Source organism: Paenibacillus sp. 2TAF8 (assembly GCF_052114825.1).
Taxonomy (GTDB): domain Bacteria; phylum Bacillota; class Bacilli; order Paenibacillales; family Paenibacillaceae; genus Paenibacillus.
On the sequence record NZ_JBFRFN010000002.1, the window covers coordinates 346,028 to 807,400 of the forward strand.

A 461,373-nucleotide genomic window follows, 5' to 3' on the forward strand; every position below is an offset into this window, starting at 1 on the left:
AGCTGAGCTTCAGATACAGGATGCTCAAACTTCACGAGGATGGATGATGTATTCCACAAAGCTTGGACTTTATCGTTCAATTCTGCGAGTGGAATACGTCCTAACCAAGTGACTCCCCGACGGTGACAGATCAATTCATCTTCAGCACCTAAGGAGTCGTCGTAATAATAATCTCCGATATCCCCTACATAGGCCCATTCCTCATCCCTTATTATGACGTAGTCCCCATCCTGCATCAGGTTAGCAAACATATGTAGTGTTGCAAGTGTATTTGTACATTCCGTCTCCCCCAGGCCATAACGTTGAGCCAGTTGTTCTTTCCATTGCTCCGGTGGCGTAAGCTCAAGGTCCCCTAGACCAGACCAAGGGATGCCAATGAAGTTATCTTCCAGAAATGATGTTGTCCTGTTGAAGCCTTGCAATGTAGTTTGGATATGATACAGATTCATTCGTGTTCCTTCCTTTCACTCATTCATATGAACATAACTAGTCATTGTAACATCAGCGGTGTCACTTTCAAATTTACACATTCTTTAACTCATGCCAAACCTTTTTTTGTTATATCCTAAGGCTATAACTAGATATAATATAAGGGAATTACGTTATAACCGTGTATTTGTGATAAATTTTTGTTAACACATTGCGAAGGGGTTATGGCAAATGACAAAAAGCAGCGTATTGGGGTATCCACGAATCGGAGCCGATCGGGAATGGAAAAAAGCACTTGAGGCCTTCTGGTCAGGAAAATTGGAAGAGAACGAACTTCACGCGAAATTACAAGAGATTCGTTTAGATCATTTGCGCAAGCAACAAGCGAAAGGCATTGATCTGATTCCAGTGAACGACTTCAGCTATTATGATCATATTCTGGATACAGCCGTAATGTTTGGTATTGTGCCAAAACGCTTCGCTTATACCGGAGGTGCTGTGCCTCTCTCCGTCTATTACGGCATCGCCCGTGGAACAAAGGATGCCGCAGCCAGTGAAATGACCAAATGGTTCAATACGAACTATCACTATATTGTACCTGAACTGAATGATGCTTCGCCGATTTTAACCGAGAATAAACCGCTAATCGCATACCTTGAAGCCAAAGAAAAACTCGGCATTGAAGGTAAACCAGTCATCGTTGGACCGCTGACCTTCCTGAAGCTTTCCAAAGGTTATGATGCCTCCGAAACGGACGCTTGGCTGGATCAGTTGCTTCCTCTCTACACTCAGGTGCTGCAAGAACTTGCAGATGCTGGCGTACAGTGGGTACAGATTGATGAGCCGGTTCTCGTAACCAAATTGAATGACGCGGATCTGCAGCGCTTGAACAAAATCTATACCGCTTTTGCATCCGCTGTTCCGGGTTTAAATATCTTGCTGCAAACGTACTTTGAATCCGTTGAAAACTACAACGAAATCATCAGCTTGCCCATTCAAGGCATCGGTCTTGACTTCGTGCATGGTCTTGAAGGTAACCTGCAATCCATTCAAACGAGCGGTTTTCCGGCAGACAAAGTGCTTGGCGCAGGTATCATTGATGGACGCGGCATCTGGAAAGCATCCCTTCAGGACAAGCTGACATTGCTGGGCACCCTTACTTCTCTCGTTACACCTGAAAGGTTAATTGTGCAGTCCTCCTGCAGCTTGCTGCATGTACCTGTAACAACAGCACGTGAAGCGAAACTTGCTGCTGAACTCAAAGATGCACTTGCATTTGCGGATGAAAAGCTGGATGAGATCGTTATTTTGACCCAAGCACTCAGCAGTACCGATGCGGACATCACCGCTAAAATTAAAGAAGCCGAGCAGAAACTACAGGCATTGCAAAGCTCCGGGGATCGTAATCGCAAAGCCGTGCAGGAAGCCGTAGCTTCCATCCGTGTACAAGAACCCAACCGCTCACGTGCATTTGCAGAACGTCATGTAGCCCAGCAGCAGAAATGGCAATTGCCGTTGTTCCCCACAACAACGATTGGCAGCTTCCCGCAATCCACAGAGGTTCGAAAAGCTCGACAACAATGGCGCAAAAACGAGCTGAGCAACGAACAGTACGCTTCCTTTATCCGCGATCAGATTGATAGCTGGATTAACATTCAAGAGGAAATTGGCATTGATGTGCTGGTTCATGGTGAGTTTGAACGCACGGACATGGTTGAATTTTTTGGTGAAAAACTGGCGGGCTTTGCCTTTACGCAATATGGCTGGGTACAGTCCTACGGATCACGTTGTGTGAAACCACCTGTTATTTTCGGAGATGTTGAATTTGTAGGTGAAATGACGGTTGAGGAAACGAAATACGCGCAGTCGAAAACAGACCGTCCTGTTAAAGGCATGCTGACAGGCCCGATCACCATCATGAACTGGTCCTTTGTACGGGACGATATTGAACGGGAAACCATCGCTTATCAATTGGCGTATGCACTGAGACAAGAGGTTGAAGCGCTCGAAAAAGCTGGCATCGGCATGATTCAGGTGGATGAACCCGCCGTCCGTGAAGGCCTGCCACTCAAAGAGAATAAACAAGCCAATTATCTGGATTGGGCTGTCAAAGCGTTCCGCATTACGACATGTACCGTACAGGAAACTACCCAAATTCATACCCACATGTGCTATTGCGAATTCCACGATATGATTGATTCTATCGAAGCAATGGATGCCGACGTCATCTCCATTGAAACATCGCGTAGCCATGGGGAGTTAATTCACAGCTTTGAAGAGAATACGTATGAGTTAGGTATCGGGCTTGGTGTATATGACATCCATAGCCCGCGTGTACCAAGCGTGGACGAAATGAGCAACATGATTGATCGTGCCTTGCGTGTGCTTGATCCGAAGCTGTTCTGGATCAATCCAGACTGCGGTTTGAAAACCCGTGGACAGGAAGAAACCGTGGCTTCGCTGAAGAATATGGTGGATGCAACCCGAATTGCACGAGCGAAGTATAATGCTACTCCTGTTCTAAACTAGATAAACTGAAGAACTGTTGATTCGTATAGACGTTCTAATAACAGATAAACTTAATCTGCATAGTCTCTGTTTTGTTCTAAATTGCAACACTGAAAAAGCCGAAATCCTGATCATGCAGGATTTCGGCTTTTTAAAGTATCCCCCGTGCGGGGTAACCAGATTAAACTTTGACTGTGTACATCAATTCTTTTTCATGAATTGTGGTACGCCCAGCCGATTGGACATCGGTATATTGATACATGTTCGTAATAATGACCGGTGTAATCATGTTGTAACCCGCTTTTTCGATCTCTTCACGGTCAAATTCCATCAATAGGTCGCCTACGGATACTTTTGCTCCAGCCTGTACCTTTGGCGAGAAAAATTGGCCTTTCAGCTTTACCGTATCAATCCCGATGTGAATCAGCATCTCTGCGCCAAGATCACTTACGAGGCCAATAGCGTGACCACTCTTGGAAACAGAGAATACTGTGCCGTTAACTGGGGAAACTGCACGTCCTTCAGCAGGTTGAATGGCAAATCCTTTACCCATCATTTCTTCTGAAAAAGCAGGATCTGGAACCAGGCTAAGTGGCTTAACTTCCCCACTGATTGGGCTGAATATTTGTTCATCCTGTAATTTAGTGTCTTCAGTTACTACAGGTATAGTTGCAGACGTTGCTGATGGTGCAGGTGCGTCTTCCTTGAAGCCCAGAATATAAGTAATGACGCTAGCTACAACGAATGCAATTAAAGCAGCAATCAGCGCATAGAGCAGGTTGCTAATGTCCGGACCCACATATGAGGCAGCTCCTGGAAGACCTACTGTGCTAATGAAATAGGCTTTAACAGAAAATGCTCCCAGAAACGCTCCAGCGACTGCGCCACCAATGAGCGCTGCAATAAATGGTTTTTTGAATTTCATGTTAATGCCGTACATGGCAGGCTCCGTAATTCCCATAAGAGCGGTCAGTCCTGTAGAATATGAAAGTGATTTAGTTTGGGTGTTTTTAGACTTGAAGCCAACCCCAAATGCAGCACCACCCTGGGCCATATTAGCTGCGAACATTAACGGAACGATAAAATCGTAACCAAGTGTTGCAATCGAACCAACTGCAAGCGGCAACAGTGCATAATGCATGCCTGTAATAATCAGTACAGACATTGTGCCACCAATCAAAATACTTGCAAAAATGGATGCGTTATCAAATAACCATCTGATACCTCCAGATAAACCGTTTCCAATAATGCCACCCAGTGGCCCAATCGCGATCAAGGTTAGTGGTACCATGATAAGTAACGTTACAGTTGGTACAATAATCATTTTGAGTGAAGCATGCGTAATATGGTCTATAGCTCTCTCCACGTAAGCAGAGATCCAGATTGCAATGACGATGGGAATAACCGATGATGCATAGGATGTAGCAATAACTGTAATCCCCGCAAACGATGTATTACCCTCTTGAAACAAGGCTGCAATGGTTGGGTGCATAAGACCAGCCGCTAATGCAGCGCCCACATAAACATTGCTACCCATTTTCTTCGCAGCACTAACGGCCAGAAGTATAGGCAGGAAGTAGAATGCACCATCCCCAATGGCGGATAAAATGATATAGGTTGAACTGGTATTCGTCATCCAACCAAGAGCTACCAGAATGGACACAATCCCTTTGATCATACCTGCGCCAGCAATGGCTGGCAGGATTGGCGTGAACATGCCCGAGATGAAATCAAACAATGCGCTAATCGGATTCCTTTGTTTCTTTTCACTTTTTGGAGCACTTTCTGTGCTAGGCTTATTGCTCATATTGTTCATTAGTGCTTTGTACACTTCGGAAACTTCATTGCCAATAATCACCTGAAACTGACCACCGTTTTCCGTTACCCCCATAACGCCAGGTGTGTTTTTCAACGTAGTTTTGTCTGCTTGATTGTTATCGTTCAGATTGAATCTGAGTCGAGTCATACAGTGTGTAACTTGATCGATATTCTCTTCCCCACCAACCAGTTTGAGAATATCTTTGGACAATTGTTGTTTATCCATGTTGTAAGGCTCCTTCGTCGTAAAATAAGGTATTCTCTGACCATGGACGCGTCTGGCCAAATATAATGGAAGTGCGAAACATATGTTATAACGTCATGTTACTCAGAACAGGGAAGAAAATATATATGATTTAAGTGTTTAGTTTCCTTTGACACGAAATGATTTTTGTTACAAAAATGTAACACGTTGTTTTTTGAGTATAGGTAATGTATACTGCCTAAGCAGGTTACCTATTATTTTATTATGGTCTAAGGGAGTGCATATCCATGTTCACCAATGAGCAAATCTCATCCTATAACGAATTGGAACTATCTTTATATAACTATATTTCTCAGAACATGGAAAAAGTGGCGTACATGCGTATTAGAGAACTGGCCGATGAAACTCATGTATCTACAGCCACCATTCTGCGGTTTTGCAGAAAGAACCAATGTGAGGGATTTTCCGAATTTAAAGTAAAACTTAAGATGCTCGTTTCCCAAAAAGATAAACTAACGAAGCAGGAGTTGAAAAGTCCTCATCATGCAGTGTATGCGTTTTTTGAACATTCTCAATCTCCTGAATTGGTGGAAAAAATTTCAGCAGCAGCGAACTTAATTGCTACAGCTAGTAATGTCATTTTTATTGGTATCGGAAGCTCTGGAGTAATGGGTGAATATGGAGCTAGGTTATTTTCAAATTTAGGGATATTCTCTATGTACATAAAAGATCCTCATTATCCTATACATACGAGAATTCAAAAAGACAGTATTACGATTGCTTTGTCTACGCGAGGTGAAAACCCATATGTTCAACCTTATCTCCAACGGATCAAGCAGGATAAGCATAAAATTATTGCAATTACGAATAATCGCCAATCTACCATGGCTAAAATTTCAGATGTGTGTATTCCTTATTATGTAAAAGAAGAGTATCACGGAAGTATTGACCTCACTACACACACACCTGTTATTTTCTTATTAGAATGGCTAGGTAAAGAGGTTTACAATCTTCTTGCAAAACTAGAATAAGAGTTATATTAGAGCATAGAGCATCCATTCTTTCTAAATTTACGCAAACAAAAAGAGAGTCATCTCGACTCTCTTTTAAGCTGCTATAGCTCTAAAATGAATGCTTACTTTAAGCTCTTTCCATTCCTTTTTTCTTTCGTGTTGCTGCAATTTGTGTCATGATCATTAGAATGATGATCACAATCATTCCAATCATAGCAGGAGTGAAGCTATGGGAAGCATCATGAATCCAGCCTAGCAATATTGGACCCATCGCTCCAATGACATATCCAGCAGATTGCTGCATCGCTGACCAGGAAGTAGCATCGTTCACATTGGTTGTAGAATCAATCGGTAACATCAGGTTTAAAGTGAACAAGCCCCCTGCCCCAACTCCAAAGAGTACAACGGAAACCATCGGCATGAAATTCATCATCAATAAAACCAACCCAACAATCATGAACAGAGATTCACCAACCAACCATACTCTTCTTGAAGGAAAGTTCTTCAATAATACAGGAAGTACAAAGCTAATCGGAATTTGGATGACAACAAATATAGTCAGACAAAGCGTTGCATAGGATTTGCTATACCCCATTTCCTGAATCATCAACGGGAGCCACGCTGTAAAAGAATAAAACAACATGGCCATTAATCCAAATGAGAGCGTAATTGTCCATGCTCTTCTATTTCCCCAGGGAAGTTTAATTTGCGGACGTTCTTTTATTCCATTCACATGAGCAGATTCAGATTGCGGCTTCACCATGATCCACCACATGATCGCTGCTACAAAGGCAACTACAGCCCACCCTCCTACTGCTATCTGCCAAGAATTGAAATATGCCTCTAAGGGAATGGATACCATTGAACTGCCCGCAGCCCCTACGGTGATTGCAATACTATAGAGTGCAATCATGGATGGAACATGATCGGGAAAATACTTTTTAATAAAGCCTGAAGTTAACGGGCCAATCGAAGCGATCCCGATACCTACGATTAATGCAGATAAAAGTAAAACGGACGTAGACTGTGTAAATAGCCGAGTGGCTATTCCGAGTCCCACCACAATCAGGGAATATCCAATGATTCGTTCTATTCCCCATCTCCCACTTGCTTTGACGGCAAAAGGTGAAAACACACCCATACATAGTACAGGTATTGACGTTAGCAAACTGGCTAATGCAGCGCTCATCCCCAAATCTTCCCGAATCGTATCTAGTAGCGGAGATATGGAATTAATAGCCGGGCGCAAATTCAATGTAGCAACAAATAATGCAATAATTAAAAATATATTTTTCCTCATTGTAATCTCCTTCTGATGTCATTCTCATGTTATCTAGGCTCTATTCTACGTGGAGAGGAAGATAAAAAAGTAGGTTATAAGAGACATCTTTATAGGTGAATATGGACATTTAACAAATTAATACGTAAGATAATATCAAACACTAGGAATATAAAGGAGCCCTCATCATGAGTATCAGACCCAGCAATTATATTATGTCCGGAGACGATCTTTTCTCACCTAGCGTTCCGATTAATGTGAACAGGGTTTATGAAACGTTTGAACTAAACTCCCATTCCCATGATTTTTTTGAAATCACATATATCAGTGAAGGTGAAGGTGTTCATTATATTGATGGTGAAGCAGTTCCTGTGGAGCAAGGGACTATTATTTTCATTCCAGTCGGGTGTGCTCATGTGTACAGGCCCAAAACCCTCATGAAAGACCGCCCGCTGATCGTTTACAACTGTTTGTTTCAAGAAAAGTATCTAACCGAACTCCACTACTCTTTTCCGCAAGCTCCGGACATATGTGAATATTTCGCAAACAAGCAATTACATTGGTTCTCTATGAAAGATCTTGATGGTACATATCATTACCTGTTCCGAGAACTTTATCGAGAATTTGCGACAAAGCCTCCAGGATATTTGGCTGCTCTCTCTGCTCTTGTCATGCAAATACTAATCGGTTTATTTAGGCATCAAGTACAGAACGTTGCTTCCCTAGAAAAAAAGACGCAGTGGATGGCTGTCGACGAAGCAATTTCCTTTATCAACTCTAATTATGCAAGCGGGCTTAAGCTTAGCGAAATTGCCGATCGAGTTAACCTTAGCAAGCGGCATTTCAGTCGTCTTTTTCAAGAGCATACCGGAATGAGCTTTACGAATTACTTACAAAACATCCGTATGGATGCAGCATGCCGTCTCCTATCAGAAGGCCACAGCAGTGTAGCCGAAATTGCTGCATCAGTCGGATATGTGGATATGAAATTCTTTCATCAACTTTTTAAGAAAAAAGTCGGAATGACGCCCCTAGCTTACAGACATACATGGCATCAGACCAAATAAAAAAACTACAGCCTACAAAAGGCAATAGATTTCAACAAGCGTGGCAGTAAAGTGTCTCTATCGACTCCATCGAACTTATCCCACGGATGCGCCTCCGATGGGAAGATGGCCCAAGTGTATGCCTGAATCGGAGCTATATCCATCTAACGCTGGCTTCGCCACTCGGGACTTTAACCTATAGATAGCGTCCCTGCTGGGGACACTAAAAAAGCCGCTAGATTAGCGACTTTTAAGTTAGCGACTTTTCATGTTCCTCAACAGTCATCGGTATTCTTTCGACGTTCTCTAAGCAAAATTTTCACTTGTTCATTGCCTTATTGCTATTCACGAAACAAGCTACTTCCGTTGCTCTCAATGACGTCTTTGTACCAATGGAAAGACTTCTTACGATAGCGTTCCAATGTTCCTGAACCATCATCATGACGATCTACATAGATGAATCCATACCGTTTTTTCATTTCTGCAGTTGTTGCACTAACCAAGTCAATACAACCCCATGATGCATATCCCATTAATTCAACACCATCTTGAATGGCTTCAGCGACTTGAAGCAAGTGCTCCTTCAAATATTTAATGCGATAATCATCATTAACTGTTTTGTTACCATTTTCGTCCGTAATGAGTTCATCTACGGCTCCTAATCCATTTTCAACGATGAACAATGGCTTCTGATAACGATCATACATCGCATTCATGATGTACCTTAAGCCTTGAGGGTCAATCTGCCAACCCCAATCACTCGCGGTCAAGAGCGGATTAGGAACACCACCAATCAGGTTTCCTTCTCCTTTAATTTGCTTGGCAGGATCAGCCGTTTCGCAACTACTTTGATAATAGCTAAAGGAAATAAAGTCAACGGTATTTTTCAAAATTTCTTCGTCACCAGGCTCGAAATGAATGGTAATCCCATTATCTTTCAAATAACGTTTCATGTAACCCGGGTAATAACCACGCACGTGAACATCCGTAAAACCTGTGTTCTTATGATCCGCTTCCATCACTCTGATCATATCATTAGGGTCAGGAGTCAAAGGGTAAATCGGCATAGCAATGACCATACAACCCACTTTTAACTCTGGGTTAATTTCATGCGCTATTTTAACTGCCAGTGCACTTGCAACAAACTCGTGGTGAACTGCTTGGTAAAGATCCTGTTTGCTAAGTTGATCCTTAGGCGTGTTAATCCCGCCACTTGCAAACGGGTGTTCAAGAATAGAGTTAATCTCGTTAAATGTGAGCCAATACTTCACTTTGTTTTTGTATCTTTCAAAAATGGTTCGCACGTATCGTTCATAGAAATCGACCATTTTTCGATTCGCCCATCCATCGTATTCCCTAACGAGATGTAGAGGAGTCTCATAATGAGAGATCGTAACTAGAGGTTCAATCCCGTATTTCCGGCACTCGTCAAAGAGGTTGTCGTAAAATTGGAGGCCTTTTTCGTTTGGCTCAAGTTCATCCCCTTTCGGGAAGATTCTGGACCAAGCTATAGACGTACGAAAAACTTTGAAGCCCATTTCGGCAAGGAGTTTAATATCTTCTTTATATCGGTGATAGAAGTCAATCGCAAATAACTTCATATTATCCTCTGTTGGCTCAATCGTCGGAGGTGTCTGAATGCCGTTTGGCATGATATCCTGAATGGAAAGTCCTTTTCCATCTTCTTGATATGCACCTTCTATTTGGTTTGCAGAGACGGAACCTCCCCACAAAAAACCATTAGGAAATTGAAATGTATTACTCATTTGGTAAGCCACCTTTCTTTTAAACCTTCAGCGGATCTGCATATAAAACGAATCTCGCTTTATCAGTTTTTTATCATGTATTTGTTTTCACAACTTATGTTACATAGATTAATGCATAAAATACATGTTATTTCGTATTTAGTACAAGGTATCAGAGATTCACATTTGTAACATAAAAGTAACACAGTGTTTCTAAAGATTACTGTGTGCAAGCTTAAGGTAACTTTAATTCAACTACGTCATCATAATAAGTAACAAACTAAAAAAGCCGTCAAAATGACGACTTCATCATGATAAGTTATTCCATTCATTTTCTCCCAACTTAAAGGTCAGATGGTAGGTCTCATATCTACAATGTTCTGAAGATTTTCCTTAATCTGATTCGTAACTTCGTGACCATGATACGTAATCACTTTTTTAATATCAAGCTCTAACAGTTTGGCAATCGACTTTAACGCAGTCGTATGGTCCAACGTTTGTTCGTTATCAAAAGACAAAAGAGAACCATCTTTTGAATTTAAAGCATCGCCAGCAATTAACGTTTGGCTTGGGATATGATACAACGACATATGATCTAGTGTGTGTCCTGGTGTAAAGATCACCTGAATACCACCTGCTAAGGGCAAAATGTCTCTATCCTTTAATGCTGTATGAACGCGCACAGGCGGTGCAAAATCTTTACTTTTAATAAGCGGAGTGACTCCTGTCAAATAAGGTACAGCTTCCTCATGAGCGAGCACCATAAGCCCGTTTCCCCTTGCCTCAACTAATTCGGGCAGACTGCCAATGTGATCCCCATCTTGATGCGTAATGATGATATGCGTCAGCTTATCGAAACTGAAATTTTCTTTTTCAAGTAACGTACGGATTTGTGCCAATTGCCCAGGAATACCGGTATCAACAAGTACTACATTCTCTTCATCCCATAACAATGCTGGATATACTATAAATGGTTCCCCATAATATTCCATTTCAAGTTTTATTGCTTTAATTCCATTATTCGGTTGAGACATAGACATTCGCTCCTTCAATTTAGTAAACATATTATATTACTTAAAGTAAGCAATAAGTCAACCCTTTTTACACTCACTCTCTTATTGGTTTGTACTTTTTGCTACAAGAGCACCTAAAAAGAGATGCCCTCTCTTCCTCTTTTTTTGTACGTTTTCATTTGAAAACAAAAGAAACCCAAGGTTATCATTCACCCGGGTTTCTCACTATTTAGTGCGGTCGTCATACTCACTCTGATAAAGATGATTTTCACTCTGGTAATTGGCAGTTTCAACAATACAATTGATAACACCTTAAGTCAATGACTCGCAACTTATTGTTCATCATCCATATGATCTACTCCCCATTTGCAAAGCTCTTGCAGAGCAGGAATGAGGGACTTGCCACGTTCTGAAAGGTAGTACTCAACTTTAGGTGGTACTTGTGAGTATTCATGGCGTGTAATGAGCGAATCAGCCTCTAGCTCTTTTAATTGATTGCTAAGCATTTTGTGAGTAATTCCTTGAAGCGCTTTTTTCAACTCACCGTAACGCATAATATCTTCCTTCAATAGTAAGAATAAAATATGTAATTTCCATTTACCACTTATTAGCGATAAGGTATACACAAATGATTCATTACTGTCTTCTTTTTCCTTTTTAGTTTTAATTGGAATCATTCAATGCTCTCCTTTTTGATAGTATCTCACTAAAAAGTGCATACTATTCTTTTTTCATGTTTCCATTATACTATACCTCATAACTGAACGGAGGTATTTTAAGCTATATAAGATTTCAGTCCACGTACTTTTGGTTATGGCTATCCCGTGCCACTTTTGATGGTATCTACTTACGAGTTACTGTCGGCAAGATGGTCAATATAGCAGTAGATGAATCTGTCTTAAATGAAAAGGAGAACAAATAATGGCAATTAAACCTGTTGATTTAATGAAAGCATACCGTTTATTGCAAGTAGGTCCGACAACCATGATTTCTGCTAAACACGATGGGATTGAAAATGTAATGGCAGCCGCTTGGGTCGGTCTGGTTGGAAATAATAAAGTGATGGCATTTATCGGCAAACAAGCTTTCACACGTGATCTTATTGAAAAGAGTGGTTACTATGTAGTACACATTCCAACTGTTCAACAAATGGAAACCGTGTTGTATGTTGGTGAGCACAGTTCTAAAGAAATGGACAACAAACTTGATCATATCCCACTATTTTACCAAGAAGAGTTTGATTTACCACTAGTTGAAGGTTCCGCTGGCTGGCTAGTATGCAAGGTTATCCCAAATGCTGTGAATGAACAAGAACATGATCTTTTCATGGGTGAAATTGTCGGTGCTTGGAGTGATGATCGAGTATTCAACAACGGGCATTGGATTTTTGATGATGCTCCTGATGAATTGCGAACAATACACTATGTTGCTGGTGGTCAATTCTATGCTATTGGTAAAGGTACCAAATTTAATCATGGACCTGGTAAAGACTAAATAAATCGGTAAAGAAAATCTCATAGTAATTCTTGCCTGTACTATAGGGGCTGTCTCAAAAGCCCTTAAAAACAAACATCGGTGAAGAGAATGAACACCGAGACGTCAAACGAGACCAAGCAGAGGTTCATCCTGCTTGGTCTCGTTTACGTTTTTCTGCCATTGCTGCTTTTTTGAGCAGATTGTGGGCAAGGCAAAGCCACCCGACCTCCAGGCTTACTTTTCGCAAGCCGCGAAGCAGGAATCTTCGAAATCCCCGATTGTTTTTCATTTGTCCAAACACACTTTCTGGCTCAATCATGCGTCGAACCGATAGGGTGTATCCTTCCTCGCTACGTAGTCGTTCTCGCATCTCGTTTTTTTGCCGCATGTAGGTGAGACTTATTGCGATTTGCCGATCTCCCTGAGCCTTGGTGCATGTCGTTTTTAGAGGGCACTGGCTGCAATCCTCACTCTGGTAATGACGTGTGCGAATCGTGTAGCCACTCTCTGTGGCCGCCCGGCTTTCAACCCGAAAATGCAACGTCTGTCCAGCTGCACAAGTCCATGTATCTGACGTTTCATTGTAGCTCCAGTTGTCCATTTTACCGATGGCTCGCTGAAAGGCCCTTGTTTTTTCCTTGTGATACGTCCCGTATTTCACGATGCCCTGAATATTTTTTTCTTCCAGATAGCTGTAATTTTCTTCGCTTCCATACCCCGCATCGGCAATGACGGTCTTTGGTTTTTGGCCCAGCATTTCTTCCAGATGATCCAGATGGGGTTTCAGACATCTGGTATCCGTGGGCCGCTGATGTACACTGTAGCCCAAAACAAACTGATTTTCTGTTCCGATCTGTACGTTGTATCCAGGCTTTAATTGACCATTTCGCATGTGGTCCTCTTTCATTCGCATGAACGTCGCATCCGGGTCGGTTTTGCTGTAGCTATTGCGCTCGCCAGCAGTTTCAATCTGCTGTTCATATTTTTGCAGCCTGGGTAGCAAGTCCTTCCGTAACTGGCGTACGGCTTTTTTTAAGGTTTTGTTCTTTGGTTTCTCGCTTAGCTTTTCCTCCAATTGCTGGACGGCTTGCTCGAGCTTGTCCGCCGTGAGCGCCGAGGCTTCGCCAAGTTCAGGCAGGTCGTCCCCCGTGTGGAGGGCATCTTCATCGTTTTCTGCCTCTTCGATGGCTTGAAACAGGGTATGTACTTTTTCTTGCAGCTTGGCCTGATGCTTGACGACGGCTTTTTTCCATACAAAGGTGTAGCGATTCGCACTCGCTTCAAGCTTGGTTCTGTCCAGAAAATAGTGATCTAATGATACATATTGTTCTTGAACCAGCAACTCCAAAACACGGGTAAACACGGTTTCGAGGACCTCTCTCATCCGCTCGGAACGAAAGCGATTGATGGTACGGAAGTCTGGCTGCTGTCGCCCGGCGAGCCACATGAACATGATATTTTCGCAAACCGCCTTGGCGATTTGCCGGGAAGAATAGATGCGCTGAGTGTAGGCGTAGATGATGATTTTGGTAAGCATTTTAGGATGATAGCTATGACGGCCACCACCAGGGTATGCGGCGGAGAAAATGGAGTCGCTAAGGCGATGAACAGCCTCGTTCACGACACGCACGAGGTGATTTTCGGGGATATCTGTCTCCAAATCCATTGGCAAGAAAAGTTGATCCATGGTATATTGAATGTACAAAAGAAGCCCTCCTTAAAAGTGGTAGCTCGACACTTCCATTTTACCAAGGAAAGGCTTCTTTTTGTTGTATAATTTTGGAGAACGAGGCTATCCCAAGTCTTTTATGACTTATGGGACAGCCCCGTTGAAACCGAGCCCATCTTTCACTATTAATGGATAAGTCAAATTCCTTTTGAAAGGCTGTTCTATGGTTAAGGAAGCTGGTACTCCTTTATAAATCTATGCGTTAGCTCATCGCAGGCTGAAGTGATTCCAGCAGTTTTTTAATCTGCTCATCATACTCCAGTTCAAATGATGGGAGAATCTCATCCAATCTTTGCTGGAACAAATCAGGATCTTGTACACCAAGCTCTGCCCTTAATTCCAATTCCTCTTCTGAACCATCGTCGTTCAGAATCATGTTCAGCACGTCACTATTAAAATATTTACTTGGCGGAAGGATCAGCGCATTCATTAGGAATTGCATAAAAAAGAGATGGTTATCTTGTTCCTGATCCGCTTTTTTCATCGCTTGCTTCGTAAATAAGTTGATATATTTCTGAGCAAAATTAACTCCTTTCAGTTCGAAAGACCCGCCATGTTCCACTCCTTTCCAACGCATGTCAGCTACAGAACTAAGCCACCAAGCTGGTTCGATGGCCTTCTGCATCCGAAGCAATACCTCCCGCTCAAACTGAGGATCAGGATGCATCCGCTGTGCTTCCAAACATTTTCCTATCGTTTCCGCTTCGATTGCAGCAACGGTGATACCTTGTCCATGAATGGGATCAAAGCTGCAAAATGCATCGCCAAGAACAAGTAATCCAGCAGGCCAATCTTCCATGAGTTCAAAGTGCTGGCGAACAGACTCGGAAATGCGGTACCCCCTTGGCCCATGCAGAGGCTCTAACTGCTCCATTAACTTTACAATTTTATCTGAAGCAAACAGATGCTTGATTTGTTCTTGAAACTCTTCCGCCTGAGTGGACGGATACGTCTCTCCTCCTGCATTGAAAAGAATGAGTCCAGTGATATCATCCTCGGTGCGCATAAATATGCTTGCACGAATATCTTGCTCAGGATCTGAATCAGACATCACAAATTCATTTGGAATAGAGGATTTTATTTTGTAATAACGAGTGCTGTAACCTAGAGATACCTTCAGCACTTCCGGTTCCGGCACAGACAATCCAATCTGATCAAGCCATCTGATCAATTTGGATGAACGACCTGAGGCATCAATAACCATATCCGCTGGAAGTTGTTCTTCTCGCTTTTCCCCGTTTCTCTCTTTGGTGTAAATGCCTGTAATGAAGCCCTGATCTTCAGAGACCATTAGCCCGGTAACTTCCACGCTTGTTAAGAAGCTGATATGAGAAATATCCTGGATTCGTTTGCGCAGCACCCATTCCAGCAAAGCTCTGCTGCACGATGCAATTTTAAAGGAGGAGGCATCCTCCTTATTCACCAATGTACCGTACCGATTGCTAACAACAATCCTCTCATCGTGTGAAGAGATTGCGCCTAAATCTATCAATTCTTCATTGTATCCTGGGAAATAATGTTCCAAAATCAGCGCACCGCGTGGTTGTACACGGTGTGGATGAAAAGATTGAGGTACCCCTTGCCGGTTCGACGGCTCCTCAGGGAATTCATCTCTTTCGATAACATATACGTCTTCATAATAGTCAGCTAACATTCTCGCTGTAATCAGCCCCGCTATCCCAGCTCCAATGACTACCGCTTTTTTCATGTCAGACATTATTACTTCATCCTTTCTTCAAAATTATTTATTCTACACTTGTTGTTTATTTAAAATATTACTTATAATACCAATATATAATCAAAATCTCTCTTCTGGTAAGAATCAATATAGATATGCTGTATAGTTAAACTACGATATGGAAGAGGTGTAGATAAAATTATAGAGAAAAAGGTTGATTTAAGAGTTGCCCGAACTCAAAAGTTGTTAACTACTGCCTTTAAAGACCTGTTAACCGAGCAAGGAAAATTATTCAGCAATATCACGATTAATGAAATATGCGACAGAGCGATGGTTCACCGCACCACATTTTACAAGCATTTTGAGGATAAATTTGCGCTGTTACACTCAATTCTGACTTGGGTGTTACATGATTATTTACACATGAATATAGAAGATCGGCTACGGCAGCCTTTGCAAAGTCTATCCAGAATCATGTTGGAGAATTTACTGGAGCCGATTGTTCAAAATCAGAAGAATGACAAGGGATTCACTGAATTTTTCAAAAATTATATCGGGGATATTTCGAGAAGAGATTTTCTGGAACTGAAAAGAAGAGGTAAACCATTTTCACCTCCCATAGAACTTTTAGCCGAATATCATTCAGGGGTCATAAGTTTACTTGTTACGTGGTGGATATATCATCTTGAAGAAGATGTTACGGCAGAACAGATGGATGAGTATTACTATCAAATGGTGAACCAGAAAATCATGTTGGAATAGCAAACAACTCACTTTAAAATCAATTGCTGATTTTAGAGTGAGTTTATTTTTTCTCTTAAAGTGTTATTACTGAAAGCGATGGTTTGTGAAGCCTAATTGACTAATCGTCAACATTCACATACTCTCCTCCAGCCATTGCTGTAAGGGAATATCCTCTGTCAGTTCACCAAGCAAGATATGGCTGAACTGCCCGGCTCGATCAATAACCATTGTGGCTGGCATGCCCGTGATACGGTACAGCTTGGATACCTTACCTGTCGCATCAACGATCACCGGAAAATCAAACTGATGGCTGTTCATAAACTCGTTAATTGTACCTTTGCTCTCCCCCACGTTGACAAACAGTGTCTCCACGCTGTTTTCATTTTGCTGAGCAAGCTCGTGAACCAAGGGCATTTCCCTTACACAAGGCGTACACCAGGATGCCCAGAAGTTAATCATCACGGCTTTGCCCCGGTAATTAGACAATTGGACTTGCTCGCCTTTGGAATTAAAAGCTGTAAAATCAGGAGCCTCTTCCCCTGCCTGAATAGGATTGTTGCTTTTTGAATCAGAGTTCGATAAATTCGCCAGCACAGCCCATACCCCTGTAACCAATGCTGTCAGTGCAATAAACATCGTAACGATACGTCTTATTTTCGCCACTTTCTTTTGTACGTCCTGTTGCGCACTGCTCGTACCCATGCTTTGCGGCTTGTTTTGCATGATCACATCACCTTCACTTTAATCCCAGACTCTGATGAAAAGCAGCATGAAGTGAACCATACTGATTCCGAATATCTTCTACGGTACCTTCCCCGACGTTACATCCCTGATTCATAAACATCACCTGATCTGCAATGTCATTCGCCACTTCAAGCTGATGTGTGGAGAATACAACCATGTGTCCTTCCTGTTTGACCCCTCTCAGCAAATGTATAAACTCCTGCATCCAAAAGGGATCTAATCCATTGGTAGGTTCGTCCATGATCAGAAGAGCGGGCTTTGCAAGCATCGCCTGGGCAAACAATACACGTTGCCGCATCCCTTTGGAAAAGGTGGTCACCCGTTTATGTTTTTGCTCGCCAAGTCCAACCATCACTAATACTTCCTCCACTCTCTTTCGGGGAAGTTTACGCAGAGAAGCCCAGAATGACAAAACTTCCTCGGCTGTAAGTCCCTGGCTGAACTGATAGTCATCCGGCATATACCCAATCTGATTCGCATACCGCTTGCGATCCTGTGACCAGCGTACGTTATTTACCATAATCTCCCCTGACGTTGGACGCAGAATGCCTGCAAGCATACGCAGTAAGGTACTTTTGCCTGCACCGTTTCCACCGCATACGGCGAGCACCTGACCGGAACCGAGATGAAAGGAGATATCTTGGACGATGGTTTGTTTTTTGATTTGTTTAACTAGTCCGTTTACCATAACTTCCGATTCAAGCACGCGAGCGCCCCCTTTCCCAGATGGCGTAGACCATGAGGATAGAAAAGCTTACCCATAACAGGCAGATCCCGATAAATATCGTACTTCCCCATGGCTGTTGCACCCACGTCACCCATTGATAATACTCAGGTCCCAGTATAGAACCGCCGCCCAGCTTGATCACGATAAATAGACGTACCAATTCAGCCGGATTCAGAAAAGTTAACACCACTAGCATCGGTTTGATCCAGAGGTACGGCATTAGCCCCAATATCGCAAGCAATAATGTTGGCCAGCCAATAACGGCGAAAAACCAGACCGATACAGAAATCGTCAATGCTTGCCAGCGATTACGCGACAAAGACCCAATCCAGAGAGCAATGCTCAGAAATAACAGTACAAGTCCGCAAGAGAATGCCAGAAACAACAGATATGTCAGCAGATCGATCGGATTGCCAAGCAACCCGCTAACTAGACCCATCAGGCCGTAGCCAAATGTCACGATGAGTAGTAATACCGCGGCTAGTCCAAGATATTTCCCTGTTATGAAGGATAACGTGCCGATGGGATACGTAGATAGAAGCTGCCAGCTTCCGTCTTCTTTTTCAGCAGTCAACGAGAATGAACCCAGAAATAGTGTCATCAACGGTAAAAGATACAGAATCAGGTTCAGCATAGACCCTGTCGTGCCCGAGTATCCTTGTACTGGAGTCTGCGCATTGAGAAGCAATAAACTTAAGCTAAATGTGCAAAAAAGAACGAGAAACGAGTACGACCAAGGGTTACGAAACCCCGTTTTTAACTCTCTTTTAGCTATTTGTAACATGTCAGACATCTCTTCACCACCCCCTGTCAGCATCAGTGGCTGTCTGATCCTTCTTTCGACTCACCTTCTTGATGCATATCTTTGCTCATATTTTCACCCATATCATGCTCCGAATCTTTTTTCATCCCATCTTCATCATGACCATGTCCGTGCCCTTCCTCGTCCATTTTCATTTTATCCATGTTCTGAGTCCAGTCATGAGAAGTGAGCTCTTCTGCTGACATGATCTTGCCCACACCTTGCTCCGCAACGAATGCTTCAGCAGAAGCTTTATCCTTGAAATTGACAATCCCGTAAGTCATAGGTGTTCTAAGCGAAGCATCATAAACATAAGTCGCTTTATTGAATTCAATCCATTCTTTATCGTTATAATCTCGCACATAGTCCATGCCAATATTGTCTGTGCCATTTTCTTTTTTCCATTCATTCATGCAGCCAAGGTCATCAAACTTGAAGTTTTTACCGTCTTTCGTTGTAAGCTGTGTAGCAAACGCATCATCCTTCACTTGCATGTTACAGATCGCACATATATCCACGTCCTCATTAATGGGCACTGCCGCATACTTCTGCCCACAAGCCGTTAATATCACAGTACCTAAAAGCAACACCATTGCCAAAATCCATCGTTTATTCATTTTCTCCATACCCCCATATAAATCATCGTACTTGCAGACAAGCCAAGTAAAAGTAAACTGATTATCATAACCAAACTTGAACGGCTTTCCACATTACTTACATCTGTCCCAAAATTTCCGGATGTTCCTGCAACATCAGTATGCTTTTTCACAATGCTCATTTGCGGTGATTCATCTGTTGTCCAGTTGCTTTTACCTTCCGAATGCAAGTCACTCAGAAAGACCATGCCTGGTGATTGAAAAAAGAGCTGATATGCCGCATTTCTACTTATTAATTGTTCATAGAACGGGTTGATTGCATAGGAAAGCTCGCTGATTCCGTCATGATTCAGGTCCAGTCCCTGAAAGGAATCCCAATAGTTTTCTTTCAAAATATTATCCTTGCTGTCCATTGTCGAGGCATCAATAACGTTGGAAACAAATCGATTTTTCGTAAATTGATTTCCTTCAGCGAGTACCAACTGGATTCCAACGAAATTACGGATTAAGTCGTTGTCATCGATTTCATTTTCCGTAGATTCAGCGATATTCATGCCTACACGATTGCCCTCCACTGTATTGCTGCGGATCTTAGACTGATGCACGTCATAGAGCAAAATCCCTTGGGAATGAACATTTGAACTTTGTTTACGAAACGTATTACCTGACACATCCGTATTTTTAACACCCATGATCATGGCACCTGTCATGTTGCCTTCTCCGGTGTTATTCGTAACAGATGATCCATCGATATACATGCAATGAATGCCGTACCTGGTTTGTATGAAACGATTATTGTTCACCACTACGTTTCGGCTGTTCTCCAGATAGATACCATCGAGCACGCCCTCAATCTGATTCCCTTCAATCCTACTGTTATGCGAATTGTAGAGATCAATCCCGTTGCCTTTTTGACTACTGGATGCTGTGCTTGCACCTGCCCATTCAATCGTATTATTTCGTATTACAGAAGCAGTCGCATCACGTAGAAGCAAACCAGCCCCCTTAGTATGAAGCTTTAGTTCAGATACTTCGTTATTGCTTCCCGTAATCTGCACGGCTGCTGCTGGCTGACGTCCGTTATGTTCAATTGTAAAACCTCGCAGTATCACATCTTCAGCCTTAATGGATATCGCTCCTTGATCCTGATCATTATCGATGGTAACCGAATCATCCCCAATTAGAGTTAGCGATTTAGAGATGACAACAGGCCCTAAATATCGACCAGATTCAAGATGAATAACCGCTCCGGCATCCGCTTGATCTATGATCGGTTGAAGCGGGATAGTTTCACGATCTCCAGTGACTCCAGTGGCATTCACTGTAGTTAGAAACACTGAAAGGAGCCCCAGTCCGATTACGATGAGGGCGACCAGATGGAGTTGGCCGAGCCTGAATCGTTTATCAGTGTTCATATTTTTATCCTTGTATTTTGCATTCATATCATCACCACTCTCCTCCGTTCCTTCTTATTGTTGCCGCAGTAAAGCATTATCCCAGTCCTCCACACAGTGTATCGAAAATGATAAATTCCCCATATAGCCCCAATAGGCTATAGCTTGCTTTCTTTTGTGTCCAAATTGTGATTGAATGAAAAAAAGCCGCCAAATTGGCGACTTTAGTAAGTTTCAACTTATGCAAATCGATAGGTCCAGAACCGTTCATGTCCAAAGCGTGCTTGAAGTTCTTCGTCGTTCAGCTTGCGATTACCAAGCAACTCTGCAGCTTGAAACTGCGAGCGGTGGGCACGAATCGAGGCCAGCTTTTGCTCCAAAAATTGGGAGACATCTACAGTCACATCTGGCTTGCCAATATGCTGCTCGTGATTATTAGAAAAAGCTACACAGTGAACGACAGGACGCTCTTCCAGCGGTAGGCGGCTGACAACCCTGATCACTGCAGCTCCTGTTGCATCATGATCGGGGTGAACACTGTATCCAGGATAAAATGTAAAAACCAGTGATGGCTTTATTTCCTCAAGAAGAGCCATAATGCTGCCATCCAGCAATTGAGGATCCTCAAACTCTACCATTTTATCATGAAAACCAAGCATCCTTAAATCTTGAATACCAATCGCACTAGCAGCTTCAATAAGCTCATCTTTGCGGATCGATGGCAGGGTCACGCGGTTCGCAAACGGCGGTATGCCCATGTTACGCCCCATCTCACCCAGAGTCAGACAAGCATATGTAACTTGTGCTCCAGAATCAATGTATTTAGCTAACGTGCCCGATACCGAGAATGCTTCGTCGTCTGGATGGGGATAAACCACCAGGATGCGTTGGTGCTCATCGTGTGCATTCTTTGTCATATGTTGTTCCTCCGCTCCCATTAGAACTTCTCCCGGCTCAGCTGCAGAGCCACAACCAGTTTGCCCTGGGTGTCATGGCCGGCCATAATCAATCTATCTTGTTCCTGCTCATCAATATGGGTGAGTCCTTCAGCATAGACCCAGCCATCTGTCGTCTTCAGACCGACACGGTAGGGTCCCTCACCTGAAATAGAGCCCTGTGTATATCGAATGGACGCATTGGTGATAAAAGCCGAAGCTGGATGCCGTGAACTATCGTAATGTTGAGCGTAAGCACCTGTTGTCATTTCAAGATGCATGTATACATCCTGATTAACAAGGCGATCTAGCCGAAGCTGAATATCTTGTGGTTGTATCAGTTGCATGACGGCCTCCCTGTTTCATGTAAAGTATGAATTCCATTTTATCATATGCAAGAAGGAATATACATTTAAAGCTGCCTCGATGCATAGAATGACAGGAATTTGTCCTCTAAAACATGAACTTTCTTTCGCATTTATTTCTATTTTTCAAATAGTGCAAAATCGATTAGATTAATATAGGTAATGATCTACTCTCCATATACTCGAGATCAGAAGTGTCATCAGAAGGAGTTGCTCCGATGAAATCATTCATTCAGTTATTACATTTTGGCTATCATCAAGCCATGAGTTGCATTTTTCCCGTAGCCATTTTTGGTACATTGGCTCTTTCAACGGTCATTCCATTTCCTTATATCCCGCGCTATGATGCAATCCTGCTTATTCTGCTTGCTGTTCAATATTTCATGTTTCGCAGTAGGCTAGAGACATTGGATGAAATCAAGGTCATATGTGTCCTCCACTTGATCGGTCTCATGCTGGAAATTTACAAAGTACATATGGGATCATGGTCTTACCCGGAACCTGCATATAGCAAAATATTTGGCGTTCCGCTGTACAGCGGATTCATGTACGCAAGTGTAGCCAGCTTCATGTGTCAGATCTGGCGAAGGTTACGTATGGATATGACCGGGTGGCCGGGTGTGATCCCCTCCGTGCTGCTTGGCGGAGCCATCTACCTTAATTTTTTCACCCATCACTTTCTCCCAGATTTTCGCTGGTGGTTGACGTTACTTGTATTTGTAGTCTTCTGGAAAACGTGGATTATCTTCAGGGTTCGCCTGACAACCTATCGTATGCCATTGTCTCTTGCTTTCATTATCGTAGGTTTCTTTATCTGGCTGGCAGAAAATATAGCTACCTTCTTCAATGGCTGGAAATATCCGGATCAACATGAGAGCTGGCAACTGGTGAGCTTCAGCAAGATCAGTTCATGGTTTCTGCTGGTCATTATCAGTGTAATCATCGTTGCACAGCTCAAACACGTGAAAGCCAATCGCACAGCAAAATAACATGAAGAAGCCACGTGCGGATCACATCGAAGCTGACCTTTTCCCCAGCTTCAGTGATCCGCTATCATTTACCATTTCATTTTGCTTGCTGCCAACTTGTTTACCCTCTTCATCATATACTTTAATCGTATAGGGTGTCCCCTCCGTTGAAGGTAGCATCACAAACCAGACGTACTCTTCCATATCTGTTTTGATCAACTTCGCTTCCGTTATGGACATGGAGCCGTTCAGTTCTGTTTCAGCAGTTACACGCTGGATACCCGGATGCTCGATTGTACCAAATACCATTGGAAAAGGTGTGTCTATACCGTCAAGCTTCGGTAAGTTCATGTAGTACAAGGCATACTCAGACGGATCTATATCTCCTATCCCATAACCTCCGCCCCACACCCACTTCCACCCAAAACTATTTTTTCGCACATACTCCAGCTGCAAATTACTTGATGCTTCACTGTTCGTTCTCTGCGTAAACAAGATCATACCTTCGTCCACAGGTTCCTGATGAACTACATGGACGTTATAGGAAGAAGTCCTGAATTGTTCCACTGCATCCTCCGGCGTGTTGCCGATCGGAATCGACATGGTTTCGTCCAGCCCCATAGCTTTGGACATGCTTTGGTCCGCCAGACCACCTGGCTTTTCTTTTATATACATGTATGTGTATACCGATATCACAGAAAGTGCTAATAACGCTATCGTTGCGACTATAATCTTGAGAATGTTTCCCTTTCTTTTACCCATGTTCGAGCTTCCTTCTTAAAAATAGATAAATTAATAACATAACACACAAACCCATCTAATATTACCATAATTATCATAATCGCTTTTTTCAATATCTATAAGATACGGCAAAAAAGCCGCCATATGGCGGCTCCATCTTATTAACGGCGCATAGTCATGCCCTAGTCATGCTTTACACATGCCCTAATGCTCCATTCTTCACATGTCGTATCCTGAATTAATATTCTCCAAGGAATATCACTTCTGTCTCCAATTCAACCTGGAACGTATCCCACACCTTTTTCTGAATAAACTGAATCAGATCCTCATAATCCTTGGCAGTAGCGTGATCCACATTCACGATAAATCCTGCGTGTTTGGTCGAGATTTCAGCCCCACCGATACGAGTGCCCTGTAGCTGACAATCCTGAATTAGTTTGCCGGCAAAATGTCCTTCCGGACGTTTAAACACACTTCCGCAAGAAGGGTATTCCAAAGGCTGCTTCGATTCTCTCAGGAACGTTAATTCCTTCATCTTGCTGGAGATTTCCTCTTTATTTCCTTCGCTAAGCGTAAACTCGGCGTCCAGAATAATATAATGATCCATCTTGAAGAGACTGTTGCGGTAGCTCAGCTTCATCTCTTCCCGCGGGATCACAACAACCTTGCCTTCACGGGTAACGACCGTCGCCTTTTCAATGACATCCGCGATCTGACCCCCGTATGCACCGGCATTCATATATAGAGCGCCTCCTGTACTACCGGGAATGCCACAGGCGAATTCCATACCGGTCAGGCTATGTTCCAGAGCAGCTCTGGATACGTCAATAATATCGGAACCACTTTGCGCCAACATGCGTGTCCCATGGACTTCGATCTGGTCGAAGCGGCTGAGCGAAATGGTGACGCCCCGGATGCCTCCATCCTTAATAATAACGTTAGAGCCTTTGCCAATAACGGTCAGCGGCAACTGATGGCTGTTCGCAATTTCTACCACTTTGGTGATCTCCTCCACCGTGGTTGGATGAACGAGAATATCGGCCTTGCCTCCAATTTGAATAAACGTATGGTTTTTTAGCGGTTCATTAAATTTCACTTTTTCGTTAGGTATGTGGTTCTCAAAAATATTCATGATTTTCTCTCCCTGCGTTCTTCAAAAAGAACATGATTCCTACATTGTAAATCGAAACACACTCCGATGACAATCTATATAAGTTGAACCAAAGAATTTACACTATCCACTCCGATGACAGAATAACCTTCCAATCGCTGTTATCCCCAGATTTTTTTGATTCCCTTTTCCAAAGGAAAAAATCCGCTGATAAAGGCGACCGCTTTGCTTTTTCAGGTTTTTTCTGTCCTCTTCGTTCACGTGTAAATAAATAGTTCAACTTATATTTCCTTATATTTCCCTGTTCAGACCGATGAAATTCAACCTTATACTATAATGATATTCGCCTGTTTGCTGAATAGGTACTCGAGTACACGTTAAATTATAAATGAACAACATTTTTCAGATCGTCAGGCATAAAGAAAACAATAGCGCTGCGGATTTATCACCCGCAGCGCCCTGAATATTCTATCACATATTCTTAATAACCTCTACTTTTTGATATAGAAGTCCGGTTCATTCTCGCCCGCTTGCTGGAATATCCGTCTTCGTCAATTCAGCAGATAACGCCCATAAACGCTCCGCCTGCTCTGGATCAATCGCATATGGCTTCACACCGTAAAAACCGCCGTCTTCGGGAGCCATCTCACTAATATTACAATCTTCACAGTACACACCGCCCATGCCTTCAAGCTTGGGAGCAGTTGCAGCCCACACTTGGGTTGCTGCGCCCTGCTCCGGTGATTTGAACCCCGGATTAGCCACATTGCCGGACTCATCAATCCAGCCGAGTGCAATCATCTCATCTTTAGGCATATAACGTTGTAACGGAGTCATAATCCCGCCCGGATGTACAGCAAAAGCACGAACTCCATGCTGTTTGCCAAGTCTATCAAGTTCCACCGTGAACAAACTGATCGCCGTTTTGGACTGACCGTATGCCGGGAACTTCTCATATCCCTGTTCAAAATGAATATCATGCCAGCGGATTGGTGAGAAATGATGCCCTGCAGAGGAAAGCGAAACGACACGGGCTCCACCTTTACTGATCAGCGCAGGCCACAATTGATTGGTTAGCGCGAAATGTCCCAGATGGTTCGTAGCAAACTGTGCTTCCCAGCCCGGACCAATACGGGTCTCTGGGCAGGCCATAATACCTGCGTTCAGGATTAACATATCGATGCTGCGTTCACTTGCCAGAAAACGTTCCGCAAATGCAGCAACACTGGACAAGTCAGCCAAATCCATCTCGTCCACTTCTACATGTTCAAGATCAGCCAAAGCTTCACGCGCAACATCTGGTCTACGAGCAGTTACAACAACGTGTGCTCCTGCTCGAACCAATGCACGTGTCGTTTCCAGTCCCAGACCGGAATATCCACCTGTCACGACAGCAAGGCGCCCTGACAGATCCAGGCCATGTAAGACCTCATCCGCTGTGCTGCTCTTGTCAAAACCTGAATTTATGTTCTGCTGCACTGTTCTTGTATCTTTATTTATATTCATCAGGCTCAGCTCCTTATACTCTGACTGTAACTGCTTATAGTATTTATCCCTATTGGGACTTCTATAATCAGTCTACACCTTAGAGTGAACTCGAAGTCAAATCATGCTCGTTAAAACATTCTTTCAAATAATTATGATAGCAACATACTAATCTTTATTTCAAACTGCTTAGTATTTAATTCCATGGTCGTTATTCCTCCTGACGAAAATAGATATGTCATTACTTATACAACGTAGTCATCATCCAAAATGTGCCATTCTGAATGAAGAAAATTCAAATACACAAAAAGCCGCCTTACGGCAGCTCTTTGTGATGAATATTGCAGTGGAATTGTTTTATTATTTTATACGAATCTGGAAAACATCACCGGCGTTACCTCCAAATACGATAAAGCCTTTCTTCGGGAGTTTCGTGGACTGTTCACCCGTCGCGATAGAGAACTGCAGCACCTGACCTTGATCATTATAAACCGCATAACCACCGTGCTCAGGAGAATCCACCGTTATCGTCTTTTCAGCAGATTTCCCACCGATGGCATACCATCGCGCCTGACCGTTCGCTGGAATGGTCGCCATTCCTGATTTACCGCCAAAGATCGGGCGAATGGCCTTTTCCGAGATGTATTGTTGTCCGTTCTGTGTAAGAATCTCCGCACCTTGTTGCTTCATTAAACTTAAATCGAATGCATCCCGGCCGTTCATGACTGGGATCTCCGCAACATTAACGGAGTGATTCACATCCTTAATTTGAGTCCCGTTCACATAGCCCTGCTCTGCGTTGACCTTAAAGTTTTTAATCAGCTGTGATGGAACCAGGTAAAAGATCGAAGTAATTTTTTCGTCCAGTGCAAAATAGTTCAAACCGTTCCGTGCAACCCATTTCTCTTGGGTAACTGCATCCAGTTTGTTAGGCTCCAGCTTTTGATAATCATACGTGCTCATGCCCATCTGTCCCAGCCCTGGGAAGCTAAGATATCCTTGAACTTTCACATAGGTCTTGGCGTTGCTTTCTTTCACAAAGCTTACTTTCACACTTCCGTCCTTGCTGGTAAAATACCCGTCCGCTGTATACACATACTTTTGTTCAGCAATTAGTCCGCCCAGCATAGCTGGTAATGTGAATGCTCCATTCTGAATATCGATTTCCGTAGTTGCACCAACGGTTCCATACAAGCCGGAGTAATCTTGCAGCTCAGCAGGCATATCGGTCTGAACTGGCGCAGAGAAGGTACGATCCGGTTTGATGTTATCAATGCTGCCCTGTTCCTTCAGTACTTCCAGCAACACTTTAGAGGCAAACATCTGGTCAAAAATAGAAGATCCACCTGAGGATAACACAGCCATGGATATGTCGTGCTCTGGAATCGTAATTAATGAAGCGTGATACATTATCGTATCGCCACCCTTGGTCAGTGCTTTAATGCCATACTCACTGAATGGGGCAAGTTCTACTGCATCCCAGCCGAGTCCGAAGTTGAACGAATTGATTTCGTCAGATACCCAAATACCTTTGCGATATTCTGGACTTTGCATCGCTTTAACAGAAGCCTCCGATAGAAGATCCGGGCGATTACCCATCAGCACCTCCGCAAATTTCGTTAACTCCTCAGCCGTTGAATAAATACCTCCTGTGCCGATGATATTCGCATTTTCAACAGGCATCTTCGGTTTAAATGTTGGCCAATAGGTTTCAGCTAATTTGCCTCTGTCGAAAGAATCCAGTGGCGTCTTCGTAGAATCGAGTTGCAACGGCTTACTTATATACCGTTCCACATATTTGCTGTAACTTAGTCCACTCACGCGCTCAACCAGAATCTCCAGCAATTGAAAGCCATCATTGCAATAGACGGAATATTCCCCAGGCTTAGACTTAAGACGTTCGGCCTGAAGTTTGATCAGCAGTTCATCATGATTACGTGTATCGTTATCATCAAACAGCATACTGTTTCCATACTGCGAACCATACAAGCCGGATGAATGATTCATTAACATACGCGGTGTGATTTCCTTATAGCGGGGATCTGCCATTTCGAAATCGGTAATATACGTGGTAAGTGGCTGATCCAGGTCAACTTCACCAGAATCGACCAACATCATGACCGCAGTCGTCACCACCATTTTGCTTACGGAGCCTATACCGTACATGGTATCTTTGTCCACGACTTTCTGGTTCGCCTTATCATGAAATCCAGCACCGTCCGATAAAATCATTTCCCCATCTTCCATAATCGCATATTGCAGACTTGTGACGCCGTAATTCTGAACTAGCATGTCAGCGATTTGTTTAGCTTTCGCTTGAATCGCCTGCTTTTCAGTCGCCTCAGCTTTGACTCCAGTTACAGGCATGATAATAAGCATGAACGCACATAAAATCGTAATTATCCTTTTCATTCAAGAGTTCCTCCTTCAGTTCGATACGTGAATGAATTCATCATACCTGGCAAAAGCATCACCAGCGGAAAAGAACCCCGAATGGAAAAAAACAACCCCTGAACGACAGTTCAGACGTTGTTTTTGTTGTACGGAAGAACGACCATATTGTTAAAAGACCCTTGTGTTTGCTCAATGGTCATGTGTCCTCCATATTTATTGCATATTCTGGATATATTGGTCAGGCCAAAACCATGAAATTCTGAATCCATTTTCTCACTTTTGAGATCCGTTGCCGGTTGAGCTGTATGATTCATAATCTGTATCATCAGAGCAGAAGCTGTGGAATGAATAGAGACTAACATGTAGCGATCTTCCGATATCCGTACTTTTTTGGATGCTTCAACAGCATTATCCAAGACGTTTCCGAGCACCACACATAAATCATACCTTTCAATACCTATATGCTGAGAATGGAGCTGGATGCGCGTATCGATTCGAATGCCGTTTGCCTGCCCGACGGTCAACGTATTCGTAACCAGAGCATCAATGACCAGATTACCGCTATTCACACGTTGGTAAGCATGCTCAATGGTGTTCAAAGTAACATGCATATGCTCTGTTGCTGCTGAAAGTTCGTTGCGTTTCACACATTCTTCGATATATAGAAACTGCTGATTGATATCGTGGATAATGCTTTTAATGCTTTTGAAACTGTGCACGGTCTTCTCATAGTTGGCATCCTGATAATCCATCTGCCGCTGCAATTGTTCATTCTCATGCGCAAGCTGCGCTTTCTCCACGATATTATCAAATACATATACAATAAATACATTGAGAAAAAGCGAACCGAGCACCGAAAAAATATAAAAAATATTTTTTTCGCTGTATATTGAAATGACATTAATCTGGTACACCGTAATCGAAGTTACGATTAAAAACAAAAAATAAGACCGATGGTGCACCCTGAAGCTCCTGCGTTTGGCAATGAGATGAACAATAGGGATCACAACAAACATAATGCTACACCCTAGCAGCAGAACTTTGGAGAACAACCATATCGCTTCCGGGCCATAGACAGCCTCTTTCAGGTAGTCGATACCGTCAATCACACTAAAAACATAAACTGAAATGATATTCACCGTGGTTAACAGCGCTGCGTACATAACCGTAAACATAATCTTCAGTTTTAATTCAACCCGGTAGGATTGTGCCAGAGTGAAGATATAAATCAATGCAAGAACAGTTGATAGAACAGAAGGTAATCGCGTAGCCAAATAAAAGAAATTTAACAGGATAAAGACGATGAAATAAATCGTTCTGCGAGGTTTACGTCTGGACTTGCCCAGCACAGAATCAAAATAATAATTAGCTTGAAAGGTCATGAGCAAGGTCAACAAAATGACGGGTACTAGATGCAAAATATTCATTTTATTGAACCCTCATGATCATATATTTGGTATACGTATCCTTAACTTCTTTGATTTTGGAACGACCTATAGGCAGAGAGGTTCCATCCAGCATCGTGACCTGTGCCCCGGTGAACTTGTGTACATGCATTAGATTAATGAGGACGGATCGGTGAATTTGCATAAAACCGTGCTCTTTCAGCGTGTCAGCATAAGCCGATAGAATACCTTTCGTTTGATAAGAGTTATCACGAGTAATCACCTTTAGCTTGTTTTTAACCGTGAGGCTTTTGACCACCTCAATCCATAAAATATCTTCATATTTCAACATCAAATCATCGTAATCCGATTTAATCACCAGGTATTTTTTATCCATAGCTTGGTAATACTGATGTAGTTTAATCAGCTTCTCTTCCAGTACACTCTCCTGAATCGGCTTAATCAAATATTGGAACGTCATGACATCGAAACTTTGGACCATATACTCGGGATAACTGGTTAGAAACATGATCTGCACATCCATAATCTTGAGTTTTCTGATTTCCTGTGCTGTCTGTATGCCATTCAACCCATCCATCTCTACATCCAGAATAAGCAGATGAAACGTCTCTCTCTGATCCTTATAATGAGCTAGGAGTTGTTCTCCTGAACTGAACATGGTGATATGAAACTCGATATTGGTTTTGAGCGAGAACACTGTCAGCATATGCCTCACCAGTTCTCGTTGCTGCTCGTCGTCGTCACATATCGCTACATGATACATGCCATCCCGCCTTTCCTGAACGCAAGCACTTTCACTCTTTGTTTTAATATACTATTAAAACATGCTCAGTGGTTTAGGAATGGGTTGAATTGCATCTAAAGCACCCTGAATTACAGGCAAACGCAAAAAGAACAACATAGTGATGACGAGACTATCCTATCCTTTGATTGTTTTTGAGTTTTTCAAGTTCTGGGGTTGGAAGCATCACTTCACCTTAAAGCGAAAAAAATGACTGACCAAAAATGGTCAGTCTTGTTATAAGTGCTAATATATGATGGGTCTATACGTGCTCAATCACAGTTATTCGATCAGTGCAGCCTTGATCAAGGCATTGACTCTCGAGTTAAAGAGCAATCCGATATGAGATACCAGACTAACGGAAATATTGTTCGCCCCGTCCAGTCTGGATAAAAGAGGCGAAACAATGGTGTCGCTGGTGGAATAGATCGAGGTAACTCGAATGCCGCTTGGTGCGCTGTTCGTTGTCAACCGATTCGCTCCGCCCAGCGTAATCAGTTTATCCACTTTATCAATGCCTCCGCGGTTCAGTATGTAGTAGAGACTGTTGGCCCCGCCCATACTGTGAGCAACAATATGAACTTTGGAATGCCCCGTTTGGCGAAGAACATCGTCCACAAAGCGACTAATCGCCGCTGAGTTCAACGACTGATTGCCTGCTTTGCTCGGAAGATCAATGGCAAATAACTCATTACTTGCCCAGCCCTCGCTGCGCAGATAACGTTCTATAAGGGCGAAATTGCCATCCGACCCGGTCAATCCGTGAACAAATACGATTGGCGTCCGTGTAGTTGCAGCAGAAGCTGTCGTACTCTGTCCAATCCCTGGTAACGTAAAAGCAAAGATCGTACTCATCAAAATAATAAACAGTGGTCTTAACCTTCTCAATTAGATCAACCTCCTGTGAAATAAGATATATCCACATTTTACAATTTTAAATATGTAAATAATATGGAACTTAAGTCTCATTTACCCAATTGAGTATGATCTTTACTGCTAATTGTTTTGTCGAAATACAAGTGTTCTTCTCTTTAAGCATGATGCCTCTTTGTACTGCCTCGAAGCACTAGACAACTATCCCTCTACAATATCAGCATGCAGATGTGACGCCGCTTCCATCATAACCGGAACGATCGCTTCGTTCGAAATCGCAACATACAACTCCCCCATATACAATCGGAATGGATATTGTTGTCCTTCATGCTGCCACATAAAGAAATCTCCTTCAATGGTCATCGTGCTCTCCGCACCAACGATATTAAGTATTGTGGAGTAAGTAAACTCCGCCTTGGTAGCAAAATATGCTTTGCATTCCTCCAAAGAAATATGTTGTTCCGGATTGTTTTCCTGCATCGATCTGGTTATTTTAACACGCTGATTCATTATGTTATGCCCCCAACATCATTTATTTGTTCTCCACGTCTTTTCATAACAACGTATTCTCTCATTTCATTCTGGCTGTGTCAAAACATACGTTTAGAAGTGCTTTAATACTCCATTTAACTTTCCTAATTTGGCTAGTCCTGAGCGCTCGTCCATGCGAATGTGAACTCATTGAATATAGTATTCTATCTGAAAGCGAAGGAGGAATATCATATGACCCAACTACTTGATGCAAGGGTATCGTTGAATGCAGCTACATTTAATTCCATTGCCATTCCTATTCCCGTCATCAATACACCTACATTATTTGCACAGATCGGGTTACTGACTGCAGGGACAGGTCCTAATCCCAGAGTTTCTCTGAAAGGGACGATTACAGTTCAGCTTCCACTCGCTCTATTCCAAGTCCGAATTACGATTGTACGTGGCACGGTTTCAACAGATCCTCTCATTTATTCAGCGAATCACACGTTTGGTCTGAGCGGTTTGCTTGCGCCGGAGGTCATCATATTTTCTGCAAATGACTTTAACCCGCCTGTAACCCCACAGATCACCTATACTGCATTTATCAGCACCAATCTGCTCGGTACCGTCCGGGTGGGGCCTGAAAATTTCGATGGATTCATCGTTTCGGATTAACGTTTTAGATCAAGCTCTCGTATGTAATGCCTAACGCCCCATCCCTGTAATCTCCATAAGCATTGTAGAGAACAGGTTTGGGGCCTTTATGTGCCATCCTAATTTCCGAAATATACATCCAGCTTGCCCGTCGGCGGTGTAGTAGCCATCCACACGGCAGCCAGGTTATCCGGGGCATATGTAGCTGCTGTGATATAGTCGCCGATTAGAACGGTTGGCACTGGGGAGACACCATTCGGATTAAAGGACGTTGTTGTTAGACGACGATTACTGAAAGTCGCTCCCCCATCAAAGGACTCGGCAACGAATACATCCAGCAGAAAACCGTCAATCTGATTGCTGTAATAGATTACCCGAATCGTTCCCGCGAATGGAGAAACAGTGATGGCCGGAAAAAAGTTCTGCGTACCCGGTGGTGCGTTAGTAATGCTTATCGGATCTGACCAAAGTAACCCATCAGGAGATTCACAAAGCAAAACATCCGTATAGCCAGCCCGAGCGTCATTCCATACGGCATAAACGGTTCCACTGTTAGGTCCATTAGAAATATCTGCGCCAAGGCTCAGATTCGTCTGCACTCGGAAATTATAATTCGGTACGGGCAGCGGCGATGGTGCAGGCACCACCGAAGAAATAAATGTGGCCTGTCTTTCAATAGGAGGCTGATACGTAATTCCGCCATCATAAGATATGCGCAATAGTGCTGACGGGCTTGCAGGTCCAGTAATAATATAACCTGCATATACCTCACCGGAGAAACCTACAGCCAGTGCAGCCCTGTCATGTATTCCCCTCGGACTGGACTGCCTTTCAGGCGCTTCCCAGGTTATGCCCTGTGTGATAGATCTCTGAGTGAAAATAGCAGAAGAAGTAGTGGCAAGCGGGGTATAACCTACATAAGCATGGCCTCTGTACGGACTGCCTGGAGATCGATCCACAGCGATAAATGGCTCATCATTATGCACAATTGTCCCAAACCCCAGCTGTACAATTACTGGAGGCTGGAACGTGGCACCGTCATCAAATGAAGTATAACTGGCAATCGTACCGTCATTGTTTCCGTTGAACAGATGTACAGTAATAATAAAGGTGCTTGGAAACGTATAGTCAATAGTTGGTGCTTCGGCTCCAGAGTAACCTGCTGGTTGTGGAAGAACAGTGGTGGACCATGTAGTTCCCCCATCAATGGAACGATAAAATCCCGTAAGTGTCGGCCCAGTACTCGTATCGACCGCCACGACACACATAATATTGGGATTCAACGTGTTAACCGCAATAGAGGGTTCAAACTGATTCCCTCCCAAAGCGCCGGTAATATTAACAACCGCCAATTTCATCACCTCTTTTTCTAAGGAATGTTCGTAAACCGGTCGATTAACGTCATTTCAGATTGAAGAATGCGCTGTATGATCTGACCCGTAGAATCAACGCCATAGACATGGATTACCGTACTGGTTGCGCTAAAAAAATCACTTTGAACTTCAAAAAATGCTGCGTTAATCAACGGATAGATAAAGGTTCTTGTTGCTTGAGGCAAAATCTGAGCTAAATCATGACCAATAGGAACCCGTGCTAGTTGTGCCGTGTCCCATCTAAAAACTTCAAGTTCGACATTAACAGGCGCATTAAGTGAGTCGTTAATGCAAGTGACGATAATCTGCGTAGACTGTGTCGGGCCTGAAGCCGGATTGTAGATGAACCCTGTAGAGTTCGGCAAAGAGTCACACTCCTTTCACACCATATACTCCACTATACTTTCCACTAAGCTTGTGTTATGCAGATTCTATGTTTTCTCGTATTGGAACAATATGAAAATTTTGTTATGATAGATTTGCCGAATTGCTATGGTTTGGTAAACTACTACGATTAATTAATAGACTTAAAGATTTTATGCTGGATTGATTAGATCAAATCTTATGTGTTTCTTATATATCCATCTGGATTTACGAAGAAATCACACCGCTTGGAGGTACACCTATTCATGTTTATGCAACGTACTCGTAAAATCGCTGCCGCTGCCGTCATGGCTCTGTCTATTATGAGCAGCATCCCTGCATCTCAAGCCCATAAACTTCAAGCAGCTCCCGCAATCTCCGTTCAACTGGATCATGTTCCATTAACGTTTGATGCAGCACCACGAATTGATCGGGGGGTCACTTATGTTCCATTCCGAACGGTCGGAGAAGCACTCGGCATTGGTATTAGCTGGAACAACAAAACCCAGACCATAACCGCAGTAAACACATCCAAAGGAAAAACAACGAAAGTTGTTCTTCAGGTCGGAAGCAAGATAGCTACTGTAAATGGAGAGAAAGTGAATCTCGCTGCCGCACCGGTACAGCGCGAAGGACGTGTACTTATTCCGCTGAGTTCATTCAGTAGCCAATTCGATGTCCGTACAGGCTGGGATCAGGCTACACGAACCGTCTCTATGGTGTCACCTCAACGTGAGATGCATCTTAGAGCATTCTATGCCATCCAAGCGTACCACGAGATTGATCTCTTACCATTGATGAATTCGGTTGCTTTTGGCTGGAGCCGGATTGATCGGGATGGTCAATTTACACTTGAAGGAAAAGAGTACCAGATTCCAGCTGCTGCTGGTGAAGTGACACCCAAATCAATTGTGGCTGATGCAGCCCGTCAGCAAATAGAGACAAGCCTGATGGTTTATGCGCTGGATGGAAACGGCGAGTTAACCAAAGTACTGAGTGACAGCAGTTTACGACAAAAGTCCATTGACGGCATTAAAGCCGCCGTTCAGGAGTATGGCTTCGGTGGTGTTGTGCTTGATTTTGAGGGTTTGGGATTTAAGCTGGACGCGGTACGGCAACAGCAATTGCTGAATCAGTATGTGAAACAGCTCAGAGAATCGCTGCCTCAAGAGATTGCCATCTCTCTAGCTGTTCCTCCGCTTAATAGTGCTTACAAGGGATATGATTACAAAACACTTGCTACGCTGGCGGATGACCTTATCATTATGGCCTACCAATATAATCCTGCAGGGACCAAAGCTCAAGTTGCAGAGCCAAACAGTCTGGTCGATCAGGCTATCGTGCTCGCACTTAAGGCAGGTGTACCCAAAGAAAAGCTATTACTTGGCATTAACATCAATAGTGAGACACCAGCATCTGTCGGAGATAAGCTGGGGCTTGCTAAACGTTATGATCTGAAGGGTGCTGCCTTCTGGAGGTTAGGTTTGTTCCGAACGTACAGCGCTGATATGCAATCTGCTGTGCAAGCATCGGTAATCAAGGAATAACAAGGTTGCCTTCTCAAATCTATCATTCTCTTATCTATCATCAACATAGTGATCTGATTCATACACATCAAGAAAAAGCCCGTTCCTTCACTCTTTGTGCGAGGAGCTGGCTTTTTTTGTGTACTTCTTTTTTACTGTTGTTCCTGTATGCGGTTTTCTCATTCACGCTTTTTAACTTATTTTTTTCAATACAACACCGCTCTCTTATTTCATCACCTTCTCTTTCATTTCATGAATTTATCTATACCTCCAAACAGCAGCTTAATGATCACACCCGGACCCGGCAAACGGGGATCAAATAACAGGATCGTGCCGATGACCGCACTGATAGCAGTGACTCCTGCTGTGATCATCCTGACTTTTTTTTCTTCGCTACGTTTCCATTCTACATAGATGATCGTGCTGGCTAACAACAAAATACCAAGCATAGAAGCAATTTTCATAACTTATCACCTTCTGTCCATCATATCTCGTATCCCCATAAGTAATGCTAATACTGCCACGGTTATACCCTCATCTCCCCTGCTCATCCGGAATTCCCTGAGGCCCAGCAGATTTACCTGTACGTACAACCTGTGCATGTATCTGGAGATCCACATCCATGTCGGAGTAAATCTCCTCCCATCTCTTCTCCTGTTCCTTCCACTGTTTCGGATAAAATCTGCGAAACTCCACCGCGAACTTAAACAGATCCGTTCGCATCTCTCGCTGGGATAACCGAAGGGCTGATTTAGCCATTTCTTTCAGTTGTGATGCCCAGGTTTCTTCCAGCTTTTTCAACACAGCAGGATCTGTAAGATTCCCGTTGGTTGTATTCAACAACACCTCTCCCCTTGCCTGTACATCCACCTGCATGCTCCACTGTGAACCCGAAATATTCGGCTTCAAAATCGTCTTCACTTCTAGCGGCTGGATCGAAAAAGAACCTCTCTCAGGCTCTACATTTACGGGCATGATAATGTTGTTTAATTCATTAGCGAGCATTAAAATACCGACCGTTAACGGCTCTTGTACACTCCGATTAAACGTATCACCCTTATAGAGACTTAGTCCTTTGATATATGGTGTCGTTGTTAATTTATCCTGCCCCTCGTCTGGTGGAAGAGACAACATTCGGGACAAAATGACAGATTGGTTAGGGCCTTCGATCGATTGAGCGAGTTCCAGAACGGTTATCCGTGTACCCAGTTTCATATTGGCCATCTCACGCAAAGATTCCGCTGAGCTTCGTTCCAGTGGGTCCAGCAAGGCAAGAATGTTCTTGGCAGGGTCAGGTGTCGAAAAAACATAAGCATGTTCCCTGATCTGGGGGTATCGCAGGAAAAAATCAATGAATTCGCGTATGCCTTTTTTTCCGGCGTCTTCGCTAAATACAATTACTTCGCAGTGTCCCCAAAACATATTTCTCGGCACTTTCCGTTGCAAGCGATTCAAAGCCTCAGCAATAGTATGGCCTTCAGCCGATCGAGTTAGTGTTACCCCGCTTGGGCTGCCTCCACTGCCGGTGCTGTCTCCTCCTCCTGCTTTGCGGGGAATAAATATCTGTGATGTCAGTTCAACCTGATCGTTTTTGTAATCCACCCCGGTTGCAAGCACAATGGCGAGATCGTTAATTTCGATGCGATCCCAGCATCCCGTGAGCAATATGCAGCTTAAGCAGCCAAGAAGCCCTATTCTAAATACTGTAATCAATTTTTTTTTCATGGGATCAGACATCCGTACGTTTTTCTCGTACATAAGCCCACCCCTTCTTCACCCATGCTATCCCGTAAGTCAACCCTGGAAGAACCAGCAAAACGGTGATCGTATACAAATTGGCTGAAGGACTCACCAAACTGGATAATCCTGAACTGCTGGAAGCTACCCAAAACGAAAAAATCATACAGAGAAAGGAAAGCGGGCTCACTAGCGGTTTGTAATCCTTCAGACCAAACCATTCCGCTGTCGACGTCACAGATATATACAGGAACACGGAAACCTTCACAAACATGCCAAAGATCCACACGGCAATAATAAGGGATTCAATATGTTGTAAAAAGTCTGCAATCGTAATGTACCGGGCGGCAATCATCACCGGAAAAACAAATGTATCTGTCAAATCTCCAGTTAAAAAGAGACATACCACATTAATAACGGTCATCACTATTGTTGTTGTTAACAAAGATCCGAGCATCACACGAGTGGTTCTTTTTTTGCGATTCACATACGGCAGCAGAAAGGCAATCACGATATATTCACTGAACCAGGCTGCAGGAGCGAGCGCTCCTTTGATGGCAGGCATTGGCCCATTTTCCATAAAAGGAAATAATTCAGCCGGATTCAAATCTCCGATGAGCAGTACAAAGACGAGACCGAGCATCACCAGCACCAGAGTCACAAACACTTGTGCAGTTCTTCCAACCACCTCAATGCCAAGTCTGACATTAATCGCACATACCAGCAACATCGTGCCCATGATCACRAACATCGGTGTACGTGGAAGAGCATTGTTTGCAATGAACTCTCCATATTCCCGAATAATCAGCCCGGTTAGATGAGGCATGAACAAAATATAAATAAGTCCCATAAGCTTGCCTGGAATGAGACCAGCTGCGAGTACACTCGATTGAATGAGGGATTTTCCAGGATACATCCGCGCAAGTCCAAGCGAAACACCAATCGCTGCAAGTCCTATAACCGACCCAATAATGGGAGATAACCACATATCATGTCCGGCATAATGCATTGTGATTCCTGGTACAGACAAGATCGCAGTGGCAATAACGGCCGGGAAGATCATGAATGCCAGCTGTGTCTCCGATATTCTTCCTTGGTCAGTTAACATGATTCTTCCCGCCCCTCTTCCACATCATTAAGTGCAATTTAATCCCTATCGCGGCTTGTTCCAAGGTGCTGGACGCCACCACAAATCCTTCAACCCTTTGGCATTCGTCGGTGCAACTGGAGATAGATACGGCGCCCCAAATGAGCGAAGACTGCTCAAATGAATGACGATCAAAATGATACCCAACATAACCCCGATTAAACCCAGTGTTCCAGCCAGAAGCATAATGGGAAAACGAAGCAATCGTGTCGAAATGCTAGCGGAGTATCGTGGAATCATAAAGGATGCAATCCCTGTGATCGCAACGATGATAATCATCGGAGCGGAGACGATGCCGGCCGTGGTTGCGGCCTGTCCAATAATGAGCGCGCCAACGATGCTGACTGCGGAACCTACCTGTTTGGGCAGGCGAACACCGGCTTCCCGAAGCGCTTCAAAGGCGATTTCCATAATCAGTGCCTCTACAAGTGCAGGAAAAGGAATTTCCTCTCTGGCTCTAGCGATACTGAGCAGCAGCACTGTAGGAATCATCTCTTGGTGATAGGTCGTGATCGCGACATAAGCCGAGGGCAGCAACAAGGATAGAACATAAAATACGTATCGCAGCCAGCGGAGAAATACGCTCATAAACACATATTGATAGTAATCCTCAGGCGACTGTAGCATGGAAAACAGCGTTACAGGAGCCACCAGCGTGAACGGTGTTCCGTCCACCAGTATCGCAAATCGTCCTTCCATCAGATTGGAGGACACAACGTCCGGACGTTCTGTAGCAATCATCTGAGGAAAAGGAGAGAATCGCTGATCGATGATATCTTCCTCAATATACTGACTTTCCAGAATATCCCGGACTCTTAACCGATCCAGTCGCTGCTCTACTTCTTTCACCAAAGAGGCATCAATGATACCTTCCACGTACGCAAGGGCAATGCTGGTATTAGAGCTTTCTCCAACGGTACGTGTACGGAATTTTAGTGCAGGTGTTTTGAGCCGTTTACGTACCAAAGAAAGATTTGTTGCGAGTGATTCGGTGAATCCGTCCCTTGCACCACGAACCGTCGATTCAGCCAGAGGCTCTTCCGTGGAACGATTAGCAGCTTTATACAGCGGATACGTTGTTGCCACATTGGAGCCTTCCAGTAGTAGCAGCGCTTCTCCTTCCAATATCGCATCTGCGGCCTGTTTGGACGTTTCCACGGTTTTTACGGAGGATAGAGGAACCTGTGCAGACTCCAAGCCAATCTCCTGAACAGGCGCTAATACCTGACGCTCAAGCCGCTCGGTATCACACAAGCCCACACAATATACACATAGTGCCGAGGTGAAGCCCGCAGTCTCGAATGAATGAAATATCACATCGGAGCAGTCCGTAAATACGGCGCGTAATGTCTCTTCATCAATGGCCAGATCCCCCGTTAAGGGCAAGTCCTGCTGCGTTTCTTGTTTTTCTTGATCCGATTGTCCTTCTTGATTCGATTGATCCTTGCCTTTTTTCTCTGTCTTTTTCTCTTTTTCGTTTGAATTTTGATCCGTATTCTTCTTCGCGTTTTGATCCTTATTCTGTCTTGATTTTTCACTGTTTTCACGGTTTTGGTTTTGGTTTTCTTGCTGATCTTGTTCTTGTTCTTTCTGTTCTTCTTTTGTATCCTGTTTCATATTTTGTTCGGTTGACTGCTCTGTATCTTGCTTCGAATCCTGTTGTTCCGAGATACTTGAGTTTGTATTGGTGTCTGTATTATTATTTGTGCTTGATTCGGTGTTTGTACTTGAGTTCGTATTTGTGTTTGAGTTAGTGCTTGAGTTGGTATTTGTATTTTGACTGTTCTGACTCATGGGCTCCCCACCCCCTTTCCACCGATTCGTCCAAGTATTCTCAGTAAAAGATATCATTTGCTTCCTTCACCAGAAATATGCAATCGGAATGACGAAAAGAGCCGCTCCGCGAGCGACTCTCTTCTCAACTAACATTTAACTAAGACTACGCAGATTATGTGCTTCAGCTATCCTTTAACAGCACCCAAAGCAACACTTCCGATAATCTGCTTGGAAAATACGGCGAACACAACAATAATCGGCAAAATTGAAATCGCTACGCCCAGATACAACAATCCGTAATCCATGCCGTAGTAGCCCTGAACTAGCGCCACCAATACGGGCAGCGGATATTTATCCAGGGAGAAAAACAGCACGAGCGGTGTCAGAAAATTATTCCATGATCCGATAAAGGTGAAAATCCCTAGTGCAGAGATGGCTGGCCCAAGGATAGGCAATACAATCTGATTAAACGTCCGGAACTCATTCGCACCGTCCACCCGGGAGGATTCGATGATCTCATCGGGAATGCTGCTCTCCATAAATTGTTTGATAAAAAATACATTAAAGGCATTTGCCGCCGCAGGCAAAATAATTGCTGCATAGCTATCCAGCAGGCCAAGCGTACTGAACAACCGATATACCCCGATCAGTGCCAGTTGACCCGGAACCATCATTGTTGCGAGCAAAAACAGAAACAATCCGGTGCGTCCTTTGAAGTTAAACTTAGCAAAGCCATAGGCTGTTAAAGCACCGATATACAGTGACAGCACCGTGGAGCTGCCGGCGATAAAAAAACTGTTGGCGAAGCCGCGCCAGATATTGATTTTGGAAGCCATATTCACATAATTTTCGATCAGAAACGTACCCGGAAGAAACGTAAAGCTTGAAGCAATGGACGCGTTGTTATGTGTGGAATAGATCAACATGAGGTAAAACGGAATCACACACAATACGGCGAGAGCGATCAGAAACAGATAAATGAGGATTTTCCCCAGTGTCAGCCGCTGACGAAGCGCATGATGTTGAAGCACGGCATCCCGCTGCGCGGTAACCTTGGCAGTTTGCATACAATCTCTCCCTCCCTATGAACGGCTCTTCCGTTTGGTCATGATGAAGGATACAACGGACAACAGAATTATAATGATGAACAGACAAAATGCAATGGCAGCTCCGTATCCAAAACGTGTGCTTTGGAACGCTACATTATATAGGTACATGATGCTCGTCATCGCCGCACGGTCCGGCCCTCCTGTACCATTGGTCAAGGTAAAAGGCTGGTCAAAAATCTGAATGCCCCCAATGATCGAGGTAATAATCTGAAACAATATAATCGGTTTGAGCATTGGCACGATAATGTGCAAGAAGATATGTTTTTTCTTGGCACCATCGATCTGGGCCGCTTCTTGCAGCGCCGGATCGATCCCTTGTAATCCAGCCAGATAGATGACCATTGAATAACCAAAGTACTGGAAAAACAGGATTGACGACACGATCAGCCGCATAAACCAGGGGTCGTCTTTCCAATTGATCGGATCTTGAATTAACCCTGTCTGCACGAGAAAATGATTCAGTCCACCCGACTGCCAATCAAAGATCAGACTGACAAGCAAACCGAGCGAAGCAGCCGTAACGATGTTAGGGAAGAAGTATACCGCCCGGAAAATATCTCGTCCTTTTAACAACTTGTCGTTCAGAATAAAAGCCAGCACAAGGGATACCGTCAGTTGGGGTACAACCGACACCCCCCATATGAAGAGGGTGTTAAACAACGTTTTGTAGAACAGCGGGTCCTGAAGCACGGCGACATAGTTACCAATCCCGACGAACTCAGGTTTTGTGATCCCGTCGAAATTCGTGAAACTGATATATAGCGAGTACAGAATCGGATACAGTCCGAAGATGGCAAACACGATAAAAAAAGGAGCGATAAAGTAGTACCCGAAATGGTCCTTGCGAATCGTTTTGGCAAACATACGCTGTCCTCCAATCATTAACCTGGATATGACTGCTCTTATTAATTTATCTTCCAGTAAGTTCAACTAAGCATTTACACAAAAAACGAAGAGGACAGAACAAACCTGGAAAAGCGGAGCGTTCGCCTTTATCACCGGATTTTCCCCTTTTAAAAAGGGAATCAGAAAAATCTGGGGATAACAGCGATTGAAAGGTTGTTCTGTCATCGGAGTGCTTGTGTAACCATATTGGTTCAACTTACTCTTACTCCACTTCTAGTTCAGGGAATCTTAAGCGCACGTCACGTTTGATACGTTTCACCACTTCTTCCTTTGTCTGAATATCGCCGTTCAGATACAGTTGCAGCAAGTTTCTATAGATATCAGTGCTGATAATGCCGTCATATTTCGTGCGTTCATACACCGGAACCTGCTTGGCAGCCTCAGAGAAAAATTCAAAATGCTTTTGTCCACCCAGATAGGCTGAAGTCAGGGAGTCTGCAAGCTGGTCATTCACGACCATGTTGCTCGTAAAGTAATCCTGCTCCTTGGCAAGTCCTGTCAAAAATTCATGATTAAAATTGTAAAATTCGATGAATTTCCAGGCGGCATCCTTCTGGTCACTTTGGTTATACATTGCAATGTAGGTTCCTCCTGAACTGAAGGACGAAGGCCCGTGTGCCAAACCCCATAACCCTTCGGTATCGGGTGCGTTCGCTTTGAATGTAAACTGCAATCCCCAAGTCGCCGCAGGATAGAACATCACTTCACCTTTTTGCATGGACGCTGCATAACCTGCACTTCCATCCTCGTATTCAGCCAGGACACGACGCTCCCTTGCCTCACGCACCAGATCAAGCACCTTCATATACGTAGGATCAATGACGAGCTTCCCATCTTTCACCCAAGGAATGCCACCGTACGAGTTAGCTATCCCGTTCCAGTTCGCCAGTGCATGTACCTTGTTACTACTTTGTTCTTGTACTTTTTCTCCGATAGCAAAAATCTTCTCCCATGTATCAATCTGAGCACTTACTTTCTGCGGATCATCTGTACCCAGATATTCCTTAGCCAAATCACGACGATAATAGATACCTCCAGGTGTACCTTGATAACCAAGGGCCCTTACATTCCCCTCACTATCCTTCTCATTGGCCTGCACAAAAGGATACTGCTCCTTAATTAACTCGTCAGCGTTATAAGGCGGAGGCGACAGATTTTCCAAATAGGGAACATCGATCAGCTCCCGGATATTTGCGTTTTCAATCATGAACACATCGGGAGCCTTCGAACTGGTCTGTAGTGCTGATTTGAGTTTGGTGAGGTAAAAGTTGCCCGGAATGTTAACGAAATTCACTTTGATATCCGGATACTTTTCTTCGAATTTTTTAATGGCGTAGCCTGCTTCATCCGTGAAACTCCAGACCGTGATCTCTTGCTGCTTCGTTTGATTGGATGCACCTGTCTGGCAACCCGCGAGCAATAATACTGAACTTGCAAGCAGCGTGACTGGTACAACAAACCGCTTAAACCATCTCTTCATAAAAGTACCCTCCCTAAAAAGGAAACGCTTACAATTTATTTGAGTATAAGAATTTGAGCGGTGGCTTTCTCCACAAATATTGTCAATCATCCTTGATATTTTGCGATATTGGAACGATGACGTTTGCGAAATTCGGACGGCGTGCAGTTATTGTATTTTTTAAAAAGACGATTATAGGAGTTCACATTGTTGAATCCATGACTGATCGCAATCTCCAAAATGGATTCCTGACGAAACAAAAGCGCCCACTCCGACTTAATAATGCGAAAATGATTCAAATATTCCATTAACGTGATGCCCTTGATTTCTTTGAATAGTTTGCAGATATGGAACTTACTGAACTTCATATGTTCTGCCACCTGCTCCAGCTTAATCGGTTCGGCGTAGTGTTCTTCCAGGTACTCGCAGACCGCTTCAAGAAACTCGAACTTTTTGGAGGATACACAAGGCCAGCATGGCGATGTATCGCTTTCCCTTTCTATAACCTGAGGTGCGGTACGCAGTAGCAGAACGATCAGATCATATAATCGAGATACCATAAGCCAGCGGTAACCCGGTTTTTGATTTTTTTTCTCAGCCGCAATCGCATCAATATAGGGACTCGGGTTGTACTGACTGCTGGACGGAATGATGGACGTGTGATTAAAAAGTGACCCAAGCTCCTGCATCTCTGCTTCATTCGTAAAGCTTCCAGTTAACAATTCGAGCCGAAACAACAGAATCGTCAGCCGTCCGGTGCCCGGCATAAAATAATGCACGTCCCCCGGCTTAATCAGGATGATATCCCCTTGGTTTAGATCAAAAATCTGTTCATTTATCCCAATGCGTGCATGCTTTCCATTCACGACGACAAGTTCCACTTCATCATGCCAATGTGCGGCATAATTGAATTCTGCGCCTGTATAAATTAACCGAATGGGAAATCCCTCAGCCATGTGACCCGTTTCCAGAAAAGTAGGTACGCCCATGATATTTGCCTCCTCTTTTTTCCTCGCATATCTGTCTCATGTTTCTGTTTCTATTCTTAAGCCTGAATGGACTCACCCTTTTATCATATTCTAACTAAAATTGGGCCAAACATCCAAATCAGCGAATCTCTTCGGTTAGGGTTATCTGATGTAAGCATGTTAATATAAGCTATGGTAATCTCAATGAGATCGGAGTGATTAGGCATGAAATTCAGCGATTTTAAAATAGGGCAACGTTACGAAACAGGATCTGTGGTTTTAACAAGAGAGGACATCATTCAGTTTGCCGAAATCTACGATCCGCAATATATGCATCTGGATGAGGAAAAAGCAAAACAAGGTCGTTTTGGAGGTCTGATTGCATCCGGCATGCAGACGCTGAACATCACGTTCCGACTTTGGATCGATGTTGGCGTGTATGGTGAGCATATTATCGCAGGAACAGGTATGAACCAGATTCAATTTCTGAAACCGGTCTATCCTGGGGATGAACTTCACGTTATCGCTGAAGTCACCGAGCTTCGTCCGAGACGAACGGGGAATGGCACGGTGACTGTACTTCTCAGCACCTATAACCAAAAGGGTCAGAATGTTTTTCGGGCAGAATTGAGTGCGCTGGTGGATAATTGAATCGGTGATAGCAAAGGAGTCGTCAGCTTCGATTGTTTGTATTCTGCAAACAATTGAAAGCTAACGACTCCCTTAGAAAATGCCTATAATCATTCGCTCCAACCCTCATACGATCCCTAATCGCCGAAAGTTATCCTATGCGGTAGGCACGTATATCCCCTTATTTCATGACGGGTTTATCCATTAAAACTCCCTTTAAAAGCAACTTAACTGCTTTGACATGCAGAGCTGCATATTCGTCTCCGCTTAAATTCGGCATGGTCAGACAGAGCTGTGTTGCGCCAGCCAATGTTGACATGACTCCAAAACTCAATGTTTCGATGTCTTCATTAATAAAAACACCTTGATTTATCCCCTTTTGCAGCACCTGTCTTATCGCAGAATATGCTATTTCTGTAATCCCCTTTAATGTAGCCAGAGACTCGGATTCGCTAGAAAGAGTTCTGGCATATTCCTCGAGTGCCTGGATTAATGGACTTTCACAGTCTCTTCCCAATAAGTCGGCCATTTCAAGCAGCTGTTCGCTGGGAGATAAAGATTGCTCCATCAAATGAAGCCATTTTTGTGACATTTGTTCGGTATGCCGGGTGAGCAGCTTTAGAAACAATACCTCTTTGTTTTTAAAATGATGGTATAGGTTTCCTTTGCTCATCTGTGTCAACACACATAAGTCATCCATTGTAGCTCGATCATAGCCCTTTTCAATAAATAACGACTTGGCATGATTTAAAATAATCGTTTTAGCTTCTTCTGCTGGCAATCGTCTTCTGGTCATAAGCTCCTCCCGCAACCTTATGAACGGTTCCTTTTATGCTTGAAAAATTGAAAAGCACCATATGAGATAACGATAACAAAAATCCCAAAGAATGCAAATGGCATATCTAATGTGTGTCGGTATACAACATTTTGCAGACCCATGTTTTCCAACGTCGATGTTCCATATCCCCAGATGGATGTATTAAAAATGTTCGTGGCAAAATGAATACCGATGGGAGCGGCCAGACCATTCGTATGGTAAGCTACGGTTCCCAAAAAGAACGCTACCAGCAAATAATACAGGGGTCCAAAAATTCCGTAATGCAGCATTTCGGGATTAAAACCATGGAGCAGAGAAAAGACCAGAGAACTGACAAAGATGGAGCAGAATGCACCGCCTCTTAATGATCTGAACATACGATACATGTAACCTCTAAACAAAATCTCTTCAGCAGCACTTTGAAAAAAAATCAAAGGAGCAGTAAGCATGAGTACACCTAACCACGGAAGCGGGTCAAAATGAAGGACAAAAGCTTGAGGATGCACAGAAATATCGACAAGTAAATACAGGATAAGTGCCGCAAAATACCATGAAAAATACATGGTAAACTTCCGGAAATCAGGTCTTTTACCTTCAAACAAAAATATACAAAAAGGAATCTTAAAGAAATATCTGGTGACCACATAAACTCCAAAAATTAGGAAAGAAAAAGACAAATACAGTGTGATCAAACTGGGTAATCCAGTATGAGTAGCAGGCATCAAAGTATGAAGTAGATTGATCCATAATAACGTGCCGCCCTGCCAAATGACAAAAATAAGGAGGAAACCTGCTACAGATTTGAAGCTGAAGGGTATCGGCGGTTGCAGTCCATAATTTCTTTCCATGACACACACCCATCTCTTATTGTATTTACCGACTGTATAGTCTGTAAATACAATATACATAGTGAGAAGTTGTTCTGTCAAAGGTTTAAAAACGTTGGGCCCATCCGTCTCCAGGTAAATCGCCGTTGCTCATAGTGCTGAATAGCACACAAGCCGCCCGCAGGCGGCTTGTGTCATGCTTTTGTTTTTACGAGAACGAACTGCGCAATACTTGTCCAAAAATCTTCACACCTTTATCAATCTGCTCGTCAGACGGTGTGGAGAAATTTCGACGTATTCCATTGCAAGGGGCCTACTCATTCAGCCCTAGCCTCTTTTTTGCCACCGTCTGAGCTTAATCTACTCAAACCAAGCTCTGTAAAGACTGTGTACCCCTTCTATAATATCCTCAATACTCAATCCACCAAAACCAATCTGAACCATTGATGGCTCCACTTGATCTGAATGCATCCAAAATGGAGATACTGGGTAGACTTGAGCCCCTTCCATCTTAGCAGTGGCAATGAGCTCATGTTCATCCATTCCGTTATGGACACGCAACAAAATATGAAGTCCTGCATCCTCACCAATGATTGTAACTTGAGCACCCATTAACTTTTGAATCATGGAAATGAGTGTGGATTGCTTCTGTCTATATACTTTTCTCATCTTGCGAATGTGAGCTTCCCAATGTCCGTTACTCATAAACAGCTCTAAGGTATGCTGATGAAAATGAGAGACCGTCTGATCATATAATCGGTAGTCTCGTTTACTGTGCAGTTCTAACATGGGCCGTGGAAGAACCATATATGCAATGCGTAATGAAGGAAGAAGACTTTTTGAAAATGTACCTAGGTATACGGTTCGCTGTTGGGTATCCAGACTTTGCAAGGAAGGTATAGGCTTGCCGACATATCTGAACTCACTATCATAATCGTCCTCAATAATAATCCCATCCTGATCCGATGCCCATTTCAGTAATTGCATTCTCTTGGCAAGGGGCATGACCATTCCATAGGGAAACTGATGTGAAGGCGTAACATAGACGATGCGGGTATTGCTTTCGTATAACTTTTGAATATGAAGTCCGTCCGCTTCCAACGGAATAGAGTGAACATTTAAACCCTTATGCTCAAATATTGCCCGAACACCATCATATCCGGGGTCTTCCATCGCAATGTCGTGAATAACGTCACCTATTAATCCAGATAACACACCAAGCAGGTACTGAATACCAGCTCCAATTATAATTTGATCCGGTGAACAGTTTACTCCTCTTGAGCTGTGCAAATAATTTGCAATTTCCAAACGAAGCCCTTGTTCTCCCAGCGGGTCGCCGTAAGAAAACAGCTTTATCGGGTTCTGGAGCAAGCTCTGATTGGATAACTTACGCCAAGTTGCCAATGGAAAATGCTCAGCATCTACGTCACCATAACGAAAATCGTATCGAATCGCTGGCTTATCCTGAAGCCTGTATTCCAGCCTTTTTTTACTTACGGTCTGGGAAGAGGGCAATGATTCTAGCTTCAAATCCATAATGTATAAGCCACTTCTTGGTTTACTTTGAACATAACCTTCGGCTAATAACTGTTGATAGGCCATATCCACTGTATTACGGCTAATGCATAGGTGGCTAGATAGAGATCGTATAGAGGGGAGGCGACTACCGGCTGATAACTTTCCGTTCAAAATATTTGTCTTAATATATTGGTAAAGCTGCGTGTATAACGGTTCTCCAGACTCTCTGTTCAATAGAAATGTTAAATCAAGCATGCTAATTCTCCTTATCACTAAACTGACCCTATAATTCATTCGGGTTTTGTAACTACTTATGGGGTCAGTGTATGGTTACAATTATATCAGTTTCGGTCGAATTGAAAAGATACTCGTACACCGAATTACCACTGTTTTTAGGAGGAGAAGGAATGAACGGACCTATAGTTTCAAAAAAACAAATACATAATCACTCAACAAAAGCGGTAGGAAACTTTAATCAGCACCCTGGATTTCGCCGTATGTTTGCTCAAGATCAATTGACAATCGGTCTGTTTTTACCGCTTACATTTTATAATGGACAGATGGATGTTCTAAAAGGTCAAGCAAACCTCGTTGAGAGCATTGATCGAGAAAATTTTGCAGCCGTTTGGGTACGAGATATTCCGCTGTTCGATCCTGCTTTTGGAGATGCTGGACAAGTATTCGATCCATTTGTTTATCTTGCCTATCTTGCGGCAAAAACCAAAAACGTCTCCATGGTAACAGGAAGCTCGATCTTTACACTTCGCCATCCCATCGATCTAGCGAAGGCTGCCGCATCTTTAGATGTATTATCAGGCGGAAGACTCGTGCTAGGGATTGCTTCTGGCGACCGCCCCAATGAATTTCCTGCTTATGGAATAGACGGAGAGCGACGTGATGAGCGCTTCAGGGAGACGGTGGAGTTCTTTCGTGAGCTTATACAGGATAGAACTGACGCAATACAATCTTCTCTGGGACAATTGAAAGGGCTTGAATTACTGCCTAAGCCAACATCAGGTGGTATTCCTCTCGTTGTGACAGGTTCAAGTAGGCAGTCTCTAGATTGGATTGCACAGAATAGTGATGGTTGGCTCACGTATCCCGAAGCAACTGTAAATAAATCTGGTCCTCAAATGCTGGGGCAAAAAAATAAAGCTTGGCGTGAAAAAATACCTAATGGCATATTCAAGCCCCATATGACGAACGAATGGATTGATCTAGTAGAAGATGTCCGTTATCCACGTACTCCCCTTCGAGGCGGATATATTTTACGCACAGGACGAGCAGGTCTAATCGAACTATTAGAGGAATGGAGAGCAGTTGGCGTTAATCATGCTGCACTTGGTATTCAATTTTCGAGTCGTCCTCCTGCTGAGGTGATTCAGGAATTGGCTGAGGAAGTGCTGCCACTCTTTCCTACGCTTGAGGGTCCGAAGGCGTTGGTAACAGAGTGGTGAGGTAATTAATACAAGAATCAACTTATTTTCTGCTAGTAAATATATAGCAAAAGGATAACTCCTCTTGTGCTAATTAAATAGCAAAAAAGTGGAATCAAAATAACGATTCCACTTTTTTTTCATCTAGAGGTTTAGGTTATGTCCCAGTCCATTTCGAAGACTTTAGATAAGAATTACATGGTAAAGCCTTTTACGAAAACGAGTTTCTTAACACTTGTCCAAGAATCTCCACACCTTTAACAATTTGTTCATCAGATGGTGTTGAGAAATTCAATCGAATCGCGTTGCATGGGTCTTGTTCATTAACAAGGAACGCATTCCCTGGAACAACTGCCACACCTTGGGCAGCCGCCGTTTTGGCATATTCCACCATCGGAACATGTGCAGGAAGATCACACCAAAGGAACAATCCGCCATCTGGACGAGTATAGGTCACAGCGTCACCCAGATGCTCCTGCAGCTTGTCCATCATGAGAGTTGCCTTTCTGCGATAGACTTCACGAATGTGGTTAATATGTCCGGCATAATCATACTCGGTCATGAAACGATGAGCCAGGATCTGCGGAAGCATCGCAGTATGTACATCCTCCCCCTGCTTGGCTACAACCATCTTCTCCACGACTTCATGCGGAGCCTGTACAAAGCCCACCCGAAGTCCGGCCGACAAAATTTTGGAGAACGAACCGACATAGATCACCAAGCCATCCTCGTCCATCGATTTAATGGTTGGCACGTCCTCGCCATTGAATCGAAGCTCCCCGTAAGGATTATCTTCCAAAATCATCACGCCATATTTTTTAGCCAATGCATAGATCGCTTTGCGTTTTTCCAGACTCGTCGTTACCCCTGTTGGGTTCTGAAAGCTTGGAATGACATAGATCATTTTCACATTCGGCTCGGATTGTAGCGCTTGTTCTAACTTATCAATATCCATGCCATCCATTTCCATCGGAACACCCGCCAGCTTCGCACCGGAAGCACGGAAGGAATTCAAGGAGCCAATAAAACTAGGACTTTCACAGATAATCGTGTCCCCTTCATTACACAGGACTTTACATGCAAGCTCAATCCCTTGTTGCGCTCCGGACACGATAAAGAGTTGGTCGGACGGCTTGCCTATGTTAAAATTTCGCTCCAAATGCTGCTGGAGTGCTTCGCGCAACGGCACATAACCTTCCGTGATACCATATTGCAATGCTGTAACCGGATCTTGTTCCAGAATCGATTGAGTGAAGGTACGGATCGCTTCAATTGGGAATGTCTCCGGCGCGGGATTGCCCGCTGAGAATGGAATTACATTTTGACCTGAAGAAGCTTTCAAAATCTCGCGAATAATGGACGGCTGCAAAGATGCAATCCGGTTGGAAAAAGTATAATTCATCTTCAATAACATCCTCTCGGCATCTGATCTGATCTCTGTCTCGAATGATACATTAGACTCTATTATACGAGCATTTCTCGATTTGCCAAAGTGTCCGCCGCCAATTCACATGCAAATTGTTCTGAATTCTGCCCTAAATGTGCTCGAAAGATGACCTTGAACAACGACAAAAAGCCGCCTACGGCAGCTTCATCTCATCTCAGATAGTCTCGTAGCCTTGACAACATAGCTAGCCAATCCAGGGAAAAGCCGAGCCAGGGTCGGATAAAAACGATTCGTTTTCGCAAAAGCCAGATTTTGAATGGTTCTCGCCCTTCGAAGCAATGGAGCAAACTCCCGATTGGCTTCGAGGGTGTACTCGCTTTGCCACTCGGTATAGTCAATTTCGTCCTTAAGGTATGCATCTGTCCACCGTGCACAGAGTATCGAAGAACGAAGGGCGATGGACATTCCATCTCCGCATAGGGGTGGAATTACCATCATCGCATCTCCAGTATGCGGATAATCAGACCAAGGCTCCGGAACGTTGAATAGCTGCAATGGTGCAACGGATACTTGGGTTCCCTGAACGGTTTTACCCTCTGCCAGACGGGCTGCGAGACTTGAATTCGTCATGGCTGCTGCCTGCAAAATTTCCGACACCGACTTGCCGCTCCCCTGCACGGAATCCAGCGTCAGGAGCGCTGCAACGTTTACCGTATCATTTTCAATGGGAGAAATTCCAACATAACCGCCATCGCAAAAATAGAGTTCCACTCTCGCTGGTATGTCGATGCCTCTGTAATGAGATTTGACACCGACATAGATCGTCTCGTCTCGGATTCCTTCTGCGCTGCTTGATCCTCGCAGTTTTTTACTACCGTATGCCCCGATGACAGCCTTCGCTTGATAACATATTCGTTCGTTTCCCTGTTTAACTTCTACTTCATAACGATGATCCTCCAGTTGCTGAATAGAAGTGATGTTCACTTTGGTCAAGATTTCAGCTCCGGCAATATGTGCCTGTTGGTGCAGCTGCTGATCCAGCTCATATCGGCTTATGCCGTATGCCAATCCGGGCAAAGGTGCTTCAATCTCCCCACCATCCGGCATCGTTATTCGGGCATGATCCATGCTGCTGGGGGTCTTCTGCTGCTCCAGCAGATGGATGCCCAGATGCTCCAGCATCTCCCTCGTTTCGGGAGACATGAACTCTCCACATGTTTTATGGCGTGGAAACTGCTGACGATCCAGCAGCAGCGTTCGATGCCCTTGCCGCGCCAGTTCGATGGCACAGCTACTCCCCGCAATACCCGCCCCGATAATGATCACATCCGTTGATCTCGTCACGTTAGTATACCTCCCTTTTGAGGAATCACCACAGAATATCGGAACAACGGTTTCCACTCATAGGTCATCGTGTCATGGTTCAACCGTTGCTTAAGATCCTGCCAATCTTGGTCTGTGAATCCCTTCGCCACCGATAGCGGCCCATCGTGACGGATATAACGATTACGTGAAATAAGCCTTGTTGTAATCCACACCGCCTTATAAGACACGGCATGACGGTGGATATCATTGATAACCACGCCATACATGGAAGCTCGCAGCATATGTGAAACCATATCTACCAGCTGCTCTCCCTCAAAGTGGTGAATAAACTGCGATCCGGTCACAATATCGGCCGAAGAATCTGGCAATGTAGTTAGATCGGCACGCTGTACTCGAACACGCGGCTCGTGACGGAATAGCTCTCTGGCCTCTTCACAGGCTTCTTCCGTCAGATCCACCAACGTAATATGCATATCTATACCTTGATCCTTTGCCCATTGCAACAACTTCAGATTTACATCTCCTGAACCGGCACCCACATCCAGAATTGTCAGCTGATCCGGTGTGCCTATGGAGTTCCATAATTTTTCGATGCCGGATACTGTGGGGCCGGGTGCGGCAAATATTTTATTCAGCCGCCGCAGATGCCGAAGCGCTTCACGCAATTCTTCTCCGCCCATGGAGAAGTCATCCATCAATTCTTCTTCCTTGGCACGACTGCCCAATCTTCTAAAGAAGGACATGAGCCTGCTCCTCCATTACCGATGTTATAGCCGGAACATAGGTAAATTTCATTAATTCTGCCGTAAGTCCAGGCCCAAAAGCCATCGCCACGCCTTCTGTAGAAAACTGTTCTAGCTTTTTCATATCCATACGCATCGCCTGAAGCACAAACAGAATCGTATTCGAGGATAAATTACCGTAATCTCTTAAAATATCCCGACTATACTTCGTTTGTTCCGCTCTTAGACTCATGACTTCCTGGACAGAATCTACGATTCCTCGTCCGCCGGGATGGATCGCCCATAGTTCGGGCAGCTGCTCGCTCTGTAGCAAAAGACCTAACTCTTCTTGGAGATGGTTTCCCAGCAACTTCGGAATTCGGGGCGACAGATGCAGATCATATCCGTAATCAGCCACTTCCCAAGTCATGTCCTCCGTCGAATCTGGCAAAAGTACCGAATATCCGGTTCCCAGACTCAGGTAGTCTCTGTGCCGAGCTTCCGGCGTACCCACGATGGATGCGGAAGCTGCATCCCCAAAGAACGATGCCGCAAACAGTGCCTCCCGATCCTTTACCGGCTGGAAATGAAGTGTACATAGCTCCACGCACACGATCAATACTTGAGAACCTGGCGCACCCCGCACAACGTCTCGCGCCATCTGTATGGCTTTTAATCCTGCTGCACAGCCTTGAAAAATGAGCGGCAATCGATTCACACGAGCAGAAAGTCCAAAGTGTTGGATCAGTTGAACGTCGAGTCCCGGCAAATACTGACCCGTGCAGCTAACCGTTATCATGTGAGTTATCGTTTCGGGAGAGATCCGCGCGTCATGCATCGCTTCTTCCGCTGCCTTGATCGCCAGAGGGAGTGCTTCCCGCTGGTATGTATCCATTCGTTCCCGTGTCGTCGGAATCTCAGGCTGTTCACCCGAAGGGATATAGCGACATTCTTCCAGAGAGCCAACATAACTCGGTTCCACGGTATATCGTGTTTCTACACCGCATGATCTGAAAATGCGCTTGGCAAAGCGGGCCAGATCAGGACGATCATGTAGTGAAGTAGCGATAAGCTCCGCGATTTCCGGTTGAGCTACCTTGTGCACAGGGAGAGCTGTCCCCATACCAAGGATGGCAATTTCACTCGGGTTGTTTGGATTCATAATAACCTCCTGATTTTGGTTATGATTTCCTGTAATTAACACCTCTTACCCCTTATGAAAAGGTTGTAATCCCCAGAATGATATTGATCCATATAAAATATCTACACAATTGATGGAAAACGTAACATAACATCACTGTTTCTCAATGACGAGTTCTTAACTATGATAGTATATTTTATTAAGGTGTTTGCTTACTCAGAAGCCCCGTTTAGAGAACTTTAAAAGTTCATAGAAAAAAACACCTTCTAGGTGAATTATTCCGCTATATAGATGCGGCTTTCATCTTTAGAAGGCGTTATATTATTTTTGTTGTATTTATATCTCGTTGACTGCTTGTATGTTTTTCATCTCGACCTTAGATTAATCAATGATTCTTAATTCTTTCCAGTCTTCCGCAGCTTGCCAATTGGATTCGACCAGCAATTTTAACGATACTCCTGTTAATATTTCTCTCAAAGGATAATAGATCCGATTCTTCCACATAATTTGTTTATCCGGATTTAGTGTGAAAGACTTGTCTTGATATTTCACGATGATCTCATCCTTACTGCGATTTACACTGCCATCGATCAGTTTCATTAATTCATCTACAGGTGTATAGATTGTAGAGTCCATCGCCCTGAATGTACCTTGACCCTGAAATTTCATATATTCCCCATTATATTTAACTGGTACAGGATCATTAATGGTTAAATAATTCGTCAAATCGAAAGTGTAGAAGTATTCTCTCTGACTTGTAGCGCGAATAACATTTCCGCTTCGGGAAGGCGTCATCAGATTAGACCCGACAATTCGATATGCACCGTTATTTAACAATCCAGATTGCATAATGTGATCCGAATGAATCGCCCAGCCCACTCCGAAGTTAATCGCTGAAGATGAACCTGTCGTATTAATAGGTATCGTTTGAATTAGTTTCGCGGATGAGGTGTCAAATATACGGTATTCTTCCTTTCCAGAAACGCTTCGGCCATTCTCCGTATAATTTACCCAGAGTACAACATATTTCCCGTTTGGACTGAACTGTGCAACACCGAATGTATAATTCGCTTTGGAAGTGTTAGATTCGAGAAGCGTATGCGCCTTACCGTTTATAATTAGTTCGTGTTTGAACACTCTTTTTTTCTGCGTTTGTTTATAGGTTACTGATGAAGTTAATGCTTTTTTATATACGTAGTCGTCCGTATTGTTTTTCTTATAGGAGCCCAGTTTGCGCTCGCTCCCATCCGGCCTGATCTCGTAAGAATATTCACCGGGATTGTCCACATAACCCCGACCAGAAACATAATATTTCCCTGGCGTAACGTATAGCGATCCTTTGGTTGGCTCTGGGTCAAAATGATTATGGAATATAATATTCGTCACAAAAGGACTGGTGTGCTCAGACGGTCTTTCTTTGGTCTTATGTATTAGTTTATTCGTTGACAATAAATATACAAGATACTCGCGTGGTCCTTTTTCGACAACATACATATTCGCATCGGGATAAATTTCATCCATTGTACCTGTAGATTTACTTACATTTCCGATTACAGATATCTTGTTGGATCGACTATCATACTTCAAAATTTGCTGGTTAGATGCCGTGTTTAATGTACTGTACCTGATCCAAGGGCTCTTTGTATTCGATCCATATGCTTCTGTAAAAGAATAGTCCTTTGATGTGTCTATAAAATCAATTACCGTATCTTCATGACGAAACAGACCAGTCGAATAATCTACAATCGTCCTTCGAATAACAGGCTCTTTCTTTTCGTTCTGCGAATAAGTATGATACCTCCATTGAAAATATATTTTTTGCTTTGCTCCAGCTTCTTCACTAGCCATTGCTACTTTTTCTGGAAAGGTGTAACTTAAAAAAAACAACAAAAATAGTAAAAATGCTGCAAAAAGACGTTTTCTCATCTTAATCTCCTGTCTTAAAGTAATGTAAAACTTTCAGCACTATTATAAAACTGAGAGATATAAGCTTGCCAGGATTAAAAATCCAGTTTAGCTTATGAATAAAGCCCGTGCACTAGGAAAACCCCTGCCATTGCACTGCGAAAAGCCGCCTACCGGCGGCTCCCCCTAAAGTTAACTTTTTTTAAACGCTAGCTTGGTTAAAAATACCCTTCAACTTGTCACTCATCAGATACCACGCATCTTCAGCCATCTGAAGATCGCCATGATGTGTAAAACCGTGTACTGCCCCTGCGAAATCTTTGTGGGTCACCTTTACACCGTCTGCCTCCAGCTTCGCCGCGTAGGTACGTGCCTCTTGGGCGAGAGAATCTCTCTCTGCAGTAATGATCAGAGCCTCTGGCAAATTGGAGAATGAATCGGCGAGTACAGGAGAAGCTAGCGGATTCAAAGCATCCTCTGGTTTCGTCAGATACATCGTATTAAACGTCTTAGCCACATCGGCTGGAATCGCCTCTGGAAAATTAGGCTTCTCCGCCGGGTCTGTTGCCAAATCCAGTACAGCATAATCAATAATCTGGAGCAGGATTGGGAACTCATTCCCACGTTCCCGATTAAGCAAACACACCGCCGCAGCCAGATTACCTCCCGCACTATGACCGCCAATAGCGAACATTGATACATTTGCAGAGAACTCGTCTGCGTGGGTTTGCATCCATTTCACCACGTCATAACATTCGTAGACGGCCGTTGGGAATTTATGTTCAGGCGCTAACTTGTAATCGATGTTCACCACTAGACATGCCGCACGATCTGCAATCAAACGACACCAGGAGTCATCCCCGTCTGCTTGACCTAGTACGAACCCTCCGCCGTGCATGTTAAAAAATACGGGCCATGTTACGGTATCTGTTTGTTTTCGATTCGGCACATATACCAGAACTCGCGTTTCTCCAGCGGAAGTCGGGATCATGTATTCTTTTACTGTAACATCATATGTAACACTTGGTTGGAGACTCTGATCATTGCCTGAGCTATGCTGACGCATTTGTTGAACCATGGCTATCTGCTGCTGTTGATCCATTCACATTCACTCCTTCATTTTAATGCAAACAGGTGAGAGTTACTGAAACTGCATCTTACTCTATGTTCTCTATTCGCTCAGTGTCTCCTGAATCCTCTTTGGCAGCTTCTTCACGATCAGGTCATAGGAATGATCAATCATGGCATAAATGTCCTCGTTTGATAAGGAATCATCCAGCATGACGGTATTCCAGTGCTTTTTGCTCATATGGTAACCGGGCTTGACGGCTTCATGTTGCTCTCTCAGATTCTCCGCGATGATCGGATCACACTTTAGATTCAAGCGGCTATTCTCTCCATTCCCTTCAAACAAAAGTGCAAACATTTTGTCCGCTACCTTGATCACAGCTGTTTCAGGTCCAAAAGGAAAATCTTTAACTGCTCCTTTTTTAGCAAGACAATAATCAATAATGCTATCAACCACAGTGCTGCCTCCCTTTTTTAAAAAACTTGACTCGTCATCTTCTATTTTAAACGAATGTATGTTTGTATGTAAATCTGATTCAGCCGGATGGATAGAACAAAACCTCCTCCTAGAAAATCGGAGAAGGCTTGATTTATTGTTGTTTTATTACAAGTTGATTTATAAATTGTTTTTTAATCCATCATTCTTTTGGTTCTTTATCTTTGCTCAGTTATTTGGCTAGGTCACTACGTGATTTCCCCCGGCGCTGCTGGCTCTGATACGAAGAACGACTGCTTGTTTTGCTGTGCTCTCCTTTAGGGGTTGTGCGAGATGACTCTCCACCTTTGTAAGGGTTCGACTGCTCGCTACGTGCAGAACGTGAACCATTCGTATGGCGATCCTCGGCTCTGCTGCCGGATGCCATTTTATCCCGTTTGGTGAACCATTCGGACTTCGGCTTGCGAGCCGGATTTGTTTTATTTTTAGCGGGCTTGCCGCCGTAAGCTTTGGAAGACGGTTTCGTTGAACTCATTTGTGCAAATACAGGCATGTTCATCATCGGATAAGGATGATCCTTCACTTCAGGGATCGATTTTTTGATCACTTTCTCGATATCTTTCAGGAAAGGAAGCTCATCTTTCTCACAGAACGAAATGGCCATCCCGCTTTTACCAGCTCGACCTGTCCGTCCAATACGGTGAACATACGTCTCTGGAATGTTGGGCAGATTGAAGTTGATGACATGAGTTAATTCCTCTACATCAATTCCTCTTGCCGCAATATCGGTTGCTACAAGCACACGCGTTACACCGCTTTTAAAATTGTTCAGTGCCCGCTGGCGTTCATTCTGCGACTTGTTGCCATGAATGGCCTGTGCCGTCACGTTAATTTTAGCCAAATCTCGCGTAACCCGATCAGCTCCACGTTTCGTGCGAGTGAATACCAGTGCGGTAGCTATCGATTCATCCTGCAAAATATGATTCAACATGTTCTGTTTCTTGCCATGCTCCAGCAAATATACAGATTGTTTGATGCGATCTACGGTTGACGAAACCGGAGTAATCTCTACTTTCACAGGATTCACCAGCAAGGTTTGCACCATCTTCACAATCTCTGGCGGCATCGTTGCTGAGAAAAACAAGGTCTGTTTTTTGTTTGGCATCTTCGCAATAATGCGTTTCACATCGTGGATAAAGCCCATATCCAACATACGGTCAGCCTCATCCAGTACGAGAATCTCCACCATTTTCAGATCAATCTGCTTCTGATTTACCAGATCCATCAACCGTCCAGGCGTAGCAATGACAATGTCTGCCCCTTGCTGCAATGCACGTTCTTGCACCTTTTGAGATACTCCGCCCACAATGGCAACCGAACGAATGTCGGTGTATCTGCTGTAGACTTTAATGTTATCAGATATCTGTATGGCAAGCTCTCGGGTCGGGGACAAAATGAGCGAGCGAATCGCACGAACAGACTTGGATCTTTTATCTGTCGGCTTTCCTGAAGCCCCTTGTTTCCCTTGGCTGCTTTCACTCAATAACTGAATAATAGGCACCGAAAATGCTGCAGTCTTGCCTGTTCCCGTCTGGGCACAACCGAGTAAATCTCTGCCTGCAAGCACTGCTGGTATGGACTGCTCCTGAATCGGAGTAGGTTTTGTGTAATTAGCTTTGTTCAACCCTTCCAAAATCGGAGGGATAATGTTTAATTCCTGAAATGTCATGTTATCTCCTTCATTTACGCAAATCTCTACATAAAACGAATCTTTATGTCACACGTAACAGTTAAGGATAACATTTAAAAATGATTCTGTATACGTTTTTGATATTTATTTAATGATAAGCCCCATTAACCCTGCAAAGGTAGCCGCTTGATGCGGTGCAATGACACAACCAGCCAAATCTTCGATTGTAAGAACCAGAGCATCCAATTCACAATCACTCAGATCCATACCCTTCATCGCTGTTCCGGTAAACGTTACCTGATCCAGCTTGCATGCACCATATGCGATCTTCTGTAATTTCAAATAGGCAAAGTCGGCACCGATCAGGCTACACTCGAAATATTCAACCTGTTTGAAATGCCCAAACCGGAAATTACCATAGTCACATACACTTTGCAAAACACTCACATTTTGCCATCTGCTGCCGGAAAAGTCCGTACCAACCAGCTTGCAATTCACCCACTCCGTGCGATGCATAAACGAATTTTGCAGATTCACATTGGAAAAATCACAATGTTCGAACCGAACGTCCGTAAATTCACAATGTTCCATTGACGATTCCAGAATCGTAACATGCCGAAATACGACGTTTTCGAAAGATACTTTGCTCACTTCCTGCAAATCCAGCGTCACATTCTCAATCAATCTGTCTCTATACTCTGTTTTTGATTCCAATGTATAGATTGGCTCGGGTTCAAGCAAGTGTTCCTGCAGTTTGGGTTTCTCTATTTTCATGCCAGCCTCCTTGGATCTTGGTCGGACTTATACCCACTTGAGTAATCTCAATCATTAAACTTTAACCGCAACAACTCGTAGTCTGGAAATATCCAGATTCCACTGCCCCTCACGATAAAGCTGCGCTTCTACTTTATTTTCGACAACCTTCATAATCATCTCCTGCTCATCTGCTTCAATGTCCCGGAAAAGATACGAAGCAAAGCTGCTCAACCATTGGCGGACTCCCTGTTTCAAAGGTCTGATCGTATCCATATGTTGGATAAATAACACCCGCAATCCTTGCTGTTCAAGCAAGCTTGAAAACTCGCCCACGGTAGGGTGATACCACGGGTTACGCCCTTCCCAACTGTATCCTCTTTCAAGTAATTCGTCCCGAACCCCATGAAGAAGGATCGCCGTATTACCGCTTCCTGCAAACTCAGCGACCAGACGCCCTCCTTCCTTCAGCGCCAATTGCATGGTTTGCACAACTGCCGGGGCATCGGACATCCAATGTAATGCGGCATGAGAAAAAACAGCATCATAACGCTCCTGCGTCCGATAATGACCAGCATCTGCTGTCTGAAAATCCAGTTCGGGATATTTCTCTGTTGCCTGTGCAATGCTCTTTTCCGAAAAATCAATTCCGGTGGTGATCGCTCCGGTTGCCGCAATTTTAGCCGTCAGTACGCCATTTCCACAACCCAAATCCAGAATACGTTCTCCTGGAGATGGCTGTAACATCGATAATAGTGAAATGGACTGTATGGGTAGCTTCGATTGTACCGAGAGCATGGATTGGATTGATTTTAAGGAGCGTGTGGAATGGTCCTGTTCGCTGAGCTGTTTCTTATCCTGTGAGCCTTGTATTAAAAAAAGTTGCTCTTGCTCTTCGCTGTTCATAACATCTCTCCTTTATATTAGAGACATAAAGTGTCTTCAATAACTTAAATTAATCTGAGAGTGATGTCAATCGATTATTTAATAACGTATGTAATCTTATTTAATCCAATCATAGTCTAATCTATCTAATCTATCTAATCTATCTAATCTATCTAAGTCTAGTCTGATCTAATTCTAAGATAAAATGTTTTTCAGATAATTTTACGCAAAAATAAAAAAGGCGTGCCCCCAGGTTGCATATCACCTGCAAGACACCCCTCAATTCTTTATCAGGCAGAATCATCGTAAAATTGGCTTACTTCCTGCGATAAGTCTGGAAAAGATAAATTTTGGAGAAGACTAGCGTTCCCAGTTCCAACATTCCCCAATCAGACATAAGACATTTTTTTGTGTGGCAAGCTTTACTTTTTACGTTGTAGCAAGCAGCATCAAGCTTCTCCATCGGTGTAAAATTCGCTAACGATCACCAGAGACGCTATTTGCCTCATTTCAGACCATTTCAAATTCTAACGATCACCAGGAGTCTTATTTCGTTGAAAAATGGCTTTTACACCTGAAAAACAGCGATTTTTTTATAACATAACGTCTGTGGTGATCGTTAGAAAAATTTCCTTGTTAAAACGCCCCAAATAAGCTATGTCATGATCGTTAGCGTTTAAGCCCTCAACCTATTCTCACCATTAAGCCTGTATCTCAAGATCCGTGCTTCACTTGCACTTTCGTTTGCACTTGCACTTTCGTTTGCACTTTCACTTTCTTTGGGCTTGCACTTGCACTTTCACTTTCCTTGGGCTTTCCCTTGGGCTTGCACTTGTATTTCCACCAGCACGCTTACACCAGCACTTACACCATCGCCGCTGTCTGTAACTCTGCCACCGCTTCAGCAGCTTCGGTTTGATCTTGAGTTTGAACTTGAAGCTGATTCCCTTGTAACAGTTTTACAATATCACGCGTCAGCGCATCCACGTTTTCCGGGCGAGTCGCCCAACTGGTACAGAAGCGAACCGCGCTGTGAGAGTGATCTACCTTTTCCCAGAATGTAAACGTATAGTGTTCACGCAGCTGTTCCAATAAAGAATCTGACAGAATTGGGAACTGCTGATTCGTTGGAGAAGAATACAAGAATTCCACCCCGTGCAACACAAGGGTATCATGAATGTTCAAAGCCATATCTACCGCATGACGCGAAATATCCAGATACAAACCGTCTTCAAACAACGTTTCAAACTGTATACCAAGCAATCTGCCCTTAGCCAGCAGGCCGCCTTTTTGCTTCATAATATAGCGGAAGTCCCGCTTCAACGCGTCATTCAAAATGACCACTGCTTCGCCCATCAATGCACCAATCTTGGTTCCACCAATGTAAAACACATCGCACAGGCTCGCAAGATCTGCCAACGTCATATCACAGTCTCTGGATGCAAGAGCGTAACCCAGACGTGCTCCATCGATAAAAAACGGCAGACCACACGCTCGGCTCACCGCATACAACTCTTCAAGTTCAGCTTTGCTGTACATCGTGCCATATTCGGTTGGTTGAGATATGTATACCATGCCCGGCTGTACGGTGTGCTCCGGCGAGGATTGCTGCTTGTGAGCATGATAGATCGCTTGAACTTGTGCTGCGGTGATTTTGCCATCCAGACTCGGAGCCGTGAGAACTTTATGTCCTGTCGCCTCAATCGCACCTGTCTCATGAACAGCAATATGACCGGACACCGCTGCAATAACACCTTGATATGGACGGAGAATAGAAGCTATCACCGTTGTGTTGGTCTGCGTACCCCCGACGAGAAAATGTACATCCGCATCGTCGTTACCGCAAGCTTGCCGAATCAGCAGACGAGCACGCTCACAGTGAGCATCTGTGCCATAACCACTCGTTTGCTCCATATTCGTTTCCATCAATCGTTGCAAAATGCGTTCATGCGCACCTTCATTATAATCACATTCGAATCGTATCATCGCGCTTTCTCTCCTGCCTTCTTGTTCAACTTCTCTTGGATGTTCATCATGGAGGCATAGACCTCTTGAATCTCTTCTTCACTCAAGTTTTGCATTAGTTTCAAAATCTGCTGATCGGATCGATCATTCAGCTCAGCAAACAGCACCTGCCCTTTGTCCGTCAGACGAATCAGGCTAACCCTGCTGTCTTCAGTAGAATCTACCTTGATCAGCAGCCCTTCTTTGGTCAATTTGGTCACAATGCGGCTCATATAGCTGCGATCAATCGTTAGTGTATCGACCAGATTGTTTGCAATGCTTTCGCCGCGCATGCCAATCTCGATGATGACGCGTACCTCGGCAAAAGAATACCCTGTCCCGAGAATATGTTTATCAAGCACCCCGAGTATATTCGTATAAAATCGGTTAAACCGCCGCATGTCTGCTAAAACTTCTGGTTGAATATGTTGAGAGTTCATCACGAAGCCTCCCTTTTAGTGGACAATGTCAACATTATGATAATCAGGTTTGTGGACAGTGTCAACATTATTTTTTCATATCATATTTGGATCGAAACCCGTCAGCAATATAATACAACTTGTATGTGGCGTAGTAGAAAACTGGTCTAATCCATTCATACCTCACCTCCCAGTGAATCAATATGCTTATTACAAAGATTATTTCTATACACTTTTTACTTGAATAGGCGCAAAAAAGCCGCGCAATGCGCGGCTCTATTACAAACGAATTGGCGAAGAATCCTACGAGTTATTATGTTGAACTTGATGAAGTCGGCTATAGATGCCTCCGGCAGCAACCAACTCTTCATGATTGCCTTGTTCAGCGATGCCATCGGTATTCACCACAATAATGCGATCCGCATTTTTAATCGTAGTCAGTCGGTGAGCAATAACCAGTGTTGTTCTGCCAACAGACAATTCGGCAAGAGATTGCTGAATGAGTGCTTCCGTTTCGGTGTCCAAGGCAGATGTCGCTTCATCCAGAATCAGAATCGGCGGGTTTTTAAGGAACATGCGGGCGATGGAAAGACGTTGTTTTTGCCCTCCAGAGAGCTTGACTCCACGTTCTCCAATGATTGTATCCATGCCGTCCGGCAGGCTCAGAATCAAATCTTCCAATGAAGCGCGGCGGGCCGCCTCCCATATCTGATCCTCGGTTGCGGTCAGATCCCCATATGCAATGTTTTCTTTAATCGTGCCTGAGAACAGAAATACATCCTGCTGTACAATCCCAATATGTTTGCGTAGCGATTGCAGCTTAATATCACGAATGTCGGTGCCATCTACCGTGATCCGGCCTTCCTCTACCTCATAAAAGCGCGGAAGCAAGCTGCAGATCGTCGTTTTCCCTGCACCCGAAGGCCCAACAAATGCTACCGTTTCCCCCGGACGAACCGACAAACTAATTTGATTCAGAATACGCCGGTTGGACTCATAACCAAACGACACATTTTCGAAGCGAATATCCCCCTTCACCTCACGCAGTTCAACCGCATCGTTGCGATCCGCAATTTCAGGCTCCGTGTCAATGATCTCCAGATAACGTTTGAAACCAGCAATCCCCTTGGGGTAGCTCTCAATTACCGCATTAATCTTCTCAATCGGGCGGAAGAAAATATTCGACAAGAGCAGGAATGCCATGAAATCGCCCATGTTGATTCGGCCATCGATGTAAAACCACGCTCCGCTAATCATCACAAACACGGTCACCAGACGCATCATCATATAACTGACCGAGATGCTTTTAGCCATCGTTTTATACGCGAGCAGTTTGGTTAGACGGAAATTAGCATTATCTTCAGCGAACAGCTTTTTCTCATGCTCTTCATTGGCAAAAGACTGGACAACACGCATACCACCTACGTTATCTTCAATACGTGCATTGAAATTACCCACATCACCGAAGAGTCTCCGGTATGTCTTCGTCATTCGTCCACCGAATATGATAATAACCCACGCCATAATCGGGATAATGATAAACGTCAGCAAAGCCAGTTCCAGGTTGATATTGGCCATCAGCCAGAACGATCCAATCAGCGTCATCACGGCGATAAATACATCCTCTGGTCCATGGTGAGCTACTTCGCCAATGTCGTTAAGGTCATTCGTGAGATGACCGATCAGATGCCCGGTTTTACGATTATCAAAGAAACGGAAAGAAAGCTTCTGCAGGTGGGCGAACATTTTCTCCCGCATATTTGTTTCAATGTTAATCCCCAGCATATGCCCCCAGTATGTAACGACATAGTTCAATACCGTATTCAGTGCGTAGATGGATAATAATACGATACAAGCAAGTAAAATAAGTGGCCAGTCCTGTCCAGGCAGCAGCTCATTAATGAATTTACTAACAGCAAGCGGAAATGCCAACTCCAGCACCCCCGCGAATACAGCACAGCCAAAATCGATCAAAAACAGTTTTTTATACGGTCGGTAATACGAAAAAAAACGACGAAGCATTTCGATTCACACTCACTCTCCACATTCATATTCGATTATACAGTGTATACCATTCTATACAGTCTACCAAAACATGTAAACCTATTCTCGTTGTGATCTACAGGAAAAAAGCCTTCTCCATATCATCGAGAAGACTTTTTGTGTTCTTTCTGAGACTACGATCGAATCAAGAATATGTTCGAACGATTTACTTCACTTTTACTTTTTCAATGAAACTTCAAATCGAGAACCTGCCTCACCCGCAAACACAAGTCGCCCGTTTTCCGGTAGGACGATCTCATTCTTGCCACTAACCACAGTATGATTCACACAGACACCTTTCTGATCATATACAGCAAAGGCAGCATTTGCAGGCATCTTCACTGTCATAACCTGACCTTCGACAGCTGCCGGCACGGAGAACCATCTGTTATAACCTTCTGGCTGGATCGTTATCTTGGATTGCTTGCCACTGTAAAGTGTCTGGACAATCTCTTCACTAGCGTATTCATAACCTGTAAAATTAACGTACTCTATACCGTTTTTCTTGGAAAAGTAGATATCCCTCACATCCCTGCCAGCCATACCGGGAATCTGGAGTTGGTTCACTGCATGATCTGCTCCAACAATCTTGTGATTGATCATATACCCGGGAACTCCATTCACTGTATCCATTGGAATGATTGCTGAAGCATGGAGATATGCCGTAGAGGTATATTTTTCATTCATCAAGTAATACCTTTGCCCATTACGCTGATCCCATGCAGCCTGAATATCTTTAGGCAATTCATTGTTTTCGAGCTTTTGTGCCGTATATTCCGAGAAAGCAAGTTGTCCTAACCCAGGTACCGATAGATAGGATCGAGACCACAAGTAGACATGACCGTTTGACTCTTGAACAAATTTTAATTTTTTTGTACCTTCCTTATTAACAAACGTTCCATCCGAGGTATAGATGTACTGATCCGAAGGACTATTCGGAACCATCTGGGGAGTAATCAACAGTTCCCCAGCAGTGTTTACGTCCACTTTCAATACGGTATTATTTCCTCCATAAAATCCTGCATACGCAGACATCTCTTTCGGCATATCCGCCTTTACAGGCATGCCAAACGACTTTTCAGGTTTGCGTTCTTGAATGATTCCTTTGGACTCGAGTGCGCTAAGTAACAGTTCGCTCGCTATCAATTGATCGAGTGCGCTCGAACCTCCTGAAGAAGTAACGGCTGCAGCCAGATTATGCTCTGGAAGTACGACCAAGGAAGAATGATAAGATACGGTATCCCCACCCTTCGTAACAGCCTTGATGCCGTAGTCACTGAATGGGAACAAGTCCACACTATCCCACCCTAATCCGTAAGCTATAGAATTATCACTCTCTTCTGGCCACATGCCTCGTTGGTACTCCTTTTGTTCCATGGCTTTTACCGACTTCTCAGAAAGAATACCTTCAACCTCTCCTGTGAAGATTTGTGAAAATTTCACCAGATCCTTGGCGGTGGAATATACGCCTCCTGTAGCGATGATATTATAATTCTCTTGTGGAAGCTGAACCTCAGACAAAGGAGAATAAATGGCCGCCATTTCTGCCGTGTTAACCACATCCAGTGGTGTTTTGGTATGATCCATGTTCAGAGGTTCCGTAAAATATTGGTGTATATATGCCGTGAAGCTCAACCCACTCACTCTCTCAACCAGAAGTTCAGCCAATGTAAATGCATCGTTAGAATATACCGAATACGCCCCTGGCTCTGCCTTCAGATTCTGAGTCGCTAGTTGATCCAAGAAAGTATCATGTGAGAGCGTATCATTATCCCCGTACAATGTTGCATTGTGACTTGAAGTGCCAAGAAGACCTGCCGAGTGATTCAACAGCATACGTGGTGTAATCTGTTTATAGCGCTGATCTTTCATCTTAAATTCTGGAATATAGTTCGCAACGGGCAGATCCAGATCTACCTTACCTTCATCAACAAGCTTCATAACAGAAGCAGCAAGAAACATTTTACTTGTTGAACCTATTCCATAGATTGTATCGGATGTAAGTGGTACTTTCCCTTGCTGATCATTCTTGCCTGTCTGTCCAGAGACTACAATCTCTCCCTGATCCATAAGAGCATACTGCACACTTGTTGTTCCGTATGTTTCGGTTAATAACTTGGCCTTTTCCATCACCGTTTTCTTGGTTGATTCATACGTCAGTTCACTGCTCTTATTGATAGCCGGTTCAGCCATAACCGTCCATGGTGTCAACAGCATCACCATACTTAACACAGCGATTGTCGTCCGTCTTTGGACTACTTTCTGGAGCAAACTCTTGCCTTTGTTCCTTTTTTCTTCTGCTTTCATTTCATAACTCCTCCGACTCTATAAATTTCACTTCAGGATAACTGTCATTTGGTCCTTCGAGCAGTTTTCCACCCGTTTCTTTCAAATGTTTATTGAAAAAATCAATTACATATTGATTAACGACCCACGAGCCTCTTTTGCCATCGATATCTCCCGTGATGCCCGTCAGTTTAATCAACGGTGAATAGAATTGAAGATCTGTGAAATTGAAGTGTTGGGTTCCTTCTACATAAATCACATTTCCTTGATGATGGATTACATTTTTCATAATGTCCAGCTCATCTGTAAGTTGTTTAATCACTTCGTTATGTGAATCTGTATTGTTTTTAAACTCTTCCAACCATGTCTTGAAAACTCCAGATCTGATGAACATAAACGGCTTATTAATAACTTCTCGATTCTCCACTTCGTATAGTGAGCCATCCATATTAATTCCGGCCTTAATTCTGTTATCTAAATATGTGGTATTAAACGCTGTAGCCCCCCCAAACGAATGACCCATTGCGCCCATATGATTTAAATCTATCTTTCCTTGGAATTGACTCTCGATTGCGCCTGAATTCAGCTTCTCTATCTGATCAATTACAAACTCCACGTCTTTTGTCCATATTTCCCCGACTTTTCTACGGTCGTCAACGGTTTTCATTTTGGTTCTATAATCCGTTACACGTCTATCTGGAAAAATAGTAGCAAAGGTACTATACGTATGATCGATGGTTACCACAATATAACCATGACTGGCCAGATTCTCGGCCTGTGATGCATGTAAAACCCTGCTGGTTCCCATGCCATGGGATAACAGTACTATAGGATAAGGACTTGTTGAGGGCAGTATTTCTACATCTTTATATGAGTTCGTTTTACTATACTTCCAGTAATCAAACACAAAGTCAGGCAGGTTTAAAGAATTAGAGTATGTCTGGATATACTTCTTGAACATTTCTTTATCTTCAGGGAAAAGAAATTCACGCTTCTTGTTATCTTTATTTTCAGTAGGATACCAAATCTGAATCATGAGTTCCCTTTTATCACCCTGCTCCTCAGTGAGGGCCTCATCTCTGCTTGCATCCGTCAAATGAAAGGTTTGAGTGCCCACTTTCTCTGGTCCATCCGGTTTAGACAAATGAAAGACAGGCAAGTACACCATCAAACAGACAGATAATGCCATTAAAATAATGATTAGCGAGGCTGTACTGTATTTCAACAGCTTCCCTGTTTTGATAGTCATACTCTTCTTCATGTGCTTGAATAGAACGATGACTATAAGCAGGACCATCAGGATATAGATCAACAGCATCTGCCATCTGTATCCCTCAGCCAACAATTGAACTACGAGCAAAACGCCGCTAACCATGCCAAGAGCGACACCTATTTTCTGCGCATTTCTTTTAACAAACCATAAATCAATGAACAACATGAAACAGGATAGCGTCAAAAGTATTTCAAATAATCTCATTTAGATCCCTACCTTTTTTTAATAGTCTCACTTCATCGAGTGTTTGATCCGTGTATTGACCTGGCTTCTAACCAAATAGTAATCACTGAACATGTACTGCTCGTGACCCCTATATGAACAGAACATGAACAAACTAAAAATGCTACGTTTCACATACAAGCGAACTTGTACATGAACGTAGCAAATTAGAATTAATTGGCGCATTGCCTACCATTATCAGTAATCAATAAATATACAATGGGAAGACAGCTATTCTGCTATTGGTGGACTGTTTGGCAAGGTGATGATAAACGTTGTTCCTTGATCAACCTTACTTTCCACCTTAATATCCCCTTGATGTAACGAAACAATTTGTTTGGTGATCGCAAGTCCCATTCCGCTGCCGTCGTACTTGCGGCTATGGGAACGATCAGCCTTAAAGAAGCGCTCAAATATACGCTTTTGATCCTCGGCAGGAATACCAATGCCATGATCCGATATCCTCACGGTTACATTTCTGATATCCCGTTCCATCCTGACGTGAATTAACCCATTATCTTCTGAAAACTTAATGCCATTGCTGATAATGTTGGTCCATACCTGATTCAATTGATCATGATCTGCCTTGACTTGCACCTTCTGTAAATCCAGCTCAAACCGGATATTTCGAGCGGACCATTGGGGCTGTAATGCAACAATAACTCGTCTGATTTGCTCATCAAGATCACGAGTAGTTAGTTGCAGCTGATGCGATTGTGACTCAAGCATACTGAGCTTGAGCAGACTATCACTCATTTTAGACAACCGTTTCGCCTCTGAGATAATAATGTCGAGATACCGTCCTCGTTCCTGATCCGGTAACTCCACCTTCTTCAACGCTTGAGCATACCCTGATATGGAAGTGAGCGGTGATTGTACCTCGTGTGAGACGTTCGCTACAAAATCTCTTCTCATCTGCTCCAGCTGCTGCAGATCCTTCATCATATCTTCAAAACTGCGAGCGAGTGTGCCCAGTTCACTAGATTGCTTGATGTTCAGCTTTACATTGAAATCACCTGCTGCGATACGTTTAGTTGCCTGAGTCAATGTTTTGATCGGTCTTACCAGATACATGGAAGCAATCAAAATGATCAGACTACCGGCGGCCAGAGATGAGGTGGCAAAGATCGTACCCCATTGGATCACGGCTGCAGCAGCGGGCGGCGATAAGGTTTCCAGAAACATGGCTCGAGTTCCGTTGCTCGTCCGGACGGGCAATCCCAGTAGAACTGTACCCAGACCATTCGGTGTTGCCTCGACTACTGCTCCACCGAGTACCTTCTGAAGCTGCTCTTTCGTCACTGAAATCGGGTTATGATCAATAGCCTTCCCGTACGTTTGGAACTGTCCTGACGGCTCATACATCCGAATATAGTATAAATCGAGTTGCTTCATTTTGTTGACGAAAGCATCCGCTTCAGACAACGGCAGCGTTTTGTATATCTGTACAACATCCTGACCAAAGTTACGTATATTGATATGTGAATTTTCATTGAGCTTATCTTCAAAAATCCAGGTGGACAAGAGGAAAGCAAATACGGTCCCTGCAATTACAGAAACCAGAAAAGTCACAACGACCCGGATATACAAAGACTTAATCATGCTTGACCTCTAACCGATACCCCAGTCCACGCACCGTTTCAATCTGAAAATCAGAAGTCGTCGCAAAACGTTCGCGCAACCGTTTGATATGTACATCAACCGTTCGATCATCCCCTGTGTAATCCAGCCCCCAGATCTGATCGATCAATTGCTCCCGCGTATAGACTTGTCCCGGCGTTCCAGCCAGCTTGTATAACAATTCAAATTCCTTGAGTGGCAAAGTTAACGCCTCTGTTCCCACAATAACTTTGTAACTCTGACGATCCAGTGTGACGTCCCCAAACTGAATCATGTGCGTGGAGCCAATCTTGTACCGTTTCAGCAAAGCTTTCACACGTACAGTTAATTCCAGAGGGTCAAACGGTTTCGTTAAATAATCATCCGTTCCCAGCTCGAAACCTTTCACCTTTTCCCAAGTTTCACCTCTTGCTGTTAACATAAGTAAGGGCAGATCTGCGTTCATTTGTCTCAATTCTCTGCACAAGGCCCAACCGTCCATAATCGGCATCATAATATCCAGCACCACCAGATCAATGGAGCGTTCCTTGTATAGCGTGAGCGCCTGATGGCCGTCTACAGCCTCTACGGTTTCGAATCCGTCATTTCGTAAAAACAAACAGACAAGCTCGCGAATATTCGCATCATCGTCTGCAACTAATATAGTAGCCATATGTTTCTCCTTCTGGGGATAAACTTATTGTTTTTCATCTATAGTTCCCAGTTCGTTAAGTTAGTTCATTCGTAATTTCATTCGGGTGCCCTTTGCTTACCTCCATCGTTCAGGGATATCGTAAACATCGTATGTTTTTTCAGCACTCCCTGAATAGGTACATCGTGTGTGCCGCTTTCTTGGAAACCCGCTTTCAAAAGCACACGAATGGAACCTGCATTATCCGGAACTGCACCCGCCTCTATTTGCATAATTTTCATTTCATCTTTGGCAAAAAGAAGCACACATTTCAACGCTTCGCTCATATAACCTTTACCGTGATGCAAGCGATCTGTTGCGTAACCAAGTACCCATTTTTCTGCATCATTCAGTTCAATTCGAAATAATGAGATTTCCCCCACCAGTTCATCTGTATCTTGAAGAAAAATACCGAAAGAGTATCGTTTTCCTTCTTTTTTTTGCTCAAGCCATTTCTCAATCAGCCGTGTCTGACCTTCCAGAGTATAGAAAGCTTCGTCTCGTTCTGCGGCCGTGATGCCCTCTATTTCCTCTCTGTTACCGATCTGGAATCCCTGAAGCAGTGCAGCGTCTTCTACCGTCCAGGCTCTGATATAAATTCGTTCCGCCTGAAATCTCATATTCAATCATCCCTTCAATATTCAGCCACATCAAATCATTCCTATAGATCCACGGTGAGGTTCTGTAGACCGGATACATTTAATCTCATAGAATCTCTAATCCAACAACTCATCCAAGGCGGTCTCCAGTTCTTCAAGCCGTGTTGTTAGCGAATCCACATGAGTTTGTACGTCCACAAGCCTTTTTTGTAAAGCTCGTGCCTCATTAGTCCCAACGATCGCTTCTTCCTCTTGTAGATCAGATTCAAACAGAATCCTCTCATGTTCGTACCGCTTCAGCTCTTCAATAGCAGCACACCGTTCTTCTTTTACTTGATCGATCTGCAGTTCCAAATGCAATATGTCGGACAGGCTTGCTCCACCTGATAAACGCTGTGAATATGTCAAGTGCTCACCTCATTATGCAGCTATTTATTGTACACTCATCTCAATCGCTTTACTTACATTATACGCTTCGATGTTGATTTCCGGTTCCAAATCAAGTGCCAATCTCGCAAGCTGTCCTCCGATATAAGGCCCCATCGTCAAACCCGAAGCACCCAGGCCATTGGCTGTAATCAGACCTGACCATCCCGGTACTTGTCCCATGACTGGCAGAAATCCCGGTGTGAACGGACGAAAACCAACACGAACCTCATCAAGTGTACAGTTCGCAAGATCAGGTGCCAGCTCCAGTCCTTTGTTCAATACTTCCTGCATGCCTCCGGCAGTAATTCGTGTATCGTAACCCTCGACATCATTTTCATGTGTAGCGCCAACAACCATCTTCTGATCTGCAAAAGCCAGTAAATACTGATCTGAGGGTGGCATAATTACAGGCCATTGGCTTGTATTTTCTTGATTAGTTGCCCGTAAATGTACAATCTGAGCCTTCTGATAATGGACTTTAAAATGAACCCCCAGTGGCTCCATCATTTCATTTGCCCATGCACCTGCACAAACCACAACCATGTCCGCCATATAACGCTCCGTTTGCACCTGAACGCCATTTACTTGCTCGCCCTCATAGAGCAGCTCAGCTTCTCCCTCAATTAGACGGGCCCCGTGTCGCTGTGCAGAGCGGATTAACGCATCACGCAGCGCTCTTCCATCCACCCGGGCAGCGCCGCTGATGTGTACAGATGAATAACCTTCCCCAAGTAAAGGAAAACGTTCACGGGTTTCTTTTTCATTCAGACATGTAATAGCTCCAATCTCAGGCGCATCTTCTCTGCGCAGCTTCGCCCGTTCAGCCATCTTGCTAATCTTGTCCTGATCCTTATGAATGCTGAGTGCGCCTGTCTGCGCATAGCCGGTCTCGGTTTCCCCATCCTGTTCTAACTCAGCAATAAGCTGAGGGTAATAACGCGCCCCCGCCTTGGCCAGCTGATACCAGTCCTGATTCCTGCGCTGGGATAACCACGGACAGATGATACCCGCAGCCGCATCGGTAGCCTGTCCTTCATCATTCCGGTCGATAAGCAAGATTTCCGCTCCTGATTTTGCTAAATGATAGGCCGTTGATGCTCCTAATATTCCTGCTCCAATGACAATAACTTTCTTCATGCCAGCAATCCTTCCTGATTTAAAAACATCATATATAATCAAACAATACGTGTGGATTAATTAATTTCCAAGAGATTACAGTGTTCTCACTTACTCAGCTTTTTGTCTTCGCTGGCAGCCAATCGGATTCTTTCGCTCCAAGATTTGTAATAAACTGCTGCAGCGCATGAGAAATCCATTTCCGGGCATGAATAACCAGCTGAATCTCGAGTGTAAAGTCCGTATGAGCTAGCGGTAATACCGTGAGCTTCTTTCTCTGGATCTCATCCATAGCAATCATCTGTGGCAAAAGCGAGATACCTGGACCAGCCATGATACTTCGTTTGATTGCCTCAGGACTTCCAAGCTCCAATCCCACTTTATAGGGAATTCCGTTGGTTCTGAGTACCTTCTCCAGCAGCTGCCTGTAGTTGCATGAATCCTCTGGCATGATCCATTCCTCGTCCGCCAGATCACTGAGAGCGACCTCGGCTTTAGCCGTAAGGGGATGATCCGAGTTCACGATGAGCACCAGCGGCTCTTCCCGAATGGTGATCCATTGTAATCCCGATTCGGGTGAAGCATTCGCAAGAATAAGACCGACATCCGCTTCACCTTCTCTTACTTTTTGCAAGATCAGATCTTCTCGATCCGTCTGCAGCCGAATGCCAAGCTCGGGGTATTGTTTCCGTGTAGTCTGAATGGGCACAGGCAGATAGTAGGAGGCAAGCGAGTCCATCGTCGCAATGGTAAGTGAACCCCCTCCTTGTTTTGTAAGTTTTTCTTGCGAATGTTCGAATATTTCCAGCAACTGCCCGGAGAGCTTAAACAGCTCTTCTCCAGCCGAAGTGAGCCTAATTTTATTGTTATTAAATCGTTCAAACAGCTTGACTTGATAAATTTTCTCCAGCTTTTGAATCTGGGTTGTCACACTGGACTGTGCGTAGCCAAGCTCTTCAGCCGCTTTGGTAAAGCTTTGCCGCAAAGCCACTTCGCGAAACGTTTGAAAATAATTCAAATCCATCATACATTCCCTCACATCATCAAAATTATTGATAACACCCATCATCTATTATAGCTAACTATGATACGTTTTCCCATGGTAAAGTGAATGAAATGGAATTCCAACATACATTTGGGGGTTATACGATGTTAACCGAACAACAGATTCAAGGTATTTATATACCTGTAATCACACCTTTTACCCAGGAGCGCGAGCTTGATCTTCCTTCATTCCAAAATTACATCAAAGTGATGGCAAACAGTGGTATTCATGGCTTGGTGATTAATGGTACGACGGGAGAATCACCTACCGTGACATGGGATGAAGTGGAACAGCTTGTGAAGGCCGCGAAGGAAACGCTGAGCAGCATCAACTCGTCCATACCCATTATGGTTGGAACCGGAACCAATGACACCGCTTCAACGGTAGCGAGAACGAAGAAAGCTGCAGCACTCGGCGCTGATGCTGTTCTTGTTGTTACTCCATACTATAACAGACCAACGGAAGAGGGCATTTATGAACACTTCCGCATGGCAGCTGGGGTGGGCATCCCGGTGATGGTATACGAAATCCCAGCCCGTACAGGGGTTAGAGTTTCCATCGAGATGATGAAGAAAATTATGAACATTGATGGCGTTATTGGCCTTAAAGATAGTACAAATAACCTCGACCTCATGACCGAACTGGTACGTTGCGGCTCCAAGCCCATTCTGTGCGGAGATGATACATTCTTCTACGATATGTTAACGAAAGGTGCAGCTGGCGGTATGATGGCCTCGGCAAGTATCAATCCAGAGCGTTTCCTGGAAGTATATAACCGTTTTGTTGCGGGTGAAAAAGAAGAATCTCACCGTCTCTACACACAGTTGGTTCCGTTTATTAAACATCTATTTGAAGAGCCGGCTCCAGCTATGCTGAAACATCTGCTTGCTCAGCAAGGTATTATCGCTTCTGCTCAGCTGCGTTTGCCTTTGATGCCAGCATCCGATCAGTTAAAAGCAAAAATTGCATTGTAAATCAATAGTTCAACTTATATAGAACATAGCAATAGGTCGAAATATAAAAAGCCGCAGAAGAAACTGCGGCTTTTGTTGTACACTTTGTTTAACACTCCATCGTAACAACAACGTTGAATTGGATGAAGTTCATGTTGTCTTTTCAGCTCATCTCGCAACAAAACCGTGATAGAACGTGTCCACTACAAGCGCAGGTGCCGCATTTCTGGCGATATTGCCACTGATCACTTGCTGCCAAGTCAGAAAGACGATGGAATATAACACCTCCACAATCCATGTTTTGTCCACATCCGAACGAAAAAAACCTTTCTCTTGAATCACACCAATGGCATGTAGCACCGGTTCTCTCAGCTTCTGATCTGCTCCTTCAATCTCGGCATTATAATTGACGGTTGTATCATGAGCCAGGAAGTATATCTTATCTCCCAGTGGAATCAAGGCTTCAATCAGCTCCGGAATATACTGTTCGACCCGCTCCTCATCGAGCTTCACATGCTCCAATGTCTCGTTAACGACCTCAATCGCACGCAAAGCCAGATGAATCATCAGCTGCTCACGGCTCTCCACATAGCGATGTAATGTAGCAATGCCGATATTTGCGGCTYCAGCAATGTCATTCATTGACGCATTTGGCTTCTCTATAAGTAATTTTGTGGCTTCATCCAAAATGGTAAACATTCGATTTTGCTTAAATGTTAACTTCTCTTTTTGCATGACAGACTGCACCTCTGACCATTTAATATTGTTCAACAAAAAGTAAAGTTGGCTCATACTCCAGCAACAATTTTTCGATTTGCATGCGTGAGATGACGTCGATAAAGTTCAGAGGTTCATCCCAAATGTACAGATGAGCCTGCTCACTTAGACTCTTGGCAATAAGCACTTTCTTTTTTTGTCCCGCACTGAAGGTTGAGATATCTTTCTCCAACTGTAGTCTGGACAAGTCCAGCTTTCTCAGGATTGATTTGAATAGGCTCTCATCTAGACCCTGATTCATAGCATAGTCAGCCAAATTGCCTTCGAGTTCCGATGTATCCTGTGATACATAGGATATTTTTAACTGATGGTCCTTCCGAACAACACCTGTATGCGAGATATTCTTATCACATATTAATTTGAGCAGACTTGATTTGCCTGAACCATTTGACCCATACAGACCAACACGATCTCCTTTTTTCACACTGAAGCTTACATTCTTACACACCAAATTTGAACCGTAGAAGATCGATACATGTTCCAATTCGAGCAGCTCATTTTTGTGAAATGGCAGCTGATGAATCTGTAAACGATCGGCGTCCTCGATATTTTTAAGGAGTTTAGATTTCTCATGAATAGCAGATTGTTGCCTCTGCTCTATATGTTTGGAACGTTTCATCATCTTCGCAGCCTTGTGCCCAATGTATCCCTTGTCTACCTTCGAACCGGAATTCCGGGTACCATTTTTGCTTTTCTCAACTTCATGTGACCATCCCCCGGTACGTTTAGCAGAATCAGATAGCCGCTTGATATCCTTAAGCAGTTTTTCATTGCTTGCAAGTTCGTACTGATCCTGTCTTCTTTTGTTTTCCCACCAAGCCGAAAAATTGCCTTTTTGAATCTCAATAGTTGTCTTGTTGATTGACAGGATGTGGTCTACACAATGGTCAAGAAATGAGCGATCATGAGAAACTAATATAAATCCACTTTTGCTACGGAGATAATTACTGACAAGTTTCCTCGCATGCAAATCGAGATGGTTGGTAGGCTCGTCTATGAGCAAAAACTGATTATCTTTCAGAAAGAGGACGGCCAGCATCACCTTCGTTTGTTCTCCATTCGATAACGAATTGAACGGCCGGTACAGAACATCTTCGGATACGTGGAGTAAGTTCAGCTCCCGCATCATCTGCCAGTGAAGATATCCAGGAACAATCTCCGCAACCATATCAAGCGTCATCACTTCCTTATCATGCACCTGAAAAGGAAAATATTCAAAGCTGACATTAGCCGAGATATGACCACTATATTCATATTTTCCCAGCAGCAATTGCAGAAAAGTTGTTTTCCCTCGACCATTTCTTCCGGTAAACCCTAATTTCCAATTGGAATCCAGTTGGAAACTTACATTTTCAAATATGTTATCGTAACTGCCTTCATAAGCAAAGGTCAGATTGGTTACGTTGATTATAGACATACAAATCATCCTTTTTATGTGAAATATAAAAGTTAGCCATGCAGTTTATCACCATGACATGGTTCTCTCACTTTCATATTTGAACATAATCAGAACAACGCAAAAAGGCTTATAAAACAGTGCTTTTTCGCGTACCCTTAGCCTAGCTATGCGTTCAGTAAATCTGACGATTTCAATTTCATCACCAGGTGTATCTATGCATAGGAGGATAAAGTAGCGCCCGGATTCTGTTTCGTTATGTTGTGAACCATGCCATCGTTCGTGTTCATTGACAGGTTCACATTAACATCTACAACCTCTAATTCAGTCAACACTCTATCCCCCCTTTTATAGGCAAAATGAAACACCAAAAACTTAACACAAATTATAATAATAGGTCAACTTATCGTAGTCTTACAGCTTATCCTGTCCTCTTAACGATTTAGCGGTCCACCAAGAATAGAACGATCTAAAAGTACTATCCCGCTCGCGGTTGACAAACTAGTCCACTTTTGCTCCGTAGGAGCGTGCAATCAGAACGGCCTGTTCACGATCCATACGCACGCCTTTTAAATCCAGAGATTTCAGATCAATGCCATCCAAAATAGCACCCCTCAGATCGGCACCCTGCAATTTCACCTTGCTCATCGACACTCTCGTAAGATCACAATCACGCAGGTCAGCTTTGCTTAAATCGGATTCGGCCAGATCGGCTTCAAAAAAACGAATGCCTCGCAAATCCTGTTTTCCGAGGCGAGTATGTCGCAGATTGGTATAAGACCAATCTCCTTTTACAAGTGTAATGCCATCCAACTGGGCATCGGAAAAGTCCGATCCCGTCATTTTACAAGCCGTAAATTTGGAGGCAAACAGGTTCGCACCCCTAAACATGCAGTTCTCAAACGCAGACTCTGTATGTATGGATCCATTCATCAATGCACCCTTGAAATCACATTCGATGAAACGGCAATGGCTCGTTTCGATCTCCTCCATGGAAGCGTTCATGAACGTACAATGCTTGAACACACAACGAATTAACTCGCCGTAACGCAGATCACGTCCCTCAAAGTGAACGGCCTCATATTCCTGATCCTTATATTGATACATTCCATACACCTCGTTTGGTATCGTGTTGACGTCGTAGTCATCTTTTCGTAACAACATATTTAATAACTACATGTTCTACTATACCATATGGATACGACTGATTTAGACAAGTACTTTTGACATTCTGTACATGGATACAGCAGGTTTGTTGATCTCACCTACTTTGTTGTAACCCAGACGTTCGTACAACTTGATCGCACCCACATTCTCCTGTTTGACCGTTAGAGAAGATTTGAAATATCCTTGCCGGACGGCCTGCTTCTCTACATGTCCGATCAACTCTGTTCCGATCCCAAGCCCCCGGCTTTCGGGCAAAGCCGCAATGGTTCCGATATGATATTCATCATTCTCTGCCTCTTTTAACGTCACCATGGTATAGAACTCTTTCCAGTTCCGCAAGTTGTATCCGATCAGCTTCCATTTATGTATATCAAACAACTGAGAAAACGTTGTCCATGCCAGCTTGTTCATCAGCGTCGTCGGATAACACATAATCATGCCAAGTGTTTTCCCCTCCCGCACCGCTTCATAAGCGTACTCGTGACTAAAACGATTATTTCGGGCATTCCACAGCTTCTGAAATGTGTGACCTATAACTGCCGGTTCTCTGGAACCAGCCAGAGAATACTTCATATAGTCGAGCGCCATCTCAGTTAATTTTCCTCCAACAGCGGTTTGAGGCTTTGCTTTTACAATGGATATTTGGCTCATAACTGTCACTCCTAATGTTTGTGTATTATGTTCGCTTGTTATGGTCACTTTTTTATAGCCGCTTGCTCTAAACTTTGGACGGATGCGGTTCGGATGTAATACCATCCACGAAAACGTTCACTGCTTGAATCGATAATCCTGTAAAATGTTCAACCTGATCAATGACCTTATGTTGCAGCTCTCTGCAAACCTCGTGTACTTTACTGCCGTAAAGAACGATAATTTTGACGCTGATCTCCACGCTATTGTCTACTCTGCGAATCGTAATGCCGTTTTGCAGGCTACGACCACTCCATATTTTGCTAACACTTTCAACCAATCCAGCCGACATGGAAGAAATCTCACGAGTAGCCCGCGTTATTTTACCGACCAATTTGGAGATGACTTCATCGGATATTTGGACATGGCCTATCGTTTGTTTGATCATCATATGATCACCTCACTATTATTTTGATAGTATTTAATATCATTTAATTAAAATATATATCATTTAAAAGCCGAATTCAACTTTTGCTGTATACAACAAAAAAAACCGCATGAATCGCGGTTTTTGGTTTCTTTCATATGAGGTTTTTGTTCTACGTTAAAAGTTTATATTAGAGATTATCTCCCCGAATTAGTTCTTCGTCTTATGAGTTACAAATACTCCTTAAACCAGGCATTTACCTGTTCGAAGCTGTCTACCCGAAGAGAAGGTTTACCACTTTTGAGCAGTGAATGGTTAGAACCCGGATAACGAATCAGCTTGGTTGTTTTACCATAACGCTTCAGCGTCGTATACAACTCCTCCGCCTGAGCAATCGGTGTTCGAAAGTCCTGTTCGCCATGCATGATGAGCAACGGTGTTTCGATGTTGTGCGCATGAGCGAGCGGAGAACGGGACCAGAGGTACGCAGCATGCTCCGCCGGATTGCCTCCGATCACACCCTCCACGTAAGAAATACCGATGTCACTTGTGCCGTACATCGATAACCAGTTGGAGATACAGCGCTGCGTCACAGCAGCTTTGAATCGATTGTTGTGAGCGACAATCCAGTTCGTCATGACACCCCCGTAACTGCCGCCTGCAACACCCAAACGGGTTTCATCCAAGGTAGAATACGTTGACAACGCATAATCTACAGCTTCCATCAGATCCCGATAATCACCGCCTGCGAAGTCTCCACGACAAGCTCTTGCGAATGCTTGTCCATATCCCATGCTGCCACGAGGATTAACCCATAACACAGCATAACCTTCGGCAAGAAGTGTCTGCATCTCATGACTGAATGATCCGGTATACATCGCATGAGGACCACCATGAATCTGTAGTATTAACGGCAATTTACGGTGAGCCTGTAATGCATCTAAACTTTGGTTTGTAGATGCAGATGGTGACCCCACGGATGGAGCAACCTTAGTTTCAGCCGCATATGTGTCTTGCATTACATCGGGAATCGCTAGCCACCCTTGGATCAACCAGCCGTCCGATGAAGTGAATTCAACTCTTGTCGGCACGTTTACTATGCGTTTAGCCATAAATTCATCATTACGTTGAGTGAGTCTAGACATTTTGCCGCTTCTCATCTCTACGGTATAAAGCTCTCCCGGATGATTATCCGTCAGAGCAGCTATGATCAACGTTTCCTCATCCGCTGAAATCGTATATTGATACACATCTTTTTCGCCTGCAGGGGTGATGACTTCGCAGCTTCCGTCCGCCTGAATCCGGTACACATCGACATTTCCATAATGCGTTCCCAGAACATATACCCCCTGGTGTGGAAACGAGCGACTAATAATTGGCGAAGGTGAAGCACTTGCGGACTTCATATCTCCCAGCGCAGCATTGCCGATCTGCATATCTAATTCAGGTGCGAATAGCCTGGGTATCCCCCGCTGTACTGGAAGTGTAAAGAGTTGATGATGACTCCCACTCCCATATTCACGATCACTGGCAATCAGGATCAGTTGCTTTGCATCGGCTGTAAAAGAGAACTGGCTAATCTGGAGACTGGAGTCCGTTACTTTGAAAGGTTCGTCGACTACTCCTGTCCCCGACGCAACACTGACCATATAGACGTCCGTGTGATGAAGTAAATCCGGATCGACTCCTTCCTCCTGTACTTGTTTAGAAATAAATGCAAGATTCAGGCTGTCCGGTGACCAGACCGGTGTAGTAATGTTCCACAGTCCGGACGTTATCTGTTGTATGTGTCCACTCTTGATCTCGTATAGAAACAGATGGCTGTATTGACCATCCCACCACCCCGCACCCTCAGCTTTTGGCGTAGTACGCTCATAGACTTTGCCGCGCACTAAAGGCGCCTGCTGAGCAGATGGTTCAGCATTTAAAGCTCTCGCCCACTCATTAGTCCTGGATGGAACAGTACTCAACGGAGTGGGATCAGGCTCTACTTTACTGGTAAAAGCTATATATTTCCCATCGGGTGACCAGACGTAACTAACAATTTTACGTTCAGGAGATATGAGCATGTCCGGTTGCGCCCCTTCCGACCGAACGAACCACAATCCTTTTCCGGCCTGAGCCTGGCGAATAAATGTCAACTTGCTGCCGTCCGGTGACCATGCTGGTGAGGTATCTTTCGTGCCATCCGTCAGCGCGACATCTTGTGTACCATCAAGCGAGATTCCTCGAATCTGTGTTTTATATTCGTTCTTCATCTGATCCACTGTCTGTTCAACGTATGCAACTTGTCCGGTTGCACTGACCACCGGCTGACTGATCCAGCGATAGTGATACAGATCCTCCGGTGTAATCTGGCTTTTTTTCATATCCATATCTCCCTTCCGTCATGATTTTTGAGTTGACTCCGTGCGAGGATCAAGCACATCCCGTAACCAATCACCAAGGAAAATAACACCGAGAACGGTAAACGTAATCGCAAGACCCGGGAATGTCGCAACCCACCAGCTCGTGGCTACATACTGACGTCCATCGCTCAACATGCCTCCCCACGATACATCCGGCGGTTTGATCCCCAGTCCCAGGAAACTCAGTGAAGCTTCCATGATGATCGTTGTACCTACATTCATACCGCAGATGACAATGAACGACGATATTATGTTAGGCAAAATATGTTTGATAATCAAACGCCCGTTCTTGGCACCGATAGACCTGGCTGCAAACACGAAATCACGTTCTTTGATGCTGAGCACTTCACTTCGAACTACACGGGTGAATGGAACCCAGTTCGTTAAACCGATCACAAAGATCAGTGTAGTCATACCCGGACCAACAATAGCCATCACAACAAGCATGAAAAGTATCGTCGGAATAGCCATAAACGCATCGCCCACACGCATAATAACGGCATCCAGCCATTTTCCGTAGAATCCCGATATCAGACCCAGAATTGCTCCAAGAATACCCGAGACAATGACCGCCCCCATACCCACAATCAAGGATACGCGTGCCCCATACACGATACGGCTCCACATATCTCTGCCGAGGTTGTCGGTTCCCAGCCAGTACTCAGCCGTTCCACCTTCAAGCCATGCAGGGGGTTTGAGACGATTCAGCGGATTCACTGCTGCCGGATCATGACTCGTTAACAGAGGTGCGGCTATAGCAATCAGGACAACAACCAATACAAGCACTGCACCGAATAAACCGGTCTTGCTGATGATTAGCTGTTGCCAGAAGGACTGAATTCCGGCAATCGTGCGCTGTCTGTTGTGATCCTGTTCTGTAACCAGAACGGATGTTTCATCGCCGTCTCTCATCGATCGCACCTCCTTCTAGTCATATTTGATACGTGGGTCCAACAGTCTGTAAGACACGTCCGTTAGAATATTTACAACCACCACAATAAATGCAATGACAAACACAGCTGCTTGTACAATTGCCATATCATGTGTATTTACGGCCACAACCAGCAGTTGACCCAAACCGGGCCAAGAGAATACCGTTTCTGTAATCAAGGTACCACCAATCAGACTGGTGAACTGAAGACTCATGATCGTCACCACCGGAATTAATCCGTTGCGAAACGCATGTCTTGCAATCACCGTCATTCGTCCGAGACCTTTGCTGCGAGCCGTGCGAATATAATCTTGATTCAGAATCTCAAGCATGCTGGACCGGATCAGCCTTGTCATCTGTGCAGCAAGTCCTACGCCCAGCGTAAATGCAGGCAGAATCAGATGTGATAACCCTCCGCGACCCGAAACGGGCAAAACGCCCAGCATAACAGAGAATAGCAGAATTAGCATAATGCCCATCCAGAAGTTAGGCATCGCTTTCCCGATCACCGAAATTCCCGAAATGAGCAGATCGGTAAACGTATTCCTTTTCACTGCAGAGATTACACCAAGAGGTACTGCCATCAATACGGCAAACAACRTTGCAGCTACGGCCAGTTCAAAACTGGCAGGTAATCGCTCCAGCACCAGCTCCAGTGCAGGTTGTCCGTAACGGAAGGATTGACCGAAATCCCCCTGTATCGCATTGCCCAAAAATTTCACATACTGTGTGTACAGAGGCTGATCCAGCCCCAAGGCCTGTGTTAACACAGCCCGGTCTTCTGCCGTAGCCGTTTCAGGTAACATCAAAGCAACAGGATCACCCGTTACCCGAACCAGAATAAATACGATTAATGACACAATAAACAGGACCGGAATGACCTGCAGTAAGGATTTAAATACGTATTTGCCCACTCCCGGCTCACCTCCTATTCCAAAAAAAGAACAGCAGGAACTTGTTCATTCAGTCCCTGCCGTTCTGACTTACTGATGCAATGACAGGTGGTTATAAGCCTGATTTTACTTTGCAGCAGGTGTAATCTCGTCCGCATAGAACATCTCATCACTGCGTGGTGCAAAGTTCACTTTGTCATTGGTTCCATATACGCCTTCCATCTGATACAAATACACGGCCGGGCGCTCTTCAGCAAAAATCTGCTGTACTTGCTGGTATTCTTTTTCACGAGACTCAGGGTTCATATTCACAAGTGCAGATTGCAGCAATTTCTCTACTTCCGGATTGTTGTAGTCTGATTCCCCTTTGGCTTCTTCCACCATATAACGGTTATAGTTGTTCGAAGCATCAAACAGGGAATTACCAATACCAATCATGAAAATTTCTTTGAATGATTTGGAGCTGTATCGCTCGCTGAATGCACTTGGCTCCAGTACGTCCAGATTGATTTTGAATCCGGCCTGATCCAGCATCGCTGCAACAACTTCAGCCTGTTCCTTGTACTGGGAAGAGACTGAGATAGTCATCTCTGCTTTCCCCTCAGCGTAACCAGCTTCTTTCAGGAGCTGCTTTGCTTTCTCCGCATCGTACAACGATTTTTTATACAGTGACGGGTCTGCACCGAAGTTGCCTGGTGTAACAGATGTGCGTGTAACAATGCCCGCTCCACCGGCGATGCTGTCTACAATACCTTGTTTGTCGATCGCCAGATCAATCGCCTCACGCACCTTGGGATCAGCTGTGATGCTGCCCTCAGTCTGACGGAAGATCAATTGGAGAACACGCTGAATTGGTGCTTTCACAATTTTTTTGTCTGCTTCGCCTTCAATACGTGCAATGTCCGTGGATGGGATTGCTGCAGCAACATCAACGCCGCCAGCAAGCAATTCGGAGACACGCGTGGAAGCTTCTGGGATCACACGAAACACTACTTCATTCCATTTCGGCTCACCGCCAAAATATTTATCATTTTTCACAAGCTCAACACGGTCGTCCTTCGTCCATTTGCTGAATTTGTATGGTCCGGTGCCCACTGGCTCTTTCAGGAACGCATCCATACCCTTGTCAGCAATATATTTTGCTGGCAGGATGCCAGCACCCATTTTTGACAAACGATTAAGTAGCAACGGATCTGGTCCATCGGTAATGATGTCTACCGTATGCTTATCCACCACTTTAACTTCAACAATATTTTTGAAATAACTGTTTTGCTTTAGGGTATTATCTTTAGCTACACGCTCTAAGGTGTACTTTACATCAGCGGATGTAAACGGATCACCGTTGTGAAACGTTACGCCTTCACGCAGCTTGAATCTCCACGTTGTATCATTCACTTGCTCCCATGAAGTGGCGAGCGCAGGAACTTTTTTCTGCTCACTGTCGTTTTTGATCAGATAATCAAATACGTTTACAAGCACAGCTTCACTCGCGGTATTGTTATTGTTGTGTGGATCAAAACTTTCAATATCCGTTGCTGCCGCAATTGTTAACGTGCTACTGGCAGCTGTACTTTCACTTCCGCTTCCCTCAGAAGCTGTATTGTTCGTCGTACCTTTACTTCCTCCACCACAAGCACTTAATACCATCACGATTGCCAGCAAAGTAATCCACAAGCCTGTCCATTGTCTCTTTTTCATTGTGATTCTTCCCCCTTGGAAGTTGTATTCCTAGCCAAAAATTCAAGTGCAATTGCTGACAACAGGCCTACGCCATAAGGCATGACCGTTTCGTCAAGATCAAATCTCGGATGATGAAGCGGATATCGTGTACGCTCCTCTTCATTTCCCGATCCTAACCGGAAAAATACACCAGGCACATGCTCGCAATAAAAAGCAAAATCTTCCCCGCCCGTAGACGGTTTGATATAACTCCAACCCTTCTGCGCATTAACTTCTTCACAGACATCGGTCAGCAGATCAACCATGCCAAGGTCATTGACCACAACCGGATAACCATCACCATACAAGACTTCACATTCAGCACCAAATGAACTGCACACACCACTCACTACTTGCTGGATGAGGGCAGGCATCCGTTCACGCACAGCAGGAGATAACGTGCGGACCGTTCCGATCATCTCGACTTCAGGTGCAATAGCGGTACCCATATAACCTCCGGTGATTTTACCAATCGTGACCACTACAGGTTCAAGCGGGTCAACCATACGGCTGGCGATGTTCTGCAATGCAGTAATCACCTGAGCGGATACGGCAATCGCATCAATACCTTCATGCGGACGAGCCGCGTGACCTCCCTGACCAACAATCTTGATGACGAGCGGATCAGCCGAAGCAAAAGCAACCCCCTGACTTACACCCACTGTCCCCGTATCCTGACCGGGCGTCATGTGCAAGCCAGCAATGGCATCTACCTTTGGATTCTCCAGCACGCCGTCCTGAATCATGGACCTTGCACCGGCTAGTCCTTCTTCCGCAGGTTGAAAGATGAACTTGATGTTGCCGGACTTGGGTCTGCCAAGCCCTGTGAGCAGTTCAGCAGCCCCCATCAGAATCGATGTGTGTGCGTCATGACCACAGAGATGTGCCCTGCCTTTCACCGTTGAACGATACTCGACTGATTTTTGATCCTCAATCGGCAAAGCATCCATATCTGCTCGAAGTGCAAAGGTAGGACCCTCTGTTTCTCCTCGAAGCAGGCCAGTTACACCTGTCTTCCCAACATGACGAGTAACCTCAAGTCCAAGGCTTTCCAGATGCTCGGCTACAATAGAAGAGGTGCGATGCTCCTCATAACCAATCTCCGGATGGCGATGCAAGTCTCTGCGCCAGTCACTCAACTTCGCTTGCAGCGGCTGAGCCAGCTGTATTAGTTCAGATTGTTTCATTGGATCTCATTCCTTTCATGTTTCTCGGATTCCGACACCAACCGCGCATAGATGGCATCAGCCGAGAATTCGATGTGCCTTTTCATCGTATCTCGTGACCTCACGCTGTCTCTTGACTTCAGTGCTTCAAGAATCTCCATATGTACTCCGTAGTTTACGGAACGAATTCGGTCATCGTAAGGCATCAGATCGAGCGCCGGGTTGATTTTGGTTCGAATTTGTCTGACAGCTCGTTCACAGTACGGATTGCCAGATGCTTTGGCTATGGTCAGATGGAATTTCACATCCAGTGCTCTGAACCATTCTCGTGTACAATCCGGCTCGATACTTTGCTCCATATAGTTATACAGCTGTTCCAGTTCGCCTGCGGTGATCCGCTCAGCAGCCAGAAAAGCCGCTTCCGGCTCAATAATCGTCCGATATTCAAACACCTTGAGCATCTGAGCCCAGCCTCGTTTGATCTCTTCTCTTGTCCGTTTATGCGAATTGGTCGTGAGTGGCAGGACAAACGTTCCACCTTTGGCTCCAACTCTTTTCTCGATCAATCCTTTATCTTCCAGTGCGGAGAGCGCTTCGCGAACCGTAATCCGGCTTACATCGAACATCTCGGCCAAATCCCGTTCAGCCGGAAGCTGCTCCTCACTCATCAACTCTTTTAAAATAATAGCCTCCTCCAGCTGTTCTCGAATAAACTCACTAACCTTTTTAGTGGATACTTTTTCGAAACGAAAGGAGAATGGATTAGACATCTGAACACTCCAATCTGTATATGGTCTAGACCTTATACCATTAATATAATTCCGACTAAACTGATATGCAATACTTTTTTTGATAAATTCCAACATTTTTTTACTCATTGCTTCGAAATCGTTCTTTTCAAACGGATGTCAAGGCGACCAATAGAGAAAAAAGACGCTCTGCTCTGGCTCAGAACCTCTTTATGATGAGAAGATACACCTATTCCCTTTTCGCTAAGGAGAACGGGCACCGCACATTTAGTCGTCTAACTTCTTTCTTCTATACTTCCTTATTGGCAAAAGGCCTGAAATTCCCGGTTACAGCCAGACGCTCGCTTCCTTCGAGATAAAACTGATCCTCCGCCCGCCAGGTATGACTTGCTTTGTTTTGCCTGCGGAGATAAACATAGTTGTAAGGGGAGGTCGTATACGTTTTGTAACCTCTTTTTCTGCATTGTCTAAGAAATGTAACATCCTCGCCAACCGAACGATCGGTGAAACGAACTCTTTTTAACACCCTTTTCCTGAATAATAAGGTCCCCCCCTGGATGAATTCCACAGGTTTATTGCTCTCGCCCGGTGACCTTACCAACAATGTTCGGGAAGATTCTAGATAGACCAAACAGGAGTGTTTGCCCACGATATCACTTCCAGTTCGCCGGAGAGCACGCACCTGTTCTTCTAAATAATAAGGAGAGTAGTAATCATCATCATCCATTTTCGCAAGGAGTGAAAAACGGACTCTMGTTAATCCCGCATTCAAACACTGCCCGAGTGACACCCTCTCGGGTACCCGGTATACGTAGACATTGGCGTATTTCTGCACTTTTTTTCGAACCAAACGCATGTTCATACTGTCCAGATTCAGAATGATGATCAGTTCTTTTTCCTTGTAACGCTGACGATTATAATTTTGCAGGATGTTATCAAGAAATTGCGGACGGTTGGTGCACACAACGATGGATACTCCCATAGGAGTAAGGTATCTGGCCAAAACATCCCCTCTTTTCAGCTTATTTCCTGTCATCCTATGTGCTTGATCCATGCCAGGTATGGACTACTTCCTCTAGTCCTGAAAAATAACACAAAAAACCTCTGCCTGGACAACCGGACAAAGGTTTCGGAGAACAACTTTTCCATATTACTTATTACTCATAGCTTTTATTACTTATTGCTTTGTAGCACAACGAGGGCAATGGCATAAAAAAAATAAAATTGATTTAACCTTCCGCGTTATTGTTAAAATAAATGGCTTTACCTGTTCGTGCCGACTCATAGACAGCTTCCAAAATTTGCGATACGACCAGTGCCTGTTTCGGTGTAACTACAGGCTCCAAATCCTGATCAATCGCTTCAATCCATTTACGCATCTCCACATCCGGTGCATTTTCGGACTGTCCTTCATAGAAGTCCACGCCGCCCGAACTGAGTTCAATTTCCTGGGTAAATAGACGGCTGAACTTCTCGCCATTAATACGAAGTCCATTTTTCATGTCAGCACCTGCCTCGGTGCCACTCAGACTGCATTTAGCCTCATCCACATCAAGCGAGTTCAGCGCCCAGCTGGATTCCAGCATAATGGTTGCCCCGTTTTCCATAACAATCATGCCAAAGGCCGAATCCTCAACCGAGAACTTCTTAGGGTCCCACGGTCCCCACGCATTCGCTGCATTTTCTCTCTGGGAGAGCTCATGATGCGTCGTACCAAGCACAACCTTTGGCTGATAATTGTCCATCATCCATAACGTCAGATCCAGTGCATGTGTTCCAATATCAATCAGTGGCCCGCCGCCTTGTTTCTCTTCATCCAGAAAGACACCCCAAGTTGGAACGGCTCTTCTGCGAATGGCATGGGCTTTGGCAAAATAAATCGATCCCAGCTCCCCAGCCTCGCACAGCTGCTTCAGAACCATACTATCCTGACGGAAACGGTTGTTGTATCCGATCGTTAACTTTTTCCCCGTACGTTCTGCGGCTTCCAACATAAGCTGTGCTTCTGCCGCGGTCTTCGCCATCGGTTTTTCACACATGACATGTTTGCCTGCCTCCAGGGCAGCAATCGAAATCTCCGCGTGGGAAATATTCGGTGTAAGCACATGCACGATATCCAGCGACTCATCCTTCAGCAGCTCCTGGTAATCCGTATACACCTTGGCATCAGCTGCACCGTACTGTTTCTTTGCCTCAGTGGCACTCTCTTCCACAATATCACAGAAAGCAACTAGCTCCACGTTGCTCAATTTACTCAAACTTGGCAGATGTTTGCCGTTTGCGATCCCGCCACAGCCGATAATTCCAATACGATACACTTTACTCATCATAAGTCACCCTCACTTTAGTATTGGTTGTTTCATTTTGCGAAAAGCCGACGGGGTTATCCCCAGACGTTTACGAAACACAGCATGTAAATAATTCGCGTTGTTGAAACCGGAAGCGAGAGCGATCTGTTCAATGGACTCGTTGCTCTCCTGTAGATTACGACACACCGCACCCAAGCGAATATCCTCCAGCACACGACTGAACGGCAAACCTGGCTGCATCTGATTAAAAATTCGTTGCAACTGGCGGCTACTAATATTCAGCTTCTCAGCAACTTGCTCCAGCGTCACTGCAGAAGCGTGATTAGCCTCCATATACTGAACGGCATATTCGTATCGGTACACCGTCATATCCCTTACGGGGGCTTCGGCTCGAATCCCGCCAGTATCATAAGCGCGAACCGTTTTTAGTAAAATGCTAACGACCAGCTGCTTAATCGAAGTATAATATCCGACCATCTTGTGGTCACATGCTTCATAGGCTTCTAGAAAACAGAGCATCGCCCGATGATAATCCTGAACCGGAACATGTGGAAGTGTTCTCAGTTTTTCCATTGTTTCCTCTGATTCGGCAACTTCCCATGGATCGACATGCTCTCTTGGTTTATGCACGATATCCACATGTAGACACAGTTCATCCATATCCTGCTCGGCATCGGCCTCCTGGTAATGGATAACACCCGGCCCGGTGAGATAGAGCATGCCTTCTGACAGTGCATGAGATTGCTCATCAATAATAACCTTGCCTTTTCCTTTAGGAATAAAATGAAACTCATACTCCGCATGGTTATGAAAATCGACAATCCGTCCCGCAGGAAACGTCGTCAAATGAAATCGCAGCACACGAATCTCGTAATGCCCCCATACCACGATAATATCAAGCCGCTCTAGGAGATCCTGCCGATCAAGCATTTTCTCATACGGGTACAGACTCAAGATACCTTCCTCCTTAGCGCCTTACAGGAAAAATTTATATAAGTTGAACTAAAGGTTTTACACAGTCCACTCCGTTAAAGTGTAAATGAATCTTTCAACTTATATAATCCAATATAATCCTGTCTAGCCAGATATCTAACTTTACAACTCGGTCAGCGCAATTCGTCTACCTTCCTTCGCTGAGCGATTGGCCGCTTCCATCAACCTAGTCAATTCCATCGCCATGTTGATGTTGACGCTGTCTTCTGTATCATGCTGAATGTGGGATACCCATTGATTGAATGCGCTTTCTACATTTTCAGCAACAGGAATCTCGGTCCAATCGGCATACTGTCCTTCCTCCGCTTTCGTGCGGATCAACAATTTTGGCTCAGGCGTGCCATATAACAACGTGCCCTCCGTGCCATGTATTTCGATTGCGAAAGGGGAGTGCGTGTTCACAAATCCAGCTTCGACTATCCCAATGGCCCCTGATGCTGTTGAAAGTGTTGCTACTGCGTTATCCTCAACTTCTTTGCCTGTGACATAACCAAAGTTTGCGTTCACGTCTATCACTTCCTGATTCAGAAACAATCGCGTTAAGTACATCGGGTGACAGCCTAGATCAATCATTGCCCCGCCCTGACAGTCCTGGAGACTATAAAAATGTTGCGGCAGCCAGTCCGTGATGGCTCCATCATGGGATAATCGTGCCCTCACGTATGTAACCTGGCCGAGTAAATCGCGCTTAAGCACATCTTGAATAGTGGCTGTATACCCTGCATAAAGACGCGGAAGAGAAACGGTCATTTTGACCCGGTTTGACTTAACTTCTCTCAGGATAGCATTGGATTCTACTTGTGTAGCAGCGATAACTTTTTCAGTAAAAATATGTTTGCCTGCCTTGGCAGCAGCCGTAATCACCTCTTCATGTAGACGTGTGGGAGCATCCACAATTACCGCATCAATGTCGTCTTGGGCGAGCATATCCGCAAGCGATGCATAAAAAGGCACGTTCAAACGATCAGCAGCTTGCTGCCCACGCTCCGGATCTTCATCCCACACGGCTGCCATCACCGTACCCTCATGTTCCTGTGCTTGCTTGATGTAGTCCCATGCATGAACATGCCACAAACTGATTTTACCGATTCGAATGGTCACGAATGTCTTCCCCCCATAGTATATAATATTCTGACAATGTATCTATAAGGTATCACATGATTCATCTATTTTTAATCGAAACTCACGACAATTCATATATAAAATTACGACATATAAATTCCTCTTTCAAAAGTGTGTGAACCAGACAAAAAAACAGCAAGCCCTGATTTCAGGCTTGCCGCTTCTAATGTAATAACTATCGCTATATTAAGTTTTCCTTACATCATCTTTTGTGCGTCCAGATTATGGTTCCACACTCTCAGTGGGACTAGAACCTGTATTGGTTTCTTCTGGTTTCACGTTCACCTCTGTCTGATCTTCTTTCTCTGAAGGAAGCTGCCCATCCACTTCTCCTTCTTGAGCGGTACGAACAAACAGTCGCCCGGCGGCTTGAGCCTCGGCTTTATTCCCTGCGGCATCCTGTGCCCGGATCACAATGACTCCACCTTCAAGCACAAGATTAGCAGGTGTTGTGTAGGAGCCTGTGTACACACCCGGTTCTGTCTCCACCAGAGGCACCTCTCCCGCACCGTCGGCGTTCAGATTCAGAGGCAATTGAACTCGGAAAGAGGCTTGCAATCCCGGTTTGCTTTTGAATGAAACGTTGACACTTTCTCCTGATGTAATTCGTACATCTTCGGCTGGTGTGATATCGGTAAGTTCAGGCACTTCCGTTTCCACATAAACTTTACGTGTTACTGTCGTTTTATTTCCGGCAAGATCGGTTGCCACGATTGTAATGATGTTTTCGCCCTTGTTCACCAGTACACGATGACTGAACTTTCTATCTCTGTCGACTTGCACGGTCTGACCATTCACGGTGACTTTGTCGAGGAATTGCTCCACCACGCTGCCTGTCACATGAACAACCTCGGTATTAATCCGACTTCCTTCCGCTGGACTGACAACGTTCACCTGAGGTTTGGTCTGATCAAGAATGATAATGACTGGAAGTGAACGATCTGTCGTTTTACCGTTAATAACGGCTTCTGCAGTAATCGCATTAACACCCGCGCGAAGCTTCACTCCATGTGAGAATTTCCCGTTATTTACGGTTGTTGTTCCTGCAGCATCCTTGCCATTGTAAAACTTGATCTGTGCTCCAGAAGCAGGAGATGTTCCAGCGATCGTAAAGGTGGACTGATTGGTATACGTATTCGCTGGTGGTGTAAGTACCGGAGCATTCACCGGATATTGAACCACCGCGCGGATCATGTAGTTACCCTCTTCAGCAGGCGAAGCACTCCATGCCCCGCTTACACGTTGCCAGCTTCGGGCAGCATAAGTCCCGTCCTCGTCCGTAGCCAGACCAGGAGCAGCTGTACCCGCCAAACTCTGAATATAAACGATGTAGAAATCACCTGTCACGATAATCGGCTCAGGGAACTCAACTGAAGTCCACTGATCGTTCCGCAGTGCCGTCCCATTGAACGGTCCGGCAAGCTTTTTGCCTGGTGATCCACCAGCGCCTGATGCATCATACACTGCGTATTGGAAAGCCGTACCTCCAGGCACTGGCCACTCCGTATTCCAGAATCGGAACGAAGCTCCCGTGAGTTGCGCTGTTTCAAGCTCAGGAGTCATTCGAACGGCCCACGCATTATCAGCAGCATTAAATGCTCTTGCATTCTCGGCTGTACCGTCGTCATAAGCAATTTCGCCAGGGAAACCGATAAATGGTTTCAAGGTGATGTTACTCTCTACCGTACCGTTGCCCGGTACAGTCACCGTAACTTTTTTGCTGTAATAATCCGCTGCCCGCACGGACAACGTATAACTTCCTTCCAGCACTTGGAGCGTAAAGCTTCCGTCTGCTCCTGTGCGAACCTCTGCTACCTTCGCATCCTCCTCAACGAGCACAGAGGTATCCGCTATAGGTTGACCAGAGCGCTCATCCTTAACTACCCCTTTGATCTGTCCATGAGGGATCGTTTCCAGATTGAAATTGGCTTTGGCTCCACCGCCATCCGTAATAGTTACTGTTTTCGTTTGCGGATAATAACCGTATGCTTCTGCTTTTAACGTATACTCTCCTGCAACATGTGTGAAGCTGTACTTCCCTGTAGACGAGTCTGTTTTCACAGAACGTCCGGTTTCAAGCACAGTAACGGTTGCACTAGCAGGCAGACTTTGTGGCTGAACTGAACCTGTTCCCGGTTTTAGGACATCAGGCTCCTGTTGTTTCGTCTGATTAAACGTTGATTTGTCTGTTCGAGTAACTTTATACCATGGATTATCATAATCCGGTTTAGGTTTGTCACTTGTAAGCACAACGGCTTCATCCTTTGTTACCGTTGGTGTAGCAATACCCAGTACACGGAAATCATCGATAAACCAACCTGTTTTCACCACACTGTTATCCGAGGTTAACCGGAAGCGGAATTGAACTTCATTCCCAGTCAGTGCGTTCAGTCCATAGAAGACAGGTGTCCACTGTTTTCCATTGGTATTATGCGAGAATTTGCCGAGTTCCGTCCAGGTTGTTCCTCTATCTTTGGTTGCTTCAACATAACCGAAATCATATCCACCTTCGATCTCATACCAGTGATTAAAGGTAAGTGTTGCATCAGTGGCATCCGTCAAATCAATCACCGGGGATACCAGCGAGTAGTTTGAACCATTTTCATACGTGTTGTCGAGATCGGTTGCCCACACATTAGGCGGAGATACTGCACTTAGAGGACCCGTCAACGGAATGCCTCGCTCCCACTCATCTTTGGTTCCGGCGTGCGTCCAGCCATTATCATCGTTTCCATCAAACGAATCGATATAAATATCTTCTGGCACCTCTACTGTAATGGAAACTTCATTCGATTTCTCACTTTCGTTACCACTATAATCGCGTGCCGCCACGGTGTAATAATACGTAGTATTCGACTCCGTAGTGGTATCCGTAAATGTGGTTTTCTTCACCGTACCGACAGCCTCATAACCGGAACCAGCCGTTTCAGAACGATAGACCACATAAGATTCAAGATCCTCATCCTCCGAACCCGTCCAGTTCAGGGTTACGTTACCCAGAATATCCGCTGTTGCGGACAACGCTGAAGGCGTTTCTGGAGCGATATCATCCAGTTCCTGCACTGCAAAGTCATCGATATACCAGCCAGCTTTCTGAACTGTAGCATCACTGGTCAGATTAAACTGGATGAACACCTGCTGTCCGGCATAATCGCGCAGGTCTACATACTGTGTTTTCCATCCACCGCTTGTTCCCGTGTAACTGAGTAGCTCCTCAAATACATAGTCGCTATCCTCAGAAGCAATGTATACCTTGCCAAAATCGAGATTATTCTCGAGGTCATACCAATGCTTGAAGGTTAACAGTGCACCTTCGGAACTTTCTGTCAGGTCAATAGGCGGAGCAAGCAAGTAGGCATTGCTGTTAGGCAAGTATGTGCCTTGAAGGTTCGTAGCAATGACTTTGTCACCTGAATAAGCAGCCTTCGGTCCGCTTACAGGTGCCCCCCAAACCCAGGTACTTCCTGTACCACCTGTAGTAAAGCCAAGTTGATCTGCTTCAAAATCCTGCAAATATCCTGGCTTCACTCCATTGGATACAGCAATGCTGTATACCGTGCTTTCGAAACCATTGTTGCCATAATCATTGACACGGATATAATACTCAACGCCCTCTGGCTCAATCAGGAAAGCTGGAATTGTCGCTGTGTAAGTACCTGCTTTCGTGTCTCCTTCAATCCGGTTCATTGGCAGGTAGACGTACTGCTTCGTTCCTTTGGTTCTGGCAAAAGCTTCAACGGAAACCACCGCTACATTATCTGTCACCTGTGCCGTTAAAGGAATATCCAGACCCGTAAACGCCGTATTGACTGGTGTGTGCTGCAACACCGGCTCTTCCAGATCATCTCCAGCTGTGACCACTCTTCCGGAGACGGTTCCGATGCCTTCCAGAACCGATCCAACCGCATCAAGTGCATTAATAATCCCATGACCATAACCGTTGTTCGGAGAGACAGGATACTTGCTATCGGTTCGCGGTGTAGCTGTATCCATGATGATCTGCTCCAGCTGGTCCACGTTAAGTGAATGGTTCGCTTGAAGCAGTAGTGCGGCGAGCGCCGTCGTATGCGGACCTGCCATGGATGTGCCGTTCCATCCACCTTCATATGTACCTCCAGGCACGGCTGAACGAATGTTTACGCCAGGGGCGGATACTTCTGGTTTGATCTCATTATACGGGGATGGTCCCAACAATGAGAATGAACCTAAATTGCCGTTAATATCGGTTGCTCCTGTAGCAAAACTCTCAGGATAGTTCGCTGGGTTCGCGACTGAAGCTGGGCCTCCCGGATTGGTCAAGGTTGTATTTCCTGCAGAGAATTCAGGGAAGATCTGGGCATCCCGCCAAGCCTGAACCATCGGTCTAAACCATTCGTCGAGTCCTGCTCCGCCGCCCCATGAATTATTTACAACATCCGGTGCCAGTTCAGGATGCAGGTTGCCTTCGGCATCCACTGGAGCGATGAGCCATTGTCCACCATCCAGAATAATGGCATCCGTGGTTTCCGGATTAAAAATACGCACACCAATCCATTTTGCACCTGGTGCAACGCCGATCTTATTGGTGCCGTTCGCTTCGGAACCCACCATCGTTCCCATGGTGTGGGTACCATGACCGTCCCCATCAGTAGGAAGAGTTGCACGGCTATGCGGATCGTACCAGCTTAACTCTGGATTAACGACGTTGCCTGAAGCATCCAGACCACGCCATTTACTGCGAAGCGCCGGATGTGTGTAATCCACGCCACTGTCCAGATTGGCAACCACGATACCTGTGCCGTCTATACCTCGTTCCCAAACAGCAGGCGCATTGATATAATCAAGGTTCCATTCTACATTTTCCGTCTGCTTCTTTACGCTCGAATCCGCTTCCTTGGTAGCTGTGCCTTGGGAAGCGGAGTCTTTCACTGCTGGCTGTTTGCTTACTTCCGCCTTATCCAGATATCGCGTTTCGTTAGGTAGAATTTTCTCTACCTCAGGCAGCAACGCAATTTGCTCCATCACTTCTTTGGTACTGGTCACTGCGAGTGAATTCACGATAAAATAACTTTTATATTCTTTGACCTTACCCAGGTCAATTTCCTTTTCCAGATAATTTTCGATCGAATATTGCGTCCGTGAGGCGGTTTCGCGAAGTGAACTCACTACAGAATTCCGCACAGACAGCTTAGTTGCCGAAGGTGTTTCTTTGGCAATCGTTGCTTTTTCCATCGCTTGTTTGGAAACAGCCTTGGTGTCCACCTGTTCCTTCATTTTGACAAGATAGGTTACATATTCGCTGCCTTCAAAGGCTTTGGTCAGCTTGGCATTCACTTTGGACGTTGAAATCTCAGCCCGGCTGGACTTCATATCGATTTTTGATGAGGATGAGTTCTGTGCAGAAACCGGAAGTGCCATTGAAAATGCAAGGAGAAGCGAGAGCCCCATGGAGACGGGCTTGCGTAACGGTTTTAATTTAATCAAACTTTTCCACTCCTTTTACCCGGCTTTATAGTTTGGTCTAGTGCAAGTACCCTTCTCTGTGAAAGAATTCAATCGTTGAGCTTCAGCAATCAAGTTAGAATCATAAGACACTCTGACTTACTTTTCTTTTCATTTCACATATTGCCTCACCTCCTTTACAGGTCTGGTTAGGAAAATTCAGGGAATTTATTTGTATAATTGGCCATAGGTCAAAATTATTGCGTGCAAAGAAATGTTTTCTTGGTGAGATGAGAACTCTTCGGCTGGGGTTGTACTTATTCGTGTGGGTCTGCATAAGTGAGAGACTGTGATTTCTATAAGTATTCATGTGGAGGTTATTCAGGAGCGTTAGCAGTAAGCTTGCCATGAAGTGGATAAGTGAATCTGGATGATGCATGCGGGTTGGATGGAAGAATACATCTTAAATTACATATAAAAGTTAAATTTAGGCTTAAATTGGATTTTATTGGTATAGTATAGATTCAAAGTTCGATACACACAAGACCTTTATTTGAAAATATTAGAAAATAAGTCTATATCATGCTTTTATAAGCCTTTTGTCTCTAACCTTACCTCCTACAACTTACGCAATCGCGCATAATTTAGGTTGTTTAACTTCAATATCAAGGTCTTTATACCCTCTGTAACTTTAAGAGCCACCCTCTTCTAATAAAATACAAAAAAGAACCAGCCTGCTCGCCACCGGTTCTTTCCACAATTAGATTCGTCCATGAAATCACACTTAATCCAGGTCAATTTTAAATACGACAGGTACATTGCTCGTCACACCCGTTGCGGTAATCGTTAATGCATCTTCATTTCGCTCCCAAGTCGGCTGCTCCTCATATCCCAGAATCTGAACTCTCTCAATGATGCCATGAAAATGCGAAGATCCTTCGCTCAGTGATTTAATGTGCACGATTCCATTATCCGGGTATACCATTACCGTGGCATACAGACTGCTGCCCTTCACCGTAAAGCGTATATCTTCACTTGTAAAAATCTTCGTATCCCCATCCGTGAACTGACCTTCCTTCACCTCTGTAGGCCCTTCACCATACGTACGCCAGTACGTGGTCTCGTAGATCGACTCTCCGTTCACTTCCAGCCACTTCCCGATACGTAGTAGAATATTGCGATCCTCATCTGGAATCGTTCCGTCTGCCCGTGGCCCAATGTTGAGCAGAAGACTTCCATTTTTACTGACGATATCCACGAGATCCCGGATAATCTCTTCTGCCGTTTTGTACTGGTTATTTTCCGTATAACACCAGGAATTCCTTGCAACTGCGGTATCTGTTTGCCAAAAATAAGGCTTCAGTTCCGCAAATTGTCCACGTTCCACATCAGGGACCGCCGTGCCAAACATGAATGCATCATGCTTGTAATTGATGGCAACCGGAATGCCCCATTCCTCGCCTTTATTGTAATAATACGCAGCAAATTTTTTGAGATACGGCTTGAACGCCACCGTATGAATCCACCAGTCAAAATAGAACACCCTCGGTTGATACTCATCTACCAGTTCACAGCATCGAATGAGCCAGTCCTCCAGAAATTCGTCCGAAGGCGGTGAGCCGTACAGGTCTTGAAAATCTGGCTCCGGCATGGCAGGCCAATAGAAATCCCCGCACTGCATCGGCTCTTGGATATCGGAATCAAATTCTTTTCCATGTGACATGAAAAACCAGTGTTCGGCACGGTGGGACGATACACAGAAGGTTAACCCCTGCTTCTCATAGGCGGCTTTCATCTCGCCAAGCACATCACGTTTGGGACCCATTTCATATGTGTTATAGTGAGAGATAGAACTCTTGTACATCTGGAAACCGTCGTGATGCTCTGCAACTGGCATAACGTATCTTGCACCTGCTTGTTTGAATAAAGCTGCCCATTCATCTGCATCGAACTTCTCTGCTTTAAACATCGGGATGAAATCCTTATATCCGAATTCCTTATGATTCCCATACACCTCAAGGTGGTGTTCATAGGCCTTGGAGCCTTGAATGTACATATTACGTGAGTACCACTCACTATCATAAGCCGGAACCGAATAAACGCCCCAATGGATAAAAACACCGAATTTCGCCTGCCGATACCAATCGGGAACGATGGATTCACGAAGTGAAGTCCAGTTATCCTTGAATTTCCCACCGGCAATTGTGGCATCGATATGTCGCAAATATTCATGTTTCTTCATGTGCTGTCCCCATCCTTTCCTGGTTGACTACATTTGTATTGTAGTGCGGCTGGATTCCGATGCACATGCAGAACATTAACGTTTAGATGGACGATAATAACCTTCAGGGAGATATGCTCATGGATCATCACACACTGCTGACCAACTATTTGTCCAATCTGCAAGTGGATCTGTTTATGGTGAACTATAACCGCTGCGGCCCGCATTGGAGAGATCTGGACTATACCCCGGACTATAGCAAGTTGTACTGGATTTGCGAGGGTGAAGGTTGGCTTAAAATCGGGGATGAGGAATATTATCCCAAGCCAGGACAGCTCGTTTTGATGCCAGAAGGGGTAAAGCAATCGTATTCCTCAATTAGTGACAAGCCTTTCCTCAAATATTGGTGTCATTTTTCCGCCAAAGTCGGGGGGATCAATCTGTTTCAGATTCTGCAATTTCCGCACGTGGTTAACGTGAGTCAGCCCGAACGATTTCAGGACATCTTTGACGTTGTGCTTACCTATGCGAATTCCAAAGAAGTTTACGCCCATATGATTGCCAAGAGTAAACTGACAGAACTGCTCTCCTATTACATCATGAACCTGGAACTGAACCAGATTACCTATTTAAACGCGCCTGTTGTTGAAAAATTGTCCAGCCTGCTTACCTATATCGATGCACATATCGAAGAGAACATGTCCGTTCAGGATTTGGCCCAGATGCTGCATATGCATCCGAATTATTTCATTCGTTTTTTCAAACAGCAGATGGGTATGCCCCCTATTCATTACATAACCAGCCGAAAAATAGACAAGGCCAAAGAGATGCTTAGCTGCACCTCTCTGACGATGACCCAAATTGCCGACAATCTCGGATTCAGCGATTCATATTATTTTTCCAGACAGTTCAAGAAACACACCGGGTTGAATCCGACAGAATATCGCAAACAGATGACTGTGATCGCCCCAACTTGAAAAGGCGCCTCAAAAAAAATTCCCACAAGTTTCAATTTTGGATTAAAATGGATGTGTGATTCATACTTGCAGAAAGGAGGTTCGCATATGACGAAGAAAACTTTTCTGCTTCTTGCTGCCCTGTTTGTTGTCTCCTCATTCTCTGCTTTTGCTTCGGCCGCACCATCAGACAATGGGTACAGTGTGTTAGCTGACCGAGAAACGGGAACCGTTAAACCCAAATAACGATTCATCGTTCCATGCTGGGCATCTGGGCACCCATCATTTATGCATTGGTAAATGTGCAATAAGCTTATACAAAAACAACCTCCTATTTTTGTTCAGGAGGTTGTTCACGTTACCTTGCATTTTGCGTGATGTGTTATATGTTATTGCCAGTCTCTTTTTCGAAGATACGACTCGAACACAAATGTTCCAAAAGGAAGCACCCCCGCCAATAAACCCATGATCCAAAGTGACACCTTCCACCTTTTGACCAAACCTAAATGTGCTAGTGCAATCAGATATAGAGGAAATAAAATACCATGAATCATACCCATTACAGCTACAGCTATAGAGATATCGGCAAAGTACTTTAACGGCATTGCAATAAATACAAGCAGCAGAAAGGATATGCCCTCCCAAATACCAGCAATTCTGAATCGACCTGTGACCGTGTTCATTCCGTTTGTTCTCACCTTTCCGCAAGATTGTTTGTGAAATATGTAACTTATGACATGACGCTTTACAACGCTGTATTTCATTCTCACACAACGTATGTAAGCCCTCTCCTAGTATAAAACATTAGCAAGATTCGAATTTACTTTAAATTTGAATAATTATTGAATAGAACCGATCTGTTTCACATCATTCCATATCCGTTACACTCACGCTTAAGTTGTTGATCGTTCGATCAACCGATATGCGAGTGATGTCGTCTTATGTTCCTCTTTTCCAAGTGCTTCCCACAAATGATAGAAAGCCTGCTTTGCTTGCTCTGCAATTGGATTATGAATCGTTGTTAGTTCGAGCACACGCGACAATTCAATATCATCAAATCCCACAATGGCAAGTTGATCGGGAACCCGTATGTTCTGTCTGCGCGCCTCACTCATGATGCCTATCGCAGCATAATCATTGGAACAGAGCACTGCTTGCGGTAGTTCGCCCCCGTTGGCCATTCGTCGCAAGGCTGTTTCCCCGTCGGATGAAGTGAAAACTGAATATTGATAAGCTTCACGCCAGACAGATAAACCTTTACTTGTCATATATGCCTCATATGCTTCGCGCCGGCTCTGTGTATTCAAACTGCCCCTGCGGCCAAACACATTGGCAATACGTGTGTAACCCTTGGACACCAGATGCTCCAGTGCCAACCTGTACCCTTGAGCCTGATCCATGGCAATGGAAGGAATCTCATCATTCCCCATGCGCTGCCAGGAGACCATCGGTCCATATTGCATATAAGCTTTCAATTCCCCCGGATCATTCACACAAGTCACGATTAATAAACCATCCACACGTTTACTCCGCAAATCCTCGAAGGCCTGCAGCTCAATTTGTTTATCACTGCGTGACATATATACAATTGTCTGAAATCCGTAGTCCATCGCGGTATCCATAAATTGGTTAATGAAGGTCAAACTAAGCTCATCAATCATCGCCGTTACGATCCCGATCTGCTTCGTCTGCCCCGTGGACAAAGATACCGCATTTCGGTTAGGTATGTAATCCAGCTCATTCATAATTTCGGTAATCACCCTTCTGGCTTCATCGCTAACATGAGGCGAACGGTTGATCACCCGGGATACGGTGGCTCTCGAATAACCGGAGCGTTTCATAATTTCATCAAATTTGGACATTCCGATGCTCCTTTCATGCGAACAAACACCAAATATAGTATGCCTCATCTCCTCTGCAAAAGTAAAACTTGACGTGTAACCCGTTACAACGTGTAAGCTTTTTTTGAGAGAAAATACTACTGTGAACGCAGCACGTTCACCATGAATTAAATGAATGGAGCGATATATATGAGTAAATCATCGAATCACACGTATTCATTTCCCGAGAACTTTCTGTGGGGCGGTGCCATTGCGGCGAACCAGGCTGAAGGTGCATACAATCTAGGTGGTAAAGGTTTGTCCACACAAGACGTTGCCCCGCGAGGTGTCATGGGTTCGATTACGGAAGAGCCCACAGACGACAATATGAAACTGATCGGTATCGACATGTACCACCGTTATAAGGAAGACGTGAAGCTGTTTGCCGAGATGGGTTTCAAAGTGTTCCGTACTTCTATCGCATGGTCTCGCATTTTTCCCAAAGGGGACGAGCTTGAGCCGAATGAAGAGGGCCTGCAATTTTATGATAATTTGTTTGATGAATGCCGCAAGTACGGTATTGAGCCGCTGGTCACGTTATCTCACTATGAGACACCTCTGCACCTTGCCAAAGAATATGATGGCTGGGTTAACCGGAAAATGATCGGCTTCTATGAGCGCTATGCAACAACTGTTTTCAATCGATACAAAAACAAAGTCAAGTACTGGCTTACCTTCAACGAGATCAACTCTATTCTTGAATTCCCGTTCATGAGTGGTGGGATCTACACACCCAAAGAAAAGCTAAGTAAGCAAGATCTGTATCAAGCGATCCACCACGAACTCGTGGCAAGTGCGTCCGCAGTGAAGCTGTGTCATGAGATCATCCCTGATGCTCAGATCGGATGTATGATTTTGAGTATGCCGACGTACCCGTTAACTCCGAACCCGGATGATGTGATCAAAGTGATGGAGTATGAACATAGCAATTATTTCTTCGGTGATATGCACGTCCGTGGACGCTATCCTGGATACATGAAACGTTACTTCCGTGAAAAAGGTATTGAGATTCATATGGAAGACGGCGATCAAGAGATGCTGCTTAACACCGTGGATTTCATCTCCTTCAGTTATTACATGAGCACATGTCAGACGGCTGATCCTGCCAAACAAGTGGCTGGTGAAGGAAATCTGATCGGTGGAATCCCTAACCCGTATTTGCCTGCAAGTGAGTGGGGCTGGCAGATTGACCCGCAAGGACTGCGCTATGTGTTGAACATGTTCTATGACCGTTACCAGAAACCGCTGTTTATCGTTGAAAATGGTCTTGGTGCAGTCGACGAGTTAATTACAGGTCCGGATGGCGAGAAAACCGTGGAAGATGACTACCGCATCCAATATTTGAATGACCATCTTGTTCAAGTTGGCGAAGCGTTGGAAGATGGAGTAGATATTATGGGATACACCTCATGGGGTTGTATCGATGTTGTGAGTGCATCCACCGCTCAGCTGAAAAAACGTTATGGCTTCATCTATGTTGACCGTCACGATGATGGTTCAGGCACATTGGAGCGTTATCGCAAAAAATCATTCCACTGGTACAAAGAGATTATTAGCAGCAATGGAAAAAGTCTGAAGCGCTAAGCTTCATAATATAAAAGGGGACCTCTCTTCGGCAACACGAGATCAAGAAATTCGCCACAGTGCGGCTTTTCAGCTTGATCCGTATGCCGAGAGCGGTCTTTTTTTATCCCGATGCAATAACCACGTTATTCCCAATAACACTACTTATTAAATTACAAAAAAACCTCTGTACTTCCGCAAAAAAAGTTCGGAAATACAAAGGTTTTATTTTATCTGAAAATGTCTATTCTCAAGCCATCACATGGGCATGCTTTTCTTTCATACTCATTGCGAGAACAGCAGCAACAAGTCCGACACACACAAGGATCGAGCCAACCCATCCTGTGTTCATAATGGATGAATGGTCAATAACAAGGCCGCCAATATAGGTACCCAGCGCGATACCCGCATGGGCTATCCCTGAGTTAGTACTAATCAATATTTCAGATGTTTCAGGTGAGGTCTTGATAATCAGACTATTTTGCACCGGTGTAACTGTCCAGCTTAGAGCCCCCCAGACACTTAACAGCAGTAGAAAAGCGATCAAAGGCAGCCCCGTGCTAAACGGTATAACCGCCATACTGATCATAAACGGAACCAGCACGATCAAAATCGCCTTAGCCGGATGAAGACGATCGGATAACATACCGCCAATACCCCCGCCTGCAACTGCGGCGAGCCCAAACATCATGTAGATCAAGGTAATCGCCGTTGCACTAGCTCCAATGGTTTCCTGCAGAAACGGTGTAAAGTACGCATATAACGTCAAATGCCCCGCCAGAACGAGCAGTGTCGTGGCGTGAATCGCCAGCATTTTCGGATTCCATAGAGCTTTAAGCTGATTTTTCAGGCTCACGGCAGGAGCAGGCTGTACACGATCCATAGCGAGGCCGATAGACACCATTACCAATACAGTCAATATGGCAATCAGCATGAACACCTCCCGCCATCCAAACGCGTTGCCTATATAGATACCAATTGGTACGCCCAGAACCAGTGATGCACTTCCCCCCATTGTAATCGTGCCAACCGCGCGACCTTTGTACTCAGGTTCAACGATGCGTGATGCTAGCGTCAGAGATAACACAAAAATAAGCGAACCTGCTGCAGCTCCAAGCATGCGTCCTGCCATTAACATGTAAAAGTTAACGCTGAATGCAGAGACCAGATTGCTGATTAGAAATACGAATAACGTAACCATATATACCTTTTTACGCTCAAATCGGGCCGTTACATTTAACAAGATCGGCGCAGACAGCGCATATACGAGTGAAAAGATTGAGATCAGATATCCGGCTTTCGCCAAAGAAAGATGAAGATCAGTTGCAATCAGATCGAGAATGCCACCCAAAATCAGTTCAACCGTTCCAACCACAAAGGCAGCAATCGCCAAAACATATACTTTTTTATTCATTGTTCCAAATCCCCCTAACAAGTTACAACTACGATAGTAACCCAACAGAGAGAAAAGTTCAATGAATAATTTCGAATTATTTCAGTTTGTTTTCATCCCATTTTCAAAAGTATACAAAACAAAAACTATTCTTCGAAAGAATAGTCTCCTAATAGATCAATCTCGTAAGCAAACGTTCAATCTCTTCGTCCTGCAATAGTTGATCCCCGTATTTTTTGGTAATCTGTGTCAGAGCCACGTCGTGATAGAAATAATCCGTCATTGCTTTAACAATGGGTTTGGACATCGTCTTAATTGCTTTCCACGATTCATTTTCCAACCCGGCGAACAACAGATAGGCATGATCCACAATAAGCAGTTGTGAAGGTTCTGGCGCATCAAGTAGCGGGATAAGTGAGTATTTGCGAGTCAGAGAACTTTCCAAACCACCAACCGCAAGCACTTCTACATACACGCCTTGCTTCTCCTTCTGCTCCAGCAAACTGCGGTAACTCTCCATCCTCTCATTCCAGGCCAGAAAAAGAATCGACGAATCCGCCTCTTCAATCAACTGCTCAATGTTCGAAGCAATAGATGACTCATCCTTTAACGTCCAGATATGCTCGTCGGTGAAGGTTCGCTTGATTTTGTATTGTTTCAAGGTTTCGATATCCTTATCAAAATCAAGTTTGATTTTGTGAATGACCGTTTGCAGATCCACTGCCATGTACAGTTTTTTCTTGCCATCCATCGTTGTCAGCACGATCCCCTTATCAATCAAACGGTTGAGTACTTCATAAATCTTCGCCTTAGGTACGTTCGAGGCGCCTACAATCGTTGTTGCATCCAGCGGCTCATCCTGCGCAAGTATAGCCTCGTAAACCTGACTTTCGTATTGGGTAAACCCGAATTTTTGTAACAAATGTAGTTCCTCCTCTCCGTTGCCATGTAAAAAATAGTCCAATACATATCTAGTTTAAGTACCTGTTCAGCACCTGTCCAGTTTCCTGGTGACTGTTCAAATAAAATGAACTGCTGCTGGTTATATTAAGCTTGAATTACCCATTCTCTCTTTTGGAAAGGAGCATGAACCCGGATGGAAAATACACAAGAATTTGTGAAAAAGGTTAATGAAAATGCGGAGAAAGCGCGCCACAACAAAAACAATGGTAAAGGAACACCCGGAGACAAGTTACCAAACAAACAGCACTCCACGAACAAATAAGAACGCAGTATTCATGAACCATGCAGCTTCGATATCAAGCATTGAACCAGATGAGTACAGACGTAATATGGTGCCTCACATCGGTGAGTGCATCATATTCCTTGTTACTTGGAATAGTGTATGACCATGCTTAGTTTGTTACTGCCTGCTCCCGAATGTTCGTAACCATGTGGCTGATCTGCCTTGAAACGGATCGAATCTCCCTGCCTTAACTTGTGTTCCGTTTCCCCTACTCGGATCGTGACTTCCCCTTCATACACGGTTATGAATTCCTCAGCCCCTTCAATGTGTGGTTCAGCACGCAACGATGACTTCTCGTCCATCTCCATCATATACATTTCAAAACGACGCCCTTCTTCAAAAGAAAAATGAGGATAGATCCGGACTCGTCCCCCATCTTCCCGCAAAACTTTGATGTCCTCCTTCATGAGAATAGTTGTGTCAGACTGCGGTTCATGAATAAGTGCAGTGAATGATATTTTTAATCCGTTCGCAATCTTCCAGACCGTTGCAATCGACGGATTGGATTCCCCGCGTTCAATCTGACCAAGCATCGTCTTGCTAATGCCTGACATTTCTGCGACCTTGTCCAGGCTCAGCTTTCTTTGTTCCCTGATTTGCTTGAGGTTCCGAGCCAAAATCAAATTAATATTTTCCACGAAAAATGCACCTCACTTCTTCCTAATCCTCTTGTGCAATATACAGCACATGTTGTACAATCATAACACACATGCGTTATAGCGACCTTATGGTGCATTATAGCATACATTCTAATCTCACAAGGAGAACATATGGATATTTTATCTTTAGTCACTTACGCAATCATTGCTTCTTTTACGCCAGGACCCAACAACATCATCGCCATGTCTCATGCAAAGGAACAATGTTTCAAATTTACATTCCCATTTATTAGCGGAGTCGCTGCCGGATGTCTTCTTATCATGATACTGTCCAGTTATTTCAACCTTATTCTTTATCAGTACATCCCGGTCATTACCCCGGCCTTAAACGTATTTGGGTGTATTTACATGCTCTATCTGGCCTTCAAAATAATGAAGAGTACGTCTGCTAAAAGCGAGGCCGAGGACAAGTCAAAAATTCATTATTCCTTTTCGTTTGGATTMACTCTTCAGTTGATCAATCCCAAGGTCATCTTATACGGGCTTACAGCCCTGTCGGTGTTTGTCCTGCCCTATACACAGTCACATGCCCAACTCATACTATACTCGCTACTACTCACCCTGATTGGAATCAGTGCGAATCTCACCTGGGCATTGGGTGGACGTTTATTTCAAAAGTTCCTGTTAAAATACGAGCGACCTTTTAATATCATCATGGGTCTTATATTGATCTTTACCGCGATTTCATTTATCAATTAAAACAAAAGCGTCCACTCATCTGTTGAGTGAGACGCTTGCTTGTAATGATTGTAATGCTTGTAATCTTACTCCTGTTTCCTTCTCCACCAGGAATGCATCTCACGAACATTTCCATTTAGCATAACTATCTCGCCTATAACCGGTGTAACAACCGGCACATTCAAGCTTCGTGCGGCACGGGTAACCCGCTCTGCTGGTTCATTCCAAGCATGATAGGCGAGGGTAAATGCCCCCCAATGAATGGGGATCAATACATTTCCGCCCACATCCAGATGGGCTTGTACCGTTTCCTCGGGCATCATATGAATGTTGGACCAGCGTTCGTCATATTGACCGCATTCCATCAAGGTCAGATCAAACGGTCCATACTTGCTTCCAATCTCCTTGAAGTGTGGACCGTACCCACTGTCTCCACTGAAAAACACTTTCGTTTCCTGTCCAAGAATAACCCATGAGCACCATAACGTCGAATCCCGATCAAATAACCCTCTGCCTGAGAAGTGACGAGCTGGTGCACAAGCGAATGTTAAACCTTTGAAGGAGAATTCATCCCCCCATTGATGCTCTGTAATCTGGTCCGCTGGCACTCCCCATTTGATTAAGCGTCTGCTTACACCAAGTGGAACGATAAAACGATTGGTCTTGCTTTTTAATTTTCGAATAGAAGAAGCGTCAAGGTGATCATAATGATCATGAGAGATCACAATCGCATCCAAAGTAGGAAAGTTTTCAGGCTGCATGGGCAGATCTTTGCTGAAACGTTTCGTACCTACCCACGACACGGGTGACGGTCGATCACCCAGCATGGGGTCAAAGAGCAGTCTGTGACCTTCGATTTCAAGCAAAAAAGCAGAGTGCCCAAACCATGTCACCTGTGAATGTTCAGACATATCCTCTGTTGTGGCAGTTTGATAGTGTTCCATAGGTATATTCCCGGACGGCCTCCGTTCTACATGTCGGCGCATGGAATCTCTCAATATACTTGTGAGTGACTTAATGCTCATACCGGCGGACGTTGGAATCTGATTTTCGTATTTCGTCATATTTCACCCTTCTGTTCTCCATATTCCATGGCTCGTCTGGTGGAGAAATGCTAATCTTATTTCATCATAATTCATCGCTTGTCGATATTCAATTTTGTGTGATTCATAGGAACTACAGTGCCGTTAAGCTAGAATTAAGATACTGTTTCCACACGTATAAGACTGGGCATATATGATATAGAAAAACAAGAGAGAGTGTGAGTAACCATGAGCAAAAAATGGCGTAAAAGACTTGTTAAATTTCTGATTGTCGACCTTTCGTTAATCATTATTCTGTTAAGTTCCGGTTTGATCTATCAGCAGGTTAGTTCTTCACAGGATGAAAAAACATTTACACCACCAGGCAAGCTATATGAAGTACATGGAGATAAGATGCACCTGTATACAGGCGGCGAAGGCGATGTCACTGTCGTTCTTGCCTCAGGCTGGGGAACGGCCAATCCTTATGTAGACTACTATCCATTATATGAAAAGCTTGCTCCTAATACGAAATTTGCGGTATATGACCGCTTTGGCTATGGATATAGTGACAGAACGGATAAAAAACGGGATGTAGACACGGTAGCTGACGAATTGCATGAATTGCTCCAGGTTTCTGGACAAAAACCGCCTTACGTACTTGTAGCTCACTCCCTTGGCTCATTAGAGACCCTTCGATTTGCTGAGAAGTATCCTAATCTGGTCAAAGGTATCGTGATGATTGACGGTGGAAGTCCTGAATACTACGCAACGGATCAGGATAACCCGGTTGATACAATTGGTGGTTTCGCTAATCAGTTCCGTATCAAAACCGGACTTTTCCGACTCAGTATGCAAGTTCAGCAAGTCGTAGATGCTTCGAATGCCAATCGAAATGAGTTGAAGCTGGTACCAGAGGATCTGAAAAAAGCGGATAAAACGGCGCTTCTGCTGAACTACGGGAACGCCAACACGGTTGATGAGTTACGCGAGATGCAAGCCAATGCCAAAGTTGTTGTAGCTAATAAACAGCCTTTACCATTCCCGCTCACGATTCTGACCGCAGATTACTTTGGTAAATCGGAACCGGATTGGATCAAAACACAAGCTGAATTCAAATCCTGGTCAAATTCATCCAAACAAGTAACTGTCAAGGATACGGAACATTACATTCATCAATACCACCCGGACATTGTGGCAGATGAAATCCTCGAACTTGTTAAGAAATAATAGAGATAAACGAACAGCCGGATCGGCCCAAAAAATCGTTTYCTGAAAGACAGAAAGAGCGATGTTCCCTTGCATATGAAGGGAACATCGCTCTTCTTCTATCTATTGGTTTAGTGCATTGGACTCTTCTGTTTATCAGCCGAGCCAACCTTCACTCTTTTGATAAACAATGCGATAACAAAACCAACAAGGGCCAGTACCAGTGCAAAAACAAAGGCATTTTGTACACCTGATGTGAATCCTGCAAGAATATTCTCCGGATTTTGCGGGTTATCTACATTGCTCAGGAACCGAGTCTGTCCAGCACTCAAAATACTTACGGCAACAGCTGTACCAATAGCGCYGGATACCTGCTGAAGTGTATTCATAATTGCTGTACCGTGTGGATAGAACTCACGCGGCAACTGATTCAATCCGTTGGTCTGCGCTGGCATCATCACCATCGAAATCCCTACCATCATGAAGACATGCAGCAGAATAATCTTAATCAGTGGCGTTGTTGCTTCAATACCTGTGTACAAGTACAGGACGATAGCAACGGTGGCCATACCGATAATTACAAGCCATTTTGGACCAAACTTGTCAAACAATCTTCCCATGACAGGAGACAAAAATCCATTTAGCAGACTGCCAGGCAATAAAACCAATCCAGCGGTAAGTGCTGTAACAGCCATTCCCTGCTGCAGATACATCGGCAAGATCAGCATGGATGACAGAATCATCATCATACAGATAAAGACCAAGAGCAAACCTATTGTAAACATCGGATATCTGAACGCTCTTAGATTCATCACCGGCTCTTTCATACTCAATTGACGGATACTGAACAAGAGCAATGCGACGATACCAATGGCTAACGTAGCGATAACAACCGGGCTAGTCCAACCTCCGCCAGATTCACCATGTCCTCCTGCGCTGCTGAAACCATAAACGATACCACCAAAACCAAGTGTGGACAGGACAATCGACAACACATCAATCTTGGGCTTGGTCAACTTGGAGATGTTCGGGAGGAACAACAATCCGCATACCAAGGAGATCAGGAAAAACGGCAAGGAAATCCAGAAAATCCAGTGCCAGCTCAAGTTCGCCAGAATCAGACCCGAAATGCTTGGGCCACTTGCTGGTGCAAACATGATAACCAGACCAATCAAGCCCATAGCTGCTCCACGTTTTTCAATCGGGAAAATCACCAATATCGTATTGAACATCAATGGTAGCAACAGTGCGGTTCCCACCGCTTGTAACACCCGAGCTACCAACAAAATCTCAAAGCTAGGTGCAATCGCAGCAACTAATGTTCCTGCAATAGAGAATATTAAAGATGTTGTAAACAGCTGTCTCGTCGTAAACCATTGCAACAATAAACCCGATACGGGCACCAGAATACCGAGTACAAGCAAATATCCTGTGGTTAACCATTGAATGGTTGTTGGCCCAACCTCAAGTAAACCCATTAGTGGTGTCAAAGCGACATTCAGAGCCGTTTCTCCAAATAAACCAATAAACCCGCTCAGCAACATGGCAAACAAAATCGGAAAAACCTTATACTGCTGTGTTTCTTGCTGATCTTTTGCTGTATCAGCCTTCATGGAAGCTTCCACGTTCCCATCCTCCTCAAACGTATCCAACGATTTCTTTTTTTCTCTCTTTCTCTTGGTACAACCTATTGATTCTGGTTAACATTCTTTGCTACCACTGACAGATAATCAGCAGCCGTCAGCATGGGCTGTTTATCCTGATTGGTCAGCGTAATAATCAATGCGCCTTCCATCAGGGAAATAACAAGTAGCGCTGTCTCACGAGCCTTCCCTTCTTCCATTCCGTCCAACATGAGATGCTTAGCAATGATGCCCTGCCAACCTGCAAATACGTTCTGTGAAGCCGTACGCAGCTGTTGGCTGATACAGGAAGTCTCTACAGCAGCCCAGAAGCTGAATGGCAAAAAACCCGTATAACCATTTGCTTCCGCTTCATTCGCTGTTTCATAGATGAATTGCCGAATGCCTTCTGCAGTCGTCTCATGGGCTGCAAAAATTTCCTCAAACCTTTGCAAGATATGTGCATTGGCTGATTGAATGCATTCGAGAGCCAGCTCTTCTTTCCCCTTAGGAAAATAATGATATAACGAACCTTTCGGTGTGTTACTCTCCTTAATGATCTGATTCAGACCGGTCGCATGATACCCTTGTGAAAAAAAAAGTCTCGCTGCTGTGCCAACAATAAGATCTCTGGCATTCGACTTTTCACTCAAAGAAAGCCACTTCCTTCAATAAATTATAACAATCGGTCTATATAATTAAAGTCGCTCGCGGGCAACATGTCAATGCTTTTATTTTAAATTTTACGAAAAAATAACAATTCCCTACTATATAGAGGCATAAGTAAAACCGTCAGCTTTATCGACATGTGATCGAGAATCAGCTGGCGGTTTCACTTCGTATGGTTATCTTTAGTTAAAATCCCAAGCTTCAACGTTTAACTCATTGTTAATGCTAGCTGCAGTTAATGCACCTAACGATGCTGCCGTGATCGCCTGATACAGTTCAGATGCAGCATCTCCTGCACTGAACACACCAGGGACAGATGTTCTTCCTTGTGCATCAACGACAATGGTTCCTGTCTCCGTCATCTCGCAACCTATGACTTTTGGCAAATCTGAACCTGTTTGAAGCTTGGGCTGGAAGAAGATGCCCGTACAAGGAATCCATGTTCCATCACTCAGTTCAACTGCGCTTACCATTCCTTCCACCGATCTGATCGATTGAATAGGAGCTTCATAAACCTGCACACCATGACGTAAAATTTCTTGCTTCTGTTCTGCTTCTATAGAATTGTCATCTTGGATGCACAGCGTAAACTGACTTGTCCAGCCAGAGATTAATTTAGCCATATGTAATGCATGGTTGGCGCTGGTAATGATGACAAGCTGCCGATTCCGTAGTTCCCATCCATCACAGTACGGGCAGACAAATGCGCTTTTTCCGTATACTTCGGATAAACCAGTAATATTCAAAGGCAAATCTCTTTTCCCAACAGCAAATAAAACCTTATTCGCATTATACTGCTTTCCTTCGACTGTTCTAAGAACAAACTCACCATGTTGTCCCGTAATCTCCATCACGGTATCAGATGCAAAATGCACTGAAGGATACGCAGCGATCTCTTCTTTTGCAATTCTGCGGAATTCCTGTGGACTCACGCCATCTCTGGTTAAAAAGCCGTGCGTCTCTCGGGTAACCCAGTTCCGAGGTTTTTGATCATCAATAACAAGTACATGTTTTCGGGCTCTCCCAAGTACCAGTGAAGCGTTAAGTCCAGCAGGACCTCCTCCCACGATCACGACATCAAATGTATTACGATCTTCATTCATATATAACATCCTTTCCAGATATTTAATATCTCTAATAAAAACAAAAAAATATTCTCTCTTTCCTCTGCACACTTGGTACTTAAGAAGCAAGGAAATGTGAAATATCTAATAGCGTCCCTTCTAACAGTCAATGGAACACTGTATTTATCCCCTTTAAACGAGACTATTAGAGATATCTTATATCTACAATACAGTTATTATTTCGTATTTGCAATATCTTTCTTTCATTACTACAATTAAACGATGACAATCTAATGAAAATACGCGCGTAGCACAGAACTGTTGTTTTAACAATTAAAAAAGTTCTTGTTTTTAAATTGTTCACAATCAAATGACATTATTATAAATACTAGAGTGTTACATAAATCACAACATGAAATGGATGATATAATGGACACATATTATATTAAGTATAAACAATAGGAAGTGAGTATTTGAAAACATTAAATAATGAACCACAAGCCAATATCGGCCTGGAGTACAGCTCGATTCCAAAAGTATTTTTAGATACGATCAAAATTGGAATCATCAAGTCCAACTTGATCGCCATGTTTGCAGGTTTAAGTCTAGCTTTATATGTATTTAATGCATCTATCGTTGCTAATATTGTTCCGATTGTACTTTCATTTCTCGGTTCTTCATTAATCATCGGAGCAGCTGGGGTATTCAACAATCTGTATGACCGGGACATTGATGCGATTATGGAGCGTACGAAGAAACGTCCTACCGTTACAGGACGGGTCGATACCAAGGCAGGTCTGATTCTTGGGTTTACGATTACGTTGATTGGTGCGATCATGCTGTACATCGCATCTCCATCGGCTGCTTTTTTTGGCCTTCTTGGTTTGTTCCTTTACGTCATTCCATATACGATGTGGACCAAACGTACAACGATTTACAACACTGAGGTAGGTAGTCTGTCTGGTGCTGTTCCTCCGCTGATTGGATGGGCAGCCATCTCTCCGGAACTTGGACACTTTGAAATCTGGGCACTGGTCGTAACGATGTTACTCTGGCAAATGCCTCACTTCTACGGTATCGCTATTCGTCGCTTCGATGAATACAAGGCGGCAGGCGTTCCGATGTTACCTGTGGTAAAAGGTATTGGACGTACTTATGTACAAACAAACGTTTACCTGGTATTGCTGCTGCTTTCCAGTTTCCTGTTCTGGCCAATGAGCCCGTTTGTTGCCATTGTGGCTTTTCTGGTAAGTCTGGCCTGGCTCATTCTTAGTGTGGCTACGTTTGACAAAAAAGAAACCAAAAAATGGTCCCAGCGTATGTTTATTTTCTCCATTAACCATATCACAATCATTTTCTTGGTTATCATTGCGTATTCCTTGATCGCTTAAAGAAAAATAAGATCATAGCTCCTCTACCGGGCTTTATAAAAAGTGAAGAAACCGTACAGATCCTACGCCTGCATTCAGGCAAGATCTGTACAGTTTTTTCTTTTATTTTATGACATTTGAATTAATCACGTTGCTACTCTACCTGTTTCCGTTAAAACCTATCTTACCCAGCCTTCACTGGTACCTGCTCTCCCTGCCATAACAGTTGCATCTCTTCGTTTGTTTCAAGCAAATCGGCCAGTTTCCCTTCGGCTTCAATACGTCCATCTTTCATTACGATAATGTGATCTGCCTTGGTGAGAGCGGCCTTGCGGTGAGATACGGCAATACATGTAACATCTCTCTCTTTGAAAAGTCCGTCCCATACCAGCTGCTCTGTTTCCACATCAAGCGCACTGGACAGATCATCAAATATAAACAGATCTGCCTCGGTCATCAGCATTCGCGCTGTTGCTGAACGCTGAATCTGACCACCCGATAACATGACACCTCTTGGTCCAACAGGCGTCTCCAATCCCTGATCCAACTGTTTGATATCTTTATCCAAAACAGAGAGTCGAACGGCTTTTTCCAGCGCCTGATCTACATTTCCCTGTTTGCCTTGAACGATATTTTCTCTGAGCGTGTCACTGAACAGCCTTGGAACTTGAGGCGTATATGCGGCTCTAGGCGGCATAAGAAATGTTGCGGGATCTACGTGCTCTCCGTTCCAGAGAATTTGACCCTGTTGTTTGGGCAGAAGTCCAAGCAGTGTACGAACTAATGTTGATTTACCAGAACCGATACGTCCTGTAATGACAAGAAATTGTCCCTTTTTCAGCTTGAAGTTGATGTCTTGTATACCGTTGGATGAATGCTCATAGCGATAGCTAAGGCCATTTACTTCAAGTTCACGCAATTTCTCCTTCGGCTCTCTTGCTTCATTTACTGGCTCTGGTGGCTCTTCGTAAAGATAGATTTCCCGTTTCTCCATAATCTGATCCTCTTCACCTGGACGAAAAAGTGTCCGCATACGATCATAAGACACCTTGAGCCTTTTATGCTGGAATACCATGTATCCAAACAAGGAAATGCTAAATCCGATGTTGACGAGATAACTTGTAAATAAGGCAAAATCCCCCACCGTAAAGTGACCCGCCTTCATTTCCGCAGCACACATTAACAAAATAAGCCCGGTACATATACTTAATACATGCTGATTAAGTGACTTCATCCATTGCTTGAACAGATTGTCTCTTAGGGCAGCCTGACGTCGTTCTTCATTCAGCCGATTGAATCGCGTGGAAACATGTTCTTCTGCCTGACCCAGCTTCAGTGCCTGCACAGCCCCAAACGTCTCGGCAATAAAGCTGGTAATACGACCTGTGGCTTCACGATTTACCTGTGCATATTTTCTTGCACGATTACCTGACAGATTATTCAATAGCGTCACCACCAAGAGCGGTAAAACGGCAACAAGTGTAATCTTCCAGTTAATGTTGGCCATAATCACAATCGATACCACTGCAAAGACTAATCGACCCCAAAAGTCCACCCAGGATTCGATATATTCAACGACTTCATCCACGTCATCCCGAAACCGACTCATCGCTTCACCTGGAGATGCAGGAAGATTTCGTCCCGGCCAGCGCATAATGCCAGCCAGCATATTCGTCCGCAAAATGGCCTGAATATGATACATATAGGTGACCCAAGCGTGGAAAGCGACAAAGAACGTGCCGACGCGGGTCAAGCGGAACAACGCGATGACAATGAGCGGCACAGCAAGCCACATGTAGTCAGCCCTTCCCGTTGCTGTCCGGTCAAAGAACCACTGCATCCCAAGCCCCATGGCTAGTGGAAGCGAATGAAAGATACACCATAACAAACCGTTAATTAAAAAAAGATAAGGCTTAAAGCGAAACAAACGCCCTATAAATCCTGTTACATTCATGCCAGTTCCTCCTCTTGGCCCGTAACCAGAAGTCGTGCGTAATGGGAGGACGGATTATTCGCAAGCTCCACTCTTGATCCGAATTCCAGCAACCTGCCCCCACCTAGAACCATAATCTTATCCACCTTCTCCAGCGTGGCTAATCTATGCGCAATAATGATACCTGTTGATCTTTTCATTAATTCATCAATAGCGGATTGAAGTAAATTCTCGGTCGCTGCATCAAGCCGTGAAGAAGGCTCATCCAGTATGACCAGACTCGGCTCCGTTAGAAATACACGGGTCAAAGCGAAGAGCTGCGCCTCCCCAGCAGACAACGAAGCACCTCCTGCAGTCAGGTGTGTATCCAAGCCTTCTGGCTGTGTATCAATCCAGTGATGCAGCCCCAGTCGCTCTGTTGTTTGCTTAATCATGGCATCCGACACTTCTGGATTAAACAAAGTCAGATTGTCACGTAGTGTGCCATCAAACAATTGCACATCCTGTGTCACCATTCCCACTCTGCGATACAGAGCCTGCATGGATAACTTCGTAATATCAGTTCCACCGATCCGTATCGTTCCCTGATCCAGATTGTACAGGCGTAGAAGAACACGGCTAAGGCTTGATTTTCCACTTCCCGTACGACCGATGATACCGAGCCGTTCTCCTGGTTTCACCTCAAAGGTAATATCCTGAAGAACAGGTTTATCCTCGTTGTAACTGAAATGTACCTGATCGAATTCGAGTCCGAGCGGGCCATCAGGCAACCTCTCTTCACTTCCGTCCTGAATTTCGCTTCGTAAAGACAGTAATTCGCGGGAACGAAGCATGCCTGATTTTGCCTTTTGAAACTCTTGTACCTGATCGCCAAGCAGCTCAATGGGTTCATTCAACATTTGGCTGTATTGATAGATCAGAAACAAGGTCCCAATACTGATTGCTCCTTCGATATAGTAGTGCACACCGAGTAGCAAGACGACCGTGACGGATACAATAAACATGACCACCGTGGTGTTCCACGGAATCACCCTGAGCATCCACGCCTTTCGACCTTTGAGGAAAACGGTGCGCATCGTGCGAAAGAAGCGGTTCATCACGTATGGCACATGTCCATTCGCCTGCACATCCTCAATACCGGCAATTCGCTCCTCAATCAAGCTGAACAAAGAAGCACTGGCAGCCCGCTCATTTTTGGAGGACTCCACCCCAAGATTGCGAATAACGACCATGAACAAAATAGATAATAACGTGAATACGGTCATAACCAGTGCGATGGGTACGTTAATCGTAAACATGAATCCCAGAATACCTGCAAGCAGGACAAAACTTCCGATGACCTGCACGATAAACAAAGCGAAGAAGTTCGAAATGCTCGTTACATCCCCATCCACGCGTTCAATCATCTCTCCAGGTGTTTTGACGTTATGAAAACGCATATCCAGCCTAAGGCAATGTTTCAGCAAATCTCCGCGCATCCTGTTTGTTGCTCGCCAGGCTACATCGTTCCCTAAATAACTGACGGCGATCGTGATCAATTGATTGCTCACAGCAATAAGCAGGAAAAGCCCAGCAAGCTGCACCAGATCACCCAGAATTCCGCCGCTTGCAGCCGTATCAATGAATCGCCCGATAATCTGTGGATTGAGAAGCTGCAGCCCTGTTGACGTTAACAACATGATCAGCAACACGGCCAGCTTGCCTTTCACCGGTTTTAAATATCGTAGCAGCCATGACATGGAGCGTTTTTCTGTTTCGGGCACCAGCCCCACCCCTTTAATTAATAATTTTATTAGATCTATACATTGTCTCGCTGCATCATCAACATTTTTGAATGTTGAAGTCTTCCAAACCGTACTTTTGATTGCTTTCGCTATGATGAATCATGTATGAGCGAATTGTAATCAGCAAAGCCTCCCGAAGAAACACATTGTTTGCAAGCGTTAACCATAGTTTATTCTTCCTTTCTCATGGATATAGATTGATCTTAAAGTGACAACTTGGAATGGATGCCAGTTCTCACTTCTACTCTTACTCTTACTCATGCTCCTTTCCATGCGAACAGTCTGGTGAAATGAAAAAAAGCCATAGATGAATGAAGTTCATCTACAGCTTGATTGGATCGAAAAGCCAGCAAGAAATGTGACATTTCAGCTTCTTCTTCTCTAACGTCGCAGTATGAATGAGCGTCCAGACAGGGTTGCAGTAAGCTGGACTGTCCAAACGTGCTCAATACTCTACCTGGATAATGTCACTATGCTCATGCATATTCAATTATTGGTTGAATTACCTGCGCTGCCTGATCCATCATTTTTTGTCCCACCCGTTCCACATATTTGTTGTTTATTGTATTCGTTCATTCTTTATACGTCAACATAATTATTAACTGAATTGTTATTTACTTCATCTGTTAGAGTCCAATTTGTACAGATTCAGGTGTTTGCTTTTCTCTGCTTACAAGTCGCTTATGTGCTATTAGCAGAAAAGGAACCCCGAGTGCTGTCGTTATAGCAATGGGAATAAAGACGGCTAGTCCGTTCCCCGCACCAAGCTGGCTTAACAGCAACCCACCAATGACCGGAGCCGCAACATTTCCAATATTGTTGAAACCGATCGTACCAAAATACGTTCCTTTCCATTCCGGCTTTGCAATTCGGTCGATAAGCATATCCATCATGGTAAAGAGCAGTACTTCCCCCACTGTAAACAGGATGACACTGATCATCATCAGTACGATCCCTTCGGCAAAACCGAATAACAGCAGACTCGCGGCTACGAGCAGATTACCCAAAATTAATGGCACAAGCGGCGGTGCATTCCGGAAAGTGCGAACGAGTGGATACTGGATAATGAGAACGGTGATTGCGTTGAGTGAAAGCATATACGAGAACATCTGACTTCCATTTTCAAAGATTGGACTTCTCGCCAAATACTGCGCTAACGTTGAGCTGAAGTGCCCATAACCTAACACACAAAACATCGTACCAATCAACACTGGCAAGAATACCCTATCCCTTCCGGTGGTCAATAGAGCTTCGCGCAGACGCGGTGCAATAACCTCTAGACGTCCAGGCAAATTAGCCTGATGCAGTTTAAATTGAAGACCCAGAATCAGACCATACGCAATATAAACGAGCCCCGAGATGACAAAAGGAAACGTCGATTCCGATGATCCCAGCTGAAATCCGATAATTGGTCCAAATACAACACCCAGGTTTATGGCAGCATATCGCAAATTAAACACTAGCAGTTTGTTCTGCGGCGAGGTGATGTCAGATAACAATGCTCTTGAGGTTGGCTCAAACACAGCCCGGCACAAACCGTTTAACGTATTGGCAACAAAGAATACCCATAGATGCTCGGCTGCCGCAAAAATGAAAAATACAGCGGCCCAACTAAATACCGATACGAGCATAACGATTTTGCGACCGATCCGATCAGAGATATATCCGCCGTAAAAGCTGACGAGCACTCCTGCCAGTGAGCTTACCGCTACCGTGATTCCCGTCTGGGTCGGCGTGGCTTCAAGCACACGTGTCAGATAGATGGATAGAAACGGAATACTCATCGACGTTACGAGGCGCCCGAACATCGTTCCAATAATAATGGTCCAGGCCAGTGGGTGAATTTGCTTCAAAATATGCTTCATCTTTCATTCTCCTATCTTGCTGCTCTCTCTATCTATCTGTTGCTACAAAAATGGATGAATTCTGTCATCCTCTTAGGTATAATTGTAAAGATAAAAGGGGGAAGTAAAAGTGTAATGATTCGTTGTCACTTTTCACCTTTATGGAGGAGCTACATGCATGGATACGATATACACTCACTTTCTAAGACTAGCTGGCTCTGAAATACTCTCAATCAGGATCAATGAACCTATACGTGTAACGATTGAAAATCTTTCCTCCGTTCTCTGCTGTACTCCACGGAATGTAAAATTCATTCTACGAAAACTGGAGGAGCAACATTTTATCCATTGGAAACCTGGGCGAGGACGAGGCCATCATTCCGAGCTTACACTCCTGCGAAGTCTGAATGATGCTTTAGAATTCAACTTTACTGAACTTCTATCCAAAGGCAAACTGAAAGAAGCCATCGAGTTGATTGGAAGTGTCCGAATCGATGACTTAATGCGGGAAAAACTGATGCTCACCCTTCATGAGCAGATGGGATTTCGCAGTTACACCGAAACGGCCTCCGGTCAGGATACCCTTCGCATGTTGAGATCACGTCAACTGGGTGATTTGGACCCAGCTTCGGTTTATACTGCTTTTGAAACCTATCTTCTTGGCCAAATATGCAGCACATTGATTACTTACGACGCCCACACGGATACCTTCATCCCCGCGCTTGCACATTCATGGGAACCTAACAACGAACATAAAGAATGGGTATTTTATTTGCGAAAAGGGGTTCGTTTCCATGATGGACGTCTGATGACATCGCTTGATGTTCAGGCTTCCTTGAACCGTTTGTTTGAGACTAATTGTTCATCCCTATGGCTGTACCGCGATATTAAGCGAACAGAAGTGAACGGCGATTATTGCATCAGGTTTATATTGCATCGGGCAAACCGTTTTTTTCTGCATCTGTTCAGTTGTATTCGCATGACGGTACTGCCAGCGGATTATGACCCTAATCGGACCTTGGTCGGCACAGGACCGTTTCAGATCACCGAGATGAGTGACGATGTGATTAAACTGACGGCATTTGATGCTTATTATGGTTTTCGTCCACATCTGGATCAAATCCACATCTGGTTTCTTCCTGAGCCGGCTTCAAGCGACGGTTATTATGATATGCCTGGTAGTGAACGGCTTAGTCTGCCTGGAAGCAGTTATGAGAAGCCACATTATATTGACTATCCTGCACTTGGCTGTCAGTATATGCTTTTCAATTTCCATGTCCCGGGTTGTCATCATACCTTGCCCTTCCGTCAGGCCATGCGTATCATCTATGATCCAGTCACACTGGTGAATGATTTGGGTAAAAATCGAATTACACCCGCGAGCAGTTTCCTTCCCTGGAAAAGCGCTTCACGGAGCTGGGACGCTGCATCACTAGTCGATGCTCAAGCACTGCTTGAACAATCGGGTTATCGAGGCGAGTCCTTCTTGTTATCTTATAAAAAGAACAAAGATTCCGATGTGGCGGAGTGGCTGCAACAACGGGCACTCCAAATTGGATTACGGATTGACCTGGAGCCTTTTGACGATTATCTGGATGTCGTGAAGGCCTCAGATGCACCTTTGATTTTGAGAGAAGAAATACTGGAGGACGACTGGCAGTATGGCATGATTCATTTTTTCAAAAACCAAAGCAATACGCTGCATGAGTACATGACTCCTGAGCTTCAATCGATATTGGATTCCTTGCTGGACGCCTTTCCGCAGCTTCCTCACTCCGAGCGTAGCGAGCTTCTGGAGCAGGCTGAAGAATTGCTACGGGAAAATAGCTGGATGTTGTACGGATGTCATATGAACAAAAAAGCAGAATTGCATCAGAGCTTCTACGGCATGCAAACATCAGAATTTGGATTCCTGGATATTTCGAAGCTATGGATCAAAAATCCGTGATTCTCACATGCTGAGCGAGCAACATCAAAAATACAAAAGAACCCTCAGCTCCGTTAAAATACGGGTGAGGGTCTTATTTAGTATACATCGAATAGCAATTATAAGTTCGGTAAATCTCTACCTCTCACGGCCAACCAGATAATCCAGCAGATGTTTTAAAAATGGGATCGGTTTGGGCATTTGACGTAATGCATCGGTAGCAAAGCAATAATGCTCCCACATCGCTTTTTGAGCACCTGTCTCCCCAAGAATGGATACAAAGGTTGAATTGTTATTTCGCTCATCCTGGCCAGCGGGTTTACCTAGAATTTGTTGATCTCCACCATAATCCAGCAGGTCGTCCCTGATCTGAAAAGCAATGCCTGCATGATACGCAAACGCTTTTAGCGCATCGATCTCCTCATCTTTTACTTCTGCCAAAATTGCTGGCATAACCAGCGCCGCCTCAAAGGCAATGCCTGTTTTGTAAAAACAGATCGTATTCAGTTCTTCTAGCGAGAGCAACTTTCCTTTTGAGCCCAGATCCATCGCCTGACCCATACACATATCCTCGGCTTTCATAGCCGAATATTGAATCAGCTTCAGCACCGTTTGCGCATCAAACCGATGCAGTGAAGATTGCTCACGAATCGCTCGCTGAATCAGGAATAGACCTGTAAGTTCTGCTGTTGCGCTATTATGCAACTGATGAAGCGTGGAACGTCCACGCCTTATCTCAGCATTATCCTGTGTGGGCAGATCATCGAAGATGAGTGAAGCGGTATGCATATACTCCATAGATCGTAACAACGGCATGATCGCCGACTCGCTGAGCCCGTACTCCTGAACACCCATGACCCAAGTCAGGATCGGACGTAGACGTTTGCCATCCCCTTGCAGACTATAGTTGGCCGCGTCCATCAGCTTCCCCTTCATATCGAGCTCTTCAGCAGTTTTGTCAATTTGCAGTTCTACATTGATCTGTTCACGTACCGTTCGGATCGTCTGCTGGAACGACTCCTTCTCTTGTTTATCATTACTGAGCTGCAGCACAACCTGATCCCGTAACAATTTGTCCAGAAAGTCCACATCATCTGCTTTTCGCACCATTTGTTGTACTACTTGATTAAGTTCGGGTTGGCCTGAAGCAAAGATCGTCATGACCTCGTCATACTCCGCCTGACCGAGCCGCTCTCTGCAGCGCTTCAGCCCGTTAATCGCACGATCCAGAATAACCTCTCTCGCCTTGGCGTTGGAGTTGTAGACGTCATGGATCAGAAACGAGATGACTGCCCAGTACAACTCATACGGATTAATCAAATCCGGACGCAAATCTCGATATTTTAAATAATACGTGTAAGGTGTCACTGCCTCGTCCTGCATATCATCGAACATATCTGCAAAATCATCCGCGAGCTGATTATAAATCCCGTAATGAAACGTGCGCAGATCAAACCCTTCATCTTCCGGTGCGCTAAGAACAGAACGTACAATCAATCGGGACGATGCCGACTTAATAATAATCGGGATGTACAGGTCTTCGTTCGTGTAATGGGCATTGGATAATTTCTTGCCACGATCGATCTCTTGGGATTGAAAGAACACATAAGACTGTTCAAAAAAAGTGTGCCGCATCTCCTCACGCTGATAGTTCCGAATATATTCAAAGGCCTCTCGAAGCTCGGAGTGTACATACCGAATTACTTCAAGCTGCGGCCCCTTCCATTCTCCAAGATCAGGCACAATGCCGGTAAGCAAAGCTTGTTGTATCATCGCCGAATACTGTTCCTTCTCCTGTGTGGTCAGCGCCTGAGAATCGAGAAGATCATCCACAAAAGGGTACGTTAAACCGTAGGAATAACCCAGCCTGATGGCTGCATCGAGTTTTGCAATCCGTTCCTCCCATGGCGTGTCCTCTGTAAGCTCATCGTCGACATGAAGCACGACGCCCAGAATAATCTTGATCAGTTTACGTTGTGCCTGCGCCGCATCGAGTTCTGGGGGAATGTTTGCTGCAACATGTTTTAATTTGTCCATCACCCAGATCACAGCCTCTTCAATCTGCTCCCGCTGTCCCCACCGATATAATGCTGCCGGGCTTATGTAATCAGCCTGACGTTGTTGTTCACTTGTGACACGCATAAAGTATGCTTTGGTATCCTTAGCGATACGCTTAATCTTGTCTTTTGTTTTTGGGTTATCCAGCGCCTGCCCCAGATCGCGCATGTAGATATATGAGATGCTGCGATCCAGATACTCATCGATCTTGCCGTTCGCATTGAGCCAATGCATATATTTCTGAATGTCAGTGGCATCCGGTTTTCTTTTGCCAGCGAACCAGGATAACCAGCTCCAACGATGAACATGTTTTTTTTGCCAAATCCTAAAATCTTTCGTAAGTGTATCTATATGAGTATTATTCAGTAGTTGCTGAGAGAGTGTCACAAAATACTGAGATGCTTTCAGTTCTGCGAGACGGTAAGCTTCATCTGCATTAGCTTCGGCCTTCGTCTGATTCATAAGTACGTTGTTCATCGGTTGATCCCTCAACTTCGGTTAAAGTTAAACATGGTCCGCTCATGTTCATATCCTATATACGGCACTTGGGCCGTTTGGTTACGAAATTACAAATGTCTGAAAGATAAGAGCGTTCAATTAGAATATCGAAGACCATACTTTAACCGCAGTAATCGCAATTAAGAGCAGCAACGCATATCGAAGTAGCCGCACATTAACCATTGAACTTACTCTTGAGCCAATTGATGCGCCAATTAAACTTCCCAGCACGGTGTAGATAATCGGCTCCACTGGAATATCTCCTGCAGATAACTTCCCAATAACACCTCCTATCGCAGAGATGAAGACAATCGCGAGGGATGAAGCAATCGTTGTTCGAACTGGAATCTTCAAAACAGTCAGCATAATAGGAATGAGTACGAATGCACCTCCAGCCCCGACAACTCCTGAATCGATTCCTACAGCAAGCGAAGTACTTGAAGCAATCATTTTATTAAACGTTAACGGTTGGTCCAGATCCAGCCGCGCCTTGCTCGGAATGAGCATTAGAACGATTGCTATGATCGCCAGAATCCCATAAACCAGATGAATCATACGTTCAGCCAGCATGCCTGAGATAACCCCCCCAATTAAACTACCCGCCAGAATACTGCTTCCCATATACAGTACAAGTTTGGAATCGATCACAGCGCCGCTAGTTTTGCCTGCTTTTGCTTTTCTGCGAAATGCAACTACACCCGCAAGAGAAGCAAAAAACACTTGAAACATGCTGATGGCTGACACCTGATGAGCTGTGAACGGTTCAAGCCCTGCCATTTCCGGAACATACAACAAGAGAGGAAAATTAATGATCGCCCCACCAATGCCAAGCAATCCGGAGAAAAATGAACCGATTAGACCCAGTATAAACATGATGAAGAAAAGCAAAAGATCCATCGGTTATACGCTTCCTTTCATGAAGATAATACGAAGATACAAAATCAAAAAAAGATAAAAATTTGATTACAAAAACATATACAGAACACTTGGATTCGGGTATAATACTTTAAAACCAAGTAATTTAATCAGAAATGAGTGATTAAGCATGTTGAATGTGTTGAAGACACTTTTTGTGAATACATGTCCTCGCTGTAACGAAAAATTACAAACACATCATGATGAATTATGCTCAGTCAAAACCTGCACTCATTGTCACTATAAAGAAGAAAGTTACGGCTCACTCGGAGTTCGTATTGTGTATGAGACCACAAATGGATAAAACGAGCAGCCCTTATATTGTATCATGAACTCCTAAATTTCGGGATGATTCGACACTATTGTATGATGATCTGATTACAAGAGTGAACATGAAAAGGCACAGGATGATTACCTCCTGTGCCTTTTGGTTCTTTTAAATGCAATATAATTTAGGGTTAAATAACCCTCTATTTCGTTTTAAAGCTCAGGAAACCATCATCAACCGCCACCGTTGTACCGTTCATTGCACTCGCGGCATCACTGAACAGGAAGGTCACCACACTTGCTACTTTTTCTGGCTGGATCAACTCTCCGCGCATATGTTGAGTGGCCAACGCATCCTTCATGGCTTTGTCATTTCCCAGAATCGGAGTTTCGATGAACCCAGGCGCCACACCCAACACTCGAATTCCATGCTCGGCCAGTTCAAGTGCACCTGATTTGGACATCATCACTACTGCTGCTTTCGCCGCATTATAGTTGAAGCTGCCTACTGCTGCCACGCTTCCATAGATCGAAGCTGTATTAACAATCGTGCCTTGCACGTTTAATTCAACCATTTTCTTCGCGCCATAATACATACCGTAGTATACGCTGTGTTGATCCACATCAATAACTTTGTGATAGGATTCGGGATCCATTTCCAGAAACGGCTTTACAAGACCGATACCCGCGTTGTTGAAAATCCCGTTGAATGTTCCATACTTTTCGACAGTCCAGTCAATCAAAGCYTTAATCTCATCACCTTTGGACACATCTACTTTATAAGCTCCGGCTTTGCCACCCGCTGCTTCAATCTCAGTCGCAATCTGTTTGGCTCCTTCTTCGTTAAAATCCGCGACAACGATTGTTGCTCCCTGTGCAGATAGTTGCAGTGCTGTTTCTTTTCCAATCCCGCTTGCTCCACCTGTGATAACAATGACTTTTCCCGTATGTTCGGACATAACATAGATCTCCTTTGCTAAATAAAATTGGTTTCAAATAGCTAGTTTAATGTTAGTAACTATATAAATGTTAATAATCTAACCATACTAGTCTATCATTCATTTGTCAAATGATGCGATTATGATAGAACAGCTTGTTACCAAACACACATTCACCATCATGGTATTCCTGATTGATACATTGCCAGAATTTTGGATCTTTGTCGTAATCCCTATAGTTTTTCTTTCTTCAAAATAAATATGCAAAAAAGACGAGTAACCCTTCCAGATCACCCGTCTTCTGTAACTTTCCTGTTCAAATGCTCCTTAAAAGAGGAGGAAAGATTATTCTTTTATTTAATTTAAACTTATTATTCCGTTTGTAATCCGCTCAGCGGTTCCTTCAAGCTGTTGATGTTGTTGATTAATTCTGGAATACCTGTCTTCTCCCAATTTTCAGCGGTAATCCCTTGCTCCGCGATGGAAGTTTCGAATTGGTTCATGACCTCTGTCAGTTGAATATTATAACTAACCAGATTCTCATGAATGTTTTCTCCAATAGCAGGCGCACTCATCTCCGAAAATTCAGCGGCTTCTGCTTGAATTAAATCAATCTTTTCTTGAAGCTGACCCGTTACATCCGGGTTATTGATGGCATCTGTTGCAAGTTGTTGTAACTCGGTCCCAGCACTCGATACCTGATTAATATAATCCGTAGCACCGCTTACATAACTCAAACTTTGATTGGCTTGCTCTACAAGCGAACAAGCGGATAGCATCAACATACTGGAGGCCACAATAGCTGTCATCATCGTCCTGTGTGTTCTGTTTCGCCTTCGCATGATCATCTTCCTTTCTTCATCTCAGAATGATGGTACCTTACTTCATGATACTTGTTCACCAAGCTACATTGCAAATCAGCCTGCATGCCTAGACATTCCGATGTATAATAGGAGAATCACACAATAAAGGGATGTCATCATTATGCTTCAGGCCTTGAATCAACGCTTGAACCGCATTATGCCATTGATTACCCCCGCTAGTATTATCATTGGTGTTTTATGCGGCAGTTTTTTATCATCTTACACGTACTTGTCGCCTTGGCTATTTGCCTTCATGACATTTGCGGGCAGTATTAGTCTGAGCGTACGAGACTTTGTTAATGTCTTAAAAAAGCCTTTTCCGCTGTTTGTTTGCCTTCTGATCTTGCATTTGGCAATGCCTCTTATTGCACTGGGCATGGGGCATCTCGTGTTTCCAACCGATGCTTATACCATCACAGGACTTGTGCTTGCTGCAGTCATTCCGACGGGTATTAGCAGTTTTATATGGGTAAGCATCTACAAGGGGAATATTGCGCTTACCCTTTCGATTATACTAATTGATACTTTGTTGGCTCCATTTGTTGTGCCCGGCATGTTATCCCTGCTTGTTGGCACAAGCGTCACACTGGATACGGCAGCGATGATGAGTAGCCTATTCTGGATGATTGTTTTCCCTTCACTGCTGGGCATGCTCCTTAATGAATGGACTAAAGGTGGGATCGTTCCTGTGTGGGGGCCTCGGCTTAATCCATTATCCAAATTGTTTATGGCTTCGGTCGTTGCCATTAACGGTTCGGTTGTCGCACCCTATCTGGCTGACTTCAACTGGCGCTTGGCTGGGCTGGCGGTGATCATTGTTTTTCTGGCATCATTCGGCTATGCACTTAGTTATTTCATTGCGAGGTGGCTAGGCTGGAATGAAGCGGATCAAGTGGCTCTTGTCTTTAACGGAGGAATGCGTAACATTAGCGCTGGTGCCGTTCTTGCTGTTACTTATTTTCCGCCGCCCGTTGCTGTTCCTGTCGTGCTTGGTATGGTATTTCAGCAGATGCTCGCGTCCCTCTCAGGGTACTTGCTCGGCAGGCGTTCACAGCTATTGCGCAATTCGGATAAAACTTCAGCAGCTTGATAACTCCATCCGCAACGGAAAAAGGCTCCGATCTCCGCTAGCATTTCATCTCGATGGACTGAAATGCTTAAAGAGTATCAGGAGCCTTTTACTTATATATAAAGGTTATCTTGCCATATGTTATAGTAAACGAATTGAATAAAACAAAAACGCCGACATTTCATGTCGACGTTTTTCATGCTTCTCATTAGATGTTACACATTGTTTATTGGATGACACTCATTACTTCGGTTGAATATATCCTTCCGCTTTTAACAACTCAGCAATCAGCACGGCTCCGCCAGCCGCTCCGCGAAGTGTGTTATGGGACAATCCAACAAATTTATAGTCATAAAGTGAGTCTTCACGCAAACGGCCTGTGGATACGCCCATGCCACGCTCGATATCACGATCCAGCTGAGTCTGCGGTCTGTTCTCTTCCTCAAAGTACGTAATGAACTGCTTCGGCGCGCTTGGCAAAGCCAGCTCCTGAGGACGACCTTTAAACTGAGACCAACGCTCCAAAATTTCATCTTTGCTCGGTTTTTTCTCGAAGTTTACAAAGACCGTAGCCAAGTGTCCGTCTGTGACCGGTACACGAATACATTGTGTTGTAATCAATGGTGCAGATGCTTTAACGATCTGATTGTTCTCTACACTTCCCCAGATGCGCAGCGGCTCCTGCTCACTTTTTTCTTCCTCGCCACCAATGTAAGGAATCACGTTATCCAGCATTTCAGGCCAGTCCGTAAAGTTTTTGCCTGCTCCAGAAATGGCTTGATACGTGGAAGCCACAACCTGTGTCGGGTTAAACTCACGCAATGCATGCAGCGCCGGCACATAACTTTGGATGGAGCAGTTTGGTTTTACAGCGATAAAACCTGTAGTTGTACCCAGACGTTTTTTCTGAGCTTCAATAACTGCCAAGTGGCCTGGGTTAATTTCAGGAATAACCATGGGCACGTCAGCTGTCCAGCGGTGAGCCGAGTTGTTGGACACAACAGGAGTACCCGTTTTGGCATAAGCCTCTTCCAGCGCCTGAATTTCATTCTTTTTCATATCCACCGCGCAGAAAATAAAATCAACCTGGCTTGCAAAAGCTTCAACCTGAGATGCATCTTGCACCACAATGTTTTTTACCGGCTCAGGGATTGGAACCGCTAGTTTCCATCTTCCCTTTACAGACTCTTCATACGTTTTGCCTGCCGAGTTGGCACTTGCTGAAATCGCTGTTACTTCAAACCACGGATGTTGATCGAGCAGGTCTACAAAACGTTGACCCACCATTCCTGTTCCTCCGACAATACCGACTTTTAATTTTGCTGACATGGAATCATCATTTCCTTCCGATTTAAGTTAGATCATCTGTTACTGTCATCGTACATGGGATACTTGAAATATTATTACCCTATCATTCACACTATTCAGGTCCATCGAAAGCGTGTAATTCAGCTCCGAAAAAACCAAAAAATCCCATCCCCAAGACAAAAGTCTCAGGGACGAGATTGAACACTCGTGGTACCACCCAGATTCGCAAATATGTCGCCATATTCGCCTCTTCAAGTATGTGAAGGATGACCCAGCAACTTTAGATGCTGTCTTCATCCGTTTATACTCTAGCTCTATAACAGGAGCGCCTGTCACACCATCCTTCAGCGTAAGCCAATTCCGATGTGCTGCTCAGAGTCTTTATTCGATAAAAGGTTCTTTGCTCCTTTGCAGCTACCGGAGCTCTCTGATGAAAGAATCATTTTTATCTACTCGTCTCGTCGTTGCATTTGATATTGCGATTATAATATCAAAATTCCAGTACGGAAGTAAACACATTTTTTTAATTTGCTTTAATTGGATGCAATAAAACGAAATGAAAAACAGCCCTCGCACGAACTTTCCTGCCGAAGGCTGCGTATAAGGATTTCAATTGGATAAAATCGTTATTACATTTTACCCGGGTATTGAGGTTCATGTACATCATCTGGAACCGTTTCGTCAAAGACATCTTGACCCGGATAATCCCGCACTTCCCCCTCGTGCAACTCATGGTTTTCATAGTCAAAACGGTGTGCAGTTCTCTGATCTGCTCGCCACGGAGAGCTTTTCCCAAGCGACTCGGACAACAAAGATGAACCGTATGGGCCCTCTGGAAATTCTTCAAGCGTAATGTCATTCCGCTGCGACTCTACAGTGGACACGTCGGTATATTCACGCCTTTCTTCCTGCAAAAACTTCTCTTCCATTACTCGTCCCTCCTGATCGTCTTGAGATGATCAACGCACCTTTAAGGTGGACGAAATGGAAAGTTTTTATGCACTTTTCTTGGAAAACACTGCGTTTCTGGTACTGATACGACAAGCGAATCAGCATCTTCATCTGCGCCACTTACCAGTGGCGCACCGATACCAACACAACAAACCCAAGCAGCCCAAGGATGCCAATCCAGGTATCCCGCCTGCTCCAGAACAGAAGTGTGGAACGAGCGCCAAATGCGCCGTTTTCTCTCACCTTACGCATCTCCATCGCAATCGTCATATCCTCAGCGCGCTGGAACAATGCCATGATTAGAGGAATAATCATGGGCCCCAAATCTCGTACACGAACTGTATTTGGCTTCAAAGCCGCTTTTCCGCGCGCCCGTACGATCAGCGAAAACCGTTGCCACTCACTCCAAATCATTGGAATAAATCTGAAAATCAAGGATACAGCCAGTGCAAACGAAGCTACAGGCAGCTTGATTTTTCTCCCATAAGCCAGCACCCAGTTCAGTCCTTCAACCATGCGTCCATATGGCGTTGTAAGTGAGAACCACAGACTTGCAAGGGTTACGATGAACAAGCGGTACAGATTAAGTAATGTTCCCTCGGCCTGAGTCAAGGAAAAGCCCAGTTGAATCCCGCTATCTCCTGTGGTCAAGGTACTGCCCGATAATGCTGTAGAAAGAACAAAAAACAAAACAAGTGGTTTCATCAACTTGATACATCCCATCAGCATCTGACGAGGCAAGATAGCCAAAGCACCAGCGACAGGAATCAGAGTTAACGTCAGTCCACCCCAATGATGCTGAAGCATCGCCGCTGTAACAAGCAACATATACAATATCCATTTCAGACGCGGGTCCATCATGCTTCTCAGACGGCTGGAAAAACTGGAAGAACTCGAAGAAGACTCTGGTCTTTCGCTAACGTTCAACAATGAGTCTGTTACGGCAGAAACAGAAGATTCACACCCATCTTCTTTTAAAATGACCGTTGCAGACGCGCTTGTAGATGTACCGTGTGTCATCGCACCGGTGTCATTGTCACTCTCCGCGTTAAGAGAAATATCCGTCATCTCCATCCCGGAACGTAAAATAGATTCCGCTATCTCTTCCGGGGTCATCGCTTGAGAACTGATCTGCACCCCTGCCTCTCTCAGCTGCGCCGCAAGTTGCATGGATGGAGGCAGACCGATTCCTGCTTGCATTAATATCTCAGGATGCTTATATAGTTCATGCGGCGTCAGATCTGCTGTCAGGCGCCCTTCCCTCAATAAAAGTACACGATCTGCATGTGGTAGAAATGTATCCAGGTCGTGCGTCGCAATGACGGCTCCTCCGCCTTCCCGATGCTCATCCAGGGAATCGAGCAGTAACCGGATACTCTGTGCCTCAAGCCCTGCGCTAGGTTCATCTAACAAAAGCCAGTGTGGCTTCGCCACATAACCGAGTGCAAGCCCTAATCTGCGCTTCTCTCCACCACTAAGTGCAAAGGGTGATCTGTCCAAGTGAAAACGTCGCTCCCCCTCATCTACTCTAAGCGGGTCCCAATGAGCCAAGGTTGCTTCGATCCGTTGTTCCTGCTCAGCATCACTCAAACGATAAGGGCGAAGGGAATATAATAGCTCTCGCTTGATATTTCGAGCAAACAATTGTTGCTCTGGAAACTGAAACACAAGTCCCATCTGAAACAAAACAGACTGAGGTACCTTGCCATTATTCCACATCGGCTGTCCTGCAAGCATAATGTCTCCAGAATCCGGCTGCTTAAGACCAGCCATTGTCTGCAACAGCGTTGTCTTGCCAGAGCCAGTAGAGCCCAGAAGAAGTGTGATCTCACTACGATTTAGCGTAACCGAGATATGATCAAGTAAGGTTCGTTTCGTTTCATCATGAACACGCACATATATATTATTAAGTTCAATCACCAACGTGCAGCCTCCTTCGCAAGCTGCTCCGGCCGAAGAGGATTAACATCTTGCAGTTTTCCACGCTGTTTCAAGATCAAACACGTCTTTACCGTGAAAGGTGGTTCCAGCCCAACCTCTTCACAAGGAGACTGAARCCTTTCATACGACTTCGTACCTGTTGCTATCTCCATAGCTGTGACCTCTGGATAGAAAAAAGACTCCGGTATGCCGTCATAGACACAGTTCCCTTTACTCATAGCCATAATCCGATCACATAAGGTTGCTTCCTCCAGATGGTGAGTAATCCAGATTACTGCCGTACCGTTTCTCGTAACAGACTGAACAATACGTTCTATGCGGTCTCTCGCATCAGGATCAAGCATCGCTGCCGGTTCGTCCATAATCAGTACATCCGGCTTAACCGCAAGGGCTGTAGCAATGTTAAGTAACTGTTTCTGTCCACCGGACAAGCGTGCGATCACCGTATCCAGTGGGTGGTGCAGTCCCACAAGATGTAATGCTTCTTGTCTGCGTCTTGCTTTCTCCTCGCTCGAAATATGTAAATGTGATAAAGCAAAATGAAATTCTTCTTCAATCGTATCTCCCAGCACCTGTGCATCGGGCTGCTGTAACACACCGCGAATAGTCAGGTTTCCAGAAATATTTCGTTCCCCAGCGGATAAGGGAATGAAGCCAATCAGCAATCCGGCTAGTGTACTTTTTCCACTTCCATTAGCCCCCACGATACTTAACCACTCTCCCGCTTGGAGCGTAAGCGAGACACCGTCCAGCGCCTTTTTAACTTCACCGCCTTCAGTAGCATAGTGCACACGGACATCTAGCAATGAAATGATAGGTAACTTGTCTTGCATTTATAAATTAGTCCTTTCACATTCTGGAATTATATGATAATATGCTAATCGTCAACCAGATTAATTGATTTGGTTAACAATGATTCTATCAAAATCGAAAGGATTGTACAAACATGAAATTATCATTGCGTGGCATTGTATTTAGTGCACTTATGGCTGCTATTCTCGTTATTTTCGGATACATAAGCATTCCTCTTGGCTTTTCACCTGTACCAATTACGTTACAAACTTTAGCAGTGATGTTGGCTGGTGGACTGCTTGGGCCGCTCTATGGCTTTCTCAGTATGGCCCTTGTCGTTGTGCTTACAGGACTTGGTTTTCCTCTGTTACATGGCACAGGCGGTCTTGGTGTGCTACTGGGACCAACCGGGGGATACGTCATAATGTGGCCGTTTGCCGCATTGCTCATGGGTCTGTTCCTCTCCAAAGTGCAAATTCGGGGATTTAAAGGATTTTTGTTTGCTTTTATCATCATTGAGTTGTTTGGTTCCCTGTTAATCTATGTTACAGGTGTTCCTTGGCTGGCTTACCGATTCAGCATGTCGTTGTCAGATGCGATGATTCAAGGCTTCTACCCTTATATTATCGGTGATTTGGTCAAGGCCATCTTTGCCACAATCATCATTGCTCCCGTTCGCGTCGTATATCCGCCTTCGCGGCTGACAGGTCACATGCATTCTAATGTAGTTAAAGCAAGTGAATAGCAATCTTCCTTCCATAACCAGCCATTCATTATGAACAGACCACAAACAACCGCCACATCTTTTGAACTGCACCTCCAATTGGTAGTTGTGTCTAACAATTGGGGTGCAGTTCATTCTTGGCGGTTGTTTGTTTATTTATAAGATGCATAATAATTGCAACTTATCCATGAGTGATTCATCTAGTGATTCATCGAAATTTAAAATGTTAAGCTACAGAAGCCCTAATTGCCTATCACTCTCTGTCTAACTTTTTCAAAATGCTGCATGTTGCTCCCTAGTTACTTATGCTTTACTCGCTTCTGTTCCGACAATTTTCAAGAGCATATCCTTGTTGCTTACTTGTCCAGTAGCTTGCGGAACAACATCATTGTAATCTGCCGAATTCGTTACGATGATTGGAGTTACGGTATGATAGCCGGCGGCTTTAATCTGCTCAATATCGAATTCCAGCAGCAAATCGCCCGCCTTCACTTTGTCACCTTCCTCGATGTAGGAGATAAAATGTTGTCCATCAAGTTTGACCGTGTCCACACCTACATGCACCAGAATCTCTGCACCTGAATCCGAAACCACAGCAAGCGCATGTTTCTTTTTAAAAGCGACGGTTACCGTTCCATCAAAAGGAGCAACAACCCGTCCTGTTGACGGCTCAATCGCAATCCCTTTACCCATCGCACCTGAAGCAAACGCCGGATCTGGAACCTCAGCCAAATCGACAATTTTACCTTCAATCGGGCTTAATACCTCTTGATCGGAAGTAGCAGTAACCTGAGCAGATGACTTCGAAGAAGCATCTTTACGAGGTGTAGCCGCTGCTCCAGTAGATGGTACGGATTCTGCCTTTGTTACTTCATCATCGACAGGGTCTTTGAAGCCCATGATATACGTTAATACTGCGGAAACAATGAACGATGCGGCAATACCGATAATCAAGCCTGGAAAACCTTGACCACCTGGTCCATAGAAGATCGGCAAAGTCAACAATCCAGGCGCACCTGAAGCAAAAGCCTGCGTACCCGCCTGACCGATAATGGCTCCGCCGACAGCACCACCGATAACCCCTGCAATAAATGGACGTTTCAGCGGCAACGTTACACCGTAAATAGCTGGCTCAGTAATTCCGAACAGCGCTGTAAGTGTTGATGATCCAGCGAGTGTTTTCAATTTTTTATTTTTTGTTTTGAGCATGACACCAAATGCTGCACCCGTTTGAGCAAAGACAGAAGCTGTCGCCGCCGGCTTCACACCGTCCTGACCGTGTACGGCAATGTTATTAATAAATACAGGCACCAGACCCCAGTGCACACCGAAAATAACGAGCAGCTGCCAGCTTGCACCCATTACAGCTCCGGCAAGTAGCGGGCTGAATCCAAATGCAGCCACCATCGCCGATGCAATGCCATTACCGACATATACACCGAATGGTCCGAAGACTAGCAGTGTGAGCGGAACCATAATAACGAGCAAAAATAGCGGTGTAACAAAGTTTTTAATACTATCGTGAAGTATCTTGTTAAAGAACTTCTCCAGCTTGCTCATCACAATAACGGCCAGAATAATTGGAATAACCGTCGAAGCATAACTCATCAGGACTACAGGAATACCGAAAAAGTCTGTTGGCGTTCCGTCCGTTTTCAACTGAATAATCGTAGGATAGATCAGTGCTCCTGCTATGGTCAATGCAACAAATGCATTTCCTTGGAACTTACGTGCCGTTGTAACCGCTAACAGCAACGGCAAGAAGTAGAACAAACTATCTGCTGCTGCATACAGAATGATATAGGTCGTGTCTGTCTTTTCAAGCCAACCGACATTGTTGGCAATCAGCAACAACCCTTTTAAAATACCGGCTCCTGCCATAACACCAAGTAGTGGAGCGAAAATACTGGAGATGACGTCAATAATGCCGCCTAGCCCTTTGACCTTTGTGCTGCTTTTTTCTTTACTGGATGAATCGTCCAGAATATTGCTAATCTGACCAATCGCCTGATAAACCTCTGGAACCTTATTACCCACGACAACCTGGAATTGACCTCCGTTTTCCTTAACGGCGATGACACCTTCCGTTTTCTCCAAACCTGCTTTGTCGGCCTTGGAATCATCCTTTAATACAAATCGTAATCGTGTTGCACAGTGTACAAGTGATTGTACGTTTTTCTCACCGCCAACCCGTTCAACAATCTCTCTAGCCAATTTCTCTTGACTCATGATTTGCCCCCCTACGTTTAGTCAAACAGGCTCTCTACCGATTTTTTTGCACACAAAAAACCTAAGCCTTGCGTAAATGGACGTAAAATTCCAAAATACACATGACTTAGGTTTTGCCTGCATAACCAGTAACAATCCCAGTTAAATCGTATTCAATTCCTGTTAAAAACATAATATTATAATATACCCATTTATGTCAATGATTAAAATATTAACGATTTACGACACGTTCGATATGCACCGTAAGATATAACCTTTCCTCGTTGGTGAGTTCGTGATCATATTCTTTTTTGACAAACAACGCGATTTTCTCTACACATGCAGCTGCCTCGGGATGTTTCTCCTTAATCATGTCGTAAAAGTGATCATAATTGTTGTCATAATGCATTCCATTAAGCACTCGCTGGGAGAAAAACTTGAGATGTGTGATAAAACGGAAGTAACTGAGAGACTCCTCATCAAACTCCATTTTGAAATGATACTTGGCAATATTAATAATCTGCTGGATAAACTTCGTAATATTCATCGTTGTAATGACTTCTTCGTTCATTTCCGCGTTCACAATATGTAGCGCAATAAAAGCCGCTTCATCTATTGGTAGCTCGATATCCATCCTGCTGTTGATCTGATCCAGCATACGCAGTCCCAGCCCAAACTCCGCTTTGTACAACTGCCTTATCTCCCACATCAATGCGTTTTTAATCTCAATCCCCTCATGATAACGCTCGATGGCAAAATGAATATGATCTGTAAGCGAAACATAAATGTTCTCGTTGAGTTTACGTCCCAGATTATCGCGCGCATGGGCAATCATTTCCTCCACAATTTCAACAAGTTCCATCGGAACTTCGCGCAGCAATGTTTTGAAATTATCGGATGTCTGTTTGTTTTTCAAGGCAAATACTTTCTGAATCCGGGTCTCGTCTACTTTATCTCCCGGCTTTTTCTTAAAGGCAATCCCACGTCCCATCACAACAAGCTCTGCCCCGTCGGCCTGATAGATGCTAATGACGTTATTGTTGATAACCTTTGCTATTTTCACTTCAATCCCCCCGTCACGTTCCACTCTCTAGTCGCAGTGATATATCCCATTATGGGCATACAAAAAAAACCTGGAGCATCACAAAATAAACGAGACGTGGCAGTCTGCTTTTTGAGTGCTCAGGTTTTGCCTACGTGTGATGTAGTAACAATCCCAGAAATGATATATTTGCGTCAAGTATAGCGTGAACTGCGTTAGATGTCAACGCTTTCAAGGAGCAGACATCAGGAAGTTACATGAATTCATGCAACTTCCGATGTTTGGAAGCAAGTGTTTTCGAATAAACCCTGAACTACTTGTCTCCCAGATCTGTCCCGCCGGATGCGATAACATTTTTATACCATTCGAAGCTTTTCTTTTTGATACGGGTCAATTCGCCCTTCCCTTCATTGTCACGATCCACATAGATGTAACCGTAACGCTTTCTCATCTCGCCCGAAGATGCACTAACGATGTCAATCGGCCCCCAGCTGGTATAACCAATGATGTTGCAACCATCCTGAATAGCTTCGCCCATCTCCGCCACATGGCGTTTCAAATAATCAATTCGGTACGAATCATCAACTTCACCCTCAGCAGTAACCTCATCATGTGCACCAAAGCCGTTTTCCACTACAAACAGAGGCTTCTGATAACGGTCATGTAACTGGTTCGCCGTAATCCGGAAACCTTTGGGATCAACCGTCCATCCCCATTCCGATTTGGCCAGGTATGGATTCGCTATGGAACCGAACACGTTGCCACTGGTCATATTTTTGTTCACTTCAGGGTCTGTACTAGTTGTCCGACTTGAATAATAACTGAATCCGATATAGTCTACTGTGTGGTTTCGCAAGATGTCAGCATCCTGCGGCTCCATTACAATGTTCAAGTTGTGATCCTTGAAGAAACGTTTGGCATAACCTGGATACTCCCCGCGTGATTGAACATCGATGAAGAAATAGGATTCTCTGTCCTTCTCCATTCCCTGGAATACATCTTCGGGGTTACATGTGTACGGGTAGAAGCTACCTGCTGCCAGCATGCAGCCAATCATGGCATCAGGGATGATCTTATGACAAGCTTTAACGGCAAGCGCACTTGCAACGAGTTGATGGTGTGCCGCTTGATATTGAATTTCTTTGATATTATCACCTTCGTTAAATGCCAGTCCGGCACCAAGGAAAGGAAGATGAAGCAGCATATTGATCTCGTTAAACGTCATCCAGTATTTCACTTTATCTTTGTAACGAGTAAATACCGTTATGGCGTAGGTTTCAAACAATTCCACCAGCTTGCGGCTTCTCCAGCTGCCATATTGCTCGATCAGGTGTACAGGTACATCGAAGTGAGCAAGCGTAACCACCGGCTGAATGCCATGTTTCAAAAGTTCATCGAACAGGTCATCGTAAAATTGTAAGCCCGCTTCATTCGGCTCTGCGTCCTCACCTGTCGGGAAAATGCGTGCCCAAGCGATCGATACACGTAATGCTTTGAACCCCATTTCGGCGAAAAGAGCGATATCTTGAGGGTATCTATGATAGAAGTCAATTGCTTCATGTGAAGGATAAAACTCACTGGCTAGTGGTGTGAACTCCGGAACATTCCCTTTCATAATGCTTCTCCGGTTTTCTCCTGTTGGCAGCAGGTCAACAATGCTCAGGCCTTTGCCACCTTCAAGGTATGCCCCTTCTGCCTGATTGGCTGCAATCGCTCCACCCCACAGAAAGTTTTCAGGAAATTTAAATGTTGTCATTCGTATTCTCCTTTCGAATATGTAGTTCAAATGATCCGCCCCTATGCTGCCTTTCAGGCTTGCCACTAAGAAAATAGAAAAAACCCGAACCAGCCTGTACACACCTAATGTGTGTCACAAGCCAGCTCAGGTTATGCCCTTATTCGGTAACATTCCCAGAAAACATATATGCGGATTAGGTAAAACATTACCAAGAAACAGGAAATATGTCAACGAGCACGAGTCATTAACATATGGCCTTAGGATCATTTACGGGCATTTACAGATCATTTATTGATCATACAAACGCTAATTCCCAGATCATCACAAGTTGTAAAATGCGGCACAGTTATCACCAAAAATCAGCTGTTGCTCCGCTTCTGGCAAGCTCTGCACATGCGTTTGCAACAGATTAATCACATCTCCATATGTACCCGCTACGGTGCATACAGGCCAGTCCGAGCCATACATCACTCGCTCTGGTCCAAACGCTTGAAGTACCGTATCCAGATAAGGGGAGAAATCTTCCTGTGTCCACTTATTCCAATCTGCTTCGGTGACCATACCAGACAATTTGCAATAGACATTAGAATAGGATGCCATCGCTTCCATCGCTTCCTTCCAAGGAGATATAACACCCGCTTTAATATCAGGTTTAGCCAGATGGTCAATGACAAAACGCTGCTGAGGGAACTTTTGAACCAATTCCACCGCATACGGAAGTTGCTCCTTTGATACGAGCAAATCATAGGCCAGATTGTACTGTTCCAGCAGTGCAATGCCTTTTTGGAAGTCTTCACGCAGCACAAACTTTACATCCGGCTCATCCTGTATGACATGACGTACTCCCTTCAGCCACGGGTTAGCCGCAACCTTTTCCAGTTGAGATGAAGCTTCGTCAGAACAGAGGTCTACCCAGCCAACTACGCCTTTAATGAAATCATGCTTGTCGGCGAGTTCGAGTAGCCAATTGGTTTCTTCAAGGCTTTGCCGGGCCTGCACAGCTACACAGCCTGATACGCCAGAGTCTGTGAGGATTGGCTGCAAGTCTTCCGGCAAAAAGGAACGCTGAATCACGCTCATCTCTTCACCAATCCAACCATAATCACGGATGTTATAATTCCAGAAATGTTGATGTGCATCGAGTTTCATGATATGTGCCCCCCTGTGTTGTCCACGTTAGTTCAGTGTATTGCCATTCATTTAAATATAAATCAAATGCAGCAGATAAGCACTAGGGTTTGTCTTGAAACCAACTGAAGTGCATCATTTACCGCCTTTTTGCCCCCTGCTGCGACACTTTCCTTTGACGTGTCACGGCACGCCTACAGAAAACTTCCTTACTTAGAACAAAAATTCAGCAAAATCTGCTTTCTTCAGAGTTTTCAGACACACCCTAATTTCCGAATGAATTTTATTCTAATTGTGATGGTATTTCCTTCCTGTTAACTGTGATATATTTACTGTTCAGAAAACGCTTTCAATATTTGAGCACAATGAATCCAATTCAAAAAGGAGATGTTATTGATGCGAAAAAAACGAAAGTCCATCCTCTCATTCACCGTGGCGGCTGCCTTGGTTCTGTCATTGTTCTCTGCTGCTATGACTTCTGCAGCCGCAGACAACCTCGAATCCGCCAGTAAAGAAGCCCCTGTAAGTGAAATGCAAACCTATGTTAACGCGATGCAACCTGGCTGGAACCTCGGCAACTCGCTGGATGCTGTCGGTGATGATGAGACCGCTTGGGGTAACCCACGCATTACGAAAGAACTGATACAATCCATTGCCGATCAAGGATACAAAAGCATCCGTATCCCCGTTACCTGGGAAGCACACATTGGTGACAAACCTGAATACACCATCAATACCGCTTACATAAATCGAGTTCAGGAAGTTGTCGGCTGGGCACTTGATGAAGACCTCTACGTCATGATCAATCTGCACCATGATTCCTGGCGCTGGATCAGTACCATGGAAAAAGACTATGATCATGTGCTTGCACGCTACAATGCCATATGGACTCAGATTGCAAGCAAGTTCAAAGATGCTCCCGATAAGCTGATGTTTGAAAGTGTCAATGAACCCCGCTTTACCGAAGGCGGCACAACCAATGTAGCTACTGGATACCGCATGCTGGATACGTTGAACACTTCTTTTCATCATATCGTAAGATCGTCTGGCGGAAACAACGATACTCGCCCACTTGTACTGCCTACCATGCATACTTCATCCGCTCAGCCCGACCTGGATGCGTTGAATCAGACGATTCAGAAACTGGATGATCCCAATCTCATTGCAACCGTACATTATTATGGCTTCTGGCCTTTCAGCGTGAACATCGCGGGTTTCACCAAATTTAACGCCGAAGTGCAAAAGGATGTTACCGACACGTTCGACCGCGTATATGACGCCTTCACAGCCAAAGGCACTCCAGTCATCATCGGTGAGTATGGTTTGCTCGGGTTTGACCAGCATACAGGTGTGATTGAACAAGGTGAGAAATTAAAGTTTTTTGAATTCGTTGGATATTACTCCCGTCAAAAACAGATGACAACCATGCTCTGGGACAATGGACAACACTTTGGACGTACCAGCTTTACCTGGTCGGATCAACAGCTGTTTGATATGATCCGGGCTAGCTGGAGCGGTCGTTCCTCCACGGCAGAAACCGATCAAATTTATTTGAAACAACATGAACCCGTTCAGGATGTAAAAATTGCCCTCCATCATAATGGAAATCGGTTCTATTCGTTGAAAAGCGGCACGACTCCACTGGTTAGAGGGAAAGATTACACGATTCGAAAAGGTGTACTTACGTTAAAATCCGGTCTTCTCTCCCGGTTAACTGTCCAAAATAAGCTTGGCATAAATGCTACACTGACAGCCGGGTTCAGTGGAGGTGCAGACTGGAAGCTGAATATTATTCAATACAACACACCTGTGTTGAATGATACGAAGGGTACAACCAGCGCTTTTGCTATTCCTGCTAAATTCGGCGGCGATCAACTCGCGACTATGGAAGCAACCTATGAGGACGGAGAAAACGCCGGCCCTCAGAACTGGACATCATTTAAGGAATTCGCTTATACGTTCAGCCCGGATTATGAACGCAATGTTATTGAGCTGAAGCCTAACTTTTTCAATGAAACGAAGGATGGAGAAATCCATCTCAAGTTCCACTTCTGGAGCGGTGATGTGATTGAGTATACCCTTACAAAGAATGGACCTCAGGTTACAGGTAGCTCCTCCTGATCTGCCTTTATCCACAACGTTCTGTCCAGAGCATGTGCTCTGGCAGAACGTTTTATTTGTCTTTGTTATTCATTCTGTCTCTTAGATACGACAAAAGATTGCATAACGTACAAGTCAACCTTCATACCTTTACGGTAATGAGGATTGAGGAGGAATTGACATGTTTAAACGTGTAGATCGTCTTGCTATTGAACTGCCTATATCGAATAATCCGGACCCGAATGGCGCCAGTGCAGTACAGGAATTACTTGGTGGAAAATATGGCGAGATGTCAACGCTGAACAATTACATGTTTCAGTCGTTTAACTTCAGAGGCAGATCCAAGCTGCGTCCCTTCTATGACATCGTCGCCAGTATTACGGCGGAGGAGTTCGGTCATGTCGAACTTGTCGCAAACACGATTAACTTGATGCTTGAAGGCTCGACGTCCCCTGGCGCACCAGACTCCACCCCGCTCCGCATAGCCAAGGATGCACGTATGACTTCACATTTTATTGAATCCGCGCAGACGGCACTACCGTATGACTCCATGGGAAGACCCTGGAATGGCTCGTATGTCTTTAGTAGTGGTAACCTGATTTTAGATCTGCTGCATAACTTCTTTCTGGAATGCGGAGCAAGAACACATAAGATGAGAGTGTATGAAATGACCGACAATAATACGGCTCGTGAAATGACAGGTTACCTGCTTGTACGGGGCGGTGTGCATATTCTGGCTTATGCCAAAGCGCTGGAGATTGCAACAGGTGTAGACGTGACCAAGCTGATCCCGATCCCCTCTCTCGATAACAAAGCGTTTGAGACCACCCGCAAATGGGAAGCGATGGGTGAACAACGGCGATTGTATACGTTCAGTGACAAGGATTATCAGCAGATTGCCCAGATTTGGAAAGGAGTACACCCAGACGGCGGCAAACTGGAGGCCTATGCGGGCTTGCCGGGATATGGAGGGCCCATTCCCGAACTTCCCGACCTGCCGGAGGAATTCGCTCCAGGTATATCCCCGGAGGACTTTCTACAGATTGCAGAACGACTCAAACGAAACGCTGGACTATAAAAATCACAGAAAAAGGGAAACCCATGGCGTATGTCTCCACCCGGTTTCCCTTGTTTTTGTAGTTTTCATCTTATTTTTTTCTTATATAGAACAGATTAAAATTGTTATTTTATATTCAGCTGAGATTGTTCTCATGCTGATGTAACGGTTACATTTTTTACGGGCATATACTTAATGTGGCTCTGCAAACTCTACCGTCAGCACTTTTTTCCCGTTTGCTTGCACAATACCACTTGATATCGCTCTCACAGAAGCAATGGTGTCGTTACCGCTTGGGATAAGTACAGGAGTAATCAGCGGTAGTCCTGCCTCCTCAATGAAATCCATATCAAATTCAATGAGTAGTTGCCCGACAACTACAGCATCCCCACTTTTCACATGGGTTACAAAGCCTTTGCCTTTTAATCCAACCGTATTGATGCCGATATGAACTAACAGCTGAACTCCTGTTTCATGCTCCAAAATGACAGCATGTTTGCTCTTATCCATCACATGCGCAACGACGCCATCGAATGGAGCAAATACTTTTCCTTCGGAAGGTTCAATCGCAATACCTTCGCCCATATGTTTTTCTGAAAATGCCGGATCAGGTACCTGCTCCAGTTCAACGACTCTACCATGGATCGGAGATGCGATCTCCAGAAGTTTCACTTTTGAGTGAGATGCCGAGCTAACCGATGCTGATGCTGCTGAGGCAGTCGTTGCCTGTGTCGACGCTGCTCCCGATGCTGATGACGCAGAAGCCGCAGTTGTTGTGCCAATAGATGAAGCACTGTCGGAAGCTGCCTCAACAGGTTGATCTTTATATCCGAAGAACCAGGTAAGTGCAAATGCAATCGCCATTGCCGTTACGTTGGACAAGATGTACAAAGGCAATTGACTATTCAAATACAGAAGTGTTCCCGGAATGACCGTAACAGCCATACCTGTACCTTGCAGATGGAAGAGCGAAGCGATGAAACCACCCACTGCACCCCCAACCAGACCCATCACAAACGGTTTCATATAACGCAGGTTCACACCAAAGATCGCTGGTTCCGTGATACCAAGGAATGCGGATAACGATGAAGGAAGCGCGAGTGCTTTGAGCTTCATATTTTTGGTTTTCAAACCCACAGCAAGACATGCCGCTCCCTGTGCAGCCATAGCACATGTAATGATTGCGTTAAACGGATTAAACCCTGTTTTCTCTAGTAATTGAATCTCCAGAAAGTTGAAAATATGATGTACACCCGTAACAACGATGATCTGATGCAAGAAACCAATAATAAAGCCAGCGATTCCATAAGGCAGATTGAGCACAGCCGTTGTGCCATGCAGTACCCATTCTTCAAGCGAGTGAAATACTGGGCCAATGGCGAATAGTCCTAGCGTAATCATAACCGTTAACGTAATGAATGGAGTCAGAATCAAATCCAGTGCCTCCGGCACACGTCTACGCAGTACCTTTTCAAACTTTGCACCGAGTAAACCTACAAAAAAGGCAGGCAGTACCGAACCCTGATACCCTACGACGGGAATAAACCCGAACATATGCAAGGGTTGCGCCGAGCCATCAGCTACAGCATAAGCATTCGGTAGCGCAGGATTCACCAGCATCAGACCAAGTACAATCCCGAGCACCGGGCTTCCGCCGAATACGCGGAATGCGGACCAGGCAACAAGCGCAGGCAGGAACGCAAAAGCCGTATCCGTTAAAATCTGCGTGAACAATAGAAAGTTTGGCGAAATATCATCAGGCGTTGCACCGAACCATGCCAAAATTTCATTTTGCGTAAGCAGTCCGCGCAGTCCCATGAACAGGCCTGTTGCTACGAGCACAGGAATAATCGGGACGAAGACATCACCAAACGTACGAACTGCCCGCTGAAATGCATTGCCTTCCTTTTTCCCCTGACTCTTCACATCTTCTTTCGATGTCCCTTCAATCCCCAGCTTCTCAACTTCTTCAAAAATTCGATTGACCGTACCTGTGCCGAAAATAATTTGATATTGACCCGAGTTAAAAAAGGCACCCTTCACCTTGTCGATGTTTTCGACTTGTTTCTGATCGATCTGCTCTTTATCCTTCACCATAATGCGAAGACGTGTTGCACAGTGTGCAAAGGAGGCGATATTGTCTTTTCCCCCAACGGCCTGGATGACCTCTTGGGCGATACGTTGATTATCCGACATGATGTCTCATTCCTCTCTCATTCCATTTCATACTTCCATATGACCATTTTGAAGTCCGCCTTGCCCCCGTGTGCAAAAAATTGAATACCCGCACTGTCCCGGCTTGGAAAGATCCGGCTGGTGAAGACTTCCTGCCCATCGTTGACAAATATCTCAACCGAGGATGAATCCACGAACATACGCAATTTGATTACATTGTGCACTTCTGCTTCTGAATCCACATCCAACGAACAGGAGCGAATCGTACCATTGGCTTCCGACAGCGCTGCACCAGAGTGACTGCGATCCAGTATTAGTTTGCGGTCCAGTTGATTATACTGAACGATCGTTTTCTCCGTATCACTCGCCCGAAACTCAATGCCTACAAGGTTTGCATCGTTCTGGCTTATCTCACATTCGAGTTCGTAAGCGATGCCATGAAATCCTGCAAAGGATCGGCTCTCATTGTTAATCGTACTCTGAGCTTGGATACCTTGTTGCTCCCCGCGCAGCTGCGCCATTTCTGGAACCGGCTGCTGAATAAGCTTGTCACCTTGAATTGATAGTTGACGTGGAAGCGTTAAACAATGTGCCCATCCGCTATCATCTGTCGGATACGCCAGATCAGGAAGTCCCATCCACGCGACTAAAATGCGTCTTCCGTCCGGTGAATGCATCGTCTGCGGCGCATAAAAATCAAAGCCCCGATCCAATTCGTGAAACTTTCCATGTTTGAATTCTCTCGACTCCAGATCCAGAGGCTCGCCGATGAGATAACCGGACTGATAAATGTTGTGGTATCGTTCCGCTTCCGGCTGAATGCCTTGCGGTGAGAAGATCAATACACCCTGACCCTCCATCTCCAGATAGTCTGGGCATTCCCACATGTAACCAAAAGAAGGCAGTGTTGTCATGATCTCACCAAGAAACTGCCAATGTTTTAAATCTGCCGAGCGATACAGCATCGTGCATCCTGTCTCATCCATTCGCTGGGCTCCAATGACACAATAATAAACATCATCATGCTGCCACACCTTAGGGTCTCGGAAATGCTCGGTATATCCGGCCGGTACGTCCGAAATAACAGGATGTTCGAATTTTGTGACTACATTCTCCTCATCCATGATCGCCAAACACTGATAGGGATGTCTGATCCAGTTCTTATCCCTTGTATTGCCCGTGTAGATGAGGTTTAATTTACCGTCTTTTTCAATCGCACTTCCCGAATACGCTCCATGGGAATCATAAGGACCTCCCGGTTCAATGGCGATGCCAACATTCTCCCAGTTCACCAAATTGTTCGAGCGGGTATGATACCAATATTTCAAGCCATGTTCTGTTCCAAGAGGAAACCACTGATAGAACAGATGATAATAACCTTGATAATAGGAAAAGCCGTTAGGATCATTGAGCAGACCCGTCACAGGCTGAATATGATAACTTTGTCTCCAGGAGCATGTAGCGATCTGAGCTTCCAGCTTGGCAATCTCTCCAGGCTCAGCTTGCTCAATCCGTCGGTAGAGCTGCTCTCTTGTCATTTTCATACGTCATATCAATCTCCAATCATGATGCAAAAATCAGAAGTCTTGCGGCAGAGGAACCGGTTCCAAAATAAACAAAAAAATAATTCCATGCAACAATCGTTGTTTGCCCATGTCCTCATTCTCAAATTAAAAACAAGAGTGGAACCGGTTCGATGGAATTATCATAAAGGATCAATTTATATTTTGTCAACGCTTTCTCGGAGAATAAGTTCAACATCCAGGATGGTCTGCTTCCTCACACTCTCCCCTTCTACCAGCTGGCTAATGTGGCTCGCCGCAAGCTTGCCTGCCTGTAAATAATCATATTTTACCGTGGTCAGCGTTGGATGAATCATCTCCGTAATATCATACCCACCAAACCCTGTCACTGATAATTGCTTGGGAATTCGAATTTTTTGGAAGGAAGCTGTTTTCATCACACCCATCGCAATATTATCTGTCGCTGCAACGATCAGGGATGGTCTGTTTTGTTGCAGAATCTGCTCAGCTGTAATCACGGCTTCAGACATTTTGAAGCTTGTTTCATAGTATCTGACATTACAATCGCTACACTCGTCAATCGCGCGTTTAAACCCTTGTTTACGATGAATACCTACAGCCTGATCCTTCTCGCTCACGCCCATGAACACGATATCCCGGTGCCCCTGTTCAACCACATATTTCCCCATGATATAGCCAGCTTGATCGTCATTATGGATCAGACAATGCAGCGACTCATGTTGCTGTCCCACCAGTAATACCGGAATCCGGATGTCCTCAATAGCTTTCAAGTGTGCCTCCGTAATTTCAGCGGCGAGCAGAATGATCCCGGACACCTTTTGTCTGGCAAAATCATAAATCGCATCGATCTCACGCTGCATATCCTGGCTCGTATTCGCAATGAGCATCTGATATTGAAGCCCTCGCAACTCCTCGTCAATACCGATCAACGTTTGGGAGGTCGCATAAGAATCCAGCCGTGGAACAACCGTGCCAATAATGCTCGTCTTTTTCGCTTTGAGACTCTGTGCAAAGGTATTTGGAACATAATTATATTGTTTAATAATACGCTCAATCTTCTGACGGGTATCCTCACTAACCGATCCGCCATTCAGATAACGGGACACGGTACTCTTCGCCACGCCTGCCATTTGAGCGATATCTGAAATGTTTTTGTTCATAAGAAACTCCTCTGGTATAGATAAAATCGTTCGTTTATGTATTATAACTCGAATCGCAAAGCTCAGCGAATACGGAAAAAACCACACACCAGAGAAGCCCGATTCACTCAGAAGCTCACACGAAGTGTGCTCCATACGAACCGGGCTTGGCAAAGTTATTTTTCAACATATAAATCTTGAAGCAATAGGCACAAATGATCCATCATTGCCTTCAAATATCTAGTTCAAACCTCGATAATAATCGGTAAAATCATCGGACGCCGCTTCGTTTGTGCATAAATGTAATGACCGATCTCGTCCTTCAGCTTACGTTTCATCACATTCCACTGATTTACACCAGCGCCCGTTAATTCATCCATTCGCTTTACCACTCGTTCATGAATTTCACTCATGAATTGTTCCGAATCCTTCACAAAGACAAAACCTCTGGAGATAATCTCAGGGGAGGCAACCATTTGTTTTTCTGTTTTGCTGAGCGTTGTTACAATGACCAGCATACCATCCGACGACAGCTGCCGGCGATCCCGAAGAACAATATTGCCTACGTCACCGATAATTAATCCGTCAACTAAGCTGTTTCCCGAAGCGATTTTAGGGCCTAATGAAGCGACACCCTCTTTGTACTCCACCATATCCCCATTATTAACGATAAACACATGACTTGGCTCAATTCCGACCGATTCGGCAAGCTGTCTATGCTGATACAACATCCGAAATTCGCCATGGATTGGAATCAAATAATCCGGCTTCATCAGCGTAAGCATCAGTTTCAGTTCTTCCTGACTGCCGTGCCCCGATACGTGCATACCCGCTGCACCGCTGGAGCCATAGATGACCCGTGCACCCAGAACATACAGGTTGTCGATGACATGGGCAAGGTTTCTTTCGTTACCGGGTATGGCTCCTGCTGCAATAATGACCGTATCTCCAGATTCAATACTAACTTGAGGATGTTTGCCTGCAGCTAGGCGGGACAAGGCAGCCATTGCCTCCCCCTGACTTCCGGTACATAACACAACCACCTGCTCGCGCGGAAACTGACCTGAATCAGCGGCCTCAATTAACAATCCGTCGGGAACGTCGAGATATCCAAGTTCACTTGCCACATTTACAACGTTAATCATGCTTCGTCCAAGCAGTGCAAGCTTACGTCCGGTCTGAAAAGCGGCGTTTACGATCTGTTGCACTCTGCTGATATTGGATGCAAAAGTAGAGATAAACACTTTTTGCTTGGCACGAATAAATGCGTCCAAAATATGATCCCCGACAATACGTTCCGAAGGTGTGAACCCTGGTCTTTCAGCATTCGTACTTTCCGAAAGCAGCACATGCACCCCCTGTTTTCCAATTTCGGCCATGCGATGTAAGTCAGGGAAAGGGCCATTTACAGGGGACATGTCAAATTTAAAGTCTCCCGTATGCACCACATTGCCTGCCGGCGTTTGAAAGAAAATACCCAGACAGTCCGGGATGCTGTGACTCGTTGCAAAAAAAGAAACGTCTATACTTCCCAGCATGATCTGAGAGTTTGCGTCAATCGTGTGCAGATCTGACTGGCGTAGCAAGTTATGCTCTTTCAATTTCAGCTCGATCAGTCCACGTGTCAGCCTGGAAGCATAGACTGGAATGTTGATTTGTTTTAAAAGGTACGGAATTCCACCAATATGATCTTCATGACCATGGGTAACAACAAGAGCCTTCACCTTATCCAGATTTTCGAGCAAATACGTTACATCTGGGACGATAAGATCAATACCTGGCATCGTTTCATCCGGAAACTTGGAACCACAATCGATTACAATGATATCATGATTGTACTGGATCAAATACATGTTTTTCCCGATTTCGTTCACGCCGCCGAGTGCAGCAATATATAGTCTGTTATGAGCAAACTTCAAAATGCCTTCATCCTCCTCTACATAGCGATTCACTGTATTTCTTCTGTATCCCTAGTATGGAAGGAATCGCCTTGGTTATGCACGAAAGTGGCTATACGTCAAAAAACCACGTGCGGAACTTTCATTCCGACGTGGCTCTATTCACAGAATCGCCCTCTTTTCAAATCCCAATATATTACTTTTTATCCCATAAATGATATAATGGTTACAAAATAAGGGGGGTGAAAATATGAAAAAGAAATTGACTCTACTTGGATTGATTGCTGTCTTAACTCTTTCTATGTCCTCGCTTATCTCAGCTGCACCTTCTGAGCCAGTAAGTCCCCAATGGACTTGCCCGCTTCCGCATAAGGCTTGCCCAGAACCTTATTAATACATTTTTGAATTTAGCCGGCTAGGATTACTAGCCAGCTATTCTATTTCGGCTTTAATATTTTACCTTGATTGAATTGCGTTCTGTTCATAGGATTTAACTTCCTTAATCCACTGCTCACGAACAGGCACACCTTGCTGGGCACAATAGTAGTCCCACACTGCCCCAAACGGATAGGATTTGAACTCCTCCGTCAAAGCAAGGCGTGTCGTATAATCTCCATCCACCTCTGCCTGCTTCAACAATTCCACTGGCTCCAGCATAGCTCGCAGGAGGGCTTTGATGGTGTTGCGTGTACCGACAACCCATGCAGCCACACGGTTAATGCTGGCGTCAAAGAAGTCCAATCCAATATGTGTTGTGGCTAGAAGCTCATGACGCACCAATTCACGAGCAATTTCAAGCAATTCATCATCCATAATAACGACATGGTCGCTGTCCCAGCGCATCGGGCGGCTGACGTGAAGCAAGATACCGCTCGTGAATAACGCCAATGAAGACAGCTTGTTTGATATCACTTCTGTTGGATGAAAATGGCCGGCATCCAGACAGATTAACGTATCATTTTGCAACCCGTATCCCATATAAAACTCATGTGAGCCGACAACGTAAGCTTCTGAACCAAGACCAAACAGCTTGCTCTCAACCGCATCCAGATTATGCTTTGGATTCAGCGATTCGGCAAATACTTCGTCCAATGAGTCCTTCAAACGTTTACGGGGAGACATCCGGTCAACAGGATTGTCCTTGAAACCATCCGGTACCCATACATTGGTCACACAGGTTTGCCCTAGTTGTTCGCCGAAATACGCACCGATTCGCCGAGAAGCTTTGCAATGGTCAATCCAGAATTTGCGAATCTCGGGGTCAGGATGACTGAGTGTGAAGCCGTCGCTTGATTTTTCATGTGAGAAACACGTTGGGTTGAAGTCCAGTCCAAGACCGTGCTCTTTCGCCCATTTTACCCAGTTTTCGTAATGTCTTGGCTCAATCTGATCCAGCTCCACCTGTTCGTCTGTATCGGCATAGATCGCGTGCAAATTGACTTTATGTTTACCGGGAATGAGAGCAAAAGCTTTCTCTAGGTCTGCACGAAGCTCCGCAGGGGTTGTTGCTGCGCCCGGATAGTTTCCCGTAACTGATATACCACCCGTCAGTTCACCTTCCTGGTTGAGAAAACCTTTGACATCATCTCCTTGCCAGCAGTGTACGGATACTTTAATATCTGCCAGCTTATTTAATACATCATCCGTATCGATGCCATGTTGTGCATATAAAGACTTCGCAGCTTGATACGCTTGTTCCACCTGATTTTGCATCCATCTAACCTCCTTTAACGTGTAAATGCTGCTGGTACACCACCATCAATAGTCAGCATACAACCTGTCGTTTTCTCCGATTTCGATGAAGCGAAGAAGGCAATACCTTCCGCGATATCTCTAGGATAGATGTTAACGAGCAGCGTTGTGCGTTTGCGATAATATTCTTCCAACTGATCCGGTTCAATGCCATATGCTGCTGCACGCTCGTTCCTCCAAGATCCGTTCCAGATAGCAGAACCTTGCAGGATCGCATCCGGTAATATGGTGTTGACACGGATGCCATATTCGCCACCTTCCGCTGCAACGCAGCGAGCCAGATGGGCTTCGAGTGCTTTGGCCGAGCTGTAAGCAGAAGCACTTTTACCTGCATATACAGAGTTTTTCGAGCCGATAAAGACCATGCTTCCACCGATACTCTGCTCTTTCATCAATTTGAATGCTTCGCGAGCAACCAGGAAATAACCTGTGCCCAGCACGCTTATATTCAGATTCCATTCCTTCAATGAAGTTTCATCAAATGGACTGGATGTCGCTAGACCAGCATTGTTAACGATGATATCCACACCACCGTATTGCAGAGCCGTTTCCGCATAGGCCGCCTGTACCGCCTCTTCGTCTGTCACGTCCATCTTGAGTGCATATGCACGGTTGGCACCGTATTGATCGTTAATTTTCTGTGCTACCTTCTGTGCGCCTTCCAAATTCAAATCTGCAAGCACAACATGTGCGCCTTCCGAAACGAGTCTGCGTGCTGTTTCACTACCAATACCGCCTGCACCGCCCGTAATAAAGGCTACTTTGCGAGAAAACTCTGTTTCTGCAGGGGCCAGCGACAATTTATATAGCTCCAGCGGCCAGTATTCCACATTATAAGATTCATTTGCACTGAGCGAAACAAATTTGCCTAGGCTTGTTGCCCCGCGCATAACTGCAATTGCCCGATGGTACAACGCACCGCTTACTTGTGATAAGGCCCAGCTTTTGCCTGTATTGATCATACCTACACCAGGAATGAGAATAACGCGAGGAGCCGCTTCGAACATTACATCGCCTTCATTTTTGTTGCTCTCGAAATATTGCTTGTATTTCTCTTTGTACGCAGCGATACCTTCTGCAAGCTTCGCTTTCAATCCATCAACATCATCCGCGTTCGGTGTCCAGTCAATGAAGAGCGGCACCACTTTGGTATGTACCAGATGATCTGGACAAGCCGCGCCAACCTGAGACAACTGCGGAGAATCTGCTCCACCTGCAAAAGCAAGTACATCCTCCTGATCGTCAAAGGACAAAATCATTTTTTTGCTGTCCGACACGGCCCCGCGAATGGTAGGCATCACACGAGCAGCAATTTGACGACGAACTTCAGCAGGAAGTGCTTGGTGTTTTACTCCACCAAAGAGATCATCTTCTTTTACTCGTGCTTCAATGAATGCTTCTGCTTCATTAATGATCTTGATCGTCTGTGCGTAACATTCCTCAGAGGTTTCTCCCCAAGTCACCAGACCGTGCTTCTCCATGAGCACTAGCTCGGCATTCGGATTTGCGGATACGCTTTCAGCAATCATTTTGGAGAGTGTAAAACCCGGGCGCACATAAGGAACCCATACAAAACGATCCCCGTATATTTCGCGCGCCAACTCTTTCCCGTTATCTGCGCAACAGAGGCTGATAATCGCATCCGGGTGAGTATGATCCACATGTTTGTACGGAAGGAACGCATGTAACAGCGTTTCAATAGAAGCTCGCGGATGTTTCGCATCAATCATACAATGCCCGAGGTACTCCACCATCTCTTCATCTGACATGGAAGCACGTTCCATCAATGGGCCGATATCCTCCAGTGCCAGTCCGGTAAAATGCTTCGCTTCCATGGAGCCGAGATCCGAGCCGCTCCCCTTCACATACATCACTTCGACATCACGACCACGGAAATCCTTTACTGTTGTTTTGGTAGACGTATTGCCACCATAAATATTGCATACCCGTCGATCGGTACCGATCAGATTGGAACGATAAACTAACTGGTCAAGCCCTGTTGTTTTCTCTGATGCCTGCGCTGCATTCCATAAACTCTGTACCATTTGTTCTCCTCCGATAATGTTTGTTTTCTTCCTGATTCGAGTTTAACATTTTTGTTTTGTTTTGAAAACAAAAACTTCATCAACGAAAACAGAAATATACAAAGAATGAAAATGACTTCAACTTCAGCTGCGTTCCATTCATGAAAGCTTTAGCGGACTGTTTCGATTCCCAATCCATTCACTCTCTATTCACTCTCTTCGGATTATGAACAGGATAGCGCGTAGCAAAAAAAGTACCCGATCACATCTGATTACAGTGATCGGATACTCTTTACTTGTTTACATTCAGTATTTAATTAGTTCATAGATCATGCTCGTTAACTGACCTTCTACTCACTTACTTGCGTCTTGCAAAGTCTACAAATGTAAATTTGTCCGGTCGATGCCGGGACTCTGTAAACTGGAACTGACTGGTATCTTCAAGATACACCTGGCTTTTTACAACAACAACATTGTGAAAACCTTCAAGATCCAGTAGCTCCCGATCCTCAGCAGTAGGCTCCTCTACCAAAATTTCTTTTTTGGCATACGATATCGACAGTCCAAGTGTCTGTTCAATATACTCATAGATGGAGTCATTACAGATGTCCTCGTTCAGGCCTGGAATCAAACGCTGGCTGATGTAATCTTTATCAAGTATGACCTGCTCACCGTCTACTTTGCGAACACGATTGATCTGCCAGACTTTTTCATTCTGACTAAATCTGGTCTTTTGGCTTAGCGCCTGATCCACCATTCGTTCCTCAAACAGCTTAACAACCGTCTGTGCACGGTGTCCCATCTTTTGTGCCAGTTCCTTGAAGCTAACCAGACCTGAAACGGGGAAATCTATTTTGCGTATGTCTAGCACAATCGAACCCTTACCTTGAATCTTCTGGATATAACCTTCTTCATACAGCATTTTCAGTGCTTTCCGTATGGTTTCTCTGGATGTTTGATACCGTTCTGATAAATCCAGTTCCGATTGAAGCAATGTACCTGCCTCAATGTCTCCATTCCGAATACGCTCAGCAATATCTTCATATATTCGGATAAATTTATTATTCATTTTTCATCACCATAGTTCATTACCCTTTTTTGTCTTATTGGCAACTTATATAAGTTGAATAAAGATATATATGTATAATTAATAGTCCAACTTATATACAGTAACATTAAAACAATAATAGCATTAAAACTAATTCAAAGGGAATCTGTACTACTGGAAATGACCTGCATCAGCTTGTTCAAGCGGAAAATTAACGCAGCAGCTTCAGCTCTGCTCAAAGCTTGTAATGGCCGGAAGCTACCGTCCTCGTATCCGTTAATCATATAGATGCCCGCCAGTTCCTCGACCTCTGCTTTGGCCCAGTCGGAAACATCGACTTGATCGGTAAATGTCTTAAGGGAGGTCATCGGCTCACTTCTAATCTGACGAACCACATTGGCAATAATTTTGGAGGCTTGCTCACGTGTTACCAGAGCATGTGGAGCAAATTTTCCGTTTCCCATCCCTTGTACGACATCGTGCTCAACTGCTGTGCTGATCTCCGGTGCAAACCAATCTGTATCTTGCACATCTTGAAACCCATGTGGTCTTTTTAACGAGATATCCAGATTCATTAAGCGCACAATAAGAGTTGTAAATTCAGCACGCGTTATGGGGCGACGTGGTTCGTAGCGCGTCGGACTTACCCCCTGTATGATGTTGTGCTCAGCAAGCCAAGTAATCTGATCTTTATTAAACGTTTGACTTATATCCAAAAAAGCAACATGCTGATTTTTTGTTCCCCCCAGTTGAACATTGGATACATCCTTATCTTTTTCCTTAGCCTTGGAGTCTCCATCCTGATTCTGTTGACTATCCTTTACGTGACTTGTGTTTGTGACATTCCCAGCACTTCCACCACTTGATGGAACTACTGGATATGAAGCAGTCACAGCTACTGCCGTTTTCTTTTCACTAGACTCACCAGCCTTATTTTCCGTCCACGCTGAAACCTCGTAATGCTGTTGTGCGTTCAACCCGTTCCAGACATAACGTCGTTCTTTGCCGCGATAAATTTCCTGACCGTTATACGCAATGACAGCAATCTCATTTTTGGTATCTAAAGTCCAGGCAAGCAAGATTTGATCAGGCCCTTGCGAAATAGCTGAAATGGATTCAAGTACCGAAGGCAGCGTTTCAAATTCTGGTACCTTCATGCCCTCTCCTTCTCCAGCTTCGTTATAAGGAACAATACTAAATTCATCATATTTTGCAGCACTGATCAATCCGGTAAGTTGCAGTGAGGTTTCTGATGTTGTTCCAACCACTTCTTCATTTCGATAAATCCGATAACCTTCTGCACCGAACGCGAGTTCCCAAACCAACGTAGCCCCTGATACCGAACGATCCTGTACAACTGGAGATGCAGCTAATTTACCAGGCAAAGTTACCGCTTGTAGTGCATATCCGTCATCACTTGTACCCGAGGTATTGATGCTTCGTATAAAATAACTGTATCCCGTTCCTGGCTCAAGACCCGTATCTTCATACCTTGTCTCATCGGCATTGATCCGGGCGATTTCCACACCATCCCTTTCAATCAAAAACTGATCCGCACCAGCTGTACCCGCTTCTTTCAATAGAATATGCACCTCATTCTCGGTAGCTTCATAACCCGCTTTTACAGGAGCATCCGGTTTGGTTAAAAGAGTATAGTTTCTTTTATCGGATGCGGTCTGCTCGCCATTTTCCGTATATACTTCAAGCTGGTAGTGCTTACCCGCTTCCAGTCCATCGACCACATATTCTTGATTCCGTCCCCGATAACGTTCCACCCCATCCAGTACCACAACAAACGTTTCATTAGGAAAAGCGAAGTTCCACTCCAGTTTGATATGTTCAGCCTCAGGAAAGACATTCATTTCAAGCGAATCAATACGAGGCAATGTATAAAATGGCGCAACCGAAATCGCGGCACCTTCTCCCGCTGTATTAAATGGAATGACTTTGATCTTGTCGTACAAGCCCGCACTTCCCAGATCCGTTAACTGGACCTCTGTACTATTCGCATCCTCAATTCTTGTGAATTCCTGATCATTAATGCGAACACTGTAACCTTCTGCTCCTTGTACCCTCGGCCAGACCAGTAACGCATTCTCTTCCCCAATCTCTTGTGCTCTTAGAACTTCATCCATCGTTGCCGGCAAGGTCCTAACATCAAGCTTAAACCCGACTTCACTCTCGCCTGCTGTATTCAATGTGTAAATCGAGTAAGTATAACGTTCTCCAGGTACGAGTTCGTGGTCTTCAAATTGCTTCTGATCTGGGGAAATTCTGGCAATCTCAACCCCATCTCGCCGAATGATAAATTGCTCCACACCTCGAACAGAAATTTCAGATAAATCCAGCTTGACTGCCTTATCTGTGAACTGATCCACGCTCGCAGTCTGTGGCGCTGCAGGTTTCGTTAACGTTTCAATCTCAACAGGTTTGGAGCGCTGTCCCTGCTCATTTACAGCCACAATTTCTAATTGGTACACAGTGCCATCTTCCATACTCACGAGATGTGCATAAGGCTCAGAAACACTTGTGATCTCACCTGTGTTCTGGTTTCGAATTTCATAGGCCACGGCTCCATTGACTGCTTCCCAGCTTATGTCCTGCGAATAGGTTCCTGGAATCACTTCAATCGTGTCAGCTGTTAGCGGTAGCGTTTGTGTGATCGTTCTAATCGTGAGCGGTTCACCTGCACCACTCGCATTCACTGCACGAATAGCGTAAGTGTACATTGTGCCCGGCTTCAAATGTTCTTCTACAAACTGAGTTTCGCTTGCATCCAAACGTGCTACTTCTCGCCCATTACGTTCAATAATATATTGATCAGCTCCATGTACACCCGTATGAGTTAAATCCATAGAAAGTCCTGTCTCGGTGATGTCGCGTACATCCAMCATCTTCGGTTTTACTGGCAATGTTAGAAACGATATTTCCGCTGCTTCAGAACGGGAGGACTGCCTGTTGACCGCATATAAACTATATTGATGCCAGAGCCCAGCTTCAAGTCCCGTAATTACGGCATCTGTATCTATGCCTCTGTATACTTCCTTATCCTCATGCAATATGACATATTCAGAAGCTCCCGGTACAGCAGACCATGACAAGCGGGTAACATGAACTTCGGGTTGCGTTACAATGCCCGTTGGCCGAGAAGGCTTTGATAATCGCACAAGCTCGGCTCTTGCACCAGCTCCCGCCGAGTTTACTGCTTGTACCTGCAATGTGTATTCTTGACCAGGTAACAATCCCTCGACTCTGTACTCCAGTTCAGTAGTTCTGCCTGTCTCTACACCATTTATCATAATGATGTACATGTCTGCTGTCGGAACAGCTTGCCAACTTATACCGATCTTCGTTTCTTCCGTCGAACTGACCTGTAATCCTTCCGGCCTGCCAGGAAGAGTTAGAACAGTACTGGTTGCTGCTTCACTGTACCCCGCAGCATTTCCTGCTTGCACTTCATACGTATACAGACTACTGCTCGACAGGTGGTTAACCATAAGTTGAGTACCCGAAATCTCGTACATTTGCCCATGAATGGTCACACGGTATTTATCTGCTCCAGCCACACCATCCCAGCGTAACATGGCACCATGTTCCGAGATCTGTTCAATGTGAAGCCCTACTGGGCTTTCAGGAAGGGTTAGTCCTGTTACTGAACTACTAGCTCCATGTCCACTTCTGTTCACCGCCCGCACTTCCAATTGGTACATCGTTCCCGGATTCAGATTCGTCAGCGTCAATGCATTTTGGTCAGCTGCAATATCACTCACTTTTTCTCCATTACTCCATATTTCATAAGTTTCCGCTCCACGGACGGCTTTCCAGTTCAGATGCAGACTTGTATTTGAGGCATCCATGATGTGAAGTCCTGCTACTTGTGCAGGCAACGTTCTCAGCGATGGTAAGCTTGCGTAAGGACCAGGGCCAGTTTCGTTTGCTGCCTCAACGGTATAACTGTAATCTGTTCCACTTTCAAGTCCAGCATCTTGATAAGAGACTTCCTCTCCCTCGTAGATCACGTTACCATCACGCGAAAGAGCATAATATGTGGCAGATGTTACGGACTCCCACGTCATGGAGATGTCCTGCTCACGAATCTGTACCGCTGCAAAATCACCTGGAGCAGCTGGCAAGGTCAAAAATGCGACTCCGCGACTTGCACCAGCACCACTCGCATTCAGAGGTGTAACCGATATTGTATGAACCATTCCGGGAGTAAGGTTGCTAATGTAAGAAAGACTTTCCGGGTCAGAAATCGTTTGTTCAAACGTTATTCTTCCATCAGAATCAACAGCTGTCACCCGATACGCAGTAGCTCCTTGCACGGTAGCGAAATCCAGTTTAGCCAGATTCGGCTCAGCATCCACTTTTTGAATGTTCAATTCACCCGGTGATGGCGGTAAAGTTAAAACAGTCACAATCGTAGGCTCACTTACACCCGTGTAATTTCTTGCTCTAACTTCATAATCATAGATTTGACCTCCACTCAGTGCGTCATCAACAAGACTATTGTTTGGATAGTCCAATGTCCAGGATTGTCCGGTTGTTCTATTTTTGATTTCATATTGATAACCCGCTGTATAAGTGTCACCTGTTGGTAAATCTGCTGTGAGTGTAGCGGAATTTTCACCAAGAGCAGTGACTCGGACTTGAGCCGGCTGATTCGGTTTCCGTTGGATTCGATAGGGAGATGACGTCGTCTCAACCGTATTGCCTGCTCGGTCTGTCACCTTGGCATGGATGTACCATGTGCCCTCAGATGTTATGGATATAATCTGTTGATCGGACTGAGCATCTAACCAATCAGCCGGAGCTTCTGCCTGACTTGTGATCCGATAGAAACGCTGCGATTCATCTATTCCCGAATGTCTATCCGTAAATTGAATTGTGGCTGTAACGTTATCATCGGTCCATGGTCCTCCATCAGGAGTAAAGCTAATATTCGGTAGAGTCTTATCCACGTAAACCGTCCTGCTGACCTCTCCGCTCACATTACCAACTGCGTCCTTGGCCCGCGCGTAGACTACAGTGGCTCCATCTGTACTGACCGTACCTTTATCTCCAATCATATACGCCTCATTATCCAGTCGATATTCATATGTAATGGCTAGATCATCCACACTTCCAGCAATCGTAAACTGCACAGCCTCTTTACTCCAGCCTGTTTCACTTAGCAAAATCTCCGGTTCTGAAGGAGCCGTCTTGTCAATACGAGCCGTCGCCTGAGCCAAGGTGCTCACGTTTCCTACGCGATCAAATGTACGTGCATAGACTACCGTTTCTCCTTCATCTTGAATGGTGACTTCGCCTAAATAATCTAACCAAGGTCCATGTTCCGTTAATCGATACTGTGTTTTGTTTGACCCGCTGCCTTCATCTGCACCACTTGTAATGACAAAAGATACATCCTCTCTCGTCCAGTCGGCTTCACTCAAATGAATCACAGGTTTTTCAGGTGCCGTTTTATCGATTCGGGCAACGGTTGACGTTAGCGCACTTACATTCGAAGCCCGATCTATGCTTCGTGCGTAAATTTCGGTTACTCCCTCTTCATTCAGGATGAACGGTGTTTTGTAATCAATCCATTCTGTACTCTCGCCAATTCTATATTGCGTTAATGCGATACCACTCACTTCATCCGTGCCTTCCGTCAAGGTAACGACAACCGATTCTTTCGTCCATTCCGAAGGATTTAAGGCTATCATCGGCGGGTTCGGCATTGTCCTGTCAATTTTTGTAGTCACTTCACTTTCCTGACCCAAGTTGCCGAATGCATCTACGCTTCGTACCCTGATCGTTGTACTTCCCTCGTCTTCCATCGTGAATGGCCCGTCATATTCCTTCCATTCACCTGTAAGCCCGATCTTTACTTCCGTTTTCTGTGTACCACTTAATTGATCCACCCCTCCTTCAACCGTAACAAGAACCTCTTCTTTCGTCCATGTTGAAGGGGTGATGTTAATGGATGGAGCGGATGGTCCGGTTGTATCTTTAATAATCTGTCCTGCCAAGATCGAGGTTGTCTGTATGTCTTCAGCATTCAAAGCTGCCACATGCAGTTCATAACGCCCATCCTCTAGTCCTGTTAAAGCTGTAGTCATCTCCGTAGAAGTCGTTGTTAATGATTGAAGTACTTGTCCATTCTCATTGCGGATTTCAATTCTGTATCTGGTGCCGGCTGGGTTGCCGCTTGTGTTCCAGCTGGCTGTTATATTATTACCGATTTGTGATACAACTGCCCCTGCAGGTGGATTCGCAAGGGTGTACTTGGAAGATGCCGTAGAGTACCCCGTATAAGTACCGCTTGAATTTTTCGCACGCACGGCAAAGGAATAACTTGTATTTGGTGTTAAACCCGTCAACTGTCTGCTGTTCAATGTACCTGTATCGTAGGTCTGATTGGATGTTATGTTTTTCAGTTCATAGGTTACGGAAGCGTCATTAACTCTTTTGTCCCAGTTCACGGTCAGGTTATTATTATTCACAAGGGTGTACGTCGGAGTTCCGGGTACTACAAAACTTCTGACCAAGAAGTTAACCGTTCCTGCGGAAGATACGCCGCCCTTATCGTCCATAACCCATACTTGCAAGTAGTGAGGCCCATCAGGTAGCGTGTCAGGCAATGTATACGTGGTGTTAAAAGCCTGGTTTGAACCAGATGCAATCATTTGCGTAAGAACGTTCTCAGGTCCTCCATCAATCGACCACTTTACCGTTAACAGATCACCTACGTCGTTATCCCTTGTTGTGCCTGAAATCTGTAACTGTTCTCCTTTGTAATACGTTTGACCCGAAGCAGGTGCTGTTAATGTAAAAGAAGGCGGAACGTTTTGCGGCCCAATACCCACAATCGTTGAAAATTTTCGCGATGTCTGATTGCCTGTTGATTTGGCATCCCACCAGAATTGAGCAGCAGTATCACTTGCATTCACGGTCTGTCCGGGTATATAGGCTGAAGGCGCTGATCCTCCTATAAGCTGAGCGCTGTCCGGGCTTTGATACTGTCCCATGAAAATACGGTCAGCATTAACGACATTGTATGTGTTTGCATAAAAAGCAGTTACCTGGACGCCCCCGCTATAATTTCGCCATCCATTCTGAATAACCTCAAAAGGAGAAGCGTCGTTGCCATTCACCATTGTATCCCAATAAAAAGTTCCCCCCAGATTCAATGTTGCTCCACTTCGATTGATCGCCTCCAGTTCCACTTTCATGTAGCCACCTTGGGATGTCGCATTTACGATGGATACTCGCAAAATATACTCTACATTATCCTTTAACCTGGACATCTCGATCACATTGTTGTTAATTCGATAATAATTCAGCGGCAAAGATTTGAAATTTATTGCGGTGCCGTTATGGTCAATAATCGTAGACACATTGCCGGTGTCGCCCCCGTAAAATACATTCGTTCCTGGTAATAGTACAATTCGGTATTTTCCATCGCTGTTCATCTCGACTTTCACTTTGGAGGATTGCACGGCCTTCAATGTCGATGTATCTGACACTACCGCGATATTCTCTACTGTTGCAGCCGTTACTGCGGCGGTCTGGTTCCAGTCCGCTATCAATGCCTGAGGAGACAATAACGCAAATGCAAGCATCACTTTCGACATCTGCTCCGCTTGTTTTTTCAATCGTCTTCTTGAGTTTTTCAATACCCGCTCTCCTTTTTGTGAACACAAAAAAAAGGAGGCACCCCAACCAAGGAACAATGTCCTAAGTTGGGGTGCCTCCCCTAAAGTGTCAATTTTTTATTGATTATGATTATAACGATTCGGGAAACGAATGTAAATACCTGGAATGAGAATGCGTATAAAATTAAAATATTACTCTCTTTCGATTCTTAGTTTCCCTCTCTGATTTTAAGTAACGCCTCGTCCAATGTGCTTACAACTCGATCACACCATTGATCAAATGCGCGATCTTCCTTCTGTAATTCCGGATGCTCCAGAATGTACTCAATCGTGCTGCGAATTCCTTGGTCCGCTCTTATCGTTGCCACAAAATCCGGAACCAGCCGTTTCAACTTGCTATTGTCAAAAACAACCGTATTGGCTTTATCTCCAAGCAGACCACCCCGTAAATCCAAATCACTGCTAGCCGCCAAAAAATCTGAGGGCACGTGAACCGCATGTAGTTTGACCCCAAGCACATCAGCAATGATCTCATGAATCTGGTTCCATGTGACAGACTCATCCGAGGTGATATGGACAGCCTCACCGATGGCGTGAATATTACCCATTAAGCCGATAAAACCTTTGGCAAAATCGGTGTTGTGTGTAAGCGTCCATAACGAGGTGCCGTCACCGTGAATGATAACCGGTTTATTTTCAATCATACGCTTAAGAACTTGCCAACTTCCTTGTTCACCATGCACACCCAGTGGTACCGATTTATTGCCATAGGTATGACTTGGACGAACAATGGTCACAGGAAAACCTTCGTCCCGATATAATTTCATAAGATAGTCTTCACACGCAATTTTGTTACGGGAGTATTCCCAGAATGGATTCGATAAAGGCGTTCCTTCAGTGATTCTGTAATCGGCCAGTGGGGTCTGATATGCTGAAGCCGAGCTTATAAAAATGAACTGCTTGGTTTTACCTTTGAACAGACGATAATCTCTCTCCAGTTGAGCCGGCACAAAAGCAATAAAATCTGCCACCACATCAAATTGTAAATCGGCAATTAACTCGTTTACCCGCTTCTCGTCATTGATGTCGGCTTGAAGAACGTGAACCTCTGCAGGCAAATCATTGTTATGGTTACCTCGATTGATCAAGTACAGTTCACAGCCTTGCTTGGCGAGCATCTCGGTGATTGCAGTACTTATTGTGCCTGTCCCTCCAATAAATAGCGCTTTCATTGCTGCACCTCCAGGTCGATTATGCTATCCCGTCCATGATATCACGCAGCCGAAAAAGGAGCAAAGTTCGGTTTACCGAACCTTGCTCCTCCGTATAAGTTGAACTAAACATATTAACCTTGTACTTAGTTAAACCGTTAGATAACCTTAATCGTACCGTAGATCATGTACATCCCGCAGTGAAGCTCATATTCGCCCGGGGCGACATTCTTATCCACCGTGTAGTAATTGTCTCCCTTTTGCATATACAGATCCATGCCTAACTTCTCTGCTGCGACAGATTTAACATGTGTCACACTTCGGGTCAGGATGAAATTGATTTTAGTAGGCACTCCGGATTTTACTTCAATGACATTGGGCTCAAATCCATCGTTGCTCACGTTCACGTCAATGACTTCGTATCCTTTCAAATCCTCAGGTGTTTCGGCTTGGGCAGTTACTGCCTTGCCCGATCCCGGAGATACGTCTTTACCCATGAAATATACAAAGAATCCTCCAAGTAGCGCGACCACAGCCACACCTAGAGTTAAGAAAGGCCAGACTTTTTTAAACCAGCTATTCATGTGAACACTCCTTATTCCGTTGTCCCATCTTCATTTGTGAGTGGATGGATGTACTCTACAAGCATACCCGATTCTCCGCATAATGAAAATGACCCCTCTGGGCTATCCGGAATATACAGGCGTGCTTCGACTTCGCCGCACTCGCAGTTTGTATAATTCCGGCAAGGCTACACCGATCAGCACAATGACGACACCAAACCATTGTAACAAACTGACATGTTCGTGCAGGACAATTGCAGATAACAGCACCGCAACTGGAAGCTCAATCGCACCCAGGATACCTGCCATATCTCCACCGATATGAGGTACTCCGATCGCAAACAGAACTGGTGGGATAAATGCTCCAAAGAATCCAAGTAACAGTCCAAATACGAGCAATTGACTCCAGATCAGACCGTTAAAGAGAAACGTCGGCGGGAACAGAATGCAGAGCAGAATCAATCCGCCTGTAACCATCCACGCACTGCGAAATGCCGGATGTGCGGAGGGAACCGCTTTACCGCTGAACAATACAAACAAGGAATAACTTACCGCTGCCATTAAACCGAGAGCAATACCGATCCCACTTACATTACTAATGCCCTGTTCCAGGAAACCCGCTGCCAGCAAGGTACCTCCAAAGAGGATGAGCAAGGTCAGGAACGTAACTTTATCTGGACGCTGACGTTTGCTTATCGCCTGAATCAATACACTGATCCAAGTAAATTGAAAGAGCAGGATAATGGCAAGCGATGCCGGAATGTATCGTAACGATTGATAATAGACAAGACCCGTAATAACGGTGGGTGTTCCAGCCGCCATCAGCATCAAACGCTGCTTCCAGGTTAGACGTGTAAAGACCTTAGCGGGGCTCGCAGAATTTACCTTTGCATTGCCACTCTTCTGTGTTTTGCGTTTAGCTCTGAACCGCGTGTATAAGGCCAGCATCCAGGACAGGATAAAACCGGTAATCAGCTGTGTTCCCACAACCTCCCCAAGTTGATATCCTTGACCATACGCCAGCACTACAATCGTCGACAGAATACCGTAACTCATTGCTCCTGCCAGGACAGACAAATAATATTTCATGTTCAATAAACCTCCTGATGAAAAATACGCCCCTGATTCGGGTCCATGTAAGGTCACAACCACGTATTAAAATGCAAAAAATCCTAACTCCGAGCAAGGAATGTATTGATTCCTTGGCATCGTAGTTAGGAAGTATAGGCTTCCCGTAGAGACCCTCGCCCTGTGTACACTTTCGGCCTGCGAGGTTATACGAAATGAAGTATGCAATTTAAATACCGCTCATGTGTGACGACTTTTCATATATTACATGGGGGGTAAGGTGGTGTCAACCCATTTCTAATTTATTTACAAATTAAACTTTTAAAATGTAAACTTCTCATTCTAATTTTCCCGTTCCACGTCTGCTCTTACTTTCCCATTCCAGTGTTTTCTGCAATCCCGATTTTAATCCTTCGAGATCCAATCCATCGATTGCAAAAGCTTCCCGAATCAAAGGCGGTGCGATAAACTCATCGTATTTGCCAAGATACGGCGCTTCATCCTCAGCAAGCAGCGCAGAAGCGTCCTGAGCCAGTCGACATTCACTCATCATCTCGGCTAACAAGGTGCGTTCGTCCACTTTGCCTGATACCACAAAATAATATGGCTCCATCGGAACGACGGAACGCAAAGCCAGCCTTCCAGACAAATTATGTTTCAGCAACCGCTCCAGCGTACGGAACGCTTTGCTGCCCACCCAAGGCAACACATATATGGAATCACCGCCTGCCGGAATGACAACTTGCTTGAGCAACCCACTCTCTCGAGCCAGGCGACGTGCACGCTCCAGCCGGTTGACGGCTTGTGGTGACAAATACGGATAAATCAACGAATCGGACAGCACCTCACGCATTTTTTGTACCACCTCAGTATGAATATCCCCGCCTGCACCAAGCCAAAGTGTATCCACTTTGCCTTTCGCAGACTTCACGTACACGGCTTTATGCTTGTGATCTACCTCTTCCACCTTCCACAGTTTACCTGCAAGCGAGAAACAATAACCCGGCGGAGGCACGGTTGTGATCGATCCAATCTCTTCCGATCCGTTCAGTACTTTATGCTCTTCATCGTCCTTAAACACGGCGTAGAAGCGATAGTTATTCACGATCTTTTCACCCGTGAGTCCGATTATTAACGTCTGTTCCTCCGTCCATTGCAGATGATCTGTGTCGATCAGATAATTCAGGAAGGTTTGATAGTGATCCGGTGTAATCTCTGCAAAAGGTGCCAGGGAGAGGATCGCGGCTGCAAGCTCTCTTGGCTCGGCCTCCCCCATACTTTTCAACACACTCATTGTCTGGTGATAGAGTACACCTATGGGCATTTTACGAGCCTCTAGCGGCTCTACCCATTTGGTTTTAACATAAAGCTCAATAACGGCGATGGCACGCATGAGTGTCCATGGCATACGAGCAGGTAATTGCGCTTCCTCATCCTCTTCCTCCGGGCATACAAAAAGCATCTCCGATGCCATATCATCACGCCTGCCGGAACGACCAAGACGCTGAACGAAACTAGAAGCACTGTAAGGTGCACCGAGTTGCACGACCCGCTCCAATTCACCCAGGTCAATGCCAAGTTCGAGCGTAACGGTCGCGGCAGCTACAGCCGGGCCAGCACCTGTTCGCAAAGCCGCTTCCGTCTCTTCTCTTAGCATGGCCGAAATGCTTCCATGATGCACATGGAACACATCACGTTCTTCTCTGCGTGCCGCGACGCGCCGCATCTCCAGAATCGTAACTTCTGCATCTGTGCGACTGTTGGTAAAGATGAGTGCTTTTTTACGATGTGTACTCTCATAAATAAAGTCGTAGTAGGATTTACGCGCATGATGGAGCTGCTCTGCCTGCTCCTCGTTCTGTGCATCCGGGAAGGAAAAATGCTCTACCCGCAGCCTCAGCTTGCGCCCCCCCGGGGAAGATACCACATCCACTCCTTGCCGTGTTCCTGCCGCAAGCCAGGCTGTCGCTGCATCATAATCGCTGAGCGTAGCCGACAGTCCTACTCTTCGAGGAACACAACCAGCCATACGTTCGATTCGAGCCAACTGGCTTAATACCTGAATGCCCCGATCCGCCCCCATGAACGCATGTACCTCATCAATAATGACATAGCGCAGATCGTGAAAAAGCGCTGGAATCGCATTGGGACGATTCATCAGCAGTCCTTCCAGCGATTCAGGCGTAATCTGCAGTACCCCTGACGGATTCTTCATCAGTTTGGTTTTCTCTGCCTGCGGCACATCTCCATGCCAATGCCAGACAGGAATATTACCTTCAGTGAGCAAGTCTTTGAGTCGTTCGAACTGGTCATTAATCAGTGCTTTCAACGGCCCAATATACAGAATACCCACCGACTTGGAGGGCTCGTCATACAGTTCAGTTAATGCAGGAAAAAACGCAGCCTCCGTCTTGCCTGAAGCTGTACCCGCTGCAATCAGCATGTGATGCGGAGTATGAAAACAAATGTTACATGCCTCGATCTGGGCAGGTCGCAAGGACTCCCATCTTTTTTTATAAATAAATTCCTGCACAAACGGAGCTAGTCTATAGAACGGGTTGGGATTGTCACTCATAGCTCGAACTCCGCCAGAAAATCATCCAGCTCGTCCTGCTCTTGCGCCGAACCAGACGTATCCCGACCCGAATTATTTGCCTGTGTTGCACGTTCACCAAGTAACTGCTCGTAAGTGACTTCAGGATTCTGATGCAGCGTGTGCAGTACATCCATAAAGTCACGCACCACTTCCCGTGTTGTCAAGAGCTCATCTGCACCCAAACGGTTTACAGCCATTTGCATAAAACCAACTAATTGTTCGTCACTCAAACTTGCCGTGTACGCGAAATGAAGTGCATGAATCTGGCGCAGTTTCTGCAGCAAAATCAAAATCTCTTCATGTGATAACATCGCCAGTTTGATAATTGGACCTGTATAGTTCGCATAAGCACTTGCGGCATAGCGACCGTCAATAAGTCTGGAACGAAGCGCTTCATAGCTATATAAACCACGACGTTCATCCTCCACAAACTGAGGGGTTCCCCCCACAAAAATGCCCAGATGCTCCGCCTTCCCCTGCATCGTATCATTAAACATTGTAAGCAGCTTCTCGTAATTGCTTTGGCGTGAGACGCTATTTGTAATTTTATACAGGTTCACCGCTTCATCGATAAAGAGTAGCAGCCCTTTGTAACCGATACGTGCCGTAAATTCAGACCACAATTTAAAATAGTCATACCAGTTATCATCATCAATAATGACGCCAACCGACAGATCTTTCTTTGCTTCCGTTTTCGTTGCATATTCACCCCGAAGCCAGCGGAGTGCCGACTGTTTCCGGTCATCATCAGCAAGCTTGTACCCGTTCCAGTAAGAAGCGAGTACCTTGGCAAAATCAAAACCGTGAACCAGGTTCTGCATCTCCCCCGTCACCATATAAATCTGCTTCTCTACCTCCAGCGGTAGTGCAGGATCATCCGGCCGTAGATTCAGATTGTTCATCGCTGTTTGCTGCAAACCTGCGATCCATTTTTGTAAAATGGGCTCCAGTGCCCCTCCATCCGGGCGTGTACGCGTTGACAATCGTGTCATTAGCTCACGATATGTTGCAAGGCCCTGACCCTTCGTGCCGACAAGTCTGCGCTCCGGGGAGAGATCCGCGTCCGCAACCACAAATTCCCGATCCATCGCATAGTTGCGAATCATCTGCAAAAGAAAGCTTTTACCGCTGCCATACCGGCCTGTAATCAGCTTAAATGCCGCACCGCCTTCAGCAATGTTATCCAAATCGCGTAGGATCGCCTCCACCTCCGGTTTCCGTCCTACAGCAATCTGTTCGAGACCAATACGCGGCACAACACCTGCCGTTAACGAATTCACAAGTGCGGTGGTCAAGCGCTTAGGAATTTTAAGCTGATTGGGCTTAGTTTCGGTTTCGGTTTCGGTTAATTTATGCTCTGTCATAACAATCACCTCTTCACATCTTCAAATAATTCAATATAATCAGGAACGATTCGGTCGCCATCAACCAGCAAATCCCCGATGGTTTCCATCGCCACATCATTAATTTCATCCAGCAAAAGCGCAGGCATCGTTCCCAGTTCTTCCGCAAGTCGCATCACATCGTGATCCGGATCATCCCCAAGCAAGGCGTGGATGGCTCTCACATGCCGGGACTCTAATCGTTCGGCAAACTCTATCCACTCTTCCGGTATATCGGCTTCCGCAGTTTCGTCCCACAGAAGCAGCTCATTTCTTGGAGCTGAATTCTCTGATGGCATAACTGTGTTGTCCTGGATCACCGGTAAATGTTCTCGCTGTTCTGAGAGTAGCGACTCAGCGTGACTCATTTGCCTTGGATGAGGAGATTCAGCTTCATCTGGAACCTCAGTCGGCTTCAGTTCAACATTAAGTGATGTAGGAGCTCCATTTTCTTCAATGGTCAGCGCCATACGCACATACTCGCTATCCTCCTGCAAAGAAGCCAGTTTTGCCGTATCGATCTGAATAACTGGCGCAGTCACGGCTTCCGCTTGTTCCATCGCCAAAGCTCTATCCAGATAACGCTCAATTACACTGGCAAGCTCAGGTTCCAGCATTTTACCACGCAGACGGCCTCGGAAGCCTAACCATTCACGAAGTTTATTTTCCGTGCAGCGATAGATCCGGGTTAACTTCTGAGTAAACTCTTGCCGGTATCCAATAGGAAAATAAGTGAATGTAACAAATCTGCCGTATATGGATTCGTCATACACCGCTTTCTGAAACAGCGTACGCTTTACCGTCCGCTCGGCTTCCGGTTCAAGCTCTGGTAAAAGGCCCGTTGGCTGAGTCCGCTTTAAATAGGCATCCACAACTGCCATCACTTTGGGCACATAACGTTCCATCATTTCTTTGCCGCCATCGCGGTAAAAGGTATTCAGCGTAACATCATAGTCATAATATCTCTGGAGCATATCCAGCTTAATATCAGCAACATTATCTTGTAACACTCGGTGTAATTCCCTGTCCAGGAGCTCTGATGGAAAATATTCGATTGAGAACAGGATAACCTCCTGCATTAATGAATGAAGGTTGTGTACCAGAATATAATCGACCAACCAATTCTGCATGTAAAATTCGAGTTGAGGAACCCCGGCCCGGTAATGCAGCAACAATCGTTTTAACTGCTCATAACCATCCTCGGGAGTCAACCAGCCGATGCCGTTAATCAACTCGTAAATATGAACAAACAGGTAAGAAAGGTCGACATCCAGGTATCTTCCCTGGCGTACCTCTGTTCTCCAATACAAATACCACTCCAGCTGTGCATCATTCATCACCCCATACGTTGGCCAGTAGCTCATAAACGGAACAGGTGCAGTTTCTTCACCCGTAACTTCTGCAAGCCGTCTAGCCTCCTCCACAAATCTTTTCTCCGAAGACAATACAGCCCCTTGCTGCGTGTATGGTTGACGACTCTGGTTCATTAAAGATGAACGATCGGGTATCCCAACCGAGGCCGTTTCTGCTTCTTCACTCAGATCAATCTCTATAAATTCCAACTGTTCCGAATGATCTCTCATGGAATTGAATCCACCTCTTTCAGGACGAAATACGAACACGTGTATCCATACGCACCATTATAACACTTGTGTAGCTTCTTCGGGTGGCAAACTCACACATTCTTGTAACACAAAAAAGAAGGCATGACTGCCCTCTTTTCCATCAAGTATTTGCCCTCTATATTACAGACCATCGAACCATTGTTTTTGATATTCCGTGCGGTCCTCCCAACTCTAATGAAACAACTCACGTACGATTTTTGCCTTTATCCCTCGCCTGGTACAACGCCTGTTGTGCGTCAACAGTCTTAGTTGATCGGCATTGCTTATTCGCTAATCGTTTTACGTATTAATCCACCGATCTAGCAGTCGGAATGTCTCGGAAGCCGTGAACACGGTAATGTCTTGTTCTTCGGGTGTATGAATGGACTGTTGTAATAATTGCATAAACTCGCTCCATCTGGTGCGTGTCTCCGTGCCGTATGCGTTGAAATATTGCAGTCCGTGATCCGCTTCTATAGGCAAAAATTGCGACAAACGTTTGGTCATAATCTGACCGCCATTGGTTGAACCTTCGATAACGTATAGATATCCGAAAAGTCCTGCAGGTGTGGTGATATCCGGTAACTCCTTTTCATTGCACCTTGGAATTTGCTTGATGTGCTCCTCACTTGCGCCAAGATTCATTAAATCCTGCTCTAATAAACCAGCCTTGCCTCTTATACCGATATCCAATCCTGTTTCTGCCCAAAAAGGCAGCGTTACCGCTTGATCCTCCAGCGGTTTCAGGAAACCGTAGAATTTCTCCAAATACGCTCTATATTGTTCAATCGTTATGGTCGAATCCATAATTGCTTTTGCATACGGGTTCTGCTCTACTTGTCTATGGTAATGTGCTGTCTCCGTCTTCAAACGTTCCATAATATTTAAGGACGTCATGTAGTTGTCCCCTTTCGTATAGTGACGTAAATCCAGTAGCAGAGTAATGTCCAAATCTGTATTAATTATAGAAAATTTATATTGATTCAAAAAAAAGACTCTATGTAAGTATACTTTTTCTAGTACTAGAAAACTACATGAATTCAATGGCTTATCAGATGAGTGTACACCTCTGTTGTTAGGGTAACTTAGGGGTATGTAAGGAAGTATCGTGTGTATAGCTGGTTTTTAGTATTAAAGATGATACACTAACACTATATCCTTATTTTGGAGGAATGAATCTGATGAAAATGAAAGATATGACGGAACCAAAGGAACTTACGGTGCAAGAGATCATGCTCCACCTCACAGAGGGGATCACTTTGCCAGACAATACTGTGGATCAACTGATCACGGGTTCACCGGATCAAGTTGTATCAGGAATAGTTGTTGCTTTTATGCCCACACAACATGTCATTGAACAAGCTATTCAGCTAGGAGCCAATCTGATTATCGCCCATGAATCCCCGTTTTATAATCATCACAGCGCTACTGATTGGCTGAAGAACGACTCCGTCTATACGTACAAAAGAAACTTGATTGATCAAGCAGGCATTGCCATCTTTCGCTGTCATGATATTATTCACCGTTTCGAGCCGGACGGCATTACCGATGGGCTCATCCAGGAACTCGGGTGGACCAATTACCTGAGCCAGCGTACAACTGAATCGGATCTTGTAACATTTACAGAGGAGATTACAGTGCATGCAATTGCCCAGCAATTGAAGACTTGTTTAGGGATCGACTATGTTCGCATTGCGGGTAATCCTGAAATCGTTTGCAGACGCGCTGCGGTTCTGGTCGGCTTTCGCGGAAACGGACACTTCACAATCCCCATGCTTCAGAACGAACAAGTGGATTTGATTATCGCAGGCGAAGGGTTTGAATGGGAAACGCCAGAGTATATTCGTGATGCTGTGCAGCAAGGTAAATCCAAGGCACTCATTATGGTTGGTCATGCCGAAAGTGAGGCACCGGGAATGAGAATTTTGGCAGAAAGTCTGGACGACTCTATCCCAGGGGTCAAAGTTACTTTTGTAAAGGAAGAGCCTGTGTTTAAGATATTATAGGTTTTTACCGCAATCGATCATCAGACACGCAATTTTTCGTGTTTTGCTTCACTTCAAAATCTAACGATCATCAGAGAACGTATTTCTTCGATTTTGCCGAAAAACCAGCGTTTTGAACCTGTTTCCGGTGGAATATCATCTCTGGTGATCGTTAAAAAATTCAGGAGGCGATAATGCCTTAACTAAGGCTTCTCCTGATCGTTACCATTCCAGTTTATGTGCCCAATCCACTTCAACTTGCCCACTATACATATGAATATTATGCCTTCTGCCTGCTTGCCTGTTTGTCGACCTGCTCTCTAACACCCTCTTCCGCATCTCATTCTATCGATCTCATTTACATATCTTTCTTCCCTTGCTTGCTTCAATCTCCCTATTCGAATCTTTCACCTAACCACACCTATCTAACAACACCGTCTTTACTAACTAATTTGCTTAGGTCAGCTACTGCATCTTCATACTTTTTGCCCCTTCCTGGATTTTATCCAGGCTTTAGTGTACGCTAAATGCTGTAAATTTCAGAGTCAGGACATTTGTCCTTGGCGATTATGACTTATTTATCATTTAATAGAAGTCGAAGTCATGCATTAAAGGAGCGTACGAAGAAGGATGAGAGGAATTATTTTTGCACTGCTGGGCGGAGCCTGTATTACTCTCCAGGGGGTAGCCAACACCAGAATTAGTACTGACGTAGGCACATGGCAAGCCGCCACAATTACTCAATTAACGGGATTTATACTCGCAGCGATCATTTTGATGTTTACGCGTGACGCCAATCTTCAGGGAATTAAACAAGTAAAACCGATGTATCTGGCTGGTGGTGCATTTGGTGCCGTTATTATTTTCAGCGAAGTCACCGCGATTCAACAGATTGGTGTGACCTTTACGATCTCGGCTCTGTTGATTGCTCAATTGTTTCTGACCTTTTTAATTGATAGCAATGGATGGTTTGGCGTGCTCAAACAAAAAATGAAACTGCCGCAATTTTTGGGCATTGCTTTGATGATCGCCGGTGTCATCATTATGAAGCTATAGTTTTCATTGTAGCTACATACAGCATGTAAACTGTGTTAGACAGACAAACTTTTAGTTTTTCCAAACCAAAAACAACAGAATTAACGCAGAGGTGAGAACCGCATGGAAGAGATTCATCATCCGCAGCAAATCATGGACTATTTGAAACAGTATCAATTGGAGGCGGTTTTTCACGAGCACCTGCGTCCACATATGACTATATGTCAATTCGAAAAATGTGAGCTGATCTGCCGCGAAGGCGAGGCTTCCGAATACTTATATGTCCTGGTAGAGGGCAAAATTAAAATTTTCACCACTTCCCCACAAGACAAAACTCTCGTGCTCTGTTTCAAAACACCGCTTGAAGTGGTGGGAGACATCGAGTATGTGCGTGAAAGTAACATCGTTAACACCGTTCAGGCAGTCTCACCTGTTGTGATGCTTCGTATTCATTATCGGTGGCTTACTGAGCTTGCAAGTAATTACGCACCTCTACTGCAATTTTTGCTTAAAATCATCTCACACAAGTTTTACATTGATTCGAACTTTTCGAACTTTAATCTGATGTATCCGGTGGAGGTACGTTTAGCCAGTTATTTGCTTTCCATCTCGACGGATGAAGGTGGAACCGTTATGCATGAGGAACTCGATGCGTTTAATCTGACGGACATTGCCAATCTGATCGGTACCAGCTATCGCCATTTGAATCGGGTGATTCAGAAGTTATGTGCGGATGGTTACATTGAGCGGCATCAAGGATTAATCCGTATCAAAAATCGGGCTGGCCTTCGGCACATTGCTGGACACAATATATATGAATAAGGAGATAGGAGACGCATGATCATCACAGGTATTTTGCTTGCATTACTAGCCGGTTCACTGGTGAGTCTGCAAACGATATTTAATAGTAAAGTCAATGAACGCACGGGTTCATGGTCTACAACAACAATGGTACTGTTTACGGGATTTATCGCTTCTTTTGTGATTTCATTACTCCTTGAAGGTAAAAATACATTCAGTTTTCAACATATGCAACCGTGGTATTGGCTGAGTGGTGCAATAGGCGTTGGGGTAGTCTTCTGTCTCGTTCAGGGCATGAAGCTGCTCGGCCCGACTTACGCGATCTCCATCGTATTAACCTCTCAGTTAAGCTTCGCTTTACTATTTGATTCGATGGGCTGGCTCGGTCTGGAGCAAATTCCATTCTCATGGAATCAGCTGATTGGTGTACTTGTTATTGTAGGTGGCATTATACTATTCAAGTTTGGCGGATTGAGTAAAGAGACATCTGATTCAACGGATAATCCAGCTCATAGTGTGGCGAGTAAATCTTAACCATCAACCAAAAGAGTGTCTCCCAATCGAAATGGATTGGATAGACACTCTTTAATAATTTGTACATTTTAGAATATATATGTCCAAGAGTCTTGCTTCCTCTTAAAATCATCAATATTTTTAGGGCTTCTACGTATAAACAGACCTCCAATGAAATTGCCCTTTATTTCTGTTGACGTAGGCATAAACAAGATACGATCTGTTCTACACATTAACATGTAATGGAACAGTTTGATGACAAATCCAATATAATAAAAAACGCACCCAAACAATCTAGTGCGTTTCCTTATCAATCATAGACGTAATCTTTCTATTCCTGAATTGTTGTAACTATGCCATCTTCAAAATATACGTATCGATAGTTTGAATACACCCATTGTTCATGAACTCCAAACTCATAAGTTGTTTTGTTAATCTTGTCGGGCCCACCCCAACTAGAGTCTCTTACTTCAGATGCGGTCATTCCTAATGCTGGTGGAATTTTTGACTTTATCTCCTCCCACTTACTTTCTTGTACAGCTCTTTTTCGCTCTGCTATAAGCCACTTATCTTTTGACTGAATCTTCAATTTTTCCTTTGAAATTAAATCGGCATACTTCCCATTATATGTACTAGGTATTGACTCCAAGTAGGACATCATCATTCTAGAGTCGCCTTCAATTCGCTTTTGTTGAGAATTAGCATAATTAAACAGCATTTTACTGTCAATATCGTCATCTATTCTCAGTACAAGAAGTAAAGATAACTGATCGTACTCTTTTTCTTCAATCAGTTTATTGATTTTATCATTTTCTTGCTTCTCTTGCATTTTTCTACTTTCTTCTTTTTTTCCAGCGTAAAATGCCTTATAAAATGATTCTTTTTCTTCAATAAGAGTAATTTTGAATTTTTCAATGTCTTCTTTCAGAACACCATGATATGTATCTAAATCTATTAAGTTCAATTTCATTACTATTGGCTCATATGATATCTTTCCAGAACCCTTTTCATTTTCGTAATCATTTTTAGCATCAACATAAGCGAATATTTCATGATAATTTTCAATATCCTTGAACTCTGGTTTTGCTAAGTTCAACTTAGCCTCGTCCCATTTTTCAGAACTTATCAAACTTAATATTGTCTCCTTTTCTATTGTTACATTTCTTGTTGTTTCTTTTTCTTTTTCCTCAATGGATTGAATATTATTGCACCCTACTGCGATTAAAATTAGAAAAGTTAAAGATATAATTACAGTAATACTCCTTTTCAACTAACACACCCCTGCTCCTGTATTTTTGGTTATATATGCTATATTTTAGTTCATATTTAAAATTGCAGCAATAAGGATAAATCTACTATTTCAAGAGCATATGCTATTCGCTCCAATATTCAATTTCTTCATTCTATTATTACTCTAATAATCCTTTCATTTTTAAGTTCATAAGGTATGCTTTGATGTGAGAGGTGTTAATCTCTTCTACTTCAACAACTGAGAATTCATTACATAAGTAATTTAGAAACGACCGATTGTTGTTTCTGTACCCCTTTATAGTGCGGATACTATAATTCTTAAACTCTAAATCAAAAAGAACTCTTTGTAAATATCTTCAAACAACATAAAAAACTCACTCCTCATATGGATATTTCCCATACAAAAAGTGAGTTAAATACAATACAGATTAGGAAAACGTACATCATCACAAGGATCACTTGGAGTTATCATGTATACCCTCGCTGAGTGACAAAATGGATGATTCCAGAACATTTTCAAATCCTTAACTGGGTTAGAAAGACTCTAAACCGCCACTATCACCGCAGTCGCTTGCCCGCTCACACAAACTCCACGTTATGATAAACCTGCTGAACATCTTCAAGGTCTTCAAGCGCATCGATCAGTTTCTCGAACTGAGCTTGTGCATCCTCTGGAAGTTCAATATGGTTTTGCGCCAGCATCGTCAGCTCGGCTACCGTGAACTCGGTAACACCCGCAGCTTTGAATRCTTCTTGTACGGCGTGGAATTGATCCGGTTCTGCGTATACGATAACCGCTTCATCTTCATCCACGATATCGCGCACGTCTACATCCGCTTCCAGCATAATCTCCAGCACTTCATCAGCATTTTTACCTTCAACGCCGATCACTGCTGTTGGATCAAACATGTAAGCAACGGAACCACTCACACCCATGTTGCCTCCGTTTTTGTTAAACGCCGAGCGCACTTCAGGCGCTGTCCGGTTTACATTATTCGTGAGCGCATCCACGATAACCATCGCTCCGTTTGGTCCGAAGCCTTCGTAACGCAGCTCTTCATAGTTCTCATCGCCGCTGCCTTTCGCTTTTTCCATCGCACGGTCAATGATCGCTTTAGGTACATTATACGTTTTGGCACGCTCCAGAACGACCTTGAGCGCACGGTTCGCTTCCGGATCTGGTTCGCCCTTCTTCGCTGCTACATAGATCTCAACGCCGAATTTGGCGTAGACCCGACTTGTGTTTGCATCTTTTGAAGCTTTCTTTTCCTTAATATTATTCCATTTACGACCCATATCGTTTCCGCTCACTTTCAACATGTAATCTGCTTTCTACTTTGTCATTATATCGTGTTGCGTCTGGTTCAACAAGGTCATCCCTTCAAACCGATCGGCATCGAAGAAGCAAAAAGCACTCCATAAAGGAATGCTTCTCGGGTAAGTCATAAGTCAAGCGTGGAACTGTCTTCCGTCCAGCACTTCAGGTACATAACCAGCACGAATCAAGAAGTCTCCGAAATGCTCGCCTTCATTGCGCTCTTTGGCATATTGATTAATCATCGGAGTAAGTGTGTCCAGAATTTCATTTTCGCCGATGTTTTCGCGGTACAGTTTGTTCAGACGATGGCCTGTAAAGCTGCCACCAAGATAGAAATTGTACTTGCCTGGTGCTTTCCCGATAAAAGCAATCTCTGCCAGCATCGGTCTAGCGCACCCGTTCGGGCAACCTGTCATACGAATGACAATCTCCTCATCCCTCAGACCCGCTTCATCCAGCACAGGCTCGAGTTTGTCGATCAAGGATGGCAGATAACGTTCGGATTCGGCCATTGCAAGGCCGCAAGTCGGGAGTGCAACACAAGCCATGGAACTTCTGCGGAGTGCTGAATAATGAGCACCGTCCGTCAGATTATATTGCTGCATCAACGCTTCGATCTTTTTCTTTTTCTGACTGCTGATGTTACCGATAATCAGGTTTTGGTTTGCTGTCAGACGGAAGTCACCGTTGTGTATTTTGGCAATTTCACGCAAACCCGTCATGAGCGGATAACCGTCTACATCTTTTACCCGTCCATTCTGAATGAACAGCGTGTAATGCCATTTGCCGTTACTGCCCTTCACCCAGCCATAACGATCTCCGTTATGGTCAAAATGATATGCACGTGCCGATTCCAGACTCCACCCAAGACGGCTCGTTAACTCATCAACAAACCACTCCAGACCATGGTCATCGATTGTATATTTGAAACGCGCATGTTTACGAACCGCACGATCGCCGTAATCACGCTGAATCATAACCGTTTTCTCTGCAACATCAATCATGTGCTCCGGCGTGCAGAAGCCAATCACTTTGGAAATCTGTGGATACGTCTTTGAATCTCCGTGAGACATGCCCATCCCACCGCCGACGGACACGTTGAAACCTTGTAGTTTGCCGTTCTCTACAATGGCAATAAAACCGAGATCCTGTGAAAATACATCTACATCATTGGATGGTGGTACAGCGATACCAATTTTGAACTTACGCGGCAAGTAGACCTTGCCATAGATCGGTTCAACCTCTTCATCCGTATCCTGGGAGTCAATCACTTTCTCCCCATCAAGCCACAATTCATGATATGCGCGAGTACGCGGGTCCAGATGATTACTCACCTGACAAGCCCATTCGTATACTTCTGCATGTACTTCAGACTGGTTCGGATTCGGGTTGCACATCACGTTACGGTTAACATCTCCGCATGCAGCCAAGGTGCTGAGTAAGGAATCGTTGACTTCACGAATCGTATTTTTGAGATCCCATTTCAATACTCCGTGCAGTTGAAACGATTGGCGAGTGGTCAGACGGATCGTCTGATTCGCATATTTATGGGCAACACGATCCATCATCAACCATTGCTCCGGCGTTACGATACCACCGGAAGCACGAACGCGTAACATGAACTGATATGCTGGCTCCAGCTTGGATTTGTTACGCTCATTACGCAGGTCACGGTCATCCTGCATATAACTGCCATGATGTTTCATCAGACGGTTATCGTCTTCAGGAATCGCTCCAGTAATGCGGTCAGCCAGTGTCTCCGTGAGACTTCCGCGCAAATAATTGCTCTTGATCTTTATATCTTCCACATCGCTGTTGGTACGCTGCGGATTAAGTAAGTTATTATAAGCCATGCCGCTTTCTCCTCTCGTCTCTGCGGAATATAACCCTTCGGCTCAGCCTCAGATTAATACACATCCCGCTGATAACGTTTCTCCTGTTGCAACCGTGTCATGTATTCCGCAGCCTGTTCAGGCGACAAGCCGCCTTCCTGCTGTAGAATGGTAATCAGCGCTGCATGAACATCATGAGCCATTTTTTTCTCATCACCACAGATGTACACGCTCGCTCCCTCCTGGAGCCATTGGTACAATTCCTTGCTATGTTCCAGCATACGGTGCTGTACATATACTTTCTGTTCCGTATCACGGGAGAAGGCAACATCCATCTTGGTAAGCACGCCATCTCTGAGCCAACGCTGCCATTCAGTCTGGTAAAGGAAATCTGTAGCGAAATGCTGGTCCCCGTAGAACAGCCACGTTTTTCCTTCTGCACCCGTTTCTTCTCTTTCGCCAAGGAAGGAACGGAATGGAGCTACCCCTGTCCCAGGTCCAACCATAATGATCGGTGTGTCCGGGTTTTCAGGTAATTTGAAGTTCGGATTATGCTGAATATAGACTGGCAAGGTGTCACCTGCCTCGATTCGTTCAGCCAGATGCACCGAACATACGCCGTAACGTTCTCTTCCACGTGCTTCATACCTTACAGTGCGCACCGTCAGATGAACCTCGTCGGGGAAGGACTTTGAGCTGCTCGCAATGGAATACAGGCGTGCTGGTATTTTACGCAGAACCGCCAGAAATTGTCCGGCTGGAATACCTTTCAGCGCGTAATCCTGAACCACATCGAGCAGATCGCAGGTGTTCATGACTTTACGAAATTCAGAATCATTGGCAACCAATGCTGTTAATTCGTTTCCTGGACTCAACTTGGCGAGTTGCTCCGCGACCGGTTTGGTTACAGATGTAATCTCGTAATGACGCAGAAGTGCTTCATAGACCGATACCTGATCTCCATTCTTGTTTACCGTAACACGTTCGTCTGCACTCCACCCCATAGCTGCAATCAATTCATCTACGAGACGCGGATGATTCTCCGGGAAAACACCGAGACTGTCGCCCGGCTCATAATCCAGATTGGAGCCTTCCAAAGACAGCTCAATATGGCGTGTCTCACGATCTGATCCTCGGCCATTCAGGTTGAGATTTTCAAGAACCTCAGCCTTGAACGGATTCGTGCGATTAAATTCAGACTCACCGCTGCTTACTGCAGCTGTGATCGTTTCACTAGTAACCGTACCGGCAACCGCTGGTGTGCTGCTAAGCGAAGCAAGTACATCATTCATCCACGCTGCCGCTGGCTCGTCAAAATCAACATCACAGTCCACTCGCGGAACCAACGCTGTGCCGCCCAGTTCCTGTAGTCGTTTATCAAAATCCTTACCTGTCTGGCAAAAGAATTCGTAAGAAGTATCTCCCAGTGCCAGTACGGAATAACGAAGTCCATCCAGCTTTGGAGCGCGCTTGCTATTTAAAAATTCATGAAACGGGATCGCATTATCCGGCGGTTCGCCTTCTCCATGTGTGCTGACCACGATCAGGAGATTTTCAATTTTCTTCAGTCCGTTCGGTTTGAAATCCCCCATGGATGACAAGGTCACCTGAAGCCCCTGTTCTTCCAGCTTCTTTCCGAGTTTTTTCGACAGTCCGATTGAATTTCCTGTCTGTGAACCATACAGTACAGTAACCTCACGGGAAACAGCTGGAGCACCAACCGGAGCAGCTACCGCAGTTGCTTCAGCTTGCCCAACCGGATTGATCTGTGTTGTTGCCGCACCGGCTTGAAAAGCTGCAATATATCCGCCAAGCCAGATTCTTTGTCCGTCCGTCAATGTAGGAATAAGTCGATTGAGCAATTCAACTTGCTCTTGATTAAAAGGACTATTTGTCACTTGAAGTTCCACCATCTGCCACCTCACGCATTGCTTCAATTTTAATTCCTACTAAAATGATCAAATTAATTTCTTCTCTCTAGAACCTAACACACCGGGGGGTTAGGGTCAATTTCAATGATTTTATACCATTTATCAGTTTCTCTGATAAAGGAACAAAACGTTCGAATTTACGGTTTGGACTTGCGACACCAGCAACCGACAATGAACAGCAAAAAAAGCTTGCTTTGACCTGAAGTCAGGTTAAGCAAGCAGTGCCTTTATAGAGTATCTTAAACTGTTTGTGGGTTCGAGTTTCATCATCTGTATATATTGCTGATTGCTTGATTAAAAAAATAGGGAATGATCAGCTTATGCAAGATGAAATCTGTAAATGCAAAGACTGTATTCCAAAAACCTACGGACAGGGAACACTTGTGTATTAAACAGCAGAAAATATTTTAGATTTGCTATCAATATCCAATTGCGATAAATCTGAACATAAGGATTTAGAGGGTATATTGAAGCAAATGTTACATAGATTGATGTTATTTGTCCGCTATCACCAATCTCAACAACCATAGCCAAAGTTGTAATTTGACAAGAGATAAGATTCTTTTGAAGAATATGCGCGTAGAACTAAGTTGTATTATAATTTTATTGATGCCCCATCATCGTCTATAAATATTTATGAATTAAACGAAAGTCAATATTCAGCAATCATTGAAGATTATTATGATTGGTTTAAAAGAACCGAATTACAACAAACGTGTTTTGAACCAATGTCTCACAAATAGATGTTGGGTTATTTGATTTATCACAAATACAGCATAAATATTGAGATAAAAAAGATTGACAGTATGAGCTATTATTTTATGCAATATGTTTGACCAATGGTAAATTAAGTTATATAATGTTATATAATGGAATAAAAAGAAGGAGGTCAAGCATGTCTAGTACATTATACTATCATGGCAAACTAGACTCTGCGGTTAAACTTCTTAGAATGGCATATGGATTCGATAACTGGCATGAAGTCCTTAGATTATCTGAAGATTTATATGAAGATTCGTTGCAAGCTTATAATATGCAAATGATATCAGCAGATACCATCTTACATACAAAAAGAACTATAATTTATTATATAGGTTACGCATTATTGATGCAGGGAATTGCGTACCAAAAACTTTCTGAATTTGACAAGTCAAGGGAGTGTATTCTTAAATATGGTGATTTTGGCTGGGTTGTTAACCCTGATGATGAAGCCCAATCAGAGATTGAGTTTTATGCCAATACATCAAAACTCAATCTCATAGTGTTGGATTTGTTAGAGGGTATAAATGATAACATAGGTAAATACATCTCTTTTATACAAGAGAATCGTGAAGAAACCACTGCTGGATTACTAACACTATTAGAAGCTAACCGCATTAATGATTTACAGGTTAGCGACTACCAGCTTATGTTTGAAGAACATGCTAGTGAGAGTGTAAGAGAATCTATACGACAAGAAGACATGCCAGCATATTTAAAGTACATGTACGAGTACGCACTATATAAGATTAGAACGTCTGATCAGGAGACTGCAATTAATAATATACTGGAGTGTTTAGCAATATCGTCTAAAATTAGTAACGATAAGTCCATTAAATATGTCTCTTTGTTTGAGAAGCTAAGAGACTACGCTACATTATCTCAGATAGATAAGTACAAAAATATACTAGAGGGGATATGAATGAATATGAAACACAGAGTTATAAATCTATTGCTGTTGACTATTATTTTTTCAGATCCGATTATTCAAGTTTTAAACCATGGAACAGGACATTAAAGCCGCTAAAATAGCGGCTTTTTTATTTCCCAACCCGATATATTTGCACTTTGTACATTGACATAAAGTCCCCTACCAAAATGACACAAAGTTCTCTTCTTTCATCTAACGATGCAAAAAGCCAAAATTAGATGTTGGCAGAATAGTTGTATATAGGTTATTTTTTCTTCCCTGGCTCTCCGCCTGAATTACCGCCTGGATCAGGTTTCTCAACAGGTTTTACAATCATGATCCAGCTGATCATCGGGTCCTGCGATGCCGTATTACGCACTGTGATATCCAGCTTGCCATTGGACACTTCTATACCTTTATGAGCTCGAACACTCGCAGGTGTAAACGTGACTGAACCGGTATTTGTACCGTTAATAAGGAAATCCGCCCGGCGTGAAGTATTTGTCCACGGATCATTGAATCCCGCATACACGTCATATTTTCCGTTCATCACATCAAAGCTATAGGTCAGATCCTTCCCTTTGGGTGAGTTGCTAACATTACCGCCATTCAGATAGCGCACCGTCGAGAATATATCTCCACCGTTCGAACCGGAAGGCAATGCTTCCGCACTGACATATCCCCATGATGATTGTCCTTCGCCCGGAGCATACATCTGATCTACAATTCCCGAGTGCAAAAGCGTATCCTTCATATACTTACTCATCAGCTTGTAATCCGCCGTCTCATCCCCCCCGCTGTTCACAAAATATAACGTGTTTTCGGGGATGACATATACACGAACCGCCTGTGTCTTATTGTTAAATTCCGGTGTCGTGATCTGTAGTGTAAGCGGCCCTGGCTTCGCAAAATCTTCTTTTGTCATCGCCCGATGATTAATCGTCCAAACGGCTGGCGTTGACACCAGATTACTACCATCACGTACCTTCACTGTAGACGGCAGGACGGGTACCTCTCCAAGCTTCACGGTTTCTGGCAACTTATCTGCGATATCTACCTTGCCCATCGAATGAAGCAAATCAGGTGTCCAGCTGTTATACCACTTGATGGCAATGTCTGAACCTATACCAAACTCAATTGGCAAAAATACATACTTGGCTCCATCATTCGCAAAGTTTCCTCCATTCCAGGTGTCTCCCACATAAATAAACTTGCCCTTTTCCGGGTCAACCGGGATGACCGAAGTCGTCTGTGTGCCAAATGCCTTGCCAGGATCAGGATCACTCGGCAACGTGCGCACAAACGGATTCGTCATCGCCGACCAAGGTCCAAAGATATGATCCGCAACCGTGAACTTATTTTCATTGGGAGCCCAGCCTGAAGCACCTGAGGTTAATATATAATATTTCCCCTGGTACTTGAACATCGCTGGTGCCTCTCGTTGTCCACCGGGGAATACCCGCACATAGTCTACACCGTATTCGGCTTGATACGTCGTATCCCGAACCGGATTGCCTTTATCATCTTTGCGCCCTTCCTTATGCCAGCCTGTGACGTCACTATAATCCTCAGTCAGTTTGGAGATGTACAGTGTCAGATTTTCCTCACTGGAATAAATGAGATAACCGGTGCCATCATCATCTTTGAACAATGTCATATCACGAGCCATGCCCCGATCATTGGGGAAATAATCTTTCWCCCCTTCAGGGGCCAGATCCATGCGGTAACTTTTCTGATATACAAAAGGTCCAGTCGGGGAGTCACTGATGGCATATCCAGCCTTTGCTTTACCGTAATTTGCATTATCGTTATAGGGATCTTTATCTCCATCCATATGTGCCCACATCACATATTTCTTCGTTTTATCATTGTAAATCACCTTCGGTCGCTCGATGATCCGTCCTTTGCGAATATCTGCCCAGATATCTACACGATCCTCGCGTCCAGCATACAATTCCTTAATGAGCGGGTTCGTATCAAAATCATCCATCGATTGCAACATCGTAAGTGCCATGCCTTCGTCGGTCCAGTTCAGCAGATCTTTGGAGGCGTATACGCGTATACCCACAGCCGGCCAGCCGCCCGTATGGTACTCTCCATACCAATAATACTTTTCTGTCTTTTCATCGTAAAAGAACCCTGCGCCATGGGCATCAATCGGCTTCCCGTTCTGATCGGGCCATAACTGGCCTGGCGTAAAACTGGTGCGAACCGTGGATACACCCAGYGGTGCAGACACAGGTGTATCCTTCCCATCTACTTTGGCTTGGATTGTGTAAAAGTAACCAGTGCCCGTCGTTAAACCTTCATCATTCAACGTCGTTGCACTCCCTGTATAGACTGGCTGGTATGTGCCAGCAGCACTCGTTGCCCTCGATACGGTGTAAGAAACGTCAGATTCATCAGATCCAGGCAGTGCATTCCACTCCAAAGAGACCGACTTATCCGTCACAGCAGCAATCGTGAATCCTGAAGGAGAGTCTGTTGCATACGTTTGGGATTCTGCCTCACGATACGCTGATTCGCCAGCAGCATTATACGCGGTCACACGATAAATGTAGCCTTTGCCCGCCTCAAGACCCTGATCGGTGAACGTTAACGCCTTACCGTCGTATATCTGTTCATATAACTGTGTTCCTTGTTCAGCGCGAACAATACGATAACCACTTGCCTTATTCACACCACTCCAGGTCAATTGCATGCTTGTCGCTGACAAAGCCGATGCTTTGAGATCAACCGGAGACTGCGGAGTCTCGGCAGCCGTTTTAACTTCGATTGGAGCAGACCACTGCGACTCGGTTAATCCCCCATAGTCATAAGCAAGTCTGTAGTAATAAAGCGCATCCGAGCTTAACCCTTCGTCGACATAACTCGTTGATGTCATCTGATTAACAAGGGAGTACCCGCCTTCCAACGTGTTCGAGCGATACAAGCGATACCCTGATGCCCCTTCAATCTCAGACCAATGTAAAGAAACGGATGATGCCGTCTCCCCATCACTTGTCAGCACCGTTTCGTTCACTCGCGGCGGTTCCGCAATCATTACATCATCAATATGTACGGTCTGCCACTTATTTCGAATGCCAACAGTGCCTGTTGTTATCGACGTATCGTTTAGATCAAAGACCAAACGATCCATTCCATTTTCGACAATGTAACCACGGATGGAGGTGCCTGAAAGCACCACTTTAAGTATATACCACGTATTTTTACTGAACGTATAATCCACTGACTCGAGCGTGGTATCTGTACCGTTTACTTTTTTGCTGAAAACCAGTTTATTGGTGGGAACATGCATCTGATAATAATAGTAATTATTCTTGTCCTGGAAACGTGGCAAAATGCCGGGAAACCCCTCACCTGCTCCAGTATAAAAACGCATCGACACCGTCTTATCCGCTATGGAATCTCCGGTCATGATTAAGCCTTCATCGGTACCATTTTGATAAAGAACCATGTTAGTTGCATCCGTGAGATCTGGTTTTATTTCCCAGTTTCCTGAGATGACCTGCCATTCAGGTGAGGCAGTATAGTCTCCATCGGAAAAATCATCTTGTGTCCACAATCCAGGAATAAGAGGTGTATCAGCATGAACCTTGTTCGGGTACATCAAAGGCCCTGAAGATAATACCAGTGCTGCGGATAAGATAATCACAATCGGTTTCCTCAGTTTATCCAATATCGATTCGCTCCTTTGTATTAGAAGATACAAGTTCAATGAAATCGGTTTCATACAGACACAAAAAAAGCCCTGTTTTCTCTGCCAAGTGCAATATCGAACGTTACGAAGCAACGTATCTTTCTTGCCATGCCATAAACCAGGGTTCTCTATCACTTGATGTAACCGCTTTCTAAAATTAGAATATCGTTTGCTATTGAGGCTGTCAACCATTCTTTGGTCCCATTTCCCCCTCTCTCTAATATGACAAAAAACGCGTATTCACCTGCTAAGTGCAAGCGAATACGCGCCCTTGTCTTAATCAAGATCAAATCTTGATTGCCTTTGTTAAACAGCTTATTTTTTAATTGCCTATTTTAGAATACTTTTGTCGTCCAGGATTCACAGTTCCATGTGTCTGTCACGACATCACGGTAAAACTCAGGTTCGTGTGAGATCAGCAGTATGCTGCCTTTGTACGCTTGAAGCGCACGTTTCAACTCATCCTTCGCATCCACGTCCAAGTGGTTCGTCGGCTCATCGAGCACCAGCAGGTTGGTTTCATTGTTGATTAGCTTACAAAGACGTACTTTCGCTTTCTCGCCACCACTGAGGACTGCAACCTTGCTCTCGATATGTTTGGTGGTAAGTCCACACTTCGCCAGGGCCGCACGCACTTCGAACTGGGTATAGGAAGGGAACTCCTGCCAGATTTCTTCAATACATGTATTGTAATTGGCATCCTTCATCTCTTGTTGGAAGTATCCGATTTCCAAGTGCTCACCGCGCTGGACATTACCTTCCAAAGGCTGAATTTCCCCTAAGATGCTACGCATCAGCGTTGTTTTACCGATACCATTTGCACCGACCAGAGCGATTTTCTGACCGCGCTCCATCCGAAGATCAAGCGGTCTGGACAATGGTTCATTATATCCAATGACCAGGCCTTTGGTTTCAAAAATAAGCTTGCCAGACGTTCTTGCATCGCGGAAGTTGAACTGTGGCTTCGGTTTCTCCTTGGCCATCTCAATCACGTCCATCTTGTCGAGCTTTTTCTGTCTGGACATCGCCATGTTACGTGTTGCTACGCTTGCTTTGTTACGCGCTACGAAGTCTTTCAGGTCGGCAATCTCTTGCTGTTGACGCTTGTACGCCGACTCCAGTTGTTGCTTTTTCATCTCGTAGACTTCCTGGAAGTGGTTGTAGTCGCCAACATAACGTGTCAGATCCTGATTTTCCATGTGGTAAATAAGATTGATTACGCTATTAAGGAATGGAATATCGTGCGAGATGAGGATAAATGCATTCTCATATTCCTGCAGATAACGTTTCAGCCACTCAATATGCTGTTCATCCAAATAGTTCGTCGGCTCGTCGAGGAGAAGAATATCCGGTTTTTCCAGCAACAGTTTGGCGAGCAATACTTTCGTCCGCTGTCCTCCGCTCAGGTCGTTAACGTCCTTGTCCAGACCGATGTCGGTCAAACCCAAACCACGCGCAGTTTCGTCGACTTTAGCATCGATCATGTAAAAGTCCTGGTTCGTCAGCGTATCCTGAATTGTACCTACATCCTCCAGTAACTGCTCCAGTTCCTCGGGCGTAACATCGCCCATTTTGCCATACATGTCGTTCATTTCCTGTTCCATGTCGAACAGGTATTGGAAGGCGCCGCGCAGCACATCGCGGATCGATTGTCCTTTGCTCAGCACCGCATGCTGGTCAAGATAACCTACACGCATACGCTTCGACCATTCCACTTTGCCCTCATCCGGCTGAAGTTTACCTGTAATGATATTCATGAAGGTGGATTTACCTTCTCCATTCGCCCCGATCAGCCCAATGTGCTCACCCTTTAGCAGGCGGAATGAAACGTTGTTAAAGATAGCACGGTCACCAAAACCGTGACTTAATTTTTCTACATTTAATATGCTCATTCATGACACCTTTTCTATATAGACTTAATTCTTTGTATATTATAAGCGTTATCTCCCGCACAACTCAACGTCCTATTTTAAAATTAATCCTAAAAATGATGTTCCATTTGCCTTATCCCGGCGTATGCGGTAAAATTTTGCCTTAAACGAAGTACAACCATATTATAGAACGGAGCTCTCAGCGAGAGCATCAGGTGAATGTCATGATTGAAGTAAAACAGTCCAAACTGGGTGACGGCGGTGAGTTTAACCGGGGAGTATTTGCTAAAGTTGATATTGCCAAAGGCCAGCTCATCCATCAGGCACCCGTTGTGCCTTACCCGAATGAAGATCACGAACATATTGAAAAAACAATTTTGGAGGATTACGTCTTCGAATACGGAGCTAATCATACTGCAATCCTGTTGGGATACGGCAGTCTGATTAATCACTCCTATGAGCCGAATGCCACGTATGATATTAATTTTGAAAATCACACCTTTGATTTCTATGCGTATAAAGACATCAAAGCGGGCGAGGAAATCCTCATTAACTATAACGGTGAGGAAGACAATATGGACCCGCTATGGTTCCTGGATGATTACGAAGAACGTATGCGTGAAATACAGGACAAGGAAGAACTAGAGGCTGAGCGCACTCAGGAATCAGAACAGAAGTGACCTGACCAATGCAGAGGCAAATTTATTTGAAATGTATACAACGCCACCACTAACCGCTCATCGAGCCATCCTATGAAAAGAACGAGCTTGAGCATTCTCTGCAAGAATACAATATTCTTATAGCTGTCTCATGAGCATTCCATTGAGTGTAACACGATTAAACATTAAGGCTATGTTAAATTCAAATGTTGGTATTTGACCATAAGATAACCGCCTTTGTTGAAAAGGCGGTTTATTTCAATCGTTTCCCGTCATCGCAACGACTTACTCTGTTGAATTTCGTGTTCCTCGATGTAAAGCGGTGTCTAAGGAGGCAGATCGTACCTTATCGCGACTTTAAACGCCTGAATGGTGCCGATAGCTATAGCCCCATAGCCAGAACGGAATAATGAGCCTAATCCGATAGTGCCCGCATGATGTTGGATTTCGCCTCTGCCGCAATCGTCTCATTCCCGTCATCGATTGCTTGCATTAAGATCAGTAGGGGTATGTATACCGCGATCAGCCGCGCCAGCAGCTTCGTTTCCTCGTCCGCTCCTCCGTACGTTTCGAAAAACACGTCGCGAGCGTAAGGTGGTAAAAAGCTATAAGCAATGCTCAAATCGCAAGCCGGATGACCTACGCTCAGATCACCCCAATCTATGATGCCGGAAACGATCCCGTTCTCATTCACAAGCATATTTTTAAAATGAAGATCTCCATGTAGCAGTGTATTCACCGGCTCGACACGGTCATTTTGCAGCCTGCTAATATACGCTTTGATTACACCGAACTCATCCGGCGTCAAATGTTCAACCACCTTCGATAGAAAACCCTCCATTTTTACTTTGCGCGATGCGATGTCCGTCAAGTTTCGATGATCTTGCTGAACTCCGCACTTCAGCGCCGCCTGCACCGGAAACTCATGCAATCTCCGCAAAAATTTCGCCAGCGTCTCTGCCGATAAAGCCCGGCATTCTTCCGTCAAACCGATTGGGAAATCTCCTGGCACGTGGGCATAGCCAAGAAATGGTGCCGGGTATTCGTCACTTGCTTCGCCAAAGAACAACGGTTTCGGATAGGGGATGGTCATATAAGCTTCCAGCTTCGGCAGCAGCTTCCCTTCCATACGAATCGCGCCAACTGCAAACGTTCTTCTTGGAAACCGGAACACATACTCGTCACCGATGAGAAAAACCGTATTGTCCCAGCCCCAACCCAATCGCTTCACTTCCTTCGATGATAGCTGAGGAAATTGTCTGCCGATCAGCGTCCGCGCCTGCTCTTCGTTAACCTCCCACTCCGCATCCCATACATTCGTTCCTCCCATGAATTGTCTGCCTCCTCGTTTCTTATGTTATTTAGATGTTTACCTGCCCTGAAAGTTGCGCATAACTGCCTGTTAGCTTAACAAAAAGAAGTAGAAACCGAAGTTTGATATTCCTGTTGGTCACAGTAAACAGGTACGATTTGATCAACATATTTTCTTATTCGATGCGGTATTCTCATAGTCCTTGCTGTCTAAGTAACGAAACCACGCCAAGTAATTCTTCAAATACTTTGTTGTAATACCATATCGAACAACAGAATGGTTTTTGCAATGCGGGCAAACAAGTCCATCTTTATGCCCTTATGCTCTTGAATTTTCATCAATCGCTTGAACTGAAAGTGCCACTCCTTGGTTCAGGACTGCAAAAAGAACTCGCTTACCCATTATCGTCCAACGTATCAGCAAGCTTTTTCTGTTTCTTTAAATCCCTGGGCAAACCATCTCCGAACAGTACAGCAAAGTTTAACATAGTCAACACTATAATTATAAGAAGCAGGTTTCCTGTAGAGGATACCTGCTTCTTTTGATTTTTTGGATATTTTCAATGCGATAGGATCTATTGTGATCTATTGTTCAGCCTGCGACTCATATCCTTCTTACCTTTTAGATGCACGGCTTCCTTCTAAGGAGTGTGTCCCAGTTAATCTCACGCGTTCACTCGTAAATTGGTGGATCGGTATGCAAGTCTTCGTCTGGTGCAGTATAGGCCCATCTTGTAAAAGCAACCTCAAACCCTGCCCGTTTGGGTGAGCAAAGGAACGGCCCTGCTTGCTTGTCCGCAGGATAAGCAAACCTCGCCACCCGGATGGTACGCCATGGATGTTCGTCTGTACGCGCACGAATGACAACGGATTCCTGATGGTATGATGCACGAATGGTAACAATTCGACCTCCCCATTCAGGCACGGGTGACAGCGACCAATCCGAGAATTGATCTGTGACAACAGCACCCACATGCGCAATACCATCGTTGACTTCCACCCCGGCTTTAATCCACTGATGCTCTCCATGCCACAACATGAGTCCCGCCTGATCATATAATTCTGTAAAGGAACTTAGATCAAACGAAACTTCAACAGCCTCCACACCATCCCACGGTGCAAGCAATGCATGCCCATTCCGATGGCAGAAGCCATAGAACGTCTCTTCCCAAAAATCACTGCCCTCTTGCGCCTGTACAGTCAATCTCTCCCCGTCATGTTGAGTATGAGCAGGCTCGGTTGTCCATTTGCCTTCGTTAATCTGAACAAAGTTTGATGACATCGTCAATTTCATCCTTTCTTCAATAATGAATTTATATTTCGTTTATTTCCTATTCGACATTTCCTGTAGATTTACCTCGTGTGATTTATTTTTCGACAAGGTGGTATAATGGCATAAGAAGCACAGTGAATCTTTTTTCATTTCGAACGAACTTATATAAAAAGGAGTGCAGACCATGCATATTCAAATTACAGATCTGGCAGCGAAACGTTTAACAGCATGTTTGAATGACCAACCCGGTTATTTCAAAGTATTTTATGATATGGAAGGCTGCGGATGTAATGGTGTTGTCGTGCTGCTGATTGTGGATGAACTGGCAGCTCTGGATGAGCAGATTGAAACCAATTTTGTTCCCTTCTACGTTGACCCTAAGCACCAGCTAAACCTGGAATCCAGCATGAAACTGGATGCACAAGAGAACTATCCCGCCTTTACGCTCAGCAGTGACTCTGGAGCAATCAGCAATAACCTACGCCTTCGTGATGCACGCGCTGCCGCTGTAGGGACACCTAGTGCGGTTAATGCTTGCACACTATCATAATCGACAGGTAAGCAGAGCATCCTTGTGCTTGGATGAAGCATCAATCTCGAAAAAGGCATGTTTTTTTCAGGATTTAGACTTATCTAACCACCCCCAATCCAAAGGCTACTGCCTGCTGTATCTGCACAAAGGTTTTTCTAGCTTACTCTAGCACTTCATGCTTGGCTCGAATTCTAACGATCATGAGGAACCTTATTTCGCCTAAAATCAATGGTTTGGAAACCTAACGATCACCAGTAACGTTATTTAGCCAGAAAACGGCCTTTGAAGCTGACAAACGGACTATCTCCCCAAAATAAGCGCTCTGGTGATCGTTACAATTTCAAAACACGAAAAAAACGGCAAATAACGTCTCTGGTGATCGTTAGATTTTTTTGCATAAGCCAGCACTACTTTTTTCCCCATTTACACTCGCTACTCTTACATCATCTCCTCTGCCGTTGTCCCAACCTGAACTCCTGCTACCCAGTTATTCATTCTCATTCCCCAACTCACTCTGGCCTACACTTTATCCCACTTCTACTTCTACTTCTACTTATACTTCTACCTCCTTGTAACTTCTTGTACTTCTCGTACTTCTCGTACTTCTTGTACTTCTTGTACTAGTTGTACTTCTTCTACTCGTTATATTCCTAATTCATCTTCGTTCACTTCTACTCTTATTTGGCTCCTATCATTATCCCTTTGGACAGTACCTCATTATGAAAAAAATGATTCTAGCAAACTTTGTTTACAAGTCGGAAACATTTGGAGAACCTATGGATATAATCCTCCGGTATACTTGGTTTATAGATTAATATATTCCAAGGAGGAACCCACATCATGTCATCATTTACTCGCAAATCCATCATATCGACGCTTCTCTTAGGCTCAGTGCTTGCGGGTACTGCCTTTACTACACTACCTGTCAGCCAAATGCTCAATCCGGTGGCTTCTGCGGCAAGCTCAAGCTTCTCTCAATTTCTGCAAGATAACGCCCCAAGCCGCACGATCACGACCTCTAGCAAGGGTGTTGCTACCGTAACGAATCTTTCCAGCACCGTTGTACTAGTGAATAAAAAGAGAAACCTGCCGTCCACTTACGAACCGAAAGATCTGGTCGTTCCTAACATCCCATTCAGCTTCTCCGGCTCCAGTCCGAAGAAACAGATGCGTAAAGTCGCAGCAACAGCAATTGAGAAGTTGTTTGCCGCCGCCAAAAAAGACGGTATTGATATCAAAGCCGTTTCCGGCTATCGTTCTTACGCCACGCAAAAATCAATCTTTGACCGCAATGCCAGCGTTAAAGGCGAAGCTGTCGCCAACAAAACTAGCGCCCGCCCAGGACAGAGTGAGCATCAAACCGGACTCGCCATGGATATTTCCAGCGCTTCAGCCGGTTATGATCTGCAGCAAAGCTTTGGCAACACCAAAGAAGGCAAATGGCTGAAAGCCAATGCCCACAAATACGGCTTTATCATCCGTTACGGCAAAGATCAAGAGAAATTGACCGGATATTCATACGAACCATGGCATGTCCGGTATGTCGGTATCTATATCGCTGGCGAGATCACAAGTCAAAAACTGACACTCGAGCAATATCTGGAACGTGCGAAATAGAAATTAACTTGATACGGAACTTGTTCAGTTTTGCTTGATTCTGTTCACACATGTTGCTCATCCAAACTTTTGATAAAATAAACCCGGAGAACGGGGCAAAATAGCCCCTTCTCCAATTAAAGTCCATTGGTCCTTAACGGTAAATTTAAACTTTTCAAACTCCGGCAATACGCCGAATCAAAGGTGGCAACCGTTTTACACCTTCGGTACCTGCCCATGAGCTTGCGCCTGCCAGCAAATCATTATGACACAGATAAAGGGCCACATTGTACACCAGATAACCCAGTATGAGCTCCACAACCACAAACTTTTTCAGGGTAGAGGATTTGACGATATACACCCGGAACTCATGATGGTGCAGCCGTGCTAATTTTAATCTATGGATGAACGATATCATGACTCACCTCTGCTGTTTTCTACTAGCGTATGGCGAGTACATCTTGTCTTATTCAAAAATAATACTTACATAAAGTAATTAAGTATGTTATATTCACTTTAAGAGCAAGCAAATTATACATAAGCGAGGTAAACAACATGAGCGAATTGGATATTTTAATTAAAAATCGCAGATCTGCTGTTATTTTTGAAGAAGGAATCGAAATTTCGGAATCGGAACTAGAAGAAATGTTTGCTTTGAACAAGTTTGCACCATCCGCATTCAACCTGCAACACACTCACTATCTTGTATTGACCGATGAAGCTCAGAAAGAAAAAGTATATGAGGCTTCACAGCAATATAAAGTGAAAACAGCTTCTGCGGTCATCGTGGTATTAGGTGATGTTAACGCTCATCATCATATTCGTACGATTAACGAAGGACTGCTTAATCTGGGGGCACTGACACCGTTCCAATACGAACAGGAGTCCGAAAGCGTTATTGAATTTTATGAAACTCGTGGCAGATTCTTTCAACGTGAGGATGCCATCCGTAACGCCAGCTTGTCAGCGATGCAATTCATGCTGATCGCTCAGGATCGCGGCTGGGACACTTGTCCAATGATCGGATTTAATGCCGAGGAACTTCAGCAGAGCCTGGGCTTTCCGGATCACTACGTACCTGCGATGATGATTACGATTGGCAAAAAATCAGAATCCAAACAGCGCCCGCGTGGATATCGCAAGCCCATTCATGAATATGTCAGCTTTAATAAAATGAACGCTGAATAAACCACGCCTGCACCCTTTCACATATTTTAGCTACTTTTTCGCCAGGCCTAATAATTCTCATAGTGATAATCGAAGCGGTTATCTTTACTTGTCATCCTTATCATTCACTTTTATGTATCTATCTTCTCTAGGATAATGAAGATATACAAAAAGAGCCACGACATCGTGGCTTTTTTTGTGTTGTACAACTTTATGTCGGTTATATCACTTCAATACGTTTCGTAAATCAACTCATTCGTTATCTGAAGACTGCTGTCAAACTCGATATAGATATAGAGCTGTCCAGCCGGCGTCTCCCCGACATCAAATCCCAGTTTTAAGCTGCCATCCGCTTGAAATTCTGCATCAGCCAGCACTAAAGTACTTATATCCTCATCGGGATGAGCTTCGCCAATGATATTAAGCGCCCTTTCTCGTAAAACATCCCATTGTTCCCAGGCTGCTATGAAGAAAGCCGATAACGTATCCATACCTGCCTTTGTTGAAATTTGTGCGGTCACTCGCAGCTCTCTTCCTTCTTCTTGCATATTCAAATAATACACAGTCGTTTCATTATCATATTGAAATGTACCCATACCCGGAACTTCATGATCCGGTTCAACGATCAGATTGTCGCCGTATTGGATGCGCTCCAGCTTAGAATTATGGCTTACATCAAGCGATGTCAGTTTATTTTCAGAACAATACAGCTCCACCAGTTCAGTATTATGAGAAAGACTCAATTCCCGGATATGATTATGGAAACACCGCACACTTTCAAGCCGTCGATTGGAACGGAGGTTCAAATTTTTGAGATGGTTATGATGACAACGAAGCTCAGTCAAAATGGGACATCCTGTGATATCAAGATCGATGAGATCATTGCTCGCACAATCTAAATACATGAGCTGGTCATTGCTTGCCACATCCAGTGAGAAAAGTGAATTGTAACTGCAGGCGAGCTTCTGCAATTGTTTTAGATGATCTACTTTCAACTCTAAGAGCATGTTCCAGTGGCATTCAATGGATGCAAGCTTGTGATTATGTGACAACTCCAGTTGACGCAAACGATTGAAGCTGCAATCCAGTGTTTCCAGCTCCGTATTGAAGTGAAGTTGCAGGTCGAGAAGCTGATTTTCTCTGCATATTAACGTCTTCAACTTCTGATTCTGTTCAACACTTAGGCTGATCAACGCATTATATGAGCAATCGAGCAGCTTAAGCTCGGTAAAGTACTCAATTCCTTGCAGGTTTTTCATGCCGACTTTTGGAAGCTCCAGGATCTCCACTTCACTCACATCTTGTACACGAATATAATCTCGTTGTTCACAATAATTTGCTAATATGTATTGCCTGAAATGTTCATCCGTAAAAGCATTTGTAATATCCATTCCATCCACACTCATCTATGAATCTCCTCCCTAATTAGTTTACACATATTCACTATCTAAATGTCATTTCGTTCCTATTCTAAGAGTTCAATGAGAGGTTTTCAATGCTACCAGACGTTCATTTCTGTGCTGAGTCCGCTACTGAATCAATGTTATATCAAATTTACCGAAAAATATTATGTATTTTTTTTTATAACATGTTAGCATACTTCAAGTAAGCACTATATTCAAAACTGGAGATGATGATCATGGAAAAGAAAAACATGTGTCTCGAACAACTTGCACCCGTCCGTATTGCTTATGTACGTCAAACTGGACCTTATGGCCCTTCAAACATCCAGGCAATGGAAAGTCTGAAACAATGGGCCGCACAGAAAGAACTATTGAAAGAAGACGCCGTTCTGTATGGTATTCCTCAAGATGATCCTGTATCAACACTCCCGGAGCATTGTAGATACGATGCCTGCATTGTAATTAGGGATGATTTTAACCTTGAAAAAGAACCTCATCTCAACATTAGCTCAGGAAGCTTCCCAGGTGGAGACTATCTCATAATCACGATTCCACATACGGCCGAGGGCATTCAGAGAGCTTGGAATGAAATTATCCCGCAATTACAACTGCAGGACGATCGTATGGATACCAAACCTGTTATCGAAAGATATCGTCCTCAACTGCTGGCTCAACATTTATGCGAGCTATGTATTCCTGTAACAAGGCATTAAAGCAATTTAAATCACTCATTTCTTATGCCAAGCCAAGTTTTTATATTACTACATCTTTTTTCAAACAAAAAAGTGACTTCCATCGAAGTCACTTTTCTCTAATTAAAACTGATATTAATTTAAATTTGATTCAGACCTGGAATGCCCAGTTTCCTTTACGGAATACAGGCTCTATTGTGCCATCCTGCAACTCCCCATCGATGTCCAGCTCTGCAGAACCAATCATGAAATCCACATGCGTGAGACTTACATTACATTCATGTTTCAGCAGTTCTTCATTCGACATCGTTGTGCCTTCCTTCATATTGAACGGATATGCACTTCCAACAGCCAGATGGCAGGAAGCATTCTCATCAATGCCCGTATTATAAAAAATACGATTCAGATTCGAAATGGGAGAATCATGTGGTACCAGTGCAACTTCTCCCAGATAACGAGCCCCTTCGTCGGTTGCAAAAAGATTCTTCAAGTGCTCTTCGCCAGAAGCTGCTGTATAGGCAACAACCTGACCATCTTTAAATGTAATTCGCATCTGATCCACGAGTTGACCGTTCAGATTCAGTGGCATCGTGCTGCTAACATAACCGTTAACCCCGCTGCGCTTCGGCATCGTGAATACCTCTTCTGTTGGCATGTTCGCTACAGTGTAGACGCCTTGTTTGTTTTCACTGCCACCGCCGCCCCAAATATGGTTGCCCACCAGTTCGATCTTCAAATCCGTACCTGGTGCGCGATAATGCAGACTCTTGTAATTTTTCTTGTTCAGCAAATCGCTCATCTTGTTCAACGTCTCGATATGCTCTTTCCAGTTCTGTACGGCATCTCCGCCGTCCACACGATTCATCTTGAAGATGGTATCCCACATCACGTTGATACGATCTTCCTCTGGAATGTCGGCAAATACTTTATTGGCCCATGCTTTGGTTGGCGCTTTGATCAGACACCAGCTGATTTCATGATTACGAGTGTATTTGGAGTATCCTTTACGCGCCTCTGCTGCCGCTTTGGTTGCACGGGATACTTTGGTTGCTTCAATTCCATTATACAGGTCTGGGTCAGGTACTTTAATCGTCAGCGTTGCTCCTCCGGCTTCGGCGAACCGTTCCATCATGTCGCCTTTCCACTTCGGATAATAGTCAAAACTGTCATCTGAACCTTGCTCAAAACGGCTACGTGTAATTTTATCGTCCTCGAAATCGACCTGTACATAATTGGCTCCGGCTGCGTATGCTTTTTGGGCGATCAGACGGGTGAATTCCAATGTTTCAATCGGTGCTGTAACCAGCAGATCCTGTCCTTTCTGAATGTTGACACCAACCTTGACCACCAATTCAGCATATTGTTCCAATGATGTTGCAAAAGACTGCTCAAACGAACTCATGTTAAATTCACTCCTGCTTGGTTAAGATTCGAATTGCTGTATTCTATAACTTCATCTTTGAAGATGTTTTTTCATCTTTAGCTTCTATATGGCTTCATGCATAGTCCGCAAACTAAGTGTTGCTTTTTTCCTGTTCACGGAGTTCAATGCGGCGGATTTTACCGGAGTTAGTCTTCGGCAGATCTGTCACAAATTCAATTTTACGCGGATATTTATAAGGCGCTGTCCATTCCTTCACATGTCTTTGCAGCTCATGCGCGAGTTCTGTGGAAGCCAGTGCTTCATCTCTCAGCACAACAAATGCTTTGACGATATTGCCGCGAATTTCATCCGGACTTGCAACGACAGCGCATTCTTTCACGCTAGCATGTTTCATGAGCGCTTCCTCTACCTCAAACGGCCCAATCGTGTAACCCGAGCTGATGATGATATCATCACTGCGGCCTTCAAACCAGAAGTAACCTTCTTCATCTTTGCTTGCCCGGTCACCTGTAACAAAATACTCTCCGCGCTGGTTCGCTTCCTTGCGACCTTCGTCCTGATAATAAGCACGGAACAACGCTGGCATGTCCTTATGCACAGCAATATCTCCCACCTCGCCCGCCGGCAGAGGTTGTCCATCTTCCCCGATAATTTCGATTAATCCCGGGGTAATCGACTGACCCATGGAACCGATCCGCACGGGTGCATCCTTCAGACTGCCGATTAACAGTGTACTTTCCGTCTGTCCGTATCCATCCCGAATGGTAAGATCGAAATGGCGCTGGAAGATTTCAATCACTTCCTGATTGAGCGGTTCGCCCGCTGATACAGCACTGCGCAGATGGGATAAGTCATAATGTCCCAGATCATCCGTTTTCGCCATCAGGCGGTATTCGGTTGGCGTACAGCAGAGCACGTTAATCTGATGCTCCTGCATCAATTCCAGATAACGTCTCGGCTTGAATGAGCCGTTGTATACCAAACCTGTTGCTCCTCTTCCGAGTACCGACAGGAACGGACTCCAGATCCATTTTTGCCATCCAGGTGCGGCTGTTGCCCATACAGTATCTGATGGTTGAATATCCAGCCATAACGTTGATGCGATCCGCAAATGAGCGTATCCCCAGCCGTGACTATGCATAACCCCTTTCGGGTTCCCCGTTGTACCAGAGGTATATGCCAGAATCGCCATATCATCACGGTGCGTCTGGACAGCAGTCATCTCGTCCGGCTGATTCTGCATCAGCTGGTGTACGTTAACCCAGCCTTCTCCAGGAACAGCATGATCACCATTAGGTGATGCAACGATACGATGGGCAAGTGCAGGCAGGTCGGAATTCATTTTTTCCACTTCCGATGTTGTCTCAGACCATACAATTACTGCTCGAGCCGTTGAATGCCGCAGACGATATTCCAGATCTTTCGCACGTAGCATCTCGGATGACGGAATGACGGCAATACCGAGTTTCAGACATGCAATGTATATGACATAAGCAATAATCCGGCGTGGTACCATGACCAGCACCCGATCTCCTTTCACGAGTCCAAGCTCACGTAAACCTCCTGCCAGACGGTTGGCCTGTTTCAATAATTCACCATACGTAATCTCTTCTACTTCTTGCTGATCGCTGAGCCATCTAAGTGCAATCCGGTCAGGCGGGTGATTCTCCATCTCGGATGTCAGGTTATAGGTTTCAGGCGAAATCCACTGTTCAAAATTCAAATGGAGCCTCTCCTTCATCATTCAAATATATAGCTTCTTTATATTATACATCAAATCCTATGACCAGGTACTATGAACAGCAACCTTTTTATTACACAAGCGTGACTTCCTTATTCATTACCTGATAATTTAAGGTCAACTATCTCTGGAAGTCATGTATGCTGAAGGTGTCAATTCATCATTCTCAATTACGATCACCGTCAAACCCGTAGACGTTTTAGTTTCATGCCATTCCCCAGTTTCCCAGAAAACAGCCTCTCCCGCTTTCACTTCAACATAATCGTTGTTACCACTTCTGACTCGGCCTTCTCCCGACATGATTAACATCAACTGCGGTGAAACCGCCTGGTGGTATCCAACCACACCATTAGCGGGTATATGCATACAGCCTATATGCGCGTTCCCTTTCGTTTGAATGATTCGGGACATCACAAAGTTTGAATCAAATTTCGTAATCTGCTTGCCGCTCTCTTGATCAAATCGATAAAACTCCATGATACATCCCCCTTTTCTTGCTCATCTAAAAACCTAATAACGAATCATTCCAGTATAAACCTTATACCATGCGCTATGCCAGTTTTCCCCTTTCGTGCAACACAAAAAGCACCTCTCCTCTATTTAGAGAAAAGGTACTCATGGTAACACATTCCGCATTCAAAGCACTTACCTTACCAAGGATAATTTCCGATACCATCCAAAATGGACTCCATCTCACTCAGCTCTGCAGCTGTGAGTTCTGGTGCATTTAGCGCAGCAACATTCTCTTCAATCTGGGATACGCGACTGGCTCCAATTAATGCAGACGTAACACGGTTACCACGTAGTACCCAGTTAAGTGCGAGCTGAGAGATTGTCTGTCCTCTCCGCTCTGCTACTGCCTGCAGCCCTTCGAATTTGGCAATGCGTTCGTCCGTGTATGACTCTTTTTTCAGTGTTCCGGTTGGATTCGCTCGTTCTTCCTTGATCTTGTCCACGTATTTGTTCGTCAACTGACCGCGACCGAGCGGGCAAAAGGCGATGGAACCTACACCTTGCTCATCCAGCACATCTTGCAGGCCATCTTCGATCCAACGGTTTAACATCGAGTAATTCGGCTGATGAACGAGGCAAGGTGTTCCGAGACGGCGCAGAATCGTTACCGCTTCTTGTGTCTGCTGTGCATTATAGTTGGACAAGCCCACATAAAGCGCCTTTCCTTGCCTTACGATGTGATCAAGCGCTGTCATCGTTTCTTCCAGTGGCGTTTCCGGATCTGGGCGATGATGATAGAAAATGTCCACATAATCCAGTCCCATACGGCGCAGGCTCTGGTCAAGACTGGCAATCAGATTTTTACGGGAACCCCATTCACCGTAAGGGCCGCTCCACATGTGATATCCTGCCTTTGACGAGATCAGCAGCTCATCTCTGTAGGGACGCAAATGTTTATGATAGATCAAGCCAAAATTTTCTTCAGCTGATCCCGGAGGCGGGCCATAGTTATTCGCAAGATCAAAATGGTTAATCCCGAGGTCAAACGCACGCAAAATCATTTCTTCCTGGACATCCAGCATGCGATTGCTGCCAAAATTCTGCCATAATCCAAGTGCAATCTGCGGTAGTTTAATGCCCGATTTACCAGAGCGCACATAGTTCATGGCGTCATATCGTTGTTCATTTGCAATATAAGGCATCGTTATTCACTCTTTTCTGTAAGGTTGGTCAAGTTCGTTGCTACCTACTTATCTTAGTCATTATTCAATAAGAACGATATGGCTTATCGCTACATTGATATAGAAAAATGATCGGTATCTATTCAGAGTTGTTTTATTTCAAATGACAAAACCTTCGTTAAATACGTTAAAATGCAAGAACGAACTACGACACATAGGAGTGAATACTGTGATTACGTATATGTTCAAAAACAGTCATTTCCAGGAGCTTCAGCTCCTTCATTATGGTACGGAAGCCTGTACACCCGGACACCATTTTGGCCCAGCGATGAGAGACTACTATAAAATTCACTATGTACTGAACGGGAAGGGCACGTTTGAAGTTTCGGGAAAGACGTATCATCTGAACAAAGGTCAGGGCTTCCTCATCGTGCCTCACTCCGTAGTGCATTATAAGGCTGACCTGGATGATCCTTGGGAGTATAGCTGGGTGGCGTTCCAAGGCTCGCAGAGCTCTTCCTTTTTACAACAAGCCTGTTTATCAGAGCAACACCCTATCTTCGATCTCGGTAATGAAGACGATGAGATGCGCTCCTGCCTGCACCGAATCATTCATTCTCGTACAACACACAAAGGCTGGGAGATTAGCATGACAGGATGGCTGTATCAGTTTTTTGCGATTCTCATTGATCATGCCCACGACGAGAATTTGCAGCCTACCGCTGATTTTGGCAAGGAAACTTATGTGACACAGGTGATGGATTTTATTGAGATGAACTACGCCAACGCCATCACGGTACAGTCCATTGCCTCCCATATCGGTTTACAGCGAAGTTATCTGTGCTCACTCTTCAAAGATCAGATCGGAAGCAGCATCCAATCTTACCTTGTCCATTATCGTATGCGCAGAGCAGCCGAGCTGACGCTTAACCTTAACCTGAGCATCGGTGATATTGCACGTTCTGTCGGATATAATGATCAGCTTCTGTTCTCCAAAATGTTCAAAAAGGTAATGGGCGACGCCCCCACTCATTATCGCAGACAAAAAGCAGCACCTTCGATGTAACAATCTACACCAAGGTGCTGCTTAAGAAATATAAATGACTGCTTACCCTGAAACTCTCTACATGAATGTCGCTACCTGCATTAAATTATCCTTGCACGTTTTCAGGCATGGCAACGCCAATAACTTGCACTTTAACTTCCTTCACGATTACGCCTGCCATCTGCTCCACCGCTTGCTGTACGTTGTGTTGCAGTTCTTGGCAGACCTCGTGCATCTTACGGCCATACTGCACATTAATACGCAGTTGAATCGATGCTTCATCATTTTGAATATGAACGTCAATGCCCTTTTGCAGACTTTTGCCGCTAATGCTTTTGGCAAGGCCTTCCGTCAGTCCGACTGACATGGACGACACACCTGGTGTGGTTTGTGCAGCCATGCCTACAATTTTGGATACGACATCATTGGAAATATGGATGGTTCCTAATTGAACCGCTGGAGGTGCAATATATTCTGCTTCCGGCACATTGTTTTCAATCATTTCAGACATAAGTTCCTCTCCTTATGATCTTTTTTGTTGTTCTAAGTATGGATGTTATCCCTTCTATTCTACCATGGTTTACGAGCAGTTACATTTCTACCCTATGGGTAGCCTTGCTTGGAATAAAAATTCGGTAAAATCTGTTTTCTTCAGAGTTTTCAGACACGCTCTAGGCATTCTGCCATTTCTCTTTGAAAAACATCTGATAGATTCGAACCAGCAATATTTTCACAATCATATAAACGGGAATAATAACAAGAATGCCAATGATTCCACCGAGATCTCCAGCACCAAGAACCAAAATAATCGTCGTCAGCGGGTGGATATCCAGTTTTTTGCCGAATACGTATGGCGCAACAAGATTATCCTGGATCTGTTGCGATACGAGAATGATCACAAGTGACCAGATGGCAACCGACGGTGATACAACCAGCCCCATAATGACGATGGGAATGGAAGAAACAATCGCTCCGATAAATGGTATAAAGTTCAGGATGACTGCGACTACCGTCAACAGCAGTGCGTACGGAAGGCCGATGAACAGAAAGCCAATATACATGAGCACACCAAGAGCCAGGTTGACAAGCACTCTACCTACGATAAACCCACTCAAAGCCTGATCAATCTCAAGCACCACTTCACGGCTGTCTTTCTGGAATCGTTTAGGAGCAATATTCACCAATTTGCGTCCAAATAGCTTGTCCTGCTTCAGCATGTAAAAAAGAATGATCGGGAATGTAAACAGGATAATCGCAAAGCTGGAAATCAACGAAATGAAGCCACTCACATAGTTGGTTACAAACGTAAATCCCTTATTCACATACTCTGTAACCTGCGATAATGGCGTGGAGTCATTCGGGAACAACGCTTGAATCGCACCATTCTGCTCCAAATCTTTTAATTGCAGACTAAGTGCGTTCAATAGATTAGGCGCATTCTCGACCAGGTTCACCAGTTGCTCTCGCAAAGAAGGCCACAACCCCACAATAAACGCCACACCCAGCATCATAGCCACAACGTAGATTAGAAGAATACTTAGCGTTCGATTCAAATATTTTAATTTCTCCAAATAACCCACGAGCGGCCGCAACAAGTAATAAAAAAATACGGACAGCATCATTGGTACGGTAATTACCGTAACCATGGTGACAAGTGGCTGAAAGATAAAGCTCACATGGGATAATAAATAGATATTAACCAATATTAGGGCCAGTGCAATACTGAACCGGACAAATGCATTACCTTTAAACAATAGATTTCCCTCCACATCGCCATCTTCTTCTATGAATTATTATTCTCTCTCTGTTTATTATTACTATATACCAAGCCTCTTCATTCCTGCTAATCCCTCTATCTTAAATCTTTCTTAACTAAAAAAAGAAAACCCTGGCCCACAGGCCAAGGCTGATAAAAAGGAGTGAAATGTATAAGGTGTACTGCTAATTCTGTCATCGAAGTCCATGTGTAAATTACCTAAAGCAACTAATACAAGATGAACTCGTTTTTACACCAGCTTCGAATACATATGACGCAGATAACGCCAGCGCACCAGTGCAAAGAATACAACCTGCATCGAGACAAATACCATGAAGATTTGAAGGCTGTGTTCCAGAACAGAAAACTGAACCAGCTGATAGAGCGCCGCAAATGCCACCGAGCTGTGAATTAAAGCCACCAGAAGTGGAAGGAAAAACATCAACACGAGCTGTCTTGTTACGATTTTGCGAAGTTCGGGGCGGCTGAGTCCCATTTTCCCAATCATGCGATACTGTGCCTCGTCTCGCTCCAGATCTGCATACAGCCTGAAATACGTGAAGCTCGCCGCGAAGGTGAAGAACACAATACCGATCAATCCACTTACGATGAGAATAATGCCATTGGTTTGTTTATTATTCAGCCAGTCTACGACAAGAGAAGTGAACCGAACATATCCCTTCTCCGGACGGTCTTTCTCAATCGTATCCAGCAATTCCGGAGCAAAACTGCGTGTCGACATCCAGTCTTTTACCACAAAAAACGTCGTCTGATCGGAGTAAAAGTCAACATCCATCTTAATCTCTGCAATGTATGCTTCTCGAATCTTGGAATACAGATCATCAGAAACAATGTAGATGCCAGCCTCACCCTCCATCGGAAATACGATATCGGTTGCCGGTGGCAACATCTGCATTTGTAAATGCTGCTGTTCACCAACATACAAGTCAGCGGAGTATGGGTAACTGTCCTCTTTCGTATCTAACAGTTTATTGCGTGCTGTAATATTAGGTGCTGTATTAAACGCCAAATCATTGCGATCCAACACCCGTTCTTCATAACCAAGTGCTTTGGCAAGACGGTTATATGAACTCAGTTTTACGATGTAGTTGTTATTGTTCTCGTAGAGAGGCTGATAACTACCTTTCACATATGGAACTTCGCGATTAACCAGGGTCTCTTCAATTTTTCGGATCTGACGATCAACAACCGCTGAATCCGTAAAGCCTGAATTCGTATAGGTAAAAGCATATGGATTCGTCATGGAAGACAGCCTTGGATCACCTATAGTCAGCATGCTGCCAATACCTGTAAACGCGGAAGCAGAGATAACACTGACCATAAAAAACATCACGGCATTATCTTTCATGCGATAGGTAAGCTCGGACAGGAAGAGCAGATTGGTTTTACGTAAAAATAACCCTTCATTCTTTTTCAGTGCCCGAATGACATACACGCTAAGCTGCGTAAACAATAGATATGTGCCTGCAATGACACTGAGCACACTGCCAAAAAGCAACGGGAACAGAAGCACCCCCCACGCAAAGATAAATACGCCGGTATATCCTCCACCAATCATTACAACCGAGAGCAGCGCAAGCATACGAGATGCTTTAGGTTCAGGCTTCGGTTTCTCCTCCGATTTCACGAGATCAATCAGCGTTCCCTTACGGATCAACAATGACGACGATAGAGCAATAACCACAAAGAGCAACAGAAATGCTCCAGCTGTTAAGAGAATTCCTTTAAGTGGAAAATAAAATCTCAGACTGTTCTCCACCGCAAGCATGGAACCGCAAATGAGCAAAACTAATTTACCGAAGATCAGTCCAAGTCCGATCCCCGCCACGATGGAAGCTACGCCGATACACATATTTTCCATAAATAAAAGTCGGTTCATCTGTTTCCGAGTCATGCCGATGATCAGGAAGATACCAAACTCCTTCTTCCGAGTCTTCAGAAACGAACCGACCGAATACAGCAGAAACAGGAAGGAGAATATGAAAATAATGATTTCGGCGATCATCAGACCCTGGTTAGCAAGTACCGTAACCGTCTGTGATGAACCTTTCAAACCATCTTGTAAATCCGGGTGAAACAGCAGCAACGCATAGATAAAAAAGATCATAACCGAGAACGTACTGCTTAGAAAATGAGCCAGATAAATCCGTTTGTTTCGAACAACGTTATTAATGGCGAACTGGCGAAAATTCATGTCCAGAGCCTCCCATCAGGGATAATACATTTATAATCTTTTGGTAGAAGGCAGCCCGATTATCACCGTAATGAATTTCGTTATATAACTGACCATCCTTAATGAAGACCACTCGGCTACAGTAACTAGCTGCAACAGCATCGTGGGTAACAAGTAGCATCGTTGCCTGATCCTCTCGATTGCGCTGTTCGAGAATCTCCATCACATCCTTGGCTGCCTTGGAGTCCAGATTACCTGTCGGCTCATCCGCCAGAATCAGTTTGGGAGAATGGATCAAGGCTCGGGCGATCGCTGTCCGCTGCGCCTGCCCGCCCGAAATTTCATACGTTCGTTTGTTCAAAATCCCTTCGATGCCAAGTTTGCTTGCCAGTTCCGCTACTCGTGCATTCATCTCCTGAACAGAAACACCATCCAGCGTTAATGGAAGTACGATATTCTCTTTCACTGTCAACGTATTGAGCAGATTGAACGATTGAAACACAAACCCCAATTCTCTCCGCCGGAATAAAGCCAGCTTATCCGAATCCAGCTCAAAGGGGTTCTGACCTGCGATTTGCAACTTCCCTGATGTGGGATGATCAATCGTTGAAATCATGTTGAGCAGCGTTGTTTTCCCACTACCGGACGGCCCCATTATACCCACAAATTCTCCTTCTTGAATACTAAGGTCAATGCCTGACAAGGCCTCGTATGAAACAACACCTTTATAAATTTTGCTGATCTGTTTGACGGAGCATATCTCCATACGTACAACTCCTTTATCGCTTCATTTGTATTTCAACTTTTCATCCAGGCTAACTTCTGATATCAGTCTACCCGAAACTCCACTCATTCTCCTATGGGTTAACCTTTCACGAACATGACAATATTGTAAGGTTCAGCTACGTACAGAAAACCGCAAGAAAAAGACGCCTTCCTCGCAGCACGGCAAAAGGCGTCGTTATAACTCATATTTAATTTTAACTTATATCCAACTCATTTTGTAATTCAGGTTTCTTTCACGACCTCATCTTTCAAACCGAAAAAGTAATTCGCACGGTGGTTCCTTCCCCATACACTGATTCAAGCTCAATTTGATGGCTCATGCGTGTTAGCACTTCTTTTGCAATGTACAGGCCCATACCTGTGGATTCCTTGAAATGCCTTCCATTTTCCCCGGTGAAAAAAGGTCTGAACACCCGGTTCAGGTCTGATTTGGGTATGCCGATCCCATGATCCTGAACTTCCAGTATAACCTGGCGCTCCGCTTCATAGGCGCGAAGATGCACTTTCTGTCCGCTGCCTACTGCATATTTGATCGCATTGGATAACAGCTGTACCAGTACAAATCGAATCCACTTCGCATCAGACTGTACGACCAGTGAATCATCGATTTGCATTTCAGGATAGACATGGTTCCGAATAAAAAATCGTTTCAACTCATGAATTGCTTCTTCTCCTACCGCTCGGAGTTCAACCGGTTCAACGCTGAAGTCCTGCTCGAAGGTATCCAGCCTTGCGACATAAAGAACCGTCTCCAATCCCCGGCGCATCTGATCCGCTTCCTCACGAATACTGCGAAAACGAGCATCATCGTCCTCTTGCTCTTCCACAGTCAGCTCAATGACTGATAACGGCGTCTTCATCTGATGTACCCACTGGTTTATAAACGTAAGATATTCCTGTTGCTTTTGTTCCAGCCGGCTTAGGTGTGTATGATACTGCGCATATTGCGAATCCAGCAGCTTCTCCAGGGAGATTGACAGCGGCGCAGCTTCATGAAGTGCTACCAATTCATCCAGCGAATTCACAGGTCGTGTCATACGAGTGTAAAAAGCACGATGGGACATATAACGATACACTAGATAACTGGCATACAGGAACAAACCTAGTCCCACAGCGTATAGAGCCGTTTTCCAGTGATCGTATCCATCGTACCAGAACACCGCCACCACAGTCAGCATCATCGCCACCACCCAGCACGTCAGAGCGAGATGTTCACGAATAAACAGCTTCATAACGGTGATACCGCTCTCCAGTTATGAATTAGCCTGTAGCCAGAGCCTCTCACCGTTTCCAGTGCATCCGTAATGCCTAACTCGGCAAGACGTTTACGTACACGTGTAATGTTCACGCTTAGTGTATTGTCATCTACAAAAGAATCATCCCAGAGCTTTTCCAAAATGGTTTCACGACTAACCAGCTTTGGACTACGACGCATCAGCGTTTCAAGTAGAATCGTTTCTTTCTTAGTGAGCTGCACTTTAAGATCGCCGAGTTCAATCTCCAGCCTTTCCAAGTAAACCACGAGTCCGTTCAGCTCCACTTTGCGTTCTTCATCACGGGCAGCATAGTCCCCATACACTCTGCGGAGCTGGCTGCGTATTTTGGCCATAACAATCTCGTGTTCAAACGGTTTGGTGATATAATCATCGGCTCCGTTCTCCAGAGCCATAACCTGATCCATCTTGCCGCTCCTTGCAGAAATAAACAAAATGGGACATGTCGATATTGTACGAATCTGTCTGCACCAATAGAACCCGTCGTAGCTCGGCAAGTTAATATCCAATAATACAACATGAGGTTGAATCTGCTTGAATTGTTCCGTCACCTGCTCAAAATCTTCAACCAATACAGCACGGTCACCATAACGCTCGATATGTGATTTCAGTAGTCCCGCAATTTTGGGATCATCTTCGATAATCATAATGGTATACATGAAAAAGCTCTCTCCTCTAACCTGTTATGATGGCATACTTCCTACTATTCATAGCCAAATCATAACACAGGATAGATCAACGGGCATCGACTTGCTTGCGCCAGCTCCGAATGTCTGCGTTTAACTGCTTTACATCTCCTGTGGCCTGTTGCTCGTCCGATAACTTGTAATGCTGCTTTAGTGCCAGAATGCGATACACACTTTCATCAATGCGGGATTCCTTGATTTTGCCTGATTTCACTGCATTTATTAAGGTATCAAAAATTGTTTTTGCACTCTCATAACTATGAGCCACCAGCAAAATATCACTTCCAGCCTGAACAGTTGCAATTGTAGCCTTGTTCAATGGGTAGTTTTTCGAGATCGCTCCCATGCTCAGATCATCGGTGATCACTACACCGTTATACTTGAACTTTCCTCTTAAATGATCCCCAATAATCACTTTCGAAAGGGATGCCGGATAATTCGGGTCGAGCTTGGGAAACAAAATATGGGCAACCATGACCGCCTCGACCTGTTCTTTTACAGCAGCCTGAAACGGAATCCACTCCAGCTCCGCAAGCTGCTTTTCCGATTTTTTCACCACAGGCAAATCCAGGTGAGAGTCCACAGAAGTATCGCCGTGACCAGGAAAATGTTTGACCACCGGAATAACTCCTTCACTACGCAGTCCCTTCATCTCGGCGATCCCCATACGTGTAACAAGGTCAGCCGTATTACCGAAGGATCGATCCCCAATGACGGGATTTTTCGGATTACTGTTAATATCCAGCACCGGAGCAAAATCAACATTAAAACCAGCAAGTTTGATCTGTCTCGCCAATAATGCGCCCATCTGCTCCGCAAGCGCAGTGTCGTTCGTTTTGCCTACTTTCCGACTGGAAGGAACGGACTCAACCGCGTCTGGCATCCTACTGACCTTGCCACCCTCTTGATCGACACTCATCAGGATGGGAACCGGGTTTTGCTGATTCGCCTGTTTGATCGAATTCACAAAAGCAGCGGTTTCCTGAAGCGTTGTTACATTGTTGGCATAAAATATAATGCCGCCGATCTTTTGGCCCGCAATCATCTGTTTTGCTTCTTTATCTAACGTGATTCCCTGCACACCAGCCAGAATCATCTGGCCTACTTTTTCTTCGAGCGTTAGCTGTTGAAGCTGTTCTTTGATCGGATCAATCTCCTCTTGCGTTTCATCCTGAGGATCTTCTTGTGGTTCTTCTTGCACTTCATCTTGCGGTGAACCCCCATTATTGCTGGAAGGTGTATTGTTATTGTCCGGGCTAGTGGCTGATTCACCACTATTGCCAGTTGCGGTAGAGGGCTTTGGCGCCTGTCCACATGCCGCTAATAACAAAATGGTCACCGCAAGCAGAGACAACATCTGTATTAATGGTCTCCGCCGATTCGAGCCCAGTTTTCTATTTTTGTTCAAGGATGCTCTTCCTCCTTATGTCTTGTCCAATATGGGAATGTTGAGGCTTGTTTAGGCCTAACCTTACCATATGGTGAAGGATTTTCAAAATAGGCCTTACATGTAAAAAAAGTTCTTTCTTTTAGCATTAAAATATGGAATATTTATACTTTTTACTAAGGGCGGGCGATAAAGAATTGGGGGTATGCATGGTAACTGCGGGATTCGATGGGTTTCTATTGTGAATTTTTCATATGATGAAATGTTTATTTCAGTAGATTGATTTTAGTAGATTGGAACACATCGTGAAGATCGTTATTCCAATAATAATGATTTGAAGATCGTTATTTCAAATGATGCTCTTTATTTTCAAAATAAAAATAAAAAACCGCCTCGCGGCGGCTTTCATTTTGACCTTGATTTTGTTTTTCATTTCATTGTTATGGATGTTAATAGACTTATTCATAACTATTATGAATTTTTCATATGATGAAATTGTCTAGTATAATTTGGATAACACTTCACTTGTAAAAGGAATGATATCGGCATTACGTCCCTCCTGCACTTTGAGTGGCCATTCTGGATCACTCAAAAGTACACGTCCAAGAGCAATCAGATCAAATTCCCCTCGCTCCAGCTTTTCGTTCAGCAAGTCAAGATGAGCGTCTCCTGTTTCTTGTTTTTCACTTCTACGCTCGACAAACTCTGCCTCTAAACCTACCGAACCAACCGAGATTGCGGGTTTTCCTGTTATTTGTTGGGTCCAGCCAGCAAGATTAAGATCCGAACCTTCAAATTCCGGTAGCCAGAAGCGCCGTGTGGAACAGTGAAAAATGTCTACGCCAGCAGCACTAAGCGGCTGCAGGAACTGTTTCAACTCCTCAGGCGATTCGACCAGCCTTGCCTCGTAACTACCCATTTTCCATTGTGAGAAGCGAAGAATAATCGGAAAATCAGGTCCCACTGCAGCACGACAAGCCTCAATCACTTCGACCGCGAACTGTGTTCGGCTTACCAGGTCTCCACCATACTTGTCAGATCTGCGATTCGTCTGCGCCCAGAAAAATTGGTCGATCAAATAGCCATGTGCTCCGTGCAACTCAATACCATCAAAGCCGATACGTTTGGCGTCAGCTGCCGCCTGGGCGTATGCCTGGACAAGCTCTTGAATCTCTACTTCTGTTAAGGGTTCATACGCTGCTTCGCCAGCCATACTGATCCCTGATGGACTTACCGGTTGAGCTTCTGCATTAGGTAAATCTCCTGAACGCCGGGCGGTGCCGACATGCCAGAGCTGTGGCATGATTTTCCCGCCGACGTCGTGGACAGCCTTGACTACATTCGCCCATCCTTGCAGCGCTTCCTCACCATAGAAGAGTGGAATCCTTTCACCACTTACTGAGGACGGATGATTGATGCCTGTGCCTTCTGTAATAATAAGTCCCACGCCGCCAGCAGCTCTAAGGCGGTAATAGTCAGCGACATCAGGCCCCGGCACTCCGTTCGGCGAGAATCCACGTGTCATAGGCGCCATAACAATTCGGTTTGGCAAGGTAAGCTTGTCGGACGAGAACGGTTTAAATAAAGATGAAGGTACGTTCATGATTTAGTCTCCTTTGCAATGAGAAGTATACATCTTGCACTTACCTTGAGTTGTGACATGCTTTCGATACATCAAGCAGTGGTCATACGACTGTGGACTGTCATAAATAATTTCTCTTTATCCATTTTATAGATTCTTATTTTTATTTTCAAACAAATTTCTCACATGAAGCTTATACAAAAAAAAGAACAGCCTTATAAGAGCCGCTGTCCGTTGATGTCCGGTGCCGATGATGGTACTGCGTAAATATACATCATAAGCGCCTTTCCCGGTCACCAACAATGTAGATGCAGCATAATATATAATCCATAATCTTCCTTATTCTTAATTCGAATTTACGGGAATATCATCTCGTTTTGCTCGCAGCAGTTTACCAGAAGAAGTAGACCCGACATCAGGATCCGTACCCAGGCCAAAATAAAAATCACCATCATGCTCTTCAAATGACTTGGCGTAGGTATCCTGCGTAAATCGTAAAATTTCACTCCAGGTTGTCAAATCACTTGATTGATAGACCCTGCTCAAGTAAAGATTGGCCTGTTTGCGGGTATACGTTAACACATACACCTTATTATTACGCACCAGCAAATCTGTCGGCAACGCATTCGAATCAGGCAGATTGACACGACTCGCCTGATTGATATCTGTCATCACATTTAAAGATTTGGGCAGTAATTGACTGTCATTAAACACACCGCCAGCAATATACACCAGCTTGTTGTTAAAATTAATATTTTTGCCGATTTTATTATAAGGAATCGTGCCTTGCTGATAGGTTAAACCTGGTAACATTTTACTGCCGTAAATGACAACATCTCTTTTTTCCAAACGATCATTAATTTCCAAAATATTTGTCTTGTCATTCCATATTTTATTGGCAGGATACATCATCGCAGAGGCATATAATTTCCCATTGATCTCGAACAGAGTATACGCTCTGAAGCCAAGCGAATTAATTGTAGCAAATTGCTGCCAGCTTTCCCCTTCATTATGCGAGATTAACACCGTTGGTTTGGTTTCCGTACCAAGTGCTGCGAACAGTTTACCTTTATAATATGCGAGATCGTAAACATGCACACCTTTTGGCAAATTGCGATATTTGGTCCACACCTCTCCATTCAGGCGGTAAAAGTTACCCCAATCCCAGCTTTCACCATCGGAATCATTGCCTGGGATATACAATTTACCATTCAAAACCTTATAGATATCAATTTGCTCTTCATCCACGTACATTTTCGTCGAAGGTATAATGCTTGGGTTGCTGTTCGTCACCGCCTGTGTCTCAAACTTGGCATTCGCTGCATCATAATATACAACGGGTATAGGTCCCGCATTTTGCGCAGGTCCAGTATTACTGCTGTTACCATGCCCCAGGTATATTTTACCATTGTAGAGTTGCATGTCCCAGATGTTATTGGCGTACGGCGCTTTATTAAAGGGTCTTCCGAGCAATTCAAGCTTGCTTGTCACGTCAACCGATTGGATCGGAGCATTTGACACCTGAACATTTCCTCGCTCTGTTGCCACCGGTCTTGTAGCTGGTGTGTTCATCTTAGGCTTGGAGTTCCCCATGAGCATCCAGCCTGCACCGGCGACAAGAGCCAGCACGATCGCTGTCCATGTAGCTTTCCTTTGCATGTCCGCTTCCTCCTTCAACTTGATCACTTTCAAAAATCCAAAAAAGATACAAATTGTATCTTTTTATAGTATGTAAAAGGTGCTTACACTGCAACAAATTTCGCCCTTTTCAGCAAAAAAAAGTAGACTCTCACATCCGAAGATATGATGTCTACTATAGGAAATTGAGGGTTATTCTGCTTTGACCAGAATTTTCACCTGATTTTTTTCTTGAAGCAGTGCTTCAAAGCCGTGTTCTACAACATCATCCAGAACAATTCGTTTGGTTACGAGCTTCTCCGCCGGGAAAAAACCTTTTTCCATCAAGCGGATGACAGCCGGAAACACATCGCGATAACCGATGATCCCGTTCACTGTTCGTTCCTTCATTACTATAGAGTTCGGCTGAATCGGAGCTTCTTGTTCAAAAATACTTACAATCATCAGTTCGCCACCAATACGTGTTGAGTCAATAGCTTGTTGCAGCACACGCGGAACACCCGTTACTTCGTAGGCTACATTCACTCCACCTTGCGTGCGCCGGTGAATCTCCTCAACCACCTGCACTTCCGTAGGGTCTATCACAATTGCACCCAGCTCTGCTGCTTTTGCTTTACGTTCCGCTGACAGCTCCACAACATAAATATCGGATGCTCCGGATGCCTTGAGCGCTTCAATCACGAGCAACCCAATTGGCCCTGCACCAAATACCGCTGCAGTATCGCCAACATTAAGTTTACTCTGGCGCACAGCATGAAGTGCTACTGCAGAAGGTTCAACCAGTGCACCCTGCTCGTAGGAAATAGAATCTGGAATAGCATGAACCATATTCTCATCTGCCGTAACGTATTCAGAGAATCCGCCACCGCCTCCGGCCAGCCCCAAAAATCCCATCTTATCACACAGATTGTATCTGCCTTGCTTACAAGCTTCACAATGACCGCATGCATAAATCGGCTCTACAACCACACGATCACCGGCCTGAAAACGAGTCACTCCTTCACCGACTTCAACCACCTGACCGGAAAATTCATGTCCCATAACGACAGGTGCTTTCTCCCCTGTTAACGGATGTGGTACTTGAGCAGGAATAAAGATAGGCCCGGCTGTATATTCGTGCAGATCGCTGCCACAGATCCCGCACCATTCCACTTTTATTTTCACTTTCCCTTGTTTAGGCTGCGGTTCATCAATATGTTCCAATCGAAGATCTTTGACACCATGCCAACGCAGTGCTTTCATTTCATTCATCTCCCAAATGATTAATTCGTATAATTTCGGAAACGTTTCCGTAAATTAAATATGTCACATTTGAGATACACTGTCAAACATATCTATCCATAAATATGTCGATTTCGTGTGCAAACTCGTCGATTAATTTAATATTTTGTGCTGAATTGGAGAAAAATTAACTCTCTTCTTATAAGATTCCCTTCATTCTTAATGATTAATTAGAAAAATAAACATAAAGATGCATAAAATTACATCCTTTTCTGTTCGTTGACGGGATACTGGATCGCTCCAATGGTATAATCAAGTTATCTACATACCTTGCCTAACATACATAAACCGAAAATACGGAATCGTTTCCGATGAAGTGAGGTCAATTATAAAGTGAGTAAAGAACACAAAATCACCATTAAGGATGTTGCTGAACGCGCTGGGGTAGGAATCGCAACCGTATCGCGGGCTATTAACAACTCAGATGGAATCAGCAGTGCAACGCGGGATAAGGTTATGCAGGCGATTGAGGAGCTAGGTTTTGTGCCTAATACATCGGCACAGAGTCTCAAAATACGCCAAACGCACCAGATTGCACTCGTCGTTCCAGACATCCGCAATGCAATCATTCCCGAAATCTCTTGGTCTGTTGAACAGACAGCCAAACAACATGGATACCATGTTGTGCAGATTAACACAGCAGGCAACGCCAGAACAGAACTCGAAACGATACGTAATGTTAAAAAGTTACACGTCGACGGCCTTATTTTCATGCCGCTCGCTTATCCCAAAACACTATCTGGACTGATCGACAAGGCTCCTCTTCCGATCTCGATCATTAATTACGGAAAAAAACTCGAACCTGGTATCAAAGCAGACATTGTTTCCTTATCACAGCTTGAAGGAAAGCTCGTCATGGATCACCTGTTCAAAATTGGCCGGACTCGGATTGCTTATGCCGGAGCCCCTAAAGACATTATCGAGGATCGTTATCGTGCTTATGAGCAGGCTGTCGGTCATGTGGATATCTCCCTTGTATACTTCGGCGAGGATTTCTCACTTAGTACGGGGGCAAGTGCCGCAGACTATTTCTACGGCTTGACTCATATGCCGGATGCGGTCTATGCGATCAACGATATGGTCGCGATTGGACTAGTAAACCGCTTTAAAGAGTTGGGTGTACGAGTGCCTGAGGATGTTGCCGTAGTAGGCATTGATAACAATCAATGGACAACCGTATCATCGCCTCAGATCAGTTCCGTATCCATTATGGGAGAGGAAGTTGCTCGGCTCGCTACGGAGCTGTTACTTAAACGAATTCGTGAGATGAACACATCGGATTATGAGCATATCCAGTTTGAACCTCGCTTGATTGTCCGTGGGTCCAGCGTAGCCATGATTCGTTCCTCATCACACTAGAGGTGCCATACACACCATGATTACGAAGTCACTCCATGTTCCATTAATACGAGAACAATTAAATAGATTGAAGATCACTCTACTCCATATCTCATCATCGCAAAAGGTGCTGTAACAGGGATTCTTTACGTCTCTGTTATAGCACCTTTTCTTCATGATTAATGATTGGATTATTCATTTGTTTGATCTCATTCTGGAGTCGCTCCATATTTCAGGCGAATAGAAATACAATACCCTTAATCAGAAAAACCGTTAAGACTGCGATGACCAACACCTTGCCAAACGCTCGAAGTTTCTTCACAAACAAGTCTAATCGGGAATGGTTTACACTAAATAGAGACTCACCTATTGCAATCAATGCAACCGTTACAGCACAGGTGAGAACATATTCAAAAATATTAAACTTTCCTGTTGCCAGCAGAAGAACACTAATTAAAAAAAATGCTACCATTTGGATTCGATAAAATATAAGCTGCATGTAACTCCCCCTCACTTACAAATACATACGTTTCAAGCAAAGGTTGGGTTGTAAAAAATTCCTCTTTAATCTTCCGGCCAAACACGCTTCGTTTATGTCATGTTTCTTCCTGCTCGAGCAGAGCTTTCAATCTCGCATTACGGCTTTCCAGAAAAGTCTGCATATATTTTTTTAGAACAAGGCGCTCTGCTGCCCATCCCAGCAATCCGAGAGGAGCTTCAAAGTACAAAGTATCTCGCATGCAGGTCTCACGTTCTCCACATACGCTAAAATGATGCTCATGCCGCATGCTTTTGAACGCCCCCTTCTCCATCTGATCAACAAACAAGAAAGGCCGCTCATAATCTGTGATACGTGACTTCAACCGTTGTTTAATCCCAAAATGCGTAGCCTCAAAAGTAACCGTATCACCCGATCCGATTGGGCCACTCATTACTCCTGCGACGGCTCGTTCTCGCGTGTGCTTCCACACCGTCTTTGTATGTATGTCAATGTCACGCGCCATATCAAAACACCGTTCAATCGGAGCTTCTATGATGGTTATTGTGGTTACTTCAATCATCAGCGGTACCCTCCGTTCTCCCGAAATTCGTTTATTGCAACACAGCCAGCGATGCCCGGATGCTTTGCTCAATAAACGAACGCTCAGGTCCTGACTTCATTAGCACCGTTATACCTATCATAGACACAAGCAGAGATTGTGCCACAAGTCCAGCATTTAAATCTCCTCTTATTTCTCCTCTTTGTTGTCCTTTTTCGAGTGCCTCTCTGAAAATAACCGCTAAATACATCTGATGCTCTCGTGATAACACAGCAAATTTAGGATCATGAGGAGCCAGTTCAACCATCGTGTTAATACAGAAACACCCGTGACTGGCATCACCTGTGCCCCCCTCTGTTGCAATACGCTCGAAAACAGCGCAAAAAGCTTCTTTAACGGACCCTCCTTGACCAAGCATTGCTCTAATCTGTGCGGCATGGGCGGTCGTATATCTACGAAGTACAAGTTCAAATAACTCCTTTTTATCTCCAAAAGCCGCATATAAGCTGGGCCGTTGAATCCCCATTGCCGTTGTCAAATCCGTGAGTGACGTCGCCTCGAAACCTTTGACCCAGAATACATGCATAGCCGCATCAAGCGCATGTTCTGTATTGAACTCCCGTTTTCGAACCATAACACCGCTCCTTTTTTTATTGAACAGTACAATTATATTTTAACCTAACGGATTGAAAAGTCAAAATATCTGTATCTCATACCACTCTCCATCCCTCCAAAATAAGACCGTTTTAAAGCTGGATTTTCTAAACGATTATATCTTAATTCTCTAATAAACCTTAGATCTTTTTTTTGAATAAGCAATTCTCATTGACATTCATGCGAAATAAATATATTGTTAATCCCAATAATAATATACCGATTGGTACAGAATAATTCTATATTCGAAAGGATAGCGATACAGATGCAACGTTCTTTTCAAGATTCAAAAATAAGCACTTCGACAAAACACAGTATGACAAGTACACTGGCTTGGGTGTTTGCAGTTTGCAGCGGCCTGTCCGTAGCGAATATCTACTATGCGCAGCCATTGCTGGATTCCGTTGCACTCGAGTTTGATTTGTCTACTGCAACCATCGGCTCTGTAATTACAGTTACTCAGATTTGTTATGCACTGGGTCTGTTAATGCTTGTTCCGCTTGGAGATCTCGTTAACCGCCGCAAACTGATCATCATACAGATGCTCTTTTCGGCAATTGCTCTAATGGTTGCAGGCACGTCTGCTTCAGAATCCATTCTTTTCTTAGCTATTGCGATGGTTGGGTTATTAGCTGTGATCACACAAACATTCGTTGCATACGCAGCCCATTTGTCTTCTGAGTCCGAACGAGGCAGCATCGTAGGCCGGGTCACCAGTGGTATTGTCATTGGCATCTTGCTTGCACGATCCGTCGCCGGTTTAATGAATGACTGGTTAGGCTGGAGATCTGTTTATTTATTTTCTGCTAGCCTAACGTTAATAAGTCTATTTGTATTGATGCGCATGCTGCCTCACCAATCATTCAAACCATCTAAACTTAGCTATTTGCAATTGCTTGGCTCCACCCTTCGATTATATGCAGAGTTGCGCGTTCTTCGAATTCGAGGAATCCTTGCCATGTTCATTTTTATGGCGTTCAGCATATTATGGACTGCCGTAGTATTACCACTCAGCGCGCCTCCAATATCGTTATCTCACACTCTTATAGGCGCTTTTGGCTTTGCAGGTCTTGCTGGAGCACTCGCTGCCGCCAAAGCAGGTAAACGAGCAGATCGTGGTTTAGGACAGAAAACAACCGCCGTTTCTCTTATGCTTTTAGTGTTATCCTGGATTCCGATTGGATTGTTACATACTTCTTTATGGTTCCTGGTTGTCGGTGTAATTCTGCTTGATCTTGCGGTGCAAGCCGTACATGTGACCAATCAAAGTCTGATCTATCAAGTCCGCCCGGAAGCTCAAAGCCGATTAACGGCATCATATATGATCTTCTATTCTATCGGCAGTGCAATTGGTTCCTTAGCTTCTACACAAGTATATGCCTGGTCAGGCTGGAAGGGGGTATGCTGGTTAGGTGCAGGTGTCAGTACCGCGGCTTTGTTGGTATGGGTCGTGGATCGTCTGTCTGATCGGTGGGTTCCAGCCAACCGTAATGGTTAACTACGATTGAAAGTTTTTCCTCACTAAAAAACGAGCTTCTCATCCAAGGACAAGAGGCTCGTTTCAACGGTCTTCTTTTTCATGACTCAAATTAACAATTCGTTAATGGAAAGGGTGCGTTCTTTGGATAGATCCCGGTACTCTTCTGACTCCACTTTGATAAGCGGTTTGAAAATATCGGACGCATTGTTCATAACAATGACACCCTTCTCTCCATTGCTTAGCAGTACCTGTTTTCCAATAAAGTTAGGTAGCAAATGCTGCATTAGCGCTTGAACTGCTTTTTCATTCAATTTACCAAATCCCATGCCATAGATATCCCTGAGATTGTTGATCAGGTTCGGATTGCTTGCACCATGTTTACCGGTCCGCATACCAATGTAAATATCAGCAACGGACACAATTTGGGTATACGGATGAATCTCACCTTTTCCGATTTGCATTGGATAGCCTGAGCCATCTTCTCGTTCATGATGCTGCAAGGCTACAAGGGCTGTAACTTCATCTGTCATCGAGTTTTTAATAATTTCATGTCCGTAGATGGTATGACGCTGCAGTTCAAGCTGCTCGTCCGCCGTCAATGGCTCTGTTTTATTCCGGATTCGAAGTGGGACTTTACATTTGCCGATATCGTGCAAGTAACCTCCGCGGCTGATCTTGTAACATTCTTCCTGCGAATATCCGAGCCAGCTAGCAATATAAAATGATAATAGACCTACCTGAATCGAATGGGTGTAGTTGTTAACGTCATCACGTTCCAGCATCATCAGGAGATGTACAACGTCCTTTTGCTCATCAAGTCCTTCCACCATCGGCTGCAGAGCATCATCCACCATCGTTGCATTAAATTTGCCTACAGTCAGCGCTTCCAGAAACGCATTCTGATAATTATGTACAGTCTGAAGGAATTGAGACTTCATCTCTTCCTCAGGAGGTTGTTCACCCGTGTTTGTGCTGCTTGTTGTACTGTTACTTCTTGATTCCGATGCATGTTTCATAGAAGCTGCAAAAAACTCCGCTTCGGTAATTCCTTCATCACGCAATTCAATATCTACGTAATCCACACGATGCTGCATGAGCAAGGTAATATCCTCACTTCGAATGACAGTCCCCTTTCCGAGAATGTGCAATCCTGCATCACTAAACGTATCCGCTGTCAGACGGTCCCCGTCTTGCAGGTTCATAATATGGATTCTCAATCGGAACTCCCCCTGAACAAATGTTTATAGTTAACAGCACCCGGATCTTCGGGGCCAAGACATACTTATACATCTTATATCGTATGAAACTAACATTTCTTACATAGTCCAAATGACCTTAATCATACAGGCAAACATGAACATCTAAGACTTTATCCTCATAGGTAATATGGTATGATCCCGGTTTTTATTTTCGCGTATACGAGATTTTCTAGCTTTTTCACATATTCCAAAGAAAATAAACTAGGGTGTGTCTGAAAACGCTGAAGGAAGCCAAATCTGCTGAATTCTCATTCCAAGCCAAGAAATTTACCGCAGACCTACCGGCACGTCAAGGGAAAGTGACGCAGCATGGGCGAAAAGGCAGTAAAAGATGCACATCAGCAAGTTTCAAGACCCGCTCTAAACAAACTCATCAAAAAAGGAAGCCCGATTACCTCGTTTGGACTTCCCCACTTTGTATCAGCTTCCTCTAAAATCTACTCGATATATCGGAAACTATATAAGGCGTTATAAAGCGTTCCGAAAGTCTTTTATAGTTTAATGGATTCTAGGCTTGCTCCTTTTACGAAAAAACGTTCAATCCCCTTCTCCATAGACGCATCGGGAATTAGCGGCGGAGCCTGATGCGGTTTCACCCGCGCATCGATAATGATCTGATCACAGCCCCAGTGCTTGTGATTATAACTGCTGTTCACTCCGTACATGTCATGCGACGGATTACTGCGCGTAAACGTAGCCCATAAGAAGTTGCTGAGGTTCGCACTTAGGAACGAGCTGTCATCACAGACGATAATCATCGGGCAAGCTTCCAATCCCCCACGTTCTTGCAGAACATCCGCGAAGTCTTTCATATCTTTTGCTGTGTCTGCATAATTCGTGAAAGCAGTTGTCTGAATCGCAACCATGCCCGGCATAATCAGTTGCGGATTTTCATAACCGCGAATATTTTTCAATGACTCCGGCACTTCTTTGCACAGATCACGAATCTTGTCACCGTAAGCTGCCAGTACCACCTTACTGCCACTGTTCAGCCCCGTACCCGAGTAATCTAGTGTATCAATGGTTGTATGCGTATGAAAATGTATATCCCGCTGCAAATCCATTCTTTCCAGTATATAAGTCAGGAATTCAACTTCCTTATGTGTGTCGAGTGGCTGCTGATCTTCGGCTGTAATAAACAAGTATTTCGCCAAGCTGAGTTGTCCTGTCCCCAAAATTCGGTTAGCAATAGTCAACAACTCGGTTGGCTGCTTTACATCCGTATAAGGGGTGTAACGTTCACTGCCGATGGCGAACAACAATGGATGTACACCAGCAGCATCCACGGCATGTACCTCTTTTACACCCGGAATTTCCTGTTTGATGGCATCTCCCGTAATTTCATGGATCAAATCGCCAAATGCCGTATCCTCTTGCGGCGGACGACCTACAACCGTAAACGGCCAGATTGCGTTAGGTTTGGCATACACTTTATGCACACGCATGAGCGGAAATTCATGAGTCAAGCTGTAATAACCCAAATGGTCGCCAAAAGGACCTTCTGGCTTGGTTTCGCCAGGGTAAATCTCACCTGTAATAACAAAATCGGCGTCATTACTGATGCAGTACCCATCCTTGTAGCTATATCTAAAGCGGCGTCCGGCAAGCAGGCCAGCAAAAGTCATCTCACTTAAACCTTCTGGCAGTGGCATCACTGCCGCTAACGTATGTGCTGGCGGCCCACCGATGAAAATGCTGACCTTCAGCGGTTCTCCCTTTTTCACAGCTTTGGCCTGATGGATTCCGATTCCGCGATGAATTTGGTAGTGCAGACCAATCTCTTTATTCATCTCATAGTCGTTGCCGCTAAGCTGTACACGGTACATGCCCAGATTAGAATTCATAATGCCAGGTTTGTCCGGGTCCTCTGAATACACCTGAGGCAAGGTTACAAACGCCCCTCCATCCATCGGCCAGTGTTTGATCAGCGGCAGATCAGAAATCTGGATCTCCTGCGCCGAAACAGGAAGGCTGATGGATTTTTGCTTCGGCAATGCCTGCCAGGCAGCAAGTCCTGTTTGAATATGCTTGAATGGCGTCTTGAGCGCCTTCATAGGGTCGTCTCGTACATCCATAACCCGCTGTACACCTTCCAGCGTCTCGCGGAACATGAACTTACTGCGTTCAACGGTGCCGAACAGATTCGATACGGCTTTGAACCTTGAACCTTTTACATTTTCAAATAATAGCGCAGGCCCCTTAGCCTCATGTACTTTCATGTGAATTGCAGCCATCTCCAGATTCGGATCTACCTCTTCCTTAACCCTGATCAGATGACCATGCTGCTCCAGATCGTTAATGCAATCTTCCATATTGCGATATTTCATCGGATGGCTCCATTCTGTGTATTATAAAATCGCTAGATTCTGTTGAACTTAAGGTCTTTACACGGAGCACTCCGATGACAGAATAACCTTTCAATCGCTGTTATCCCCAGATTTTTTGATTCCCTTTTTCTAAGGGAAAATCCGGTGATAAATGCGAGCGCTTCGCTTTTCCAGGTTTTTTCTGTCCTCTCCGTTACTGTGTAAATAAAATGTTCAAACGACATAGATTTTGTTCATATATTCACATAGACGCGTGAGATGCTTTTTCTATTAAAAGTTTGCTGAGGCGTCCCTTCTATATTATCAAATGATCTGCCGCTAAACAAAGCTTTCGTTAAAATTAGGATTACACAGAAGTAATTTGTTGTTAGAAATCAAAAACACCTGTCGTTCATTCAACGATAACGTTAAACGAACGACAGGTGTTCCATGTTGTTGGGATTACCTTTTAATGAAGAATCATTTAAAAATAAATTAGATCAATCCAGCTTTAGCGAGTAAACGTTTCACAATAGCTGCCGTCTGTGCACGGCTAATGTCAGCGTCTGCCATCAGTTTTCCGTCAGCACCTTGTACCAGACCTTGCTTAATCGCTGATGCTACAGGCTCTGCAGCCCATGCTTGGACTTTGCTGCCATCACTGTATGAATCCAGCAGGTTTGCAGTTTCGGATGCATCTGCTTTGGCCAGGTCTACCAGTTTCATCGCACGTGAAACAATCGTCATCGCTTCGGCACGGGATATTTCGTCGTTTGGACGGAAGCTGTTATCCGTGTAACCGGAGATCAGTCCGTAGGAAACTGCGGTTTGCACTTCATTTTCATACCAGCTATTTGCGTTCACGTCTGTAAATGTCGTCGTAACTGCACTTTCAGGAGAATGCAAACCAAGACCTCTTAGCAAAACAGCGGTAAACTCTGCACGTGTAATACTGCGGTCCGGTGCAAATGTGTTATCTCCTGCACCTTCTACAACTAGACGTGAAGCCAGATCCTCAACATCCGTGCGACTCCAGTGATTGGAGATATCCGTGAACGTTGCAGGATGGTAAATCAGCGCATACGTACTGTTTGTCAAGCTGTTAATTACCGCAGCATCATTGGTTGTACCTTTGATCACTTTAGTTGGCACATGCAGCATTGTACCATCCGCTTGAAGCACAACACCTGTGGTAATCTTGGAGCCGTCAGTGTCTTTAGGCAATATGATCGTACGCTCTACATACGAATTGAAGCGATTCACATCGACCTGTTGTCCTTGATAAACGGCTTTGACCTCGAAATCAACCGGAGCCGCAATTACCGTTGTATTATTCATTTTACTTGCTGCCGCCTCAATCGCTGCTTTCTTTGTGTCATTGCTTGGTACAATGGAAATTTGGAACTTTACATCTTCCAAAGATGCTGAGCCACCAAGCTGTCTTACGATCTGATCGACCTTGATTTGACTGGCTGGAAGGGTATATGTTCCTGTATCCGTTTGGATAACAACCTGTGCATTGCTGCCTTCCATCGTTTTGACCAGTTTACCGTTCAATTCACCAACGACCGCGTTCGTACCTGTGCCTGTAACTGGGAGCAACAACGTACGAAGTCCGTTCCCCACTTGATTAATCACTTTATTGTTATCCACATGAATCGTTGTTGTTACCTTGTTATCTATCGTTGATGTTGATGCCGTTGCCGACTGCTCCTGCTTTTGTCCGTTCACGTAAATATCTACGCCTTTAGTTGCCACTGGAGTTGAAGATGTGGTTGGTGCAGATGTTACAGGAGATGGTGCCGCTGAGCCCCCACCTGATGAACCCGTCGAAGGCGAGCTAGAGTTACCGCCTGAGCTAGCTGTTGTAATGGTGATTGTTCCACCCATTAATTGGGCAGATGCTTCATACACGGGTTCAACATTTTCAAAATGCCAATGTTCTGAATCATTCAGATTCACTTTGAGCAGTTTTTGTCCAGGAGTTGCATTGTTTTTAGCTTTAAACTGGATTGTGAATAGTTGCTCTCCTTTAGAGATCCAATCCTGCTGTTCTGTACCTACCCAGATAATCCGTACCCAGCCCTCCTCGCTATTGACGTTAGCATAGAAATCAGCCGGACTAATCACTGTTGTGAATGAAGGATTCGTGTTACCCGTTCTAGGTGTGATCCCGACAACCTCCAAAGCGCTTGTATCATAATTAATTTGCATGTTATACGCCTTAATTGGGATCTCCGTTTCTTTTAGAACAACAGGAACCGTAACGGTTTGACCCGCCTGCACATTTTTGTTCGTAAATTCGACCTGTGAGAACGATGGTTGGGAACTTTCAGCCCCTGCGGAAAGCGGGAATACCAGGGATGAAAATAACGTCAACATAATCAGACCTGACATTGTTTTTCTCAATCTTGGACGTTTCTTTTTCGTTTGAAGCATGTAATAACCTCCATGTCTATATTCACGAATCTATGATTTGAAAATCAGTATTCACATAGTAAAAATAGTAGCTTTTAAGGGCTTTCGTTTGGATCTGGTGTTGGTGTTGGCGTTGGATCTGGTGTTGGTGTTGGTGTTGGATCTGGTGTTGGTGTTAGTGTTGGATCTGGTGTTGGTGTTGGTGTTGGTGTTGGATCTGGTGTTGGTGTTGGATCTGGTGTTGGTGTTGGATCTGGTGTTGGTGTTGGATCTGTGTCAGAATTTGAATTTGGAACTTTTGTTTTAGTTACAAAATAGAAAGGAGCGAGGTGCATATCAGTCGGTGTAACTGAAAGAACAAGATACTTGCCAACCTCTTCATTTCCAATTGTGTAACTACTATGAATAGCGCCATTTATTTTCTCATTGAAACTTAACCCTTCTAGATCCGCTGAAGTTGCCGTATACCACTGATAAGTCAAAGGTACGTTGGTACCTTTATCAGCATTCCAGATTTCAACATCACTCCATACGCTGTTACCTGTCTGCACTTCACCCTGTAATGTTTTATTAAGAACTATTGCCTCATCCTGTTCATCCATAAAACTCAAAATATAGCTATTATCCTTTGCACCAAGATGTCCAGAGGCATACCCTTCCAAAAAGGCACTCATATCCGCTAAGGTTACAAATCCATCACGGTTAATATCCAATCTGTTCTTTTCAATCTCAGAATGGCTACGACGAGTGATTCTGCTAAAGTAATTCTTTAGAATAACTGCATCGGCAGAATCAACCTTATCATCACCGTTCAAATCTCCTTTTTTACTAATGTGGAGCTGGATATTGTCTGTAACGATTTCGTGCGGCACTAGATTGAGATTGATATTTTGCGGCTCCGATTCTATCAGGCTAAGTTGCTGATTAGGAGTATAGTTCGCCTGTAACTTTATGTTAATTATGCCACTTCTGTAGGGAGTGACTACCAATTGATTTCCATCATTTACATATACCTGTGCTATATTGGGTGCATCTATTTCATATACATTTTGAGCAACTGCGCTGATCCCACTAAACTTATCTTCCGGAAAATGAGTGCTCAGATCAATCGTTATTGTATTACCAGTTTGGACTTTAATTGGTACTTTAAGTTGATCAGTATCACTTGAAGAACGATTTAACCATTGGATACCATCATTAAGTACAGGGCCTGAAATTTCGATTCTTGGGCCAATCGCTCCTGCTTGAACTGGAGGAAGTGATCCGGCTAAAGGTAAAGCAATACTTAATCCTAGCGCGGCTAACATGCTTTTTTTCATGATCGGCTTTAATTTTTTGTGTTTATTTTTCCCCTTCAATTCATGTTCCTCCTCGTGTTTATCTGAAATTTATATAGATACATACCAAGTATAACGACCTATTCTGAACCGATTCTGAACAGGTCTATAGAACTATTACCAGTTAACAATCGACAAAAAACGCCATGGGATAAGCTCCCATAGCGTTTCAATCATCAAAAAATTTCCATTTCCGATTCATCTCGTAAAAAAATATTTTTCAATATGCTCAGATTCCCATGTAGAGCTCATTATAAACATACATTCGCCCACTCATATATACCAACAACAGAGTATGTATTCCAATATATTACATGTTATACTTCATATTAATACAGTAAATTGCACGCCAGCAGTTACCTCAAGTTCCGAACATATTACCAACGATGAGGAAAATCAAAAAAATTGATTCTTCGGACAGGTCATTCGAGGTAATGGCTTAAAGAAAGGCGGTTATATTATAAAAAAACGAATTCGAATTATGCTCATCATTTTCTTCGTTAGTTTTATTGCGCTGTTCATCTTTTATAAATTACCTTATAACATTGAACAAGATTATACAGCTAGTACGTTAGACGGAGAAACGATTAAAATTCAAGTTGAGTTAAAAGGTTATCGTAATTTTTTTACACCTACCCGTTTTAAAGGGATCATGGTTATTGATCATGAGGTGTACGATGTTTTTGAACCTGACAGAGCAGATCGTTTAATGACCAAGTTAAAACAAAAAATGAATGGAGACATTTATTTTCCAATTGTCGCCAATAAAAATCGAACAAAATCGGATGATTTTTATATCATTCTATGGACTGATCCTAAATTCAAAAAGTTATATTTGATTCACGCTAAAAATGATTCTCGCTATTTTGCCCCAGCAACTAACGCTTCATCTGCTAATCAAGTTTCGGGTGAAATACAGCAATACTTGAAATAAAACAAAACAGCGTCTAAGGAACCTTCCCTCTCGCGCAAATAAAATACATTTATTTGAGCAGGTATCCGGTGAATGACTCAGCCATTTACCGGATGATTTATTAGAAAACTTCCCTTTAGTAATTCAATTAATCAAGACAATCGGGAATAGTTAGATTCCTTCCACAATCCGCTTTGCGCGAGTGCTCACTTCACGATATAACACATCCTCATCGATCGTGAGCAACTTTCTATCCTGCATCAAGATCTTTCCATCCACAATGGTAGTATGCACATCTGCTCCATTCGCGCTATAGGCCAGAAGCGACTCAACATTATGAACGGGCTGTAGGTGAGGTTTAGCAAGATCAATCAGAATGAGATCTGCTGTATAACCAGGCGCTAGCATCCCTACTTCATTCTGTAGTGAAAGCAATTTCGCACTCCCACGGGTTGCCATATCAAGCACTTGACGTGCTGGAAGTCGGGTTGGATCACCGTAGTCCAGCTTTTGTAGCCAGCATGCAGCCTTGATTTCTTCGAACATATCCAGTGTTGTTGCACTCCCTGCTCCATCTGTCCCGATTCCCACCGTAATTCCTTCTGTGATCATCGCCTCAATCGGAGCAATGCCACATCCGAGTTTCAGGTTACTAACCGGATTATGAGCGACACCGCCGCGCATGCCCTTCAGCCTGCTAATGTCTTGAGGATTCAGATGTACTCCATGAGCCAGTAGCACATGTGCTCGCTCAAACATGCCTGCTTCCTCTAAATACTCCGTTGGTGTCATGCCATAACGGCTGCGAACCTTCTCTACCTCTTCCTTCGTTTCCGCCAGATGAATGTGTAGTGGAATATCGCCCTGAACAGCTATCGCAATGACCTCACGCAACGGTTCCATCGGACAAGTGTAAGGAGAATGTGGTCCATACATCGTTGTAATTCGCCCATTCGCTTTCCCAGACCAGCGCTGCACCAGATCAATCGCTTCTTGCAGTCTGCGTCCTCCATCATCCTCCATAAAAACCATACCGCGTGTCAGCGATGCACGTATGCCTGTCTCCTTGACCGCTTCCGCAATCTCATTCATATGAATATACATATCGGCAAAAGCAGTCGTTCCTGAACGAATCATCTCCGCGATAGACAATTGGGCTCCCCAGTAAATATCTTCGGGTGTCATCCGTCCTTCGGCAGGCAGCATCTTGCGCTCCAACCAATCCATCAGCTTCAGGTCATCTGAAAAACCCCGAAGCAGGCTCATAGGCGAATGCTGATGTGCATTCACAAGACCGGGCATCGCCAGTTTATTTCGACCATTGATCACCTCATCCCCAGGCTTAGGCATGATATGACTGGCGATCTGCACGATCTGATTTCCCTCAATACGAATATCTCCGGTAAACGGCGCTTCGGCTTCTTGCATCGTTAGAATCGTCGCTTGCTGAATCAAAATACTCATGTACTTACACTCCTCTGGTTTGGATGTATTTGTCACCAAACCAGCGTAAGGCTTCACGTAGCGGTAAGGTCAATCATTTTATTCGCGCAGTCGCCACTTGATGAAACGTTTGAATAAATGGCTTGGGATCAATCTCCACCATATAAGGAAAAACACCTGTGCTGGTATGCAAATAGAAGAATCCGCCTTCCTTCCCCATTCGGCGAAAAGACATATCGAACACTTCTGTAATCAGAAACTCCCTGTACTTGGTCACGATTCGATCCGAATAGAGGGTCATGGTACGGGCATTCATTTCAATCTCCTGCGAAATGGCGGTTACCTCTCGCTGTACTCTGTAATATGGTAATACGGCAATACAGTCCATGATTTCCCTCCAATCGTACTAGATCCATAATTCCATCATAGCAGATCGGAGGGTGCCAGCAAAAGAACATGAAGCTAGGTGATCTTGGTTGTCACCTTCAGTGGCGTATGAAGTGCATCCTGAATGTCCTGCAAAGAAAGAACCTGTTCAATATGAAACACACCATGAGGCAACTCTGTTGTATATACGCGTTCTGCCAAGGCTGCTGCTACGGCTGCTGTCGCATCTGCTTCCTTATCGCCAACGAGCAGTTGTTCGACGCGGACTTGTTCACCATTTTCCCATCCTACCGCATCGACCTTGACCGCATACATTGCCTCTCCTCCGGGAATAAGTCCAAATGCCTTAACCGTTCCACTCCGAATAGACGGCATACGGAGCAAAGAAAACAACCCTGCACGTTTGGAGATTGCCATGGATTTTGTGATCCAGCGTGAGTCCAGGCATAGTCTGGTAGAGACAGTTGGAATACGTAACGTTCGAGCAACCACATGTTGGTCCGAAAAGTTAAATCGGTATGCCTTCCGGATCCCCAGTTTTGCTCCAAAGTCAATCCTTTTGCCATCTCCGAAACTTTGCACCTCAGCAGGTTTGCCTTTTTGCATCACCTGGTAGGTAGCATTCATCTGATCAACGGTCCACTCCACAGCAGCTTTTCCGTGTTTCTCCCCAAGTCCCAGCATCACAGTAATATCTGCTTCCTCCACCTGATCCATATGCATGGTCGCTTCGCGTACAAGCAGGTTAGTCACTCCCGGTGATAATCCAACGCTGAGGATCGCGGTCGATTTGGAACGTTGCATTTTGGTGTGCAGTTGTTCAACCTGGGCGAGAAAATCATATTTTGCAGAAATATCAATATAGTCCGTTCCAGCTTGTGCACAGGATTCAACAAACCGGGTATCGCTCTGATCGACACACATGATGACCAGCTTCACAGACCGTAACATGGATGCCTCCAAAGGTTTGGTCACATCCAGTTGCAGGGGCAGTACCGCACCACCTGTTGATCGGCTGAATTCTTCCGCACGGTTCATGCGTGTTCCCGCTGCCCATACTTTACCCGGAAACATACGTCCCAGCTGAGTACATATCATCTGCCCCACTTGACCATAACCGCCGACTACCCAGATCTGATCTTTCACAGGCTTCACATTAGTTTCGACTTGCATAATACCCCTCCACCCAGAACGCCCCGAAGTAACGTGTAATATGTGAGAATCCGCATTCGGTCAGTAGCTGAGTCATCTCTTCAGAGCATATGGGATCGGATTCGTGGCCCAGAGATGCAGCAAAGCGCTCCCACTCTTCCGGAAGCACACCTGCACTCAACATGTGATCCTTCCAAGCTTGCATCATGACTGGATGTGCAGGTGAACGAAGATCGGCATTTACAGCCGCAATGATTAGGGGTGCACCCGGTTTAAGTCTCGCTGCAAGGCTCGTCAGGAATGCTCTCTTGGCCTCCATCCCCTGAAGGAAGTGCAACATGAGCATGCTTGTCGCTCCATCATATAAAATATCCTCCGGTAATTCTTCAACCGTGACAGGTTGCAGTCTCACTCTGGAACCGATGCCTGTTTCTGCGACTCTTTCTTCTGCAAGTTGCAGCATGGGTTGTGAGGGATCTACTCCGGTGAACATCCACCCGGAATGGCGTGATCCAAGCAGAGCAATTTCTTTCCCCCCTCCTGCTCCGGCCACAAGTATACGAATATCGTTGTTATTCGTAAGTGATGCTGCAAGCAGTCGTTCCATTAGATCATGCATATGAGAATACCCTGGAATTTTCAGGGCTATCGATTGTTCGTAACGATGAACATCTGCTGTTTCCCAGCTCATCGGTGATGGATTGTGATTCATGGACACCGCACTCCTCTTGAATTGAAGTTAGACTTGACTCGTTGTTCGTCTAATTTCATTATAGAAGGATACGCCCAGCCTACAATCCCAGAACATTGGGATATGCGCATTAGAGAGAGGAGAAATTTTGTTGACATTACGTATTAATCGGAGCCACAGACTTATCACTTCTCTTGAAAAGGGAACTTGGACCTCACGTACCTACCGGGAAGCCGTTTTGAAGCAGATCCTTACGGTTGTACCATACGACGCGTACTGTTTCACCACCGTTGATCCCCTGACTCTTCTCTCCACAGGGGCTGTGACAGAAGAAGGCATTGAAGCCATTCACGATCGGTTATTCGTCAATGAATACATGGAAGAAGATATACATAAATACGCTGAGTTAATACGAAGCGGTGAACATACAGCTATACTTCATGCATCCGTGAACACACACCCTGAACAAAGCTCAAGGTATGTCAACATTCTTCAGCCAGCGGGGTTCGGTGATGAACTGCGCACTGTATTGGTCAGTGGAGACGCTTGTTGGGGATATCTGACCCTATATCGTAAGACAGAAAGTGCTGTCTTTACAGAGGAGGAGCGGTTAATGATTCAGTCCTGGACCACTTCTATTGCATCCATGCTGCGATCCACGAGCCTGACACTGATTGATGAGATCACGAGTGGAAGTCCCGTCGAACCCGGAATTTTGATCACCTCGGATACGTTCCAGCTCTTATCCCTGAATGCCCCGGCAGAGTATTGGCTGTCCCAGTTACGTATGCTGGAACATGTAGGGCCAGACGTTCTGCCACGTCCGGTACGTGCAGTGAGTTCCCACTTGCAACGCAAGAATCAGGCAGAACGGGCTGTTGATACTCAGAACGCTCCCGACTCACCATCCAAAGTTTGCACTCAACTTCCGGATGGGCGTTACCTTATACTTCATGCCAGCCTCATGCAACAGCTTACAGGACCCCATCAGATTGCCATTCGTCTGGAGCAGGCGATGCCGCAGGATCTGCTGCCCTTGCTTGCCGAGAGCCATGGATTATCCAGTCGAGAACGGGAACTGCTTGGTTATGTATTGCGCAGCTACTCTTCCAAAGAGATTGCAGCCGCGATGCATATTTCTGTATACACGGTTCAGGATCATTTAAAATCCATTTTCGCCAAAACCAAGGTATCCTCCCGTCGCGAGCTCATCTGGTATTTCTTTTCCCGTTTCCAGCTGTCAGATGAGCCTTCCATATAAATCCTGGTGTAATTTTAAAGTAATCAACTTGACTATCCAATAATGAGAAAAATCCAAAAGATGCCAATACGATATCCTCGTAATGGCATCCTTTTTTATATGCTATTGAATAATAAATATAGCGGTAATGCAAGCTAGCTTCAATTATTAAACTTCATATTTTGCATTCTACTTTTAAACGCAGCGTGCAGTTCAATCGAGCTGTTTTTCACAAAAAATCCAGACCGTTTCATTGATTGTGTTATTTCGCTTTTGCTAGCAAATAAAGAAAATATGGAACACTAATGACTGTAATAACGATTCCTGTCGGCACATCTCCTACCAGGCTAACCGTGCGCGTAATCGTGTCCGCCAGCACCACGACTAGTCCCCCGGCCAAGCTGGCAGCCGGAATGAGCAATTTGTGATCGGGACCGACCAGTTTTCTGGCCATATGCGGAGCGATCAAGCCAACGAAAAAGAAGCTCCCTCCCACGGCTACACTGCCAGAGGATAAAGCAACAGCAGCGATGGACAACCCCAAGAACTGCCGTTTCACGGAAACCCCAAGCCCCTGTGCTGTCTGATTGCCCAGATGGAGGGCATTCAGTATGCGAGCCTTGTAAAAAATATAGCCGAGTAAGATCAAGACCCATGGTGTCAGTATGGAAATATAGCCCCAATCATCGCCCCATAGGCTACCCGCGAGCCAATACAGCATGAAGTTCATCTGCGAATCATCCAGCTTAAGTGTCAAGAATGTCGTCAGCGCCCCATATCCGCTTCCTAGCGCGACCCCGGTCAAGATCAAACCGATTGGCGATATGTCTCGCCCGCGGCGATACGATAATAAGAAGATCAAGCCCGCCGCCAATAGTCCGCCAACAAAAGCCAAGAGAGGCAGAGCAATGAAGGAACTCTTTCCTGTGGATGCAATGAATACAACGAAGAACAGAACAAACAAACCCGATCCCGAACTAATTCCCAGTGTACCAGGACTAGCCATGTCATTACGCAGCAAACTCTGCATCACGACCCCCGCCGCTCCCATTCCCAGACCTACCAAGATCGAAAGTACAATTCGTGGCAGACGAAAATCAAACACAATCAGATTTTGCTTATCGGTACCGTTTCCTATGAGAACGTTCAGGACTTCTAGCGGTGAAAGATTCATCTTGCCAGAATTCATGCTAATAATAGCAATCACAAGGATGAGCACCATAAGCACTACATTGATGACAATGCCTCGTTTCACCGTATAACGCCGCTTGGTCATTCATATTCCCTCCTTTGTCTTCGTGCCAAGAAGAGAAAATACGGCACACCAATGATAGAGAATATAATCGCAATCGGCGTTTCGAACGGTTTATTGATCAAGCGTCCAGCCAAATCGGCCGATACGGTCAACAACGCACCATATAACGCCGCTGCCGGAATAATGTATCGATAGTCGACACCTACCATATATCGCACAATATGTGGAGTAATCAGACCCACAAAACCAACCGGGCCAACCACAACAACAGCCAATCCAGTCAACACGAGTACAATAATGGTCGACAAAATCTTGACCAGTCCGCTTCGAATGCCGAGTCCACTTGCCACATCATCTCCCAAACTGAGCAGTGTAACGGAAGGGGATAGCGCCAGTGCCAGCAGTATGCCACCAACAAAGAGCGGTGAGATAATCAGCAATTCTCCCCATTTGACACCCGCTGTACTACCCGCTGTCCAGAATGTCAATGCTCGGCCCAGGTCATAATTGATCGCCAAATACTGACTGAGTGCGCCAAACAACATTGAAATAGACAGACCTGCCAGTACAAGCCGCTGAGGCGTCATTCCGCGATTACCCAGTGACGCGGTAAAGTAAGTCATACCGGTGGCGATCGCTGCTCCCAGACAAGCGAACAACATCATCTGCCAATACGAATAACCCGGCAGAAAGGCTAGGCATAGTGCAATTGCAAATGCCGCGCCAGAGCTAATCCCCATCAGCCCGGAGTCGGCCAGTGGGTTGCGAGTCGTCCCCTGCATGATCGCACCACATACCGCAAGGCTGCACCCAACGATCAGATCAGCTACGGTACGCGGGAGACGCATCGTTTGAATAATTTGATGTTCAGTGAGCATTGGATCAAATCGGAAAATAGCCTCCCATACTGTTGCTAACCTCATATCAGCAGCACCAAACATAATTGATGCCGCCGACATGAGGACCGTTAATCCAAGCCCTACTACCATGTACATGGTGAAGTTCATCGCCCCACGGCGTTTTCGTTCAGGCTTGCTTTTCATCTCGTTTCCCTTTCATTACCTATTGACAATCCAAACGAATATGGATATTAACGTCCATAAATTCGACTAGTCATGTTTGAAAATTTGGAGTTCTTAGATAAAATTTCGTTCTAACTCTTATTTAGCTAATGCCAGCAATTGACTAACAATATAATCTATCAATGCACTGGAAGTCATTACATCGGTGGACCAAGATAGCGAGGAATCCACTTTTACGATCCGATCATGTTGCACAGCAGGTATGGAATTCCACACTGCATTATCAGCAGCAACGTTTCCATCTCCTAAGAAGATCATATAATCCCCAGAGTAAGCGGGTAATACTTCCATGGAGACATCGCCCCAATATTTATCTGCGTCGATAATATCCGTTTGGACCTTTGGAGGTGCCTGCAATTGAAGTTCATTGTAAACAAGCTCACCAACCGCATGCTTGGCCCCAGCTATGTAGTTACTTTTATCACTGAATTCTCCAACCGTAATCTTCACATCGGATAGACCCGCATTCTGAAAGGCTAGCTTGGATTCTTCGATTTTTCCGTTATAAGCATTCAAAACAGCCTTAGCCTCTTCCTGTTTGTTCAAAACATCGCTAATAAAATGTATCCGCTCTTCTGTAGTCATATCACCATAAGGAACATAAATGGTCGGGGCAATTTTGGATAAATCATCATATGACTCATCGCTCCATGCCAAAATGATGAGATCAGGCTCAAGCGTCATGATATCTTCCGGCTCCATGGCTACTTTAATGGAGTCTGTAATCTGGTTAGCATAAACAGGCTCCGTCTCCCCCCTTGCCGCTCTTGCCACACCTAAAGGAGTTACACCTAGGGCTACCACATCACCAACCAAATAATCCACTACAACTCGCTGAGGGTTGTTAGGTACCTCAACATCACCCTTAACTGTGGATATCGTTCTGGTCTGCGAGACGGCTTCTGAAGCTTTTGTCTCCGACCCTTCCTGTTGTGCCGTCTGCTGTGTCTGCGCAGGTGTTGTATTCACCGTTCCCCCATTATTCGCTGGCGTCCCTGACGTACATGCCGTTAATAACAGCATCATGCTTATCGCAGCTGCCAAAATCATTTCTTTACTTCTTAATGATCCAAACATAATTGATTCCCCATCTCTATAAGACTTGACTAGACTCGCTAGTTCCTTCTCATCGTAAGAGAGATGAGAATCATTATCAATACCATCAACCTGCATGGATAGTGCGTTTATTTTCCGATAATCACTTGGTGTCATCTTGTAATGTTTCTTAAACATTCGGAACAGGTTCTTCTGATCTGCGAAACCAGCTCCTGTTGCGATTTCTTTAATCGTTGCTTCTGTATGTTTCAAGCCATGACAGGCAGCTTCAATCCTTCTCTGAATGAGATACTCCTGTAAGTTCATCCCTTCCCTTTTTTTGAACAACCGTGTCAATTGTCCACCACTGATCCCAAACATATCGGCAATTTGTTGAAACATAATCGGCTCCCTGTAATGTTTATCGAGATATATCTTGGCAGAACAGGCTGGATCTGGCTGGAGATACCGAATCTCACCACCTTCAAGATCTCTGTACACCTCTTGAATCAATTGATATAGAAAACTTTTGGCCTGTAGATGGTCCATCGCTTTGCCACGTTTCCAGCCATTCATCATCCGTTGGAACCAATCGCGTAGCAAGATGGGATTACTTGGCGTATAACCAAACTGTTGAACAAATGGATTTACTTGCTCTAGTAATTGCTGCAGATGTTTCTTGAAAAAGAGAGGTGACTCTGCTCTATAAAACACCATAAAGGTCTTCACAATCTCCTCTTTAGGCGTAATACTGAGCAGGCTCCCCTTCCCGCCGTGAACTAAACCGAAGCGTTCCATTCCAAATGTGGTTTCATTAAGTTGGATTTGCGCTTCTCCCCCATATGCATAGATAAACATGCTACTAGGCATTTTATATTGTTCCAACGGGTATTGTGACGCTACATTCTGAGAGCGTACATCTATTAATGTAATGGTGGAACGTGTCCAGATGCTCGCCATCGTCTCAATCATCTCGGCTGTAAATCCCTGTCTTGTTTCTTCCTCTTGCATCTATCCGCACTCCTCATTTCACTTTTTCCCATGTATATATCACTCATTAATTGATATTGATTATCAATATCATATTTCATCAGGTAAGTATATCATCATTAAGTGATATTGGGGAACAGGAAGCGGACGTTATGTTGTTCATCAGCTTACGCAAAAAGACTAAAAAAAGGAATACCCTATAGTACAAAAAAAGCCTGATCCATATGGATCAGGCTTCTTCATTATGTTTTTCGTGTTCATCAAGTTTCTGTAGTCACCATGTTTCCGCAGCCAACTGCGAGCAAGTTTATTAAGACTTTGCAGGTTTGCGAGTAGGCTTGGATGAGGTAGATTTTTTATTCTTTTTCTTACTCACTTCCACAACTACAGGCTCCTGCGGGTGTTCTACCGGGTACATTTTGCGGAACAATAATGTCTGTAGTACCAGGAACGAGCCCCCCACGGTCCAATAGAGCGGCATCGCTGCCGGGGCTGTTAGAGAAAAGAATGCCATCATTAACGGGGATAGATATCCCATAATCGCAAATTGTTTACGTTGCTCAGGAGCCATGTTGGCTTGCGATACCTTAGCTTGAATCAGATAAATGACTGCAACCACGACAGCAAGTACGTAATCCGGTGCGCCCAGTTTAAACCAAAGGAACGAATGGGAGGACAACTCCGGTGTAAGTCGAATCGCTGTGTAGATCCCGGACAGAATTGGCAACTGAATAAGCATCGGTAAGCAACCAATATTCAACGGATTGAACTTATGTTTCTTGTATAGTTCCATTGTTTCCTGAGACAGCTTTTGCTTATCAGCAGGGTCATTTTTGCCTTCATATTTTTTCTTGAGCGCATCCATTTCAGGTTTCATGGCGTTCATAATGACTCGTGTTCCCTGCTGGGATTTGGCTTGACGCATCATCAATGGCAACAGTGCTAAACGAATGACCAGCGTGATCACAATAATCGCGACCCCGTAACTTCCGTTAAATAGGGTTGCAATGTGCTGTATTGAGTACGACAGCGGAAATACAATATAGTGATTAAAAAATCCCGGTGTCGATGAATTAATCTCCGATACATTATTACTGCATCCGGCAAGCAGCATGACCGCGAATAAAATCGCAATCAGACCATAGATCCGTCCCTTGCCAGACGTAAGTGTGAACCTCTTGTTTGTATTATGTTCCATATATATCCTCCTTGTTGATTGCTTGATTCAAGTCTCAACAAGGTAAAGCAGTCTGGTTCATCTTCATCCGGTGCTTCTTTTCGTCTGACCATGCGGCTCCAGTCTTCCGGCCTGCGCTGTAAGTTCAAGCCAAGTGCCGGAAAAACAGGTTCAATTCCGTCCCCAGCGCCACCTTCCATCCAGTACTCCGTCATGCCACAGTGAAGATGGGCAATATAGGCGTAACTAACGGTAAAAATCAGACCAATGGAGAATATATACGGCAATAGCTCATGTAATTCAAACAAGAGATTCACCCCCTTCATACGTTTATTTTTACATTATAGCACTTACATATTACATTTGCATAAATGAACTGCTGAGAAATCCAAACTCTGGTCTGTCCCGTTCTTCATTTGGACAAATCTACCCAGGCGTTATGTCTCGCAAAATTAAATGAAACCCAACTTGCATCTTTCACATGCATGTCCAGAACTTGTTTACGCTCCATCAAATGAGTCTCTAATTCCGGAAATTCTTTGCTTGCAAACTCTTTCAGTAACGGTAAAGCATCTGCAGATAAACTTGCCAAATAAGCGGTATCGATGTTGCCTGTCTGGTGATAACGTTCGATATTGAGCTCCGCAATTCGGTTATCCATCCCCATATAGTTCATTAGCGTATACGCCGACAGTCCAAGCACAATATAACAGCGAATCAGTGGTATCTTTGTGTATCGAATCCGTAGCGCAGCGATGATTAACAGTAACCCCAGAAAGATCATGAAGGCATGAACAAGGAATCGGATGTACGTATATCCATACGCTTGTTCATACAGATTCAGACGCACAAACGCAGAACCTAACATGATTGCAGAGCAACATACCAGAATCAGGAGTAACACCTGTTGCACGACTAGCCCCATTCTTCCTTTGATCTGTGTGTATTGCAACACAACAACCAGTATGAGAAAGTTCAATCCAGTGACCAACACAAGCTCTGTAAAACCATTTCTTGCATACTCGGCGTAAGACAAATCCTCTGGCAAATATCCTTTCCCTGCCCCGAACAGGTATGAAAATTGTACAAGCACAAACAAAATGTAAACACTGTTCATGACTGTTAATATTGTAGCCGTGATAATTGAATCAAGCTTAAATGGCTCTTCTTGCTTAGGCCTTGCCTGCTTAAGAGGAGATACCGGAGCGAAGGCTGGTATAATCTCTCCTTCCTTCCCCGGGTTAACCGTAGATTGCTCAGCACCTTGATGCGGCTGAACTGCCGATAAATCTGGACTACTTTTCCAATGGGCATTCTCTGATCTCTCTGCTTCATACTGCATCGGCTGCACAAATCCCCAGACGTAACCGAAAAACATGATGGCTGCAACTATAATCCAAATGATTCGGGGCAGCATCGGCATGAGTGCGAGTTGATCTAACCACTCCGGAAAACCAGATAAGTAGGCATTAAAGACACCATCCGCAGAAGACAATAAGGTGAGCACTACAAGCAGAAAAGGTATTGAAGCCAATAAACCGATTAGCACTTTGAATACGATCACTTTTTGCGTTTTATCCATTTTGCGCCCTCCGGCTCTGACCATCATGGAACCGATCGTTCCCCAGTGACGAATCGTTTGCGGGAGTACATGGTCTATCGCTGTACCAATCAAACGTAACTCCCACCATTGCCGCTTCTTTCTCCCCATGGCATACGCAAGATGCAGCAGGACAAGACTCGGGATAACCATGAAGTTGAGCACCTGAAACAAAACATTATCAAATAACAGATATGTCAGTGATAACAGAAGAATTACACTTGCGATCCAGGCATCAACAATCGTTAACGCCCTCATTCGATCTCTGGCAAATATGTACATAAAGCTATAAAACAGGATAACAAAGATCGGATACGACACCCCGATATCAAGGTCATAAAATAAATATTGATGCATAACTGCAAGCAATACAGCCGTTAGCATCGTAATCATCGCACGATGGGGTGAAGACATTATTTTATTAATCATGGGAAATACCTCCATTTATCTATCTACGTTTTATTTTAGATGATAAAATGAGAATATAAATAGAAATATTGATTGATATAACTTCTTATTTTAGATATTTAGATAACACATCGGATTATGCCATCGAGGGGGAAGCTTTGTTGAAACTGCATCAGCAATATTTGCTGCTACACAGCCAGCTGGGAGATACATCAGAACATTCCATTACTCTTGCCGACCTCGCTATATTACTAGATTGCACCCACCGCAACACACTAACCATCGTAAAAAAAATGGTCGCGCTTGGTTGGATTGATTGGCATGCCCAGAGAGGACGAGGGCGACGTTCGATGCTGTCTCTACTGATACCAGCCGATCAAATCGCTGCGGAGTATATGATGCAGGCGATGAATCGCCGAGAATTACAAGAAGCTGCTGATCAGGTCCGGGCTTTTTCCAATTCAATGTCCATGCAACATGTTCTGAATCAGTGGCTGCTCGGTTATTCTGGACACCACACGGAATCCGGGTCCAACAATGAGCCGATTGATACGCTCCGTTTACCCCTTCGTCAACAGCTTCATGCGCTCGATCCGTTGTATATCAATCTGCTCGCAGAGTCTTTTGTGACCAGCCATGTGTATGATGGGCTTGTACAGCGGGATGAACACGGAGAGATTATGGCTTGTTTAGCACATACGTGGGATGTATCAGGTGATAGACAAACATGGATTTTCCATTTGCGAAAAGGGGTTTATTTTCACAACGGCAAACCCCTCACGGCTTCGGATGTCGTCTATACATTTGAACGACTGCAATCCACGGAACGCCGTACGTTATACCGTGAGGTGATGCAACAGGTGCATTCCGTTGAATCGTTAAATCCACTAACTGTGCGCTTCCATTTGAAGAAACCTCAGGAATTATTTTTGTCCTTCTTGACGACAAGCCGGGCTGTCATTGTTACTCCAATCTCAGATGCAGATAAGGAAATAACGCCAACAAACCTGATACAGTCTATGCCCAAACCGGTAGGAACGGGGCCTTTTAAAGTAACCGCATGGGATCATCACTTGTGCAGACTTGAAGCTTATCCAGCCTACTTTCAGGGAAGAGCTCTCATTGATCGGGTGGATATTTTGCAAATTCCTTGGAGTACTTCGGTGGAGAAAGTGGATGAAAATCAGGAGCTCGAATCAACCAAACACGTGGAATCACCCTTCTTCCACCTTGTACATAATCCGTCGAAAACAGCAAGTGAGGCATGGACTCAAGCAAGTTCAGGTGTGACTGTTACCAAATTGCTTACGTGTAACACACAAAAAACCGGACCGTTAAGCGATCCGGGTGTACGAGCCTACTTGAAGCAGTGTATTGTTCAGGTACAAGAGAAGGTGCCGAATTGGCCTTTACATCAGGAATACAAACCGGAGAGCTGCGAACATTCGCTGGGGCCTTCTCCTTATGATGAGCCCATTGCCTTGCACATTGCGACCATCCCGCAATATCGGCTGGATGCTGAGTGGCTTGCACTTGCTTTGGAACAATCCGGTTTTCTATGCACCATACGCACAGGAAGCATGGAACAATTCAAAGGAGATTGGCGGCTTGAATCCGATCTGATTCTTTTCTCTCTCATTCAAGATCGGGATGTGGAGCTTCGCAGATATGATTTGTTTGCTACCTTGTCTGAGCATCTGGAGCACCAGTCTCAAAAGCTGGTTCAACATAGGTTAGAATCCATTGCTGCATCCCCATATGCAACAGAGCGCAGCCAAGCGCTATCCGAAATTGAAGAGTACCTGATCCATGAACATCTGATGTTCATTTTGTCCCAAAAACCTGTAGAAACTGCTTATCTTCCTACCGTTCGCGGAATGTCATTCAACAGTCAGGGATGGGTTAATCTGCGGCATATCTGGTTCCCCTCAGAAAAATTATGAATCTTGGAAGCTCTCCATCATCTTTCAGGTAAAGTCAAACTGTGCCCCTTGCGGGTACAGTTGTATTAAGGCTTAAGGAAACCGTATCCTTCCGGCGATAAACACCGAGAAGCAATCCGATCATGGCGTATTCAAGTATCACATGGGAACCATACCCGATAACGGGAAATTTAATACTCATGATGGGCACCATTCCCGTGATGATCGCAGCTGAATAACTCAGTTGAAGTGCAAGTGTAACCGTTACAGAAAGTACAATGATCGAACCAAACTTGTCTTGTATTCGCGGCAGTATTTTAAATAATGTACTTACAAACCACACGATGCCAACAAAAAACAGCGCACAGGCAGACCACCCGAACACATCTATAAGCATAACTCCGGGATAACTCAGATAAAAATATTTTAAAGTTGAACCTGTCGGAATGCTCGTACCATTCCCCCACCATCCCGCTGTTTTGACGATATCGATAATAGCGTTATTCATAAATCCCATACCCTTTGGATCTTGATCCAGATTAAATACAATAGATAACCTTTCGAATCGACTATATTGATCCGTTATAAGTAATAACAAGGTTGCAGCCGCTCCGCAAAAACAGGCAGTAATCAGCGTATACAACCACTTTCTTGTAATCCATCCGAACAGTAGCAAAGATATACACCCAAATAACGATAATCGGACCCAATCCGAGATTTGATAGATAAGCACCATAGGCAAAGCTACTAATCCAATATAGGTAAATATCATTCGCACGTTCACACCCGAACGAAAATGAGGAATTATAATCCCCCCGATCGCAAGCGGCAGTATCCAAAGTGCAGATGTAGTAACATCGATTGAGAAACCAAATGGTAATGAAAAGAATCTGTTCATGCCGCCATATGAGTCTGCTATCACCGGGGTTATCCATAAGAGGACATTGATTAGAACGTATACCCACCAAGCAGATTTAATCCATTTCCTATAGTCAAAAAAGAGAAAGAACAACATAGCTATCATGCCTATACTTGTATACAGTAGAACAGATGAGTATTCATATCCCAAGCTTAATAAACTATTCGTATAAATCCAGCTCAAAACCAGGCTAATCATAGCCATCCCTATTACTCCCGTCAATAATCCCCAGTGCATCCGGTGACGGTGAATTTTGTGCATTCTTCTACCTAGATCAGCCGGATCACCCATTTGTTCAATAGCATATGCGGCAGCTTCCTCCGATGTAAATCCTTCCTGCTCCTTGTCATAAATCATCTCTTCGAGATGATTCCCAAGTTCTTCACGAAGATCACTATGTACTTCACTTGCCTTAACCTGACTACAGATTTGATCCAGATATATCTGAATCTGCTGCTTTTCTTCTTTCTGCTTCCCCTGCTCTATCACTTCCTTCAGATTCATCAGGTTAAACCTCCTTCACCGAGTACACGATCTACAGCACGGCGAAATAAGGACCATTCTGCTTTTTTCTCCTGTAATGCCTGTATGCCTTGATCTCGAATGGAGTAATATTTGCGTTTTCTGCCCTCTACCTCTGCCCAATAAGCCTCAACCCATCCATCGATTTCCATGGCATGCAAGATAGGATACAATGTACCTTCTTTGAGGCTAAACACGCCCTCCGATTGACGATGCAGTTCCTTAATAAGCTCATAGCCATACATGGGTTGTGCATGAAGTAACGTTAAAATTAATGTTTCTGTACTTCCTTTAATCATTTGTTTATTAATCGTCAAGCAAAACTCTCCCTCCTAAATACATGGTTTAATACATCGGAAATCTATGCATATTTAATCTAGGTATTAGATTAACTTATTATTCCTTTTAAGTCCAGCACCCATTTGATCTATTTATGTTAAGATAACTCTATCTGGCCTTGAAGTAGAAAAGAAATTTTACGATTTCCATATGTTTAGACAGTCCGATATCACGTATTAAAGGAGACATTGTCGCATGAGCAAGAGTAAACTCATTTTCTTTCTCGGCGGAGCCGGAAGTGGCAAAACTACACTCGCCAAAGCGCTCTCGCGTAAACATAAAGCTGCATTTTTGGACATGGACATCTTGCTTCGTCCCGCAGCGGAGGCCATCATGACGTTACAAGGGCTTGATCCATCAGACCGAGATTCACCCGAATATAAACGGCTGTGCCGTGATCTGGGTTATCGAATTACGATGGATGCCGCCCTGGATAACGTACAGCTTGGTGTAGATACTCTCGTGGTTGGGCCTTTTACCAAAGAGACCGAGACACCCGATTGGATTGAGCAGGAACTCACACGCATCGGACGTTCCCTTGATGACACAGACGTTCGAGTGGCTTACGTTTACTTGCAGAACGAAGCGTTGTATCACCAACGAATCACAGCGAGACAATCTCCATTAGATGAATGGAAACTGGCTAACTGGGATGCGTTCCGTTCTTCTCTTGATCGAAAAAAAGTGGCCTGGCCGCTTCCCGTGGAATCTGTTGCATATATCGACAATTCTAGTGATGATCCTGCTATTGCTTTTGCTGAATTGGAACGACGAATGTATGAGTGAAAGGATTCTGAGGTGCTAGGATTCTGAGATGCGAAGATTGTGAGGTTCGGGAAGGCTGGATGCAGGTATAGCTACAGGTCCAGGTCCAGGTCCAGGTCCAGGTCCAGGTCCAGGTCCAGGTCCACAACAATTTTAACGATCCTGAGAGAGCTTATTTTAACCTTTTGGGTCATTTTAAAATTCTAACGATCTCAGGTGACGTTATTTCTCGAAAAAAGGCCCAAATACACCCTAAAAGTTACTGAAACAACGAAATAAGCTCTCTGGTGATCGTTAGAATTTTATTTTGTCGTTTTTGGAGGAAATAAGGTTCCTGGTGATCGTTAGAACTTTAAAAGTGAGGATTAGAACTCGTTTTTGCATTCTCTTATTTGATACGATGGCGTTTTCTATCACCGCTCGCTCAATCGCTCTTTTCATTCCACTCTTCCCATAACCTGCTTGATACACTCTAGTTTCGACGCGGTAAAAAAACCAAGAGAGAGTATCTCCTCATCTCGTGGTTTTTGTGGTTTTGTGGTTTTGTGGTTTCTGTGGTTTCTGTCGTTCTATGGTTTCTGCGGGTTCTATGGGTTCTGTGGTTTCTGTGGTTTCTGTATCTTCTCTCTTCTCACGATCGTTGTACCTTGTATTTCCCCAATTCCACTACTCCATCACAATTCGTTCGCTTGCTTCATTTTCTCCCGACGTTCGGCAATACGAGTTGTAATAAGTTTATGGCTCTCATCAATCTCCTCAGGTGTGCAGGCCGCTTTCAGTTCATACACTTTCACAGGAGAGCGATCGATGATATCCAGAAATGAATCAAAATAAGTCATGTCCTGACTATGAACATAAGGACACCAGTGGTCGGACAACCCTACCGTTTCATGGATGTGCACACCCACGACATGATCAATCAGCGCATTCGCTTCGCGCACATTGTCATACAATCCCATGCGATCCATCATCATGCCGTGGCCGATATCGTACCATAATCCCAGCGGAGCGCCCTTCATCTGACCAATAATCGATCCTGCTTCCTGCAGCGTTGGCATCTGATAACAGCGTGAACGGGTTTCAATTCCAAAACTCACACCGTAACCACGTTGCTCCGAAAGATTACATACCTCTTCCAGACTTTCCTGTATGCGTTTCAAGTAATGTTCACTCCCTGCCTGCCGCTTCTCCAGCATCTCCTGCCACAACTCTTGATAGGCTGGTGAATCCTTGCCTTGCTCGTGATAGATCTTTTTGAGAGCTTCATCAATATTATACTCAAACGGCACTTCCCCAGGGTGCACAACAACCGCCTTCGCACCGTAGCGATGAGCATATTCGGCAGAACGAAGCAAGAGTTCAATCGCCTTTCTACGACGCGGCTCATCGTCGAATCCTAGCAGCACCGAATCCGTTCCATAATCCGGATCGGGTACATGCGGAAACGTGTTATGCACACTGGATACACCCACTTGCCCACGTTCAATCATCGGTTCAATCGTCTGCAAAAGCTCATCCGTCACATTATAATTCAACTCTACCTGTCTGAAGCCAAGCGACAAAATCTCTTCGATCATGTCTTCGCCCGTCATATGGCGCTTGATATTCCAACATGTCGAGAATGAGTATTCTTTCTTGTCTGTATACATGTACTCTCTCCTGCCTCCCCGTACCTTTAACCCTACCATAGCCCTTCTAATAACCTTATAATAGTCCCTTCGAATATCCTTCTAAAAAAGTCCATTCATAGTCTCTCGCCTAACCCTGTGATAACCGTCTCACATCATTGTTCTATTCACTGATCCCGAGCTCAAACCTCATCCGGTTCTCCGTCACACCCGGAACATAGCGATATATAATCTCGGCATAGTCCGTATACATTAACACTGTCGGCGCTGGGGCTTCGGCTTTCACAGAACAGGTTAGCCCCGGAAGCGTCCAGCTCGCTGGTTGTATATCGTGTGGATGCAGGTTAGGTCCTTTGATTTCGAAATAAACTTCTATTTCCTCCGCTGTATCCAGCTGCACCTCAATATTCAATGTTTCTGGCGTGACCTCCGCTTCAAAAGTGATACCCCGAAGATGGCTGTTCCAGTCTCCACCCTTTTCACGCCGAATAAGACGAAGGTAATACCGCTCTCCTGTCTCCGTTTGCCAATGAATCGTTGCCGGATGCATCTGGCCGTTCGTATTGCGACTGCCGGACATCGCACCTATCATTCGTGTCTCACCAATCCAGGCCGAAGCAGTGCACAGATTGCGGTTTGCTTTTGGATCATTGCGTTCACATAGCTCCATAAACTGTTTTTGCACGAGTCGATCTCCTTGATGGGCTTTAAAATAAGGTACAGCTCCTTCAGGTACATCAACACCCAATAATGCTATCATCGGATCATGCCCCGATTCACAGTTCATGCCTGTCAAATACTCGTAGCCTTCTCCTAACAAAAGATAGAGAAAGACACCGATGGAGCTATGTTCCCGCATCTCCATTTCATATGCCCGAGCAAATGGCCCGGATATATTTTCCATATTTGCATTATAATACAGCGCAATATTGTTCCATAATCCATGCTCAATCCGGTGAGCAATTTCTGTCATGCGCTCCGTTATGGCATACTTTCGAAACATCCCAAGTACGGCGAGATCCACCCCGTAATAGGTCGTGGTATTAAACTCAGCAAACGTACCCCCGTACTGCTCGAACTCCTGTATCAGACCTTCGGCCTGTTCATCCGCATGCTGAATCCAATCCTTCCGCTGGAACCGATGTCCATAATAATGGGTAATAAAAATATGCATCAGTTCAATGTTCGTGTTCATCGGAATCACATCTGACCGTCTGCGCTCCACAGAGCCCTGAACAGCTCGTTCCATCGCTTCATCCATTCGCTGAATAAGCTTATCCGGCAGAAGTTCCACAAACTCGGCTGTCGCTATAGCACACACACATGCGATAAATTCCCGCCAGTTTGGATCATAACTGATCCAGACCGGAGGCAAAACTGCGTTCACAGAGGCGTAAAACAGCTCTCTCAATTGTTTGGCGTCTGTGCCTTCCTTCAATAAATCATTCTCATGCTGCAGATTATGAATAAACTGCGCAGACACCTTCTCAAAGGTGCGTTCCAGGAAATATGCCGTGCCTGGCGCAAATGATTTCCATGCATAATGACCTGCGGGTGGGTGCTCTTCATTTGTCTGGGTCGCAAAGGTGCCGTGATAGATTTCTTCGGGCGCATCATATTGATAATTGAGCACGTTGTGAAGCACACGAACAGCCCGCGCTACATCGCCGGGCTCCTGACGAATCAGCAAGCCCAGCGCATAATGCGCACTTCCTCGTGTACCATGCTCTGATGCATCGTCTTCAAAACTGCGAAGCAATGCGAATTCATCGTCATAAAAACGATCCATCATGACCATGGACTGACGTACTAGATGTTGCTGCTCCTTGGACATCTTCTTAACCATCGGTTGTGTCATGCTTATGACCTCCTGAGACGTTAACCTTTCACAGCACCTACCATTACGCCGCTAATGAAAAATCGCTGCAACCATGGATAGACGAGCAGGATTGGCAACGTCGAGAATATTACACTAGCTGCTTTCAAGCTTTCCGGTAACACATGAACTGCACCAATGCCTTCATTTTGCATCAGTTCAGTGATTTGGTTTTGCTGAATCATCTGATATAACTTCAATTGTAAGGGATACAGCTCCGGTTTGGTAATATACATTAACGCATCCTGGAATCCATTCCAGCGTCCTACGGCGTAAAACAGACTGAGTGTCGCCATAACCGGAAGAGACAACGGCAAAATGATGCGCATTAACGTTCCAATCTGCGTACTTCCATCAATATCAGCTGCCTCCTCCAGACTCTCCGGGATGCCGCGGAAAAAGGTGATCAGAATAATCATATAAAACGGGCTGATCAGGCCAGGAAGAATTAATCCCCAAGTGCTGTCCAGCAGATGCAAATTTTTGATCAAAATATACTCCGGAATAATGCCACCGCTAAAAAACATCGTTACAACAATGACCAGCATGAACCATTTGCGCCCTCTCAGACTGCTTTTGGCAAGGGGATATGCTGCCATAATGGTCATAACCATACTTAACACCGTACTCAGAACCGTCAGCCAGATCGTGTAGATCAGAGAACGAATCATGGAACCATCACCGAACACCTTACCATAGGCCTCCCAGGACAACTCTTTTGGGAAAAAGGAAACCTCTCCCGAACCGATCGCCCGGTTCGAGCTAAGCGAGATCGCAATAATATGGATGAATGGTGCAAGGCACAGTACCATCGCAATGACAATCAGAGTTACATTTACTGTGTTGAATATTCGATTCGCCGTGTTTTCCGACATCTCACTCACTCCTTACAGATCATAGATGGATACCGTGTTGCCGCAGATGCATGGATTCCGTTACATAATGCTCTCATCTGTCAATTTTTTAGATGCATAGTTAGCACCAAGGATGAAAATTAGTCCAACGATAGCTTGGAACAGCCCCACTGCGGTCGCCAGTGTCACTTGGCCGGATTGCAGACCCAAACGGTACACAAACGTACTGAGCACGTCTGAATATTCTCGCACTGCCACATTTCCGATGATGAACGGTCGGTCAAAGCTAATGGAGATCATGTTGCCGACATTGATAATCAGCAAGGTAACAATAGTCGTTTTGATGCCTGGCAGAGAGATATGCCAAATTCTGCGCAAACGGCTGGCTCCGTCTACCTCGGCAGCTTCATAGAGCTCACGGTTAATGCCTGTAAGGGAAGCCAGATACAAAATCGTTCCCCAGCCTGCACTCTGCCACACTCCTACGGCGAGATACGTAAAGATCCAATAGTTTTTATCTGATAGAAACGGAAGCGGATCAAGTCCCATGCTCATTAACATGTTGTTAATGAAGCCAGATTGTGTGCCAAACACCTGCAATACGATACCACCTATGATGACCCAGGAAATAAAGTGTGGAATGTAAAGCAACGTCTGTGCCATCTTTTTGAACCAGGCGACTCTTAATTCAAAGAGCAAGATGGCGAGAATTAGAGGTGCTGGAAAGGAGACAAGCAAGTCCAGCAAATTCAGGACGATTGTATTACGCAGGGCTGTGTAGAATCCCTGATTTTGAAACACTTCCTTAAACCCCTCGAATCCGATCCACTCACTACCACCAATTCCTTGGAAGAAGTTAAAATCCTTGAAGGCGATCTGCACCCCATACATTGGACCATATTTGAAAATGATGAAGTATACCATTGGTAGCACAAGTAATGCGTACATTTGCCAGTTTCTACGGAAATACGTACCTGTCTTCATAATGTTCCCCCCAAGTCGTGAAGGATATCTCATGGAAGGCGCACTTTACATCGCCCCCATGAAATGTCCTGTTCAATACGGTCAGACCTGTCCAACCTGCGCTATATGATGAATAATTACTTCATCGCTTTGTAAGCCTCCGTACGCTCATCAAGAACAGCTTGGCCTCCACTTCCCATATAATCACTCATCATACTGTTATACACAGCTTCAAAATCAGCCGGTTTGGAGATCGTTGTTTTCACAATAAACTCCGAGAATTTGTCTTTTAAGCCGTTACCATAACGAGATTCCGCTTCAATCGGTTTGGAGAAACGTACGGGTTGAATCGTGTCCGTATTGGAGATAGCTACCGATTTGCGCATGTCATCCCGATATTTGGGATCCACCTGAACGACATAAGCCTCTTCGTTTTTCTTCTCATCTCCGACATATTTGCCGTTTACAATGATGGCAATGTCACCAGAGTTGTAGATCCGACCAGCAATCTCAGGAGAAGCATCTTCTTTAATCTGTGGCACACCGTCCACCAGCTGATAGTTTTCGTCTTTCACACCGTATTGCAGGTCAAACAGGTTGTTGCCAGAAGCCATCCAATCCAGATATTTCATGGCTGCTTCTGCATTTTGACTTGTTTTTGGAATCATGACATACATTGCATTTGGTGCATATGCCGGCTTGGCAAATTTGCCTTCCGAATTTTTGAACGCATCAATCGGTGTCATCACCGCATCAGGTTTATTGGTTTGCAGGTTTTTATACGTCCCTGAGATGTAAATCTCTCCTGCATCTTCACTGTAGAAACCTACTTTCCCGTTGGATACATCTTCCCATAGCTTTTTCTTGTCTTTATCCAGCCCGAAGTCTGCACTCATTAATCCCTCGTTATACAACGTATTCATATATTTCAGTGCATCTTTGAAGCCAGGCAGCAACGTTGGATAATCATTAGAGCCTAGCTGTTGAGTTAATGTATATCTCTGTTCTTCCGTGAGAGGCTGGATGAAAGACCAGATCAATGGCTCATATTGCGCCGAAGCAATCGACATCCCCATCGGAATGAGTGGTGATCCCACTTTGCCTGGATCTTTCTCCTTGAATGCTTTCAGGGCGGTGTGCAATTCCTCAGCCGTTTGAGGTGCTGGCAATCCAAGCGCATCCAGCCAGTCCTGCCGAACATATGAAGCGTACTTCCCTAACACCAGACGTTTGCCTGGTACAGCGAATTGTTGCCCATCATACTGACCGTATGCCAGCGTGTCATCACCCAGAAATGTTTTCAGATTGCTTCCCTCTTTGTTTAGCAGATCAGTCAACTCTGTCAAACCGCCTTGTGAGGCATAACGATTAAATGTACTGGAGTCATAAGTGAATACAATATCAGGCACTTCAGAACCACTTGCCATGAGCACGTTAAGCTTCTGCACTTCCTCTGAGCGGGGAACCGGAACAAATTGAACATCAATGTTGTTCGGGTCACCAAATTCCTTTTGAATGAAGCGTGTTAGATAACTATCGGAGATGGTGTAACCTGCCGGTGTATTTCCCCGGTCAAAAATTTCTACTTTCAACGTGGTTCTGTTCCCCGCACCCGCTTCCCCGGATGATGAAGATGATGATTCACTACCTGACGAACACGCGGATAATAATAGAGTGAATGCTGTTACCGCTGCGAGAATCGAACTTGCTTTTCCTGCCTTGCGTCTTTGAAATAATTTCATTTTACCTTTCCCCTTTCGCACTCATTCTGTAATGATTCACATGATCGCCACTCCGTTATCGTTGTCCAACCTGCTGCACCTGTGAATGTCATTAATTATTACATTGTTTTCTGAAAATCGACAATAAACTATTTTCAAAAAGGAAAAAAACTCGTTTAAACGTCAAAAAAACTAACTTATAAACACTTTTCCTGACAATAAACTATTTTCACTACATTTATGTTATATAATCTAACATCATTTTAAGTGATTCACACTCTTTTTCAGCTGGTAATTCGCTCTAATTCGACAATGAATGACAAACAATAATCTATTTTCCCTATCCCTTCTGTTAGTGAACATAAAAAAGACCGCATAATATGCGGTCCATTGCTAGGCAATCTATGATGACGTTGTCTCCAGTGGTTTATTGCTCTTCTTTCTTACCGTGTTGCTTGCGATAATCTCCCGGAGTCACGCCAATCACACGTTTGAACACTCTACCAAACGAAATCGCATTAGCGTAACCCACTTGCTGAGCGATATCCTGAATAGCTGTATCTGTTGATGTGAGCATTCGGCATGCTTTTTCCACTCTCAATTTCACAAGAAAATCGACAAACTTCATATCGAACTCTTCTTTGAACAAATAACTCGCATATTTACCCGAAATTTGAAAACGGTCACTCAGGTGTTTCAGCGACAGATCCGGATCATCGAAATGCTCCTCAATATATACACGCAGTTCGTTGATCATCGCACGGTGACTTTTCGTTTCGTTAACGGCAACATAATTGCGATAAACCTCTTTGAGCCAATCCAGCAAAATTTCCCGAATGCCTTCAAGTGTGTCGACCTCCTGAATTTGCGAGCGAAGCCGCACTAGAACGGGCTCATCAAATTGATGTTGCAAACGTTCGGACAACTCCCCAAACTCACGCGCAAACATCTGAATCAACGATTGCACAAGCATACGAATATCTTTATCGTTCATCTGGTCTTCGTTAAATGCAATAAACATCTGGTCAAGCTGTGCTCGCCAGCCATCCCCGGTAAGCCTGAACTCCCGAACGATGTCCACGAGCATTTGCAAATATTTGTACGAATGCAGCTCCATCTGGTCGGGAAGTTGCTCACTAAGCACAATCGCATTCTGACCAAGGGTGAGCCGGTGCTGTAGACCTGTGTCTGCACTGGTATAGGATCGAGTGATGTCTTCCCAGCCATTAACCGTTTGTCCAATTCCGAACGTAAAACGAATGCGGAAATGCTCGGCAATCCACATATGCAGCTGTTTAGCCAGATCCATTAGCAGCTCACGGCTGAGACCCTCTTTTTCATTGGAGGCTACCACAACGATCAAACGACGATTTCCAAACCATTCTGCCCATGCCCCAAACTTGCTCTCTTTCTGAACCAGTTCCTTGAACACATTCATCAGTGCCATTTTTAAAATATTAGAATGACCGGACAGGTCTGCCCCATTCATCTCCGCTACCAATACAGCGGCACACTGCGGTTCAAGAAACCTTTCCTCAAGAGGCTGCAAGTGACGAAGGCGCTGACGGAATGAATCCAACCGTTCGCCTTCCATTAAATCTACAAGCAACTGCCTGCGATGAATCAGTAAGTTCTCATGATGCTGTTTCTCGTAATCTACCGTTTGAGCAATGAGATGTTCCAGCGCCCTGTCGATCAGTGCAAGCTCGTTTTTGACAGAAGGTGCGGCATCCTCTTCATGCACACGGGGCTGCAGCGCCTGAATGCGATTCATCATCAGCTGCATAGGTTTTACGTTTCTACGTGTAATATATATTAAACCTGCGACTGCCGAAGCAATGGTGAGAATACCGATTCCGATCCACACATAGGACACCAGCGATACCCATGAATATAACTGACCTGTCTGAATCCCACTTTCAAAGATAAGCCCCAGCTTTTCACCCTTCACCCTATTCAAAACATTCCCCTCAGCCGTGGCAATCTGATGAGCCGAATATACGAGATCCCCATGATTATCCTTCACCTGTAGAAAAGAGAGATTCGCATCCGTCATGTTGTCAATTTGCCTCTCCAAGGCATACAACCGTACTGTAATAACAAGCAGACCTTCACCACCCCAAGGCAGTGGCAGCCATTTATTCATGCTGATGACCTGTGTAGGGACATCAAATGAACGTTCCTTGTAAGATCTGGGCTGATTCCAACCCAGATTCAGTTTATTTTTCAACGCCTGCTCGATATACGATTTATCCCCAAAATCCTCAAAACTCACCATTCCTCTAGGTGTAATAATATTCGAATCCGACATTCGGTAGAGATAAATCGATTGCACCATCCCCTGCTGATCCACCATACGGTTCAGATCACTGGCTGCATCATAAATAAACTGACTGGACAATTGTCCTTTTCCGGCTTCCAAAAAACGACTGTACATTTGGTTCGTTACAATCTCGTCTAACATTCTCATCTCGATGTCGCCCATTGTACGCTCCAATGTGCTGACAATGTAACGTGTGGAGATCATATCCGCTTTTCTGGTTTCTTTTCGTGACAGTTCGTTAACAATCAGGAAGGAGAGAAAGATCAGAATGGAAATCGTGAGCAGAAATAGGGGGAAATATGAATAAATCAACCTGGTGTGCCAGCTCCGCTTTAGATTCACTTTCATAAGCCTCACTTCCTTCCGCCTTAACTTTACGTTTTATATCTATTTCTACACTAACGGGTAAGCCCTTCTCTGCTCTTTGGCCTGTCTGCTAACAATATACAGAATAATTGCTCCCATTCCCGCACTGATCGTGCAAGCCAGATACATCATCGACGGGCCGCCCGTATCCAATAAGTAGCCGTTAAGCATATTGCCCACAATGCCTCCGAGTCCGGCAAATACCATGTTAAATAAGCTTTGACCCGTCGCCTGCATTTCTCGTCCAGTAACAGACGCTACATATTCAACTGCCGCAATATAGAAAAATCCAAACGATAATCCGTGCAACACTTGAACACCAATCATCACTTCTGGACTCGGCCACAACCACTGAATTCCCCAGCGCAGCATGTAGGCTCCCGCTGCCAGCAACATCGTTCGTTCATGCCCCCATCTACGTAGCACATATGCGGCTACTAGCATAGAGGGTACATTGGTAATGGATGCAATCAAAAGAGCTGTGCCTGTCAAGGCAACCGAGCCGCCAGCCATCTGAAACGAAATAACAAAAAAGGAGTTAAACGCCGTGAGCGTTTGATTTACCAGAAAACAACCGGTGAGAAAGAGAAGGAACGTGCGATTTCGTAGCAATCTTGCTAAACCTACGGAGAAGGTTACTGAGGACGAGGAAATGCTCGTCTGCTTGGGGAGTGTGCCCGCCAGTATTGCGCTCAAGATGTTGAAAAGCAGAAAGGGCAGCCATAACATATGAATGGAAAACTGGGAGAGATACATTCCTGCAGCGAATCCGCCAAGCCCTGTTCCCAGGCTTCCGAACAACCGAATCATACCGTAAGAGGTATTAGCGGATCTTGCTGCTGTTACCGCATAGGAGTCAGCTACAGGTATCTGTGTCACTTGAAATATAGTGCATAAAGTATAAATCAAAATTAATATAATGTATACCTGAATATTATAAAAGTAAGCTAACGCTGCCGGAACAAGCAGGCTGATGACCAATACAAGGCGTGTCTTTTTAAATTTATCCACCAGAATCCCCCAGACAGGCTGGAGAATGATGGATATTAGGGTACCAAAGGCCATAATAAATCCGGTATCCTTACTCGAAAAACCCTGAGCAACCAGAATCGGATTAATGTAAGGGTTAAAGATGCCTCCCGCAAGTCCCATGAACAGATATAAACCCTGCAATTTAATTAATACCGCTTTTGCTTCATTGAATTCGGCTTTTGTTTTTTTTGTATTAGCCGTCATATGTCTATCACTCATCCGGATCTCCATCCTTTTATTTCTGTAGTCTCTGTGTATGGTTTACTCCTATGACTAGCCGTTACATACGTTCAAGATGACGTCTAATGGAAGCGAGCGCCCCGATTGCCCCTGCTTTATTGCCAAGCTCGGCAATGACCACTTGGACCGGAAGCACAACATAACGTTTGAGTCTGGCCTGAACTTCATTCAAATAATAGGTTGGATTGGATGCAGCTACTCCGCCGCCAAGTACAATAATTGATGGGTTCAGTAGCGCCGTAATATTCGCGAGTCCTCTTGCCATATAACGCATAGGCAGTTCCAGAATTTCAAGGGCAGCTACATCGCCTGACTCCGCCGCCTTAAATACATGTCTTGCTTCAATCTGTTCCACTTCGCCTCCGGCCAGACTCCAGATCAGGGATAGTTCATTTCCTTTTCCCAATTTAAAATAGTGCCTCGCCCGCTCCGTAATACCGGTCCCTGACGTCACTTGTTCAAACACTCCGAAGGCATCACCATCTGCTACATATTCGCGGGTCAACCCTTCGTCGCCTGTGATAAAATGTCCAATCTCCCCTGCTGCACCGTGCTGCCCACTGTGCAATTCTCCATTCAGAACAAGTGCAGCGCCAATGCCTGTGCCTACGGTTACCATTACGCTGTGGCGATGCCCTTTAGCAGCCCCCTGATCCACTTCCCCCATAGCTGCCATGTTCACATCGTTATCCATAACGATCCTTCCACTATAATACTTGGCAATAATCGGCCGAATATCTTCTTCAGGCCACTGGAATGCAGGAGCATTCCGAAGTACGCCTTCATCTTGCAAAATAACACCCGGGAAACCTAGTCCCACACCCGCGAGCTGATCCCAATCACATCCAACCTCTGCACAGAACGTTTTTAATTCGGCAAATAACCACTGGAAAAAGGATTCCGGCTGATCCGCGGCTTGTGTCGGCAATCTGCGCTCATGAACTTCTCCACCGCTAATCTGATTGGATATCAATAGCAGTATTTTGGTTCCTCCAATATCAACACCGGCAACCCATGAACCTTTCGCCTCGACCCCTTCAAGCTGCTTCATGTCACTTCGGTGCTCCGTGTGCTGATTTGTCGTGTTGCCCTGAGCTGTTTCTGTCATTACACTTCCTCCTTGGCAGATCTGTTCTTGATGATTCGTAGTAAAACAGTTCAAAAATTTCCAATTCCCTTGACTTCTACTCTTCAGATGTCCCTTGTTTAAGCTTCATCATTGTCTGCTGCAGCGCCACTTGCACAGCCCCTGTCACGACGGCTCGCTCTCCGAGCTCCGAACATATCAACTGCGGTTGCACTGGGAATTGCTCGGCAGCAGCTTTCCTTAGCAGAGGTAACAATACATCACCATTTCCGCCAATGCCGCCTCCAAGCACGATTAATTCAGGAGCAAGTAACGTACTAATTTGCCGCAACGCCGAAGCGATCATCTGACTGTACTCCTTCATTATGTTTGTAGCCCATCCCTCTCCGCTCCGAGTCGCCTCAAAGATGTCCTCAGGTTGCATGTTTGAACTCAAAGGGTCGTTGAAGCAATGTCGCTTCGCTAGTCTCATCAGTCCGTCAGCCGACAACATATCCTCCAGACGGCGGCCATTCTCCATGTGCATCTCAGCTACTTCACCTGTTAAACCACCCAATCCATGAAGCAAATGCCCATGGACCATAATACCTGCACCCGTCCCCGCACCAATGGAGAAAAATATGAACAGGGACGAGTCCTTAGCTGCTCCCTTCCTGTATTCCCCGAGCGCTGCGAGATTAACATCATTGTCCAGCATAATATCACATGGAAAAGCACGAGCTAAGGCATCACGGGAGAAGTCCTGCTCCATGCCTGCAAGCGGGTCTACAATCCGGCTAATTTTTCCTGAGCCAGGCAAAACAACACCTGGAATCCCAAACCCGATGCAGCGAAGATCACTCCACTGAAGGCGATTCTCCTGAAGCAGCTGATCCACATAACTGTGTAACACACGAAGTACAGGCACGTCAGAGGAAACTGTTGTTACATGCTCATCCTCGACTTTAACCTCTCCAGAGGAGTTTACGATTGCTGCGTTGGACTTTACGTACTGATCTCGCTCCACTGAAGGATAGGTAGCATAGGCAACGATTTGCCCATTCAAGTCAGATAAGGCAATTCGAATTCGTGTAGCCCCGATATCAACACCGCAGACATAATAAGCCGTTTCATTAAATTGAATTAACGTGGCCTTGCGCCCTTGGGCGTTGTCGGCTCTGCCTGTCTCCTTCACCAGATTACGTCCAATCAGATACTCTACCGCTGATGATACTGTAGGTTTACTAAGTCCTGTTTGGCGGCTGATATCCGCTCTCGATAAGGTGCCATGTGCTATCAGGGCATCCATAATCAAGTTTTCATTCAGATTACGGATATATTGCGGTGTGCCAGCCATTTTATCACCTCCACATCATAGTTAGTTAAGTTTCTTAACGAATTAAATTCAATATATCATCCACTTTGGTGGTGTGTACAGCTTATTTTCTGCCAATACATCTCATGCAAATAACATCTGCTACAATCACGTTAAATCAGGAAAAAATAGCCGAAAAGCTTCTATTTATTATCGAAGGAAATTTCATTCCACAACGCAAAAAGGACCAAATAGGAATAGTTTCCCCCGCTTGGTCCTGATCACATTGAACTTTGTACAATTTCATATATTATGATTTCGAAAGCTCGATAAACCCTTCTCCGAATACATCACGAACATCATGAATGGTGATAAAGGCAATCTCATCCTCTGCACGCACAATTTTCTTCAGCATTGGAACCTCTTGCTTACTAATGACAATATACAAAATCTCTTTCGGATTCTTCGTATAATAACCGTGGCCGGATAGAACCGTAACCCCACGATCCATCTTCTCAATGACCTGATTTGCAATCTGATCTTGTTTGGCTGAGATGATCATGACTGCCTTTTTCGGATTCAGTCCTTCAATAATAAACTCCATCGTTTTGGTTCCAATAAACAGCAACACAATCGTACACATCAAGCCCTGTGGCCCAATAATAAAGTAAGAAGAGAACGCAACAATCAGATCAAAGAAAAGCAATCCGTAGCTGATATTCCAGTCTAGATATTTATTCGCAAGCCGTGCCAGAATAACCGTACCCGCCGTTGTTCCTCCTACTTTGACAATTAAGCCTATCCCGAGACCTGCAAATACACCTGCAAAAATGGTATTTACCCACAGCTCATCTGATGCAATGCTCCAGCTTTCTGTCAGGTGCAGGAACAGCGAGTTAAAGATAACTGCTATAATCGTATATACTGTCGTCGTTCGATCCAGGAACTTATAACCTACAAGTAATAAAATACCGTTGAGGATCAGGTTCATCAGTCCGGGGGACCAGTGAAACAGATAATACAAAATAATCGTGATCCCTGTCACGCCACCCTCTGCCAGATCATTAGGGATGACAAACAAGTTTACCGCCAGCGCAAACAGAAACGCACCAGCCATAAGAAAGAACATATCCGTAATTCTTTTTTTCATTCAGCGCTCCATCCAATCCATCCAAAAATAAAAACATGCCTTATCTAGACCTTTTAAAAACAAAATCATGCTTCATCTAGACCTTTTAAAATCTTTACACTCTTCATATAGAACTCTAAAAATCGTCTCACCTAATCTAATACATCAAAAAAACAACTCTTTACCTAATAACCTGTCATATACACTCCAGGATAGATTCTACCATGCTCTTCGTAAAATTTGTATACATAATACAAATTGTTGCGTCATATGTGCAAAGGAAATTTGAAAACGTCATCTTTTCGCGCTTTGTATCATGTTTACGGGACACTAACCATGACAAATGTCATGGTTCATACTTGATATTTGTCATTACAACAGGCTGACATTTATGACTTACCGTCATGCGTATATTCTTTTACAATGATAAAAACGCTTCCCATAAGGAAAGTCCTACCGGGAATCGCCAGGTTACAGCCAATCATAGCTGTACCGATTAAGGAGGAATTACGCATGAGCAGAAGCAAAGAAATGGCGCTAAAAAAAGAAGTGACACCTTTTGAAAAAAATGATCTCAAACTTAGCATTCGTCAATTAATCAATACATTGGTCCCGCTCTTTTTATTATGGGCAGCTGCGTATTACAGCTTATCGATCTCATACTGGCTTACGTTCCCTATCGCACTAGTGGCATCGGGATTCGTGCTTCGAACCTTTATTATTTTCCATGACTGCTGTCATGGATCATTCTTCAAAAGCAAACGGGCCAACGATATTCTTGGCACCATCACCGGTGTATTAACCCTCACTCCCTATCAGCAATGGAAAGCAGAGCATTCCATTCACCACGCAACAAGTGGTAACCTCGACAAACGCGGTGTAGGTGATATTTGGGTGATGACTGTAGATGAATACAAGTCTGCCACGCCATGGATGCGTCTCTTTTACCGTATATATCGCAATCCGGTCGTCCTGTTTGGCATTGGACCCATTTATGTATTTCTGATTGCCTATCGATTTAACCGAAAAGCGGCAAGACGCAAGGAAAGAATTAATACCCATTTAACTACTGTTCTAATCATTGCACTGTATGGGTTTATGTGCTGGCTGATTGGATGGCAGGCTTTTGTCATGGTGCAAGCACCTGTATTTTTCTTCTCCGGTTTCTTCGGCATCTGGCTGTTCTACGTACAGCACCAGTTTGAAGAGACATATTTCGAGAATGAAGATGAATGGAGTTATGTCAAAGCTGCAGTAGAAGGAAGCTCTTATTACAAGCTGCCGAAGCTGCTACAATGGATTAGCGGAAATATCGGGTTCCACCATGTGCATCACTTGAGCCCGCGTGTACCTAACTATTATCTGGAAGAGGCACATAACTCAACACCGCCTTTGCAGAAGGCCACAACGATCACACTGCGTTCCAGTCTGGTTGCGCTCCGCTTCCGTCTGTGGGATGAAGAACACAAACAATTCATCAGCTTTAAAGAGCTGAAACAAGCATCACGCAAAAAATATATTCCGAATCCCATTCGGGTGACCAATCAAGCGGGTCTGACAGAGAAGCCTTAGGCTCTGTCGGATTCGTTTTCTTGTATTCGGACGGCAGTCATGCTACAGTCAGGCTAAAGTAGAGTAACACCTTTTCAAGGAGGAGAATCTTATTCAAAAGTGGTCGCAGCTTTTTTATAAAAATACAGGCTTGAATCCGTACGTATGGCTTGTCTTTTTCATTCTGCCCTTCTATTACATCTCTCAATATTCGCAATTGTGGACACTGGTAACCGGCATTATCATTATTTTGGTATTTTTTGTATGTTACCTCCTGGCCTTTATCACCAAGGGCTGGCAGATTTACATGTGGATGGGATTACTGATTGCCATATCTATTACGATGACCATTGCGTATGATTATGCCTATTTCTCATTGTTTCTAGCTTTTTTTATTGGCAATATTAAAAATAAAGCCGGCTTTTTCACCCTCTACTCGGTGAATCTCGGTGCAAGCTTCCTGACGGTTAATTACAGCTTCATCAATCAAAACTCGATGCTGCTCAGCCAATTCCCATTTATCTTTATCAGCTTGATGGCCTCTATACTTCTGCCAATCAGCACGTATAACAAAAACAAACGTGAACAGCTCGAAGGTGAACTGGAGAATGCAAACAAACGACTGGATGATCTGGTGAAAATGGAAGAACGGCAGCGGATTGCACGCGACTTGCACGATACGCTCGGTCAGAAGCTTTCTCTGATCGGACTCAAAACCGATCTGGCCAAGCGCTTGCTCCGCAAAAATCCTGATCAAGCGCTCGTTGAACTGAATGAGCTCAGGCAGACGGCAAGTACAGCCCTGAAGGAAGTTCGTGAGATGGTCACGACTATGCGTGGAACACAGCTGGTTGATGAACTATTCCGTGCGGAACAAATTTTAAAAGCCGCCTCCATTGAGTTTATTTTACACGGAAATCCTAAACTGCAGGATACATCTCAATTGAATGAAAATGTACTGGGAATGTGTTTGAAAGAAGCGGTGACCAATGTGGTCAAGCACAGTCAGGCAACCACATGTGCGATTAGTATTGAAGAGACCCCCTCCCACAATCTTTTAACTGTGCATGATAACGGGATAGGCATCGAGCACACACGTAAGCAAAACCTGCGAGGAACCGGTATTCTTGGCATGAAAGAACGACTGGAATTTGTGAACGGCTACATGGACATTCGAACAGGTACGGAAATGGAAGGCACGGTGCTTGTCATCCATGTGCCCAAGCTGGTACGCAAACCTATGAAGGAGGATGAAGAATGATTAGAATCGTCATTGCTGAAGATCAGCGGATGATGCTTGGTGCGTTATCCTCTCTGCTTAATCTGGAAGAAGATATGGAAGTTGTTGGACAAGCCAGCAATGGTCAAGAAGCCCTTGCCCTTGTGCAGCAACATGCACCGGACATCTGCTTGATGGACATCGAAATGCCTGTGAAGAGCGGGCTCGAAGCTGCCGAGGAACTTAAAGGCATGAACTGCAAAGTCATTATCCTTACGACATTTGCAAGAACCGGATATTTCGAACGTGCACTCAAAGGCGGAGTACGTGGCTATCTTCTCAAGGACAGCCCGATTGAAGAGTTGGCCGAAGCCATTCGTCAAGTCATGAGTGGAAGACGTATATTTGCACCCGATCTGGTCGATGAAGCTTATGTGGAGGAAAACCCGTTAACTGAACGTGAACATGCTGTACTGGGCCTCATGGCTGATGGGAAAAACACCAAGGAAATTGCTGGACATTTGTTCATCACGACGGGAACCGTTCGGAATTACATCTCTATTATTCTCAATAAATTAAATGCTAGTAACCGCATTGAGGCCATCACCCGTTCCAAAGAGAAAGGATGGTTCAAGTGAAAGAACCGGTATGTACGTTAAGCCGATTTTGACTTGGATACGTGCAACCTTGATACGATATAATAACAAAAAGCTTGGCTAAGGAGCCTTCTCCTATGCCAAGCTTTTTGTTTTTTTCACCTGTGTATGGACTGATTTCTTTACCAGCAGCTTCATTACAGAGATTCAAGATTATTTTACTGATACAACCATACCAAGTGCCTCCAGCGGTACCTGCTCCGTTTTCAACTGGTGAATTTGTTTACCGTCCTGCCATGAGATGGTCACATGAACTGTTTTCCCCACACTGGCATAATCCACCTTCACAAATCCTTTATCTTTTGGAGCAGGCAGCCTATGTGACTCCAAATACTCGACCATTTTCTTCGCGATCCCCGGATTGTTCATCTGATCCTCTGAAACGGAGCGAATTTGTAATGTCCATCGACCTTCCTGCCAGGTTAGATACTGACTGCCAGCGGCTCCTTCCACCATCCCTTTAATTCCATGCCCCAGATCAACCGTCATATCTTTTGGAATGTTCTTCAGATCTGTGTCGGGAAAAAGTTCAGATTGATTCGCATTATTGTCGGATTTCACCTCATAACTGGCAAGCCAAGGCGCTGAATTCTTGGTTTCCGTTAATGATGGATCATTTAAAGCCACCGGTTTGTTCGCAGTGTAGAAGTTCACATGTAATGACTCCGATGTGTTCGTTGTGATCACTACACCCAAATGTCGGTTTTTAGGCAGTGGAAAAGACGTTGGCAGCGAAGCACTTGGCATCTTTAATTCAGCGCGAACCGCCTTCACAACTTCCTTCACATCCGATAATCCCGAATCTGCTTGATTTTTGTTAGCGTTCGATGCGCCTACATCTTCTTTTCCTGATGTAGTGCTACCTGAGCTGTTCGAATCTGCATTCGCTGATCCAGCCTGATTCCCGGATTCATTAGATACGGTAGTTCCACTTCCGGATTGGGTTTGCTTACCAACAGTTGTCGATGAGGTCCCACCAGCCGATGCCTGATTAGAGCCTGGTCCTCCGCATCCAGCCAGCGTGAGCAGAACCGCTGTCGTTACAGGAATAGTCATCCATAACGTTTGTCTTTTCATGATGCGTACCTCCTAAAGATTGAACCAACCTGCTTCCTGGAAACTATACTTAACGTTTGTCATTCCAGAAATTCACAGGCTGCACGTTTTTCGTTAGAATTTCGAATTGATATCCTTCTGCCTTCAACGTTTTCAACACTTGTGGCAGTACTTTCAGTGTCGCTTCCTGATCATGCATAAGTACAATAGGTGTTGTTCCATTCTTGTTCACATTGTGAACCTGGGACATGATATTATTGTAAACTTTCTGGTGATCTTTCTTGTATTTCCAGTCCAGTGAATCGACATTCCAATCCCACAGATGGAATCCTCCTTGACCAAGAAGCACGTTGCGGAAAGCTGGTTTCATATAAGGTTTACTACCATATGGCGTACGAACAAGACTCGTTTTAACTCCGGCTACCTTGTTCAAGCTTTCATTAGCTTGCTGCATTTCTTTCAATCCGCTATAAGCCGATTTATAAAACTTGCTGGGTACATGGGTTACTCCATGTAATCCGAGCCCGTGACCTTCTTTTACAATACGTTGTGTAGCTTTCTGATATTGTTCCATATGAGGCCCAAGCATGAAGAAAGTAGCTTTGACTTGGTATTGATCCAAAATATCGAGAAGCTGACCGGTATGCGCAGTGGGACCATCATCAAATGTCAGATATACAATTTTGGTACTGGCCTTGCTAGATGCTTTCTCCTTGGATGACGCTGCGGCCGAAGCAGAGTGCGGCATAAATATCAATGGTAACAGTAGTAAAATAGCAAATGTAGCGACGAATGATTTACGAATATTTAGCATAATAAAATCTCCCTTGTGTGTGTTTTTCCCCGGGTGTGTGTAAATCGTTTCTACTCGTATCCCATGGCGATTAATTTTAATAGTATCAGAGATACCATTCTCTCTTCTCTCTTCAAAGGCTACGGTAGAGTTACACTTTTGTCAGATTAACTTAAAAATTAAAACGATTTTGATAGATTTAATCTTTGATAAACGCGCCTCTAAGAATAGATATAAGTTGACATATACTTTATTACCCTATTTTCATAATTTGATAGACTTCTCTTCCTTTCTTCATTCTGCGCACAACAAAAAAGCTTGCACGTATGCAAGCCTTTTTCCGTATGAGTCACATCCTAAGGGGCGTGGATCATTTCGTAAAATGGTCGTACTGTCCTTCAATGATGACGCAACATGATATACGGTATGTACTTGTTTGTTCCATTTTAGACAGCATTCTGTCCTGCTTACTCCGCAGGAGCCGTAAATGAACGTTTGGCGAATTCTGCATCCAACATGTAGAAGGCGTTGCTGTCATTTTCAATCCGGCGTAATTTCTGAATGATGTTATCAAACAAAGCTTCTTCTTCGACCTGCTCATCAATAAACCACTTCAAGAAATACATCGTAGCGTGTTCACGCTCGTTCAGTGCGATATCCGCCAGAGCATAAAATTTCTTCGTATTTTGCTGCTCATGCGCATAACCGTGCTCAAACACATCCAGCATAGAGCTGTATTCATTCTTCGGTTCAGGCATTGCTGCCAGTGTAGCGCGGTGTCCACGATCATTAAGGAATTTATAAATTTTCATACCATGAAAACGTTCCTCTTCCGCTTGTACGATAAAGAAATTAGCAAATCCATCCAGACTTTTGCTGGAACAATATGCAGCCATCGCCATGTATACATGAGCGGAGTAAAACTCAAAGTTCATCTGCTCGTTCAAAGACGCCGTCAGTTCTTGACTCATGAAAAACACCTCTTTCTGTGGGAATGGTTCCATTTTAACACAACACGAAAGTGACTTGCATCCGATTTTCTACAATTTTCGCCAAAGAGTGGCCTTCAGTCTTTGCTGAATAAAAAAGCTCTGCCATGACGGCAGAGCTTTCTTTTATCATTTTAATGACAATGATTATACCAAGAACGCTTTGGAGATGATTACCAACAGGATGAACAGAACCAGAATTGCGCCTACAGAAGTGAAACCACCATAGCCGTAACCTCTTGTTTCTCCACCTAAAACTTCGCTCATTGATTGTACCTCCTCTGCAACAGGTATAGGTTATCTTATGCAGAGAACGAAACTTTGACAGGGCGAATGCCCTATTGTTCAGATGCTGTTTTCTTATTTTTAAATCAGTAACGCGGCGACTGTATTTGCATAATATCCAAAAATGGTACTTTCGCCGTAAATTCTTCTTCCGTATGCTCAACATGAACAAGGCGCGTGCGGGAATCCATTTTCACAATAATACCTTGCACCTGTACTTCCTTACCCCAGACCGTCAATAATACTTCTGAGCGTTCATGAAAAGCCTCCACGAGTTGATTTCCCAACTCCTCCAGTTCAAACTCATCCCGTGTGGGTCTTTTTGCGACTTTTGCTTTCGCCAATGCGGCTGCCTCCTCTACTCCGACGTCCCGATTCCACGGTTGTTTGCCGAGTGCATATTCAATTAGTATACCATTCATTTACGTTTGTGTAATGTCATGACACCTTTTTTCGGCAAGTTCCTTCGTATAAATTCTACTTGTGTTCAGCACCCACTATCTCTTACTCATCTTGAGCTTCGACCAGTATGGTGTACTCGTTTGATCTAGACTCTCCTGAGCGCCGTTGTCCGTTCCACTCGTACGTGTAGAGGGCCGTCAAGGTCCCTTGCAGAATACCAGTTTGTTCAGGAGCCAATTGCACAAGGTAAGCAAATTCTTTATCCGATTGAGCGCCGAGCTCACCAATGTGAAGATACCTTGGCGTCGAATATTCCGGGATATTTAACTGCATCTGACCATCTTCCTGACCCACCCATTTAGCGCCCTGAGGCAGGATATTGCCCAACTGTACGCGTGCAGGCAACGAACCCGTGTTACTGACAGTTACTTTAAAAGTGACTGTTCCTCCCTGCTCTACAATAGCGGGAAAGACCTCCACGTGAACCTGAATGACAGGTAATCTGACCTCCAGAACAGCTTCATTTGAGATGAGTCTTCGTTGAACTGTACGAGAGTCCGGCAAGCGGAATGTGTACAGCAATACGGCGCGATTCACATAACTATGCTGTGTGGAAATCACTGCCCCTGATGCGCCTACTTCGCTTTGCACTTGAGCCTCAAATTGAATATGTAGCTCGGAGTGGGCAGTTAATGTGCCCAGGTTTATCCCTTTATTGGGGTTCGTACCTGGACGTTTGACTCCGTTCCAGCTGAGACTACCTTCAACAAAGACTAGCGTTGCAGGCAAAACATCCTGTAGTCTGGCATCCACTGCATAATTGCTTTTATTAGACAGCGTGATATGATATCGCGCCGTATCTCCTGGTATTGTTATTGGAGGAGAGACCGTTTTGACAATAGAGATTTGAGGTTCAATAATGATCAGTGTGACCATATTGGAATAAACAACTTCTTGTTTTCCTGCAGTCAAGTATTTCAAGACAGCTTCACTTGATAATCGATCAGGATCTTGCGAATCTGTCACCTGGGTTACCTGTACTCGATACTGCACTCGAACCACACTTTCTGGCCCAATCTCTCCAAGATCAATTCCAGCATCCGGTGTGACTTGTGGTGCAAACATCTCATTAATCGTCACACTAGCAGGGATGAAGATGGCACCTTGCGGCAACCTCACTGTTAATACGGCATCTGTCGCCGCGGCAAACCCCGGATTGCTCACTAGAACCGTGTACATCAAGATATCTCCAGCAAACGTGTGGCTTCGATCCACTTGCAAACTTACTTCGAGACGCGATGTTTCGATACGAACTTCAACAATGTTGGACTTCTCCGTCCCGTTAACCGTTCTGTTTTCTGTAGTAACAAACTCGTAGTTCACTTCTGCCTGATTCAGCAACTGGAGAGCCGGGGGCACTCGCACAATGACTACCTGAAAGTGATAATTCAGTACTGCACCCGGTGCAATCTCCGCGGGAGGCAGTCCTTGCGTAAGAGAAACCCCAGGCAATGGGATGCCATCCCGCAGCACACTGTTGGGCAGAAGTGAAGTCTCGGGAGAAAGCGGGTCCACCACACGGACAATTGCCGTGCGGTTTCCCGAATTAATGATTTCAATCTGATAAGTTAGCGACTGACCCAGAACAGCTGTTGTTACATTGCAACTTTTGCTTACTTTGATTCGGGGGCCAATCCAGGGGGTAACTACCGTGTTGGAATAAGCCACCTGTTCCAGTTCAGTCGTACCCGAGCTGAATCGAACCAGGGACTGATTCTTTAACCAGTGGGACAACGTACCTGGAATCTCGCTCATATCACCACAACCTCTACATTAAATGTAACTGTAGTAGAAGCTCCGGCAGCAATGGAACCCAGTGTGATACCTGTATTCGGATTACCTGTTGGTCTCGCCACCCCATTCACCACCACACTTCCCGGCACAAAGACAGTCCCGGCGGGTACAGGGTCAACCATGACAACATTGTTCACTGTTTCTATTCCGCTATTGGTGACTACCACCGTATACGTGATTACATCACCGACAACAGCATCAATAGCACTGGTGCTTTTGGCAACAACAACATTCGGAGCTGATACCGGAATAATGAGTACATTGGACGATACCGTTCCCGTCAATACACGCCCGTCTGGTGGACTGAATGTATAGTTCGCGACAGCTTGGTTGCGCAGTTGCTGATTTTGAGGCAACGAATCGACTGTAACGCCCAAGGTGACCGTTACATTCACAGAGCCACCAGGAGGAATGTTACCTACGACGATACCTGTTTCAGGATTCGCACCTGGTTGCGGCACACCATCGATCAGAACACTGTTCGGGAGAAGCACCGCACCGGTTGGAATGTTATCTGTTAATGTAAGCGTCGCAACAAGGTTACCGCTGTTGTTAATTGTAAATGAATACACGATGTCGTCACCAACCGTAGCGTTCGATCTGCTTGCTGTTTTGGAAACGGCAATAATGGGCTGATAGATTGGAGTAACAATCGTATTGGAATACGCCGCTCCTGAGAACACACCCGATGTAAAGCTTACAGAAGATTGACTGCTGACTTGCGGCGGTGTTGGAAGGGAGTTGACACGGACAGCGTAGGATACCGCAATCGACTCCCCGGGAGCCAGTGTTCCGAGCGCAATGCCCAGTGCCGGGTTCGCCGAAGCACGAGGTGTGCCGTTAACCAGCACACTTCCCGTAACAAAAGTGGTCGCCGGATCGATCGGGTCTGTCAGAACGATATTGTTGACCGGGTCTATACCACTGTTGGTCACAACCATCTCATAAACAATGGTGTCGCCTACGACGGCATCTGTAGATGTTGTTGTTTTCACAACAGTCACATTCGGTGCCGAGACTTGAATAATCAGAGCATTCGAAGCAATGCTTCCCCCAAGTGTTCTTCCATCCGGTAGCGTGTACGTGTAGGTTGCTGACGCCTGATTTGTAATCGATTGGCTCACCGGTAGCGTTGTGATGACGATTGAAAAAGTGACGATGGTCGTGGTGGATACCACACCAAGAGAAATTCCCGAAGCGGGGTCAACGCCGGGTGCCGAAGCGCCATTAATCACGACACTGTTTGGCACAAACTCCGTTCCGGCAGGAATGGTATCGGTCAGTGTCACCGATGCACCATAGTTTCCGGTATTTGTGACAGCAATGCTATAGATTACCGTATCCCCCACCGTGGCGATGGCTTGATCCCCCGTTTTGACTGCAGCCAGAATAGGCTGGTATACCGGGGTCGAGACCGTGTTGGAAAACGTCGTCGCTGAGAATGCTCCTGAAGTAAAACTTACCGTTGATTGATTGTTCAATACAGCCGTTGCGGGCAGACTTGTCACTCGTACACTAAATACAACGGTTACGGTGACTCCAGGTGCAATGGAACCCAAGGTGATGCCTGTTGAAGGATTTGCATTGGGACGCAGCACGCCATCCACAAAGACTCCGCTTGGTGCGAGTACTGTACTTGCCGGCAGAGCATCGGTAAATATAACATTGCTGACATTGGCAATTCCATTGTTGGTTACATCGATGCTGTAGGTTACGATATCACCCACAGAAGCGGCTGTGGATGTGGTAGATTTAACAACATCTACGTCAGGTGCAGACACCGGGATGGTCAGTACGTTAGAGAGTACGGATCTGCTGATACTTCTTCCGTCCGGCAGTGTGAAAGATAACGCAACGGAGGCCTGGTTCACAAGTTGTTGCGGGCTTGGCAGTGTATCTATGACAACGGAAAAAGTAATGGTTGTTGTCGCTCCGGCCGCCACCATACCGGCAGGAATACCCGTTGCCGGACTGGCTGCTGGCAGCGGCTGGCCATTGACGATAACACTGTTTGGCACAAGCACTGTACCTGCCGGCAAATTATCGGTCAGGTTAATCTGCGCTCCGAAATTACCCTGATTATTCACACTAATCGTATAACTGACCGTGTCGCCTACGGTGGCATTCTGGGTACTGGCTGTTTTCTGTGCTACTAATACGGGCTGAAATACCGGGGTTAATACGGTATTCGAGAACGTTGTACCCGAAAAGGTTCCGGAAGTGAAAGTAACCGTCGACCGATTACTCAACTGATTGTTCGTAGGAATTCCGTTAACAATGACGCTAAACGTAACGGTTGCCGTTCCGCCTGGTGCAAGGGTACCTAGCGGTATTCCTCCTGAAGGACTGGCTGCGGGTTGTGCCACACCATTTACCGTTACAGTACCTGGAACAAATGAAGCCCCAGACGGAATCGGGTCTGAGAACTGCACACCGTTCACAGGTGCAATACCGCTGTTGGTCACCAATACCGAATAAACAATGGTGTCACCCACCGTTGCAGCTGTAGATACTGTGCTTTTCACTACACTAACGTTAGGCGATGAAACCGGAAAGGTAAGTGTGTTGGACGTTGCTGTTCCCGTTAACGTTCGCCCATCAGGCGGTGTGAATGTAAACGTCGATGAAGCAAAATTGCTAAGTTGCTGCGGAGATGGCAAAGAATCCACCACGACCGCGAACGTTACAATGGCTGTTGCCCCTGCTGCTACAATGCCTACCGGAATGCCAGCGCCTGGCGTAACTCCCGGCTGTGGTACACCCGAGACAACTACACTGTTAGGTACAATGCTTGTCGCTGCCGGGATCGTATCCGTTACAGTAACATTGGCTTGCAGATTTCCGGTATTGCTCACCGTTATGGTATAAACAACGGTATCTCCCACGGTTGCATTGATGGTGTTTGCCGTTTTGACAAGTGCAATTTGCGGCTGTATGACAGGGGTCTGTGTTGTATTGGACGATGATGAACCCGAGAAGGAGCCGGAAGTAAAGCTGACCGTCGACTGATTGTTAATCTGGGAAGGGATCGGCATAGTTATCTTCACCTCAAAAGTTACGGTAACTTCAGCTCCCGGGGCCAAAGTACCGATTGGGATGCCGGCGGTCGGATTGGAGAGCGGTGAAGCAATGCCGTTCACCAGGACACTTCCGGGTATAAATGGGGTGTTCGTAGGCAGCGGATCGACAAAAATGACGTTGTTCACAGCGGTGGTTCCATTATTTCGAATCACAGAAGTATAACGGATCACATCTCCAGACACCGCATAATCAGCGTTATCCGTTTTAACAATGCTGACGTTCGGCAAGGACACCGGGATCGTAACCGTATTGGATGGAACAAAGCCCGCAATAACTCTTCCGCTCGGCAGTGTATAGTTGTATGAGGCAACTGCCTGGTTAATTAACTGTCTTGGATCAGGCAGACTTGTGACGGTTGACAGAAAAGACAGCGTCACGGACGCTCCGGCAGCCAGTGTTCCCAGACTGATTCCCGTATTTGGACTCACACCTGGAGCCGGGTTTCCATTAATCAAAACACTGTTTGTCACAAATATGGCTCCAGCAGGAACCGGATCAGTCAGGGTAACGACTGCAGGAATATTGCCGGTATTGGTAATTTGAACATTGTAGTTGAATGTGTCTCCCACCGTCAGACTTGACGTACTTGCTGACTTCAGCACTTGAATGACCGGTTGATAGACGGGGGTATTCACCGTTACTGATGAAGACACACCATTGAAGCTACCTGAAGTAAAGGCGGCACTTGCCCTGTTGCTCACTACACCTGATGAGGGAACAGCAGTAATTCTAGTCTGATACGTCACTGTGATACTAGCGGAATTACTCAAAGTCCCCAGGGCGATACCTGCAACAGGACTGGCACTAGTTTGCACCACTCCATTCACTGTAACCGTACCGGCTATGAACTCGGAGCCGGATGAAGGCGTGTCGGAGAGCACCAGATTTTGTACAGCACCCCCACCAGCGTTTGTGATGACAACCCTGTATGTGAGAGCATCTCCAACTGTGCCATCTGTACTGTTTACTGTTTTCGACAAGGTAATATTAGGCGCGGAAGCAGGGATGCGGACAATATTGGAACTGGAACTGCCAGACAGATTTCGACCACTCGGTAGCTGATATGTGTAAGTAGCAGACCCCTGATTTTCTAATACAGGTGGAGAAGGAATAGTAGTTAATGTGGCTCGGAATATCACGGTTGCGCTTCCTCCAGGCAAAATGCTTCCCAGTGCAATGCCCGTCAGTGGACTTGTGCCTGGTCTGGCTGTGCCGTTAACCGTGACTGAATCCGGCACAAATGTAAGGCCCGCCGGAATCGTATCTGTCACATTGACTTGAGCCGCAATATTTCCTGAATTGCTGACAACGAGTGTATAAGCAAGCTGATCTCCCTGTGTTGCATTGGTCTGGCTTGCCGATTTCACAATGTTAATCACAGGCTGATATACAGGTGTGGTTATTGAGTTGGAATTGGATATGCCTGTAAATGCTCCTGAACTGTAAGACACAGAGGCCCGGTTAAGAAGTGATCCTCCTGTTGGTACGGACTGCACACTTACTTGAAAAGTCACCGTTGCGGAGGTCGCTGCATTTAATGTTCCCAAAGCGATTCCGCTGGCGGGGTTAGCTGACGGCACACTTGTACCTCGAACAGTGACACTTCCAGGGACAAAGCTCAGCCCTGTTGGAAGATTATCTGACAATATTGCATTCGTGATCGGCTGTATGCCCCCGTTGGTCGTGACCACTGAATACGTGAAGGTCTCTCCGACAGCAACATCCGTAACCGTTGCTGTTTTGAGAACGGTGACATTCGGCAAGGTTACCGGAATGGTTAGTGTGTTTGATGCCGCTGATCCCGTGATGGTTCTTCCGTCTGGTGAGTTAAACGAATACGAAGCAGTCGCCTGATCAACCAATGTTGGCGGTGTTGGCAGGTTGGTCACCAGTACTTGAAACGTAATGGTTGTCACGCTCCCTGCTGCCAGTGTACCCAAATTCACACCCGTAGCAGGATTGGCTCCTGCCACCACCGTTCCATTAACACGGAAACTACCAGCCACATAGGAACTGCCAGCTGGAATATTGTCAGCAATCGTCACATTTGCTCCTACATTTCCTCCATTCGTTACCTGAAGCGTATAGGTCACCTGATCTCCTACCGTTGCATTCGTGGTATTCGCTGATTTTACGATAGAGAGGTTCGGTGAATAGACAGGAAGCGTTGAATTATTAGAAGGAATAACCCCGCTAATCACCGGACCACCAGCAACACTCTGAAAAGTAAATGCGGCATTCGCGGAATTGACGAGTTGCAAAGTGCTTGTATCGTTTGTAATCTGAGCTCGGTAAGTGACGACAACACTGCTATTGAGCGCCAAAGAGCCCAAAGGTATACCTGATGTCACATCGAGTGTCGGCCTTGACACACCACCTACCGTAATGCTTCCAGGTACAAATGTTAAACCTGCAGGCAGCGTATCCGACAGAACCACACTGGCTGCACTAGCCGAGCCACCATTCGTAATGGTGGCTGTATATGTGACAGTATCTCCTGCTACGGCTCCCGTTGCTGTAAATGACTTCGCCACAGTAATTCGTGGTGCGTTAATATCGACTTGTATGGCGTTACCATTAACGATGTACGCATCACCAGAGGTGGTAAGTGTTAAGACGGCTGAAGACTGATTGTTAATCAGCCTTGCGGACACATCCACATTGGTAATATCCCAGCCCTGACGTCCTCCGACAATATTGGTCCCGGGTGCTCCATTAATCTGGTTGCGAGTTCCAAAGGTGCCTGTCGTATTCAGGGCTCCCGTATCCCCATTAATTTGAGACGCAAAAAAATTGGCCGCTAGATTATTTGGCCCAGAGAGTGCGACTGAAGTTGCGGAGGTAGCCCCAAATAACGCCTGATCTCCTGTGCGGTTCGCATCCCCCTCCTGCGCACTGAACAGCGCTCTGCCCCCCAAAGCTCCTGAAATGGGGGTTGCAAAACCAGTAAGCGTCGTAACAACCGGTGCCGAACTCGCTTGAACCAGTACTCCTCCCGCACGTAAAGACATGTTACGAAAAGGCAGATTTCCATTTTGATAGATGACGCCCAGCGTCTAGCCTGCATGATTCGCTGTAGCATCATTGGTGATTACAATCGTTCCTACGACTCCCCCGGTGACATATGTACCTGCTCCCCCATTTTGTACAAGAGTGGTAACGTTAGCCGATCGAACATACCCCGCTGCGTTGTTGCCAAGGTCAAACTGATTATATGTGGCCGGGTCAGGCGTAACACTGGATGTGCCCGCAGGGGTGGTAAACGTAACCGGGTTATTGATTGCTGCACTGAGGTTAACCGTCCCGTTAATATAACTTCCGCCCCAGATCAACTCCGCATAAAGAACAGTACTTCCCGCAGGCAGAACCAGAATCGCTGCTGAACTGTTGCTTTGGTACAGACTGGTTGTACCTGCCGGGTACGTTCCATAAGTGGAAGCCGTATTAATCGTCGTAAATCCTCCGATACTGTCTTGCGTCCCTGGCACTCCTGCCGTGTCAGAACGGCTTAGTCCAAGTGTATTGCCCGTGAACGTAATTGCACCTGTAGCGTTGACAGTTGAACGAACGACAAGAGGAATGGATTTCACCTCCCCTTCAGCGTAAAATGGGAATTCTGCAACAGAGCCTGTTATCAGTCTATGATGCAAAGTCAGGGAATTTGTATGTCCACTTCCGAAAGTTTGGATAATCTTTGGATTTTTATGTAAGGTTTATTATCATGTTTAAAATTTTATCGCTTGCGTTTTGCCGATTGTATCTTATAATCTACTTATACGAGAGCAATCTGTCGTATCATTTTGATGCAGTCAGCGGTGATTTATGAACAGTTCAGCAGAACATAACAGCCCTATCCCAAGAGAGTATGAGATCAAGCATTCCAAATGGTTACGTAAAATGCTTCATGCTTACTGGGTCGTTGTTATTGTACATTTCTTCATTCAGATTGGTTCTTATCTTTTTCTGAAATATGATCGCACTCTCCAGGATTTCATAGTAAACGTCCTATTTTGGCCCACAACTCTAGCTATTTTTTGTATTTTACTCACCAGTTATATGGATCGAAAATTTCCTTCCTGTTCGTTCTACACGATGTCCGTAACCAGTACAGTGATCGCCTGGACCATTATTCATGTCAATTACGACATTCGGATCATGCCGGCCATATGCCTATTACCGATTTTTGCCTCTGTGTTGTTTTTTGACAGCAAGCGCGTCTGGTTCATTTTTTCATTGCAATTGGCAGGGTACGGCCTGCTTCTGGTTGATCCGGCGTACCGCGCATATCTGAGTTCTTTTGACATGGTTTCCATCCCGGCATTCCTGATTCTCGCCACCTATGTAGCCCAAATCATTGTGACTACCGGCATCGAGGTGCTTGACGATTTGCAGACAAGCATGAATGCCAAAGAAGACCTTATCGTCAGAAATGCCATCATTGCCAAACAGTCCAAAACAGACGGGTTAACGAATCTTTACAATCAGAGCTCGTTCAAGGATTATTATGAAAAGGCATTTGAGTACGCCAATCTCGGAATGAGTCTGCATTTGGCGCTGATTGATATCGATGATTTTAAAGTAATCAATGATACGTATGGTCACCGTGTGGGCGACATCATTTTGGAAAAGGTGTCCTTGATCATTCAGGAGAGCATCACAGCTAGTGACATTGCTGCACGGTATGGCGGCGAGGAATTTGCTTTGTTAATGTTTGAACAATCCTTTGAACAAGCTTATGATCTGGTTGAACATATCCGGCAAAAAATTTCATTAATGGGCCATCTGGAACTTGGGGGCGCTTCCATTACCGTAAGCATCGGCCTCAAAGGATACAACCTTGATTTGAGTAAAGATAAGTTGTTTGAAGAAGTGGATGCTTGCCTGTATGCTGCCAAACGTTCAGGTAAAAATAAAACCGTAACATCACTCGTTTCAGCATGATGAGGAGGAGCCAGTAATTAAAAAAGTTGTGTGGCACACACCCGGATAACCGGATCACCACACAACTTTTTTTGTTTTCATCCGAATCTGCCTGTTTTTCGCCGTCCCTGTTTCTTTATTCTTCTGCCCATTCCCAGCGATGGCGATATTGCTCCAGCCTTGGGTGGACTTGTTCAGGCTGACCGTCAATAATGAGACGAAGTTCCTTGATCCAATCCGTAAAGGAGTCGAAGGATGCCCATTGATTAGCCATTTCTAAGGTCATATACAGAAAAAGAGGTGACGGGTATTCGGCTTGAATATGTCGCAGCGCTGTGTCGATTGGCGTATACTTTTTTCGTTTCCCTTCTAATCCCTCTACCCGGATTGGTGCAGACGGGTGATCGCGCCTCCATTCATGAAGACGATCCTCTCTCTTGTAAAAGGATTGTACCGAATCTCGGCTCATTCGTTTTACTGTGCTTTCATGTAATGGGTAGAGCACTAGCTGCTTGAAAGCTCTTGCGTTCATAATTGCCGCTGCACGCTCAAGCTGTTCGTCCGTTACGTTTTCGAACGAATCGTAGAAGATCAGTGAACCCTTGCGACTAGGCTGGGCAGGCTCATAGCCAAAGGGTACGTTTGCATATTTTCCAGACAAGCGCCCCACCTCCCTTCTCAATTACATCATTATCCATGCACACCTGAATGCTACATGCCTCCAAACTACCTATGACTATTATATGCTAACCCTCGTTTTCCAACTCGGAATAAAATGTGACTCTGTTCTTGCCCGCACGTTTAGATCTATATAGTGCCTCGTCTGCCATCCGAATAATATCACTTGGATTGTTGCTATTTGTCGGGTACTCCGCTCCGCCAATACTGCAGCCAATATGAACACGCTCATACTCAATAATGAATGGTTTGTTCAAACTTCGAATGATATCTTGCGCATACTGGATCGCTTCCTGCCTCGGATCATCTCCGATTGAGCGAAGTACAATCAGGAATTCGTCACCGCCAAGACGTACCGTTATACCGTCCTCATGACTTAGTGCTGTAAGTCGCTGAGCAACTTTTTGCAACAAAACGTCACCCGTCTGATGTCCCAGTAAATCGTTCACACTTTTAAATCCGTCCAGATCAAGGTAGAGGAAAGTCAACGTATGATCCTCGCTCTCTGTCTGCAGAGATTCCTCAAGATACGTCTCAAGAGCTGTACGATTCTTCAAACCGGTCAGTTGATCATAATGTGCAAGATTCTGCATCACAACTAGTTCAGAGTCTTTATTCATGATTGAAGATACCATGTTTCGCAGTGAACGTGACAGTGCTTCAATCTCCTTCAGTCCTTTGGTCTCCGGAATGTCAATATTCTCCCCTGCGCTGAGACGATCTGCAACACGGGTTAATCGAACCAGAGGAGCTGAGATGAGTCTGGAGAGAAACCAGCCAATCGGTGCAAACAAAAGCATTACCACGATGCCAGCAAAGATGTTAAACCACATCAGATCAACAACAGATGAAAAAGCTGCCGATTTACCCTGACGAATGATAATAGTCCAACCCAGTCCCGGGTAATCTTTATATCCCTGACTATACGCTAAACCGGTAACATATTCCTTGCCATCCGGCCACTTTTCAGTGGACCAACTGCTTTTACTGTTTCGATGATCTCCAATTCCCTCTAGGGCAAGTGATTTGCCTACCCACTCTTTGGGGCCGAGAAGCACGGTGTGCTCTTTTTTGCTGACAATAAAGAATTCAATATCCTTCTCCTCACGTTGTAACGGAATGAGTACGGAAGCCTCGACTTCTTTGGCCCACGCCCAACTGAGATGTGCTGCTAATACACCACGAATCTGCCCTTGACTATCCTTAAGCGGGAAGCTGATATCTACAAATTGCAATGGCTCTTCCGATGGATTTGGCAAAAGTTTGGCCAGCAACACCGCATTATGTACATCTCCAATAAATTTACCCTTGATCCCTTCCTTATACACAGGCCGCTCCGATAAATCTTCGCCTAGAAGAATTCCGTCTGTCGCAGCTAGTACTTTTCCCTTTGGATCCATGAATCCAACCCAGGAAAAAGAGGGAAAGCTATTTTGAAGCTGATCCAACAGCATTTGGATATCCGTGTAATTAAATTCATCATTCATAGATGCCATGTTGCCCAGAAGATTCATTTCACCAGAACGCGAGTACATGAAACGATCCAGCTTGTCTACTGTCTGTATAGCCGTGCCTTCAAGGGAGTGACCAATTTCGGTTTCCACTGCATCAAATGATTTTTGGCTGAAAACATATCCAATGGTTAAAATAACAAACAGAGATAACACAGCGAAAATGACGGTAAGCACCGTTCTAAGTTTAAATGACATAATTCCTCCTGCACATACGGTGAACCGCTCTTACAATCTCAACCATCTACAGCTCGCGCTGCAAACATGATAAGAAATAGCTCTCACTTATTTTGAATTATATCGGTATTTTAGTTTGCATTATTAATATATGCATCCATACAAAATTTACCCAAAATCCAACCGAGTTTCTTCTATTCAAAGAATAGTCACGATTCTGTATATACAAACTTGGGTTATGTAATAGAGAGAGCAAGCAAATCCTTAGAGGATTGCGCCTGTATGTCCCATATAGAGAATGACTAGAAAATAAACATTGGGGGTGTAATTATTTGAGCCTGCTTCACGTTGCTGTTATTTTGCCTTTTGCAGCTGGTATCCTTCTTGCCTTGTTACACAGATTCTTTCGTAAAATTCACTTAGGATGGGCGGTACTGCTTGTACCGACATCGTTATTCGTTTATTTTGCAAGCAAGATCTCTGCTGTGTCCCAGCGTCAACCGGTATCCGGTCATATTCCCTGGATTCCGTCCCTCGATATCGGATTTAATCTATATTTGGACGGACTCAGTTTACTGTTAACGCTGTTGATTAGCGGAATTGGTGTACTTGTTGTCTTCTACTCGATTTTTTATATGAGCAAAACAGAGGCGTTAAACCGTTTCTATCTCTATCTGTTAATGTTTATGGGAGCCATGCTTGGTGTTGTATTGTCAGACAACATGATCGTCCTGTATGCATTCTGGGAACTGACCAGCATTACATCATTCCTGTTGATCGCCTTCCATTACAAACGCAAAGCTTCGACATCTGGCGCACAAAAATCGTTCCTGATTACGGTTTTTGGCGGATTCGCCATGCTTGCCGGATTCATGCTCATGTACCTGATGACAGGCACGTTCAGCATCCGCACAACCATTTCCAATTGGGGCCATATTCAGGATAGTCCATTGTTTCTGCCGGCTCTGGTTCTGATCCTGATTGGAGCGTTCACGAAATCGGCACAATTCCCGTTCCACATCTGGCTACCTGATGCTATGGAAGCTCCAACACCAGTGAGTGCGTATCTGCACTCCGCCACCATGGTCAAAGCCGGATTGTATGTTGTTGCCCGTTTCACACCAATTTTCGGTGGACAGGGACTCTGGTTCTGGCTTGTAACAGGTGTAGGATTACTCACTTTGGGTTACGGATCATTTCTAGCCGTTAAGAAAAATGATCTCAAAGCCATTCTCGCCTATTCGACAATCTCACAACTCGGTCTGATTATGTCCCTCTTCGGGATTGGATCTGCTGCTCTCTATTTCGGATATGGCGAATCTTCTTCTATGTACACCGTAGCCATTACCGCTGCACTGCTCCATCTATTCAACCACGGTACGTTCAAAGCCGCACTATTTATGGTAGCCGGCATTGTCGATCACGAGACAGGTACACGGGATATTCGCAAGCTGGGCGGGCTGGCCGCATTTATGCCCATCACATTCAGCCTGGCGCTAATCGGTTCACTTGCCATGGCAGGTATCCCGCCCTTTAACGGATTCCTAAGTAAGGAATTGTTCTTTCAAGCGATGGTACAAATTAAAGATCTCCGTATCTTTGGAATGGGCTCCTGGAGTATTCTGCTGCCAGTGATCGCGTGGCTTGCCAGCGTTTTCACGTTGATTTATGCCCTGATTTTCGTGTTCAAAACATTCCTCGGTCGTAGCCGAAGTGAGCTACCTGCCGAGAAATTACATGAAGCGCCAGTAGGGTTGCTCATCCCACCGCTCGTTCTGGGTGCGCTGGTCATCGGTTTTGGACTCTTTCCGGATCTACTATCCGGGTCACTAATCGAACCAGCCATGGCTGCCGTTCTCCCTTCCCTACTCCATGGGAATGAACGCTTTGATGTACATTTCTCACTATGGCATGGCTGGACTCCCGAATTGTTCATGACGATTGGTGTTGTTATTCTCGGGGTCATGCTCTACAAGTTGCTGCCACGATGGAGGAATATTTATGAGCACTACCCACAAGGGCTGACGATTAACAACATGTATCATGTGGTTCTGGACAACGTACAGCATTTTGCACGTAAATGGACAGAAGCCTATATGAATGGCTCCGTCCGTAATTATCTGGTCTATATTTTCTCATTCACCGTTGCCTTGTTGGTCTACGCTTTCTTCCGCTCCGGAGAAAATATTACGTGGAATGTGCAAGATAATGCACCTTACTCATTCTACGAAGTCGTATTGCTGGTGACTCTGATTGCAGCTGCCGTTTCCATACCTTTTGCCAAAAACCGCTTATCTGCGGTCATTATGACTGGAGCTGTCGGTTATCTGGTTACCTTGCTGTTTGTCCTGTTCCGGGCACCGGATCTGGCGCTGACGCAGATGATTGTGGAGACGGTCTCTGTTGCACTGTTCCTGCTCTGCTTCTATCATCTACCTGAGTTGCAACGCGGCAAATCAAGCACCCGTTATCTCACGGTGAATATGATTGTGGCTATTTCCGTCGGGGTTGTCATGACATTCGTCGCTTTAGCTGCAAGCGGTACAGCATCCTTGGACAGCATCTCCGCATACTTTCTTCAGGAAGCTTACAATTCAGCGGGTGGTAAAAATGTCGTGAACGTGCTGTTGGTGGATTTCCGTGGCTACGATACATTACTAGAGATTATGGTTCTTGGTGTGGCATCGCTGTCCATCTACTCCATGATCAATCTGAACCTCGAAGCGAAGGATCTCGGAGCCAGACTGAAATTCCGCAAAAAAGAAGAGAAACAGGACGAAGAACCCGAGCTCGACGATGAAGCGGACAATACCAAAAAATACGGAAATCGTGAACGCAGCACCTTGTCCTGGGATACAGTCCCTTTGCAAAGTAATGATGTTTTGCTGCAAACCACGACGAAAGTGGTTGTATTTATCATTCTGACCTTCTCGATGCATCTGTTCTTTGCCGGACATCATAATCCGGGTGGTGGTTTCATCGGTGGTCTCGTCACAGCAGCAGCCCTGGTTCTTATCGCTCTTGCCTTCAGCACCGATACGATTCGCAAAGCACTGCCCATCGATTTTCGGAGCTTGACTGCCATCGGTTTGGGTATAGCTTTGCTCACCGGTGCAGGTTCATTCCTGTTCGGTGTCCCATTCCTCAGCCAGACGTTCGGATATTTCGAACTGCCACTGCTGGGTGAAACGGAGCTGGCTACAGCCATGCTGTTTGATCTAGGCGTATACCTCGCTGTGCTTGGCGTCACCATGACTATCATTTTACAGATCGGGGAGGATCGTTGATATGGAAATATTGATGTGTGTGGCCGTAGGTATTTTGTTTGCGGTTGCCGTCTTTTTAATCTTGTCACGGAGCCTGCTCCGTATCGTACTTGGCATGTCGATTCTGACACATGGTGTGCATCTGCTATTAATTACGATGTCGCGTCTCAAAACTGGTGCACCCCCACTGCTTGGAGAAATGGCTGAGAAATACGTCGATCCGCTTCCCCAAGCCTTGATTCTAACATCTATAGTAATCAATTTTGGACTGACTGCCTTCTTCTTTGTACTTTCTTATCGCTCTTATCTCAAGCTCAAAACGGACGATATGGAAGATGTAAGGAGGCGCCCATATGAATAATCTTGTCGTTTTGCCGATCTTGCTTCCACTGATCACAGGTGTTATCACGCTATTGTTTTTCCGTAAGATAAATTTGCAGCGTATTGTAAGTGTTATTGGTCTTTTGGCAACAGCTGCGGCATCTACGATCCTGATTACACGTGTAGTGCAATCTGGCATTTTAACGCTGAATATGGGTGGCTGGAGAGCTCCTTACGGAATTGTGCTTGTTGCAGACATGGTTTCAGCCTTGCTCGTCGTAGCGGCTTCAATTATCGCGCTAGCCTGCCTGCTCTATGCTTTTCGAAGCATCAACAAAGAACGGGAGCAGCATCACTTTTATCCCTTCTTTCACTTTTTGATCGCAGGCGTGAACGCATCTTTTCTGACGGGTGACTTGTTTAATCTGTTTGTCAGCTTTGAATTGATGCTGATCTCTTCTTACGCGCTCATTGTACTCGGAGGTACGGAACGACAATTGCGTGAGACGATTAAATATGTACTGATTAATATCGTGTCCTCCGCCTTATTTGTAGCCTCCATCGGTTTCCTGTATTCCATTACCGGTACGCTGAATATGGCCGACTTGTCGGTTCGTATTGCTGAGATTGGACAGAGCGGCGTTGTCACATTGATTGCGGTTCTTTTCCTGATCGTATTCAGCATTAAGGCCGGATTGTTCCTTTTCTTCTGGTTATCCGGTTCTTATGCAGCACCACCTGCTATTGTTACGGCACTGTTCGCAGGTTTGCTCACCAAGGTTGGTCTGTATGCCATTGTGCGAACATTCACTTTGATTTTCTATCATGACCCGGACTTCTTCCATGCCTTGATTGGCTGGATGGCTGGCGCAACGATGATTCTGGGTGTTGTCGGTGCGATCTCGTATCGTGATGTGAATAAAATTCTGATCTATAACGTTGTAGCCGGAGTAGGCTTTGTTGCCTTCGGGATGGCGGCTGCCAGCCGTACTGCTCTGGAAGGGCTGCTATTCTATATGCTACATGACATGTTGATCAAAACACTGCTTTTCCTGCTCGGCGGTGCTCTTATTGCCGTGGCTGGCACATCCAGACTCGATAACATGGGTGGATTGATCCAACGATATCCCATGCTGGGATGGATGTTCTTCATCAGTGCGCTCGCGCTTGCAGGTCTGCCTCCATTCAGTGGATTTCCGGGAAAACTAATGCTCTTTGAGGGCGGCCTGGAGGCTGGATTATATGGTCTGACCGGGATCGCCGTGCTCTCTAGTCTGCTCATGCTGTATTCGGTGCTCCGCATCTTCATTCAGGCGTTCTGGGGTGAGCCTCCTGCAGGGATGGTAAGACGTCCTTACGCGGTGAACGGACTACTGATTCCTGCCGGAATTCTGTTTGCTTTCATCATCGTCATGGGTCTGGGTGCTGAAGGCATGTTCCAGCTAACTTCCCGCGCAGGCGATATTCTGCTTCACCCCCATATTTATATTGATGCCGTATTGAAGGAGTAGATGTCTATGGCCTTTCAAATTGTACTCAATCTTATCATTTCGTTTGTCTGGATGTTTCTGAATAATGCCTGGAATGGTGTCGGTTTTCTCGTTGGATATATGCTCGGACTGCTCTTGATCGGCGGCATGCGGCGTTTCTTCCCGCAGCGCTTCTACATCGTTCGGGTTTGGGCCATCCTCAAGCTGATTGGGCTATTGTTCAAAGAACTTGTTCGAGCGAGCATCGAGGTCATTCGTGAGATTGTTAAACCACGACTTGATATTCGTCCTGGGATTTTCACGTATCGCACACAGCTATCTTCGGATTGGGAAGTTACCCTGCTCTGTCTGATGATCTCCTTAACGCCGGGTTCACTGCCGCTTGAAATTTCGGGCAACCAGCGGAAGCTTTTTATTCATGCACTGGATATCAAGGATGAAGAAAAACTGCGAAATGATATTCAGAATACGTTTGAAAAAGCAATCATGGAGGTGACACGTTAATGTTATCCTCACTGCTGTTTATTTCACTGCTCATTCTGTCCCTGGCAATTCTGGCCTGTCTGTACCGCGTTCTTCGCGGGCCTTCCATGGCTGACCGAATTACTGCACTTGATACCATCGGAATCAATGTCATCGCCATCGTAGCTGTACTCTCCATGATGCTGCAGACGCAAGCTTATCTGGATATCATTTTGTTGATCGGCATCCTTGCTTTTCTGAGCACGGTGGCATTTGCACGATATATTGAACGAGGGGCGGTGTTCAAAAATGAAGGAGATCGTTAGTGGCACCGCTGAAACGGCGATTGGACTGCTCGTGCTGCTTGGTGCCCTGCTCAGCGCGCTCAGTGCCTTCGGACTTCTTCGCCTGCCCGATGTATATTTAAGAGCCCATGCTGCTACCAAAAGCATGACACTTGGCGTGTTTTGTGTGCTAAGCGGTGCCTTTTTCTTCTTTTGGTATTTCGACAACTATATTAGCGCTCGGCTATTACTGGGTATACTGTTTGTGTTCATCACCGCTCCTGTTGCGGGACATCTGAACGGACGTGCCGCCTACCGTACCGATGTGCCTCTATGGGAGCAAAGTGTACAGGACGAACTGGAACCGTTGCTGAAAGGCAAAAAAATGAATCACGAAGAGAAGGACATGATGGAGTAGCTTATATAAATTGAATGAAATGGTTTACACTTACCACTCCGATGACAGAATAACCTTCCGATCGCTGTTATCCCCGGATTTTTTGGATTCCCTTTTCCAAAGGGGAAAATCCGGTGATAAAGGCGAACGCTTTGCGCTTCTTCAGGTTTTTTCTGTCCTCTCCGTTAATGTGTAAAAAATAATTCAACTTATATAGTGGCGAATATAAGATAAACAAATACCCCAAAGGATGTATCGCTCATAGGCGGCCCTCCTCTGGGGTATTTCTAATATAACCTAATTTGGTGTGCATACTTCGATACAGATCGAGTGTATCAATTAACTCATTATTTTTATTAGAAACCGTTTAAACCTTGGCGTTTTAGATCCGCAGCTACGATACGAGCAAGCTGTGCTGCTCCTTGCCGGTTCGGATGCAGGCTATCTCCATTCATGTACAGAGCAAGCGTTGCTGCTGGCCCAATGGAAGTGAAGTATGCCGAGCTGAGCTTGTTCAGATCGACGAGAGTTACTGCCTCTTCCTGTGCGAGTGCACGTGTAGACGCGTTATACCAACGGTTCTCGGCCTGATGCACATTTGCCGAATTAAAATCTGTTGCCCGGCCTTGAGGTGTCGAGAGAATAACGGTTGCTCCTTTGTTTTTCGCCTGACGAACCATATCGCGCATGATCTCTTTAAACTGCGCCTCGGTTGTATTGTTTTTGGCGTTGGTATCGTTAATTCCAAGCTGTAGGATGAAATAGTCACCCGGTTTGATATACTTCAGAATCGCTTCCATCTGACCATCATCACGGAATCCTCTCGCAATCTGCCCGCTTGTGGCCATGTTGCGAACCTGGAAGGTTGTATTGTTCACATAGGACGGAAGCAGTTGGCCCCAGCCTCCCTGCACGCTGCTACTGAGCGGATAATAGTTGCATACCGTTGAATCTCCACCAATATAGATCGTACGGTTCGTGACAGGCTGGTTGGACAGTTTCCGAATTTCAAGGGCACTCAGCGTAAAAGCTGTACCTGCCTTTCCTTCCGTCACCAGCAGATTCAACTGTCCGTCGGTCACCGGAATCTGGAATTGATCGGTTGCGCCGTTGCCCGTCATATTCATGATCTGGTATACCCCTTCTGCCGCTACACTGGCTCTAGCGGTATTGCCCAGAGTAACTTTAACCTCATACAACCCATTCGGCAGATCAACATTGAAGGTGTTATCACTCTTCGTACCAAATTTCAGAAATTGAACGGCATCACTTCGCACACCGCTGCCCGATGCGGAGACATTCCTCATGTTAACTGGGGTGTTAAAACCATACCCCCTTGCAGCTGTATATACGGTAGTGGCAGACACTCCGGTATATCCATTCTCCACTGCTCCTGCACCAAAATCAAATTTATAATGATCGGATGCAGCCTCGGCAACTTCTCCTCCACTACTGCCAAACCCAACTGCAATCATACTTGTAGCAAGTACAGAACATAACATCATCCGTAAAGAACTTGACCATTTCATCATACAGTGCTCCTCTCGAATTAAAATGATACGTTTAGTATCCCTCCGAATGCAGATCATGATGAAATATTACAAAGAAAATTACAATACCTGTTCAAGCCAATTATATGCCTTTGCACCGCTAATCTCATGTCCACCGTCAAAATAATCTGCACCTAGTGCTGGTACTGCACCAGCATGTTCATAAATCATTTTCAACCGTTCATGGGCCTCCCGCGCCGAATGAAGTGGAAAAACAAGATCCTCACTTCCAATCTCCAGAAAGAGAGGACGCGGAGCAATCAGACCGATGATATCCGGAAGTTCTGATTCCAGCAAAATCCCCGGGATATAATTGTCGAGGCAATGATTGCGGTCCAGAATGCTGCCATGAAACGTGCTTGCATAACCGCTGACCACGACAGCTTTACATCGCTTGTCCAGGGCTGCTGTAAAGGCAGTAACCAGTCCCCCACCGGAGATGCCCATGCTTCCAATCCGCTCTGAATCCACTTCTGACCGAGTCGATAAATAATCTAATACACGCGTTGTTTCATATACCCGATGTCCTGCAAGTGTCTGACCTACCATAAGCAGGTGGGCAGCAATCTTCGTACAGGAACTTGCCCCTGGCGGTGCTTCACGATCCTCATCCAGCCTTCTGTCCCCAAACCCAAGTAGCTCTGGAGCAGCAACAACATATCCACGCTTCACAAGAGCGACTGCAAAATCTTTGTGCAATCCCGGCTCCCCTACCCGCGGTGAACCATCCGGTTCCATACCACAGATTTCCCGACTCCCGTACCCATGACCATGGCAAGCAACAATAGCAGGTCTCTTCATTTCGGTAGCGCTTACATGTTCAGGAATCAAAAGATAGATGGGCATCCGTAACCCGGTGTAGGTTGTGATCTCAATCCGCTCCCGGATGTAACCATCACACGGAACATGTTCCAGTACGACAGGATTCAATGCAACGGGCACCGCCGGAAAATCGCCCAGCCGTTCCTGGACATGGGTACGCAGTTGAGTTTGCCATACTGTAAAATCCTGATCTGCATCATAAACGGAGCGGCCGCGAAGGCTGGTTTGTTGGTACAGGTAGTTATCAATATCCTGCATGAGCTTGTGTCCTCCTGTTTGTCGTGGGTTACATTCATTGGTTGACCTGTTTTCTCATATTCTTATCCATTATAGAACTAAAAGTAAAAATAAGGAATCTCTTATGTATATAAAAAATGAATTCCCATTCTGGATCAAATGAGAATTCATTGTATTAAACTCAAAAATAACATTAATCATCATCTAGACGATTTTTTCAACTTTGAATAACCTCATCAGAAACTGTGACACGAGCGCTGCCACGATACAGATAATTCCACTATATGCTACATAACGGAAGTCCAGAAAACTGAAATCCATCCGAAGATAGTTAACCGCTGGAAATGCTGCAACAATGCCAACCAGAATGAATATTCTAAAGATTTTCAGCACGGTTTCACTTCCATTGGTAGCCCAGACAATAGCATTGGCCATATACAAAAAAGCAGCTATACACAAAACAATAGTCAGACCCGAAGAGAAAAGACTCGTCGACCACACCGATCTAAACCCTAGCAGAGTAAAGATAAGCCAGATTAGAACACCATTAATGATAGCCATAGCTGCGACACGAATTAAAGCAAATAACCACACTGCCAGCATGATTTTACCGGGTTTGGAAACGACCGCAAGCAGAAAACTCAAGTTCTTCTCAGCTTTTTCTTTTGTGAAAAACTGGAGAACGTGAGGAATACCGACATACAATGCAAATACCAATGCAGAAGACAGGAGACCAACAGCAATCAAAGTATTGGTAAACATGACACGATGTTCCCGGGTTTCATTCAACTTGTGCAGCAGTGGAACAAGTCCATCGATCGTCAAACCCAGACTTGCTTCCAACTCCCCCAGTTGACCAATCGTAAACACAAAAAAAATTCCAAACATCAATACTTGCATGGTCAATGACCTTTTCCAATTGAGGGTTTGTACATCTTTTCTTAATAACGGCAGCAAGTACAGCCTCTCCCTTCCCCAAAAAGATTACTTTATCCGTTAGTTTTGTACAGCTGCTTGTTTCGTTGTTCTGTAAAAGTCCTCCAATGAGCTTTTTTCCTTGAAAAATTCCTGAATTTCTATGCCATGCTGCAGTAGAACTTGCAACGGCTGTTGAATAACCTCCGATTCAACCATAAACGTCACAGACTGCTCATTATGATTCACCACCGTAATTCCTTCAATATCCTGAAGAATACTCACCACCAGTTGTGGGTTGTCACAGGTAACAATGTAACGTTCGGTGATTCCAGTGATGGTCTGAAGTGCTTGATCTGCTACAATTCGGCCTTGGTGTATCATAATAACCTGATCCGCGATCTTCTCTAAATCGAATAAATCATGAGAACTGATGAGAATCGAAGTGCCCTGCCCGGAACAGATTTCACTGAGTTTGTCTCTTAAAAAAATTTTGGAGTCCGGATCAAGGCCGTTAAAAGGCTCGTCCAGAATAAGCAGCTCAGGTTCGTGCACTAATTCACGTATAATCATAAGCTTTTGTTTCATGCCTTTGGAAAAACGTCCGACTTTCAAAGCAGTCTTTAATTCGAAATGTTGCACAAGTCTGTTGTAGCGTTCTGCAATTTTATCTTTTTCCATTCCACGCAGGCTTGCAAAAAAAAGGACGTTCTCCCAGGCCGACATTTCACTATACAGCCCTCCCTCGTCAAACACGATACCAAATCGGTTCCTGTTCTTCTGGCTCATGTTATACGCCGACTCGCCAAAAATGGTACATTCCCCGGTCGTTGGAGGGTATAGTCCCGTAATGCAGCGAATCGTTGACGTTTTGCCCGCCCCGTTCTCCCCGATCAAAGCGCATATTTGCCCGGAGTGCGTAGTGATGTCTATATTTTTGAGTACATGATTGCCCTGCAAGTTCAGATTTAATCCGCGTGTTTCAATAATCTGAGATCCCATAATTTCCCCCCTCTAAGGATGACCACGAAGGGTCTTCATTTTCATGTAAAGCTGTTGCCCACCATCTCTCTAGATGACTCTCCGAGATTCAAAGGTTTGCCTAAATAGAACAAATCGGGATCATGGGAGATGACAACCAAAATCGTATAGAACGATTCATTCTCTATCATTTGAATGACTCTGCTCTTCATGACAGCATCCATGTTCGCTGTCGGCTCATCTAAAATTACCATTTCTTTATTCGCAAGCACCGTTCTCAAAAAGGCAATCATCTGTCTCTGACCACCTGAAAGGTTAGCCCCTCCATGGGCGATTTCCGTATGCAATTCATTTGGGAAATCGGAGATAAATGGTTGAAGCTGATACTTCACCAGCAATGCTCTCAGATGAACTAGTTGTTGCGGCTGAGCATTCGGAAGTATGTTGTCAAGAATCGTACCCTGAAACAAATAGGTCTTCTGTGATATGTAGGAAACTCTTCTGCGCAGATCAGATAACTTAAGACATGATATATCCATGCCATTATAAAGGATCGTTCCCTTATTCACAGGGTAAAGACCTAGAAGTAATTTAACAAAGGTGGTTTTGCCCGAGCCATTGGCTCCATTCAAAATAACGATATCACCTGTAAACAGGTTGACATTAAGCTGATCCAGTACAGATCGCTTTTCATTTTCGGAAATATACGCATAGGAAATATTATGAATGTTAACCGAATGAATAGGTTCGGAGAGAACCATGCGTCTTCCAAACTCCTCATCCTTATTATCCATATACTCCCTTACTCTATCGATACTAACCATTATAGGATTGATAGTTACTCCAAAGGTAGCCACAGCCTGGACATTTCCCAGTACTTTTGCAAGGTAACCTGTGAAAGATACATATTCACCTAAAGTTAGCGTTTTCCCCAAAATCATGATCCCGGAGAACAGTAATACTATAGCTCCGGATAAGGAACTGAGAAGTGAAGAACTTTCCATGTATCCGTTAATGTTTCTGTTCTGTCTCAGAATCGCAGTAATGACCTGATCCGTTTTGGTACAAATCCGTGATATGTAGCGCTGCTTGGCCCCCTGAACTTTAATTTCCTCAATTCCGTTAAGGGTCTCAAACATAACTCCCGCCATCTCAGCTGAGCTTTCACTGACTTTTCTTGTGCTATCACTCATCCGTCGACTGTACCAGACAGTAACAACAACATATAGAGGAATAATGGCCAGAACAATAAGCGATAGCTTCCAATGGATTCGCACAAGCAAAATAACCGAGATTACACCGTCCAATACCCCAATGAGAATGTTAATTACAGATGGAGAAAAAAGACTCCCTATACTTCCACTCTCTGAAATCCTTGACATCAGATAACCTTTATCATGTTTGTCGATGAACTCCATGGGCATATCTACCGTATGTCCAATCATCTTCATTCGAAGCTCATTCGAAGCACGTGTTCCCGCCTTGACAATATAGTATTTACCGAAAAGAGAGAGAACGTATCTTATGACATGAAGACATATAATAATGATGACCTGTTGATAGAGAAAATACGTCGTTCCCTGTGACGAAGAAAGATTATCGATAATTTTTCCTGTAATAAGCGGAATTGGCATCGCAATTAAAGATACCATTGCCAAAGCTCCAAAAGAGAGTATCAGAAGCAACCTGCTGCCCTCAAGATACGGCCTGAGGTACATAAGGTTGCTAAACATTTTTTTCATCATTAATTCTTAAACATGCCAATAATCATAAATGTTGCAATGTACAGGACAAAAACGATGGCCAGAATCATGCTCATCCTGCTTTTGTTCTTCACCTTCCTGTTCAGAAAGACAGTTAGTATCCCTATGGCCACAATACTTAAAACCATAATTAAATTGTTCATACCAAGCTCTCCTTTAAAGCTTGTTTACAATACACCTTGGAGGATAATGATCCACCTGCACTACTCTCGATCGCCCGGCAATCAGAACATGCATACCGCGAGCTACAGCTCCGGCAAGAATCTACTTTATCCAGCGTATACGTCCAATACTCTTGGTAGTCTCGTTGATCAGCAATCCTTTTGAAAGAGTCTTTCAACACATTCCCAATCGTTTCATTTCTCATCATCGGACACACCGTTACATCGCCGTTTCGAAATACAGACAACTTGCCATTCAAACAAGGATGAAAGTCGACGTTATGAAAAAAACTAAGGTCTGTAAAGCAGCTTTGAGTCCCCTTGTCGCTAAATAAAAGCTCATTATACACCGGATCTTCTCCAATTTCATGAATAAAACTGAGCTGCATACCCAATGGATTGAAATGTTTATAGAAGTCTACAATCTCCTCTCGAAATATATAGTTTATTTTATTCAATACTACATTAAAATAGAAGGAAATTCCTGTATTTTTCAATTTATTCATATTTTCGTAGAAATTTGAGAAATCAGGATGATTTCCTATCATACGATTAGTTAAATCCTGATTATGGGAGGACGCATGGATAACCAAGCTGGCACCGGCTAACTCTTCCCAGTTCAGCTCTCCTACGTCCATTAAATTCGTATAGATAAAGATATTACTGTAACCGACTTGACGTGCCTCAGCGAGAATGACAGAGAGAAGATCCCACTGCAACAACGGCTCTCCACCAATGATATGCAATGATCTGCATCCCAGCTTATGACTCTGCTGCAATACGATACGATAGTCCTTCTCCTCCATAAGATTATTTTGATTGAACCCATCATAACGTTTGCAACCGGTCATTCGGTGCACCACGCTATCCGTATTGCAAAAACTGCAATCCAGATTACATTCATCGTTAATGTTGAGATACAGATTGGATACTCTTACTCTGTTCTTGGCAAAATCTCGAATGGATGGCGGAAGGCCAAAACGAACCTTTTCAATATAAGCGTTATGGGAATAGTAGTTACCCATACCTTGATCTATAAGCTGCGAGAGCAGAATGTAATTTATGTTGTCTACCTGTTCGACAGGTACGCCCCTATTCAATTCAAGCAGCATTAATGCGTCTGCTGGTGATATCCTCAACATCTTATTTTCACTCAAATCATATAATGAAGCTTGACGCTCCCCCTGTACAATGTAACAATGTGATCCCGTTTTAAAATACACATTAGACACCTCCATTTGTATGTCCCTTTGCAGGAACGACCTCAGCATTTATCCATAACAAAACGAAACGAATCATACTTACGGTCGATACTGTCTTTATGTGCTGAAAAATCACGCATAGCATCTGGATTCTGCTCCAGCGTGCTGTATAAGATAGACAGCTGCCTCTCAATATCTGTTCTTCTTGTTGTGCAAATACTTTCTATATCAAAATTATCTCCTGAAGCGCAACTGGCGTAACATAGTCCACAAATCGATTGATAGGGACATTCTTTACATTGCGCTGTAAATTTCTCGCTCCACTTTTCAACGATTCGACTGATCGCGTTAATATCTAGACCTTCTTCGCAGTTTCCAATCGGGAATTGATAACTTATCTTCTCACACATATGAAAGGTGCCGTCCACGTCTACGAACATTCGACTTCCCGGGATACAGGCGTTACCAAGGATTGAAGAGTAGTTTCTGCCATATGGATTAATGTTACGGTTATGGCTCACTTTAAGACTGGAACCGAAAAGCCTTTCTTTGAAGAAGAGCTCGGGAACCCGATCCTCATTATTTGGTGTAGTGATTTCCTGAAGATATTCATTGAGTAGTACAGACATACTCTCATGAACAGCTCCACTCTCACCCAGTTCAGTATCCAAAATTTTGGATAGTCTTCCGCCCATCGATTTCAAAAGATGTTTTTCACGTACGAAAAAATCGTTCATCGCAACCATATCTGTTTCATTTTCATAACAGCTAAGTATCATCATAGGGAGAATCTGTTCCTTCCCCTGCCTCTTGATTTCTGCAAGCAACTTGCGAATATTCCCATAGACAACCTCAAACGTTCCCTGCTCATTTGCAAAAACTCTATTTTTATCATGCATTTCCTTCGAACCGTCTAAACTGACTGAAATCATGACGTTATGCGTGACTAAAAATTCAATAATGCGATCTGTAAGTAATGTTCCGTTTGTCGTCATAGAAAACATAGTCTTGAAACCCGTTTGCTTTACATATGAGACAACTTCTTGGATGAGATCAAATCTGAGAAGCGGCTCACCGCCGTAGAATGAAATAACTGGCTGCTTGTCTGGAGCATATCCCTTCCATTCCTCAATATAATCGATATACTTTTGTATGCTTTTTAACGCAGTCTCTTTCTCCATCCGTTTAAACGTATGTGTTCTCATTTCCTCATAATTTCCAGAGAAAATACAGTACTTACACCTCAAATTACAATTCTCCGTAAGTCCAAGGATCATCTGCGGATAAGGATAGGTTCTAAGCTCATCTAAAATCATATCTTGACTAAGCTCCACCTCATGCAGATTGAAAAGATCCCATTTTTTCATAAGTTGCCTCAATGGCAAATCTGCTTTTTCATATATAAGGTCTCTGTCCAGTTTGTCGTGATTCTCAATCGTATGAGCCAGCTCTTCGCTTGCGGAGAGCACCATATTTGTTGCACCATCGAAAATGTATTTGCTTCCCTGCCTGGTTTCAAATACACCTATATTATTCATTATGCAGCCCACCTTAACTTGGATTAAAATGTACTAAAGAGGACATCCCGCACCTCGTATTCGGAATGTCCCCACCGACAGCTCAGAACTTAAAGTGCAGAGCTTGTCTTACTTGAAGTAATGGTTGTGGCTGTTGCATTGACAGCTGTTGCCCCTATGACATCGGAGATCGGAACTGGTCCATCTACTGCACATCCTGCAGCACAGCCTACTAGACATCCCCCAAAGCAAGTTACGTTGCAGAGCCAGCCATTTGTACCAATTTGTTGATCCATGTTTACTCCCTCCCAAATTTAATTAAATGGTTGAGATTTCAATTGATATACATCTACTCTATAATGCTGACTTGGTAGCTCCTGTAGAAACCGTTGTTGCTGTTGCATTAACTGCCGTTGCACCAATGACATCCGAGATCGGCACCGGTCCATCCACTGCACATCCTGCTGCACAACCCACCAAACAACCTCCGAAGCAAGTAACACTGCACAACCAACTGTTTGTACCAATTTGTTGATCCATGTTTTTTTCCTCCCCATAAATTGTTTTTGGAAAAATGAAAGTATCCTACAAAAAACCAACCACAGCCTCCTTTATTTGAATAAAATCATTAAAAAATGTTTAATACAACCAAATAATAGAATATTCATCATGTGAGTTATATAATATAAGTCACTTTCACCCTAAATTTGACAGTTTTTTTTCCTCTGAACGATATTATTGAGATTATACTTCAGTTGAATACAAGGTTAACTTTAAAAAGTAGGGGTTGATTTAAATAAAAAAAGATACTCCCTACCCTGATTCAGGCTTCGGAATATCCTCTATGTGTTGCCCTTGAAATTTTCTTATCCGTTTGTGTACATACAAGCGATCTTCTTCAAGTTTCTTCTTAGCTTTCATGGTTATTGACCAGGCAGCCACCAGTTCCATCTTCCCATCAATTTCATTAAGGAAGGGACAAGTACGAGGCGGATCACGGTAACATCAATGAATACAGCTGCTGTGATCCCAATGCCTAACTGTCTTACCCCTTCGACTTCAGCGAATGCAAAAGGAACCGTTACAGCCAGTAGAATGCTTGCTGCAGATGTAATTAAACGGCCTGTGGAAGCCAGTCCTTGTTGAACAGCCTTGTCGCTGTCCCCTGTTCTTCTGTACACTTCCTGAATTCGGCTGAGCATAAAAACACCGTAATCCATGGATATGCCAAATACCAGTCCAGCAATAAAAACCGGGATCATAATCGCCACAGCCGACGGTTCCATACCCAGGTGTCCTTCGTTAAACACCCATACCAGTATGCCAAAGGAAGCCGCCAGGCTTAACAGGTTCATCAGAATGGCTTTCAGAGGTATGAGCAGGGAACGAAATGCCATGAGCAACACCAGATAATTGCTTACCACCACAAAAACCAGCACTTTGGGCAACTGCTGCACAATTTCATGCATGATTTCATCCTCATCAACCGCTTCACCGCCATAACGAATCGGAATGCCCACTTGCCCGGCTGTTACATCATCCGCCCTTGTCTCCCAGAGCCATTCTTTCAACTCATCTGAACCTGTTGCTCTATATACACCCACCGTTATCCGGATAAAAGAATTCGATATGTTTTTTGAAGAGTTGATGCTCACCACGTTTCTATCCTGTTGAAGCTTGGCAATTTTGTGGTTAGCCATCTCCCAATGCGATGCTGTTAATGGCACTCCCTTTTCCCCAATGATGATATCCACCCATGAGATATGCTCCTGTCCAAAGTTACGCTCGATCTGTTCTGAAGCTTGACGTGACTCCATTCGTGCAGGTAGCGAAGAAGCATCAGGAACGGACAAATCCATCCGTGTAACGGGAAACACACACCATAACAGAAGTGTTGTACCTGCAAGTCCCATCCATACAGGGCGCTTCATGACCATCGCTGACCAGCGGTGCCAAAAGTTGCTTTCAACTCTCTTATCCGTTGTTCGCTGGTTTGAAATACTGGATGTAGACAATAAACGTGCAAATAATCGGTTCGCATTTAGGGAAAGAATGGCAGGCAACAAGGTGATATTCAACAGCAATGAAAGCACCAGAACGATCATAGCCCCAAGCGATACACTAAGGAACATAGGTAGCCTGATCCAGAGCAGCCCAAGCAACCCCAAGAACACACATGCCCCTGAGAACAGCACGGCTCTTCCCGCTGTGCGCAATGTCTGCCGCAATAGCTCATACTGCACCTGCTGAATGACGTTGTTACACTCGAAGTTGAGCTTTCCTTTATTTACGTAACTCCGCTGCAGTTCTTCCCTGTACCTGCTCAAAAAAATAAGTGCAAAATCAATGCTAAGCGCCATTCCAACCATTGGAATCACGTTAATAACAAAGTTGGACAGCTCCAGATAGTAACCGAGTAGAGACGTTATTCCCATCGCTGTAATCACTGCACTGATACCCATCATCACGGCAATACAAGCTGCGTAGAGCCCCCTGAATGCAAAACAAAGCACGAATAGTGCAATCGGTAACCCCACGAGCTCAGCTCGTTCCAAATCCTGAAAGCTCAATCGATTAACATCCTGTTGCACAACTGATTTTCCTGTCAATTGAACGGTTCCGGGCCGATCAGCTTGCTTGTCCACTTCGAGGAGCTCGCGTAATTGAGCTAATGGCACTCTCATATGATGAGGTTCAATATCCATATTAATCAGTGCATAAGCCTGATCTTCACGCATCATTTCCCCTTGTGTATTCGCATCGAGAGGAGAAATAATGGAAGATAGGGCTGGCAAGGTACGAACAACCGCAAGACGTTCTTGTATCCACGCCCTGAACGCCATCTCAGAAGTATTCGGATGTTTATTAAAAAGCAACACCACCGGATCAGGCGGAGTACCAAATTCCTGTTCCAATATTTTTTCTACGGCTTGAGCCTGTCCATGTACCAGCTTCAATCCGTGATCCTGAACCAGATCAGGCAACTTCCACGCCCAAGCGGCTGACATCCCGATGATAAACACCCAGCAGATTATAATAAACCGCGGATATCGGCTGATGAGGGAAGCTAGCCTTCGATAACCCATACCCAAGCTCCTCTGCATATAAAATTTAATCTTTCTTATGGATCATCAACACTATGAGATATGCTTTATGTAGTTCAAGTCTATTCACGAACAGACATGATTATGTTTGTAATGAAACAAAGACAAATAACCTCATGCATGTGATGCATGGGGCTGTTCGTCCTTACTGTTTCATTACATATCCAATTATTCGGGCCTAATGACGGTGAATCGATCACCAAGTTTGGCATAATCGTTACCTGCCAGACGACTGACCGGTTTTAACTGATCCATCAAGATGTACCCTTTGTCTGCAAGATAAACCTGCTCGCTAAAATGATATTGGACAATCCGAACCAGAAGCAGATCACTTACAGGCAAGCCTTCGTCATTAGAGATCGGAATATGTTGATACAACTTGCACTCCATCCGAATCAGCGCTTCCTGAATTCCGGGTACAGCGACCACGGAACTAGGTATAGTTGTCAGACGAGTTCTTTCCAATTCGCTTTCATGTGGCTCCAATATAGCTGCTGTTTCATTCACGTCTTCAATGATGTTCTCGTCACAAATGTGCACAACGAGTTCTTTATGGGCGAGAACATTACGTGCCGTATCCTTCATGGTCCCGTTTTTGCGTCCAATCGAAATGGACAACAACGGCGGATCAGAACTCACCACATTAAAAAAGCTGAACGGTGCTGCGTTAATTACGCCTTCATGATCCGAAAGTGTAGTTACAAAAGCAATTGGACGTGGCACAATCGAACCGCTCATTAATTTATAGTTATCTTTAGGCGTAAGTTCTTCCGGATTTAATGAATACATATGTAAAGTCCCCTTCCTGCTTGCATGAGGCTTATCCTCATCCCCTTAACTTGCCTCATCGTTATTATATATGCATACCGTCCATAAAAACAAAAAACGATTAGCCGAACATGTCAGGCATGAATCTTGTTCAACATTCCATTTTTCACTTTCGCTGCTTTCATTCAGCAGCAAGACATATTTTCACAGAATCACACATGGGCGAAAGCCGTCATATGCTGTTTTCAGAATAGATGACAGGAAGGATGTTTCTGAAGATGAATGATATTTATTCCACTTATGCAGGTTACGGAGATAGTCGTTATACAGGTTATGGAGAAGATCGATCGATTCAATTCCCTCCGTTCTTCCCGGGTGGAGGCAGTCTTCCAGGAGGGCAGACTCCACCAGGCATTCCTGGAAGTCCAGGCTCTTATCCACCATTTATTCCTGGCGGAGGAACTCCTGCGGGCCCATTTTTCCCTGGAGGTATACCAGGCCAAGGTCCAAGCCCGGGGCCAACTCCAGGTGTACCTGCACAGCTAGCACAAGGGAATCTGCCTTCCTTGCTTAGTGCGTATCCACGTCCAGTCGGTCAGCCGCCTGCCGAGATGTTATTTCTATATAATCTCATCAAAAGCACTCCCGGTCTTCTGCCACTGTTCCTTCAGCAGCAGCCGCAAAGCCTGACACAAGCCGTTCAATTTGCCCAGACGGGTGCAGCCGCACCACGTGACCAAGAACAACGTGTGCTCCAAAACTTCTGTTATAACCGCTGGTCCCTCGTGTTCACGTATAATGATGTGTATCTGATGTGGCCTGCCATTAACCTCTTTGGCTTTGTCGTTGGCTACTTCTATCCATTCCAGACACCAGGAATTCTGTTGAATACCCAGATTTTATTTGCCCTCTGCTAGAGGCTATACTTTTTCAGGGTTTCTGTCCTGATAAACAAAATATTGCCCGCACTTGGAAACTATGCTTCCATGCGGGCAATTCGTGTTTATAACAAATAGAGCACTATACAGATGTGTAGCTGTTCTGTTTCGATTCGTTTCTGCCTATCATGACGAAATACAGAAGTAACGCCCCTAGATCAGCACAGGCAATCACAACCCCCATTGGCACAGCTGTCTCTTCTCCTCCAAGTCCAACCAGTGGAGCAACGAGACCGCCTAATAAAAAGGTCATGACACCAATTAGTGCTGATGCACTTCCAGCGGATTTCGCCTGATCCGCCATAGCCAGTGCAAACGATGCCGTATTAATTAACCCTACACTGGACACGACCAAAAATAATGGAATTAACACGGTAATTAGTCCGCCTCCAGCCAGAATCGCAATAAGCAAGGATGTTCCTCCCGCAGCTGCCGTAAGTAATCCAGCAATTAACAGCCGAGTCTCCGAGACTTTACCTGCAAGCCGGCCAGCAATCTGGCTAGCGAGAATAATACCAAGTCCGTTAATTGCAAAACATATGCTGAACATTTGAGGCGACACTCCATATATTTTTTGAAGCACAAATGGTGATCCCGATATGTAAGCGAACATACCTGCCATTGCGAAACCTTGGGTTAAAGCATATCCCATAAAACGGCGATTTCTCGCTATTTTTCCAAACGTCAGCAACGTCTGCCTTAGCCCTCCGCTTGATCTTTTTTGCGCAGGAAGTGTCTCGCCCAGCCCAAAAATGACCGCCAGCAGCGCTAGTGCACCGATCAGACTGAGCAAAATGAATACGCCTCGCCACGAGGTATACGTTAGTATTTGTCCGCCTATTATCGGTGCTGCGATAGGAGCGACTCCGTTAACAAGCATCAACAGAGAGAAGAAACGGGTCAGTTCCGGACCTTCGTATACGTCCCTGACTACCGCACGCGAGATGACAATGCCCGCCGCTCCAGCCATTCCCTGAATGAAGCGTAACGCAACAAAGGAGCCCATCGTTGGGCTAACAAGACATAATCCGGATGCAATGGTATAGAGTACAAGTCCGACAATCAGCGGTATTCTGCGACCTCGCACGTCACTTAATGGTCCGGCAAGCAACTGTCCCAGCGCAAGCCCGACCATACATGCTGTCAGACTGAGCTGAGCGTACGAAGTGGACGAGCTAAATTCATCGGCCAGCGTAGGCAGGGCTGGCAGATACATATCCAGAGACAACGGTCCGAAGGCCGACAGCGTCCCGAGAATTAGCGCCATTCTCACTCGCGGCGTAGCAGGGATGTGTAATGACGCAGGTTTACTTTTCATCCAAAACATTTCCTTTGCCTTCAGCTTGTGCTCTAGTGCTCATCCTTAGTCCTCTCCGCCTCCAAGCAATCTTAGCAAGTTGTTCGGCAAGGTAAACTGCTGATTATTAATAATAATGCGGCGTAGTTCCTCTTCATCCCGCTCATTATCGGCGTCCTTGATCTCCTGAATCTCACGGTGCAACCGTTCCATTTGTTGATCCAATGCGTTGGCCGAGTCTGCCGCATTTTTAAGTTCTCTCGTTAAATGTTCAGGAACGTCTTTGTTGTATTTATAAAAAATTTTATGCTCCAGACTAGCCCAGAAATCCATCGCAATGGTACGAATCTGAATTTCCACACAGGCGCGTTCCTCGCCATTAGACATGTATACCGGAACTTCAACGAGCACATGCAAACTTTGATACCCGTTTGGCTTCGGATTTTGAATGTAATCCTTCACTTCCAGCACGCGCAAATCACTTTGATTACACAGCATATCCTTAATTCGATAAATATCCGAAATGAACGAACATGTGATACGTACACCAGCAATATCTTTAATATTCTTCTTAATGCTCTCAAACGTGAGCTCATGGTTTTTACGGAACATTTTGTTCATAATGCTCTCGGGAGACTTCAATCTCGACTTGGTGTGTTCAATCGGACTGTAGTCATGAAGGGACTGAAACTCCTCCTTCAACACTTCGATTTTGGTTTCCATCTGATCCAGAGCAAATTTATAGATCATCATAAAGCGTGTAATCTCATATTTGAATTTCTTAAATTGGTCTATTGGATGCGGAGCATTCATCATCAATTTCTTCCTTTCTTCTGACACCTCTATGATTTGATAACCAGCATTATACGATCATACGAACGCTGGTCTTATGACATGTCTTCTATATTATTATAAAACATCTGACACGAATAAACGAATTTTGGATCTGTCGTTGTGACTCCTTGTTCAAGATTTCATTTTGATGAAAGCAGGAACATAGCTGTATACTGGAAGAGTTATGTTTATGGAAAGGACGAGAAAATATGAAAGAGAACCATCTCCAGAAATACGCCATGCTGCTGCTTTGCATGTCAGCCGGTATGGTTGATGTCATCGGATATCTAGGACTTGGGCATGTTCTCACAGCTAATATGACAGGAAACATCGTGCTGCTCGGCATTGCGATTGCCCGTGCTCAAGAATTTGTTGTAATGCGAGCTTTGCTCGCCCTCATCGGTTTTATTGCAGGGAATGCAATCGCGGCACATATGCTTGGAAAGGTAAAAACCATAAATGGCTGGTCCCCGCGGGTTACTGCCGTATTCTCCGTTGAAAGCATACTACTTCTGCTGTTTGCAATCCTGATGATCAGTCCCTTTTCCGAGCAATTATCCTATTTGTTAATTGTACTGCTTGCGGTCGCCATGGGAATGCAAACAACGGCTGCCCGGCGGATTGGTATTGCGGGAATCTCTACTACGGTGCTCACCAATAATCTGGCAGCCGTGATTGAAGATGCTGTAAGCATTCTTCATCGGTTAAAACATGCCAATATCCGCTCCCTGATCAAAGCGCTATCCACTGACGCCTATCTGCGTGCAGGCGCAGTTGTGATCTATCTCGGCGGGGTCATCGTCGCAGCATTGCTTTTCCATCATGTGTCCCTAATAGCGGTCTGGGTTCCCGTACTGGTTATTGCTGGCGTAACGCTCCAGGCAAGATTCTCGTCTTGGGGCAAAGAGCTAGAGCTACATCGTAATCCGGAGTGAGGAACATCTTGCGATTATGTGCTGCTGAAAAACGTTCACAATACCGAGCAGTTTATTTAAGATTGCATTGCAAGTGCTTCTTGCCTGATCCATTGAACCAATTGTCTTGCCGCTGGCGACAACTGTTCTCCTGCCCGTGTACAGATGGCAATCGTATTCTGTAACTGTACGTTTTGTACATATACACGGGCAAGTTTGCCTTGATTAACGTCCTCTCTTACAACAAGGGATGAGATGAAATTAGCACCATATCCTGCCTTTACTGCGCTAATCGTTTCGTTCAATCCGTTGAACTGAAGTGTTATTCGTGGGGAGGGCAGGTTATTGGTTGTACACAAGGCAGCCAGTCGTTCTCGTGTTGCACTGCCTTTCTCACGCATAATGAATGGCTCAGCCATCATCTCGTGCAAGGTAATGTTTTGACCTGCATACGGATGGTCTGGATGCACCACAAACCACATTTCATCCTCGAATAACTCATCCCAATGCACACCCGGATGACTGACTCCACTACCTCCGTATATCGCAATCTCTGCTTCATAACGCAGCAACTGGTCAAAAGCCATCTGTGTATTGCTTGTGCATACGACAAGCTCAACATCCTCATGTGTCTGCTTGAACGTGGCAATCCAACTCGGCAGCAAAAAATTGGACGGCAAGTATGTAGCTGTCAGACGAATCAGTCCTTTTTTCCCCTCCCTCATGTCCTCTACAAATTGTTCCATTTCCTGTTCCAGCATGAACAAACGCTCGGCATATTCCATTAAATGTTTCCCTGCATCTGTGAGTACAAGCTTTCTTCCTTCGGAACCAAACAGCCCTATGCCTAGTTCACGCTCAAACCGTTTTACTTGAGAAGATACCGCAGGTTGACTGATATTCAATTCTTCCGCAGCCCGGGTAACTCCGCCGTACCTCACAATGGCGTGAAACAATCGTAATCCATGCAAGTTCATAGATCTTCTCCTCTTTCTTGCTTACTGACGAACTGATCCAGCTTTCATTCATTATAATATATATAACTTAATTATATATTAACATACAAAATATATATTTTATTTATATGTCAATCATCTCTATAGTTGAATTATAAGAAATACGAATTCAGCAACATAGAAAGGAAGATGTGTAATGAGTAAGTATGAGTTGAACGATAGCAAGGTTAACCAGCCCGCCCGTTGGAATGAGGTCGATCATTATCTAAACAGCCTTCTTCTTCCAAACGACAAAGACTTGCAAGCTGCACTTGAAGCCAATGCTGAAGCGGGACTACCGTCACATGATGTCACCCCAAACCAAGGAAAGTTCCTTCAGCTATTGCTGAAAATACAAGGGGCCTCGCGTGTACTGGAGATTGGAACTCTAGGTGCTTACAGCACCATCTGGATGGCCAGAGCTCTGCCTGATCATGGACGAATTGTTTCGCTGGAGTCAGAACCTAAACATGCGGAAATTGCACAAGCCAATCTGACCCGAGCTGGACTCATGCACAAAGTAGATCTTCGAGTAGGCCCGGCATTAACCTCCCTCCCTGACATTAAGGAAGAGTACCCTGAACCCTTTGATCTGATTTTCATCGATGCTGATAAACCGAGTAATCCGGATTACCTGAGATGGGCTTTACGTCTGACACGACCAGGAAGCTTGATCATCGGAGATAATATTATCAGGGATGGGGAAGTCATTCACTCTGACAGTGAAGACCCAAGAGTTCAAGGCGTTCGAACCTTTCTCGAATGCATCGGAGATCACCCCCATCTTGAAGCCACGGCACTGCAAACCGTAGGCAGTAAAGGATACGATGGATTTGTGATTGCTCGTGTCACAGATTCCCCTGCAACAAAATAAACAGTGGTCAATTCTTCCGAAAATCTGCCTTTCCTGTTAAACTGGTATCACTGCACAGGCAGACTGGAGGGAGTTACTTGAGAGCTTTACGACAGATTCATGTTGAAATTGGCGGGTGGTCTCGCAATATTCAACTGTTCTTTCTGGCAAGTCTGCTGTATCAGATCGGAAATGGCATGTTCTCGGTTCTTTATAATCTGTACATTCAAGGCTTAGGTTACGATGACACCATGAATGGTCAAATTGTCAGTATCCAATCTCTTGCTACAGCAATGATGTTCATTCCTATTGGATTTAGCGGTGACAAGTTCAGCCGCAAAAAACTGTTGATTATCGGGGCGCTTTTCAGCGGTGCTTTCCTAATCGGACGATCCTTCGATTATGCCGCGAGCGGGTTGATCTGGTTTGCTGTATTTTCCGGCTTGTTTGCTGGTGTTTTTCAGGTACTCGCCATTCCTTATCTCGCAGAGAACGTCAAAAAAAGCCAGCGCCTCAAAATGTTCAGTTATTATTCCTCTTTGGTATTAGCTTCACAGGTTCTAGGAAGCCTTGGCGGCGGCGTCCTTGCAGATGTGCTTCATTCCGCCGGACTTGCCAAAGTGACTGGTCTGCAAACCGTGCTTTTTATGGGCGGAGCGGCGACTCTTTCTGCATTTATCCCGTTGCTTTTTGTAACCGAAAATCAGGAGTCTCGCACAGATGTAAACTCGAAACAGCTTCAGCCTCGCCAACAATCTATTCAGGGGGCTGAAGCAGAGCTTACCCATGCTGTGATTACACCATTGCCCATTGATGATGACACACGTATTAAAAAAAGAGATACCAAGCTGATTGGTCAGTTCATTGTGACACAGTTGCTGATCGGGTTAGGATCAGGGCTCGTTGTGCCTTATCTGAATTTGTATTTTACGAATCGCTTCGACGTATCGTTAAGCGGCATGAGCATCCTGATTGCACTCGGTCAGATTATGACCATTGTATCCATGCTGATTGGCCCAACGTTAGCTGCCAAAGTTGGCAGTGTGCGAGCTGTAGTTATTTTTCAAGTATTATCGTTACCCTTCCTGTTATTCACAGGCTTTACGAACCTGCTTTTTATTGCATCCGTCAGCTTTTTGTTCAGACAAGCTCTCATGAATGCTGCTAATCCAATTCATTCCGCCATATTAGTGGATCAGATCTCGGATAAACGCCGCGGGATTGCCAACTCTATGATGCAAACTTCATTTATGATTGGCTGGGCCACAATGGGACCAGTACAGTCATATCTGGTTACTACATATGGAACCTATTGGGGATACGCAATTACATTCAGCATTACAGGCTGTCTATACGTCATCTCTTCCCTGATGTACTTCTTTATGTTTAGAGAGCCCAAGCCCTCTGTTGCTGTTCTTGCAGACAGATCGTAATCATAAACAACTTAAAAAAGAGTATCCTCATGCTACAGCATTCATAGGATACTCTCTTTTTTGATTATTGCCTTTTAATGACCTACCAGTATTTTGGATTATACATAAGAACGACAATACCCAAGGTGACCACCGTTGCTAGAACAACAAAAGTGTAATATCTCGGTTTATTTTCTGGACTTGGAGCTTGTTCATCGTAATGATCGGAGTTGCGGCGATAAGACCCCATCCACAGATCGCTCATCATATGGCCAACGACTTTCACTAGACGTTTCATCCAATCCATTATTAATCCCCCTTCCACAATCAATATTATCCCATATTAAGTATAATTAACCTTCTATAATCAAACAAGTCCTTCATCTTAGGCCCGGTGCTGTCTGCCGTTCCAACTGTGTCAAAATATGAAATGCTTCCTGATTGGTGCGGCCACACATCTCTTCCTCAGCCTGCAATCCACTACATACCGCCGGGCGGCTGGCCTGACCGAATATACCGCAGCGATTATCGTCCGTCAGTTGGATGCATCGCATTCCAGCAGGTTTGCCTTCAGGCATGCCGGGAATCGGTGATGATATGGATATGGCAATACAACATGCGGCACATCCCGTCCTGCATTCCATGGTGTTTCCTCCTTCATTTGTTTCTTATAGCCCTCTGTTACTTTCAGCGATTTACCCAAGTCCATGTTCGTGCTAACCCTTGGGCGATTCTGCGGTTCATGTGCTCACTGGTAAAATATCCTCCGTGACTCAGTGGATTCCAACTTGTAGCTGGTCCACCGACACGCACCTCAATATCCTCCTTCACAGCGGCCGCATATGCCGGGTCAATGGGACGTAATGGATAACCCAAAATATCGTTGCTTTCATAAAAATTAACCCACTCCCCTTCCAGATGTGGAAAGTGATGCGTGGCCTGCGGCGCAGGCACCCGAATGGGACGGCTGAAATTATCATAGCGCAAACTCCATAGCGGCAGTGTTGTGCCAAAAGAGTAAAAATTGGTCAGCGTATCTCCACGCTCCAAAGCCGAGTTCACATCCACAATTTCCGGTATTCGGTTAGATGACGGATACTGCAGATCATAGAAAAAGTTGCTTGCAATGACAGCTCCGAGACTATGAGCGACGACACAAAGCGGCGCTTCCGGGCCATTGCGCTGTGCGAGAACGTGCATGGCCTGATGCAGCGTCCGGTGCACGGCATCATAATGATGTCCTTGGTTCTCTACAGGTTGGTAAGCCACCGCATCGGCGAGATAATGAATGACAAAACGGCGTAATGCCTGATAGTTTAATCCCGGTGAGCGAACCAGCTGTTGAAACAATGCCTCTTCTCTCTCCTCGAACACGTCGGCCCAGAAGACAGGTTCAATATCAAGCATCTGCTTTGCGGCGCCTGGCAGCACCATGACACGTTCCATTTCTTTGCTCAAGCAAGCGATCAGCTTGTCAGCGTAGTCTTCTTTTTGCATACCCAGTCCATGAATGACCATCACCGCTACCCGAGTCATGGCTTTCCTCCTTATCATTTGACTAGGAACGCTCCTTGTAAACCCACTGTATGAACTGCTTTTTCTCCGTATGACTGACATTCAACTTAAACGCCAAACGTGCCCACTTCGACTTATTATCAAAATTTGTAATTACTTGATCACATAACTATTTTATCATGATGCCTATAGAAAAACACACCTGTAAACGTCAAAAGAAGCTGCAGGTTTCACAGCTCCTTTTAACTACAAGCAAATATCAATTTATTCTTTCAGATGAATCCTGAGAACGCCGTTCTGACTTGAAGTGACATCTCCTGTCACCGTTTCAACCCGTTCAACCATATCTTGACCATCCGGGATAATAACAGGCGTAATGAGTGGATAACCCGCATGTTCGATGACGTTACGGTCAAATTCTAGTAGCTTCTCTCCGGCTCTCACGCGATCACCCGTGTCTACATACATCGAGAAACCTTCACCTTTAAGGGATACCGTATTAATACCTACATGAATTAACACTTGAAGTCCGCTCGCATGTTCCAATATAACCGCATGTTTACTCTTAATGACATGTGCCACTTTTGCGTCAAATGGGGCAACCACTTGATTCCCCGAAGGTTCAATTGCGATGCCTTCACCCATTTGTTTCTCGGCAAACGCCGGGTCAGGAACTTGCTCCAGCGGTACCGCTTTACCCGTTAATGGCGCCATGACCTCGAGTGTTTTTGCAGATGTATTTCCAGGTTTTACTGTACTACGATTACGCTCAGCCATCTCTCTTCCTGCTGCTGTCTCAGCGGATGTGGCTCCCGAAGCGGACCCTCCGTTCGCCGTAAGTTGATCTTCTTTTCTCAACTTCGCCCGTCCAAACACAACGGTCAACAGGAACGGCACCACTAGAACGATGGCCATACCGATAAAGAAGACACCCCATTTATCCGGGAAAATGGACAGGAATCCAGGCACACCGCCTACACCGATGGACGTGGCTTGAACATTATTCATCGTAAGCAGTACACCACCAATAGCGGAACCGACCATACCGAAGATAAACGGATAACGGTAACGAATATTCACCCCAAAGATGGCCGGTTCGGTCACTCCGAGGAAAGCCGATACGGATGAGGTAGCCGCAAGCCCTCTCATTTTCTTTTCACGTAACACAAGCATCATCGCAAGTGCTGCCGAACCCTGTGCAATATTGGACAAAGCCAGCATCGGCCACAGGAAGGTACCACCTTGACTACCAATTAGCTGTACGTCTACGGCAAGGAACGTATGGTGCATACCTGTAATAACGAGTAACGCATACAGACCACCATAGATCAAACCACCCAGCGCTGCATACGAATCATAGATGTAAATCAAACCGGATGTGATGGCGTTTGCAATTGCAAATGTAACCGGTCCGATAATCGTAAATGCCAGGAATCCGGTAACTAGCAATGTCACAGGAGCTACGACCAGCAATTTGATGGAATCATGCACCCTTTTATTCAGGAAAATTTCCATCTTGGCAAGCAGATACGCCGATACCAGTACAGGCAAAACCTGACCCTGATAACCGATCTTCTCAATCTCCCAGCCAAACAGATTCCAGGTCGGAACGGTTCCTTTGTTCACCGCATCAGCGTAACCATATGCACTCAGCAGATCGGGATGTACAAGGATCAGACCCAGCACAATCCCGAGCAGCGGACTGCCGCCGAATCGTGTCACCGCTGACCAACCGATCAAGGCTGGCAGGAATGTAAACGCAGTGCTTGCAATGGTATTAATGATAGAGGCCAGGTCTTTCCATGCCGGGTACACATCCACTAATGATTTTCCATCAAAGAAAATACCAGGGCCTGTCAAAATGTTGTTAATCCCGAGCAGTAGACCCGCTGTAATAATCGCTGGCAAGATGGGAATGAAAATATCCGAGAGTGTTTTGATCGCACGCTGCAGCGGATTTTGTTTTTTGCCCGCGGCTGCCTTCACTTCATCTTTGGAAGCACGTTCGCCTCCCGTGATCTGAATCATCTCTTCATACACTTTATCGACCAGACCTGGCCCGATGACGACCTGGTATTGACCTTGGGAAGAGAACTGTCCTTTAACCAGATCATTCTGATCGAGCAACTCCGTATCAACTTTGTCTTCGTCATACAATGCAAACCGCAGCCTAGTTACACAATGTGTCGCCGCTTCAATATTCTCTTTGCCGCCGACGGCCCGGATGATCTCTTCGACCTGTTTTTTATCGATTGCCATAGTGTCACTTCCTATTTATAAAATGGACTGCATTCTGTTACTGCTTGATTAACCACATATAAGAAGCATACGGACTAAGCGAGAGTGCTTGCTTCAGCTCAGGTTTTGCATCCGTATTGCTGATCAGAAGTTCAGGTGATTTACCTGCAATATGATGGTTCCAGACCTCTTCAGGAACTTGAAACGCTGTATCCTGTTTGCGGAAGTTGGACACCACAATTAATGTCTCATTCCCGTTGGCGCGTGCATATGCAAACACTTCAGCGTGCGCATCATCCAAACGTTCGTACAAACCGTCAGTCAGGACATTCACCTCTTTGCGCAAATTGATCAGCTTCCGGTAATGATGATAAATAGAATCCGGGTTGGCGATCTGCTCCTCCACATGAATGGACGGATATCTCTCATCCACCTTGAGCCAAGGTGTTCCGGTTGTAAATCCAGCATTAGCCGTGCCGTCCCACTGCATCGGTGTCCGCGAATTGTCGCGGGAACGCTCCTTCACAATCTGGAAAGCTTCCTCGGCCGTCTTGCCCCGCTCTTCCTGCAGCAAACGATACATATTGGTGGACTCGATATCGCGGAACTCGTTGATGTCCTTCCAAACGGGGTTAGGCATACCAATCTCTTCACCCTGATAGACATAAGGCGTTCCTTGTAATCCATGCAAAGTCGTCGCCAGCATTTTGGCACTCTCCATGCGATAATCTCCATCATCTGCGAAACGGGATAACGCACGCGGTTGATCATGGTTGTTCAGGAACAGTGCATTCCAGCCGCCACCAGCCTGCATTCCGGTCTGCCACTCACTGAACAGTTGCTTCAAGGATTCAAAGTCGTATTGCATGAGCTCCCATTTCTGTCCATCTGGATAATCCACCTTCAAGTGATGGAAGTTAAAGGTCATCGAGAATTCTCTGGAAGCCGGATTGGAATAACGAATACAGTGCGCAAGCGTGGTCGAGGACATCTCCCCTACCGTCACCATGTTATAGGGCCCAAATACTTCATCGTACATTTCCGTAATATATTCGTGCACACGCGGCCCATCCGTATAATACTTGCGTCCATCGCCTGGCGACACGCTGCCATCGTCGTCGGGGAAACGCTGGTCTTTGGAGATGAGGTTAATGACGTCCATCCGGAATCCATCGACTCCTTTTTCCGCCCAGAACTTGATCATGTCGCGTACAGCCTTGCGTACTTCTTCATTTTCCCAGTTCAGGTCTGCCTGCGTTCGATCAAACAACGTTAGATAATATTGTCCGGTTTGCTTATCATACTGCCAGGCTGGCCCACCAAATTTGGATTGCCAGTTGTTCGGTACACCACCGTCCGGCGCGGGGTCTCTCCAAATGTAATAATCCCGATAAGGATTGTCCTTGGATGAGCGAGACTGCTTGAACCATTCGTGATCGGTTGAGGAGTGATTCACCACGATGTCAATCATTAGCTTCATATCACGCGCTTTCAACTCGGCAATTAATTCTTCGAAATCTTCCATCGTTCCATAGTCGGGGTTAATGCGGTAATAGTCTGCTACGTCATACCCGTTATCCCGCTGCGGGGATACGTATACGGGCTGCAGCCAGACAATATCAATTCCCAAATGCTGCAAATAATCCAGTTTCTCGGTCAAGCCTCGAATGTCACCTGTGCCCGATCCTGTTGTATCGTTGAAGCTCTTCGGATACACCTGATACACCGTAGATTTTTTCCACCACGATGACGGTTCCTTGTTCTTCAAACTCATGTTAACGCCTCCAATATATTGTATTGCCCTTATCAAACCCGCCTGTAACTTCATCATCTATATTACATAAGTAAACATGTATATACAAGTTGAAACGAAAATTTGCTTTTATGTACCTCTTCTACAACTTCCCCATTAACGCTTGCTCTGTAACAACTATTTTCGAATGCTCATTTCGCAAATGCCCTGATACATGTATCAAGCTGGAAAATATCGAGATACACAAAAAGACGAAACGGATTACTTCCGCTTCGCCTTTTGTTCTTTTTCTTTATATAACTACAAATCGTTTATAGGGATAGAGAATCGCCAGGTGCCATTACACGTCCTTCTAATCCTTTGGAAGCCAGTTGTTGCACAAAATGCTCTGCATCCTGACGAATTGCAGGGAAGGTATCATAGTGAACAGGAATTGTCAGTTTGGCATTAAACCACTCTGCTGCCTGCAGTGCATCCTCAGGGCCCATCGTATAATGTCCGCCAATCGGCAGGAAAGCAACATCGATATCATGCCGATCCCCGATCATTTTCATATCGCCGAACAGGCTTGTGTCGCCAGCGTGCAGTACCGTTTTACCACCAATATCTATGATAAATCCGGCAGGCAAACCTGCATACATAATACGTTGTTCCTCTTCCAGTACAATACCGGACGTATGGAACGCCTGAATCATTTTCGCCTTGGCAAATTCCAGATCCACCGTACCGCCCATATTCATGCCAATGGTATCCAGTCCTTTCCACGACATGTATGTAGCCAATTCCACTATCGCCACAACTTTGGCATTATTTGCTTTGGCAATCGGCTCAGCATCGAGAATGTGATCCATGTGCGCATGTGTCAACAGGACTACATCTGTCTTGATATCCTCCGGCTGCGTCACTGCTAACTCATTGCCACGCAAAAATGGATCAATCATGAGTGATTTATTTTCTGTGCCCAGTTGTACACTGGAGTGTCCGTGGTACGTAATATTCAACAATTCAGATTCCTCCTGACATCTATATAAGTTGAATTAACGTTGTTCTCACTTCTACTACGATGACAGAATAACCTGGAGAGTAGCGGTTACCCCCAGATTTTTTGATTACCTTTTAGTCAAGGTTAAAATCCGGTGATAAAGGCGTTAGCCTATGCTTCCGATGTAGCTTTCTCCCAGAAAGCTTTTAGCTTCGCTTTTTCAGGTTTTCTGTCCTCTCCGTGTCTGTGTGAACAAAAAAATTCCAACTTATAATGAGTATTTATTTTATTAATTATAATTCAGAACGCTCCGCGAGCGCAAAACGGTCATCCTTGTTATTGTTATGCTGGTCAACCAGCAATACGTATTATTCACTTCCATACGCCGCTAGCGCGTTGCTTATTCACGGCTCTTACGCTTTTTGCAATATACCCTGGCTTCATACGGTTGCAGTAAAATCGCTCCTTCATCCGTAGAGTAACGTTTGCTCACATTGCCAATCATTAATTTGACGCCTTCTGCATTCCAGCCTTCCGGCCATGCCATCTCCGGCTCGTTTGCACTGAAATTCATCAGAATCAACCACTGCTCATCATCCATTGTACGCGTATAGGCGTAAATATCCGGGTCATCCGGCAAAAGCAACTCATACGCCCCATAGATCAACACATGATTTTGTTTGCGCAACGTTATTAATTTACGGTAATAATGCAGAATGGAATTCGGGTCGCTCTCCGCATCTGCCACATTGATATCGGGATAATTGCCGTTCACTTCGATCCAAGGTTCACCTACCGTAAAACCGGCATGTGCAGAATCGTCCCATTGCATCGGTGTACGTGCATTATCCCGGCTTTTCCGCCAGATTGCCTCCATCACCTCATGCTTGGATTTCCCTTGCCCGATATAATGATTGTAATAATTTTTCGTTTCAATATCCCGGTATTGCTCTATGTTGGGGAATGCCACATTGGTCATGCCAATCTCTTCCCCCTGATAGATGTACGGTGTACCTTCCAGCGTTAACATCCATGTCGCCAGCATCTGAGCAGAGCGCACACGGTGTTTCCCATCATCTCCAAAACGCGACACCGGGCGYGGCTGATCATGATTGCCCATATAATTGGCATTCCAGCCCCGGCCATGCAGGACTGTCTGCCAGCGGCTCATAATTTCTTTCAGCTCCGTCAGCTTCCACGGTTTATAATTCCACTTGCCTATACCGGAGGACTGCGCATCCACAAACATATGCTCAAACTGAAAGACCATATTTAATTCATCCCGCTCCGTTCCTACATAGGCCAAAGCTTGCTCGGGACCAAGCCCCGAGGTTTCTCCTACCGTCATCGGGCCGTATGGCTTCAGAATCATATGATTCAACTTCCGGAGGATGGAATGCACCTGCTCCAGATTGGAGAACAGTTCATACGCCTGCACCACAGGCAGGTTGTTGGGGTTATGAGCATTCGGCAATCCATCGGCTTTGGCGATGTGGGCTACTGCGTCAAAACGGAAGCCATCCACCCCTTTTTCCAGCCACCAATGCACCATTTCATACATTTCCTCCGCCATCTCCGGATTGTTCCAGTTCAGATCGGGTTGATGCTCAGAGTATAGATGCATGTAATATTCGTTCGTTTCTGGATCATGTTTCCATACCGAACCCCCGAAATAGGACTCCCAGTTGTTCGGCACCTGTCCGTTTTTACCAGAACGCCAGATGTAATAGTCACGTCTTGGATTGGTTTTGGAGGAACGGGATTCCGCAAACCAGGCATGTTCATCCGAAGTATGATTCAGCACAAGATCCATCATGACTTTGAGTCCACGCTTATGTGCTTCAGCAAGCAGCCGGTCAAAGTCCTCCATCGTGCCATATTTTCGTAAAATCGCGTAGTAATCACGGATATCATATCCGTTATCATGACCTGGTGAATCATAGATGGGACACAGCCAGATAACATCCACGCCGAGCTTTTGCAAATAATCAAGCTTTTCATAGATTCCCTGCAAATCGCCATATCCGTCTCCGTCGCTGTCTTTGAAGCTACTCGGATAAATCTGATATACCACGCTTTCCTTCCACCAAACGATAATACCCACCTCGCTTTCTTCTCTTGTGAAGCAATTCACCCGTTAATATGTTTTATCCGAAAAGAAACCCTTATAAACACCTGAACTTAGGTTTTATACAAAAAGACAAAAAGACCCGATATCGCAATCGTACCACGCGATTAGCTTCGAGTCTTTCTTGGCCAGTCTATAAATAATCGGAAACTGGAAAATCCGATCCAGGCTCCGAACGTATTGAGAATAATATCATCCACATCAAATGACCCTACTCGTGTGATGAGCTGAATGGTTTCCACCAGCAGAAGGAGGAAAACAACAATTAAAGTCAATTTAAGCCAGGAACGATAGTGGCGAAATAGCCACGGAACCCAAATCCCCAGTGGAATAAATAGAACGATRTTACCAAACAGATTTTTGACCCAAGCATCTGTCGTGTAGTTTTCTCTCTCCAAAAGCAAAGGGCGAATCGTCTCGAAAGGCACAAAATTATACTGATAATGTACGGCCTGTGTCCTTCCCTTGAAAAAAAGCAGACTGCACATGATCAGCGTGTATATAAACGCTAGAAATATAATGAATGCAAGCACCCGCTTGGAGTATAGCCATTCTCTTCTGCTCATGCCTGCTCCTCCTCGACCTCATTTACCGCATAGCGCGCGGTAAGGTCTATTTTAGCGGGATATAGATCTTCATGTCCAGCCGCTCGGGCGTTGATTTCCATACATCGGTCACTTCAAAGTCAGGTCCTTCTCGCCGCTCGTACTTGGATGCAGGCAGCCAGCTGCCGTAGATCATTTTGCGAACGTCCTGCTCGGAGCCTTCCGTTGTAAACACCGCATACAACCCGCCAGGAATGTCCAGGCAGGTATATCCCGGTTCCAGAGAATCATCACTGCCTACACTTTCCTCCCCTATAATAAACGAAAATGCTCCATCCTCCTGAAAATGAGCTGCAACGCCGTACGCCATATCGGGGCGAATCCGTTCTGGAATGTTCATGAACTTCTGCTGGCTTCCGAAATCATGATAGAAACCAGGAATTTCTGCGTAATGCTGCTCATTATTCAGATTCGTCTGATATTCATATCCAATGATGCGGATCGGCTCCAGTGTCACCATATGTGGCGGATTCATATGGAATTCTGTACCGAGTTTTGAACGATATTCATTAAAATCAATAGTCTTCTGCATCTGCTTCTCCGTCCAATGCTCCTTCTCCTCTTGCTTGCGATACCGGGCCGGCGTAATTCCAAAGTGGGCATCGAAAGCTCGCGTAAAGGCTTCCTGTGATTGATAACCATAGCTAAGTGCTATCTCCAGTACGCCTTGAGCTGTGTTCCGCAAGGTCGCTGCCGCCTCGGTTAGTCTTCGTCTACGCACATACTCCAAAACGGTAAAACCTGTAATGGCCTGAAACAAGCGCTGAAAATGAAATGCTGAAAAACTCGCGGCGGCAGACGCATCCCTAATGTTGAAAGGCTCCTGCAAATGCTGCTCCAGATGCTCGATGGCGAGCTGAATACGTGAGTAATGATCCATATATACGTCTCCTCTTCATTTGCATGATATGTAGTCTACTTTGTCTTACCTTACTGGTCTGTTTCTTCACTTAGTATGACTTAAATACTCAACCATTTTTTGATCCTGAATGCGAACTTAAATAACAAAACAAAAATCTCTTGTTCATGTCCGCAGCCCTGCAGCGAATTTCGCCACTGCCGGACGCAGACATCAAACAAGAGAGAATGAACTTCCGTTTGTAAAGCTAATTTAAATGCTAATTTATCTGTTCTGTTTTTTACACACACGCCTTCTGTAAGCTAACCATTCCAGTGTCCTGACACGGGATGAATGCCCCAAATATCAGTTGCGTACTCACTTATTGTACGGTCACTGGAGAAGATGCCCGAATGTGCTGTGTTAAGTATAGCCTTGCGAGTCCAGCCGGTAACATCACGATACGCTTGATCAATCGCCGTATGAGCATCCGCATACGCCGCAAAATCACGTAATACAAAATATTCATCCCCATGCGCAAGCAACGAGTCATAAATATCCCAGAACTCTCCATCCCGATAACAGAATGCCCCCGGATGCACTAGTTGCTCCACGACTTCGCGAATACGCTCATCCTGATCCACGATTTCGTTAGGACGGTAGTTACCGTTCCGATAATATTCCAGCACTTCGTCGGCACGCAAGCCATAGATGAACATATTCTCTTCACCGACTTGCTCTGCCATCTCCACGTTTGCCCCATCCATCGTACCAATCGTCAGTGCGCCATTCATCATAAATTTCATATTACCTGTACCGGAGGCTTCTTTGCCTGCTGTCGAGATCTGTTCACTCACATCTGCCGCAGGGATAATTTTCTCGGCAAGCGAAACAGAATAGTTCTCCAAGAAAAAGACTTTCAATCGGTCATTTACCGCTGCATCCCGATTCACGGTGTCTGACACTGTGTTGATCAGTTTGATGATTTTCTTGGCAAAATAATAACTTGGCGCAGCCTTCGCTCCAAAAATGAACGTGCGTGGCACCATATCGAACGAAGCATCGCTTTTCAATCTATTATACAGATGCATCACATGCAAAATGTTCAGCAGTTGTCTTTTGTACCCGTGCAATCTCTTGACCTGTACGTCAAATACAGAATCCGGATCAACGGGTACCCCCGTGTGATCTAGGATGTAAGACGCCAGACGATTTTTGTTATCTCGTTTGATCGCACGAAATTGCTCCTGGAAAGCAGACTGATCAGCATAATCAGCCAATTGCTCGAGTTTGCCTGGTTCCGTGATCCATTCATTGCCGATCGTTTCTGTAATGAGATTCGACAGCTTCGGATTAGCATGCATTAACCAGCGGCGGTGTGTAATGCCATTGGTTTTATTGTTGAAGCGTTCTGGATACAAGGCATAGAACGGTGCCATCTCCCGTTCTTTCAAAATCTCGGTATGCAGTGCAGCGACACCATTGACACTATGACTGCCTGTGATGGCAAGGTGTGCCATGCGAACCTGATCGTTCGCAATAATCGCCATATGCTCGATGCGATCGGAATCACCGGGATAACGATCAAGCAGCAAACCACAGAAGCGTTTATTGACCTCTTCAATAATCATATAAATGCGTGGCAGCAGCTTGCTAATCATAACCACAGGCCACTTTTCCAGTGCCTCGCTCAGTGTTGTATGATTCGTATAAGATACGGTGCGCGTAGTAATGTCCCACGCTTCGTCCCATCCATAGCCCTTCTCATCCATCAGAATCCGCATAAGTTCGGGAATCACCAGTGTCGGATGGGTATCATTGATATGAAACGCTACTTTGTCTGGCAGACGGTCATAAGACAGCCCCAGTTTACTGAATGTGCGCAATGCGCTCTGTACACCAGCTGAGCACATAAAATATTGTTGTTTAAGACGCAGCAACTTGCCTTCATATTGGGAATCATCCGGATAAAGAAATTCGGAGATGGACTCTACCGAACGACTGTAGTCCAAGTATCCATAATAGTTCGAAGGGGTATCTAACGACGTTTCCCTTTTTGGCTCTGCACTCCATAACCGTAATGTGTTGACATGTGGTTGACCGTAACCGATAACAGGTACATCATACGGAACAGCAATAACCGATTCAGCATCCTTCGTCACGAAATGGTAATGTCCATCCTGCTCGTAAGCCTCAACGTGGCCCCAGAACTGAACTTCGACCTTTTTATCTGGACGCCGCACTTCCCATTCATTACCCTTATCCAGCCAATTGTCAGGCAACTCAACCTGATTGCCATTGATAATTTTCTGCTCGAACAAACCGTATTTATAACGGATACCACATCCATGTCCCGCATAGCCGAGTGAGGCCAAGGAGTCTAGAAAACAGGCAGCTAGTCTTCCCAGTCCTCCATTGCCTAATCCCGCATCTGCCTCCTGTTCTTCAATACACTCCAGCGAAAAGCCAAGTTCCGCCAGACTGTCACGAACCAGTTCCAGTTCATTTACGTTCAGCAGATTGTTGCCAAGCAGACGTCCAATCAGAAACTCCAGCGAGAAGTAATAAACCTGTTTATCCTGACGCTGCTTGAATCCCTGATTCGAGGCTGCCCAATCCTGACCCACATATTCACGAATCATACTGCCGAGCACGTGGTACACGTCTTCCTTCGTCGCTTCTTCAATTGGTTTGCCCAGTTTGCTAACGAGATTCCGTTGAAAGATCGATTTAAACGTTTCTTTGTTGTCAAACAAAAGTAGGTTCCTCCCGGTGAAATCCTGCGGGTTGATGGCGGTTCATGGCTTGTTTATCAGACATGAGGCGGCAGCTTAAATGCTGGACGTTGGAGCCGAGCACCGTTTCGGTCACGAATCGTTCTTTCGATCGCTGTTGTCTCTCCATTTCTTCAATTACCCATTTGAATGGCTGAAATGGAGCGACAAAGGCGAGCGCTTCGCTTCTTCAGAATCGATTTCGTGCCCTCCACTGCGTCTGCACGAATACAGCAGCTTTAAACGGCGGCACTCATGCTTTCAAAAAGACACGAACCTGAAAACTTTCCCGCAGGATTTTATTTTTTTATATATAGTTATGGATGATATCGGACAGATTTCCGCTTTAAATAATAGTACTTTTTGCCAAAATATACGGATTTGACGGGTCACCGATCAACGTCTGCCCGCCCGTCAGCTTCACGTCTTTATCCAGAATAACGTTCTCCAATACAGTGCCTTCGCCAATATAACATTTCTGCATAATGATCGAACCCTTAATTTTCGCTCCCTTTGCAACATGCACACCACGGAACAAAATACTATCCTGCACTTCACCGCCAACGATGCAGCCATTGGCTAGCAGAGAGTGTTTGACATCCGCTGATTCCAAATATTTGGCGGGTGCTTCGTATTTAATCTTGGTTTGCACAGGATCTTCTTTGAACAGCTGTTCATATTGTCCTGTATTCAGCAGATCCATGCTGTTGCGGTAGTAGCTGTCAATCGAGTTAATTACGGCATGATATCCTTCATAGGCATAGGCCGCGATTTTCAATCCGCTCGGATTTTTCAAGATAGCGTCACGGAAAAAATGAGTTTCACCATGTTCAATGCAGCGCTGCACCTGTTTGAGGAAGAGTTGTTTTTCCATGATAAAAATCTCCGTATATATATTCGTATGGTCGGCACATTGGTGAATGTCCACCACATTGCCATCTTCATCATGATCGACTTTGACGCAGGATTCATGCTCAGGCAGCAATTGGTCTACTCTTTTGCAAACCAGCGTTACGTCCGCTCCCTTACGAATATGATATTGATACACATCCTGAAGATCGGCTTTGGTCACATGTCTGCTGCCTGCGTGTACAACGTATTGCCCCGCACCTCTGTGGAAGAAATCCAGATTGTTGTGGAAATGCTGCAAATCTCCCTGCGAAGTGTCCGTCGGGTCGTTCCAGTCCGGAGGTAGAATAAACATGCCCCCATGCTTGCGATCCAGATCCCACGGCTTACCATCACCCAGATGATCCATCAGCGAACGGTATTTGCGGCGAACAAATACACCTATGCTTTCAATTCCTGCATTCATCATGTTGGACAGTACAAAATCGATCAGACGATAACGCCCCGCATAAGGTACCGCGGCTCCGCAGCGAAAGTACGTCAATTCCTTCAGTTCTTCCAGCTCATGGTCAAGGTTAATTACTCCAATCAATGATTTCATCGCGCGCACCGTCCTTCTTAAACCATTTTGGTAGAGCATAAGTCTCGCATCTGCATTTGTGCACGATGACGGAGATCTCCCTATTTAACGTTATAATTGGTCTTATTCCTTGGATACGCAAATTAATTTGAAATTCCTTGACGTAGCTGTCGTTCCAGTTCTTCCTGATCTACCAATAAAATATCACTCTCGTCTCCCGGTCCTGGAGCTATCCGGGTGCCGTCCGGGATGACTAATCCTTCAGAGATAATTGCTTTTTGGATAGAAACGTTCCGGCCAATTTTAACCCGCGGCATCACAACGGAATCCATCACCGCACTGTTTTCTCCGACCTCTGTTCCATAGAACAAGACAGAATGATTTACCTCTCCGTGTACGATGCTGCCCTCACTGATGATGCAATTACGTACCTTGGCAGCAGGCGATATATATTGAGCAGGCTGGTTCGGGTTACGGGTGAAAATACGCCAGTTTGGATCATTCAAATTCAATGGCGTCTCCTCATCCAGCAGGTCCATATTGGATTCCCACAGACTGCGAATCGTTCCAACGTCTTTCCAGTACCCTTCGAACGGGTAAGCAACTAAAGATTTACCATTTTCAAGCAGCAAAGGAATAATGTCTTTACCAAAATCGTAGGAGGTAGATGCCTGTTGTTCATCCTGAATCAGGAATCGTTTCAGCACATCCCATTTGAAGAGATAGATGCCCATGGAAGCAAGTGTGCTTCGGGGCTGAGAAGGTTTTTCTTCGAATTCATAGATGCTGTAGTCCTCATTTGTATTCAAAATACCGAAACGACTCGCTTCTTCCAGCGGAACGTCAATCACTGAAATGGTGCAGTCGGCATTTTTTTCCTTGTGATACTGGAGCATTTTATCATAATCCATCTTATAGATATGATCACCGGACAGAATCAGCACATGTTCGGGATCAAATTGTTCAATAAAGTTCAGGTTACGGTAAATCGCGTCAGCTGTCCCTCGGTACCAATTACTTCCGTCTTCCCGTTCATGGGGTGGAAGCACATAAACCCCGCCATTTTTGCGATCCAGATCCCAGTCACTACCAATACCGATGTAGGAATGCAACACAAGCGGTTCGTATTGGGTCAACACACCAACGGTATCAATACCCGAATTTGAGCAATTGCTCAGTGGAAAATCAATAATGCGGTAGGTTCCCCCAAAATACACAGCCGGTTTTGCCAGTGATTTCGTCAATCCCTTTAATCGTTTACCCTGTCCTCCGGCGAGCAACATCGCTACAACCTCTTTTTTTGCCATCATTACAGCCTCCTCCACGTGCATTCATTCTGATTCATTTCAGAGCCCATAATCGATATTCTGTTGTGATAACACGGCTGTCTTGATTAAGAGCATGCTGTACAGATGTGTAACGGAATAAGACATCGTTTATATGTAACGGGACGTCTTTCGTTTGTGATCATCTGGATTGGTTGAGCGAATCTAAGCAGTGAACATGTTTGGGTCGAAGTTCTCTTCAATTCAGATAAGGCTGGCGGTGTGTCGATGAACGTAGATCGTGTAGATTGAGTTGAGCATCTGCATCATGTTGATCATGTAGAAAAAGACTTCTGTTGCGTTGAAGACTGTCAAAGAAATGGGTGCTCAGAATAAGTACCTATTACCCATTAAACAGGAATTTGATCGGGGAATCTTGCGGTAACCGCGACATTGGAAAAATTATAGGGCATTAATGGTTTGAACCGACATGCTCCCGTAATGCCGCTGTTATTTTAATCTATTCGCTAAACACAAATTAAAATCCTTTTGGTAATAATATGGTAAAATCAACCTGCTTGATTGGGATGGTTCACACATATCAAAAAAAGCCGCCAATCTCAGCGACTTCAATTGTAACATCATTTATTTCTCTGTAGTTTGTATCGAGAGTATATATCTAAGATTATATTTATCATTTAATTGGGTTTAAATAATCTTTCGGAACAGGTCGATAACCTCATCCTTGGATGGTTGATACGGGTTTCCTGGTGCACAGGCATCTTTCATCGCATTACTTGCGAGCAGTTCTACATCTGGGTTCTGTACGCCGAGTTCGGATAATTTTTCAGGAATTCCTACTTCTTTCGCAAGCTCTCGGATTGCCGCAATCACATAATCTGCACATTCTTCATCTGTGCGCTCTTTCACATCCATCCCAATCGCCTTGGCGATGTGACGGAATTTGTCCGGCACATGCTTGGCATTCATCTCCTCGACATAAGGCAGCAGCATGGCATTGCATACTCCATGCGGCAGATCATACACCCCGCCCAATTGATGCGCCATGGCATGAACATATCCAAGACCCGCATTATTAAAAGCAATGCCTCCCAAGAAACACGCGTATGTCATATACTCCCTGGCTTCCAGGTCGGTCCCATCCTTCACCGCCCTTGGTAAATATTCAAAGATCAACTTGACCGCCGCTGCAGCCGTTGCACTTGTAACCGTAAAACCCCCAGGTGTAACCATCGCTTCTACTGCATGAGTTAACGCATCCATGCCCGTAGCTGCCGTCAGACTGGCAGGTTTATTCAGCATGAGCTCGGGGTCATTCACCGACAGATCAACAAGACAGTTTCGATCCACCATCACCATTTTCACTTTTCGCTCCTCATCTGTAATCACGTAGTTCATCGTTACCTCGCTTGATGTACCGGCTGTTGTATTCACAGCTACAAGCGGAACCGATTTGGTTTTGGATTGATGCAGTCCTTCATATTCACGGATATGTCCACCATTCGCAGCAACGATACCAATCGCTTTCGCAGCATCCTGCGGTGAACCTCCGCCTATCGATATAATGGCGTCACAGCCATGGTTCTGGAATACTCGTAATCCTTCATGCACTTGATGGCATGTTGGATTGGGCTGTACCTCATCATATACGACATAGTCTAACCCTGCTTGCCGCAGTGTGGACAATACACGCTCAGCGACACCTGACGTAACCAGTGCCTGATCTGTAACGACCAGAGCCTTGCGTATGCCCATCTGTACAATCATTGGAGCTGCATCCTGCAAACACCCTCTACCCATCAAATTCACGGGTGGAACATAATATGCATGCGTTGCCATCTGAACCAGCCTCCTGTAACCCTGATTTACTACCTTTATTGTAACTGAATCCGTTTGCAGCTATAGTGAAATAAATCACAATCATTTGATAAATGTTACATTGTCCCATCTTGTTACTAGGAAGTTTAAAGCTTATTTTTTGCTCTTTTTATATTTTTTAGTTTCTAATCGTTTAGTTTCAGGGGCTGTTTGCGTATCTATTCGCTTACTTTCATCGATGCTATGCATCCCGTACTATGTTTCCATGCTATTTATGCGCAAAAAAAGACGACTCACACCCCCGAAGAGTCTAAGTCGCCTTATCTTGCTGCATAGCCATAGCGTATTTGTTACCTAGCAAATTTGTACAACCCTAGAAGGTCGCTACACAACGCCCAAGTTCTAACGATCACCAGAAGCCTTATTTCCCTTCATTCTCGCATAAAAAAAATCTAACGATCCTCAGCGACGCTATTTAGCTCATTTTGAGCAAAACTGAAGCCAAAACGTGCATATTCCAGCAAATATCGTTCCTACGGATCGTTAGAATCGTGGATCACGCCAAAATGGCGAAATAAGCTCTGTGGTGATCGTTAGCCCATACTACAGCAGGCAAAACAGTAACATGCGGAAAACTTTTCTATTCGTACACGTGACGATCTCCTGCTCACCTTTGTATCCATTTAGTACGGGTGGCGTTGCATTATTATAACCTAGCATTACACACTACAGCTTACTTACTGCTTACCCTGTCTTACCTCATTGTATCTTAATTGTCCTGTCTCATTCTATCCAGCCAGTCTCGGCTGACCCACTTTACTTTACTTTACTTTACTTTACTTTACTCGGCTTTACTTCCTGCCCCTTACTACAGAGCTTTGTCGTTCACACCGTCAAGCCATGCTTCAATATCGCCAATAACAGAGGACACACAGCCGTCTTCAAACGGTGATTTTAAACCAGCAAGCTCTACCAGACCTGTGAAGGACAGGCTACCACCTGCTTTGCACAATGTCAGATAATCCGCCCATGCCGATTTCATATCTTCATTGCTGCGTTTCCAGAACTGGAATGCACAGATTTGAGCCAGCGTGTAGTCGATATAGTAAAATGGCGATGAGAAGATATGACCTTGCTTATGCCAAAATCCACCTTGCTCCAAATACGCGTTGTCTTTGTAATTGATATGTGGCAAGTAAATCTTCTCGATATCACGCCAAGCCTGCTTGCGTTCAGCCGGTGTAGCATCCGGGTTCGCATAGACAAAATGCTGGAATTCATCTACAGCTACTCCGTATGGAATAAAAAGAAGCGCAGAAGACAGATGGTCGAACTTGTACTTGTCCGTATCTTCCTTGAAGAACAGCTCCATCCACGGCCAAGTGAAGAACTCCATGCTCATGGAATGAATCTCTGCAGACTCATAGGTCGGCCAATTATATTCAGGCACAGCAAAATCACGGCTTTCGTACACTTGGAACGCATGTCCTGCTTCATGCGTCAATACATCAATATCGCCCGACGTACCATTGAAGTTGGAGAAAATAAACGGTACTTTGTAATCGTTCAGGAACGTACAATATCCGCCGCCCTGTTTACCTTTTTTACTAACCAGGTCCATCAATTCATTCTCGGTCATCATCTGGAAGAACTCATCGGTCTCAGGCGAGAGTTCCGCGTACATGCGTTTGCCGTTCTCCACAATCCAATCTGGATCACCTTTGGGTGTTGGATTACCCGTCTTGAAACTAAAGCCCTGATCGTAGAAATAGAGCGTATCCACATCAATCCGGCTACGCTGACGTTCTCTGAGCTTGGTTGCAACAGGTACGATGTAATCTCGAACTTGTGCACGGAAATTCGCTACCATCTCCGCGTTATAATCCGTACGGTTCATACGGTCATAACCGAGCTCCACGTAGCTTGGATAGCCCAGCTTTTTCGCAATCTGTGTACGCACTTTCACCAGCTCGTCGTAAATGCGGTCGAATTCCGCTTCATGCTCCGCCATAAATGTATAGCGGGCTTCTGAAGCACGCTCCCGCATGGAGCGATCTGTAGACAGCTCAAACGGGTGCAGCTGAGGCAGTGTACGCTCCTCCCCTTCAAACGGAATTTTAGCGGAAGCGATCAGCTGGTTGTATTCCGTAGAAAGTTTGTTTTCCTTCTGGAGATCTTCAATGATCTCCGGGCTGAATGTTTTCAAAGCCTGATCGGCGAGCTGGAACAGTTGAGTTCCCCACTTTTGCTCCAGTTCCGCACGGAACTTGGAATTCACCAGCGCACGGTAGTAATCCGTGATATACTCCTGAACAACAGGCTGGCTTTCATCCAGAAACTCGTTCTCTGCCTTATAAAACTCATCATTAGTATCAATGGAATGTCTGATATAGACGAGCTGTGCCTGGGTTTCGAAATCACTGCGAAAGGCATTGATTTTGTCCATGAATTCACTTTGCTCTTCCACTGAAGACGCCGCTTCGAATCCCTCCAGCAGTTCACCGAAAGCAGTTTTGATGTGTTCCAGATCGGGACGTGTATACGTGTATTCACTAAACTTCATTTATGTACACCCTTTCCTGTTTGGCAAATTTCGGGAAAAACCCGAGAAGCTATTCCCTATTATACAAAAGTAAAGCCTAAAAATCCCATCTTTACGAAAAATATTTGTCCATCGGTCAAATGCTCCCGATCTGAAACGAATCATTTACATCCTTGCGTGAGGTATCTATATGATCAGTTTAAGTATGCTTCATCATACTTGATTCGCAGCAACACAAATAAGCCCGCCCCGCATCAGCGAAGCAAGCTTATAGGCTTGTCTTTTTCAAATGTTACAGTTGATTTGCAAATTAGTGTTTATCTTCATCAACAATCTTATAGAACCAGCCCATACCAATCATACCCACAACCATAATCACAGCCAGAATAATAATATAAGTCATGAAAGTACCCCCCTTGCCCGTATATTCATCTCTATACTAGTGTACACGCGGAATGATGGTTTGAATTGACCGAACATTGACAAAAATACGAAATCTTTAATTTTAATCAACCCAAAACATCACTTTTGTTATTCTTTTCTTCAAACTACATCCTTGTTATCTCACCATAAGTCTTGTTTTATACGACTTGTTAGCATCTGCAGACTTTCCGTTGTATACTATACTTCTGGATTGGATGGATATGGACATTACCTCAATATATTTTCACAGAAAGGCAGGAGCTTCATGTCAACTCGCATTTCTATACACTCTTTATCACTTGCTCTTGTACTTGCCTTCATGCTGATCATGTTATCCGCCTGTGCGGATGGAGAAGCCCATGTGACTGTAAATACAAACGGAACGGCAGATCTGGATCTGAATCTAAGTGTTTCGGACTCAGCTCTTGGCAAAATTGGACAAGACAATATGATGCCCTTGCTAGCTGAAGCATTGGAACGGAATAACTTTAAGGCAGAAGTGACCAAACAGGCAGATCAGAGTGTGTTAAAAGCAACGACCCATTATGAAAAAAGAAATATGACCGGGTTCGATTCTTCCAAGCTGCCACCAGGTATTCAGATCGAACAATCAACGACCCCAGGTTTCTTCACGTCAAAAATGCATATTGTTGCTAAAGCTGACCTTATGGAAGCCATGCCAGATGGGGATATTAAAGACAAGATCAACAATGTTCCAGGTTTTCTCAAACGACTTTTGTTAAAAGATGTGAAATTTGATTTTAAACTGTCTCTCCCGATCCAAGCCGAGGATTCCAATGCAGATCAAGTGCAGGATGGTGGTAAAACGCTGATCTGGAACATTTCTCCCCTGCAAAAGAATACGCTGGATTTGACCGTGCAAATTCCGAATATTCGGAATATCCTGTTGGTTTCCATCGTTGGCCTTGTACTGATCCTGGCTCTGCTCATCTGGTTTTTCATTCGGCGCAGACGAGCAAGACTATTGCAAAATCCGACGGTACATCGTGGAAATTCATGACACTCCTTCGACTATTTGATTTGTGACTTGCCAAACGGTGTTATGGATAGTAGAATACATCCGTACTGTGCGAACGGTTAACAAGATGATTTAAGCAAAAACTAAAGAGGTGAACAAGTTTCATGAATATCCGGGAATGCGCCCTGCCTGGTATCGGGGTTAAGTACCAGTTTCATACAAAAGGCGGTAATCAGTTAGTCATCATCAAGCACGAAGACGGACGCCGTGAGTTATTTTCGGTGAATCCGCAGGATAACGAAGAACTCACGCTGATTGCAGAATTGGAAGATGATGAGTGTGTAACCCTCTCAGGGTTAATCGGTGGATGGTCTTAAGTACTGGGTTCCATAACATTACAGCAGATTGAAACACTAAAAACATTTGCCCAATTACCTTTAAAAAGTATCTTTAAACACGTAAAAAACCTGTACTCCAAATGGAGATACAGGTTTTTTGTATTCGTCATTTGTTGAACGCTTTCTTATCTGGCCCCACAGATTGCAAGATCAATTCACTTTCTGAGCATCTATATAGGGCACCCATGTGTTCAGAACGCGAATAATCTCTGACGAATGGAAAGGCTTGCTTATAAAGTCTTGCATTCCGCATTGCAAGCAAGCTTCTCGGTCACGTTCCCCGGCAAAAGCTGTAATTGCTGCAATCACCGGGATCTTCGGATGGGTTTTCCTGATTTCACAAGTCGCTTCGATCCCATCCATCACAGGCATTTGAATATCCATAAAGATCAGATCGTATGGCGTTATCGCGAGTAAATCTACAGCCTGCGCCCCATTCTCCACGATATCGCACACACCACCGAATTTGCGCAACATTTCCTCTAACAGATGACTGTTCAAGGCCTGATCCTCGGCAATTAAAATACGAATTCCCTGAGCAAGATGGTGACGTTCTGGCATTTCTAGCCCTACAGCTACCTCATCTTCTGCAGACAGTACTTCTTCTCTCCACTTCTCTAACACAAGGGTAAACTGGAATTCCGCCCCCTGACCAATCTCACTTTGCACACCGATGGCTCCACCCATCAACTCGACCAATTTCTTGCTAATGGCAAGTCCCAAGCCCGTTCCTCCAAATTTTCGATTAATGGATGGGTCCAATTGGGAGAAGGATTGAAATAATTGATGCTGCTTATCCAAAGCTATGCCAATGCCTGTATCCTTAACCTTGAACGAAAGCAGCAGATGATCCGGGCCATATTCTGGCGAATGATCTATCTCCGCAATAACCGCAACGTTTCCCTTTTCGGTAAATTTAACCGCATTGCCCACCAAATTAATAAGAATCTGACGAATCCTTGTCTCATCTCCGCTCACACATTCCGGAATCTGTGAAGAGACTTCACTATATAGTTCAATCTTCTTCTCAGCGGCTTTGATGGAAAACAGCTCCATTACACTGTTCAGCATCTCCCGGATATCTACTGGCCCTTGTTCCAAATCCATTTTGCCTGCTTCAATTTTACTGAAGTCGAGTATTTCATTCAAAATGTACAGCAGCGACTCTCCACTATCAATCATAATCTCCGCAAATCCTCGCTGTTCTTCATCCAGCTCTGTTTCCATCAACAGATGTGCCATTCCCATAATCCCGTTAAGCGGTGTACGAAGCTCGTGGCTCATAATAGCGAGAAACTCGGACTTTGCACGATCAGCGTGCTCTGCCGCTTCCTTCGCACGAATGATTTCTTTTACCGATGTCATATCACGGAACACCAACACGGCACCACGTGTTTTCCCTTGATCCATAATTGGCTTCAGTTGGAACTCCGCGAGAAAACTCGATCCGTCCTGTCGCCAGAATACCGATTCTGTCCGCGGCAATGCCCTTCCTTCACGTACAGACTGCAAAATAGGCGTACCTTTCGCCGGATAAGGAATCCCTTCACTTTGCATCTGTATCATCATTTTCTCCAGAGGTTTGCCATTCATCTCGTTTGGACAGATGCTCATCATCTCCGCCGCAGCCGGGTTGGCAAAATTCACATTCCCATCCAGATCCAGCCCAATGACACCTTCGGACATTCCATTCAAGATCAGCGCTCTTTCGTAACTTAAATTCTCAATCTCTTCGACATAACGTTTAGCTGATGTAACATCACTCGTAATGCCGTATACACCAACGACTTTGTTTTCCAGCAAAATAGGGACATTGATAACACTTGTCTCAATTCGTTGCCCGCTCTTGTGAATCAAGCCAATCTCGTAGCTCTGCGCTATGCCCTTCACCGATTCTTCAAAGTGATAACGTGTCTTCTCCAGATCTACCGGATCAATCAGATGATCGAAAGGCCGACTTAACAGTTCATCTCTCGTATGGCCTGTCAATTGTTCCTGCCCCGCATTGGCTTTCAGCAAATTCCCATCCAGATCCAAGGAAGCCACTCCAAGCGGATTACAATCAAACAAAGACGTATACTCTTGTAAATTCAACTGCTGCTGTTTACTTTCTGTAATGTCTCGAGTAACTGCGACCATCTCCTGCAGCTTGCCTGACTCATCGCACACATAATGGGTCAATGTATCTGCCCATATAATGGATCCGTTCTTGTGCTGCAGCCGATAACTAATACGCTCCGGTGTAAGTCCACTCATCTGACCGCGGATATAGGCCTGTACGGCCGGAATATCCTCCGGGTGAATGCAGAACATGCCCGATCGTCCTATCATTTCTTCAGGATCGTAACCGAGCATGCTTCTGCTCGCATCAGATACATATTTAAATGTACGCTCAGCATCCGCCTCATGAATTGCAATCAAATCCATTGAAGATTCAGCCAGTATACGTGAAATACGACTGCTCTCTTCCAGCTGTTTACGCTGTTCAAGGAGTCGTTCTTCCGCCTCTTTTTGTTTCGTAATATCTGCAGCTTGTACCAGTAAATACAATGGCTCTTCCGTTTCCTCGTCCCGGACAATGCATGCTCTGATCGTTGCCCACAGCAACGTACCATCTTTTCGTTTCAAACGCACCTCTGTTTCGTACATCGGCTGTTCACCGTTGGTCATTTCCCAGAAATTTTTACGAAACTCTTCGTATCTGAGGTCTTCTTCATAAATCATATGTACAACAGAAGTATGCAACAGCTCCTCTTCCGTTGATGCAAGCATCTCGCAAAAAGCGGGATTCAACTGCACCCACAGTCCATTAACGTGAGAAGCGACAGCAATGCCGATTGGCGCGTGTGTGTATAATTGTTCGAACAGAGACCGGCTCTGTGTGATGGAGTTCGACACTACGTATCCTCCCTTACCGAGAATGTAAATGTTGCTTTAATCGAAGCGTGAATGTTGTTTTAATGAGAATGTAATGTTATTCGTATGAACAGATCGAACGGAACATAACTTTACTATAAGAGTAGTACCCCAAATACCATGATAGTTAAACGATCCAGAAGCAAAAATCTTAGACAAAATTCGACATTGTTCAGATCTTCGGCGTCTCAGCATATTCAACGTTATTGAAGAACGGAGGTTATTGCCCCATGATTATTGTTGCGAATCAACCGGTTCAACTGTTTCCCTCCGATTGGTCTGCCTTTGAATGGTACTGGTTACAGCAGCTTCAAAACCGCCCAATCCGATATGTGTATCAATCCATGGATCATCTGCACTTTGAATGGAACTTAAGAGAATCTCTTGTAGACGCAGCCGAAGGATTGAATCGAAGTGGAGTCAGCTTTGCCTCATTTGAAGACTCGAGGTGTAACCCCGCCTTCTGGAATCGGAATGCCCAAGGCGGATTTGAGCTAAGACCGGATGTAACACCTGCTGACGGCATCAGAGATATATGGAGAAACGGGCGTTTATATGCATTTGAGTGTGCAACCGCTACCGTGATCGTGCTCTATGGAGGTGTGCTTGGGAGCATACGTGAAGAAGCCTTTAATTCGTTATTTCGTAACTTGCTGCTATTTGACTGGCATTATGACAGTGATCTGCGTTTGACGGAAAAAAACGGCAAGGAAACCGCACTTCCGGGTGACGTGCTCTATTTCAAAAATCCGGATGTCTCTCCCAAAACCCCTGAATGGCAAGGTGAAAACACCATTATGCTGCGGGAAAACTGGTACTATGGACACGGCATTGGCATTGCAAGCGGCCCGGAGATTATCCAGACCTTAAACCAGTTTCGGTTTCCCGGCAGCCGAACTTCAGCCTATTTAATGGATATGGTCATTTATCCAGATTTTCTTTACTTATCCCGTTATGCCAAGAATGCTTCCAGTAGTAACCCGGATGCATCCACACCTGTATTGCCTGGTCAAATGTATATTCGCGTAGGCGGGAGCCGTTATCTGCGGACTTAAATAGCCGATTATGCAGTCAATAAGTGGTTTTGGAGAATAGCACCCATGCTTAACTTAGACAAGAGCCCAATAGAAAGCAGCCATCAGGCTGTTTTTATATTGGGCTTGCTTCGATATCTGATATATAACATCAGCAATTGTCATTCACCCGCACACCGAGCCAACTTATATGCCATAAACCTTCAGTAACCGGCTATAATGTTTGAATTATTAGTTCAACGGGTCAAGTTGAACTACGACCTGTTTACCGCTAACCTGAACACCCGTGGTTTTACTGCCGTGTTCTTTTAAAGCCTTGCACAATTCTTCTGCCCACACTTTACCTGCGTCTCCTTCTTTGGCACCATGTACCTGGATGACAAACTTCACAGAATCACCTTTTTTCAGAATTCGTTCTGCTTGTGATTGCTTTACATCCCGGTCATGATCCTCCATTTGCAGATGCAGCCGGATTTCCTTCACTTTGCGTTTATCGGGGGATTTGCTTGCCTTTTTCTTCGCTTGCTGCGCTTCCTCACGTGCCGCACCCGCACCGATCAATTTACATGGGGGTGGACTAGTCAACAAGGACAAACATACGAGGTCAACTTTATACTTCTTGGCCAGCGCCAGCGCTTCGCTCGTGGACATAATCCCTAGATCTTCACCATTCAGTCCGGTAAGTTGCACCTCGGACGCTTTGATCTTTTCATTTTTGATGATCTGAGCCATGATTCTTCCTCCTTGACATGAAAAGCCTGTCCTGATCACTGAAGATCAGAGCAGGCTTCTTGGTATTGGATTTATTAAAATTCAATATGTGAGAAAGTTCCGTTCTGCAAATTACAGCGTGTTAAATGCTTCAGTCAGAACCGGTACGATCTGAGATTTACGGGATACAACGCCTTTAAGTAGTGCTTTGTTATCTGTTAGCGTTACGTTGTATGCTTTCTCAACCGCTTTGGTAGAAGCACCATAAGCCAGTCCAACGGAGTCATTGTTGAGAATGTCGGTAACGACAAACAAGAACAGGTCGAGCCCTTTACTAGAGATAATCGCTTCGATCGCCGCTTCAAGTTCCGGCTGTTTTACCAGGACATCATTCACGTCTACCGCGTTTACTTGTGCGATCTCAACTTTCGCTGTACCCATTGCGAATTCTTTCGCATCGAGGGAAATGAGCTCAGCGATTGTTTTCTGACTCAAATCCGCACCAGCTTTCAGCATGTCCAGACCGTAACTGTCTGCATCCACACCAGCAATAGCAGCCAGTTCACGTGCTGCAGCTACGTCTTGCTCTGTGCAAGTTGGTGATTTGAAGAGCAAGGAATCCGAGATAATGGCCGACAACATCAGACCCGCGATTGGTGCACTGATTTCAATGCCGTTTTCTTTGTACATTTTATTCAAAATGGTTGCCGTACAGCCTACAGGCTCTGCACGGAAATACAAAGGTTGGCTTGTCTCAAAATTGGCGATTCGGTGATGGTCGATAACTTCAACAACCGTAACATCTTCAATATCGCTAACACTTTGCTGACGCTCATTGTGATCCACCAGAATGACTTTGTTTACTTCGTTCGCTGCTGTTTTGATCAAACGTGGTGCTGCAACCTTGAAATGATCCAGCGCAAACTGTGTTTCGCCATTTACTTCGCCCAGACGTACCGCTTCAACTTCCTGACCCAATTTGCTTTTCAGATCTGCATAAGCGATTGCTGAACAGATCGTGTCTGTGTCCGGGTTTTTGTGGCCGAAAATTAGTGCTTTTTCCATATTCTTAGCCCTCCGTCAATTCGAGTTTAAGTTCAATCCTACCCTTGTTTGAATCATACCTTACTGATTATAGCGCTTATACGTCTTAATTCCAATCCCTTTACAGCGAATTAATTATAGCTTATGCAACAAGCTGTTTCGCAAGTGGCACACGCCGTGAAGCAAGAGGAATCTATTAGCTTATTGTCATCAACAGGTGTCCACGTCAGTTCTAATTTGCAGGGGTATTCGCTACATTTGCAATCAGATGTCCGTCAAGCTTTTCACCCTTACACAGGGCTTGTACAAGCTCCCGGCCTGATTCCGGGGTCATTTTGCCATACCAGTCCCCTTGCGGATATACAATCGTTACACATCCATCATCACATCGACCATTGCACTTTGTACGTGTTGTATGAATGAATCCTCCAGCCTGCTGTTGCGCAATTTCGTCCCGTACCGCCTGAGTAACTTCTTCTCCCTCATTACGCATACAAGTTCCACCGTTACAGAGTAGAATATGGTGCTGAAGTTGATCCAAATTATAGATAGCCAAACTCACTTCATTCCTCTCACATCAGTAGAATATGTATCTTTTTGATAATTGCATAGTATAACATTACAACTCTATAAATTAGCACATCTATCCAGGTTTGTGCAACGATAACTGAAATCTATAACTCAGGGTTCGGCATCTGCATTCCTTTTTTCACAAAGAACGTCTGCAAACAACCTTCCTCATCAATCTCCAGCAGATTTAACTGGGCACCGTAAGCACATCCACCGTCGATACCGATCTTGTCTCCCAGCGGATCCATCCAAATTCCAGGCTCATCCTGCAAATATTGCACAGGTGTATGTCCAAACACAACAATATCCTGAAGCATCGTCGGTCTGCTATAAAAAGGTTCACGAATCCAGATGAAATCTCGTTCAGACTGATTTCTCCATTCGGCTACATCCGGGTTGATCCCGGCGTGTACAAAAATATATCCCGGAATTTCATACGACAGCGGAAGCCCGTCCAGAAAAAGTAGATGATCCATATAATGAGAGCGCATCCATTGTTTGTCCTGAGCATAGGTTTGCCAATCCATCCGATCTCCATCATACGAAACGTCCAGATAACTTGCCAGTGTCTGTAATCCTCCATTTCGAATCCAATGTGTGTCGTACTCTTCCACATCATTTGTCAAAGCCTTGACCATCATGGCATCATGATTGCCCTTCAGAACGATGATTTTATTCTCCTGCTCCTGTCTTAGCTTCATAATCTGCTCAATGACCTGTTTGCTTTTGGGGCCTCGATCTACATAGTCACCCAGCAAAATCAACTCATCCTGCGAGGGATTGTAATGAACCTGTTCCAGCAATGCATTAAATTCATCATAACAACCGTGGATGTCACTGATGACACATCTGCGCAAGTGAATCTCCTCTCTTTCCGGGTGAGCCAGAAATATAGACTGGAACCCTCTCAGCCAGCAGCAACACAACTGCAGCCGAGCCGGGCAAGGTTCCAGTCCCAACCACATTTATATTCCCGTTCCTGTAGACTTAATCCTGCTTTAGTCCTGATGCAGGCCAAAAGCTTCTGCAATCAAACGGAAGGAACGCAGACGTGCCTCAAACGAATGAATGGCTGACGCAATGATCACTTCATCGGCTTCATGACGTTCAGCCATCGCGATAATTTTGTCCTTCACCTGATCCGGCGTGCCGATGATCGAGAAGGATCGGCGCTGACGAATCTGTTCCATTTCCATCGCTGTATATGGATAGTCATTCACCGTCTCCAGAGAAGGGAAGGACTTCTGTTCTAGTCCGCGTCCAAGTCGCAGGAAGAATAACTCATTGCTGCGAGCCAGTTCAGCGGCTTCTTCTTCCGTATCTGCACAGAAAGCGGAGACCGCAATCATAGAGTGGGGTTTGTCGTTCAGGATTGAAGGTTTGAAGTGGCGACGGTAGTGTTTCATCGCTTCCTCACCACCTGGCGTTCCGAAAAACTGGGCAAAGGCATAAGCAGTCCCTTGCGCTGCAGCAATTCTCGCTCCTTCTGAGCTGGAGCCCAGCAACCACACTTCAGGAACCGTTGGGACGGAAGGTCCGGCTACAAGAGAAGCAAAACGATGATCCTCAGGCAGCTGCTCATGGAAGTAACCTCCAAGATCCGCAATCTGCTGCGGGAAAAACTGTACGTTGGATGACTTTCCCTCGTTCAATGCCCTGCTCGCAATAGGCATGCCTCCTGGCGCACGCCCAATGCCGAGATCGATCCGTCCAGGGTGCAAAGCTTCCAGCAAACGGAAGTTTTCTGCCACTTTATACGCGCTGTAATGCGGTAGCATGACTCCGCCCGATCCGACCCGAATACGTTCTGTGTGGGCAGCCACATGGCCAATCATGATCTCCGGGCTTGAAAAGGACAGCGCACCGCCGCCGTGATGCTCAGACATCCAAAACCGGGAATACCCCAGTTGTTCGGCATGCTGTGCTAAAGTCACTGCCTCATGTAAAGCATCTTGTACATTGCGGCCCTCACTAATGTGTCCATGCTCTAGTACACTCAGTTTCATATATATTCATTCCTCTCGTCTGTAGGGTGATGTAAAGTAACGATCTTTCCTATTGCTTACTACTCCATTGTAACATTAAAAATTACAGTTTCAAACTTTACTTGATTTATTCTTATTAACCCCGCCATTTGAAAAAGAATACAAAAACGCAGCTAGCTTCTATGCTGGCTGCGTTACGGGATGTTGCTCGGCCTATCTTATTGGTCTACCTTATTTGTCCACCTTACTAATATGACACTGCACTATTCAACTTCTTTGAATTAAGGTGCTCGTTTAGGCAACAGCTTCACGTACTCGTCAGACAACTTCATCAGACTAAGCACATGCTCATAATCGGAACGATACGGTTCCAGATCTGTCACCCGTTCATAGGTTTTGAGTGAATAAGCAGTTCCATCATCAAACCCTGCCCCCGGAATGAACATAATGTCATTGTTGACAAACGAACCGGTCGGCAAGTAATAACGAATACCAAACGCGTTGTGATCCATATTCAGCAAGTCATGACCGAATGCTGTGAACTTCTCCTGCTGCAACGATACGCCCATGAGGTTCATGACGGTAGGCAGAATGTCCAGTTGACCTCCCGGCTGCTCGATCACTTGCCCTTTCGTCTGTTTCGGCGTATGAATCATCAGCGGAATGTTGAATCGGCTTACTTTTCCATCGTATGGGATATTCAGGTTTGCCTGAATCTGCTCTGTAATTTCCGGTTCCTCAGGCAATCCGAAATGATCTCCATAGAGCACAAGCGTAGTGTTATCCCATAAACCATTTGCCTTCAACTCGTTAATCAGCTGACCTACCGCGTAATCTGTATAATTGATCGCTTGCAAGTAATCACTCAGCAGTTTATTTGTAATCGCCGGCGGAATTTCAATACGCGCACGATCAGCAGGGACAGTAAACGGCGAATGGCTCGAGGCTGTGATGAACTGAGCATAGAATGGCTGATTTGCAGTCTGATGCGCAGTCATTTTTTCCACACCCACCCGATACAATTCTTCGTCCGATGGCCCAAAATCGTTGAATTTGTCATTCGTGAAGTTAGGTTTATCAAAGTATCGCGTGAATCCGAGGGCAGGATACATCTTGTTGCGATTCCAGAAGGTTACGTCGTTAACATGGTATGTCTCTGACTCATATCCTTCTTTGGCCAGCAATTTAGGCAGGCTTGGAAGGTCACGGTCACTATACCCGGCTGACATCGGCACGACCCCTGTAGGATATATGGATGTATTCGACATAAACTCCGCATCCGACGTATTTCCTTGACCGATCTGTTGGAAGAAATGAGAGAAATAATAGCTTTCTTTCGCAAGATTATTCAAAACCGGTGTTAATTCTTGCCCGTTCAACGAAGCGTTAATCGGAAAATTTTGAAAGGACTCCAGTTGAAGCACAATCAGGTTGCTACCTTTCGCCTGGCCAAAATACTTTGCCTTTACCGCAGCGCCGTTTGTCGCTTTGTTCTGGTATGGATATTTGCTCACCAATGCATTAATCTTGGCAATCGTTTCGTTAATATTGCCATTGGCAATGGCTTCATTTTCCTTGCTCGTCAGAATTGCCGAGGACACCTGATAGTTCAGAAAACCGAGATTTTCAGCCCGTACCAGCTCGTTATCAATCGTTTCCCCCTTGACGATAAAGCTGCCAGACAAAACGATGCAGAACGCCGCTGTAAGTGCAACGCCCAGTTTACCCCAGTAGCGTCTGCGATTTCTGCCAAATGTCAGGCTACTCTCCTGGTAACTGCTGCGATATGATCCTCTGCTCCGTCTACGTATGAACAACCAGATCGGCACAGCAAGAACAATATCGAGAAAAAACAAAAAATGTTGTGGACGAACCAATGGTCCGATACTTCCCCTGACCTGGGCAACCTGCCCAAGTTCACTTAGCGCAGTGTATGTCGGAACCGAACTGAAATGCGCATTATACAGCGTGGCTGCAAACAGAAGAAGTGAGAACAGAACGTTAAACGTTCCATATACCGTTCGCTTCCAGCTTAGCGGAACAATGAGATCCAGCACACATACAATGGTGAGTGCAGCGAGTGCATCAGTTAACATTCCTACGCCAGACAATCCATTAAAAAAGAAATAACGCAGAAGCGATAACTTCAGCAGCATTAAAATAAACAAGACGGCAAATAAAGTCCGTGAAGATGGCTGCCTGCTTTTATTTGTTGATGTAAACATGGTCGTTTTCAACCCTTATCTGAAATTTTTACGTTCAATTTACAAAACGCATATTTCAGTATAACAGTTTTCGTGTCGCTGTTCCATTGAGGTTATGCTATATAATTAGAACTAAAATGATTTACACGGGCACTCCAAAGACAGAATAACCTTTCAATCGCTGTTATCCCTAGATTTTTCTGATCCCTCTTTTCAAGGGGAAAATCTTGTGATAAATGCGAAGCCTATGCTTCCGACGTAGCTTTCTTTCAGAAAGCTTTTAGCTACGCTTTTACAGGTTTTTTCTGTCTTCTCCGTTCTTGTGTAAATGAATCGTTCTACTTATAAAGACGTCCACACTGGCTCAGATGTGTTTTAATGAAGGACAAGGATTGACTCAGGCAATCGTTGATATATCCTCGTTCTTCATACTTTGATTGTTATGTGATGCTCGTATGACTGCCTGTGCTGCTACAACTCGAGCCCATGGAATCTGCTCTGGTTTGCAACATACAGCCACTAACTTGATGTCATGGATAAAGTAAATGCACGCCGCATCCAGTATATGTTCACCGGTTATGGATGTTTTCAGATGTGGTTTGCGAATTCGCCCTTGTGCAGCTGCCATCTCTACTAAACTTCCTAACCCTTCTATACTAAAGGTATGAAAAGAATTACATTCCATCTGGGCAGTCACTCCCTCAACCAGCTCTCGCCCCGCTGTTTTCTCACGAGTGTTGCCATATATAGATTGTGTCAGAGTATCTGCATCAAACGAGATAAAGTCCGCATAACGTGCGATATGTGCTGCTGTCCATGCAACTTTTGCTGAGGTAACTGCAGCCCCTACCTTATATACACAATGGCGTCGCTCTTCACCAAGCACCTGATCCGCTACATGATCCACCAATGCTCTCATTTTTTGAATTTCTTGTACATGCTCCACATGCGGAATCATGATTTCGGGACGAACCCATAGCCCTTTACGAATACTCTTGACCGCTGCCCGGAAAATAGCCTCCAGTTGCATTTCATGAATCTGGGATAAAACCAATGCCGAATCATTACTTTGTAACTCCAGCACATTTTCATCCTGAAACAACTCTTGTAGCGGAAAATCAAATAATTGAATGTTCACCGGTCGTCCGTCCATCGCTTCAAAAAGACATTCCATATCAGACTGCTGCATCGGCAGCAATCGTTCCAGCCCACGCCTGCGATCTGCTTCTGTTTCGGCCAACAGCATCTTCTGCATATAAGGCTTTCTTGACGGAGACAACAGCATAGTCTCGGTTGTACATAACCCGATTCCCTCAGCATCCCATGCTCGCGCATGCCAAATCTCTGATATATGTTCCACCTTGGAAAGAATGGATAACTCTTTTATGTCATCAGCCCATTCCAGCAAAATTTTCAGTTCAGGCAACTCCTGTTGCATACCTGCTGCTATAACCTCTGATCTCATTCGGAGGAGTGCTTCCTCTTTTGAAACCAGCCCCTCATGTACGAAATTGACTGCGTTTATGATCGTAGCCAATGAACTTAATCTCGCAGGTTGCACATGTTGTATGCATACCGAGTCCGTCTTCACCACGTAGGTGAGTTCCAGCACTGTTCCTGTGCGTCTCTCTAGCTCCGTAGAGATCATCTCAAGCTCTGTATAGCGCTTTGAATTATTTCTTTTTAAGTAAGAGAGCGCATGCACCATTCCAGACTTGCTTCTTGACGGAAGATAATCTCCTATCATGCCTTGCTCCCCCGTTGCCGGATTACGGGTGTAGACTTTCCCTGAACCTTTATAATTGACGTCATTACCTTGTACCATGGCCTGTATAAGTACAGCGGACCCGTTTGTTGCTTCTTCCTTTGTTTGATCCTCAAGGGGATCAGCTCCATGATTCATCTTGTCAGCAGAACAGAACACCGCTCGAACAGCTGTTTGAAGTTGAGTAAATACATCCTGTGGAAAAGGACTTCCGCTGACCGCCTGAATCAAGTCCTTCCATTCTTCAATCAATAATTCAAGCTCCGTCTCTCCTGAAAAATAAGGCTCTGAAGCTGCAGGCTTCGCAAAAGTCATCTTATAGGGAATACCATGAACTAAGTGCCCGTACTGCTGAAGTACGGCCAGATAACATTGAAGCGCATAAAAACGATTGCCTGTCTGGTGAGCGAGACCTTCAACGGTTTCATCATTCAGACCCACGTATGATATAGCGTAGTTTTCTAATGCCGAAAAAGAAACAGCCTCATCTGATCGCACATCAAACAGGAGCGGATGGTTCGGGCCACCAAAAGATGTACCCGTTTGCTGCTCCAGCTGTCGGATGGCACTAACCAGCTCTTCCATGATTTCATCCGAAAGTTGACCAAGACGGGTACAATATGCGCGGCAGCCATCCGTCTTAACGACCATTCCCGCTGGGACAGACCATCCTTCTTGCATCCATTCTGCGAGAGCAGCCCCCATACTGTATGGTAGCCCTTTCAAGTCTACCCCACTTTCTTCCAACAAAATCACCCGTTTAGTCATTGCAGCTCTCCCATCTGCCGTCCATGGCTGTGATTAAAATAGCAGCGGTCTTAAATCTTGAACTGTGCTGCCTTCACTCTAATGTTATGTTGCATGAGCCTCTTCAAAGACTACAGGTTCAGCATTTTGTGAACGTTATTCTGTTTTTGTGTTAAATTTGATTCCGTACCAAGCAAAAACTCCCTCAGCATGAGCTGAAGGAGCCTTTGTTTGCTTTTTTGCATAACCACTACTACCCTATAAACCGCAAGATATCGTCGATTTTCTTCCCATGAGAGATCACACCATAGTTCATCCACGTCAAAAAATCTACCTCATAAACATGACAGCTCTTCACGGCAGGAAGTTGCTTCCACTCTGTTCTGTCCAGTAATTGTCGTTCCTCTTCAAAGCTTAAAGAGTCACGAGTATCAAAGGTAATCAGTAGATGATCAGCACCAAGCTGACTTAATTGTTCTAATCCAATGTCGACTCTGCGCTCATGTCGTGTCCACTGTGTCACATATTCATGAGGGTTGAGACCTAGATCCCGATAGATGACTGGGCCTACATAACCACATTGATCACCGTAAAGTGTAATTCCAGAAGCCGAAACACGGAGAAAAGCAACCGATTCTTTGCGCATACGTCCTTGCAGATGTCTTTTGGCCTCCATGGCTTTATCTTCATACGACTCAATAACGTCCTGGACTCTATTGTTTCTACCAAGCACGTCTGCCACCGATTTCAAAATGGCACGCCAATCCTCACCCTCTTGGTGTACATAATACACGGGTGCCACCTGTTCGAAACGATCCAGGTTCCATGTTTTATATCCCATGTCCAGCATGATGAACTCTGGTATATGTTCGGCCTGAAATTCGGCATCCTGCTGACTGACGTCAAATTCGGGCACATCATCCAGTTGTAAATAACGTTGTTTGCCCCAAGCCCGATGCGAACTCTGCAATATCGGCTTCACTCCGAGCGCCAACAGGAAATCTTCCAGATAAGGAGCAAACACACGCACCTCCTGGCGGTGATGACGACGGTACACGCCGGGTGAGACTCCCGAATATTGCTTGAAGCGGCGACTAAAATAATACTCATTGTTAAATCCCACATGACTCGCAATATCATGCAGACGATCATCCGTTATCTGTAACAGCTTTTTGGATCGCTCCAGTCGAACACGGTTCACATAATCAAGAGGAAGCTGGCCTGTCAATCTCTTGAAATGCCGCGTATAACTTGTTCTGGATAGACCGGCTCGGGAAGCTAGCTCGTCCACGGTGAGTATCTGATTATAATGTGATTCAATGTATTGAACGGATTGCTGGAGTGGGGTCCGATCATGATTCAGCTGAAGCTCCGGATCATTTTGACGAACGACAGCTCGGAACCACTGTTGGAACTGGATTTGCACATCCCACACGTCATGCACAACCGTAACATCTTGCTGGCGATATAACTGTTCTATACACTCCACACAGGCACTCCAAGGGGTATATGTAAAATTAATGACGGATATTATGTTGTCAGTAGCCAAACTTATTTCACGGTTAATAGCCTGCTTCTCCAGATTGTTTTGGATCGGCATTAGCTTGCCCGAACAGCTGTCTTCGAACATCGAATTCATAGCCAATTTATAAAACGCCAACGCCTCTCCTTCTCCAACATTAGTTGTTACAGAGAAAGAAACATCTCCACGCACCAAACATATGGAACCCGGTTCCAGCTTCGTTTGACCCTCAGAACACGTTAAAATGCCCCTTCCTTGCACCACAACAATGAAAGAATGAGCTTCCGTTTGCTTAACTGAATATGTTGAGCTTGTTTCCAATGTATAATCTACGTATTCTATGCGTTGTAAAGAGCAGAGCCATGGCTTGGTAATGATGTGCTGTATTGAAGCGTACATTGTGCATCCATCTTCCTTATGTGAGAATTGTTATCAATTAGAATCAGTGTAAACGAAAAAAGAAAGCTCTTCAACCCACGCTGAAGAACTTTCTCTATTCAACTCATAAGTTATGGCGTCATCTTTTCCAACAAATCATCAATCTTCATGGAATTTGCAATGACTGCTCCGGACTGCCAGTGAGACCTTTCCATCATGTAGACATGTTTATTTTTAACTGCAGGAAGCGACTGCCACAGTTTTCCGTCCAACATGCGGATAGCCTCCTGATTTTCTGCGGAATCCCAGGTTCCGTTTGAAGGAAACACGATAATGTGATCGGCATCCAGACTCGGAATCGCCTCTTCGGACAGAATCTCTTGGTACTCTTTCATATCTCGTACAAGTGGATGTGGAGTAAGTCCAAGATCAGAGTAAACAAATCCGGTCAACCGATTTTTGGCCCCGAATAACGCCAATCCTTTGTCTGCTACGTTTAATCTCACAACTGCAACCGTCTCATTTCCAATGGTTTGTTGTAATTTTGCTTTCGCATCTGCAATTTTTTGTTTGAATTGCTCTTCAAATGCTACCCCTTTTTCTGGTTGCCCTACAATATCGGCAATTGTCGTCAATACCTGATTGGAGTCCTGAAGAACACTCTCCGGCAGACGGTAGGTTGGGGCTACCTTGCTATATTGTTCGTATTGGGTTGCATCTGCCCCACCATCAACGATGATCAGATCCGGGTTATATTGCAAAAGTGCCTCAATGCTGCCTGTCGTATCAAACTTTGGCGCATCCAACTTCAAATAATCCTGTACTCCCCAAGTGGGATGATACCATTGCACAACAGGTGTAATATCCAGCGCTTTGAGATAGTCCTCGACATAGATACCCGCAATACGTTGTGGATGAACTGGGATCYTTACTTCTCCAAATTCATCCTTTACAACACGTGTCGCGGCGTTCGAGGCTTCCGTTTCCACACTGGTGCTCTTCTTGGCATCTCCCTGTTGTGCTGACGTTTCTTTATTTGCGCTACAACCGGATATCACCATTGCAGTGAGCAATAACAACATCAACCACCCTTGAATTCCTTTGCTCCGTCTTGCCATCATGCATTTCCCCCTATGTCTAATCTGTAGATGTCATCATGAGAACAGAATACTTTAATCTATAATGATAATCATTCTCATATAACTCTGTAGGTGAATTGTACATGATGTTGACCCAAACTCACAATACACATTTGAGACCTCTTTTTTATACAAACGAAGCATTCTTGATAAAAGATACCCCTGCTACGAATCTACGAAGCAGGGGCAATTTTATCTACACGTGTTCTAATCCATACTCTCATCCGTATGTTTTCTGATCATCTCCAGAAGTTCTTCCTCACTATTCAAACGTATGGAATCCGTATATTCCCAGCTGAAATAAGGAGTAAGGCTATTAGCTACTTCTTTCCATGTCTCCCTTTGATGTTTAAGAAGGATCTGTTCTATCTTTCTAGTAATCATTTCAAAGTCTAATCTATTCACAATAAAATATCTTGAACCTGAGATGATATCTACGCCATCTCCAAGTTCTCTCTCAAGCGCTTTTGGGGTTATGATTCCAAAGTCAAAACAATCCGCTCCATCACCGTCTTCAGTTCCGATACAAGCGGTACCTGACAAATAAAAGTCATCTCCAATATCTTCTGTTTCTGTGAATTCTAATTTGCCATGGATATTGGGATTTCCTGTAATGACAATCTCTTTTAGTACGGGTTGAATCATGTAAGCACACCTCATATCTTCCCTGATCTCCTTACTCTTTAACGTAACCCTCATACAACCGATTCACAAACGCATCCTGCTCACCATCTTGCAGCAAATAACAACCGATCAACCCAAAATCATCGCTGACATAACCGGCTAACTCAGGTTCACCCGTCAAGCTTATCGTTCGTTTAAAGGCAATCTCCCTGATCTGTCGCAGCACTTCATCTTCTGCAACAGCAGAGTCCCCGGCATAGCGTTCATAAGCCTTCATCCACTCATCAGCAAATGGAGCTTCATCACGTTTATCCAGATACGCCTCTACATCCAGTCCTTCGAAATTTCGTTCGCAGAGCAAGCGTTCTTCTTTCAAATCCTGTAACAATAGGTTCACATCGTCCCTACTCATTCTGTCACTCCTTCGTTCTCCTTTTTCAAATACATCTCCGGAATAACAAAACGTTTCATGTGTTTGCTAGCATCTGCTGTAAAATGATCCAATCCTCGTTTCTCATACTCATCGAGCACACATTCGAATATCCGGGCAATAATACCACAATCTTCCAGAGCATCATGTCTGTGAATGCCTTCTGTATTCAGATCGTAGTACTGGATAAGAAAGTCCGTAGAGACAACATCCGTTACCTCGGGATGAATATATGTGAACATCGCCTTGGTATCCAACACCTTATTGGTAAGCATAGTTAACCCGTATTCTTGACAATGTCGCTCTAACATAGGTAGGTCATATTCATACCCTGCATGCGTCACGAGCACCTCGTCTCCGATGAAGCTACAGAATTGCTCATACACCTCATTAAAATGCGGTGCCTTTAACATTTCATCATTTGTAATACCGGTAAGTTTCTCTACCGCTGCCGGAATCTGTTTGGATGCCCGAACTAGAGAAGAGAAACTAGATTCGCCAAGGCCCGCTCCCCTTTTATAAGGCACTGCGCCAAACTGAGTGATGCTCTCCACAGTCGTATCAATACCTGTTCCTTCCAGATCAAATATGCAATATGTTCTATCCATCAGCGACGTCACACTTAATTCCTCCACCGTATATGTATCCGGCAAAAACGTAATTTTCATATATTTCACTCCCACATTCTTGTAATCTGTAACATGTTGTCAGCTCTATCCAAATCCATTCTGTAGATATCCGGCATCGTGGTGCTCTTCCAAAACTTGAAACCGTAATTCGGGTCAACATGCTGAAAAATAAGGGTCATGATATCACCATGTGTACCAATCACGATCTTGTTCCCCCTGTGCTCGTCCAACACCTGTTCAATTATGTTAACGGCTCTCGCCTGAGCCTGAATTCCAGACTCTCCACCTGGAAAAGCGAACGAAGCATCAAGATACAACTGTCGCTTAGCCTCATGAAAATCATCATGTTTGACATGGGAACCCGACAACGCACGTTCACGCAAATCTTCAAAGGTCAGCACAGGCTTTCCATACAAGTCAGCCAAAATCTGAATGGTTTGCACCGCTCGAAGATACGGACTGGAGTAAAAAAACGCTATGTGCTCTGCTTGCAAAAGATTGGCCACTTTCTTCGCATCCAAATCCCCCTGCTCAGTCAGTCCACGCTCGCGCTCCTTGCCTTCGATGAACCTGGATTCTGCATGTCGTACAAAATACAAGCTTGTATAAGCTCCTGTGCTCATCCAGCAATCTTTCCCTTCTTCTCGATTACAATCAGACAGGTGCTGTCAGGCAAGGACACAGGTTTACCCTGTTCATCCATAAAATTAATCCGCTCTGCTAGTGCTTCGGTATACCCCTTTTGCAGGAAATGACGTAGCATGATGATTTCTGCTTGCTCACCCAACGTTTCACGTATGCATTCCTCATAGGCTTGCGGTGTAAACACGCCAAACTGCTCCTGAATTTCGTGTACATAAGCTTCCTCACCCCAAGTATAGGTGTACAGAAACTCCATCGCATCATTAATCGGCATCATCACTTCATGATCCGATATACGTTCGAAAGTAATCTTGCGCCCCTTGAAATCTGCTGCATAACGCTCCAGCCAACGCAACCCGTCCGGCTCCAGGAATCGAATTCGTCTTTTCTGCAACTCGGGTTCGCTCATAATACCGTCTCGGATAAGGATTCTTCCACCTGGGGAGAGCACTTGAAAAGCACTTTGCAGCGCGGCCGCCACCGTATCTGTATTGAATCTGCGTCCGTCACGTTCAATGTAGGAATATAACTCGTGCAGAATGGAGGAAAAGATAACCGTATCCACTGTGCCAGACTCCACATACTGATCCAGCTGTAGCGCATCCCCTTTCACCACATGCCAGCGATGGGATCCCCGTTGCTTTTTACGCTCCAGTGCTTCAATCACGTTGGCCGAAATATCGATGCCAATCGCCTCAACTTCCGGTTTCTCCTGCTCAATCAGATCGAGCAATATGCCGCCCCCTGGACCAATGTCAAGCACACGCTTGCCCACCATGTAATCCAGTAGTACTTTTTTGTAATCCCCCGAACTGTTCATATCCGAAAGATACGTCTCTTCATTGTGGAATCGGTCGTATGYATCCCGGCGCAAGCCAAACAGATCAAATAACAATAACACCGCCTGTTCGTACAACGGAGATTTCTCTGCTTCGATGCAAAATGCAATCAGTTTCTCGGCCGCAGGCGAGAATTCAAAGGTCACAAATAGCGTATCTGGCAGATCAGGATATCGTTCAACTCGATGTCCAAGATGTGGATAAGGCAGTTGCTCGCCAGCGATAATCTGTTCCCAAGAATACTGTTCCAAATATTTTTCGATCATACGTTTCTTGTAAATATTCAGCTTTTTGAGACCCTTGTAGTCGTAATACATCGTGTTCATTAACGGTTCAAAGCTTATATGACGAATGGAAGAGGTCACGGAAGAATCCATTGATTCCTCCTCCGTTTCCCTATCCCATTCTCCGCTGTGAAGTGCGAGCATAAATACCTTGACCATCTCTTCAAGTGAATAATCTTGCATGGCTGACTCGACATACCACAAGGTACGTGAAGCAATTGGAGCTAGCTGCTGCCCGATCGAAAACTGCTGTTCAAGTTTGGCATACGTATCATCGATCGCTTCGCCTTGCTGGATCGCGTTGCTTCTCAGACGGGATAATCGTTCTTTCACACTCCAATCTGTGTGCTCGGTACCTGTTACAATCCAGTCCACAATCTGCTCTACTTCGTCCTGAACATGCTTCCAGAGCCTAGGATCAACGGCAGCAATGATACATTCATTCAAAGCCATCAGCAGGCTGTGCAGTTCACTGTCGGTAACCCAGCCTTTGGTCATTAAAGAACGCAATGGTATATTCTCCGCAAACGGAATTTCACCCCGTATGTATTGTCCAATTAATCCGTGTGTTGATATTAGAATGCGAATGATCTCCTGTTTCGGAGACGTTGCCGATTCCAGCCCATTCGCTCCATCTGTTGTATATAGACTATATAGCTGGGCTGAGCCAATATTATGTACAAACAGGTTAATGCCCTGCTGCTGCCACGTTCTGCGCTGTTCCAGCGAACCTGCTTTTGCCGTCTCGGACCAGGCCAGTACTTCCTCCAGTAGCTCCTTCATCCAGAACGAAAGCTGGAGTTCGTCCAGCACCTGAAGTGTACGCTCAGAGTAATCCAATACTGCATTGCTCTTCTGAAGCTCAGCAATAGAGTGAATACGTTCCAGATTGATTCTCGGCTTCTCCGCCGCTACTAACCATTGCAGCCATTGTGGCTCATCTTGCAAATATTGTTGTGACTTTCCTGATTTATAACGTTGGATTACTTCCAGCGCATACAGCATGGATTCTCCACCCTCTTTATCTCATGATGTTGTAAGAACCGTTTCATCCAGCAAGCGGAGTTTGTCCCTCACAAACTGAAGTAAGTGCTCCGCTTCCGGTGAAGGCAAGTTTTCGTCTAAACGAGCAGCAGCTACGGGTAACATCCAGGCATCAATCTGCTCACGAGAGATTCCGGAAAGAGAGATGTAATGAGCTAAGTACTGCTGCAAAATCAAACTTCGAGCCCGCTCAAATCCTTCCCGAATTGCAGGTTCTGCATCGTCTGGCAACTTGCCGCTTTTTAATATTACCCACGTTCTGGCCACATCACCCGCAGGATCACCCGCCATTCCCGTCATCCAGTCGATGACACAATGTTGTCCCCCGTCTTTGCTCAGCATCACATTATCAGGATGATAGTCACCGTGACAGATCACCCGCTGCTCAGGCAATTCGGACAAATAATGAATCAGACGCTCATGTTCAATAGCGGAAAAGCTGGATACGCGTAGAATCGCATGCTCCAGAATCTTTTTCTGAGAAGGCAATGTGCTGTCCTCAGCCTGTATCTGGTGCAGTTTATAATGAATTGCAGCCATTGTCGATGATAACTGTTCCAGCAATTCCGGCTGCTGAATCATCAGAGATAACAGGGTTGTTCCCTCAAACCGTTCAAATACGATGCCCGTGCGCGTAGCGTGATGTATTTGTTTTACAGTACGAGGTACGGGCAACCCCTTATCATATACGAACTGACTGATGTGATATTCATTCTGTACCGCTTCTCCTGAAAACCCTGTCCGGTATAATTTCAAAATAAGATCATCTGCATAATGGTAGATTTCCGCCGTTCTTCCTTGACCCATCAGCTTCATGTACTTACCCTCCCGAGAGTATGAACTCCTCATATTTAAAGCTTTTAGTCTTGTTCGCTTACTTGAACTCAATCCCTCTTACTTTGGAAAAAATCATCGTATCTACCCATACACCTGTGCGATCCTGTTTTATTCTGCGCAGTACACCTTCCAGAGTGTACCCTAACCGTTCAGCTACCTTGGCACTGCGGACATTTCGCGCATCACAACGAATCTCAAGCCGATTGGCCTGCAGATGCAAAATCGCAAACTGTTCAATCCCTCGTACAGCCTCTGTGACCAAACCTTTACCTGATCTTGAGGTCCGCACCCAGTAGCCAATCTCGAAGCAGCGTGCGTTCCAGTCTATCCGGTGCAGACCACTACTGCCAACAAACTCGTCCGTAATTTTATCGCGCAAGTGCAGCATCAGATCACTGCGTTCCATAAATTTCAGTCTGGCTTTTCGCACAGATGCTTCTGACTCTTCTAATGAAGGAATATTCTCTGCAAAAGGTAACCATGGTCGTAGCTCATCGGCACTTTCCCGAATGGCTGCATTAACATCCGCCCCATCCCCCCACTGCGGGGCTCGAATAGTCAGACGTTCCGTGTGAAAACTCTCAGGAAAATCGAGCATTATAGGAAGCAACACCCTTGAATCTGTCATGAAACCTACTCCTCTACCTGAAAAATCGAATCAATAATCAGCGGAAGTTGGTCTCTGACGGAGGCAGCCCCGAAGACGGACCTTGCGTGCACTCCCTGTTCTTCAAAAACCTCTACCATCAGATCCGAGAACCCGTTCAGCACCTTATGGTGCTCCTGATAAGAAACAGATGCGTTGATAAACCCTTGCACCTTCACGACCCGTTTGACACGATCGAGCGATCCCAGTACATCCCGCACAACAGCGAGTACCTCAAGTCCGGCGTTCCGGGCAAAGTCATACCCCTGTTCTGTCGTAAATTCCACGCCAAGCTTGCCGCGCTCATCCGTAGCTGGGCCTTTTCCTGATACATACATGATTCCATTCACAATTACGGCGTTTGCATATTTCCCCGCAGGAGCGCTGGATTGCGGAAGCATGATTCCCCGTTCCTGCAGTCTGGCTTCGATCATACTCATCCTCAGGACCTCTCTCTCATTTTCCAATAAGATACACCTCTGATGTTATCATGTTATCGCGTTTTTATACTTTTTTAATTCCATCCCGTTCGTTGTATTCCTGCCTGTACGTTCTCGGTGACATCTGGACCGTGCGCTTGAACATCTTGCCAAAATGCGAAAAATTGCCAAACCCCGCCAGCAAGGCAATATCGGTCACTGACTCTTCACTCTCACGGAGTAGACGCTGAGCCTCCTTCACCCGCAGTAAATTCAAATAATCGCTGAAGGCAAAACCCGTCGTTTGTTTAAACAACCGGCTTAGATAATGAGAACTGATCCGAAACTTGCCTGCCACTTCTGGCAGCGTAAGCGGGCTCTGGTAATTTTCATTCAGATAACGGACAACGATTTGAATCTTGGGGTGAAGAGCAGGGTCTTGATCATCCATTTGTATACGTCCCAGATGACGGTGGCGGTACGTATGCAGCAGCAACTCCAGTGTACGGTGACGCAACAACATCCCACTTCCCTCGTCAGGCTTTCGCATTTCTTTCACCATCTCCGCCACGATCCCCTCGGTCACTTTGGCGATATGAGCGGGGAATCTCACAATGGGTATATCCCAGCGAAAAGGCTCGGTTAACCCCTCGGCCAATTCACTTGAGACCAACATCGCAGCAAATAGTCCAGGTTGCAGGTATAACACAATTCGCTCATGGCCTTGCATTCCGCTTTCCAGTGTTTTATGTACCGTGCTACGGTTCACAAATACCAAGTCCCCTGCTTTGATTCGATACGACCGATCTTTAATAAAATAAATACGCTCTCCAGAGAGTAAATAATACAATTCGTAATGGTCGTGAAAATGATCACCCGGCATGGAGTAATACCCGATACGGCGATCGTATTCCATATGTAATAAATCCGTTGTATCATGGTAGTCCGCACGAATGGCTTCGGTCATGTTGTTCTCTCCTTTTTCACAATTATAGCAAAATAAGCGGCATTTGAAAGCGTTTACGCATAAAAAGCGGCGAAAGAAGTGCTCCTTTGTTATAGGCTAAACCTACATTCAAGGAGGCGATATGCATGGGTAACAAAAAACGTTATGTATTGGTCGGAACAGGCGGTCGTGCCGAATTTTTCTATGGTGCCTTGACCCGGGATTTCAATGAAACTTCAGAGCTTGTCGGCTTTTGTGATATTAATCAAGTGCGTATGAATTATGCAAATAAGCTGCTTCGAGAAAAATATAACTATGCTGAAGTACCGACGTATTTGGCAGATCAGTTTGACCAGATGATTGAGAATGAGAAGCCAGACTATGTTATCGTGACCAGCGTGGATCGGACTCACCATAAATACATTATTCGGGCCATGGAACTGGGCTGTGACGTAGTTACCGAGAAACCGATGACCATCAATGAAGAGAAGTGTCAGGATATTCTGGATGCCGTAAAACGTACCGGACAGAATGTACGTGTCACATTCAACTATCGTTATGCACCGCATCACACGAAAATACGGGAGCTTATTCTGGACGATGCCATTGGCAAAGTGACGTCCGTGCACTTCGAATGGCTTCTAAATACCCGCCACGGGGCGGATTATTTCCGACGTTGGCACCGGGACAAGCGCAATAGCGGCGGATTACTCGTACACAAATCGACGCATCACTTCGATCTGGTGAACTTCTGGATTGGCTCACAGCCAGATACCGTATTTGCATTTGGAGATCTGATGTTTTACGGCAGAGAAAATGCCGAGGATCGCGGGGTTACTCAATTTTACAACCGTGCTACAGGCAACCCGCTCGCTCAGGATGATCCATTTGCCCTGCATCTCGATTCCGATGAGCATCTGAAGTCGATGTATCTGGATGCCGAGACCGAAGATGGTTACCAGCGTGATCAAAGCGTATTTGGTGAAGGCATCAATATTGAGGATACAATGGGTGTTCTGGTCCAATATCAGAATAAAGCTATCCTGACTTACTCCCTTGTCGCTTATCAGCCATGGGAAGGTTACCGCATCGCCATTAATGGAACAAAAGGACGCATTGAGATGAGCATTATCGAACAATCCTACGTCAATTCACTGGGTGATAAGAGCAAAGAAGGCGCTTTGATCGGCAAAACGCTGCGCGTGCTTCCAATGTTCGGCACACCTTATGATGTTGAAGTTGAAGAAAAAGAAGGTGGTCATGGCGGAGGCGACCCTGTACTGCTTAACGATCTGTTCGGCGCGCCGTCTGAAGATCCGTTCCATCGTGCAGCCAATCACGTGGATGGCGCCCGCTCCATCCTGACAGGTATTGCAGCCAATCGTGCCATTGCAACAGGCCTTCCGGTTAAGGTCGATTCCTTGGTACAATTCTAAATTCGTTGATAAAGGCAAACGAACACATTTGTTATACTAACATATAGCGCTTATTAAAAAAGGCAAAAGATTAGAGATCTGGAATCTCTGATCTTTTGCCTTTTTGGTTTTTCATTACACAAGCACATACCTCCCAGTACGTATCATCTAGCATGAACATGGGCTGCCAAGTATTCACCATCCTCCTTGCCCCGTTCATATACTAGGTATAAATGACGAACGGAGGATGACTTATGAGCTGGCAGCATCTTCGTACAGGCAAAACACTTCAGCAGCGGTTGACCCAATTTCAGGGACATCTGGCTGAGCTTAATGCCCCGCGTACCGGTCTGGAGCCTGGACGTATTCGGAAGGTATTCACTCGTAACTTTGTCAAAATCAATCATCAATTATTTATCCCGCTCAGCCTGAATTCCATTCGTGTATTCAACATTCCACGCACAAAGCGAGGAATTCGGGTTGGCATTCGTACAACATTTCCTTCACGCAACGCATTCAGGAACATCAGACTGGTTGGCGTTGGTCTCAATTATATTGAGCTGCAAGGTAAAGGCAGAGTCCCTTCGCGTATTCTGTTTCCCCTTTCCAGCGTGGAGTCCATTTATCGACCTCGCAAGCGAACCTATAAACGGAAACGTCGCTGTATCCGCCGCAGGTAACCTTGAAGGAGCTGCCCGTTCTAGATACCTGCAACAGCTCCTTGAACGAAAAAAGCGGTGAGAAACGTTTGTCTCCGCTTCTCACCGCATGGCTTCATGTCCTTCGCCGGTGCACAGTAACTCAGCACCCTCCAATCACTGAACCACTTCCATAGAATTCAACTACACTCCTGTCCAGACATCTTTGGCATAACGACCTTGTTCCTGAAGCTGGTTAAGCCAGGCTTCTGCCTCTTCTTCAGTTTTGCCTAGAATGTCTACATAAGCCTGTTTGAGCGTTGCCTCCACATCGGGAGCCATCTTACTTCCATCTCCACAAATGTATAGATGCGCCCCGTTATCCAGCAAAGGAATCAACAGATGTGCATCCTCTTTCATCCGATGCTGAACATAACATTTCTCTTCACCTTGGAGACGGGAGAACGCTGTATGAAGCTGCACAAGCCCCTCTTGCTCGGCGGCTTGTAGTTCGTTTTTGTACAAATAATCATGTTCGGGATTGCGGCATCCGAAGTAAAGATGGGCTTCCCCAACCCGTTCACCTTGTTGTTTCAATTTATGCCTTGCTTGCAAGAACCCACGGAATGGCGCCACACCTGTTCCCGGACCCACCATAATAATCGGCACCTCCGGGTGCTCAGGCAACTGGAATCCGGATTCCGGGGTACGGACAAACATCACTACCTCGTCACCAGGCTTCAGCCCAGCCAGATAGTTGGAAGCAATACCTTTGTATATCCCTTGTCCGCTCCACGCAGGTGCCTCTACCACACTTACTGTAATGCTCGCTTGTGCTTCCTGTACTCGCGGCGAGCTGGAGATGGAATAATATCTGGCCTTCAACGAAGGCAGCAGCTCCAGGAAACGTTCAAACGGCAATTCACATGCTTCATATTTCTCCAGATAGTCCAGCATGGATATCCGTTTACTGCGCACTTCATTCATATAAACCGTTTCATCCAGCAGCGCTTCAAGCTCCTTCTTATGCGGAGGGCAGACCGTATGTGCAGCAAGYTCTCTTAACTGCGCACGAGTTGCAGCCTCCTGCAACTCTACACTGTGGCTGAGCAAGTCGTACAGGTTCACTGGCTGTTGCAGCGGAAGATGAGCTGCGCTTCGGCCCGATGCATCCAACACCAGATGCTCGGCTCCGGTAAACCCGTAGCGGCGAAGGACTCGCTCCACCAGCTCCGGCGGATTTTGTGGTAGAACGCCCAGATGGTCGCCTTCCTTGTAAGTGATTCCCTCCGGAAGTTTAATCTCCAGATGTCTTGTACTCCGCTCACTGCCTGCATCATGAAGCTCCCGATTCTCCAGCACAGCAGCTATATGTGCATCATACGTTTCTACAAGCGGAGTAACCGCCATGCCACTGACAAAGTGTACGGACAAGGAGTTGCGATCACTTGTTGAGCCAGTGTTTAGCTTCAAATCCAGCTTCCGTGCCAGGTCAGGCCAAAGCTGTTCCGTCCAATCCTCCACCTGCTTCTCAAAATCACCACTCGCATCCGACTCACCAAGGGATGACAGGCGCTTTGCTCCCCGCAAGGCCAGCTGTTCATCAATCAAACGCGGAATGCGCTGATACGTACTGGTCCAGTTGTGATCACCGCATCCAAGAACAGTATAGCTCACACCCTTGAACTCATCTGCATCTGCGTGCCTAATCCACTCTACGAACATTTTGGCGTTGCTTGGGGGCTGACCATTATAGGATGCACTGACAATGATGACAGCTCCTTCTTTAGGCAGATTGCCCACGCGGTCATCCAGCGCAGCGACTTCGCTGCGGAAACCTTGATATCTGGCGGTATCTGCAATTTCACGCGCGATGCCCTCTGCCGTCCCCAGATTGGAGCCGTACAGGACAAGCATAGGGGTATGATGTGCATCCACGACATCTTGCTCATTCTTTTTCACAGCAGTAGTAGGCTCTTGCACAGCCAAACCAGGTACAGCCAACACGGGTTGACCTCCGCGTGGACGAACTCGTATAACAAAATTGTCAGGTTTAAGTGTCAAGGTCTCTTTGACCTTCAATTGATAATTCATATGATCAATGAAGTCAAAATGCTTCAAAACCATGCCCAGCACCAGCGTCGCTTCCTGAAGAGCAAACTGCTGTCCGATACAGGCACGTTGACCGTTACCGAACGGTTTATAAGCGTTGTGTGGCACTTTACTTGGATCTTCGAACCGCTCAGGCCGAAACTCTTCTACGTCGTCTCCCCACGCCTCACGGTCACGGTGCAACTTGGGTATAAGCACGCTGACACTATCTCCTTTTTGAAGCGGATATTGTCCGCCGAGCACTGTATCTTCTTTTGCATACAAGGAGAATGCTGGCGCGGTTGGCCACAAGCGTAATGCTTCACTCAGCACCATACGTATATATTTCAATTGACGAACTTGGTTGTATGTTGGCACCGGATCTTTCAGAATGTCATCTGCTTCCGCCTGAGCTTTCGCGAGTTTATCCGGATTTTTCATCAGGTAGTACACCGCAAAAGATAACAAACCACTGGTTGTCTCATGCCCTGCAATCAGGAAAGTAATGATCTGATACCGAATATTTTCATCATCCAATGTTTCGCCTGTCTCCGGGTCTTTGCCGCTAAGCATGTGAGAAAGAAGATCATCTGCCCCATCCTGCGGCTGTGCCTTGCGCTCTGCAATGATGTGATCGACCAGCGAGAACATGGAGCGGATATCCTGTTCAAATTGTTTCTTTTTGCTAATCATCAATTTATCCTGCAAACGCAGACGCTGTAATGAACTCATGGATTCATCCAATGCCCTTACCATGCTTGTAATGAATGGATGCGGTTCTTCCCGATAGAAGCTGTTGAATCGGTAATTGAATCCACACAGGCCAATAGTATCCAAGGTCAGACGGGTCATATCATCGGGCACATTGACTGATTCATCGGGATTCAATCTCGACCATTTCTGCACCAGCTGTACGGCGAGATCCACCATTTTGTTATGATACCCCTGCATTGCGCGCTGGCTGAAACTTGGGAGCAGAACATTATGTGCCTTTTTCCAGTTAGGCTCGTCTGTCCAGCTAGTAAAGAGTCCATCTCCGGCAAAAGCACGTACCTTGGCGAGGGGGGCCCACACTCGTTTATCAAATTTGGATTCGTCCGTAACCTCGGCTACATATTTCTCACTCGAAATATAAAGCTCACTTCTTCCAGGGTAATCCATGCGAAAAATAGGACCGTACTCACCTGCCAGCTTAACCAAAGACTGGGTTGGCTCGTCGAAATTCAACTGCGGCAGATTACCTAACGGGCCGTAAGTTTTGGGCTGAGGCACTGAAATGGATGACATAGCTCTCACTCCTTCTTTTTCTCAAAATGTAAATGATGAGTTCTGAGGCATAGCATGTTAAATCAGATTTCACTTGAATCCATCTTTTAATCACGTGTTATGTGTGTGATATGTCATACCCAAAACCAACTGACCATAATCGTAATTCAGTCAATTTAAAGTAAAAAAAATGGGCACTTCTCTATGTCTACCTTTACCATATCATTTCCAGTTCTAATCTTCAACTGTACTAAAGTTCTAGTTTCTCATCCCGGTATCCTCACTTCTCTAATAAAACAAAAACTGCCCTCGGCTGAAAATTCCACCATTAGGACAGTCCTATATTCACAAATTGCTACCCCGTTTCAGACGGGCAAGAGTTCGACGGACTAACCGACAATTAAGCCATACACAATGCCTGGGCCATGGACCCCGATAGTCAAATCATTCTCAATATCGGAGGAACGGCTGGGACCCGAAATAAAATGAATGCCTGCCGGTAGCTGCGCTCGTCCTGCTTGGTCGAAACGATTCAGTGTCTCTCCAAGCCTTGTATGAAGCCGTTCAACCGGAATAATCAGGATCAGCACGGTCGGCAGCAGGCTGACTGATCTTCCCTTCTCCGCGGAAGAAAGAACAGTCACAGAGCCTGTGTATGCCGTCGCATAATCTGCCATCACAACACCGATATCCGCTTCGGCCGCTCGGGCTTTCCAATCTACATCTGGGGCACTGTTCCACACTGAAACTTGTACATCCGGAAGCTGTTCCTCCAGCCCAAGATCGGTAAGCACCTGTTCATTCTGGCGAATCAGGTATTTCGCGCTTAATTCATGCGCTTTGTTCGCAATGAACTGTGCTACTTCTTCCATATTTGACATTCGGGCAATATGTGCACCGACGCTGACAAAGTTATCCGTAAACGCCTGGATTCGCTGCTCTTCATCCCATTCCAGCTCATTCCAGAAGTCCGGTGCACCTCGAAAAGCATGGGTCGGAGCGTGGCGCTGTCTAGGCCTTTTCAACTTGGCCGCGATATCATCCATAAATTTCTCTTGTCTATGCCGTGACTTTTCCTCCATAGCTGCAAGCCACTGCTGATGTTCACTTCCCATGCTTCAAGCCTCCTTCCCCGCGATCGCGAATAATCTGTTGCATACGCTCATGGACAGATGAATCCATAGCAGTATGCTGCTGATCCAACTCTTGCTCCAAGTTGTCCCATTGCTGCCGGAAAGATTTTTTCGCTAGACTGGGAGCCACTCTGTACGAATTCCAACCTTTAAGCGGACCCAGCTTTAACGAAATTCCATCATTACGAACAACTGCCTTCTGTCCAATCTGCCCAAGCCGAATAGCGACAGCAAAACGTTTGGAATTCGCCACAACAGCTGCAAATCCTCTCATTCCCATGCTCTCCAGCTTATCTCCATGGCCGTTTTCAACTTTACGTCTGCGTAAATAAACGAGCATGTCATGCAATGGGATCTTGACGGGACAAGCTTCATAACAAGCACCGCACAGACTCGATGCACTTGCAATATCGTTCCACTCCTCAATGTTACCGTTTAAAGAGGGAGTCAGCACGGCTCCAATCGGGCCACTGTAGGTTCCGCCATAAGCATGACCGCCAATGTGCCTGTACACGGGACAGGCATTAAGACATGCTCCGCAGCGAATACAGTTCAGCAGTTCCTGGAACTCAGGATCACCAAGTTGCAGAGATCGGCCATTATCCACGATAATGATATGCATCTCATCCGGACCATCCGCATCCGCCGAGCGACGAGGACCTGTAATCCCCGACATGTACATCGTAAGCTTTTGCCCAGTGGCAGAGCGCGGCAACAAGGTTGCCATGACTTCAAGGTCTGCCCATGACGGAATGATGCGCTCCATGCCCATCAGTGTAATCTGTGTTTTCGGCACGGTAGATACCATACGGGCATTGCCTTCATTTTCAAATAAAACCATCGAACCGGTCTCCGCAATCGCAAAATTGCAACCTGTCAAACCAATATCCGCCTCCAAAAATTTTTCACGCAACTTCTTGCGGACAAATCCGGCCAGCACTGTCGTATCCGGCTCCAACACCTCTCCAGCTTCCTTGGACAGCAGCTCGGCAATTTGGTATCTGTTTTTGTGAATCGCCGGAATGACGATATGAGAGGGCGCTTCACCCGCAAGCTGTATGATGTATTCGCCAAGATCGGTTTCAATGGCTTCAATGCCTGCCGTTTCCAGCACATGGTTCAGATGCACTTCTTCCGACACCATGGATTTGGACTTCACCACGCTTGCAGCTTGTTTATGAACCGCAATGTCCAGTGCGATTGACGCTGCTTCCGCAGAAGTATCTGCAAAATGGATATGCACACCGTTCGCACGGGCGTTGTTCACGAACTCATTCAAGTAATAATCGAGATGCGCAATCGTATGCAGACGGATCTGACGTCCACGCTCCCGCCATTCTTCCCAGTTACCATGCTCTTCCGAGGCTGCCTTCTTGCCATTACGCAAACGTTCTGTCGTAAACTTCACGGCTTTGCGAAGAAAATCATCATTCAGTGCCAAACCTGCACGGGATTTGACCGTTTCATTCATAACACCCGGTTGGCTCATCCGGTCTGCACCCCCTCATATAACAGTTCAGCCAGATGCATCACGCGTACAGGCTCGTTTCTGTACCGAAGGTTGCCCGCAATATTCATCAGACAAGCCATGTCTAACCCAACAAGAACTTCGGCTTGTGTTTCTTTGACATGATCCACCTTCTCTGTCACCATTGCTCCAGAAATATCCGACATTTTGATCGCAAATGTACCTCCAAATCCGCAGCAATCCTCTGCATGAGGCAATGGAACCAATTCCAGTCCCTTTACTTTGGAAAGTAAAGCCAGCGGTTCATCCTTCACACCAAGCAGACGGCTGCCGTGACAGGAAGGATGGTACGTTACCTTATGTGGGAATTGAGCGCCGACATCCGTCACACCCAGCACCTGTACGAGAAATTGCGTGAACTCGTAAGCCTTGGCTTCAAGTCTTTTCGCTTTTTCCAGCCATTTCGGCTCATCTGCAAATAGCTCGGGGTAATGATGAATCATATAGGTACATGAGCCTGATGGACACACGACAAAGTCACTGTCGTCAAACGCCTCTAATATTGTTTTGGCAGCAACACGAGTCTCATCCCAGTATCCACTATTATACGAGGGCTGACCACAACACGTCTGTACCTGTGGAAACTCCAGCCGAACGCCGTGAGCAGCAAGCAATCGAACCATCGCCTCTCCCACTCGGGGGTAGATGGCATCACTCAGGCAGGTTATAAACAAGGAGACTTTCATCATTACACGCTCCAATTAATAATTTATTTCGGATGAACACTCCGTTATCGTTATACCGTGCGAACCTGTAAATGATACGCACTGCACAGGGAAGTCTGCTCTTCACTCAAGGGTTCATCGGTAATAATGGTGTGCACACCGTGCAACCCCGTCACACGAGCGAAAGCCCTAATACCGAACTTGCTCGCATCAGCCAGCAGAATTACCTGATCTGCGATCCCCACCATCGTCTGCTTCAATCTGGCTTGAAGCTCATTGGATTCACTGATACTACCACTTTCGAGGTGTACACCCTTGCAAGATAAAAACAGTTTGTCAACATGGTAGGTTTCCAGCGAACGCTCTGCGAGTGGTCCTACAAAGGATAAGGAACGAGATGCCAACTGTCCTCCGGTGGAGATCACTTCAATGTTGTCCCGACTGCTTAATTCCGTGGCGACTTGAATCGAGTTGGTTAACACGGTTAGCGGCATATCTGGCATATTGGCGGCCATATAACCTGCTGTTGTGCTGGCATCTAGCAAAATGCGATCCCCAGCTTCAATCAACGCCAAAGCCGCATCGGCAATCCGTTTTTTCTCCAACGCGTGTGTTGTTTCACGAATTCGGTAAGGAATCTCCGGCTGATCTTCCTTTACGCTGACAGCTCCGCCGTGTGATCTGCGCAACCTGCCGGCCTGTTCCAACCGATCCAGATCACGGCGAATGGTCTCTTCGGTTACTCGGCAGCGCTCACTAAGCTCGGATACTCGCATGCTACCCTTGATATTCACTAACTCCACAATCCGGTCATATCGTTCCGCCGCGAGCATGTCTACACCTCACTCCCGGTTTCTGCCCCCGGCAAAACAGCCGTTATTCGCAGAAATCGTTCATAGGCTTCTGCCCATGTAGACCTGTCTTGTGGCTCATATTCCTTTACCGGAAATGAATCTCGAATAACGCGGCGTGCTTCCCAAATATCCTTAAACGCTCCGCTTGCGATCCATTGCACAGCCATATTCCCGATGGCACTTCCTTCCGCCGGGCCTGCCCATACGGGCTTGCCGATGGAGTTCGCTGTCCACTGGCATAACAGTTCATTCTGAATGCCACCACCCACCATATGCAATCCGCTGAATGACTGGTCTGACAGCTGCTCCGTCCACTGCAGAACCCTACGGTATTTCAAAGCAAGACTTTCCAGAATGGCTCTGGCTATACTGCCCTGATCCTCTGGAACACGCTGTCCTGTCTTCTGGCAATATTGACGAATGCGTTCTGTCATATTGCCAGCGGGCAGAAACAACTCATCATCCGGATCGAAAAGGCTGGTAAACGCCGGAGCCCTCTCTGCCTTCGCCAGTAATGATGCATAACTGATTGCTTGCCCTTCGCGCTCCCACTGTCGCATGCATTCTTGCAAAATCCAGAGCCCCATAATGTTTTTGAGGAGTCGATATGTGCCGCCTGCTCCACCCTCATTCGTAAAGTTCAATGCCAGACTCTCGGCTTTGATCACTGGTTCATCAAGCTCGGTTCCCATCAGAGACCATGTTCCGCAGCTTAGATAAACAAAGCTTCGTTCCGTCGCTGGAACCGCCACCACCGCCGATCCGGTATCATGCTCCGCTACAGCCAGAACGGGAATAGACCCAAGGCCGATATCATCGCGTATGCTGCTACGCAGCTGTCCAACAGGGGTCCCGGGCAAAACTACATCTCCGAAATATTGGTCTGAAACACCAATATGGGTGAGAAGTTCACGGTCCCATTGTCCAAGCAGAGGATTATATAACTGTGTCGTTGTGGCATTGGTGAACTCATTCACCGCTTCCCCAGTGAGAAAATACCTTAACAAATCAGGGATCATTAAAAAACGCTCCCCTTCACGCAATAATGGAGAATCACCTCGCTTAAGTGCTGCAAGCTGATACAATGTATTAAACGGTAGAAACTGTATCCCTGTACGTTCAAAAATTCGCTTTGCCGTTAACTCCTGACAGACCCTATCCATTACACCGTTAAACTGTGTGTCACGATAATGATAGGGATTACCGAGTAGTTCACCGTTGCTGCCGAGCAAACCAAAATCCACGCCCCAAGAGTCAATCCCCAGACTCTCCGGTACTTCACCTTGTTGTTTTACAAGCGTCAACCCCTGAAGCACTTCATGATGCAGCCGCAATATATCCCAGTGCATCCGTTCTCCGACTTTTACAGGTTCATTTTTGAAGCGATGAATTTCCCGGGTTTCGATCCCTCGATCATTCAACTTCCCCAGTATAGCTCTGCCGCTTCCCGCACCCAGATCATAAGCCAGCACACCCACTGTTTTCCCACCTTCCGGTAAGTTATCGTTTTCCAACCTTCATATCTATCTTGGAACCTGAAGTCAAATCACACTGATCGACCACCATGACTTATACCGTAATTTCCACTTAACCCTTTTCCTTCTATAGCGATTTCATCTTTACTTCCCGCCTGAATATCTCTTTGTTTTCTTTTGTTTAATACTGTTTAGTTTTATTTAACGAGTATATCATCATTGTAAGCGTTTGAATACCCATGAATATCCGCTTTCTCCATCCCACAACAAAAACGACTCTCTCCCTTTCGGGAGGAGCCGCTGCTTCATTTTCACATATAAAAACGTTCATTCTTCGTGCCAGATTGCCCTGACTGAGGTTGGATATCGCGTTCAAAATGTTTAAAGCGTGTACCCTGATAGGTTAACATGCCTCGATCCTGCTCCACCAGCATACCGTACATTTGACCGCCAACATTTAACTCCAGACGTTCTCCATTGTCAAACTCAAAGGTTACGTAATAACTCGTTCTCGCACTGCTGTCCCCGCTTCCACCACGAACCTCGGTTCTTTTCGTCACAACTCTGGAATGTAAGGTCAGTACAGCTGAAGCATTGTTCGAAGACCAGGTCCGCACACCTGAAAAGATGGCATAGACGATCCCGCCCGCTACAATCAGAAACCCGATGCCGATCAAAATAGGGACAATCGTGCCCATCGCTCCAAGCTCATTGAACCCAGAAAAAAAACCGCTCTGATTGCCTTCAAATCCCGGCACGCCGCTCATATCATCGAATCCACCGAAGCCATCTACACTTAACTGGCCTATTGACGAAAATATGCCCGTAACCGCCATAACGCATCGATCCTTTCCACACGCAATATAACCCCGTTATTCTTTTCCCGTTCGCAGCGTGTTACATTGGCAGACAACCCTTCTGCCTTGTCCATATACTATATGAGCCGGATCAGGAATACAGACGTTCAAGTTCGTCAACAAGACTGCCGACATAAGCAACCGCAGTGCGGATCGGTTCAGGTCCGGACATGTCTACACCTGCAAGCTTCATCAGTTCCTGCGGCGGGAGACTTCCCCCGGATTTTAGCGCTTCAAGCCAGCGATCCACTGCAGGCTGTCCTTCTTCTCTGATCTTCTGCGCAGCTGCTGTTGACGCTGTTAAACCTGCTGCATACGTGTACGGATATAAGCCCATATAATAATGGGGCTGTCTCATCCACGTCAGCTTGGCACCTTCGTCCACCACCAGCTCAGGCCCCCAGAACTCTGAGAGAATCGCACCTTTCAGTTGTAATCGCTGGACTGAATTCTGGATCAAGCGGAGCCTTAAGATCACAAAACATCAGTTTATCGAGTCCAAGCTCACGTTTTTTGAGCGCTGCCAGTCTGCGCATATGCGGAGCAAGTTCCTTTTGAATAATATCCAGAACGTTATTGTACATCTCCTTGCTCACTTGCTGCGGAGCCAGTAGCATGTCCGTCACATCTTCATATCCGCGCAGACGGGATAAGACCACCTGTTTCTTCACCTCGGTAGCATATCCTTCAGCAAACGTATTTTTGTATTGATTCAACGTTGCGTTAAAGGATGCGTAAGCGGAGCGGCGCAGCTCAGTATCGGGTGACATCTCGTAATTATTTTCGTAAAAAGACCATGATAAGGGACGGGACTGATCCTCACAATCCAGCGCTTCATCAAAAGACATATCTGCCAGCTTGCCGCGCTGATAGATTCGATAGGGCGAATCCAGCACCTCGCCGAGTGAAGCAAGCACTTTCTCGGTTTCAGGCGAAAGCCGGTGAGCTTTTTCCTCCATCAGCCTTGCCAGACTACGCTTGTACGGTGCCAGACCTGGAAGCTCACTCAAATACTGCTCAATCATGCCTTCTGGCAGGGAAACAATCTCGGAGTTGACAAATGACAGGCTGGACGACAGGTTGGACAGAATATCACCAGCTTTAGCAGCATTCTCAATATTCACCGGGTTTGTGCTGTCCTCAGACTGTTTTAGACGCGCATAAGCAGCGGCCTTGCCGATCCGTTCCTGTAAAGTTTCACGGGCATCCAGGCAAGAGAGCAATTGCTGAGCACTTTGCCCCAGTGTACCTTTGAAAGTTTCGATATCAGCAGCGGCACCCGGCAGGGATAGAAGCTCCTGTTCCCATTCCGTATCGGTTGTAAACAGATCGCTCAGATCCCAGGTCGCTTCCACCACAACATCAGCGCGTGTACGTATTTTTTCCATCTCGATTGTCATCCTCCTTGCATTTCCAATATCTCTCATCGTATCATAATCCGCTAATCCATACATGACATCTATTGATTATGAGACTTTTGATTTAAATCTGGAGAAATCAATCCGGCTGGAAAAGCAAAAAAAACGTCAAGCCCCGGATGAGTCCAGTTTACTTGACGTCTCTTTTATCTCATTTGTGTTGGATAAGGTTTTAGGTTTGTTGGAGTTATTTATTTCTGTTACTTAGAAAAAAGTCCATTTAGACAGCATTTAGACGGCGTTTAGTCCGCTTTCCAGATGACATTTTCACCATAGTTTTTACCCCAGTTATACATGGCATGCAATACTGGCATTAAACTCTGACCATGGTCTGTAAGCGAGTATTCGACTCGAGGCGGAACCTCGGCGTACACCTTGCGCTCAACAAGTTTGTCTTCCTCCAGCTCTCGTAGCTGATTTGTCAGCATCTTTTGCGTAATATGGGGGATCAGGCGTTTCAACTCACTGAAACGTTTGGTGCCCTCCAGACCCAGATGCCAAAGTATAATCAGCTTCCACTTGCCACCGATCACCGCCAGCGTTAATTCCTTTTCGCAGTTGATTTCTTTTAGATTAATACGTTCCTTGACTTCAGACGCCATGGCTCCAAGCCCCCTTTATCTCGTAAATATATAAGTTCAAAATAAAGATTTTACACAGTCCACTCCGTTAAAGTATAAAAAGAATCGCTCAACTTATATAATTCATCTTTTAAGAGTGATTCCCTATCGACCAATATGTGTACTATATCAAACTCTAATACTTCATTTTACTACAGCAAGGACAGAATGCAAATTCGCTCATCTTTTTCACAGAAAAGACCGCAATCCTCTGCATTTGCACAGGACTCCGGTCTATTTCATTTTTTAGCTATATAAAACGCACGAGCATTTCAATCGAACTACTCCAGATTTGCGTGACGACTGAACATATCCGCACCGGTCATGCCTTTCATTTCCATCATGGTGAGGATCAGCGCATCCATGCTTAACAACAGGCTTTGTTCAAACAAGGAACCCATGGGCTGGATGGTAACATCCGCTCCAGCTTCCGCTGTATCCTCTTTCGCTGAGGCTGGCAGACGCACAACTGCTTGGGCCATCTGCGCAATCGTGGACTCCGGCTTAATCGTGATTAAGCCTACAGGTGCGCCCGCTTGATTTGCTTTCCGTGCCATCGCGGCTAGACTTCCTGTCTCTCCAGAGCCCGAACATAACAGCAGGAAATCCGCTGAGCTAATCCCTGGTGTTACGGTCTCACCCACCACGTAAACGGCAAGTCCCATCTGCATCAATCGCATCGCAAAAGCTTTTCCCATCAGCCCCGAACGACCTGCCCCGGCTACAAAAATATGCTCTGCAGCCAGCAGTTGCTCTGCCATCTCCTGCATCTCGGCATCGTCAATCTGACTTAAGGTGCGCTCCAATTCCTTCAAGATTTCTGCGGTGTATGGTCTGCTGCTCATAAGCTTATCCTTGTTTTACAAGGCGCTGCATTTCAGATGCCACAGCCGCTTTATCCGCTTGTCCTGTGATTCCGCCGCCAACAATAACCAGGTCAGGTTGTGCTTTGATTACTTCTGGCAATGTATCCAACTTGATACCACCAGCGACGGCAGTTTTTGCATTTTTCACTGCACCTTTGATCGTTTGCAGGTCTTCGAACGGGCTTTGGCCAACGGCTTGCAGATCATAACCGGTGTGAACACAGATGTAGTCTACGCCTAGAGCGTCCACTTCACGGGCACGTTGTTCCAGGTTAGGTACGTTGATCATGTCCACGAGAACTTCTTTATTTTGTTTTTTCGCTTCTTCTACTGCGCCTTTGATCGTCATATCGTTGCTTGCACCCAGAACGGTAATGAGATCCGCGCCAGCCTCTGCCGCCTTCATAATTTCATATCCGCCAGCGTCCATAATTTTCAAGTCAGCGAGTACTTGCAGGTTAGGGTAAGCTTCTTTCATTGCTTTTACAGCATGCAAACCTTCGTTAATGATAATCGGTGTGCCGATCTCAACGATATCAATATATTGTTCAACTTCTTTAACCAGTGCGATACCTTCCGGGATGTTAACCAAATCAAGTGCGAGTTGTAATTTCATGTTATATGTCTCCTTTGTTATTGAAGTATAAGTAATGGTGCTATATAAGTGGAACTAAAGATTTTACACAATCCACTATGATGACAGAATAACCTCCCAATCGCTGTTATCCCCAGATTTTTTCTGTCCTCTCCGTTAAAGTGTAAAAGAAGTGTTCAACTTCTATAGATCCAAATGTTTGTTCTTACCGCCACCATTTCTTGGCTGATACCAGCATCTCGTAATGGTGGTTGCTAGTTCATTGTAGAGCCTGACTATCTATTCAGGAAGTACGCACTTTCAAGTGGGGTAGTTACTTCGAGGAAACTATTGAATTTATATCTCTGTTATACGAATTTAATTCCAAAAAAACATCCATCTTATGTAACTCCATAATCTAGGTCATATTCATAGTTATCAACCTATTCCTAATGTAGGATCAATCCATAAGTTCAATTCAGCATCTCTTTCTTTGTTTTAGAAAAAAGAAAAACCCTACCTTCCCAGGCAGGGTTTCTCTACATCTTCGTACTAGCGTAAGCTGTATGTTGATCTCTTCTTTTATATAAACCTATTACAGATATACAGGTATCACACATACCGGTTTGGATACACCTGTACTATGACCTGTGTATTTCAGGCGACCGCTCTCCTGATCTACCGTAAAAGTAACCATGTTGTTGGTATCACGGTTAGCTGCGATCAGCATTTTACCGTTCGGTGTCAAAGCGAAATGACGCGGGTGCTGTCCTTCTGCGGAGACATGCTCTACCAGGGTCAGATGACCTTTGTCAGCATCTACTGCAAATACTACGATGCTGTCATGTCCACGGTTGGAACCATACACAAAACGGCCATCGTTCGAAACCGTGATTTCAGCAGTAGTATTCTCAGCGCCGTCATAGCCGTCAGGAAGCGTCGAAATATTGGAGATTTCAGTCAGCGTACCCGCAGCTGCATCATACTTGTAAGATGTGACAGACGAATCCACTTCGTTGATCACATAGGCATACTGACCATTCGGATGGAACGCCAAATGGCGTGGTCCTGCGCCCGGATGAGTCTTCGTTTCACTGTGAAGTACCAGTTCATTTGCACCAGCGTTAATGGAGTAGATCGCAATTTTATCCGCTCCAAGATCCTGTACCGTCATATATTTTCCGTCAGGGCTGAAGAATGCGGAGTGCACATGTGGCTTGTCCTGACGTTCAGGATGCGCACCATGGCCCTCATGTTTCTTCTCATCCAGCAGGGCTCCAACCTCACCATTGTCTGTGAGTGCCTGGAGACCGACCAATCCACCGTGATAGCTGGAGAGGATCAAATATTTACCGGAAGGGTCACGCTGGATGTGGCACGGTGGAGCAGAGATGGAGTCCTTGCGATTCAGCAAAGTCAATTTACCTGTGGAAGGATCTACGCTGAGCGCCACCGCTTCCGACATTTTATTGCCTTCGGCAGATGCCGTTTCACCAATGGCATAAAGCTTGTTTGCTTCCGCATCCACGTTCACAAACGTCGGGTTTTTCACACCCGCAATGCCGTCCAGCTTCGCCAGACTGCCTGTATCCTCATTTAATTCATATGCGTAAATGCCCTCATTTTCCGCTTCGGCATAAGAGCCGACTAGCACGAGCAAGCGTTTTGATTCACTCATTATAGTTTCCTCCTCTATGTGTATGTAATCTTGTTGCACCTCTTCTATAATAAATCTGCCATATCAAAATAGCAATCTGACCCCTGTTCGCTCCACCGGATCCCCGGCATGATGAATGCAATATGATCCTTATTCGTACAAGCATTATGCCCTTATACATTCAACTGTCGAGCATTTCCTGCTATGATAAGATAGGTTTTTCATCCAGAAAGGACTGAACAGATTGTTTACCTCGTTTTTCATTACGCTCTACCATGTATTTCTGCCCATATCCCTGCCAGTGATTGGCGGAGTGTTGTTAAAAAACTTCAGAGATTGGGATACACGGCCACTATCAACATTTTCACTCTACATTTTAAGCCCTGCGCTCATCTTCCATACCCTGCTGCATGCAGAGATTACCTGGACCGATGTCACAAGCACCTTTTGGTTCTCCATCCTCAATCTGGTTGCCCTCTGGGCCCTTGCCGAGTTGCTGAGCCGGATGTTTGGTCTGGGTGCACCGGAAAAAGCAGGTCTGACCCTCGTCTCCACATTTACCAACTGTGTGAATTACGGGCTCCCGCTTGTCCTGCTTGCCTTCGGTCAATTTGGACTGGACAAGGCTTCGGTTTATGTGATTGGACAGATGATTATTGTCAATACGGTAGGTATTTTCTTTGCAGCAAGATCCGAATTCACTGTAAAAAACGCGCTGCTTTCCGTTTTCCGCATGCCAACAATCTATGCAGCAGTTATCGCTCTCATCCTGCGCAGCTCCGGCATACATCTGCCCGAGGCACTGGATGGGGGCATCTCGATGATGGCAGCCGGTTATTCTCCCATTGTTCTGGCGATCCTTGGCGCACAGATGCTCAGGTCCAAAGGAGATAAAGCACCTTGGCAGTCTAACGTCCGTAAGGCATTCTGGGCAGGGCTTGTCGTGCGGCTAGCTGCAGCACCTCTCTTGGCTTGGCTTATTCTGAAAGCACTACAAGTCGAAGGGACATTATTTCCCGTGCTGCTCATCCTTGCATCCATGCCAACCGCAGTGAACGCCGTTATTCTGGCTGAACAGTTCGGTGCTTCTCCACAATTTGTATCCCGTTGTATTCTGTGGACTACCGCTGCATCCATGGTCATCCTGCCGATTATGATTGTGATGTCTTCCTGATCAGTACTGACGAGGTGCCGCCGCTAGAGGCGTTCGCCGCTTGGCGGCGCTTCTCCAGCCGGCGTTCATGCCGCCGATCAAGGGCTCTGACATAGAAATATTTCACAACAAAATACGAAATGAATCCCAGGATTAAACCGAGCATGCTCATCCCTGCCAAAATATCGAGACCGCCGAGCAGCAATTCACTTACCGCCGACCAGTTTCCGTGAAACAGTTCCCTCCATGCACTCTCATGCATAGGTCCCTGCCCCATACTATGTGCGGGCAAAATCCATGAACCAATCTGTTTTGCCAGTGGCATGAGGATAATTGGTAAAAACGTCAGCTTGCCTACGACATTACCTACAATGGCTGCAGGCATGGAACCTCCAGCCAGACGCACAATCGGATAAAACACGAGATAAATTAGGGAAGCGGTCGAGATTACGATTAGTTCAAGACCAAAACCTATGGCAAATCCGGTAGATACCTTGTGGGCACCGCCCGGAGCACGTAAAAGTTTGAGAAAATTCAGTTTCATCGCACGAGTCAAACGTGCCATTCGATTAGGTTTGCGCTTCTGGTTCTTCATCCTGAATTTCTCCTTATTTTGCACAAATGACGAATAATGTCGTCTACCCATCGATTATATCACACTGCATCAGCTCCAGTGGTTACAATCACGGGACGGGTTTCCATCGTCACATTACCCGCTACAGCGCGGGATATCATACAAGATGCCTCCGCCTTATGTGCCAGTTTCTCGGCTTTGCTCAAGTCCGATTCGGATGCATCGTGTGGAAGCACAATTCGTGGTCGATGCACGATTCGTTCATACGTAAAGACGTTATTTGTCACATCCACCGTTGCCTCCGATTCCAGCGTCAACTCATCCGGCGTAATATCTGAACGTTCCAGCATCGCGGCCAGGGTGATCAGATAGCAGGTTGCCGCTGCCCCTAGCAGCATCTCGTCCGGATTGGTTCCTGTACCAGGACCGCCCATCTCCTGCGGGATGGAAATGACTGTTTTTAAACCGCCTGCATCAATCGTGCCCTCACTGTTACGTCCGCCATTCCAAACCGCTTTTAAGTGAAACGGATGTTTCATTGCCATCGATCCTTTCTATGATAAGTTGAAATAAATACATTTACACAGACACTCCGATGACATGTAAAAGACCCATTCTACTTATCTAAAATTCATAATCTTAATTTGGACTCACACACGTATACACGTAATTTGAAGTTCATTTAAAGCGTCAACATGTTCGTCCTGCACAGCCTGATCGGTAATCACCTTCCCGACACTCTCCATGCCGGCCACTCTAGTAAAAGCCTGAATATTAAACTTGCTCGAATCGGCTAGCAAAATAACTTCGTCCGCAATCTGGATCATCTTCTGCTTCACCAAAGCTTGTAATTCATTCGACTCGCTGATGCCCTTGGTCAGATGTACGCCTTTGCAGGACAAAAACACCTTATCTACATGATACGCATCCAGCGAGCGCTCTGCTAGCGGCCCGACAAAAGACAGGGATTTCGAAGCAAGCTGTCCACCTGTGGCAATAACACGAATCTGTTCCTTTGTGCTAAGCTCCGCGGCAACCTTGATCGAGTTGGTTAACACTGTAAGTGGAATATTCGGCAGTCCGGCTGCCATATACCACGCCGTTGTACTCGCATCCAGGGCAATCCGGTCACCCGGTTCCACCAACTTCACCGCTTCACCAGCAATACGGCGTTTCTCATCTGCATGAGCAACAGCTCGCTCAGGGTAAGGAATCTCGGATTGCAATTCATCCTTGTATTTCACGCTTACCGCTCCGCCATGGGAGCGTCTTAGCCTGCCCGCCTGCTCCAGCTTGTCCAGGTCACGGCGAATCGTCTCTTCCGTCACCCCGCAACGCTCACTAAGCTCGGTAACACGCATGCTTCCCTGCGCATCTACCCATTCCACAATTTTCTCATATCGTTCCGCAACGAGCATCCTTCATCCACTCCAAACCGTTATTATACCAATGAATCCTGTCATCCCATCATATCATAGAGCGGTCAGAAGGAGAATTTCAGACCTTTGCAAGAAATGACATTCAACAAACATTCAGGCTTATATGCAAAAGAGGAGGCTTTCGCCCCCTCAGTTTAGTCATTACGATGAATTATTTATCGTCTGCCATAGGGAACCAGCCCGGTGTATGGATAATGGCATTCCACAATCCGTCAGGGATCACCAGACGTTCCTGATCCGATTTTGTCAGAATGGTCTCAATATCCTCTTCACGGCCGCTCTCGATTTTCTCGACCCAATCCGGCTCGATAATCAGCTCTCGACCAATCGCCAGCAGTGGAACACCAGACTCCAGCGCTTCCGCGGCCTCATCTGCGGTATGAATCGCTCCTACGCCGATCACAGGCACTTTACCACCGACGCGATCCAGAATATATTCGATTCTGGCACGTTTGTCCTCTTCACCACGTCTTGGCTTCGACCAGAATTCACTCAAGGAAACATGCAGATAGTCGAGGTTTTTGTCTTTCAAAGCATCAATCAGTGCGTACGTATCCTCCATCGTCAGCCCAGGCGTCTCAGGCTCTTCCGGCGAGAAGCGGTAACCGACAATGAACGGAAGCTTGGTATGCTCAGCAACGACACGCTGCACTTCGTCTACCACAGCGAGCGGGAACGCCAAACGTTTCTCAACACTGCCACCCCAGCGGTCTTCACGGCGATTGGAATGTGGAGAGAAAAATTGCTGGATCAGATAACCATTCGCGCCATGAATTTCAATACCATCAAAACCGGCTTCAATCGCACGGCGAGTCGCTTCACCAAAATCACGGATGACCGATGTGATCTCTTCGTCTGTCATTTCTCTCGGCTCCGGTGAACCTGGACGTTCACTTGCGATTGCACTAGGTGCAACCACTTGGCCAGCAGGAACCGCCTGCGCCGGTGTCAGACGTCCTGCATGGAACATTTGCAGTACAGCAACAGAACCTTGCTGTTTAATCGTTTCAGCCAGTCGTTTCAGGCCTGGAACAAAGCTGTCATCATAAGAACCAAATTGAGCGGGAAATCCAATGCCGTTAGGCGTAACATGCGTTACTGCTGTAACCGACATACCAGCTCCGCCCGTTCGACGCGCATAGTAAGCAAGCTCAGCATCCGATACTGTGCCATCTGGATTAGAGGACATATGAGTCATAGGAGCAAGCACGATCCGGTTTTTCAGTGTAATGCCGCTGCTTGGCAGTGAAACTTGTTCAAACATTTTCGAATACTTTGGATTCATTCGTGGTTCCCTCCTGATATTATATCTCTTTAAATAGATATATGGATATATACATTCAACTACTGTAATTATTATAATTACGTTTCAACTCAATTGCAACTTTTCTTTTTCCATTCCTTGTCAGCCTACAACGGAAACGATGACACATGTAGAAAAGGACAGGGTGTCCTCAGACGCCCCATCCCGTTTTTTAACCATTTCCAGAGTTCAAAAACTCAGAAACCAAAAACATAACGTAGCTACATCTCCAGAAAACCTCGATAATACCTTAGGCATCCCTCAGTTAAGTCATTCCTCAGTAACTCCGCACGTAAGCCAGCTTCTGCTCCATCTCTTCCACACATTCATAACAATCATGTTCGTCGTTCGCCACCATCGGCGTGACCGGGTATAGATTCATCTCTGTGCGATTGTATGTTTTAAGCAGTGGCAACAACTGTGTAACTCTGGTATTGGCCGGATCAAGCCAGGTGTTGATCTCATCATCCATGAGAATAGCCGGCATCTTACTGCCAAACTCACGAGTCGCCAGATTCGCGCCTGCCATGAGCATCGTACAGGTGCGGAGCGGTTGTTTACGTGTATCTTTCCAGATTTCATAAAGTCCAGCAATGCCAAAAAGTCCGCGATCCGGCATGACAACACGCACTGCGTAACGCTTCTTGCCTTCTTGTCGCCAGTAATACAGCCCATTGCAAGGAATTACACAACGTTTGGTCTCCACCAACTTATAATACGCGGGGTTTTCATGCACAGTCATTAAGTTGGCATTCACCGCATCCCTCCCCCAGAACGGAATGAATCCCCAACGGAATTCATCCAGCACACGTTCTCCATCCTGATGCAGAATGATTGGCGTATGTTGCGTTGGACTGATATTATAGCGATTTTTATAGTAATACATAACCCGTTGTACCTTGAAATGATCCCGAACTTCATCCAGATCAGCCGCGAGTGAAAAACGTTCGCACATCCCTATGCACTCCTTTTTCCTAGTAAGGTTGAGTGTATTATTTGTGAGTTAAGGGAATTTATGCATACGTTCCCCAGACAGAAAGCGACTTGTTGTGACAACATTCCTTTGTGGCACAGGTTTTTTTCCTTTTTTTCATAACAAAAACAACGACTTGAGACTCATTTCAGGTACACATTTCCTTGTTACTATAATAGAGAAAATATACATTTATTGGAGGTTTTAAGCATGAAAAGGAAGTTTTTAATGAGCCTGATGTTGTTCTCTGCGCTTGCAATGTTTGGCAGCACGATCTATGCAGCAACCTTTTTGAATTACGGCTATCCAAGTTCCACCATCCCGATCCGGACCTACAACYATGCTTCTGCATGGCAGGGTCCAATGGATGCTTCTCTTGCCAACTGGAATAATGCGGGAGCCAAAGTGCAATTCGTCAAAACGAATAATTCTTCGAACACGATCACCGCTGGTAACTTCAACAATACCGCTTATGGTGTCAACTACGCTTCTGTCTCCGGCAATCAGGTTGTCAACTTCCGCATCGAACTCAACGCCTCCACGATTACTGCTGATGCATCCAATCTATCCAACTTTATACAAAGCGTTTTTGTCCATGAACTAGGCCACTCCGTCTGGCTTGGTGACAACCCGACAACAAACAGTCCTTCCATTATGTCCTACACACGTAACCGGAATTCCATGACCAAACCGCAAGCCTTCGATATCAATAATGTCAGATCAAGATACTAATACGTATGTAATTCATACAAAACATTTAAAACCTATTATAAGGAGGATTTCGATCTATGAAAAAGAATCGAGCACTCGTATTGCTAACCTCATGCATAATGATCCTGTCTGTCGTTGGCTGCTCTCCAGCCACTCCAACTGCTGCTCCCCCAGAAGCTCCCCTCACGATTATCGCTTCCGAGGATTATCCCAATTATGGCAGTGTAGACGCTTTGTCTGAACGGGCTGATACCATCGTGAAGGGTAATGTTGTGCAAGCCCGGGTTGAAGCTTTGGATGACTCCGTGCAGACTGACTCCCAAGATCCGAATAATAGTAACACAGCCGGAAGTGCGGCAGATGCCCAGGTTTCTTTTGACAAAATCTATACGATCTATACGGTTCAGGTAACTGAATCCTACAAAGGGGGTTACACAGCCGGGGATCAGCTTGAAGTCAAGCAACTGGGCGGCCAACTGGGCAACACCGAAATTGTCAATGATGACAGCCTCACACTCATGCCAGCCAAGGATTATGTACTTTTTCTTGAAACCTATGCGGACACCCCTGCAAGCCTGCTGAACAGCGTTCAAAGTCTCTATGTGGTCAAACCTGCTCCGAAATCAAGCCAGGCCAGCCAGCAAACACAATCTGAAGTGATTGTCAGTGCAAATCCGGAGAATGATCTGACGCTCAGCCTGAGCGAACTTCAACAAATCAAAAAAGAACAGTCCAATCCATAACTCTTCTTTGCTCTACATAAAATCAAAGAACGTGCCACTCTGAAAACCGGGCAGCACGTTTTTTATTATTGCTCTGACGGCATACCCACCACCCACAGCTAACATGTGGCATATACCGGAAGGGTAAACCAGAAGCAGCTTCCTTCTCCCTTTGTACTCTGCACCCCGATTTCACCTCCATGCCGTTCTACAATGGATTGAGCTATCGCGAGCCCAAGTCCCGCACCACCATTACTTTTACTGCGAGCTTTATCGATTCGGTAAAACCGTTCGAAAATACGTGTCGTTTCTTCCGCTTCAATTCCCTCACCTTGATCGGTCACCGCAATTCGCAAAAATGATCCCTGCTCTGTTGCAGTAAGCGTGATTGTGCCTTCTGGTGAAGAGTACTGAATGGCATTTTGCAGTAAATTGGAGAGCACCCGTTTCATCTGTGCAGGTACCATCATGGCAGCTGGCAATCGATCAGGCAGTTCAATCTCAACGTTCAGCTGTTTCTCGGCAAGATGGAACGAAAAACTTTCGAGCGTGCCAAGCAGCAACTCATCAACATGGCTGGGCTGCGGATCAAATGGCTCCCCTTGGGCTTCCAGACTCGATAGATCAAACAAGTCCTGTATAAGCCCTCCCAGCCTTTTCGTTTCAAGGCGAATCGTATTCAGATAACGTTGAAACGTAGCTTCATCCTTAATCACATCGTCCTCCAGCGCTTCGACAAAGGCCTGAATGGAGGCCAGTGGTGTACGCAAGTCATGAGACACATTCGCAATCAGTTCTCGTCTGGCCGATTCCGAGTGGTGCAGATGGTCGAAGCTTTGCTGCAGCCTACAGCTCATCTCATTAAATTGCTGTGCCAGCAGTTTGAATTCCCGCGGTCCGATGAGAGGGACTTCCGTGCGGAAATCCCCTTCGGCCACTCGTATTGTATGTTCAGTAATCCGTGATATTGATTTTTCCAAAGGCTTGGTCAGTACATACTGAAGAACAAAGGAAAGTACACCCACACCAGTCGTTATCCCCGACAACCAATATAACTGTTCAATCGTAAGCAGCATTTTGGAATAGCTAATGAACAAACAAATCAACAATACACCAATGCCCAGAAGACTGGACAATACCAGATACGTACGTAATTTCATGATGACTCACCTGCAAACTTATAACCTATACCCCAAACGGTTTTAATATATTTCGGATCTGAAGCATTTTGTTCGATCTTCTCTCGTAACCTCCGAACATGAACAGTTACTGTGGTCGTATCACCTTCGTAGCTAAAATCCCAGATTTTGCTTAACATCTGACTACGGGAGAATACCTGACCGGGGTGACTCGCCAGCAAATACAACATCTCAAACTCGGTAACCGTTAAGTCAATCAGCCGTCCGTTAATCTCTACCTCGCGTTTCACAAAATCAATCGTCAGCCCTTCATAACGAATCGTATGTGAGGATTGTGCAGAAGCAGGGGAAACCTGTACCGTTCGCATTCTCCGCAATATCGCTTTGACACGCAGAACCAACTCTCTCGGACTAAACGGCTTGGTCAGATAATCATCCGCTCCCATCGTCAGACCCATCAGTCGATCCTGCTCTTCCCCGCGAGCGGTCAGCATCACAATAGGTACATCCTCGGTTTGCCGAATCTCGTTGCAGATTTCCCAGCCATTTTTATGTGGCATCATCAGGTCTAGCACAATTAGATCTGGCGTGTGACTGCGCCACAGTTCAATCGCTTCCATGCCATCCTTAGCTGTTATAACGGTATAACCTTCCCTTTCCAGATACCTACGGCAAACATCTGTTATATTACTATCATCATCAGCGACCATGATAACCTCATTCAATGAACTCACCCCATATTCAGAACAAGCATTTTGAATCATCATATCACAGGGTGATGGTCATGCTTCAGTAAATATTGATCTGTTTTACTTTCATTTTTTACGTTTACTTCATAGCCTTCATAGGCATCATATATTTTGAGATGACCATATCCGTCACATATGTGTTGCCCTCATGGATTGTAGGCATCGACTTCAAGCTAACCTGCATGCCGTCTACCATCATTTTTTTAGAATCAACCCACATTTTAATGGTTTTAGCCGCAGGCATCATAACTTCTTCCATCATCATATCGTCTTTCTTCATCATGTCATCTTTCTTCATTTGGCCATCTTCCATCATGGTGTCATCTTGCTTCATCATATCATCGTCCATCATCATGTTACTTTTCATTTTCATATCATCTTTCATTGTCATACCATCTTTCATCATCGTGTTGTGCATTTTGTCCATGTACATTAACGTTACCGAGCGGTCTTTGCTGTCCCACATAATGCTGTAACCATACATTTTGGCCGCCTGTCTCAATTGAACAAGTTCCATGCCGTCCTYTTTAATCATCTTCATCTCTGCAGCGCCTGCACTTGCTAATCCTGAAAAAGTTAAAGACATCATCAAAACTGCTGCTACCATCGCTTTTTTGCTTTTTCTTGTTTTCATCATTGTTATCACTCTCCATGGTTTAGTTGCTTGCATGGACTACAATAAAGAAAATAACTTACGATTCTCTAAGCAAAATATTACGAAAGCATTACGATGTAAATATTTGTATCCCCCTGTAATAAAAAACGGTTGAAATCCCTCTTCGCGAGAGACTTCAACCGTGTCGTTCGTTTGCTACGTCTTATTTTCCGCTTGCCTACATTTAGTTCACACGAATAAAATCAGCCATAGATCGAACTTCAACCGATCCCGGATTAGAGATGACATCTGCTTGCTGCAACCCTTGTCTGGAGGTGAACTTCAACTTAACCGGAAGGCCAGGAATCAGATCAAAGAAGTTATCCGAAAATACACCTTCGGCTTCCGAAGATAACCATACTTGCTTGGCAAGCACGTCACTTTCCAGTACCAAATGAACACCGTCCTCATCGGTTCCTCCGCTGACTTTGATGTTCGCAGGCTGTAATGCAAGTTCTTTGGCAGGCACAAAATAGTGCTCCTGCACAATATCCGTTACGCCCTCTTGATGCAGCTCCAACCGCAGCAAGGTCTTGGCAGCATCATGCCCTTCGAGCCACTCTGCATTGCGCAAAGATAACAACTTCTCACCTGAATTTGGTGCTACGCTTATTTCACATGTTTCCTCCCGATGAACCGTTCCATCGAATCCAACCAAACGAATGTGTAATCGCCCCTCCACCGGTTGCAGTTGATCGGAAATCACATAGATATCTGTGACATCCTCTTGAGTACCATCCACGGAGACCAATACATCATTGAAACTACGCTTCGCATAATATTGCAATGCCTTCCAGCGACCAAGATAGTCCATACCCGCCCACGAAGCGACAGGCCAGCAATCATTCATCTGCCAGTAGAGCGTGCCCATACAGTAAGGTTTACGGCGGCGGTGGGCTTCAATTGCCGTTTTCATCGCTTCCGCTTGAAGTATCTGACTCATATATAGGAAGGATGGGAAATCCTTCGGTTCATGCAAATACATGTCCATATACTGCTTGATCAGTCGATTCCCCGCACCGTTCTTCTGATGTGCGAGCATGACCTCCGACTCCAGTGCCAAGTCTTCTTCCTCCGCATACGTGCGTACCGACTTGTATTCCGGAAACGACTGGAATCCATACTCACTCATAAAACGGCCTACATAAGTATTGTAATTCTCAAAAGGCTCGACATTGTGCCATACACCCCAATAATGGATATCCCCTTCCGATGTAGACGGATGGGCATGCTGCTTTTCATCTCCTGTCAGCGATACAATAGGGGAAGAAGGCCAGTAGTCTACACCAAGTGCATACGCTTCGACCACTTCTGGCAAAAGGTTATGGAAAATCGCTTCATAATCTGCCCAGATGCGTTCGCGCTGTTCAGCGTTGAAATCCTTTTTCCAGCCCCAGCCACCATTCTCAATATAATGCGCCCAAGCCGAATCAATCTCATTGTTGCCACACCACAGTACAATACTCGGATGGTTACGCAGCCGTTTCACGTTATCAATCGCTTCATGTCGGACACTGTTCAGGAACGCTTCATCACCCGGATACATGCTGCACGCGAACATAAAATCCTGCCACACCATGATACCGTATTCATCACATAGGTCGTAGAACACATCCTCTTCGTAGAAACCACCGCCCCATACACGCAGCATGTTCATGTTGGACTCCGCTGCCGATATGATCTCATGCATGTATCGTTCCCGTGTCACTTCGGTAATGAAGCTGTCATTCGGAATATGGTTGGCCCCTTTGGCGAACACCGCAACTCCGTTCAGTTCAAAATAAAAGGAAGCGCCGGCTTCGTCCGGATCACGCACAAGACGGATGGAACGAAGTCCTGTTTGAACCTCGTACGCTGCGACAGCACGCCCCCCCTGAAGCACTTCAGCAGCAAATGTATATCGATACGCCTCACCCAATCCACGGCTCCACCAGAGTTTTGGATTTTCAATCAAGACGGGAATCTCTACCGAATGGGAACCAGGTTGCAAAGACACCGCCTTCTCCCAGCGCTGACCATCTGCACCTATGCGAATCACGGTATCCAGAGGCTGCGAAGTTTCCACTTCTACCACAGCAGTGACTTGTGCCGATGCGGCATTCACTTCATTTTGCCGGATAAATAGATCATTAATTCTTACATCTGTCCATGCTTCAAGCCTCACTTCACGCCAGATGCCACTAGTGACAAAACGCGGCCCCCAATCCCAGCCATAGTGATATGGCGCTTTGCGAGCAAAAATACTTACTCGTTTATCTCCCAGACCGCCCACATCGGATTGGTCATTGGATGCAGGCAAGGCATATCCCAGCTTTTCCAGCTTCGGCAGATCCTCCTGAATGGGAGAACGAAAATGAATACGAAGTATGTTATTCTTTTCCTTCACGAATGCTTTTACTTCTGCCTTCCACACCCGGAACATATTATCCGCAGACAACACATGTGTGTCATTCACATATACATCCGCATACGTATCCAGTCCGTCAAAAACAAGTTCCAAATGCTCCTGCGCATAGAGTGAGGCCTCAACATCAAAGGTTGTTCGATACTCCCAGTCCTTCTTGTCAATCCACTGTACTTCCTTCTCATTCGTCCCATAGAACGGGTCGGGAATTTGGCCTAATCTCAGCAGATCGGTATGTACGCATCCTGGCACCTGAGCCGGCATCCACTCCTGATCTTCACACGCCTTGAACGTCCAGTTTTCAAAAAGTTGCGATTGGTTTATGCTCATGACAGCCTCCCATGTGGTTCATGATAAAAACATTTTGTTAGGTTTTGTTATTATATTAGCAAACAATCAACAAAACAAAATTAACATGTTAGCTACATAACAGTCAATGCTTTGGTGAATTAAATCCATCTGATTATCTCTTCCATCACAAAAAAGACATAGAGAGTTACTTCTCCATGTCTTTTCGTTTAATCTATTACGCTAACAAGGAATGATACTCGTCCCGCATAATAAGTTCCGCGTGAATCAGCTTGCGTTCATGGGGAGCTTCGGGAGTGTTGATCCGCCATAACAGCTGATCCACGGCCCGCGCTCCGAGATGTTCTTTGTGAATATGTGCCGTAGCCATAATCGGATCATCTGTCCGTGTATTATCAAACCCTGTCACCGCACACCGTTCTGGAACCTGAACGTCGCGGCTTCGTAAAGCCTCGATCATAATAAATGCGGTATGATCATTCGCACAGACGATCACCTCTGGTATATCTTCCAGCTTCATGTCTATGATTGCTTGCTGCATCTCTGTATACTCCTGCACTAACAGCCCTGCATGCTGATCTGACTGTAGCTGCATTTCTTCAAGTCCCATCCGGTACCCCAGCCAACGTTCCCTGAAGCTGACGGCATCAGGCAGCTGTCCGGCAAACTGGAAGCGTTTGTATCCTTTCGCTGCAAGCATAAGAACTAACTCTTTCATGCCTTTCACATTGTCAGTAAATACGGTGTCCGTATGAATTGCCGAATCCTCATGATCCACCATGACAAGGGGAATACGCAAGCGGTAGATTTCGAGCAATACCGGCGTTGAGATCGTGCCCACCGTAATGACACCCCGAATGGCGTCAGGATTAAGAACCGAAAACATATGATCTGAAGAAGGCTCCGTCAGTGTCAAAATGTCCATACCTTTCTCATTCAAGCGTGCTGAAATCCCGTCGAATACAGGGCCCCAGTACAAGGAAGATCGATTTTGCGAGCGTATATTCGGAAACAAAATCAATATGGTACCTTCGTGTTTCTTCACAGGTTTTCTGCCGGATGATATAGGAGATTCCATTGCATTATATTTTGGTTCTGTTTTAAAATAACCCAGTTGCCCTGCCGTTCTGACAATCATCTCACGCGTGTGCTCACTAACCCCCGGCTTACCCGTCAGTGCACGGGATACTGCGAACTTGGATACCCCCGCAGCATCTGCGATCTGCTGCATGGTCACTCTTTTGCCCATCCTGCTCACCCGATTTTTCTGATTTTTCATCCAGTGTAGCATAAAACCCTGAATGAACAAAACATGTTTTGTTCATTCAGGGTTTGTTAGGTAAGAAACGGAATAATCTGTGACCTCCGTTTATCTCTGGCCGACTGTCTTCAACTGAACATGTTTAGATTTTCATTCACATTCAGTTTACACTATAACACTGGCCGTTTTCTTCGCCTGAACACAGGCTGCGACAGCTTGATCTCCGTAATTAATACGCCAACCAACATCAATGCTGCTCCGCAGTATCCCTGCAGCGTAAGGGACTCCCCCTGAAAGATAAAAGCAAATGCAGCGGCAAACAGCGGCTCCAGCGAAAAGATCAGGCTCGTTCTTGTAGGAGAAGCATGGCGCTGGGCAAAAGTTTGCAAAATATAACCAAGTCCACTGCATAATATGCCAAGCCCCAGGATCGATGCCCATGATTCCGGTGTATCCGGCAGTTGCGGTGTTTCAAACAAAAATGTGGCTGCGGTTCCCCACAAAGCTGCTACACCCAGTTGAATGATTCCCAGTGTAAGCGGATCATGCTTCCTCGTAAATTTACCTGCAAGCATAATATAAACGGCGTAAACCAACGCCGCCAGAATACACAACAGATCACCGAGATGAAGGCTCATTTCATGTTGAAGCGTTAATAGTCCAAGCCCTGCTACAGCGACCACAATGCTGACACCTAGTCGTTTGTCCGGCAACCGACGGCGCATGACTGTCGTTAAAATCGGCACAAAAATAACGGCCAAACTGATTAGAAACCCCGCCTGAGACGCTGTCGTTCGCTGAACACCATAAGTGATAAATACAAACGCGGCAAACAGAACTGTACCCAGCACACCTCCAGCAAAAAACGTACCACGATCTACACTTCTCAAACGGCGGTGAAAGAGAATACCTGCCGCTATAAAAGCGATTCCGAATCGTAAAGCGATTAAATTAAGTTCCTGTATGGATGCTAGTCCCGATTTCATAAACAGATAAGAAGAACCCCATATCACGGTTGCAAGCAGCATCTGCACGTCTGCTCTTCGTGATGCTTGAATCTGATTTCCCTGTACCCCAATCATCTTGCTTCTACCTTCATTCTACTATATATTCTGAGCTGCGTTGTATGTACCAAACTAACTCGCCTTGGCAAGTATAAACGATCTCTTTGCATTATAAAAATGAATATTTATAATAGTTAATATGAAATTAACTCATGTATAGAAACACAGGCTAACCCGGAAGGAAGTTATTTTATAATGTCACTGATTAAATATGAAATTTTAAATACGGTTGTGGAATACGGCAGTCTGACCAAAGCCTCTGAAGCCCTGAATATTACACAATCGGCCGTCAGCCACGCCATCGCCAGTCTGGAAAGTGAATGTGGTTTCTCCTTGTTACATCGTAGCCGTTCCGGCGTTCGAGTCACCGCAGAGGGTGAGCGTATTCTTGGTTATACACGCGAGATCACCCGCTGGGCAGAGCTGATGAACCAGGAAATCTCCCTGATCCGTGGGGCCGAGATTGGTACAGTGCGAATCGGTACTTTTGCCAGTGTCTCCACCCAGTGGCTTCCCGGTATTCTCAAGCAGTTCAGGCTCCGCCATCCGGGGATTGAGATCAAACTGTGGGAAGGTGATTATGCCGAAATTGAGAACTGGCTCGCCAGCGGTGCCATCGACATTGGCTTTTTGTCCCTTGGCGACTCTTCCCCATTTGAAACCATCACATTGCAAAAAGACAGGATGATGTGCATCCTGCCCTTGGATCATGCTCTTGCTACCGAAACATCTGTGTCGTTTGAACTTTTACTGGAACAGCCTTTCATCCTCCCCAAATGGGGTGGCGACAACGAAATAGAACGTTTGATCCGGCAGCATGCCGCCAAGCTAAACGTTGTCTATGAAGTTGCCGAGGATCAAGCCATTATGGCCATGGTTCGGAGCGGACTTGGCATCAGTCTGCTTCCCGAGATGGTGCTGCAAAATCATACCGACTCACTCGCACTCGTGCCACTTGCAGGTGACCCTTACCGAATGATTGGTTTAGCCTGTGCTTCTCTTCGGAATCTATCGCCAGCAGCACGACGTTTCATTGAAGAAGCCCAGCAATGGCTCAACTCTGGCCGAGAAGATTTCTAGTCGGAAAGTTTATTTTAGCATTTTGGATACTCAACTAACGCATTAACACGCTTCTAACTTATTCCCAGACCCGATCAAGCTGATCCGCGTAGTAGCGTATCGCCCGGCTATAGTCCGTTATCCGCTGATCTCCAGAAGTATCCGCGAGTTGAACGAGCAGCCGCTGCATCGCTTCTGCGTGCTCTCCAAGATTATAAAGCACCATAGCATAGAACACTTCAAACTCCCGGTGCTCTGGAAATTCCGACATTCCGGTAAGCATCCATCTCTTGGCCTGCTCGTATTGTCCGAGCGTACGATAGGTGCTTCCGAGACCAAGCATAGCCCCAGCCCGATCTTCTGACGACAGTTTCAGTTGCAATGCTTTTTCATAATAAGGCACAGCCTCGCGTTCCAGACCAAGTGAATCATGTGCCCATGCGAGTTGATACCAACCTTCTCCATGTTGCGGCTCCAGCTCCGTAATTTGGTGCAGGAGCTCAATAGACTCCTGTACTTTGCCCTCCTGCCGCAACCGTATAGCTTGCTGCAAATCATTCATGTTGTTGTCACATCCAATAAAATTAATAACAAAAAGCACATTTTGAAAGACAGGGACAACTAGAGTTGTCCGCCTTTTCCCATTCAAAATGTGCTTTCTGCAGTGCGTTCATTGCCCTTCATTCGATTCCGAACTAAGACCACGTTGTGTTCGCAACCATCACAATAAATATGAGCATGAGATAATTAACCGAGATCAAAAAGTTAATCTTCGCCCACTTCTCATCATCCTGTGTTTTCAACCCGCTAAGCGTATGTATAAACCAGATGATGCTGCTAATCAGAGATATGATCAGAAATACCCAACCAACGTAATCAAAATAATACAACAGGAATACGGCAGGAATCAGCAGAAAAACGTAAGGAATCATCTGCCATTTCGTACGTTTTACTCCTTTGACCACCGGTAACAGCGGAAATCCTGCAGCACGATACTCTTCTACGCGGCGTATACCCAGCGACCAGAAGTGAGGAGGCTGCCAAAGGAATAACAGTGCAAACAACAACCAGGCTCCTGCATCAATCTCATTGGTTACTGCGGTATAACCAATCACTGGAGGCATCGCCCCTGCAATTCCACCCAGCGACGTGCTCCACGTCGAAGTGCGTTTCAACCACATCGTGTAAATCACGATATACGCAAACCAGCCAAGCAAAGCCATCCAGCCGGATAGTGGATTCACCAGTAGAAACAATACAGCTAAACCAGCGACTCCGAGAACCAAACCGTAACCAAGAACAAATCCAGGCTTCAGATGATTAATGTAATCCATTCTTTTTTTCGTTCGTTCCATCTTTTGATCCAGTTCACGATCCCAATAGTTATTAATGACACAAGCCGAAGCAATCACAAGCGTTGAACCAATAACAACCATAAGCAGAGATAACCATGCGATATCCCACTTTGAAGCAACCCAGAAACCGACGGCAACCGCAAATACATTCAGCCTTAACAGTCCGGGCTTGGTTAAAGCAATCATGTCTTTAAGCATCAGAAGCCTCCTGAATGATGTAAAAACGCCATTCCTATAATGATACATGTACCACCAATGAATTACAATCGCTTTCATGCATTTGTCATAACAAAAAGCATCCTACTCCGCTATTTGAACGGAATGAATGCTTTTGGTAATTATTTGTATAATCTCTTTTTAAGGAATGTACTGTTGTACAATTTTAATCACTTTGCCATCTTGAATCGTGAGGTGGTAAGGGAACACTGACAGATCCATAATTCGTTTATCCCCATAAAGTGACTCAAATTTGGACAAACTTACCGGCTCATTCCACTGGATCTCTGCACCTTGAACCGTTCCGTCCCGATCATACAGTTGCATAAGAACGTTGGCGTCAGCTTTGACTTCAACCTGCTCATGCTCTTTATTATCATTAACGATATAGTAACCGTCAGGTGCTTCGTCTATACCCGCATTCGGATTACGTTGTTTGAAAATGGTATTGGCTTCCTCGCCCTGATACCAACCGATTTTATCTACCGTCAGCATTAATTTACCGTCTTCCACACGCATTCCGTCAATATAAGCTGTATATACTTCGGAATTGGCCAACTGAGCCTTATTAGCAGAAGGTGACTGAACATTGGTACGCTCCTCCGCATTCGCAGGGGTAAGCAAATATGTAGTCAGCACGATGATGCCAATTAAAGCCACTGCTGCACCAATGATCTGAAATCTCCATTTTTTCGCCGCGTTCTTCATGCCCATCTCTCCTTATTTCAAATATATCTTTACATAGAACACACCGTTAACATGTGAAAGAATAGTTCAACTTATTTAATCAACCCTAAATGTTGCTCTTCCAATCATTAAACGAAAGCATTTCTTCTCAAACGGACAAATCATACATTTACGATTCGTTTACGTTATAATCATCATACGACATACCACTTTCTGAAAAGTATCAGCCAGATTAAAAATAGTTACAATTCACGTCATCACTCTAGGCTTGTCCAGCACATGACATAGAGAAACCCCAAATCAGCTGCATTTGGGGTTTCTGCTGCACTTATATTAATCTATGCTTGTACAGGCTTTTTATGTCTGAACTCTTTTAATGACTCCTTCTGGTATCTTGAGCCAAACGAACCAACATGTGAGCAAGCATATGACGCTCTTCTTCTTTTCCTACGTTCCAAAGTTCCTGCAGAAGCTTCTCTTCCCGGTTACGAGGCTCTTCGTTTGCCGCCAGATGATCCGCGACTTTTTGTGCAATCTTGGCCATTTGCCCTTCACTTAAACCGATGGATTCACCCATAGCAATCCGTTTAGCGAGGTATTCTTTGAATGCATCAAAATTTTGTAAAATCTGATCTCTTTCCTCCGGTGCAATCTTTTCAATTGCGTTGTCTACCTGATCAGTGGATACCTGTCCGTCTTTATGGATCACATGATTTTGTTCATTCATACTTATTACCTCCTTCAGTTTAGTTGGTGTTTCTTATTCTTTGGCTTATGTTGAGCCTGTAATAAGCTTCACAAGCAAGAGTCATACATAATATAAACGTTCTGCTCAAGTTTAATCATACGTTTCAAAAATGGTAGTTGGGTTAATCGTTTTACATATACATGTCGGTGTTTGGTTATGATTAGTAGACATCGATCACTACGGATTTGAAGGAGGAACTATTATGAATAACAAGTCTAAACATGACAAAACGAACGATGAACTCAAACCAGGCGTGAATACCGTCATTGAACCGGACAAAAGAAATCCGGGTCCAACGGATATGATTGAAGGTGTCGTTGGAGATATTGTAGATAACATTCGTAAAGATTTTACTCATAAAAAACATGATCCTTCACCGGATAACAACACAGCGGATAAACCTGGTAAATAAACATTCACATCCAGATGATCTCGGCAAGCATCTCTGTATTCTGTATTCTAGTTTCTAATTCCTGTCTTTATAGGGTGTACTGAAAACGCTGAAGGAAGCCAATCAAGACATACCCTAGCTATTCCAAGAAAGAAAACGCAGCAAAAACAGGTCTTCCGTTCTGCCAATTGGCGTAGGAAGACTTGTTTTGTTGTTTTAATTGATAACTTTCGCCACTTAACCTTTAACCAGCTTCTGCAACGCTTTATGAATCCAGATCGCCGCTATAGCACCCTCACCCATCGCAACCGTGGCCTGCTCGGCATGAAGGCCAAGATCCCCGGCAATCCACACCTGAGGTGCCGCCTGCATGCTACGAGGATTAGCCTCCACATGTTTATTGTCCGCGATGACAGCCCCCAGCTGTTCAGCCAGCTCATAGTGCACCCGGTTACCACCAAACGCGATAAATCCACGATCCGATTCGAAAATCTGCCCATCCTCTGTTATTACACCTGTAATATGACCGTCTTCCATCTGCTGTACTTCCTGAACTGCCGCTTCAAGATAACGGACTCCTGCTTGTTTCATTTGACGGTGAAGGTCAGCAGAGATTGCGGTCTGTTCATGATTAATATATAAGAGATCGTTTGTACGTTCAATTAAAGTCATCGCCATATTAGCTCCCGCTTCACCAGCACCTAGCAAAATTGTTCGTTTCCCCTGAATTTCATACCCATCACAATCGGGGCACACATATACGGTTTTGCCGAGTGTAGACTTCAGTCCCGGTATGTCAGGTATTCGATCCGATAACCCGGTTGCAAGCAATATGGTTTTGGTCTCATAAACGGTTCCAGAAGAGCCTTTAAGCCTAATCTTTTCCTCTTGCACACGTATGGCTTCTATAATTCGATCCTTTTCAAAAGAAACACCCGTTTGCTCAGCCTGCATCCTGCCAAGTGCTCGTAGCTCTTTACCGGATACCCCATCCGGGTAACCGAGGATGTTATGATAGGTTCGGCACAACGTTGATCTGCCCTCTCCGGCATCCACAACCAGTACTCGATGCGATAAATAACGTCCTAACTGGATAGCTGCCTGAAGTCCTGCGATCCCTCCGCCCACTATGATGCAATCAAACTCTCGCATGTGTATTCTCCTCCTGTATATCCAATAACTTCTCTTTTTCGGGTGGTATGCTTGCAGGACAATTCTTGTCCTTCTATACATTAAACCGCACAAAGAGGCTTAAACGGCCTGACTTATTCCATAGCTTAAACCAAAAGCAAAAGACCCAAACCTCCGTTTTCATTAAACGACAGGTTTAGGCCTTCAAATGTTTAGAACCGATACGATTCGAAGCGCATGGCATTGGTAATGGCATCCCATACATCCGCAGTTTCTCCGCCCATATACCAGTAGGCCAGCCCTGCAATGTTTTGTTGGCCGCTCATCAGCACTTTGGCTGACAAAGAGCGACTTTCTTCCGCCCAAATCTCTCTTGCCACAGAACTCGACATATAGTTGATAATATACTGGTTCAAACGTGAGTCCCAGTGTCTTAGAGAGCCTGATGCGGCTGCCCGAACCCCTTGTTCTCCCAGCGTAATGTCTCTGGAAGCACCTGCCGGATTCACGGTGGACCAATCCCGCGTATATAACGGAAGCGCGAGAATCGTCTTGGCACCCTCTACCTCGGACAGCATCTTGGTCAGCGCTCTTTCCACCCATGGAAGCGAAGCTACAGAACCTGGCTTGGGATCGCCATTCCAATGCTCCTCATAACTCATGAGCACCATGTAGTCTGAGATCTCTCCCAGCTTAACGTAGTCAAAGGCTGCCGTCCAATCCGAGCCCAAATTGGGTGATACGTCGACGGATACGACAGCACCTAGACCGTGCAGAGATCGAGTTAACGAAGTCACAAACGCAGTAAATCCTTCGCGATCGACAGGGTCCACATTTTCAAAATCCACATTGATGCCACCGAGTTTATATTTTTTCACAAAAGCACTTACTTGACTGACAACCGCTTCCCGGTTCGCCGAGCTGGACAACATCTGATGTGTCATTTCCTTATTGGAACGGTTACCCAGCATCGGCCAAAGCGCTCTTCCCGAAACAGATGCCCAAGAGATCAATGTGGCATTGGCATGATCCGAAACGTTCATATCTTTATTCAGGAAAAACCAACGCGGAACGACCGTGTTCACAGGCGACTGCTCGACTTGATTTATAAATTCTGCTGTCGATGAATTGTACTGCCATCCCAGTTGAATACCATGGTCCTGTCTCCGCTGAATTTGTGCGGCCCATGAGTAATTCTGCAAGACCGCGTCCAACATCACCGCAGCCTCTTCCCGTGTAACTTGGTCAGCTGGCCGGAACATTCCATTGCTTCCGCGCATCAATCCAAGCTGATGCACTTTCTGTACATATGGAAGAGCCCAGCTTGAGATGTCAGCCGCGTCTGCATATGTATTATATATAGTATTGCTTGCCACAGAGTGCTGTTTCAGCATACGAACAAGCAGAGCAGCTGCCTCCTCCCGCGTGATGGATGCGTTCGGCTGAAACTGGTTCTGGCCTTTACCCTCAATAATCGATAGATTGGTCATCGCGGCTACATTACCGTAATACCAGGCATTCGCAGAAAGATCTGCAAAAGGTTTAATGTTGTTTGAAACGGGCTTTAGTCCGAGCAAGCGCACCGCAAATGATGCAAATTCTGCACGTGTTACCGCTTTTTTCGGTTCAAATGTGTGCTCCGTTGTTCCTGCCACAATCCCTTTCTTTACCAATCGCGTAATGGCTTCTCTTGCATAGCTTGTACGTGTATCGTGAAAGGTAGGCTGTTGACTCCCCGCTGCGTGAACAGCGCTTCCGTTCCCAACCACTGAACTCAATAGAATGGCGCCGCATAACACCATCTTCCATAAGGGATGAAAAGCTTGTATAGCTCTATTATCATTTACTATGTTCACAATAAAAGGCCTCACTTCAATAGATTACGATCTTCATTATCGTATCAAATTGAAGCGAGGCCGTATGTGGTTAAATATTGGTAATGACGAGATTTACTTGTGTACTTTCACGCGCTCTTCAATCGCTTGGAACTCTTTCTCACCTGGTGCTGCTGTTGGTTTACCAAATGGCATCTGAGCGATCAGTCTCCAGTTCTCCGGAATGTTCCATTCTTGCTTCACTTTCTCATCAATCAATGGATTATAGTGTTGCAGTGACGCACCCAGTCCTTCTTGTTCCAGAGCTGTCCAGATGACCAGTTGCAACATACCGTTGGATTGGTTAGACCAGATTGGGAAGTTGTCAGCATAGGCAGCAAAGTTTTGTTGAAGCTGTGCTACTACATTGTTGTCCTCGAAAAAAAGAACCGTACCGTAGCCGCTACGGAAACCTGCCATTTTCTCCGCTGTGGATTGGAAAGCTTCTTCGTTACCTACAACTTCACGCAAAATCTCTTCCGTGTGATTCCACAGTTTATCATGTTGTTCACCAAGCAATACAACTGCCCGGGATGTCTGTGAGTTAAATGCTGTTGGTGTATACTTTACCGCTTCTTCGACGATTTCCTGAATTTTCGCATCCGAGATTGTGGATTCCTTGCTGATTCCATAATAAGATCTTCTGTTCTTCAACGCATCAAAAAAAGTAGACATTCATATACGCCTCCTAAGTCATTGGTTTGTTCATTGCCAACAAGGTAACTATAATATAGTAACACACATTAGTCAATAAACTATTTTATTTTCACAAATTTAATCTCTCTTGTGATAGTCTGCCCGGTACTTCTCTTCCGTAGACGAATTACTTTTTGTCCGATCCTTATTTTTCTCTTCCTGTGCTCCATATTCAGATCTTGCATCGGAATCGGGTCAACGGTTTGTTCTTGCTCATATTGATCCAGCATGCTTTCGTGTTCCTCGTTATTTAAGATGCTTATGGTTAATATGACGGTTCTTGCCTCGTTCATTGGTATCTATTCTTACCTTTCTTTACCTGTTACGCTGGAACTCTAAACATCTGTCGTTACGTGAAGAATGCTGATTCCTGCTCGCTATTGTTCATTTGTTCTAAAATAAAACGAAAAAAGCCGACCATGTAAATCCGCTGGTCGACTTCTGGATGACATCCTCTATTATTCGTTAATGCTAATAAGCGATAAGCTTCGTTTAACTTCTTCCTCGGTCTCATAGTTGCCGATGCAACTGACTTCGATACAGATCGGGCGAGCAGCCCACGCTTTGTTTAAAAATTCGGCTGAAATGGGACAGACGTTTGAAGCCGGACAATCGGCTGGCCTCCGTCACACTCATCTCGGGCTGAAACTGAAACAACAGTTTTGCCTGATTAATACGTCTGTCATATAGATACTTAAATACCGTCAGACCCGTCATCTCTTTGAACATACCTGCCAAATACGGCTTGGACAGATGTAGCTCTTGAGCAAGATCGTCCAGACCGATGTCATGCATATAATGAGTATCCACATAGCGGATGATATGCTGGACATGTCTTTCTTTTTCCGATGAAGAGCGCTGTTCCTGTACATGCCCCTGACAGATCTCCGCCACACAATATAACAGATCACAAACCCGGATATTCATACGCTCCTGTCTGAATCTGGACGAGTGAGAAGATAACTGGTGCAGATCTAGCAGCAGTGCTTCAAACTCGGTTCGAATCTCTCCAGTAAGGTTCACCCGGCAATTGCCAAGCTCATCGAACGGCTTCAGCACTTCATGGATGCGCTCGGGATGCAGGCTTTTACGAACGGCAGAAGGATCGAAATGAAGCGTAGTCCGAACATACGGCTTACCGACTTTGGGATGCGGCCGGTGCAGCGTAAGTCCATGCATTAACACCAGATCCCCCGGTTCCAATTTGTACACCCGATCCCCGATAATATAGGTGCATTCCCCATCATGAAAATAATAAATTTCATAGTGTGGATGCGAATGGAAGCCATCCGAATTGCCCGGGTCAAACTGACTCGTAGCTTTGTAGGTATACGCCAGTGGAGCATTAAACTGCATCATGCTTGGCACGTCATCACCTCCTGTGCAAAAAAGAAAGCGGGATCCCCCTTTATGCTTGGTTGCCCCGCTAATGTTAAGTTAAATTTTATAAGAGTTCCCGGATACTCGCTTTAATCTCATCTATGGAATCAACTGGCTCGAAGCGCCTAACGACTTGACCTTCTGCATTGATGAGAAATTTCGTGAAATTCCATTTGATTGCATCGCCGTGCAGCCACTCAGGTGCTTTGTCAGCCACCATCAGCTTGAGCAGTTTGGCCTGAATGTCGCTCTCATCAAAGCCGGCAAACGGACCTGACTTTTTCAAAAAGTCGTACAGCGGATGCGCTGCCTCTCCATTCACATCCAGTTTCGCAAACATCGGGAATTTCACCCCGTAGTTGATCTGACAGAATGACTCGGCTTCCGCACTGCTACCCGGCTCCTGCTCTGCAAACTGGTTGCACGGGAACCCGATAATTTGCAGGCCCTGATCCTTGTACTCGTCATATAACTTCTGAATGTCATCAAATTGATGTGTATATTTGCATTTGCTTGCCGTGTTCACAATCAATACAGGCTTTCCTTCATATTGAAAGAGCGGAAAACGCTCTCCACTCGTTCTCGTCACAGTGAAATCATAGATTGTTGGCATAAGTCGAAGTGCACCTCGCAATAGTTATGTAGTTAATTGTTTGTAGAGTCACCTCTCATTATATACGAAGTCAGTCAGGTTGTATTGGGAAAGGTGGTGAGCCCCCCATTTACTCCAAAATTTTAATGCTAATCACATACTTTGATCGGAGTTAAGATTGCAAAGCCACATAAACATCGATCTCGTTATTGACACTTTCTGGCTGGTAACGTTCATCCCAGATTTCAAAATCATAACACTCAGGTACGAGTCCAGCATCTTCTAACCACTGTCCATAGATGTAGTCATATGTATCACCTATGTCGGATTCTAATCCTCTATGCGTACATGTAACGTATGAACGAGCTGGCACATGATGAGTGATCATCTCAGATGGTACGTCCTCCAGCTTGTCTACTTCATAGCACAATACATGTGTGAATGGATCCACTTTAGCATCAAAGCCTTCATGAGAAGGATAAATCTGCATCAAGAGAACCTGGTCATTTTTCCGGTGCTTGATCTCGCCCTTCTTCTCTATTAACTTGTCATAATGGCTCTGTCGCAATTCTGCTTCGAATTCTTCCACCGTCGCTTCAATGCGATAACCTACAATATGAAATGCAGCCAATGTAACGATCCTCGTTTCCACCTTCTTCTCTCCCAATGTACAAAAAGAATACAAGCCGTTTTACGTTGCATTTGCCCGAAACCGTTACAACAAAACTACGACCATTCTTGCCAATGTTGCTCCAGAAAAATCACTTCTCTCTCATAGTGAGCCAGATGACCTTCTTTAACCATCTTCACAAAGGCTGCGTCTCCTGCTGCTGCACGATTCTCTAATGTTTTGCACATAAAGCGAATACGGGACACCACCCAATGTTTCAGATCAGGCGGAACATGTAAACCGTAAGCATTCATAAACATTTCAATGCGTTTTTTGCGAACGTTAGCGTGTATTTCTCTATCATATGGAGCAATTGATTTGCCTTCGCCTTCAAGCGTAGGCGAAAAATTTGCTAGGGGTACGCAAGTATATAAAGTGTAGGCGATATCCCACATCCTGGGGCCTGGGCAAGCCAGATCAAAATCAATAATACCCTGCGGCAAACTATGTCTGAACACGATGTTGTATAAAGCAAAGTCGTTATGGCAGACGACTTCGGCTTTCTGTGATGATATCTCTATTAATTCTTGTAACCGTTCTTCCAGAGCTATACCTGGATAATTATTGTCCGGTTGTTCTGAAGTTATAAAGTTAACGGTTGCATCGTGGTAGGCTCTTAATAAATGGGCAACGGCAATCAGAGATTCGTCTGACCACATATAACTTTCGATCTCCGGATAATCATTACCGGGGACATCTCCGTCAAGGTAAGAGAGTATTTCCCTGCCCTTTTCATCCATGCCCAGATACTTCGGCGCCTGATGGAAGCCCTCTTTTTCCAGATGCAACAGCAGTTCATGTACATAACGATTCGAGTTACTCCCCCGGCGAACCGTATCTCCAACGCGCACAACGTCATTCACGTTACCACCTGTCAACTTCTCCTCCGGTAGTTCAAACAACTTGAATCCTCCTCTATTTATAATTCTCTGGCCGCTCATATTGATATTTATTTTTGTTTTTATTTTTGTACGTTCCCGGGAAACCAGCAACCAGCAATACAAATCCAACAAAAAACATGAAATATACGAGTAGTCCTGTGGGTACATCTACCGTCCGCGTAATTTCTCGCAAACCTTGCTCCGATCCGCTTCCCGCCTCAACCAGTGCTGCTGATAATCGGATGGACATTCGTTCAAGTGTTGATATGAACACACTCGCAATCATTAATACGACACCCAGAATCTTGTTCATCTGATTCATAATGTAACCCCCTTCTTATTCAAAACAAATCTCACTGTACACTCCGGTCAAAAAGGTCTTTAGCGTTTGAGCCAGTGCAGAGTGGTTGGGCAGGTCTTTAGCAATGACGCCTCCGATATTACCTGCCTCACCTGGGGTTAGGCAGGTTAGTTGGAGCTCATTCGAATTCCCGTATATGAATGAGAGCAAGTATTCCAGAGGCTGTTCTTGATATATTCGAATTTTGGTACCTGCCCAGATCGGCTCCTGATCCTGTATCTCGTCCATTGGAATCCATACCTCTGTTGTCAAAATAACGACCTCCTTCAACAGGCTTCACTTCAATTATAATCCATGTTCTTCCATTAAGGAACTTTCTATATCCTTTTAAAGAGGTATGTAGTAGCTTTTCAACCCGGAGTTTTCACATATGCTTTTACGAATGAAGCTATACCTAGTTTCGTGAAGTCGCGTTTCTCTGTATATCAAAAAGCACCGTCATCTCTGACGGCGCCTGGTTTACTGGTTTACTCTTTTACTACTCCCGAGTTGTCTTACGTAGCTAAAATGTGATGCAACTCCATATGATGTTCGAGAAAATCAGAACGTTGCACATGGTACAGATCATATATCAACTGTTTCGCATTAATGGCTTGCGTGACCTCGGGGTAAAGGTCATTGGAAAATTTAACGAATGGTAGCTTCTCTACCGCTTTGCGGGAGCGAACATTTTGCTTGCGTATTTTCATAAAAACCGTCTGAATATCGTATTCAAGAAACAATTCTGTCAAAAAAGCGGACTTCGCTCGCTGGCTATATCCCTGTCCGAAGTACGGTGCACCGATCCAAGTCGCCAGAAATCCAGTGTGGTTGACAATGTGATACAGATCAATGGTGCCGATTGCCGTTCCAAGCTCATTCAAAATCGTACGCGTTATGGCTGTCCCTTGTTCTTCTTCGGCGATCAACTGCCTCGTTAAAAACATAAATTCCTCTTGCGACTGACATGCATAACGAACATAAGGAGAAACTGCGGGATCCATCATCAAGCTATGCAGAGATTGACATTCATGCAGCTCACGCTTCTTCAACATTCTGTCTACCACCCAATCCTTCAAGTTCGCTAGATCAAAGCAAAATTAAGTATAACCATGATTGTGTGGCATTTAATGAATTCTGCTTGCGGCTTGTGTAAAAATTCATGGGAAATTACGAGTGAACTGGCACCCATTTTATCGCAGAAAACACACTAAAACGGCATGTTCCTGGTTATAAGAAACATGCCGCTCGATTCTTCCTTCTGACAATATCAATTATTGCATGCCTTGCATGATAGCATTAATGATATTTTGTTGTGTTACCGTATTGTTAAATCGGTTGAACAGCGCGAATCCATGCTGGCCGTTGAACCCGTTGTCCCAATAAACTGGAACCATTTTATATTTTTTGGCCTTGGCCGTCACCGCTTTCGCATAAACCGCTCGATAGTTATTGTTACTTGAATCATAAGAGGATTTGTCAATGGAACCGAACTCACCCATAACGACTGGATAACCCTGGGTCACAAATTTATCGTGCATGGACTTGAACTGAGATTCCAAGTAATCCTCTTGCCCCCATGTCGATCTTTTGGAAGGATTCGTCGCGGTAGCTCCCCATTGCGTAATGTTTCCGTTCTCTTCACCAGCAAAATCCCATGGCGAGTAATAGTGTGCCGAGATCATAATTCGCTTCTGAGAGCTTGGAATGGCAGAAGATCTGAAATTATCACTTGGAACGACAAAACCGTAATTGCCCACAGTATAATCAATGTTGGTGTTCCAGCCTGGTACGAGCAACCATCTTGCATTGTTGTTGCCACCTGTTTTGCGAACGGTATCCACAAAGATCTGATTGTACGCATTCAAGTTACTATAATAAGACGTATTTGGATTGTTGTAATTTCCGTCAAATACTTCATTCATCGATTCAAAAATAAGACGTTCATTATAATTGCTGAACTTGGTGGCAACTTGTTGCCATACCTTTTGATACTTCTCACGAATGACGTTCTGATTGCCACTGTTCACATGTAACCATGAGCCCGGAATCGAGTGAAACCCGTCTCCATGCATATTGATGACTACATATAAACCTTCGTTATACGCATAGTCCACCACTTGCTGTATACGATTAAGCCAAGATGAATTCACTGTATAATTGGGAGCGCTTCCAATATAGTTCAGATAAGAAACCGGAATACGAATTGTTTTAAAACCTGCCGCTTTTACTTTTTTGATCAGCTCAGGTGTGATCGTTGGATTGCCCCATGACGTTTCATTCGGTGTGCCGTTCACGGTAGCTTCCAATTGATTACCCAGATTCCAGCCTGCACCCATCTCCGAAGTAATCTGCGCAGCGGTTAATGATCTCATGTCAGCAGCCGACGCTTTGGAGCCCCATCCCGCAAACGCCGCTGTGGCCATGAAAAGCAGTGCCAAACTGGCTATGCCAAGTTTTTTAAACGTTTTCGTCATAACGATACCTCCGCTTATTTTATTTTGTAACAAGCAGTGCAGTTATTCTAGTGATTCATCTGTCTGGTTAAAGAAATAGATTGATTGATTAGATTGAAGAAATAAGAAAATATATTCCTCCCTTCACTATGAACAGATTATGCGAAAAAACGGTCCGCACCAACATAATAACACAAATATGGTAAATAAAGTTCATTTTCTTGTCCATTTTGACAGGTTATTACACTTTCTAATCCAATTTGAAATGTTTGACCAGCCAAGCCATAAATTTCTCCTTCTCTTCAAACTGAGGATAATGCGCGGACTCATGAAATATAACCAGTTCTTTCTCTGGTGCTTTTAACGTTTCTAAGTAATCCTTCGCAGCATTGAGGGTCGTCATATAATCATATTGCCCCATTAGAAAATAAGTCGGAATTCGGATCTCATCTGCAATCTCAGGCAAGGGGTGTTCCAATGTTTCTCGCACAAGTCGATCTTGCAGTTGGAGAACCCCGGTATAAAATCGAATGACATCCAATCCATTGTACTCGGGATTTATCAGAAATCCGTTAACATAATCAGCGTTCTCGTTAATGAGTCTGGCTGAACCGCCATACTTTTGCACAAACGTTCGAGGAGTCAGTCCTTTCCCTTGCTGTACAGAATCACGCAATAACTCCAATTGTTTCACATCCGCTTTGTTTCCTGACGCGTTTGCCTGCTTTATCGTATAATCCAGTGTTTCCATTTCACTCTGAATGGTGTCGGCCACCTGTCCAATTCCAATATAAGCTTTAAACTGTTCTGGAGCTTTTGCAACCGCCTTGATGCCGATATACGTCCCAAAAGAATGCCCGACCAGGATCACCTGCTCTTGATGCAGCTCCTCAGTAACATACTTTGTCAGATCGATTAAATCATCTGCAAGTACATCGGTTGTCAGCTTCGAGTAATCCTCTGTAAAATGGAACGACTTTCCGCTACCGCGTTGATCATAATGAACAATTGTAAAATGCCGCTCAAGCTCACGCTGATATTTTTTTACATAAGGAATCTCTGAGTACCCAGGTCCACCATGAACAAATAACAATACCGGATTGGCTCGATCTGCTCCCCTGATCATCACTTCGTGCCCTTCACCGTTAATGTCGATCTGCTCTAGAAGGCTTATACTGTTCTCCCCTTCGATACTCGGTGTCCATGTAGGAAAAACGAGAAAAAGTACTATAATCGCTATGACGGTGAAAATGGTGTATTTACAAACTTTAACTATCTTTTTCCGCATACGTCCTCCTTTACTTTAACGGATAAATCCAATGAACAGCCTCTTTCTGTAACTCATCCTGAAATATGTAATTGTGATCCGCACCGACAATGCAGAGAATTCTTTTACCTGCGTGATCCTTCATCGCATTTTTCGCTCGCTGTATCATAATTTGGTTACGAACCTGCCAGCGCATACTTTCCGACTTGGGGCTGACCTTACTTAACCATTCATATTTCATTCTAGTAACTTGATCGAATTCAATCGAATTAAACGGAATGTTTCCATACGAGCTAGTTTCCATTTGCTTTATGAACCAGGCCTCATCCTGCTGCTCTAGTTTTTTACGTTCTTCAGCTCCATACTCGATAAATGGATCAAAGTCATGCCACACATCGAGTTCAAACCAATCAATGGGAACAAAAGTCATGCGATGCTCTTCGCACAATGGAAAGATCAGTTCCCAATATTCACTTGCTGGTTCTCCCCAGTATCCCTTGTCCTGTGGATCATTTATATACTTCTGCCAGCTCAGCGGATGTACCTCACCACAAATCACATCTGGTTTGAATTCGTTAATGATCCGCTCGTATAGAGACAGCGAACAGTTGTAACGCTCCCTAAGTTCTGCATTGTGAATGGTTCCTAACAAACCAACCGTAGTCATTCATTAATCTCCTACCTTTCTCTATAATCAGAGCTCCAAAACGGTAATATACTCATCATGGCAGATCTCACCGTTATCACGGAAACCAAAGCTTTCATACATCCTTTTAGCATGTACATTTTCTACACTATACGATATCCAACAATATTGAGCAGGGCCTGCAGGACAGGTCCGAATCCAATCTAAAATCTTTTCCATCGCTTGGCGCCCGTATCCCCGATTCTGGAATTGCTCGTCAATCATCAGCCTCAGGATACAGTAACTGCCTTCTGCGATGGATGGCAGGTCGTACCCTGTAATTCCATAGGTGATCATTACAAAACCAACCGGCTTGTCATCTGCGTAGATTGCAAAAGGAAAGGGATGACCTCCGTTCTGGGAAAGTACATAACAGGAAGCCACGCTCGACAGGTTGGAGGCAACGAACCGACGCTGTCCCTCCGCTACCTCCAGATTAAATACGGCACGCCGATTGTCGAGTGTAATGTTTTGCAATGTAATGTTACTCATATTTCCCCCCCCTTATTTGTATCTCGATTAGCGAGATACTCATCCTTTGTTAATCCGAACATAATAAAATCCATATGTTTCCCATGAATATAAACAACTTGACGACGAATCCCTTCTTGCACACACCCTAGTTTCTGCATCATTCTAGCCGAGCCTTCGTTACCTTCCAGCACATAATCGTTGAACTTGTGGAGTCTGCGCTCCAAAAAAGCATAACCAAGCAAAATATTCATCGCGCTTGTACCATATCCCTGGCCACGATAAGGTTGATCGATGACAATACCTATACTGAACGTTCCGTTTCGCTCATCAATGCTGTTCAGATTAATTCCACCGATGTTATGCCCCTCAAGATTTTCAATAGTAAACATGATACGACCATTGGTTGAAGAGAATGCTACATTTTGTTCTATAAATCGTTTAGCTCCAGCGATCGTCGGTGGAAGTTCAACAGCACATTCAAGCAAAATGCGCGCAGGAGAGTCAAAACCTTCTGTGTAACAGTTCTCCCAGTCCTCTTCTACAAAGGCTCTCAGCCTCACCTTGTCATCTTGCCAGTAATACTGGCTGTAATCGATTGTTCTCATAAGAATACCTCCCTTTAAACGATGTATGTTGACTTGGTGATTCATCTTACTTTCAATCTGTAAATAACCTCATCATCAGAATTGGTCAGATTCTCGCTTACAAATGACATGCTTGTATATAAGTGCTGGGCAATATGGTTGTCTCGTTCAACGGTCAGAGAAATGATGTGACATAACGCATGTTTATCGGCAATAAAATCTATGATGGCACTTAAAGCTCGTTTTCCCATACCTTGCCCTTGAAACGCCTTATCGATCTGAAAGCCGCCAATCCAGTAATTATCTGTACTTTCAGGCGTATAACTTATATAAAAGAATCCAATGATTTTGCCTTCGATTTGCAAAACGTAAGGATCAAATGCTTCATCCCATGGTTTAATATAGGCATAAGCAAGTCCTTCCGTAACACTTGGAACCAGATGTTTTTGGTTTTCATGTAGCGAAATTTCTAGAGCCTGTTCCCAATTTTCTCGTGTAACGGGATGAATCTGAATGATGTGTGTTCTCATGTGATCTCCTTATTCAACATTTAAAACATTTTGTTGCAAGTTTCTAAGTAGAATTGATCTTTTCTACAGCCTGCTTCTCATTCGTAATGACAACTACATCCTTGCCATGTTTACTCGTCATCTCTATGACATCCTGAACGTCATATTGATGGTTCCATTCCACCATCATCTTGCACAAATTGCTAAAAGACTGTTTGTAATTCCACTCTTGCAACCCTGTTCGAGACAGCAGAAACCTTTTAATAATCCGATAATCTCGAACCAATACATGGGGATGCAACACAAAAATCAAATCTGCTTCGAGAATAGATGGAAAAGTCCATGGATTCAGCTGTGCGCCTTCAATAATCCAGGCATCCGAACTAACAATAGCTTGTAGAGAACTGTCCCTGACCTCTTCAGGATATCTCCTATTTTCTGCGCTTCGATCCCAAATAAGATTATCCATTTCATAGAAGGCAATGTTATATTTTCGAGACAGTTCTCTAGCTAAAGTCGATTTACCGCTTCCGCAAGCGCCAATAATGCGAATTTTCAAAACCCACTACACCTCGATTGAAAATACGGCAACTTGTTTCCCTATGATATCGACATCCTTCTCATGGGTCATGCCATTCTTTTCCGCGACTCGAATCGAGCCTACGTTTCCGTGTTGGATCAAGGAAATCAAACGTTTCTCCCCTTGTTGCAAACCGTGCTCCTTCCAGGCTTTAGCTTGCTCATACCCGTAGCCTTGTCTCCAATAGGGCTCTCGCACCCAATAACCGACTTCCAGCTCATCGGTGCCATCAATCACTTGCGGTATCAATCCAGACGTTCCAACAAGCTGCTTATCTTCTTTGTTAAAGGCAAGCAAAAGTCCTTTACCTGCCTTGTTCCATTGAATAAATTTATCTAGTGTCTGCATCGTTTCTTCTTTCGTCCATGGATTTCCGTGGCGAATATATTTCATCACGTTTGGTTCACTTGTCATCGTATATAAATGTTCGAAATCATTTTTAGTGTATTCACGAAATATAAGCCTCTCAGTCTCCATACTGTACACCACTCCTCAGTTTAACATCTCAATGTAAAATAGTCCGATCCCTCTCCACAGTGGAGGTGAAAAACTGCTGCTGTATCTCCCTCCTAAAAACTTCGGCGTAGCGATGTCTTCCCAGTTGATCATAACGCTCCTGTACTCGTCGTACATGTTCTTGATCGGCTTTTATCCTGCGCTCAATCTCTTCATACTGCTCCATCGTATCGTATTCCCACATCGCAAAGATCTCACTGGTCTCTTCATCCAGTTGTGTGTGCCATCGGCCGATCAATCGTGCTCCGTATTTCAGTTGTGCAGGCAGCAAGATATCATTGAACAATGCATTAAATTCATCTACAAAAGAAGAAGCAATAATATACGTTTTTCTGCGATAAATCATGGACATAGCCTCCGGCTCTATAATTTAAAGCGGCAACCTTCAAACGGAAGATCATTTTGGATCAGATCAACAGCTGCTGAGATAGCGTTTTTTTGATGATCAGACAAGCTACCTTCATCCCCATTCCAATCCTTTAACCACCAGAAGAATGAACTTATATTTCGGTATTCCATGAATAAAGGAATCCGAGCTATCCATTCCTGACTTATTGGGTATTGTTGCACATAACCTTCCAGAAAAGCGGTCAGAAACGTCTTCGCGAACTCATCCTTCGTTCCCCACTTCGGATCATGTGACCCCCACCACACCGCATGTGTAGCCGCGATCCCAATATCCAGAGCATACCAGCCGCGTAACGCATCATCAAAGTCAAAAACGTTAAGCTCGCCCTGATCAATCAAAAAGTTGTAAGGATGGAAGTCATTATGAATTAGGCCATAAATGTCGTCCTTTTTGGGCAAATTCATCAATTGCTGCTCCAATGCGCGAAGCTTCCCTAACAACAAGGCATAGTCACCTGTATGGAGATGTGGATTTTCCAGTTCCAGGGGAGTCCAGTCGGCTCTAATGAACTTCGGATCTTCTGGTTGATAGCTCTGTGTTAGATGGTGTAAACTGCCCATGACGCTTCCCCATCGAGTAAATAAATCCGTATCCCATACACTCCAGTCATAATCAAAAAAATATCCAGTTGCTCCTTCAAATACCGCGGCAACATAACATTTATCCTGATCACGGCACACAGCAGTCAAATTGCCTTCTACCGTAAGAATGGGTAGTGATGCTCGAACCCCCTTGGACACCAGATAGCGAACCCAGTGGACTTCTGCCTGAATAGATGTTTCATATGCTGCCGGTTTCTCCGATAACCGTAAAAAATATGTTCTATCTTGCTGGTTGTATTTGTAAACCACATTCGTAGATTGACTTACCAAAACCAGTGACTCAGGAACGATCCCAAAGGATTGAGAAGCCTGTAAAAGTATTGCTGTAGACACCATCTTATTTCCGCTTCCTTTCCTAGCCATAAAGCCATAAGTAAATTAGAATTCATCGCACTACAATTCCACTAGTAATTTTCATATTCGGAGCATACGTCATATACTTGTGTTCATTGAATTCCCTGGCGAATCTCTCCTCTGCCTCATATTGATTGATGGCTTCCTCGGAAGTTAATCCTCGTCCAATGAGGTGGGCAATGACTTCTTCTCGGTTACCCGGGACGGCCCCTAGCCCTTCTTCTTTTAACGCGTYATACAACGTATGTTTATCCGCTTCATCCATCTGTTGATCTACAAAGTTCACCCGATCGCTTACTCGGCATTCCACGCCTCTAACGCCAAGCTGACTGAGCAGTGTCGGAATCTTCATTCCTATATTTCCATCTTTTCCACTCTCTCTAGCAGCCTGCTCATACAACTTCTGAAGTACGCCAAGCTTCATAATGCTGGAATGCTCAGTACCATCCAATGCATAACTCGCCATGTTTGCAATCCAGTGTGGCTCGAAACAAATAATCCTGCCTCCGGCCACCACACTGCCGATCATCTTTTCCAATATCACCCTTGGTTCTGACATATGTAATAAAAATGCATGACTTATCGCAATGTCGTAGCCTTGCTCAACCTGCACTGTTTCAATATTACCCTCTATGAAGTCGGCTTGATAAGACGTATGTGAAAAGAGTTCTTTGGCGTGTTTGATCAGTTCCGATCCTTGATCTACACCCGTGTACCTTGAACCAGCCGGCAAGAGCGGCAGCAACTTTAACCCCATGTAACCAAAACCACATCCATAATCTATCATATGTACGGCTTGTTCAATCTTCCATACGCGTTGAACCAGGAATTCGAGATAATCATCGTTATAGTAGAGCGAGCGTGTATTTCTCAGATAATCTATTTGGCTATCCCAATAATATACGGCCAATAGATATGCCTCCTCTATGTAAGCGCATTCACATATTTAAAAGACTTCTTCAAACTTCATTTACAATTCAGCATATTCCATTCTACTCCTAAAATATGTCATAGTCTATCTAAATTCAGGTTAATCTGATCCCTAACTTCCAGAATTCCTCACCAAACAGATAGCCTATCTCTTACGTCATTATCATCCGTAATATAATCCAGCGCTTCGTATTCCAGTCTCTTAATGTGCTTGTGCATTTCTTCCCGTTTCTTAGCATCTTTAATGTATAACGCAACGTAACAACTATCTATGACAAGCAGTGCGAGCTGGCACGCACTCTCCGCATAGTCATCATATGTCTCTATATCTATGATTGCAGTCCCTGTCGGATAAGCTTTCAAATTGGCAAAGATCAGATAATACTGGTTATCCTCAATAATCTTCTGCAGCTCTTCTCCCGCCATGCCCATAACCCGGTCTGGAAAAAGACTTTCCCCCAAGCTATCCTTATCCACTAAATAAGACTCTTCCCCTCCAACAAACCAGTCATAATCCGCGATCTTAATCGGTTTCAGGATTTCTCCCAGAAATCTACCATATTCATTTGGAATTTGAAATTGTATGCCTCTTTTCATATTACACCTCGTCGTTTTACCCTTTCACTTTCTCCATAATAATATCAATCACTTCATCCGTCTCCATATGATCCGTGGGAATACGGGTATCAAATACATCTGCTTTGAACGCTTCCACACACTTCGGTGCTTGTTGATACTGCCATCCGCCGAATTCATCTCCACGTTTAGCAAGACGTCCATATATAGTCCCTAAATCAGCTCCTTCGCCGTCAACACTTTCCAGAGTTCGATATCCTGAAAATCATCCGTTCGCTCCTGCTCTTCTCGATGTTCCTCGGGAAGTAGCCTACGCAACATATAACCTATTTCTTCGGGATCAAAGATCATGCTATTTTCAATTTTTGGCTGTAACGCCTTCGCTGCTGAGGTCTTACCAGAACCAAATGCGCCATTAATCATAATGATCATAGAATCACTCCTTCACATGGAATCATATCGGATAAACACTATAAATCATATTCTATAAGAAAGCAAAATCCCGTCGGAGTTGTCCAACAGGATTATGCTAGAACTTTCGATTAACCATCTCACGCTTTGCACTTTCTTGTGTAAAAATATCCTCTCGGGGCACCATACGTTTGGGCAGAGTGCGTCCTGCCATAATCTCTTTGGTCGCCTGCATGAGCTGAGGACCGAGTAACGGGTTACATTCCACCACTGCGTTAATCTGCCCGTCCGCCAAAATTTTCAGGGCCTTCCGTGAGCCGTCTACGGACACAATGATAATGTCCTCTCCAGGTTTCAACCCGGCTTCCTGAATCGCCTGAATGGCACCAAAAGCCATTTCATCATTATGAGCGAAAAGAACCTGTGGCTGCTCCGCTTTCGGAACCTGAAGAAAACGGCTCATGACCTGCCTGCCTTTGTCCTCTGTAAAATCAGCAGGAGCACTTTGGGAGAACATAATATGGTCCTGATCACCCAAGATACTTCTAAACCCTTCACCCCGCTGGATCGAAGGCGTTGATCCACTCGTGCCTTGCAGTTCCGCAATTCGAATCGTTCCTGGCACATTCCGCAGCCGATCCTGAATGTATTTTCCCGCTTTCACACCCTCTTCATAGAAGTCCGAGCCAATCGTTGTTACAAATAGAGAGGTATCCTGTGCGTCTACAGAACGGTCAACGATAATCACGGGAATCCCTGCTTGTTTCACCTCTTGAAGAATGTCATCCCAGCCGGATTCCACGACGGGCGCAATAGCGATTACATCTACCTTTTGTCTGATAAACGAACGAACAGCCTCAAATTGTTTCGCCTGAGACTGCTCTGCATTTTTCAGAATAAGTGTAATTCCCGATTCCTTGGCCGCATCCTGTATAGAAGTTGAATTAGCGATCCGCCAGGCACTCTCGGTGCCCAATTGGGAGAAACCCAATATAATGGGTTCTCTCGAAGGAGTGTTATATTCCGGTGATTGCATCCATTCCTCTAATGAGGGCAGGGATTCGATATTCGATGGAACAGGAGGGGGCTTAGACTCGGACTCAGCCGTGGTGCAGCCAGCAAGGCACAACAGAAGCAGCATACCCAACCAGCTCAGAACTTTTTTCATCAGATCTTTCCCCCTCCCTTAACATCATTTAGCGTAGCCAACTTCTCTATACAACCTGACTTTACGTCCTTATCACACATCATTGATGCCAAGAGATTCAAACGGTTCATGTTGAAGCAGGCTACTGCAAAGTTTTGGCAGATACTCGTCGTTCGCTCAGAAGACGCTGGAACAAAATAAAGACAAACAGCATCAAACCGATAACAATCTTCGTCCACCATGAGCTGAGTGTGCCTTCGAAACTAATTATAGTTTGGATAATTCCCTGGATCAATACACCAAGGAACGTGCCTGCCACGTAACCCACACCGCCGGTCAGCAACGTTCCGCCAATGACAACCGCCGCAATCGTATCCAGCTCTAGCCCCATTGCGTGTAATCCGTAACCGGATAACATGTAGAAGGTAAAAACAACACCCGCCAGTGCCGAACAAAACCCACTTAAGGTATAGACCAAAATTTTCGTACGCGCAACAGGTAGTCCCATCAGCATGGCAGATTGCTCACTTCCACCAATCGCATACACATTGCGCCCGAAACGAGTGTAATGCGCAAGAAAGATAGCAAGTRGCAAAACGACCAGGGCAATGATTACATTGATGGAAACGAAGCTGCCACCCGGAAGCGGAATTTTGGCTTGTGCTACATCGGTATAAAACGAGTTCGTAATCGTAATGGTGTCTGTACTGATGACATAACACAGCCCTCTTGCCAGAAACATACCTGCTAATGTGACGATAAAAGGCTGGATTTTAAAATAATAAATAATGGCTCCCATCACAGTGCCAAACACCGCGCCCATAACCAGCACCATGGGAATAACGACGGTAGGCGGCCAGCCTTGTTTTTCAACCAAGCTCGCACTAATAATTGTTGTCAGAGCGATGACTGAACCTACAGAAAGATCGATCCCCCCGGACACAATGACAAAGGTCATGCCAATTGCCGTAATAATCAGAAAGGCATTATCAATCAGCAGATTAAACAGGACTTGGGTAGAAAAGAAACCTGTATAACGGAACGAGCCAATGGCAATCATTACGGCAAGCAAGCCAAAGGTGACCAGGACCGGGAGCAGCTTTCGATTAAGATACATGGCGATTCACCCCTTGTTCAGCTGGAAACTTCCGCTTTTTCAGACGGACTGCCATGGACTTGCGGAAGGATTCGGATTGGATTAAACATACAGCGAGCACTACAAATGCTTTGACAACCAGCGTAACCTCTGGAGGCACACCGATCATATAGATCGTTGTTGTTAAGGTTTGAATGATCAGTGCTCCAATCACCGTACCCATCAAATAGAACCTGCCGCCATTGAGTGAGGTCCCGCCGATCACGACAGCCAGAATGGCGTCCAATTCATACCAGAGCCCTGCATTATTCCCGTCCGCACTGGACACATTGGAACTAAGAATCAGTCCTGCAATCCCAGCACAGAGACCGCAGAACACATACACGGCGAGAATGACGGTTTTGGAGCGAATCCCCGCCAGCTGGCTGGCACGAGCATTATTCCCAACCGATTCAATGAACAGCCCAAGGGCTGTTTTTCTGGTGAGCAGAACAGCAATAAGCAGCACGGTCAGTACGATAAAAATCGAAAACGGTAAAGCCGCAAGTGAACCTGCACCAATATACTGATACTGCGCGTTGGACACCGTAATAATCTGTCCATCGGTAATCAACTGTGCAATACCACGTCCAGCGACCATCAGAATCAACGTTGCGATAATAGGCTGAATCCGCGCAACCGATACCAGTGCTCCGTTCCACACGCCCAAGACCAGAGCAAGACCGATGGATAATGCAAGTGCACTCAGAACAAGCCAGAACGAGCTTTGATCTGTCCCTTTGCTGATCGTCATACATGCCATCGCTCCCGATATCGCAACAATGGAACCTACCGACAGATCAATGCCGCCGGTAGCAATCACCAGGGTCATACCGATGGATACCAGGATCAACGGTGCTCCAAAATTCAGAATATCGATTAAACTTCCATATAGATTGCCTTCACGCATCACAAGCGAGAAAAAATCAGGCGAATAGAGCAAGTTAAATAACAAAAGTAAACCGAGCATACATAGCGGCCAAAACAAATGATGTTTTCGCATCCTGCTAATCATTACGTCAACCTCCTGCCATGGCTTTCATGATTTGCTGCTGATTGATCTGATCCCCAGTAAGTTCTTTGACTTTCTTCCGGTCACGCAGCACAGCCACTCGATCGCTGACCCGAATCACTTCTTCCAGCTCTGAGGAAATGAACAGAACACCCATACCTTGCTTCGACAGCGATAGCACGAGTTTCTGTATTTCCGCCTTTGCCCCAATATCAATGCCGCGTGTAGGCTCATCAAGAATCAGCAGATCCGGATTCATTAATAACCAGCGAGCAAGCAATACCTTTTGCTGGTTGCCACCACTCAGGTTTTTGATCAGCTGCTCCGGATTTTTAGGATGAATCTGCAGTAAATTAATATATTTTTCAGCGAGCTCATCCTGCTTTTTACGAGAAATCGGTTTAGACCATCCCCGTGTCGCCTGATAGGCAAGAATAATGTTCTCTCTGATCGTCAGATCATCGATGATCCCTTCGGTTTTGCGATTCTCTGAGCAAAAGGCAATATGTTGGTCAATCGCATGCCGCGGTGACTTTACCGAGTTTCCTGTATCTGTAACCGTCAGCTTGCCTTCGTCCGCACGATCTGCGCCAAAAATCAGACGAGCGATCTCGGTACGGCCCGATCCGAGCAAGCCAGCAAGACCAACGACCTCTCCCTTACGAATGGTCAAGTCAAAAGGATCAATGGCTCCTTTTCGTCCCAGCCCAGTCGCTGTAATCATGACCTCCCCTGCATCTGGGCCTACTTCCGTCTCTGCCATTCCTTCGCCCGTTTGCTTCGGAAGTTCTTCCAGCATTTCAAGCTCTTTACCAATCATCTTAAGTACGAGTTCCATACGGGGAAGTGTTGCTGCAATGTACTCCCCTTCCAGTTCACCATTCCGGAGTACGGTCAGACGATCTGACATTTCATACACTTGGTCGAGAAAATGCGTCACGAACAGAATCGCCAGCCCTTCACTCTTCAGCTTGCGCATAATCTGAAATAGCTGCTGCACTTCATTTTTATCCAGGCTGGATGTTGGTTCATCGAGAATAAGTACTTTGGCGGAAATACTAAGTGCTCTGGCAATCGCGATGAGCTGCTGTACCGCTACTGAATACGACTGCAAAGGTGCTTTCACGTCAATTACCAGATTCAATCGTTCACGCAAAAGCTTCTCCGCATCCCGATTCATTTGTTTCCAGTGAATACGTCCAAACTTCATCGGCTCGCGACCGATATAAATGTTCTCTGCCACAGTTAGATTTGGGCAAAGATTCACTTCCTGGTATACCGTGCTTATCCCCGCTCTTTGTGCTTCAAGTGGTCCAGATATAGCAAGCGTCCGATTGTCCATCGTCACGGTGCCTTCGTCAATCGAGTAAACACCCGTCAAGACTTTAATTAACGTGGACTTTCCTGCCCCATTTTCACCCATCAATGCATGAATTTCGCCCGGAAACAGACGAAAGCTGACGTTAGAGAGTGCTTTAACGCCCGGAAAACGCTTGGTGATGCCCGTCATTTGCAGGATGGGTACGTGATTATCATCCATATCAAATCTCTCCCACTATAAATTAATAAAAGCCCCTTATATTGTAGAAGCCGTTACCCACAATCGCAGATAGAAAAAAGTCATTTAGCGACAACCAGGTCGAAAATGACTTTTCGGTGTTAACCGCATCTGTTTTTAGTATTCGCGTGTAGGCAGTGCTTCTTTGGCTTGCTCCGATGTAAAGGTTGTTTCATCCGTAACAATACGGGCTTCAATCTCTTTGCCATCTACCACAGCCTGAACTGCCTCCATCAACTGAGGTCCGAGCAACGGGTTACATTCCACGATAAAATTGATTTTTCCATCGGCAGCTGCCTGCATACCATCTTTCACGGCATCAACCGAGATAATGGTGATGTCTACGCCTGGTTTCAAACCCGCAGCTTCAATGGCTTGAATTGCGCCAAGTGCCATATCGTCATTATGCGCATAGAGAACATCGATCTTTTTGTGAGCTTTGAGGAAAGCCTGCATAACCTCTTTCCCTTTGGCACGAGTAAAGTCGCCGGTTTGTGATGCAATGACTTTCAGTTTAGCGTTGGATCCAATGACTTCCATAAAACCTGCTTTGCGATCATTCGCTGGTGCAGACCCCGTTGTTCCCTGCAATTCAACGATATTGATCTCTTCTTGGGTATCTTTGTATTTATCGTTCAGCCATTGACCTGCTTTGCGTCCTTCTTCTACAAAGTCAGAGCCGATAAACGTCTTATACAAGGATTTATCCGCTGAATCTACGGCGCGGTCAGTCAGAATGACAGGGATGCCCGCATCTTTCGCTTCTTTCAAAACCGTATCCCAACCGGACTCTACCACTGGGGAAAAGGCAATTACCGTTACCTTCTGTTGAATAAAGGAGCGTAACGCTTTAATCTGATTCTCCTGTTTCTGCTGTGCATCGGAGAATTTCAGATCATACCCTGCTTCTTTCGCTGAATCCTGAATCGATTTGGTGTTCGCTGAGCGCCAGCCGCTCTCCGCACCCACTTGGGAGAAACCAAGTGTTATCGTCTTGGAAGTGGCAGGTGTACTGCCGCTATCCCCTCCAGAACTCGCTTGATTTGTACCGGATGCCCCATTACCGCTGTTACAAGCTGTGCTGACAAGCATAACCATCGCGAGTGTGATGGCGAGTCCCCACTTTTTTTTGCTTCGCATCATGTGATCCTCCCTTTTTCAGTTCACCTTGTGTGGTGTGATCACATTATAAAACGCTTACAACACTAACTGACATGGAATGTGATACGAATTTTATGTAATAATTTAGTAATTGTAGAGACATGTGATGAAAACGTGTAATTTTTTTAGTGAATGGTGTACTATTTTGCGATACGCTTTCATTGTCTAAATTCATGATATAATAATGCTAACTTTTGATCCTGATCCCTTCAGATGGAGTGAAATACGTTGAAACTTGTTAGGTGGATAACTTCGAGCCTCAGGCTTAAATTACTCAGCATGTTCATCATCCTCAGTTCTGTACCACTGATCATCGTTGGATTGATTTCTTACCACAAGTCATACACGGTTGTATCAAATCATAATAAAGCCTCCACACAACTGGCTGCAGACCAGCTTGCCAGAAACATCGACATCATGTTTGAAGATACAGAACAACTGCTGGAACTGGGCAAAAACCCGCAAGTTCTACAGTATTTGTATGCTCAATCCGAGTCATATGCTGAAGCCAAAGCCATTTTGCAGACGTACAATCTCTACCGGGAAACCTACAAATACGATAAGGTGCTCAATATCTCGTTTGTTAACTTCTATGGCAAAGGCATAAGTGAACGTAAAGGGGTATTCAAGCTGGATCGTAACCCGCTCCGCAATCCCTATTTTCAGTATCTTGTTCAGTACCCTAACGCTATTCTACGAATTCCTCATGCCGCACCTTATGCTGAATATAACCGTTTGGATGGATTCGCATATCCAAAACAGAATGCGCTTTCAATTATGACAACCGTCAAAGAACGGATTACACATGAAGTTATCGGCTTTATTGTGATTGATATGAATGATTCGTTCATTGATGATTTTTTGACAACAACAAAAATTAAAGATTCCGGCTTCTTTTATATTAATGATCAATATGGGAAAACACTTTTCAAACCGCCTGCGGGCGAGGCATCTCTCTCCATCATCAACCAGATTAACTCGGTTCCTCTCCATGCACAGCAAGATAGCTTTAACCTATCCGCAGGCTCCAAACCACAGTTTGTTGTGTATAGCACGTCCAAGCAAACCGGGTGGAAAATCATCGGAGCAGCGCCTTTTCAAGAAATTATTGCTGAGGCCAACAGCATTCGCCAGTTAATCATTATCAGCGTTTCGTTAAGCGCATTCTTTGCGATTTCTTTATATTTTTTCCTGAATAACAGACTCATTCATCCCATACAAATTCTCATGAACAAGATGCGTAAAGCGGCCAGCGGATATCTGGAGGTCAAAGTCACCCCTACCGGTTCGGACGAAATCGCGGATTTAGGGCAAAGCTTCAACATCATGCTGGAGCAAATTAAAACGCTGATTGACCAAAGCATCAAAGAAAATGAACAAGTCAAAATAGCCGAATTGCGAACGTTGCAAGCGCAGATTAATCCGCATTTCCTATACAACACGCTGGAATCCATCATCTGGATGGCCGAAGCCGAAAAAAAAGAAAGTGTGATTAAGCTGGTTCAAGCCCTTTCCAAGTTCTTTCGTTTGAGTCTGAATAAAGGATTTGACTGGGTCACGATCCAAACGGAGCTTGACCATGCCCGCAATTATCTGGTGATTCAGCAGATGAGATATCACGATATTTTGACATATGAAATCAAAGTAGATCACGAGTTGCAACAATATCCAATTCTGAAAATGACGCTGCAGCCCCTGATTGAAAACGCCATCTACCATGGCATTAAAAACAAACGTGGTCAGGGGCTCGTCTCGATTCAAGGTTACGCGGAAGATACAAGCATCGTGCTTACCGTGCAAGACAATGGCATTGGCATGACACCTGAACGATTGACACAGTTGAGAGAAGAACTGGAACAACCGGCAGGCTCACGTTCCCTTCAAGAAGATGAACAAGATGGCGGGTTTGGCCTGCTGAATGTGCATGATCGAATACGGCTCTACTTTGGTCCTTCCTATGGAGTTGAGATGGAAAGCACCTATATGGAAGGCAGTACATTTAAGATTCGCATTCCAAAAAGCAAGGAGGTTCAGCAGTGAAAAAAGTGATGATTGTTGATGACGAGATCGCTATTCGTGAAAATATACGGAGTAGCGTAGATTGGGAAAAGGAAGGTTTCCACTACTGCGGAGATGCACCAGATGGAGAGCTGGCGTTACCTTTAATTGAAGAATGGGCGCCTGATATTCTCATTACTGACATTAAAATGCCGTTTATGAACGGGTTAGAGCTGGCCTCCATCGTTCGTACACAAAAGCCAGAGATCAAGATCATTATCATGAGCGGTCATGATGAGTTCAGTTATGCTCAGGAGGCAATACGACTTGGCGTTACCGAGTACTGCCTTAAACCCGTCAGCGCGACCGAACTTCTTCAGACTTTGCATCAGGTCAGTCAGAAAATCGATGAAGAAGAACAGCGAGTGACCAGCCGTGCAATGACCAAAGAAAAACTGCTTGCCGATCTATGCGGAGGTCTCATTGGCACAACCGATGCGATCGATTCAGCCAAAAAGCTTTCGCTGCCTCTTTCAGCCAAATTTTACACTATCGCCATTATTGATATCCGGTCGCCAGATGACACTCAACACTCGGAAGAGTTATTCCATAAAATGTTTGGTTTTCTGGAGAAAGCCTGTGGCGGGCAAGTTGAACTTCTCCCCTACGTTCGAAGCCGAACCGAGCTGGTGCTGTTGCTGAAATCCGGTTCCGAAGACAGGATCACATCGTATCTTGAACAACTTCGAGGATCGATACGCCTTGAACTGGAGCAACAGTTCAACTGCTGTGTCATTCTTGGCATTGGTAGCAATCAGACACGCCTTCAAGGTATTCATGTTTCCTATCTGGAGGCAGATGAGGACAAATATATTACTCGTTTGACCCAACAAAACAAAGCTTCGCTTCGTGATACTCCTCTGAATGATAAAATGAATATTTTGCTGGATCGTAGCCGCTTTCTTGAATTTCTCAAGATTGGCGGGCCGCATCTACGTGACAGCTTTGTACAGGAATTCGCTGCTCCTTTACAGTCGGTTGATTGGAATTCATCATCATATGGCTTGTATTTGTTAAACGACCTTACGCTTGAATCTTTTCGACTGGCCAATCAACTCTTCCGCATGGGGGCCGACCCGGATGAGGATATTCCAAGCCTGCAGCAGATGATCCAGGAAATAACAAGCTGGGAAGGCTGTATTCAATATCTGTGTACTCTGTTGAATCAATTATGGCAGCGAAGAGCAGCATCTTCTGGCAAATACAGTGATGTCATTGATCAGGTTAAAGCGTATGTGTCACAACATTATAATAACGAGCAAGTTTCATTGAAGACGATCTCTGCCCATGTGCGCATCAGCCCTAGTCATCTCAGCAAAATTTTCAGCCAGGAAACCGGTCAGACAATAACGGAGTACTTAACCCAGGTCAGAATTGGCAAAGCCAAGGAGCTGCTGAAAACAACGAACAACAAGACCTTTGAGATTGCGTTCAAGGTTGGGTATAACGATCCGCATTATTTTTCAAACATTTTCAAAAAAACAACAGGCATCACACCCAAAGAATATCGTACACATGGATCTGTATCATTCGAGACACCACGATTAGATATGAAAGCAGAGCCAATATATGAATAAGCTGAAATCTGCTGGCTGGTTCATAATTATGATGGTGTTCGTTTTATTGGTGACTTCGTGTTCATCAGTCACTTCTAGTGGTTCAATGATAACGTCAAGTTCAAGCGATCTATCGCCTGAACTTCAGGAAGCTAGCACATATGTCGCCACAACTGTTGAACCGTCTGAGTCAAAGAACAAAACATTCGGAATCATCTACCCGATGACCTATCCGACATATGAAATGATTACAACGGATGCCGCGCAGGCTGCTGGAAAACATAATGTCACCTTGGCCGTCAATGCACCGGATGAGGCCAATACCGAACAGCAAATTCGCATTGTGGAGAACATGATTAAACAGCACGTTGACGGTATTGCCATTTCTCCTGTGGATTCTACCGCACTAACACCTGTGATTAATAAAGCAGTCGCGGCAGGTATTCCCGTGGTTACGTTTGAATCCGATGCCCCCTCCAGTGATCGAACTGCTTATGTCGGAGCGGATAATTACCGCACAGGCCGACAGTTTGCCATAACCACAGCAAAGCTGCTACATCATGAAGGCATGATATTAGTCGAAAGTGGTCTGGAGGAGATGCATGGTTTACAACAAAGATTGAACGGTTTTGTTGATTATATTCGTAGTGACACAGACATCGAAATTTTGGAAGTGAATTATAATCAGGGCAATGAAAATCAGGCGGTATCGGATATCGAATCCATGATAAAAGCCCATCCCCATTTTAATGCGGTGGTTGGGCTGGATTTTGTTTCTGTCTCTGCCTCTGCCCTTGTTTGGAAAGCAAAAGGATTGAACCGTCACCTCATTGCTTTTGGTGACAGTTCGATCAGTGAAAAAGGGCTGCTGAATGGTCAACTATCCGCCGCAATTTCGCAAAATGAGCGCGTGTGGGGAACGAAAATTGTTGAAACACTGCTCCGTGCAAGTGACAGGCTCCCTGTTGAAGATTTTAGAGATACGGGGATTACTGAAATAAACCAAGATATGGTTGCTCATGAATAGTTTTATCGTTAACAAAGCAATAACACTAGCCCTGTCTTGAAACCTACTGAAGTGCATCGTTTTCAGACACCCCCYTGCTTACAGAGGAGTAAAAACCCTATAGAGCAGACTCGTAAAAAGTCTGCTCTATAGGGTTAGGCCTAATCTTTAAATCATGTACAAACCTCATTTTTCTTCGTCAACTGGAAGCCGCAAGCCTTCGATCAGGATAAACAATGTAAGTGCTTGCCCGTAACCCATAGGACTAATCGATATATCTTTATAAAACTGGGCATCGTGTCCCACAGGCGTTCCGTAAGACACCTGCTGTACAACTCCGATTTCATCAATATGTTGCAACACGGCTTCAAGCGCTTTTAAACCGGTACTCCGATAGGACTCGTCCAGGTAGCCATAGCGGATTCCCTTAAGAATGCCGTAGCCAAACGCAGCCGTTGCTGAGGTCTCTTTATATGAGTCTGAATCATCCAGTACCGTATGCCACATGCCATCCTCATGCTGCAGCTTGCTAAGTGCTCTGACTTGCGCAGTCGCTGTATCCAGCAGATAAGCCTTTAGCCCATCTTCGATCGGAGTAATATTTAGGAAATCCATCACTCCAGCCGTATACCATGCATTGCCTCTTCCCCAATGAACAGCACCATAGTTATGATTTCCATTGAAATCCCAACCATGATAAAACAGTCCGGTTTGTTTATTGTATAGATATTTAATGTGCACAAGAAATTGTCGCTTCGCTTCCTCCACATAGCCTGTATTTTTAAAGTACACTCCTGCTTTGGCCAAAAATAGTACGGTCATAAATAAGGTGTCGATCAGAATTTGCCCATCATTGGCATCACCCGTAATCATATGCTGGAATGCTCCATCTCCGGTTCGAAGCAACTCCTTCATGATCCAACTGCTCCATTCTTCACAGACACGTTCATACTCCTTGTTTCCGGTCAGTTCGCACAGGGACATCAACGTCAGCAGCGGCGCACAGGTATTTACATTTTTTTCGGGTAAACCTTCCAGCAGCCTTGCATTGTACCAGGATTCAAGAAATTCAAGTACCTCGGCGTCCTGTGTTGCTTCATAAAGCTGAAGCAGACCATAAAGTCCGACACCTTGTGGCCATTCCCACAGATGGATGTCAATAAGTCCAATGGGAAACTGTTCGTTGATACTTGTATTTTTCATCGATTTCATCGCCTGGGATACCTTGCTTATGTTCTTCAGAAGCACTTCTTGACTCGGCATCATTGCTTTCACTCCCTAGATTTATTGCACAAAATTCAACGCTTCATGTCCTGTACCTTCAACTGACCTGTTACTCCATAGCCGTTATGCACGATTTCCTCTCCTTCAATAAGAAAAGGTTTGTTCATTCCCCATTGAACGGAACCATATACAGGGTCAGCCATGCTGAGCGTTAGGGCAGTACGATCAAATTGAGGACTTGCAGACCGAACCTCGTTTATAAAATGGTTAAATGATCCGAATTGCAGCTCATTCCCTGCCCTAATAATCCAAGCATTGCGCAATCCAGAAGAAATAAGTTCACGTTCTCTCGTTACTCCGTTCTTCTCCATTTGTGTCCCGTTGGCTGCATAGATCGCTGCATATCCCTGATCCAGACGGGCAAAATGCCAGTTCTCATGCTCCACCCACTCTGTGAAGGCACTCGCAGGAAAATAAGCATGTGTCCAATCGGAAGTATGATCCGCAGGAATATCAAACATCATCAGTGCTAATCCTTCATGCTGAACCACGTCAGGCAATAGCCCGTTTCCTGCCCAAAAGCAAGGTCGGCCGTCCCCATGCTTGTATATCTCTGCAGGATGATTAACCCAAATCTGCGCCTCTGGAGATAAAGACAGATGGTTAACATGTTCCTGATATCCTTGTTTGCCTGGCCGAAAGCGTGTAATGGTGGATAAAGCATATTCATTTGTTCGATAATGGTAGAGCTTGGCATAGCCATCCTTGCCCTGTTGATTGGCGAACACCAGTTGCTGATTCTCCCCAAGTATCAAGTGTTTCTGATACGCTGCAGGAGGAATATAGTCGGACAAACTAAGCGCTACATTGCTGATAGAATAATTGTTTACGTGACCCACACCATAACCGATCCAACACATAGAGGTCGTTCCTGCTGCATAACTGCCTAGAAGTTCTTTCTCATAGCTGCGACCGAACGTTGCTGACATCACGCCTCGATGCATCTGAACCGTAATATAATAGAATAACAGATCCATTGCCTTTTTCGCTTGCTGTCTGAGCTGTTCATTTTGTGCAAACTCATAGATATGCAATAGCCCAACAGCATCAATCGGAATATACGCACTGGAATTCCATTCTGCCAGTCCTTCTTCCATAAATCTTTCAAACCATAAAGTAAGTCTCTGTTCTGCCTTCTGACGGTGCACTTCACCGGACTCACCACTGTTACTGAACATTTCATCCCCAAACAGTTGACCCGCTAACAGCTCATTGGTATGGAACAACAAGGCATGGTTCTCACTGAAGAACCACATTACATCATCACCAGGTTCATCAATCCAATATCGGTAGTCCAGAATGCTTGCTTTTACCCGATTCCAGAATGATTCACTGAACAAACCGCTATTTCGTTCATCTCTCCAAAGGCGAAACAGTCCTACTAAATAAAAGTCACTGCAATCTTTCCGCTGCTCAATCCCTTCCACACCTTCAAGTAACATATTCTCTGCTTCTTGCCGATTGCCATTCGTCTTTAACATAGCAATCGCTGTATGAATGTTAGGACTGCCCTTCTCGGCTATACATTGCAGAGTTAGCGCTTTACGAGCTTTAATATCCGTAGCTTGCTGAGCAGCCTCATCATAACTGGTGTCGTAGGATTGGCAACCGAACTTTTTCGTCAGTACTACGTTGGATACTGAAATCGTCAGCGTGAAGTATACGTAATGATGGCCGAAATCATTGGTATGTCCAAGAACCAGGTCATTCTGTTTCTCAGCTATGTGTATGGTCTTATTTTCCGTGCCATCAAAGAAGTTACCATACTGGATATCAACCTCTCTAACGATGTCTGGCAAGGGAAGCGGCAATCGAAGCTTGATCTGCTCACCTCGGAAGATATCTGAAGGAAAATAAGCTTGTTCCAAGGATTGCTCAGCGGATCGTACAGCCTCTTTCAGATGAGGAGCAATAGGCAATGAAATATGCAATTCCTCACTTCCTAGGTATTCAACCGCAAAAGCATACATGGTATCTCGCTCAGCCAGATCCTCCCAGCAGGCATAGATTTCATTGATTCCAGCTACAAGTTCAGCCTCAATAATGACTTCCTGTTCTTTGTTACGAATAAGCGGTGCAAAGTCAGTCACCAACTCCCCATTGATCCACAATGTCAGACTGCCATAGGTTTTTATCCGAAAAGAAGCCTTATGGTTAGTCGAAGAGATGAGACGTGTCGCCGCATAACTGCGAAGATGTGTGGGTACAAACCAGAATCCTGATTTCTCCACTCGGGGATTACCCCAGGGAGAGTAAAGCTCCCATGGCATCCCCYTCTTTTCCTTTTCTCCACTGAATGCATCGCCCGGGCTCGGAAACTCACTCCAGTGATCAAAAAAACGATCCAAAGCCTGTGATCTCCTATTTTCAACAAACTCCTGTCTACATGGGTTCTCATGAATGGCAAAACCGTCAATAAGCCAGTCGTTAATATCTCCCTCCATCGTAGTTGGAACAAAGGCAACCGGCTCCGTATATATGCCACTGATCAGCCAATGATTGATGACCTGATTACCGCCTAATATCATAGGTTTGTAATTCAAAGTATCTATCCCGTCACAGGTAGGTTCTAACATTCAACTCATCCTTTCATACCTGAAGTAATCATACCGCTGACAAAATAACGCTGGAAAACCATAAAAACAATCAGCACAGGAAGCATCGTTATAACAGACATCGCAAGCAAACTGCCCCAATCCACGTTGTATTCACCAATAAAATTAGAGAGAGCTAACTGGATCGTATATTTCGATGGATCACTAATGGCAATTAACGGCCACACAAAATCATCCCATCTCCACATGAAGGAGAAGATCGCTAGCACGGCAAGAATCGGCTTCGCTATGGGAAGAATGATGCTCCAGTAAATTTTCCATTCACCCGCGCCATCCATCCGTGCTGCTTCCAATAATTCGTCTGGTACACTTAGCAAATACTGCCGCATAAGGAACACACCTGTCGGCGTTGCAGCTGGTGGGATAATAATCGCGAGCAGGGTATTATACATGCCAAGTGCGCTGAGCACCTTGAAGATAGGGATCATAATGACTTCAATCGGAATCATAAGTGTTGAGATAAAACCGATTAAGATGATCGAGCTTCCCCGGAAGCGGTACTTTGCGAGTGCAAAGCCTGCCATGGAATTGATCAGTAACAGCAGCAGTGTCGAGGACAGCGTTACGATCGTACTATTCATAAAATAGAGGCCAAAATCGCCTTTCCTGAAGGCCTCTTTGAAATGCTCAAAAGTGACTGGCTGCGGCCACAACTTGGGAGGAAAGCTGTACAGATCGCTATTTGTTTTCAGTGCAGAAATAACGACCCACAATACAGGCAGGAGCCACACCACTGCGGCAAGACTTAACATACTGTAGATGATAACTTTGACCCTAGGCTTCATGACCATCATGTAGCTCCTCCTTTCGATAGACGGAATTGCAGAGCCGAGAATCCGCCAATAAGGATAAACAGCATCACCGACATGGCGCTGGCAAGGCCAAGCTCCTGCCTGTTAAAGCCAATCTCATAAATATATTGAACAATATAGGTAGTATCCTTGCCTGGGCCACCACCTGTAAGCGCAAACATAAGCGGAAAGGCTTTGAACGCGTCAATCAGAGCCAGCATAACTACGAGCAAGCTTGTAGGCTTAAGTAGCGGAAGTGTGATATATCGGAACACCTTCATTCCGGTCGCCCCATCCAAGCGAGCAGCTTCATAGTAATCTGTAGGTATCGCCTGCAAGCCCGCGATAAAAATGACCATAAAAAATCCTGCACGCGACCATACTGTCGCAATAATTACAGCCGTATTTGCCCAGAACGAAGAAGTTAGAAAGCCTACAGGTTCCACCCCGACCACAGTTAACAGATGATTCAGAATGCCAAACGAATCTCCAAAAATCCACTTCCAGGTCAACCCCACGATGATGTAAGAAATCATAGTTGGCCAATAAAATATAGCCCTGAAGAATCCACGCATTCGAATCTCACGGGCAAGCAGCAGAGCAATACCTAATGCTGCCGCATAAATTAGCGGCACAACGATTACGGCATAAATTCCCGTTCTTCCGATGGTTGACCAAAACTCTTGGTCTCCTATGATTTTTATATAATTTTCCAGGCCGTTAAACTTCATCGGATTCAATCCATCATAGACATGGAAGGAGTAATAGAGGCCGAGTAAAGAAGGGAATACAATGAACGTTCCAAATATTAAGAGATTGGGAAGTATGAACAGATAAGGAGCAATCAGAAGCTTCCTGTTCTGTTTCGCCAGCGTTTTACGTTTTAATGATTGTGCCTCACTCATATGCTTGCCCCTTTCTTATGCGTTAAGCGAAAGGGAGCTTAATAGGAATCAGTAAGCCCCCATGTGTGAATGTACATATGACTTTACGTTATTGACTTTTAATAGCTTCATTAATCAGCTTGGCCGTCCGATCCAGGGCTTCTTGCGGAGTTGCCTTGTCTGACAGAACGTCCATAATATTATTTTTTAAATCGGTTGAAATCTTGGAAATAAGCGTTTGTCTGGACCAGTCATTGGCCGCAAGCGGCGAACTATTCTTCAGTTCATCCGAGAAGATTTCAAACATCTCCTTGCCAAATTCATAATTCAACGTGGCGCTATCCTTCCGCGGACTCATAAACAACGACTCCTGATTATATTTGGAGTTCACTTCTTTCGATGTTAAATATTCGATAAATTCAGCAGCCTGCTCCTCTTGTCCACTGCCTTCGAAAGCCATCAGGAACTTTCCGCCTGGCACTGAAGAACGCTGTGTTCCTTTTGGCATATAAGTTACGCCCCACTCAAAATCGGTAATGTCCTTGTAATTGCTGATCATCCAGTTTCCAGCCCAGTGAGCAGCAACTGTTCCAGAACGGAACAGATTGTTTGGGTTCTCCCCTCCGAGCCATACTGATTCAGGCATAATCCCTTCTTGATGCAGCTTCTTAAACATCTCCATGGAACGGATTCCGGCTTCACTATCAATTGCTGCGGCACTGCCATCCTCCGTCAAGATGCTTCCCCCATTCTGGTACAACAGCGTAGACCAGCGATGTGGAGTGACATCCCAAACCATGCCATATCGTGCCCCACCTTTGTCCATCACCTGTTTTAATGCAGCGATGTACTCATCCCACGTCCATACGTCATCAGGAGAAGTCGGCACTTTGACACCGGCTTTATCAAATAAGGTTTTGTTGTAAATTAATCCATTCGCTGTGACATCCATCGGCGCTGCTACGATTTTGTCATTCATAACATAATAAGGCTTCAAAGAATCAATAAATTGATCCTGAAATTGAGCAGCATTGTCTACATAAGGGGTGAGATCAACTGCTTGATTCGCAAAAGATCCTGTATCCGTTACACGACTCAGAGCAGGTGGTTTGCCACCAGATAACATCGTTTTCAATTTCGTTGGGAGATCCTTGAAGCCAACTTCAATGAGATTGATCTTCACTTTGGCATTGGTCTGCTCATAATCTTTGATGATTTCCTTGATCACTTCGCCTTCTTTTCCGTCAGAGAACCATAAAAAATCAAGAGTAGATTGTTTTGATCCATCGTTGTTACCCGTACTTGAGCAAGCAGTTAGCACAACAAGTAACATAACCATTACCATACTAGTGACCAGCCTAAACGTTGTTCTCTTTGTCATATAAACATCTCCTTAGATGAAATTAATGAATTTCGGCTTCGTTAAGCATTTCATTCTTTCGAAACAACTGTGGTGAAACACCCACGTATTGTTTAAAAGCTCTGCTGAAATACACAGGTGTATTAAAGCCTAATGTCTCGGATATGGACAAAACCGGTGCATCCGTAGACAGCAACAGCTTCTTGGCTTCTGCAATTCTTTTGCGTATGACATAATTGCTGATGGTGTATCCCGTTGTTTCTTTAAAGGAATGACAAATATAGTATTTATTCAAATGTAGCGTTTTGGACAGTTCATCAAGCGAAACATTCTCCGCGTAATTTTGGTTCAAATAATGAAGAACCCGGCTAACGCTTGACTGCTTTTGAGAAGAAAACAGAATCGGATCGACAGATTGCTCACTAGTCATTTTACGATAAATCCTCAGCAACAACTGAGTAAGCATCAACTTAACCATCGTTTTACATCCCGCACTTCGGGCGTACATTTCCTCTTTAATCCCCTTAAATGTACTTGTAATGTATTCACGCTCCTCTGGGGACCAATGTACCAACAAACCATTGGGGTGACGGAATATGGACATGAGATTTTCCAATTGGCTAAGTTCAAGCATGTCTAATAACAATAATTCCGTAAAATTAACAAAACTTCGCTTGTATACGATCTCTCTCGAAGGATTAATCCGATGAGGGACTCCACCTCTGAATATAAACATATCCCCGGGCTTCGGCTTATAAATTCGATCACCGATTAAAAACGTTGCATCCCCTTGGATGAAATAATGAATCTCATAGCCATTATGTGTATGAATGGGCCATTCATCTTGAAAATCATCTGCTTCTGATCTCACATAAACTTCATTTTCCTRCAAAGCCATATTCGTCGGGGTGTGTATGGTTAACATCAATAAAGATCTCCCTTCTCAGAATACAAAAAGCAATATAGTGTAATAAAATAAAATGATAGCGCTTTACAATGAATTGTATCACAGTTATTTCGGCCTAATCATAACAATATTGCTGTATTGTTGATCACAATTGTTGCAAATGATTAGAAAGCATTTCAAACAGACAAATGCTGGAAATAAAAAAAACCGCTGTCCAGCACTTAGGCTAGAACGCGGTGGATAAGACAAACAATGATGCTAGGAATTATTGAGATAGGACGTTCGTATAAGACCTATTTTCATACTCATCTTTCAGAATACTCATAACGATGCTGTCCCAATACTTCCCGCTCTTATATATTTTCTTACGATATCGCCCTTCTTCTAGGAAGCCACATTGGAGATAACACTTTCGTGCTGCCTGATTATACTCGTATACTTCAAGTTCCAAGCGATTAAGATTGAGTTCTTCGAAAGCGAACTTCTGAATCAGACGAATGGCTTCACTACCGTACCCTTGGCCTAGATACTCTTTTCTTCCTATTACGATAGCTAATGAAGCAAAACGGTTTTTCCAATCTAATTTATACAGGTCAATCTGACCTATATATTCCTGTGATTCTATCGCTCCCACCACAAAGCTTTTACTCAAAGCCTTCCCTTCAACCATCGTTTTGAAAAAGGTTTCTGTTTCATAGCTCGAATGAGGGTATAAGAAATTGTCTGATAAATTTGCAGTAATGTTCGGGTCGTTGACCCACTTCTTCATATACAGCAGATCCGCATCCTGATACTCTCTGAGCACGATTCGTTCTCCATATATGCGAGACATATCCGTTACCTCCTGTTATGTTTCCTGGCCTTATCCTTCTTTATTAAAAAATCGATGATGAGACCTAACCCCGTCCAAAAAAGCAGATGAAACCCATAAATAAGCGGCTTAAATAAGTATGTTGTCTCCGGGTTCATATTGATGTCTGTTAGCGGGCGGTTTAATAGTGGATTGAAAGGATTGGTTAAATAGATCAAAATGTTTTTATCGTCATTACCCGACAGATTGTTGAAACATACCAGCAATGAGAACAGCACAAACCAGAAGGTCAGCTTTTTGAATATGTTCATCTTCGTTTGTACCTCCTCTCTAAAAAACTTACCCGATCCGTTTAATCAGGCCTAGAGATGTTATTGAGCTGTTCAATATAATCTTTTTTGTGAAAATGGAAAGATGGGAAATTCGAATAATCCCAATATCCTCCTGCGGAGTCTTCCGTTCGAGCGGATATCGCCTATCAGTTGCACTCCAAAGCTCGGACAACCTCACCATCGATAAGTTCCTCACTGATCCGTTGAAAACCAAGAGATTCATATAGCGCATTAGCAACCACATTCTCAGGTCTATGCCCAATCAAGATGCGTTTGCAGTCTAATGCCTTTTGCATCCATTGGACCAAGGCAAGAAGTGCATCTTTTCCATATCCTCTGCCCTGACATTTACTATCTATCATAAGAGCAGGGAGCCAATAGTCACCCGCGTCATGAACTTGATCGGAGTACACTGCAAAACCAACCAGATCTGAATCATTATAGATGGCCATGGGCTGAAAATCTGTGACAAACCTGGACTCCGCCAGCCAATAGACAACCGGTGCGGGGAACGTTTTTTTCTGTTCTTCACTTACCTCAAGCCAGGTACACGCAAACCAATCATCCGTCGTAACAGGCCTCACCTGAATCGTCATTTAAAATTCCTCCTAATGGTTTTCTTGCTTTTTCGATACACATATTCAACTGTTTTCTCATGTTGCATCACTCCTTTCACGTAGGTTTATGTATTTCAGTGCGATCTATCTCGCTATGCATTTACGCAAAGTTCGTTTGCAGCGTCCATTCTAATCTTCGTAGCCATTCCTTTTGTACGTTCGGATGAGCTTTCTTGATTCGGTTCATAATCTGTATTACTTTGGATGTGGAGTAAGCTCGAATTAAATCATGGGTTACTTCAACATTTGTAAGTTCTGTATATGAACCTAGGAATACCTCCGACAATTCTTTTGCCATGTGAGGGTAATGAAGATGCACAAACCATACCACCCATGCCACATCAAACATCGGGTTTCCCCAACCTGCCCATTCCCAATCCAAAATGAACATTGAATCATTGCGTAACATTACATTATGCGGTCCGTAATCCCCGTGAATCAGAGTTTGTCCCTCATAATCCGGAATGCTTAATACTTCTTTTGCCATACTCTTGATTTCGCTCGGTATGAACTCAAGTCCATCGACAGCAACAACGGATTTCATGATGATTGGCAACTCTCTATCTTGGTTAGCTCGTTTGATAGAGTGCACGTCTCTGGCGAGATACGTACCGAGTTGCCTATATATTCTCCTGCCTTGATCAAGTCCACCTTGATCCAGAAGTGTCTGCGCGTTGACGCCTGGAACATAGTCCATCGTGACAAACAGCCATTCATCCTGCTCAAAATAATCATGTATTTGCGGAGTCACTCCAGAATGTCTTAACAAGGTCAATGTGCTTATTTCTGTCCTTGCATCTGTATTGTTCACATGATAGATTTTAGCGATTTTCTGCGAATTGGCCCCCTCAAGCAACAGAGTCGTATTAGTATAGCCACCTGTTAATTCAACGATATTCATATTCGGAAATCTGCTTGACAAGATATCATGTATCACTTCATGCATTCCTTCTTTCTTATTTCCTTATAATTGCTATTCGCTTATGGGTATTCAAATCTGATCCCTGATCTCCGCGAGCATCGGACTATGTTTAGTCAGTTCAGAGAACTGAAATGATTGATTAGCAGCCAACACTGTCCAAGCAATAGTAGCCCCTTCTGACTTCCAGACCGAATAAATATACTTGGAAAAAGCATATCCATTCAAGGCGTACCCGCTATCTTGCAGCTGTCTGAACAACCTGGAACTTTCTCCATGCTTCTCAATATCTGCTAGAATACAAGCCAGATTGTTAAGTGCAATGTGAATATCTCTCTGTGAGTTTCTGCATGAGTTCACGTCTTCCCAGCTGCCGATAACGGCCTCTTTTTTAAACTGATCCAAGGAAGACCAATCGATTTGGTCTATGAAATGCATCGTTTCATGCAGGAGCAAATCTACTTCTCTTTCGTTTCTGGAGTGATACAGATAAGCGAGGCGTTGTTTGTTGTATATAATGCGGGCAAAAAGAATATTATCCCATATCTCATCTTCTTCAATGAGCTGTTTCATATGTTCTAGAACATATGGCATCTCGTTGTATCTTTCTAACGCCCAAAACGTACCGCTCAATGCCCGGTGGCTCTCAAAGCGAACGGCGCGATTGGAAGCCAGCTTCGGTGCATGATCACAAGCGTATTGGTACCAGTCAATCCAATGCCCGAGATCATTCCCTACAGACAATGATAACGCCTGTGTTGAATCGGAAACGATCCAGTGTAACTGATCCGGGGTAAGGTTTTCTTTCCCCCATTCGAAGAATGCCCGATGATTGGTATAAAGTGATTCTGGTTTTCTTAACAAGGCGTAGCCATCTGAAATATTCCAATATACCCAGCCGAGTTCAGGCACAGACAACTTGCTAGATTGCTCGTATTCTTTCAGAAAATCAATCATGCCTTGATGATCCCTTTGGGTTACGAATTCCTGAAAAGTCCGGATTATATCCATTCCAATCCCCGTCCTTTATATATATACGTTTGAGATGTATAACTTGAACGAAAACAATCGTCAGATTGCACGTGTAAACGAGTTCAGCTTATCTCCCTATGACAACGGCTTTGTACCACAAGCAGTAATAAAGTTCATCATGGCATAGGCTTCTGGCGAATGATTTATGGCTTCGAAAGCTCCCTGTAACTGGGCAAACTCCTCCTCGCTAATGATCCCCTTTTCAACGAAATGTATAAAACGCTGAAGATTAAATTGATGCTTAAAGCCTTCTATCCCCAATAAATCGCTATGTTGAAGAACAGCATCCATGTCAATATGAATGTATCCGCTCTCAGAAAGCAGTCGCGGCAAACTTCTGCCAATTAACCGGTTACCACCATGTTGTGCAACATAGTCCGCAATTTTCATTAATACGGTGTGCAGCGCCGGTATATCCGGATTCACTGCCCCAAAAACACCATCGTCAACATCTATAATAGCAATTCGGCCACCCGGCTTGAGCACACGATAAATCTCTTGCGCTGCTTCGAACGGATTATTCAGGTGAAGGAAGATGAGTCTAGCTACTACAAAATCAAACGTATCATCCGGCAAATCCATCTGATAAATGGATGATTCCACAAATTGCAGTCGCTCAGAAGAAACGTCTTTCAGCCGTTCTTTGGCTTGTGATTGTAACGTATGATCAATCTCAAGCGAAGTTATCTCGCTGTCTGGCAAGCTGTTCAATAATTGCTCTGTTATGTAACCAGGTCCGCTTCCAACCTCCAATACACGCATTCCATTTTTGAGTCCATACCACGCCAGATTACGGAATTCCTTAGACCATCCCATAACGGCTTGTATCCTTAACCTCTCTAGTTCCTCTTGAAAACTTAATACTGTGGTTTGGGAATTATAAGTTGAACGTGAGTCCATCGTATTTCTCCTCCTGCTCTTCATTGAAATTGTAAATCTACATGATTACACTTTTTATTACACTTTTTTCCTACCTAAAAAAAGAGCCACCTTGTGATGTTTCTCGATCATTCCGCCTGCATCATCAATAGAATTTTTAATTCTTCCTAAAAGTAAACGCCGAACATCCTCAGGGAGCTGCTGATGCTTGGAATTCGTATTTAACAGCGCGATATATTCATCACTCGAGCAGGATTGTATCCAGTTATACTCCTTGACCTGAATATCTGTGAACAAACCAGAGTGCTCCGTTATTTCTTTACGTTCTCCAATGACTTCATCGGGTGAAGGATACTGAGAATCATCCAAATGAGAGGCTAACGCAATGTAATGGGAACGAATTTCTTGATGCAGCTGATCATAGCCTGGAACATGAATCGTCCAGAAAAATCCAATGCAGCCCTCATCCTCGAGCAATTCCGAGGCCCTGCGGTAACCGATTTCTGGATCAATAAAGTGAAATGCAGTTCCTGACACCATCATCTTGAAAAGCTTTCCTTCATTATTCCACTCTTCAAAGGAAGTGTTGATGACTTGAATCGATGGATACGATTTGAATTTATCTGCGGTAAACTGTGCCAGATTACTGCCTAATTCAATACACGTAATATTTGTATAGTCCTTATTTACCAGCCCTCCAGTTGCCTGCCCTGTTCCGCAGCCGACCTCAAGAATGGAATCTCCCTTCTGAAGCTTCGCGTATGTAAAAATATCCTCAAACATTTCACTCGGATAGACAGGTCTGTACCGATCATATTCACTCGCCACAAGGTTGAATGTCTCTTTGTTTTCCATTGGTTCCGCCTCCATTTTGCTAACATTATATTCTCATTTCCATTGACTAAACTTACCATATTTTATTATTCTTGAACATAAGAGAACAAACCTCTCAATAATGGTATGATACTGTTTCTGGTGCTTAAGTTATTAAAATGGATCGGGGTGTTCCGATGAAAAGTATCTTTGAACCAAGGCATGCTGCTGAAATTACAAAGCGTATGGATCAACTCAGAGAAGACTCCAGACCTCTATGGGGCAGCATGCAGGTTTCTCAAATGTTAGCTCACTGTTCTGCTTTTCACGATATTCCCCTCGGTAATACGTTCCCGCCAAGAGGTTTGCTTGGGAGACTTGTTGGACGGTTTGCCAAACCGATGTTTTACAATGAAAAGCCCTTACCTCAAAATATGTCGACCATCCCAACGATCGTCATTGATGATGATCGAGAATTTGGAGCAGAGAAAGACAAGCTGAAAAAGCAGATCGCCACTTTTCAAATAAACAGTCCGTCACAATGCTCTCAGCATCCCCATCCTTTCTTCGGAAAACTGACAACTGAGCAATGGGGAAAAGGAATCTATAAACATCTGGACCATCACCTAAAGCAATTTGGGGTTTAGTTTGTTTGTGTTCTTCGATCTCCTCTTTCAAAGTCTGCTTGACATTGATAATGGTTATCAATAATGTGAAAGTGGTATCTTACCATTACTCTATGAGTAAATGTTAAACATATTTGAAACGGGGCAGGTTATTGTGAACATAGACGTTAATCAATTAGCAGAGCATTTTGCGCATACTCCTTTCCAGGTCAAAGGAATCTATCGATATACCAAAAACCCTGGGGTGCCACATGCTGACTATACCGATTCGTATCCGGGATTTGTGTTTCCTCTCACCGGAAAGGTACAATTTCAATTTAATGAAATGCCCTATATTCTTTCACCAGGGAAAGTCGTACATGGTGGTGCCAAAATGAAATTAGCTAAAAAAACCTTTCACAACGCCAACTGGGAATACATTCTGGTGTTATACGAGACATATGGCGCTGAACTTGCAGGATCAAGCTTGTCCAATCAGCATTTTGAATTACCAACAGGACATTCCCCTCGCCTTAAAGAACTCATTGTGCAGCTCTGGCAAGTATATAATCAGCACGGAGGTCTTTCGAAGTTTCAAACTGAAATGTTATTTCGCGATGTACTGCATGAAACCCTGTTGTCCGTTGCACATAGGCAAACCAAACGCGACTCCTCTGCCTTGTTCATGCAGATTTCTCACTATATACATGAAAACTACTATTTAAATCATACCGTTGCATCCCTTGCAGAACAGTTTGGTGTTAATCGCAATCGGATATCGTATGTCTTTAAACGACAATCGGGTATAGGGCCAGCAGAATATCTATCCCAATACCGCATCGAGATGGCCAAAAAGATACTGCTTACGAGTCAAGCAACGATACAACATATTGCACAAGCTGTTGGCATCCATGATGCTTTTTATTTTAGCAGAGTGTTTAAGAAACATGTGGGCTGTTCTCCTGCCGCATATCGTCATAAATTCATCAATAATCCATTCTAACTTCAACAGGCATCCATTTTAAATGAACAATGAAATTTGTATACTTATAGACAAGTTTAAAGAACATTTTTAAGTAAGTAACACAATTCCGAGTAAAAAGAGGAGGAATTATGATCCAATATCAAATTATAAAACCCATTGAAGAACTAACTACATTTACGGATTATTGGTCTCCGAAATATATTGGTGAGATGGATGATTACCAATTCAAACTTGTTAAAATGATTGGGGAATATGAATGGCATGCTCATGAGGAAACAGATAAAGTGTTTTTTGTGCTCGAAGGAGTAATGATCATTGATCTGCGTGATGGGCAAGTGAAAATTGCTAAAGGCGAAATGTTTATTGTTCCAAAAGGGCTTGAAATCAAGCCTTCTGCCGAGAAGGAATGTCATATCATGCTGATGGAGCCTAAAGAGGCATAACGTAACAGAGAAAGGAGCTGAATCATGCTCCTTTCTTTTTCTGTTCTATTTTCTATGCACCGCCAGTTAAGGTCACAACCGATTTCCCCGGAATGTATACTTTAAAAGACTGCTCCTCTTCTGTAGCCGTAACCCTCTCCTGACAAACCAGATCCAGTTCCGCATTCGTCACATAAGACTCCATTGTATTAACCATTCCATTCAGACCCAAGTCATGAAGATGGACTCGGACATATTTGTCAAGTTCACCATGATTCACAAAAACGGCAGTCACGGTTTGCTCTCCCTCATGGACATAAGCTGAACCTAACAAACCGCTTTCGGTTTCCTCACCAAGCCCGGTCAAGTCGATTCGCTTTGAACCAGGCCGAATGAATCTGCTATAGTTTCCAAGTACCCACAGCATTTTCGAAGTTAGTATATTTTGCTCGTCCCCAGCTTCATTGAAATCCGTATAGATCAATCCATCCTTATAATCCACTTTGGAAACCGCAGTCCACCATTGCCATGCAGCCGCACTCGCTTCTACCAGATCAAAATGAATCGTTCTTGCAACATGAAGCGCAGGCTCAATGCCTAAATCACGTCCAGGTCCATAGTCTCCCAAAATGCAATACTCCGTTACCCAGTATTTGCTTTCTGGATCATAGTGTTTCATGTTGGTGTGCAGCAGCTTTCTAAGTCTGACCAACCTATCATCACCAGGACTTCTGTAGTCAGACCAGTACGAATGGGAAGCGATTTTATTCCCTATGGCTTCTTTCACCTGAGGATCACCAATCATGTCCTTTATGTACTCCCGATATTTCCCTGTGCCAAGTTTGTTAGCTCCGCTTGAATAGATGCCGCTGCCTGCAAACTGACGATAATATTCATCGTCAAGCAGCGACGTGATTTCTACGCCGTCCGGTGCACTGATCCGTGTGTTCAGATCCGTCTGCTGCAGTTGGCGGTACAATTCCAGAATCACTTGTTTCAGATCATCGTTATTGTAACGATTCCCCTCCTGCCAAGACTGGTTCCAGTCCCAAGTCGGCTCGTTGATTGGACTAATATAGTCAAAGTCGAATCCTTTTCCCTTGAAATGGGTTAAAACGTCTATCAAATAGGAAGCAAACTTCCCTTCATAACCTGGCTTCAGATTCGTTGAACCCACTTCAAGATCAGGCTGAGCATGCCCATTTTTGGTCATCCACACCGGCGGGCTGTTCACAAAAGCGATAAGTGTCTGTACGCCTCGATCCCGAGCGGCTTGAAGAAACCACTGTTGGCCCGACTGTTTATTCCAATCATACTCGTGCTCCTCTGACATTTTGAAAGCTTCGGCCCGTCTCCATGGGTCGGGGATTTGCTCCTGGTCGGTTTCTGTTGATCCTGCGCCTATGTTAAAACGCCATGCGGACAACCCGATTCCTCTCTCCCTGGAGAATAACAGATCGGCAATCTGCGCCTTATTTTCCTCACTCCAATGCTTCCCTAAAGGTTCCATCGACCACGCATCCGACGCCCCAAAATTGTCAATGCTCTGATAACAGGTCTTTCCATTGATCGTAACATGTACATCCAGCTTATCTTTTGTTTCTGGATTATCTCGTTGCATCCCTCATCCTCCTCTTCCGGCTCTAACTATTCAGACATCTGTACCCACGAGTCATTATTTTGCTATGGATAAGAGACTGCCATATGTTTAGACAGCCTCTTATGAATTAAGTGACCTTCACAAATGAACAAGTGAAGATCAGCTTTACATTTGTCGCTACGATCGCTTTTATCCTACAAGACCGGAACGTTCCACACTCTCCACAAAATGACGCTGAACGAATAGGTAAATGATAATCAGTGGTAGAATCGCCATCAACACACTCGTATTCATCATCATGGACATGAAAAACGGATCTTGTGTATAAGATGCCGCGGCCTGACCTCCGCCCGTCAGATACGTCGCAATGGTAAAGCCCGAGGACGACATCATCGAGGACATAACTTTAGGTTCATTCAGATACATATTGGTAAAGAAGGAGTCATTCCACTGCCATACAAACGAGAACAGCATGACCGTAACCATTGAAGGTATTGCATTTGGCAGTATGATTCGTCCAAACGTTTTGAAATATCCTGCACCATCCACGTACGCCGCCTCTTCAATCTCACGCGGAATGCCTCTGAAGAACTGGCGGAAAATGTAGACGTACAGACCCGTTTTCACACCCATCCCAAGGGCTGCGGAAATGAGAAACGGCCAATACGTATTGATTAAGTTGGCTGGACTGCCTCGGAACAGCTCGATCAGACCCATCACATCAAAGTTTTTAAAGTTCAGATAGAGTGGAATCATGATCGTCTGTGAAGGAACCAGAATGGTAAATATTACGGCTGCAAACAGAAAACCGCTGCCGCGGAACTTGATTCTCGCGAAACCGTAACCTGCCAGCACACAGGTTATCGTCTGGAGTAACATAACCGCAGAAGACAACCATAGAGTATTCATGAGCACGCCGGGATAGTTCATCGCCGTAAACACCAGTTTAAAGTTTTCGAGCGTAAACGTACGCGGAATCCAGATCACCGTTGGGTCATACAGATCGGACATGCTTTTAAAGGAAATCGATATTTTCAATAAAATGGGGTAAAGAATGACAAATGAGATACCAAAGATCAGGACAAATCGAACCAGAATCCATGCCCACTTCTTAATCGCTTCGAACCAGTAGGCCGTAGAACCCAAGCGCTGCAGCCATTCCTTCTTCGCAGGCGGCTGTCCTGCTGCGGTTTCTGTCTTCATGTCAGGCCTCCTTTTCCTTGTTCTACATAAGCTAAACCAAAGATGTTTACACATTCACTCCGATGACAGAATAACCTTCCAATCGCTGTTATCCCCAGATTTCTTTGATTACCTTTAATAAAAGGTGAAAATCCGGTGATAAAGGCGAGCGCTTCGCTTTTCCAGGTTTTTTCTGTCCTCTCCGTTTTTGTGTAAAAAAATTAGTTTAACTTATATAGCTAGTTTTGATAAAAGACCTTACGGGACACCAGGGTGGTCGTTACCCACAGGATCAGTGCAATAACGCCAAAATACATCCAGGACATCGCCGCACTGAGTCCAAAGTTAAAGCTCTTGAAGGCCGTATCCACCACAAGCCGACTCGTCTGATCACTGATGAAGCTATCCACGATCGTATACACCAGATTCGTCAGAATCAACGGACTCAGCATCGGGAACGTAATTTTCCAAAAGGCTTCATAGCCCGTAGATCCTTCAATTTTGGCTGCTTCATACAGCGATGGAGAGATCGATTGCAAACCCGCAAGGAAAATCAAAATCTGTACGCCAGACTGACTGACAATCTCGTAAATCCGACTGACCGCACCTGTCAGATATTCAACCAGAATTGGACTCATGCCCGATTCAAGCAGCATAATGGTCAAATCCAGATTTTTCATCACGGACAGTCCGCCACCCGTCATATCATTGGCACTACGAACAACGGATTGCATCAAGTCACCATTTTCGATACTCGCAATAATACCTGACGCCAGAATAACTGGAAGGAAAAAGATGGCTCTCGCCAACACCCTTCCATGAAACTTCTGATTCAGAATCACCGCAAAAAACAGGCTGAAAATAATAATTAACGGTGTATTCACGACGATATTGATCACAGATTCAGTCAGCATCCTCACATAAGATTCATGAGAGAATAAAGCCTCACGGAAATTCGCCAAACCGATAAATTCCAGCGTAAACCCTTCATTGGACACCTGCAGATTGCTCAGACTGTATCGGAACGATGAGATCAACGGCACCATGAACAGCAGCAGGAAGCCGATGAACCAAGGCAGGATGAAATACAAACCGTAATATCTGTTTTTCTGTTCTAACGATAATTTCTTGAGTTTCATTCCGGCGTGTCACCTCCTACCTTGTAGCTCTTCGCTGCAACACGTATGCCGTTTAGTTCCACATCAGCATCGTTGTAATTCACAATAACCGTTTTGCCTTTTTCGAAAGTCGTTTGATAAACACCCTTACTCAGCTTCTCATGTTTCATAATGGTTTGATTCTGTACATCCTGTAACACATTGCTCAGTTCCTTATAGCGCTCAGCGGATTCCTGAATCCAGCGCCGGTAATCGGCTGAGTATAACGCGTCAAAACTCGTCAGTTTGATCGCAGATGGATCTGCGTAGAACCACGTGTAATACGGTGCCGATCCGGTTTCAATCGCCCGCAGCATCTGTACATGGGAATCTTGATCATCCGCCATATTCCATGCCTGCCCTGTATATTGCACGTAGCCGTGATAGACCAGTTGGAAAAAAGGGACCGCTTCATCGGTGATGTTAAACCCGCTGTTGCTCACAGGTGCATCTACAATATGTCTGGCATAAGGACTCGCATAACTATTTCCGCCCTCCACAAGAAGAGAGGCACCCGAACTGCGCACCTGTTCAAGCTGCTGCATTGCAACTTCTTTGGCCTGTTCGCGATTGATCACGTTAGCACGGTTGAAATCGGAATTCAACTGATCCCCTAAGTCTCGGAGCGACAGGCCTGTAAGTCCAGTCTCCTTAAAATCTTGCAAAAATCCGCTCACAATGCCCGGCACCGCTTCCGGACTCAGGACATACCCCGGAGATGCTTCATCATCCCGTGTAAAGGAGGAGATATAGTACGGGAACAACTGAGCAAGTTTACCCGTAATCTGGCGAGAAGCATACGATTTCTTGAAGCCTTTCGCTTCCGGGAACGCCTCCAGGAAGGATACGTCCGGATATAATCCAAAACCATTCTCTTGTGTATAGGCCTGCAGGCTTTGCAAATCTTTAGCGCCACCAAGCTTTTTATCAACATTGATCGACTTCGGCATATCATGATGAACGCCTCCGCCAAACCACCCCGAGTACCGAAGTTGGATATCCTTCACACCAAGGCTTTGCATTTCTTTTAAAATATCCTGTGCCTCTTCGAACGTGGTAAGCGACTCGTAAGCATTGTACGGGATGCCGAGGAAAAACTTTTTCTTCGGAATGCCACCAATCAGTTCGACGTAGAAAGGCAACGCAGTATCATCAGCCAGACGGGTGAGTTTATTTTGCTCCGTCAGATAATCCCGATAGGTCGAGGCCATGCCGGAATAACTCGCATTGTCTGCATTCAGAAATTCATATACAACGGCCATCTCGTTATGAAAAGGCTGTGCCTGAAACCGTTTGACTGTGCTGGAACGCCAGCCATTCGTCAGGGTAACCTCTTCCATGCTGCTCAGCGCAAAGCTTGAATGTACGGTGTTGTACTGATTTAATCTGCCGCTGACATCCGCCTCGACGGACGCAACTGCATCACCTTTATCGATGACCGCAAGGTAACCTTTGTCTCCGTAACTCATACCGAACACAGGCATTCTTGCCTTCTGTTCTTTCTGAATCTGGGTGAGCTGGTTCACGGCATGATCGCTACCATACAGCACTGTACTGTATGGGGATACAGACGTTTTTTTGTTATTAAAATAAATCAGTGATCCTGATCCGTCCGGCACCAAGCTATATCCTTCATCCTTCGGCCCGCTGGCTCCGAAAAACGGCAACAGAGACAAGGATTGAATTTTCATCGTATCTGGATACTGGATACCATTCTCCGGAATCGATACGCGCAGATGTCCTTCCTCCAGTCGATAGTGGACAGGCACAACGACACTTGTGCTTCCGCTTTCCTCTTCACCATAGGCCGCTTTATCAATCGCGATCTGTGCCTCATCATAACCAACGGACTCAAAGATCCGGGTGACTTTGGACAAACCTACACCTTTCAGAGAAGAGTCCCGTCTCTCAAAACGTTTGTTCTTCTCATCGTACTTAAAGCGTTTCTCGATTTCTTTCTGGTCTTTTTCTTCCAGTTTCGCGAGAATCAACGTGTTAAAGCGTTCCTCGCTAATATATTTAGGGATAGCTTCAATATCACTTTTGACTTCACCCAGCGTGTATACGATGTTGAGGCCGTCCTCTACTTTTTCAACTTCAAACTGACCACTCTCTACACTGTGCGTAAAATTATCGTATTTGAGCGCATTGCCCGTATTATCGTAATACGTCAATTCAAACTGCACATTCAGCTGGGCTTTGTTATATCCGGTGGCAATGGCATCCGTTTCCCGATCCTGAGGATTGGAAAACCACATCGCACCATTCTTCTTATCCTTCACCGCAATCTCTGTCGTTTCCGGCTTTAGATACAGGATCAGGCCATCCTTTTCCGCAACAGCTTCCATCCCCTCAGGAACAGCTACGTCTCCGTTCTTCTGTTGGTTCGCAGACGCTGTATTCCCTTCCGAGTGGCTTGCAGCAGACTGCTCTTTTCCCTCGTGTTCAGGATTCGTCGCGGTAGACTCCTGCTCCGATGAAGCTTGTTGTGTTTCAGACGACTCAGCGGATGTATTCTTACTCGTCTCTTGTGAATCGCCAGATGTGGTTACCACCCGTTCCGATACGGATTCCGCATAGTTAACATTTTGAGACATGAACAAGCTTGCAATGAGGATTGCCGCTGCAAATGCGGTACGCTTTTTTCTCATATCAGGCACCTCCTTTCTTCTCCTATTCGCGCAGTGTAATCTCTTGAAAGAGGGTATAACCAAAACTGATGATCTGCTGGATCAGACTAAAGAAAAGCAGGCCCAGGAAGATCACTACACCCATCACTACGAGCGTAAGCAGCATGGTCATAATCGTTTTCATGACCGAATACTGATGTACCGTCTTGGTTCCGATAAAAAGCAGCCACACAAACCAGATGACACCGAACGAATCCAGCAAGTAATAAAAAGAAGATTCGCGCAGCGTAATCACATTACTGAGCAAAATATTGGGAATGTTGACCAGAATAAGCGGAAGCATCGCATATCCTGTTGCAATCAAGATATCTTTGAACTTGCCCTCACCGTCCATTAGTGTGGTCAGCGACCAATTGGAAATACACCAGAGGAGAAAAGGGAGTACGATATACTTGAACTCGTTAATACTGTTAAGTGAAAGTGGATAGTTGTCATTGACAACATATCCGGCAAACTGTCGCTTCAAGATCATCGTTACCGTCACGGCAAGCAACACCAGTAATGCAACGCGCAATCTGCCTTTATTTTCATATTTCAAATCCCAGTATCCGTCAAACGGACGTACCGCGACATGCAGAGAGTATTTGAGTTCCTTAATTAGCGACATCTGTGACCCCCCTCTCATTCCGTGTTCTGGCAATCCGGCGCCAGACGATGACACTGATTAGCAATGCAATCGCTATAGTCATGTACAACCCGAAATATTCGCGCATGTACTCTCTCCGATATTTCGCTAAAGCTTTGGAATAATATTCGCGGTCATTCCCCAGTTTCAGATAGGTCATAGCTTCCTTGTACTTTCCTTCTCGCAGCATCGATTTGCCGATACCGACGTAAGCCATCTCATAGTTGGCGTCCAGGCGAAGCACGTCCTGCCACAGCTTGGCGGCTTCCGTATGTTTGCCAGAGCTGTATAACCGATTGGCCTCATTAACCAGGCTTCCAAAGGTTGTCGCCTTGAACTCCGTAATCCGGCCTAGATCCCGATCCAGTACGTAGATAGCGTCCCCATGGCTTTCGATAGCGACCGGATTTTTGAACGTACCGATCTGATTGCCCAGTTGACCTATGACATAGAGGAGATTACCGTCCTCGTTATACGTGAACACCCGTCCTCTAGTTGAATCTAGCGCACGATAGACACCGTTACTGGACACCTTGATATCCACGAATGAAGAGCGATTGAAGGTCAAGTCTCCGACCGGTGCAAATTCACCGTTGACCCGTAGTACATCAATACCGGACGGATTCAATCTTTTGACGGAAGAAAGCGAGTTTTTATCCGCTGTTGTAGTGTAGATAAAACCGCCATCATCGATGTCCGCGTTGTTGAACTCCAGCGGGATAAACCGAACCATTTTCTCACGTTGTTCCTTGGTAGATACGGTTTTCCAGAACAGATCGACTGGATCAAATTGCACACGATTGGTACCCATAAATCCTGTGAAACGTCCGTCACTGTCGAACTCAATCAGTCCTTCGAAGACCCCACGACCAACCACATAGATTCGTCCAGCTTTGTCCACGATAACCTTGCGAGGAAAGTATTCAAAGTTATCACTAAGCACATCCGACTCTGGTGCACCGATGGCACRCACAAAAGTACCATCTTGATTCAACTCTACGATCCGCCTGTTTTCGGTATCAGCAACGTAGATTTGACCTGCTTCCGTCACGAAGAGTCCCTCCGGATTGTTAAAGCTATCCTTTTTGCCGTCATGTTTAAAATCTTGAATGACCCGAACCGCTTCCCATTTCTCGTTTAAGACAACGATCCGTCCATTGCCTGAATCCAGAATATAGAGCAAGCCATCTTTCGCAGCATATAAATCCAGCGGAGACTGCCATGCTCCTGTTCCGGCCTCATCCCCTGTGATTACTCTGGAGGGAAGAAACGCAATCGGTGACTTCACCGAATTCCCCCAATAGTTGTAGGTATATCCCTCATACGGTGCCGCATGAGCCTGGTTATGTCCTAATCCAGCAATCAGCAGGGAAGCTACCAGAACGATTAGCCATGATTTCACTCTCATCTGTAACACCCTCTCCCTTAATCCTTCATGCCAGATGAAGCCATCGTTTGAATGACATTGCTTTGCGATAGTACAAACGTCACGATTGGCACCGTCATCATGATGACAGCCACGGCAGCGCCTACCCCTGCACGAGCAATCCCTCCTTGTACAATCTGTCCCATGGCATAATGCATCGTTTTCAGTTGCTCACTATAGATGAAGCTACCGCCATCCGTTCCCCACAGCATCTGCATCATCAGGATGAGCAAGGTTAACCAAGCCGGTTTGACGAGTGGCATAACCACCTGAAAGAAAATTCGGTATTCGCTTGCACCATCCATTTTTGCCGCCTCTAGCAGTGCATCCGGGATCTGCTCCATAAACTGCTTCATCAGATACAAGCCGAGTGGATAAGCAAAAGCTGGAATAATGATCGCTTGATACGAGTCAAGCCAGCCGAGTGTGGACATGATCATATAGTTCGGTATGGCCGTGACATGTGGCGAAAACATCAACGACAAGACGATCACCGTGAACAAAATCTTATGTCCGCGAAACTTGTGTTTCGCCAGTGGATATGCTGCCGCCGAGGCCAGCATGATATGACCGAATGTACCCGCTGCCGTAATAAACACCGTATTAAAAATGTATCTTGAAAAGGGAACCCATGAATTTTTCATCACCTGAAACAAATCTGAAAAGTTCTCAAACGTCGGATTCCGAACAAACAGGGTTGGCGGAAATATGAACAGCTCATCCAGCGGTTTAAACGCATTATTAATGACATAGATGAGCGGAACTGCCATAAACGCGCCAAATCCGCCAAGTAGCAGGAACAGCAGGATGTCGACCTGCCAGGATCGGTTGATTTTTCGTTTCATACGCAGGGCTATTTTCATCTGCTATTCCCCCACTCTCTTCAGAAGCTTTTGTACAAGCAGGTTGGAACCCAGCATCAGACCGAATAACACCGTTGCAATGGCAGACGCATAACCCATTTCGAAGCGGATCGTTCCATAATCCATCAAGTGAGTGACAATGGTATGTGCACCATACTGAACACTTGGGAAACCGGCCAGCGCCGTAGCGACTTCGGCCACCGCCAAGGACGCGGTAATCTGAATAACCGCACCAAACATCAACTGAGGACGCATCGAAGGCAGCGTAATATACCACAACTCCTGCCAGCGATTTTGAACTCCATCGATTGCACCTGCTTCATATAGCGTACGATCTACGGTCTGCAAACCCGCAATAAACGCCAGGAAACTTGTTCCCAAACTAAGCCATAACTGCACGAGCATGATAATCGCCAGCATATATTTAGGGTCTTGAAGCCACAGAATCGGCTCATAAAGAATGCCTGTTTTCATCAAGAAACCATTCATAATACCGTAAGAATCCCCGGAAAAAATAATTTGCCAAATAAAGAACACATTACCCGAGATCGAAGGTGCAAAAAAGATCAGGGTCATAAAGGCTCTCACCTTGGGATTCAGCTCATTAATCAGCCATGCAAATACAAAACAGGCGATGTAACTGATCGGGCCGGTAACTACCGAGAAAATAATCGTATTTTTGAGACCAATCAAGAACACATCATCATTCCAGAGCAGCTTGGAGTAATTCTCCCAGCCGACCCATTGCGGAAACTCCAGCATATTGAAGTTGGTAAAACTGAAGAAAATGGAAATGATGACGGGAAACACAGTGAATAATAAAAATAACAACATATAAGGAGATAGTAGAACATACAAATGTTTGTCCCGCTTCATATCTCTGACAAAGAGTTCCCATTTCCCCGGCATGCCGGCAGGCGTGCGCTTGGGCTGAGAACTAGTTTTGGTCACCATGTCTGCCTTTTGCAAAAGAGTCCCTCCCTAGCGCATTCCGTCCAATTTAAACTCTTTTCGTTTCTGTTGAATTTCATAGTTAATTTCCTGTACATAATCGTAGATCGCATCCGTGGAATTGGTACCGTTATTCACGACCTCACGCAATGCATTATCCAGATGGCGACCTGTAAAGTAACCTCCAGGAACCTCCGGAACGCCCTGCACCCACTCCCACTGTTCTTCCAAACTGCGGTAATCGCGAATTGGCCACGGTAACTCCTGTAATGCTTCAATGTTGGCCGTTGGATAACGTGCAGCAGCTCCCATCAGACCTTCCATTTCCCGTCCGAATCGAACTTGTGCATCCTTGCTGACCCACCACTTCATGAATTCCCACGCGGCATCCTTATGCTTGGATTGTTTCAGCATCACCGTCGCAGTACCACCACTCGCCACATCCCGTTTGATACTTCCGTCCTTCTGCTTGATGCCTGGAACCGGAACGAATTCCCATAATCCCTTGATCTCTGGAGCGGACACGGATAAATAGTTGTAAAAGGTGTAATCCATAATGCCAACTGGCATTTCACCTGTTCTAAAACGCATCGGGAAATCAAACGTGAGCGGAAGCTTATAACTGGTATAGAAATTCGTCCACTCTTTGAACGCTTCCAGTCCGGTTTCCGTATCCATACCACTCTTCGCACCGTGGTCTAGATAGAATGAACCGCCCATCTGATAAAGCAGCATCGCATACGCCCGATTGACTTCAAGTACCGGTACGCCTGTGGTTTGAGCAAGAGGCAGTGCCATTTCCATGTTGTGCTTCTGCAGCACCGGAATCATGGCATATACGTCTTCCCACGTCTGCGGTGGTTCAAGGTCAAGCTGTTCCAATATATCTTTACGGTAAAATAACATGTTGAAGATTTGCTGTTCTGGCAGTGCAAATACTTGATCCTCAAATTGATAAGGAACCATGGCGCTGTCCCTGAACTGTTGGATCAATTCGTGGTACCCCGGATACGTAGACAGATCTTCTGCCGCATGCCGCATCCCAAAGTTAACCGGCACATCATTGCCTACTTGCATAGCCACATCCGGGCCTTCTCCTGCAAGCGAGGCACGAAGCAACACGTCCGCATTGACCAGCTTTAGATTTACACTTATGCCTGTTAGCGGCGTAAATGTGTCATCAATCATCGCTTTTAATACCTGCGCCTGGTCGCGGCCTGTACCAATCCAGACGGTAACCGACTTATCTTCATCCGCTGTGCTGCCGATGGTATCGTAATCTTCAAAGAAGGAATGGAAGAAAGACGAAACCTCATGTCCGGCTTTGTGGAAAACCGAATCATTCGCTTTTGGCAGCTTCTCATCAGGTGAAGCTAGCAGCAGATAGTCAATCTCTAAAGGCTGTTCACGCACATCCAGGAGCCAAGAACCAACGCTACCCACATTGATTTTGAATTGGGACAACCGTTTCTGAACCGTTTCCGGTTTGTCGGCTAGATCAGCCAGCTGATAGGCAGTTTTATTCAAAATCGCTGTTTTGTCGCTTTTCTCCCCTGTCAGACGAATCAACTCTTCAGAAACCGCATTCAAAATGTCACTTTGCTTATGAAACACTTCCACCATATCCGGAATCTGTTTCTCTAATTGATAATCACGATACGGATCAGGTACATTACCTGTGRTCATCAGAATTTTTCGGTACATCGCATTGATTTCAAGCACACTGGCTTCAACCTGACGGATCAAAGGCGCAATGGCCCCCAAACTGACCTCAAGCTGCAAATCATGTTTTCCTTTGGTTAAATAAAATAAATACGGCTCTTCTTCGCTCCCCAAGACGTTCATCTGCCAATCGGAATCATAGAAGAATGGAATTTGTGTCATCTCTTTGAATGGAATCTTGTTATCAATCTGCAGCGAGCGGGTGGAGTATATGCCGCGCAGCAATTCCTGTCTGCCTTTGATTGCAATCTTATATAAGCCATCCTCTGGTACATCCATTTCCCATGCAATCCATTGCCCCGGCACACGCCAGTTGTTTCCGCCAATGGTGTTCATTCTGATTTTGGAAACATCATACGGCTCTGTGGATGTGCTGGATCGATCTGTAATGGGATACAATGTCGGTGATGACTTGTATGCAGCCTGTTCCCCTTGAACTTTGATCAAGTGTCCACTCGTTTCTGCATATCCCTTCGATTCGTACTCCTGCTTTAGTTCAGCATAGGATGGTGGTTCTTCGTAATGATGCAGTTTGATCGAATCAATGACCATCGGCTCCCGTGTTGATACAAGCTTTATGGAGTGTTTCCCTGCTGAAAAATAAAACTGGTACGGCTCTTCATAATAGCCTTCTTTATCTCTCAGGATGGACTCCTGCCACATCGGTGCTTCGATCTGACGCGGACGCAGGTCATTGCCTCTGTTGTCTTGCTCGATTTCAGATTTCTCATTGACCCAAACCCGATGAAAGCTCATATTGCGTGCACTGTTGAAAGGGATCTCCCCATCAATCCATAATTCACGTTCAATGGCAGAGCTCTTTCCTTGAATTGGGTAATAGCGCAAGGTCATGTGATACATTCCGGATTCCGGAACATCCACGTCCCATTGCACTGAACCACTTTCCTCTGTTCGTAAGAACTTGCCCGTTTCGCCGCCGAGCTCCGTGATCATCTCGGGTTTCATTCCTTCAGCAGCTGTGTAATCTGCTCCTTGAATGACAATCTCCCTGGAAGGCTGCTTCTCGTTCTGGAATTGCTGCAGATAATAATCATAGCTACCCTCAGCAGCAGATTCCGATATCGGCATCACACGGCTCGGATCTGATGTTCGATTTCCGGTTTTTGAATTACCGCTTGCACCGGAACTGAATATCGCATACACCACGACGAGCATTAACATGACGACAACAATCGTCACTCGGGATAATGTGAATTTCACCCAATGCCCCTCCTTTAACTGACTCTCTTAAACGTAATCAGATGGACGGCCCCGCATACTGTTTTCCGGCTAACGGGAACAGACATGAGGCCGTCACTTCTCCTATCGCATCCATCCAAAAATGGCTGTATAAGTTGAATCAAAGATAGTTTACATGGAGCACTCCGACTACAGAATAACCTTCCCATCCCATCGCTGTTATCCCCGAATTTTTTGATTCCCTTTTCTAAAGGGAAAAATCCGATGATAAGCGAATGCTTGCGATGCAGCTTTCTTTCAGAAAGCTCTTAGGCGACCGCTTCGCTTTTTCAGGTTTTTTCTGTCCTCTCCGTTTCTGTGTAAATAAATAGTTCAACTTATATAAATCATTTTTTCTTGTCCTGCTCTCCGCTTAATACTTTTTTTACCGCAGCCTGCGCAGGTGCAATAACTTGTGCAACACCTGTGGAAGGAGTAATTTCTCCTTTAACAAACTTCTCGGTTACGCTATCCAATTGCTCTTTGATGCCCAGACCACCGAAGCGTCCGCCAAACAAACGTTGTACCTTGCCATCATCATTCATCGCATTTGCAATTGATGCTTCGTCCGGCAAAATATTTTCAAGGGACAACCTGCGATTCTCTTGCCAGTTATCAAAGTCTTGCAGATCTTCCCAGATCTTCACGATTACATCGGCATCCTTAACTCCCTTAGGAATCACGTAAGCTGCCGTCTGACCGAATGGTTCATGATATGTCTTCGCTTGAGGTCCCTTTGGCATATAAACATATCCCCACTCATCCTTCAACTTATCTACGATCCGTCCTTCAACCTCCCAGAGTCCTCCTGGATACATCGCAATCGCGCCTTCTCCGAAATATTTGGCTGGATCTTCCCAGTCGTTTCCTCCGTTAGCTTTGATCACTTTATGTTCGTTGTACAGACTATGCAGGAAATTAAGCGCTTCCATAGATTCGGGAGAATTAAACGTCACTTTATTGGTCTGCTCATCGTATAATTTCCCGCCATTACTCGCGATCAGCATCTCCGAAAGTACGTAATGCGCTCCAGCGAGACCGTATTGATCCATTTTACCGTCACCGTTTCGATCAACCGTCAGCTTTTTGGCTGCATCCAGCATCGTATTCCAGTTCCAGTTATCCTCGTCCATTAACTGTTGTGGGTCTTTTATGCCCGCTTCTTTGAAAATCCGTTTGTTATAGAACATCCCGCTTTCATTCGGTGTATACCAGCTTTCTAAGCCATACACCTTGTCACCACCAAAGCGCATCGAGTCAACAACATCTTTCTCCACCCGAGTGTCTTTGAGATAATCATCCAGTGGTGACAAGAATCCGCCCTGCATTAGTCCCCAGATGAAACCATCGGGAATACGGACAATTTCTGCAAAAGGCTCGTTGGCAAGCACCGAGGAAGACAATTTTTCGGAAGTAGACCAGTATTCGGTGTTCAGATACTTAATCTTCACGTTATACTTCTCTTCCACCAATTTGATCCGCTCACGTGCTAGTTCATCTGACTCCGAATCCCCTTTTGGTGTGGCATCCCACCAGTGTGATATTCGAATGACCCTTCCGTTCAGATCAGGGGCTGGCGTAGCCTCTTCCTTCTCTTCTTCTTTCGCTGGGGTTGTGTTTGTCTCCGTTTCAGCTGGTTTAGCAACAGGCTCGGCTGGTTTGTCATTTGAACTGCTACATGCAGACAAAAGTGTGATCAATGCGGCAAACAAAACAAAAAACATTATTTTGTTAGAAATCATTTTTTTCAACATGGGCTGCCTCCCTCAAATAAATGATTTTACTTTACTGCCATTACCACAAAGCCTCTAACATAAGATACAAACCCAAACCTGTAGCTCCATAGCTTACTCCCTATTTGCTTTTTTCACCTTTCAGTACTTTCTGAATTCCTGCCTGGGCTGGTCCGATGACCTGAGCAACACCCGTCGATGGAGTCACTTCACCTTTCACAAACTTTTCAGTTACACTGCCAAGAGCTTCCTTAACACCTAATCCTCCAGCGCGAGCACCGTATACACGTTCAACCTGTCCGTTGTCATTCATAGCGTTAGCGATTGAAGCTTCGTCAGGCAAAATGTTTTCTAACCACAGACGGTGATTATCCTGCCAGTTGTCAAAGTCCTGAAGTTCTTCCCAGATTTTGACGATGATATCTGCATCTTTTACGCCCTTAGGAATAACAAAACTTTCGGTACTGTTGACTGTATCCAGATAAGTTTTGGCTTTAGGACCTTTAGGCATGTAAACATATCCCCAGTCGTCTTTTAACTTATCCAGAATGCGGCCTTCGACTTCCCACAATCCGCCGGGGTACATCGCTATATTTCCTTCCGAGAAAAATTTGGAAGGGTCTTCCCAGTCATTGCCGGCGTTAGCCTTCACGACTTTATGATCGTTGTACAGGCTATACAGAAAGTTAAGCGCTTCCAAAGATTCGGGTGAATCAAACGCTGCCTTTTGTGTTGCCTCGTCATACATTTTACCGCCGTTGCTTCCGATCAGCGTTTCGTGAAGTACGTAATACGCACCCGACAGACCATACTGATCCATCTTGCCATCCCCGTTTTTATCAACGGTTAGTTTCTTCGCTGCATCCAGCATCGTATCCCAGTTCCAGTTATCCTCTTCCATCAATTGCTGCGGATCCTTCAAACCAGCCTCTTTGAAGATTCGTTTGTTATAAAACATTCCACTGTCATTCGGGGTATACCAACCCGTCAAGCCATATACCTTATCACTGCCGAATCGCATGGAATCGATAACATCCGGCTTGATCTGCGTATCTTTCAGATAATCATCCAGCGGTGTAAGGAATCCACCCTGCATGAGGCCCCAGATGTACCCGTCAGGCACACGCACAATCTCTGCAAAAGGCTCATTGGCCATCACGGATGAAGAAATTTTCTCAGATGTTGCTCCGTAATCAGTATTCAAATAGGAAATTTTTACGTTGTATTTTTCTTCTACTTTTTTGATTCGTTCACGAGCACGCTCATCTGCCTCAGAGTCTCCTTTGGGAGATGCATCCCACCAGTTCGATATCCGGACAGCTCTGCCTTTCAAATCCACCTTCGGCTCCTGTTTCTCCTGTGCAGGTTCAACCGCCGCTTCTTTGTTTTCATTCGCAGGCGGCTGAGTCGCAGTATCAGATGGTGTTCCTCCACCGCTGCAACCAGCAATAATGGTCACCATTAAGGTGAACATCACCAGCAGGCTATTCCTTTTCTTTCGCACAAACTTCATCTTTCACACGCTCCCCCTCAAAGTTAGATAAAGATGAATCAAGCTTGCATAACGCTAGGATGACTTCCTCGAATGACTTAACTCATCACAAGGCTGTCATAGATGGGAACTTGAAAACCTGTAATACCCCTTTCAACAGAAAGCGCTTACTAAGTTGTCAGGAATTAATGAAACGGATTTCATGAAACCCATTTCATTATAGTATCATAAAAAGCCTTGGGTCAATACATATTCTGTTATTATTTAGAATATTTTGATCACCTTCATTTCATTCCGCCCAATTTCAGGAAAATAAAACACTTAAAGGACATAAATTGGAAGAACCCTCTAACATCAATTGAAATGACATCATAGAGGGCTTCAGCAATATATGGGATACGAATTTAAATATGAAAATTTATGAATGATTCTACTTCTTGAGTCCATCTTCCCTCTTCATCCGCCAGCAACGTCTTCCATCCGAGATGTTTAGCCGAATGCAAATTTTTCTCTTGGTCATCTATAAATAGTACGTCTACTCCACCTGCCAGATGTGTTTCAACCAGTTGATATATTTCAATCTCCGGTTTGCATAAACCTACTTGATTCGAGATCGTTACACTTTTTGTATATTGGCTCAAGCTATCCAGATTCGGTTGTATCCATTCCCTGCAATGATTGCTAAGTAGATGAATATCGGCGAACTCACTCCAGCGCTCAAGGTACCCAGCAGCAGGTAACGGAACGATTGAATCATATAAGATGTCCCTTGCTCGGCCGATCGGTAATTCAGGATATACTTCACCTAAGGAAGCCCAGAACTCTTCTTCTTTCATTTTCCCAGTCCAAAGCTGTCTCTTGATGCCCCCAAAATGCATTTTTAATTGTTCTGCTGACAGGTTCGTTTCCTGAATCATTTCTTTCCAGCACATTAATGACATATTACTCAACAATACACCTGCAATATCTAAAACAAGCTGTGGCTTGTCTCTCATCACATCCACCTCCGGTTCATTGATATTACTGAATTACAGATGTGTCCACACCGTGATTGTGTAAATCGTTTATTCAATTTGTAAAGTAGCATAACAGATTCAAATCACTTAAAAGCATCGTGGGGCAAAAAGGCATGCACGCCTTTTACACCATTCACAATTTGCGTGATACGCAGATCAATTACCGCGCTTCCGAGCGCAATCGCTTCTACCCTCTCCAGGCCATATAACTCACCCATCAGGTTTAACATACCATCTAGCGCTTGCACGGTTGCCTCATTCAGATCCTCATCGAAACCAAAGGTAAGCCAGCCAGACGGCGTATGTGCACGAGGATTGGTCAGTTTCATATCATCTATGACACTTAATGTGACATCTACAAGCTCCATAGCACATTCAATAGCCTGACAACTGACTTCCCCATCCCCTTGCCGTGCATGACCATCACCAATTGCAAGATAACCGCCGTCTACAGGAATAGGTAAATATAACTTACTTCCCTGAACCAGCTCCTTACAGTCGATGTTTCCTCCACAATAGCGTGGCGGCCACGTCGTATGAATTCCGCCTGATTCTGGCGGCATGCCCACGACACCCATAAATGGATTTAAGGATACTGCGTATTTTTTCCCCTGCACTTCACAAGAAGCGCTCATCGCTTGTCGATCAATTGTCCAATTCAAGGACAGTTCTTGGACCTCTGTTAGGTGCAATTTCTGATTCTGCCAGTTTGGATACCCGCCCGCGGAAGTAAAACCATAACTGCCTGGTATGATCTCGTTGAAAATGATCTCTAGCGTTTGGCCCTGCTTCGCTTCTTCAATAAAAATTGGACCAATTAAGGCGTGACCTCCATCTTTTTCACCTTGTCGTGGAAAAGGTTTGATCCGTTCCGCATAACTTTCTCCTGTGCCCCAGCCCGCGTCCAGCGTCTGAAAACGGATGGAATCACCTGACTTGATGTTTAAAATGGGCGTGACCTCATTGGAGAATGAACCAATCAGATGTTCCTGAGCTAATGTAATCGTATGAATACTCATAATAATCCCTCCTCAGCAAGATATGTTTTTAACGGTTCCATATGATGCTCGTCATGCCATATAAAATCTTTAAGATATTGGGGAATGTAAAACTCGTTGCCCTCTGTATCCACATATCGTTGATAAAGCTTCTCCTCCGATAACCTTCGGATATCATTCATAATTTTATGACGGTATGTGATTGCCTTGTCGATGATTTCAGACGTCTCTGTACGGCTGCCATACTCCACAGCTTTGCGATTAAATTCATCAAAATCCAGATGCTTCAACGTAATCTGCTGATTCAGAGCAATCTTCTCAATCGCTTCCTTATAAAAATATCGATCCCATAACATCATATGGCTTACGATGGATTTGATCGTCCACTTTCCTTTTTCCAGACTGGAATTCCAGATCTTTTCTTCGAGATGAGTCAACGTTTTGACAAATAGCGTCCATTCTTCAAAAGCTTGAAGCAAATGTTCCATTTCTTTATTCACACCAAACTTCCCCCTTCTCTTTGTAGAAGATCATGTATTTTCTATATCTCTATATTCCCTTCGCTTCCGATTCATCCATCCCAAAGCATAATCCACCATCTCTCTTTGGGGTATCAAATAACTCATAGCCTCTCCTACTCTTCCTTCAATAACAGCGCTGGTATTCATCTTGAACTCATTAAAAATCAATTCAAAATCATCCGATTCATTGTTAATATCATCGTATGTAGTCCATTGTTCGTGTCCATCCATCAGCATTTTTACTGCCCAGACTTTGGGCTTAACAAATGAATTCTGCTGTCTGTACTCAGCTAGGTGCAAAGAGGTATTACTATCTGCAGGCGCACCAAGCAGTAAAATTCTCCCATACACATCATAAATTTTCCCTAACGGAGATTTCTCATTTAATGCATAATGCAGCCCATGATCTTTCGTTATTCGTTTTGATTCTTTCCCCCAAGCAGCAAAAGACATGTGTGGGTGAGAACTTCGAAACACTCCGTCCTGCTTGCGAAACAACTCCGGGATGATTCCCATATAAGAAGTAGGTGTCAAATCAGGATAATAAATGGGCATATTGTCTTTGATAAACTCAATTTCCTCTGGAGATAGGTTCCCCTCATGCTCTGAAGGTTCACATAGATGTTCCGTTTGAGTAGGCATGACTAGGTTACCATTTGGTCCTATGGCTTCCTCCAGAGCTAAAATAACACTTACCGGGCCACCTACAACCCTGCCTACTGCTTTGTAAGAGGAATGAACAATTATTGTCATGCCCTTCTCCACACCTAATCGTCTTAAATCCTTAACGAGCATACTTTTTGTGATTCCACCTGTTATCATAAGAACTATTCACCCCATGCTGGATTGATATTCTCCATCTAACATTCCATTTTCTCAGCTTGTTCGATGTACAGCAGTCCGCTCTTTCCGGCTAATTTCAAATATCGGCAATCATCTAGAATCATCACGATTCGCCCTTGCTAGTAAGCAACTGTTCAAGCGATTCTCTCGTCTTTGGATGAAAAATAACATCTTCCGAGTTCATCATGCGTTCTGCCAGATTGGAGTCTTTGACTCTACGGCCCCATCCTCCCCCAAACTGACTATTCCCCGCCCTCTACAATGGTTTAGCATGATTGAAACGATGTATTCCGAATTGTTGAAATTCTGACTGTAACACAGCATCTCTCAAAGGATATAGATTTGTCGTGAATCGCAACTCAATCCCTCGGGCCAAAAGCCTCTCTACCAGATGATCTATTTTCTCTATGTAACTTGGTGTAACCACCTGATCAGAAATATAGTACCCTGCGGTTTCATCAAAAAGTTTAAACGGCGCTGCATCCATATGATACCGATACAACGTTTGCTGCATGATCCTTGAGTACCACTCGCTCTCAACCGTTACAATTATTTCTGCATTTGTGTGTTTAAAAAACAGCTCATGATGCTCATCACTAATATTTTTCGTTCTTTGAATCACAATACGAGGACAATCTCTAGGAAAGTAATAACTGAATTCATGCTGCTCATCAATCGCCCAGACAACAGCCGGAAACTCAGGCCGATTCTGCTTCGTTCTTGGTATAAAGATATGAATATCAGATTCTTCACTGAAATGATATAGCATTTGATACACCTCTGTTCGATGAAGTTAAGTCTCAAGCAGTGCAACGTACCATAATTCGGGACTTGAAACGTCCATTCCGTGCCATTTTACATTTGGAATAGAGGATATAGGTAACACCAGTCGTTCGCCATCTACATCAAAAGCAAATCCGCCAATGACATCCACGTTTAACGACCCAATCTCCATTCTATATTCACTTGCAAAAGGTTATCGCCGCTCTCCTTCTCAATCCACTCATATCCACCAATCGCTTCTATGAATTTGGATTTTGGGCAATCGAGCATCAAATCGCAATCGTTTACGGACTGGACTAATCCAAGAAAACACAACATTGCACTACCACCCAGTGAATATGCAATATTATTCGCTTCTAGTTGTTTGATTAATGGTAAGATTCTTTGTGGATTAATCATTTCTCCCCACCTCTAGCATTTGCTTATATCAAGTCACTGTCATCTAATAAGATTAATATAAAATCTCAATCTGGCTATATTCTCTCATCGGCTCTTGATCTCTAAACACATTTGGATCATTCTGCCTGGTAAATAACATATTTAATATATTTAACTCGGCTCCTTATTATCAATCACAATACAACCCAATTTGCATTTTTTTTCAGTGGGTTTCATAATAATGCTCTTATCTTGAACCTTCTCAAAACCTTTCTTATTCTGCAAAATGACCAGCCTGTGGTAAGGCAGGCCATAAGACGTGTCGTAACTGAACAGCATATCCGGTAAAACAAAAGATTTCTCCATATCATTTCGGGCAGTCGAAAATGGAGCCCCTCTTACTTCCTTCTCCCATCGCAGCGTAATATATTGAAGAAGTAATCTTTGTTGATTCGAACGCTCTTTATTCTTGCCAATTTGCATTTCTGTCCTTCCTCTCCTGCCTGTTGTGCTGAAATAGTCAAGAAGCTGGAACATCATGCAATAGACGTCCCAGCTTCATTTTCAATCTCTTTGTTTCATACCACAGAAGAACCTTTATTCATTTTTGAATAACTTGTTTATAATCATCTCGGCACATTCTTCAGGTGTATGCTGACTCGTATCTACCGAGTACGTGTACTGAATGTCGGAAGCCATAATGCGATGTTGTTCATCGGACTGGTCTTCTCTACGGTCTCCCCGCTCAATGTTACGCTGACGACAGATATCGAGAGGGCAATGTAGCTCCACAATCTCCAGTGGGTATCCTTCAAATATCTTTTTCACCTGTTCATAATGCGGTGCAAGCTCGGGTCTCTCCACCAATATTCCATCGATCAGCACATGCTTGCCATGGTCTGAGAATACCTTCGCTGTGTGATACATCATGATGATGGCTTCGCTTAGGTACTTCCAGTAATCGGTCTGCAGATGTTTATCCCCGATTGTATTCTCAAATAAATCATTCGCCACAACATAGAAGAACGGATCATCGTACGACTGCATCGCCTCAACTATAGACGTTTTTCCCGAACTCGTTACACCATTCAAAAATATAATTTTGCCTTTATCCATTATGTTATCTCCCTTTGCTAAAATAGGATTATATAAATATTTTACAACGTGTACTAACAAGCATTCCAAACGCTCATTCGATCAAGCAGGATCGTTTACAACACTTTAAACGTGCTTCACCAAGTAAGTACCATTCTGATAAATTAAACAATTAAGCTGCATTCCAAAGGCACATCCACCGTCAATGCCAATCTTATCTTCAGCAAACCAAACGTCCGCTGACCCATGTATGTCTTTCGTTTTGGTATGTCCAAAGACAACTTTTTTGTGTAGATCTTCGAATGCATGATGGATGAATTTATCTTTAATATACATAAAATCATGCTCGGGTTGTTGCTTCCATTCACTGTAATCCGGATTCAATCCAGCATGAACATAAATATGATTTTCATCCTCGTGGAATAAAGGTAAGTTGCTCAAAAAATTAATATGATGACTATAATCCGCCTTTATGATCTTCCTTGCCGTTTCTATCATTTCACTCGAAACTTCATCGTTTAATTGACAGTAACTTTCAAGGGTTTGAATTCCTCCATGTTCCATAAACTTGGATTGAATGGAGGAAGTTCCCTCATGTATGAGATCAACAAATCTTTGGTCATGATTTCCTTTTAATGCGATAGCGTGATGCTCTTGTACTAATTCCATGACCTTATCAACGACTTCTCTACTATTAGCACCTCGATCTACGTAATCTCCCAGCAGCATCAACTGATCATATTTTGAATTGTAGTCTACGTTAATTAACAATTGATTTAACGCATCAATACAACCATGAATATCACTGATTATAAGAGTTCGATTCATAGAATCCCCTCCTTTTTGATCTTCATGCAGTAAAAACTGACATTTGAAAATCGGTTATATTCTTCGATATGCATTAGCTCAAACTTCAATTCAGTCAACAGTTCGAATAGATCTTCTTTTTTGTGGTATCTATCAAAATCCATATACATGAATTGAGCGTTCGGTTTTAACACCTCAGATATTTTCTGCAAACCTTTGCGATATTCGCCCGTCTCTTGAAGAGCAGAGCCAATCATGGTGACCAGATCATAATGATCCTGAGACAATTCACATGTTAAAAAGTCCTCACATATAACAGCAGAGGCATTGGGATGGCCCTCCTTTTTTTGTCGGTATTCGAATATGTCACATATATCAGAATCAATATCAATACTTGTTAAACTACCCGCATCATTCAACAAGTAACCGATATAATCGTCCCATTCCCCTACTCCAATTCCAATATTAAGCGCCTTCATTCCGTTGAACACATTAAAGTGTTTAGTCAGAAACTCTCTTGTCTCCAGCTCCAAATACAAGCTTGCAGGTGATAAATTCCATTGATAGGCTTCCTTCTCCCTCATATGTAAATAAAAATTTAAGAGACTTTGATCATTCATCACGATCACCACCTTAGAATTATAATCATAAACTTCAGCGTACGATTACCTGATGTTATTTATATTGCTCTTCAAACTCTTTGTCTCTCTTTTTCATTTCGGTAAGCGAATGTTGAAAGAAAGCGATGTGACGAATGAAGTAAACTGCTCCCACCAGGATGCAGATACCTCCCACCCAGTAATTCAGCCCTAGGTTCATCTCATAGCTATCCGGACTATAACTTCCCGCTCCTGCAGTCTGAAATGCGGCATATCCCAGTTTGGGAATGACCTCTTCAATCGTTTTGGTAAGTGTCACTATACTGATTCCTAAAATAATGAAAATAAACGATAAAATCATGGGGATTGGCTTCAACTTGAATGTCCTCACCTTCTATTTATACATCTGGATATACCACATATTGAATCCTAATTCTTCGTAGAATGTTGCCGTATCTTTCCATCTCCGATTAGATGATCCAACCAAAGCCCTTTCGATCCGTTGCTCTTGCGCTTGGTCTAATAAACATTTAACGAGTTCTTTACCAATCCCTTTACTTCGATGATCGGGATGGATGTAGGCCTCGTGAATTTCCAAATATTCTTCTGCTTGAGAAATAACCGGCTCTGCGTTTCCACGCCTGATCACTCCAAAAGCATACCCAATAACCACATCATATAGCTCCACAATATAAAAGTACTCATTCAGCTTTTTTTCTAATTTTTCTGGAGTCCAGGCTACATTCTCGTAACCTACTGTAATGTCTTCTTTTTGCCACAGATTAGAGAGAGTGATAATGTGTGTAAGATCTTCCTTTTGCCCCATTCGGTAATGGTACATATCCAAGTCTCCTATCGAACACTGTCAAGTTATGCAAAAGATAAAACGGTCATAAGGGTTCCACTCATGCAGATCATCCGCAATGTACCCTCGTAACCACAACTCGTCGTTTGTACGTCTGAGATAAAAACCTTTTGGAAAATGATCATCCTCACTAAGAGCTTCAGAGGCTATTGTGAGTGAACCTGATGGTGCTTGGTTTCCTTTCTCAGGGCTTGATGTGCATGTCTCAGGTTGATCCAAATACTGAATTCTAAGAAAAGGACCCAAATCAATAGGACATAACTGCAAACCGAGAGTATCTGCCATTTGAAAGAGTTGCGAGGTCGTAGCTCCATCCGTAAATCCCAGATTTCTAACCAATATCTCGACCGTCTCTAGTTGCCTCTTTGTAGGAGAAATGATAAATTTCTCAACATCCAACAGTTTAATTCCGTATTCGTTCATTCGAATTGAACACTGCTGCAATTTATGTTTAAGCTGCAGTTTACTTAATCCCCCAACTTCAACGACTCTTATTTCCATGGGACAGTGAGGGTAAATCTCTTCTTGGTTAAGCTTTCCTATTTCTGTGACACTTTTTAAAGATTTAATCTGAGCAATATGATGCTGTCCGTGCCAGACAAATCGTTGAATAGCGACATCCAGCGAAATGGCACCTAATACCTCTGTTCGCAGTTTCCGCCTAAATTGCTCGGGTTGTAAGCCACGCAGCAGCGTGAGAAATCGCTTGTGCAGTATTTCCAGCAGCATGATCGAATCTTCCATTGCCAAATCTTGATACTCCTGTAAAGATGCCCATAAATCTTCACGATACGAGCTTGCGAGTGGTTCGTCTTCGGTTAATGCTCTTTTGAATCTTATGTACGCGTTCATATCGTTGTCTGCAAGATGGTGTACAATCTGGGTGACCGTCCAGCCGCCTGTACGATAAGGGATACGAAGTTGCTCACCATTAAGATCTTGTGTAATCTCTCTTAAGGTCTTCGCAATCTCGGGAATTTGATCTATGGTGTGTTTTCGATTCTCATCAGTGAATTCAAGACGGGGCTCAAAGTGACCAATCGGAAAACGTATATTATCGTCCATTTCTGAACACCCTCTCCATTCCTCTACTATAGAACCAAATCATATCCAATATAACCCACAATGTTCCATTTGCGAAGTGGAAAATAAAAAAAGAAGCAGCCTTATTCCTAACGGCTAGCTTCAATGACTTCATTTTATATAGTAAAATCAGGCATAGTACCCTCCTTCTTTTAGATATGTAGCTGTTTTTTTATAATGTTTATAAATCTTACTGAATGCCCGGTTTGCTTTATGTTGATTTTCTCCATCACTTAAACATGGCTTGGTTACCCTAACAACTTCTCTCATATCTGTATCCATACTGACTTCACCCGAGAGCAGGCGTCCTAAATTCAATTCAAACTGTCCTTCAAGATTCTCAGAACAATCTCCGTAAGCGTACGTTGCCTTACCGTCATTGACACCAATCAATTTAAAATCGATACAGAATGCCATGCAAACGCCCCTTTGTTTTCCAAATAATTTCTCATTTTATTATCCCAATCTCTTTATTTCATTCTTGTATATTTCTAAACTCTCGTCATCAAAACAAACAAATATTACTTTCTTTATTTTTGTTTGATTTCTCAATAGATATTGTGATACCTCATCCAAGGCTACACTACAAGCTGATTCTTTGGGATACTTAAATATGCCTGTACTTATATTAGGAAAAGCCAAGCTGGAGACGCTATGAAGATCAGCTTGTATTAATGAATTTTTATAACAGTTTCTAAGTTTTTCTTCTTCATTGTTTTTTCCACCATTCCAAACAGGGCCCACAGTATGAATCACATATTGGCACTTCAGGTTACCCCCAGTTGTTACTACTGCTTCTCCAACCGCACAACCACCTCGTTGATTTCGGATCTTTATGCAATCATCTAATATTGCTTTTCCTCCACCTTTATGGATAGCACCATCTACTCCGCCCCCACCCATTAAACTTGTATTAGCCGCATTGACAACAGCATCCACTTCCAGTTTAGTTATATCTCCTCGAACCAGTTGAATTATCGAGTCATTAAACATGAATTCCATGATTGCCCTCCAAAAAGAAATTTAATAAGCACAATCGCGACTATTATTCCTTTATTTCATACCAGATTTTATAACCCTCAATGTTTCTTTCTGAATAGTCACTAGCGTTGGAAGTTTTGAAATATCTCGCATAATAAGCATGTTCAATTGTTTTCCTATCCTCATCCGTGCTTATATCAAGATAAACTTTGGATATTTCCAGTCCCCATTTAACGCTGCGAGCAATCTCATTCATGTTATCCACGGAAGTAAATCTCTCGATTTCTGTAAGAATCGCTTCCAGTTCTTCTTTACTCGGTTCTCTGGTCATGTCTATTCTGCAAGAAAGATTTGGACGGGTAAACGTAAAATGAACTCTTTCAATCGACGGAAAAAGTTCCTTCAGCTCTTTTGTTAATTCTTTGGTTGAATCCGTAGTGATCTTATGTGTAGTACTGCAACCAGTTATAAGTAGAAGGATACCTATCAATATAGCGATTAATTTACTCATGCTAAACTCCAATTACCGGGTATTTGTAAATGTTACTATGAGCAATGTCCAAAATGATCAACTCCTTATTTAAACGGGCATCTCAATATATTCAGATACTCTTGCTTTCAATATTTCAATTAATTCGGACCATCCAATATGCCCTTCCGTAACCCTAATTCTTGCTCCCGTTTCAGTTCATGCCGACCTTACTTCATATCCATTGTATCCTTCAAAAATTTTTCGGCAGTTAAGGTACGCCATTTATTCCGGCTACAAATAAACAGTAATTTAATGTCTTTTCACCTATCCTAAAGTTTTATTCCTTATCTTTCTTCCCTTTTATTCTTCAGATTACCTAGCTCGAATTTGTTTCTTTATTAACATGATTTGTCCTATATGATATGCACTATGAATACTTAGATTAGAAACAACTCCCCACCAAGGAGCATTAAAATATTCTGGAAGTTGCTTCGTGAGTTTAGATTCATCTGTTTCTTCTAAAACAACTCTCCAACTGATAAAAACATGCTCAAGTCTATTTAAAGTTTCCTTCCAGCCAGCTTCATCCAATTGATCTTCAATCAAAGCAAAAGTTTCATCATTGTTGATCCCATGATTCAATACAAATTCTCCTGCCTTATAACGCTCAAGCCATTTCTCATTCCAATAAATAAGATGATTCACGATGGACCAAATGGTTTGTTTATTCTCATCCTCAGTAAGTGCTTCTTCCATTGTTACATCTTCCAGTATATCCTCAAGCGGAATAAACCAACTCTTATCGTTATAACATGCAGACATTTGATCTACTAAAATGGATTTATAGGTCATCAGTTAATCCTCTTCTCTTCATTAATTTATAGGTAATGGTTCAATATGATTCCATTTTATGACCACTTACATGTTCCTTATAAAATCAGGCATTCTTTTCATAAATCGTTCGTTGTCTTTTTCAAAGTCATATTGTTCATATAACCCATGTGCATCTTTAGTTCCTAATATCCCCATCATATTCTTGAATCGTTCAGAGCTTGTTATAATTTCAATCAATTTCTTACCTAGTCCATGACCTCTATAATTCTCATCTATAAAAACATCACAAAGCCAATAAGTCGTAGCATCATCTGTAATGATCCGTGCAAACCCAACTTGAACCTGTTCACTATAGATCCCAATACAAACAGAATTGTTGATTGATTTTTCAATGATTTCTCCAGGTCTTCTGCTAGCCCAGTAACTTCTTGCTAAAAAGTCTTTGACCGTTTCGATGTTTAACAATTCCTTATTGTCACTAAATAGAAATTGTCCGAAATAAATGTTCATATAAACAATCCTCCTAATGTTGTTTCTGGTTCATCTTTTTAACTCTAAATAATTCAGGTTGTAATCTTCTCCCGAAAAATTCAATGTTCCAGAAAATCCACTGAATTCCCATTCTCCATTTTCGTTGGGTGTGAAAATATACTCTCTGTTCCAAGACTTTAATTTTTCATCAGCACCGACATACTCTTCTTTGATTTTCA

At 44.8% G+C, this 461,373-nt stretch carries 393 protein-coding genes, 4 pseudogenes, 1 riboswitch and 1 other annotated feature (2 of these 399 only partly in view); of the genes and pseudogenes, 71 read left to right on the forward strand and 326 right to left on the reverse strand.

Annotated elements, in window-relative coordinates; translation table 11 throughout:
* Positions 1-449 carry the 5' portion of a hypothetical protein gene (locus AB4Z30_RS03610; protein WP_441923362.1) on the reverse strand. Its footprint begins 175 nt before the window's first position, so only the first 449 of its 624 coding nucleotides appear in the window; it begins with the start codon at positions 447-449; its stop codon lies beyond the left edge, outside the window.
* A 211-nt stretch (positions 450-660) separates the two neighbouring features.
* Here AB4Z30_RS03610 and metE point away from each other — a divergent pair, with 211 nt between their 5' ends.
* The gene (metE, locus tag AB4Z30_RS03615; protein ID WP_441923364.1) at positions 661-2,958 is read left to right on the forward strand and encodes a 5-methyltetrahydropteroyltriglutamate--homocysteine S-methyltransferase; all 2,298 of its coding nucleotides are present in this window, start codon (positions 661-663) and stop codon (positions 2,956-2,958) included.
* Positions 2,959-3,118: 160 nt separating this feature from the next.
* Here metE and AB4Z30_RS03620 read toward each other — a convergent pair whose 3' ends face one another.
* The gene (locus tag AB4Z30_RS03620; RefSeq protein ID WP_441923366.1) at positions 3,119-4,981 is read right to left on the reverse strand and encodes a beta-glucoside-specific PTS transporter subunit IIABC; all 1,863 of its coding nucleotides are present in this window, start codon (positions 4,979-4,981) and stop codon (positions 3,119-3,121) included.
* A 266-nt stretch (positions 4,982-5,247) separates the two neighbouring features.
* On the opposite strand from AB4Z30_RS03620, the gene AB4Z30_RS03625 reads away from it, so the two are divergent.
* Positions 5,248-5,991, forward strand: a complete 744-nt coding sequence (locus tag AB4Z30_RS03625) for a MurR/RpiR family transcriptional regulator (protein ID WP_441923368.1) — start codon at positions 5,248-5,250, stop codon at positions 5,989-5,991.
* A gap of 109 nt (positions 5,992-6,100) precedes the next feature.
* On the opposite strand, the gene AB4Z30_RS03630 is transcribed toward AB4Z30_RS03625, so the two are convergent.
* Positions 6,101-7,273, reverse strand: coding sequence for an MFS transporter (locus AB4Z30_RS03630; protein WP_441923370.1), 1,173 nt, complete (start codon positions 7,271-7,273; stop codon positions 6,101-6,103).
* 167 nt (positions 7,274-7,440) lie between these two features.
* Here AB4Z30_RS03630 and AB4Z30_RS03635 point away from each other — a divergent pair, with 167 nt between their 5' ends.
* The gene (locus AB4Z30_RS03635) at positions 7,441-8,319 is read left to right on the forward strand and encodes a helix-turn-helix domain-containing protein (RefSeq protein ID WP_441923372.1); all 879 of its coding nucleotides are present in this window, start codon (positions 7,441-7,443) and stop codon (positions 8,317-8,319) included.
* A gap of 320 nt (positions 8,320-8,639) precedes the next feature.
* Here the strand turns inward: AB4Z30_RS03635 and AB4Z30_RS03640 are convergent, their stop codons facing one another.
* The 3 genes from AB4Z30_RS03640 to AB4Z30_RS03650 form a co-directional block, all read right to left on the reverse strand.
* Positions 8,640-10,064 (reverse strand): glycoside hydrolase family 1 protein, encoded by a 1,425-nt coding sequence (locus tag AB4Z30_RS03640; RefSeq protein WP_441923374.1) that lies wholly within the window; start codon positions 10,062-10,064, stop codon positions 8,640-8,642.
* A gap of 329 nt (positions 10,065-10,393) precedes the next feature.
* Complete coding sequence (locus AB4Z30_RS03645) at positions 10,394-11,077, reverse strand: MBL fold metallo-hydrolase (RefSeq protein WP_441923376.1); 684 nt, start codon at positions 11,075-11,077, stop codon at positions 10,394-10,396.
* Between the two features lie 311 nt (positions 11,078-11,388).
* Complete coding sequence (locus tag AB4Z30_RS03650) at positions 11,389-11,733, reverse strand: winged helix-turn-helix transcriptional regulator (RefSeq protein WP_441923378.1); 345 nt, start codon at positions 11,731-11,733, stop codon at positions 11,389-11,391.
* A gap of 244 nt (positions 11,734-11,977) precedes the next feature.
* Here AB4Z30_RS03650 and AB4Z30_RS03655 point away from each other — a divergent pair, with 244 nt between their 5' ends.
* Positions 11,978-12,550: a flavin reductase family protein gene (locus AB4Z30_RS03655; protein ID WP_441923380.1), complete on the forward strand. Its 573-nt coding sequence runs from the start codon at positions 11,978-11,980 to the stop codon at positions 12,548-12,550.
* A 127-nt stretch (positions 12,551-12,677) separates the two neighbouring features.
* Here AB4Z30_RS03655 and AB4Z30_RS03660 read toward each other — a convergent pair whose 3' ends face one another.
* Together AB4Z30_RS03660 and AB4Z30_RS03665 are read right to left on the reverse strand one after the other, a co-directional pair.
* Entirely contained in the window at positions 12,678-14,237 is a 1,560-nt protein-coding gene (locus tag AB4Z30_RS03660; RefSeq protein ID WP_441923382.1) for an IS1182 family transposase, read from the reverse strand.
* Positions 14,238-14,463: 226 nt separating this feature from the next.
* Positions 14,464-15,978: an FAD-dependent oxidoreductase gene (locus AB4Z30_RS03665; protein WP_441923384.1), complete on the reverse strand. Its 1,515-nt coding sequence runs from the start codon at positions 15,976-15,978 to the stop codon at positions 14,464-14,466.
* A 204-nt stretch (positions 15,979-16,182) separates the two neighbouring features.
* Between AB4Z30_RS03665 and AB4Z30_RS03670 the strand changes: the two are divergent.
* Both AB4Z30_RS03670 and AB4Z30_RS03675 read left to right on the forward strand, forming a co-directional pair.
* Positions 16,183-16,317, forward strand: a pseudogene (locus tag AB4Z30_RS03670) (TetR/AcrR family transcriptional regulator); the annotation flags it as partial.
* A gap of 45 nt (positions 16,318-16,362) precedes the next feature.
* A complete protein-coding gene (locus AB4Z30_RS03675; RefSeq protein ID WP_441924241.1) occupies positions 16,363-16,701 on the forward strand; it encodes a hypothetical protein in 339 nt (112 codons plus the stop codon).
* Positions 16,702-16,815: 114 nt separating this feature from the next.
* On the opposite strand, the gene AB4Z30_RS03680 is transcribed toward AB4Z30_RS03675, so the two are convergent.
* The 7 genes from AB4Z30_RS03680 to AB4Z30_RS03710 form a co-directional block, all read right to left on the reverse strand.
* Positions 16,816-17,406 carry a TlpA family protein disulfide reductase gene (locus AB4Z30_RS03680; RefSeq protein WP_434751238.1) on the reverse strand — a complete coding sequence of 197 codons (591 nt, stop codon included), beginning with the start codon at positions 17,404-17,406 and terminating at the stop codon, positions 16,816-16,818.
* A 13-nt stretch (positions 17,407-17,419) separates the two neighbouring features.
* A complete protein-coding gene (gene ccmA / locus AB4Z30_RS03685) occupies positions 17,420-18,133 on the reverse strand; it encodes a heme ABC exporter ATP-binding protein CcmA (RefSeq protein ID WP_434751239.1) in 714 nt (237 codons plus the stop codon).
* Positions 18,126-18,947, reverse strand: coding sequence for an ABC transporter permease (locus AB4Z30_RS03690; RefSeq protein ID WP_441923387.1), 822 nt, complete (start codon positions 18,945-18,947; stop codon positions 18,126-18,128). The genes ccmA and AB4Z30_RS03690 overlap by 8 nt, the downstream gene beginning before the upstream one ends.
* 23 nt (positions 18,948-18,970) lie before the next feature.
* The gene (locus tag AB4Z30_RS03695; RefSeq protein ID WP_441923389.1) at positions 18,971-19,573 is read right to left on the reverse strand and encodes a nitrous oxide reductase accessory protein NosL; all 603 of its coding nucleotides are present in this window, start codon (positions 19,571-19,573) and stop codon (positions 18,971-18,973) included.
* Entirely contained in the window at positions 19,570-20,994 is a 1,425-nt protein-coding gene (locus tag AB4Z30_RS03700; protein WP_441923391.1) for a right-handed parallel beta-helix repeat-containing protein, read from the reverse strand. Before AB4Z30_RS03700 ends, AB4Z30_RS03695 begins: the two co-directional genes overlap by 4 nt.
* 191 nt (positions 20,995-21,185) lie before the next feature.
* The gene (gene bshB2, locus AB4Z30_RS03705; RefSeq protein ID WP_441923393.1) at positions 21,186-21,863 is read right to left on the reverse strand and encodes a bacillithiol biosynthesis deacetylase BshB2; all 678 of its coding nucleotides are present in this window, start codon (positions 21,861-21,863) and stop codon (positions 21,186-21,188) included.
* Positions 21,864-21,883: 20 nt separating this feature from the next.
* Complete coding sequence (locus AB4Z30_RS03710; protein ID WP_441923395.1) at positions 21,884-22,228, reverse strand: YojF family protein; 345 nt, start codon at positions 22,226-22,228, stop codon at positions 21,884-21,886.
* Positions 22,229-22,464: 236 nt separating this feature from the next.
* Between AB4Z30_RS03710 and AB4Z30_RS03715 the strand changes: the two genes are divergently transcribed.
* Entirely contained in the window at positions 22,465-23,235 is a 771-nt protein-coding gene (locus AB4Z30_RS03715; RefSeq protein WP_441923397.1) for a DUF817 domain-containing protein, read from the forward strand.
* A gap of 21 nt (positions 23,236-23,256) precedes the next feature.
* Here the strand turns inward: AB4Z30_RS03715 and AB4Z30_RS03720 are convergent, their stop codons facing one another.
* From AB4Z30_RS03720 to AB4Z30_RS03755, 8 genes are all read right to left on the reverse strand, one after another.
* The gene (locus AB4Z30_RS03720) at positions 23,257-23,976 is read right to left on the reverse strand and encodes a hypothetical protein (protein ID WP_441923399.1); all 720 of its coding nucleotides are present in this window, start codon (positions 23,974-23,976) and stop codon (positions 23,257-23,259) included.
* 217 nt (positions 23,977-24,193) lie between these two features.
* Positions 24,194-25,087 (reverse strand): UDP-N-acetylmuramate dehydrogenase, encoded by an 894-nt coding sequence (murB, locus tag AB4Z30_RS03725; protein WP_441923401.1) that lies wholly within the window; start codon positions 25,085-25,087, stop codon positions 24,194-24,196.
* A gap of 495 nt (positions 25,088-25,582) precedes the next feature.
* Positions 25,583-26,572, reverse strand: a complete 990-nt coding sequence (locus AB4Z30_RS03730; RefSeq protein ID WP_441923403.1) for an SDR family NAD(P)-dependent oxidoreductase — start codon at positions 26,570-26,572, stop codon at positions 25,583-25,585.
* A 339-nt stretch (positions 26,573-26,911) separates the two neighbouring features.
* Positions 26,912-28,963, reverse strand: coding sequence for a serine hydrolase domain-containing protein (locus AB4Z30_RS03735; protein ID WP_441923405.1), 2,052 nt, complete (start codon positions 28,961-28,963; stop codon positions 26,912-26,914).
* 110 nt (positions 28,964-29,073) lie between these two features.
* Complete coding sequence (locus tag AB4Z30_RS03740; RefSeq protein WP_441923407.1) at positions 29,074-30,372, reverse strand: GHKL domain-containing protein; 1,299 nt, start codon at positions 30,370-30,372, stop codon at positions 29,074-29,076.
* Position 30,373: 1 nt separating this feature from the next.
* On the reverse strand, positions 30,374-31,114 hold the full coding sequence (locus AB4Z30_RS03745; RefSeq protein WP_441923409.1) for a LytR/AlgR family response regulator transcription factor: 741 nt from the start codon (positions 31,112-31,114) through the stop codon (positions 30,374-30,376).
* Between the two features lie 300 nt (positions 31,115-31,414).
* On the reverse strand, positions 31,415-31,987 hold the full coding sequence (locus AB4Z30_RS03750; protein ID WP_441924189.1) for an esterase/lipase family protein: 573 nt from the start codon (positions 31,985-31,987) through the stop codon (positions 31,415-31,417).
* Positions 31,988-32,206: 219 nt separating this feature from the next.
* A complete protein-coding gene (locus AB4Z30_RS03755; protein ID WP_441923411.1) occupies positions 32,207-32,515 on the reverse strand; it encodes a hypothetical protein in 309 nt (102 codons plus the stop codon).
* A 213-nt stretch (positions 32,516-32,728) separates the two neighbouring features.
* Between AB4Z30_RS03755 and AB4Z30_RS03760 the strand changes: the two genes are divergently transcribed.
* A complete protein-coding gene (locus AB4Z30_RS03760) occupies positions 32,729-33,154 on the forward strand; it encodes a hypothetical protein (protein ID WP_441923413.1) in 426 nt (141 codons plus the stop codon).
* 98 nt (positions 33,155-33,252) lie between these two features.
* On the opposite strand, the gene AB4Z30_RS03765 is transcribed toward AB4Z30_RS03760, so the two are convergent.
* Both AB4Z30_RS03765 and AB4Z30_RS03770 read right to left on the reverse strand, forming a co-directional pair.
* Positions 33,253-34,485 (reverse strand): exo-alpha-sialidase, encoded by a 1,233-nt coding sequence (locus AB4Z30_RS03765; protein ID WP_441923415.1) that lies wholly within the window; start codon positions 34,483-34,485, stop codon positions 33,253-33,255.
* A gap of 17 nt (positions 34,486-34,502) precedes the next feature.
* Positions 34,503-34,871 (reverse strand): hypothetical protein, encoded by a 369-nt coding sequence (locus AB4Z30_RS03770; RefSeq protein ID WP_441923417.1) that lies wholly within the window; start codon positions 34,869-34,871, stop codon positions 34,503-34,505.
* 264 nt (positions 34,872-35,135) lie between these two features.
* On the opposite strand from AB4Z30_RS03770, the gene AB4Z30_RS03775 reads away from it, so the two are divergent.
* On the forward strand, positions 35,136-36,416 hold the full coding sequence (locus AB4Z30_RS03775; protein ID WP_441923419.1) for a stalk domain-containing protein: 1,281 nt from the start codon (positions 35,136-35,138) through the stop codon (positions 36,414-36,416).
* 224 nt (positions 36,417-36,640) lie between these two features.
* On the opposite strand, the gene AB4Z30_RS03780 is transcribed toward AB4Z30_RS03775, so the two are convergent.
* The 8 genes from AB4Z30_RS03780 to AB4Z30_RS03815 all read right to left on the reverse strand — a co-directional run bounded on the left by AB4Z30_RS03780 (position 36,641) and on the right by AB4Z30_RS03815 (position 45,518).
* Positions 36,641-36,859 (reverse strand): hypothetical protein, encoded by a 219-nt coding sequence (locus AB4Z30_RS03780; protein ID WP_441923421.1) that lies wholly within the window; start codon positions 36,857-36,859, stop codon positions 36,641-36,643.
* A gap of 70 nt (positions 36,860-36,929) precedes the next feature.
* The gene (locus AB4Z30_RS03785; RefSeq protein ID WP_441923423.1) at positions 36,930-38,120 is read right to left on the reverse strand and encodes a Ger(x)C family spore germination protein; all 1,191 of its coding nucleotides are present in this window, start codon (positions 38,118-38,120) and stop codon (positions 36,930-36,932) included.
* 4 nt (positions 38,121-38,124) lie between these two features.
* Entirely contained in the window at positions 38,125-39,240 is a 1,116-nt protein-coding gene (locus AB4Z30_RS03790; RefSeq protein WP_441923425.1) for a GerAB/ArcD/ProY family transporter, read from the reverse strand.
* A gap of 45 nt (positions 39,241-39,285) precedes the next feature.
* On the reverse strand, positions 39,286-41,073 hold the full coding sequence (locus AB4Z30_RS03795) for a spore germination protein (protein WP_441923427.1): 1,788 nt from the start codon (positions 41,071-41,073) through the stop codon (positions 39,286-39,288).
* A gap of 167 nt (positions 41,074-41,240) precedes the next feature.
* Positions 41,241-42,122 (reverse strand): carbohydrate ABC transporter permease, encoded by an 882-nt coding sequence (locus AB4Z30_RS03800; RefSeq protein WP_441923429.1) that lies wholly within the window; start codon positions 42,120-42,122, stop codon positions 41,241-41,243.
* A gap of 15 nt (positions 42,123-42,137) precedes the next feature.
* Positions 42,138-43,028, reverse strand: a complete 891-nt coding sequence (locus AB4Z30_RS03805) for a carbohydrate ABC transporter permease (protein ID WP_441923431.1) — start codon at positions 43,026-43,028, stop codon at positions 42,138-42,140.
* A 244-nt stretch (positions 43,029-43,272) separates the two neighbouring features.
* The gene (locus AB4Z30_RS03810; RefSeq protein WP_441923433.1) at positions 43,273-44,550 is read right to left on the reverse strand and encodes an ABC transporter substrate-binding protein; all 1,278 of its coding nucleotides are present in this window, start codon (positions 44,548-44,550) and stop codon (positions 43,273-43,275) included.
* Positions 44,551-44,636: 86 nt separating this feature from the next.
* On the reverse strand, positions 44,637-45,518 hold the full coding sequence (locus tag AB4Z30_RS03815; protein ID WP_441923435.1) for an AraC family transcriptional regulator: 882 nt from the start codon (positions 45,516-45,518) through the stop codon (positions 44,637-44,639).
* Between the two features lie 204 nt (positions 45,519-45,722).
* Here AB4Z30_RS03815 and AB4Z30_RS03820 point away from each other — a divergent pair, with 204 nt between their 5' ends.
* Positions 45,723-46,148, forward strand: a complete 426-nt coding sequence (locus AB4Z30_RS03820; RefSeq protein ID WP_441923437.1) for a MaoC family dehydratase — start codon at positions 45,723-45,725, stop codon at positions 46,146-46,148.
* A 160-nt stretch (positions 46,149-46,308) separates the two neighbouring features.
* On the opposite strand, the gene AB4Z30_RS03825 is transcribed toward AB4Z30_RS03820, so the two are convergent.
* From AB4Z30_RS03825 to pdxR, 3 genes are all read right to left on the reverse strand, one after another.
* Positions 46,309-46,923 (reverse strand): TetR/AcrR family transcriptional regulator, encoded by a 615-nt coding sequence (locus AB4Z30_RS03825; RefSeq protein ID WP_441923439.1) that lies wholly within the window; start codon positions 46,921-46,923, stop codon positions 46,309-46,311.
* Positions 46,924-46,940: 17 nt separating this feature from the next.
* The gene (locus AB4Z30_RS03830; RefSeq protein ID WP_441923441.1) at positions 46,941-47,852 is read right to left on the reverse strand and encodes a CPBP family intramembrane glutamic endopeptidase; all 912 of its coding nucleotides are present in this window, start codon (positions 47,850-47,852) and stop codon (positions 46,941-46,943) included.
* A 279-nt stretch (positions 47,853-48,131) separates the two neighbouring features.
* The gene (gene pdxR / locus AB4Z30_RS03835) at positions 48,132-49,583 is read right to left on the reverse strand and encodes a MocR-like pyridoxine biosynthesis transcription factor PdxR (RefSeq protein ID WP_441923443.1); all 1,452 of its coding nucleotides are present in this window, start codon (positions 49,581-49,583) and stop codon (positions 48,132-48,134) included.
* A gap of 113 nt (positions 49,584-49,696) precedes the next feature.
* Between pdxR and AB4Z30_RS03840 the strand changes: the two genes are divergently transcribed.
* Positions 49,697-50,746: an LLM class oxidoreductase gene (locus AB4Z30_RS03840; RefSeq protein WP_441923445.1), complete on the forward strand. Its 1,050-nt coding sequence runs from the start codon at positions 49,697-49,699 to the stop codon at positions 50,744-50,746.
* Positions 50,747-50,936: 190 nt separating this feature from the next.
* On the opposite strand, the gene AB4Z30_RS03845 is transcribed toward AB4Z30_RS03840, so the two are convergent.
* The 21 genes from AB4Z30_RS03845 to AB4Z30_RS03945 all read right to left on the reverse strand — a co-directional run bounded on the left by AB4Z30_RS03845 (position 50,937) and on the right by AB4Z30_RS03945 (position 75,746).
* Complete coding sequence (locus AB4Z30_RS03845; RefSeq protein ID WP_441923447.1) at positions 50,937-52,127, reverse strand: aminotransferase-like domain-containing protein; 1,191 nt, start codon at positions 52,125-52,127, stop codon at positions 50,937-50,939.
* Between the two features lie 189 nt (positions 52,128-52,316).
* Positions 52,317-53,456 carry an NAD(P)/FAD-dependent oxidoreductase gene (locus AB4Z30_RS03850; protein ID WP_441923449.1) on the reverse strand — a complete coding sequence of 380 codons (1,140 nt, stop codon included), beginning with the start codon at positions 53,454-53,456 and terminating at the stop codon, positions 52,317-52,319.
* Positions 53,453-54,181 carry a methyltransferase domain-containing protein gene (locus tag AB4Z30_RS03855; protein ID WP_441923451.1) on the reverse strand — a complete coding sequence of 243 codons (729 nt, stop codon included), beginning with the start codon at positions 54,179-54,181 and terminating at the stop codon, positions 53,453-53,455. The genes AB4Z30_RS03850 and AB4Z30_RS03855 overlap by 4 nt, the downstream gene beginning before the upstream one ends.
* Positions 54,168-55,322 (reverse strand): type III polyketide synthase, encoded by a 1,155-nt coding sequence (locus AB4Z30_RS03860; RefSeq protein ID WP_441923453.1) that lies wholly within the window; start codon positions 55,320-55,322, stop codon positions 54,168-54,170. Before AB4Z30_RS03860 ends, AB4Z30_RS03855 begins: the two co-directional genes overlap by 14 nt.
* Before the next feature lie 360 nt (positions 55,323-55,682).
* Positions 55,683-57,227: a hypothetical protein gene (locus tag AB4Z30_RS03865; protein ID WP_441923455.1), complete on the reverse strand. Its 1,545-nt coding sequence runs from the start codon at positions 57,225-57,227 to the stop codon at positions 55,683-55,685.
* A 181-nt stretch (positions 57,228-57,408) separates the two neighbouring features.
* Positions 57,409-58,308 (reverse strand): alpha/beta hydrolase, encoded by a 900-nt coding sequence (locus tag AB4Z30_RS03870; RefSeq protein WP_441923457.1) that lies wholly within the window; start codon positions 58,306-58,308, stop codon positions 57,409-57,411.
* Positions 58,309-58,377: 69 nt separating this feature from the next.
* Positions 58,378-58,731 carry an MmcQ/YjbR family DNA-binding protein gene (locus AB4Z30_RS03875; protein ID WP_441923459.1) on the reverse strand — a complete coding sequence of 118 codons (354 nt, stop codon included), beginning with the start codon at positions 58,729-58,731 and terminating at the stop codon, positions 58,378-58,380.
* Between the two features lie 211 nt (positions 58,732-58,942).
* The gene (locus tag AB4Z30_RS03880) at positions 58,943-60,439 is read right to left on the reverse strand and encodes a DEAD/DEAH box helicase (protein WP_441923461.1); all 1,497 of its coding nucleotides are present in this window, start codon (positions 60,437-60,439) and stop codon (positions 58,943-58,945) included.
* A 105-nt stretch (positions 60,440-60,544) separates the two neighbouring features.
* Entirely contained in the window at positions 60,545-61,174 is a 630-nt protein-coding gene (locus tag AB4Z30_RS03885; RefSeq protein WP_441923463.1) for a pentapeptide repeat-containing protein, read from the reverse strand.
* 54 nt (positions 61,175-61,228) lie between these two features.
* The gene (locus AB4Z30_RS03890; protein ID WP_441923465.1) at positions 61,229-62,059 is read right to left on the reverse strand and encodes a class I SAM-dependent methyltransferase; all 831 of its coding nucleotides are present in this window, start codon (positions 62,057-62,059) and stop codon (positions 61,229-61,231) included.
* A gap of 843 nt (positions 62,060-62,902) precedes the next feature.
* A complete protein-coding gene (locus AB4Z30_RS03895) occupies positions 62,903-64,024 on the reverse strand; it encodes a threonine aldolase family protein (protein WP_441923467.1) in 1,122 nt (373 codons plus the stop codon).
* Positions 64,021-64,482, reverse strand: coding sequence for a MarR family winged helix-turn-helix transcriptional regulator (locus AB4Z30_RS03900; protein ID WP_441923469.1), 462 nt, complete (start codon positions 64,480-64,482; stop codon positions 64,021-64,023). The genes AB4Z30_RS03895 and AB4Z30_RS03900 overlap by 4 nt, the downstream gene beginning before the upstream one ends.
* 282 nt (positions 64,483-64,764) lie before the next feature.
* Entirely contained in the window at positions 64,765-66,483 is a 1,719-nt protein-coding gene (locus tag AB4Z30_RS03905) for an ABC transporter ATP-binding protein (RefSeq protein WP_441923471.1), read from the reverse strand.
* Between the two features lie 198 nt (positions 66,484-66,681).
* Positions 66,682-68,811 (reverse strand): serine hydrolase domain-containing protein, encoded by a 2,130-nt coding sequence (locus tag AB4Z30_RS03910; protein ID WP_441923473.1) that lies wholly within the window; start codon positions 68,809-68,811, stop codon positions 66,682-66,684.
* A gap of 1 nt (position 68,812) precedes the next feature.
* On the reverse strand, positions 68,813-70,267 hold the full coding sequence (locus tag AB4Z30_RS03915) for an alpha/beta hydrolase family protein (RefSeq protein WP_441923475.1): 1,455 nt from the start codon (positions 70,265-70,267) through the stop codon (positions 68,813-68,815).
* Positions 70,268-70,516: 249 nt separating this feature from the next.
* Positions 70,517-71,887, reverse strand: coding sequence for a sensor histidine kinase (locus AB4Z30_RS03920; RefSeq protein WP_441923477.1), 1,371 nt, complete (start codon positions 71,885-71,887; stop codon positions 70,517-70,519).
* Positions 71,880-72,557, reverse strand: coding sequence for a response regulator transcription factor (locus tag AB4Z30_RS03925; RefSeq protein ID WP_441923479.1), 678 nt, complete (start codon positions 72,555-72,557; stop codon positions 71,880-71,882). Before AB4Z30_RS03925 ends, AB4Z30_RS03920 begins: the two co-directional genes overlap by 8 nt.
* 77 nt (positions 72,558-72,634) lie before the next feature.
* Complete coding sequence (locus AB4Z30_RS03930) at positions 72,635-73,195, reverse strand: GNAT family N-acetyltransferase (protein WP_441923481.1); 561 nt, start codon at positions 73,193-73,195, stop codon at positions 72,635-72,637.
* A 96-nt stretch (positions 73,196-73,291) separates the two neighbouring features.
* Positions 73,292-73,582 (reverse strand): hypothetical protein, encoded by a 291-nt coding sequence (locus AB4Z30_RS03935; RefSeq protein ID WP_441923483.1) that lies wholly within the window; start codon positions 73,580-73,582, stop codon positions 73,292-73,294.
* A gap of 24 nt (positions 73,583-73,606) precedes the next feature.
* The gene (locus AB4Z30_RS03940) at positions 73,607-74,740 is read right to left on the reverse strand and encodes an NAD(P)/FAD-dependent oxidoreductase (protein ID WP_441923485.1); all 1,134 of its coding nucleotides are present in this window, start codon (positions 74,738-74,740) and stop codon (positions 73,607-73,609) included.
* A gap of 94 nt (positions 74,741-74,834) precedes the next feature.
* Positions 74,835-75,746, reverse strand: coding sequence for a LysR family transcriptional regulator (locus AB4Z30_RS03945; RefSeq protein ID WP_441923487.1), 912 nt, complete (start codon positions 75,744-75,746; stop codon positions 74,835-74,837).
* Between the two features lie 122 nt (positions 75,747-75,868).
* Here AB4Z30_RS03945 and dapA point away from each other — a divergent pair, with 122 nt between their 5' ends.
* Positions 75,869-76,738 carry a 4-hydroxy-tetrahydrodipicolinate synthase gene (gene dapA / locus AB4Z30_RS03950; protein ID WP_441923489.1) on the forward strand — a complete coding sequence of 290 codons (870 nt, stop codon included), beginning with the start codon at positions 75,869-75,871 and terminating at the stop codon, positions 76,736-76,738.
* Between the two features lie 147 nt (positions 76,739-76,885).
* Here dapA and AB4Z30_RS03955 read toward each other — a convergent pair whose 3' ends face one another.
* The 17 genes from AB4Z30_RS03955 to AB4Z30_RS04035 all read right to left on the reverse strand — a co-directional run bounded on the left by AB4Z30_RS03955 (position 76,886) and on the right by AB4Z30_RS04035 (position 101,067).
* Positions 76,886-77,452, reverse strand: coding sequence for a TetR family transcriptional regulator (locus tag AB4Z30_RS03955; protein WP_441923491.1), 567 nt, complete (start codon positions 77,450-77,452; stop codon positions 76,886-76,888).
* Between the two features lie 22 nt (positions 77,453-77,474).
* Positions 77,475-78,911 (reverse strand): ribosomal protection-like ABC-F family protein, encoded by a 1,437-nt coding sequence (gene abc-f, locus AB4Z30_RS03960; RefSeq protein ID WP_441923493.1) that lies wholly within the window; start codon positions 78,909-78,911, stop codon positions 77,475-77,477.
* Between the two features lie 480 nt (positions 78,912-79,391).
* On the reverse strand, positions 79,392-79,997 hold the full coding sequence (locus tag AB4Z30_RS03965; RefSeq protein ID WP_441923494.1) for a pentapeptide repeat-containing protein: 606 nt from the start codon (positions 79,995-79,997) through the stop codon (positions 79,392-79,394).
* A 102-nt stretch (positions 79,998-80,099) separates the two neighbouring features.
* The gene (locus tag AB4Z30_RS03970; RefSeq protein ID WP_441923496.1) at positions 80,100-80,708 is read right to left on the reverse strand and encodes a GNAT family N-acetyltransferase; all 609 of its coding nucleotides are present in this window, start codon (positions 80,706-80,708) and stop codon (positions 80,100-80,102) included.
* Between the two features lie 67 nt (positions 80,709-80,775).
* On the reverse strand, positions 80,776-81,138 hold the full coding sequence (locus AB4Z30_RS03975; RefSeq protein ID WP_441923499.1) for an Asp23/Gls24 family envelope stress response protein: 363 nt from the start codon (positions 81,136-81,138) through the stop codon (positions 80,776-80,778).
* Between the two features lie 206 nt (positions 81,139-81,344).
* Entirely contained in the window at positions 81,345-83,483 is a 2,139-nt protein-coding gene (locus tag AB4Z30_RS03980; RefSeq protein ID WP_441923501.1) for a S9 family peptidase, read from the reverse strand.
* 18 nt (positions 83,484-83,501) lie between these two features.
* The gene (locus AB4Z30_RS03985) at positions 83,502-84,434 is read right to left on the reverse strand and encodes an ABC transporter permease (protein ID WP_441923503.1); all 933 of its coding nucleotides are present in this window, start codon (positions 84,432-84,434) and stop codon (positions 83,502-83,504) included.
* 15 nt (positions 84,435-84,449) lie between these two features.
* Positions 84,450-85,367: an ABC transporter permease gene (locus AB4Z30_RS03990; RefSeq protein ID WP_441923505.1), complete on the reverse strand. Its 918-nt coding sequence runs from the start codon at positions 85,365-85,367 to the stop codon at positions 84,450-84,452.
* 105 nt (positions 85,368-85,472) lie between these two features.
* Positions 85,473-87,044: an ABC transporter substrate-binding protein gene (locus AB4Z30_RS03995; protein WP_441923507.1), complete on the reverse strand. Its 1,572-nt coding sequence runs from the start codon at positions 87,042-87,044 to the stop codon at positions 85,473-85,475.
* Positions 87,041-88,252 carry a M20 metallopeptidase family protein gene (locus AB4Z30_RS04000; protein WP_441923509.1) on the reverse strand — a complete coding sequence of 404 codons (1,212 nt, stop codon included), beginning with the start codon at positions 88,250-88,252 and terminating at the stop codon, positions 87,041-87,043. The genes AB4Z30_RS03995 and AB4Z30_RS04000 overlap by 4 nt, the downstream gene beginning before the upstream one ends.
* Entirely contained in the window at positions 88,249-89,001 is a 753-nt protein-coding gene (locus tag AB4Z30_RS04005) for a FadR/GntR family transcriptional regulator (RefSeq protein ID WP_441923511.1), read from the reverse strand. The genes AB4Z30_RS04000 and AB4Z30_RS04005 overlap by 4 nt, the downstream gene beginning before the upstream one ends.
* Positions 89,002-89,269: 268 nt before the next feature.
* Positions 89,270-89,983 carry a glycosyltransferase gene (locus tag AB4Z30_RS04010; RefSeq protein WP_441923513.1) on the reverse strand — a complete coding sequence of 238 codons (714 nt, stop codon included), beginning with the start codon at positions 89,981-89,983 and terminating at the stop codon, positions 89,270-89,272.
* A gap of 226 nt (positions 89,984-90,209) precedes the next feature.
* Positions 90,210-91,307, reverse strand: coding sequence for a Gfo/Idh/MocA family protein (locus AB4Z30_RS04015; RefSeq protein WP_441924191.1), 1,098 nt, complete (start codon positions 91,305-91,307; stop codon positions 90,210-90,212).
* A gap of 12 nt (positions 91,308-91,319) precedes the next feature.
* Positions 91,320-92,243 carry a helix-turn-helix domain-containing protein gene (locus AB4Z30_RS04020; RefSeq protein WP_441923515.1) on the reverse strand — a complete coding sequence of 308 codons (924 nt, stop codon included), beginning with the start codon at positions 92,241-92,243 and terminating at the stop codon, positions 91,320-91,322.
* A 141-nt stretch (positions 92,244-92,384) separates the two neighbouring features.
* Positions 92,385-93,383: a Gfo/Idh/MocA family protein gene (locus tag AB4Z30_RS04025; RefSeq protein WP_441923517.1), complete on the reverse strand. Its 999-nt coding sequence runs from the start codon at positions 93,381-93,383 to the stop codon at positions 92,385-92,387.
* 243 nt (positions 93,384-93,626) lie between these two features.
* The gene (locus tag AB4Z30_RS04030) at positions 93,627-98,867 is read right to left on the reverse strand and encodes a S8 family serine peptidase (RefSeq protein ID WP_441923519.1); all 5,241 of its coding nucleotides are present in this window, start codon (positions 98,865-98,867) and stop codon (positions 93,627-93,629) included.
* A gap of 742 nt (positions 98,868-99,609) precedes the next feature.
* Positions 99,610-101,067 (reverse strand): alpha-L-fucosidase, encoded by a 1,458-nt coding sequence (locus AB4Z30_RS04035; RefSeq protein ID WP_441923521.1) that lies wholly within the window; start codon positions 101,065-101,067, stop codon positions 99,610-99,612.
* Between the two features lie 119 nt (positions 101,068-101,186).
* On the opposite strand from AB4Z30_RS04035, the gene AB4Z30_RS04040 reads away from it, so the two are divergent.
* Both AB4Z30_RS04040 and AB4Z30_RS04045 read left to right on the forward strand, forming a co-directional pair.
* The gene (locus tag AB4Z30_RS04040) at positions 101,187-102,023 is read left to right on the forward strand and encodes an AraC family transcriptional regulator (RefSeq protein WP_441923523.1); all 837 of its coding nucleotides are present in this window, start codon (positions 101,187-101,189) and stop codon (positions 102,021-102,023) included.
* Between the two features lie 87 nt (positions 102,024-102,110).
* Positions 102,111-102,248: a hypothetical protein gene (locus tag AB4Z30_RS04045; protein ID WP_441923525.1), complete on the forward strand. Its 138-nt coding sequence runs from the start codon at positions 102,111-102,113 to the stop codon at positions 102,246-102,248.
* Positions 102,249-102,391: 143 nt separating this feature from the next.
* Here AB4Z30_RS04045 and AB4Z30_RS04050 read toward each other — a convergent pair whose 3' ends face one another.
* Both AB4Z30_RS04050 and AB4Z30_RS04055 read right to left on the reverse strand, forming a co-directional pair.
* On the reverse strand, positions 102,392-102,685 hold the full coding sequence (locus AB4Z30_RS04050; protein WP_434751315.1) for a DUF3817 domain-containing protein: 294 nt from the start codon (positions 102,683-102,685) through the stop codon (positions 102,392-102,394).
* Between the two features lie 210 nt (positions 102,686-102,895).
* Positions 102,896-103,864, reverse strand: a complete 969-nt coding sequence (locus tag AB4Z30_RS04055) for a LacI family DNA-binding transcriptional regulator (protein WP_441923527.1) — start codon at positions 103,862-103,864, stop codon at positions 102,896-102,898.
* A 168-nt stretch (positions 103,865-104,032) separates the two neighbouring features.
* Here AB4Z30_RS04055 and AB4Z30_RS04060 point away from each other — a divergent pair, with 168 nt between their 5' ends.
* Positions 104,033-105,466 carry a glycoside hydrolase family 1 protein gene (locus AB4Z30_RS04060; protein WP_441923529.1) on the forward strand — a complete coding sequence of 478 codons (1,434 nt, stop codon included), beginning with the start codon at positions 104,033-104,035 and terminating at the stop codon, positions 105,464-105,466.
* A 229-nt stretch (positions 105,467-105,695) separates the two neighbouring features.
* On the opposite strand, the gene AB4Z30_RS04065 is transcribed toward AB4Z30_RS04060, so the two are convergent.
* Positions 105,696-106,859 carry an MFS transporter gene (locus AB4Z30_RS04065; RefSeq protein ID WP_441923531.1) on the reverse strand — a complete coding sequence of 388 codons (1,164 nt, stop codon included), beginning with the start codon at positions 106,857-106,859 and terminating at the stop codon, positions 105,696-105,698.
* A 148-nt stretch (positions 106,860-107,007) separates the two neighbouring features.
* Positions 107,008-107,760, reverse strand: a complete 753-nt coding sequence (locus AB4Z30_RS04070; protein WP_441923533.1) for a TrmB family transcriptional regulator — start codon at positions 107,758-107,760, stop codon at positions 107,008-107,010.
* Positions 107,761-107,934: 174 nt separating this feature from the next.
* Here AB4Z30_RS04070 and AB4Z30_RS04075 point away from each other — a divergent pair, with 174 nt between their 5' ends.
* On the forward strand, positions 107,935-108,063 hold the full coding sequence (locus AB4Z30_RS04075) for a DUF4023 family protein (protein WP_441923535.1): 129 nt from the start codon (positions 107,935-107,937) through the stop codon (positions 108,061-108,063).
* Positions 108,064-108,167: 104 nt separating this feature from the next.
* Here AB4Z30_RS04075 and AB4Z30_RS04080 read toward each other — a convergent pair whose 3' ends face one another.
* Positions 108,168-108,722 carry a helix-turn-helix domain-containing protein gene (locus tag AB4Z30_RS04080; RefSeq protein WP_441923537.1) on the reverse strand — a complete coding sequence of 185 codons (555 nt, stop codon included), beginning with the start codon at positions 108,720-108,722 and terminating at the stop codon, positions 108,168-108,170.
* A gap of 132 nt (positions 108,723-108,854) precedes the next feature.
* On the opposite strand from AB4Z30_RS04080, the gene AB4Z30_RS04085 reads away from it, so the two are divergent.
* Positions 108,855-109,442 carry a LysE family transporter gene (locus AB4Z30_RS04085; RefSeq protein ID WP_441923539.1) on the forward strand — a complete coding sequence of 196 codons (588 nt, stop codon included), beginning with the start codon at positions 108,855-108,857 and terminating at the stop codon, positions 109,440-109,442.
* 65 nt (positions 109,443-109,507) lie between these two features.
* On the opposite strand, the gene AB4Z30_RS04090 is transcribed toward AB4Z30_RS04085, so the two are convergent.
* On the reverse strand, positions 109,508-110,485 hold the full coding sequence (locus AB4Z30_RS04090) for an MBL fold metallo-hydrolase (protein WP_441923541.1): 978 nt from the start codon (positions 110,483-110,485) through the stop codon (positions 109,508-109,510).
* 207 nt (positions 110,486-110,692) lie between these two features.
* On the opposite strand from AB4Z30_RS04090, the gene AB4Z30_RS04095 reads away from it, so the two are divergent.
* Positions 110,693-111,673: an alpha/beta fold hydrolase gene (locus AB4Z30_RS04095; protein WP_441923543.1), complete on the forward strand. Its 981-nt coding sequence runs from the start codon at positions 110,693-110,695 to the stop codon at positions 111,671-111,673.
* Positions 111,674-111,783: 110 nt separating this feature from the next.
* Here AB4Z30_RS04095 and AB4Z30_RS04100 read toward each other — a convergent pair whose 3' ends face one another.
* The 3 genes from AB4Z30_RS04100 to AB4Z30_RS04110 all read right to left on the reverse strand — a co-directional run bounded on the left by AB4Z30_RS04100 (position 111,784) and on the right by AB4Z30_RS04110 (position 115,046).
* On the reverse strand, positions 111,784-113,265 hold the full coding sequence (locus AB4Z30_RS04100; protein ID WP_441924193.1) for a DHA2 family efflux MFS transporter permease subunit: 1,482 nt from the start codon (positions 113,263-113,265) through the stop codon (positions 111,784-111,786).
* A 74-nt stretch (positions 113,266-113,339) separates the two neighbouring features.
* A complete protein-coding gene (locus tag AB4Z30_RS04105; RefSeq protein ID WP_441923545.1) occupies positions 113,340-113,927 on the reverse strand; it encodes a TetR/AcrR family transcriptional regulator in 588 nt (195 codons plus the stop codon).
* A 198-nt stretch (positions 113,928-114,125) separates the two neighbouring features.
* The gene (locus tag AB4Z30_RS04110) at positions 114,126-115,046 is read right to left on the reverse strand and encodes an NAD(P)/FAD-dependent oxidoreductase (RefSeq protein ID WP_441923547.1); all 921 of its coding nucleotides are present in this window, start codon (positions 115,044-115,046) and stop codon (positions 114,126-114,128) included.
* A gap of 434 nt (positions 115,047-115,480) precedes the next feature.
* Here AB4Z30_RS04110 and cyoE (AB4Z30_RS04115) point away from each other — a divergent pair, with 434 nt between their 5' ends.
* Positions 115,481-116,398 (forward strand): heme o synthase, encoded by a 918-nt coding sequence (gene cyoE, locus AB4Z30_RS04115; RefSeq protein WP_441923549.1) that lies wholly within the window; start codon positions 115,481-115,483, stop codon positions 116,396-116,398.
* A 163-nt stretch (positions 116,399-116,561) separates the two neighbouring features.
* Here the strand turns inward: cyoE (AB4Z30_RS04115) and AB4Z30_RS04120 are convergent, their stop codons facing one another.
* The 3 genes from AB4Z30_RS04120 to AB4Z30_RS04130 form a co-directional block, all read right to left on the reverse strand.
* Positions 116,562-118,331 (reverse strand): ABC transporter ATP-binding protein, encoded by a 1,770-nt coding sequence (locus tag AB4Z30_RS04120; RefSeq protein ID WP_441923551.1) that lies wholly within the window; start codon positions 118,329-118,331, stop codon positions 116,562-116,564.
* The gene (locus AB4Z30_RS04125) at positions 118,328-120,073 is read right to left on the reverse strand and encodes an ABC transporter ATP-binding protein (RefSeq protein WP_441923553.1); all 1,746 of its coding nucleotides are present in this window, start codon (positions 120,071-120,073) and stop codon (positions 118,328-118,330) included. The genes AB4Z30_RS04120 and AB4Z30_RS04125 overlap by 4 nt, the downstream gene beginning before the upstream one ends.
* 647 nt (positions 120,074-120,720) lie before the next feature.
* Positions 120,721-121,959 (reverse strand): MDR family MFS transporter, encoded by a 1,239-nt coding sequence (locus tag AB4Z30_RS04130; protein ID WP_441923555.1) that lies wholly within the window; start codon positions 121,957-121,959, stop codon positions 120,721-120,723.
* Positions 121,960-122,116: 157 nt separating this feature from the next.
* Between AB4Z30_RS04130 and AB4Z30_RS04135 the strand changes: the two genes are divergently transcribed.
* The gene (locus AB4Z30_RS04135) at positions 122,117-123,886 is read left to right on the forward strand and encodes an ABC transporter substrate-binding protein (RefSeq protein WP_441923557.1); all 1,770 of its coding nucleotides are present in this window, start codon (positions 122,117-122,119) and stop codon (positions 123,884-123,886) included.
* Positions 123,887-124,003: 117 nt separating this feature from the next.
* Here AB4Z30_RS04135 and AB4Z30_RS04140 read toward each other — a convergent pair whose 3' ends face one another.
* The 4 genes from AB4Z30_RS04140 to AB4Z30_RS04155 all read right to left on the reverse strand — a co-directional run bounded on the left by AB4Z30_RS04140 (position 124,004) and on the right by AB4Z30_RS04155 (position 129,383).
* The gene (locus AB4Z30_RS04140) at positions 124,004-126,385 is read right to left on the reverse strand and encodes a polyprenyl synthetase family protein (protein WP_441924195.1); all 2,382 of its coding nucleotides are present in this window, start codon (positions 126,383-126,385) and stop codon (positions 124,004-124,006) included.
* A gap of 135 nt (positions 126,386-126,520) precedes the next feature.
* A complete protein-coding gene (locus tag AB4Z30_RS04145) occupies positions 126,521-127,318 on the reverse strand; it encodes a sulfite exporter TauE/SafE family protein (protein ID WP_441923559.1) in 798 nt (265 codons plus the stop codon).
* A 488-nt stretch (positions 127,319-127,806) separates the two neighbouring features.
* A complete protein-coding gene (locus AB4Z30_RS04150; RefSeq protein WP_441923561.1) occupies positions 127,807-128,562 on the reverse strand; it encodes an SDR family NAD(P)-dependent oxidoreductase in 756 nt (251 codons plus the stop codon).
* A 350-nt stretch (positions 128,563-128,912) separates the two neighbouring features.
* Positions 128,913-129,383, reverse strand: coding sequence for a DUF6376 family protein (locus tag AB4Z30_RS04155; RefSeq protein ID WP_441923563.1), 471 nt, complete (start codon positions 129,381-129,383; stop codon positions 128,913-128,915).
* Positions 129,384-129,525: 142 nt separating this feature from the next.
* On the opposite strand from AB4Z30_RS04155, the gene AB4Z30_RS04160 reads away from it, so the two are divergent.
* Positions 129,526-130,494: a bile acid:sodium symporter family protein gene (locus AB4Z30_RS04160; protein WP_441923565.1), complete on the forward strand. Its 969-nt coding sequence runs from the start codon at positions 129,526-129,528 to the stop codon at positions 130,492-130,494.
* Positions 130,495-130,716: 222 nt separating this feature from the next.
* Here AB4Z30_RS04160 and asd read toward each other — a convergent pair whose 3' ends face one another.
* The 4 genes from asd to AB4Z30_RS04180 all read right to left on the reverse strand — a co-directional run bounded on the left by asd (position 130,717) and on the right by AB4Z30_RS04180 (position 135,506).
* Entirely contained in the window at positions 130,717-131,802 is a 1,086-nt protein-coding gene (asd, locus tag AB4Z30_RS04165; protein ID WP_090924033.1) for an aspartate-semialdehyde dehydrogenase, read from the reverse strand.
* A 163-nt stretch (positions 131,803-131,965) separates the two neighbouring features.
* Positions 131,966-132,255, reverse strand: a binding site (T-box leader).
* Between the two features lie 155 nt (positions 132,256-132,410).
* Positions 132,411-132,710, reverse strand: a complete 300-nt coding sequence (locus AB4Z30_RS04170) for a hypothetical protein (protein ID WP_429351136.1) — start codon at positions 132,708-132,710, stop codon at positions 132,411-132,413.
* Between the two features lie 142 nt (positions 132,711-132,852).
* A complete protein-coding gene (locus tag AB4Z30_RS04175; RefSeq protein WP_441923568.1) occupies positions 132,853-134,652 on the reverse strand; it encodes an ATP-binding cassette domain-containing protein in 1,800 nt (599 codons plus the stop codon).
* Positions 134,649-135,506: an energy-coupling factor ABC transporter ATP-binding protein gene (locus tag AB4Z30_RS04180; RefSeq protein WP_441923570.1), complete on the reverse strand. Its 858-nt coding sequence runs from the start codon at positions 135,504-135,506 to the stop codon at positions 134,649-134,651. The genes AB4Z30_RS04175 and AB4Z30_RS04180 overlap by 4 nt, the downstream gene beginning before the upstream one ends.
* A 113-nt stretch (positions 135,507-135,619) precedes the next feature.
* Between AB4Z30_RS04180 and AB4Z30_RS04185 the strand changes: the two genes are divergently transcribed.
* Positions 135,620-136,210, forward strand: a complete 591-nt coding sequence (locus AB4Z30_RS04185; protein ID WP_441923572.1) for a biotin transporter BioY — start codon at positions 135,620-135,622, stop codon at positions 136,208-136,210.
* Between the two features lie 282 nt (positions 136,211-136,492).
* Here AB4Z30_RS04185 and AB4Z30_RS04190 read toward each other — a convergent pair whose 3' ends face one another.
* The 4 genes from AB4Z30_RS04190 to AB4Z30_RS04205 all read right to left on the reverse strand — a co-directional run bounded on the left by AB4Z30_RS04190 (position 136,493) and on the right by AB4Z30_RS04205 (position 142,326).
* On the reverse strand, positions 136,493-138,418 hold the full coding sequence (locus AB4Z30_RS04190) for a beta-glucoside-specific PTS transporter subunit IIABC (RefSeq protein ID WP_441923574.1): 1,926 nt from the start codon (positions 138,416-138,418) through the stop codon (positions 136,493-136,495).
* A 211-nt stretch (positions 138,419-138,629) separates the two neighbouring features.
* On the reverse strand, positions 138,630-139,460 hold the full coding sequence (licT, locus tag AB4Z30_RS04195; protein ID WP_441923576.1) for a BglG family transcription antiterminator LicT: 831 nt from the start codon (positions 139,458-139,460) through the stop codon (positions 138,630-138,632).
* Between the two features lie 292 nt (positions 139,461-139,752).
* Positions 139,753-141,195 carry a 6-phospho-beta-glucosidase gene (locus AB4Z30_RS04200; protein WP_441923578.1) on the reverse strand — a complete coding sequence of 481 codons (1,443 nt, stop codon included), beginning with the start codon at positions 141,193-141,195 and terminating at the stop codon, positions 139,753-139,755.
* 303 nt (positions 141,196-141,498) lie between these two features.
* A complete protein-coding gene (locus tag AB4Z30_RS04205) occupies positions 141,499-142,326 on the reverse strand; it encodes an amidohydrolase family protein (RefSeq protein ID WP_441923580.1) in 828 nt (275 codons plus the stop codon).
* A 372-nt stretch (positions 142,327-142,698) separates the two neighbouring features.
* Between AB4Z30_RS04205 and AB4Z30_RS04210 the strand changes: the two genes are divergently transcribed.
* Positions 142,699-144,426: a cellulase family glycosylhydrolase gene (locus AB4Z30_RS04210; protein ID WP_441923582.1), complete on the forward strand. Its 1,728-nt coding sequence runs from the start codon at positions 142,699-142,701 to the stop codon at positions 144,424-144,426.
* Between the two features lie 160 nt (positions 144,427-144,586).
* Positions 144,587-145,483, forward strand: a complete 897-nt coding sequence (locus AB4Z30_RS04215; RefSeq protein WP_441923584.1) for a manganese catalase family protein — start codon at positions 144,587-144,589, stop codon at positions 145,481-145,483.
* A gap of 171 nt (positions 145,484-145,654) precedes the next feature.
* Here the strand turns inward: AB4Z30_RS04215 and AB4Z30_RS04220 are convergent, their stop codons facing one another.
* The 15 genes from AB4Z30_RS04220 to AB4Z30_RS04290 all read right to left on the reverse strand — a co-directional run bounded on the left by AB4Z30_RS04220 (position 145,655) and on the right by AB4Z30_RS04290 (position 174,000).
* The gene (locus AB4Z30_RS04220) at positions 145,655-147,658 is read right to left on the reverse strand and encodes a sucrose-specific PTS transporter subunit IIBC (RefSeq protein ID WP_441923586.1); all 2,004 of its coding nucleotides are present in this window, start codon (positions 147,656-147,658) and stop codon (positions 145,655-145,657) included.
* Positions 147,659-147,675: 17 nt separating this feature from the next.
* Positions 147,676-149,181, reverse strand: coding sequence for a glycoside hydrolase family 32 protein (locus AB4Z30_RS04225; RefSeq protein ID WP_441923588.1), 1,506 nt, complete (start codon positions 149,179-149,181; stop codon positions 147,676-147,678).
* A gap of 176 nt (positions 149,182-149,357) precedes the next feature.
* Complete coding sequence (locus AB4Z30_RS04230; protein ID WP_441923590.1) at positions 149,358-150,341, reverse strand: LacI family DNA-binding transcriptional regulator; 984 nt, start codon at positions 150,339-150,341, stop codon at positions 149,358-149,360.
* Positions 150,342-150,565: 224 nt separating this feature from the next.
* Complete coding sequence (locus AB4Z30_RS04235; RefSeq protein ID WP_441924197.1) at positions 150,566-152,239, reverse strand: ribonuclease J; 1,674 nt, start codon at positions 152,237-152,239, stop codon at positions 150,566-150,568.
* Between the two features lie 435 nt (positions 152,240-152,674).
* Positions 152,675-153,931, reverse strand: a complete 1,257-nt coding sequence (rhaA, locus tag AB4Z30_RS04240; protein WP_441923592.1) for an L-rhamnose isomerase — start codon at positions 153,929-153,931, stop codon at positions 152,675-152,677.
* A gap of 14 nt (positions 153,932-153,945) precedes the next feature.
* Positions 153,946-156,015 (reverse strand): bifunctional aldolase/short-chain dehydrogenase, encoded by a 2,070-nt coding sequence (locus tag AB4Z30_RS04245; protein WP_441923594.1) that lies wholly within the window; start codon positions 156,013-156,015, stop codon positions 153,946-153,948.
* A gap of 337 nt (positions 156,016-156,352) precedes the next feature.
* A complete protein-coding gene (gene treR / locus AB4Z30_RS04250) occupies positions 156,353-157,063 on the reverse strand; it encodes a trehalose operon repressor (RefSeq protein ID WP_441923596.1) in 711 nt (236 codons plus the stop codon).
* 134 nt (positions 157,064-157,197) lie between these two features.
* On the reverse strand, positions 157,198-164,700 hold the full coding sequence (locus AB4Z30_RS04255) for a fibronectin type III domain-containing protein (RefSeq protein ID WP_441923598.1): 7,503 nt from the start codon (positions 164,698-164,700) through the stop codon (positions 157,198-157,200).
* A gap of 188 nt (positions 164,701-164,888) precedes the next feature.
* On the reverse strand, positions 164,889-165,911 hold the full coding sequence (locus AB4Z30_RS04260; protein WP_441923600.1) for an SDR family oxidoreductase: 1,023 nt from the start codon (positions 165,909-165,911) through the stop codon (positions 164,889-164,891).
* Between the two features lie 137 nt (positions 165,912-166,048).
* Positions 166,049-166,474, reverse strand: a complete 426-nt coding sequence (locus AB4Z30_RS04265; protein ID WP_434751359.1) for a cupredoxin domain-containing protein — start codon at positions 166,472-166,474, stop codon at positions 166,049-166,051.
* Positions 166,475-166,576: 102 nt separating this feature from the next.
* Entirely contained in the window at positions 166,577-167,542 is a 966-nt protein-coding gene (locus tag AB4Z30_RS04270; RefSeq protein ID WP_441923603.1) for an EamA family transporter, read from the reverse strand.
* A gap of 102 nt (positions 167,543-167,644) precedes the next feature.
* Positions 167,645-167,755, reverse strand: a riboswitch (purine riboswitch).
* A 103-nt stretch (positions 167,756-167,858) separates the two neighbouring features.
* A complete protein-coding gene (locus AB4Z30_RS04275; protein WP_441923605.1) occupies positions 167,859-170,096 on the reverse strand; it encodes a DEAD/DEAH box helicase in 2,238 nt (745 codons plus the stop codon).
* The gene (locus AB4Z30_RS04280) at positions 170,093-171,481 is read right to left on the reverse strand and encodes an ATP-binding protein (RefSeq protein WP_441923607.1); all 1,389 of its coding nucleotides are present in this window, start codon (positions 171,479-171,481) and stop codon (positions 170,093-170,095) included. Before AB4Z30_RS04280 ends, AB4Z30_RS04275 begins: the two co-directional genes overlap by 4 nt.
* A gap of 5 nt (positions 171,482-171,486) precedes the next feature.
* On the reverse strand, positions 171,487-173,082 hold the full coding sequence (locus AB4Z30_RS04285; protein ID WP_441923609.1) for a TerB N-terminal domain-containing protein: 1,596 nt from the start codon (positions 173,080-173,082) through the stop codon (positions 171,487-171,489).
* Between the two features lie 321 nt (positions 173,083-173,403).
* On the reverse strand, positions 173,404-174,000 hold the full coding sequence (locus AB4Z30_RS04290) for a biliverdin-producing heme oxygenase (RefSeq protein WP_441923611.1): 597 nt from the start codon (positions 173,998-174,000) through the stop codon (positions 173,404-173,406).
* A 284-nt stretch (positions 174,001-174,284) separates the two neighbouring features.
* Between AB4Z30_RS04290 and AB4Z30_RS04295 the strand changes: the two genes are divergently transcribed.
* The 4 genes from AB4Z30_RS04295 (at position 174,285) to AB4Z30_RS04310 (ending at position 177,458) form a co-directional block, all read left to right on the forward strand.
* Positions 174,285-175,109 (forward strand): Nif3-like dinuclear metal center hexameric protein, encoded by an 825-nt coding sequence (locus AB4Z30_RS04295; protein ID WP_441923613.1) that lies wholly within the window; start codon positions 174,285-174,287, stop codon positions 175,107-175,109.
* A 609-nt stretch (positions 175,110-175,718) separates the two neighbouring features.
* A complete protein-coding gene (locus AB4Z30_RS04300) occupies positions 175,719-176,144 on the forward strand; it encodes a DMT family transporter (RefSeq protein WP_441923615.1) in 426 nt (141 codons plus the stop codon).
* A gap of 102 nt (positions 176,145-176,246) precedes the next feature.
* The gene (locus AB4Z30_RS04305; protein WP_441923617.1) at positions 176,247-176,945 is read left to right on the forward strand and encodes a Crp/Fnr family transcriptional regulator; all 699 of its coding nucleotides are present in this window, start codon (positions 176,247-176,249) and stop codon (positions 176,943-176,945) included.
* A gap of 18 nt (positions 176,946-176,963) precedes the next feature.
* On the forward strand, positions 176,964-177,458 hold the full coding sequence (locus AB4Z30_RS04310) for a DMT family transporter (RefSeq protein ID WP_441924199.1): 495 nt from the start codon (positions 176,964-176,966) through the stop codon (positions 177,456-177,458).
* A gap of 310 nt (positions 177,459-177,768) precedes the next feature.
* Here AB4Z30_RS04310 and AB4Z30_RS04315 read toward each other — a convergent pair whose 3' ends face one another.
* The 5 genes from AB4Z30_RS04315 to AB4Z30_RS04335 form a co-directional block, all read right to left on the reverse strand.
* The gene (locus AB4Z30_RS04315) at positions 177,769-178,707 is read right to left on the reverse strand and encodes a hypothetical protein (RefSeq protein ID WP_441923619.1); all 939 of its coding nucleotides are present in this window, start codon (positions 178,705-178,707) and stop codon (positions 177,769-177,771) included.
* Positions 178,708-178,846: 139 nt separating this feature from the next.
* Positions 178,847-178,996, reverse strand: coding sequence for a hypothetical protein (locus AB4Z30_RS04320; protein ID WP_441924201.1), 150 nt, complete (start codon positions 178,994-178,996; stop codon positions 178,847-178,849).
* Positions 178,997-179,267: 271 nt separating this feature from the next.
* Positions 179,268-179,984 (reverse strand): YebC/PmpR family DNA-binding transcriptional regulator, encoded by a 717-nt coding sequence (locus tag AB4Z30_RS04325; protein WP_441924203.1) that lies wholly within the window; start codon positions 179,982-179,984, stop codon positions 179,268-179,270.
* 153 nt (positions 179,985-180,137) lie between these two features.
* Positions 180,138-181,859 (reverse strand): assimilatory sulfite reductase (NADPH) hemoprotein subunit, encoded by a 1,722-nt coding sequence (cysI, locus tag AB4Z30_RS04330; RefSeq protein WP_441923621.1) that lies wholly within the window; start codon positions 181,857-181,859, stop codon positions 180,138-180,140.
* Positions 181,860-181,912: 53 nt separating this feature from the next.
* Positions 181,913-183,748 carry an assimilatory sulfite reductase (NADPH) flavoprotein subunit gene (locus AB4Z30_RS04335; protein ID WP_441924205.1) on the reverse strand — a complete coding sequence of 612 codons (1,836 nt, stop codon included), beginning with the start codon at positions 183,746-183,748 and terminating at the stop codon, positions 181,913-181,915.
* Between the two features lie 916 nt (positions 183,749-184,664).
* Between AB4Z30_RS04335 and AB4Z30_RS04340 the strand changes: the two genes are divergently transcribed.
* Entirely contained in the window at positions 184,665-185,450 is a 786-nt protein-coding gene (locus AB4Z30_RS04340; protein ID WP_441923623.1) for a hypothetical protein, read from the forward strand.
* Positions 185,451-185,703: 253 nt separating this feature from the next.
* Here the strand turns inward: AB4Z30_RS04340 and AB4Z30_RS04345 are convergent, their stop codons facing one another.
* Together AB4Z30_RS04345 and AB4Z30_RS04350 are read right to left on the reverse strand one after the other, a co-directional pair.
* Entirely contained in the window at positions 185,704-189,117 is a 3,414-nt protein-coding gene (locus AB4Z30_RS04345; protein ID WP_441923625.1) for a fibronectin type III domain-containing protein, read from the reverse strand.
* A 356-nt stretch (positions 189,118-189,473) separates the two neighbouring features.
* The gene (locus AB4Z30_RS04350; protein WP_154958728.1) at positions 189,474-191,030 is read right to left on the reverse strand and encodes an ABC-F family ATP-binding cassette domain-containing protein; all 1,557 of its coding nucleotides are present in this window, start codon (positions 191,028-191,030) and stop codon (positions 189,474-189,476) included.
* 203 nt (positions 191,031-191,233) lie between these two features.
* On the opposite strand from AB4Z30_RS04350, the gene AB4Z30_RS04355 reads away from it, so the two are divergent.
* Positions 191,234-191,689, forward strand: coding sequence for an SET domain-containing protein (locus tag AB4Z30_RS04355; RefSeq protein WP_441923627.1), 456 nt, complete (start codon positions 191,234-191,236; stop codon positions 191,687-191,689).
* Positions 191,690-192,083: 394 nt separating this feature from the next.
* Here AB4Z30_RS04355 and AB4Z30_RS04360 read toward each other — a convergent pair whose 3' ends face one another.
* From AB4Z30_RS04360 to AB4Z30_RS04370, 3 genes and pseudogenes are all read right to left on the reverse strand, one after another.
* The gene (locus AB4Z30_RS04360; RefSeq protein ID WP_441923629.1) at positions 192,084-192,998 is read right to left on the reverse strand and encodes a phosphotransferase; all 915 of its coding nucleotides are present in this window, start codon (positions 192,996-192,998) and stop codon (positions 192,084-192,086) included.
* 240 nt (positions 192,999-193,238) lie between these two features.
* Positions 193,239-193,467 (reverse strand): annotated as a pseudogene (locus AB4Z30_RS04365) (hypothetical protein); the annotation flags it as partial.
* Positions 193,468-193,652: 185 nt separating this feature from the next.
* Positions 193,653-194,261: a DUF1349 domain-containing protein gene (locus AB4Z30_RS04370; RefSeq protein ID WP_441923631.1), complete on the reverse strand. Its 609-nt coding sequence runs from the start codon at positions 194,259-194,261 to the stop codon at positions 193,653-193,655.
* 175 nt (positions 194,262-194,436) lie between these two features.
* Between AB4Z30_RS04370 and AB4Z30_RS04375 the strand changes: the two genes are divergently transcribed.
* Positions 194,437-194,802, forward strand: coding sequence for an iron-sulfur cluster biosynthesis family protein (locus AB4Z30_RS04375; RefSeq protein ID WP_441923633.1), 366 nt, complete (start codon positions 194,437-194,439; stop codon positions 194,800-194,802).
* Positions 194,803-195,624: 822 nt separating this feature from the next.
* Positions 195,625-196,401 carry a M15 family metallopeptidase gene (locus AB4Z30_RS04380; RefSeq protein WP_441923635.1) on the forward strand — a complete coding sequence of 259 codons (777 nt, stop codon included), beginning with the start codon at positions 195,625-195,627 and terminating at the stop codon, positions 196,399-196,401.
* Positions 196,402-196,555: 154 nt separating this feature from the next.
* Here the strand turns inward: AB4Z30_RS04380 and AB4Z30_RS04385 are convergent, their stop codons facing one another.
* Positions 196,556-196,798 (reverse strand): hypothetical protein, encoded by a 243-nt coding sequence (locus AB4Z30_RS04385; protein WP_441923637.1) that lies wholly within the window; start codon positions 196,796-196,798, stop codon positions 196,556-196,558.
* 137 nt (positions 196,799-196,935) lie between these two features.
* Here AB4Z30_RS04385 and AB4Z30_RS04390 point away from each other — a divergent pair, with 137 nt between their 5' ends.
* Complete coding sequence (locus tag AB4Z30_RS04390) at positions 196,936-197,568, forward strand: nitroreductase family protein (RefSeq protein WP_441923639.1); 633 nt, start codon at positions 196,936-196,938, stop codon at positions 197,566-197,568.
* A gap of 209 nt (positions 197,569-197,777) precedes the next feature.
* On the opposite strand, the gene AB4Z30_RS04395 is transcribed toward AB4Z30_RS04390, so the two are convergent.
* Positions 197,778-198,953 carry a leucine-rich repeat domain-containing protein gene (locus tag AB4Z30_RS04395; RefSeq protein WP_441923641.1) on the reverse strand — a complete coding sequence of 392 codons (1,176 nt, stop codon included), beginning with the start codon at positions 198,951-198,953 and terminating at the stop codon, positions 197,778-197,780.
* Positions 198,954-199,186: 233 nt separating this feature from the next.
* On the opposite strand from AB4Z30_RS04395, the gene AB4Z30_RS04400 reads away from it, so the two are divergent.
* Positions 199,187-199,663 carry an AraC family transcriptional regulator gene (locus AB4Z30_RS04400; protein WP_441923643.1) on the forward strand — a complete coding sequence of 159 codons (477 nt, stop codon included), beginning with the start codon at positions 199,187-199,189 and terminating at the stop codon, positions 199,661-199,663.
* 130 nt (positions 199,664-199,793) lie between these two features.
* On the opposite strand, the gene AB4Z30_RS04405 is transcribed toward AB4Z30_RS04400, so the two are convergent.
* The 4 genes from AB4Z30_RS04405 to AB4Z30_RS04420 all read right to left on the reverse strand — a co-directional run bounded on the left by AB4Z30_RS04405 (position 199,794) and on the right by AB4Z30_RS04420 (position 204,422).
* Positions 199,794-201,044, reverse strand: coding sequence for an aminopeptidase (locus AB4Z30_RS04405; RefSeq protein WP_441923645.1), 1,251 nt, complete (start codon positions 201,042-201,044; stop codon positions 199,794-199,796).
* Between the two features lie 112 nt (positions 201,045-201,156).
* Positions 201,157-202,698, reverse strand: a complete 1,542-nt coding sequence (locus AB4Z30_RS04410; protein WP_441924207.1) for an acyl-CoA synthetase — start codon at positions 202,696-202,698, stop codon at positions 201,157-201,159.
* A gap of 186 nt (positions 202,699-202,884) precedes the next feature.
* Positions 202,885-203,244, reverse strand: coding sequence for a cupin domain-containing protein (locus AB4Z30_RS04415; RefSeq protein ID WP_441923647.1), 360 nt, complete (start codon positions 203,242-203,244; stop codon positions 202,885-202,887).
* 173 nt (positions 203,245-203,417) lie between these two features.
* Positions 203,418-204,422, reverse strand: coding sequence for an aldo/keto reductase (locus tag AB4Z30_RS04420; RefSeq protein ID WP_441923649.1), 1,005 nt, complete (start codon positions 204,420-204,422; stop codon positions 203,418-203,420).
* A 208-nt stretch (positions 204,423-204,630) separates the two neighbouring features.
* On the opposite strand from AB4Z30_RS04420, the gene AB4Z30_RS04425 reads away from it, so the two are divergent.
* Positions 204,631-205,467 carry an AraC family transcriptional regulator gene (locus AB4Z30_RS04425; protein ID WP_441923651.1) on the forward strand — a complete coding sequence of 279 codons (837 nt, stop codon included), beginning with the start codon at positions 204,631-204,633 and terminating at the stop codon, positions 205,465-205,467.
* An 85-nt stretch (positions 205,468-205,552) separates the two neighbouring features.
* Here the strand turns inward: AB4Z30_RS04425 and AB4Z30_RS04430 are convergent, their stop codons facing one another.
* The 10 genes from AB4Z30_RS04430 to AB4Z30_RS04475 all read right to left on the reverse strand — a co-directional run bounded on the left by AB4Z30_RS04430 (position 205,553) and on the right by AB4Z30_RS04475 (position 217,991).
* Positions 205,553-205,957: an Asp23/Gls24 family envelope stress response protein gene (locus tag AB4Z30_RS04430; RefSeq protein WP_441923653.1), complete on the reverse strand. Its 405-nt coding sequence runs from the start codon at positions 205,955-205,957 to the stop codon at positions 205,553-205,555.
* Positions 205,958-206,117: 160 nt separating this feature from the next.
* On the reverse strand, positions 206,118-207,200 hold the full coding sequence (locus AB4Z30_RS04435; RefSeq protein WP_441923655.1) for an AI-2E family transporter: 1,083 nt from the start codon (positions 207,198-207,200) through the stop codon (positions 206,118-206,120).
* A 252-nt stretch (positions 207,201-207,452) separates the two neighbouring features.
* Entirely contained in the window at positions 207,453-209,417 is a 1,965-nt protein-coding gene (locus AB4Z30_RS04440) for an FtsX-like permease family protein (protein ID WP_441923657.1), read from the reverse strand.
* Positions 209,392-210,162, reverse strand: coding sequence for an ABC transporter ATP-binding protein (locus AB4Z30_RS04445; protein WP_441923659.1), 771 nt, complete (start codon positions 210,160-210,162; stop codon positions 209,392-209,394). Before AB4Z30_RS04445 ends, AB4Z30_RS04440 begins: the two co-directional genes overlap by 26 nt.
* 268 nt (positions 210,163-210,430) lie before the next feature.
* Positions 210,431-211,414, reverse strand: coding sequence for a sensor histidine kinase (locus AB4Z30_RS04450; protein ID WP_441923661.1), 984 nt, complete (start codon positions 211,412-211,414; stop codon positions 210,431-210,433).
* Complete coding sequence (locus AB4Z30_RS04455; RefSeq protein WP_441923663.1) at positions 211,411-212,115, reverse strand: response regulator; 705 nt, start codon at positions 212,113-212,115, stop codon at positions 211,411-211,413. Before AB4Z30_RS04455 ends, AB4Z30_RS04450 begins: the two co-directional genes overlap by 4 nt.
* Positions 212,116-212,191: 76 nt before the next feature.
* Complete coding sequence (gene nagZ / locus AB4Z30_RS04460) at positions 212,192-213,550, reverse strand: beta-N-acetylhexosaminidase (protein WP_441923665.1); 1,359 nt, start codon at positions 213,548-213,550, stop codon at positions 212,192-212,194.
* A 478-nt stretch (positions 213,551-214,028) separates the two neighbouring features.
* Positions 214,029-215,132: an NADH:flavin oxidoreductase gene (locus tag AB4Z30_RS04465; RefSeq protein WP_441923667.1), complete on the reverse strand. Its 1,104-nt coding sequence runs from the start codon at positions 215,130-215,132 to the stop codon at positions 214,029-214,031.
* A 324-nt stretch (positions 215,133-215,456) separates the two neighbouring features.
* Complete coding sequence (locus AB4Z30_RS04470) at positions 215,457-216,770, reverse strand: hypothetical protein (protein WP_441923669.1); 1,314 nt, start codon at positions 216,768-216,770, stop codon at positions 215,457-215,459.
* Between the two features lie 171 nt (positions 216,771-216,941).
* Positions 216,942-217,991 (reverse strand): 2,3-butanediol dehydrogenase, encoded by a 1,050-nt coding sequence (locus tag AB4Z30_RS04475; RefSeq protein ID WP_441923671.1) that lies wholly within the window; start codon positions 217,989-217,991, stop codon positions 216,942-216,944.
* Positions 217,992-218,363: 372 nt separating this feature from the next.
* Here AB4Z30_RS04475 and AB4Z30_RS04480 point away from each other — a divergent pair, with 372 nt between their 5' ends.
* Entirely contained in the window at positions 218,364-219,389 is a 1,026-nt protein-coding gene (locus AB4Z30_RS04480; protein WP_441923673.1) for a LacI family DNA-binding transcriptional regulator, read from the forward strand.
* A gap of 211 nt (positions 219,390-219,600) precedes the next feature.
* Here the strand turns inward: AB4Z30_RS04480 and AB4Z30_RS04485 are convergent, their stop codons facing one another.
* The 3 genes from AB4Z30_RS04485 to AB4Z30_RS04495 all read right to left on the reverse strand — a co-directional run bounded on the left by AB4Z30_RS04485 (position 219,601) and on the right by AB4Z30_RS04495 (position 221,042).
* The gene (locus AB4Z30_RS04485) at positions 219,601-219,867 is read right to left on the reverse strand and encodes a hypothetical protein (RefSeq protein WP_441923675.1); all 267 of its coding nucleotides are present in this window, start codon (positions 219,865-219,867) and stop codon (positions 219,601-219,603) included.
* 97 nt (positions 219,868-219,964) lie between these two features.
* Complete coding sequence (locus tag AB4Z30_RS04490) at positions 219,965-220,429, reverse strand: SRPBCC family protein (RefSeq protein WP_441923677.1); 465 nt, start codon at positions 220,427-220,429, stop codon at positions 219,965-219,967.
* A gap of 31 nt (positions 220,430-220,460) precedes the next feature.
* Complete coding sequence (locus tag AB4Z30_RS04495) at positions 220,461-221,042, reverse strand: TetR/AcrR family transcriptional regulator (RefSeq protein ID WP_441923679.1); 582 nt, start codon at positions 221,040-221,042, stop codon at positions 220,461-220,463.
* Between the two features lie 285 nt (positions 221,043-221,327).
* On the opposite strand from AB4Z30_RS04495, the gene AB4Z30_RS04500 reads away from it, so the two are divergent.
* Entirely contained in the window at positions 221,328-222,560 is a 1,233-nt protein-coding gene (locus AB4Z30_RS04500) for an MFS transporter (RefSeq protein ID WP_441923681.1), read from the forward strand.
* Between the two features lie 86 nt (positions 222,561-222,646).
* Here AB4Z30_RS04500 and AB4Z30_RS04505 read toward each other — a convergent pair whose 3' ends face one another.
* The 4 genes from AB4Z30_RS04505 to AB4Z30_RS04520 form a co-directional block, all read right to left on the reverse strand.
* Positions 222,647-223,759 carry an HD-GYP domain-containing protein gene (locus AB4Z30_RS04505; RefSeq protein WP_441923683.1) on the reverse strand — a complete coding sequence of 371 codons (1,113 nt, stop codon included), beginning with the start codon at positions 223,757-223,759 and terminating at the stop codon, positions 222,647-222,649.
* 533 nt (positions 223,760-224,292) lie between these two features.
* Positions 224,293-226,128, reverse strand: coding sequence for a UbiD family decarboxylase (locus AB4Z30_RS04510; protein ID WP_441923685.1), 1,836 nt, complete (start codon positions 226,126-226,128; stop codon positions 224,293-224,295).
* Positions 226,129-226,602: 474 nt separating this feature from the next.
* Positions 226,603-228,546 (reverse strand): S-layer homology domain-containing protein, encoded by a 1,944-nt coding sequence (locus AB4Z30_RS04515; protein WP_441923687.1) that lies wholly within the window; start codon positions 228,544-228,546, stop codon positions 226,603-226,605.
* 74 nt (positions 228,547-228,620) lie between these two features.
* Positions 228,621-229,883, reverse strand: a complete 1,263-nt coding sequence (locus tag AB4Z30_RS04520; RefSeq protein ID WP_441923689.1) for a dockerin type I repeat-containing protein — start codon at positions 229,881-229,883, stop codon at positions 228,621-228,623.
* Positions 229,884-230,343: 460 nt separating this feature from the next.
* Between AB4Z30_RS04520 and AB4Z30_RS04525 the strand changes: the two genes are divergently transcribed.
* Positions 230,344-230,796, forward strand: coding sequence for a hypothetical protein (locus AB4Z30_RS04525; protein WP_441923691.1), 453 nt, complete (start codon positions 230,344-230,346; stop codon positions 230,794-230,796).
* A gap of 150 nt (positions 230,797-230,946) precedes the next feature.
* Here AB4Z30_RS04525 and AB4Z30_RS04530 read toward each other — a convergent pair whose 3' ends face one another.
* From AB4Z30_RS04530 to AB4Z30_RS04545, 4 genes are all read right to left on the reverse strand, one after another.
* Positions 230,947-232,239 (reverse strand): amidohydrolase, encoded by a 1,293-nt coding sequence (locus tag AB4Z30_RS04530; protein ID WP_441923693.1) that lies wholly within the window; start codon positions 232,237-232,239, stop codon positions 230,947-230,949.
* A gap of 73 nt (positions 232,240-232,312) precedes the next feature.
* Positions 232,313-232,606 carry a hypothetical protein gene (locus AB4Z30_RS04535; protein WP_441923695.1) on the reverse strand — a complete coding sequence of 98 codons (294 nt, stop codon included), beginning with the start codon at positions 232,604-232,606 and terminating at the stop codon, positions 232,313-232,315.
* Positions 232,607-232,680: 74 nt separating this feature from the next.
* On the reverse strand, positions 232,681-233,778 hold the full coding sequence (locus tag AB4Z30_RS04540; protein WP_441923697.1) for a saccharopine dehydrogenase family protein: 1,098 nt from the start codon (positions 233,776-233,778) through the stop codon (positions 232,681-232,683).
* Positions 233,762-234,469, reverse strand: coding sequence for a class I SAM-dependent methyltransferase (locus tag AB4Z30_RS04545; protein ID WP_441923699.1), 708 nt, complete (start codon positions 234,467-234,469; stop codon positions 233,762-233,764). Before AB4Z30_RS04545 ends, AB4Z30_RS04540 begins: the two co-directional genes overlap by 17 nt.
* Before the next feature lie 130 nt (positions 234,470-234,599).
* On the opposite strand from AB4Z30_RS04545, the gene AB4Z30_RS04550 reads away from it, so the two are divergent.
* Positions 234,600-235,709 carry a helix-turn-helix transcriptional regulator gene (locus tag AB4Z30_RS04550; RefSeq protein WP_441923701.1) on the forward strand — a complete coding sequence of 370 codons (1,110 nt, stop codon included), beginning with the start codon at positions 234,600-234,602 and terminating at the stop codon, positions 235,707-235,709.
* Positions 235,710-235,950: 241 nt separating this feature from the next.
* Here the strand turns inward: AB4Z30_RS04550 and AB4Z30_RS04555 are convergent, their stop codons facing one another.
* From AB4Z30_RS04555 to AB4Z30_RS04580, 6 genes are all read right to left on the reverse strand, one after another.
* A complete protein-coding gene (locus AB4Z30_RS04555; protein ID WP_441923703.1) occupies positions 235,951-236,964 on the reverse strand; it encodes a FecCD family ABC transporter permease in 1,014 nt (337 codons plus the stop codon).
* Positions 236,961-237,986: a FecCD family ABC transporter permease gene (locus AB4Z30_RS04560; protein WP_441923705.1), complete on the reverse strand. Its 1,026-nt coding sequence runs from the start codon at positions 237,984-237,986 to the stop codon at positions 236,961-236,963. Before AB4Z30_RS04560 ends, AB4Z30_RS04555 begins: the two co-directional genes overlap by 4 nt.
* Positions 237,987-238,103: 117 nt before the next feature.
* Complete coding sequence (locus AB4Z30_RS04565) at positions 238,104-240,071, reverse strand: AraC family transcriptional regulator (RefSeq protein WP_441923707.1); 1,968 nt, start codon at positions 240,069-240,071, stop codon at positions 238,104-238,106.
* Between the two features lie 289 nt (positions 240,072-240,360).
* Positions 240,361-241,248 carry a membrane protein insertase YidC gene (gene yidC, locus AB4Z30_RS04570; protein ID WP_441923709.1) on the reverse strand — a complete coding sequence of 296 codons (888 nt, stop codon included), beginning with the start codon at positions 241,246-241,248 and terminating at the stop codon, positions 240,361-240,363.
* The gene (locus tag AB4Z30_RS04575; RefSeq protein WP_441923711.1) at positions 241,185-241,535 is read right to left on the reverse strand and encodes a hypothetical protein; all 351 of its coding nucleotides are present in this window, start codon (positions 241,533-241,535) and stop codon (positions 241,185-241,187) included. Before AB4Z30_RS04575 ends, yidC begins: the two co-directional genes overlap by 64 nt.
* 104 nt (positions 241,536-241,639) lie before the next feature.
* Positions 241,640-243,256, reverse strand: coding sequence for a DUF4153 domain-containing protein (locus tag AB4Z30_RS04580; protein ID WP_441923713.1), 1,617 nt, complete (start codon positions 243,254-243,256; stop codon positions 241,640-241,642).
* 140 nt (positions 243,257-243,396) lie between these two features.
* Here AB4Z30_RS04580 and AB4Z30_RS04585 point away from each other — a divergent pair, with 140 nt between their 5' ends.
* Positions 243,397-245,178: an ABC transporter substrate-binding protein gene (locus AB4Z30_RS04585; RefSeq protein WP_441923716.1), complete on the forward strand. Its 1,782-nt coding sequence runs from the start codon at positions 243,397-243,399 to the stop codon at positions 245,176-245,178.
* A gap of 34 nt (positions 245,179-245,212) precedes the next feature.
* Here AB4Z30_RS04585 and AB4Z30_RS04590 read toward each other — a convergent pair whose 3' ends face one another.
* On the reverse strand, positions 245,213-246,580 hold the full coding sequence (locus AB4Z30_RS04590) for an FtsW/RodA/SpoVE family cell cycle protein (RefSeq protein ID WP_441923718.1): 1,368 nt from the start codon (positions 246,578-246,580) through the stop codon (positions 245,213-245,215).
* Positions 246,580-246,915 carry a PadR family transcriptional regulator gene (locus AB4Z30_RS04595; RefSeq protein ID WP_441923720.1) on the reverse strand — a complete coding sequence of 112 codons (336 nt, stop codon included), beginning with the start codon at positions 246,913-246,915 and terminating at the stop codon, positions 246,580-246,582. Before AB4Z30_RS04595 ends, AB4Z30_RS04590 begins: the two co-directional genes overlap by 1 nt.
* Before the next feature lie 217 nt (positions 246,916-247,132).
* Between AB4Z30_RS04595 and AB4Z30_RS04600 the strand changes: the two genes are divergently transcribed.
* On the forward strand, positions 247,133-247,723 hold the full coding sequence (locus AB4Z30_RS04600) for an AAA family ATPase (RefSeq protein ID WP_441923722.1): 591 nt from the start codon (positions 247,133-247,135) through the stop codon (positions 247,721-247,723).
* Between the two features lie 653 nt (positions 247,724-248,376).
* On the opposite strand, the gene AB4Z30_RS04605 is transcribed toward AB4Z30_RS04600, so the two are convergent.
* The 10 genes from AB4Z30_RS04605 to AB4Z30_RS04650 all read right to left on the reverse strand — a co-directional run bounded on the left by AB4Z30_RS04605 (position 248,377) and on the right by AB4Z30_RS04650 (position 262,236).
* Positions 248,377-249,351 (reverse strand): sugar phosphate isomerase/epimerase family protein, encoded by a 975-nt coding sequence (locus AB4Z30_RS04605; protein ID WP_441923724.1) that lies wholly within the window; start codon positions 249,349-249,351, stop codon positions 248,377-248,379.
* 142 nt (positions 249,352-249,493) lie between these two features.
* Positions 249,494-251,188 carry a hypothetical protein gene (locus tag AB4Z30_RS04610; protein ID WP_441923726.1) on the reverse strand — a complete coding sequence of 565 codons (1,695 nt, stop codon included), beginning with the start codon at positions 251,186-251,188 and terminating at the stop codon, positions 249,494-249,496.
* A gap of 20 nt (positions 251,189-251,208) precedes the next feature.
* Complete coding sequence (locus AB4Z30_RS04615; RefSeq protein WP_441923728.1) at positions 251,209-252,081, reverse strand: carbohydrate ABC transporter permease; 873 nt, start codon at positions 252,079-252,081, stop codon at positions 251,209-251,211.
* 60 nt (positions 252,082-252,141) lie between these two features.
* Entirely contained in the window at positions 252,142-253,044 is a 903-nt protein-coding gene (locus tag AB4Z30_RS04620) for an ABC transporter permease (protein ID WP_441923730.1), read from the reverse strand.
* A 116-nt stretch (positions 253,045-253,160) separates the two neighbouring features.
* Positions 253,161-254,765, reverse strand: a complete 1,605-nt coding sequence (locus tag AB4Z30_RS04625) for an extracellular solute-binding protein (protein ID WP_441923732.1) — start codon at positions 254,763-254,765, stop codon at positions 253,161-253,163.
* Between the two features lie 406 nt (positions 254,766-255,171).
* Positions 255,172-257,415, reverse strand: coding sequence for a helix-turn-helix domain-containing protein (locus tag AB4Z30_RS04630; protein WP_441923734.1), 2,244 nt, complete (start codon positions 257,413-257,415; stop codon positions 255,172-255,174).
* A 45-nt stretch (positions 257,416-257,460) separates the two neighbouring features.
* Complete coding sequence (locus tag AB4Z30_RS04635) at positions 257,461-258,684, reverse strand: MFS transporter (RefSeq protein ID WP_441923736.1); 1,224 nt, start codon at positions 258,682-258,684, stop codon at positions 257,461-257,463.
* Positions 258,685-258,745: 61 nt separating this feature from the next.
* A complete protein-coding gene (locus tag AB4Z30_RS04640; protein ID WP_441923738.1) occupies positions 258,746-259,813 on the reverse strand; it encodes an ROK family protein in 1,068 nt (355 codons plus the stop codon).
* A 76-nt stretch (positions 259,814-259,889) separates the two neighbouring features.
* Entirely contained in the window at positions 259,890-261,128 is a 1,239-nt protein-coding gene (locus tag AB4Z30_RS04645) for an ROK family transcriptional regulator (RefSeq protein ID WP_441923740.1), read from the reverse strand.
* A 268-nt stretch (positions 261,129-261,396) separates the two neighbouring features.
* On the reverse strand, positions 261,397-262,236 hold the full coding sequence (locus tag AB4Z30_RS04650) for a YitT family protein (protein WP_441923742.1): 840 nt from the start codon (positions 262,234-262,236) through the stop codon (positions 261,397-261,399).
* A gap of 492 nt (positions 262,237-262,728) precedes the next feature.
* Here AB4Z30_RS04650 and AB4Z30_RS04655 point away from each other — a divergent pair, with 492 nt between their 5' ends.
* The 3 genes from AB4Z30_RS04655 to AB4Z30_RS04665 all read left to right on the forward strand — a co-directional run bounded on the left by AB4Z30_RS04655 (position 262,729) and on the right by AB4Z30_RS04665 (position 265,623).
* Positions 262,729-263,787 (forward strand): fatty acid desaturase, encoded by a 1,059-nt coding sequence (locus AB4Z30_RS04655; protein ID WP_441923744.1) that lies wholly within the window; start codon positions 262,729-262,731, stop codon positions 263,785-263,787.
* 91 nt (positions 263,788-263,878) lie between these two features.
* Positions 263,879-265,027, forward strand: a complete 1,149-nt coding sequence (locus AB4Z30_RS04660) for a histidine kinase (RefSeq protein WP_441924209.1) — start codon at positions 263,879-263,881, stop codon at positions 265,025-265,027.
* Positions 265,024-265,623: a response regulator gene (locus AB4Z30_RS04665; protein WP_441923746.1), complete on the forward strand. Its 600-nt coding sequence runs from the start codon at positions 265,024-265,026 to the stop codon at positions 265,621-265,623. The genes AB4Z30_RS04660 and AB4Z30_RS04665 overlap by 4 nt, the downstream gene beginning before the upstream one ends.
* Positions 265,624-265,794: 171 nt before the next feature.
* Here the strand turns inward: AB4Z30_RS04665 and AB4Z30_RS04670 are convergent, their stop codons facing one another.
* The 8 genes from AB4Z30_RS04670 to AB4Z30_RS04705 all read right to left on the reverse strand — a co-directional run bounded on the left by AB4Z30_RS04670 (position 265,795) and on the right by AB4Z30_RS04705 (position 277,691).
* On the reverse strand, positions 265,795-266,718 hold the full coding sequence (locus tag AB4Z30_RS04670; protein ID WP_441923748.1) for a hypothetical protein: 924 nt from the start codon (positions 266,716-266,718) through the stop codon (positions 265,795-265,797).
* A 49-nt stretch (positions 266,719-266,767) separates the two neighbouring features.
* Positions 266,768-267,511, reverse strand: coding sequence for a polysaccharide deacetylase family protein (locus tag AB4Z30_RS04675; RefSeq protein WP_441923750.1), 744 nt, complete (start codon positions 267,509-267,511; stop codon positions 266,768-266,770).
* A gap of 446 nt (positions 267,512-267,957) precedes the next feature.
* Positions 267,958-268,461 (reverse strand): ferritin, encoded by a 504-nt coding sequence (locus AB4Z30_RS04680; protein ID WP_441923752.1) that lies wholly within the window; start codon positions 268,459-268,461, stop codon positions 267,958-267,960.
* Positions 268,462-268,626: 165 nt separating this feature from the next.
* A complete protein-coding gene (locus AB4Z30_RS04685) occupies positions 268,627-268,746 on the reverse strand; it encodes a hypothetical protein (protein ID WP_017688846.1) in 120 nt (39 codons plus the stop codon).
* 104 nt (positions 268,747-268,850) lie between these two features.
* Positions 268,851-269,108, reverse strand: coding sequence for a YolD-like family protein (locus AB4Z30_RS04690; RefSeq protein WP_434753006.1), 258 nt, complete (start codon positions 269,106-269,108; stop codon positions 268,851-268,853).
* Positions 269,109-269,268: 160 nt separating this feature from the next.
* Positions 269,269-270,981: a DUF11 domain-containing protein gene (locus tag AB4Z30_RS04695; protein ID WP_441923755.1), complete on the reverse strand. Its 1,713-nt coding sequence runs from the start codon at positions 270,979-270,981 to the stop codon at positions 269,269-269,271.
* Positions 270,978-277,112: a DUF7507 domain-containing protein gene (locus tag AB4Z30_RS04700; protein ID WP_441923757.1), complete on the reverse strand. Its 6,135-nt coding sequence runs from the start codon at positions 277,110-277,112 to the stop codon at positions 270,978-270,980. Before AB4Z30_RS04700 ends, AB4Z30_RS04695 begins: the two co-directional genes overlap by 4 nt.
* 45 nt (positions 277,113-277,157) lie before the next feature.
* A complete protein-coding gene (locus AB4Z30_RS04705; RefSeq protein ID WP_441923759.1) occupies positions 277,158-277,691 on the reverse strand; it encodes a hypothetical protein in 534 nt (177 codons plus the stop codon).
* Between the two features lie 232 nt (positions 277,692-277,923).
* Between AB4Z30_RS04705 and AB4Z30_RS04710 the strand changes: the two genes are divergently transcribed.
* Positions 277,924-279,042, forward strand: coding sequence for a GGDEF domain-containing protein (locus AB4Z30_RS04710; RefSeq protein WP_441923761.1), 1,119 nt, complete (start codon positions 277,924-277,926; stop codon positions 279,040-279,042).
* A 115-nt stretch (positions 279,043-279,157) separates the two neighbouring features.
* Here AB4Z30_RS04710 and AB4Z30_RS04715 read toward each other — a convergent pair whose 3' ends face one another.
* The gene (locus tag AB4Z30_RS04715) at positions 279,158-279,682 is read right to left on the reverse strand and encodes a hypothetical protein (protein ID WP_145330260.1); all 525 of its coding nucleotides are present in this window, start codon (positions 279,680-279,682) and stop codon (positions 279,158-279,160) included.
* Positions 279,683-279,767: 85 nt separating this feature from the next.
* Positions 279,768-281,408 (reverse strand): diguanylate cyclase domain-containing protein, encoded by a 1,641-nt coding sequence (locus AB4Z30_RS04720; protein WP_441923764.1) that lies wholly within the window; start codon positions 281,406-281,408, stop codon positions 279,768-279,770.
* A gap of 311 nt (positions 281,409-281,719) precedes the next feature.
* Between AB4Z30_RS04720 and AB4Z30_RS04725 the strand changes: the two genes are divergently transcribed.
* From AB4Z30_RS04725 to mnhG, 6 genes are read left to right on the forward strand one after another with little or no spacing between them, the layout of a single operon-like run.
* Positions 281,720-284,674, forward strand: coding sequence for a Na+/H+ antiporter subunit A (locus AB4Z30_RS04725; RefSeq protein WP_441923766.1), 2,955 nt, complete (start codon positions 281,720-281,722; stop codon positions 284,672-284,674).
* 1 nt (position 284,675) lies between these two features.
* Positions 284,676-285,014 carry a Na(+)/H(+) antiporter subunit C gene (locus tag AB4Z30_RS04730; RefSeq protein ID WP_441923768.1) on the forward strand — a complete coding sequence of 113 codons (339 nt, stop codon included), beginning with the start codon at positions 284,676-284,678 and terminating at the stop codon, positions 285,012-285,014.
* Positions 285,007-286,485 (forward strand): Na+/H+ antiporter subunit D, encoded by a 1,479-nt coding sequence (locus tag AB4Z30_RS04735; protein ID WP_441923770.1) that lies wholly within the window; start codon positions 285,007-285,009, stop codon positions 286,483-286,485. Before AB4Z30_RS04730 ends, AB4Z30_RS04735 begins: the two co-directional genes overlap by 8 nt.
* A gap of 6 nt (positions 286,486-286,491) precedes the next feature.
* Positions 286,492-286,968: a Na+/H+ antiporter subunit E gene (locus AB4Z30_RS04740; RefSeq protein WP_441923772.1), complete on the forward strand. Its 477-nt coding sequence runs from the start codon at positions 286,492-286,494 to the stop codon at positions 286,966-286,968.
* Positions 286,968-287,252: a Na(+)/H(+) antiporter subunit F1 gene (locus AB4Z30_RS04745; protein ID WP_110896037.1), complete on the forward strand. Its 285-nt coding sequence runs from the start codon at positions 286,968-286,970 to the stop codon at positions 287,250-287,252. The genes AB4Z30_RS04740 and AB4Z30_RS04745 overlap by 1 nt, the downstream gene beginning before the upstream one ends.
* Entirely contained in the window at positions 287,236-287,628 is a 393-nt protein-coding gene (mnhG, locus tag AB4Z30_RS04750) for a monovalent cation/H(+) antiporter subunit G (protein WP_434751443.1), read from the forward strand. Before AB4Z30_RS04745 ends, mnhG begins: the two co-directional genes overlap by 17 nt.
* 335 nt (positions 287,629-287,963) lie before the next feature.
* Here the strand turns inward: mnhG and AB4Z30_RS04755 are convergent, their stop codons facing one another.
* The 12 genes from AB4Z30_RS04755 to AB4Z30_RS04810 form a co-directional block, all read right to left on the reverse strand.
* Positions 287,964-289,082: a rhamnogalacturonan acetylesterase gene (locus tag AB4Z30_RS04755; RefSeq protein ID WP_441924211.1), complete on the reverse strand. Its 1,119-nt coding sequence runs from the start codon at positions 289,080-289,082 to the stop codon at positions 287,964-287,966.
* Between the two features lie 135 nt (positions 289,083-289,217).
* Positions 289,218-290,237 (reverse strand): alpha/beta hydrolase family protein, encoded by a 1,020-nt coding sequence (locus tag AB4Z30_RS04760; protein ID WP_441923775.1) that lies wholly within the window; start codon positions 290,235-290,237, stop codon positions 289,218-289,220.
* 183 nt (positions 290,238-290,420) lie between these two features.
* Positions 290,421-291,116 (reverse strand): hypothetical protein, encoded by a 696-nt coding sequence (locus AB4Z30_RS04765; RefSeq protein WP_441923777.1) that lies wholly within the window; start codon positions 291,114-291,116, stop codon positions 290,421-290,423.
* Between the two features lie 96 nt (positions 291,117-291,212).
* Positions 291,213-292,133: an ATP-binding cassette domain-containing protein gene (locus AB4Z30_RS04770; protein WP_441923779.1), complete on the reverse strand. Its 921-nt coding sequence runs from the start codon at positions 292,131-292,133 to the stop codon at positions 291,213-291,215.
* A 41-nt stretch (positions 292,134-292,174) separates the two neighbouring features.
* Complete coding sequence (locus AB4Z30_RS04775) at positions 292,175-293,857, reverse strand: ABC transporter ATP-binding protein (RefSeq protein ID WP_441923781.1); 1,683 nt, start codon at positions 293,855-293,857, stop codon at positions 292,175-292,177.
* Positions 293,857-294,018, reverse strand: a complete 162-nt coding sequence (locus tag AB4Z30_RS04780; RefSeq protein WP_441923783.1) for a hypothetical protein — start codon at positions 294,016-294,018, stop codon at positions 293,857-293,859. The genes AB4Z30_RS04775 and AB4Z30_RS04780 overlap by 1 nt, the downstream gene beginning before the upstream one ends.
* A complete protein-coding gene (locus AB4Z30_RS04785) occupies positions 294,015-295,259 on the reverse strand; it encodes a radical SAM protein (RefSeq protein WP_441923785.1) in 1,245 nt (414 codons plus the stop codon). The genes AB4Z30_RS04780 and AB4Z30_RS04785 overlap by 4 nt, the downstream gene beginning before the upstream one ends.
* A gap of 41 nt (positions 295,260-295,300) precedes the next feature.
* The gene (locus AB4Z30_RS04790) at positions 295,301-296,776 is read right to left on the reverse strand and encodes a radical SAM protein (protein WP_441923787.1); all 1,476 of its coding nucleotides are present in this window, start codon (positions 296,774-296,776) and stop codon (positions 295,301-295,303) included.
* Positions 296,777-296,865: 89 nt separating this feature from the next.
* Positions 296,866-297,051 (reverse strand): hypothetical protein, encoded by a 186-nt coding sequence (locus AB4Z30_RS04795; protein ID WP_123063756.1) that lies wholly within the window; start codon positions 297,049-297,051, stop codon positions 296,866-296,868.
* A 58-nt stretch (positions 297,052-297,109) separates the two neighbouring features.
* Positions 297,110-297,295 carry a hypothetical protein gene (locus AB4Z30_RS04800; RefSeq protein WP_123063757.1) on the reverse strand — a complete coding sequence of 62 codons (186 nt, stop codon included), beginning with the start codon at positions 297,293-297,295 and terminating at the stop codon, positions 297,110-297,112.
* A 383-nt stretch (positions 297,296-297,678) separates the two neighbouring features.
* Positions 297,679-299,841, reverse strand: a complete 2,163-nt coding sequence (locus AB4Z30_RS04805; RefSeq protein ID WP_441923789.1) for an MMPL family transporter — start codon at positions 299,839-299,841, stop codon at positions 297,679-297,681.
* Between the two features lie 186 nt (positions 299,842-300,027).
* Positions 300,028-300,648, reverse strand: a complete 621-nt coding sequence (locus tag AB4Z30_RS04810) for a flavin reductase family protein (RefSeq protein WP_441923791.1) — start codon at positions 300,646-300,648, stop codon at positions 300,028-300,030.
* Positions 300,649-300,905: 257 nt separating this feature from the next.
* Here AB4Z30_RS04810 and AB4Z30_RS04815 point away from each other — a divergent pair, with 257 nt between their 5' ends.
* Positions 300,906-301,544, forward strand: coding sequence for a hypothetical protein (locus AB4Z30_RS04815; protein ID WP_441923793.1), 639 nt, complete (start codon positions 300,906-300,908; stop codon positions 301,542-301,544).
* A gap of 103 nt (positions 301,545-301,647) precedes the next feature.
* On the opposite strand, the gene AB4Z30_RS04820 is transcribed toward AB4Z30_RS04815, so the two are convergent.
* Complete coding sequence (locus AB4Z30_RS04820; protein WP_441923795.1) at positions 301,648-302,883, reverse strand: multidrug effflux MFS transporter; 1,236 nt, start codon at positions 302,881-302,883, stop codon at positions 301,648-301,650.
* Positions 302,884-302,928: 45 nt separating this feature from the next.
* Positions 302,929-303,675 (reverse strand): GTP pyrophosphokinase, encoded by a 747-nt coding sequence (locus AB4Z30_RS04825; protein WP_441924213.1) that lies wholly within the window; start codon positions 303,673-303,675, stop codon positions 302,929-302,931.
* Positions 303,676-303,905: 230 nt separating this feature from the next.
* Between AB4Z30_RS04825 and AB4Z30_RS04830 the strand changes: the two genes are divergently transcribed.
* Positions 303,906-304,631: a YoaK family protein gene (locus tag AB4Z30_RS04830; RefSeq protein ID WP_441923797.1), complete on the forward strand. Its 726-nt coding sequence runs from the start codon at positions 303,906-303,908 to the stop codon at positions 304,629-304,631.
* 56 nt (positions 304,632-304,687) lie between these two features.
* Here the strand turns inward: AB4Z30_RS04830 and AB4Z30_RS04835 are convergent, their stop codons facing one another.
* Entirely contained in the window at positions 304,688-305,587 is a 900-nt protein-coding gene (locus AB4Z30_RS04835; protein ID WP_441923799.1) for a LysR family transcriptional regulator, read from the reverse strand.
* A gap of 175 nt (positions 305,588-305,762) precedes the next feature.
* Here AB4Z30_RS04835 and AB4Z30_RS04840 point away from each other — a divergent pair, with 175 nt between their 5' ends.
* Together AB4Z30_RS04840 and AB4Z30_RS04845 are read left to right on the forward strand one after the other, a co-directional pair.
* Entirely contained in the window at positions 305,763-306,479 is a 717-nt protein-coding gene (locus tag AB4Z30_RS04840) for an O-methyltransferase (RefSeq protein ID WP_441923801.1), read from the forward strand.
* 77 nt (positions 306,480-306,556) lie between these two features.
* Positions 306,557-307,891: an MFS transporter gene (locus AB4Z30_RS04845; protein WP_441923803.1), complete on the forward strand. Its 1,335-nt coding sequence runs from the start codon at positions 306,557-306,559 to the stop codon at positions 307,889-307,891.
* 82 nt (positions 307,892-307,973) lie between these two features.
* On the opposite strand, the gene AB4Z30_RS04850 is transcribed toward AB4Z30_RS04845, so the two are convergent.
* The 14 genes from AB4Z30_RS04850 to AB4Z30_RS04915 form a co-directional block, all read right to left on the reverse strand.
* Positions 307,974-308,177 carry a hypothetical protein gene (locus tag AB4Z30_RS04850; protein WP_441923805.1) on the reverse strand — a complete coding sequence of 68 codons (204 nt, stop codon included), beginning with the start codon at positions 308,175-308,177 and terminating at the stop codon, positions 307,974-307,976.
* A 73-nt stretch (positions 308,178-308,250) separates the two neighbouring features.
* Complete coding sequence (locus AB4Z30_RS04855; RefSeq protein ID WP_441923807.1) at positions 308,251-308,514, reverse strand: YkgJ family cysteine cluster protein; 264 nt, start codon at positions 308,512-308,514, stop codon at positions 308,251-308,253.
* 43 nt (positions 308,515-308,557) lie between these two features.
* On the reverse strand, positions 308,558-309,406 hold the full coding sequence (locus tag AB4Z30_RS04860) for a chemotaxis protein (protein WP_441923809.1): 849 nt from the start codon (positions 309,404-309,406) through the stop codon (positions 308,558-308,560).
* Between the two features lie 243 nt (positions 309,407-309,649).
* On the reverse strand, positions 309,650-311,644 hold the full coding sequence (gene treP / locus AB4Z30_RS04865) for a PTS system trehalose-specific EIIBC component (RefSeq protein ID WP_441923811.1): 1,995 nt from the start codon (positions 311,642-311,644) through the stop codon (positions 309,650-309,652).
* A gap of 37 nt (positions 311,645-311,681) precedes the next feature.
* Positions 311,682-313,397, reverse strand: coding sequence for an alpha,alpha-phosphotrehalase (gene treC / locus AB4Z30_RS04870; protein WP_441923813.1), 1,716 nt, complete (start codon positions 313,395-313,397; stop codon positions 311,682-311,684).
* A 290-nt stretch (positions 313,398-313,687) separates the two neighbouring features.
* Entirely contained in the window at positions 313,688-314,380 is a 693-nt protein-coding gene (locus AB4Z30_RS04875; protein WP_441923815.1) for a metal-dependent hydrolase, read from the reverse strand.
* A 378-nt stretch (positions 314,381-314,758) separates the two neighbouring features.
* A complete protein-coding gene (locus tag AB4Z30_RS04880; RefSeq protein WP_441923817.1) occupies positions 314,759-316,462 on the reverse strand; it encodes a glycoside hydrolase family 13 protein in 1,704 nt (567 codons plus the stop codon).
* A 131-nt stretch (positions 316,463-316,593) separates the two neighbouring features.
* Positions 316,594-317,052: a VanZ family protein gene (locus AB4Z30_RS04885; RefSeq protein ID WP_441923819.1), complete on the reverse strand. Its 459-nt coding sequence runs from the start codon at positions 317,050-317,052 to the stop codon at positions 316,594-316,596.
* A 46-nt stretch (positions 317,053-317,098) separates the two neighbouring features.
* A complete protein-coding gene (locus AB4Z30_RS04890) occupies positions 317,099-317,971 on the reverse strand; it encodes an AraC family transcriptional regulator (protein WP_441923821.1) in 873 nt (290 codons plus the stop codon).
* Positions 317,972-318,252: 281 nt separating this feature from the next.
* Entirely contained in the window at positions 318,253-320,685 is a 2,433-nt protein-coding gene (locus tag AB4Z30_RS04895) for a glycogen/starch/alpha-glucan phosphorylase (RefSeq protein ID WP_441923823.1), read from the reverse strand.
* Between the two features lie 364 nt (positions 320,686-321,049).
* Positions 321,050-322,153 carry a glucose-1-phosphate adenylyltransferase subunit GlgD gene (gene glgD, locus AB4Z30_RS04900; protein ID WP_441923825.1) on the reverse strand — a complete coding sequence of 368 codons (1,104 nt, stop codon included), beginning with the start codon at positions 322,151-322,153 and terminating at the stop codon, positions 321,050-321,052.
* Positions 322,154-322,275: 122 nt separating this feature from the next.
* Positions 322,276-323,439 (reverse strand): glucose-1-phosphate adenylyltransferase, encoded by a 1,164-nt coding sequence (locus AB4Z30_RS04905; protein WP_441924215.1) that lies wholly within the window; start codon positions 323,437-323,439, stop codon positions 322,276-322,278.
* 666 nt (positions 323,440-324,105) lie between these two features.
* Positions 324,106-325,257, reverse strand: coding sequence for an iron-containing alcohol dehydrogenase (locus AB4Z30_RS04910; protein ID WP_441923827.1), 1,152 nt, complete (start codon positions 325,255-325,257; stop codon positions 324,106-324,108).
* An 847-nt stretch (positions 325,258-326,104) separates the two neighbouring features.
* The gene (locus AB4Z30_RS04915; RefSeq protein WP_441923829.1) at positions 326,105-327,799 is read right to left on the reverse strand and encodes a M3 family oligoendopeptidase; all 1,695 of its coding nucleotides are present in this window, start codon (positions 327,797-327,799) and stop codon (positions 326,105-326,107) included.
* A 667-nt stretch (positions 327,800-328,466) separates the two neighbouring features.
* On the opposite strand from AB4Z30_RS04915, the gene AB4Z30_RS04920 reads away from it, so the two are divergent.
* Entirely contained in the window at positions 328,467-329,222 is a 756-nt protein-coding gene (locus tag AB4Z30_RS04920) for a hypothetical protein (RefSeq protein ID WP_441923831.1), read from the forward strand.
* 122 nt (positions 329,223-329,344) lie between these two features.
* Positions 329,345-329,557: a hypothetical protein gene (locus tag AB4Z30_RS04925; protein WP_090920691.1), complete on the forward strand. Its 213-nt coding sequence runs from the start codon at positions 329,345-329,347 to the stop codon at positions 329,555-329,557.
* 171 nt (positions 329,558-329,728) lie between these two features.
* Here AB4Z30_RS04925 and AB4Z30_RS04930 read toward each other — a convergent pair whose 3' ends face one another.
* Positions 329,729-332,476: a PAS domain S-box protein gene (locus AB4Z30_RS04930; protein WP_441923833.1), complete on the reverse strand. Its 2,748-nt coding sequence runs from the start codon at positions 332,474-332,476 to the stop codon at positions 329,729-329,731.
* A 248-nt stretch (positions 332,477-332,724) separates the two neighbouring features.
* On the opposite strand from AB4Z30_RS04930, the gene AB4Z30_RS04935 reads away from it, so the two are divergent.
* Positions 332,725-333,549, forward strand: coding sequence for a protein-glutamine gamma-glutamyltransferase (locus AB4Z30_RS04935; protein ID WP_441923835.1), 825 nt, complete (start codon positions 332,725-332,727; stop codon positions 333,547-333,549).
* A 210-nt stretch (positions 333,550-333,759) separates the two neighbouring features.
* Here the strand turns inward: AB4Z30_RS04935 and infC are convergent, their stop codons facing one another.
* The 18 genes from infC to AB4Z30_RS05025 form a co-directional block, all read right to left on the reverse strand.
* Complete coding sequence (infC, locus tag AB4Z30_RS04940; protein ID WP_441924217.1) at positions 333,760-334,251, reverse strand: translation initiation factor IF-3; 492 nt, start codon at positions 334,249-334,251, stop codon at positions 333,760-333,762.
* A gap of 120 nt (positions 334,252-334,371) precedes the next feature.
* Positions 334,372-335,304 (reverse strand): manganese-dependent inorganic pyrophosphatase, encoded by a 933-nt coding sequence (locus AB4Z30_RS04945; RefSeq protein WP_441923837.1) that lies wholly within the window; start codon positions 335,302-335,304, stop codon positions 334,372-334,374.
* Between the two features lie 211 nt (positions 335,305-335,515).
* Complete coding sequence (locus tag AB4Z30_RS04950) at positions 335,516-335,839, reverse strand: (2Fe-2S) ferredoxin domain-containing protein (RefSeq protein ID WP_441924219.1); 324 nt, start codon at positions 335,837-335,839, stop codon at positions 335,516-335,518.
* 118 nt (positions 335,840-335,957) lie between these two features.
* Entirely contained in the window at positions 335,958-336,818 is an 861-nt protein-coding gene (locus tag AB4Z30_RS04955; RefSeq protein WP_441923839.1) for a metallophosphoesterase family protein, read from the reverse strand.
* A 33-nt stretch (positions 336,819-336,851) separates the two neighbouring features.
* On the reverse strand, positions 336,852-337,859 hold the full coding sequence (locus AB4Z30_RS04960) for an LLM class flavin-dependent oxidoreductase (protein ID WP_441923840.1): 1,008 nt from the start codon (positions 337,857-337,859) through the stop codon (positions 336,852-336,854).
* Positions 337,860-338,119: 260 nt separating this feature from the next.
* A complete protein-coding gene (locus AB4Z30_RS04965) occupies positions 338,120-340,063 on the reverse strand; it encodes an LTA synthase family protein (protein ID WP_441923842.1) in 1,944 nt (647 codons plus the stop codon).
* 376 nt (positions 340,064-340,439) lie between these two features.
* The gene (locus AB4Z30_RS04970) at positions 340,440-342,575 is read right to left on the reverse strand and encodes a putative PEP-binding protein (RefSeq protein WP_441923844.1); all 2,136 of its coding nucleotides are present in this window, start codon (positions 342,573-342,575) and stop codon (positions 340,440-340,442) included.
* Between the two features lie 232 nt (positions 342,576-342,807).
* Positions 342,808-344,214, reverse strand: coding sequence for a helix-turn-helix domain-containing protein (locus AB4Z30_RS04975; protein WP_441923846.1), 1,407 nt, complete (start codon positions 344,212-344,214; stop codon positions 342,808-342,810).
* A 371-nt stretch (positions 344,215-344,585) separates the two neighbouring features.
* Complete coding sequence (locus tag AB4Z30_RS04980) at positions 344,586-345,572, reverse strand: ABC transporter substrate-binding protein (RefSeq protein ID WP_441924221.1); 987 nt, start codon at positions 345,570-345,572, stop codon at positions 344,586-344,588.
* Between the two features lie 228 nt (positions 345,573-345,800).
* Positions 345,801-346,238 carry an Imm8 family immunity protein gene (locus AB4Z30_RS04985; RefSeq protein ID WP_441923848.1) on the reverse strand — a complete coding sequence of 146 codons (438 nt, stop codon included), beginning with the start codon at positions 346,236-346,238 and terminating at the stop codon, positions 345,801-345,803.
* 31 nt (positions 346,239-346,269) lie between these two features.
* Positions 346,270-346,629, reverse strand: a complete 360-nt coding sequence (locus AB4Z30_RS04990) for a hypothetical protein (protein WP_441923850.1) — start codon at positions 346,627-346,629, stop codon at positions 346,270-346,272.
* Positions 346,626-347,315 carry a 3'-5' exonuclease gene (locus tag AB4Z30_RS04995; protein ID WP_441923852.1) on the reverse strand — a complete coding sequence of 230 codons (690 nt, stop codon included), beginning with the start codon at positions 347,313-347,315 and terminating at the stop codon, positions 346,626-346,628. Before AB4Z30_RS04995 ends, AB4Z30_RS04990 begins: the two co-directional genes overlap by 4 nt.
* 5 nt (positions 347,316-347,320) lie before the next feature.
* Positions 347,321-347,875, reverse strand: a complete 555-nt coding sequence (locus AB4Z30_RS05000; protein WP_441923854.1) for a histidine phosphatase family protein — start codon at positions 347,873-347,875, stop codon at positions 347,321-347,323.
* Positions 347,876-347,895: 20 nt separating this feature from the next.
* A complete protein-coding gene (locus tag AB4Z30_RS05005; protein WP_441923856.1) occupies positions 347,896-350,046 on the reverse strand; it encodes a class I SAM-dependent methyltransferase in 2,151 nt (716 codons plus the stop codon).
* 21 nt (positions 350,047-350,067) lie between these two features.
* Positions 350,068-350,901 (reverse strand): phosphotransferase family protein, encoded by an 834-nt coding sequence (locus AB4Z30_RS05010; protein WP_441923858.1) that lies wholly within the window; start codon positions 350,899-350,901, stop codon positions 350,068-350,070.
* Positions 350,902-350,959: 58 nt separating this feature from the next.
* The gene (locus tag AB4Z30_RS05015; protein WP_441923860.1) at positions 350,960-351,550 is read right to left on the reverse strand and encodes a GNAT family N-acetyltransferase; all 591 of its coding nucleotides are present in this window, start codon (positions 351,548-351,550) and stop codon (positions 350,960-350,962) included.
* A gap of 5 nt (positions 351,551-351,555) precedes the next feature.
* Positions 351,556-352,002, reverse strand: a complete 447-nt coding sequence (locus AB4Z30_RS05020) for a RidA family protein (protein ID WP_441924223.1) — start codon at positions 352,000-352,002, stop codon at positions 351,556-351,558.
* Between the two features lie 70 nt (positions 352,003-352,072).
* Entirely contained in the window at positions 352,073-352,954 is an 882-nt protein-coding gene (locus AB4Z30_RS05025; protein WP_441923862.1) for a helix-turn-helix domain-containing protein, read from the reverse strand.
* Between the two features lie 125 nt (positions 352,955-353,079).
* Here AB4Z30_RS05025 and AB4Z30_RS05030 point away from each other — a divergent pair, with 125 nt between their 5' ends.
* Positions 353,080-354,369 carry a Gfo/Idh/MocA family oxidoreductase gene (locus tag AB4Z30_RS05030; RefSeq protein ID WP_441923864.1) on the forward strand — a complete coding sequence of 430 codons (1,290 nt, stop codon included), beginning with the start codon at positions 353,080-353,082 and terminating at the stop codon, positions 354,367-354,369.
* Positions 354,370-354,602: 233 nt separating this feature from the next.
* Positions 354,603-355,028 carry a hypothetical protein gene (locus tag AB4Z30_RS05035; RefSeq protein WP_441923866.1) on the forward strand — a complete coding sequence of 142 codons (426 nt, stop codon included), beginning with the start codon at positions 354,603-354,605 and terminating at the stop codon, positions 355,026-355,028.
* A gap of 162 nt (positions 355,029-355,190) precedes the next feature.
* Here the strand turns inward: AB4Z30_RS05035 and AB4Z30_RS05040 are convergent, their stop codons facing one another.
* From AB4Z30_RS05040 to AB4Z30_RS05095, 12 genes and pseudogenes are all read right to left on the reverse strand, one after another.
* On the reverse strand, positions 355,191-358,364 hold the full coding sequence (locus AB4Z30_RS05040) for a bifunctional cytochrome P450/NADPH--P450 reductase (RefSeq protein WP_441923868.1): 3,174 nt from the start codon (positions 358,362-358,364) through the stop codon (positions 355,191-355,193).
* 368 nt (positions 358,365-358,732) lie between these two features.
* The gene (locus tag AB4Z30_RS05045; RefSeq protein ID WP_441923870.1) at positions 358,733-359,458 is read right to left on the reverse strand and encodes a LutC/YkgG family protein; all 726 of its coding nucleotides are present in this window, start codon (positions 359,456-359,458) and stop codon (positions 358,733-358,735) included.
* The gene (locus AB4Z30_RS05050) at positions 359,448-360,965 is read right to left on the reverse strand and encodes a LutB/LldF family L-lactate oxidation iron-sulfur protein (protein WP_441923872.1); all 1,518 of its coding nucleotides are present in this window, start codon (positions 360,963-360,965) and stop codon (positions 359,448-359,450) included. The genes AB4Z30_RS05045 and AB4Z30_RS05050 overlap by 11 nt, the downstream gene beginning before the upstream one ends.
* Positions 360,962-361,690 carry a (Fe-S)-binding protein gene (locus AB4Z30_RS05055; RefSeq protein WP_441924225.1) on the reverse strand — a complete coding sequence of 243 codons (729 nt, stop codon included), beginning with the start codon at positions 361,688-361,690 and terminating at the stop codon, positions 360,962-360,964. Before AB4Z30_RS05055 ends, AB4Z30_RS05050 begins: the two co-directional genes overlap by 4 nt.
* 50 nt (positions 361,691-361,740) lie before the next feature.
* Complete coding sequence (locus AB4Z30_RS05060) at positions 361,741-362,502, reverse strand: DeoR/GlpR family DNA-binding transcription regulator (RefSeq protein WP_441923875.1); 762 nt, start codon at positions 362,500-362,502, stop codon at positions 361,741-361,743.
* A gap of 2 nt (positions 362,503-362,504) precedes the next feature.
* A complete protein-coding gene (locus AB4Z30_RS05065; protein ID WP_441924227.1) occupies positions 362,505-364,001 on the reverse strand; it encodes a rhamnulokinase in 1,497 nt (498 codons plus the stop codon).
* 308 nt (positions 364,002-364,309) lie between these two features.
* Positions 364,310-364,834, reverse strand: a complete 525-nt coding sequence (locus AB4Z30_RS05070) for a DUF2500 domain-containing protein (protein WP_441923877.1) — start codon at positions 364,832-364,834, stop codon at positions 364,310-364,312.
* A 112-nt stretch (positions 364,835-364,946) separates the two neighbouring features.
* Positions 364,947-366,243, reverse strand: a pseudogene (locus tag AB4Z30_RS05075) (M3 family metallopeptidase).
* Between the two features lie 272 nt (positions 366,244-366,515).
* Positions 366,516-366,875 carry a winged helix-turn-helix transcriptional regulator gene (locus AB4Z30_RS05080; RefSeq protein WP_441923879.1) on the reverse strand — a complete coding sequence of 120 codons (360 nt, stop codon included), beginning with the start codon at positions 366,873-366,875 and terminating at the stop codon, positions 366,516-366,518.
* Positions 366,876-367,174: 299 nt separating this feature from the next.
* A complete protein-coding gene (gene hxlB, locus AB4Z30_RS05085) occupies positions 367,175-367,738 on the reverse strand; it encodes a 6-phospho-3-hexuloisomerase (protein WP_441923881.1) in 564 nt (187 codons plus the stop codon).
* 4 nt (positions 367,739-367,742) lie between these two features.
* Positions 367,743-368,375, reverse strand: coding sequence for a 3-hexulose-6-phosphate synthase (gene hxlA / locus AB4Z30_RS05090; RefSeq protein ID WP_434751498.1), 633 nt, complete (start codon positions 368,373-368,375; stop codon positions 367,743-367,745).
* Between the two features lie 553 nt (positions 368,376-368,928).
* Positions 368,929-370,011: a lactonase family protein gene (locus AB4Z30_RS05095; protein ID WP_441923883.1), complete on the reverse strand. Its 1,083-nt coding sequence runs from the start codon at positions 370,009-370,011 to the stop codon at positions 368,929-368,931.
* A gap of 223 nt (positions 370,012-370,234) precedes the next feature.
* Here AB4Z30_RS05095 and AB4Z30_RS05100 point away from each other — a divergent pair, with 223 nt between their 5' ends.
* Positions 370,235-371,164, forward strand: coding sequence for an AEC family transporter (locus AB4Z30_RS05100; protein ID WP_441923885.1), 930 nt, complete (start codon positions 370,235-370,237; stop codon positions 371,162-371,164).
* Here AB4Z30_RS05100 and AB4Z30_RS05105 read toward each other — a convergent pair.
* From AB4Z30_RS05105 to AB4Z30_RS05125, 5 genes are all read right to left on the reverse strand, one after another.
* Positions 371,142-371,738 (reverse strand): DUF2062 domain-containing protein, encoded by a 597-nt coding sequence (locus tag AB4Z30_RS05105; RefSeq protein WP_441923887.1) that lies wholly within the window; start codon positions 371,736-371,738, stop codon positions 371,142-371,144. The two genes, AB4Z30_RS05100 and AB4Z30_RS05105, sit on opposite strands and share 23 nt — an antisense overlap.
* Positions 371,739-371,797: 59 nt before the next feature.
* Positions 371,798-372,256: an OsmC family protein gene (locus AB4Z30_RS05110; protein WP_441923889.1), complete on the reverse strand. Its 459-nt coding sequence runs from the start codon at positions 372,254-372,256 to the stop codon at positions 371,798-371,800.
* A 111-nt stretch (positions 372,257-372,367) separates the two neighbouring features.
* On the reverse strand, positions 372,368-373,135 hold the full coding sequence (locus AB4Z30_RS05115; RefSeq protein ID WP_441923891.1) for a DeoR/GlpR family DNA-binding transcription regulator: 768 nt from the start codon (positions 373,133-373,135) through the stop codon (positions 372,368-372,370).
* Positions 373,136-373,307: 172 nt separating this feature from the next.
* On the reverse strand, positions 373,308-374,441 hold the full coding sequence (locus tag AB4Z30_RS05120; protein ID WP_441923893.1) for an NADH-dependent flavin oxidoreductase: 1,134 nt from the start codon (positions 374,439-374,441) through the stop codon (positions 373,308-373,310).
* A gap of 295 nt (positions 374,442-374,736) precedes the next feature.
* A complete protein-coding gene (locus tag AB4Z30_RS05125) occupies positions 374,737-375,414 on the reverse strand; it encodes an SOS response-associated peptidase (RefSeq protein WP_441923895.1) in 678 nt (225 codons plus the stop codon).
* Between the two features lie 228 nt (positions 375,415-375,642).
* On the opposite strand from AB4Z30_RS05125, the gene AB4Z30_RS05130 reads away from it, so the two are divergent.
* Both AB4Z30_RS05130 and AB4Z30_RS05135 read left to right on the forward strand, forming a co-directional pair.
* A complete protein-coding gene (locus AB4Z30_RS05130; RefSeq protein ID WP_441923897.1) occupies positions 375,643-376,164 on the forward strand; it encodes a hypothetical protein in 522 nt (173 codons plus the stop codon).
* Positions 376,165-376,220: 56 nt separating this feature from the next.
* Complete coding sequence (locus AB4Z30_RS05135; RefSeq protein ID WP_441923899.1) at positions 376,221-376,886, forward strand: hypothetical protein; 666 nt, start codon at positions 376,221-376,223, stop codon at positions 376,884-376,886.
* A 98-nt stretch (positions 376,887-376,984) separates the two neighbouring features.
* On the opposite strand, the gene AB4Z30_RS05140 is transcribed toward AB4Z30_RS05135, so the two are convergent.
* The 6 genes from AB4Z30_RS05140 to AB4Z30_RS05165 form a co-directional block, all read right to left on the reverse strand.
* Positions 376,985-378,025, reverse strand: coding sequence for a sensor histidine kinase (locus tag AB4Z30_RS05140; protein WP_441923901.1), 1,041 nt, complete (start codon positions 378,023-378,025; stop codon positions 376,985-376,987).
* Positions 378,022-378,729, reverse strand: coding sequence for a response regulator transcription factor (locus AB4Z30_RS05145; protein WP_441923903.1), 708 nt, complete (start codon positions 378,727-378,729; stop codon positions 378,022-378,024). Before AB4Z30_RS05145 ends, AB4Z30_RS05140 begins: the two co-directional genes overlap by 4 nt.
* A 103-nt stretch (positions 378,730-378,832) precedes the next feature.
* Complete coding sequence (locus AB4Z30_RS05150) at positions 378,833-379,390, reverse strand: hypothetical protein (RefSeq protein ID WP_441923905.1); 558 nt, start codon at positions 379,388-379,390, stop codon at positions 378,833-378,835.
* A gap of 202 nt (positions 379,391-379,592) precedes the next feature.
* Positions 379,593-382,142, reverse strand: a complete 2,550-nt coding sequence (locus tag AB4Z30_RS05155; RefSeq protein ID WP_441923907.1) for a beta-mannosidase — start codon at positions 382,140-382,142, stop codon at positions 379,593-379,595.
* A gap of 196 nt (positions 382,143-382,338) precedes the next feature.
* Positions 382,339-383,400, reverse strand: coding sequence for a LacI family DNA-binding transcriptional regulator (locus AB4Z30_RS05160; protein WP_441923909.1), 1,062 nt, complete (start codon positions 383,398-383,400; stop codon positions 382,339-382,341).
* A 152-nt stretch (positions 383,401-383,552) separates the two neighbouring features.
* Positions 383,553-384,464 (reverse strand): DMT family transporter, encoded by a 912-nt coding sequence (locus tag AB4Z30_RS05165; protein WP_441923911.1) that lies wholly within the window; start codon positions 384,462-384,464, stop codon positions 383,553-383,555.
* A 177-nt stretch (positions 384,465-384,641) separates the two neighbouring features.
* On the opposite strand from AB4Z30_RS05165, the gene AB4Z30_RS05170 reads away from it, so the two are divergent.
* The gene (locus AB4Z30_RS05170; protein ID WP_441923913.1) at positions 384,642-385,526 is read left to right on the forward strand and encodes a LysR family transcriptional regulator; all 885 of its coding nucleotides are present in this window, start codon (positions 384,642-384,644) and stop codon (positions 385,524-385,526) included.
* A gap of 58 nt (positions 385,527-385,584) precedes the next feature.
* Here the strand turns inward: AB4Z30_RS05170 and AB4Z30_RS05175 are convergent, their stop codons facing one another.
* From AB4Z30_RS05175 to AB4Z30_RS05190, 4 genes are all read right to left on the reverse strand, one after another.
* On the reverse strand, positions 385,585-386,067 hold the full coding sequence (locus AB4Z30_RS05175) for a tetratricopeptide repeat protein (RefSeq protein ID WP_441923915.1): 483 nt from the start codon (positions 386,065-386,067) through the stop codon (positions 385,585-385,587).
* A gap of 133 nt (positions 386,068-386,200) precedes the next feature.
* Positions 386,201-387,058: a heme o synthase gene (gene cyoE / locus AB4Z30_RS05180; RefSeq protein ID WP_441923917.1), complete on the reverse strand. Its 858-nt coding sequence runs from the start codon at positions 387,056-387,058 to the stop codon at positions 386,201-386,203.
* Positions 387,059-387,217: 159 nt separating this feature from the next.
* Complete coding sequence (locus AB4Z30_RS05185; RefSeq protein WP_441923919.1) at positions 387,218-387,784, reverse strand: hypothetical protein; 567 nt, start codon at positions 387,782-387,784, stop codon at positions 387,218-387,220.
* Between the two features lie 352 nt (positions 387,785-388,136).
* On the reverse strand, positions 388,137-388,490 hold the full coding sequence (locus AB4Z30_RS05190) for a DUF3243 domain-containing protein (RefSeq protein ID WP_441923921.1): 354 nt from the start codon (positions 388,488-388,490) through the stop codon (positions 388,137-388,139).
* 223 nt (positions 388,491-388,713) lie between these two features.
* Here AB4Z30_RS05190 and AB4Z30_RS05195 point away from each other — a divergent pair, with 223 nt between their 5' ends.
* Positions 388,714-388,923, forward strand: a complete 210-nt coding sequence (locus AB4Z30_RS05195) for a hypothetical protein (protein WP_441923923.1) — start codon at positions 388,714-388,716, stop codon at positions 388,921-388,923.
* Between the two features lie 216 nt (positions 388,924-389,139).
* Here the strand turns inward: AB4Z30_RS05195 and AB4Z30_RS05200 are convergent, their stop codons facing one another.
* The 28 genes from AB4Z30_RS05200 to AB4Z30_RS05335 form a co-directional block, all read right to left on the reverse strand.
* A complete protein-coding gene (locus tag AB4Z30_RS05200) occupies positions 389,140-390,054 on the reverse strand; it encodes an NAD(P)/FAD-dependent oxidoreductase (RefSeq protein ID WP_441923925.1) in 915 nt (304 codons plus the stop codon).
* 191 nt (positions 390,055-390,245) lie between these two features.
* A complete protein-coding gene (locus AB4Z30_RS05205; protein WP_441923927.1) occupies positions 390,246-391,889 on the reverse strand; it encodes an S-layer homology domain-containing protein in 1,644 nt (547 codons plus the stop codon).
* A 93-nt stretch (positions 391,890-391,982) separates the two neighbouring features.
* Positions 391,983-392,582: a nitroreductase family protein gene (locus AB4Z30_RS05210; RefSeq protein ID WP_441923929.1), complete on the reverse strand. Its 600-nt coding sequence runs from the start codon at positions 392,580-392,582 to the stop codon at positions 391,983-391,985.
* 531 nt (positions 392,583-393,113) lie between these two features.
* Entirely contained in the window at positions 393,114-393,962 is an 849-nt protein-coding gene (locus AB4Z30_RS05215) for an AraC family transcriptional regulator (RefSeq protein ID WP_441924229.1), read from the reverse strand.
* Between the two features lie 85 nt (positions 393,963-394,047).
* On the reverse strand, positions 394,048-394,596 hold the full coding sequence (locus AB4Z30_RS05220) for a glutathione peroxidase (RefSeq protein ID WP_441923931.1): 549 nt from the start codon (positions 394,594-394,596) through the stop codon (positions 394,048-394,050).
* A 151-nt stretch (positions 394,597-394,747) separates the two neighbouring features.
* Positions 394,748-395,227, reverse strand: a complete 480-nt coding sequence (locus AB4Z30_RS05225) for a GyrI-like domain-containing protein (protein WP_441923933.1) — start codon at positions 395,225-395,227, stop codon at positions 394,748-394,750.
* A 74-nt stretch (positions 395,228-395,301) separates the two neighbouring features.
* A complete protein-coding gene (locus AB4Z30_RS05230) occupies positions 395,302-396,147 on the reverse strand; it encodes a phosphotransferase (protein ID WP_441923935.1) in 846 nt (281 codons plus the stop codon).
* Positions 396,148-396,160: 13 nt separating this feature from the next.
* Positions 396,161-396,448: a hypothetical protein gene (locus AB4Z30_RS05235; protein WP_441923937.1), complete on the reverse strand. Its 288-nt coding sequence runs from the start codon at positions 396,446-396,448 to the stop codon at positions 396,161-396,163.
* A 15-nt stretch (positions 396,449-396,463) separates the two neighbouring features.
* Positions 396,464-396,739: a hypothetical protein gene (locus tag AB4Z30_RS05240; protein ID WP_441923939.1), complete on the reverse strand. Its 276-nt coding sequence runs from the start codon at positions 396,737-396,739 to the stop codon at positions 396,464-396,466.
* A 242-nt stretch (positions 396,740-396,981) separates the two neighbouring features.
* Positions 396,982-397,521 carry a GNAT family N-acetyltransferase gene (locus AB4Z30_RS05245; RefSeq protein ID WP_441923941.1) on the reverse strand — a complete coding sequence of 180 codons (540 nt, stop codon included), beginning with the start codon at positions 397,519-397,521 and terminating at the stop codon, positions 396,982-396,984.
* A 219-nt stretch (positions 397,522-397,740) separates the two neighbouring features.
* Positions 397,741-398,943: a glycoside hydrolase family 5 protein gene (locus AB4Z30_RS05250; protein WP_441923943.1), complete on the reverse strand. Its 1,203-nt coding sequence runs from the start codon at positions 398,941-398,943 to the stop codon at positions 397,741-397,743.
* Between the two features lie 229 nt (positions 398,944-399,172).
* On the reverse strand, positions 399,173-400,210 hold the full coding sequence (locus tag AB4Z30_RS05255) for an alpha/beta fold hydrolase (RefSeq protein ID WP_441923945.1): 1,038 nt from the start codon (positions 400,208-400,210) through the stop codon (positions 399,173-399,175).
* 10 nt (positions 400,211-400,220) lie between these two features.
* Entirely contained in the window at positions 400,221-400,856 is a 636-nt protein-coding gene (locus AB4Z30_RS05260) for a hypothetical protein (RefSeq protein ID WP_441923947.1), read from the reverse strand.
* Positions 400,857-400,883: 27 nt separating this feature from the next.
* Positions 400,884-401,366, reverse strand: coding sequence for a GNAT family N-acetyltransferase (locus AB4Z30_RS05265; RefSeq protein ID WP_441923949.1), 483 nt, complete (start codon positions 401,364-401,366; stop codon positions 400,884-400,886).
* The gene (locus AB4Z30_RS05270) at positions 401,363-401,953 is read right to left on the reverse strand and encodes a GNAT family N-acetyltransferase (RefSeq protein ID WP_441923951.1); all 591 of its coding nucleotides are present in this window, start codon (positions 401,951-401,953) and stop codon (positions 401,363-401,365) included. The genes AB4Z30_RS05265 and AB4Z30_RS05270 overlap by 4 nt, the downstream gene beginning before the upstream one ends.
* 41 nt (positions 401,954-401,994) lie before the next feature.
* The gene (locus AB4Z30_RS05275; RefSeq protein WP_441923953.1) at positions 401,995-402,462 is read right to left on the reverse strand and encodes a GNAT family N-acetyltransferase; all 468 of its coding nucleotides are present in this window, start codon (positions 402,460-402,462) and stop codon (positions 401,995-401,997) included.
* A 43-nt stretch (positions 402,463-402,505) separates the two neighbouring features.
* Positions 402,506-403,000, reverse strand: a complete 495-nt coding sequence (locus AB4Z30_RS05280; protein ID WP_441923955.1) for a shikimate kinase — start codon at positions 402,998-403,000, stop codon at positions 402,506-402,508.
* Between the two features lie 6 nt (positions 403,001-403,006).
* Positions 403,007-403,498: a GNAT family N-acetyltransferase gene (locus AB4Z30_RS05285; RefSeq protein ID WP_441923957.1), complete on the reverse strand. Its 492-nt coding sequence runs from the start codon at positions 403,496-403,498 to the stop codon at positions 403,007-403,009.
* Between the two features lie 28 nt (positions 403,499-403,526).
* Positions 403,527-403,883, reverse strand: coding sequence for an NIPSNAP family protein (locus tag AB4Z30_RS05290; RefSeq protein ID WP_441923959.1), 357 nt, complete (start codon positions 403,881-403,883; stop codon positions 403,527-403,529).
* A 17-nt stretch (positions 403,884-403,900) separates the two neighbouring features.
* Entirely contained in the window at positions 403,901-404,884 is a 984-nt protein-coding gene (locus AB4Z30_RS05295; RefSeq protein ID WP_441923961.1) for a phosphotransferase enzyme family protein, read from the reverse strand.
* Between the two features lie 49 nt (positions 404,885-404,933).
* A complete protein-coding gene (locus tag AB4Z30_RS05300) occupies positions 404,934-405,812 on the reverse strand; it encodes a class I SAM-dependent methyltransferase (RefSeq protein WP_441923963.1) in 879 nt (292 codons plus the stop codon).
* A 149-nt stretch (positions 405,813-405,961) separates the two neighbouring features.
* Positions 405,962-406,429: a DUF2691 family protein gene (locus AB4Z30_RS05305; RefSeq protein ID WP_441923965.1), complete on the reverse strand. Its 468-nt coding sequence runs from the start codon at positions 406,427-406,429 to the stop codon at positions 405,962-405,964.
* A 192-nt stretch (positions 406,430-406,621) separates the two neighbouring features.
* Positions 406,622-406,840, reverse strand: coding sequence for a hypothetical protein (locus AB4Z30_RS05310; RefSeq protein ID WP_441923967.1), 219 nt, complete (start codon positions 406,838-406,840; stop codon positions 406,622-406,624).
* 97 nt (positions 406,841-406,937) lie between these two features.
* Positions 406,938-407,987, reverse strand: coding sequence for an ABC transporter substrate-binding protein (locus AB4Z30_RS05315; protein ID WP_441923969.1), 1,050 nt, complete (start codon positions 407,985-407,987; stop codon positions 406,938-406,940).
* 121 nt (positions 407,988-408,108) lie between these two features.
* Positions 408,109-409,083 carry a galactofuranose ABC transporter, permease protein YjfF gene (gene yjfF, locus AB4Z30_RS05320; protein ID WP_441923971.1) on the reverse strand — a complete coding sequence of 325 codons (975 nt, stop codon included), beginning with the start codon at positions 409,081-409,083 and terminating at the stop codon, positions 408,109-408,111.
* Positions 409,073-410,116 carry an ABC transporter permease gene (locus AB4Z30_RS05325; protein WP_441923973.1) on the reverse strand — a complete coding sequence of 348 codons (1,044 nt, stop codon included), beginning with the start codon at positions 410,114-410,116 and terminating at the stop codon, positions 409,073-409,075. The genes yjfF and AB4Z30_RS05325 overlap by 11 nt, the downstream gene beginning before the upstream one ends.
* A gap of 4 nt (positions 410,117-410,120) precedes the next feature.
* Complete coding sequence (locus AB4Z30_RS05330) at positions 410,121-411,653, reverse strand: sugar ABC transporter ATP-binding protein (RefSeq protein ID WP_441923975.1); 1,533 nt, start codon at positions 411,651-411,653, stop codon at positions 410,121-410,123.
* 135 nt (positions 411,654-411,788) lie between these two features.
* Entirely contained in the window at positions 411,789-412,811 is a 1,023-nt protein-coding gene (locus tag AB4Z30_RS05335) for a substrate-binding domain-containing protein (RefSeq protein ID WP_441924231.1), read from the reverse strand.
* Between the two features lie 249 nt (positions 412,812-413,060).
* Here AB4Z30_RS05335 and AB4Z30_RS05340 point away from each other — a divergent pair, with 249 nt between their 5' ends.
* Genes AB4Z30_RS05340 through AB4Z30_RS05350 form a run of 3 tightly spaced genes read left to right on the forward strand, consistent with a single transcriptional unit; the run spans position 413,061 to position 417,473 of the window.
* The gene (locus AB4Z30_RS05340) at positions 413,061-414,872 is read left to right on the forward strand and encodes a cache domain-containing sensor histidine kinase (RefSeq protein WP_441923977.1); all 1,812 of its coding nucleotides are present in this window, start codon (positions 413,061-413,063) and stop codon (positions 414,870-414,872) included.
* Entirely contained in the window at positions 414,869-416,467 is a 1,599-nt protein-coding gene (locus AB4Z30_RS05345; protein WP_441923979.1) for a response regulator, read from the forward strand. Before AB4Z30_RS05340 ends, AB4Z30_RS05345 begins: the two co-directional genes overlap by 4 nt.
* A complete protein-coding gene (locus AB4Z30_RS05350) occupies positions 416,460-417,473 on the forward strand; it encodes a sugar ABC transporter substrate-binding protein (RefSeq protein ID WP_441923981.1) in 1,014 nt (337 codons plus the stop codon). The genes AB4Z30_RS05345 and AB4Z30_RS05350 overlap by 8 nt, the downstream gene beginning before the upstream one ends.
* A gap of 165 nt (positions 417,474-417,638) precedes the next feature.
* Here the strand turns inward: AB4Z30_RS05350 and bglB are convergent, their stop codons facing one another.
* The 13 genes from bglB to AB4Z30_RS05415 all read right to left on the reverse strand — a co-directional run bounded on the left by bglB (position 417,639) and on the right by AB4Z30_RS05415 (position 430,738).
* Positions 417,639-418,718, reverse strand: coding sequence for a beta-galactosidase BglB (gene bglB / locus AB4Z30_RS05355; RefSeq protein ID WP_441923983.1), 1,080 nt, complete (start codon positions 418,716-418,718; stop codon positions 417,639-417,641).
* Between the two features lie 32 nt (positions 418,719-418,750).
* Positions 418,751-421,312: a hypothetical protein gene (locus tag AB4Z30_RS05360; protein ID WP_441923985.1), complete on the reverse strand. Its 2,562-nt coding sequence runs from the start codon at positions 421,310-421,312 to the stop codon at positions 418,751-418,753.
* A 5-nt stretch (positions 421,313-421,317) separates the two neighbouring features.
* Positions 421,318-422,136, reverse strand: a complete 819-nt coding sequence (locus tag AB4Z30_RS05365) for a carbohydrate ABC transporter permease (protein ID WP_441924233.1) — start codon at positions 422,134-422,136, stop codon at positions 421,318-421,320.
* Positions 422,137-422,141: 5 nt separating this feature from the next.
* Positions 422,142-423,047: a carbohydrate ABC transporter permease gene (locus tag AB4Z30_RS05370; RefSeq protein WP_441923987.1), complete on the reverse strand. Its 906-nt coding sequence runs from the start codon at positions 423,045-423,047 to the stop codon at positions 422,142-422,144.
* 88 nt (positions 423,048-423,135) lie between these two features.
* Positions 423,136-424,407 (reverse strand): ABC transporter substrate-binding protein, encoded by a 1,272-nt coding sequence (locus AB4Z30_RS05375; protein ID WP_441923989.1) that lies wholly within the window; start codon positions 424,405-424,407, stop codon positions 423,136-423,138.
* 22 nt (positions 424,408-424,429) lie between these two features.
* Positions 424,430-425,311 carry a helix-turn-helix domain-containing protein gene (locus AB4Z30_RS05380; protein ID WP_441923991.1) on the reverse strand — a complete coding sequence of 294 codons (882 nt, stop codon included), beginning with the start codon at positions 425,309-425,311 and terminating at the stop codon, positions 424,430-424,432.
* Between the two features lie 247 nt (positions 425,312-425,558).
* Positions 425,559-426,125, reverse strand: a complete 567-nt coding sequence (locus tag AB4Z30_RS05385; protein WP_441923993.1) for a GNAT family N-acetyltransferase — start codon at positions 426,123-426,125, stop codon at positions 425,559-425,561.
* A 5-nt stretch (positions 426,126-426,130) separates the two neighbouring features.
* The gene (locus AB4Z30_RS05390; RefSeq protein WP_441923995.1) at positions 426,131-426,415 is read right to left on the reverse strand and encodes a hypothetical protein; all 285 of its coding nucleotides are present in this window, start codon (positions 426,413-426,415) and stop codon (positions 426,131-426,133) included.
* 167 nt (positions 426,416-426,582) lie between these two features.
* A complete protein-coding gene (locus AB4Z30_RS05395; RefSeq protein WP_441923997.1) occupies positions 426,583-427,032 on the reverse strand; it encodes a GNAT family N-acetyltransferase in 450 nt (149 codons plus the stop codon).
* A gap of 121 nt (positions 427,033-427,153) precedes the next feature.
* Positions 427,154-427,954, reverse strand: coding sequence for a phosphotransferase family protein (locus tag AB4Z30_RS05400; protein ID WP_441923999.1), 801 nt, complete (start codon positions 427,952-427,954; stop codon positions 427,154-427,156).
* 90 nt (positions 427,955-428,044) lie between these two features.
* On the reverse strand, positions 428,045-428,983 hold the full coding sequence (locus AB4Z30_RS05405) for a hypothetical protein (RefSeq protein ID WP_441924001.1): 939 nt from the start codon (positions 428,981-428,983) through the stop codon (positions 428,045-428,047).
* Positions 428,984-429,079: 96 nt separating this feature from the next.
* Positions 429,080-429,904 carry a methyltransferase domain-containing protein gene (locus tag AB4Z30_RS05410; protein WP_441924003.1) on the reverse strand — a complete coding sequence of 275 codons (825 nt, stop codon included), beginning with the start codon at positions 429,902-429,904 and terminating at the stop codon, positions 429,080-429,082.
* Between the two features lie 57 nt (positions 429,905-429,961).
* A complete protein-coding gene (locus tag AB4Z30_RS05415; protein WP_441924005.1) occupies positions 429,962-430,738 on the reverse strand; it encodes a class I SAM-dependent methyltransferase in 777 nt (258 codons plus the stop codon).
* Positions 430,739-430,893: 155 nt separating this feature from the next.
* Between AB4Z30_RS05415 and AB4Z30_RS05420 the strand changes: the two genes are divergently transcribed.
* From AB4Z30_RS05420 to AB4Z30_RS05430, 3 genes are all read left to right on the forward strand, one after another.
* Positions 430,894-431,343 carry a DUF1569 domain-containing protein gene (locus tag AB4Z30_RS05420; RefSeq protein WP_441924007.1) on the forward strand — a complete coding sequence of 150 codons (450 nt, stop codon included), beginning with the start codon at positions 430,894-430,896 and terminating at the stop codon, positions 431,341-431,343.
* Positions 431,344-431,476: 133 nt separating this feature from the next.
* Positions 431,477-432,304 carry a helix-turn-helix transcriptional regulator gene (locus AB4Z30_RS05425; protein WP_441924009.1) on the forward strand — a complete coding sequence of 276 codons (828 nt, stop codon included), beginning with the start codon at positions 431,477-431,479 and terminating at the stop codon, positions 432,302-432,304.
* Between the two features lie 110 nt (positions 432,305-432,414).
* Positions 432,415-432,729, forward strand: a complete 315-nt coding sequence (locus tag AB4Z30_RS05430; RefSeq protein WP_441924011.1) for a cupin domain-containing protein — start codon at positions 432,415-432,417, stop codon at positions 432,727-432,729.
* A 52-nt stretch (positions 432,730-432,781) separates the two neighbouring features.
* Here AB4Z30_RS05430 and AB4Z30_RS05435 read toward each other — a convergent pair whose 3' ends face one another.
* The 32 genes and pseudogenes from AB4Z30_RS05435 to AB4Z30_RS05590 all read right to left on the reverse strand — a co-directional run.
* Positions 432,782-434,329, reverse strand: coding sequence for a glycoside hydrolase (locus tag AB4Z30_RS05435; RefSeq protein ID WP_441924013.1), 1,548 nt, complete (start codon positions 434,327-434,329; stop codon positions 432,782-432,784).
* 168 nt (positions 434,330-434,497) lie between these two features.
* Positions 434,498-435,511, reverse strand: a complete 1,014-nt coding sequence (locus AB4Z30_RS05440) for a carbohydrate ABC transporter permease (protein ID WP_441924015.1) — start codon at positions 435,509-435,511, stop codon at positions 434,498-434,500.
* Between the two features lie 218 nt (positions 435,512-435,729).
* A complete protein-coding gene (locus AB4Z30_RS05445; RefSeq protein WP_441924017.1) occupies positions 435,730-436,629 on the reverse strand; it encodes a carbohydrate ABC transporter permease in 900 nt (299 codons plus the stop codon).
* On the reverse strand, positions 436,626-439,298 hold the full coding sequence (locus tag AB4Z30_RS05450) for a DUF5696 domain-containing protein (protein WP_441924019.1): 2,673 nt from the start codon (positions 439,296-439,298) through the stop codon (positions 436,626-436,628). Before AB4Z30_RS05450 ends, AB4Z30_RS05445 begins: the two co-directional genes overlap by 4 nt.
* Before the next feature lie 22 nt (positions 439,299-439,320).
* Positions 439,321-439,944, reverse strand: a complete 624-nt coding sequence (locus tag AB4Z30_RS05455; protein ID WP_441924021.1) for a Yip1 family protein — start codon at positions 439,942-439,944, stop codon at positions 439,321-439,323.
* Positions 439,931-441,370: a gluconolactonase gene (locus AB4Z30_RS05460; protein ID WP_441924023.1), complete on the reverse strand. Its 1,440-nt coding sequence runs from the start codon at positions 441,368-441,370 to the stop codon at positions 439,931-439,933. The genes AB4Z30_RS05455 and AB4Z30_RS05460 overlap by 14 nt, the downstream gene beginning before the upstream one ends.
* Positions 441,371-441,387: 17 nt before the next feature.
* Positions 441,388-442,251, reverse strand: coding sequence for a carbohydrate ABC transporter permease (locus tag AB4Z30_RS05465; protein ID WP_251503142.1), 864 nt, complete (start codon positions 442,249-442,251; stop codon positions 441,388-441,390).
* 3 nt (positions 442,252-442,254) lie between these two features.
* Positions 442,255-443,160, reverse strand: coding sequence for a carbohydrate ABC transporter permease (locus tag AB4Z30_RS05470; protein ID WP_240037208.1), 906 nt, complete (start codon positions 443,158-443,160; stop codon positions 442,255-442,257).
* A gap of 72 nt (positions 443,161-443,232) precedes the next feature.
* On the reverse strand, positions 443,233-446,106 hold the full coding sequence (locus tag AB4Z30_RS05475; protein WP_441924235.1) for an extracellular solute-binding protein: 2,874 nt from the start codon (positions 446,104-446,106) through the stop codon (positions 443,233-443,235).
* Between the two features lie 404 nt (positions 446,107-446,510).
* The gene (locus AB4Z30_RS05480; protein ID WP_441924025.1) at positions 446,511-447,917 is read right to left on the reverse strand and encodes an ABC transporter substrate-binding protein; all 1,407 of its coding nucleotides are present in this window, start codon (positions 447,915-447,917) and stop codon (positions 446,511-446,513) included.
* A gap of 100 nt (positions 447,918-448,017) precedes the next feature.
* The gene (locus tag AB4Z30_RS05485) at positions 448,018-449,409 is read right to left on the reverse strand and encodes an extracellular solute-binding protein (protein ID WP_441924027.1); all 1,392 of its coding nucleotides are present in this window, start codon (positions 449,407-449,409) and stop codon (positions 448,018-448,020) included.
* A gap of 383 nt (positions 449,410-449,792) precedes the next feature.
* A complete protein-coding gene (locus tag AB4Z30_RS05490) occupies positions 449,793-450,383 on the reverse strand; it encodes an HAD-IA family hydrolase (RefSeq protein ID WP_441924029.1) in 591 nt (196 codons plus the stop codon).
* 104 nt (positions 450,384-450,487) lie between these two features.
* Positions 450,488-451,423: an acetamidase/formamidase family protein gene (locus AB4Z30_RS05495; protein WP_441924031.1), complete on the reverse strand. Its 936-nt coding sequence runs from the start codon at positions 451,421-451,423 to the stop codon at positions 450,488-450,490.
* Positions 451,420-451,902 carry a DinB family protein gene (locus AB4Z30_RS05500; RefSeq protein ID WP_441924033.1) on the reverse strand — a complete coding sequence of 161 codons (483 nt, stop codon included), beginning with the start codon at positions 451,900-451,902 and terminating at the stop codon, positions 451,420-451,422. The genes AB4Z30_RS05495 and AB4Z30_RS05500 overlap by 4 nt, the downstream gene beginning before the upstream one ends.
* Positions 451,903-451,932: 30 nt before the next feature.
* Entirely contained in the window at positions 451,933-452,745 is an 813-nt protein-coding gene (locus tag AB4Z30_RS05505; protein WP_441924035.1) for an aminoglycoside N(3)-acetyltransferase, read from the reverse strand.
* Positions 452,746-453,022: 277 nt separating this feature from the next.
* Positions 453,023-453,535 carry a DUF6886 family protein gene (locus AB4Z30_RS05510; protein ID WP_441924037.1) on the reverse strand — a complete coding sequence of 171 codons (513 nt, stop codon included), beginning with the start codon at positions 453,533-453,535 and terminating at the stop codon, positions 453,023-453,025.
* A 24-nt stretch (positions 453,536-453,559) separates the two neighbouring features.
* The gene (locus AB4Z30_RS05515) at positions 453,560-453,721 is read right to left on the reverse strand and encodes a hypothetical protein (RefSeq protein ID WP_441924039.1); all 162 of its coding nucleotides are present in this window, start codon (positions 453,719-453,721) and stop codon (positions 453,560-453,562) included.
* Positions 453,703-453,948, reverse strand: coding sequence for a hypothetical protein (locus AB4Z30_RS05520; protein ID WP_441924041.1), 246 nt, complete (start codon positions 453,946-453,948; stop codon positions 453,703-453,705). The genes AB4Z30_RS05515 and AB4Z30_RS05520 overlap by 19 nt, the downstream gene beginning before the upstream one ends.
* Before the next feature lie 150 nt (positions 453,949-454,098).
* The gene (locus tag AB4Z30_RS05525) at positions 454,099-454,410 is read right to left on the reverse strand and encodes a hypothetical protein (RefSeq protein WP_441924043.1); all 312 of its coding nucleotides are present in this window, start codon (positions 454,408-454,410) and stop codon (positions 454,099-454,101) included.
* Between the two features lie 114 nt (positions 454,411-454,524).
* The gene (locus AB4Z30_RS05530; RefSeq protein WP_441924045.1) at positions 454,525-455,043 is read right to left on the reverse strand and encodes a phosphotransferase-like protein; all 519 of its coding nucleotides are present in this window, start codon (positions 455,041-455,043) and stop codon (positions 454,525-454,527) included.
* Positions 455,044-455,148: 105 nt separating this feature from the next.
* Positions 455,149-455,850, reverse strand: a complete 702-nt coding sequence (locus AB4Z30_RS05535; RefSeq protein WP_441924047.1) for a metallophosphoesterase family protein — start codon at positions 455,848-455,850, stop codon at positions 455,149-455,151.
* A complete protein-coding gene (locus tag AB4Z30_RS05540) occupies positions 455,847-456,449 on the reverse strand; it encodes a class I SAM-dependent methyltransferase (RefSeq protein ID WP_441924049.1) in 603 nt (200 codons plus the stop codon). The genes AB4Z30_RS05535 and AB4Z30_RS05540 overlap by 4 nt, the downstream gene beginning before the upstream one ends.
* A gap of 55 nt (positions 456,450-456,504) precedes the next feature.
* Positions 456,505-456,747 (reverse strand): hypothetical protein, encoded by a 243-nt coding sequence (locus AB4Z30_RS05545; protein ID WP_441924051.1) that lies wholly within the window; start codon positions 456,745-456,747, stop codon positions 456,505-456,507.
* Positions 456,748-456,822: 75 nt separating this feature from the next.
* On the reverse strand, positions 456,823-457,269 hold the full coding sequence (locus AB4Z30_RS05550) for a GNAT family N-acetyltransferase (protein ID WP_441924053.1): 447 nt from the start codon (positions 457,267-457,269) through the stop codon (positions 456,823-456,825).
* A 24-nt stretch (positions 457,270-457,293) separates the two neighbouring features.
* On the reverse strand, positions 457,294-457,794 hold the full coding sequence (locus tag AB4Z30_RS05555) for a helicase (RefSeq protein WP_441924237.1): 501 nt from the start codon (positions 457,792-457,794) through the stop codon (positions 457,294-457,296).
* 63 nt (positions 457,795-457,857) lie between these two features.
* A pseudogene (locus tag AB4Z30_RS05560) lies at positions 457,858-458,358 on the reverse strand (YfiT family bacillithiol transferase); the annotation flags it as partial.
* A gap of 147 nt (positions 458,359-458,505) precedes the next feature.
* The gene (locus AB4Z30_RS05565; RefSeq protein WP_441924055.1) at positions 458,506-458,793 is read right to left on the reverse strand and encodes a hypothetical protein; all 288 of its coding nucleotides are present in this window, start codon (positions 458,791-458,793) and stop codon (positions 458,506-458,508) included.
* A gap of 39 nt (positions 458,794-458,832) precedes the next feature.
* The gene (locus AB4Z30_RS05570; protein WP_441924057.1) at positions 458,833-459,378 is read right to left on the reverse strand and encodes an O-acetyl-ADP-ribose deacetylase; all 546 of its coding nucleotides are present in this window, start codon (positions 459,376-459,378) and stop codon (positions 458,833-458,835) included.
* A gap of 43 nt (positions 459,379-459,421) precedes the next feature.
* Complete coding sequence (locus AB4Z30_RS05575; protein ID WP_441924059.1) at positions 459,422-459,868, reverse strand: hypothetical protein; 447 nt, start codon at positions 459,866-459,868, stop codon at positions 459,422-459,424.
* 333 nt (positions 459,869-460,201) lie between these two features.
* The gene (locus AB4Z30_RS05580) at positions 460,202-460,681 is read right to left on the reverse strand and encodes a DinB family protein (protein WP_441924061.1); all 480 of its coding nucleotides are present in this window, start codon (positions 460,679-460,681) and stop codon (positions 460,202-460,204) included.
* Between the two features lie 66 nt (positions 460,682-460,747).
* Positions 460,748-461,173 carry a GNAT family N-acetyltransferase gene (locus AB4Z30_RS05585; protein ID WP_441924063.1) on the reverse strand — a complete coding sequence of 142 codons (426 nt, stop codon included), beginning with the start codon at positions 461,171-461,173 and terminating at the stop codon, positions 460,748-460,750.
* 30 nt (positions 461,174-461,203) lie between these two features.
* Positions 461,204-461,373, reverse strand: the 3' end of a protein-coding gene (locus tag AB4Z30_RS05590) for a hypothetical protein (RefSeq protein ID WP_441924065.1). The gene runs 421 nt beyond the window's last position; 170 of the gene's 591 nt are visible here — the last part of the coding sequence; its start codon lies beyond the right edge, outside the window; its stop codon occupies positions 461,204-461,206.

Bases quoted from the DNA above. Each gene is read 5' to 3' on its own strand.
- AB4Z30_RS03900 (WP_441923469.1), bottom strand. From the start codon at position 64,482: ATGAACTCTCAACATATTCAACCAGAAGTTTTAGCAGACATGCGGCGG.
- AB4Z30_RS05585 (WP_441924063.1), bottom strand. From the start codon at position 461,173: ATGAACATTTATTTCGGACAATTTCTATTTAGTGACAATAAGGAATTG.
- AB4Z30_RS05550 (WP_441924053.1), bottom strand. From the start codon at position 457,269: ATGTACCATTACCGAATGGGGCAAAAGGAAGATCTTACACACATTATC.
- AB4Z30_RS04555 (WP_441923703.1), bottom strand. From the start codon at position 236,964: ATGACCAAGCGGCGTTATACGGTGAAACGAGGCATTGTCATCAATGTA.
- AB4Z30_RS03985 (WP_441923503.1), bottom strand. From the start codon at position 84,434: ATGAGAGACGGCGATGAAACATCCGTTCTGGTTACAGAACAGGATCAC.
- AB4Z30_RS04120 (WP_441923551.1), bottom strand. From the start codon at position 118,331: ATGAATGTAACAGGATTTATAGGGCGTTTGTTTCGCTTTAAGCCTTAT.
- AB4Z30_RS04360 (WP_441923629.1), bottom strand. From the start codon at position 192,998: ATGGGAGGAACGAATGTATGGGATGCGGAGTGGGAGGTTAACGAAGAG.
- AB4Z30_RS04965 (WP_441923842.1), bottom strand. From the start codon at position 340,063: ATGTTTACATCAACAAATAAAAGCAGGCAGCCATCTTCACGGACTTTA.
- cysI (WP_441923621.1), bottom strand. From the start codon at position 181,859: ATGGCTTATAATAACTTACTTAATCCGCAGCGTACCAACAGCGATGTG.
- AB4Z30_RS05185 (WP_441923919.1), bottom strand. From the start codon at position 387,784: ATGAAGAACGCGGCGAAAAAATGGAGATTTCAGATCATTGGTGCAGCA.
- AB4Z30_RS04620 (WP_441923730.1), bottom strand. From the start codon at position 253,044: ATGAAGACAGGTACGTATTTCCGTAGAAACTGGCAAATGTACGCATTA.
- AB4Z30_RS05190 (WP_441923921.1), bottom strand. From the start codon at position 388,490: ATGAATGAACAAAATCATGTGATCCATAAAGACGGACAGGTATCCACT.
- AB4Z30_RS05125 (WP_441923895.1), bottom strand. From the start codon at position 375,414: ATGTGCGAACGTTTTTCACTCGCGGCTGATCTGGATGAAGTTCGGGAT.
- AB4Z30_RS04245 (WP_441923594.1), bottom strand. From the start codon at position 156,015: ATGGTACAGAGTTTATGGAATGCAGCGCAGGCATCAGAGAAAACAACA.
- AB4Z30_RS04775 (WP_441923781.1), bottom strand. From the start codon at position 293,857: ATGATGAAAAAAATGTTTAGCAACCTTATGTACCTCAGGCCGTATCTT.
- AB4Z30_RS04920 (WP_441923831.1), top strand. From the start codon at position 328,467: ATGTCAACTCGCATTTCTATACACTCTTTATCACTTGCTCTTGTACTT.
- AB4Z30_RS05510 (WP_441924037.1), bottom strand. From the start codon at position 453,535: ATGCTATATCATTTCAGTGAAGAATCTGATATTCATATCTTTATACCA.
- AB4Z30_RS04340 (WP_441923623.1), top strand. From the start codon at position 184,665: ATGTCTAGTACATTATACTATCATGGCAAACTAGACTCTGCGGTTAAA.
- AB4Z30_RS03825 (WP_441923439.1), bottom strand. From the start codon at position 46,923: ATGACCAGAAGACGATTGCCAGCAGAAGAAGCTAAAACGATTATTTTA.
- cyoE (WP_441923917.1), bottom strand. From the start codon at position 387,058: ATGCTTAAAGACATGATTGCTTTAACCAAGCCCGGACTGTTAAGGCTG.
- AB4Z30_RS04385 (WP_441923637.1), bottom strand. From the start codon at position 196,798: ATGATATCGTTCATCCATAGATTAAAATTAGCACGGCTGCACCATCAT.
- AB4Z30_RS03665 (WP_441923384.1), bottom strand. From the start codon at position 15,978: ATGTCTGACATGAAAAAAGCGGTAGTCATTGGAGCTGGGATAGCGGGG.
- AB4Z30_RS03920 (WP_441923477.1), bottom strand. From the start codon at position 71,887: ATGATTAAGTCTTTGTATATCCGGGTCGTTGTGACTTTTCTGGTTTCT.
- AB4Z30_RS05570 (WP_441924057.1), bottom strand. From the start codon at position 459,378: ATGGAATTCATGTTTAATGACTCGATAATTCAACTGGTTCGAGGAGAT.
- AB4Z30_RS04445 (WP_441923659.1), bottom strand. From the start codon at position 210,162: ATGGAGATATGCTCCGTCAAACAGATCAGCAAAATTTATAAAGGTGTT.
- AB4Z30_RS03630 (WP_441923370.1), bottom strand. From the start codon at position 7,273: ATGAGGAAAAATATATTTTTAATTATTGCATTATTTGTTGCTACATTG.
- AB4Z30_RS03735 (WP_441923405.1), bottom strand. From the start codon at position 28,963: ATGAAAAGGATAATTACGATTTTATGTGCGTTCATGCTTATTATCATG.
- AB4Z30_RS05175 (WP_441923915.1), bottom strand. From the start codon at position 386,067: ATGAATGATTTGCAGCAAGCTATACGGTTGCGGCAGGAGGGCAAAGTA.
- AB4Z30_RS04630 (WP_441923734.1), bottom strand. From the start codon at position 257,415: ATGAAAGTGAATCTAAAGCGGAGCTGGCACACCAGGTTGATTTATTCA.
- AB4Z30_RS05410 (WP_441924003.1), bottom strand. From the start codon at position 429,904: ATGGACTCACGTTCAACTTATAATTCCCAAACCACAGTATTAAGTTTT.
- AB4Z30_RS03895 (WP_441923467.1), bottom strand. From the start codon at position 64,024: ATGATACGATTCGAATGTGATTATAATGAAGGTGCGCATGAACGCATT.
- AB4Z30_RS05505 (WP_441924035.1), bottom strand. From the start codon at position 452,745: ATGATAACAGGTGGAATCACAAAAAGTATGCTCGTTAAGGATTTAAGA.
- AB4Z30_RS05565 (WP_441924055.1), bottom strand. From the start codon at position 458,793: ATGGCATTCTGTATCGATTTTAAATTGATTGGTGTCAATGACGGTAAG.
- AB4Z30_RS05170 (WP_441923913.1), top strand. From the start codon at position 384,642: ATGTCACTGATTAAATATGAAATTTTAAATACGGTTGTGGAATACGGC.
- AB4Z30_RS05445 (WP_441924017.1), bottom strand. From the start codon at position 436,629: ATGAAACTCAAGAAATTATCGTTAGAACAGAAAAACAGATATTACGGT.
- AB4Z30_RS04500 (WP_441923681.1), top strand. From the start codon at position 221,328: ATGCAACGTTCTTTTCAAGATTCAAAAATAAGCACTTCGACAAAACAC.
- bglB (WP_441923983.1), bottom strand. From the start codon at position 418,718: ATGATGCCGAGTCAAGAAGTGCTTCTGAAGAACATAAGCAAGGTATCC.
- AB4Z30_RS04825 (WP_441924213.1), bottom strand. From the start codon at position 303,675: ATGAATGCTCCGCATCCAATAGACCAATTTAAGAAATTCAAATATGAG.
- AB4Z30_RS05495 (WP_441924031.1), bottom strand. From the start codon at position 451,423: ATGAGTATTCATACGATTACATTAGCTCAGGAACATCTGATTGGTTCA.
- AB4Z30_RS05220 (WP_441923931.1), bottom strand. From the start codon at position 394,596: ATGCCAACAATCTATGATTTCACTGTGACGAGAACGAGTGGAGAGCGT.
- AB4Z30_RS04655 (WP_441923744.1), top strand. From the start codon at position 262,729: ATGAGCAGAAGCAAAGAAATGGCGCTAAAAAAAGAAGTGACACCTTTT.
- AB4Z30_RS04060 (WP_441923529.1), top strand. From the start codon at position 104,033: ATGAGTAAATCATCGAATCACACGTATTCATTTCCCGAGAACTTTCTG.
- AB4Z30_RS04000 (WP_441923509.1), bottom strand. From the start codon at position 88,252: ATGAAACAATCTGAACTAATACAGCTGGCTCAGCCGCTGCAAGCGAAG.
- AB4Z30_RS05405 (WP_441924001.1), bottom strand. From the start codon at position 428,983: ATGGATATAATCCGGACTTTTCAGGAATTCGTAACCCAAAGGGATCAT.
- metE (WP_441923364.1), top strand. From the start codon at position 661: ATGACAAAAAGCAGCGTATTGGGGTATCCACGAATCGGAGCCGATCGG.
- AB4Z30_RS03760 (WP_441923413.1), top strand. From the start codon at position 32,729: ATGACCCAACTACTTGATGCAAGGGTATCGTTGAATGCAGCTACATTT.
- AB4Z30_RS05390 (WP_441923995.1), bottom strand. From the start codon at position 426,415: ATGAACATATTCAAAAAGCTGACCTTCTGGTTTGTGCTGTTCTCATTG.
- AB4Z30_RS03805 (WP_441923431.1), bottom strand. From the start codon at position 43,028: ATGTTTGCCAAAACGATTCGCAAGGACCATTTCGGGTACTACTTTATC.
- AB4Z30_RS05015 (WP_441923860.1), bottom strand. From the start codon at position 351,550: ATGACAGATTCAAGGGTGTTGCTTCCTATAATGCTCGATTTTCCTGAG.
- rhaA (WP_441923592.1), bottom strand. From the start codon at position 153,931: ATGCAAAATCAGGTGGAACAAGCGTATCAAGCTGCGAAGTCTTTATAT.
- AB4Z30_RS04525 (WP_441923691.1), top strand. From the start codon at position 230,344: ATGCTCATCATTTTCTTCGTTAGTTTTATTGCGCTGTTCATCTTTTAT.
- AB4Z30_RS03710 (WP_441923395.1), bottom strand. From the start codon at position 22,228: ATGCAACTGATACAACCACAAGATATTCAGCTTCGGCTAGATCGCCTT.
- AB4Z30_RS04535 (WP_441923695.1), bottom strand. From the start codon at position 232,606: ATGGACTGTATTGCCGTATTACCATATTACAGAGTACAGCGAGAGGTA.
- AB4Z30_RS03625 (WP_441923368.1), top strand. From the start codon at position 5,248: ATGTTCACCAATGAGCAAATCTCATCCTATAACGAATTGGAACTATCT.
- AB4Z30_RS05305 (WP_441923965.1), bottom strand. From the start codon at position 406,429: ATGAAAAGAGGCATACAATTTCAAATTCCAAATGAATATGGTAGATTT.
- AB4Z30_RS03885 (WP_441923463.1), bottom strand. From the start codon at position 61,174: ATGAAAATAGAGAAACCCAAACTGCAGGAACACTTGCTTGAACCCGAG.
- AB4Z30_RS04770 (WP_441923779.1), bottom strand. From the start codon at position 292,133: ATGGGATCTCAGATTATTGAAACACGCGGATTAAATCTGAACTTGCAG.
- AB4Z30_RS05160 (WP_441923909.1), bottom strand. From the start codon at position 383,400: ATGAAAAATCAGAAAAATCGGGTGAGCAGGATGGGCAAAAGAGTGACC.
- AB4Z30_RS04145 (WP_441923559.1), bottom strand. From the start codon at position 127,318: ATGGATCTTTTGCTTTTCTTCATCATGTTTATACTGGGTCTAATCGGT.
- AB4Z30_RS05310 (WP_441923967.1), bottom strand. From the start codon at position 406,840: ATGATCATTATGATTAATGGCGCATTTGGTTCTGGTAAGACCTCAGCA.
- AB4Z30_RS05110 (WP_441923889.1), bottom strand. From the start codon at position 372,256: ATGAAACATCCGTTTCACTTAAAAGCGGTTTGGAATGGCGGACGTAAC.
- murB (WP_441923401.1), bottom strand. From the start codon at position 25,087: ATGAATATTTTTGAGAACCACATACCTAACGAAAAAGTGAAATTTAAT.
- AB4Z30_RS03640 (WP_441923374.1), bottom strand. From the start codon at position 10,064: ATGAGTAATACATTTCAATTTCCTAATGGTTTTTTGTGGGGAGGTTCC.
- AB4Z30_RS04300 (WP_441923615.1), top strand. From the start codon at position 175,719: ATGAGAGGAATTATTTTTGCACTGCTGGGCGGAGCCTGTATTACTCTC.
- AB4Z30_RS05580 (WP_441924061.1), bottom strand. From the start codon at position 460,681: ATGACCTATAAATCCATTTTAGTAGATCAAATGTCTGCATGTTATAAC.
- AB4Z30_RS04890 (WP_441923821.1), bottom strand. From the start codon at position 317,971: ATGGATCATTACTCACGTATTCAGCTCGCCATCGAGCATCTGGAGCAG.
- AB4Z30_RS04745 (WP_110896037.1), top strand. From the start codon at position 286,968: ATGTTATCCTCACTGCTGTTTATTTCACTGCTCATTCTGTCCCTGGCA.
- AB4Z30_RS04465 (WP_441923667.1), bottom strand. From the start codon at position 215,132: ATGAACGTACCTTCATCTTTATTTAAACCGTTCTCGTCCGACAAGCTT.
- AB4Z30_RS03905 (WP_441923471.1), bottom strand. From the start codon at position 66,483: ATGCTTCGTCGTTTTTTTTCGTATTACCGACCGTATAAAAAACTGTTT.
- AB4Z30_RS05290 (WP_441923959.1), bottom strand. From the start codon at position 403,883: ATGATTTATCGCAGAAAAACGTATATTATTGCTTCTTCTTTTGTAGAT.
- AB4Z30_RS04420 (WP_441923649.1), bottom strand. From the start codon at position 204,422: ATGCCTTATATTGCAAATGAACAACGATATGACGCCATGAACTATGTG.
- AB4Z30_RS04095 (WP_441923543.1), top strand. From the start codon at position 110,693: ATGAGCAAAAAATGGCGTAAAAGACTTGTTAAATTTCTGATTGTCGAC.
- AB4Z30_RS04905 (WP_441924215.1), bottom strand. From the start codon at position 323,439: ATGGCAAAAAAAGAGGTTGTAGCGATGTTGCTCGCCGGAGGACAGGGT.
- AB4Z30_RS04990 (WP_441923850.1), bottom strand. From the start codon at position 346,629: ATGAGTAGGGACGATGTGAACCTATTGTTACAGGATTTGAAAGAAGAA.
- AB4Z30_RS05335 (WP_441924231.1), bottom strand. From the start codon at position 412,811: ATGCGAAGCAAAAAAAAGTGGGGACTCGCCATCACACTCGCGATGGTT.
- AB4Z30_RS05165 (WP_441923911.1), bottom strand. From the start codon at position 384,464: ATGATTGGGGTACAGGGAAATCAGATTCAAGCATCACGAAGAGCAGAC.
- AB4Z30_RS04055 (WP_441923527.1), bottom strand. From the start codon at position 103,864: ATGTCCAAATTTGATGAAATTATGAAACGCTCCGGTTATTCGAGAGCC.
- AB4Z30_RS04355 (WP_441923627.1), top strand. From the start codon at position 191,234: ATGATTGAAGTAAAACAGTCCAAACTGGGTGACGGCGGTGAGTTTAAC.
- AB4Z30_RS05555 (WP_441924237.1), bottom strand. From the start codon at position 457,794: ATGGAAATAAGAGTCGTTGAAGTTGGGGGATTAAGTAAACTGCAGCTT.
- AB4Z30_RS04665 (WP_441923746.1), top strand. From the start codon at position 265,024: ATGATTAGAATCGTCATTGCTGAAGATCAGCGGATGATGCTTGGTGCG.
- AB4Z30_RS03720 (WP_441923399.1), bottom strand. From the start codon at position 23,976: ATGGGTAAAAGAAAGGGAAACATTCTCAAGATTATAGTCGCAACGATA.
- AB4Z30_RS03650 (WP_441923378.1), bottom strand. From the start codon at position 11,733: ATGATTCCAATTAAAACTAAAAAGGAAAAAGAAGACAGTAATGAATCA.
- AB4Z30_RS04615 (WP_441923728.1), bottom strand. From the start codon at position 252,081: ATGTCGGAAAACACGGCGAATCGAATATTCAACACAGTAAATGTAACT.
- AB4Z30_RS04860 (WP_441923809.1), bottom strand. From the start codon at position 309,406: ATGACTCGGGTAGCGGTGATGGTCATTCATGGACTGGGTATGCAAAAA.
- AB4Z30_RS04035 (WP_441923521.1), bottom strand. From the start codon at position 101,067: ATGAAGAAACATGAATATTTGCGACATATCGATGCCACAATTGCCGGT.
- AB4Z30_RS05395 (WP_441923997.1), bottom strand. From the start codon at position 427,032: ATGACGATTCAGGTGAGGCCTGTTACGACGGATGATTGGTTTGCGTGT.
- AB4Z30_RS05115 (WP_441923891.1), bottom strand. From the start codon at position 373,135: ATGCTCGTTGCGGAACGATATGAGAAAATTGTGGAATGGGTAGATGCG.
- AB4Z30_RS05155 (WP_441923907.1), bottom strand. From the start codon at position 382,142: ATGAGCATAAACCAATCGCAACTTTTTGAAAACTGGACGTTCAAGGCG.
- AB4Z30_RS05440 (WP_441924015.1), bottom strand. From the start codon at position 435,511: ATGAAGACAGAAACCGCAGCAGGACAGCCGCCTGCGAAGAAGGAATGG.
- AB4Z30_RS04795 (WP_123063756.1), bottom strand. From the start codon at position 297,051: ATGGATCAACAAATTGGTACAAATGGCTGGCTCTGCAACGTAACTTGC.
- AB4Z30_RS05035 (WP_441923866.1), top strand. From the start codon at position 354,603: ATGAGCTGGCAGCATCTTCGTACAGGCAAAACACTTCAGCAGCGGTTG.
- AB4Z30_RS04925 (WP_090920691.1), top strand. From the start codon at position 329,345: ATGAATATCCGGGAATGCGCCCTGCCTGGTATCGGGGTTAAGTACCAG.
- AB4Z30_RS05470 (WP_240037208.1), bottom strand. From the start codon at position 443,160: ATGCCGGGGAAATGGGAACTCTTTGTCAGAGATATGAAGCGGGACAAA.
- AB4Z30_RS05060 (WP_441923875.1), bottom strand. From the start codon at position 362,502: ATGCTCGCGGCGGAACGATATGACCGGATTGTGGAGTTAGTGAATATC.
- AB4Z30_RS04405 (WP_441923645.1), bottom strand. From the start codon at position 201,044: ATGAGTTCGTTTGAGCAGTCTTTTGCAACATCATTGGAACAATATGCT.
- AB4Z30_RS03715 (WP_441923397.1), top strand. From the start codon at position 22,465: ATGAAATCATTCATTCAGTTATTACATTTTGGCTATCATCAAGCCATG.
- AB4Z30_RS04110 (WP_441923547.1), bottom strand. From the start codon at position 115,046: ATGAATGAAGATCGTAATACATTTGATGTCGTGATCGTGGGAGGAGGT.
- AB4Z30_RS03700 (WP_441923391.1), bottom strand. From the start codon at position 20,994: ATGAATGCAAAATACAAGGATAAAAATATGAACACTGATAAACGATTC.
- AB4Z30_RS04760 (WP_441923775.1), bottom strand. From the start codon at position 290,237: ATGCAGGATATTGATAACTACCTGTACCAACAAACCAGCCTTCGCGGC.
- AB4Z30_RS03820 (WP_441923437.1), top strand. From the start codon at position 45,723: ATGAAATTCAGCGATTTTAAAATAGGGCAACGTTACGAAACAGGATCT.
- AB4Z30_RS03745 (WP_441923409.1), bottom strand. From the start codon at position 31,114: ATGTATCATGTAGCGATATGTGACGACGACGAGCAGCAACGAGAACTG.
- AB4Z30_RS04185 (WP_441923572.1), top strand. From the start codon at position 135,620: ATGAAATTATCATTGCGTGGCATTGTATTTAGTGCACTTATGGCTGCT.
- AB4Z30_RS05080 (WP_441923879.1), bottom strand. From the start codon at position 366,875: ATGGCGTCTGAAGTCAAGGAACGTATTAATCTAAAAGAAATCAACTGC.
- AB4Z30_RS04475 (WP_441923671.1), bottom strand. From the start codon at position 217,991: ATGAAAGCACTGCGTTGGCATGGTGTCAAAGATCTTCGATTGGAACAT.
- AB4Z30_RS04765 (WP_441923777.1), bottom strand. From the start codon at position 291,116: ATGCAAGTATTGATGTTTGGAATTTTTTTTGTGTTTACGATTGGTCAA.
- AB4Z30_RS05275 (WP_441923953.1), bottom strand. From the start codon at position 402,462: ATGAGAACACACATCATTCAGATTCATCCCGTTACACGAGAAAATTGG.
- AB4Z30_RS04065 (WP_441923531.1), bottom strand. From the start codon at position 106,859: ATGAATAAAAAAGTATATGTTTTGGCGATTGCTGCCTTTGTGGTTGGA.
- AB4Z30_RS05245 (WP_441923941.1), bottom strand. From the start codon at position 397,521: ATGTTGAAGAAGCGTGAGCTGCATGAATGTCAATCTCTGCATAGCTTG.
- AB4Z30_RS05105 (WP_441923887.1), bottom strand. From the start codon at position 371,738: ATGAAGAACCAGAAGCGCAAACCTAATCGAATGGCACGTTTGACTCGT.
- AB4Z30_RS04625 (WP_441923732.1), bottom strand. From the start codon at position 254,765: ATGAAATTATTTCAAAGACGCAAGGCAGGAAAAGCAAGTTCGATTCTC.
- AB4Z30_RS05215 (WP_441924229.1), bottom strand. From the start codon at position 393,962: ATGATGCAGTTTAATGCTCCACTGGCGTATACCTACAAAGCTACGAGT.
- AB4Z30_RS03890 (WP_441923465.1), bottom strand. From the start codon at position 62,059: ATGAACAGCGAAGAGCAAGAGCAACTTTTTTTAATACAAGGCTCACAG.
- AB4Z30_RS04835 (WP_441923799.1), bottom strand. From the start codon at position 305,587: ATGAACTTGCATGGATTACGATTGTTTCACGCCATTGTGAGGTACGGC.
- AB4Z30_RS04455 (WP_441923663.1), bottom strand. From the start codon at position 212,115: ATGTATACCATTATGATTATCGAAGATGATCCCAAAATTGCGGGACTA.
- AB4Z30_RS04830 (WP_441923797.1), top strand. From the start codon at position 303,906: ATGAAAGAGAACCATCTCCAGAAATACGCCATGCTGCTGCTTTGCATG.
- AB4Z30_RS04740 (WP_441923772.1), top strand. From the start codon at position 286,492: ATGGCCTTTCAAATTGTACTCAATCTTATCATTTCGTTTGTCTGGATG.
- AB4Z30_RS03750 (WP_441924189.1), bottom strand. From the start codon at position 31,987: ATGAGTACGATCTTTGCTTTTACGTTACCAGGGATTGGACAGAGTACG.
- AB4Z30_RS05430 (WP_441924011.1), top strand. From the start codon at position 432,415: ATGATCCAATATCAAATTATAAAACCCATTGAAGAACTAACTACATTT.
- AB4Z30_RS05250 (WP_441923943.1), bottom strand. From the start codon at position 398,943: ATGACGAAAACGTTTAAAAAACTTGGCATAGCCAGTTTGGCACTGCTT.
- AB4Z30_RS04495 (WP_441923679.1), bottom strand. From the start codon at position 221,042: ATGGTTCGAAAACGGGAGTTCAATACAGAACATGCGCTTGATGCGGCT.
- AB4Z30_RS04295 (WP_441923613.1), top strand. From the start codon at position 174,285: ATGAAAATGAAAGATATGACGGAACCAAAGGAACTTACGGTGCAAGAG.
- AB4Z30_RS04375 (WP_441923633.1), top strand. From the start codon at position 194,437: ATGCATATTCAAATTACAGATCTGGCAGCGAAACGTTTAACAGCATGT.
- AB4Z30_RS04265 (WP_434751359.1), bottom strand. From the start codon at position 166,474: ATGAATAGCTGGTTTAAAAAAGTCTGGCCTTTCTTAACTCTAGGTGTG.
- AB4Z30_RS03675 (WP_441924241.1), top strand. From the start codon at position 16,363: ATGAATATAGAAGATCGGCTACGGCAGCCTTTGCAAAGTCTATCCAGA.
- AB4Z30_RS04960 (WP_441923840.1), bottom strand. From the start codon at position 337,859: ATGAAACTGAGTGTACTAGAGCATGGACACATTAGTGAGGGCCGCAAT.
- hxlB (WP_441923881.1), bottom strand. From the start codon at position 367,738: ATGAGCAGCAGACCATACACCGCAGAAATCTTGAAGGAATTGGAGCGC.
- asd (WP_090924033.1), bottom strand. From the start codon at position 131,802: ATGTCAGCAAAATTAAAAGTCGGTATTGTCGGAGGAACAGGAATGGTG.
- AB4Z30_RS04945 (WP_441923837.1), bottom strand. From the start codon at position 335,304: ATGGAAAAAGCACTAATTTTCGGCCACAAAAACCCGGACACAGACACG.
- AB4Z30_RS05265 (WP_441923949.1), bottom strand. From the start codon at position 401,366: ATGAGTAACATTACATTGCAAAACATTACACTCGACAATCGGCGTGCC.
- AB4Z30_RS05455 (WP_441924021.1), bottom strand. From the start codon at position 439,944: ATGTCGCTAATTAAGGAACTCAAATACTCTCTGCATGTCGCGGTACGT.
- AB4Z30_RS04400 (WP_441923643.1), top strand. From the start codon at position 199,187: ATGGAAAAGAAAAACATGTGTCTCGAACAACTTGCACCCGTCCGTATT.
- AB4Z30_RS04805 (WP_441923789.1), bottom strand. From the start codon at position 299,841: ATGGGTTATCGAAGGCTAGCTTCCCTCATCAGCCGATATCCGCGGTTT.
- AB4Z30_RS05255 (WP_441923945.1), bottom strand. From the start codon at position 400,210: ATGCGGAAAAAGATAGTTAAAGTTTGTAAATACACCATTTTCACCGTC.
- AB4Z30_RS05420 (WP_441924007.1), top strand. From the start codon at position 430,894: ATGAAAAGTATCTTTGAACCAAGGCATGCTGCTGAAATTACAAAGCGT.
- AB4Z30_RS04205 (WP_441923580.1), bottom strand. From the start codon at position 142,326: ATGAAACTCGATGCACATCAACATTTCTGGAATTATAACATCCGTGAT.
- AB4Z30_RS04485 (WP_441923675.1), bottom strand. From the start codon at position 219,867: ATGCAGCTTATATTTTATCGAATCCAAATGGTAGCATTTTTTTTAATT.
- AB4Z30_RS03880 (WP_441923461.1), bottom strand. From the start codon at position 60,439: ATGACATTTCAGGAATTAAACATTATCCCTCCGATTTTGGAAGGGTTG.
- AB4Z30_RS05070 (WP_441923877.1), bottom strand. From the start codon at position 364,834: ATGGCGGTTACGGGCATATTTTCGTCAATAGGCCAGTTAAGTGTAGAT.
- AB4Z30_RS03655 (WP_441923380.1), top strand. From the start codon at position 11,978: ATGGCAATTAAACCTGTTGATTTAATGAAAGCATACCGTTTATTGCAA.
- AB4Z30_RS04155 (WP_441923563.1), bottom strand. From the start codon at position 129,383: ATGCGAAGGCGAAACAGAACACACAGGACGATGATGACAGCTATTGTG.
- AB4Z30_RS03845 (WP_441923447.1), bottom strand. From the start codon at position 52,127: ATGAATTATACTTTTTCCAACCGGATTGCATCTTTGCAGCCGTCCATT.
- AB4Z30_RS03970 (WP_441923496.1), bottom strand. From the start codon at position 80,708: ATGAGCCAAATATCCATTGTAAAAGCAAAGCCTCAAACCGCTGTTGGA.
- AB4Z30_RS04850 (WP_441923805.1), bottom strand. From the start codon at position 308,177: ATGGATTGGATGAAACGTCTAGTGAAAGTCGTTGGCCATATGATGAGC.
- AB4Z30_RS03925 (WP_441923479.1), bottom strand. From the start codon at position 72,557: ATGGCTACTATATTAGTTGCAGACGATGATGCGAATATTCGCGAGCTT.
- AB4Z30_RS03995 (WP_441923507.1), bottom strand. From the start codon at position 87,044: ATGAAAAAGAGACAATGGACAGGCTTGTGGATTACTTTGCTGGCAATC.
- AB4Z30_RS04910 (WP_441923827.1), bottom strand. From the start codon at position 325,257: ATGGCAACGCATGCATATTATGTTCCACCCGTGAATTTGATGGGTAGA.
- AB4Z30_RS04700 (WP_441923757.1), bottom strand. From the start codon at position 277,112: ATGTCTTTACGTGCGGGAGGAGTACTGGTTCAAGCGAGTTCGGCACCG.
- AB4Z30_RS04515 (WP_441923687.1), bottom strand. From the start codon at position 228,546: ATGCTTCAAACGAAAAAGAAACGTCCAAGATTGAGAAAAACAATGTCA.
- AB4Z30_RS04380 (WP_441923635.1), top strand. From the start codon at position 195,625: ATGTCATCATTTACTCGCAAATCCATCATATCGACGCTTCTCTTAGGC.
- AB4Z30_RS05515 (WP_441924039.1), bottom strand. From the start codon at position 453,721: ATGGAGATTGGGTCGTTAAACGTGGATGTCATTGGCGGATTTGCTTTT.
- AB4Z30_RS04190 (WP_441923574.1), bottom strand. From the start codon at position 138,418: ATGAGTCAAGAGAAATTGGCTAGAGAGATTGTTGAACGGGTTGGCGGT.
- AB4Z30_RS03855 (WP_441923451.1), bottom strand. From the start codon at position 54,181: ATGTCCTTCTTTAGAAGATTGGGCAGTCGTGCCAAGGAAGAAGAATTG.
- AB4Z30_RS04545 (WP_441923699.1), bottom strand. From the start codon at position 234,469: ATGAATCACAATCCATCACCGATGAGCTGGGAAACAGCAGATGTTCAT.
- AB4Z30_RS04605 (WP_441923724.1), bottom strand. From the start codon at position 249,351: ATGTATACAGACAAGAAAGAATACTCATTCTCGACATGTTGGAATATC.
- AB4Z30_RS03620 (WP_441923366.1), bottom strand. From the start codon at position 4,981: ATGGATAAACAACAATTGTCCAAAGATATTCTCAAACTGGTTGGTGGG.
- AB4Z30_RS05465 (WP_251503142.1), bottom strand. From the start codon at position 442,251: ATGAAAATAGCCCTGCGTATGAAACGAAAAATCAACCGATCCTGGCAG.
- AB4Z30_RS04370 (WP_441923631.1), bottom strand. From the start codon at position 194,261: ATGTCATCAAACTTTGTTCAGATTAACGAAGGCAAATGGACAACCGAG.
- AB4Z30_RS03645 (WP_441923376.1), bottom strand. From the start codon at position 11,077: ATGTCTCAACCGAATAATGGAATTAAAGCAATAAAACTTGAAATGGAA.
- AB4Z30_RS05120 (WP_441923893.1), bottom strand. From the start codon at position 374,441: ATGAATCCAAAGTATTCGAAAATGTTTGAACAAGTTTCACTGCCAAGC.
- AB4Z30_RS05525 (WP_441924043.1), bottom strand. From the start codon at position 454,410: ATGCAAATTGGCAAGAATAAAGAGCGTTCGAATCAACAAAGATTACTT.
- AB4Z30_RS04820 (WP_441923795.1), bottom strand. From the start codon at position 302,883: ATGAAAAGTAAACCTGCGTCATTACACATCCCTGCTACGCCGCGAGTG.
- AB4Z30_RS04840 (WP_441923801.1), top strand. From the start codon at position 305,763: ATGAGTAAGTATGAGTTGAACGATAGCAAGGTTAACCAGCCCGCCCGT.
- AB4Z30_RS04415 (WP_441923647.1), bottom strand. From the start codon at position 203,244: ATGGAGTTTTATCGATTTGATCAAGAGAGCGGCAAGCAGATTACGAAA.
- hxlA (WP_434751498.1), bottom strand. From the start codon at position 368,375: ATGAAATTACAACTCGCACTTGATTTGGTTAACATCCCGGAAGGTATC.
- AB4Z30_RS05375 (WP_441923989.1), bottom strand. From the start codon at position 424,407: ATGACAAAGAGAACAACGTTTAGGCTGGTCACTAGTATGGTAATGGTT.
- AB4Z30_RS04580 (WP_441923713.1), bottom strand. From the start codon at position 243,256: ATGATTAATAAAATAATGTCTTCACCCCATCGTGCGATGATTACGATG.
- AB4Z30_RS03815 (WP_441923435.1), bottom strand. From the start codon at position 45,518: ATGGGCGTACCTACTTTTCTGGAAACGGGTCACATGGCTGAGGGATTT.
- AB4Z30_RS04915 (WP_441923829.1), bottom strand. From the start codon at position 327,799: ATGAAGTTTAGTGAATACACGTATACACGTCCCGATCTGGAACACATC.
- AB4Z30_RS03830 (WP_441923441.1), bottom strand. From the start codon at position 47,852: ATGTATATTGTATTTACAGACTATACAGTCGGTAAATACAATAAGAGA.
- AB4Z30_RS05050 (WP_441923872.1), bottom strand. From the start codon at position 360,965: ATGAGCCAACCGGGTGTTATGAATGAAACGGTCAAATCCCGTGCAGGT.
- AB4Z30_RS04005 (WP_441923511.1), bottom strand. From the start codon at position 89,001: ATGTCTAATCCATTCTCCTTTCGTTTCGAAAAAGTATCCACTAAAAAG.
- AB4Z30_RS05045 (WP_441923870.1), bottom strand. From the start codon at position 359,458: ATGGGAAGTGAACATCAGCAGTGGCTTGCAGCTATGGAGGAAAAGTCA.
- AB4Z30_RS04075 (WP_441923535.1), top strand. From the start codon at position 107,935: ATGGAAAATACACAAGAATTTGTGAAAAAGGTTAATGAAAATGCGGAG.
- AB4Z30_RS03795 (WP_441923427.1), bottom strand. From the start codon at position 41,073: ATGAGTCAGAACAGTCAAAATACAAATACCAACTCAAGCACTAACTCA.
- AB4Z30_RS05415 (WP_441924005.1), bottom strand. From the start codon at position 430,738: ATGGAAAACAAAGAGACATTCAACCTTGTGGCGAGTGAATATGATCGG.
- AB4Z30_RS04935 (WP_441923835.1), top strand. From the start codon at position 332,725: ATGATTATTGTTGCGAATCAACCGGTTCAACTGTTTCCCTCCGATTGG.
- AB4Z30_RS04810 (WP_441923791.1), bottom strand. From the start codon at position 300,648: ATGTATTCATTAAATCCGGAAGAACTTACGCCTAAAGATAACTATAAA.
- treC (WP_441923813.1), bottom strand. From the start codon at position 313,397: ATGAGTTTGAAGAACAAGGAACCGTCATCGTGGTGGAAAAAATCTACG.
- AB4Z30_RS03780 (WP_441923421.1), bottom strand. From the start codon at position 36,859: ATGAAAATTGCTTCTATGCTTGGTATTTTGTTGTTAGCCAGCACGATC.
- AB4Z30_RS04565 (WP_441923707.1), bottom strand. From the start codon at position 240,071: ATGCAAGAGGAAGAAACAAGACAGGGATTTACAGCCGAGATGATTGAG.
- AB4Z30_RS04600 (WP_441923722.1), top strand. From the start codon at position 247,133: ATGAGCAAGAGTAAACTCATTTTCTTTCTCGGCGGAGCCGGAAGTGGC.
- AB4Z30_RS03785 (WP_441923423.1), bottom strand. From the start codon at position 38,120: ATGAAAAAAAAATTGATTACAGTATTTAGAATAGGGCTTCTTGGCTGC.
- AB4Z30_RS04090 (WP_441923541.1), bottom strand. From the start codon at position 110,485: ATGACGAAATACGAAAATCAGATTCCAACGTCCGCCGGTATGAGCATT.
- AB4Z30_RS05030 (WP_441923864.1), top strand. From the start codon at position 353,080: ATGGGTAACAAAAAACGTTATGTATTGGTCGGAACAGGCGGTCGTGCC.
- AB4Z30_RS04610 (WP_441923726.1), bottom strand. From the start codon at position 251,188: ATGACACAACCGATGGTTAAGAAGATGTCCAAGGAGCAGCAACATCTA.
- AB4Z30_RS04390 (WP_441923639.1), top strand. From the start codon at position 196,936: ATGAGCGAATTGGATATTTTAATTAAAAATCGCAGATCTGCTGTTATT.
- AB4Z30_RS04140 (WP_441924195.1), bottom strand. From the start codon at position 126,385: ATGAATCAGACGAAGGCCGAAGCTAATGCAGATGAAGCTTACCGTCTC.
- AB4Z30_RS04540 (WP_441923697.1), bottom strand. From the start codon at position 233,778: ATGCAAGTCGAAACTAATGTGAAGCCTGTGAAAGATCAGATCTGGGTA.
- AB4Z30_RS05485 (WP_441924027.1), bottom strand. From the start codon at position 449,409: ATGAAGTTTGTGCGAAAGAAAAGGAATAGCCTGCTGGTGATGTTCACC.
- AB4Z30_RS03810 (WP_441923433.1), bottom strand. From the start codon at position 44,550: ATGAAGAGATGGTTTAAGCGGTTTGTTGTACCAGTCACGCTGCTTGCA.
- bshB2 (WP_441923393.1), bottom strand. From the start codon at position 21,863: ATGACAAAGAATGCACACGATGAGCACCAACGCATCCTGGTGGTTTAT.
- AB4Z30_RS04170 (WP_429351136.1), bottom strand. From the start codon at position 132,710: ATGGAAGAGAAGTTTTTGCAGGAAGAAAGGCGTGAATATACCGACGTG.
- AB4Z30_RS05135 (WP_441923899.1), top strand. From the start codon at position 376,221: ATGAAAAAGAATCGAGCACTCGTATTGCTAACCTCATGCATAATGATC.
- AB4Z30_RS04650 (WP_441923742.1), bottom strand. From the start codon at position 262,236: ATGAAAAAAAGAATTACGGATATGTTCTTTCTTATGGCTGGTGCGTTT.
- AB4Z30_RS05260 (WP_441923947.1), bottom strand. From the start codon at position 400,856: ATGACTACGGTTGGTTTGTTAGGAACCATTCACAATGCAGAACTTAGG.
- AB4Z30_RS04735 (WP_441923770.1), top strand. From the start codon at position 285,007: ATGAATAATCTTGTCGTTTTGCCGATCTTGCTTCCACTGATCACAGGT.
- AB4Z30_RS04730 (WP_441923768.1), top strand. From the start codon at position 284,676: ATGGAAATATTGATGTGTGTGGCCGTAGGTATTTTGTTTGCGGTTGCC.
- AB4Z30_RS03940 (WP_441923485.1), bottom strand. From the start codon at position 74,740: ATGAAGAAAGTTATTGTCATTGGAGCAGGAATATTAGGAGCATCAACG.
- AB4Z30_RS05315 (WP_441923969.1), bottom strand. From the start codon at position 407,987: ATGAAAAAAGTTCTGAGCTGGTTGGGTATGCTGCTTCTGTTGTGCCTT.
- AB4Z30_RS04160 (WP_441923565.1), top strand. From the start codon at position 129,526: ATGCTTCAGGCCTTGAATCAACGCTTGAACCGCATTATGCCATTGATT.
- AB4Z30_RS03635 (WP_441923372.1), top strand. From the start codon at position 7,441: ATGAGTATCAGACCCAGCAATTATATTATGTCCGGAGACGATCTTTTC.
- AB4Z30_RS03755 (WP_441923411.1), bottom strand. From the start codon at position 32,515: ATGAATCAGCGTGTTAAAATAACCAGATCGATGCAGGAAAACAATCCG.
- AB4Z30_RS03695 (WP_441923389.1), bottom strand. From the start codon at position 19,573: ATGAATAAACGATGGATTTTGGCAATGGTGTTGCTTTTAGGTACTGTG.
- AB4Z30_RS04855 (WP_441923807.1), bottom strand. From the start codon at position 308,514: ATGGAATGCAGGACGGGATGTGCCGCATGTTGTATTGCCATATCCATA.
- AB4Z30_RS03915 (WP_441923475.1), bottom strand. From the start codon at position 70,267: ATGAGATTATTTGAAATACTTTTGACGCTATCCTGTTTCATGTTGTTC.
- AB4Z30_RS04995 (WP_441923852.1), bottom strand. From the start codon at position 347,315: ATGAAAATTACGTTTTTGCCGGATACATATACGGTGGAGGAATTAAGT.
- AB4Z30_RS05385 (WP_441923993.1), bottom strand. From the start codon at position 426,125: ATGTCTCGCATATATGGAGAACGAATCGTGCTCAGAGAGTATCAGGAT.
- AB4Z30_RS05235 (WP_441923937.1), bottom strand. From the start codon at position 396,448: ATGAATCAGATGAACAAGATTCTGGGTGTCGTATTAATGATTGCGAGT.
- AB4Z30_RS04590 (WP_441923718.1), bottom strand. From the start codon at position 246,580: ATGAATCTGAAGGAAGTGATAGAGCAGGGGAAGCAGAAAGAAGAAAAG.
- AB4Z30_RS04305 (WP_441923617.1), top strand. From the start codon at position 176,247: ATGGAAGAGATTCATCATCCGCAGCAAATCATGGACTATTTGAAACAG.
- AB4Z30_RS04395 (WP_441923641.1), bottom strand. From the start codon at position 198,953: ATGAGTGTGGATGGAATGGATATTACAAATGCTTTTACGGATGAACAT.
- AB4Z30_RS04970 (WP_441923844.1), bottom strand. From the start codon at position 342,575: ATGACTAAACGGGTGATTTTGTTGGAAGAAAGTGGGGTAGACTTGAAA.
- AB4Z30_RS04215 (WP_441923584.1), top strand. From the start codon at position 144,587: ATGTTTAAACGTGTAGATCGTCTTGCTATTGAACTGCCTATATCGAAT.
- AB4Z30_RS03680 (WP_434751238.1), bottom strand. From the start codon at position 17,406: ATGCAAAACAAGCCGCAAAGCATGGGTACGAGCAGTGCGCAACAGGAC.
- AB4Z30_RS04675 (WP_441923750.1), bottom strand. From the start codon at position 267,511: ATGCTAAATATTCGTAAATCATTCGTCGCTACATTTGCTATTTTACTA.
- AB4Z30_RS04410 (WP_441924207.1), bottom strand. From the start codon at position 202,698: ATGGAGAATCACCCGCCTGACCGGATTGCACTTAGATGGCTCAGCGAT.
- AB4Z30_RS05365 (WP_441924233.1), bottom strand. From the start codon at position 422,136: ATGAAGCCTAGGGTCAAAGTTATCATCTACAGTATGTTAAGTCTTGCC.
- AB4Z30_RS04680 (WP_441923752.1), bottom strand. From the start codon at position 268,461: ATGAGTCAAGAACTGACGGCGTCTTTGAACGAGCAGATGAACTTTGAG.
- treP (WP_441923811.1), bottom strand. From the start codon at position 311,644: ATGGCAATCGATAAAAAACAGGTCGAAGAGATCATCCGGGCCGTCGGC.
- dapA (WP_441923489.1), top strand. From the start codon at position 75,869: ATGTTAACCGAACAACAGATTCAAGGTATTTATATACCTGTAATCACA.
- AB4Z30_RS05530 (WP_441924045.1), bottom strand. From the start codon at position 455,043: ATGGATAAAGGCAAAATTATATTTTTGAATGGTGTAACGAGTTCGGGA.
- AB4Z30_RS04530 (WP_441923693.1), bottom strand. From the start codon at position 232,239: ATGAGTATTTTGATTCAGCAAGCGACGATTCTAACGATGCAAGAAGCC.
- AB4Z30_RS05140 (WP_441923901.1), bottom strand. From the start codon at position 378,025: ATGAAATTACGTACGTATCTGGTATTGTCCAGTCTTCTGGGCATTGGT.
- AB4Z30_RS04710 (WP_441923761.1), top strand. From the start codon at position 277,924: ATGAACAGTTCAGCAGAACATAACAGCCCTATCCCAAGAGAGTATGAG.
- AB4Z30_RS03840 (WP_441923445.1), top strand. From the start codon at position 49,697: ATGAACGGACCTATAGTTTCAAAAAAACAAATACATAATCACTCAACA.
- AB4Z30_RS05490 (WP_441924029.1), bottom strand. From the start codon at position 450,383: ATGAGAGACAAGCCACAGCTTGTTTTAGATATTGCAGGTGTATTGTTG.
- abc-f (WP_441923493.1), bottom strand. From the start codon at position 78,911: ATGTCTATAATCAACGTAACCAATCTGACCTTTGCTTATGAAGGCAGT.
- AB4Z30_RS04440 (WP_441923657.1), bottom strand. From the start codon at position 209,417: ATGAATTTTCGCCAGTTCGCCATTAATAACGTTGTTCGAAACAAACGG.
- AB4Z30_RS05025 (WP_441923862.1), bottom strand. From the start codon at position 352,954: ATGACCGAAGCCATTCGTGCGGACTACCATGATACAACGGATTTATTA.
- AB4Z30_RS03740 (WP_441923407.1), bottom strand. From the start codon at position 30,372: ATGAATATTTTGCATCTAGTACCCGTCATTTTGTTGACCTTGCTCATG.
- AB4Z30_RS04050 (WP_434751315.1), bottom strand. From the start codon at position 102,685: ATGAACACGGTCACAGGTCGATTCAGAATTGCTGGTATTTGGGAGGGC.
- AB4Z30_RS04230 (WP_441923590.1), bottom strand. From the start codon at position 150,341: ATGAACAAAAACATTTCAGATATCGCTCAAATGGCAGGCGTGGCGAAG.
- AB4Z30_RS03930 (WP_441923481.1), bottom strand. From the start codon at position 73,195: ATGAGATTTCAGGCGGAACGAATTTATATCAGAGCCTGGACGGTAGAA.
- AB4Z30_RS04270 (WP_441923603.1), bottom strand. From the start codon at position 167,542: ATGAAATATTATTTGTCTGTCCTGGCAGGAGCAATGAGTTACGGTATT.
- pdxR (WP_441923443.1), bottom strand. From the start codon at position 49,583: ATGAATTATAGGGTCAGTTTAGTGATAAGGAGAATTAGCATGCTTGAT.
- AB4Z30_RS05055 (WP_441924225.1), bottom strand. From the start codon at position 361,690: ATGAAAGTCTCCTTGTTTATAACCTGCCTGAGTGATGCCATCTACCCC.
- AB4Z30_RS04640 (WP_441923738.1), bottom strand. From the start codon at position 259,813: ATGACAGAAACAGCTCAGGGCAACACGACAAATCAGCACACGGAGCAC.
- AB4Z30_RS03690 (WP_441923387.1), bottom strand. From the start codon at position 18,947: ATGTCTGACATGTTACAAATAGCTAAAAGAGAGTTAAAAACGGGGTTT.
- AB4Z30_RS04260 (WP_441923600.1), bottom strand. From the start codon at position 165,911: ATGAAAGCGCTATTTATTGGAGGGACAGGCACAATAAGTACTGCAATC.
- AB4Z30_RS04635 (WP_441923736.1), bottom strand. From the start codon at position 258,684: ATGAGTGATAGACATATGACGGCTAATACAAAAAAAACAAAAGCCGAA.
- AB4Z30_RS05400 (WP_441923999.1), bottom strand. From the start codon at position 427,954: ATGAATATCGTTGAATTAACAGGTGGCTATACTAATACGACTCTGTTG.
- AB4Z30_RS05535 (WP_441924047.1), bottom strand. From the start codon at position 455,850: ATGAATCGAACTCTTATAATCAGTGATATTCATGGTTGTATTGATGCG.
- AB4Z30_RS05540 (WP_441924049.1), bottom strand. From the start codon at position 456,449: ATGAATGATCAAAGTCTCTTAAATTTTTATTTACATATGAGGGAGAAG.
- AB4Z30_RS05370 (WP_441923987.1), bottom strand. From the start codon at position 423,047: ATGAGTGAGGCACAATCATTAAAACGTAAAACGCTGGCGAAACAGAAC.
- AB4Z30_RS03980 (WP_441923501.1), bottom strand. From the start codon at position 83,483: ATGAAAAAAAGCCAGATTACACCGGAGGATCTGTATCACTATCGCTGG.
- AB4Z30_RS04225 (WP_441923588.1), bottom strand. From the start codon at position 149,181: ATGAAAATGACAAGAGAGCAGCTCTACCGACGGATTGAGCAAGCTGAG.
- AB4Z30_RS04470 (WP_441923669.1), bottom strand. From the start codon at position 216,770: ATGCAAAGGAAAGCTACATGGACAGCGATCGTGCTGGCTCTTGTCGCC.
- AB4Z30_RS05295 (WP_441923961.1), bottom strand. From the start codon at position 404,884: ATGGTGTCTACAGCAATACTTTTACAGGCTTCTCAATCCTTTGGGATC.
- yidC (WP_441923709.1), bottom strand. From the start codon at position 241,248: ATGGAACATAATACAAACAAGAGGTTCACACTTACGTCTGGCAAGGGA.
- AB4Z30_RS04490 (WP_441923677.1), bottom strand. From the start codon at position 220,429: ATGATTGAAGTAACCACAATAACCATCATAGAAGCTCCGATTGAACGG.
- AB4Z30_RS04560 (WP_441923705.1), bottom strand. From the start codon at position 237,986: ATGAAAAGCAAGCCTGAACGAAAACGCCGTGGGGCGATGAACTTCACC.
- AB4Z30_RS05270 (WP_441923951.1), bottom strand. From the start codon at position 401,953: ATGAGAACAATCGATTACAGCCAGTATTACTGGCAAGATGACAAGGTG.
- AB4Z30_RS04720 (WP_441923764.1), bottom strand. From the start codon at position 281,408: ATGTCATTTAAACTTAGAACGGTGCTTACCGTCATTTTCGCTGTGTTA.
- AB4Z30_RS05480 (WP_441924025.1), bottom strand. From the start codon at position 447,917: ATGTTGAAAAAAATGATTTCTAACAAAATAATGTTTTTTGTTTTGTTT.
- AB4Z30_RS05450 (WP_441924019.1), bottom strand. From the start codon at position 439,298: ATGAGAAAAAAGCGTACCGCATTTGCAGCGGCAATCCTCATTGCAAGC.
- AB4Z30_RS03945 (WP_441923487.1), bottom strand. From the start codon at position 75,746: ATGATGGATTTGAATTATTTTCAAACGTTTCGCGAAGTGGCTTTGCGG.
- AB4Z30_RS05330 (WP_441923975.1), bottom strand. From the start codon at position 411,653: ATGGATGATAATCACGTACCCATCCTGCAAATGACGGGCATCACCAAG.
- AB4Z30_RS05195 (WP_441923923.1), top strand. From the start codon at position 388,714: ATGAATAACAAGTCTAAACATGACAAAACGAACGATGAACTCAAACCA.
- AB4Z30_RS05325 (WP_441923973.1), bottom strand. From the start codon at position 410,116: ATGATTAGCAGGATGCGAAAACATCATTTGTTTTGGCCGCTATGTATG.
- AB4Z30_RS04450 (WP_441923661.1), bottom strand. From the start codon at position 211,414: ATGAAGCTGTTTATTCGTGAACATCTCGCTCTGACGTGCTGGGTGGTG.
- AB4Z30_RS04430 (WP_441923653.1), bottom strand. From the start codon at position 205,957: ATGTCTGAAATGATTGAAAACAATGTGCCGGAAGCAGAATATATTGCA.
- AB4Z30_RS05435 (WP_441924013.1), bottom strand. From the start codon at position 434,329: ATGCAACGAGATAATCCAGAAACAAAAGATAAGCTGGATGTACATGTT.
- AB4Z30_RS05095 (WP_441923883.1), bottom strand. From the start codon at position 370,011: ATGAGTGAATCAAAACGCTTGCTCGTGCTAGTCGGCTCTTATGCCGAA.
- AB4Z30_RS04220 (WP_441923586.1), bottom strand. From the start codon at position 147,658: ATGTCGGATAATCAACGTATCGCCCAAGAGGTCATCCAGGCCGTTGGG.
- glgD (WP_441923825.1), bottom strand. From the start codon at position 322,153: ATGAAATCATTGATTGGAGTAATTAACCTTGACCATGAGCTGGAAGAA.
- mnhG (WP_434751443.1), top strand. From the start codon at position 287,236: ATGAAGGAGATCGTTAGTGGCACCGCTGAAACGGCGATTGGACTGCTC.
- AB4Z30_RS05575 (WP_441924059.1), bottom strand. From the start codon at position 459,868: ATGAGTAAATTAATCGCTATATTGATAGGTATCCTTCTACTTATAACT.
- AB4Z30_RS04130 (WP_441923555.1), bottom strand. From the start codon at position 121,959: ATGAAGCATATTTTGAAGCAAATTCACCCACTGGCCTGGACCATTATT.
- AB4Z30_RS04955 (WP_441923839.1), bottom strand. From the start codon at position 336,818: ATGTGGTTGGGACTGGAACCTTGCCCGGCTCGGCTGCAGTTGTGTTGC.
- AB4Z30_RS03865 (WP_441923455.1), bottom strand. From the start codon at position 57,227: ATGAGAAAACGTCTTTTTGCAGCATTTTTACTATTTTTGTTGTTTTTT.
- AB4Z30_RS05210 (WP_441923929.1), bottom strand. From the start codon at position 392,582: ATGTCTACTTTTTTTGATGCGTTGAAGAACAGAAGATCTTATTATGGA.
- AB4Z30_RS03775 (WP_441923419.1), top strand. From the start codon at position 35,136: ATGTTTATGCAACGTACTCGTAAAATCGCTGCCGCTGCCGTCATGGCT.
- AB4Z30_RS04815 (WP_441923793.1), top strand. From the start codon at position 300,906: ATGAATGATATTTATTCCACTTATGCAGGTTACGGAGATAGTCGTTAT.
- AB4Z30_RS04285 (WP_441923609.1), bottom strand. From the start codon at position 173,082: ATGAGAGATCATTCGGAACAGTTGGAATTTATAGAGATTGATCTGAGT.
- AB4Z30_RS04040 (WP_441923523.1), top strand. From the start codon at position 101,187: ATGGATCATCACACACTGCTGACCAACTATTTGTCCAATCTGCAAGTG.
- AB4Z30_RS04510 (WP_441923685.1), bottom strand. From the start codon at position 226,128: ATGAAATATCGCAATATGGAAGATTGCATTAACGATCTGGAGCAGCAT.
- AB4Z30_RS05020 (WP_441924223.1), bottom strand. From the start codon at position 352,002: ATGATCGAAGCCAGACTGCAGGAACGGGGAATCATGCTTCCGCAATCC.
- AB4Z30_RS04645 (WP_441923740.1), bottom strand. From the start codon at position 261,128: ATGGCTGGCACACCGCAATATATCCGTAATCTGAATGAAAACTTGATT.
- AB4Z30_RS03910 (WP_441923473.1), bottom strand. From the start codon at position 68,811: ATGAAAGCAGAAGAAAAAAGGAACAAAGGCAAGAGTTTGCTCCAGAAA.
- AB4Z30_RS03870 (WP_441923457.1), bottom strand. From the start codon at position 58,308: ATGGATCAACAGCAGCAGATAGCCATGGTTCAACAAATGCGTCAGCAT.
- treR (WP_441923596.1), bottom strand. From the start codon at position 157,063: ATGAATAATAAATTTATCCGAATATATGAAGATATTGCTGAGCGTATT.
- AB4Z30_RS04280 (WP_441923607.1), bottom strand. From the start codon at position 171,481: ATGACAGAGCATAAATTAACCGAAACCGAAACCGAAACTAAGCCCAAT.
- AB4Z30_RS03965 (WP_441923494.1), bottom strand. From the start codon at position 79,997: ATGTATCAATATAAGGATCAGGAATATGAGGCCGTTCACTTTGAGGGA.
- AB4Z30_RS04780 (WP_441923783.1), bottom strand. From the start codon at position 294,018: ATGAACAATTTAATTATGGTTTTAAGTATTGTGGCCATAGGGATACTA.
- AB4Z30_RS04670 (WP_441923748.1), bottom strand. From the start codon at position 266,718: ATGAAAAGACAAACGTTATGGATGACTATTCCTGTAACGACAGCGGTT.
- AB4Z30_RS04790 (WP_441923787.1), bottom strand. From the start codon at position 296,776: ATGAATAATATAGGTGTATTTGAAACCAGGCAGGGAAGCAAATACATT.
- AB4Z30_RS04290 (WP_441923611.1), bottom strand. From the start codon at position 174,000: ATGACGTCCTTAAATATTATGGAACGTTTGAAGACGGAGACAGCACAT.
- AB4Z30_RS04015 (WP_441924191.1), bottom strand. From the start codon at position 91,307: ATGAGTAAAGTGTATCGTATTGGAATTATCGGCTGTGGCGGGATCGCA.
- AB4Z30_RS03730 (WP_441923403.1), bottom strand. From the start codon at position 26,572: ATGAATATAAATAAAGATACAAGAACAGTGCAGCAGAACATAAATTCA.
- AB4Z30_RS05350 (WP_441923981.1), top strand. From the start codon at position 416,460: ATGAATAAGCTGAAATCTGCTGGCTGGTTCATAATTATGATGGTGTTC.
- AB4Z30_RS03800 (WP_441923429.1), bottom strand. From the start codon at position 42,122: ATGCAAACTGCCAAGGTTACCGCGCAGCGGGATGCCGTGCTTCAACAT.
- AB4Z30_RS05285 (WP_441923957.1), bottom strand. From the start codon at position 403,498: ATGGAGACTGAGAGGCTTATATTTCGTGAATACACTAAAAATGATTTC.
- AB4Z30_RS04985 (WP_441923848.1), bottom strand. From the start codon at position 346,238: ATGATTCAACCCGTACTAAAAGAGATTGTCATTACAGGAAATCCCAAT.
- AB4Z30_RS04685 (WP_017688846.1), bottom strand. From the start codon at position 268,746: ATGAGCGAAGTTTTAGGTGGAGAAACAAGAGGTTACGGCTATGGTGGT.
- AB4Z30_RS04755 (WP_441924211.1), bottom strand. From the start codon at position 289,082: ATGATTGCAGTTGGGTTTGGCAGTAGTGGAGGAGAAGTTGCCGAGGCT.
- AB4Z30_RS04045 (WP_441923525.1), top strand. From the start codon at position 102,111: ATGACGAAGAAAACTTTTCTGCTTCTTGCTGCCCTGTTTGTTGTCTCC.
- AB4Z30_RS04200 (WP_441923578.1), bottom strand. From the start codon at position 141,195: ATGACAACATTTAAATTTCCTGAAAACTTTCTGTGGGGTGGAGCGATT.
- AB4Z30_RS04135 (WP_441923557.1), top strand. From the start codon at position 122,117: ATGGATACGATATACACTCACTTTCTAAGACTAGCTGGCTCTGAAATA.
- AB4Z30_RS04800 (WP_123063757.1), bottom strand. From the start codon at position 297,295: ATGGATCAACAAATTGGTACAAACAGTTGGTTGTGCAGTGTTACTTGC.
- AB4Z30_RS05520 (WP_441924041.1), bottom strand. From the start codon at position 453,948: ATGATTAATCCACAAAGAATCTTACCATTAATCAAACAACTAGAAGCG.
- AB4Z30_RS03860 (WP_441923453.1), bottom strand. From the start codon at position 55,322: ATGAATCCAAACAACCCGAGTGAAATTGCCATCCTTGGTATGGGGACA.
- AB4Z30_RS05200 (WP_441923925.1), bottom strand. From the start codon at position 390,054: ATGCGAGAGTTTGATTGCATCATAGTGGGCGGAGGGATCGCAGGACTT.
- AB4Z30_RS04275 (WP_441923605.1), bottom strand. From the start codon at position 170,096: ATGAGTGACAATCCCAACCCGTTCTATAGACTAGCTCCGTTTGTGCAG.
- AB4Z30_RS04350 (WP_154958728.1), bottom strand. From the start codon at position 191,030: ATGAGCATATTAAATGTAGAAAAATTAAGTCACGGTTTTGGTGACCGT.
- AB4Z30_RS03975 (WP_441923499.1), bottom strand. From the start codon at position 81,138: ATGATGATCAAACAAACGATAGGCCATGTCCAAATATCCGATGAAGTC.
- AB4Z30_RS04695 (WP_441923755.1), bottom strand. From the start codon at position 270,981: ATGAGCGAGATTCCAGGTACGTTGTCCCACTGGTTAAAGAATCAGTCC.
- AB4Z30_RS05010 (WP_441923858.1), bottom strand. From the start codon at position 350,901: ATGAAGCTGATGGGTCAAGGAAGAACGGCGGAAATCTACCATTATGCA.